Annotated in this window: 408 protein-coding genes, 3 rRNA genes, 5 pseudogenes, 2 CRISPR repeat arrays and 1 riboswitch (2 of these 419 cut by a window edge); of the genes and pseudogenes, 157 read left to right on the forward strand and 259 right to left on the reverse strand. The window is 33.0% G+C overall.

Annotated features, from left to right (window positions below; genetic code table 11):
- The 6 genes from EW093_RS06600 to EW093_RS06620 all read left to right on the forward strand — a co-directional run.
- Positions 1 to 1,221, forward strand: the 3' portion of a protein-coding gene (locus tag EW093_RS06600; RefSeq protein WP_149567628.1) for a hypothetical protein. Its footprint begins 240 nt before the window's first position; the window shows 1,221 of its 1,461 coding nt (coding positions 241-1,461); the start codon falls outside the window, past its left edge; its stop codon occupies positions 1,219 to 1,221.
- Between the two features lie 62 nt (positions 1,222 to 1,283).
- Positions 1,284 to 1,499 carry a hypothetical protein gene (locus EW093_RS17475; protein ID WP_223111660.1) on the forward strand — a complete coding sequence of 72 codons (216 nt, stop codon included), beginning with the start codon at positions 1,284 to 1,286 and terminating at the stop codon, positions 1,497 to 1,499.
- Positions 1,496 to 2,461 (forward strand): glycoside hydrolase family 5 protein, encoded by a 966-nt coding sequence (locus EW093_RS06605; protein WP_223111661.1) that lies wholly within the window; start codon positions 1,496 to 1,498, stop codon positions 2,459 to 2,461. The genes EW093_RS17475 and EW093_RS06605 overlap by 4 nt, the downstream gene beginning before the upstream one ends.
- Before the next feature lie 96 nt (positions 2,462 to 2,557).
- Positions 2,558 to 4,834, forward strand: a complete 2,277-nt coding sequence (yicI, locus tag EW093_RS06610) for an alpha-xylosidase (protein ID WP_149567629.1) — start codon at positions 2,558 to 2,560, stop codon at positions 4,832 to 4,834.
- Between the two features lie 114 nt (positions 4,835 to 4,948).
- The gene (locus EW093_RS06615) at positions 4,949 to 6,310 is read left to right on the forward strand and encodes a GH1 family beta-glucosidase (protein ID WP_149567630.1); all 1,362 of its coding nucleotides are present in this window, start codon (positions 4,949 to 4,951) and stop codon (positions 6,308 to 6,310) included.
- Between the two features lie 50 nt (positions 6,311 to 6,360).
- Positions 6,361 to 9,471: a transporter substrate-binding domain-containing protein gene (locus tag EW093_RS06620; RefSeq protein ID WP_149567631.1), complete on the forward strand. Its 3,111-nt coding sequence runs from the start codon at positions 6,361 to 6,363 to the stop codon at positions 9,469 to 9,471.
- On the opposite strand, the gene EW093_RS06625 is transcribed toward EW093_RS06620, so the two are convergent.
- Positions 9,468 to 10,280, reverse strand: a complete 813-nt coding sequence (locus EW093_RS06625; protein ID WP_187759861.1) for a helix-turn-helix domain-containing protein — start codon at positions 10,278 to 10,280, stop codon at positions 9,468 to 9,470. The genes EW093_RS06620 and EW093_RS06625 overlap by 4 nt on opposite strands.
- Positions 10,281 to 10,358: 78 nt before the next feature.
- Between EW093_RS06625 and EW093_RS06630 the strand changes: the two genes are divergently transcribed.
- Complete coding sequence (locus EW093_RS06630) at positions 10,359 to 12,455, forward strand: glycoside hydrolase family 52 protein (RefSeq protein WP_149567633.1); 2,097 nt, start codon at positions 10,359 to 10,361, stop codon at positions 12,453 to 12,455.
- Here EW093_RS06630 and EW093_RS06635 read toward each other — a convergent pair whose 3' ends face one another.
- Complete coding sequence (locus EW093_RS06635) at positions 12,456 to 13,262, reverse strand: AraC family transcriptional regulator (RefSeq protein ID WP_149567634.1); 807 nt, start codon at positions 13,260 to 13,262, stop codon at positions 12,456 to 12,458. It lies immediately after the preceding gene.
- A gap of 73 nt (positions 13,263 to 13,335) precedes the next feature.
- On the opposite strand from EW093_RS06635, the gene xylB reads away from it, so the two are divergent.
- Both xylB and EW093_RS06645 read left to right on the forward strand, forming a co-directional pair.
- Complete coding sequence (gene xylB, locus EW093_RS06640; protein WP_149567635.1) at positions 13,336 to 14,826, forward strand: xylulokinase; 1,491 nt, start codon at positions 13,336 to 13,338, stop codon at positions 14,824 to 14,826.
- Between the two features lie 14 nt (positions 14,827 to 14,840).
- Positions 14,841 to 16,907: a transketolase family protein gene (locus EW093_RS06645; protein WP_187759862.1), complete on the forward strand. Its 2,067-nt coding sequence runs from the start codon at positions 14,841 to 14,843 to the stop codon at positions 16,905 to 16,907.
- 57 nt (positions 16,908 to 16,964) lie between these two features.
- Here the strand turns inward: EW093_RS06645 and EW093_RS06650 are convergent, their stop codons facing one another.
- The gene (locus EW093_RS06650; protein ID WP_149567637.1) at positions 16,965 to 18,056 is read right to left on the reverse strand and encodes a GntR family transcriptional regulator; all 1,092 of its coding nucleotides are present in this window, start codon (positions 18,054 to 18,056) and stop codon (positions 16,965 to 16,967) included.
- 270 nt (positions 18,057 to 18,326) lie between these two features.
- Here EW093_RS06650 and EW093_RS06655 point away from each other — a divergent pair, with 270 nt between their 5' ends.
- The 7 genes from EW093_RS06655 (at position 18,327) to EW093_RS06685 (ending at position 25,930) form a co-directional block, all read left to right on the forward strand.
- Entirely contained in the window at positions 18,327 to 19,661 is a 1,335-nt protein-coding gene (locus tag EW093_RS06655; RefSeq protein WP_149567638.1) for an ABC transporter substrate-binding protein, read from the forward strand.
- A 90-nt stretch (positions 19,662 to 19,751) separates the two neighbouring features.
- Positions 19,752 to 20,639, forward strand: coding sequence for a carbohydrate ABC transporter permease (locus tag EW093_RS06660; protein WP_246745080.1), 888 nt, complete (start codon positions 19,752 to 19,754; stop codon positions 20,637 to 20,639).
- A gap of 3 nt (positions 20,640 to 20,642) precedes the next feature.
- On the forward strand, positions 20,643 to 21,476 hold the full coding sequence (locus EW093_RS06665) for a carbohydrate ABC transporter permease (protein ID WP_149567639.1): 834 nt from the start codon (positions 20,643 to 20,645) through the stop codon (positions 21,474 to 21,476).
- A gap of 2 nt (positions 21,477 to 21,478) precedes the next feature.
- Positions 21,479 to 22,450 (forward strand): glycoside hydrolase family 43 protein, encoded by a 972-nt coding sequence (locus tag EW093_RS06670; RefSeq protein ID WP_149567640.1) that lies wholly within the window; start codon positions 21,479 to 21,481, stop codon positions 22,448 to 22,450.
- A 291-nt stretch (positions 22,451 to 22,741) separates the two neighbouring features.
- Positions 22,742 to 24,079 (forward strand): type 2 periplasmic-binding domain-containing protein, encoded by a 1,338-nt coding sequence (locus EW093_RS06675; RefSeq protein ID WP_149567641.1) that lies wholly within the window; start codon positions 22,742 to 22,744, stop codon positions 24,077 to 24,079.
- 79 nt (positions 24,080 to 24,158) lie between these two features.
- On the forward strand, positions 24,159 to 25,070 hold the full coding sequence (locus tag EW093_RS06680) for a carbohydrate ABC transporter permease (RefSeq protein WP_246745081.1): 912 nt from the start codon (positions 24,159 to 24,161) through the stop codon (positions 25,068 to 25,070).
- A gap of 29 nt (positions 25,071 to 25,099) precedes the next feature.
- Positions 25,100 to 25,930: a carbohydrate ABC transporter permease gene (locus EW093_RS06685; RefSeq protein ID WP_246745082.1), complete on the forward strand. Its 831-nt coding sequence runs from the start codon at positions 25,100 to 25,102 to the stop codon at positions 25,928 to 25,930.
- 20 nt (positions 25,931 to 25,950) lie between these two features.
- Here EW093_RS06685 and EW093_RS06690 read toward each other — a convergent pair whose 3' ends face one another.
- The gene (locus EW093_RS06690; protein WP_149567643.1) at positions 25,951 to 27,048 is read right to left on the reverse strand and encodes a GntR family transcriptional regulator; all 1,098 of its coding nucleotides are present in this window, start codon (positions 27,046 to 27,048) and stop codon (positions 25,951 to 25,953) included.
- A gap of 93 nt (positions 27,049 to 27,141) precedes the next feature.
- Here EW093_RS06690 and EW093_RS06695 point away from each other — a divergent pair, with 93 nt between their 5' ends.
- A complete protein-coding gene (locus EW093_RS06695; RefSeq protein ID WP_149567644.1) occupies positions 27,142 to 27,900 on the forward strand; it encodes a GGDEF domain-containing protein in 759 nt (252 codons plus the stop codon).
- Complete coding sequence (locus EW093_RS06700; protein WP_149567645.1) at positions 27,887 to 28,453, forward strand: SiaB family protein kinase; 567 nt, start codon at positions 27,887 to 27,889, stop codon at positions 28,451 to 28,453. Before EW093_RS06695 ends, EW093_RS06700 begins: the two co-directional genes overlap by 14 nt.
- Here the strand turns inward: EW093_RS06700 and EW093_RS06705 are convergent.
- The 3 genes from EW093_RS06705 to EW093_RS06715 are packed head-to-tail and all read right to left on the reverse strand — an operon-like array spanning position 28,429 to position 31,091.
- Positions 28,429 to 28,800, reverse strand: a complete 372-nt coding sequence (locus EW093_RS06705; protein ID WP_149567646.1) for a DUF1987 domain-containing protein — start codon at positions 28,798 to 28,800, stop codon at positions 28,429 to 28,431. The genes EW093_RS06700 and EW093_RS06705 overlap by 25 nt on opposite strands.
- On the reverse strand, positions 28,793 to 30,862 hold the full coding sequence (locus EW093_RS06710) for a SpoIIE family protein phosphatase (protein WP_149567647.1): 2,070 nt from the start codon (positions 30,860 to 30,862) through the stop codon (positions 28,793 to 28,795). Before EW093_RS06710 ends, EW093_RS06705 begins: the two co-directional genes overlap by 8 nt.
- A 22-nt stretch (positions 30,863 to 30,884) precedes the next feature.
- A complete protein-coding gene (locus EW093_RS06715) occupies positions 30,885 to 31,091 on the reverse strand; it encodes a hypothetical protein (protein WP_149567648.1) in 207 nt (68 codons plus the stop codon).
- A 228-nt stretch (positions 31,092 to 31,319) separates the two neighbouring features.
- Here EW093_RS06715 and EW093_RS06720 point away from each other — a divergent pair, with 228 nt between their 5' ends.
- From EW093_RS06720 to EW093_RS06730, 3 genes are read left to right on the forward strand one after another with little or no spacing between them, the layout of a single operon-like run.
- Positions 31,320 to 32,312, forward strand: a complete 993-nt coding sequence (locus EW093_RS06720; protein ID WP_149567649.1) for a radical SAM protein — start codon at positions 31,320 to 31,322, stop codon at positions 32,310 to 32,312.
- Entirely contained in the window at positions 32,309 to 34,099 is a 1,791-nt protein-coding gene (locus EW093_RS06725; protein ID WP_187759863.1) for a RiPP maturation radical SAM C-methyltransferase, read from the forward strand. The genes EW093_RS06720 and EW093_RS06725 overlap by 4 nt, the downstream gene beginning before the upstream one ends.
- A complete protein-coding gene (locus EW093_RS06730; protein WP_149567651.1) occupies positions 34,089 to 34,745 on the forward strand; it encodes a class I SAM-dependent methyltransferase in 657 nt (218 codons plus the stop codon). The genes EW093_RS06725 and EW093_RS06730 overlap by 11 nt, the downstream gene beginning before the upstream one ends.
- Here EW093_RS06730 and EW093_RS06735 read toward each other — a convergent pair.
- The 5 genes from EW093_RS06735 to EW093_RS06755 form a co-directional block, all read right to left on the reverse strand.
- Positions 34,725 to 35,486, reverse strand: a complete 762-nt coding sequence (locus EW093_RS06735) for a substrate-binding periplasmic protein (RefSeq protein WP_187759864.1) — start codon at positions 35,484 to 35,486, stop codon at positions 34,725 to 34,727. The genes EW093_RS06730 and EW093_RS06735 overlap by 21 nt on opposite strands.
- Positions 35,487 to 35,754: 268 nt before the next feature.
- Positions 35,755 to 36,096, reverse strand: a complete 342-nt coding sequence (locus tag EW093_RS06740; RefSeq protein ID WP_149567653.1) for a P-II family nitrogen regulator — start codon at positions 36,094 to 36,096, stop codon at positions 35,755 to 35,757.
- Positions 36,097 to 36,104: 8 nt separating this feature from the next.
- Positions 36,105 to 37,433: an ammonium transporter gene (locus EW093_RS06745; protein ID WP_149567654.1), complete on the reverse strand. Its 1,329-nt coding sequence runs from the start codon at positions 37,431 to 37,433 to the stop codon at positions 36,105 to 36,107.
- Positions 37,434 to 37,624: 191 nt separating this feature from the next.
- On the reverse strand, positions 37,625 to 38,812 hold the full coding sequence (locus EW093_RS06750) for a clostripain-related cysteine peptidase (protein ID WP_149567655.1): 1,188 nt from the start codon (positions 38,810 to 38,812) through the stop codon (positions 37,625 to 37,627).
- A 69-nt stretch (positions 38,813 to 38,881) separates the two neighbouring features.
- Entirely contained in the window at positions 38,882 to 40,951 is a 2,070-nt protein-coding gene (locus tag EW093_RS06755; RefSeq protein ID WP_149567656.1) for a sensor domain-containing diguanylate cyclase, read from the reverse strand.
- Positions 40,952 to 41,082: 131 nt separating this feature from the next.
- Between EW093_RS06755 and EW093_RS06760 the strand changes: the two genes are divergently transcribed.
- The 5 genes from EW093_RS06760 to EW093_RS06780 all read left to right on the forward strand — a co-directional run bounded on the left by EW093_RS06760 (position 41,083) and on the right by EW093_RS06780 (position 46,695).
- Positions 41,083 to 42,000, forward strand: a complete 918-nt coding sequence (locus tag EW093_RS06760; RefSeq protein ID WP_246745083.1) for an ABC transporter permease — start codon at positions 41,083 to 41,085, stop codon at positions 41,998 to 42,000.
- Between the two features lie 10 nt (positions 42,001 to 42,010).
- Positions 42,011 to 42,892 (forward strand): carbohydrate ABC transporter permease, encoded by an 882-nt coding sequence (locus EW093_RS06765; protein ID WP_149567658.1) that lies wholly within the window; start codon positions 42,011 to 42,013, stop codon positions 42,890 to 42,892.
- A 40-nt stretch (positions 42,893 to 42,932) separates the two neighbouring features.
- The gene (locus EW093_RS06770; RefSeq protein WP_149567659.1) at positions 42,933 to 44,564 is read left to right on the forward strand and encodes a type 2 periplasmic-binding domain-containing protein; all 1,632 of its coding nucleotides are present in this window, start codon (positions 42,933 to 42,935) and stop codon (positions 44,562 to 44,564) included.
- 64 nt (positions 44,565 to 44,628) lie between these two features.
- Entirely contained in the window at positions 44,629 to 45,651 is a 1,023-nt protein-coding gene (locus EW093_RS06775) for a LacI family DNA-binding transcriptional regulator (protein ID WP_149567660.1), read from the forward strand.
- A 27-nt stretch (positions 45,652 to 45,678) separates the two neighbouring features.
- Entirely contained in the window at positions 45,679 to 46,695 is a 1,017-nt protein-coding gene (locus EW093_RS06780; RefSeq protein WP_149567661.1) for a LacI family DNA-binding transcriptional regulator, read from the forward strand.
- Here the strand turns inward: EW093_RS06780 and EW093_RS06785 are convergent.
- The 8 genes from EW093_RS06785 to EW093_RS06820 form a co-directional block, all read right to left on the reverse strand.
- Complete coding sequence (locus EW093_RS06785) at positions 46,688 to 48,931, reverse strand: carbohydrate binding domain-containing protein (protein ID WP_149567662.1); 2,244 nt, start codon at positions 48,929 to 48,931, stop codon at positions 46,688 to 46,690. The two genes, EW093_RS06780 and EW093_RS06785, sit on opposite strands and share 8 nt — an antisense overlap.
- A 12-nt stretch (positions 48,932 to 48,943) precedes the next feature.
- Positions 48,944 to 52,372, reverse strand: coding sequence for a hypothetical protein (locus tag EW093_RS06790; RefSeq protein ID WP_149567663.1), 3,429 nt, complete (start codon positions 52,370 to 52,372; stop codon positions 48,944 to 48,946).
- A 75-nt stretch (positions 52,373 to 52,447) separates the two neighbouring features.
- Positions 52,448 to 53,371, reverse strand: coding sequence for a glycosyl hydrolase family 17 protein (locus EW093_RS06795; RefSeq protein WP_223111662.1), 924 nt, complete (start codon positions 53,369 to 53,371; stop codon positions 52,448 to 52,450).
- Positions 53,355 to 54,284, reverse strand: a complete 930-nt coding sequence (locus tag EW093_RS06800; RefSeq protein WP_149567664.1) for a glycoside hydrolase family 17 protein — start codon at positions 54,282 to 54,284, stop codon at positions 53,355 to 53,357. Before EW093_RS06800 ends, EW093_RS06795 begins: the two co-directional genes overlap by 17 nt.
- Before the next feature lie 77 nt (positions 54,285 to 54,361).
- Positions 54,362 to 56,173: a glycosyl hydrolase family 17 protein gene (locus tag EW093_RS06805; RefSeq protein WP_149567665.1), complete on the reverse strand. Its 1,812-nt coding sequence runs from the start codon at positions 56,171 to 56,173 to the stop codon at positions 54,362 to 54,364.
- Positions 56,174 to 56,249: 76 nt separating this feature from the next.
- A complete protein-coding gene (locus EW093_RS06810; protein ID WP_149567666.1) occupies positions 56,250 to 58,226 on the reverse strand; it encodes an FIVAR domain-containing protein in 1,977 nt (658 codons plus the stop codon).
- 28 nt (positions 58,227 to 58,254) lie between these two features.
- On the reverse strand, positions 58,255 to 61,257 hold the full coding sequence (locus EW093_RS06815) for a glycoside hydrolase family 2 TIM barrel-domain containing protein (protein ID WP_149567667.1): 3,003 nt from the start codon (positions 61,255 to 61,257) through the stop codon (positions 58,255 to 58,257).
- Positions 61,258 to 61,259: 2 nt separating this feature from the next.
- Positions 61,260 to 62,039 carry a sugar-binding protein gene (locus EW093_RS06820; protein WP_187759865.1) on the reverse strand — a complete coding sequence of 260 codons (780 nt, stop codon included), beginning with the start codon at positions 62,037 to 62,039 and terminating at the stop codon, positions 61,260 to 61,262.
- A 233-nt stretch (positions 62,040 to 62,272) separates the two neighbouring features.
- Between EW093_RS06820 and EW093_RS06825 the strand changes: the two genes are divergently transcribed.
- The gene (locus EW093_RS06825) at positions 62,273 to 63,427 is read left to right on the forward strand and encodes an ROK family protein (RefSeq protein ID WP_149567669.1); all 1,155 of its coding nucleotides are present in this window, start codon (positions 62,273 to 62,275) and stop codon (positions 63,425 to 63,427) included.
- On the opposite strand, the gene EW093_RS06830 is transcribed toward EW093_RS06825, so the two are convergent.
- Entirely contained in the window at positions 63,417 to 64,259 is an 843-nt protein-coding gene (locus EW093_RS06830) for a hypothetical protein (RefSeq protein ID WP_149567670.1), read from the reverse strand. The two genes, EW093_RS06825 and EW093_RS06830, sit on opposite strands and share 11 nt — an antisense overlap.
- 9 nt (positions 64,260 to 64,268) lie before the next feature.
- Positions 64,269 to 65,879, reverse strand: coding sequence for a methyl-accepting chemotaxis protein (locus tag EW093_RS06835; RefSeq protein WP_149567671.1), 1,611 nt, complete (start codon positions 65,877 to 65,879; stop codon positions 64,269 to 64,271).
- A gap of 162 nt (positions 65,880 to 66,041) precedes the next feature.
- Between EW093_RS06835 and EW093_RS06840 the strand changes: the two genes are divergently transcribed.
- The 5 genes from EW093_RS06840 to EW093_RS06860 all read left to right on the forward strand — a co-directional run bounded on the left by EW093_RS06840 (position 66,042) and on the right by EW093_RS06860 (position 72,201).
- The gene (locus EW093_RS06840) at positions 66,042 to 67,607 is read left to right on the forward strand and encodes a sensor histidine kinase (RefSeq protein WP_149567672.1); all 1,566 of its coding nucleotides are present in this window, start codon (positions 66,042 to 66,044) and stop codon (positions 67,605 to 67,607) included.
- Positions 67,608 to 67,796: 189 nt separating this feature from the next.
- Positions 67,797 to 68,756: a glycoside hydrolase family 16 protein gene (locus tag EW093_RS06845; protein WP_149567673.1), complete on the forward strand. Its 960-nt coding sequence runs from the start codon at positions 67,797 to 67,799 to the stop codon at positions 68,754 to 68,756.
- Positions 68,757 to 68,779: 23 nt separating this feature from the next.
- A complete protein-coding gene (locus EW093_RS06850) occupies positions 68,780 to 70,078 on the forward strand; it encodes a hypothetical protein (protein ID WP_149567674.1) in 1,299 nt (432 codons plus the stop codon).
- Between the two features lie 133 nt (positions 70,079 to 70,211).
- A complete protein-coding gene (locus EW093_RS06855; protein WP_149567675.1) occupies positions 70,212 to 71,273 on the forward strand; it encodes a GGDEF domain-containing protein in 1,062 nt (353 codons plus the stop codon).
- 70 nt (positions 71,274 to 71,343) lie between these two features.
- Positions 71,344 to 72,201: a hypothetical protein gene (locus EW093_RS06860; protein ID WP_149567676.1), complete on the forward strand. Its 858-nt coding sequence runs from the start codon at positions 71,344 to 71,346 to the stop codon at positions 72,199 to 72,201.
- Between the two features lie 289 nt (positions 72,202 to 72,490).
- Here the strand turns inward: EW093_RS06860 and EW093_RS06865 are convergent, their stop codons facing one another.
- The 12 genes from EW093_RS06865 to EW093_RS06920 form a co-directional block, all read right to left on the reverse strand.
- Positions 72,491 to 73,531 (reverse strand): hypothetical protein, encoded by a 1,041-nt coding sequence (locus EW093_RS06865; protein WP_149567677.1) that lies wholly within the window; start codon positions 73,529 to 73,531, stop codon positions 72,491 to 72,493.
- 74 nt (positions 73,532 to 73,605) lie between these two features.
- Positions 73,606 to 74,226 carry a hypothetical protein gene (locus tag EW093_RS06870; protein WP_149567678.1) on the reverse strand — a complete coding sequence of 207 codons (621 nt, stop codon included), beginning with the start codon at positions 74,224 to 74,226 and terminating at the stop codon, positions 73,606 to 73,608.
- Positions 74,213 to 74,890: a hypothetical protein gene (locus EW093_RS06875; RefSeq protein WP_149567679.1), complete on the reverse strand. Its 678-nt coding sequence runs from the start codon at positions 74,888 to 74,890 to the stop codon at positions 74,213 to 74,215. The genes EW093_RS06870 and EW093_RS06875 overlap by 14 nt, the downstream gene beginning before the upstream one ends.
- Entirely contained in the window at positions 74,887 to 76,176 is a 1,290-nt protein-coding gene (locus tag EW093_RS06880) for an outer membrane protein assembly factor BamB family protein (protein WP_149567680.1), read from the reverse strand. The genes EW093_RS06875 and EW093_RS06880 overlap by 4 nt, the downstream gene beginning before the upstream one ends.
- Positions 76,173 to 77,447, reverse strand: coding sequence for an alpha/beta hydrolase family protein (locus EW093_RS06885; RefSeq protein ID WP_149567681.1), 1,275 nt, complete (start codon positions 77,445 to 77,447; stop codon positions 76,173 to 76,175). The genes EW093_RS06880 and EW093_RS06885 overlap by 4 nt, the downstream gene beginning before the upstream one ends.
- Before the next feature lie 8 nt (positions 77,448 to 77,455).
- A complete protein-coding gene (locus EW093_RS06890; protein WP_149567682.1) occupies positions 77,456 to 78,421 on the reverse strand; it encodes a hypothetical protein in 966 nt (321 codons plus the stop codon).
- Between the two features lie 130 nt (positions 78,422 to 78,551).
- Complete coding sequence (locus EW093_RS06895; protein ID WP_149567683.1) at positions 78,552 to 79,985, reverse strand: hypothetical protein; 1,434 nt, start codon at positions 79,983 to 79,985, stop codon at positions 78,552 to 78,554.
- 1 nt (position 79,986) lies between these two features.
- Positions 79,987 to 80,757: an outer membrane lipoprotein-sorting protein gene (locus tag EW093_RS06900; RefSeq protein ID WP_149567684.1), complete on the reverse strand. Its 771-nt coding sequence runs from the start codon at positions 80,755 to 80,757 to the stop codon at positions 79,987 to 79,989.
- Between the two features lie 8 nt (positions 80,758 to 80,765).
- Positions 80,766 to 83,432 (reverse strand): efflux RND transporter permease subunit, encoded by a 2,667-nt coding sequence (locus EW093_RS06905; RefSeq protein ID WP_149567685.1) that lies wholly within the window; start codon positions 83,430 to 83,432, stop codon positions 80,766 to 80,768.
- Positions 83,433 to 83,539: 107 nt separating this feature from the next.
- A complete protein-coding gene (locus tag EW093_RS06910) occupies positions 83,540 to 84,136 on the reverse strand; it encodes a TetR/AcrR family transcriptional regulator (RefSeq protein WP_149567686.1) in 597 nt (198 codons plus the stop codon).
- Positions 84,137 to 84,160: 24 nt separating this feature from the next.
- On the reverse strand, positions 84,161 to 84,613 hold the full coding sequence (locus EW093_RS06915) for a GNAT family N-acetyltransferase (protein ID WP_149567687.1): 453 nt from the start codon (positions 84,611 to 84,613) through the stop codon (positions 84,161 to 84,163).
- Entirely contained in the window at positions 84,588 to 85,664 is a 1,077-nt protein-coding gene (locus EW093_RS06920) for a DNA alkylation repair protein (protein ID WP_149567688.1), read from the reverse strand. Before EW093_RS06920 ends, EW093_RS06915 begins: the two co-directional genes overlap by 26 nt.
- A 48-nt stretch (positions 85,665 to 85,712) precedes the next feature.
- Between EW093_RS06920 and mnmH the strand changes: the two genes are divergently transcribed.
- Both mnmH and selD read left to right on the forward strand, forming a co-directional pair.
- Positions 85,713 to 86,735 (forward strand): tRNA 2-selenouridine(34) synthase MnmH, encoded by a 1,023-nt coding sequence (gene mnmH / locus EW093_RS06925; RefSeq protein ID WP_149567689.1) that lies wholly within the window; start codon positions 85,713 to 85,715, stop codon positions 86,733 to 86,735.
- Complete coding sequence (gene selD, locus EW093_RS06930) at positions 86,728 to 87,762, forward strand: selenide, water dikinase SelD (protein WP_149567690.1); 1,035 nt, start codon at positions 86,728 to 86,730, stop codon at positions 87,760 to 87,762. Before mnmH ends, selD begins: the two co-directional genes overlap by 8 nt.
- Positions 87,763 to 87,779: 17 nt before the next feature.
- Here the strand turns inward: selD and EW093_RS06935 are convergent, their stop codons facing one another.
- A complete protein-coding gene (locus EW093_RS06935) occupies positions 87,780 to 88,472 on the reverse strand; it encodes an SDR family NAD(P)-dependent oxidoreductase (protein ID WP_149567691.1) in 693 nt (230 codons plus the stop codon).
- A 9-nt stretch (positions 88,473 to 88,481) separates the two neighbouring features.
- On the reverse strand, positions 88,482 to 89,651 hold the full coding sequence (locus EW093_RS06940; protein ID WP_149567692.1) for an iron-containing alcohol dehydrogenase: 1,170 nt from the start codon (positions 89,649 to 89,651) through the stop codon (positions 88,482 to 88,484).
- A gap of 97 nt (positions 89,652 to 89,748) precedes the next feature.
- Between EW093_RS06940 and EW093_RS06945 the strand changes: the two genes are divergently transcribed.
- Positions 89,749 to 90,117, forward strand: coding sequence for a MerR family transcriptional regulator (locus EW093_RS06945; RefSeq protein WP_187759866.1), 369 nt, complete (start codon positions 89,749 to 89,751; stop codon positions 90,115 to 90,117).
- Between the two features lie 112 nt (positions 90,118 to 90,229).
- Here the strand turns inward: EW093_RS06945 and EW093_RS06950 are convergent, their stop codons facing one another.
- Positions 90,230 to 91,591: a PFL family protein gene (locus tag EW093_RS06950; RefSeq protein ID WP_149567694.1), complete on the reverse strand. Its 1,362-nt coding sequence runs from the start codon at positions 91,589 to 91,591 to the stop codon at positions 90,230 to 90,232.
- Between the two features lie 8 nt (positions 91,592 to 91,599).
- On the reverse strand, positions 91,600 to 91,869 hold the full coding sequence (locus EW093_RS06955; protein ID WP_149567695.1) for an ACT domain-containing protein: 270 nt from the start codon (positions 91,867 to 91,869) through the stop codon (positions 91,600 to 91,602).
- A gap of 145 nt (positions 91,870 to 92,014) precedes the next feature.
- On the opposite strand from EW093_RS06955, the gene EW093_RS06960 reads away from it, so the two are divergent.
- A complete protein-coding gene (locus tag EW093_RS06960; protein WP_149567696.1) occupies positions 92,015 to 92,374 on the forward strand; it encodes a hypothetical protein in 360 nt (119 codons plus the stop codon).
- On the opposite strand, the gene EW093_RS06965 is transcribed toward EW093_RS06960, so the two are convergent.
- From EW093_RS06965 to EW093_RS06980, 4 genes are read right to left on the reverse strand one after another with little or no spacing between them, the layout of a single operon-like run.
- Complete coding sequence (locus tag EW093_RS06965) at positions 92,343 to 92,975, reverse strand: hypothetical protein (RefSeq protein ID WP_149567697.1); 633 nt, start codon at positions 92,973 to 92,975, stop codon at positions 92,343 to 92,345. The two genes, EW093_RS06960 and EW093_RS06965, sit on opposite strands and share 32 nt — an antisense overlap.
- A complete protein-coding gene (locus EW093_RS06970) occupies positions 92,975 to 93,826 on the reverse strand; it encodes a DUF368 domain-containing protein (RefSeq protein ID WP_149567698.1) in 852 nt (283 codons plus the stop codon). Before EW093_RS06970 ends, EW093_RS06965 begins: the two co-directional genes overlap by 1 nt.
- A 43-nt stretch (positions 93,827 to 93,869) precedes the next feature.
- The gene (locus EW093_RS06975; protein ID WP_149567699.1) at positions 93,870 to 94,289 is read right to left on the reverse strand and encodes a hypothetical protein; all 420 of its coding nucleotides are present in this window, start codon (positions 94,287 to 94,289) and stop codon (positions 93,870 to 93,872) included.
- Position 94,290: 1 nt separating this feature from the next.
- On the reverse strand, positions 94,291 to 94,488 hold the full coding sequence (locus tag EW093_RS06980; protein WP_149567700.1) for a helix-turn-helix transcriptional regulator: 198 nt from the start codon (positions 94,486 to 94,488) through the stop codon (positions 94,291 to 94,293).
- Between the two features lie 304 nt (positions 94,489 to 94,792).
- Here EW093_RS06980 and rpsU point away from each other — a divergent pair, with 304 nt between their 5' ends.
- Complete coding sequence (gene rpsU / locus EW093_RS06985; RefSeq protein WP_149567701.1) at positions 94,793 to 95,005, forward strand: 30S ribosomal protein S21; 213 nt, start codon at positions 94,793 to 94,795, stop codon at positions 95,003 to 95,005.
- A 35-nt stretch (positions 95,006 to 95,040) separates the two neighbouring features.
- Here rpsU and EW093_RS06990 read toward each other — a convergent pair whose 3' ends face one another.
- Complete coding sequence (locus EW093_RS06990; RefSeq protein ID WP_149567702.1) at positions 95,041 to 95,790, reverse strand: substrate-binding periplasmic protein; 750 nt, start codon at positions 95,788 to 95,790, stop codon at positions 95,041 to 95,043.
- 101 nt (positions 95,791 to 95,891) lie between these two features.
- Between EW093_RS06990 and EW093_RS06995 the strand changes: the two genes are divergently transcribed.
- A complete protein-coding gene (locus EW093_RS06995) occupies positions 95,892 to 96,809 on the forward strand; it encodes an aldo/keto reductase (RefSeq protein WP_149567703.1) in 918 nt (305 codons plus the stop codon).
- Positions 96,810 to 96,861: 52 nt separating this feature from the next.
- Here EW093_RS06995 and EW093_RS07000 read toward each other — a convergent pair whose 3' ends face one another.
- From EW093_RS07000 to EW093_RS07025, 6 genes are all read right to left on the reverse strand, one after another.
- The gene (locus tag EW093_RS07000) at positions 96,862 to 99,003 is read right to left on the reverse strand and encodes a TIM-barrel domain-containing protein (protein ID WP_187759867.1); all 2,142 of its coding nucleotides are present in this window, start codon (positions 99,001 to 99,003) and stop codon (positions 96,862 to 96,864) included.
- 17 nt (positions 99,004 to 99,020) lie between these two features.
- A complete protein-coding gene (locus EW093_RS07005; protein ID WP_149567704.1) occupies positions 99,021 to 99,845 on the reverse strand; it encodes a carbohydrate ABC transporter permease in 825 nt (274 codons plus the stop codon).
- Positions 99,845 to 100,750, reverse strand: coding sequence for a carbohydrate ABC transporter permease (locus EW093_RS07010; RefSeq protein ID WP_149567705.1), 906 nt, complete (start codon positions 100,748 to 100,750; stop codon positions 99,845 to 99,847). The genes EW093_RS07005 and EW093_RS07010 overlap by 1 nt, the downstream gene beginning before the upstream one ends.
- A 68-nt stretch (positions 100,751 to 100,818) precedes the next feature.
- Positions 100,819 to 102,123 carry an ABC transporter substrate-binding protein gene (locus EW093_RS07015; protein WP_223111663.1) on the reverse strand — a complete coding sequence of 435 codons (1,305 nt, stop codon included), beginning with the start codon at positions 102,121 to 102,123 and terminating at the stop codon, positions 100,819 to 100,821.
- Between the two features lie 51 nt (positions 102,124 to 102,174).
- The gene (locus tag EW093_RS07020; protein WP_187759868.1) at positions 102,175 to 102,567 is read right to left on the reverse strand and encodes a LacI family DNA-binding transcriptional regulator; all 393 of its coding nucleotides are present in this window, start codon (positions 102,565 to 102,567) and stop codon (positions 102,175 to 102,177) included.
- The gene (locus EW093_RS07025; RefSeq protein ID WP_187759869.1) at positions 102,567 to 103,229 is read right to left on the reverse strand and encodes a LacI family DNA-binding transcriptional regulator; all 663 of its coding nucleotides are present in this window, start codon (positions 103,227 to 103,229) and stop codon (positions 102,567 to 102,569) included. The genes EW093_RS07020 and EW093_RS07025 overlap by 1 nt, the downstream gene beginning before the upstream one ends.
- A gap of 263 nt (positions 103,230 to 103,492) precedes the next feature.
- Here EW093_RS07025 and EW093_RS07030 point away from each other — a divergent pair, with 263 nt between their 5' ends.
- From EW093_RS07030 to EW093_RS07065, 8 genes are all read left to right on the forward strand, one after another.
- Entirely contained in the window at positions 103,493 to 105,547 is a 2,055-nt protein-coding gene (locus EW093_RS07030; protein WP_149567709.1) for an AraC family transcriptional regulator, read from the forward strand.
- 155 nt (positions 105,548 to 105,702) lie between these two features.
- Complete coding sequence (locus EW093_RS07035; protein WP_149567710.1) at positions 105,703 to 106,986, forward strand: ABC transporter substrate-binding protein; 1,284 nt, start codon at positions 105,703 to 105,705, stop codon at positions 106,984 to 106,986.
- Between the two features lie 139 nt (positions 106,987 to 107,125).
- Entirely contained in the window at positions 107,126 to 107,923 is a 798-nt protein-coding gene (locus EW093_RS07040; protein WP_187759870.1) for a carbohydrate ABC transporter permease, read from the forward strand.
- Positions 107,913 to 108,755, forward strand: coding sequence for a carbohydrate ABC transporter permease (locus EW093_RS07045; protein WP_149567712.1), 843 nt, complete (start codon positions 107,913 to 107,915; stop codon positions 108,753 to 108,755). Before EW093_RS07040 ends, EW093_RS07045 begins: the two co-directional genes overlap by 11 nt.
- A 2-nt stretch (positions 108,756 to 108,757) precedes the next feature.
- The gene (gnpA, locus tag EW093_RS07050) at positions 108,758 to 110,941 is read left to right on the forward strand and encodes a 1,3-beta-galactosyl-N-acetylhexosamine phosphorylase (RefSeq protein ID WP_149567713.1); all 2,184 of its coding nucleotides are present in this window, start codon (positions 108,758 to 108,760) and stop codon (positions 110,939 to 110,941) included.
- A gap of 2 nt (positions 110,942 to 110,943) precedes the next feature.
- A complete protein-coding gene (locus tag EW093_RS07055; protein WP_149567714.1) occupies positions 110,944 to 112,047 on the forward strand; it encodes a glycoside hydrolase family 88 protein in 1,104 nt (367 codons plus the stop codon).
- Positions 112,041 to 113,852, forward strand: coding sequence for a DUF2264 domain-containing protein (locus EW093_RS07060; protein ID WP_187759871.1), 1,812 nt, complete (start codon positions 112,041 to 112,043; stop codon positions 113,850 to 113,852). The genes EW093_RS07055 and EW093_RS07060 overlap by 7 nt, the downstream gene beginning before the upstream one ends.
- Entirely contained in the window at positions 113,846 to 114,631 is a 786-nt protein-coding gene (locus EW093_RS07065) for a carbohydrate-binding protein (RefSeq protein WP_149567716.1), read from the forward strand. The genes EW093_RS07060 and EW093_RS07065 overlap by 7 nt, the downstream gene beginning before the upstream one ends.
- Before the next feature lie 61 nt (positions 114,632 to 114,692).
- Here EW093_RS07065 and EW093_RS07070 read toward each other — a convergent pair whose 3' ends face one another.
- The 6 genes from EW093_RS07070 to EW093_RS07095 form a co-directional block, all read right to left on the reverse strand.
- The gene (locus EW093_RS07070; RefSeq protein WP_149567717.1) at positions 114,693 to 116,948 is read right to left on the reverse strand and encodes an aconitate hydratase; all 2,256 of its coding nucleotides are present in this window, start codon (positions 116,946 to 116,948) and stop codon (positions 114,693 to 114,695) included.
- 57 nt (positions 116,949 to 117,005) lie between these two features.
- A complete protein-coding gene (locus tag EW093_RS07075) occupies positions 117,006 to 117,917 on the reverse strand; it encodes a cation diffusion facilitator family transporter (RefSeq protein WP_149567718.1) in 912 nt (303 codons plus the stop codon).
- A gap of 9 nt (positions 117,918 to 117,926) precedes the next feature.
- Positions 117,927 to 120,776 (reverse strand): M16 family metallopeptidase, encoded by a 2,850-nt coding sequence (locus tag EW093_RS07080; RefSeq protein ID WP_149567719.1) that lies wholly within the window; start codon positions 120,774 to 120,776, stop codon positions 117,927 to 117,929.
- An 84-nt stretch (positions 120,777 to 120,860) separates the two neighbouring features.
- Complete coding sequence (locus EW093_RS07085) at positions 120,861 to 121,631, reverse strand: hypothetical protein (RefSeq protein WP_149567720.1); 771 nt, start codon at positions 121,629 to 121,631, stop codon at positions 120,861 to 120,863.
- A gap of 15 nt (positions 121,632 to 121,646) precedes the next feature.
- Positions 121,647 to 122,408, reverse strand: coding sequence for a FecR domain-containing protein (locus EW093_RS07090; protein WP_149567721.1), 762 nt, complete (start codon positions 122,406 to 122,408; stop codon positions 121,647 to 121,649).
- Between the two features lie 10 nt (positions 122,409 to 122,418).
- Positions 122,419 to 123,657 (reverse strand): hypothetical protein, encoded by a 1,239-nt coding sequence (locus EW093_RS07095; RefSeq protein ID WP_149567722.1) that lies wholly within the window; start codon positions 123,655 to 123,657, stop codon positions 122,419 to 122,421.
- A gap of 88 nt (positions 123,658 to 123,745) precedes the next feature.
- Here EW093_RS07095 and EW093_RS07100 point away from each other — a divergent pair, with 88 nt between their 5' ends.
- The 6 genes from EW093_RS07100 to EW093_RS07125 all read left to right on the forward strand — a co-directional run bounded on the left by EW093_RS07100 (position 123,746) and on the right by EW093_RS07125 (position 132,186).
- On the forward strand, positions 123,746 to 126,469 hold the full coding sequence (locus EW093_RS07100) for a CHASE2 domain-containing protein (protein WP_149567723.1): 2,724 nt from the start codon (positions 123,746 to 123,748) through the stop codon (positions 126,467 to 126,469).
- 113 nt (positions 126,470 to 126,582) lie between these two features.
- On the forward strand, positions 126,583 to 126,804 hold the full coding sequence (locus EW093_RS07105; RefSeq protein ID WP_149567724.1) for an OadG family protein: 222 nt from the start codon (positions 126,583 to 126,585) through the stop codon (positions 126,802 to 126,804).
- Positions 126,804 to 128,591, forward strand: coding sequence for a biotin/lipoyl-containing protein (locus EW093_RS07110; protein ID WP_149567725.1), 1,788 nt, complete (start codon positions 126,804 to 126,806; stop codon positions 128,589 to 128,591). The genes EW093_RS07105 and EW093_RS07110 overlap by 1 nt, the downstream gene beginning before the upstream one ends.
- A gap of 3 nt (positions 128,592 to 128,594) precedes the next feature.
- A complete protein-coding gene (locus EW093_RS07115) occupies positions 128,595 to 129,905 on the forward strand; it encodes a sodium ion-translocating decarboxylase subunit beta (RefSeq protein WP_149567726.1) in 1,311 nt (436 codons plus the stop codon).
- A gap of 63 nt (positions 129,906 to 129,968) precedes the next feature.
- Positions 129,969 to 130,904: a calcium/sodium antiporter gene (locus EW093_RS07120; RefSeq protein WP_149567727.1), complete on the forward strand. Its 936-nt coding sequence runs from the start codon at positions 129,969 to 129,971 to the stop codon at positions 130,902 to 130,904.
- 13 nt (positions 130,905 to 130,917) lie between these two features.
- Positions 130,918 to 132,186, forward strand: coding sequence for a lipase family protein (locus EW093_RS07125; protein ID WP_149567728.1), 1,269 nt, complete (start codon positions 130,918 to 130,920; stop codon positions 132,184 to 132,186).
- Here EW093_RS07125 and EW093_RS07130 read toward each other — a convergent pair.
- Positions 132,183 to 132,998, reverse strand: coding sequence for an acyl-CoA thioester hydrolase/BAAT C-terminal domain-containing protein (locus EW093_RS07130; protein ID WP_187759872.1), 816 nt, complete (start codon positions 132,996 to 132,998; stop codon positions 132,183 to 132,185). The two genes, EW093_RS07125 and EW093_RS07130, sit on opposite strands and share 4 nt — an antisense overlap.
- Before the next feature lie 272 nt (positions 132,999 to 133,270).
- On the opposite strand from EW093_RS07130, the gene EW093_RS07135 reads away from it, so the two are divergent.
- Entirely contained in the window at positions 133,271 to 134,095 is an 825-nt protein-coding gene (locus EW093_RS07135; RefSeq protein WP_149567730.1) for a VanW family protein, read from the forward strand.
- Here the strand turns inward: EW093_RS07135 and EW093_RS07140 are convergent.
- Positions 134,061 to 134,303, reverse strand: coding sequence for an acyl carrier protein (locus EW093_RS07140; RefSeq protein ID WP_149567731.1), 243 nt, complete (start codon positions 134,301 to 134,303; stop codon positions 134,061 to 134,063). The two genes, EW093_RS07135 and EW093_RS07140, sit on opposite strands and share 35 nt — an antisense overlap.
- On the reverse strand, positions 134,300 to 135,709 hold the full coding sequence (locus EW093_RS07145; protein ID WP_149567732.1) for an AMP-binding protein: 1,410 nt from the start codon (positions 135,707 to 135,709) through the stop codon (positions 134,300 to 134,302). The genes EW093_RS07140 and EW093_RS07145 overlap by 4 nt, the downstream gene beginning before the upstream one ends.
- Before the next feature lie 385 nt (positions 135,710 to 136,094).
- Between EW093_RS07145 and EW093_RS07150 the strand changes: the two genes are divergently transcribed.
- A complete protein-coding gene (locus EW093_RS07150) occupies positions 136,095 to 137,156 on the forward strand; it encodes an adenylate/guanylate cyclase domain-containing protein (protein ID WP_223111664.1) in 1,062 nt (353 codons plus the stop codon).
- 113 nt (positions 137,157 to 137,269) lie between these two features.
- Here the strand turns inward: EW093_RS07150 and EW093_RS07155 are convergent, their stop codons facing one another.
- From EW093_RS07155 to EW093_RS07165, 3 genes are read right to left on the reverse strand one after another with little or no spacing between them, the layout of a single operon-like run.
- Positions 137,270 to 138,286, reverse strand: coding sequence for a PQQ-dependent sugar dehydrogenase (locus tag EW093_RS07155; RefSeq protein ID WP_149567733.1), 1,017 nt, complete (start codon positions 138,284 to 138,286; stop codon positions 137,270 to 137,272).
- 51 nt (positions 138,287 to 138,337) lie between these two features.
- On the reverse strand, positions 138,338 to 138,679 hold the full coding sequence (locus EW093_RS07160) for a zinc ribbon domain-containing protein YjdM (RefSeq protein ID WP_149567734.1): 342 nt from the start codon (positions 138,677 to 138,679) through the stop codon (positions 138,338 to 138,340).
- Between the two features lie 55 nt (positions 138,680 to 138,734).
- Positions 138,735 to 139,439, reverse strand: a complete 705-nt coding sequence (locus EW093_RS07165; RefSeq protein ID WP_149567735.1) for an arginyltransferase — start codon at positions 139,437 to 139,439, stop codon at positions 138,735 to 138,737.
- 40 nt (positions 139,440 to 139,479) lie between these two features.
- Here EW093_RS07165 and EW093_RS07170 point away from each other — a divergent pair, with 40 nt between their 5' ends.
- Positions 139,480 to 141,486, forward strand: a complete 2,007-nt coding sequence (locus EW093_RS07170; RefSeq protein ID WP_149567736.1) for a peptidase U32 family protein — start codon at positions 139,480 to 139,482, stop codon at positions 141,484 to 141,486.
- Here the strand turns inward: EW093_RS07170 and EW093_RS17645 are convergent.
- A complete protein-coding gene (locus EW093_RS17645) occupies positions 141,456 to 143,390 on the reverse strand; it encodes an HD domain-containing phosphohydrolase (protein ID WP_149567737.1) in 1,935 nt (644 codons plus the stop codon). The two genes, EW093_RS07170 and EW093_RS17645, sit on opposite strands and share 31 nt — an antisense overlap.
- A 99-nt stretch (positions 143,391 to 143,489) precedes the next feature.
- Here EW093_RS17645 and rsmI point away from each other — a divergent pair, with 99 nt between their 5' ends.
- From rsmI to EW093_RS07195, 4 genes are read left to right on the forward strand one after another with little or no spacing between them, the layout of a single operon-like run.
- Positions 143,490 to 144,164 carry a 16S rRNA (cytidine(1402)-2'-O)-methyltransferase gene (gene rsmI, locus EW093_RS07180; RefSeq protein ID WP_149567738.1) on the forward strand — a complete coding sequence of 225 codons (675 nt, stop codon included), beginning with the start codon at positions 143,490 to 143,492 and terminating at the stop codon, positions 144,162 to 144,164.
- Positions 144,165 to 144,211: 47 nt separating this feature from the next.
- Positions 144,212 to 144,496, forward strand: a complete 285-nt coding sequence (locus EW093_RS07185; RefSeq protein ID WP_149567739.1) for a flagellar biosynthesis anti-sigma factor FlgM — start codon at positions 144,212 to 144,214, stop codon at positions 144,494 to 144,496.
- A 5-nt stretch (positions 144,497 to 144,501) separates the two neighbouring features.
- Positions 144,502 to 145,458 carry a dehydroquinate synthase/iron-containing alcohol dehydrogenase family protein gene (locus tag EW093_RS07190; protein ID WP_149567740.1) on the forward strand — a complete coding sequence of 319 codons (957 nt, stop codon included), beginning with the start codon at positions 144,502 to 144,504 and terminating at the stop codon, positions 145,456 to 145,458.
- A complete protein-coding gene (locus EW093_RS07195) occupies positions 145,455 to 146,207 on the forward strand; it encodes a TrmH family RNA methyltransferase (RefSeq protein WP_149567741.1) in 753 nt (250 codons plus the stop codon). Before EW093_RS07190 ends, EW093_RS07195 begins: the two co-directional genes overlap by 4 nt.
- Here the strand turns inward: EW093_RS07195 and EW093_RS07200 are convergent.
- Positions 146,196 to 147,677, reverse strand: a complete 1,482-nt coding sequence (locus EW093_RS07200; protein WP_149567742.1) for an HDOD domain-containing protein — start codon at positions 147,675 to 147,677, stop codon at positions 146,196 to 146,198. The two genes, EW093_RS07195 and EW093_RS07200, sit on opposite strands and share 12 nt — an antisense overlap.
- An 88-nt stretch (positions 147,678 to 147,765) precedes the next feature.
- On the opposite strand from EW093_RS07200, the gene EW093_RS07205 reads away from it, so the two are divergent.
- The 3 genes from EW093_RS07205 to EW093_RS07215 are packed head-to-tail and all read left to right on the forward strand — an operon-like array spanning position 147,766 to position 149,223.
- Positions 147,766 to 148,524: a Nif3-like dinuclear metal center hexameric protein gene (locus EW093_RS07205; protein WP_149567743.1), complete on the forward strand. Its 759-nt coding sequence runs from the start codon at positions 147,766 to 147,768 to the stop codon at positions 148,522 to 148,524.
- A gap of 1 nt (position 148,525) precedes the next feature.
- Positions 148,526 to 148,942 carry a signal peptidase II gene (locus tag EW093_RS07210; protein ID WP_187759873.1) on the forward strand — a complete coding sequence of 139 codons (417 nt, stop codon included), beginning with the start codon at positions 148,526 to 148,528 and terminating at the stop codon, positions 148,940 to 148,942.
- On the forward strand, positions 148,939 to 149,223 hold the full coding sequence (locus EW093_RS07215; protein WP_149567745.1) for a leader peptide processing enzyme: 285 nt from the start codon (positions 148,939 to 148,941) through the stop codon (positions 149,221 to 149,223). Before EW093_RS07210 ends, EW093_RS07215 begins: the two co-directional genes overlap by 4 nt.
- A gap of 18 nt (positions 149,224 to 149,241) precedes the next feature.
- Here the strand turns inward: EW093_RS07215 and EW093_RS07220 are convergent, their stop codons facing one another.
- Positions 149,242 to 150,858 carry a hypothetical protein gene (locus tag EW093_RS07220; RefSeq protein WP_149567746.1) on the reverse strand — a complete coding sequence of 539 codons (1,617 nt, stop codon included), beginning with the start codon at positions 150,856 to 150,858 and terminating at the stop codon, positions 149,242 to 149,244.
- A gap of 76 nt (positions 150,859 to 150,934) precedes the next feature.
- On the opposite strand from EW093_RS07220, the gene EW093_RS07225 reads away from it, so the two are divergent.
- Together EW093_RS07225 and leuS are read left to right on the forward strand one after the other, a co-directional pair.
- Complete coding sequence (locus tag EW093_RS07225) at positions 150,935 to 151,330, forward strand: hypothetical protein (RefSeq protein WP_149567747.1); 396 nt, start codon at positions 150,935 to 150,937, stop codon at positions 151,328 to 151,330.
- 42 nt (positions 151,331 to 151,372) lie between these two features.
- The gene (gene leuS / locus EW093_RS07230; RefSeq protein ID WP_149567748.1) at positions 151,373 to 153,793 is read left to right on the forward strand and encodes a leucine--tRNA ligase; all 2,421 of its coding nucleotides are present in this window, start codon (positions 151,373 to 151,375) and stop codon (positions 153,791 to 153,793) included.
- A 200-nt stretch (positions 153,794 to 153,993) separates the two neighbouring features.
- On the opposite strand, the gene EW093_RS07235 is transcribed toward leuS, so the two are convergent.
- Complete coding sequence (locus EW093_RS07235; protein ID WP_149567749.1) at positions 153,994 to 155,577, reverse strand: IS1182 family transposase; 1,584 nt, start codon at positions 155,575 to 155,577, stop codon at positions 153,994 to 153,996.
- 222 nt (positions 155,578 to 155,799) lie between these two features.
- On the opposite strand from EW093_RS07235, the gene EW093_RS07240 reads away from it, so the two are divergent.
- Positions 155,800 to 156,621 (forward strand): undecaprenyl-diphosphate phosphatase, encoded by an 822-nt coding sequence (locus EW093_RS07240; protein WP_149567750.1) that lies wholly within the window; start codon positions 155,800 to 155,802, stop codon positions 156,619 to 156,621.
- Here the strand turns inward: EW093_RS07240 and EW093_RS07245 are convergent, their stop codons facing one another.
- The 4 genes from EW093_RS07245 to EW093_RS17295 form a co-directional block, all read right to left on the reverse strand.
- Positions 156,622 to 156,804, reverse strand: coding sequence for a helix-turn-helix domain-containing protein (locus tag EW093_RS07245; protein WP_187759874.1), 183 nt, complete (start codon positions 156,802 to 156,804; stop codon positions 156,622 to 156,624). It abuts the gene before it with no gap.
- 377 nt (positions 156,805 to 157,181) lie between these two features.
- On the reverse strand, positions 157,182 to 157,532 hold the full coding sequence (locus EW093_RS07250) for a cysteine peptidase family C39 domain-containing protein (RefSeq protein ID WP_149567752.1): 351 nt from the start codon (positions 157,530 to 157,532) through the stop codon (positions 157,182 to 157,184).
- Positions 157,533 to 157,626: 94 nt separating this feature from the next.
- Positions 157,627 to 158,289 (reverse strand): CPBP family intramembrane metalloprotease, encoded by a 663-nt coding sequence (locus tag EW093_RS07255; RefSeq protein WP_187759875.1) that lies wholly within the window; start codon positions 158,287 to 158,289, stop codon positions 157,627 to 157,629.
- Positions 158,290 to 158,513: 224 nt separating this feature from the next.
- On the reverse strand, positions 158,514 to 158,672 hold the full coding sequence (locus tag EW093_RS17295; RefSeq protein ID WP_187759876.1) for a hypothetical protein: 159 nt from the start codon (positions 158,670 to 158,672) through the stop codon (positions 158,514 to 158,516).
- A gap of 693 nt (positions 158,673 to 159,365) precedes the next feature.
- Here EW093_RS17295 and EW093_RS07260 point away from each other — a divergent pair.
- The 3 genes from EW093_RS07260 to EW093_RS07270 all read left to right on the forward strand — a co-directional run bounded on the left by EW093_RS07260 (position 159,366) and on the right by EW093_RS07270 (position 161,522).
- Positions 159,366 to 159,719, forward strand: coding sequence for a hypothetical protein (locus EW093_RS07260; protein ID WP_149567754.1), 354 nt, complete (start codon positions 159,366 to 159,368; stop codon positions 159,717 to 159,719).
- A gap of 396 nt (positions 159,720 to 160,115) precedes the next feature.
- On the forward strand, positions 160,116 to 160,739 hold the full coding sequence (locus tag EW093_RS07265) for a GGDEF domain-containing protein (RefSeq protein WP_149567755.1): 624 nt from the start codon (positions 160,116 to 160,118) through the stop codon (positions 160,737 to 160,739).
- Between the two features lie 84 nt (positions 160,740 to 160,823).
- On the forward strand, positions 160,824 to 161,522 hold the full coding sequence (locus EW093_RS07270) for a M48 family metallopeptidase (protein WP_149567756.1): 699 nt from the start codon (positions 160,824 to 160,826) through the stop codon (positions 161,520 to 161,522).
- On the opposite strand, the gene EW093_RS07275 is transcribed toward EW093_RS07270, so the two are convergent.
- From EW093_RS07275 to EW093_RS07285, 3 genes are all read right to left on the reverse strand, one after another.
- Complete coding sequence (locus EW093_RS07275; RefSeq protein WP_149567757.1) at positions 161,514 to 162,338, reverse strand: glycerophosphodiester phosphodiesterase family protein; 825 nt, start codon at positions 162,336 to 162,338, stop codon at positions 161,514 to 161,516. The genes EW093_RS07270 and EW093_RS07275 overlap by 9 nt on opposite strands.
- The gene (locus EW093_RS07280) at positions 162,325 to 164,868 is read right to left on the reverse strand and encodes a DNA translocase FtsK (protein WP_246745084.1); all 2,544 of its coding nucleotides are present in this window, start codon (positions 164,866 to 164,868) and stop codon (positions 162,325 to 162,327) included. The genes EW093_RS07275 and EW093_RS07280 overlap by 14 nt, the downstream gene beginning before the upstream one ends.
- A 74-nt stretch (positions 164,869 to 164,942) precedes the next feature.
- Complete coding sequence (locus EW093_RS07285) at positions 164,943 to 167,087, reverse strand: flagellar assembly lytic transglycosylase (protein ID WP_149567758.1); 2,145 nt, start codon at positions 167,085 to 167,087, stop codon at positions 164,943 to 164,945.
- Between the two features lie 71 nt (positions 167,088 to 167,158).
- On the opposite strand from EW093_RS07285, the gene EW093_RS07290 reads away from it, so the two are divergent.
- On the forward strand, positions 167,159 to 168,502 hold the full coding sequence (locus tag EW093_RS07290; RefSeq protein WP_149567759.1) for a tetratricopeptide repeat protein: 1,344 nt from the start codon (positions 167,159 to 167,161) through the stop codon (positions 168,500 to 168,502).
- A 37-nt stretch (positions 168,503 to 168,539) separates the two neighbouring features.
- Here the strand turns inward: EW093_RS07290 and rsmG are convergent, their stop codons facing one another.
- Genes rsmG through EW093_RS07315 form a run of 5 tightly spaced genes read right to left on the reverse strand, consistent with a single transcriptional unit; the run spans position 168,540 to position 175,534 of the window.
- Entirely contained in the window at positions 168,540 to 169,157 is a 618-nt protein-coding gene (gene rsmG / locus EW093_RS07295; protein WP_149567760.1) for a 16S rRNA (guanine(527)-N(7))-methyltransferase RsmG, read from the reverse strand.
- Positions 169,157 to 171,007, reverse strand: coding sequence for a tRNA uridine-5-carboxymethylaminomethyl(34) synthesis enzyme MnmG (gene mnmG / locus EW093_RS07300; RefSeq protein ID WP_149567761.1), 1,851 nt, complete (start codon positions 171,005 to 171,007; stop codon positions 169,157 to 169,159). Before mnmG ends, rsmG begins: the two co-directional genes overlap by 1 nt.
- A gap of 3 nt (positions 171,008 to 171,010) precedes the next feature.
- Positions 171,011 to 172,375 (reverse strand): tRNA uridine-5-carboxymethylaminomethyl(34) synthesis GTPase MnmE, encoded by a 1,365-nt coding sequence (mnmE, locus tag EW093_RS07305; RefSeq protein ID WP_149567762.1) that lies wholly within the window; start codon positions 172,373 to 172,375, stop codon positions 171,011 to 171,013.
- A gap of 56 nt (positions 172,376 to 172,431) precedes the next feature.
- Positions 172,432 to 173,772, reverse strand: coding sequence for a hypothetical protein (locus EW093_RS07310; protein WP_149567763.1), 1,341 nt, complete (start codon positions 173,770 to 173,772; stop codon positions 172,432 to 172,434).
- The gene (locus EW093_RS07315) at positions 173,765 to 175,534 is read right to left on the reverse strand and encodes a hypothetical protein (protein ID WP_149567764.1); all 1,770 of its coding nucleotides are present in this window, start codon (positions 175,532 to 175,534) and stop codon (positions 173,765 to 173,767) included. Before EW093_RS07315 ends, EW093_RS07310 begins: the two co-directional genes overlap by 8 nt.
- A gap of 150 nt (positions 175,535 to 175,684) precedes the next feature.
- Between EW093_RS07315 and EW093_RS07320 the strand changes: the two genes are divergently transcribed.
- Genes EW093_RS07320 through rlmH form a run of 7 tightly spaced genes read left to right on the forward strand, consistent with a single transcriptional unit; the run spans position 175,685 to position 180,357 of the window.
- Positions 175,685 to 176,389 carry a DUF2520 domain-containing protein gene (locus EW093_RS07320; RefSeq protein ID WP_149567765.1) on the forward strand — a complete coding sequence of 235 codons (705 nt, stop codon included), beginning with the start codon at positions 175,685 to 175,687 and terminating at the stop codon, positions 176,387 to 176,389.
- Positions 176,386 to 177,177, forward strand: coding sequence for a 3-methyl-2-oxobutanoate hydroxymethyltransferase (gene panB / locus EW093_RS07325; RefSeq protein WP_149567766.1), 792 nt, complete (start codon positions 176,386 to 176,388; stop codon positions 177,175 to 177,177). The genes EW093_RS07320 and panB overlap by 4 nt, the downstream gene beginning before the upstream one ends.
- Positions 177,170 to 177,934, forward strand: a complete 765-nt coding sequence (gene panC, locus EW093_RS07330; RefSeq protein ID WP_223111665.1) for a pantoate--beta-alanine ligase — start codon at positions 177,170 to 177,172, stop codon at positions 177,932 to 177,934. Before panB ends, panC begins: the two co-directional genes overlap by 8 nt.
- Positions 177,921 to 178,466 carry a flavoprotein gene (locus tag EW093_RS07335; RefSeq protein WP_149567767.1) on the forward strand — a complete coding sequence of 182 codons (546 nt, stop codon included), beginning with the start codon at positions 177,921 to 177,923 and terminating at the stop codon, positions 178,464 to 178,466. Before panC ends, EW093_RS07335 begins: the two co-directional genes overlap by 14 nt.
- Positions 178,454 to 179,110 carry a phosphopantothenoylcysteine decarboxylase domain-containing protein gene (locus EW093_RS07340; protein ID WP_149567768.1) on the forward strand — a complete coding sequence of 219 codons (657 nt, stop codon included), beginning with the start codon at positions 178,454 to 178,456 and terminating at the stop codon, positions 179,108 to 179,110. Before EW093_RS07335 ends, EW093_RS07340 begins: the two co-directional genes overlap by 13 nt.
- Positions 179,111 to 179,881 (forward strand): type III pantothenate kinase, encoded by a 771-nt coding sequence (locus EW093_RS07345; protein ID WP_149567769.1) that lies wholly within the window; start codon positions 179,111 to 179,113, stop codon positions 179,879 to 179,881. It begins immediately after the preceding gene.
- Positions 179,878 to 180,357, forward strand: coding sequence for a 23S rRNA (pseudouridine(1915)-N(3))-methyltransferase RlmH (rlmH, locus tag EW093_RS07350; RefSeq protein WP_149567770.1), 480 nt, complete (start codon positions 179,878 to 179,880; stop codon positions 180,355 to 180,357). The genes EW093_RS07345 and rlmH overlap by 4 nt, the downstream gene beginning before the upstream one ends.
- Before the next feature lies 1 nt (position 180,358).
- Here rlmH and EW093_RS07355 read toward each other — a convergent pair whose 3' ends face one another.
- Positions 180,359 to 182,581: a peptidase U32 family protein gene (locus EW093_RS07355; protein WP_149567771.1), complete on the reverse strand. Its 2,223-nt coding sequence runs from the start codon at positions 182,579 to 182,581 to the stop codon at positions 180,359 to 180,361.
- A gap of 136 nt (positions 182,582 to 182,717) precedes the next feature.
- On the opposite strand from EW093_RS07355, the gene EW093_RS07360 reads away from it, so the two are divergent.
- Positions 182,718 to 184,838: a glycoside hydrolase family 9 protein gene (locus EW093_RS07360; protein ID WP_149567772.1), complete on the forward strand. Its 2,121-nt coding sequence runs from the start codon at positions 182,718 to 182,720 to the stop codon at positions 184,836 to 184,838.
- On the opposite strand, the gene EW093_RS07365 is transcribed toward EW093_RS07360, so the two are convergent.
- Positions 184,813 to 185,781, reverse strand: coding sequence for a serine/threonine protein kinase (locus EW093_RS07365; RefSeq protein WP_149567773.1), 969 nt, complete (start codon positions 185,779 to 185,781; stop codon positions 184,813 to 184,815). The genes EW093_RS07360 and EW093_RS07365 overlap by 26 nt on opposite strands.
- 49 nt (positions 185,782 to 185,830) lie before the next feature.
- On the opposite strand from EW093_RS07365, the gene murJ reads away from it, so the two are divergent.
- From murJ to EW093_RS07385, 4 genes are all read left to right on the forward strand, one after another.
- Positions 185,831 to 187,408, forward strand: a complete 1,578-nt coding sequence (murJ, locus tag EW093_RS07370; RefSeq protein WP_149567774.1) for a murein biosynthesis integral membrane protein MurJ — start codon at positions 185,831 to 185,833, stop codon at positions 187,406 to 187,408.
- 18 nt (positions 187,409 to 187,426) lie between these two features.
- Entirely contained in the window at positions 187,427 to 188,014 is a 588-nt protein-coding gene (locus EW093_RS07375; protein ID WP_149567775.1) for a MarC family protein, read from the forward strand.
- 74 nt (positions 188,015 to 188,088) lie between these two features.
- Positions 188,089 to 189,888, forward strand: coding sequence for a methyl-accepting chemotaxis protein (locus tag EW093_RS07380; RefSeq protein ID WP_149567776.1), 1,800 nt, complete (start codon positions 188,089 to 188,091; stop codon positions 189,886 to 189,888).
- Positions 189,889 to 189,912: 24 nt separating this feature from the next.
- Positions 189,913 to 190,281, forward strand: coding sequence for a response regulator (locus EW093_RS07385; RefSeq protein WP_149567777.1), 369 nt, complete (start codon positions 189,913 to 189,915; stop codon positions 190,279 to 190,281).
- On the opposite strand, the gene pgsA is transcribed toward EW093_RS07385, so the two are convergent.
- A complete protein-coding gene (gene pgsA, locus EW093_RS07390) occupies positions 190,274 to 190,816 on the reverse strand; it encodes a CDP-diacylglycerol--glycerol-3-phosphate 3-phosphatidyltransferase (protein ID WP_149567778.1) in 543 nt (180 codons plus the stop codon). The genes EW093_RS07385 and pgsA overlap by 8 nt on opposite strands.
- Positions 190,817 to 191,142: 326 nt before the next feature.
- Between pgsA and EW093_RS07395 the strand changes: the two genes are divergently transcribed.
- A complete protein-coding gene (locus EW093_RS07395) occupies positions 191,143 to 191,829 on the forward strand; it encodes a response regulator transcription factor (protein WP_149567779.1) in 687 nt (228 codons plus the stop codon).
- 48 nt (positions 191,830 to 191,877) lie between these two features.
- Here the strand turns inward: EW093_RS07395 and htpG are convergent, their stop codons facing one another.
- On the reverse strand, positions 191,878 to 193,740 hold the full coding sequence (gene htpG / locus EW093_RS07400; RefSeq protein WP_149567780.1) for a molecular chaperone HtpG: 1,863 nt from the start codon (positions 193,738 to 193,740) through the stop codon (positions 191,878 to 191,880).
- Positions 193,741 to 193,897: 157 nt separating this feature from the next.
- Here htpG and EW093_RS07405 point away from each other — a divergent pair, with 157 nt between their 5' ends.
- Entirely contained in the window at positions 193,898 to 195,958 is a 2,061-nt protein-coding gene (locus EW093_RS07405) for a sodium-translocating pyrophosphatase (protein ID WP_149567781.1), read from the forward strand.
- A 3-nt stretch (positions 195,959 to 195,961) separates the two neighbouring features.
- Positions 195,962 to 196,741 carry a hypothetical protein gene (locus EW093_RS07410; protein WP_149567782.1) on the forward strand — a complete coding sequence of 260 codons (780 nt, stop codon included), beginning with the start codon at positions 195,962 to 195,964 and terminating at the stop codon, positions 196,739 to 196,741.
- Between the two features lie 11 nt (positions 196,742 to 196,752).
- On the opposite strand, the gene EW093_RS07415 is transcribed toward EW093_RS07410, so the two are convergent.
- Entirely contained in the window at positions 196,753 to 198,558 is a 1,806-nt protein-coding gene (locus EW093_RS07415; protein ID WP_149567783.1) for a histidine kinase N-terminal 7TM domain-containing protein, read from the reverse strand.
- 80 nt (positions 198,559 to 198,638) lie between these two features.
- On the opposite strand from EW093_RS07415, the gene EW093_RS07420 reads away from it, so the two are divergent.
- The 3 genes from EW093_RS07420 to EW093_RS07430 all read left to right on the forward strand — a co-directional run bounded on the left by EW093_RS07420 (position 198,639) and on the right by EW093_RS07430 (position 203,016).
- Complete coding sequence (locus EW093_RS07420) at positions 198,639 to 199,799, forward strand: fused response regulator/phosphatase (RefSeq protein WP_149567784.1); 1,161 nt, start codon at positions 198,639 to 198,641, stop codon at positions 199,797 to 199,799.
- 118 nt (positions 199,800 to 199,917) lie between these two features.
- Positions 199,918 to 201,147, forward strand: coding sequence for a hemolysin family protein (locus EW093_RS07425; protein ID WP_149567785.1), 1,230 nt, complete (start codon positions 199,918 to 199,920; stop codon positions 201,145 to 201,147).
- 93 nt (positions 201,148 to 201,240) lie between these two features.
- Positions 201,241 to 203,016 (forward strand): proline--tRNA ligase, encoded by a 1,776-nt coding sequence (locus EW093_RS07430; protein ID WP_149567786.1) that lies wholly within the window; start codon positions 201,241 to 201,243, stop codon positions 203,014 to 203,016.
- 32 nt (positions 203,017 to 203,048) lie between these two features.
- Here the strand turns inward: EW093_RS07430 and EW093_RS07435 are convergent, their stop codons facing one another.
- Positions 203,049 to 203,999, reverse strand: a complete 951-nt coding sequence (locus tag EW093_RS07435) for an iron-sulfur cluster assembly scaffold protein (RefSeq protein WP_149567787.1) — start codon at positions 203,997 to 203,999, stop codon at positions 203,049 to 203,051.
- 1 nt (position 204,000) lies between these two features.
- A complete protein-coding gene (locus EW093_RS07440) occupies positions 204,001 to 205,182 on the reverse strand; it encodes a NifS family cysteine desulfurase (protein ID WP_149567788.1) in 1,182 nt (393 codons plus the stop codon).
- 153 nt (positions 205,183 to 205,335) lie between these two features.
- On the opposite strand from EW093_RS07440, the gene aspS reads away from it, so the two are divergent.
- Positions 205,336 to 207,102, forward strand: a complete 1,767-nt coding sequence (gene aspS / locus EW093_RS07445) for an aspartate--tRNA ligase (protein ID WP_187759895.1) — start codon at positions 205,336 to 205,338, stop codon at positions 207,100 to 207,102.
- 153 nt (positions 207,103 to 207,255) lie between these two features.
- Positions 207,256 to 208,839: an IS1182 family transposase gene (locus EW093_RS07450; protein ID WP_149567619.1), complete on the forward strand. Its 1,584-nt coding sequence runs from the start codon at positions 207,256 to 207,258 to the stop codon at positions 208,837 to 208,839.
- 197 nt (positions 208,840 to 209,036) lie between these two features.
- Here EW093_RS07450 and ribH read toward each other — a convergent pair whose 3' ends face one another.
- From ribH to ribD, 4 genes are read right to left on the reverse strand one after another with little or no spacing between them, the layout of a single operon-like run.
- Positions 209,037 to 209,498 (reverse strand): 6,7-dimethyl-8-ribityllumazine synthase, encoded by a 462-nt coding sequence (ribH, locus tag EW093_RS07455; RefSeq protein ID WP_149567790.1) that lies wholly within the window; start codon positions 209,496 to 209,498, stop codon positions 209,037 to 209,039.
- Between the two features lie 2 nt (positions 209,499 to 209,500).
- Entirely contained in the window at positions 209,501 to 210,688 is a 1,188-nt protein-coding gene (gene ribB, locus EW093_RS07460) for a 3,4-dihydroxy-2-butanone-4-phosphate synthase (RefSeq protein ID WP_149567791.1), read from the reverse strand.
- Position 210,689: 1 nt separating this feature from the next.
- Positions 210,690 to 211,313 carry a riboflavin synthase gene (locus EW093_RS07465; protein ID WP_149567792.1) on the reverse strand — a complete coding sequence of 208 codons (624 nt, stop codon included), beginning with the start codon at positions 211,311 to 211,313 and terminating at the stop codon, positions 210,690 to 210,692.
- Positions 211,298 to 212,383, reverse strand: coding sequence for a bifunctional diaminohydroxyphosphoribosylaminopyrimidine deaminase/5-amino-6-(5-phosphoribosylamino)uracil reductase RibD (gene ribD / locus EW093_RS07470; RefSeq protein ID WP_149567793.1), 1,086 nt, complete (start codon positions 212,381 to 212,383; stop codon positions 211,298 to 211,300). The genes EW093_RS07465 and ribD overlap by 16 nt, the downstream gene beginning before the upstream one ends.
- Before the next feature lie 54 nt (positions 212,384 to 212,437).
- Positions 212,438 to 212,572, reverse strand: a riboswitch (FMN riboswitch).
- A gap of 313 nt (positions 212,573 to 212,885) precedes the next feature.
- Between ribD and EW093_RS07475 the strand changes: the two genes are divergently transcribed.
- From EW093_RS07475 to EW093_RS07485, 3 genes are read left to right on the forward strand one after another with little or no spacing between them, the layout of a single operon-like run.
- On the forward strand, positions 212,886 to 213,836 hold the full coding sequence (locus EW093_RS07475) for a transcriptional regulator (protein WP_149567794.1): 951 nt from the start codon (positions 212,886 to 212,888) through the stop codon (positions 213,834 to 213,836).
- A complete protein-coding gene (locus EW093_RS07480; RefSeq protein ID WP_149567795.1) occupies positions 213,836 to 214,474 on the forward strand; it encodes a response regulator transcription factor in 639 nt (212 codons plus the stop codon). The genes EW093_RS07475 and EW093_RS07480 overlap by 1 nt, the downstream gene beginning before the upstream one ends.
- Positions 214,468 to 216,006, forward strand: a complete 1,539-nt coding sequence (locus tag EW093_RS07485) for a sensor histidine kinase (RefSeq protein WP_149567796.1) — start codon at positions 214,468 to 214,470, stop codon at positions 216,004 to 216,006. The genes EW093_RS07480 and EW093_RS07485 overlap by 7 nt, the downstream gene beginning before the upstream one ends.
- On the opposite strand, the gene EW093_RS07490 is transcribed toward EW093_RS07485, so the two are convergent.
- The gene (locus EW093_RS07490; RefSeq protein ID WP_149567797.1) at positions 215,982 to 217,082 is read right to left on the reverse strand and encodes a hypothetical protein; all 1,101 of its coding nucleotides are present in this window, start codon (positions 217,080 to 217,082) and stop codon (positions 215,982 to 215,984) included. The genes EW093_RS07485 and EW093_RS07490 overlap by 25 nt on opposite strands.
- A gap of 110 nt (positions 217,083 to 217,192) precedes the next feature.
- Here EW093_RS07490 and EW093_RS07495 point away from each other — a divergent pair, with 110 nt between their 5' ends.
- Complete coding sequence (locus EW093_RS07495) at positions 217,193 to 217,474, forward strand: hypothetical protein (protein ID WP_149567798.1); 282 nt, start codon at positions 217,193 to 217,195, stop codon at positions 217,472 to 217,474.
- 146 nt (positions 217,475 to 217,620) lie between these two features.
- Here EW093_RS07495 and EW093_RS07500 read toward each other — a convergent pair whose 3' ends face one another.
- Positions 217,621 to 217,899: a type II toxin-antitoxin system RelE/ParE family toxin gene (locus EW093_RS07500; protein WP_149567799.1), complete on the reverse strand. Its 279-nt coding sequence runs from the start codon at positions 217,897 to 217,899 to the stop codon at positions 217,621 to 217,623.
- Positions 217,892 to 218,149, reverse strand: a complete 258-nt coding sequence (locus EW093_RS07505) for a type II toxin-antitoxin system Phd/YefM family antitoxin (protein WP_149567800.1) — start codon at positions 218,147 to 218,149, stop codon at positions 217,892 to 217,894. The genes EW093_RS07500 and EW093_RS07505 overlap by 8 nt, the downstream gene beginning before the upstream one ends.
- Positions 218,150 to 218,287: 138 nt before the next feature.
- Between EW093_RS07505 and EW093_RS07510 the strand changes: the two are divergent.
- Positions 218,288 to 218,905 (forward strand): annotated as a pseudogene (locus tag EW093_RS07510) (IS91 family transposase); the annotation flags it as partial.
- Positions 218,906 to 219,295: 390 nt separating this feature from the next.
- On the opposite strand, the gene EW093_RS07515 reads toward EW093_RS07510, so the two are convergent.
- The 3 genes from EW093_RS07515 to EW093_RS07525 form a co-directional block, all read right to left on the reverse strand.
- Positions 219,296 to 219,901, reverse strand: coding sequence for a hypothetical protein (locus EW093_RS07515; protein WP_149567802.1), 606 nt, complete (start codon positions 219,899 to 219,901; stop codon positions 219,296 to 219,298).
- Positions 219,894 to 220,076, reverse strand: a complete 183-nt coding sequence (locus EW093_RS07520) for a hypothetical protein (protein ID WP_149567803.1) — start codon at positions 220,074 to 220,076, stop codon at positions 219,894 to 219,896. The genes EW093_RS07515 and EW093_RS07520 overlap by 8 nt, the downstream gene beginning before the upstream one ends.
- Positions 220,077 to 220,139: 63 nt before the next feature.
- The gene (locus tag EW093_RS07525) at positions 220,140 to 222,551 is read right to left on the reverse strand and encodes a TOTE conflict system archaeo-eukaryotic primase domain-containing protein (RefSeq protein WP_149567804.1); all 2,412 of its coding nucleotides are present in this window, start codon (positions 222,549 to 222,551) and stop codon (positions 220,140 to 220,142) included.
- A gap of 342 nt (positions 222,552 to 222,893) precedes the next feature.
- Here EW093_RS07525 and EW093_RS07530 point away from each other — a divergent pair, with 342 nt between their 5' ends.
- Together EW093_RS07530 and EW093_RS07535 are read left to right on the forward strand one after the other, a co-directional pair.
- On the forward strand, positions 222,894 to 223,781 hold the full coding sequence (locus tag EW093_RS07530; protein ID WP_149567805.1) for a site-specific integrase: 888 nt from the start codon (positions 222,894 to 222,896) through the stop codon (positions 223,779 to 223,781).
- 1 nt (position 223,782) lies between these two features.
- Positions 223,783 to 224,880 carry an IS91 family transposase gene (locus EW093_RS07535; RefSeq protein ID WP_149567806.1) on the forward strand — a complete coding sequence of 366 codons (1,098 nt, stop codon included), beginning with the start codon at positions 223,783 to 223,785 and terminating at the stop codon, positions 224,878 to 224,880.
- 364 nt (positions 224,881 to 225,244) lie between these two features.
- Here the strand turns inward: EW093_RS07535 and EW093_RS07540 are convergent, their stop codons facing one another.
- Positions 225,245 to 226,072: a hypothetical protein gene (locus tag EW093_RS07540; RefSeq protein ID WP_149567807.1), complete on the reverse strand. Its 828-nt coding sequence runs from the start codon at positions 226,070 to 226,072 to the stop codon at positions 225,245 to 225,247.
- A gap of 58 nt (positions 226,073 to 226,130) precedes the next feature.
- On the opposite strand from EW093_RS07540, the gene tnpA (EW093_RS07545) reads away from it, so the two are divergent.
- From tnpA (EW093_RS07545) to tnpC (EW093_RS07555), 3 genes are read left to right on the forward strand one after another with little or no spacing between them, the layout of a single operon-like run.
- Positions 226,131 to 226,436, forward strand: a complete 306-nt coding sequence (gene tnpA, locus EW093_RS07545) for an IS66 family insertion sequence element accessory protein TnpA (RefSeq protein ID WP_149566821.1) — start codon at positions 226,131 to 226,133, stop codon at positions 226,434 to 226,436.
- Entirely contained in the window at positions 226,436 to 226,783 is a 348-nt protein-coding gene (gene tnpB, locus EW093_RS07550) for an IS66 family insertion sequence element accessory protein TnpB (RefSeq protein WP_149566822.1), read from the forward strand. Before tnpA (EW093_RS07545) ends, tnpB (EW093_RS07550) begins: the two co-directional genes overlap by 1 nt.
- A 41-nt stretch (positions 226,784 to 226,824) precedes the next feature.
- Entirely contained in the window at positions 226,825 to 228,393 is a 1,569-nt protein-coding gene (gene tnpC / locus EW093_RS07555) for an IS66 family transposase (protein ID WP_149566823.1), read from the forward strand.
- A 138-nt stretch (positions 228,394 to 228,531) separates the two neighbouring features.
- Here the strand turns inward: tnpC (EW093_RS07555) and EW093_RS07560 are convergent, their stop codons facing one another.
- From EW093_RS07560 to EW093_RS07585, 7 genes are all read right to left on the reverse strand, one after another.
- Positions 228,532 to 228,834 (reverse strand): hypothetical protein, encoded by a 303-nt coding sequence (locus tag EW093_RS07560; protein ID WP_149567808.1) that lies wholly within the window; start codon positions 228,832 to 228,834, stop codon positions 228,532 to 228,534.
- Between the two features lie 1,538 nt (positions 228,835 to 230,372).
- Positions 230,373 to 230,543, reverse strand: a complete 171-nt coding sequence (locus EW093_RS17300) for a hypothetical protein (RefSeq protein WP_187759877.1) — start codon at positions 230,541 to 230,543, stop codon at positions 230,373 to 230,375.
- Between the two features lie 225 nt (positions 230,544 to 230,768).
- Complete coding sequence (locus tag EW093_RS07565; protein ID WP_149567809.1) at positions 230,769 to 231,281, reverse strand: hypothetical protein; 513 nt, start codon at positions 231,279 to 231,281, stop codon at positions 230,769 to 230,771.
- A 385-nt stretch (positions 231,282 to 231,666) separates the two neighbouring features.
- A complete protein-coding gene (locus EW093_RS07570; RefSeq protein WP_149567810.1) occupies positions 231,667 to 232,911 on the reverse strand; it encodes a hypothetical protein in 1,245 nt (414 codons plus the stop codon).
- Positions 232,912 to 234,295: 1,384 nt separating this feature from the next.
- The gene (locus tag EW093_RS07575) at positions 234,296 to 234,544 is read right to left on the reverse strand and encodes a BrnA antitoxin family protein (protein WP_149567811.1); all 249 of its coding nucleotides are present in this window, start codon (positions 234,542 to 234,544) and stop codon (positions 234,296 to 234,298) included.
- The gene (locus EW093_RS07580; RefSeq protein WP_149567812.1) at positions 234,531 to 234,803 is read right to left on the reverse strand and encodes a BrnT family toxin; all 273 of its coding nucleotides are present in this window, start codon (positions 234,801 to 234,803) and stop codon (positions 234,531 to 234,533) included. The genes EW093_RS07575 and EW093_RS07580 overlap by 14 nt, the downstream gene beginning before the upstream one ends.
- 841 nt (positions 234,804 to 235,644) lie before the next feature.
- A complete protein-coding gene (locus tag EW093_RS07585) occupies positions 235,645 to 236,964 on the reverse strand; it encodes an ATP-binding protein (protein ID WP_149567813.1) in 1,320 nt (439 codons plus the stop codon).
- A 688-nt stretch (positions 236,965 to 237,652) separates the two neighbouring features.
- On the opposite strand from EW093_RS07585, the gene EW093_RS07590 reads away from it, so the two are divergent.
- The 4 genes from EW093_RS07590 to EW093_RS07605 all read left to right on the forward strand — a co-directional run bounded on the left by EW093_RS07590 (position 237,653) and on the right by EW093_RS07605 (position 241,518).
- Positions 237,653 to 238,303 carry a redox-sensing transcriptional repressor Rex gene (locus EW093_RS07590; RefSeq protein ID WP_149567814.1) on the forward strand — a complete coding sequence of 217 codons (651 nt, stop codon included), beginning with the start codon at positions 237,653 to 237,655 and terminating at the stop codon, positions 238,301 to 238,303.
- 51 nt (positions 238,304 to 238,354) lie between these two features.
- Entirely contained in the window at positions 238,355 to 239,431 is a 1,077-nt protein-coding gene (serC, locus tag EW093_RS07595) for a 3-phosphoserine/phosphohydroxythreonine transaminase (RefSeq protein ID WP_149567815.1), read from the forward strand.
- Positions 239,432 to 239,443: 12 nt separating this feature from the next.
- Complete coding sequence (locus EW093_RS07600; protein ID WP_149567816.1) at positions 239,444 to 240,601, forward strand: 3-phosphoglycerate dehydrogenase family protein; 1,158 nt, start codon at positions 239,444 to 239,446, stop codon at positions 240,599 to 240,601.
- Between the two features lie 137 nt (positions 240,602 to 240,738).
- Positions 240,739 to 241,518, forward strand: coding sequence for an SDR family NAD(P)-dependent oxidoreductase (locus EW093_RS07605; protein WP_149567817.1), 780 nt, complete (start codon positions 240,739 to 240,741; stop codon positions 241,516 to 241,518).
- On the opposite strand, the gene EW093_RS07610 is transcribed toward EW093_RS07605, so the two are convergent.
- Positions 241,510 to 242,073, reverse strand: coding sequence for a hypothetical protein (locus tag EW093_RS07610; protein WP_149567818.1), 564 nt, complete (start codon positions 242,071 to 242,073; stop codon positions 241,510 to 241,512). The genes EW093_RS07605 and EW093_RS07610 overlap by 9 nt on opposite strands.
- Positions 242,070 to 242,324 carry a glutaredoxin 3 gene (gene grxC / locus EW093_RS07615; protein ID WP_149567819.1) on the reverse strand — a complete coding sequence of 85 codons (255 nt, stop codon included), beginning with the start codon at positions 242,322 to 242,324 and terminating at the stop codon, positions 242,070 to 242,072. The genes EW093_RS07610 and grxC overlap by 4 nt, the downstream gene beginning before the upstream one ends.
- A 95-nt stretch (positions 242,325 to 242,419) precedes the next feature.
- Here grxC and EW093_RS07620 point away from each other — a divergent pair, with 95 nt between their 5' ends.
- The 3 genes from EW093_RS07620 to EW093_RS07630 are packed head-to-tail and all read left to right on the forward strand — an operon-like array spanning position 242,420 to position 243,661.
- Complete coding sequence (locus EW093_RS07620; protein ID WP_149567820.1) at positions 242,420 to 242,929, forward strand: RNA polymerase sigma factor; 510 nt, start codon at positions 242,420 to 242,422, stop codon at positions 242,927 to 242,929.
- Positions 242,919 to 243,203 carry a hypothetical protein gene (locus tag EW093_RS07625; RefSeq protein ID WP_149567821.1) on the forward strand — a complete coding sequence of 95 codons (285 nt, stop codon included), beginning with the start codon at positions 242,919 to 242,921 and terminating at the stop codon, positions 243,201 to 243,203. The genes EW093_RS07620 and EW093_RS07625 overlap by 11 nt, the downstream gene beginning before the upstream one ends.
- On the forward strand, positions 243,200 to 243,661 hold the full coding sequence (locus EW093_RS07630; RefSeq protein ID WP_149567822.1) for a hypothetical protein: 462 nt from the start codon (positions 243,200 to 243,202) through the stop codon (positions 243,659 to 243,661). Before EW093_RS07625 ends, EW093_RS07630 begins: the two co-directional genes overlap by 4 nt.
- A 50-nt stretch (positions 243,662 to 243,711) precedes the next feature.
- On the opposite strand, the gene EW093_RS07635 is transcribed toward EW093_RS07630, so the two are convergent.
- Both EW093_RS07635 and EW093_RS07640 read right to left on the reverse strand, forming a co-directional pair.
- Entirely contained in the window at positions 243,712 to 244,065 is a 354-nt protein-coding gene (locus EW093_RS07635; protein WP_149567823.1) for a hypothetical protein, read from the reverse strand.
- A gap of 9 nt (positions 244,066 to 244,074) precedes the next feature.
- The gene (locus tag EW093_RS07640) at positions 244,075 to 244,710 is read right to left on the reverse strand and encodes an L-threonylcarbamoyladenylate synthase (RefSeq protein ID WP_149567824.1); all 636 of its coding nucleotides are present in this window, start codon (positions 244,708 to 244,710) and stop codon (positions 244,075 to 244,077) included.
- 56 nt (positions 244,711 to 244,766) lie between these two features.
- Here EW093_RS07640 and EW093_RS07645 point away from each other — a divergent pair, with 56 nt between their 5' ends.
- The 5 genes from EW093_RS07645 (at position 244,767) to EW093_RS07665 (ending at position 251,518) form a co-directional block, all read left to right on the forward strand.
- Complete coding sequence (locus EW093_RS07645) at positions 244,767 to 246,575, forward strand: methyl-accepting chemotaxis protein (RefSeq protein WP_149567825.1); 1,809 nt, start codon at positions 244,767 to 244,769, stop codon at positions 246,573 to 246,575.
- Positions 246,576 to 248,063 (forward strand): N-6 DNA methylase, encoded by a 1,488-nt coding sequence (locus EW093_RS07650; protein ID WP_149567826.1) that lies wholly within the window; start codon positions 246,576 to 246,578, stop codon positions 248,061 to 248,063.
- Between the two features lie 82 nt (positions 248,064 to 248,145).
- Positions 248,146 to 249,294 carry an MFS transporter gene (locus tag EW093_RS07655; RefSeq protein ID WP_149567827.1) on the forward strand — a complete coding sequence of 383 codons (1,149 nt, stop codon included), beginning with the start codon at positions 248,146 to 248,148 and terminating at the stop codon, positions 249,292 to 249,294.
- On the forward strand, positions 249,234 to 250,484 hold the full coding sequence (locus EW093_RS07660; RefSeq protein WP_149567828.1) for a HEAT repeat domain-containing protein: 1,251 nt from the start codon (positions 249,234 to 249,236) through the stop codon (positions 250,482 to 250,484). The genes EW093_RS07655 and EW093_RS07660 overlap by 61 nt, the downstream gene beginning before the upstream one ends.
- Before the next feature lie 107 nt (positions 250,485 to 250,591).
- On the forward strand, positions 250,592 to 251,518 hold the full coding sequence (locus EW093_RS07665) for a hypothetical protein (RefSeq protein WP_149567829.1): 927 nt from the start codon (positions 250,592 to 250,594) through the stop codon (positions 251,516 to 251,518).
- On the opposite strand, the gene EW093_RS07670 is transcribed toward EW093_RS07665, so the two are convergent.
- The 23 genes and pseudogenes from EW093_RS07670 to EW093_RS07790 all read right to left on the reverse strand — a co-directional run bounded on the left by EW093_RS07670 (position 251,463) and on the right by EW093_RS07790 (position 277,195).
- Positions 251,463 to 251,981: a GNAT family N-acetyltransferase gene (locus EW093_RS07670; protein WP_149567830.1), complete on the reverse strand. Its 519-nt coding sequence runs from the start codon at positions 251,979 to 251,981 to the stop codon at positions 251,463 to 251,465. The two genes, EW093_RS07665 and EW093_RS07670, sit on opposite strands and share 56 nt — an antisense overlap.
- Positions 251,953 to 253,497, reverse strand: coding sequence for a sigma-54 interaction domain-containing protein (locus EW093_RS07675; RefSeq protein WP_149567831.1), 1,545 nt, complete (start codon positions 253,495 to 253,497; stop codon positions 251,953 to 251,955). The genes EW093_RS07670 and EW093_RS07675 overlap by 29 nt, the downstream gene beginning before the upstream one ends.
- Positions 253,494 to 254,648 carry a LeuA family protein gene (locus tag EW093_RS07680; RefSeq protein WP_149567832.1) on the reverse strand — a complete coding sequence of 385 codons (1,155 nt, stop codon included), beginning with the start codon at positions 254,646 to 254,648 and terminating at the stop codon, positions 253,494 to 253,496. The genes EW093_RS07675 and EW093_RS07680 overlap by 4 nt, the downstream gene beginning before the upstream one ends.
- A gap of 419 nt (positions 254,649 to 255,067) precedes the next feature.
- The gene (locus EW093_RS07690) at positions 255,068 to 256,345 is read right to left on the reverse strand and encodes a radical SAM protein (RefSeq protein ID WP_149567833.1); all 1,278 of its coding nucleotides are present in this window, start codon (positions 256,343 to 256,345) and stop codon (positions 255,068 to 255,070) included.
- Positions 256,346 to 256,363: 18 nt separating this feature from the next.
- Positions 256,364 to 257,698, reverse strand: coding sequence for a nitrogenase component 1 (locus tag EW093_RS07695; RefSeq protein ID WP_149567834.1), 1,335 nt, complete (start codon positions 257,696 to 257,698; stop codon positions 256,364 to 256,366).
- A complete protein-coding gene (nifE, locus tag EW093_RS07700) occupies positions 257,695 to 259,059 on the reverse strand; it encodes a nitrogenase iron-molybdenum cofactor biosynthesis protein NifE (protein WP_149567835.1) in 1,365 nt (454 codons plus the stop codon). The genes EW093_RS07695 and nifE overlap by 4 nt, the downstream gene beginning before the upstream one ends.
- Before the next feature lie 626 nt (positions 259,060 to 259,685).
- Positions 259,686 to 260,204 (reverse strand): hypothetical protein, encoded by a 519-nt coding sequence (locus EW093_RS07705; RefSeq protein WP_149567836.1) that lies wholly within the window; start codon positions 260,202 to 260,204, stop codon positions 259,686 to 259,688.
- Between the two features lie 4 nt (positions 260,205 to 260,208).
- Entirely contained in the window at positions 260,209 to 260,820 is a 612-nt protein-coding gene (locus tag EW093_RS07710) for a hypothetical protein (RefSeq protein WP_149567837.1), read from the reverse strand.
- A 174-nt stretch (positions 260,821 to 260,994) separates the two neighbouring features.
- Positions 260,995 to 261,396 (reverse strand): HEPN domain-containing protein, encoded by a 402-nt coding sequence (locus EW093_RS07715; protein WP_149567838.1) that lies wholly within the window; start codon positions 261,394 to 261,396, stop codon positions 260,995 to 260,997.
- Positions 261,380 to 261,724 (reverse strand): nucleotidyltransferase domain-containing protein, encoded by a 345-nt coding sequence (locus EW093_RS07720; RefSeq protein WP_187759878.1) that lies wholly within the window; start codon positions 261,722 to 261,724, stop codon positions 261,380 to 261,382. The genes EW093_RS07715 and EW093_RS07720 overlap by 17 nt, the downstream gene beginning before the upstream one ends.
- A 191-nt stretch (positions 261,725 to 261,915) precedes the next feature.
- A pseudogene (locus EW093_RS07730) lies at positions 261,916 to 262,323 on the reverse strand (tyrosine-type recombinase/integrase).
- 91 nt (positions 262,324 to 262,414) lie between these two features.
- Complete coding sequence (locus tag EW093_RS07735) at positions 262,415 to 262,831, reverse strand: DUF4826 family protein (RefSeq protein ID WP_149567841.1); 417 nt, start codon at positions 262,829 to 262,831, stop codon at positions 262,415 to 262,417.
- Positions 262,832 to 262,901: 70 nt separating this feature from the next.
- Positions 262,902 to 264,272 (reverse strand): nitrogenase molybdenum-iron protein subunit beta, encoded by a 1,371-nt coding sequence (gene nifK, locus EW093_RS07740; RefSeq protein ID WP_149567842.1) that lies wholly within the window; start codon positions 264,270 to 264,272, stop codon positions 262,902 to 262,904.
- 11 nt (positions 264,273 to 264,283) lie between these two features.
- Positions 264,284 to 265,888, reverse strand: a complete 1,605-nt coding sequence (nifD, locus tag EW093_RS07745) for a nitrogenase molybdenum-iron protein alpha chain (RefSeq protein ID WP_149567843.1) — start codon at positions 265,886 to 265,888, stop codon at positions 264,284 to 264,286.
- An 11-nt stretch (positions 265,889 to 265,899) separates the two neighbouring features.
- Complete coding sequence (locus EW093_RS07750; RefSeq protein WP_149567844.1) at positions 265,900 to 266,277, reverse strand: P-II family nitrogen regulator; 378 nt, start codon at positions 266,275 to 266,277, stop codon at positions 265,900 to 265,902.
- A 12-nt stretch (positions 266,278 to 266,289) separates the two neighbouring features.
- Positions 266,290 to 266,607: a P-II family nitrogen regulator gene (locus EW093_RS07755; protein WP_246745085.1), complete on the reverse strand. Its 318-nt coding sequence runs from the start codon at positions 266,605 to 266,607 to the stop codon at positions 266,290 to 266,292.
- 34 nt (positions 266,608 to 266,641) lie between these two features.
- A complete protein-coding gene (nifH, locus tag EW093_RS07760; protein WP_149567846.1) occupies positions 266,642 to 267,460 on the reverse strand; it encodes a nitrogenase iron protein in 819 nt (272 codons plus the stop codon).
- 244 nt (positions 267,461 to 267,704) lie between these two features.
- A complete protein-coding gene (locus tag EW093_RS07765) occupies positions 267,705 to 268,268 on the reverse strand; it encodes a hypothetical protein (protein ID WP_149567847.1) in 564 nt (187 codons plus the stop codon).
- The gene (locus tag EW093_RS07770; protein ID WP_223111666.1) at positions 268,258 to 269,463 is read right to left on the reverse strand and encodes an MFS transporter; all 1,206 of its coding nucleotides are present in this window, start codon (positions 269,461 to 269,463) and stop codon (positions 268,258 to 268,260) included. Before EW093_RS07770 ends, EW093_RS07765 begins: the two co-directional genes overlap by 11 nt.
- A 35-nt stretch (positions 269,464 to 269,498) precedes the next feature.
- Positions 269,499 to 271,526, reverse strand: coding sequence for a DUF1266 domain-containing protein (locus EW093_RS07775; RefSeq protein WP_187759879.1), 2,028 nt, complete (start codon positions 271,524 to 271,526; stop codon positions 269,499 to 269,501).
- A gap of 261 nt (positions 271,527 to 271,787) precedes the next feature.
- A complete protein-coding gene (locus EW093_RS07780) occupies positions 271,788 to 274,028 on the reverse strand; it encodes a family 16 glycosylhydrolase (RefSeq protein WP_149567849.1) in 2,241 nt (746 codons plus the stop codon).
- Between the two features lie 13 nt (positions 274,029 to 274,041).
- Positions 274,042 to 274,815: a family 16 glycosylhydrolase gene (locus tag EW093_RS07785; RefSeq protein WP_149567850.1), complete on the reverse strand. Its 774-nt coding sequence runs from the start codon at positions 274,813 to 274,815 to the stop codon at positions 274,042 to 274,044.
- Between the two features lie 91 nt (positions 274,816 to 274,906).
- The gene (locus EW093_RS07790) at positions 274,907 to 277,195 is read right to left on the reverse strand and encodes a LuxR C-terminal-related transcriptional regulator (protein WP_149567851.1); all 2,289 of its coding nucleotides are present in this window, start codon (positions 277,193 to 277,195) and stop codon (positions 274,907 to 274,909) included.
- Between the two features lie 139 nt (positions 277,196 to 277,334).
- On the opposite strand from EW093_RS07790, the gene EW093_RS07795 reads away from it, so the two are divergent.
- Positions 277,335 to 277,940, forward strand: a complete 606-nt coding sequence (locus EW093_RS07795; protein WP_149567852.1) for a hypothetical protein — start codon at positions 277,335 to 277,337, stop codon at positions 277,938 to 277,940.
- Between the two features lie 60 nt (positions 277,941 to 278,000).
- Here EW093_RS07795 and EW093_RS07800 read toward each other — a convergent pair whose 3' ends face one another.
- The 6 genes from EW093_RS07800 to EW093_RS07825 all read right to left on the reverse strand — a co-directional run bounded on the left by EW093_RS07800 (position 278,001) and on the right by EW093_RS07825 (position 283,513).
- Positions 278,001 to 279,044: a hypothetical protein gene (locus EW093_RS07800; RefSeq protein ID WP_149567853.1), complete on the reverse strand. Its 1,044-nt coding sequence runs from the start codon at positions 279,042 to 279,044 to the stop codon at positions 278,001 to 278,003.
- A gap of 142 nt (positions 279,045 to 279,186) precedes the next feature.
- A complete protein-coding gene (locus tag EW093_RS07805) occupies positions 279,187 to 279,399 on the reverse strand; it encodes a putative Se/S carrier protein (protein ID WP_149567854.1) in 213 nt (70 codons plus the stop codon).
- A complete protein-coding gene (locus EW093_RS07810) occupies positions 279,389 to 280,507 on the reverse strand; it encodes an aminotransferase class V-fold PLP-dependent enzyme (protein WP_149567855.1) in 1,119 nt (372 codons plus the stop codon). The genes EW093_RS07805 and EW093_RS07810 overlap by 11 nt, the downstream gene beginning before the upstream one ends.
- A 3-nt stretch (positions 280,508 to 280,510) precedes the next feature.
- Complete coding sequence (gene yedF, locus EW093_RS07815) at positions 280,511 to 280,858, reverse strand: sulfurtransferase-like selenium metabolism protein YedF (RefSeq protein ID WP_149567856.1); 348 nt, start codon at positions 280,856 to 280,858, stop codon at positions 280,511 to 280,513.
- Positions 280,859 to 280,919: 61 nt separating this feature from the next.
- Entirely contained in the window at positions 280,920 to 282,098 is a 1,179-nt protein-coding gene (locus EW093_RS07820; RefSeq protein WP_149567857.1) for a serine hydrolase domain-containing protein, read from the reverse strand.
- 2 nt (positions 282,099 to 282,100) lie between these two features.
- Positions 282,101 to 283,513: a CapA family protein gene (locus EW093_RS07825; protein WP_149567858.1), complete on the reverse strand. Its 1,413-nt coding sequence runs from the start codon at positions 283,511 to 283,513 to the stop codon at positions 282,101 to 282,103.
- A gap of 559 nt (positions 283,514 to 284,072) precedes the next feature.
- On the opposite strand from EW093_RS07825, the gene EW093_RS07830 reads away from it, so the two are divergent.
- Positions 284,073 to 286,238, forward strand: a complete 2,166-nt coding sequence (locus EW093_RS07830) for a methyl-accepting chemotaxis protein (protein WP_149567859.1) — start codon at positions 284,073 to 284,075, stop codon at positions 286,236 to 286,238.
- A gap of 418 nt (positions 286,239 to 286,656) precedes the next feature.
- On the opposite strand, the gene EW093_RS07835 is transcribed toward EW093_RS07830, so the two are convergent.
- Positions 286,657 to 287,052, reverse strand: a complete 396-nt coding sequence (locus EW093_RS07835; RefSeq protein ID WP_149567860.1) for a GFA family protein — start codon at positions 287,050 to 287,052, stop codon at positions 286,657 to 286,659.
- 249 nt (positions 287,053 to 287,301) lie between these two features.
- Here EW093_RS07835 and EW093_RS07840 point away from each other — a divergent pair, with 249 nt between their 5' ends.
- Genes EW093_RS07840 through EW093_RS07850 form a run of 3 tightly spaced genes read left to right on the forward strand, consistent with a single transcriptional unit; the run spans position 287,302 to position 289,061 of the window.
- Positions 287,302 to 287,682, forward strand: a complete 381-nt coding sequence (locus tag EW093_RS07840; RefSeq protein WP_149567861.1) for a GntR family transcriptional regulator — start codon at positions 287,302 to 287,304, stop codon at positions 287,680 to 287,682.
- Positions 287,666 to 288,364: an ATP-binding cassette domain-containing protein gene (locus EW093_RS07845; protein WP_149567862.1), complete on the forward strand. Its 699-nt coding sequence runs from the start codon at positions 287,666 to 287,668 to the stop codon at positions 288,362 to 288,364. Before EW093_RS07840 ends, EW093_RS07845 begins: the two co-directional genes overlap by 17 nt.
- The gene (locus EW093_RS07850; protein WP_149567863.1) at positions 288,357 to 289,061 is read left to right on the forward strand and encodes a hypothetical protein; all 705 of its coding nucleotides are present in this window, start codon (positions 288,357 to 288,359) and stop codon (positions 289,059 to 289,061) included. The genes EW093_RS07845 and EW093_RS07850 overlap by 8 nt, the downstream gene beginning before the upstream one ends.
- 312 nt (positions 289,062 to 289,373) lie before the next feature.
- On the opposite strand, the gene EW093_RS07855 is transcribed toward EW093_RS07850, so the two are convergent.
- The 8 genes from EW093_RS07855 to EW093_RS07885 all read right to left on the reverse strand — a co-directional run bounded on the left by EW093_RS07855 (position 289,374) and on the right by EW093_RS07885 (position 295,000).
- Positions 289,374 to 289,586, reverse strand: coding sequence for a DUF4177 domain-containing protein (locus tag EW093_RS07855; protein ID WP_187759880.1), 213 nt, complete (start codon positions 289,584 to 289,586; stop codon positions 289,374 to 289,376).
- Between the two features lie 157 nt (positions 289,587 to 289,743).
- Positions 289,744 to 290,025 carry a type II toxin-antitoxin system PemK/MazF family toxin gene (locus EW093_RS17830; protein ID WP_281283492.1) on the reverse strand — a complete coding sequence of 94 codons (282 nt, stop codon included), beginning with the start codon at positions 290,023 to 290,025 and terminating at the stop codon, positions 289,744 to 289,746.
- Positions 290,026 to 290,229: 204 nt separating this feature from the next.
- Positions 290,230 to 290,547 carry a DUF6506 family protein gene (locus EW093_RS07865; RefSeq protein ID WP_149567865.1) on the reverse strand — a complete coding sequence of 106 codons (318 nt, stop codon included), beginning with the start codon at positions 290,545 to 290,547 and terminating at the stop codon, positions 290,230 to 290,232.
- A gap of 212 nt (positions 290,548 to 290,759) precedes the next feature.
- Positions 290,760 to 291,020: a hypothetical protein gene (locus tag EW093_RS07870; RefSeq protein WP_149567866.1), complete on the reverse strand. Its 261-nt coding sequence runs from the start codon at positions 291,018 to 291,020 to the stop codon at positions 290,760 to 290,762.
- A 369-nt stretch (positions 291,021 to 291,389) separates the two neighbouring features.
- The gene (locus tag EW093_RS07875; protein ID WP_149567867.1) at positions 291,390 to 292,427 is read right to left on the reverse strand and encodes an IS91 family transposase; all 1,038 of its coding nucleotides are present in this window, start codon (positions 292,425 to 292,427) and stop codon (positions 291,390 to 291,392) included.
- Positions 292,424 to 292,558, reverse strand: coding sequence for a hypothetical protein (locus tag EW093_RS17835; protein WP_281283493.1), 135 nt, complete (start codon positions 292,556 to 292,558; stop codon positions 292,424 to 292,426). The genes EW093_RS07875 and EW093_RS17835 overlap by 4 nt, the downstream gene beginning before the upstream one ends.
- Positions 292,542 to 293,381, reverse strand: coding sequence for a tyrosine-type recombinase/integrase (locus EW093_RS07880; RefSeq protein WP_149567868.1), 840 nt, complete (start codon positions 293,379 to 293,381; stop codon positions 292,542 to 292,544). Before EW093_RS07880 ends, EW093_RS17835 begins: the two co-directional genes overlap by 17 nt.
- A 188-nt stretch (positions 293,382 to 293,569) precedes the next feature.
- Entirely contained in the window at positions 293,570 to 295,000 is a 1,431-nt protein-coding gene (locus EW093_RS07885; protein ID WP_149567869.1) for an aminotransferase-like domain-containing protein, read from the reverse strand.
- 92 nt (positions 295,001 to 295,092) lie between these two features.
- On the opposite strand from EW093_RS07885, the gene EW093_RS07890 reads away from it, so the two are divergent.
- Positions 295,093 to 295,692: a LysE family translocator gene (locus EW093_RS07890; protein ID WP_149567870.1), complete on the forward strand. Its 600-nt coding sequence runs from the start codon at positions 295,093 to 295,095 to the stop codon at positions 295,690 to 295,692.
- Here EW093_RS07890 and EW093_RS07895 read toward each other — a convergent pair.
- From EW093_RS07895 to EW093_RS07975, 17 genes are all read right to left on the reverse strand, one after another.
- Positions 295,678 to 296,901: an ABC transporter permease gene (locus EW093_RS07895; protein ID WP_149567871.1), complete on the reverse strand. Its 1,224-nt coding sequence runs from the start codon at positions 296,899 to 296,901 to the stop codon at positions 295,678 to 295,680. The two genes, EW093_RS07890 and EW093_RS07895, sit on opposite strands and share 15 nt — an antisense overlap.
- Before the next feature lie 9 nt (positions 296,902 to 296,910).
- The gene (locus EW093_RS07900) at positions 296,911 to 298,173 is read right to left on the reverse strand and encodes an ABC transporter permease (RefSeq protein WP_149567872.1); all 1,263 of its coding nucleotides are present in this window, start codon (positions 298,171 to 298,173) and stop codon (positions 296,911 to 296,913) included.
- 75 nt (positions 298,174 to 298,248) lie between these two features.
- On the reverse strand, positions 298,249 to 299,199 hold the full coding sequence (locus EW093_RS07905; RefSeq protein WP_149567873.1) for a hypothetical protein: 951 nt from the start codon (positions 299,197 to 299,199) through the stop codon (positions 298,249 to 298,251).
- 55 nt (positions 299,200 to 299,254) lie between these two features.
- Positions 299,255 to 300,340: a hypothetical protein gene (locus EW093_RS07910; RefSeq protein ID WP_149567874.1), complete on the reverse strand. Its 1,086-nt coding sequence runs from the start codon at positions 300,338 to 300,340 to the stop codon at positions 299,255 to 299,257.
- Positions 300,334 to 301,047 (reverse strand): outer membrane lipoprotein-sorting protein, encoded by a 714-nt coding sequence (locus EW093_RS07915; protein WP_149567875.1) that lies wholly within the window; start codon positions 301,045 to 301,047, stop codon positions 300,334 to 300,336. The genes EW093_RS07910 and EW093_RS07915 overlap by 7 nt, the downstream gene beginning before the upstream one ends.
- Positions 301,048 to 301,056: 9 nt before the next feature.
- Positions 301,057 to 302,289 carry an ABC transporter permease gene (locus tag EW093_RS07920; protein WP_149567876.1) on the reverse strand — a complete coding sequence of 411 codons (1,233 nt, stop codon included), beginning with the start codon at positions 302,287 to 302,289 and terminating at the stop codon, positions 301,057 to 301,059.
- 8 nt (positions 302,290 to 302,297) lie between these two features.
- Positions 302,298 to 303,560 carry an ABC transporter permease gene (locus EW093_RS07925; protein ID WP_149567877.1) on the reverse strand — a complete coding sequence of 421 codons (1,263 nt, stop codon included), beginning with the start codon at positions 303,558 to 303,560 and terminating at the stop codon, positions 302,298 to 302,300.
- A complete protein-coding gene (locus EW093_RS07930) occupies positions 303,560 to 304,240 on the reverse strand; it encodes an ABC transporter ATP-binding protein (RefSeq protein ID WP_149567878.1) in 681 nt (226 codons plus the stop codon). The genes EW093_RS07925 and EW093_RS07930 overlap by 1 nt, the downstream gene beginning before the upstream one ends.
- A gap of 2 nt (positions 304,241 to 304,242) precedes the next feature.
- Positions 304,243 to 304,917, reverse strand: coding sequence for a TetR/AcrR family transcriptional regulator (locus EW093_RS07935; RefSeq protein WP_149567879.1), 675 nt, complete (start codon positions 304,915 to 304,917; stop codon positions 304,243 to 304,245).
- Between the two features lie 92 nt (positions 304,918 to 305,009).
- Positions 305,010 to 305,564 carry an FHA domain-containing protein gene (locus tag EW093_RS07940; protein ID WP_187759881.1) on the reverse strand — a complete coding sequence of 185 codons (555 nt, stop codon included), beginning with the start codon at positions 305,562 to 305,564 and terminating at the stop codon, positions 305,010 to 305,012.
- Positions 305,564 to 306,583, reverse strand: a complete 1,020-nt coding sequence (locus EW093_RS07945; protein WP_149567881.1) for a serine hydrolase domain-containing protein — start codon at positions 306,581 to 306,583, stop codon at positions 305,564 to 305,566. Before EW093_RS07945 ends, EW093_RS07940 begins: the two co-directional genes overlap by 1 nt.
- A gap of 57 nt (positions 306,584 to 306,640) precedes the next feature.
- Entirely contained in the window at positions 306,641 to 307,330 is a 690-nt protein-coding gene (locus EW093_RS07950; RefSeq protein ID WP_149567882.1) for a substrate-binding periplasmic protein, read from the reverse strand.
- A 31-nt stretch (positions 307,331 to 307,361) separates the two neighbouring features.
- Positions 307,362 to 309,188 (reverse strand): bifunctional homocysteine S-methyltransferase/methylenetetrahydrofolate reductase, encoded by a 1,827-nt coding sequence (locus tag EW093_RS07955; protein WP_149567883.1) that lies wholly within the window; start codon positions 309,186 to 309,188, stop codon positions 307,362 to 307,364.
- Complete coding sequence (gene hisE, locus EW093_RS07960; RefSeq protein WP_149567884.1) at positions 309,188 to 309,730, reverse strand: phosphoribosyl-ATP diphosphatase; 543 nt, start codon at positions 309,728 to 309,730, stop codon at positions 309,188 to 309,190. The genes EW093_RS07955 and hisE overlap by 1 nt, the downstream gene beginning before the upstream one ends.
- A gap of 119 nt (positions 309,731 to 309,849) precedes the next feature.
- The gene (locus tag EW093_RS07965) at positions 309,850 to 311,868 is read right to left on the reverse strand and encodes an adenylate/guanylate cyclase domain-containing protein (protein ID WP_149567885.1); all 2,019 of its coding nucleotides are present in this window, start codon (positions 311,866 to 311,868) and stop codon (positions 309,850 to 309,852) included.
- Between the two features lies 1 nt (position 311,869).
- Positions 311,870 to 312,463: a hypothetical protein gene (locus tag EW093_RS07970; protein ID WP_149567886.1), complete on the reverse strand. Its 594-nt coding sequence runs from the start codon at positions 312,461 to 312,463 to the stop codon at positions 311,870 to 311,872.
- A gap of 71 nt (positions 312,464 to 312,534) precedes the next feature.
- Positions 312,535 to 314,313, reverse strand: coding sequence for a cache domain-containing protein (locus tag EW093_RS07975; protein WP_149567887.1), 1,779 nt, complete (start codon positions 314,311 to 314,313; stop codon positions 312,535 to 312,537).
- Positions 314,314 to 314,588: 275 nt separating this feature from the next.
- Here EW093_RS07975 and EW093_RS07980 point away from each other — a divergent pair, with 275 nt between their 5' ends.
- A complete protein-coding gene (locus tag EW093_RS07980; RefSeq protein WP_149567888.1) occupies positions 314,589 to 314,900 on the forward strand; it encodes a putative quinol monooxygenase in 312 nt (103 codons plus the stop codon).
- Positions 314,890 to 316,038 carry an iron-containing alcohol dehydrogenase gene (locus tag EW093_RS07985; protein ID WP_149567889.1) on the forward strand — a complete coding sequence of 383 codons (1,149 nt, stop codon included), beginning with the start codon at positions 314,890 to 314,892 and terminating at the stop codon, positions 316,036 to 316,038. Before EW093_RS07980 ends, EW093_RS07985 begins: the two co-directional genes overlap by 11 nt.
- Here the strand turns inward: EW093_RS07985 and EW093_RS17950 are convergent.
- The 6 genes and pseudogenes from EW093_RS17950 to EW093_RS08010 form a co-directional block, all read right to left on the reverse strand.
- The gene (locus EW093_RS17950) at positions 316,035 to 316,166 is read right to left on the reverse strand and encodes a hypothetical protein (RefSeq protein ID WP_187759882.1); all 132 of its coding nucleotides are present in this window, start codon (positions 316,164 to 316,166) and stop codon (positions 316,035 to 316,037) included. The genes EW093_RS07985 and EW093_RS17950 overlap by 4 nt on opposite strands.
- Positions 316,167 to 316,192: 26 nt before the next feature.
- A complete protein-coding gene (locus EW093_RS17955) occupies positions 316,193 to 316,825 on the reverse strand; it encodes a phosphate acyltransferase (protein WP_149567891.1) in 633 nt (210 codons plus the stop codon).
- 68 nt (positions 316,826 to 316,893) lie between these two features.
- The gene (locus tag EW093_RS08000) at positions 316,894 to 320,112 is read right to left on the reverse strand and encodes an AAA family ATPase (RefSeq protein ID WP_149567892.1); all 3,219 of its coding nucleotides are present in this window, start codon (positions 320,110 to 320,112) and stop codon (positions 316,894 to 316,896) included.
- Entirely contained in the window at positions 320,109 to 321,323 is a 1,215-nt protein-coding gene (locus EW093_RS08005) for an exonuclease SbcCD subunit D C-terminal domain-containing protein (RefSeq protein ID WP_149567893.1), read from the reverse strand. Before EW093_RS08005 ends, EW093_RS08000 begins: the two co-directional genes overlap by 4 nt.
- Positions 321,320 to 322,060, reverse strand: a complete 741-nt coding sequence (locus EW093_RS18080) for a response regulator (protein ID WP_425473401.1) — start codon at positions 322,058 to 322,060, stop codon at positions 321,320 to 321,322. Before EW093_RS18080 ends, EW093_RS08005 begins: the two co-directional genes overlap by 4 nt.
- 183 nt (positions 322,061 to 322,243) lie before the next feature.
- Positions 322,244 to 323,977, reverse strand: a pseudogene (locus EW093_RS08010) (PAS domain-containing sensor histidine kinase); the annotation flags it as partial.
- Positions 323,978 to 324,033: 56 nt separating this feature from the next.
- Between EW093_RS08010 and EW093_RS08015 the strand changes: the two are divergent.
- Positions 324,034 to 324,618 carry a pentapeptide repeat-containing protein gene (locus EW093_RS08015; protein WP_187759883.1) on the forward strand — a complete coding sequence of 195 codons (585 nt, stop codon included), beginning with the start codon at positions 324,034 to 324,036 and terminating at the stop codon, positions 324,616 to 324,618.
- Positions 324,619 to 324,663: 45 nt separating this feature from the next.
- Here the strand turns inward: EW093_RS08015 and rbr are convergent, their stop codons facing one another.
- Positions 324,664 to 325,242 carry a rubrerythrin gene (rbr, locus tag EW093_RS08020; RefSeq protein ID WP_149567896.1) on the reverse strand — a complete coding sequence of 193 codons (579 nt, stop codon included), beginning with the start codon at positions 325,240 to 325,242 and terminating at the stop codon, positions 324,664 to 324,666.
- 183 nt (positions 325,243 to 325,425) lie between these two features.
- Here rbr and EW093_RS08025 point away from each other — a divergent pair, with 183 nt between their 5' ends.
- Entirely contained in the window at positions 325,426 to 325,722 is a 297-nt protein-coding gene (locus tag EW093_RS08025; protein WP_149567897.1) for a metal-sensitive transcriptional regulator, read from the forward strand.
- 8 nt (positions 325,723 to 325,730) lie between these two features.
- On the forward strand, positions 325,731 to 328,151 hold the full coding sequence (locus tag EW093_RS08030) for a heavy metal translocating P-type ATPase (protein WP_187759884.1): 2,421 nt from the start codon (positions 325,731 to 325,733) through the stop codon (positions 328,149 to 328,151).
- An 11-nt stretch (positions 328,152 to 328,162) separates the two neighbouring features.
- Here the strand turns inward: EW093_RS08030 and EW093_RS08035 are convergent, their stop codons facing one another.
- The 8 genes from EW093_RS08035 to EW093_RS08070 all read right to left on the reverse strand — a co-directional run bounded on the left by EW093_RS08035 (position 328,163) and on the right by EW093_RS08070 (position 334,646).
- The gene (locus EW093_RS08035) at positions 328,163 to 329,182 is read right to left on the reverse strand and encodes a LacI family DNA-binding transcriptional regulator (protein ID WP_149567898.1); all 1,020 of its coding nucleotides are present in this window, start codon (positions 329,180 to 329,182) and stop codon (positions 328,163 to 328,165) included.
- A gap of 70 nt (positions 329,183 to 329,252) precedes the next feature.
- Positions 329,253 to 330,050, reverse strand: a complete 798-nt coding sequence (locus EW093_RS08040; RefSeq protein WP_149567899.1) for a carbohydrate ABC transporter permease — start codon at positions 330,048 to 330,050, stop codon at positions 329,253 to 329,255.
- A gap of 1 nt (position 330,051) precedes the next feature.
- Positions 330,052 to 330,963, reverse strand: a complete 912-nt coding sequence (locus tag EW093_RS08045; RefSeq protein WP_149567900.1) for a carbohydrate ABC transporter permease — start codon at positions 330,961 to 330,963, stop codon at positions 330,052 to 330,054.
- Between the two features lie 52 nt (positions 330,964 to 331,015).
- Positions 331,016 to 332,365 (reverse strand): ABC transporter substrate-binding protein, encoded by a 1,350-nt coding sequence (locus tag EW093_RS08050; protein WP_149567901.1) that lies wholly within the window; start codon positions 332,363 to 332,365, stop codon positions 331,016 to 331,018.
- Positions 332,366 to 332,493: 128 nt separating this feature from the next.
- Complete coding sequence (locus EW093_RS08055; protein ID WP_149567902.1) at positions 332,494 to 333,153, reverse strand: HAD family hydrolase; 660 nt, start codon at positions 333,151 to 333,153, stop codon at positions 332,494 to 332,496.
- Positions 333,143 to 333,655: a tetratricopeptide repeat protein gene (locus tag EW093_RS08060; RefSeq protein WP_149567903.1), complete on the reverse strand. Its 513-nt coding sequence runs from the start codon at positions 333,653 to 333,655 to the stop codon at positions 333,143 to 333,145. Before EW093_RS08060 ends, EW093_RS08055 begins: the two co-directional genes overlap by 11 nt.
- Positions 333,648 to 334,097, reverse strand: coding sequence for a phosphohistidine phosphatase SixA (gene sixA, locus EW093_RS08065; protein ID WP_149567904.1), 450 nt, complete (start codon positions 334,095 to 334,097; stop codon positions 333,648 to 333,650). Before sixA ends, EW093_RS08060 begins: the two co-directional genes overlap by 8 nt.
- 66 nt (positions 334,098 to 334,163) lie before the next feature.
- Positions 334,164 to 334,646, reverse strand: coding sequence for a YchJ family protein (locus tag EW093_RS08070; RefSeq protein ID WP_149567905.1), 483 nt, complete (start codon positions 334,644 to 334,646; stop codon positions 334,164 to 334,166).
- Positions 334,647 to 334,732: 86 nt separating this feature from the next.
- On the opposite strand from EW093_RS08070, the gene EW093_RS08075 reads away from it, so the two are divergent.
- Positions 334,733 to 335,926 carry an MFS transporter gene (locus EW093_RS08075; protein ID WP_149567906.1) on the forward strand — a complete coding sequence of 398 codons (1,194 nt, stop codon included), beginning with the start codon at positions 334,733 to 334,735 and terminating at the stop codon, positions 335,924 to 335,926.
- Here EW093_RS08075 and mfnA read toward each other — a convergent pair.
- Positions 335,879 to 337,012, reverse strand: coding sequence for a tyrosine decarboxylase MfnA (mfnA, locus tag EW093_RS08080; RefSeq protein ID WP_149567907.1), 1,134 nt, complete (start codon positions 337,010 to 337,012; stop codon positions 335,879 to 335,881). The two genes, EW093_RS08075 and mfnA, sit on opposite strands and share 48 nt — an antisense overlap.
- Before the next feature lie 24 nt (positions 337,013 to 337,036).
- Between mfnA and EW093_RS08085 the strand changes: the two genes are divergently transcribed.
- The gene (locus EW093_RS08085; RefSeq protein ID WP_149567908.1) at positions 337,037 to 338,092 is read left to right on the forward strand and encodes a tRNA-queuosine alpha-mannosyltransferase domain-containing protein; all 1,056 of its coding nucleotides are present in this window, start codon (positions 337,037 to 337,039) and stop codon (positions 338,090 to 338,092) included.
- Here the strand turns inward: EW093_RS08085 and hisA are convergent.
- The 3 genes from hisA to EW093_RS08100 form a co-directional block, all read right to left on the reverse strand.
- Positions 338,053 to 338,814: a phosphoribosylformimino-5-aminoimidazole carboxamide ribotide isomerase gene (gene hisA / locus EW093_RS08090; RefSeq protein ID WP_149567909.1), complete on the reverse strand. Its 762-nt coding sequence runs from the start codon at positions 338,812 to 338,814 to the stop codon at positions 338,053 to 338,055. The genes EW093_RS08085 and hisA overlap by 40 nt on opposite strands.
- Before the next feature lie 50 nt (positions 338,815 to 338,864).
- Positions 338,865 to 340,451 carry a bifunctional metallophosphatase/5'-nucleotidase gene (locus tag EW093_RS08095; RefSeq protein WP_149567910.1) on the reverse strand — a complete coding sequence of 529 codons (1,587 nt, stop codon included), beginning with the start codon at positions 340,449 to 340,451 and terminating at the stop codon, positions 338,865 to 338,867.
- Between the two features lie 155 nt (positions 340,452 to 340,606).
- The gene (locus EW093_RS08100; RefSeq protein WP_149567911.1) at positions 340,607 to 342,097 is read right to left on the reverse strand and encodes a hypothetical protein; all 1,491 of its coding nucleotides are present in this window, start codon (positions 342,095 to 342,097) and stop codon (positions 340,607 to 340,609) included.
- Positions 342,098 to 342,190: 93 nt separating this feature from the next.
- Here EW093_RS08100 and EW093_RS08105 point away from each other — a divergent pair, with 93 nt between their 5' ends.
- The 6 genes from EW093_RS08105 to radA are packed head-to-tail and all read left to right on the forward strand — an operon-like array spanning position 342,191 to position 348,693.
- Positions 342,191 to 343,921, forward strand: a complete 1,731-nt coding sequence (locus EW093_RS08105) for a response regulator (protein WP_149567912.1) — start codon at positions 342,191 to 342,193, stop codon at positions 343,919 to 343,921.
- A gap of 50 nt (positions 343,922 to 343,971) precedes the next feature.
- Positions 343,972 to 345,099, forward strand: coding sequence for a PEGA domain-containing protein (locus EW093_RS08110; protein WP_149567913.1), 1,128 nt, complete (start codon positions 343,972 to 343,974; stop codon positions 345,097 to 345,099).
- 2 nt (positions 345,100 to 345,101) lie between these two features.
- Positions 345,102 to 345,701: a hypothetical protein gene (locus tag EW093_RS08115; RefSeq protein WP_149567914.1), complete on the forward strand. Its 600-nt coding sequence runs from the start codon at positions 345,102 to 345,104 to the stop codon at positions 345,699 to 345,701.
- A gap of 44 nt (positions 345,702 to 345,745) precedes the next feature.
- Positions 345,746 to 346,789 carry a peptidylprolyl isomerase gene (locus EW093_RS08120; protein ID WP_149567915.1) on the forward strand — a complete coding sequence of 348 codons (1,044 nt, stop codon included), beginning with the start codon at positions 345,746 to 345,748 and terminating at the stop codon, positions 346,787 to 346,789.
- Between the two features lie 44 nt (positions 346,790 to 346,833).
- Complete coding sequence (locus EW093_RS08125) at positions 346,834 to 347,349, forward strand: methylated-DNA--[protein]-cysteine S-methyltransferase (protein ID WP_149567916.1); 516 nt, start codon at positions 346,834 to 346,836, stop codon at positions 347,347 to 347,349.
- 12 nt (positions 347,350 to 347,361) lie between these two features.
- A complete protein-coding gene (gene radA, locus EW093_RS08130) occupies positions 347,362 to 348,693 on the forward strand; it encodes a DNA repair protein RadA (RefSeq protein WP_149567917.1) in 1,332 nt (443 codons plus the stop codon).
- Between the two features lie 11 nt (positions 348,694 to 348,704).
- On the opposite strand, the gene EW093_RS08135 is transcribed toward radA, so the two are convergent.
- Both EW093_RS08135 and EW093_RS08140 read right to left on the reverse strand, forming a co-directional pair.
- Positions 348,705 to 349,907, reverse strand: coding sequence for a TraB/GumN family protein (locus EW093_RS08135; RefSeq protein WP_149567918.1), 1,203 nt, complete (start codon positions 349,905 to 349,907; stop codon positions 348,705 to 348,707).
- Positions 349,900 to 351,276, reverse strand: a complete 1,377-nt coding sequence (locus tag EW093_RS08140) for a tetratricopeptide repeat protein (protein WP_187759885.1) — start codon at positions 351,274 to 351,276, stop codon at positions 349,900 to 349,902. The genes EW093_RS08135 and EW093_RS08140 overlap by 8 nt, the downstream gene beginning before the upstream one ends.
- A gap of 69 nt (positions 351,277 to 351,345) precedes the next feature.
- Between EW093_RS08140 and EW093_RS08145 the strand changes: the two genes are divergently transcribed.
- Positions 351,346 to 353,163, forward strand: a complete 1,818-nt coding sequence (locus EW093_RS08145) for a hypothetical protein (RefSeq protein WP_149567920.1) — start codon at positions 351,346 to 351,348, stop codon at positions 353,161 to 353,163.
- Here EW093_RS08145 and EW093_RS08150 read toward each other — a convergent pair.
- Entirely contained in the window at positions 353,160 to 354,326 is a 1,167-nt protein-coding gene (locus EW093_RS08150) for an iron-containing alcohol dehydrogenase (RefSeq protein ID WP_149567921.1), read from the reverse strand. The two genes, EW093_RS08145 and EW093_RS08150, sit on opposite strands and share 4 nt — an antisense overlap.
- Positions 354,327 to 354,399: 73 nt before the next feature.
- Between EW093_RS08150 and EW093_RS08155 the strand changes: the two genes are divergently transcribed.
- From EW093_RS08155 to EW093_RS08180, 6 genes are all read left to right on the forward strand, one after another.
- Positions 354,400 to 355,158 carry a hypothetical protein gene (locus tag EW093_RS08155; protein WP_149567922.1) on the forward strand — a complete coding sequence of 253 codons (759 nt, stop codon included), beginning with the start codon at positions 354,400 to 354,402 and terminating at the stop codon, positions 355,156 to 355,158.
- A 1-nt stretch (position 355,159) separates the two neighbouring features.
- On the forward strand, positions 355,160 to 356,320 hold the full coding sequence (locus EW093_RS08160) for an AAA family ATPase (RefSeq protein ID WP_149567923.1): 1,161 nt from the start codon (positions 355,160 to 355,162) through the stop codon (positions 356,318 to 356,320).
- A gap of 84 nt (positions 356,321 to 356,404) precedes the next feature.
- Positions 356,405 to 357,340, forward strand: a complete 936-nt coding sequence (locus EW093_RS08165; protein WP_149567924.1) for an ABC transporter ATP-binding protein — start codon at positions 356,405 to 356,407, stop codon at positions 357,338 to 357,340.
- Positions 357,333 to 358,037, forward strand: coding sequence for an ABC transporter permease subunit (locus EW093_RS08170; RefSeq protein ID WP_149567925.1), 705 nt, complete (start codon positions 357,333 to 357,335; stop codon positions 358,035 to 358,037). Before EW093_RS08165 ends, EW093_RS08170 begins: the two co-directional genes overlap by 8 nt.
- Complete coding sequence (locus tag EW093_RS08175; RefSeq protein WP_149567926.1) at positions 358,037 to 360,106, forward strand: Gldg family protein; 2,070 nt, start codon at positions 358,037 to 358,039, stop codon at positions 360,104 to 360,106. The genes EW093_RS08170 and EW093_RS08175 overlap by 1 nt, the downstream gene beginning before the upstream one ends.
- A complete protein-coding gene (locus tag EW093_RS08180) occupies positions 360,096 to 360,491 on the forward strand; it encodes a hypothetical protein (RefSeq protein WP_149567927.1) in 396 nt (131 codons plus the stop codon). Before EW093_RS08175 ends, EW093_RS08180 begins: the two co-directional genes overlap by 11 nt.
- Before the next feature lie 413 nt (positions 360,492 to 360,904).
- Here the strand turns inward: EW093_RS08180 and EW093_RS08185 are convergent, their stop codons facing one another.
- Genes EW093_RS08185 through nadA form a run of 4 tightly spaced genes read right to left on the reverse strand, consistent with a single transcriptional unit; the run spans position 360,905 to position 365,945 of the window.
- A complete protein-coding gene (locus EW093_RS08185) occupies positions 360,905 to 362,539 on the reverse strand; it encodes a sensor domain-containing diguanylate cyclase (protein WP_149567928.1) in 1,635 nt (544 codons plus the stop codon).
- 9 nt (positions 362,540 to 362,548) lie between these two features.
- Entirely contained in the window at positions 362,549 to 363,388 is an 840-nt protein-coding gene (nadC, locus tag EW093_RS08190) for a carboxylating nicotinate-nucleotide diphosphorylase (RefSeq protein WP_149567929.1), read from the reverse strand.
- A complete protein-coding gene (nadB, locus tag EW093_RS08195) occupies positions 363,385 to 364,944 on the reverse strand; it encodes an L-aspartate oxidase (RefSeq protein ID WP_187759886.1) in 1,560 nt (519 codons plus the stop codon). The genes nadC and nadB overlap by 4 nt, the downstream gene beginning before the upstream one ends.
- Positions 364,944 to 365,945, reverse strand: coding sequence for a quinolinate synthase NadA (gene nadA, locus EW093_RS08200; protein ID WP_149567931.1), 1,002 nt, complete (start codon positions 365,943 to 365,945; stop codon positions 364,944 to 364,946). The genes nadB and nadA overlap by 1 nt, the downstream gene beginning before the upstream one ends.
- 119 nt (positions 365,946 to 366,064) lie before the next feature.
- Here nadA and EW093_RS08205 point away from each other — a divergent pair, with 119 nt between their 5' ends.
- Positions 366,065 to 366,730: a hypothetical protein gene (locus EW093_RS08205; RefSeq protein WP_149567932.1), complete on the forward strand. Its 666-nt coding sequence runs from the start codon at positions 366,065 to 366,067 to the stop codon at positions 366,728 to 366,730.
- Here the strand turns inward: EW093_RS08205 and EW093_RS08210 are convergent.
- From EW093_RS08210 to EW093_RS08220, 3 genes are read right to left on the reverse strand one after another with little or no spacing between them, the layout of a single operon-like run.
- A complete protein-coding gene (locus tag EW093_RS08210; RefSeq protein WP_149567933.1) occupies positions 366,710 to 367,705 on the reverse strand; it encodes an NUDIX hydrolase in 996 nt (331 codons plus the stop codon). The two genes, EW093_RS08205 and EW093_RS08210, sit on opposite strands and share 21 nt — an antisense overlap.
- On the reverse strand, positions 367,698 to 368,189 hold the full coding sequence (locus tag EW093_RS08215) for a hypothetical protein (RefSeq protein WP_149567934.1): 492 nt from the start codon (positions 368,187 to 368,189) through the stop codon (positions 367,698 to 367,700). The genes EW093_RS08210 and EW093_RS08215 overlap by 8 nt, the downstream gene beginning before the upstream one ends.
- Positions 368,190 to 368,199: 10 nt before the next feature.
- On the reverse strand, positions 368,200 to 368,766 hold the full coding sequence (locus tag EW093_RS08220; protein WP_149567935.1) for a hypothetical protein: 567 nt from the start codon (positions 368,764 to 368,766) through the stop codon (positions 368,200 to 368,202).
- A gap of 125 nt (positions 368,767 to 368,891) precedes the next feature.
- Between EW093_RS08220 and EW093_RS08225 the strand changes: the two genes are divergently transcribed.
- On the forward strand, positions 368,892 to 369,251 hold the full coding sequence (locus tag EW093_RS08225) for a rhodanese-like domain-containing protein (protein WP_149567936.1): 360 nt from the start codon (positions 368,892 to 368,894) through the stop codon (positions 369,249 to 369,251).
- Here EW093_RS08225 and EW093_RS08230 read toward each other — a convergent pair.
- Positions 369,243 to 369,668: a DUF2161 family putative PD-(D/E)XK-type phosphodiesterase gene (locus tag EW093_RS08230; protein ID WP_149567937.1), complete on the reverse strand. Its 426-nt coding sequence runs from the start codon at positions 369,666 to 369,668 to the stop codon at positions 369,243 to 369,245. The two genes, EW093_RS08225 and EW093_RS08230, sit on opposite strands and share 9 nt — an antisense overlap.
- Positions 369,581 to 369,913 (reverse strand): hypothetical protein, encoded by a 333-nt coding sequence (locus tag EW093_RS08235; RefSeq protein WP_149567938.1) that lies wholly within the window; start codon positions 369,911 to 369,913, stop codon positions 369,581 to 369,583. The genes EW093_RS08230 and EW093_RS08235 overlap by 88 nt, the downstream gene beginning before the upstream one ends.
- A 71-nt stretch (positions 369,914 to 369,984) precedes the next feature.
- On the opposite strand from EW093_RS08235, the gene EW093_RS08240 reads away from it, so the two are divergent.
- Positions 369,985 to 370,776 carry a hypothetical protein gene (locus EW093_RS08240; protein WP_149567939.1) on the forward strand — a complete coding sequence of 264 codons (792 nt, stop codon included), beginning with the start codon at positions 369,985 to 369,987 and terminating at the stop codon, positions 370,774 to 370,776.
- Between the two features lie 37 nt (positions 370,777 to 370,813).
- Here the strand turns inward: EW093_RS08240 and EW093_RS08245 are convergent, their stop codons facing one another.
- The gene (locus EW093_RS08245) at positions 370,814 to 371,224 is read right to left on the reverse strand and encodes an Hsp20/alpha crystallin family protein (protein ID WP_149567940.1); all 411 of its coding nucleotides are present in this window, start codon (positions 371,222 to 371,224) and stop codon (positions 370,814 to 370,816) included.
- Between the two features lie 327 nt (positions 371,225 to 371,551).
- Here EW093_RS08245 and EW093_RS08250 point away from each other — a divergent pair, with 327 nt between their 5' ends.
- Positions 371,552 to 372,256 carry an NYN domain-containing protein gene (locus EW093_RS08250; protein WP_149567941.1) on the forward strand — a complete coding sequence of 235 codons (705 nt, stop codon included), beginning with the start codon at positions 371,552 to 371,554 and terminating at the stop codon, positions 372,254 to 372,256.
- Here the strand turns inward: EW093_RS08250 and EW093_RS08255 are convergent.
- The 12 genes from EW093_RS08255 to EW093_RS08310 all read right to left on the reverse strand — a co-directional run bounded on the left by EW093_RS08255 (position 372,253) and on the right by EW093_RS08310 (position 394,493).
- Positions 372,253 to 372,996: a gamma-glutamyl-gamma-aminobutyrate hydrolase family protein gene (locus tag EW093_RS08255; RefSeq protein ID WP_149567942.1), complete on the reverse strand. Its 744-nt coding sequence runs from the start codon at positions 372,994 to 372,996 to the stop codon at positions 372,253 to 372,255. The two genes, EW093_RS08250 and EW093_RS08255, sit on opposite strands and share 4 nt — an antisense overlap.
- 63 nt (positions 372,997 to 373,059) lie before the next feature.
- Positions 373,060 to 374,412: an alpha-amylase family glycosyl hydrolase gene (locus EW093_RS08260; RefSeq protein ID WP_149567943.1), complete on the reverse strand. Its 1,353-nt coding sequence runs from the start codon at positions 374,410 to 374,412 to the stop codon at positions 373,060 to 373,062.
- Positions 374,413 to 374,456: 44 nt separating this feature from the next.
- Complete coding sequence (locus tag EW093_RS08265) at positions 374,457 to 375,023, reverse strand: TetR/AcrR family transcriptional regulator (RefSeq protein WP_149567944.1); 567 nt, start codon at positions 375,021 to 375,023, stop codon at positions 374,457 to 374,459.
- Between the two features lie 40 nt (positions 375,024 to 375,063).
- Entirely contained in the window at positions 375,064 to 377,853 is a 2,790-nt protein-coding gene (locus tag EW093_RS08270; RefSeq protein ID WP_149567945.1) for a M16 family metallopeptidase, read from the reverse strand.
- A gap of 69 nt (positions 377,854 to 377,922) precedes the next feature.
- On the reverse strand, positions 377,923 to 378,432 hold the full coding sequence (locus EW093_RS08275) for a nitroreductase family protein (RefSeq protein WP_149567946.1): 510 nt from the start codon (positions 378,430 to 378,432) through the stop codon (positions 377,923 to 377,925).
- 21 nt (positions 378,433 to 378,453) lie between these two features.
- On the reverse strand, positions 378,454 to 380,253 hold the full coding sequence (gene recD, locus EW093_RS08280; protein WP_149567947.1) for an exodeoxyribonuclease V subunit alpha: 1,800 nt from the start codon (positions 380,251 to 380,253) through the stop codon (positions 378,454 to 378,456).
- Complete coding sequence (locus EW093_RS08285; RefSeq protein WP_149567948.1) at positions 380,250 to 383,891, reverse strand: UvrD-helicase domain-containing protein; 3,642 nt, start codon at positions 383,889 to 383,891, stop codon at positions 380,250 to 380,252. Before EW093_RS08285 ends, recD begins: the two co-directional genes overlap by 4 nt.
- Positions 383,888 to 387,214, reverse strand: coding sequence for an exodeoxyribonuclease V subunit gamma (locus EW093_RS08290; RefSeq protein WP_149567949.1), 3,327 nt, complete (start codon positions 387,212 to 387,214; stop codon positions 383,888 to 383,890). The genes EW093_RS08285 and EW093_RS08290 overlap by 4 nt, the downstream gene beginning before the upstream one ends.
- A 29-nt stretch (positions 387,215 to 387,243) precedes the next feature.
- Positions 387,244 to 388,092 carry a hypothetical protein gene (locus tag EW093_RS08295; protein ID WP_149567950.1) on the reverse strand — a complete coding sequence of 283 codons (849 nt, stop codon included), beginning with the start codon at positions 388,090 to 388,092 and terminating at the stop codon, positions 387,244 to 387,246.
- Positions 388,093 to 388,095: 3 nt separating this feature from the next.
- Positions 388,096 to 389,538 carry a SpoIIE family protein phosphatase gene (locus EW093_RS08300; RefSeq protein WP_149567951.1) on the reverse strand — a complete coding sequence of 481 codons (1,443 nt, stop codon included), beginning with the start codon at positions 389,536 to 389,538 and terminating at the stop codon, positions 388,096 to 388,098.
- Between the two features lie 134 nt (positions 389,539 to 389,672).
- The gene (locus EW093_RS08305) at positions 389,673 to 390,170 is read right to left on the reverse strand and encodes a hypothetical protein (protein ID WP_149567952.1); all 498 of its coding nucleotides are present in this window, start codon (positions 390,168 to 390,170) and stop codon (positions 389,673 to 389,675) included.
- 84 nt (positions 390,171 to 390,254) lie between these two features.
- Positions 390,255 to 394,493, reverse strand: coding sequence for a non-ribosomal peptide synthetase (locus EW093_RS08310; RefSeq protein WP_149567953.1), 4,239 nt, complete (start codon positions 394,491 to 394,493; stop codon positions 390,255 to 390,257).
- A gap of 71 nt (positions 394,494 to 394,564) precedes the next feature.
- Here EW093_RS08310 and EW093_RS08315 point away from each other — a divergent pair, with 71 nt between their 5' ends.
- The 3 genes from EW093_RS08315 (at position 394,565) to EW093_RS08325 (ending at position 397,930) form a co-directional block, all read left to right on the forward strand.
- Positions 394,565 to 395,422, forward strand: coding sequence for a substrate-binding periplasmic protein (locus EW093_RS08315; RefSeq protein ID WP_187759644.1), 858 nt, complete (start codon positions 394,565 to 394,567; stop codon positions 395,420 to 395,422).
- Positions 395,423 to 395,474: 52 nt separating this feature from the next.
- The gene (locus tag EW093_RS08320; protein ID WP_149567955.1) at positions 395,475 to 396,371 is read left to right on the forward strand and encodes a sensor histidine kinase; all 897 of its coding nucleotides are present in this window, start codon (positions 395,475 to 395,477) and stop codon (positions 396,369 to 396,371) included.
- Between the two features lie 653 nt (positions 396,372 to 397,024).
- Positions 397,025 to 397,930: a DNA phosphorothioation-associated putative methyltransferase gene (locus EW093_RS08325; RefSeq protein ID WP_187759645.1), complete on the forward strand. Its 906-nt coding sequence runs from the start codon at positions 397,025 to 397,027 to the stop codon at positions 397,928 to 397,930.
- A gap of 36 nt (positions 397,931 to 397,966) precedes the next feature.
- On the opposite strand, the gene EW093_RS08330 is transcribed toward EW093_RS08325, so the two are convergent.
- Complete coding sequence (locus tag EW093_RS08330) at positions 397,967 to 398,176, reverse strand: hypothetical protein (RefSeq protein ID WP_149567957.1); 210 nt, start codon at positions 398,174 to 398,176, stop codon at positions 397,967 to 397,969.
- A 12-nt stretch (positions 398,177 to 398,188) separates the two neighbouring features.
- Entirely contained in the window at positions 398,189 to 398,650 is a 462-nt protein-coding gene (locus tag EW093_RS08335) for a hypothetical protein (protein WP_149567958.1), read from the reverse strand.
- Between the two features lie 63 nt (positions 398,651 to 398,713).
- Here EW093_RS08335 and EW093_RS08340 point away from each other — a divergent pair, with 63 nt between their 5' ends.
- The gene (locus tag EW093_RS08340; protein WP_149567959.1) at positions 398,714 to 398,926 is read left to right on the forward strand and encodes a DUF1456 family protein; all 213 of its coding nucleotides are present in this window, start codon (positions 398,714 to 398,716) and stop codon (positions 398,924 to 398,926) included.
- Positions 398,898 to 399,944, forward strand: a complete 1,047-nt coding sequence (locus EW093_RS08345; RefSeq protein ID WP_149567960.1) for a hypothetical protein — start codon at positions 398,898 to 398,900, stop codon at positions 399,942 to 399,944. Before EW093_RS08340 ends, EW093_RS08345 begins: the two co-directional genes overlap by 29 nt.
- Before the next feature lie 43 nt (positions 399,945 to 399,987).
- On the opposite strand, the gene EW093_RS08350 is transcribed toward EW093_RS08345, so the two are convergent.
- The 16 genes from EW093_RS08350 to EW093_RS08425 form a co-directional block, all read right to left on the reverse strand.
- Positions 399,988 to 400,404, reverse strand: coding sequence for a hypothetical protein (locus EW093_RS08350; protein WP_149567961.1), 417 nt, complete (start codon positions 400,402 to 400,404; stop codon positions 399,988 to 399,990).
- Complete coding sequence (locus tag EW093_RS08355) at positions 400,398 to 400,670, reverse strand: hypothetical protein (RefSeq protein WP_149567962.1); 273 nt, start codon at positions 400,668 to 400,670, stop codon at positions 400,398 to 400,400. The genes EW093_RS08350 and EW093_RS08355 overlap by 7 nt, the downstream gene beginning before the upstream one ends.
- 101 nt (positions 400,671 to 400,771) lie before the next feature.
- Entirely contained in the window at positions 400,772 to 402,535 is a 1,764-nt protein-coding gene (locus tag EW093_RS08360; RefSeq protein WP_223111588.1) for an ABC transporter ATP-binding protein, read from the reverse strand.
- 10 nt (positions 402,536 to 402,545) lie between these two features.
- A complete protein-coding gene (locus tag EW093_RS08365) occupies positions 402,546 to 404,342 on the reverse strand; it encodes an ABC transporter ATP-binding protein (protein WP_149567963.1) in 1,797 nt (598 codons plus the stop codon).
- A 270-nt stretch (positions 404,343 to 404,612) separates the two neighbouring features.
- A complete protein-coding gene (locus EW093_RS08370) occupies positions 404,613 to 405,167 on the reverse strand; it encodes a hypothetical protein (RefSeq protein WP_149567964.1) in 555 nt (184 codons plus the stop codon).
- A gap of 64 nt (positions 405,168 to 405,231) precedes the next feature.
- A complete protein-coding gene (locus tag EW093_RS08375; protein WP_149567965.1) occupies positions 405,232 to 405,714 on the reverse strand; it encodes an arsinothricin resistance N-acetyltransferase ArsN1 family B in 483 nt (160 codons plus the stop codon).
- A gap of 66 nt (positions 405,715 to 405,780) precedes the next feature.
- A complete protein-coding gene (locus EW093_RS08380; protein WP_149567966.1) occupies positions 405,781 to 407,505 on the reverse strand; it encodes a glycoside hydrolase family 13 protein in 1,725 nt (574 codons plus the stop codon).
- Between the two features lie 332 nt (positions 407,506 to 407,837).
- Positions 407,838 to 408,468: direct repeats of the CRISPR family, unit length 36 nt; unit sequence GTTTTAGTTCCATCTAAAATGACACACATCTAAAAC.
- 85 nt (positions 408,469 to 408,553) lie between these two features.
- Complete coding sequence (locus tag EW093_RS08385) at positions 408,554 to 409,459, reverse strand: IS3 family transposase (protein ID WP_342781933.1); 906 nt, start codon at positions 409,457 to 409,459, stop codon at positions 408,554 to 408,556.
- Positions 409,456 to 409,734: a transposase gene (locus EW093_RS08390; protein ID WP_149567968.1), complete on the reverse strand. Its 279-nt coding sequence runs from the start codon at positions 409,732 to 409,734 to the stop codon at positions 409,456 to 409,458. Before EW093_RS08390 ends, EW093_RS08385 begins: the two co-directional genes overlap by 4 nt.
- 70 nt (positions 409,735 to 409,804) lie before the next feature.
- Positions 409,805 to 411,952: a CRISPR direct-repeat array (repeat unit 36 nt; unit sequence GTTTTAGTTCCATCTAAAATGACACACATCTAAAAC).
- Positions 411,953 to 411,990: 38 nt separating this feature from the next.
- Positions 411,991 to 412,683: a type II-A CRISPR-associated protein Csn2 gene (gene csn2, locus EW093_RS08395; protein ID WP_149567969.1), complete on the reverse strand. Its 693-nt coding sequence runs from the start codon at positions 412,681 to 412,683 to the stop codon at positions 411,991 to 411,993.
- The gene (gene cas2, locus EW093_RS08400; RefSeq protein WP_149567970.1) at positions 412,680 to 412,985 is read right to left on the reverse strand and encodes a CRISPR-associated endonuclease Cas2; all 306 of its coding nucleotides are present in this window, start codon (positions 412,983 to 412,985) and stop codon (positions 412,680 to 412,682) included. The genes csn2 and cas2 overlap by 4 nt, the downstream gene beginning before the upstream one ends.
- An 11-nt stretch (positions 412,986 to 412,996) precedes the next feature.
- Complete coding sequence (gene cas1 / locus EW093_RS08405) at positions 412,997 to 413,869, reverse strand: type II CRISPR-associated endonuclease Cas1 (RefSeq protein WP_149567971.1); 873 nt, start codon at positions 413,867 to 413,869, stop codon at positions 412,997 to 412,999.
- Positions 413,869 to 417,768, reverse strand: coding sequence for a type II CRISPR RNA-guided endonuclease Cas9 (gene cas9 / locus EW093_RS08410; RefSeq protein WP_149567972.1), 3,900 nt, complete (start codon positions 417,766 to 417,768; stop codon positions 413,869 to 413,871). Before cas9 ends, cas1 begins: the two co-directional genes overlap by 1 nt.
- Before the next feature lie 573 nt (positions 417,769 to 418,341).
- The gene (gene amt, locus EW093_RS08415) at positions 418,342 to 421,095 is read right to left on the reverse strand and encodes an ammonium transporter (protein WP_149567973.1); all 2,754 of its coding nucleotides are present in this window, start codon (positions 421,093 to 421,095) and stop codon (positions 418,342 to 418,344) included.
- A 3-nt stretch (positions 421,096 to 421,098) separates the two neighbouring features.
- A complete protein-coding gene (locus EW093_RS08420; RefSeq protein ID WP_149567974.1) occupies positions 421,099 to 421,545 on the reverse strand; it encodes a chemotaxis protein CheX in 447 nt (148 codons plus the stop codon).
- Positions 421,542 to 421,907 carry a response regulator gene (locus EW093_RS08425; protein WP_149567975.1) on the reverse strand — a complete coding sequence of 122 codons (366 nt, stop codon included), beginning with the start codon at positions 421,905 to 421,907 and terminating at the stop codon, positions 421,542 to 421,544. Before EW093_RS08425 ends, EW093_RS08420 begins: the two co-directional genes overlap by 4 nt.
- Before the next feature lie 177 nt (positions 421,908 to 422,084).
- Here EW093_RS08425 and EW093_RS08430 point away from each other — a divergent pair, with 177 nt between their 5' ends.
- Together EW093_RS08430 and EW093_RS08435 are read left to right on the forward strand one after the other, a co-directional pair.
- On the forward strand, positions 422,085 to 423,188 hold the full coding sequence (locus EW093_RS08430) for an aldo/keto reductase (protein ID WP_149567976.1): 1,104 nt from the start codon (positions 422,085 to 422,087) through the stop codon (positions 423,186 to 423,188).
- 107 nt (positions 423,189 to 423,295) lie between these two features.
- Positions 423,296 to 425,131: a methyl-accepting chemotaxis protein gene (locus EW093_RS08435; protein ID WP_149567977.1), complete on the forward strand. Its 1,836-nt coding sequence runs from the start codon at positions 423,296 to 423,298 to the stop codon at positions 425,129 to 425,131.
- On the opposite strand, the gene EW093_RS08440 is transcribed toward EW093_RS08435, so the two are convergent.
- From EW093_RS08440 to EW093_RS08465, 6 genes are all read right to left on the reverse strand, one after another.
- The gene (locus tag EW093_RS08440; RefSeq protein ID WP_149567978.1) at positions 425,118 to 425,657 is read right to left on the reverse strand and encodes a flavodoxin family protein; all 540 of its coding nucleotides are present in this window, start codon (positions 425,655 to 425,657) and stop codon (positions 425,118 to 425,120) included. The genes EW093_RS08435 and EW093_RS08440 overlap by 14 nt on opposite strands.
- Before the next feature lie 43 nt (positions 425,658 to 425,700).
- Entirely contained in the window at positions 425,701 to 426,063 is a 363-nt protein-coding gene (locus EW093_RS08445; RefSeq protein WP_149567979.1) for an MliC family protein, read from the reverse strand.
- Positions 426,063 to 426,398 carry a hypothetical protein gene (locus EW093_RS08450; protein WP_149567980.1) on the reverse strand — a complete coding sequence of 112 codons (336 nt, stop codon included), beginning with the start codon at positions 426,396 to 426,398 and terminating at the stop codon, positions 426,063 to 426,065. The genes EW093_RS08445 and EW093_RS08450 overlap by 1 nt, the downstream gene beginning before the upstream one ends.
- Before the next feature lie 123 nt (positions 426,399 to 426,521).
- Positions 426,522 to 427,466, reverse strand: coding sequence for a tocopherol cyclase family protein (locus EW093_RS08455; protein WP_246745097.1), 945 nt, complete (start codon positions 427,464 to 427,466; stop codon positions 426,522 to 426,524).
- Positions 427,467 to 427,516: 50 nt separating this feature from the next.
- On the reverse strand, positions 427,517 to 427,960 hold the full coding sequence (locus tag EW093_RS08460) for a hypothetical protein (protein WP_149567982.1): 444 nt from the start codon (positions 427,958 to 427,960) through the stop codon (positions 427,517 to 427,519).
- A gap of 53 nt (positions 427,961 to 428,013) precedes the next feature.
- Positions 428,014 to 430,545 carry an AMP-binding protein gene (locus EW093_RS08465; protein ID WP_149567983.1) on the reverse strand — a complete coding sequence of 844 codons (2,532 nt, stop codon included), beginning with the start codon at positions 430,543 to 430,545 and terminating at the stop codon, positions 428,014 to 428,016.
- A gap of 95 nt (positions 430,546 to 430,640) precedes the next feature.
- Between EW093_RS08465 and zupT the strand changes: the two genes are divergently transcribed.
- The 3 genes from zupT (at position 430,641) to EW093_RS18085 (ending at position 431,845) form a co-directional block, all read left to right on the forward strand.
- Positions 430,641 to 431,447, forward strand: coding sequence for a zinc transporter ZupT (zupT, locus tag EW093_RS08470; protein ID WP_149567984.1), 807 nt, complete (start codon positions 430,641 to 430,643; stop codon positions 431,445 to 431,447).
- 11 nt (positions 431,448 to 431,458) lie between these two features.
- Positions 431,459 to 431,638 carry a DUF1801 domain-containing protein gene (locus EW093_RS08475; RefSeq protein ID WP_281283510.1) on the forward strand — a complete coding sequence of 60 codons (180 nt, stop codon included), beginning with the start codon at positions 431,459 to 431,461 and terminating at the stop codon, positions 431,636 to 431,638.
- A gap of 93 nt (positions 431,639 to 431,731) precedes the next feature.
- Complete coding sequence (locus EW093_RS18085; protein ID WP_425473358.1) at positions 431,732 to 431,845, forward strand: hypothetical protein; 114 nt, start codon at positions 431,732 to 431,734, stop codon at positions 431,843 to 431,845.
- Here the strand turns inward: EW093_RS18085 and EW093_RS08480 are convergent.
- The 10 genes and pseudogenes from EW093_RS08480 to EW093_RS08520 form a co-directional block, all read right to left on the reverse strand.
- Entirely contained in the window at positions 431,826 to 432,206 is a 381-nt protein-coding gene (locus EW093_RS08480) for a hypothetical protein (RefSeq protein WP_149567986.1), read from the reverse strand. The two genes, EW093_RS18085 and EW093_RS08480, sit on opposite strands and share 20 nt — an antisense overlap.
- Before the next feature lie 519 nt (positions 432,207 to 432,725).
- Positions 432,726 to 432,834, reverse strand: a 5S ribosomal RNA gene (gene rrf, locus EW093_RS08485).
- A gap of 180 nt (positions 432,835 to 433,014) precedes the next feature.
- Positions 433,015 to 435,984 (reverse strand): 23S ribosomal RNA (locus EW093_RS08490).
- Positions 435,985 to 436,410: 426 nt separating this feature from the next.
- Positions 436,411 to 437,949, reverse strand: a 16S ribosomal RNA gene (locus tag EW093_RS08495).
- Together the 16S, 23S and 5S rRNA genes form the textbook arrangement of a ribosomal RNA operon.
- Positions 437,950 to 438,252: 303 nt before the next feature.
- Positions 438,253 to 438,621 (reverse strand): annotated as a pseudogene (locus EW093_RS08500) (ClbS/DfsB family four-helix bundle protein); the annotation flags it as partial.
- A gap of 22 nt (positions 438,622 to 438,643) precedes the next feature.
- A complete protein-coding gene (locus EW093_RS08505; RefSeq protein WP_149567988.1) occupies positions 438,644 to 439,102 on the reverse strand; it encodes a hypothetical protein in 459 nt (152 codons plus the stop codon).
- Between the two features lie 42 nt (positions 439,103 to 439,144).
- The gene (locus tag EW093_RS17655; protein ID WP_149567989.1) at positions 439,145 to 439,816 is read right to left on the reverse strand and encodes a DUF5680 domain-containing protein; all 672 of its coding nucleotides are present in this window, start codon (positions 439,814 to 439,816) and stop codon (positions 439,145 to 439,147) included.
- Between the two features lie 116 nt (positions 439,817 to 439,932).
- Positions 439,933 to 440,025, reverse strand: a pseudogene (locus EW093_RS18090) (hypothetical protein); the annotation flags it as partial.
- Between the two features lie 28 nt (positions 440,026 to 440,053).
- Positions 440,054 to 440,686 carry a hypothetical protein gene (locus tag EW093_RS08515; RefSeq protein WP_149567990.1) on the reverse strand — a complete coding sequence of 211 codons (633 nt, stop codon included), beginning with the start codon at positions 440,684 to 440,686 and terminating at the stop codon, positions 440,054 to 440,056.
- A 211-nt stretch (positions 440,687 to 440,897) separates the two neighbouring features.
- On the reverse strand, positions 440,898 to 441,242 hold the full coding sequence (locus EW093_RS08520; RefSeq protein ID WP_149567991.1) for a DUF898 family protein: 345 nt from the start codon (positions 441,240 to 441,242) through the stop codon (positions 440,898 to 440,900).
- Between the two features lie 253 nt (positions 441,243 to 441,495).
- On the opposite strand from EW093_RS08520, the gene EW093_RS08525 reads away from it, so the two are divergent.
- The gene (locus tag EW093_RS08525; protein ID WP_149567992.1) at positions 441,496 to 442,353 is read left to right on the forward strand and encodes an ABC transporter substrate-binding protein; all 858 of its coding nucleotides are present in this window, start codon (positions 441,496 to 441,498) and stop codon (positions 442,351 to 442,353) included.
- A gap of 186 nt (positions 442,354 to 442,539) precedes the next feature.
- Here the strand turns inward: EW093_RS08525 and EW093_RS17305 are convergent, their stop codons facing one another.
- From EW093_RS17305 to EW093_RS08575, 11 genes are all read right to left on the reverse strand, one after another.
- Positions 442,540 to 442,710, reverse strand: coding sequence for a GNAT family N-acetyltransferase (locus EW093_RS17305; RefSeq protein ID WP_187759646.1), 171 nt, complete (start codon positions 442,708 to 442,710; stop codon positions 442,540 to 442,542).
- Positions 442,711 to 442,820: 110 nt separating this feature from the next.
- Positions 442,821 to 443,243 (reverse strand): DUF3795 domain-containing protein, encoded by a 423-nt coding sequence (locus tag EW093_RS08530; RefSeq protein ID WP_149567993.1) that lies wholly within the window; start codon positions 443,241 to 443,243, stop codon positions 442,821 to 442,823.
- A 194-nt stretch (positions 443,244 to 443,437) separates the two neighbouring features.
- Positions 443,438 to 443,701: a hypothetical protein gene (locus EW093_RS08535; protein WP_149567994.1), complete on the reverse strand. Its 264-nt coding sequence runs from the start codon at positions 443,699 to 443,701 to the stop codon at positions 443,438 to 443,440.
- Positions 443,702 to 444,066: 365 nt separating this feature from the next.
- Positions 444,067 to 444,318: a GNAT family N-acetyltransferase gene (locus tag EW093_RS08540; protein WP_187759647.1), complete on the reverse strand. Its 252-nt coding sequence runs from the start codon at positions 444,316 to 444,318 to the stop codon at positions 444,067 to 444,069.
- A gap of 75 nt (positions 444,319 to 444,393) precedes the next feature.
- Positions 444,394 to 444,633 (reverse strand): toxin-antitoxin system YwqK family antitoxin, encoded by a 240-nt coding sequence (locus tag EW093_RS08545; protein ID WP_149567996.1) that lies wholly within the window; start codon positions 444,631 to 444,633, stop codon positions 444,394 to 444,396.
- A 251-nt stretch (positions 444,634 to 444,884) separates the two neighbouring features.
- Positions 444,885 to 445,058 carry a hypothetical protein gene (locus tag EW093_RS17500; protein ID WP_223111589.1) on the reverse strand — a complete coding sequence of 58 codons (174 nt, stop codon included), beginning with the start codon at positions 445,056 to 445,058 and terminating at the stop codon, positions 444,885 to 444,887.
- A complete protein-coding gene (locus EW093_RS08555) occupies positions 445,059 to 445,280 on the reverse strand; it encodes an addiction module protein (protein ID WP_149567997.1) in 222 nt (73 codons plus the stop codon).
- A gap of 170 nt (positions 445,281 to 445,450) precedes the next feature.
- Complete coding sequence (locus EW093_RS08560) at positions 445,451 to 445,819, reverse strand: iron chaperone (RefSeq protein ID WP_149567998.1); 369 nt, start codon at positions 445,817 to 445,819, stop codon at positions 445,451 to 445,453.
- A gap of 167 nt (positions 445,820 to 445,986) precedes the next feature.
- A complete protein-coding gene (locus EW093_RS08565; RefSeq protein WP_187759648.1) occupies positions 445,987 to 446,304 on the reverse strand; it encodes a HigA family addiction module antitoxin in 318 nt (105 codons plus the stop codon).
- 11 nt (positions 446,305 to 446,315) lie between these two features.
- Positions 446,316 to 446,594 (reverse strand): type II toxin-antitoxin system RelE/ParE family toxin, encoded by a 279-nt coding sequence (locus tag EW093_RS08570; protein ID WP_149567999.1) that lies wholly within the window; start codon positions 446,592 to 446,594, stop codon positions 446,316 to 446,318.
- Between the two features lie 349 nt (positions 446,595 to 446,943).
- Positions 446,944 to 447,549, reverse strand: coding sequence for an HAD hydrolase-like protein (locus tag EW093_RS08575; RefSeq protein WP_149568000.1), 606 nt, complete (start codon positions 447,547 to 447,549; stop codon positions 446,944 to 446,946).
- Positions 447,550 to 447,607: 58 nt separating this feature from the next.
- Here EW093_RS08575 and tnpA (EW093_RS08580) point away from each other — a divergent pair, with 58 nt between their 5' ends.
- From tnpA (EW093_RS08580) to tnpC (EW093_RS08590), 3 genes are read left to right on the forward strand one after another with little or no spacing between them, the layout of a single operon-like run.
- A complete protein-coding gene (gene tnpA / locus EW093_RS08580) occupies positions 447,608 to 447,913 on the forward strand; it encodes an IS66 family insertion sequence element accessory protein TnpA (RefSeq protein WP_149566821.1) in 306 nt (101 codons plus the stop codon).
- Complete coding sequence (gene tnpB / locus EW093_RS08585) at positions 447,913 to 448,260, forward strand: IS66 family insertion sequence element accessory protein TnpB (RefSeq protein WP_149566822.1); 348 nt, start codon at positions 447,913 to 447,915, stop codon at positions 448,258 to 448,260. Before tnpA (EW093_RS08580) ends, tnpB (EW093_RS08585) begins: the two co-directional genes overlap by 1 nt.
- A 41-nt stretch (positions 448,261 to 448,301) precedes the next feature.
- The gene (gene tnpC, locus EW093_RS08590; RefSeq protein ID WP_149566823.1) at positions 448,302 to 449,870 is read left to right on the forward strand and encodes an IS66 family transposase; all 1,569 of its coding nucleotides are present in this window, start codon (positions 448,302 to 448,304) and stop codon (positions 449,868 to 449,870) included.
- A 54-nt stretch (positions 449,871 to 449,924) separates the two neighbouring features.
- Here tnpC (EW093_RS08590) and EW093_RS17310 read toward each other — a convergent pair whose 3' ends face one another.
- From EW093_RS17310 to EW093_RS08625, 7 genes are all read right to left on the reverse strand, one after another.
- On the reverse strand, positions 449,925 to 450,095 hold the full coding sequence (locus EW093_RS17310) for an HAD hydrolase family protein (RefSeq protein WP_187759649.1): 171 nt from the start codon (positions 450,093 to 450,095) through the stop codon (positions 449,925 to 449,927).
- A gap of 132 nt (positions 450,096 to 450,227) precedes the next feature.
- Positions 450,228 to 450,698: a GNAT family N-acetyltransferase gene (locus EW093_RS08600; protein WP_149568002.1), complete on the reverse strand. Its 471-nt coding sequence runs from the start codon at positions 450,696 to 450,698 to the stop codon at positions 450,228 to 450,230.
- Positions 450,699 to 450,858: 160 nt separating this feature from the next.
- Positions 450,859 to 451,119 carry a hypothetical protein gene (locus tag EW093_RS08605; RefSeq protein WP_149568003.1) on the reverse strand — a complete coding sequence of 87 codons (261 nt, stop codon included), beginning with the start codon at positions 451,117 to 451,119 and terminating at the stop codon, positions 450,859 to 450,861.
- A 192-nt stretch (positions 451,120 to 451,311) separates the two neighbouring features.
- Positions 451,312 to 453,849 (reverse strand): GIY-YIG nuclease family protein, encoded by a 2,538-nt coding sequence (locus EW093_RS08610; RefSeq protein WP_149568004.1) that lies wholly within the window; start codon positions 453,847 to 453,849, stop codon positions 451,312 to 451,314.
- On the reverse strand, positions 453,842 to 455,353 hold the full coding sequence (locus tag EW093_RS08615; protein ID WP_149568005.1) for an Eco57I restriction-modification methylase domain-containing protein: 1,512 nt from the start codon (positions 455,351 to 455,353) through the stop codon (positions 453,842 to 453,844). The genes EW093_RS08610 and EW093_RS08615 overlap by 8 nt, the downstream gene beginning before the upstream one ends.
- The gene (locus EW093_RS08620; protein WP_223111590.1) at positions 455,343 to 456,020 is read right to left on the reverse strand and encodes a DNA methyltransferase; all 678 of its coding nucleotides are present in this window, start codon (positions 456,018 to 456,020) and stop codon (positions 455,343 to 455,345) included. The genes EW093_RS08615 and EW093_RS08620 overlap by 11 nt, the downstream gene beginning before the upstream one ends.
- A gap of 193 nt (positions 456,021 to 456,213) precedes the next feature.
- Positions 456,214 to 457,023, reverse strand: coding sequence for a tyrosine-type recombinase/integrase (locus tag EW093_RS08625; RefSeq protein ID WP_187759650.1), 810 nt, complete (start codon positions 457,021 to 457,023; stop codon positions 456,214 to 456,216).
- A gap of 319 nt (positions 457,024 to 457,342) precedes the next feature.
- Between EW093_RS08625 and EW093_RS08630 the strand changes: the two genes are divergently transcribed.
- Entirely contained in the window at positions 457,343 to 457,993 is a 651-nt protein-coding gene (locus EW093_RS08630; protein ID WP_223111591.1) for an HAD family hydrolase, read from the forward strand.
- A gap of 43 nt (positions 457,994 to 458,036) precedes the next feature.
- Here the strand turns inward: EW093_RS08630 and thrC are convergent, their stop codons facing one another.
- Both thrC and EW093_RS08640 read right to left on the reverse strand, forming a co-directional pair.
- Positions 458,037 to 459,341 carry a threonine synthase gene (gene thrC, locus EW093_RS08635; protein ID WP_149568007.1) on the reverse strand — a complete coding sequence of 435 codons (1,305 nt, stop codon included), beginning with the start codon at positions 459,339 to 459,341 and terminating at the stop codon, positions 458,037 to 458,039.
- 9 nt (positions 459,342 to 459,350) lie between these two features.
- Entirely contained in the window at positions 459,351 to 460,721 is a 1,371-nt protein-coding gene (locus EW093_RS08640; RefSeq protein ID WP_149568008.1) for an aspartate kinase, read from the reverse strand.
- A gap of 117 nt (positions 460,722 to 460,838) precedes the next feature.
- On the opposite strand from EW093_RS08640, the gene murA reads away from it, so the two are divergent.
- A protein-coding gene (gene murA / locus EW093_RS08645; RefSeq protein WP_149568009.1) for a UDP-N-acetylglucosamine 1-carboxyvinyltransferase crosses the window boundary here: on the forward strand, positions 460,839 to 461,373 show its beginning. It continues 746 nt past the right edge of the window; only the first 535 of its 1,281 coding nucleotides appear in the window; its start codon is at positions 460,839 to 460,841; the stop codon falls past the right edge of the window.

Raw genomic sequence — 461,373 nt, forward strand, 5'->3', positions numbered from 1 at the left:
TTAACTTTAACAAACTCTGCGTTATATGCATGGAGAGGATATACTTTAGAGTCTGGAGAATATGTTTCATTTACCCCGGATGATGTAACTTCTGATCAAGCAGATAGTATTTGGTTCGATAACATATCTGCAGAGTTAATGTATGGAGATTTTTGGTTAAAAACAACAGGTTTATCTCCAGAAATATCTGTTTCACAAGCATCAATTTTCTCTGTTTTTGACTCAATTATGGCAAATACTACAGCCAGTGATAAAAACCCAATGCCTCTCCCATTATTTAGCCAAGGGAATTGGTATGTTGATGGAATTATGTCAGTAATTGGCCGGGACTTACTAGGAGCTGTTAATGTACCTAAAAACAGACAGGTTCCAGTTGGAGGTCTTCTAAGTAGTGGTTATGATGGTGAAGATTTTCAAATAGATGTTTCAGCAGGATCATGGACAAATGGAGTTGATAATAATGAAAACGCATGGGTTTTTGGATTAAATTTCAACTGGAAGCCTACACTAGACTCAACTTTAGAATTTAGCAGTCTAGCTGCATTTAATTATGAGAATATAATTGATGAAGATAATAATTTGACTGTTATAAGTAAAAATCCTATTGCTGTTGGACTAAATTATGAAAGGAGAGTGAAAATTGGTGAAAAAAGTATATTAAAACCAGTAATTGGAACTGATATATTTTATAACCAAGAGCAGAATAACTTAGAATGGGAAGTTGGTGGAGGATTAAAAATATATCAACATGGTTCTAACAATTCCTACTACTATGAAGTCTTAGGAGGCTCTGGGGATGTGGGACTTTTTATTGCGGCCAATATAAATCAAGATAACCAAGTTAATAGTATTATTACATTTAATGAAGACCCCAATTTATCTTTTATTCCTAAAACTGGTGGTTTTTTCCAGATTGAGTTAATGAATATAACAGAGATAAATAACCAAGACTTTTTGTGGGCAGGAGTAGGTCAAGTTGAGCATCTAATTAATGATAAGGCGACTGTATATATCTTCGAAAAATATATTCCAGGAGATGTTGAAAATAAAACATATTCTAAAGAGATAAAAACATTTAACTCCAAAATAGGACTAAGACTACTAATTACGGATAATTTTGACATTGATATATCCTATGAAAGAACAGATATATTAAATAAATTTACAGATGATGTAGTTGATTTAGGACTAATCTCTACAATGTTTAGAATAACTATGTAATGGAATTATATAGATAGGGAATGCCTAATGGTATTTCCCTCTTTTTATGAAAGTTGGAATTAATGAATACAAAGAAAAAACCTATAATAGTCGTCCTAATTTTAATAATGCTTAGCGGGTGTAACACAGGGAATACGAACTTTGATGAGAAAACACCTAACATTACAGGAATGGAAAGTTCTGCCACACAACTTGGGTCAAAAATGAGTTTAGGATGGAACGTTGGTAACAGTTTAGAGGCAATCGGGGGGAGACTGCTTGGGGAAACCCTAAAGTGACAAGGGAGTTAATTCAATTAGCTAAACAAAATGGTTTTAACTCTATTAGACTTCCTTGTGCATGGGATCAATACATTATTAATGAAGAAACTTATGAGATTGATGAAGATTGGCTAGAAAGGGTAAAAGATGTTGTTAAATACTGTATAGATGAGGATCTATACGTATTATTAAATGTTCACTGGGATGGAGGCTGGTTAGAAAACAACTGTACAATAGACAAACAAGAAATAAATAATGAAAAACAACAAGCAATATGGTCTCAGATCGCAACATATCTTAGAGATTTTAATGAAAAGTTATTATTTGCTAGTGCTAATGAACCAAATGTAGATAATGAAGAAGAGATGGCTGTTTTGAACTCGTATCACCAGACATTTATTGACACGGTACGTCAAACAGGTGGTAGAAATGCCTATAGAGTTTTAATTATCCAAGGACCATCTACAGATATAGAGAAAACTCTGAATCTAATGAATGTAATTCCTACAGATAAAACACCAGATAGGTTAATGGTTGAAATTCATTATTACACACCATGGAATTTTTGTGGAATGGAAAAGGATGAAGATTGGGGTGATATGTTCTACTATTGGGGTAGTGGTAACCACTCATCAACGGATACTATTCATAACCCTACTTGGGGAGAAGAATCAACCATAGACCAACTTTTCAAATCTATGAAGACAAAGTTTGTGGATGAAGGTATACCTGTTATCATTGGAGAATTTGGGGCAATACGACGAACAAGATTAAGTGGTGAGAGTTTAGAACTACATCTTAAATCTAGGGATGATTATCATAGAAATATTGTTAATAAAGCTACAGAATTGGGGCTTATACCATTTTACTGGGATAATGGAGGAACTGGAGATAATAGTACAGGTATATTTTATAGAAATAAAACTCAGATTTCTGATCAAAGAACTATAAACGCCCTACTTTCTGGATTAGCACATTAAAGCAATATAGTATTATTTTTTGGCAAGATAAGAGGACATATAAATCATTCTAAGCATTATAGTATTATTATATAAAGTTAATAAAGGAGACAACCTGTGAAATTCACAAACGGTTTTTGGTTACTTCAAGATGATGTAACAGTATTTAGTCCAATGGAAGTTCGGGATGGTGTAGAAGATAATAATAAATTAACCCTTTTTGCTCCCTCAGCTAAAATTACAGGTAGGGGTGATACCCTAAACAGACCACAACTTACTGTTGAGCTAACATCCCCTATGGAAGATATTATTAAGGTTAAAATGTATCATCATAAAGGTGGAATAGATAATAGCCCTAAATTTGAACTAAACGAAAAAAGTGTAAAGCCTATAATACAAAACAAACAAGACTCTGTCTCTTTTAAATCAGGAAACTTAGAATTCTCTATCAAAGATAACAAAAAATGGGAAACACAGATTAAATATAGTGATAAAGTTATTACAGGAAGCCAGTTAAAAGGTGCAGGTTTTGTAAAAAAAGATGATGGTTCTAACTATTTTAAAGAGCAATTAAACTTAGATGTAAACGAAACGATATATGGTCTTGGAGAGAGGTTTACTCCCTTTGTTAAAAATGGACAAGTAGTTGACACATGGAATGAAGATGGAGGAACATGCAGCGAGCAATCATATAAAAGCATTCCATTTTATCTATCTAATAAGGGTTATGGAATATTAGTAAACCATAGTGAAAAAGTATCTTTTGAAGTAGGGTCAGAAATTGTATCTAGAGTGCAGTTCTCTGTTCCCGGGGAATCTATAGAGTACTTTATTATCGGAGGGGAGACTCTAAAAGATGTTGTTAAAAATTATACTAGCTTAACTGGTAAACCAGGACTACCTCCAGCATGGTCTTTTGGCCTATGGTTAACAACATCTTTTACGACTAGTTACGATGAAGATACTGTAAACTCATTTATTGATGGTATGTCAGATAGGGACATACCACTGCAAGTTTTTCACTTTGATTGTTTCTGGATGAAAGAGTTTCAATGGTGCGACTTTAAATGGGATTCAGAAGTTTTCCCAGATCCAGAAGGGATGTTAAAAAGATTAAAGGATAAAGGTCTTAAAAACTGCTTATGGATTAACTCATATATTGCTCAGAAATCATATATGTTTGATGAGGGAGCACAAAACGGTTATCTTGTTAAAAACCCAGATGGATCAGTATGGCAAACTGACCTGTGGCAGGCAGGAATGGGGCTTGTAGACTTTACAAATCCAGATGCAACAAAGTGGTATCAAGAAAAATTAAAAGAGCTAATAAATCAGGGTGTAGACTCTTTTAAAACTGATTTTGGCGAGAGGATTCCAACTGATGTAGTCTATTTTGATGGTTCTGATCCTGTTAAAATGCATAACTACTATACTTACCTATACAATAAGGCTGTATATGAAGTTTTATTGGGAGCTAAGGGTGAAAAAGAGGCGATGCTATTTGCTAGATCTGCTACAGTTGGTGGACAAAAATTCCCTGTTCACTGGGGTGGAGATTGTTCTGCGACATACACCTCAATGGCTGAATCCCTAAGGGGAGGATTATCCCTATGTCTATCCGGGTTTGGTTTCTGGAGCCACGATATTGGGGGGTTTGAACAGACAGCAGAGGCGGATCTATATAAAAGATGGGCAGCTTTTGGACTACTATCAACCCATAGTAGACTTCACGGTTCAGAGTCATACAGAGTTCCGTGGAATTTTGATGAAGAGGCTGTAGATGTTGTAAGATTCTTTACTAAACTAAAAAACAGCTTAATGCCATACCTATATAACAGTGCAATTTACACATCTAATACTGGGGTTCCAATGATGAGAGCAATGGTTTTAGAATATCCAGAAGATCCAGCATGTAAGTATTTAGATACGCAATATATGTTAGGAGACAATCTTTTAGTAGCCCCTATATTTAATGATAAGGGAGATGTTTCCTACTATCTTCCTAAAGGAGAGTGGACATCTCTAATAGATGGGTCAATAAGAGAAGGAAGTAAGTGGTACAGTGAAAACTACGACTATATGTCTATCCCTCTAATGGTAAGAAATGGCTCTGTTATCCCCATGAATAGTGGAGATAAAACTACAGAGTATACCTACTCTAAGGGTGTAATCTTAAAAGCTTTTAACTTTAAAGATGGTGAGAGTGTAAAAACTGTAATAAATGAGAGTGACTACTCAGTTTCATTAGAAGTAACAATCAGTAGAAGTGGGGATAGTTTTATTATTAAAGCAGAAGGAGATACATCAGAGTGGAGTATTCAGTATAATAGTGGGAAAATTATAGATCTATCTGGTTTAAAAAATAAAACATTAAGCCTAGATCAGTTAAGATAGTTTATACTAAGGGGGTGTATATACTCCCTCTATTCATCTTTTAACTCTTTAATATCTAGTTTATAATGTTTACCTAAACATTCATTGGCTATTTTAAAATAAAAGGAAAAAATTATGGGTTTTAAAAAAGATTTTTTATGGGGTGCTGCGTCAGCTTCATATCAGATAGAGGGAGCATGGGATAAGGATGGGAAAGGGATGTCTACCTGGGACCACTTAACAGAAAAGCCTGGTGCGATATATCAGGGACACACCGGCAAAGTAGCATGCGACCACTACCACAGGTATAAAGAAGATATAGCATTAATGAAAGAGATGGGACTAAAATCCTATCGGTTCTCAATATCCTGGCCAAGGATTCTCCCAGATGGAATAGGAAAAATAAACCAAGCTGGATTGGATTTTTATAGTGATCTAGTTGATGAGTTATTAGCTAACGATATAATACCATTCCCAACACTATTCCATTGGGACTTCCCCTACGAACTCTATTTAAAAGGAGGCTGGTTAAATAGAGAGAGCTCTAATTGGTTTGCAGAGTATACTAAGGCTGTAGTAGAGAGATTATCAGATAGAGTTAATCACTGGTTCACTCTTAATGAGCCCCAAGTATTTGTAGGACTTGGTCATATAACAGGAGAGCATGCCCCAGGCTTAAAACTTCAAAAGAGAGATATAATAACAATAATCCACAATGTTTTACTAGCTCATGGGAAAAGTGTAAAGATGATTCGAGAGTTCTCTAAATTAGAAGCAAAAGTTGGGATGGCCCCAGTGTGTAATGTATTTATACCAGCAGATAATAACCCCAGGAGTATAGTTGCTGCAAGGGAAGCTATGTTTAGTAATAACAATGGAGAGCACTTCTCAGGTTGGTCAAACACCTGGTGGTTAGACCCTGTCTATTTTGGAGAATACCCTAAAGATGGGCTATTGGAAGCAGAGAAATACCTACCCCCTACATGGAAGGAAGACCTAAAAACTATTAGTCAGAAAGTTGATTTTCTAGGTAACAACCACTATCAGGGGTCCTATATTAAGGCAGATGAGAAGGGTAATCCAGAACATCAAAGACCTGAAATAGGAGAAGCATTAACAGGATTTAACTGGAGAGTAACCCCTGAAGGACTCTATTGGGGACCGAAATTCCTTTATGAGAGATACTCTAGTCCTTTAATTATTACAGAGAATGGATTATCGAATAAAGATTGGGTAAGTATTGATGGAAAAGTTCACGATCCACAGAGGATAGACTTTACCCACAGATACCTTAGGGAGTATAAAAAAGCGGCTGAAGATGGAGTAGAAATAGAAGGATATTTTCACTGGTCAATAATGGATAACTTTGAGTGGGCCTTTGGATATAAAGAGAGATTTGGTTTAATCCATGTAGATTTTAATACCCAAAAGAGAACAATAAAAGATTCTGGTTATTGGTATAAAAAAGTTATAGAGAGTAACGGAGAGAATCTTTAAAAAAAGAAATAATAGTTGTAAAAAGGAAAAGGCTTCATATACTTTTGAATATGAGGCAAAAGTTTTTTTACACAACATTTATTTTATATTTAATTTTTATAACTCCACAGTTGTACTCACAATCAGTTGTCGCAGGGTGTGAAATTTCATACCCTCCCTACTCCTTTGTTGACAACAATAATAATCCTCAAGGTTTTTCAGTAGAACTACTAAATGCAGCATTAGAAGTTATGGGTTATGGCTACAAATACCAAATAGCACCATGGAGTGAAGTATTCCAAAAATTAAAAAATGGGGGCATCGATGTACTACCTGTAGTAGGGATAACACCTGAAAGGGAAAGTATATTTGAATTTACAATTCCATATCTAACAATGCATGGTTCATTTGTTGTAAAAGAAGGTAGCATGGTACCAAAGAGGCTAGAGCAGCTAGAGGATAAAAGCATTGCAGTAATGGAAAGTGATAATGCCCAAGAGTATCTTGATAGTCATAAGGATTTGGGCTTTTCTACAATATTAACAGAGACCTTTGAAGAAGCACTAATAATGTTATCTAAGGGGGAAGTTGATGCTGTTCTTATACAAAGATATTTAGCACATCAATTAGTAAGTCAGCTGAAATTAGAGAACTTAATAATCTCTGATAATCTAGTTGAAGATTTTAAACAAACTTTTACTTTTGCTGTAACAAAGGGAAATACAAAGCTGTTAAGTATACTAAATGAAGGGTTATCAATAGTAATAGCAAATGGTACATTTGAAAAACTTCAAAGCAAGTGGTTTTTAGCAAATTATAAGCTAAGAGACTCGGGAAGATTGTTAATTTTTGGAGGTGATAATAACTATCCTCCATATGAGTATATTGATAAAAATGGTCAACCTGCCGGTTATAATGTAGATTTAACTAGGGCTATCGCCAGAGAGATGAATTTAGAAGTATATATACAACTAGGCCAGTGGAGTGATATCTATAACAAACTAAACAATGGCGAAATTGATGTTGTTCAGGGACTATTCTACTCTAAAAAAAGGGCTAAAACCCTAGCATTTTCATCCCCCCATACTGTAATAAAACATGTTATTGTCCATAGGGAGGATGAGTATAAAAATTTAACAAAGGATAACCTTGAAAACCTAAATATAGTTGTAATGAAGGGTGATATTATGGAGGGGTATCTTAATGACCAAAATATAAATAACAATATAATATTGGCAAAAAACTATTCCCACGCTTTAGAACTACTATCAAATGGTGTTGGAGATTGTGCCTTGTTAGCACAAATCCCAGCTAACTACTGGGTTAAAAAAAATGGGATAAAAAACATTATAGTTGGACATAATGCGGTATTATCCCCTGAGCTTAATTATGGAACAATGGATTATAATAATAAACTTCTACTATCAATAAATGAAGGGTTATCCATTTTAAAATCAACAGGTGAGTATAGAGAGATTTATACAAAGTGGTTTGGAGAGCTAGAAACTACAAGTTCCTTAAATCTACAACCAATAAAAAGGGTTTTAATATATCTATTAGGTCCACTAACTCTAGTAGTTATACTTGTAATAATTTGGCTTAGATCCCTTAAGGTACAAATTAGAAAAAGGACTCATGAACTACTATTAAGTGAAAAAAAACTAGAAAATATTATAAATAGTGTTTCCTCTTTTATTTTTGTAATTGATATAAACAATAAAATTATTCATAGAAATAATGTCGATATGAAGATTGTAGATGTAAAAAAAACTCCTATAATTGGTAGCTCATATAAAATCCTAAGTTTTATGAGGGATATCGATTTAGATGAAATTTTCTTTAGCAAGCTGAACTCTAAGGACTATTTTCAAATAAAACATACAACAAAGGTAAATTTTTCAGATTATGATAATAATGAACAGTGGTTACAGGTAATTCTAACACCATTAGATGAAGAGATATTTAATTCTCCAGTTGTTATTGGAACAGCAACAAATATAACAACATCAATAAAACAGGAAGAGGAAAACATCAGTCTACAAAAGCAACTACTACATAAGAGTAAAATGGATGCTGTAGGTCAGTTAGCAGGAGGTATATCCCATGACTTCAATAACGTTTTAAGTGGTATAATTAACTCTGCCCAACTAATTAAAATGACTCAGAAGTACTTAGATAATAAGGGGTTAAAATATGTAGAAATGATTTTAAAAGCTTCAACCCATGCAGAATCCCTAGTATCAAAACTTCTATCATTTAGTAAAAATACCAAGGAAGCAGAAAAAAGTGTAGATATCCACAAAATGATTAAAGAGACAGAGGCTATATTGCAAGAGACAATGGACAAATCCATAACTCTAATAACAAAATTAGAAGCTGAGGATTACAATGTTTTTGGGAATGAGTCTAGTCTCCATAGCAGCTTACTTAATCTCTGTATTAATGCTAATCATGCAATGAAGGGAGGAGGAAGATTATTAATCAAAACTGAAAATATACGCTTAGATGTGGAAGATTGTAATAGAATTGATTTTGATCTAAAGCCTGGTAAATTTATTCTTATTAAAATTGAAGATAATGGGATAGGTATGAAGAGGGAAGTTCAAGAAAGAATATTTGAACCTTTTTATACAACTAAGGGTCTGGGGGAAGGAACAGGTCTTGGTCTAGCTGCTGTTTATAATACAATACAAACCCATAAAGGTTTAATTGAAGTCGAAAGCGATTATGGTTATGGTACATCCTTTAAAATATATATTCCAACATCCCAAATAGTTGAAGAGAGGGAAGAGACAAGTAGCAGTACCGTAGAGAGAGGAAAGGGGAGAATTCTTTTTGTTGATGATGAGGAGATAAATAGGATTCTAGCTAAAGATATATTAGAGTCCCTTGGTTATAGTGTCATTTTGGCTAATGATGGGTTCGACGCAATAAATATCTATAAAGATAAAATGGAGAATATTGACTTAGTAATTTTAGACTATATGATGCCTCGAATGAATGGGAAGGAAACATTTATCAATCTAATGGACATTAATACAAATGTTAGGGTCATACTCTCTACTGGGTATTCAGACTCTGAGGCTGTTAACTTTATGAAGAGTCATGGACTGAATTTTATTATAAAAAAACCGTATAAAATAGCGGAATTAAGTGGGGTGATCAAAAAGTTATTATCTTAAATAAACTTGTAGGTCTCCCTGTACTCCCTGGGTGTAAATCCACTTTTCTTTTTAAAAAAACGGGAAAAATATAGAGGATCTTGAAATTTCAACTCTCTAGCTATTTCTGAAACCAGAAGATCACTATTTATTAGTAAATCACATGCTAGAGATAGTTTTAAGTCCCCAATAAATCTATTTGGAGCAACACCAATATACTTTAACCAGTACCTTCTAAATGTAGGTAGAGCCATTCCGTTACTACTGGCTATCAAGTTAAAATCAAAATGACCTAATGGATCAGCCTTAATATTTTCAGCTATTTTATTAATAAATTTCTCCTTAGATGAAGTTTTATCAGTTGGTATGTATAGGAAAGACTCATTTATACACCTCCAACATAGTAGATCTAACCTATCAGCAGGGAAAATAGTATTTTTTGCCTTAAGTAGATGTTCAATTTCATATAACAACTTTGAACACTTCTGAAAACTATTTAACTTAAGAACTGGTTTATTAATATTAAAAATCCCACTATTAGTTAGAAGGTCATAATAACCTGCCTTATACATAATAAAGTACTCATCCCAGGTATCATCTGGTCCATAATTATTTGCTTCCCCAGGCCACTGTATTAATATAGCTGGAGCGGTAACCCTTATTTTTTGCCCTTTAGAAACATACCATCCATCTCCCCTTAAAATAAAAGAGAAATTACATGAGTTAAATGTCTGATACACTGTCTCAGTTTTGTTTATGATAAATCCAAAATCTGAAACCTCAGGGAGAAGTTTAATCTGTCGGTTATAGTGTCCTGTAAAATAGATCATTTTGTCCATATTATATATTATTTCATCTATTTTAAAGGAGGTGATTCAGTGTTATTTTGAAAAAAAGGAGATTTAATTATGAGTATTTTTTTCAATGCCTTTCATGCCCCATTAGGAGCCCATTCGAGTTTTACCCTAGGGTGCAAAGGTAGGTCTGGAGGATTAGGTCTAGAAATGGGAACCCCCGCCTGTGAAAATGTATATATAGGTTTAGAAAATAGGGATAATGAAAAATTTAAGCTACTTCCATTTTTTGAATATGAAGAGAGTGAGAGCTATAGATATGATCATGATTCTACTCTTAATGATGAAGATAAAAAAAATGAATCATTCATCTCTGTTTTTAAGGACAGCTCCATATCTCGGGATTTTAAAACAGGAAGCGATACATGGTCAGCAGAAGATCTAACATTTAAAATCTTATCCGCACCTGTAACTGCTGTAGATCCTACGACCAGTAGTGTCGAGGAACAGATGTTTACATACTGTCCAGGAGTTTTGGTTGAATTAATTATTGATAATAGGGAATGCTCCAAGGAGAGAAAGGCCGTTTTTGGTTACACCCCAAGAAATAGTACCGACTCTCTAAATATTATTCATGACCTTCCATTAGGATATAAGGGACTTGCAAAGGGAAGGAGTACAGGGATTTTTACAAACGATAAAGATGCAATCCCCGCTTCTGGATTCTCTGCAGAAGATATTATAAAAGAAGAGATTAGAGAAAACTACAACTTTGGACTAGGAACAACAGGATTGTTACAGTTTAAGGTTCCTCCAAAAAGCAAGAAATCATTTAAAATAGCTATAACTTTTTTTAGGGATGGGATTGTTACTTCTGGAGAAGAGACATCCTACTGGTATAGCAGATTTTTCAAAACAATCAGTAGTGTTGGTATTTACGCACTTAATAATTTTAATAAGTACAAACAGCTAACAGCAGATATTGATAAAGATTTTGACTCCCCAAAACTAAATAGTGCCCAAAGATTCCAGTTAGCCCACTCTATAAGAAGTTACTTTGGTTCAACCCAACTGCTAGATTGGGATAATAGTCCATTCTGGGTTGTAAATGAGGGTGAATATAGAATGATGAATACCTTCGATTTAACAGTGGATCAAATATTTTTTGAATTAAAACAAAATCCATGGACGGTTAAAAACGAACTGGATATGTTTGTAAAAAGATATAGTTATGTAGATAAGCTACACTTCCCAGGGGAAGAGAATATTTATGATGGAGGCATTAGCTTTACCCACGATATGGGTAGAGAAAATCATATATCAAGGCCTGAGTACTCGACTTATGAGCAGTTTGGACTTAAGGGTTGCTTCTCCCATATGACCCATGAACAACTAATAAACTGGGTATTATGTGGGGCCCTCTATATAAAAAAAACGGGGGATATTAATTGGCTTAAAGATAATAAGGTAATTTTCGAAGCCTGCCTTGATTCAATGTTACAAAGAGATAATCCTGACCCCAAAAAGAGAAATGGAATAATGTCTCTAGATAGTTCAAGAACACTTAATGGGGCTGAAATTACAACATATGATAGTTTAGACGAGTCCCTTGGACAGTCTAGAAACAATCTATATATGGCTGTAAAGTCATGGGCTGCATATATATCAATGGAAACGTTACTTGATGGATTAAGATCAGTAACATGTAAGGAACAGGCTGTTAAAGCTGCAATTACTATAGAGTCTCATTTTAATAATGAAGGTTATATTCCAGCTATTATGGGAGAGAGCTGTGACTCTAAAATTATTCCAGCTATTGAGGGATTAGTTTTCCCATACTATCTAGGAATGTTTGAGAGTGTCTCAGAAACAGGGCAATATGGTTCTCTAATAAAGGTTTTAAAAGAGCATTTTAATAACGTTTTAAAAAAGGGAATATGTTTATACAATGATAATGGATGGAAACTATCTAGCTCAGCAGATAACTCCTGGTTATCAAAAATTTATCTTTGTCAGTATGTTGCTAGGGAAATTTTAGACATTAAGACTCCTGCCACAGGAGTTGACGCTGATAATGCCCATATGATGTGGTTGTTAAAAAAGGAGAATCTACCATATGCATGGAGTGACCAGATGAAGTCAGGAGTTGCCCATGGAAGTCTATACTACCCTAGAGGAGTTACATCGATATTATGGTTAGACGAGGCGTAGTTAAACTAACTCTCGATACTCTTTTCTATACTGTCTTGGGGAGAAACCAGTGTGGGCTTTAAAAACCTTACTAAAATGGAATTCTGAATAAAAACGTAGCTTTGTAGAAATTTCATATATCAATTCTGTAGATGAAACCAACATCGAAGAAGCAGCTTCAATTTTAAGCTTAGTATAATACTTCATTGGTGTTGTTTTCATCTTCTTTTTAAATAACCTAATAAAATAGGAGTCAGTTAGGTTTAGTTTTTCAGCTAGCTCCCCTAGTGTCAATTCCTGAAAAACACTATTCTGCATAATCATAAGCGCTTTTTCAATATGAATACTCTCATTCTCTCCTAGATTGACCTCATAGGGACTCTCATTTAACTTATATAAAAATGATAAAAGTTGATAATTGGCTGCCCTTTGCAGGTTTCGACTATTAGAGAGTCCATGATCCTTTAACTCTTCAAAAAAGAAACGGTAATTTGTTCCTATCTTATAATAGTTACTATTTTTTAAATCACTATCCAGTAGCTTTTTAATCTCTTCATCACTATCTTCAGTCTTAATAAGTATTGCATAGTAAGTTAATGGTCTAGAAATATTTGTACTTTTTATTGAGTGTATCTCATGGGGCTGAGTTAAAAATAGAGACCCTCTAGAAATATTGTAAACTGTCTGCCCAGTTTTAAAAGTCCCTTCCCCCTGGAGAAAATAGTGTAATTCATACTCATTTTCAGGGTGTGAGTGGAGCCTGTTATGCCACTCCACATCAGTTGTGTAACTTAACTGGTAAACAAAAAAAGCATCTTTTATGATCATAATGTCAATAATATATATGTTTTGTCATTTATGTCCATTGTTTAAGTCTATTTTTGACCCAATAATTTATTACATGAAAACATTAATTGGAATTGATAATGGGACACAGAGTACAAAAGTTCTGTTCTTTGACGTAGAAAAAAAAGAGATAGTAGCTACTGCATCAGCTCCACATAAACTGATAAGTAGAGAGGATGGATCAAGGGAACAGGAAGCTTCTTGGTGGATAGATGCTGCAGTAAAGGCCTTTAATCAAATTGATGATAAAATAAAAAAAAGTGCCATAGCTGTAGGAGTTTCAGGTCAGCAACACGGTTTTGTTCCCCTTGATAAAGATGGAAAGGTATTAAGTCCAGTAAAACTATGGTGTGATACTTCCACCGGAGAACAATGTAATACTATAAATAGTAGGGTTGGTGGAATTGATGAGATTATATCTAAGGCAGGAAACCCAGTATATGCCGGTTATACAGCATCAAAGATTTTATGGCTTAAAGAGAACCATCCAGACATATATAAAAAAATGGCAACAATACTTCTACCCCACGACTACCTTAATTATGTTTTAACTGGCAATCTGGTAATGGAGTATGGTGATGCTTCAGGTACTGCGTTATTAGATGTTAGAAAAAGAGTTTGGAGTAAAGAGGTAGTAGAAGCCCTTGATAGTGATAGAGATTTAATGGAAGCTCTACCAAAACTAGTTGAGGCCCATGAGCCAGCTGGTTATGTAACAAAAGAAGCATCTAAACTCTTTGGAATTCCCCAGGGCATTTTAGTATCCTCAGGGGGTGGGGATAATATGATTGCAGCAATAGGAACTGGAGTTGTATCCGATGGTGTAATGACCATGAGTCTTGGAACTTCTGGAACTCTATACGGTTACTCTGATAAACCAGTTATTGATAAAGATGGGAATATTGCAGCATTTTGCTCATCTACAGGGGGATACCTGCCACTACTGTGTACAATGAACTGTACAGTCTCCACTGAAATAATGAGAAAATTATTAAGCATTGAGGTTTCTGAAATTGATGATATTGCAAGCCAAAGTGAGGCTGGTAGTGGAGGCCTAATAACACTCCCCTTCTTTAATGGAGAGAGGACACCAAATCTACCCAACGGTAAAGGAACATTAGTAGGTATGGATATGGAGAATGTAACTCCATCAAATATTTTAAGGTCATCAATGGAAGCTGCAATTTTAGGAATGAGATATGGCCTAGATAGCTTTAAAAAACTAGGCTTTAAACCTAAAGAGATTATCTTAACAGGTGGAGGATCTAAAAGCTTAGTATGGAGACAAATAGCTGCGGATATTATGAATACAACAATTGTTGTAACAGATAACTCTGAAGCTGGAGCTCTAGGAGCTGCAATACAAGCACTTTGGGCTCTGAATCATAAAGAGGGTGGAGAAAAGGATATCCAAAAGCTAGTAAAGGATTACTTAACTAGTAAAAATGAATTACGGTACAAACCCGGAATCGATGTGGCAAAGTATAATGAAGTGTATAAAAATTATATTAAGTACTTAGAAACTCTAAGTGTCGTTTTTAAATAATTTAGGAGATGATTGTGAATATAGAAGTAAATAAGGTAAAACAATTAGGAGATTATGTAAGATATCTTTCAACTATGGGAATCCAGAGGGCAAATTCAGGGCACCCTGGTCTTCCACTTGGTTGTGCTGATATTGGGATCTCTCTTTATGGGAATTTAATGAAGGCTACATCGGCGAAACCAGACTGGATGAATAGAGATAGGTTTATTTTGTCCGCAGGCCATGGTTCGATGCTAGTATACTCATTAAATTACATTTTTGGTTATGACTTTTCAGTAAGTGATCTTGCAAACTTTAGACAGTTACACTCAAAAACAGCTGGTCACCCTGAGTATGAATTAGAGCTAGGAATAGAGACTACAACAGGACCTCTAGGACAGGGTTTTGCCAACGCTGTAGGAACTGCAATAGAGTCAAAAATGATGGCGGCTAGATTTAATAAACCAGACTATAATCTATTCGACTATAAAACCTATGTATTAATGGGTGACGGATGTACAATGGAAGGAATGACCAATGAGGCAGCATCTATCGCAGGCTCACTTGGTCTAGATAACTTAATAGCAATATATGATGATAATAGTGTAACGATTGACGAGTCATCAATGGATCTTTTTAGAGAGGATGTTAAAGGTAGATACCAAGCTTTAGGTTGGGAAGTTTTAGAGGCACCCCTAGGAACCGATATTGAGGATGTTAATAATAAATTAGCTACTCTTAGGGATTCAAAATCAGGTAAACCTAAACTTTTAATTGTTAAAACAAAAATTGGTCAGGGGCTTAATAGTCTACTTGGTAGTCACAAAGCTCATGGTGCGCCAGTTGGAGCAAAAGAGATTGCCTACTTAGTTGAAAACTCCGATTTAAAATCTGTTGCTGGAACTAGTGATCAAGTTGAAGCCCAAGAGTTATTAGAAAAACAACTTCTAACTGGAGACTTCTTTAATATTTCTAATTTTAAAGATGCTCTTGGTGATGTTTTAGAGAAAAGAGAGTCGTACTATACAAGTTGGGAAACTATGTTTAATGATTATAAAACAAAGTTCCCTAAAGAGTATGCAGAATTACTAGAGTACAGATCTACAGGTTTAACACAAGAGTTAAGATCCGAACTATTAAACTATAGTGCTAAAGCTGATGCAACTAGAAACACATCGGCAGATGTACTACAAATTGTTGCGAAACATACACAAAAAATAATTGGAGGCTGCGCAGATTTAGTAGCTTCAACTAAAGCCACTGTAAAAGGGGCAGACTATATAACAAGGGATGATTTTTCTGGTAGAAACATAGCGTTTGGTATTAGGGAAGCTGCAATGGGTGGTATTGGTAACGGTTTAGCTCTAAGTAGAGATTTTATCCCCTTTACATCAACATTTTTTACATTTATAGACTATATGAAGCCAGCAGTAAGACTAGCTTCAATTATGAAATTAAACCACCTATTTGTTTTTACCCATGACTCAATATATGTAGGGGAAGATGGTCCAACCCATGAGCCTATTGAACATCTAGGGGCAACAAGACTAATTCCAGGACTATATACATATAGACCTGCAAATGATATGGAAATGGCTTTTTCTTATCTTGAATTTATGGAGAATGAGGGGCCAGCTGTAATACTAGGAACAAGACAGGTCTTAAATCAGAAGCTATTTGGTTTAGAACTAGATAGAGCTAAAGCCTATGAAGGATTTAAAAAGGGTGGTTATGTTCTACTTGATACTCAGACTACTCCAGATATTACCCTTGTAGGCTCAGGGTCAGAGGTAAGTACCCTATTAGAGAGTAAAGAGATGCTAGAGTCTAAGGGTAAAAGTGTTAGACTAGTCTCAATACCTTGCTTAGAAAAATTTGAAGAGCAAGGTTCTGAATATGTTAACAATATTCTTGGAAATGGACCAATATATCTAATGGAAGCTGCATCCCATAGGGGTAATAAAGCATTTTATAGAGATAATATTCTAGTAAGGGATATTACAACTTTTGGAATGTCTGGAAGTTATAAAGATGTTTCAAAACACTTTGGTTTTGTTGCGGAAGCTGCTACTAAAGAAATTCTAGAATTTATTAGTAAATAAGCATAATAAATAGAATTGGGGGGGGAGGAAAAACTCCCCTCTTTTAATAATAATAATCTAAATCTTCTTTACACTTTCTCTAATAATCAAGCTAGGTTCAAAAATAAGCTTTTTGGGGTGGGTACTATTTTGGCCTCTTATCTCATTTACTAAAAACTTTGCAGCCCAATATCCCAAATCTTCTTTTGGATGATCTAAAGTGGTTAAAGGAGGAGAAATGGATGCCCCTGTAATATAATTATCAAAGCCTATTACTGATATATCATCAGGAATATTTAAACCGTATTGGTTTATAGCCTTGTATCCCTCAATGGCGATTAGGTCATTAAAATAAAATATTGCTGTTAATTTATTACCTGTTCTTTCTAAAAGTTCATTTGTACAAAAGACTCCATACTCTTCAATATCTAAACCGTCTATATCTTCATTAAATGTTGATATAAATTCCTCATTTAATGGGATTCCTGCCTCCTTTAATGCCCTAACATAACCTTCATATCTAAGTATTCCTGCCTGGACACCGGATTTGTAAATTATACCGATATTTCTGTGTCCATTATCAATTAGGAATTTAACAGCTTTGTACCCGCCATGTTCATCATCTAAAGCCACTGTGGAAAAATTTTCAGAGTAACCTGACCAATGAGTAGTAGTAACAGGAATACCAACTGATCGTACTAATTCCATTGCGGGAGTTTCAATTTCCCCATCAATATTTCTAGAGAGATCCATAATAAGGCCCTTGACCCCCTGGTCTAAGACCATCTTTAATGAAGATATATTTCTTAATGAATCCATATTATTAGTAGCCACAACCAAAGAGAACCCCTCTTCATAAAGAGCATCCTCTATCCCTCTTATTATTTGAGGATAAATATAACCCAAACCAGAAAAATTAGCTAATCCAACTAATCCTCCCTTCGATACACCCTCTTCTTTATGTCCAATATAAAAAGTTCCACTACCCTGTTTTCTTATAACAATTCCATCGACTTCCATTTCAGTGATTGCTTTTCTAATAGTATTACGCCCAACACATAATTCCTTCATAAGGGAGGACTCTGTTGGTAATTTATCTCCTTCCTTATATCTTTCTACAGAAAAATACCTTAAAAGGTAATCAATAACTTGTTTATATTTAAGATCCATTTATACCCCTTTTAAGTAATTATCTATTTTTTGAAATATGTTGTCGAGGGGGAAGTTGACAAACATTAAAAACAAAAAGGTTCCTAATACATACCTATCATATTCATATAAAGTCTTATTTTTAGCATAAAAGATACCATAAATATTAGATAATATTGATAAATTCGTTTGACATATGAAAAATTCACTCATATCATAAATTTAAACAATCCTAAAAGATACCTTTAAAAGAATCAATTAGGAATCAATTTTGAAAAAGGAGAAAGACAAATGAAAAAAATTTTGATGTTGGCTAGTTTAGTCCTGTTATCCGCAGGGTTTTTATTGGCAAATTCGAACACCGAAAAATCTACAACTTCCCAGGATAATTGGGACACAATGGCGCCTGCTGACTTTAAGGGTAAAATTGTCCTATGGTCATTTACAGACGAAGTACAGGGTATGATTCCATATTTTAATGAAGTATACCCAAATATTGAAGTTGAATCTGTAGTTATACCAAACGCAGATGAAGTATACCTTAACAAGATTAATACTACTTTAAGATCAGGTGCTGGTGGTCCAGATGTATTTACAGGTGAATCGGCATATTACAAACAATTTATAGACGCGGGATTTTGGGAACCAATTTCAGATGCACCTTACAATGCAGATGAACTTTTAGGAGACCTAGTTCCATATGTTCCAGGATCAACTAAGGACGCTAATGGCAAAGTAACTGCCTTATCATGGCAGGCTACTCCAGGGGCTCTATTTTACAGACGTAGTATAGCAAAAGAGGTATTAGGAACAGATGATCCAGCTACTGTTTCAAAATACACAAGTGACCTTAGTAAATTCTATGAGTTAGGATCAATGATTAATGATAAATATAATGGTGAGAAGTTTTTATTAGCTGGTTATAGCGATATGTCACAATTTATCTACAACCTAAGAGATGAACCATATGTTGTTAATAATAAGTTAAATATTCCTCAAGGGTTTTATGACTACATGAAGTTATCTAAAGAGATGAGGGATAACAATATAGAGAGTGGAACTACTACATGGCAACCACCTTGGTTTTCATCTATGGCAGACGCATCTGTTATGTGTTACATACTTCCAACATGGGGTCTACACTATGTTCTTAAGCCAAATGCTGAGCCAGAAGCAGATAAAGGGGAAAAAGAGTTTTCAGGAGATTGGGGTCTAGCTGTTCCACCAGCATCTTACAGTTGGGGTGGAACATGGATAGGTGTAAATAGTATGAGTAATCAAAAAATGCTTGCATATCAATTTGTTAAGTTCATCGGCTCCAATGCTGATTTCCTTGAAAAGTGGGCTAAGAAGACTGGAGACTTTGTTTCTAATACTAAAGTAATTGAAAAAGTAAAACCAACTTTTTCCGAGCCTTTCCTTGGTGGACAAAATCACTATGAGTACTTTGCTAAAGAAGCTAAAAAAATCGATGTTAGCATGAGGGGTCCATGGGATTTTCAAATCGAAAACGCATGGGGTGACCAGGTTGAACTTTATGTAACTGGTAGTAAAACCTTTGATGAAGCTGTCGCAGACTTTAAAAAAGCAGTATCAGAAATTCTTCCTGATTTAGATGTAGAGTAATACATTATTAAATATTATTTTAACGGGTATCAGAATGATACCCGTTTTATAACACATAGATAGAATAATCCAAAAAAGAAGGAGTTTATTGTGTTTAAGAATTTTTTCAAAAATCGTGATAACAAGGGTTATCTATTTATATTGCCATATTTTATAGCAATGCTAACATTTCAAGTATACCCTATAATTTATACATTTATTTTAAGTATGTATAAGCCCATAAATATAGTTAAGAGTGAGTTTGTAGGGTTTGCAAACTTTAACAGAGTATTTACAAACGAGCTTTTCTACAAAGCAATTGGAAATACCTTTTATATATGGATTATGAATTATATTCCACAAATTGTTTTTGCACTCCTGTTAGGTGTAATCTTAACAAGTACAAAAATTAAAGGAAGGGAAATTCTAAGAACGGTCTATTTTTTACCAAATCTGGTTACTGCTTCATCCATTGGTGTATTATTCGCCGTTTTACTAGACTGGAGGTTTGGAACATTAAACCATGCATTAATGAAGTTACATATTATTTCAGAACCAATTAACTATCTATCTAAAGGTATAATTGTCCAAGGTTCTGTTTCATTTATTCAGTGGTGGCAGTGGTTTGGCTACACTATGATAATTATGATGGCTGGATTAAACGCTATATCAAGCGAGCTCTACGAAGCTGCCCACATAGATGGCGCTTCTAGAATACAGGCATTTTTTAAAATAACACTACCCCTACTAAAACCTACACTGCTATACGTAATGATAACCTCACTAATTGGAGGACTGCAAATTTTTGATATTCCTAAGGTATTAACAAATGGTCGGGGAGCACCGGACAACTCAATATTAACAATGGTGTTATATCTATATAATCAAGCATTTAAAAACTTCAACCTAGGTTATGCCGCAGCATTAGCATACGCACTTTTTATTATTATTTTAATTTTATCTGCGTTTATTTTCAAGTTTTTAGGAGAAAAGGAGTAAATTATGGTTTTAGAAAAGAAGAACCCTTTAAAAAGAGTTTTATTATATACGTTTCTTATATTTATTGCTTTTATCTGCATAGTACCTTTTTATATGATGGTTATAAACTCAACCCATAGTAATGTAGAAATATCTCAAGGGATATGGTTAACCCCTGGGGACCAGCTTCTAAAAAACTATGAAATAATTCAAGGTAAGGTAAATATATGGCTTGGATTTGCAAATAGTGTAATCATTGCAGTTCCTGCAGTATTGCTATCAGCCTTTTTTAGTACATTAACAGCCTACGGTTTTGCTAAATTTAGGTTCAAAGGTAGGAATGTACTATTTTGGTTAATATTAGGAACTATGATGATTCCACAACAACTTGGACTTATTGGTTTTTATGATTTAATGGTAAATTTTAGACTTATAGACAGCTATCTACCACTAATTCTACCCAATATAGCAAATGCAGCCATGGTATTTTTTATTAAATCTTATATCGAATCAAGTATTCCAGATTCCCTAATAGAAGCAGGGTTAATAGATGGTGCTGGAGAATTTTTTATTTTTAATAAAATAATAATACCTTTGGCAATGCCTTCTATAGCCACAATGTCAATTTTTACTTTTATAAACAAGTGGAATGACCTAATCAACCCTCTAGTATTATTAAACTCTGCAAATAAATTTCCAATGCCTATAGTTGTTTCTAATATTAGAGGATTATACGAAGCAAATTTTGGAGCGATCTATCTAGGAATAGCAATATCAGTAACTCCAATTATAATTGTAGTAATAACTTTTTCAAAACAGTTGATTAGTGGTTTAACAGTAGGAGCTGTAAAGGGTTAACTATGGAAAAGACAGTAATAATAACAGACAATTATACAGCGGACCCTTCAGCCCATCTATTTGAAGATAAAATATACCTCTATCCATCCCATGACTTAGATATAGAGATGGAAAGTAACGATAATGGAGATCAGTACTGTATGACTGATTACCATGTCTACTCCATGGAGAAACCAGGCGCTCAAGTTACAGATCATGGAGAAGTTCTACATATAAACAGTGTAGATTGGGCATCTAAACAGATGTGGGCTCCTGATGCAGCTGAAAAAGATGGAGAGTATTATTTGTACTTTCCTGCAAGGGATCACAAAGGAATATTTAGAATTGGTGTTGCAAAATCCAACAGACCCTATGGTCCTTTTAAAGCTAATAAAAGCTATATAAAAGGCAGTTTTAGTATAGATCCTGCAGTTTTCAGAGATGATGATGGCTCCTATTATATCTATTTCGGAGGACTGTGGGGAGGTCAATTACAGAATTGGAAAACAGATAAATTTGATAAAGACGGAACAGAACCTAAACCGGATGATCTAGCACTACTACCTAGAATTGCCAAACTTGATTCATCTATGGAAGAGTTTGAAGAGAACCCAAGGGAGATAGAAATTTTAGATAAAAAGGGAAACTTGCTCCTTGCAGGAAACGAGGATGCAAGATACTTCGAAGGTCCTTGGATGTTTAAGTACAGAGGGAAATACTACTTCTCTTACTCTACAGGAACTACTCATAAAATTGTTTATGCTATATCAGATTCACCTTATGGTCCATTTATTTATCAGGGAACAATACTAGAACCTGTAATAGGCTGGACAACTCACCACAGCATAGTTGAACAGAATGGTGACTGGTATCTGTTTTACCACGATTGCTCCTTATCTGGAGGAGTAAACCACAAACGATCAGTAAAATATGCAAAATTGGATTTCACTGATGATGGAAAAATAATACCCATTTCAGATTTTGTACAAGATTAAACAACATTAAAAAACTATTAAACTCGAACAACTAATAAAAAAATAAAATAAGCTATATTCATATATATAGCTTATTTTATTTTGTATAAAACCGTTAAAAGACATATAAGCACATTTCAATTAGGCCAAAAACATAATATATTCACCTAAATAGTTTCCAAAAAAAACTTTTTATATATTTTTTTAAAAAAATACTTTGACAAATTAGTTTCCAACCCCTACTATTTAAAAGTTAGATAAAAGTTTCTAATAGAAACTTTTATAGAAAAACAAAAAATAGGAGAAAAGCACATGACAAAATTAACAAGATTCTTTTTTGCTCTAGCTATTGCTAGTTTGTTTGTACCATCAGTATTTGCTAATGGAAACAAAGAGGATTCAAAATCAATGGACCAAGGCAAGGTATTAAATATCTATGCATGGAATGATGAGTTTCAAACAAGATTCAACGATTATTATGCAGCAAAATTACCTGCTGATGTAACTGTAAATTGGATAATTACTCCAAATGCAGATAACGCTTACCAAAACAAACTTGATGAAGCTTTACTAGCACAAGATAGTGTTTCAAATGATGAAAAAATTGATATATTTTTAGTAGAAGCAGACTACGCATTAAAATATGTTGATACTCCATATACATTAGACGTTAATAAAACTATTGGTTTAACAGATTCAGATTTAGCTAATCAGTACCAGTATACTAAAGATATAATGACTGATTCTAAGGGTGTTTTAAAAGGTGTTTCTTGGCAAGCATGTCCAGGAGGATTTATCTACAGAAGATCTATTGCAGAGGATGTTATTGGATCATCAGACCCTAAAGATGTTCAAGCAGCTTTAGATTCATGGGATAAGTTTGACAGTGTCGCAGCTGAAGCAAAGGCTAAAGACTACTTTATGTTAAGTGGTTACGATGACGCATTTAGAGTTTTCTCTGACAACATGAGTAGTAAATGGGTTAAAGGAAATAAAATTAACATTGATCCTTCAATTGAAAGATGGATTGATATGACAAAAGAGTATACGGATTTAGGTTACAATAATAAAGCAAACCTTTGGTCAGCTGAAAGCTGGGGTGGAGCTGCAGTTGACGGTAGAGTATTTGGTTACTTTGGACCAGGTTGGTTTGTAGATTTCTGTTTAGGACCTGCAACATTAGATGATCCAGATGCAGAAAAAACTATTGGAAACGGATCTTATGGAGACTGGGGATTAGTAAAAGGACCACAGGGATTTAGCTGGGGTGGAACATGGATCTGTGGAGCTGCAGGAAGTGACAACTTAGACCTTATTAAAGATATTATGTATACTTTAACAGTAGATGAAGATGTTTTAGTTGCAATAGCTCAAGACAAAGGTGACTTTACTAATAACGAAGCTTCAATGGCTAGATTAGCTGCTTCTGATTATCAAAATAGTTTCTTAGGTGGACAAAACCATATGGCAGAATTCCTAGAATCTGCAAAAAGTATTGATAGAAGCAGTATGAGTGCATATGACCAAGGTATGACTGAAAAACTAATGAACTCTTTTAGTGACTATTTCAATGGAACTGTAACAAAAGAGCAAGCATGGGATAACTTCTATACAGCAGTATTAGAACTTTACCCTAACTTATCAAAATAGATTAACTATTAATAAATCCAGGGGGGTGGAATAATCCCCCCTTTATAATTTGCGAGGGAAATTTATGCTCAATAAAACTTTGAGGAAAAAAAAATTTATTAGCTATTCTAAGTGGGGTTATCTTTTTCTTGCACCCTTCTTTATAATCTATACAATTTTTGCTCTAATACCACTTCTTTCTACCTTCTACAACAGTTTTTTCGAAAACTATAGGGTTGGACTTACCCAGGTAGGACCAACATTTATTGGTTTAGACAACTATAAAGAGATATTAACAAATGCAGGTGTTCCAAAATATGCCATGAATACTTTAATAATGTGGTTACTTGGCTTTGTTCCTCAAATAGTGGTATCTCTACTACTTTCAGTTTGGTTTGCAAGTAGTGCTTTAAAAATTAAAGGTCAATCATTTTTCAAAACGGTTATATACCTACCAAACCTTATAATGGCTGCTGCATTCTCTATGTTATTCTTTACTCTCTTTTCAGATGCAGGTCCAATTAATAGTATATTAACTAGCGCTGGATTGATAAACGAACCTATTAGATATCTATCTATGACAAATACATCTAGAGGATTAATAGCCTTAATGAACTTTTTAATGTGGTATGGAAATACAACTATTTTATTAATGGCTGGAATTCTAGGAATAGATGAGAGTCTTTTCGAAGCTGCAAGAATGGACGGAGCTACATCGGGACAGATATTCTCTAAGATAATTATACCTCTTTTAATACCTATTTTAGTATTTGTTATGATTACTAGTTTAATAGGTGGAATACAGATGTTCGATGTACCACAAATTTTAACAAAGGGTGATGGTCTTCCAAATAGAACAACAATGACCTTAATAATGTATTTAAACAAACACCTATTTAGTCGAAATTTTGGTTTAGCAGGTGCGGTTTCTGTAATGATTTTTCTTATTACTGCAGTTCTAAGTTTTATAGTCTATAACTTTTCAATGAAGAGTTATTATGCTGATAAGTGAGGTTTCAAGAGATGTATAATGAACAAAAAATGCTAAAATTAGAGCGAACAATAGCCTATATAGTCTTAATTTTTATGACTTGTTTATCACTATTTCCATTTATTATTCTAATTGTAAACTCCACAAGATTACACAGTGATATTAGTAAAGGATTCTCAATTTTACCTAGTAAATATTTTTTACAAAACTGGATTAACTTATTTTCAGATAAGAATATTCCAATTTTAAGAGCTCTATGGAATAGTGTATTAATTTCAACCTTAACTGCCTCTCTTTCTGTCTACTTTTCAGCTGTAACAGCCTACGGGATTCATATGTATAGCTTTAAAGGTAAGGAAGTAGCTTTTAGATTTATAATGCTTGTTATGATGGTTCCTCCCCAGGTTTCAGCTCTTGGTTTTTTAAGACTGATTATGAAGATGAACCTGTTAGATAACTTTATACCTCTAATTATTCCTACAATAGCAGCTCCAATTGTATTCTTTTTCATATTACAATATATGAAATCCTCCCTACCTTTTGAAATTGTAGAGGCAGCGAGAATTGATGGGTCTGGAGAGATAAGAACTTTTAATACTATAGTTCTACCAATTTTAAAACCAGCTATAGCTGTACAGGCAATTTTTGGTTTTGTAGGATCCTGGAACAACTACTTTATGCCTGCACTTATTATTAATTCTAAGGGTAATAAGACAATTCCAATCTTAATAGCCCAATTAAGAAGTGCAGACTACATGAAGTTTGACCTAGGAAAGGTCTATATGCTTATATTTATTGCAATTGTCCCATTAATGATAGTATATCTTCTATTATCTAAATACATAATTAGAGGAATTACTATGGGAAGTGTTAAGGGTTAAATAGAAAGGATAGATATAAATTATCTATCCTTTTTTAAATTTATAACACTTTTTCGTTCAACTAACAGGGGCTCAAAAACTAGACTCTTTGGCTGATGTAAACCAATTTTAGATATTTCATCAATTAGAACATTGGCAGCCCACTTACCTAGTTCTGCCTTAGGATGTTCAAAAGTGGTTAATGGAGGGGTTACTAATGCTGACGAGTGGTAGTTATCAAAACCAATAACGGAGATATCATCAGGAACAGTTAGGTTTTCGCTCTCGATAGCCTTATACCCTTCCATTGCGCACTTATCAGTATAATAAAAAATTCCTGTTAACTTTCCCCCAGTTTTTGAAATTAGATCCTTTGTACAGTTATAGGCGTGTAATGTATCCATAGAGTCATCAAAGTCGTCATAACTTACAACATAATCCTCATTAAACTCTATTCCCGCTTCTTTTAAAGCCTTTTTATAGCCGCTAAACCTATATAATCCAGCTTGAGTATTACTTTTATAAACCATTCCAATATTTTTATGACCTTTACTAATAAGGTAATTCGTTGCGTCAAAACCACCCTTTTCATCATTAATGGATATAGATGAGAAGTTATTTAAAGAGCCCTTCCAATGGGTTGTAACAACAGGAATGTTAAAAGACTTAACCAAGTCCATAACTCTTGCCTGCTCTCCTAGGGTATAATATTTAGAAAGATCAATAATAAGACCTTCAACTTTTTGATCTATTAGAAGTTTTAAGGATGAGATCTCTCTTTCTATATCATAACAACTTCCAGCTAAAACCAGGGAGTAACCAAAATCGTATAAAGTATCTTCGACTCCCTTTATAATTTGAGGAAAGATATAACCCATATCAGAGAAATTTACTAAACCAATAAGTCCTCCGCTCTTTTTATTAATATCCAAGCCAGTATAAAAAGTACCACTTCCGTGTCTTCTCTCTACTAGATCATTCTTCTCCATTTCCAAAATTGCTTTTCGTACGGTATTTCGACTAACACCTAGTGCATCCATTATTTCGAACTCAGTGGGTAACTGTTTTCCAGAGACGTAGGAGTTTGTATTAAACAAATTTAGTAGATATTCAATAACCCTTTTATATTTTAGTTCCATAATTTTAGTATATCACTACTAAATATATAAATAAATATTGTTTATATATATAAATTTATTTACGAAGTTGGCAATAGAGCTTAAAATATTTGTATGACCATTGATACAGGGATATTTTCAACAGAGACAGAGATTGTAAACCACACCCAAGAGATAATTAATTTATCTGAAATAGAACATGAAACCCTCCTTGAAGAGTATAAACACCTGGCAAAAAGTTATGCAAAGATATTAAAACAGACTAAAAAATTAATTAATTTGGCTGACAATACTCAAAAAAGACTAAAAGAATCTAATAACTTGGTAGAGGATAAGATTCATCAACTATTAGTTGCAGAAAAGAATCTAAAAAAATTAGCTACAACCGACTCCCTAACTGGTCTTAAAAATAGGAGGGGTATTAGTAGGTGTTTAGAAAATTGTGTAAAAAGAAGTCAGAATGAAAATTTACCATTTACAATTTTCTTAATGGATATAGACCACTTTAAAATTGTTAACGACAAATATGGCCATGCAACAGGAGATCGAGTTCTAAAAAGGTTATCGGCAATATTAAAATCAACTCTTAGATCCCACGACTGTATTGCAAGATGGGGTGGGGAAGAGTTTTTAATTATCCTACCAGAGACAACCTTAGATAGTGGATACCTAGTTGCCGAGAAGATTAGAAAAAACATTGAAAAGATTGAGATTAACTATAATAATTATAAAATAAAAGTTACTGTCTCCCTTGGCGGTTGCTTATACAACAACAACTTATATATAGAACAGAGCATTCATAGTGCAGATGAAGCTCTATATGTAAGTAAATCTAATGGAAGAAATAGAGTGAGTTTATATGAAGATATCTGATATTTCCAAGTACTACAGAATTTTTGATGATGATGGAATAGTTCTAAGCTATCAAGGACCTTTTATACAAGAGATGATAGAGGAGATTAGTTCAGTTATGAATGAGAAGATTTCTAACTATTCAGATCTTAAACTAAATGCTAAATTTCTTAGTCTTTTTATAGAACAAGCACAAAACATACTCCACTACTCTGCAGATAGAATAACAGGTGAGAGTGGAACCCAGTTAAGTCATGGCTTTATATTAACAGGGGTTAAAGATGGTACAATATTTATTATTAGTGGAAACCCAATAGACCCTAGCCATGAGAAAATATTAAAAAGTAAACTTGAATCTATAAATAAATACCCAAAAAGCGAACTAAAAAAACTATTTAAGGAACAGTTAAAAAGTGAAAATGATAACTTTTTAAGTAAGGGAGCAAGTCTAGGCTTAATAGAATTATGTAGAAAATCCGATAATATGGAGTATCACTTTGATAAGACCCCATCTGGAGAACTATTTTTCTCTATAAAAACAGAGTATTATTACTCTGAAACAACAATAGAGTAAGGTAGTACTAAATCTTCTAATAGCTCCTCCCCTGTATCCCTAGCCATTTCATTTTCCTTATCATATAACCACTGTATTTTAATATCATGACCCTTTTTATAAGCTTCATCTAATAAATCAAAGATATAAAACATTGCTTTTGTACTACTTGTATTAAGGTATAATAGTTTTACAATTAACTCCAGGGCACGGTTATCTTCTTGTAAATAAGCGTTAAACCATCTAATAATTGGTTCATAAAAAGCACTGGAATTCTCAGGATATGACTGCCCTTCTATTATAAACTTTTTATTTTTATCATCCAATAAAACTCTTGGAGTAGATTTTCCCAATGGAATATCAATCATTCTTATCGACCTCTGCCTTCTCTTTTATCTTAAATCCAATCAAGGTAATATCATCTCTTTGCTCAGCTAAACCACGATAATCATCAAAAAATGTATCTAAGTTAATTTTCTGCTTGTCCATATCCAGTTTATATCCTGATTTAATTAAGTTTAAGTATCTTGTCCAACCTAAACCAAAATCTTGATCGCCACCATTTTGATCTAAATATCCATCTGTAGTCATATAAAATGAAGTTGATGGATCAACATTAATCTCATGATTTGTATAATTATAATCAATTTTTGATCTTTTGTAACCTATCCCCTGTCGATCACCCTTATACTCAGTCAACTCTCCATTAGCATCTACTGTATGTAAACGTATCTTAGAGCCTGCAAATGTTAACTTACTACTATTAATATCATAATAACATAACCCAATATCTAAACCATCATCTGCAATATCAAAAGGGTTATCCTGACTTAAGATTCTTTTTAAAATTCTATTTAGTTCATACAATATTGTTGCGGGATCAGAGTTATTAATATGGCTAACAATTCTTTCTAATACATTATTAGCAGTTGTTGACAATATTGCACCTGGAACTCCATGACCAGTACAATCAATAACTGCAATTAAAAAACCTTTATCATGCTTATAAAACCAGTAGGAGTCCCCTCCTACAACATTTTTTGGTTTCCATATTGTATAAAAATCTGATAGATACTCAGCCATAGTGTATTTATTAGGTAACATAGAGTTTTGGATTTTTGACGCATACTCTATACTATCCATAACCATTCTGTTTTTCTCTTTAAGCTCTAGTGTTCTAACAAAAACCCGATCTTCCAATGTTCGATTAAGATCTAGATTTTTTTCGTACTCAACCTCTAAATTCTCATGGGTATTCGCAAACCTTTTAGCTAGTACAATAGAGAATACAGCAGCCATTAAGAAAAAGCCTTCTCCAATTAAAGGATCTTTATATATAATTGTAGAAAAACACAACATACTATATATAAACGTTAGTCCTAATAGAAAAATACTTAGAAATAGTAATTTAGAATACATAAGTCTTTTTCTTAAGGTTCCTATTGATATGGCAAATAGATAGATTACCACTAAAATATAACTTAACTGGAACAACATATATAGAGATCTATTAAATATAAATAGTTGACCAGTAATAAAGAACTCAATTAAAACAAAAGCTGCTAAAAAAAGATAAAAAACAGTAAATATTTTTCCTACTAATCTAATTTTCATATTATAAAAAGCGTGGAAGAAAAGTATAGGAAGCAGATACATAAGTATACCACCAATAAAAGTTAATACCCAATATGCCCATGGATAGTTAAATATATAGAACCATAAGCCGTTAAACCCCATTATAAATAATGCAACAGAGAAACATAACCCTGCAAAAACCAGATTAAAGGTGTCTTGCCTTCTAAAAAGATAATGAAATATAAAAAATAGGGATAAAAATAGAGATATAAAGGAGATTCCTACATTCCTTATAATAAATGAGATAAAGAACTTATAAACAAAGTTATAGGTTCCTAAATGGGGCATTCCACTAAAACCACCCCAACCACTAAAGGATTTCACCCTAACTGATATATCATTAACACCAGCTTTAATCAACTCTTTAGGAATATCTACCGAAACGGCTTTAGTACCAAACTTATTCTCCGATTCATATAAAAACTGCCCATTTAAATATACAGAATATCCTCCATAACTAAAGGGTAAAAAGAGACCAAGATGCTCCGATGCTACAGATGGATCAATATCCATATATAACTTAAACCAACCTGTCCCTGTGTAGTTTTTAGCTTCTGGTACTTGCAAGTACCACGCTCCAACTATATTACAATTATACCAATCATTAATATTATTAATTTTATCTTTATACATTAAATTGTCATCTGGAATAAAAAGCCAGTTTCGGCTCAGATTTACTCCCTCTTCTTTGTTATTAAAAGATACTACATCAATATTATTTTTTTTAAATTCTTGTGATTGTAAATTAAATGAAATGAATAACAAGATATAGATAAATGACAATTTAATTTTCATATAAGTCTTTCCTTAATGTTTATTAGTATAAGAGTCCTAAATTAGAGTTTTTAATTTCTTCTTTATTATCAACCATCTTCTTAACATCGTCCTCATGAACATCATACCCCTTACTACTTAACCAAGATGATATTGTTTTATGATCAGAACCTTCAATATGAGTTTTTAACTCTTCTGCTAACGTACTCTCTTTTGCTGAGTCTACAACAAAATCAATAAAATTTTTCATAACTGTTACCTCTTTTTAAATGTATATATTTAATATCTTATTATTAGTGGCTCTTGGTGTCAAATATTATTGAATAATTAAATTCCCATTACTGTGCATTTATCCAGCTAAAATCAAGGAAAAGTAGTTCTAACAGGTATTGTTAATCAATTACCACACTAATGACTTAACTTTAAAATTAAGATTCTTTAATCGACATCTTACAATTTGTATACTAATATTTTATCTATGTTATCTTTAGAAGTTACAACAAGGTGTAATTTACGCTGTTTAAACTGCTTTGCCCATGAGGGAGGGGAGTTCTCTGATATAAGTTACAAATTAGCAGAAGATGCACTTAATGAGGGTAAAGAGCTGGGATATTCTAAACTGAGTATAACAGGAGGAGAACCTCTATTATGGCTTAGACTATTTGACCTGTTAGATTATGCCTTTAAAATAGGTTATAAATATATTTTAGTAAATTCTAATGGCCATCTATTTACTCAGGATATATGTAAAAGACTAAAAAAATATGGGGACAAACTACATATAAGCTGTACAATAAATGGGGATAAAAAGGAGCATGATAATACCCGTGGTTCTGGATCTTATAACAAAGTAATAAATGGAGTAAAAACAGGCCTTAAGTTTGGATTAAATATATATATCTATACCGTAATAACATCTAAAAACCTAGAAAGCCTCCCCTACTTCACCCAGAATATTTTTAGAGAGCTAAAGGGTATTAAAACCCTACTATTTATTCAACTTAGGGGAGTAGATAATGACTACTACAAGGTCGATGGATTAAAAATAACAGAGACTAGGTTTATAGAATTTGTTAATATGGTGGCATTTTTATCCCTTGCAGTATACAAGGTAGAGATTCTTGAGAACTCCCTTGCTACTGTTGTGGCTAAGAAGTTAAAACTTAAATGGTTTCCTAAATCTCCTGATATTTCCAGAGAAGGAAAAGTTGTTATTCTTCAAAATGGAAATATTACATTTAACCACTCATCCAACGTATACTTGGGGAAGTATAATAAAGGAAAACTAAAAGAGACCTTAAGTTCAAAAACTTATTTAGAAGGAACTAGGGAAGAAAGCATAAGCTGTAAGACATGTAAATATATAAAGATATGCAGGAATAGTGGGAAACTTAGACCATCTGATGATTACCACAATACTGGAGATACAAGAGAACTATACTGTAAAAAAGTATTGGATTTAATACCGTGAAGATACTATTAATAGTCCCACCCTTTGGACCTATTGAGTTTCAATCCCTTGGGCTACACAATCTACAAGCCTTAGGTAGGTTAAATGGTTTTGAAGTTGATATACTTTATGCTAATATTCATTTTGCCTCCCAGATTGGTGAAAAGTATAACTCCCTGTGTAATATGAACTACTTTCTTCTAGGAGAGAGAATTTTTGCAAGATCTGCCTGGGGTTGTAGTGTAGATAGTCTATTAAACCAAGAGATATATAATTATACGACAGTTTACAATAGAGATGAAAACCCAGTTAGGTTTTTCCCTAAAACAGATGAGGTTAAAATATCAAGATTAATAGAGTATGAAAAGATAGCTTATAATTGGATAGATAGTTTTGTAGAAAATTTCCTTGAGTCCCACTATGATATAGTTGGTGTTACATCTAGCTTTGAACAGACAAATGCAGCTGTATCAATACTAAAAAAAGTAAAACAAAAACAGCCTAATGTTATAACTATTTTTGGAGGGTTTAATTGTGAAGGGGATGGGGCAGATGGAATAAAAAGCCTTGATCCCGGGAACAAATTTATAAACTATATTTTTAGTGGAGAGAGTGAACTAACATTTATTAGTTTCCTAAATAAAATTAGAGTTGATGGGTATTACAGTAATAGAATTATTTATGGAAAACCCCTAGAAGACCTGGATCTTATACCCAATTTAGATTATTCAGACTATTTTGATGCATTAGACAAATTCCTTCCAAATAAAAGTAGATCAAACATTAATTTAGTAATGGAAACAAGTAGAGGGTGTTGGTGGGGGGAGAAAAATCAGTGTAAATTCTGTGGAACATCTGAGAGAATTTGTTACAGAGTAAAGAGTGAAGAGCGAGTATTAAAAGAGTTAACATCTATGAAAAAGTGGGGTGTTAATTATATACACATGGCTGATTTAATTATGCCACAAAGATATAAAAATGGGCTTCTAGATAAAATAATTAATAGGAATGATGCCTGGAAAATATATTACGAACAAAAAGTAAGCCTAAGTTATAATGATTTAAAACTTTTAAAAAAGGCAGGGATCACAGAGATTCAGCCTGGTATTGAGAGTTTATCCTCTGAAATATTAAAAAAGATGTCTAAGGGTACAGATCTTAAACAGAACATAAAATTTTTAAGAGATGTTACTGATATCGATATAAACCTCTACTGGAACATTGTATGGGGTATCCCAGGGGAGAAAATTACACATTATAAAGAGATTAATAGATTAATCCCTTTGATTTCCCATCTAATTCCACCAATTGGGATGTTCCATATGACTCTATTAAAATTTAGTCCATATTTTAAAGATCCTAACCAATACGGTATTTATAATATTAGACCCTTAGATTCATACAATAAAGTCTTTCCTGAATGGGTAGACAGAAAAAAAATAGGGATAATTTTTAGCTGTGACTATGATTATGAAACAAAAGAGGATGATAATGAGATTAAAATATTATTAGAGAATATTAATAACTGGAATAATTGTTGGTTTCGCAGTTTTAATAGGCCAAGACTACATATATGTAGAAAGGGTGATGGTGAAACGATTTTATTAGATACAAGAGGAGTTGCAAATTTAAATATTCAAACTCTCATAAGCCCAGAAAAGATTAAGCTTTTGATAAATAATGATAAATTTAATAACACAGAGTTACAGTTGTGGGCGTTAAAATATAGCTATGCTATTTTAGATGGGGATAATTTTATACCCCTACCAACAATTGAGGATGAGTTAAGGATTAGATATGAAGATTGATGTTAATGATAAAATTATTTGGGATGAAATATATCAAAAAGAGAAATTCTCCCCAGGATGGGCTATACCAGGTTTGGATCACAATATTGTTAGAATAATTAAAAATTCTTATCCTATAAACAGCAGAATAAAGGTTTTAGATATTGGTTGTGGGAATGGAAGAAATTCAGAAATTGTAGAGAGGTTAAATGAGTTACACATTACTTATACGGGTATTGATTTCTCATTTGAAGCTATTAAATACTGTATTAAAACATATAATAGGGATAAAAAGTTCTTGCATTTAGATATAACCCAGGATGTTAATCATATTAGTGATAAGTTTGATATAATTATAGACTCAGGATGTTTTCATAGTATCCCCCCTAATTTAAGAGAGAGTTATATTAATACAGTTTTAAAGTTAAGCAAAGAGGGAACAAAATTAATAATTGCAGCATGGTGGAGACCTAAAGAGATAGAATTTTCCATTAAACCATCATACTTTCCATACCTTTATCTAGATGAGTGGGTATTTAATAGGTCTGATATTAAAAAAATATTTAATCAAAACTTTGAATTAGAGAAGGAATATGTAGATAACAATATCTATAAGGACCTTAAAAGGGGATTTGCCTACTTTACCCTATCGAGACTCCCCATATAATTTAAATATTTGATCAATTTTACCACTACTCTCTAGAGTATTATATGCATCTTGGAATCTATTAATTATTTCATCTGGAGTATCTTTATTAAAAGCGAAGAATAGTTGGGAAGTACTTGCCAAATATACTGGTTCAAAATCTTTATGATTAAGATTAAGAGTTTCAACATCACTTAAGAAGGAGGATGTTTCACTTAATAACATATCAATACGCCCCTTATGTAAAACTTTAACAACATCGGAGCCAACATTAGCCCTAATCATACTATCCAAGGAGATACCTAGTTTTAATAAAAAGAGTTCACTTGCGTCATCCTTAACAGAACCAAACTTATACTTATATAAATCATTTTTATTGTTTATAACTATATTTCTATCCTTCCTTGCATAGAGGTAGTTATTATAAGTTTTTAAGGGACCAACCCACTTAAATAGATCCTTTCTCTCCCTTGTCTGTGTCATTAAAAAAAGTATAGAATCACTATTATTTATAGTTAGATTATACGCTCTAGTCCATGGTAAAAACTCAAAGTCATATCTATCTTGACTACTTCCTAGATACTTAAGCATAAGTTCCATAACATCTACAGAGATTCCACGAATCCCATCATAATCAATATACTGATAGGGTTTCCAATCCTCTGTATATATAGAAAATTTAGGAAAGTCATAATTAACAATATCTACGCTATTTAAATTGATAGCTAAAGAAATAAAGAGTAATATTATTATCCTATTCAACACCATTATACCCCACATCTATCTACTATTTCCACATTAGTTATATGATCCAAAAATGTAATCCAGTATTTTTTTACAACTAAATATAGTAATTAATGTTTATTTAATAAGCTTAGTATAACCTGTTATATTAAAGTACTTTTTTTTACTATTTGGTTTGTTATACAACTTAAACATAGGTTAAGTATCGGAGATTTTAGATATATTATAACTCCATTTATAACTTAACAGATAAAAATGGAGTTATTTAAAGTTAAAAAGTTTAGAATCAGCCTATAGCTTCAGCACCCTCTTCTCCTGTTCTTATTCTTATACACTCTTTTAGTTCTGTAACAAAAATTTTACCATCCCCAATTGTCTCGGTCCTAGCACCTTTGATTATTGCTTCAATAGTTGCATCTTTATACTTCTCATTTACGGCGATGTCTAGCCTCATTTTATTTAGTAGATTAACTTCAGAAACTACACCTCTAAAGGACTCTTCATAACCTTTTTGTTGCCCACAACCTTTAACAGAAGAGACTGTCATTTTGTGTATATTTGCATCAAATAGTGCCTTCTTTACTTCTTCAAACCTCTGTGGCTTAATCATTGCTGTTATTAAATACATACTACCCCCTACTCTATTATCTGGAATCCAGAATATGATTCCAAGCCGTGCTCACCAATATCTAGACCTATGTTCTCTTCATCAACCGATGCTCTTAAACCAATAGTTTTATCAATAATTAAAAAGATTATTCCCATTGCTACAATTACAAATGTTGCTATTGTAAATACACCTAAAGCCTGAACTCCTAATTGGGAGAAGCCTCCACCAAAAAATAATCCCTCGGATGTTAGTCCTAATGATTGTCGACCAAATAATCCTAGTGCTAAAGTTCCCCAAATACCATTTACTCCGTGAACAGGGAAGGCTCCTACAGGATCATCAATTTTTAATCGGTCTAATAATAGGGATACCAATACTACTAAGATTCCGCCTACAGAACCTATTATTATTGCTGACAGGGGACTAATAAATGCGCATGGGGCTGTTACAGCAACTAAACCAGCTAAAGCACCATTTAGAGCCATTGATAAGTCAGGTTTACCTGTGGTACCCCATACAACTATCATTGCTAAAATCCCACCAGCTGCTGCGGCAAGGTTTGTATTTATTGCTACTAAAGAGATTAAAGAACCATCTCCAACACTTAAAGTTGATCCTGCATTAAAACCAAACCAACCAAACCACAATATAAATACACCTAGAGATGCCAATGGAATATTGTGTCCAGCAATCATTTTAACAGAACCATCTGGCCTATATTTCCCTGTTCTAGGTTTTAATATAATTGTACCAATTAGTGCTGCAACTCCACCAGTAGTATGAACAACCGCCGACCCTGCAAAATCTGTAAAATTTAGGGCTGATAGCCAACCGCCACCCCATACCCAGTGACCAACTATTGGATATATAAAAGCTGAAATTAAGAAGGAGTAGACTAAATATGCTTTAAATTTCATTCGCTCAGCCATTCCACCTGCAACAATTGTTGCAGCAGCTCCACAAAATGCAGCCTGAAATAACCAGAATGCAAATAGGGGAACATCAGCTCCACTTTCTGCACCAACCATAGCAAAACCAGACCAACCTAAAAAGCCGTTACCCTTACCAAACATAATGGCATAACCAAAAACAAAAAAACCAATAGAAGCCATACAAAAGTCTAAAAAGTTTTTAGTCAAAATGTTAGTAGAGTTTTTTGCCCGAATAAACCCAGCCTCTACCATACCAAAACCAGCCTGCATAAAGAATACTAAAAATGCTCCTAATAAAACCCATACAGTATCTAAACCCATTGCAATTTCAACAACCTGATTTGTATCAGCTGCTGCAGGAGATATAATAAGCCCCCCTAAGATAAGTGAAAACACAACTCTCTTATTTTTAAAAAATTCCATAAATTACTCCATTGTAAGTATAACTATTTAATGCAATAGATATGCCAACATTTATGAATGCTTTGTTAAAAACGTATAAAATATTACTAGATAAAGAGATAAAAATATTTACAACAGAAATAAAAATTCTAAAATAGTAGAATAACATAATTGTAGCTACAAAAAAGTATCTATTTTTAAGTAATAATACATTATTGTAAGATATTTTTTATAAATTCATCCCATTTTGTATCCTTTGTAAAGTCTATATTTTCATCGTTATAATAATACAGCTCCCCCCAGTTATTAGGTGCTGGGAAATATATCGCAAGACCTCCGCACTTTTTGTAAAACTGGTTACTCCAATTGTTAAAAACAATACTATCAATCTTATTTATTAAAGTAATGGCCTCACTGCTTGAAGTAAACTGGCATGCAAAATCTCTTAGATCGATATTTGTATCATTGTTAAAATCAACAGTAAAACCTCTAGCATCTAGAATTTGAAAGGTATCTATATGTTGCAAATATGCAATAAAACTATCTAGCTTTGAGACAAGAGCCTCAAAATCCTTTGTATAAAATGCTGATAATGTATAGTTATATGGAGAAGAGTTTTCTCTATAGGAATCTACAATTACATTGGCAAAGTTTAGGGGATCACTATTTAAGAGTATAGCCGAGGTAAAAATATCTCTATAATCCCACCCATCTTCTGGTTCCTCATCCTCTGACCCTATAATAATTCCTGTTATATCTTTAAGTTGATATCCCACCTCTATCATCCCCATATAACAGGCATCAAAGCCGATTAGATCAAAAGACTCTCCTTTAAGTCCCTGGGATAACTCAGCCATCAGAAGGTTATCGAAGTTATCACTATAGTCCCAACATATACTTTTAAAAATCTTCTCTTGATCCACACTTAAAGATCGCCAGCCACCTCCATGATTCCAAATTATAAGGGAGCTGTATTTAAAATCATAACTACTCTTTACAAATGTGATAAAGGTTTTAATAGTATTAGGATCTCCCATATTAAGCTCTACATTTTGACCTTCCTTAAGCCCCATTCCATAGAGTCTCTTTGATACTATCCTATTATCTAATCCATTTTTGTCATAAGTAATTTCAAAAAGACGGGTATCTGTCCAATCTCCATTTGATTTATCGTAACCACCTATTCTATCTAGTAGAACAACTATCTTAAATCCACTATCTGTAAGGTCAATGGATTCTAGTTCGTTTATATCTTCTATTGCAGCTTTTTCTAAATCATTATCTGCATCCATATAGATAAGTACTAAATGCTTAGAGGTATCACTCTTTTTAGTCTCTATTGAATGATCTATTTGACACCCAAATCCTAGCAAGATCAAAAAATATATAACATATTTCAAAATGTATTCCTTTATAAGTTCTTTATAGAAACTCCATAAAGGTTTTTTGACTTTAAATTCAGTAAATTATTATTTGTACTCTTCGACTCTATTACGACCACTATTTTTAGCTACATATAGAGCCTTATCCACATTAGAAACTATCTGCTTAACAGATAATAGCTTATCATCTTCTGGATATACGGTAATAACCCCTAGACTAGAAGTAATAGAAAAATTTATTCCTTTAAACTTCAAATCTAATGCAGCTATACTCTCTCGGATCCTATTAGCAACTATTAAAGCTCCATTTGAATCTGTATTATTTAACAATACACCAAACTCTTCTCCACCTATTCTACCCACATCATCGTTAGCTCTATAGATAGACTCTTTTAATACTTTTGAAACCTCAATTAAACAGAAATCTCCAGCTGGGTGACCATATGAGTCATTTATTTTCTTAAAATAATCAAGATCTAGCAATATTAGAGAGAATGGAATTTTATTTCTTAAGGACCAGGCTCTACTTTTCTCTATAGATTCAAAAAATGCTCGCCTATTCTTAATTCCTGTTAAGCTATCGGAAGTGGCTAATATAGATAACCTTCTATTTTGCTCGGTAATTTTATTTGATTGAAGTGCGTTATTTAATCCAATAGCCGCATAGGAGGACAAAATATTAAATGCTTCTACAGCTTCTACAGGATAGGCTGCTACCTTATAGCTCTGTACAGTTATAAGCCCTATAATTTTATCTTCAATTTTAAGGGGATTATATAGAACGGATTGAGGTGTTTTATTATTAATTTTCCAATGAGCACTACTTAAAATATTTTCAGTCTCTACATACTTATGATACTCTTCTTTATAATTAGAAATTATAACAGGCTTCTCATTTCTTACGACCCAGGCTGCAACACTATTTGTATCACTCCTATTTGTGTATACATTAGGAAGAATATTCCCATCTTCTAAAAAAAGCTCATAGGAAATATCCCCTGTTTTAGAGTCGTATTTAGCTATTCCAATAATTGAAAAATCAAATAACTTAGCTGCATTTGTTTTAATCCTAGATAACATAGTACTAAGATCGAGACTCTCTGTTATTTCCCTTCCTATTTTTCCTAAAATAACTAGCCGATCCCTACCCTTTGTTAAAGTATCAACCTTAACTCTATTTAACTCCCTAATAGACTCCTGAGTTCTAATCTCCCTATCTAGCTCTGTGTACTTTTTATAATTATTTAATGCCTCAAAGAAATTCCCCTGGGATTCAGATATTTTTGATTCCAACCTATAGATCTCTATAAGATCAATCCTTGATCTAGTTCTATTACACATAACATGGGCTGCATCCAGGTAGCTACGAGCCTCAGACCAATTTTCAACAGAGATATAATAGTCTGCAAGGTTTATATTTGGAGCAGTACTATTATAAGACACCCCCCTTTCCTGATCTATTTTAATAGCTTCTTTCCAGCACTCAATAGCCTTATTATATAACTTCTTTTTCCTATAGATAATTCCTAACTCATCTAAAGCTGGCATTAGAATATTTCTTAAACCCTCATTTTTGGCTTTTTTTATACAGAGATTTAAATAACCCTCAGCCTCCTCTAACATATCTAGAGAGTTATAGACCCAACCAATATTATTTAAAGATTTTAGAACTACCTCAACATTACCGTTCTCTTCTGCGGCCTCTTTTGCATCTTGATAATACTCTAAAGCATCACTATTAGAGCCTTTATAAGCCAATACTGTTCCAATCCCCATTAAAGTGTTTGGTTTTTTAATTTTCTCATTTAATTCTATGGATAAATTTAGCGAGGACATATATGATTCAAGGGATAATTCCAACTCTCCAGTACCTAGATAAAAACTTCCTAGTGTACTATATACCTGTATTAAAGGGGATTTATCTCTACTCTCTTCTAAAAGTTCATGGGCCTCAAAAAGAGTATTAGTAACCTGATCAATGCACCCTTTATCTGCTAAAACTCGGGCTAAAACAGTAAGACTCTCTGCAAGTTCTAGTTTTAAGTTTAAAGATCTAGATAGCTTAACAGCTTTTAATGCACTTTTTTCAGCCGCGTCAATATCAGAGATGAATAACTTCTTACTAGATTCAATTAGACCTAAAACTTGACTATTCACTTTTAAATAATAGTAGCGTCACTAATATTAGTCAATAAAGTAATCTTTTTTGCAATTTTTCAAAAATAAATGTTTACGGAAACATAAAGCCGTGTTAACTTATGTTTACGCAAACAAAAAAAGGAGATGAAATGGAAACTAAATTAGCTCTTAACAAGAGAATATATCATCAGCGTTTTCTACTACTAATGGCTCTTCCTGCAGTAGTTTGGATGATAATATTTAACTACATACCTATGTATGGTGTAATAATTGCATTCCAAAACTATAGAATAATAAAACCTATTATAGGACAGCCCTTTGTTGGCTTTGAACACTTTGTAGAGTTATTTACTAGTGGTGACTTTGGCAACGTTATGAAAAATACACTTGGTATTAGTTTTCTACGTCTATTTATTGGGTTCCCACTACCTATTATTTTCGCAATATTCCTAAATGAGATAAAGAGTATAAGCTTTAAGAGGTTTATACAAACTGTTTCATACCTTCCCCACTTTCTATCATGGGCAGTATTAGGTGGAATAATGGTTAACTGGTTATCAGATGTAGGTTTTATTAACGAGCTGTTAATGAATATGGGTTTTATAAGCGAACCAGTATTTTATTTAGCTGAACCAGATATGTTCTGGGGAATTGCTGTATTCTCAGATATATGGAAAGAGCTTGGTTGGGGTGCGATAATTTATCTAGCAGCTATTGCTGGTATTAATCCATCACTATATGAAGCTGCGACTGTTGATGGATGTAATAGATTTCATAAAATGATCCATATAACACTTCCTTCAATTGCACCAACAATATCAATTTTCCTAATCTTAGCTATTAGTGGAATGCTTAATACTAACTTTGAACAGATTCTTGTATTAAGAAATTCTTTAAACCAATCTGCAAGTGATGTTATAGATGTGTTTGTATATAGAACAGGTATGATAGCTGGAAGATACTCCTACGCCCAAGCTATTGGTCTATTTAAATCTGTGGTTGCTCTAATTCTACTAGGTGGAGCAAATAAAATTACACAAAAAACCAGTGGTCATTCACTATATTAAGGGAAGAAAAATGAATAAATATAAAAAGAAAATAGAAGCTTTTCCTATAGTTAATACAGTTTTAATGGTATTTCTTGCATTTATTACTCTGTACCCTATTTGGTATACCATTGTATTAGCATTTAACGATGCATCAGATGCGGCCCTAGGTGGAATTTACTGGTGGCCCAGGGAGTTTAGCTTAGAGAGTTTCCAAAAGGTTTTTGAGGAAGATGTTATAATCCAAGCCTTTACAATATCTGTTTTAAGAACAGTTATAGGTACTGTTACAGCAATACTGTTTACAGCGATGACAGCATATGCATGGTCTAAAAAACATCTAATTGGAAGAAACATATACCTAGCTCTAGGTACATTTACAATGTTCTTTAACGGTGGTTTAATCCCAGGTTTTATTAACCTTAAAAACCTAGGTCTTCTGGATACGTTTTGGGTATATATCATTCCTACAATGTTTAACTTCTTCAACTTGATTATCTTTACCTCATTTTTTAGATCTATACCAGAGAGTCTAGAGGAGTCAGCATATATAGACGGAGCCCATGAGGGAATAATATTTACTCGAATAATTTTACCTCTATCAGGTCCAGTTTTAGCAACAATATCACTATTCCATGGTGTATGGCACTGGAACGACTTTTTCATGGGTGTAATTTATGTAAACAATAGGGACTTAGAGCCTATTCAGACATATCTTTATAGAATAATTACTAGTGGAAGTGTAAATACTCAGATGAGTGCAACTCCAGCAGCTGTAAGGTCAAATGCTGTAAATAGTACATCTTTAAGGTTGGCTACTATGATTGTTGTTACCTTTCCAATTGTTTGTGTTTACCCATTTTTACAAAAGTACTTTGTTCAAGGAATGACTGTAGGGTCAGTAAAAGGTTAATAATTCCGTAAGGATTTATATATATAAAAAGGAGATTTTTATGAAACAACTATTTTTAAGATTAACTTCTGTTTTGATGTTCCTAATGTTAGCTACATCAATGTTTGCAAATGGTAATGGTGAAAAATCATCAACTGCTGCAACGAATCTAACTGCAGACCAAGCTGGTTGGCAGGTGGATACTAGTCCAATTACTTTTGACTGGTATTTACACTTCTCATGGTTCCCAAATCAATGGGGAGATGACCCAACATCTAGATATATTACAGAAAAAACAGGTGTTGATATTAACTTTGTAGTACCTGCAGGTTCTGAAGCAGAGAAATTAAATACTTTAATTGCCGGAGACCAACTACCAGATATTATAACTTTAGGTTGGTGGGAAGCGCAGATTACTGATATGATCGATGGTGAGATGGTTTATCCTCTTGACGAATTAGCAGAAAAATATGATCCATACTTTTTTAAAGTTGCAAACCCAGCACGTTTAGGTTGGTACACTAAAGAGGATGGTCACATTTATGGTTATCCAAATGCATCTTATACTCCAAGTGACTACGATAAGTTTGAAATTCCATCAAACTCTGTATTTATAGTAAGAAAAGATATGTATGAAGCGTTAGGTAGCCCTTCTATGAGAACTCCAGAAGGATTCTTAGATACTTTAAAAAGAGCTAAAGAGATGTTCCCTGAAGTTAATGGTAACCCTCTAATTCCTTTTGCTGGTGAACCGTTTAATGAGCAAGGTAATAACTCTTTTGAGAAATACCTACAAAACTTCCTAAATATTCCTCAACAAATTGATGGGAAATTATATGATAGAACTTCTCACCCTGAGTATAAAAGATGGTTAAAAACATTTAGAGAAGCAAATGAAATGGGTCTTTTATCACCAGATATTTTTATTGATCAGAGACCACAAATCGAAGAGAAACAAGAGCAGGGTAGATACTTCTCAATGTTATACCAACACACAGATATGGCTAACCAGCAGATGTCATTATACCAAAGAGATCCAAACAGTATCTATATTGCTGTAGATGGACCAGCTAACGCTAAAATGGACGATCCTGTATTAGAAGGTGGTGGTATTTCAGGTTGGACAGTTACATTAATTTCTAAAAACTGTGAAGATCCAGCAAGAGCTATTAGATTCTTAAGTTACTGGATGTCAGAAGAGGGTCAACACGACTTTACATTAGGTGCTCCTGGTCAGTGGGAAACAGTAGACGGTCAAGATCAACTAACTAAAGAGGCTATGGACTTAATGATTAACGATAGATCTGCCTACGATAAAGAGTATGGTGGACAACAGACTTACTGGATGTTAATGGATAACCCTATGTTTGAAGGTAAAAAATGGGCTCCACAACCTGTAACTCCAATGAAAGAGTTAATTAACTGGACTAAACCATATACAGCAAGTTTTGCACAATTTTCAAACTTAACTATTCCTGGTTATGAACCAGAATCTGTAATTGGAACAAAGCAACAAACAATGGAAGGAAAATACATACCATTATTAATAATTGCCGAGTCAGATAAAGAGTTCGAAGATATCTGGGCTGAGTGGCAACAAAAGAAGGAAGATATTAACCTTCAAGCTATGTATGACTACCAACAACCAATGTATGAAGCAAACTGTGAGAAATTAGGTGTTCCAGTAAAATAGGATTTATTTAATATAAAATAGTTTAAAGGGGCAATATCTGCCCCTTTATTTAGGAGAAGTAATATTGGCCACTCAAAAAGATGTTGCAAAGTTGGCAAACGTATCTTTTATTACAGTTTCTAGAGTAATAAATAACATGGGAAATGTAAAAAAAGAGACGAGGCTACGAGTAGAAAAAGCAATTAAAGAGTTAAATTACTACCCTAATACCATTGCCCAGGGGCTTAATAGTAACAAAATAAAAACTTTAGCCATCCAGACACCACTACCAGTTGAATCTTCAATTGAAGGGACATCTTATTATAGGCGAATATTAATTGGTATAGAAAAATACTGTATTCTCCACGGCTACGACCTTCTTTTATCATCCCAGAGAGCTGGTAAAGGAGAGTTAGACTTTTTAAAGCCTTTTTACGAAAGAAAAGCTGATGGTATAGCAATTATTGCATCTCGACCCAATACAAAACAGTTAGAGAGTATCTCAAAGGATAATATTCCCTGTGTAATTGTTGGGGATAGACATCCAAGTATTAAGCTAAACTACATTGATACCGAAAATTTCCAAGGTATGTGTAACGCAGCTGAATATCTTATATCTAGAGGTCATAGAAGAATTGGATATATAAAAGGAAATCAGGAGAATCAAAATGCAGTTGATAGATTTTCCGGGTTTTTAGAGGCTATGAGAGTTGAGAAGATAAAAATTGATCCCACCCTAATTTTTGATGGTGATTATACTAAAGAATCAGGGGGTGAGGCATTAAAGTACTTTATAAAATTAAAAGAGCCTCCAACAGCTGTTATCTCAAGTACGGATTTAATGGCTATAGGTTTTTATGAAGAGTGCGTAACTATGGGAATAAATATTCCTGATGATATATCAATAATTGGTTTTGATGGTCATGAAATCTGCTCATATACAAATCCCCAACTTGCAACAATGTATCAACCCCTTGAGGATATGGGGATGGAAGCAGCAAAACTTTTAATTAATCAAATTGAAAAGAACTATAATGAACCACAACACCTAATTTTCCCGGTTACACTACATCCAGGTTTATCGGTAAAAGATCTAACTAGACATTAAACCAACCACCAGATATTATATATTAGTATGGCAACTCAAAAAGATGTAGCTAAATTGGCTAATGTATCATTTATAACGGTATCTCGAGTAATTAATAATATGGGAAATGTAAAACCCGAGACTAAGAAAAAAGTTGAAGCAGCTATTAAGGAGTTAAATTACTACCCTAACAGTATAGCCCAGGGTTTAAACCGTAATAGGGTAATGACTATAGCTATTGAGGCCCCACTTCCATCAAGCGAAACAGTTGAAGCCAACTCATACTATACAAGGCTATTATCTGGTATTGAAAAACACTGTATAAAATTAGGTTATGATATTCTATTATCTTCCCAACGGGGTAAAATATCTGATTTTGACACCCTTAGTCCATACTATAGCAGAAAGGCTGATGGAATTATAATATTAGGATCAAAACCAACAGAGGAACAGTTAAAAAAAATAACTAAGGATAGTATCCCCTGTGTGATAATTGGGGATAGAGATCCAAGTTACAAGATAAACTATGTAGATACAGATAACTTTACAGGGATGTACAGTGCAACTAAACATTTAATTGAGAATGGTCATAAAAAAATTGCCTTTATAAAGGGTAATATTTTGACTCAAAATGTCACTGAAAGACTTAAGGGGTATAAGGCTGCAATGAGGAAGTTTAACTACCCAATAAAGGATGAGTGGATATTTGAGGGAGACTATACAATAGCTTCAGGGAGAAGATGTTATAAATATTTGTCTACACTGGAAGATAAACCTACAGCATTAGTTAGCTCTACAGACATAATGGCTTTTGGAGTCTATGAAGAGTTACATGCAACAGGAGAGAGTGTTCCTGATAAGATGTCAATTATTGGTTTCGATGGACACGAGCTATGTAAATATACAAAACCACCATTAACAACAATTAGACAGCCCCTTGAAGATATGGGGGAAGAGGCTGCTAAAATGCTTATAAACCAAATTGAAGATAGTAACACAACTAATAAACACCTTATATTCCCAGTTGATTTACAATATGGCGGAAGTGTAAAAAATATTAGTTAACTATTTCTAACTCTATCCAATTAATATTAATATCTACACCAGAGAGTTTTAAATCAGATATCCCCTTAGGAAGAGTTATCTCTCCCTCTATGGTCTTCCAACTCTGCCAATCCCCTGACCCTTTAAAATCCTGTTTATCAAAACCTAAAACTGTTTCTGCTTTTAAAGGTATATTAGACTTCTCTGAAGCTACTCTATATCTAATTTTATATAGTCCAGCTTTCTCAACATCTAAGCGATATTTTAACCAATCCCCATCTGTCATCCATCCAATATTAAGAGTTCCTTCAGAACAATCTTGGGTTTGAGGGGTATCACTTTTACTAAAAAAGTCTTCAGCTTCTATTTTACTATATTTAGAAACAACAACTGGTTTTTTAAGTTTAATAAAAGAGACATCATCTAACATAACATTTGCAGATGAATCTCCAAGGGATGGAATAAAGGCGACTCTAACCCTATTATGATCTTCTATTATATTAAACAGTACAGAAAACTCTTTTTTATCCTTTGATAGGTCAACAAAATTAGGGCCATAAATTATATCTCCACTATTAGATAGTAGTGCTACAGCTAATTGTCTATTACTTAAACTATAGGATTGGAATTTCATCTCATAGGTCTCGTTTCCTATAAGGTCTATATTATCTTGATAAAAAATGATTCCATTTGATGTCCCACTAGTGTCAAGAGTTACTATCTTTGCCTCTCTTTGATAAATATCAGGGCTTATGTTTATCATAACATCACTACTGCTATCTAGATCTAGCTTCCAGAAAGCCTGCCTGTTATCTCCTCTATCAAAAGTTCCATTATATATTAAGTTCCCATTAAATAATGGTGTTCTTGATGGTTTTTCTCTCTTTGTAGTTGAAGCCAACTCACCACCAATTTGGGTAAGTTTAACATCGTCAATCCATATATCAATATCACTTAACCCCATATTAAACTCATATCTAGCCTTAGGGTCGCTCTTCTCCTTCATTATAAAGTTATAATTGTACTCTCTCATCTCTTCAAAGAGATCAACATCTATCTCTTTTGAATAGGCAGCCCAACCTCTAGCTTCTAAACCACCAATTTTTAACATTATTTTTCTGGATTTTGCAGCTCTAGCTTTAAATGAGATGTTATACTCAATACCCTGTTTTAAATTCATTCCACCCTGGGTTAACTGATTTGCCCATTTCTGCCCACCAGCTGATTTAATCTTTACATGGACTTCACCATTTTCTACTGCTACAGAGCCAGAACCACTCTCAAAATTACCAAATTCCCAATGATCTAAACCATCATCAAAACCACTATTTAATGTAAAATTTCCCTCTTTATCAGGGTCTCTTCCTGGTACTTCAGCTTGGGTAGGTCTATCCTTTTTAGGTTTCATTCTAGGGTAAGGTTTAGAGGGTTGATAGACTCTAATCCAATCAATCAGCATTTTTTGTGGAAACTTGGTTGTTTCATCAGGACTTCCAGGCCAGTTACCCCCTACTGCAAGATTTAACTGTAGATAAAAATCCCGATCAAAGGGTGCAGGGAATGTTAACTCCCCATTTAAAGAGTCTTGGGTACTATACCAATCATTTTGGACCTGAAATAGCTTACCATCAACGTACCATCTTATCTCTCCAGGTAACCACTCTAGAGCAAAAATATGATATGAATCACTAAACGAACCCTTTTCTAATGTATAAGAGTCTCCTGTATATTTGTGGGGATTTCCATAATGAAGGGTTCCATGGGTCTTATTTGGCTCATGGCCTAAAACCTCCATAATATCGATCTCTCCACAGGCTGGCCAAGGACCATATATGGAGTAGTCTGTTGGCATCATCCAAAATGCGGGCCAAATCCCCTGTCCTTCTGGAAGTTTAGCCCTAATCTCATATCGGCCATATGTCCAATCCCCCTTATTTTGAGTTGTTAATTTAGCCGAAGTATAGCTATTACCTTCATAGTCCTCTTTGTGAGCCTCGATAACTAATTTCCCTTTCTCTATTCGGGCATTATCTTCACTATCAGAGTAGTATTGCAGCTCATTATTTCCATAACCACCACCACCTAGTATAAAGTTCCATTTTGATCCATCAATTGTTTTAGAATTAAACTCATCACTCCAAACTAGTTGCCAATCAAACTCTGATCTATCAATAACAACACTTTTACTATCTGAAACACAGCCTAAAAAGAGCCCTGTAACACAGATAAATCCAATAAATAAACTATACTTCTTCATTAAAAATCCTTTCTATTTTTCTAATTCAACTTCTAAATAACTAATAGCCTTATCCTTATTAAAAATCATTAAACTATACTCTTTAGGCAGTACATTTCCAGGTATATTTTTAGTAGATCCGTCTTTAAAATTAACTGTTATATTAGAACTACTCCCTTTTTTAATAATGTATGGAGTTTGACAATGGGTTCCTGCAAATGATTTAGCAGGTAATTCGATTACAACTTCACTTCCCGAATTGTTTAATACAGACCAAGTTGTAGCCTTAGTTAAGAATTCTCTATCATCTACTAATAGAGAGTTAAAAACCATTTTTCCAGACTCTATAGTAATTCCCATCTCAGCTAATCTAGTAATAACCTCTTCTTTTACCTGACCGGTCATACCTGGCTGCTTAGCACCCTTAGCATAGGGAGTATGGGAGTATGGGTCAAATGGAAAAGCCCCATAAACATCAGCTGTTTTATTATACCCTATACCGTTTCTAATATCGTAATAGTGCTTCTTTAGTGACTCTATAAGCTCTTTAGAAGCCCCTTTCTCCACAGCTGCAAAAAGATTCTCCTGGGCTGCAAGTAGTAACTTACTTACCATATGCCAGTATATTGACCCTAATCCTTCATATGCAAAGAAGGTTCCAGACCTTCCAGTAAAGGATTGGTGATCAAAAACAGTATCAAAAATTGAAACTATCTCATTTTTATCATCTTTAATATTAAGTCTATCCAAACACTCTTTTACTTGTTTAGAGTTATTAAATGAACCGTTAAAATGGTACTGATTGTAAATATCCTTTGTAATTAAATCCTTGTTACCCTTGGCAATTAACTCTTTTAAGATAGTATTACCCTCAACAACACTATTTGGAACAATATTCTTTTCGGTAAAACCTTTAAGCTCCCTATTTGGGTACAACATATAACTATTTTGATCTTCCCTATACATGGAACTATTTCTAAGTGCTTCAAATGTTTTATCAGCTTCCTGGGGAGTTAACAGACCAGAAGTTAAAATAGCAACCTGCCCTTCTAACATCTCATATAGGTTGTGAATTATCATCTGTTCATCTTTAATTTCTAGAGTATTATAGGAGTGGTAAAGATTGTCTTCCCTTCTGTTTTTATATAATGAGTCATCAACACATTTAATAGCGCTTTTTAGGAATTCTAAAATCCCACCTACAGAGATTTCACCCTCTTTTACATTTTCCTGATTGTAATATACGGATCTATACTCTTCTGATGCTTCACCTAGCTCTTTAACAATTTTAAACCTCTCACTATTTAATAGACTTTTACCTAAGTTGCCCTCGTAACTTTTAAAGATTGATGATAGAGAGTTTAACCACTTTATTGTATCTTCACCCATTTTTATAGAACTATCCGATGAATCACTATATAGATCGATCATAAAAGAGATATATCTTCTAATATAGGCTAGGGTTACAACAGAGATCCCCTTTCCAACTAGTGCATTATTAGCGTCATTCCACTCAGGTCTTTGGGTATTCATCCAAATACCACCCTCTGGGATAAAGTTTCCTAACTTGGTTAATAGGTGAATCATAAGTTTTTCTGATAGAGATCCTAATACTATGTTTCCATTTTTATCATGGAGCATTTTACCTTCAGAACCGATCTCTTTAGCAAACGCTTTTACATTTTTATTCTTCTCTTCATTAAAAATAATTGTCTCATAAGGATCATTTAAGATCTCTTTATATGTCCTTATTTGGTATGGTACATTTGCGTATGTATAGTTCTTATTATTTAACTCAACTCGAATACTTTCAGGGTTGTGTTGTTTATACATTTCAAGAAGTTTTAGAAGGTAGATAATTTGATGATCACTCCAATATCCAATATTTGCCCATGGATTACCAGGTTCAGGGCACTCCCAATCGATACCATCTTTAGAAACTCGATATGGGTTGTAACCATCCTTAGTTGATGCGTTTAAAAACTTCCCAATAACATGTTTAATATATTGAGGATAAGAGAAACATAGAGCCTCCCAGTTCTGGAATATGTCTCTCCAGTTCCCCTGATAATCTAACTTAGCAGAACCATCAGCTTTAGTTGTCTGAATAGAAAATCTATTCCAAGGTCTACTTGGGTCTCCATGTCTTCTACTAAATGTTAGTGGAAGGTACTCATACCATAACCTTTCAAGACCACTATCTTTTTGATCTAAAATAAATTTTAAAAGATCATTATAGTTCATTTCAGGTTCTAACTGCTCTAGGACAGATCTGTTTTTATTAAATACATTAATATTTGTTTTCTTAATAAAATCTTTTAGGTCTTCTGTTCCTATGATATAAGATTTATAGAAAAACCCTCCCCTCATAATGTTAAAAAGAACATTTGCTTGATGGTGAACACTATTCATCTCTACTTCAGTTATCTGAAGTCCATCATTCTGGTTAAGAATCTCTTTAAGCTCATTTGTTCCATTCTTTACATCAGCTAAAACTACTTCTTCTCTATTTTTTGTATTTAGTATGAAATGTTTAATCTCATTAACCTCTGTAAGGTCCTTATCTACATCGGCTACAAAAATCCACTCTCTCTCTTTTTTTGATCCTAAAGAGAACTTAGATTGAACAAAATAACAACCCCTTTCACCCTTCTCATCGGTTTCAGTTTTTATAGATTTTCCATGACAGAATTTATCTAGTTGTTTAACATCTAAAAGATAGTTCTCTACATCCAGCCCACTCTGCCAAACTGTATTAGCTCTTAAAGCCTCACTAGGTTCTGCAAGATCTGTTAGGGTAGCACTTAGGGTTATTAGCCCTAAACCACTTTCATCTAGCTGTGTTCTTTTATACCCATTTAATAGACAGCTAAACTCGCTTTGAACCTTTGTTTCTACACCTGAAGGCATTAGGTTTTGAAATCCATCTACAATATTTATATTAACATTATTCTCACTTATATTTTTAATTATTGATCTTCTTACTAAACCGTGTTTTTTACTATTCATCCAGTAGTATGAAAAGCTTAGACCTAATGTATTATTTATCTCCTCAAACTTTAGGATATTTCCCATAACATTTTTAGATAAAACACTTTTAATATCATAAATATCTATACTCTCATTTGTAAATGGTTTCCATAGAAATGTCTTATCCCCTTTAGTAACAAGGATAATGGTTTTTGGACCTGTATTTACTGAATTCTCAGTAATCCGGTCATCAGTATAATATGGGAATAATGCAGAATCAGAATCGACTCTACCTGCTGTTAACCCTCCAGTACTGGAGATAAACATCCAATGATTAGAACTACTTGTTATAGTCATAAAAAAGGGAGGCATCTGTGTATAGTTTTCTATCTGATAAAACTTATCGCCATCCATATCTACAAATTTTTCTTTAACTTCTCCAGAGTTATCAATTAGATATTGATCCCCTAAATACACGTTGTTATCTCTCATTACAATCTCCATTTAACTTATTTTATCTTATGTTTACGCAAACATATTAACTTACAATTTACAATAACGCAAGTTTTAAAACAGCTCATTAATAACTAATTTCGGTTTTCTTTCTATGGAATATAATCCCCAGTGCTTCTCTGGCTCTAGGGGCTCAGAAGAACCCTTCCACTCTTCATCAAAAGCCTCAAATAAAAAAGTTAAGATTTTATTTTGTTTTGACCATGTAACTAGTTCTCTACAATATCTAGCCTGTAACTCTTGATTAACATTTTCAGGTTCAATACCTCGCCCATTTGAGTTAGTGGCCCAACCCGCCTCTGTAATTATTACAGGAGTATCTGGATATCTATTTGCAACTCCATAATAGTTCTCCTTTGTATAATCCATCGCTTGGTCTATACTCTTATACTCCCAAACTGGATATGTATGTATAGAGATAAAGTCTAAAACTCTAACTAATGGTTCTAGTTTATCCATCCATGGAACATAGTTCTCACAAAATGTTACAGGTTGTTTTGTCCCTTTTTTTACCATCTTTGCATATTCAATTACACTCTCTACAGGTACTAAATGGTCAGACCAATCAACAGTTGCTTCATTCCCCACAGATATGGAAAAAATTATTTCCGGATAGAGATTCCCAAGTTCGATAGCCCTCTCGATCTCTTTTCTATTTTTTATTTTATTAGACTCAAGTTTTTCCTTGCTATAAATGGCTCCCCATGGACAGTTTGGATTGCTAACTTCAGCTGTAATATATGTCCCAAGCATAACTTTAAAATCAAAGCTCTCTTTCTCGATTACTTCTAATACTGTTGAGGCATGGGGTGTGCAGTCGTAAAGCCTTAAATAACCCCAATTATCTTTTAAAATGAGTAGATCCTCTTTTATCTCATCATAAGATGGGGATAGAGCTCCAGGAGCTTGCCCTTTTCTATAACCTGAATAACATATTGAATTTTTATATGCTATATTAAATTTACTCTCTAGTGTCACTATTTACCTCACTTATCATACTTTCTAGGGCATATTTATGATTACCGTTTTTATCCCACAATCCCCAATATGCTCCTACATCTCCCTCATCTTCTACTTTCCAAGCCTCATCAAATGTAGAGAAATAAAAGATTTCGATATTATCTTCTTTAGCCCAATTATATGTATTTATAAAGTATTTTACAGCATTTTCTCTAGAAGGTACTGCACCCCAGAACTTTGTTCCAATATTTGGCCAACCAGTTTCGCTTATTATTACTTTTTTACCATTTGCAGCTTTAGTAGCCCTTCTAAACATATCTTTCATATAGAGCAGAGAGTGTTCCAAGGAACAACCTTCCCAAAAAGGGTAGCAGTTTGCCAATATAACATCGCAAACTTCAGATATTTTAGGTCTATCTCCAAACTCATAATAGGCATCCACATATCCTACAGGTACTCCAGATATTTGGCTTTTAACCATATCTATATAGTTTATTAATAACTCTTCGGAAACATCCTCTCTTAACATAACCTCGTTACCTACTGCAACTATATCTGCATATCCAGCTTTAGCAATATCTACTACAGATCTAATCTCATCTAAATTTTTATCATGATCCTTACCGATCCAAGCTCCGACCAATGTTTTAAGACCAAAATCATGGGCTATTTTTGCAATTCTCTCATTCCCATCTGTTGTTGAGAATATTCTTATCCACTTTGTATATGGTTTAATTATCTTAATTTTATCTATAATCTGTTTATCTGAAATTTTATCACCAGGTTTTTGATGTTCTAAATATGGACTAAAACACATGCCATGAACACCATCTTTTAATATAGACGTGAATTCATCAGTTATCTGATTTTCTGTTTTTTCTCTAAAGTCCCGACCTGCGAGGGACATATATTTGTAACCTTTACTCGACATTTTTTACCTCTTTCAAACTTATAAAAAAGTAAAGGGATATTCCATCCCCTTACCTATTAAAAATATCTATAAAATTACTAGTTCTGTGTCCATCTAATTTTATCTACATTAACGACTGCCGTATCAGGGTTACCATCCCTGTCTCCTATAACAAAAGGAATATATACTTTCCCTAAGTTAATTGTTCCGCCAGTATTTCCAAAACTGTGTGAACCAATTGCTACAAGATCAGATATAGGAATTGAGACCTCATGCCATTGCCCATCGTTTAAATAACCATAACTGTTGTTAGTTGGGTCTACTGTTTTTATTAGATCCCAACTATCACCATCAGCACCATAGCCTGTTTGGCAACCTATCTCTATATTTCCACTATAAGTTGTTTTTATACTAAAAGTTAGATGCCCATTTGAAAATGCTGATAGATCCATACCCTGCTTTTTCATTAAAGCCATCATACCCCATCCCCATGATTCTGGTGTTGGCTGAATTGGGGCAATAAAGTCATTATCACCCCCGGTTTCCTGGCCATCTCCTGCTAAATAATCATCAAATCCTGCAGTACTATTGTTCTCCCAGGATTCCCATTGTAGGTTGTTTTCTTCTCCAGCTAGCTGGCCATTGTACCCAACAGATAGATCCTCTCCCATTACTATAAAAATAGAGTCTGTAACCGTATATATAGGGTCTAGATCAACAGGAATTACATAAACAGCATCGGAATCTGTATATGAGTTGGCATCTGTTGTAAACTCTAGTGTTGACCATGTAGCATTACTTGAAACAATGTATTTAGCCTCCCTATTTACATTAAAGAAACCCCAATGGTCATCGGAGGATTTCCATGGCTCATCAAAGGCTTCAAAGAAGAAACAAGTCACCGGACTATCAATATCTGTTTCTAACCATTGATTCATTTTCTCATAATACATAGCTTGGTTAACCTGGTGGCCAATATTTTCAGCATCTCCACTATCCTGCCAACCTGATTCCCCAATAACTATTGGTTTATCAAATCCAAGGGAGACAATATTATTTTTAACCGCATCATAGTTTTTTTCTGCATAATCAATTGCTGCATTCATCATAGCATCTGCTCTTTCAGCTTCTGGAGTATCTTCTAAAACATGATCCCATAAGCCGTGTTCAGCATCGAATATTGGATATGTATGTATAGCTAAAAAGTCTACTGCCTTAATTACAAGTTCAACATCGGCATATGGTCCTACAGTATTTGATTCATCCTTCATAGACCATGGTTCCCAGTTATCATCTACTGTAATGGGTTGAGTAACCTTACTTCGAATATATGTTGCATAACCTGCTACATGGGCAGCTGGTACTGCGTGACCAAAAGTATTCCAGTCGACCATACACTCATTTCCTACACTAATAGCTAAAACAGTATCTGAGTATTCCCCATTAGCCAATGTTACAGCCTTATCTAAGTTCTCTATATTTATTAAATCTTCGGCTTCAGTTGCTCCTGCAATCCAAACACCAAGCATTACTTTCATATCTAAATTGTTTGTTTTAATTACTTCAAGAACCCTCTCTGCGTGGGTAGAAGTGTCATATAACCTTATTAAAGTTAACCCCATTGATTCTAACATTTGTAAATCTTCTAAAATCTGGTCAGTTGTAGGATATATCTTAGTATCAGGGGATTGTCCTTCCCTATAACCAGAATAACTAATTGCTTTTCTAGTTGTAAAATCATCTGGTAGAGCTCTTAATGTTGTAACTGTTTCACTTGGTAGTGCATCTACTATAGAAGTAGTTGGTATTGTTCCATTACCAGGAACATTTTCTCCTAAAAAATCACACCCAGTAAATAATAGTGTAAATAAAAATGTGAAACTAATTATTAGTTTTTTATGTAATTTCATCTATGCCTCCTGCAATAGAAAAATCTGGGTCCGAAGACCCAGAAAGGAAAATAAAATATGCTTTGCTTAAAAAGTTTTAGTTAACTGAAAATGCAACATCAGTTAAATAGAAAGTACCTGCACCCCAGCAAAAAATACCAAACTGGTTTGTCGCTGACATATCGCCAAAAACGCTTAGTGGAATTTCTACTTGAGTCCAACCATTACCAAGATCTGTTCCGTAATCAGCAATTACAAAAGTTAACTCTGCATTAGTAGCAAGATCCATTTTAACAACAACTTCAGAATAATCAGTTGTTTTCATTTTAAAAGATATAGCAGTTTTATCTGTAAAATCACCTGCTGTATATCCTACAAATGCAGCAACTGCAACATCACCCCAACCAGTACCAGAAACAACCATTAATGCTGGATTATATACTTGATCTGTGGCATCTGAATGAGTAGAACCCGAGTTCCATAAATCAGTTGTACCTGCAAAATTTTCTGTTTCTGTTGACGCCCATACATATTGATCAAAGATAAAAGCATTAGGTATTCGACTTGCAGCATTAAAAGCAGTTGTTGCATCAGCAAGAGTTGTTACAGCAGCTTCTATTTCAGCGTCAGTTGAAGCAGGATTATCCATTACAGCCTGTGCTGCAGTTATTGCTTCTGCATATGCAGTGTAATCAGATTCTACTTCTGTATTACCTGGCTCTGTACCAAATGGATGAGAAGTAAGTGATACTTCAGCATCAGCAATTGGCTGGAATAATTTATGTACTTGTGTTTCTGAATAAGTAATATCATCAATATAATAAGTTTCTTCTTCTGTCATAACACCGTCATGGTTAGGAATTAAAACAAGTTTATTTTGGCCTTCATTTAAAGTACCAAAATCAAAACTTAAAGTTTCCCATTCGCTTGAAGTAGTGGTATAAGCAACAACTTCCTGATAACCTGCAGCTGCACCCTCAATTTTAAATGTAAACTTCTGTCCTACAGCTGGTGAGTATAGTTTTAACTCAAATACTGCAGTAGAACCTACATTAAACGCTCTAGTATCTATTATTGCTAAAGCCCATGCTGCCGCATCTACTGGTTTAATTACTTTAAGTACGTTATTTGTATTATCTAATGGATCAACATCAATTGAAGTTATTGAACCAGAATCTGCAACAACCTCTGGAGCTGGATCTTCATCAAAGTTATATATAGTAGTAAAAACATAAGAAATAGTAGCTTTAAAGTCAGCTATTGCAGTGTTTAAAGCTACTTTTGCAGCATCTATATCTGCAATAGTTATAGCTGCATCTTTTGAAACAATTACAGCATCTAGAGCTGTTTGGAAAGTTTCTTTTGAACCAACACCATACTCACCACTAGCTGTACCCTCTACAGCAGCATCATGTAATGCTTGAGCTAAAGTTAGATCAGCTTCAAAGTTGAATAAATCGATGTCAAACTGCGTATATCTAGCAGCTTCAAAAACCTCAGTTGCTGTAGCTAGAGCCACTATTGCATCATTTAATTCCTGTAAAGTAGGAGCTGTTGGCCGATCATCAGCAAGTAGAGCAACCACAACGCCCCTCGCTATAGAGAAGTTAGCAGAATCGGCTATAGATATGCCACCTACAACAAAAGCTGTCCCAACACTTCCACCTAAAACATCCGCAGTTGCTAAAGCTGCTGTTAGATCAGCTTTAGCACTTGCCAACTCTGAATCTTCTAAACTCTGCTGAGTAATAATTGCATCATTAAATGCTACGGTTGCAGTAGCTAGAGTGGTTACAGCAGCGTTTACATCAGTTTGTGTTACTCCTGAATCTTCATTAACGCCCTCAGCTACAGTTATAGCATCATCGTAAGCCGAAGCAGCATCAGCAGGCACATTTCCAACATCAGAACCAACAGTAGTTCCTTCTAATAATGTGTTAGCATTTCCTATAGCTGCTACTAATATGCTTTTATCAACAGTTACTCCATCATCAGCTGGGAACAACAGATCACATGAAGTAATTAGTAGTGAAAACAATACTAAAAACACAATAAAAAAGTTCTTTTTTTTCATCAAAATCTCCTAATTTTTTTATATTATTTTAGTAGCTCATGCTACTGTAAATACCTATTTCCATATCATACTCTCGAGTAGCGTCGGCTATATCTGAGTATTCACTATATGTTTTTTGCCTAGCAAAAATTCCAATTTTTGATGTTGAAACTGAGAATTTAGGTTTATCAAAAAAGTATGCTAAATCGACTTTCCACTGTAATGGGTATGTAATATTCCAATCTCTTTGCCACTCATTAGAGTTCTCAAAACCCCAACCATTTAGCAATATATTCCCCTCTAGAGCTAGTTTGTTATATTTAACTTTTAGATCAGCTCCCATTGAACGAGTTAATCTGTTAGAACCATCATCTAAAGGAACTAAATCAGTACCAAAACTCTGTTGTACACCAATGAAGTAGTCAAAACCGATTTTAAACTGGGGTAGAGGATTACTTATTGTTTTTAACTTTACAGACCAAAGGTTTTCACATGCTTCCATTGGAGAGGAAAATGCATACTCTGTTGTAGAGTTAGCCTTAAACTTCCCTATATCAGAGACTCCTGTGGACAAGATATATAGAAGGGATATAGATCCAGCGAATTTTGCTTCTTCTATATCAAATGCATTCCAGTCATGAAACCAAGTTGCTCCTGTTGGGTCAAAGGTAATAACCATTTCACCTTCTAGAGTTTCACGGTTGTGATACACATAAAATGGAGCTGTTAATGGGTTTCTATTACCTGAAGTATCTGGGCCAACTAAAGGAGAGATACTTCTTCCCACAATATCAAATGTTAAATCGGAATAAACAATCTTCGCTCCGATATTAATTTCCTGCCTATTACCAAGACCACTATCTGCTTTAAATAAACCACCCCTTGCCATCATTGCATTTGTATCAGCAACAAGACCTGAATAGACATATCTACCATAAAGCTCTGTATATCTAAAAATCTTTGTAGATAAGTCTACTTTCCCTGATAATGAATCTAACAAAGTTATCTCTTTACTGCTTAAACCACCATCAGTAGAATATGTCTCTCCTACTTTGTCAGACCCAGCAAAATAACCACCTGCAATAACATCAACATATGGATACATTTCAAAATGACCGGACAAGCTTGCAGATTGAGTGGTGTTCTCCCCAACTTCAATCTCTTTGACATCAAAATCCTGCTGTATTAAAGCTGCAAAACCATACTGAGCTGTTCCGCTATTCATATCCTTTGTATACTTAGCAATTGCTTGGGGTCTTGCTCCATAATATATTTCAGGACCAGCATATATTTTAAGACCATCTAATGAACCATTACCTGTAAACATTAGACCGTAGGGAGCTAACGAACCATTTAAATCCATACCATCCATATCAAATGATTCAGGCATCATATTAAAATAGTCACCTTCAAGATACCAATCAGCAAGCCCTGTATGAAAATAACCGTTAATGTCAAAAAGTGGATTTGTATACTCAAATGAACCACTATATAGCTGAACAGGTTCTTGATTTACATTAGGATCAGTAAATAGGGGGTCATATGTAGAACCACGAAACTTAACACTTACATCTCCTGTTAAATTTTCCACAGGCTTAAACCCAAATGTTAATGTTAACTCCTCAGACCTTCTCTCTGTTAACTCTGGAAGTTGATATAGAGCTGGATTGCTATCTTTAGCTGCTTGAACTTCAAGGTTGGAAAATGATTCAGAGAAATTAAGGTCTAACTTAATACCATCAATAGAAACAAAGTCTAATTTCTGTTCATTTTTGGTAACATTTGCTTCACCTAAAGATACAAATTTTATAGGATCAATTTTAGCAAAATGCTCTTCTACCTCTTCGGGAGTACTGTCGTACATTGAAAGTGACCATATATCACCTAAGGTATAAAATGCAGCTCTAGGGATTCTTCTATTAATACCGGCTTTTTTTAATTGGCTCTGGGCAACAATACCAAACCACTCTTCGTTCATATTTGGAGTTCCTGTCTCGGCATCAAATCTATAACCACCATTTGTCCAGGAACCAACTGTAGCATGCACATCTAAGTGGCTATCTAAACCATTTTTCCACCACTCATCAATCCATTCAAAGACAAATCCACCTACAGCATTTTGATACTTACCCTTACCATAACTTTGAGAATAGATCTCTTTCCACTGATCTCTAATATATTGAGCTTGGTGATATTGGTCTTCTGTATCTGTTTTTGTATTGTATGCATCAGCCCCAAACTCGGTAAAAACAACAGGAACATTCAATCCTTGAATACTCTTGTAAAATAGGTCAGAGGCTTCACTACCCCTATAGGTATTAACACCCATAATTTTCATACTTGGAACTAATGCTTCGATTATATTTAAGTACTGAATATCCCCATTTACTATTCCAGATGGGTGATTATGGTCAAGTCTTCTAGCAACTTCCAAAACCTCTTCATAAAGGCTATAAAGATATCCCGCTCGAGCCTCCATACGTTGTCCCGTAGGAAGGTTTTCAATATTATCACTCTCCCACTCTAGCCCGTAGTTATTTTCGTTACCAAACATAAACATTAAGACCCCGGGAGTATTTCTATAATCTTTAATTACTCTAAATGCCTCTTCTTTAATGGCTTCTCGAGTATAAAAATCTGAATAATCTGTTCTAGCATGCCACTTTCCATTAACTGTTACCCCATATCTACCAAATGTGTAGTTTACTATTGTGTAGATACCATGTTGAAAATATAGATACTCTATCCATCTAGCAGGAACTTCACTAAAAACACGAATCGAATTGACACCAATCTGCTTCATTAGCTCCGCATCTGTATCTATCATTCTTTTAATAAACTCATCAGACTGGGACCATAAATCATAGGTATATTTCTCTCCTATTGGAGTAAATGCCCATACTACACCCTTGACTTCAAATGGCTTTTTATCTACAAACAGCCTAAAACCGTTGTCATCCTGTTTTATCTCTACTTTATTCACCTGTGCAACAGTCTGAAAACCAATTAAGGCAAGTAGAAGTAGTAATATTACTCTATTTATTGTTCTCATCTTTACTCCTCACCTTTTTTAACAACTTGACCCTTACCCCATACAGAGGCATCATTCCATGGGTCATCCTTTTCACTCATCCAGTGAACTAATCTATCCCTCTCTGTGTCATCAGCATCATTTAACTGAAACTCACACTTAATCTTCTGACCAGGCTTTAACTCTTTTATCATTAGTATTGAAAGGGGAATTGCAGCTTCTACCTCATATCCATCTTCGTTATAAGAAAAAGCAGCAGAAACTTGGGATGTTTTTGTAACATCATTTATTGAAACTTCAAAAGCAAAGGGATCGTCTTTACTTACAGGAACTAATCTTATCTGGTTATCTGTCATCTTATATTTCTTATGGGATGAGGTATCTATACCAATAAACATCTCGACAGAGTCTCCCCTCCAGGCCATACTTCCAGAAAGTTTATTCTCATTTACTATGTCATCAGTTACTCTAGAATAGATAAAAAGTGTAGAACCATCAGTTTTTAAAACAAACCGAGCCTCACCATCTTTTGGATCATGACTAGAACCTAATACAACAACCCTTGTTGTTGGTCCATCAAAACCTTCCCACTCCCCAAAAATCCCATCGATAACAGGTATTTCATCAACCCAATAAACAGGAGTCACTTCACCAACTGGCGGTTTTATTCTATTAGCAGAAGCTTCAGCCATACTCTCATTCCATGGAGATGGTACAGGCTTTTTTTCTGTAGTGGTCAAACTAAACCCGCTAACAACTACAAACAAAAGTATTGTTTGCGCCAACATAATCTTTTTTAACATATCTCTTCCTTTAAAATTATATATAGGGCCTAAAAAAAATAGACTTAATCCATAGTTAGTTTCTTTCTTACTCAAACATACTAAATCTGAAAATAGATTATCGTCAAGCTTTAAATAGCAAATTAGGGAATAAATAGTTTGCTTAGTATAAAAACACATATTTTACTTATATGGTTTGTTGCTAAAAGAAACCAACCATTGACTCGTAAAGGTTTATGGAATAGGATTTAAAAATGCAAACTCAATACTCATATAATGCTTCTAGGGTGTTACAAACAGTCTGGCAGCATGATTCAACAAGTAGAACGTTAATCTCTAAAGAGCTAGGTCTAAACAAATCGACTATTACTAAACTATTAACACCAATGATTGAGAACAATATAATTGTAGCAGTTGAAAAACAAGCTAGTGGGCAACAGGGCGGCCGAAAAGCCGAAGTTCTATCTATAAACGAAAAGTTTGGAGTTGTTATTGGGATTGAGATCCATACATCGTTTTCAGCAATCTGCATAACAGACTTAAAGGGGAACATTTTAGTTACTAACAAGTTTCAGAATAATGACTCTCTTGAAAGTTTCCAAGAACTAATAGAGTTTGTAATAGATTCTTCAGTTTCTATTTGTAAAAGACGTCAATACAATATTATTGGAGCAACTCTAGGTGTTTCAGGTGTGATAAATCCCTACGAAGGTATTATTTACAGGTCAAACCCATTGGGCATTGATACGCCTGTAAAAATATACCAAAAACTAGATAAGTACCCATTCCCTATACTTGTAGAGAATGATGCAAACTGTTGTTGTTATACTCAACAAATACCCTCAGAGAATAACCGAACACGAAATTTTATTTGTATTTTAGGGGAGTTCCGAAAGGCTACAAGGCTCTCTAAAAATGAAAGTGGTATTGCTATTGGTATTGGTATAATGATTAAGGAGAGCATTTTACACGGTGAGGACTTTTCTGCAGGAGAGTTTCAAAGTCTCTATAAAAGCGAGGAGAACCCATCCCAATTTGATTTAAAACCTGAAGAGATTCAAAATATTCAAGATGATGAAGTTTTATTAAAAAAGGTTCTAAGGGAACTATCTAGAAATATATCACTCCTAGTTAACACACTAAATATCTCCTTAGTATATTTTGAAGGAAATATTACTGATTATCAATTTATGCTTAAACCAATTTTAAGGGACGAAATCCAGAGGAACTGGAACTATGATAATCAGGTAGATTGTCAAATACAGTTTTCAGAAAAAAGAGACTTCGCTGTTGCCCATGGAGCTGCATGCTGCTTCTTGGAAAAGCTCTTCTCACCATCCAAATTTTGGGAAGATAGGAAGGAGTACTACCCTTCAGGAATTGATCTTTTTAATTTTATTAATAATTAACAATGTCTGAAACACCATAATGGTTTCCATTTATACCTATACTTACCCAAAACTGGGGTGAGTAAATGTGTTCCCGGCTAAAATAGTATGGATCATTAGATAAATTACGTGCAGGAAAAAAGAAAAGGCCCATATTTATGGTAAAATCCTTTATTAATTTAATAACGCCCTGCCCACCAAAAATGAATCCAGACCTAATAAAATCAGAGTACTGGTCAACCATGTTAAAATACTGCTTATACCCCCCGGTAATATCAATTTGAAAATATTTAAAATCCAATAGATACTCTAGGGAGAGACTGCCTGATATAGGCTTTATTCCTGTAGGAACTTCCATATCCCATAGGCCTCTTAAAGTATCGTTTTCAAAGGCCACTGATTCAATATTATAATATAAGTTAAAACCAATAGAGCTAGCAGCTTCTTCTTTTACATAACTTTCGTAAAGTGCAGGCAGGCCTCTATAGTCATGAATTTCGTTCTGAATCAACTCCCCTCCTAAATTAGCCTTATATATAATAGATATTGAAGGAGAGAATATATAATCATTAACCATAAAATCGTAGGAAACAATTGTATCTACTAAGTCATACCTATAATTAAATTTTCTTGAGGTTACTACTTGATAATACTCTGATATTTGTAATTTATCTTTTTTACTTTTTGCAAATAGAGAGAATGTAAGAAAATCATCAGCACCAATATACCTACCATTAACTCCATTCTCCATAGAACCTGTGTAGTTATCATTTAAAAAACCTGAAACAAAAGATGTTTCACCAAAAACGACAACCACAAGGCTTAATAATAGAGTCAATAAAATTTTATTCATAAAGCTATACTACAGCTTCTGAAATCCCTTTTCAAGCTTATGAAAGTTATTCATGTTAACTTCGCCAATATCTTTTAACTCAATAGAGTCATTTACTATTGAAGAACTTAGCTCCTTAAGGTGGGAGACACTAATATCTGCCTCTTTTGACGACTCATATATACCTTGAATAATTGAAACAATAGAGTCAATTGCTCTATCCATAATTGTTAAGGCATCAGTAACATCTTTATTTCCTTCCTGTACATTATTAACTGTAGAAAAAATCCTATTTGTCTCGGTAGACATTGTTCCCATACCAGAAATAATCTCTCTAAAAGACTCATAAACAGTATCAATCTGCTGGGTTATAATATTAAATACCTTATGCAACTCTACCGCTGTATCATTAGAAACTTTAAACTGGGCAGTATTCTCTGTCATACTCTCTTTAATTATTTTAGAGTTTCGACTTGTCTCTTCTGCTAACTTTCTTATTTCATCGGCTACAACAGCAAAGCCCTTACCTGCTTCACCAGCATGGGCTGCTTCAATGGCAGCATTCATAGCAAGAAGATTTGTTCGACTAGATATGCCTTGAATAACATTTACAACGGATAAAATTTCTTCGGTGGATTGGGATAGAGCTTTTAATGAATTAAGGGTCTCCTCTAGTTTCTTAGTACCCATACTAGAAGACTCTGAAAGTTTATTTAATATTTCACCCTTCCTTTGAGCATCTGATGTCATATATTCAATTTGGGTAGTTATCTCTTTTGTTGCACTATACGAAGCCTTAATTGCAGCAGTTTGAGCATTGATCTTCTCCTCTACAACTCTTTTTGTCCTATCTAGCTCTTCATTTGAGTTTCGTCCAATCTCCGTATGCTTCATTAGAGTAGAAACTGTCTCCTCAAGGGAAGAGATATCTGTAGCAATATCATTACTATTAGTAGATGCTTTTTTAGCAGCCTCTAATAAAACCTCTCCCATATTAAAAGCAGACTTTGTAGAGTCAAAAAGGTCGGTAATTGATAATAAACTCTTATCACTCTTCTCCTTTTGACTATTTATTAAATCCATGTTTTTTTGTTGCATTCTAAATATCAAGTAGGCAAAGTTAGCTCCTAAAGCTAAAAATACAAATGAAATTAGAAACGCCCCTATCTGTAGACCTTCACCACTAGCCTTTAACATAGGAATAGATAAAATATAAAAGAGTAATTGGCCTAATAAAGCACTTATTATCATACCTTTAAACTGAACCTTACTATAACATAAAAATGGGGCCATTACTAAGACAACAGTTATATAAGTTGAGTACATATATATGTCATTGAACTCTTTTTTATCTTGCAAGGCATATAAACCCCAAGCACAGGCTGTAAAAAAAACTACACTTATCTTACTTGTTAAATAATACCTTTTTCTTACAACTAAAATTGAATTTACCGCTAATACAGCTGCAACAAAAAGCTCTACTCCACCAACAATAAAGTCAACTTGAATAAACCTAATTAGTGCAAATAACACAAAACCTACAGACAAGGAAAAATTGATAATAAAAAGAGTTTGTGCCTTCTGTTGCGTAACAATACCCTTATCCTTATATACTTCTTTAATTCTATTTAGTGATTTCATTAAAACTCCTATACTAAATTAAATAATAGATTGTACTTAGATAAAGGTCAAATATTCTCTTAGAATTCTTTTTTGATTGATTTAAACAGAGTGTAGATTTAATATATTCCTTATGAGGCTAATTTGGACGACTATATAAACACCCTTTCAGATATATTTTTTTTGAATAAAAAACCTTCAATTATCATGGATATAGAGGGAAATAACTGCATATTCAATAAAGAGGCCAACAAGGTTTTCAACCTGGATCTACTTGATGATATAAGGGAGTTATTCCCAGATATTTACTTAGATAAGGATATGGAGAGTCAAAATTGTATAAAAAAAAACACAAAAATCTCCTACCCCATTAATTTAACTCTATTCAAGAATACAAACCACTGGTTAATAGAGATAAAGGATAGTTTAGAGTGTCAATGGGATGAATTTGTAAAGTGTCAACGCCTACTACATGTGCTATTTTTAGATTTAATATCAATAAATAGTGAAAAAGATCTATATAAAACATTAATAATTAAGGCCCGTAAGATTTTAAATATTGATAGAATTGGAATATTATTATTCGATTCACAAAACGGTAAAATTAAGGGAACTTGGGGAACGAATAGATGGGGAGAGGTTGTTGACCAAAGTAGCTACGAGGGGTATTTGGCAGAGAAGGACTCATATAAAGAGAGTTTAGATTTTAAAAATTATGCAGTATATAATCATGATACCTATCTTTACGATGATGGAGAAATTATTGGAAGGGGCTGGAATACTAAATCGATTTTTTACGCTGGACAAAAGCCCGTTGGATGGATAAGTTGCGACAACTCAATCTCCAAGAAACCACTTCCTATATGGAAAAAGGAAATTCTTGGAGAGTTAGCAAGAATGACAGGAGAGTTTCTCTTTAACCTTAGATTAGAAAATCATCTTAAAAGTGAAGTAGAAAAAAAGACGGTAAAGCTAAATAAAACTATTCAGGAGTTAAAAGAGACGCAGGATAATTTAATTGAAGCTGAAAAATTAGCATCTATAGGAAGTTTAATTTCCGGTGTAGCCCATGAAATTAACACTCCAATAGGTGTTGCACTTACAGGAGTGTCCCACATTGAGGAAACCACCAAAGATTTAATGGAAAAAATAGATGGAGGTAGACTAAAAAAGAAGGATTTAGACATCTTTGTTAATGATAGTTTATATAGTAGTACTCTTTGTGTAAGCTCATTAAAAAGAGCAGGAGAATTAGTTAACATATTTAAGCAACTCTCAGTTGACCAAGAATCAACTAATAATGAGGAGCTAAATTTATCAGAGTTAGTAGAAAATGTTTTACTATCAATAAAATACTCAACAAAACTAAATGGTATTAAAGTTGAAACAGATATAGATAAAAACATTAATTTCATAGGGAATCCTAAAAGTTTCTATCAAATCCTAACAAATTTAATAAACAACTCCATAGTTCATGGATTTATTAATATACCTAAACCACTAATTAAAATATCAGGAAGGATTATAAGCGGAAAAATCGATGTAAACTATTCGGACAACGGAGTTGGAATACCTAAAAAGCTTCACAAAAAAGTTTTTGAACCCTTCTATACAACAAAAAGAAATCAAGGAAATACAGGTTTAGGGCTAAACATTATATACAACAGTGTTTTAAAACAAGGTGGAAAGATATCAATAAAAGATCACAAAGATAAAGGTACACAATTTAACATACAATTCAATATATAATACAACCATACAATTAGTTTCCCATAGAAAATAACCATAAAAACATATATTCATTTTAGAAGAATTATTAACAATTACACTTTACAATGGCTGTTTTTTAGTTTGTTTACGTATTCACCAAACTATTTCTTGACGGATTAGAAATTCTATATAAGAATAGGTCTTACAACTTCCAAGGAGGAATGACCTTTGTTAATTTTTACAAAAGAAGGGATGTTTGCGTCAACATTAATACTTTTATCTTCTATTTTTTTTATAAGTTGCGATTACGGAAACCTAATAAGTAATACAAATGAAGAAATTGTTTTAGAAGAACCAAACCTAACCATTAATAATTTCTATATTGATCCTAATAAATGGGAGCTACAGTGGTCAGATGAGTTTGATGATAATAATTTTGATACTAACATTTGGCATAGACAAATATGGCTAAATCCACCTAACAATGAGTGGGAACAGTACACTGGTGACCCAAATACAGCTTATGAGCAGGATGGATGTATGATTCTTAAGGCAGAAAAAAAAACAGGTCTCCCAAATTCACCTGGAAACTATACATCTGCAAGGGTTATATCAAATCCTGGTGGTCAAAATGGTAACTCAGGGTCTGATGGTAAAGTTTTTAAATATGGAAAGATCGCTGCAAAAATTCAACTCCCCTATGGTAAGGGTATCTGGCCTGCATTTTGGATGCTCGGAGATAACATAAACGAAACAGGAGGCACTACTCCATGGCCTAGTTGTGGTGAGATAGACATTCTAGAAACAGGATTTGCAGGGAATAAGGATGGTTATTGGGGAAATGCTACTTTAGGAGGTGCGCTCCACTATGATACCTCTGTGGATAATAAAGCAACTTCATGGGCTTATGATACAGATCATATATCATTAAATAGTGGTAAATTTGCAGATGATTTCCACATTTTTGAAATAGAGTGGAACGCAACCGAGATAATTTGGAAGGTTGATGGAACTCAGTACTTTAGAAAAGATATATCAGACCCTATTTTTAATGAATTTAGGAATAATTTTTATGTAATATTTAATATTGCAATAGGGGGTAATTTAACGGATTCACCTGACGATTCAACTGTGTTCCCCCAATATATGAAAATAGACTGGATAAGACACTACACAAAAATAGAGTAAAATTGACAATTTAGGAGTTTAAAATGCAAAAAGAGAACAGCAACAATAGGTTTACATTTTTAAGACTATTAGGAGTAAGTTTATTAACAACAATGATATTAATATCAAACTCATGTGATCAATTGGATAAGTATTTCAATGAGAATACAGACAATCCAATAATTGATGAACCAAACGGAGAAGATTCAAACACTGATTATTCAGAGTTATTTAGTAAAATATTTAACCCTAATATGAGTATTGATTTCACAATTCCAGCCAAAAATATAGAACCAAAGGATGTTCTAGCCATTGGATGGGAGGAGACATTTTATATAGGGGTAATTGACTTTGGTTCTGAAGGCTTTGCCTTTGAAGCAAAAGCTGGAAATATTAATGATTGGGGAGATTACATGGGTGGATTTGCCCTCGGGATGAGACCTCAAGACTATTACAACTGGAATCCTACTAACTTTTTTGATTTATCTGGTGTTGATCATATATCTTTTAAAATTAAATCGGATAGCGTTAAGGCATCTGAACTGTTGTTTATGTTGCAAGCAGGTGGAGATATTGAAGGAAGTACTATAGATAATTATATGACAAATGGTACAAATATGGCAGCAGGATGGGTTGATGTAACAATAGACCTAACTTTAGCACCATTTTCCAACGCTCCATTAGATAAAACAGCCACAATATTTGCTATGAAAGGTATTAATACTATTTTAAAGAATGAAACAATACACTTTAAGGATATAAAATATTTAGACTCTTCAAATAACATAGTTAATATTCTCCCAACTGGAGGATGGAATAGAAACGCCCTAGCAGAAAATCCAACAATAGAAGCTACAAACCCAATACCACCGTCTACGACCTACTACAAGATATTTAGTGATGCCTCTACTTTATCCAGTGGAAATAGTGTTAACAATGTATCTATGTATGGAACCTGGTGGTGGGGTGCAGCTCGATATAGTCAAGAGTATGTATTAGGAAACATGGTATCTAAAACAGGATTTTCAGGAACACCACAAGAGTCTTATGCTATTACTTTTGCAACAACTAATGTTTCAAGCACAACCAATAAAATTATTTCAATAGATGTTTATCCTACAAGTAGTATTGAATCATTTACATTTAGAGTTATGGATGCAAACGAAACAATGAAAGATTTTACATTTGACACTACATCAAGCTTAACTCCAAACATGTGGAACACAGTTGTGTTAGATATTTCATCAGGGATTGATACTACATCATTAAATAGTATTGGGTTGGTAATCCATAGTGGGATTCAAGGTGGTGCAATATTTATTGACAACATCTTTATTTATTAAAATTTTAAACTTATGTTATAAATAAATGGTTCACCCCTTTATTATATGACACTAATTTACGATAAGTATAAGAGGTCTAACTAATAATTAAAAAATAATTAGACCTTAATACTTTTAATAACTAGGAGCATAAGTGGATAGAAAAGAGGAGTCATACTCTATAAGAGAGCAAATATTTTTAATGTTTATGCCCTTTTGTACACTTATTTCCATAATAAGTTTACTAACAAATAAAAATGATATAAGAAGTAATGTCCTATTTATTATAGCAATAGCGTATTTTACCACACTAACCTATTTAAGTTACAAAAAAGTTTCTATACCAATTATTCATAGGTTAGGAATATATGTCTTAATCTTCTTAATACTACCTGTTTTATGGCTTAGAGAGGTAGAGTATTTTCCACTAAACATAACATATACAATACTAATATTTATGTTATTAAACTATTTAACAGTTGGAAAGGAGAGGATTACACTAAACATATTAGGAATAACTCTATTAGAGTCCCTATTGCTAATTTTCCATGATAAAATTCAAACAACAACTCCATGGATAATCTTATTTCCCCTAGTTTTCCTCTTTCTAGCTCTGCTACTTATAACTATAGAGAGGGCCTATGAGATAGAGAAATTAAATACCCAAGAGAGGGAAGATAAGCTAACAAAGTTAACGAGAATAGACCATTTAACCGGACTATATAATAGAAACTATATGGAACAAAAGTTAAAATCTGTACACAATATATGGAAACGTGGTGTTCAGACCTACTCCCTTATAATGTTAGATATAGACTACTTTAAGGATTATAATGACTATTATGGCCATATAAAAGGAGATAACTGCTTAAAAATAATTAGTAGTATTTTGCAGGAACAAATAACAAGAGATACAGACTACGCATTTAGATATGGTGGTGAAGAATTTCTTATTATTTTAGGTTTCACAGATGTATATGGGGCAGAGTTTGTAGCAAATAAAATAAAAGCTGCAATTGACGTAGCTAAAATTGAGCATAACTCATCTAAAATAAGTAATTATATTACTATAAGTATGGGTATTTCAACGATAAATGAGACGTATAACTCTTTTTCAGACCTTCTTCTTATGACAGATAAAGCCCTTTACCAAGCAAAAAATAGTGGGCGAAATAGAGTAATACATTATAAAGAGGATTCCCTTGTCACAACCTAAGAAGAATATATCATTCTAGTTTATGAAATTTCATTTTCAATAACTAATTAAATACTGTAGAATAAGAATTATGGAAAATATTATATTAAAAAATAGTGTTATGGAGTTAAGTTTACTAAAACCAGGCACAACATATAAAAAAGCAAGGTTTGATTGGACCGGAATTATAGAGCAGGTAACAATTGGAGATACAACTTTTTTAGGAAAAGAGTCTAATGGGATCGAACATGGGACAGAAGGCCTGGGTTTAATTAGTGAGTTTGGGATATCAACTCCCCTATCATACTGGAGGACTCTACCAGGGAAAGAGTTTATGAAAATAGGTGTTGGAGCATTAACAAGAAACTCCTTAAAGCCGTATAATTTTTTTAAAGATTATGATATTAGGCCATTTGAGACAAAAATAAAGAGCTACCAAGATAGAGTTACATTTTCACAAACAGACTGTAGTGTAGGCTCTTATAGTTACAATTATATAAAAACCATAGTTATAGAAGATAATGTATTAACAATTTTTTATAGTTTAGAAAACAATGGACATTCCACAATTAAAACAGAAGAGTATAACCATAACTTCTTAAAATTACAGGATAGAAAGATATCATTAGATACAGAGATAAATATAAACAATAAAATATACCCTAAAAAACTTATAGGCCCCCTATCCCTTCAGGGGAATAAAAAGATAAATATTAACGAGAATAATGACCTAATATATCTAAAGAGTAAACTTAAAAACAGACCGGATAATTTTGTTTGGAACGTAACAAATGGAGATAAATCCATTCTCTGTAATGAGAACTTTCCAGCATCTAAGTTTGCTTTATGGGGTAAAAGCCACGTAGTATCCCCGGAGGTATTCCACTCCTTCTCTATAGAGCCAGGTAAGACCCTAGAGTGGAGTAGAAAATATACATTTAATAACTAAAGGGACTGTTGCAAAAGTAGATTGTAGTGCTAGATAAAATGAGAATATTTAAAATAGTTTTCTACTTTAAATCCTAAGCGGTATTTCTTAGAGTATGATAAAATGGGATTCCAACTTCATTTCTTGCCAGTCTATAACCTAGATATATAATATTCATAGACATTAACTTCCTCTCTGTAAGTATACCTGTTTATATTATGCGGTATATCCTCCCACTCCTTTTTCACTTTTTTCTAGAATAGATTGAGGTAGTTCAAAATCTTCAAAAATAAATCGAATTTACCTTTTATTAATAAATTGATAATCTGACAAATGAATCACCAGAAATATCCTGTAGTAGAAGAAAGCCACTATTTTCTACCCTCCATGGTTTAAAAGAGAACGGTAGTATTTCTATATTATCAGATGATAGATTATTTTTATTAACCCCAGCAACATTGATACTAATGGTTTCGCTAATATTATAACTACCCATCCATGGATCTAAATTAAGTGGCTCGCTAGTAGATGGATCATAGATCCCGTTAAATGGATCGTTCTTTACTAAGTCACTTACCCACTGCTCAAATAGTACATTTGAATCTATACCATATGTAGCTCCTATAGACTCCCATGAATTCCGTTGATTTACTACTAGATCTACTAAAAAAGCAATACCTCCATTATCAACAATCTCATTAGAATCATTAAAAAATAAACCTCCCTTCTCCCAAAACAACCAACTCAAAAAACCAGAAACTGCTCCTCTTTTACCTGCTGAATCTGACTGACCTAAATGATTACTATGAACCAAAGAGATTGCTGCAGGGTCAGATAAATATTTTGCATAGAAACCAATATTTCCACCACTAACACCCAATCCACATAGTGATTCTGTTAAATGTGCTAAACCTTCATCTAAGAATAGCTCCATAACTGGAGGATTCAAATTACCTCGTAGGTACTGAGAATATGTCTTTTTCTCAAAATTAATTAAATGACAAAATTCATGAACAAAGGTAGCTAAGAGGGAATTTATCGAAAATGAAAAGTTATCATTTTCCGGGACACCTAAATACAGAACTTCCCCTTCATTAGAATATGGGTTATATGAGTTAGATGATATATTTTTATCTCTTAAATATAGATCATTTGGGTTAAAAAAACCAATTGCAATGTTACTCTCGTTAAGATTCTTAGAGAATAAGATATTAATTTTATCATCTGAATCGACATCTAATACATTTCCCCAAATAGTAAGAACCTTTTTATAATATATAGAACTAACTTGTTCAATTAATCCGGTAATAACATCAGAGGACATATCGTTCTCATTATCCCACCAACACAATATATTAGAATCGTTATATAGCAATGAAAATTCTTTATTGTATGCGACTCCATTGTTAGAACCACTAATATCTGCTACAAAGAAATCTTTTTGTCACCTATTAAATATGTTTTGTTATTTATACTTCTACTTAAATTAGAATTTCTTTTATTAATAATCTTTGCACTTCTGTTAAATGTAAGATTTACATCTTTTATAAATGTATTTCCAATACTTCTAATATCTCTAAAACTTCTATTATTTGTAGATTTATTATTCAACGAAAGAGACAGATCAAAATTCATAATTTCTGGACCTAAAGATATAAAATATCCTAACTCCATACTACCCAAAGGAATATCCATCTTTTTATTGGTAATAATGTATGTATTAGCTAATGATCCATCTTCTATATTCAACTTTATACGGTCTAAAACAAGAGTCCCCATTCTAATTTCAACATCAGATAAAACTTCTGAAGCTTCAACAATAAAAGCTTTTTCTGTAGATAAAATTTCACCATTTTTATCATACCAAGAGATATTACTTGAATTGGATGAAGCTTTAAAGCTAATAAATTGGCCATTATTATAACTAGCTTCATTAGATGGAAATATGATCTCTCCTATAGGTTCTACTGTTGCACCCTTATCTAAATTACATGATAGAATAGAAAGTAACAATATAACAATATACTCAAGTTTAATTAACCTCAAAGTAAAACCTACTACTATATAATTCATTTACAGCATAGTAATCAAAACTCTGAAAAAGAGGATCTCCATATATATATTGAGCTAATAACTGTATAGAATAGTTCCCTTTTACATCAAGAACAGAATTGTCTAAGAGTACAGAGTTCTCTATGGTAGATACTTCATACACAGTACCATCTGGTTTTGTTACTTTTACTTGATAAAGAGAGATATTATTCAGAATATCCCAGGTAATAGACAATTTTCCATTCAAAGAAATATCCTGGCCATAGAGAGCATCATGTCCTGAATCATCCTGGATTAAAATAAAATCTAAGTCTTCTCCAAGATTTACAAAATCTATTTCTCTTGTTAAATCCTTATAAGCTCTACTTTCTACAGCTATACTATAGGTACCTGTAATAGGGCTACCTAAAAATGCAGTATAACACCCAATATCATAATCAAAATCCAATAGGTTCATCTGATTATATGGGGTTAATATGTACACTAAAGCACCATTTATAGCCTGCCCATTAACCCCTTCTAAATATACTTTTGCTTTAATTTCAGATGTAGTAGATACTTCTAAAACTGATCGAATCTTTAATGTTGGTTCATCGATTTTATCATCTAAATCGCAGCTAAGTAATATGACAAGAAATAGAGTTAAAAGCTTTTTCATTTAATCCTCTTAACGGTCTCTTCTAGATCAATACAAAATATTTTGCTTTCTCCATCTAATATCATATACTTATCTTGATATATGAAGTTGTGATTAAACTGGTTAGATCCTCCATATACATCAGAACTTTTGGCAACTAAAGTACCATCTTTAGCATCAAAAATATAAAAGTTCTTTTGGCTACCAACAAATAGATAGCCACCATATACTACTGGTCTAGCACCAAGAGTGAAATCTATAGACAAATCCCCCCATACTTGCTCTCCTGTATCCATGTTGACACATTGAACATTATCTCTCTGTATCGCAGAATACGAAAATGAACCATTAGTTGAGTAAAATAGGTTGTCTACAACAAAACCACCTGAATCATCCCCAGAACCAGGGCTAACCTCATATAATAATTCTCCTGTTGATTTATCTATTAATCCAAACCCCCTTATATCACTTAAAAATAGATTATCACCACGGTTATAGAAGTTATACTGTGCACCACCACCAAATAACTTGTCGACCTCAGTTTCCCATAAAATATCACCTTTTATTAGATCCAAAGCGTAGTATTTGGGTCTCCATTCATTATTAAAATCAGAAGCATTACTTCCAAAATAGGCTGTATCATCTTCTATATATATAGAACCTTCTATCGACTCTTTATAACTCAAGTCGTTTTCATGTAGTACTGTTATTGTCCCTATATTTTCATTACTACTATTGAGTTTTACATCATCTACAATATCAATAGAGACTAATCCTAATGGAATACCATCTGAGGTTTCACAATATCGCGTACCCCAATAAAGTGTAGTTCCTACTGAAAATATATAATAACCAGAATGCATAAACTGATTCTTCTCGTTATCTGGGTATCTGTTTACACCATCTAATGTTAAAAATATCCTCTTTTCTACTTCTCCTGTTGTTGGATTTAAGAGTAAAAGCTCTGGTAATGAACCATCAATAGCAATAATATGTCCCCCAACATAGAGTGGGCTATTATACATATCTATATTATCAGTTTTATCCCAAAGAAGTTCCCCGCTCTCCATAGAAAAAGCTATAAGGCCTTCCCTTGGGTTTCTCCTATACCCTATATTGTCAACCACCAAGATTTTATTTGAACTGGTAGTTCGTACATCCAATGTCCATTTTAATGGTATAGAGATATTCTTAATTTCTTCATCTTTTTTAAATATTTTATCTAATATGAGAGAACAAGAGCTTAATAATATTAGTAGTAATACAGGTAGAATAACTCTACCTGACATTTTAATAGTTTTAATCATTTCACAACAGTTCCACTAGTTTTATATATATTTTGATAAGACAGCCACTTTTCAATCTGTGAACCTTTATCAAAGGCTCCTTTCGAAAGACTGTAGTTATCTCCAATACCCCAAATCTCATCATCAGACATCTCTTGTAAATGGTTTACATTCTTTCTAACATAAAACTCTCCATTTTTCCCAATAGGGGTTCCCCCTAATCCAGTTAATGAACGTTTCTGATCAGACTCTAAAATAAAAGAGTCATTTGCTGTTGAACCGAATATATCACCTAAAATCTTCTCAGGATTTGCTACTAATCTTTTAGCTGTTCTACAAGCTTTTGCATTTCTAAAATAATTCCTACTGGTATTTGTCCAAAATATAGGTTTTGTTAGAACACCATAAGCTGTATGAAAAACATTACCTACATCAAAAGCTATACTTAACCCCGAAGAGACTTTTCTAGCTGTTTGTTGTCCCTTACTATCTAAGAACTCAATAGGATCGTTTTGAGTCCCAACAATAAACCCAATAGGAATACTACTATCGATTCTATTTTGAGGTACTACATAATTTTTTGTTACATATTTATACCCATAGGTCCAACTAAATGACACTTTTGGTACTCGAAACCATCCAACTTTTACATACTTTACTTTTCTAACAAGCTTTTTTTTATATTTAACTAGCTTTTTAAAACTTTTTTGAGCGAGTTTAGGGTTAACATAATTTTTAAAATAGTCAGAATTAGGGTTTAAATCTTTTATCCCTTCTTTATTAAAAATTTCACCCGTTTTTATATTATTTAACAAAGGGTCTTCAAAACCAAAAGCATCCATTATACCAAAGGCATTATTAGAGTTTAATCTTACAGGAGGTATAGAATATGGTCCTAATAATAATGCACTTAAACCACCAGATAAGTCCCCTACTACTTTATCAATTCTGCTCATTAGAACATTCTCTCCTACAACTAATGGAGAATACCCTTTAACCGGAGAACCTATAGTTATTAGAGCTTTTACATTTTTTTGGGCTTTATAAGCATACCCTAGTGCTCTCACTCCCCCTTGGCTGTGGGCTATAACAACTGTGTCTTTATTTAAATATTTATTATGAACATATTCAACTTGGCTTTCTATGGATGTCTCATCAGTTCTAGGTATTTCTCCTGTTACAGTATCAGGTTCACCTAGCTTACTCATAATCCCTTGGAAAAATATTATCTCTTCTGAAAATAACTGCGAAGATAAAACAATTATACTAATTATAAAAATTATTTTTTTCATATTATCACCTACCACTCTATTCTTAATAAGGATTCATCAACTGAGTTGATATCGATTTCGCTATATAATTGAATTTCTGTTTCTATATAATCTAGATCTGATGGATCTCCAATAACTGGAATGACTTCATATGCTAATCCACCTTCATTTTCTAAATCATCAATCTCTTCAAGGGACATTTCCTCAATATTTTCTTCAGATTCTATAATTGGTAAACCATAGTCTGATGCGTCGATACTTTTATTTAGGTCATATTTTGATTCAGTTATTTCTCCAATTTTTAACATTTCACCATCTACTTCCTGGTATACATATTCTGTCGTGGTAGTTAAATTTGTTCCATCTTCTAAAATTTCCTCTGATTCTGATCCAATCAATAGTTCATCAATTAAATCAAAAGTAAGCTTTAGATTATTTGATGGTATATTTACTAGCAGAGTATTGCTCTCTTCATCTACAGTTATATCTTTTGTTAAGTCATATAATTGAGTCTTAAAGTTTATAAAATTGGGTATTCTAGCCTGAATGAACATTTTATTCATACTGTCAAAAACCTCAAAACCCATTTCAGGTTCTAATAAATTTAATTCATACCTTTGTTCTAATTTATTGCTAGTTGACTGGAAAATAAATAGATCTCTTTCATTTGTAATACAACTTCGAGCAATACCATCTGAGAACATATCTGTGGGGTAATCTATTCGAGAATGAATAATTCCATCGATCTCTTTAACTGATAAACGGTACCTTTGTTCCTCTGTGATTCCACCAATTTCCCTGTTATTTCCTGAATAGACAGTGACATCAGCTGAAAAGCTTTTAATATCCTCTATAGATCCAGATTTAACTGCAATAGAGACAGGGTCTAATTGTTGGCCAATTGATGATTCTAAATTAGACAGACTAGTTTCTTGTTGACAAGACATTATTATAACAACACTTAACAACACATAACAACACATAACTTTTTTCATAATATTTCCTTTTTGTAATTTAGATAATATTAGATAATGTTTTATTTGTTTGCAAGCATTTTTTTATGACAGTGTTAAAAGTTTAAAAATGGCTGTTGAAAGTCTAATCGACTTTTGCAACAGCCCCTTTTTAGAATATAAAATCCAAGCCAATAGTAAGGGTATCATTATTGTCATACTGGCCAAATGTAGTTGTAGCCCCACCCTCTAATAGTAGGTACTGAGCATAGATTTTACTATTGTCATTTATACTATAAGTAGCCTTTGGTTTTGCCATAAAATCCCTATCAACAATACTGTATGAACCTGTAATTTCTAGAGAGAGCTTTTCATTTAGATATGAATCTGAAACTCTACCCATAATTGATAAAGTCCAATACTCATCCGAAGTACTATATTGTGGATCTAGTACTCCAATATTAGAACTACTTAAAATAACATCTCCCACACCTTGAAGAAGTATGTTCATATTGTTTATTGGAAGGTTTATATCAAATCCTAGAATATACTTTACAGAGTTGTTATTTACTGCAGGGTCACTTCCATCTAAGTCATTTGTTAGATTATATGCTAATTCTCCCTTTGTATTAAAAGAGCCTATTTGAGCTGCTATATCAAACCCTATTGTTTGAACCCTATTATAAATAAGATTAAGCCTTAAATTTTCAAGAACATCTGCTGGGTCTAAGGTAGGTTGCTTTAAGAACCCGTAGTAGTAGGTAAAACCTAAATCCATGTAGTTTAGACTTGTTGTAAATCTTGCTGCAACTTGGCTATCAATAAAATACTCTGCTTCATCAAAGTTAATAGTAGAAACTATCGTAGATGCAGCATTTTTAGACTGTTGATCTGCACTAGATTCAATAATACTTTGTGGAGTGTTATTTGGTAAAGATGCTGTAACTTGTTCTAAAATACTTGGATAAGCCATAAGATAAATAGTCTCTTCCATATTTTTTATATATGCTGGGGTCCAAGTTCCACTTAAAGGAATATTATCCCCTTGAAAGCTAGGAAGATAGGACACTTCTAAAAGAGAATTAACTCCTATTGGAACATTTACCTTTACCATCTGTTGGGAGATTTTACTATCTAAATAACTTGTCCCAAAGGGATCGGAGTAGTCTAAGGGATTTAAAAGGTCTACAGCGTGTATCCCATCAGCGTTACCCCAAATTGGTTTTAATAATCCTACCTCTAGATCAAACATAGAGTTATAATATCGAATATAGAGGGTATCTATAAATGTAAAAGCTCTATAGGGACTATTTTGTAGGGGGAAATCACAAAAGTCATTAAAATTTTCTAGCTTAACATCAAAGTTACCAATTATATCAAAGGATGAACTCTCCCCTGTTATATCTATATCCAGGTATGCAGCACCCCTCCACTCACCATCTATATATTGAGTATTAAAACCAGCTAAACCACCAGAGTTCACCATAATAAGTGAAGTCTCTTCCTCATCCATATTAAAATCATCTTCAAAAAAGAATGAGTCCTCCTGGGCAATAAGTATAAAAGAGATACTAAATAACAGAATTAAAAAATTAACTTTTTTCATACTATTTAACCCTTCCAGTTGTTAAAAACCTCTTTTCAAATAGAGCGGGATTTATTCTTTTATTAACTTCTACCTTCTTATTAATAATTACAGAGGATCTATCATTTAATAAGTTCGCCATTTTTGTACTACCAGGAATCCAAAACCCATCAATCTTCTCTAAATCTCTAATGGTAAGAACCTTATTTAACTCACCATCTTTATTATAGAGTTCAACCTTAATAGGTATTAAAATATCACTATCCTTTATAATCCACTGAACCCGTCTACCATACTGACTATCTGATAAATCCTTTGGAATAGACTCTACAACATAACATTCATAACCATCTAAACTCTCTTCTTTTAATAGTTTATGGTTATCGTCATCTATATCTCCTCCTGACATATCATCATAAGTAAATTCCGTACCCATAAATGCTGAATCCCCATCGGAAGCTGCAATTCTACGAACCTTTCCTAAAGCTGGCATAAAGATCCACTTATCATCCCCACTCTCATTCTCTTTTATTAAGAACCGAGTATCTTTAACAGAAGCTGGAGCCCGGAAAACCATTATCTGATTCGAAAGTTCATTTGAGTCTGAGTTTCCCCACATCTCAACTACTCTACTCTTTTCACTTCCATTTGCTTCTGTAATAATAAGCTCTACTAACATGTGGGTTGAGTCTGGACTCTTCTTCGTCTCCATCATCTCCATTACATCTAATCCTGTAACGGAATAAATTAAGCTAGTTGATAATAATAATCCTATTACTAATAATTTTTTCATAATCTCTCCTATTTTCTAATAAATTTTGGTTTAAAAATATTTAATAATCCAGGCATTATGGTCATAGAAGCTATAGATGCAATTAACATTGTTATTGCAATAAGCAGACCTAAATACATTAGTGGATAAAAGTTTGACTTTAATAATACAGAGAATCCTGCAGCAACAGAGACGGCATTAAAAATAATAGCCTTACCAGAAGACATTAAGGACTCTCTTGTTACCTCATTAACATCATCTAACTTCTGGGAATATTTATGATATGAGGCTAGAAAATGAATGGTATAATCGATTCCTATACCTATAGCTATACTTCCAACCATTGCTGTACTCATATCCAGTTTAATTCCTAAAAAGCCCATTAAACCGTAGTTAAATAGAACTGTAAAACCTAGAGGGACCATCCCAAACAGTCCAGCAAAGAGGGATTTATATGCTATGGAGAGAATAATAAAAACCATCAATAAAGATATTAAAACACTATTCATAGCTGATGTCGTAATTAATCTTGTAATACTATCCTCTGCTAAGGCTGTTCCGGCTAGTGATACATTGTATCCTTTAGGGAAGTACTCTTCTATATAGTTATTAATTACTGGAATTAACTCCCTTGTGAACATATTCCCATCATTATTCATCATAACTGTCATCTTAATATTCTCTGGAGAGAGAGGGTCATCATTTTTACCTACAAAACCTTCAAGTTTTCCAGTCATGGCATAATATTGGCTTAGTAGATTGGATAAGTCTAACATTTCATCATGACCATATTTAGCAGGATCAGTTGGTATTTCAAAGAAGTCATAACCTTTATAATTTGTCTCTCTCTTTAGTAGATCAAGAAGTTCTACTGCTGAAATATTAGGGTTATCAGCCCTTGCATATGCACTAGTTAAAAGATTCATTAAACCTGTAGTATCTATATCTTTATTTCTATTATTGTTAACTGGAACTACTAGTTCTGCAGAACTATCGTCTTCATAAAAACTATCGTCTTCATAAAAACTATCGTCTTCATAAAAACTATCATCTTCATAGAAACTATCATCTTCATAGAAACTATCATCTTCATAGAAACTATCATCTTCATAGAAACTATCATCACTATTTACTACTGAATCAATATCTCCTAGACCATCATCTCCATCAACATGCATTACCTGGTTCATTCGTTTAACAGTATCTGTAAATGATAAAACCTTAGGGATCTCTTTGTAATTTGTTATTAAATAGTCACTTAAATCATCCATAGCCTTTAATAGAAGTGGATCTACCCCAGCACCTTCCCCATTTATTACTATGTCAAATGAGTTAGTTCCAGTAAACTTATCCCTTAAAAACCTATCTGAAACCCTAATATGAGTTGTCTCCTTAAAATACTCAATAACAGCATTATCAATAATTAAACTTTTGGTTCCTATACCTGAAAGAACTAAAACTATTAAAGAGAAAAAGAGTATAAGGTACTTTCTTCTACCTAAGGAGTCATAATATAGACTTAGGCCCCTTTCCAATAACCCCCTCTTAGAGTAATTTTTTATACTCTTTTTTTTAGAGGCACTTTTATAATTAAAAACTAGTAGGGCAGGAATTAGAGTTAAAGCTACAATAACTGCAAAAACAATACCTATAGATGTAAATATACCAAAGTTACGCATTGGACTAATAAGACTAAAACCAAGGGATGCAAAACCAGCAACAGTTGTTAAACCAGCTAAAAATATCGGTTTTTTAACATACATAAGGGAGTTTAATATAATTTCATTATGTTTTTCCCTGGATAGTTCTCCATTATATGCCTTTACATCATCGTAGTAGTGACTAATAACATGTATTCCATAGGCACTTCCCACAGCCATCATTAACACTGGGATAATTATACCTAAAATAGATAGGGGAACATGCAATAGTCCCATTAAACCTATTGTCCATATAGTACTAATTAATACTGTTATCATTGGAAGTAAAATCCCACTTAATCTTCTAAAGGATAGAAATAAGGCAAAAAGAAGAACTAAAATAACAATAGGAATAAGTAGGGTTAAATCTCCCATCATATTCTCAGTTAACAAAACAGTCATAGATGGAAGTCCTGCTATATAGAAGTTTATACCATTATTATCAATACTTTCTGTTAACTTTTTTAAACCAAAATAGATATCCCTCTCACCATCCGGACCTAAATCCGGTTTTAGTGTAACCATAATTTGGGAAGCACTATAATCACCTGAAATAAATACATCTTGGTAAATATCCCAGGATAATATCCTATCCTTAAGTGTTTGAACATCCTCACGAGTTCCAGTAAAATCATCCACAAGGGAGGTAACAATTAGAGAACCATCAACACCATCTATATAGTCGCTATTAGTTAATGATTGAACCCGATCCACTCCTTCAAGCTTCTCAAACTCTTTAGTTAACTTATCTATAACTCTTAACGATTCAACACTAAATATTGAACCATTCTCCATCTCCATACCCACAGACATCATTAATACTGGGCCAAATATGTCCTTAGCTCTATCTATTGCTACCCTCTGAGGATTTTCTACAGGTAAAAAATTGAAAGTATTATTATCAATTTCAACTTTCTTTAGGTTGTAGCCAAAAAACAATGTAATAAGTGTTATTATACCTACTATAGTTTTAGGATACTTAAACAATCTTTTCATAATTATTATCCTTTAATTTACACTAATACAGTGTAAATAGTGTAACTATTAATAAATATTATCCCCTCAACCAACCTATAGTCAATATTTAAAATGTTAAGAAATTATTAATTTGATTTTAAGTACTCTTCCATCGCTTCTGGAGTTAATATTCCATCGAGGATTATATCAATTGAGTATTTTAAAAGTTCTATCTTAGAAAACCCAACAATCTCTGGTCTCTCCCATGTGGCTAAACCTCTAATACTGTTTAAAAAAACGTAAGGAATCATCCCCACATGTATACTCTGTTTTATAATTCCACTTTTCTGGGCAGCTGTTGCCAAATCTTCAATAACTTGCTGAATTTGCCCATTTAAAAAGAGACATTTAGGAGAAAATATTATCCTAGCTGCGTTAGGGTCAACCTTTGTAGGATTCTCAAAGTTAGTATAGTGTTTATATAGATGCCTTATAGCAAGGTGTATCTTCTCTATAATTGTTTTATTCCTACTGGTAAAAATATTGGATATATCTGTTAAAATCCCCTCCATACTAGAGTATATTATCTCTTCCATAAGGTTCTCTTTTGAACCAAAATTATTATAAATTGTCTTTTTTGAGATCCCAATTTGGTCTGCTAACTCATCCATTGATATTTTACTAAGTCCAAACTTAAAAAAAATCTGGGAAGATCTCTCTAATATTGCATCTTTTTTAGCCATATAAGTATACTATACTATTTATCTCTAATTTTGAAGATAAAGTAGAATGTCCCCATCTCTTTTAGAAAATTTAAATCCACACTTCTCATAGGCTTTAATTGCAGCAATGTTTTTTCTATGTACTTCAATTTTTAGTTTGTCATTCCGTTTAAAGTGCTGTTTAAAAAATTCTATTCCATCAAGGATATACTCTTGAGCTAAACCTCTACCTATAAACTTCGGATTTATTCCTAAACCCAGGAAAATTCCATCATCTTCAAAGTAATACTCCATTAGACCAAAAAGTTCACTATCCCTATTATATGCAACAAATCCAAAACAACCTCTTGGACCTTTAAGAGGGTTATCTCCCCTATCCTTACTCTCATGGTATCGATCCATATATAGGGCTGTTTCAAAGCCAGAGTATCTCCAAGACTCTATCTCTAGGACATTGGCATAGTTAATTCTCTCAAACCTGTAGATCAAAGTTTCCAATCAATATCTCCTCTCCGTTTATTTTAATATACAGGGTATGCTCTCCACTATAATATTTTCGGGTACTAATAGGTCTATTTGGGTGATTTCTACTTATTTTAGCAGTTTTTAGGCCTAGTAGTTCCATATTTTTTAATTTAAAAACTTTAGGACTCTTTTTACCATTTGCTTTTTTATGATAGATAACATAATCCACAACTAGTTTCTGATTTTTATCCGTTTCAGATTTTAGATCAAAACTAAAAGAGAGGGACTCTCCAAGTTTTAATCTCTTAGTAAAGCTAACACTATCTAAAGTGTATTTAGGATTTATTGTGTAACCTAAAAGCTCTAGGGTTCCTTGATCCCCCTGTTTTATAAGGGTTCTTAATGAGTGCCTAATTATCCAATCTAACTCTTTAGAAGAGTTCTCCTCCTTCCAACTTTTAAGTGTTGCTACAACTAAGCCTGGATGATCCTTTGCTATATCATTTAGATTGTTAGCCACAGACCTCCTTACGTATAACTCCTTATCATCCTTTAAAATTGTTAAATACTTAATTATTGGTGTTGGATCTTTTACAAAATCCTGAAGCCTAATACCCCAGGGCAGTCTAGGTCTTAGTCCCTCGGAAACTAATCTTCTAACATCTACATTATCACTTAAAACCCACTTATCAAGGAATTTAAAACACCTTTCGGGATCCTCTATTAAAAACCCTCTAATTGCAAACTCCGATGTAAAAATTTTTGTTAACTCCTTTAAAGAGACCATAAATAGATCAAAATATTCTAAACCATAACAACTTATATAGTTGGATATTGATAAAATGATAAAACCTCTACCATCTGAAATTGATTGCTTAAGTATCTCCAAGCTTTTAGGAAAATCCTCTGGCAACCTGGGTTTTAACTCCCTTGTTACAAGTTCCAACCTCTCAAAAAGTCCGGTATCCCCATTTAAATCCCTCAATATGGATCTTTCAAAAGCTATATTATCAAAATCTTTATATACTTTCTTAATATTTAAACTAAATTCACTAATAGATGTTTTGTTAATGCTATTTCTCATATACCTTATAATACAACAATTATGTTATGATTACAAAATGGTGATAAAATGAGTAAGTTAATATCAATAGAAGAGTTCTTATACACAAATAAAGATATACCAATAATAGATGTAAGATCTCCTTTGGAGTATGAAAAAGGACACATTCCAGGTGCAATAAATATACCACTTTTTAACAATGAAGAGAGGGCAAAGGTTGGAACATGTTATAAGCAAGAGGGACATGACCTAGCGGTTGAACTTGGATTAGAGATAGTAGGTCCAAAATTAGCAAGCTTTACTAGAGAAGCAAAAAAAATTAGTCCAAGCCTAGAGATTAAGGTCTATTGTGCTAGGGGAGGAATGAGAAGTTCCAGCTTTGTTTGGCTTCTTGAAACATCAGGTTTTAAAAAGGTTTTAAGACTCGAGAAGGGTTATAAAGCTTTTAGAAACCATGTATTAGATTTTTTTGATAAGGATTATAATCTCTTAGTACTATCTGGTATGACTGGTAGTGGTAAAACAGACATTTTATTAGAGATGGAAAAGCTTGGACTTCAAGTTGTAGATCTTGAGGGCTTTGCAGACCATAGAGGTTCAGCTTTTGGTGGTATTGGGAAAAACCCAGAGACTTCCACAGAGAAGTATGAAAACAGTATATTTAATAAGATGAAGGATTTTGATCTTTCGAAACCGATATGGGTAGAGGATGAGAGTCGTAATGTAGGAAAGGTTCTAGTTCCTCCTGCCATTTTTAAAAAGATGGAAACATCCCATAGAGTTGTAATAGAAGTACCTAGGGATATAAGAGCAGAGCGACTAGCTAAGGATTATACAGCCTATGGGAATGAGACAATTTTAGACTCGTTAAAAATTATACAAAAGAGATTGTCTGAAAGATACCCTAAAATTGTAGAGTATGTAAAAGATGGATTATATAAAGAGGCTGCAATACTTATTTTACCCTATTATGATAAGTCCTATACCAAGGGTATAGATAGAAGGGATAAGGAGCTATGTACTATTTTAAAGCTAAATAAAGATGACCCAAAAGAGAGTGCAATTAAAATTAAGGAGATAACCAATGGATGATATAAAATTAACAACACTGACTAAATTTTCAGGATGTGGAGCAAAGCTTGGACCAGGACTACTAGATAAGGCTCTTTGTGGATTAACACAACCAATATTTCCAAACCTAATGGTAGATTTTACAACAAGTGATGATGCCGGAGTTTACAAGATTAATGATGAACAAGCCCTTGTAAATACCCTAGACTTCTTCCCACCAATAGTTGATGACCCCTACGCTTTTGGTCAAATTGCCACTGCAAATGCCCTGTCTGATGTTTATGCAATGGGAGCAACTCCAATTACAGCTATGAGTATTGTAGGTTTTCCTCTAGATAAGGCTGACATCTCGGTTCTAAGAAAGATTACTGAAGGGTGTCTAGATAAGCTAAAAGAGGCTAATGTTCCCTTAGTTGGAGGTCACAGTATACAGGATTCTGAACTAAAATTTGGTGTATCAGTTTCAGGACTAGTACACCCTGATAAGGTCTTGGTAAACAATAAACCAGAGTTAGGAGAAGTTGTAATATTAACTAAACCTATAGGAACAGGGACAATAAATACGGCTTTAAAAAAAGGATGGGCAAGTCAAGAGTCTATAAACGCCTCAATGGAGTCTATGGTAAAACTAAATAAGTACGCTTCTGAGATTATACAAAGCTACCCTGTAAAATGTTGTACCGATGTAACGGGATTTGGTCTAGTAGGCCACTCATGTGAGATGATCCTAGACTCAGAGGTTGGACTTACAATAGATTTTAAATCATTAAAACTACTTCCTGGAGTTAATGACTCTATAGAAAAGGGTGCGATCCCTGGTGGTACTAGAAAAAACCTAGAATTTAGAGGATCTTTTGTAGAGAATTTAGAGACTCTTTCAGATAATATAAAATACACATTATTCGACCCACAAACTTCAGGTGGACTACTCTTTACAATTAAACCGGAGTTTGTAGATCAAATCCTAGAAGAGATGGAATCAAATAATATTGACGCTTTTATTGTAGGTGAAGTTACAGATAATAAAGAGACTATTATAATTAAATAATAGCCTCTTATTATTAATTAACTATAATTTTGGGCCTGGTAAAGTTTACCTGAGCCCTCTACTTTATTTAAAAGAACAGGAACTAGAGCCCCTGGAAGAACTGAGTCAGGGCTATTAGGAGCACTCTCTCCTCCAAGGTCAGTTCTTAACCAACCTGGATCCATTAAGTTTAGTAAAACATTTGTCCCCTTAAGTGTTGGGACCATATCCCTTACATACCTATCAATTGCAGCTTTTGAACAACTGTATGCCATTAATTGAGGTTCGTTCTCTATTCCAGAGGTTACATTAACAATCCTTCCCCAATCTCTCTGTAACATTCCTGGTATAAATGCATCACACAACTTAGCAGGAACAATACTATTAACTAAAAAGCTACTTAAATAATCCTCAAAGGTAGGTTCAAATGTTTCCCTATATGGAGTCATTATTGCTGCGTTATTATATAAAATATCTAAATTGTCATTTGTTAAATTTCCTACCTCTTTAATTAATAGTTCAACCTGCTCTATTGAGTCTAATTCCGCAGCAATAGAGTAAGCTTTTACACCCTTTAAAGTTAGTTCATCAAGAATATGCTTAGTTCCTTCGAGTTTTCTTGAGTGTAGAATCACACGACAACCTTTATCTCCTAGTGCCCTTGCAACCCTTAAACCAATACCTCTACTTGCACCTGTAACTAATGCCCATTTATCTTTTATATCTTCCACATCTTTCCCCTATAATGCTAACTTGTAAATTTCCTTAATATCATCTTTATTTAAAACTTTAAACGCCCCTAAAGTTCTACTACTATCAAAAGATGCCTTTTTAGCAAGCTCATCTACCCTACTACTATCAAAATCAATTTCTGACAGTCTTATTGGTAGTTTTAAATCCTTATAAAAAGACTCTAGTGTTGAAATTCCCCTTAATACAGTATTTTCAGGATTTTCAAAATCCTGTTCTATATTAAAAACCCGGGTAAAAAACTGAATAAATTTATCCATATTCTCTTTATATACATACTTAATCCATGCTGGGAAAATAATACTTAAACCCGCACCATGGGCTACATCTGTAACAGCACTAACCTCATGTTCCATCTCATGGGATGCCCAATCACCACCTCGTCCTGGGTCAAGGGAGTCATTGTGTGCCACTGTGCCACAATACATAATCTCTGCCCTAGCATTATAATCCATAGGATTTTTTAGTATGTTATAAGCTTGGTTTATTATTGTCTTCATTGTCGCTTCGCATAACCTATCAGTTAAATCAACATTTTTAGTTGGAACAAAGTATCTCTCCATAACATGGGCAAACATATCCGATATACCGCAGGCTGTTTGATAGTCTGGTAGAGTAAAGGTTAATTCTGGGTTTAAAATAGAAAAAACAGGTCTCATACATAATGCACCAAAACCTCTTTTTAGCTCTTTATCTACATTTGTTATAACACTTCCAGGACTAGTCTCACTACCAGCTGCAGGTATTGTTAAAACAACACCTAGAGGCAGCATTTTATCTACGCTAACCTTATAGTCATAAATATCCCATACATCTCCATCATAAAAGTATCCAATTCCAATCGCCTTAGCCGAATCAATAACACTTCCTCCACCCACAGCTAAAATAAAACCTATATCCTCTTTACGGCATAACTCTATACCCTCTCTAACTAGATCAACTCTTGGGTTTGGTAGTACTCCTCCTAGTTCAAATATCTCAATATTTTCCTCTTTTAATGATTTTACAACTCTATCGTATAGACCGGTTTTTTTTATACTACCACCACCATAATGGAGTAGAACTTTGTTAGAGTATTTTAAAGTCTCTGAACCAACACTCTTTTCACTATCCTTGCCAAAGATAACTCTAGTTTTATTTTCAAATACAAAATTATTCATCTTTTCTCCTTTTATTTAATACATGCTAACACCTGGAGTTTGCTCTAGGTCAAGCTTATTACTTGAAAATATGTTATATAATATTTATTATTCATTTATGACCCATTATTCAATGAAAGAAATAATTAAAGAGACTGGTCTTACTAGTGATACCCTACGGTACTATGAAAAAGATGGCTTATTATCAGACATTCTTAGGCTACCAAATGGCCACAGAAGATATTCTAACCACGATCTAGAGTGGCTTAAGTTTATTTTATGTCTAAGATCTACAGGGATGCCTCTAAAAAACATTAAAAAGTATAAAGAGCTTATGAATCTTGGGGATAAAACAACTTCCCAAAGAAAGGAAATTCTTACAAATCAAAAATTGAGTATTTTAAATGAGATGGAAGTATTAAAAGAAGCACTAGAAAGAATAGATTGGAAAATCGAGTACTATGAGAGTGTTGAAGCCAACTTATAAATTTATATCTTAGAATCTAAGAGTATAATTCGTGAACACCTTGGATAAAGTTGCCATTAAAGTAGTATTTTTTAACATCCCCTAGATAGACCAGGGGATAATTGTTAAACCTCTAATTTTTAAAACTATGTACTGGAGCAGGAATTCTTCCGCCTCTATTTACAAAGTTAACAGATGAATACTTATTAACACCCATTATTGGAGATCCTCCAAGAAGTCCACCAAACTCTGCCCACTCTCCAACTTTTTTCCCTGGAACAGGAATAACCCTAACAGCAGTTGTTTTATTATTTGCCATACCAATGGCAGCCTCATCTGCGATCATCCCAGATAAAGTTTCAGCTGGTGTATCTCCAGGAACCGGAACCATATCTAAACCTACAGAGCACACAGAAGTCATCGCTTCCATTTTCTCTATGGATATCGCACCTTTATTTAAAGCTTCAACCATCCCTTCATCTTCAGTTAGAGGAATAAAAGCACCTGATAGACCTCCAACGTGGGTAGAAGCCATAATTCCACCTTTTTTAACAGCGTCATTTAACATACAAAGGGCTGCCGTTGTACCGTGGGTCCCAGCTTGCTCTAATCCCATCTCTTGGAAAATTCTGGCAATACTATCCCCTACAGCTGGAGTTGGAGCTAAGGATAGATCTAATATTCCAAAGGGAACGTTTAATCTCTCGGAAGCTACAGTAGCAACCATGTGTCCTAATCGTGTTATTTTAAAAGCTGTCTTTTTTATTTTATCAGCCATTACATCAAAAGTATCATCTAAGGATCCCTCTAAAGCACACTTAACAACACCAGGACCACTAACACCAACACTAATTACAGCATCACCCTCATTAACACCATGGAATGCTCCAGCCATAAACGGATTGTCCCCTGGGGCATTACAAAATACAACTAATTTTGCACAACCAATACCATCTGCATCCTTAGTTAACTCCGCAGTCTTCTTAATAACATGTCCCATATCCTTAACAGCATCCATATTAATACCGTATTTTGTAGATCCAAGGTTTATTGAACCACAAACCCTATCAGTAGATGCAAGAGCCTCAGGAATAGAGTCTATTAAGATTCTATCCCCCTTAGTAAAACCTTTATCCACAAGGGCGGAAAATCCACCAATAAAATCGACACCGGTATCTTTGGCAGCCTTATCCAAGGTTTTTGCAAACTCAACATAATCTTTATCATCTGTAGCTCCAGCTATTAGTGCTATTGGAGTTACAGAAATTCTTTTGTTAATTATAGGAACACCGTATTCAGCTTCTATCTGTTCTGCAACTTCAACAAGCCTTCCCGCCTTATCCATAATTTTATTATATATTCTCTCTCTGGCTATTTTTCCATCATGACTTACACAGTCTAATAGAGAAATTCCCATTGTTATTGTTCTAATATCTAAATGCTGATCTTTAAACATATTTACTGTTTCAGCAACTTCATGGGGTGTAAATAACATATCGTCTCCTAAATTCTGTGCATAGCTTGAAAAACTTGCTCATGTTGCATAGTTATACTTACACCAAGTTCTTCCCCAAATTGGTTTAAAATCTCTCTTAACTCTTTAATCTCTTTTGTAGATTTTGTAATATCCACAACCATTATCATAGTAAAAAAGCCTTTCATGATAGTTTGGCTGATATCTAAGATATTTATCTCATTCTCTGCCATTACATTACTGACCGTTGAAATAATTCCAACCCTATCTTCTCCGACTACAGTCACAACTGAATTCATATTCTTCCTCCAAGACTAATTAACTAATTATTCTATTTAATAGGATAATATATTATAGTTTCAAAAGATTCAATTTCTTCTATTCCACTAATTAAGTAAGAATGATATTCTTAGATCCTAAACTCAATCAAACAAGGATAATTTCATGGCCAAAAAAGAGAAACCATTGTCAGCTAAAAAGCAGTTAATGATGAATGAACTGCAAAAAGTTCAGGAACAGATGATAAAACAGTTAATAAAAAGACTTTCTGGGAAGGATAAAAAAATATTAGCTGATTTCCTACAATCTGGGAAAACTCCTGGTTCTAAAGAGTATAATGCTCTTCCTAAAATTGTTCAGGGTGTAGTTTTAAAGATGAACCTTAAAAACCTTGAAATCATGAGAAAACATACAAAGAATCCTTTTACAATTATAAGACTTAAGTTTTCGGCATGGACATTTAAAAAATTAGGAACTATTGATCCTAAGGATGCTAAAAAGAAGAAGAAAAAAAAGAAGAAATAGAGTTAAGGTCAACTAATTTTGATCCATTATCTATTGTTTCAAAAACCCGGTCTGATATCTGTATATTATCAAAATCCGGGTTTTTTAGTTTATAAAGAACTAAATATGGAAGAGATCTATAAACTAGGGATCTTTTTTTAGGTCTTGTGACCACTAAGACATAAACTTCTTCAGTTTTAAAGTAGTCTACTAGAAGATCTCTTTTAATCTTTAACCTATCTTCAAGATTTCTAAAATACTTTCTTAACTCGCTTACGGATGATTCTACAAAAACAATTTTATTTTTATATATAAAAAGCCCATCATACTCAGCTTTTTTTACTCCCTGTTCAATATATACAATCTGTCCATTTTTATCATAACAGAGTTGATTAGAACCCTTTAGCTCCTCACTTTTATCTTTTACTACAAAGGAAGTAACATCATCACACTGAAGTGCCCAGGATTTTAAATACTCATATACCCAAACTTCGTACTTCTCTCCAAAAAGATTATCCCCCCTATGGGAAAAAACATGGGAACTGAATTTAGATAGGATTAAATCTAACTCCTGTTTATCTGGGTTGAACTTCTTAATTGAATTATTTAAATCCTTATACATTAGCTCTTTTTTATTCTACTAGTCAGATATGCTAAAAAGAAACCAGAGATAAGAGCTATAGTCACACCCAGTAGGGCAATAAAACTTGTATCAAAACCATCCTTTGTTTTACTAACAATTTGTATTAAAGATGCGGCAATTAGACCTAAAATAAAGTATAGAGTTCCACTTTTAAACTTTTTAAAACAGACTTCTACAATTTTTGCAAATAGAACAATACCACTTGCTGCTCCTAGACTAAAAACAAGTATAGGGAGAATATAAGTTTTAATACTACCTAAATATGTGGTAACGACAGTTTCATACTCCCCAAGGGAGACTAAAAGTGCTGACCCTGAAAATCCAGGAACGATCATAGAACCACCAGAGAAAAGTCCACAAATATAAAGCCATATAAGTCTCAATGGAGAGTTATGGTCCTCTACGGAGCTGCTACTTTCTTGATTAAATATAATTGTAAGTAGAATAAGAGCAATACCTACAAAAAGTAGTAATATACGAATAATATTTGGTTTCATATCTGAATGGGATTTTATTATAAATGGTATAGACCCACCTATTAAGCCAATAAAAAAAGCATACGTTATCTCCCTAGAGACCTGGCTATACTCTAATAAATAGCTTAAAAGCCTAGAAAAAAGGAGTATTCCAAGAACAGCACCAACAAAGACTTTTAAGATAAAAAAGAAGTACTCTTTTCTCTTCTTTGGCTCAGTAAAAAAATTACCAACTGCCTCTGTTAGCTTATCGTAAATACCAAATATAAATGCAAAGGTTCCACCGGAAACACCAGGTATGACATTGGCAATCCCAATTGTCATACCCTTTAATATTAAAAATATATTTTTCATAAGCAAATGATAGGTAAAGAAGAAGTAGTAGTCAATAGAAATACTAATTAGTAAAACTATTTAATTTTTTACCATAAATTTTCCCAAAAATTACTGTGACAAAAACTACTCCTAAAACCAAAAAGTAGAGGTCTACATCTAAAACAAAGGAAATTATAGCTACAGCAATTATTAACATTGACTGGATTCTAAATGAAAGGGCTCCAGCTCTTTCATAATTTCTAATGATTCTTTCATCACTTCTGCTAATATCGTAATCTTCTTTGTACTCTCTATTTTTATATACTACTATCAAAAAAATTAAAAAAGGAAGTATCACCACTAAACATCCAACTCCCATCCCCCTAATATATTCCGATTTAAAACCAGTAATTTGATTAAAAAACAGTACTAGTACTAGTACTACTAAAACATTTACAATACCTATTAATGTTACTCTTTTCTTCAAACTCATTTTATTCATCTTAATTCTCCTCCCAAAATAGTTCATCTAGGCTTTTTCCCAAAGCCTTACAAATACTTATACATAGTGATATTGTAGGGTTGTAATTACCCGCCTCAATAAGCCCTATGGTTTGTCTAGTAACAGAACAAATCCGTCCCAATTCCTGCTGAGTTAAACCTTTTTCCATACGTGTAAGTTTAATTTTATTTAAATTCAATAGTCCCTCCTTACGTAATTTCAATATACATAATGTAATATTTATATTACATTATGTCAAATATATATTACATTGTAAAGAGAAAAAAATAAAGCTTACATAATTATGTATTATAATTACTTTGCATATTGACAATTAATCCGTTTAGATACTTAATTTATCTATCTAATTTGCAGACAAAGGACCCTACTTGCTAACAATGTCTGCTTATATCTTAATATAGTATAAGGTGTAGGTAGAGTAAGTTACTTAAGGGTAACCCTTAGTTATCTCTCAACCTTCAAACCTTATAATTAGGGAAAATATGGTACAATTACAGTTAAACTCAGATGAGAGCATTGAAAAGGCTATAAGCCAATTCAAAAAAATGGTTGCGAAAGAAGGTATTATCCTTGAAACAAAAAAAAGACAATACTTTGTTAAACCTTCAGCGTTAAAGCATGAAAGAAACAAATCTTTGCAAAGAAAAAAGCTTATTAAACTAAAAAAAGCTGTAAACAACAGAGATTCTAAGTAATCTGTCAATAGTCCTCTAATTTAGAGGGCTATTATTTACTTTATAGGCTCAATTCCATACCTTCTAAAAATCTCCAGGTATAGTCCACTTTTTTTAATATTAGATAGACCAACGTTAAAATCATCTCTAATTTTTTTAGTCCTAAATCCAAAACGATAGACTGTTGGTTTAAAAATTCTATGTATAACTACTTCCTTATCTTTTAAACTCCCTAATCGATCTTCAGCAATTACTTTAAAATACTTAAATATGTTTTCATCTATAATTATTAAATCCGCACCACGGTTAGTATACAATCTGTAAATTTGATTTATTTGATTAGCTGTTTCACTATATTTAGAACTGTTTTTTGTTACAATTTCCAATCCTTCTCCAATAATTTCAGGAGCTCTCTGAAAGGCTATTATATACTTATCTTTTATAAAACTTATGGGAAAAGTCTCTGGATAGTTACTCTCTTTTAAACTAACTAAGACATTATTAAATGTAATAACAACATCACTTAGGTATATATCTTCTACAAGGTTCTCTCTAACATTTATCATTCCATCTATGGAACCCTCGGCTAAGGCTTTAAACTCCCTTAATAGGGGCAAATATTGGAGTTCTACAGTTATCCCAACAGACTTGAAAGATTCTACTAACAGGTCAACTTCGACTCCCCTATCCTCGTCTTTAATAACATAGGGTGGAATTGAGTAGTCAACACCCATTACAACATTGTAGGAGTAGGAAATAATAGGGGATATTGTTAGAAGTAGAATAGTCATAATACTCTTTACCATAACAATATAATTATAAGTCTTCCTTCTAATATTTACAATTAATATATAATAACTGTTTAAAGAGAGGGAAAGATGATCTATATTTTACCTAGGAGATGTTTATGAATATTATTAATGTTAAAAACAGTACACTTAAGGTTCCTGAAATAGCACTTGGTTGCATGAGAATATCGGATATGACCCAGAATGATTTAAATAAGCTTATTACAACATCATTAGATAACGGTATTAACTTCTTTGATCATGCAGATATCTATGGTGGTGGAAAATCTGAGGAAATATTTGGAAAAACTATAAAGGAATTAAAGGTAAAAAGAGAAGATATTATGATACAGTCTAAGGCGGGGATAAGGGATGGTTTTTTTGACTTTTCAAAAGAGCATATTATTAACTCTGTGGACAAAATACTAAAACGTTTAAATACGGATTATCTAGACTGCTTTCTTTTACATAGACCAGATACATTAATGGAACCAGCCGAGGTTGCAGATGCATTTGACTCCTTAGAAAAGAGCGGCAAAGTAAAGTACTTTGGTGTAAGTAACCAAAACCCTATGCAGATTGAACTTTTAAAACGCTATGTTAATCAAGACCTACTATTTAATCAGCTACAACTGAGTTTAAAAAGAACAGGAATGATTGATGCAGGTTTAAATGTAAATATGAAGGTTGATTCATCTGTAAACCATGATGGTTATGTTTTAGACTACTGTAGACTAAATAATATCACAATACAGGCGTGGTCTCCATTCCAGTATGGCTTTTTTGAAGGTGTTTTCCTAAATAACCAGAAGTTCCCAGAACTTAACAGTGTTATTGATAGATTAGCAGAAAAATACTCAGTTACAAACTCAGCTATAGCTGTATCATGGATACTTCGACATCCAGCAAGAATACAAACTATAATAGGAACTACTAACCCTAAAAGAGTTGAAGATATGAGTAAGGCTGCTGATTTTACCCTAACAAGGGAGGAGTGGTACGAATTATACAGATCGGCAGGAAATGTACTTCCTTAAGAAAAACCTATACGTTCTACAATTTGTGTAGAACGTATAGGAAGGAGGTTTTTTATATTGTTTTAATGCCAGACAGAACTCTGCCTTTATTAGTTACAATATTATAATTTATCTTCTTTATCTTTGATAAACCATTTGTTTTAGTCTCAATATTAAAAAGTTCATCATCCCTTTTTGAGATAGTAATAATTAGTTCACTAAAAATCCCTGCTTTATACTGGTTTGTTTCACCATCATCATCATATAATTTATAGGTTGCACAGTTATCCACAAAGGCAATTAGTGTTATTTCATCACTGTTAATAGCCGCTACATTCTCTCCATGCTCTCCAAGAATTAAGATCCGATCTCTTTTAATAAAAAGTGGAATCTCATCAATATCTACATCGATATAGTTAAATCCACTAGGAGCAATTTTTAATCCTTCTATGTTATTATATTTATTTACCTTCCATAAAAGCATATCTTCAGGTAACCACACGTTTCTGCCAAATGTATTAGCCTTATATATTGGGGCTACCATAAGAGAGTCCCCTACTAGGAGCTGATCTTCAACCCTTCTAGAAATCTCATCTCGATACTCAAAGGAGAGGGGTTTAATATACATATCTCCAGTTTTGGAAGACTTCATAAATTCTGAATATATATAAGGTATTAACGCATACCTAAAGTTTAGTGTATTCCTTAGAATATCTGTAGTTTCAGAATCAAAAGAGAATGGCTCTTGAAGCCTTGTTCCTAGTGCAGCATGATTCCTTAATAGTGGAGTAAATATTCCAAACTGGGTCCATCTTGTAACTAATTCAGAGTTTGAATTACATCCAAATCCTCCAACATCTGCACCAGAGTATAAAAAACCAACCATATTAAGGGATGGCATCATCTTAATGCTTAGCTCTAAATGCTCCCACCAGGACTTATTATCTCCAGTCCAAATTCCACCATATCGATGCATACCTACATAGGATGCTCTAGAGAAGAGTAAAAATCTTTTATCTGGGTAGTTAGAACTAAAACTATCACTTGCAGCCCTGGTCATATTATATCCATACAGATTGTGTACATCGTAGTGATTCACCATCTCTCCATCAACGTTATGATAGAAACTCTTATAATCATCCATACTATTAGATATAGATAACATGGTACTCTTTAGATCAAAAAATGAGTAAATATCCAGGTTCTGTCCCTTAATATCCTCAATTTTATCAAAGGCTTTTTGTAGACCATCTTCTGAATAAAAGATAGCGGGTTCATTCATATCATTCCAGAAACCTTCGATCCCCTGTTCAATTAAACCACTATACTTATCACCAAACCACTCTCTTGTATCTGGGTTTAAGAAGTCAGGGAAGTGAACCTTTCCCGGCCACACTGCACCAACAAAGGGTTTTCCATTCTTATCTACACAGTAGTAGTTATTCTCTAAACCCTCTTCACAAATATCATAACCATCTTCTTTTTTACAACCTGCGTCTATAATTGGAACTAATCTAAATCCTTTATTCTTCATCTCTTTTACAAAATTAGGAAAGTTAGGGAATTTTGTTTTATCAATGGTAAAATTCTTATAATCCTCCATATAGTCAATATCCATATATATTGCATCACATGGGATTTTATTCCTCCTAAAGTTATCTGCTACCTCAGTTATCGATTTGTCATTAGGGTAACTCCACCTACTCTGCTGAAAACCAAAAGCCCATTTAGGAGGGACGTAAGATTGACCTATAGCGTTTCGAAATTTCTGTACTATATGTAAAAGATTATCACCTTCTATTATATAGATGTCTATATTACTTTTCTCACTGGTTATAGAAAGGATATCCTTATGTGTATAACCTATATCAAAGGCGATCTTTCCTGGATAATCGAAAAACAGACCGATCTGTTTATCCCCATCAATAAGAATAAAGTTATGGGCAGCATATAAGGAACTTTTATCAGGTGTATGGTCAAAATCATCGGAACAGAAAGATTCGTATAAAGAACCTCTTTTATTTATTCCACCAACATTCTCACCTAAGCCATAAACTATATCCCTCTTTCCCATTTGAAAGGTTAATTTAAACTCTTCATCCTTAATCTCTAACTTTAAAAGTGGATAGAGAGAAAGATCCTTAATATCAATTATATCACTGGTATCAATAATAGCCCCTGTATTAAAGGGACTACCTATACTTAATTTCTTCAATTATAACTCCTAAAAATCTACTTTATAGAACCTGCCATAACACCTTTTACAATCTGCTTTTGAGCAAAGAAGTAGAAGATAATTACAGGTAACATTGTAATTAATAATCCAGCTAAAGCGAAATGCCACTGCTTGGAGTATTGACCAAAGAAGAAGAACATCTTTAATGGAATTGTTGCCCACTCCGGCTTATTAATTGTTAGTTGTGGTAGTAAGAAGTCGTTCCAGATCCACATTACATTTAAAATTGTAACTGTAACTGTTATTGGTTTAAGTAGTGGAAATACAACTATTGAGTATATCTGAAACTGATTACACCCATCTATAACTGCAGCCTCTTCTAACTCTAAAGGTACACTTTTAATAAAACCGTGGTATAGGATAATAGATAGACTGGAACCAAAACCAACATACATAAATATTAAACCTGGAGGATTTAAGAAGTTTAATTTACCCATTAAGCTTACAAGAGGTAACATTACAGATTGGAATGGTATTAACATTGCTGCAGCAAATAACATAAAAATAAAGTTACTATACCAGGTCTTAGTTCTAACTAGAACCCAAGCCGCCATTGATGAAAATAGAACAATAAACACTGTACTCACTATTGTTATTGTAAGGGAGTTCTTAATTGCCATTAAAAAATCAAGTCTCTCAAAGGCTATAGGATAGTTACTAAGAACAAAGTACTCTCCAAAGGGTAGTGCATTTGTATTTATGAATATACCCTTCATAGTTTTAAAAGAGTTTACAACAACTAAATAAAAGGGAGATAAAAACAGTAGGGCTAAAAGTACTCCTACAATACTTAATATTATCTTATTTTTTTTAGACTCCATTAAAATTCCACCTCTTTTTTCTTACTTATAGACATTTGAGTTAAAGTTATAGCAGAAACAGCAATTAAGAATATAACAGCCTTCGCCTGTCCCTGTCCAAAGTCCTGCATTACAAAAGCAGTTCTATATATATTTAATGCCAACATCTGAGTAGATAGATATGGCCCACCATTTGTTAAGGCTAAGTTTTGGTCAAAAAGTTTAAATGCGTTAGAAAGTGTTAAAAAAAGACCAACTGTTGATGCTTGTGCAACTAAAGGCACAATAATGTTTTTCAATTTAAGAATAAAATTTGCCCCATCTAAATCCGCTGCTTCAAATAAAGAAGATGGAATATTCTGTATTGCGGCAATATAAATAATCATCATATAACCTGACATCTGCCAAGATAGAACAATTACAAGACCCCAGAAACCTGTTCCAGTTGTGGATAACCACCCTTTTAAAAATTCAATACCATAGGTGTCACCAATATGGTTAAATACCTTTGTAAAAATAAACTGCCATAAGAAACCTAAGATTAACCCACCAATAAGGTTAGGTATAAAAAATACGCTTCTTAAAATATTACTACCCTTTAAACCTCTAGTTACTAAAAGAGCTAGGCCAAAACCAATAGCGTTAATTAAAATAACAGATACAATAGCAAACTCAGCTGTAAATAAAAATACGTTTATAAAACGAGGCATTTGAAATTCTACTGTTAAGAATTTTGTAGTAACCATATCATCTGTAAAGGCTTTAACATAGTTTGTAAGGCCTACAAAGTTTGGATTAGCATCTATTCCATTCCAATCCGTAAATGACATTAGAATTCCACTAAAAGTTGGAATTATAACCACTAATAAAAATGCAATTAAGCAAGGTGCAACAAATAGCCCAAAGGACAATTTTGAAGTTTTCATTTATACCTCTATATAGTTAATCCGTAAAAAATCAGATGGGCAAACGCTTGCCCATCTAATGAAAAATATTATCTCGCGTTAGCCCACTCAGCTTTTGCTTGAGAAACGGCTTCGTCCCATGTTAACTCTCCAGCATAATAAGCTTGAATCTTAACACCTAGAACATCCATACCCCAACCAGAAGGATAACCCATAAATACCCAAGGAATAGTTTTTCCAGCAGAGATAAACTCTGTAATACTTCTACCTAATGGATCTGCTACAGGATAGTTCTCATAACCAGACTTCATAGGAGGTATAAAGAAGAACTTATTAACAACAATATCTTTTCCTTCCTCTGATGTATATAACCAGTTTAAGAACTCTTTTGATGCAGATTTTTCAGCATCTGTAGTCTCACTGTTTACAGACCAGTACATTGGAACACCTACAGCAATTGAATCTTCTTTAGCACCAACCATTGGCATTGGTAAGAATCCTAAACTATCAGCTACAGCTGGATCAACAGCTTTAACACCACCATAAATCCAGTTACCTTGCTGAATGATAGCTACTCTTTCAATTCCTAAACCTGTATCTACCTGAGTTGAATAATCAACAGCGTTTAATAGACCAGTATTCTCAGAACTAGAACTAAATTTTCCTTGAAGATCGATTATTTTTTTAAGACCATCAGCGTATTTAAAATCGATAGTTTTAGCTTCAGAAGCTGTTAATCCACTACCTAACTCTTGAGCTAAGGCAATATTTGAAGTATGTAAACCTGTAACCCAAGTCTCTTTTGCAGCGTATTCAAAAACAGCTTCTAGAAGAGGGAACTCATCGGCTAAATCACCATTTTTAATTTTTAAGTCTAAAGCTACTGCAGCAGCTTCTAAAGATTTAAAATCAACAATTTTACTTGCATCAATACCAGCAGCTTTGAAAATTCTTTTATTGTAAGCTAAACCATAACCCTCAACAGCAAATGGTAGACCTAAAAGTTGTCCATCCATAGTTACGTTTTCAGTTCCTACAACATTGTTAGCCCATGGTTGGTCAGAAAGATCTTCTAACATTGAGTTCCAGTCTTTTGCATCCTGTGGTCCACCAATATTATATATATCAGGCATATTTCCAGATGCATTTTTAGCTCTTAATGCAGCACCATAATCGTCACCACCACCAACTGTTTCAATAACAATTTTAACACCAGGGTTTTTTGACTCATAAAGTCTAGCAGCTTTTTGTAACTCATCTGCAATCTCTACTTTAAATTGAAAAATGTTAACTTCTACAGCTTTGTTAGATTCTGTAGCTTCTGTGTTTGAGTTAGCAAATACACCGTGTGCAAGCGCTAACATGAAAATCAATAATGTTGATAATCTTTTCATTTGTCTCTCCATTTTTTGTATATATAAATACACTATACAGTGTAATTTATTCTAATTTACTCTTTTGCAAGACTCTCTTTCTATAAACCTAGTCTCTAGAACTATGTGTCTAGTTTTAGAATTCCTCTCAATAATACCTAATAAAATATCACAGCTACTTCTTACAAAATCAGCATTTGGCTGCTTTACTGTTGTTAAGGAAGGGTTAAAATATTTACCATAATCTAAACCATCATAACCAACAATTGAAATATCACCAGGGACATCTAACCCTTTAGTTAGAACAGCCTTAGCTGCTCCTATTGCCATCATATCATTTACAGCAAAAACAGCTGTAATCCCTAGATTCCTATCTAATAACTCATTCATAGAGTCAAAGCCTGACTTTATTGAATAATCACCACTTACTAAGAACTCTTCACTGAAATCTAAGCCGTTTCCCATTAAAACATCTTTAAAAGCAGCAAATCTTTGGGGGAAACACATAACCCCATTCTTTCAGCAATAATTATACCTATCTTTGTATGCCCTAAACCAATTAGATAGTTAGTAACTTCTTTAACCCCATCTTCTTCATTTATACTCACGCTGGAAAAGAGGTCTCTATTAACCCCCTCTTCTATAATAGTAGAAGTAAATACAACAGGGGCCTCTAAACCCTCAAAATATCCCTCTTTATCCTTTGAAACAGCACCACCTAAATATATTAAGCCAAGTAGTTTCTTTTCAATAATAAATTGAGCTGCACTCTCTAGAGCATCCCTTTCCGCATGGTGGAAGTGAATCATAACAGAGTATCCCTTACTTGAAATCTCACTCTCTAAGGACTCTACAATATCCCCAAAAAATGGATTATACTCCCCTAATACAAAAATACCTATTGCATTAGAGTTATTTCTTTTAAGGTTTCGAGCACTATTATTAGGAACATAATTAAGTCTTTTAATAACCTCTAATACATGTTCTTTAGTCTCTTTTTTTACATCGGAGTGATTATTTAAAACCCTTGAGACTGTGCTAACGGCAACACCTGCTTCCTTAGCTACATCCTTAATATTTACAGTTTTAATAACAGACTCCTTAGTATAAATTACAAAAAAAACCAATTTTGGTACCGTTCTCGGTATCGTTTCCGGTAACGGTACCATTCCAAGATACCATAGAATTTCATATTGTCAATTTATAATTATCAAATTTTATGAAATTTCTTATTTTTCTAAAATTCATAAATATATTTAATCTATGTTTTCAAAAAAAATGATATATAATATGTTATGATACAACTTTTATCGGTAACTTAATTCTTCTGAAATATAGCATAAAGTTCCACTTTCACATTTTACATATAATTTTTATTGGGGAGTAAATTTTGAGACTAGCAAACTACACAAAAATATTTAAAAAAAACGGTTTAATGATTGTAGCCGGAATATTTACAATACTAAGTATAAGTTTCTTCCTATTTATACCTTTTACAAATACAACAAGCCGAATTATAAATGGAAGGACCTTTGACAGTCTAGAAACTTCATCAAAAATGTTCTCCCATATCCATCTTTGGAGCATGCCTAAATTTATCAGCTTAGAGAAAAATAAGCCTATTTTAGAATTTATATATAGCAAAGAACCTTCAAATATAGTTGCTCTTAGAGCCTTAGAAGAGATCGACAAAATTATTTTAGAAAATGATTTTTTACACTCTGTTTACATTTATAGCGAAACAAATGGAATTATATCAACTCTTTCAGGTTGGGAGAGAGGCGAGTTATCAGACAATACTATTGATAAACTTGTAAATAATAATATAGATGAAGCAACACACGTATTTAGACCTAGGCAAGTTAATTTTTTTAATAATAAAGAAAATACAAATATTTACTCCATGATACTAGGGAAAAGAGTAGATAATAATAAAACTACTTCTTGTATAATTATAAATCTATCAGTTAGTAAAATATCTGAAATAATTGCACCAATGGATATGAATATAACCTCTGATTTAGTTATTATAGACAGAAACAACAAAATCCTATTACATCCTGATAAAACTATGTTTGGTAACTCTTTAGATTCAACTAGCGATTTTTATAATATTAGTCAAATGAAGGCGGAAGAGGGCTCAATAGAAACTATTATCAATGGTGGGAAAAGTGTAGTTTGGTGGCTAGATCACAATGAATTACCCTGGAGGTTCATATTATACTCCCCTAAAAATGATTTATATCATGAAATAATTCAATTAAGAAAAATTCTAATTCTTTTATCATTAGGAGGAAGTATAGTCTTTATAATTCTTTTTATACTTGCATATAATAAAATTACTTTTACTAGAAATATCGAAGAGTCTATAAAAAGAGTTATAGATTACTACCCTGACCACGATTTAGAAGATGATTTTTTAGTAATGTCAGCTTTAGATAAAAAAAACAGTAAGTGGACAATTGCCCTAATAGGTTTAGAAAAGAATACTTCAAAAGACATATCCTTTGATTCTGGACTAAATACAATCTATTTTATTAGATGTAATACTAATAAATTTTGTTTAATATCCCTTCTATCTACTAAAAAAATGGTAGAATATCTACAAGAGAAACAATCAAGTGAATCTATTAAAAACAATGGGTTATCCTTTTCATTCTGTATATCATCATTTACTACAAATACAGACTCATTCATGTCTCAGTATACACTTTTAAACTCAAGTTTCTCTAGAAAGTTTAAATTTGAAAGGAATTCCCAGATACCACTATTAGATCAAAATGAGAAGTTAAGTAGTAGTTTTGAAATAAATGAAAATGAAATTAATCATCTGGACTCTGCAATACGTTTAGAAAACGCAAAAGAAGCCTGGAAAATTATAACAGAATTATTAGATCTTTGTGATAAAGATGGCTCAGAAGAAGCATTTCATTATGTAATAAATATTATTAGATACAGATTATTTCAAAACTCCATACTCAATCCAGAGACAATTGTAATTGAAGGAATAAATAATTTAAATGATGCTATCACAGATATTGAAACAATACCTGAGGCTAGGGAGTTATTTGAGAAATATTGCAATAGATTACAATCCATTAAAACCGGACGTACAGATTTAAAAAAAGTGGAAATACATAAAAAGGTTAAGGAGTTTGTAGAAGATAACTTATGTAACTTGAATTTAGGTCCAGACCTAATATCAGAAGAGGTAGGAAGATCATCAGGTTATGTTAGAGATACATTTAGAAGTATAGAAGGAGATTCACTTTCTAATTATATAGGAAGTAAAAGAATTGAATTTGCGAAGGATTTATTATTAAAAACTAATAAACCTATTAAAGATATAGCAGAAGCATCTGGTTTTATGAACTACTCATATTTTTTTACATATTTCAAAAAAATTACAGGAAAGACTCCTGGAGATTTTAGAATATCACAGTAATCTTCAATTTTTAAATAAATAATTAAATTTCAAAGTATAAATTCTCTATAATCAAAGTTTTATTTATTTTTCAAAGTACCTCGATTACCAAACCCATGTTGTAATTTAACCATGATTTGGTAAAAAAGATTTACCTTAAAAAACGGAGGAACAAAATGGAAAAGACAAAAAGAGTTTCAACTTTACTCCTAATGGCATTATTTGCCTTTAGTTCTGTATTCGCTAACGGTCAAAAAGAGTCTTTAGATAATAAGCCACTAATTATCTATTTATGGGATGACCCAGTATTAGTATCAATTGTAGAAGCCTACGAGAAAGCACATCCTGAAATTGTACTAGATAAACAGTTAATACCTGCTTCTGAGTATAGATCAAAACTAGCTATTTTATTAGCTGCTAATGCAGATATGGATGTCTGGTTTGGAATGGTTGCAAACGACACATTAACTCAAAATGAAAATGGATTTATTGAGCCATTAAATGAGTGGTTTGAAAAAACTGGTGCAGATATGAAAGCTGTAGATGCATATGATCAAGTAGCAATTCAAGATGGTAAAATAATAGGTGTTCCGTGGAGAGGAGGTGCATATTATACATATTACAACAAGAAATTATTTAAGGAAAAGGGTGTAAAAGATCCTACATATTATATTGAAAGAGATGAATGGACTTGGGATAAATTTGCAGAAGTATCAAAAGAAGTTGCATCTGGTGATGGTAATGTTTTTGGTGGACTGGTTCATACATGGACACCACAACAATACCATACTAGCGTTCAGGCAGGAAAAAATATTGTAACAAGGGACGGTAAGATTGATATAGGGCCAGAAACTTTTACTTTTTTAAAGCTTAGAAAACAGATGGAAGCTGAAAAATCAATGGACTCACTTATTGATATGAAAGTTAGTAGATTGCATTACAGTCAAGCGTTTTTCAAAGGAAATCTTGGAATGGTTATTATGGGAGAGTGGTTCCCGGGAATGCTAAAAGATGGTTATGACAAAGGTAGCTTTATAGACTTTGGTTGGGATGATTGGGGTATCGCAAGGGTTCCAAATAACTACTCTGACTACCGAACATGGGGTGTTCCAACAATGGTTAATGTTGCCTCTAGAAGTAATAACAAAGAGAACGCATTTAAATTTGTTAGTTGGTTAGGAAGTGAGGAAGGACAAGATGTTGTTGCTAAAGCTGGAGCAATGCCTGCAGTAGCTACTGAAGTTGCAAAAGAAGAGTTTTCAACCAATATCCCAGATGAAGAGTCTTTAATATATTTCTTTGAAGATAAAACAGCTATGCCAGGACCAATTACAAAATATTCATTTGAAGAGTCACTAGGTGTCGTTGCAGAGGAGTATCTATTAGGAGAATTAACTGATGATCAGCTTATTCCTAGATTAACAGAGTTACTGGAACAATCTATAAAAGAATCAAACTAATATTTTTTAGCCTGGCTTAGCCAGGCTATAAGGAGAATCTGTACATGAATAAGATAGAAAAAACGCCTTTGACTACAGTTCTATTTTTTTACTACCTAGCTTTTTGGGTTTTATGTTATTTATAATAATCCCAATAATAATGACGTTTGGCCTTTCCTTAACCAATTACACAGGTGGTCCGAATTTTAGCTTTACAGGGTTAAAAAACTACATAATAGCTTTTACAAGTCCAATATTTACACGTAGCTTATGGATAACATTAAAATATGTCATCTTTGCCGTTGGGTTTCAAATATTATTTGCATTGTTGTTTGCGATTATTTTAAATGAGAAACTTTTACTTAACAGTTTTTTTAGAGGTGTAATATTTCTTCCTAATATTATTGCTTCTGTAGCTATTGGTTTATCATTCATGGTTATATTAGAGCCAAATAATGGAATGTTAAATCAACTTCTAAACTTTTTTGGACTACCTTCTTCTAGATGGTTAGCAGATCCAAAATCTGCACTTGGAACAATAATAGCGGTCTCTGTTTGGCAGAATTTCGGTTATTATATGATCATTTTATTAGGGGGATTACAACAGATAAACCCATGCTTGTATGAGGCGGCTGAAATAGATGGCGCTGGAGCTTTAAGAAAACTAATATCTATAACAATTCCTGGACTTAGTCCTGTTCTATTTTTTTCATTCACTATGTCAATAATTGGTGGATTTAAGGTCTTTGACTTAATCTATGTAATGACTGGAGGATCAGAAGGTGGAGGGCCTGCTGGGTCAACTAAAGTTGTAGTATTAGAAATTTACCAGAACGCATTCCAGAGATTTAGATTTGGATATGCCTCAGCTCAATCTGTTATTTTACTAATAATTATCTTAGGTATTACTTTGTGGCAATATAGACAACAAAAAAAGTGGGTAACATATGATGCTTAGAAAAATGAAGTTAAAAGATAAGAATACATTAAGAAAATCACTGTCTTATTTATTATTACTAGTAGTTACAGTTATTATTTTAGCCCCAATTATAATCGCTTTTTCTAATGCGTTTAAATTTGAAGCTGACATATATGCTGTACCATTCAATTTAATTCCAACAAATCCTACACTTGAAAACTTTCATGCGTTGTTAGATAAGTTCCCAATATATATCTTCAATTCATTTAAAGTTACTGGAATTATTGTTTTTCTCCAGATTATTACAGCAACAACAGCTGGTTATTGTTTTTCTAAATTAAAATGGAGAGGAAGAGATTTTGTCTTTATCCTATATATTGCCTCAATAATGATTCCAGGACAGGCTGTAATTATACCACAATTTTTAATAGTACAGAATTTAGGGCTTTATAATAGTCATACAGGGCTTATTTTAGTATCAGCATTTACAGCATTTGGAACATTTCTTGTTAAACAATTTTTTGTAACAATACCTGAAAGTTTAGTTGAATCAGCTAGAATTGATGGAGCTAGTGAGTTCCTAATTTTTAGAAAAATTATGTTGCCTTTATCAAAAACAGTAATTGCAACATTAATTATTTTTTCATTTAGGTTCTTTTGGAACGATTTCTTCGGTCCACTAATCTACCTATCATCACCTTCATTGAAAACTCTTCCTTTAGGAATGGCTGACTTTGCCAATGAGTATTATACCTACGTTGGTCCACAGATGGCTGCTGCAGTTATTTCAATAATACCAGTTTTAATAGTTTTTCTAGCTGCACAGAAGCATTTTGTTCAAGGAACAATGTCAGCAGGAATTAAGGGGTAAAAATGTTTAATAATGATAAAAAAGGCTATATGACACTCCCTGTAGAGTCAGGACACGAAGAGCTTGTTTTAGATCTGTATAAGAAGTGGAATGCAGATGCACTAAGGGATTCCGATGGGACAACAATGTCCAGAGAGCTAGAAAATCTAGGTAGTGAAGTCTATTCTACTATCTGTGTTGTGAGAGCACAGCAAGATTTTGCTGATGCGCACCCTGAGTACCTTCACCGAAAGTATCTAATGTCTCACCCTAAAACAGCAACGGAGAAGAAGTTAACAATTAATCTTTTAGATGGCTACAGTAAAGATAAATACGAAGTTGATACAAATAGTGATCCAAAATTATGGTTCGAAGTAAGAAATAGAACAAATTCTTCGATTGTTAATATCGCAAATTGGGAAATTGATACTGAAAAAGGAGTCGCAATAATTAATAATGCAATTCCCTACAATGAGTATACCGTTTCATTTTTAGCTAGACAAGTTTGGGACTCAGTTTCAATGTATAATCACTTAACTAATGGATGGACTGGGCGTAAAATCAAAAGCCTTGACCCATACCACAAAGAGTGTAGGGAGTACTTAGTCTCTTGGTTTAAAAAATGGATTATAGAACATCCCAAAACAACTGTTGTACGTTTTACAACATTTGCATTTAATTTTGTAATCGATTCAGGAGAAAACAACCAAGATATATATCGAGATTGGCTAGGGTATGGGGAAACAGTTAGTCCAGAAGCACTAATAGATTTTGAGAAAAAGTATGGATACAAAATGACCCCAGAGGATTTTGTAGATAATGGATATTACAATGCTACATATAAAAATCCAAGTAAAAAATACTTAGACTGGATGGATTTTATAAGGGATTTTGTAGTTGGATTTAGTAGTGAATTGGTAGAGATAGCCCATAAAGCAGGTAAAAGAGCAGCGATGTTCCAAGGTGATCACTGGATTGGAACAGAACCTTTTAGTAAAAAGTATGAACAAATTGGTATTGATATAAACATTGGGGCTGTGGAGGATGGTGTAGCACTAAGAAGATTGTCTGACTCCCCAGGAGAAATGATAAGAGAAGCACGTTTTTATCCATATTTTTTCCCCGATGTTTTTAAAGAAGGAAATAATCCAGAGGGAGGATCAATGGATAACTGGGTCAAAATAAGAAGAGCACTTCTTAGATCAAATATCCATAGAATTGGTTATGGAGGATACCTCTCCCTTGCTAATAAATTCCCCAACTTTATTGAACATGTTTCAGATTTAAGTAGTCAGTTCAATTTATATTTAGAAAATACAAAAGGAACAAAGTCTAAAACAGTTGGACGAAAAGTTGCAATTCTTAATTCCTGGGGAAGTTTAAGGTCATGGCTTCAAAATGCAGTAAAGGATCAACGTTTTCATATACCTTCTAGACCAGACATTATGGAGTTTGTAGGAAGTAATCCAATGGAGTGTCTATCTGGCCTTCCCTTTGATATTGAGTTTATAAGTTTTGACGATATATTATCAAATGGAATTAATAGTGATATTGGGGTTATAATCAATATGGGAGACTCAATGACTTCATGGACAGGTCATGAACAGTGGGGAAATCCAGAGGTAATTAGCACTTTACGAGAGTTTGTTTCAAATGGAGGAGGTTTCTTAGGAATAGGAGAGCCATCATCATATCTTAAGGATGGGAGATTTTTTCAACTTGGAGATATCCTAGGTTTAGAAAAGGAAACAGGCTTAACTATGGGTAGGGTTGCTATGCCATTAAAGATAGATGAATCCCATATTCTATATCAATCACTAACTGGGCTAGAAGATTTTGGGAAAGATCAAGATGTATACCCTATAGATGAGAAAATATCCATATTAAAATCAAATGGTCAACAGATAAACTTATGTGTGAATAGTTATGGAACAGGTCGTTCATCATATATTTCTAATCTTCCATTCACATTAGAAAATTCACGCTTTTTAGAAAATCTTATATTATGGTTAAATAAAAGTGATTCTAAATTAACTCCATATCTGTCAGATAACCCCTATGTAGATGTTGCTTTTTATCCAGAGACATCCATGCTCGCCCTAGTTAACTCAACAAATAAGGAGCAAAGTGTTAAGATATATACAGAGAGAGATGGGTATTTAAAAAGAACTATTAAGGCATATTCTTGGGATTGGGAAAAGGTGTAGAGATGGATACAAAAGAAGCTATTTCTTATTGCATAGAGAGAATAAACAAAAATCTAAATACATTTCATGGGGATAAATTCCCCATGGCCTCTACCGAGGATGGTAAATATAAAGTAACTTCAAATAATTGTTGGACAGGGGGATTCTGGACAGGGATGTTATGGCTCGCCTATGAATGGACTGGGGATAATAAATACCGACAAGAAGCGGAGTCTCATATTGAGATATACAGGGAGCGCCTAGAAAAAAGAGTTGTTATTGATCATCATGACATGGGTTTTTTGTATATTCCTTCCTGTGTTGCCGCATGGAAATTAACTAAAAACTCCTATGCCAAAGAGACAGCACTACTCGCCGCTGATGTATTATTAAAAAGATATCATAAAAAAGCTGGAATTATACAAGCGTGGGGAGATTTAGATGATCCCACACAAAGGGGACGTATGATTATCGATTGTACAATGAACGTTCCTTTACTTTTTTGGGCTTATGAAGAAACTCAAGATGAGAAATACCTAATACCGGCACAAAACCATCTAGATCAATCAGTGAAATATTTAATTAGAGATGATAACACGACTTATCATTGTTACCATTTTGATGTTAAGACAGGGGAACCCTTACACGGCTCAACAGCCCAGGGAGCAGGAGATAATTCTTGTTGGGCAAGGGGACAAGCCTGGGGAGTATACGGCTTTGCTTTAGCTTATGAGCACTACCCAAAAGAAATATTCTTGGAAAAATCCAAGGATATATTTAATTATTACATAAATAATTTGCCAGAGGACCTTATCCCATACTGGGACTTATCTTTTAAAAAAGGAGAAGAAGAGAGGGACTCATCATCAGCAGCAATTTCTGTTGGAGGATTATTACTTTTAAGTAAAGTATTAGGGGAAGAATATAACGATTATGCTAAAAAAATTACAAACTCTTTAATAAAAAACTACACAACGAAAGAGTACCCAGAGCAACATGGACTTCTTATGCATTCAGTTTATAGCAAGCCCCACGGCCAAGGGGTTGATGAGTCGACACTTTGGGGAGACTACTTCTACTTAGAAAATTTACTTAATATGTCAATGGATAGGGTATCATATTGGTAGATAATAAATTCTATTCATCATTAGATCTAAACCCATTAAAAACAAAAAAGGATTTATTAGAAGCATTAAAATATTTCTTAAAACCTGTTGAGGAATGGGAATTCTCTGGGTCTACCGGAACATGTTACTCTAATGAAGTTGTAGCCCTTGAAGGGTTTAGTAGAATACTATGGGCTTTAGGTTCTGGAATAAAAACTGGCGAGTTTAAGAATTGGATTGATAAAATAACCGGTATGATAATAGATGGATGTAATGAAGGTGATAAATCCTTCTGGGGCTTTCCTATTGCATTCGATCAAAGAATTGTGGAAATGCCAGCCATAGCTTTCTTTTTAGTTGAGACGAAGGATATAATTTGGGATACCTTATCACCTAGAAATAAAACTTCAATAGGAAATTGGCTTTATAGTCTAAACGGGAAAGAAATTCCAAATAACAATTGGGAGTTCTTTAAAGTAATTGTTAATACTTGCCTTAGACTTCTAGGTTGTAAATATAATCAAGGAGAGATAGACCATAGTTTGGAAAAAATTGACTCTATGTATATAAAAAGTGGGTGGTACCTAGATAGTGAAAAGATTGATTATTATAATGGGTTCGCTTTTCACTATTACGGATTATTATATTCAAAACTAGCCAAGAATTTTGATACTAAGTGGTCGATTATATTCCAAGAAAGAGCTAATGAGTTTGCAAAATCATATAAACATTTTTTTTGCCAAGACGGAAGGGAGATTCCTTTTGGAAGAAGTTTAACCTATAGATTTGCTACAGTCTCCTTTTTTTCAGCTTGTATCTATGCCGATATGGAATTACTTCCCTGGGGAGAGATAAAAGCTATTCTTTTGGGTAACCTAAGATATTGGTTTAAAAACCCAATATTTAATGGTGATGGACTCCTCTCAATCGGTTATAGATATCCCAATTTATTTATGTCTGAACAATATAACTCTCCAACATCCCCCTACTGGGCTTTTAAAACTTTTTTGTTACTCAACTCTAAGGATGATCATCCTTTTTGGAAGGCAGAAGAAGTTATTCTTCCTAAACTTAAAGAAAACATCGTAATGTCAAATAAAAATATGATTATATATCCTTCAGATGGTAATAATCGGGTTTTATTAACTTCAGGACAGTATAATTTAGGTTATGAAGTAAACCAGCAAGCAGCCAAATATAGTAAATTCGCCTACTCAACTATTTCTGGTTTTTGTGTATGTAACGAAGGTTATATGTTGGAAAAAATCGGATGTGATAATAACCTTTGCCTGTCTGAAGATGGATACTACTGGAGAGTTAAAAGGGAAATTTTAGAAGCAAAAACAACTAAACAGTATATTTACACAAAATGGTCTCCATGGAAAGATGTAATAGTTAAAACCTTCTTAATACCCCACTTAAATGGTCATATACGAATACATTTAATTGAAAGTAATCGACCTCTTGTTTTTGTTGAAGGTGGATTTTCCATAAATAACGAGACATCAAAAGTTAAGGAAACAATAACAAGTTCAGAAATAACTCTTGAATCGGAAACTGGAGAGAGATCTAACATAATACAGATGATAGGAAAATACAATCAAAGGGTTTTAGAACCTATTCCAAATTTAAATGTATTATGGAATAGAGTAAAAATACCTATTATCCAGGGGAATCTAACAAAGGGAGTAAATATTATTGGGACATTTTATTCCGATACCAATTCTAAAATAAGCTCTAGGGATCTACCAAAATTAGATAGAAATAATAACTTATTAATATATAAAAATGGAAACATTATAAATTTTATGGAGGAACAATGTTAACGCTAAGAGTACTAGATAAAAATAATAAGACTTTAACTGAAACCAGCGGAGATGATATATATATTTTTTATAACAAAGAGTATCAAAAAGGTGATTATATTGAGCTTGAAAGTACACAAAATAATATTTTTGTACACTTACAGCTGGATGATGCTATTGGAGAGTCATTAGTATACTTAAAAGAGGGTAAGATTGAATTTAAAATACCATTTGATGAAAAAAAACTGTGTTATTCAGAAAAATCCTTTAGTGGAACAAAACACTTAATGTCAGCAAGAGTAGCTGAAAAAGAAGAGATATATAATTATAGGAATCTAACGTCGAACAAATATGATTACCATGGAAATAATAGTTTTTTCCCCCATGCATCTGCAAATGTAGAAACAAGGGATGAATCTGTATTTGCAGCAAAAAATGCAATAAATTGTAATCGTGCAAATAAGTCTCACGGGAATTGGCCATTTGAATCATGGGGAATTAATAGAAATCCAGATGCAAAGATAAAAATAGAGTTTGGTAGAACCCTAATTTTGAATAAAATAAAATTATATATTAGGGCTGATTTCCCCCATGATAATTGGTGGGAAAATATTACATTAAAATTTTCTAATGGGGAAGAAATTACATTTAAACTAGAGAAAACTCATTTGGGACAAACTATAACTTTTGATCAAATAGAAACAAATTTTGTTGAATTAAAAGAGTTAAAAAAGGCAAATGATCCCTCAGAATTCCCTGCATTAGCCCAAATAGAAGCCTATGGTTCAGAACTTCTTTAGATTGATATAATATGATAACCCCATGGTAAACCATGGAGGTTATCTATATCGAATATTTAAATTAACTGTTTCTTAATACATTAAGGGCAGATCCAGCTTTAAACCACTCAATCTGTAGATTGTTAAAAGTATGAACTAGAGGGATATTTACAATCTCTCCATCATCCTTTTTAATCTCTAGTGTAAGTTCAACACCTGGAGCAAACTCTTTTACCCCCTTAATTGCCAAGATATCTGTTCTGTCAACTCTATCGTAGTCTTCAGGATTTTTAAAAGTTAAAGCTAAAACACCCTGCTTTTTAAGATTTGTCTCGTGAATCCTTGCAAAACTTCTAGTAATTACAGCCTTGCAACCTAAAAGTCTAGGACTCATAGCCGCATGTTCACGACTAGATCCCTCACCATAATTCTCATCACCAATAATAAACCAACTCTTTCCAGCAGCCTTATACTCTCTAGCAACCTTACTAAAACTATGTTTTTCTCCTGACAAAATACTAGTAGCTTCCCCAGTTTCGCCAGAAAATGCATTTACAGCACCAGTTAACATGTTATCAGATATATTATCCAAATGTCCCCTATACTGTAACCAAGGTCCAGCTGGAGAGATATGATCTGTAGTACACTTACCCTTAGCCTTACACAGTAGGAGAGAATCGGTAATATCTTCTCCATCCCATGGAGCAAATGGAGTTAACAGCTGTAGTCGTTTAGAATCATCTGCAACTATAACTTGAACCCCTCTACCTTCCGGTTTTTGGTATCCATCTAAGTCTGTAACAAAACCATTTTTAGGTAGCTCATCACCAACAGGTGCCTCTAATTTTATATCTCCATTAGGAGTAGAGATTGTATCTGTAATTGGATTAAAGTCTAATCTTCCTGCAAGAGCCATAGCTGTTACAATCTCTGGAGACCCTATAAAACCTAAAGTCTCTGGGTTTGCATCATTTCTTGCTCTAAAGTTTCTATTAAAACTGTTTATTATTGTATTTCTTTCACCCTTTTTAAAATCATCCCTAGACCACTGACCTATACATGGACCACAGGCATTGGCTAGCATAACACCACCAACATCTTCAAAATCCTGGGTAAATCCATCCCTATCAATAGTCTTTCTAACCTGGGTAGAACCAGGGGAAACAAAGTATGTAGACTTCATTTTAATACCAAGTTTTTTTGCCTGCTTACAAATCGATGCAGATCGCCCCATATCTTCGTAGGATGAATTTGTACATGACCCAATTAGTCCTGAGGATAGGTTTAATTCCCATCCCTCTTTTGCTCCATCTTCCTTTACTTTAGAAAGTGGATGGAAAGCATCAGGGGTATGTGGTCCTGTTATATGTGGCTCTAAAGTTGATAGGTCTATCTCTATAACTTTTTCATAGTATAAATCTGGGTTTGCTACTACTTCAGAGTCTGGGGTTAATATATCAATATTTTCCATAGCTAATTTTGCTATATCAGCTCTATTTGTAGCCTCTAAATAGTCCTTCATTCTACTATCGTACTGGAATACAGAGCATGTAGCCCCTAATTCAGCTCCCATATTAGTAATAGTAGCTTTCCCAGTGCAACTTATGGATTCACACCCATCACCAAAATACTCTATAATTCTATTGGTTCCACCCTTTACAGTTAACATTCCAATTAATTTAATAATTACATCTTTAGCAGAAGTCCAGCCATTAAGCTTTCCAATTAATTTTACACCTACAACTGTAGGGTTTTTAACTTCCCAGTTTAATCCAGCCATTACATCTGACGCATCAGCACCACCAACACCGGAGGCACACATTCCTAAACCACCAGCATTAGGTGTATGGGAATCTGTTCCTATCATCAGCCCACCAGGGAATGCATAATTCTCAAGTATTACTTGGTGGATAATTCCTGCTCCAGGTTTCCAAAAACCTAAATTATATCGGCTAGAGGCGGAAGCTAGGAAGTCATAAACCTCTCTGTTTTCATCCATCGCAACAGCTAAGTCACTATCTTCCCCTTTATATGCTCTAATTAAGTGATCACAATGAACAGTTGCAGGAACGGCAGACTCATCCCTTCCAGATAGCATAAATTGTAATATTGCCATCTGTGCTGTGGCATCCTGCATAGCTACCCTATCAGGATTAAGAAGTAGGAAACTTTCACCTTGCTTAAGATCCTGATTTTTTGGATCATCAAGATGTCCATACATTATTTTTTCAGCCAAAGTTAAAGGTTTATTTAACCTATCTCTAACAACAGATAAATTCTCTCTTGTCTTATTATAAGTCTTTTCAACAAGACCTAAAGTTGTTTCAATTCCCGCCATATTAACTCCTTTGTTTAGTGCTGTGAAAATATTCACAGCTAATAGTACTATTTATATCTATTTTTGTAAAGCATCTGAACATAGACTCTTAGGTTCCACATGAACAGTAACAATTGCATCCTCTCCAAAATGCTCTTTTAACCTATCTTCCACATCATGGGCGATACTATGTCCTTTCTTTATTGTAAAATTATCATTAACTCTTATATGAAGAGAGAGAACAACTCTCTTACCAACACTTCTAGTTCTTATATTGTGGGGTTCACTGCAGTTTGCAGTAGACTCTACTATCTTTTTAATAAGGGAAGTGCTTTCACTACCAAGGGATACATCTAATAAACCAGCGACATTAGTTCTAATTATAGAAAGAGCCTCTTTCAACAGTATCAAACCTACTATAATACCAGCTAATGGATCCAGAATAACCCATTTCCCTCCCAAGAATATAGCTCCAGCTATACCCAAGGATGCTCCAATTGATGAAAAGGAGTCAGATCTATGGTGCCATGCGTTGGCAATTACACTAGGACTATTAATTTTTTTTCCGGCATTCTTTGTATATCTATACAAGATCTCTTTTACGACTACAGATAAGATAGTTATATAAAGCGCCCATATTTTAGGTGGGTGTAAAATCTCCCCATTAAATACAGCTCTAAACATTACAAATGAGTCTTTACCTATAACAATACCAGCAAGGGCCAACAAAACACCAACCAGGAAGGCTGAAAATGTCTCAAATTTCCCATGACCAAAATGATGGCTACTATCATCTGGTTTTTCTGCAAAACTTAAACCCACATATACAACTAAATCACTTGCTAAGTCTGATAGTGAGTGGAATCCATCGGCAACTAGGGCTAAACTTCCTGAAAAAAATCCCACTAGTAATTTAACAAAACTAAGCAGAATATTTACAACAGTTCCAACCAGGGTAACTCTCTTTCCATACTTATAATCACTTTCCATAACTATCCTCTAATATCCAAATATTTTTTTTAATGATAACTTTTCAAGGTCAATTCCAATTATTGTCTCTATCTCGCCAAGATCCATAATCTTTTCATCCCCAATTATTAATATGTTTTTTACCAAATTTTTTATATAATCATTAAAAAAGAGCTCTAAATCATCAACAGTAAGATTTTTAACCCCATTATATATTAATTTTCTCATATCTATATTCAATCCATATCGTTCAGACTCTTTTTTTACAAAATAATAGTCTCTTTTAAGTATAGATTCACTCTCAATATTTTTTAATAGAGATGATTTTACTGCATCGAAATAGCTATTAACCTTAGGGAAAAAATCTAATAAACCTAAAATACACCTTAATGTTTCAGGAACCTTATCCGCTTGGGTCCCAACGTAGAAATTAAATATAAAATTTTCATCCGTATTTCTTGGCAAGGAGTAACTAGCATAGGCAGAATAGGCCAAACCTCTTCTCTCCCTTACTTCCTGGAAAACTACAGAGTCCATACCACCACCAAAGTACTCATTAAATAGAAATACTATAGGTAGAAGATCCTTATTAAATTTAACTCCTTGGGATGTTAGAAGGATCTCACTTTGAACCATATTGTAATTTGTAAAATATCCTAAAGCCTTACCATGTTTTTTTGGTGTGAAGATTTTTGTTTCCTTGGTATTTTCACTGTTTTCCAGTTTATTTGAAAAATCATTCAACTTCTCGATTAAGGAGTCTTTTTTACTTGGGCCATAATAGAATATTTCAAAATTTGAAGAAAATGTTGTGTGGATAATATCTATTAATTTCTCACTACCGACTCTTTTAAGCTCTCTTAAAGTTAAGTAGTACCTAAAAGGGTTATCTTTGCCAAAATGTAGATAATTATACAGCCCCCCCCAAAGGATAACCCTTTTACTACTCTTGGCATTCTCCCTCATAAGACCGACTCTTTTTAAAAACTTTTTATATCTTTTTTTATCAGACTTACCACTTTTGATAAATTTCTCTACCAGGTGTAGTCCAAAATCAAAATCCTTTTCTCGGCCACTTAAGGATATAACAGTTTTATTATCTTTGCTGGAAATAACAAGGTCTAATCCTAATTTAAAAAGCTCTTGCTGAAACTCTTTAGCAGTAAACTCCCCGGCCCCAATATAGTCACTATACTCAACACCATAATGAATCCTAAGATCATCTAACCTCCCCATATCCGCAGTTAAGAGTAGTTCAAAAAGTTCATTACTACTATTTTTTTCATAGTATAAGGATCTATTTAATCCTAAGGGTATTGGAGTTAACTCTTCTAAATCGGCAAATACAGGAGGATTTCTTTGTACGGTTATTTTCTTGAAATCACTACAAAACTTAGACTCAATCTCTCTATTTAAAACCACAGGAGTTAGATTTGGTTTCTTAATATACATTAAGTTTTTAGCCTTACCCTTTTTTTTATATACAACAATATAGTTATCATTAAACTTTCTATTAATAAAATCGACTAAATCGTTAAATGTAATTTTTTTCAGCCTATCAATCCGTTTTAGATAGTTATCCCAGCTTAAACCGGTAACAAAGGCATCAACAAAACTCTCAACCTTGTTAGATCCTTCTAACTCATTAAGTTTATCTATCTCAAAACATGTAATAACTGCATCATTATACCATGATTCAAAGTTACCATCCCTTAACCTATCAATCTCTTTTAAAAGCAGACTAGTAACTTTTTTTAAGGATTGATGTACACCTGGCACTCCATAAAGGGAGAACCAACTATAGTCCCTATATACTTCATAGGATGACTCTGCTTCTAAAACAAGCTGTTTCTGCACAAGATTAAGATCTAGAATACCCGCCTGATTATTACTCATGATCATATCAATTAGGGTTAAATATAGTTCATCTTCACTTCCAAAACCATCAAATCTATAACCTAATAATACAAATGTAGAGTCTACACCATAGATAGTTTTGTTTGTAATACCGGTAATAGGCTCCTCAATTACTGCGTTTTTTACAGGAGGATTCCCCTTATCGATACTCCCCCAGTACTTATCAATAATAGATATAGTCTCATCAAATTCTAAATCTCCAGTTAAAATAATAGCCATGTTACATGGGACATACCACTTGTTTAGAAACGCTTCTATTTTTTCCATAGAAGGTTTTTTAAGGTGCTCTCCCTTCCCTAGGATTCCTGCCCTACCATAGGGATGTTTAGGGAATAGACAATTCAAAAATGTATCATAGGCCCTAGAAACATCATCATCTTGAGCCTGGTTAAACTCTTCGTATACAACTTCTAACTCTGGGGGAAATAGTCTTAATACAGGGCTTGTAAACCTCTCCTTCTCTAGACTAATCCATCTCTCTAACTCAACTTTTGGAATATCATTTTCGTATACAGTCTCTTCAAATCCTGTTCTTGCGTTTGTATTTCGACACCCCATAATTGAGTATAGTTTATCCAGCTCTCCTGGGATTGCTTCTAAACTAGCTGCTGATGAGAGTTTATCAATTTCACTATTTATTCTTATAATCTCTTCTGGGGACTCTGTTTGTGCTAAATCTTCGTAATGCCCTTTAATTTTAGATATTATTGATGCTTCCTTTTCCCTATCAAGGGCTCCTATTAGGTCTGTTCCCTTAAACATCATGTGTTCAACATAGTGGGCTAGTCCAGTAGCATCAGAGGGGTCAGAAGTTGCCCCTGCCTTAACTGCAATCCTAGTTTTAATCCTAGGTTCATCAAGGTCTCTAGAGAGATAAACTTTTAAGCCATTTCTCAAAGTGTATATTCTAACCCCATAGGGGTCATTATCAAATTTCTGATAATCATATTCATTAGGATTCATAGGTTTATTATAAATAAAAAAAGACCTAAATGATAGTTCATTAGGCCTTTATATTACTATTGAGATAATTATTATATATGACTACTAAGGTTCAGAAATTTTATCACCTGGGGAAGCCACTACAGAATCAGAAATAACATCTCCATCTATCGGGGTTTTATCTACTTCAACATCAACTGTAACATCTTCTTTTATTGGTTCTGTTGCATCATCTACAACATCAACTGTAACATCTTCTTTTATTGGCAAAGCTGTATCATCTACAACATCAACTGTAACATCTTCTTTTATTGGCAAAGCTGTATCATCTAAAACATCATCAATAACATCATCATTGGTTACCGTTGTTGGAGCCTCTTTAACATCTTTTAAAACATCACTTACTTGATCCGATGTATCAATATAATCCTTATTTATACTCTCATTTACTGGTAGTGATGATAGGGCATAAACAACATTAAAACTTGAAATAATATCGTTAGGATATGGACTACCAAGGATAAACTCTCTGTATACCATCTCCTTTAGAGCGTACCTTCTGTTAGGAAAAATGTTATATATCAGACCGTGGGGCAGATTAAATGCTTCCATAACAAGAAGAGAAAAGCTCCCTGTTGTAATAAACTCCCCATCATTTAAAACGGTCTCACCCCACTTATAACTCTCTAAATATGTAGTTGCGTCATCCACTGTAGCCTGATCATCTAAAATCCCGGCAGCTTGCAAAACAATAAGGGATACATAGTTAGTCTTTGCATCATCATTTTTATATAACTCATCTAAAATTTCATTGGACTGGGCAAATACCCCTCCACAAAATTGAATTAAAATTAATATTATCAATACTCTCTTCACAAATAGACCTCTTCACTACTCTTCTATTGGATTTATAGTTATTGTTACACGAGTAGTTCCTAAAATAGCTGATTCAACAACACTTGGAACTGGAACACCAGAATTAGACTGACCATCTAAACTATTTTGTCTAGACTTTTTAATAACCGGAGGCTTGGTAGAAGCTGTTGTAGACCTCTCTTTTTCAACCATCACCCTAGGTTTAACTGGTGCCGAGTCTGGGGAAATCATCTGTGTAGAGCCACCAGCTCTTACAGCTACACCAACTGTCTCATTATTATCAGGAACATCTGCCTTCTCTCCTGCTTTTGGTTCACTACTTGGTTTAAAGGCAACAACCCCTCTAATAACCTTTAGTTTATTTCCAGAGAACTCAAAAGCTGTACCACGAACAGACGCCGTAGCTACAGGGCTTTTAATTTTAAAGTCATTAACCTTTCCCGCAATCTTTTTTACATCAGCCTTTATCTTTCCACCTTGTAAAAAAAGAGAGGTGTTTATACTATCTTGAGTCTCTGTAATCTCACTTAGAGTCATTCGTGTTAATGGTAAAACATCCAGTGTTGCATTTCCTAGATCTAAAGTTATTTGGGAATTAAACCCAGTGGATAGGGTAGAATCAGCATGAATAACCATCCCCTTCTCTATTTTACTCCATGAACTCTCTCCGGATTTTCTTACTTTAACCTTTCCAAAAAAATCAACTACAGTCACTTCTGCAAAGATTGATGAGAAACTAATAAAAATAAGTATACTTAAAAATAATACTCTCTTCATATAAACACTCCTAAATACTTAAGGACAGATATGCTGCCAACATTCCACTTACACTACTGTCTAAGACAGCCTTATTAGGGAAAAAGACCCCTCCTGAAACTGAAACCCCTAAATCTGAAAATGGACGATAATTTCCAACTAAACTAACTTCTAGACCAAGATAATTCCCACTGACATTGGATTTTAAATCCTCATCAGATATAACTCCATCAACAGTTCTAAAAAAGATTGTAGAACCTAATTGGGCCTGAAGATTCTCCATTGGAGATACTGAATTCTGTATTTTAAAATATGTAAGATTTTGATTATTAATGGAGTAAATAGTTCCTGGTCCACCTGTAGTTAATGGAGAGTAGAGATGTACCCCATCGGATATGGATATATCCCCCTGATTTGCTCCTAAGGTTTGGGTATTTAGTTTTGAATCCCCTGAACTTATTCCAAAGTCAACTCTGATAAAAGGTGATAATCTTCTAATTATCTCATTATCAAAGTTCATAAACCATGTGGTTGATATAACTCCCATTCCGGCTAATAAAGGCGCACCCTTATCCTCAGTGGTAATATTATCTAGATAGAAAAACTGTCCTGTTAATAGATTACTTCTAAAAGAGTAGAAAATATCATCCTTTATTGTTCCACTTACTCCTCCACCTAAATACAGCGCTAAGTTAACAAAACTATTTACATCCTGGGAAGAGTATAGGGAAGCCCATATAGTCATGGAGTCAAACTCCTTAATATAGTCAACACCTTCTATAACTCTGCTAACACCACCATCGTCATTAGAGGTTGTAAAAAGGCTTACTTCATTATCATTAATTAAGCTGCTAAGGAGTATGTGGGTATTTAAAACTCCTGGACCTAGGGCTAGACTTAAAGATATTCCATCAAGAACATGGTTTAAAATATCCCCGCTATAATCAGAGATGTAATCCCTTCCTATATTTAGACTCATGTTTTTTACAGGAAATGATATTAATAGAGTTGATAAATCAAAGACATTTTTAACTGTAGAACTAGACTCACTACTATATGAAAGCTTATAAAAACCATCTACAGCAAAACTTACACTGTTAGTAATATCTAAAGAGCTATATATAGAAACCTTTTGATAGCCAAACATATAAGAACTATCTGAAATATGAAACCCTAAAAAGGAATCAATAGAAGCCCCATAGTCTATGTTCATTCCAAATCCAAGATTAATAATCAAAAGAATATATAGAGATAAGAACAGCTTTTTCATACAATATTAACTCCTATTGCTATTTAACTTAATTATAACCTAAAATTAATGTAGAATCTAACTATTTACAAGAATTAAAGGTTTATTTATGAAAAAAAAGAATTTAATAAGTTTTTTGATCCCATTTTTTATTGTTTCACTTATAAGTCTATTAGGTGTATATACTTCAACAGTTAAGGATATAGATAATAAACTCTATGATACCGCCCTTAATATAAAGCCTTTATCAAAGATTTCTGGTAAATTCTTAGACATACAAGTAGATGATAAAGCTTTAGAGTTATTAAAAATGTATCCATTAAAGAGATCTACCCTAGCCGATGGAATGTTAATTTTAAAAGAGTTTGGTGCAGAATCAGTACTTCTTGATACCCAGCTAGTAGATCCTAGTACCCCAGGTTTAAACAGTACAAAATTTAATGAACTCCCAGATCTATTTGATCAGGTCAAAAATAACTCACTAAGTATTTCGACCCAACTAATTAAAGCTTTTGCCAGTGGGTCTCTTGGAGGAGAGGATGACTCCTTAGAAGTTGCCGATGAGTATATAGAAGAGCTCGAGTGGGAATATGATGATCTTTTTGATGATTTAAAAGAGAGTACTAAACAGGTTGCTCTAGATTATGATGAATATATTTCAAACATTTTCAAGCTAATGGATAATGTTTATGTTACCAACGATTTTGAACTGGGGAAATCCATTCCTAAAGAGTTCGAGACTTATATAGAAGAGACCCAAGCCTTAAAAAATATTGTTATACACTCTGATCCATTTGAGAAGAGATTTGGAACAAACCCAGCAATACAGATGGTAATGGAGAGTGCTAAAGGCTCTGGTTTTGTAGAGACACTGCTAGATGGAGATGGGAAAACTAGACGATCCCATATTATCCTAAAAAAAGGGGACAAATACTATCCACACCTCTCATTTATCAGTTACTTAGATAGGGTTGGTAACCCAGAAATCAATGTGTATAAAAACAAAATGGTTTTAAAAGGTGTAAAAGATGGAGATAAAGAACCCTTTGACCTAACTATTCCCCTAGCCTTTGATGGGTCTATGGTAATAGATTGGGCTGGGAAAGAGTATAAAAATACATTTAATCACATTAATTTTTATGAACTTTACCATCATGATACTTTAATGTTAGCCCTAAATAATTTTATAACTAAAATACTTACCGACCCTACCCTCTCAAAACTTGCAGGAAGGGACTATAACAACGTATATACACTGTTTGAACTATCGGAAGATATAAAAACATCTGGAGATAAGTCTAGTATTGATGACTATAGGGATTATAGGGAACAGATAGTAGAAATATCATCGGATTTAATAAAGGGAACAGCAGAAAAACCAAGTCTGAATAAAGAGTACAGAAGACAGCTTACCCTCTTTCTAGATCAATACGACGTCACAGATGATGAAAAAGGTTCTCTTTTAAAAAATGCTGATGACATTGATAATATCTATAACACTGCTAAAGAGAACCTGGATAATTTAATTGATTTTAGAGAGAAGTTTAAAAATAAGATGAAGGATAGTGTTGTAACATTTGGTTATACCGCAACATCCACATTTGATATTGGATCAAACCCCTTTGAAAAAGAGTACTCTAATATGGGAATATACCCAACAATTTTTAACAACCTTCTATCAAGAAAATTTATAACCCTTACGCCTATATGGTTATCAATAATCATGGCTTTTATCTTTGCTCTTTTAGCTACTGTAATAATTAAGAGAAATGAAGCAAAAACCGCAATAATTCTAGGTCTTTTACTATTTTTAATTATTATATCCCTCTATTTAGGACTTTTTATAGCTACAGGAATCTATATACAGGTTTTAATACCAGCTCTTAGTTTTATTCTAGTCTTTATACAGAAGATTTCAGGGAAATTATTGTCTACATCTAAGGATAAAGCTTTTATAAAAAATGCATTTGGACAATATCTCTCTGAGGATGTTATTAAAGATATAATAAATGATCCTTCTAAACTAAAACTTGGAGGAGAAGAGAAGGAGATTACAGCTTTTTTTACAGATGTAAAAGGGTTTTCAACTATCTCTGAAAAGTTAACCCCAGATGAGTTAGTTTCCCTATTAAATGAGTACCTAACAGCTATGAGTGATATAGCCCTAGAACATAAGGGAACAATAGATAAGTATGAGGGGGATGCAATTATTGGGTTCTTTGGAGCTCCAGCTCCCCTCCCCGACCACGCTACTAAGGCTGTTTTAGCAGCAATACGAATGAAGCAAGTAGAAAAAAAGCTAAATGTATCATTTAAAGAGAGGGGAATGACTCCATCCCCGGTAAATACCAGAATAGGAATTAACTCAGGCCCATGTGTTGTAGGAAATATGGGGACTCCTAAAAAAATGGATTATACCATGATGGGAAGCGATGTAAATATAGCAGCAAGACTCGAGGGAGTGAATAAACAGTATGGGACATGGATATTAGCAAGTGAAAGAACAATGGATAAGGCTGAAGATATATTTTTATCTAGAAGACTAGATAGAGTTAGGGTTGTTGGTATTAATAAACCTATAAGACTTTATAACCCAATTGCTGTAAAAACAGAAGCTACAGAGAGTGAGATTACTCTTGTAGAGAAATTTGAAATAGCACTAACAAGTTTTGAAGAGCGAAATTGGAAGGAAGCCAAAAATCTTTTTAAAGATGTACTTAAAATTGCCCCAGAGGATAAACCATCGATTAGATACATTCAATTATGTGATAAATTTATTATTAAAGAACCAGAGCAAGATTGGGATGGTGTATTCAACCTAACTTCAAAATAAATTCAGTAATTGTTTGTTGATTTTAACAACAAACAATTATTTCCCTATTGAATACTAGCTATTTATGGCATACTATTTATATATTTATCAATCTTAATTCAGGAGTTGGACGCATGTTCGATGTAGGTTTAATTATAACACTAGTAGGAATGCTTGGAGTTTTTGTTTTTCTTATTTTACTCGTTTTCTCAATGAGTATTATGTCAACAATCATTCAGAAGGTATTACCAGAAAAAGAGGTTGTGGTTCCGGTAAAAGCAAAACCGACCCAAGAACTTGAAATTGCAATAGCTATTGCGGCCATCAAAAGCTTATCTTCCAAGGAGAGTCACTAATGAAAAAACGTATTAATTTTATGGTTACCGCTTTCAGAGACGGTTTTCAATCTGTTTATGGAGCCAGGGTACTCTCAAAAGACTTTCTACCTGCTGTAGAAGCAGCATCAAATGCGGGAATTAGACATTTTGAAGCTGGAGGAGGAGCAAGATTTCAGGCTCCATTTTTCTACTGTAATGAAAATGGTTTTGACGTTATGGACGATTTTAGAAAGGCAACAGGACCTGATGCTAATCTTCAAACCCTTTCTAGGGGTGTAAATGTTGTTGGTCTTGCATCACAACCTAGAGATATTATTAAACTACATGCAGACTTATTTAAAAAACATGGAATGACTACTATAAGAAACTTTGATGCCTTAAATGATGTTAACAATCTTATATACTCTGGAGAGTGTATTGTAAATGCAGGATTAAAGCATGAGGTTTGTATAACCATGATGGAGTTACCCCCAGGGTGTGAAGGTGCTCATACACCTGAATTCTATGCAGGAGTTTTAAGAAAAATTCTTGATGCAAATATAAAATTTGATTCAATATGCTTTAAAGACGCTTCTGGAACAAGTACTCCAGCTAAAGTTTACGACACAATAAAAGAGGCTAGAAATCTTTTAGGTGATGATATGAATATAGCATTTCACTCCCATGAAACAGCGGGAATCTGTGTTATGCAATACAAGGCAGCCCTGGAGGCAGGAGCTTCCCAAATTGACCTTTCTTTAGACCCTGTATCTGGAGGAACTTGCCAACCAGATGTTATGACTATGTGGCACGCACTTAAAGGCTCAAGGTTCGATTTAGGAATTGACCCATATAAAATAATTGAAGTAGAAGAGACATTAAAAGATTGTCTTAAAGATTACTATATGCCTCCAGAGGCAAAGGCTGTAAACCCATTAATTCCATTCTCTCCTCTACCTGGAGGTGCGTTAACCGCAAATACTCAGATGCTTAGAGATAACAACCTTATGGATAAGTATGGAGAGATAACAAAGGCTATGGGAGAGGTAGTTGAAAGAGGTGGTTTTGGAACCTCTGTTACCCCTGTATCCCAATTCTATTTCCAACAGGCATTTAACAATGTTATGTTTGGACCTTGGAAAAAAATTGCCGATGGTTACGGGAAAATGGTTTTAGGTTACTTTGGAGAGACTCCATGTGCACCAGATCCAAAACTGGTAGAAATAGCCCAGGAGCAACTAGGTTTAGACCCAACAACAGAGAAGGTTGTTGATATAAACGGTAGAGACTCTTCTTTAGGTATTAAAGCTGCAAAAACAATGTTAGAAGATGCAAACCTACCTATAACAGATGAGAATATCTTTATTGCAGCAGCATGTAGAGAGAAGGGAATTCTATTCCTTGAGGGAAAAGCTACTACAAATATTAGAAAAATTGATAAAAGCTCATCAACAGCTGACGCTAACGGAGAGTATACTGTTTCGGTTAATGGTAAAAAATATGCCATAGAGATGAAGAGTGGAAAAGCTGTTGTTAACGGAAAAGAGTACAGTGTTGATGTAGAGAATGGAATCGATAAGAATCAGACTGCTCCTACAATCTCTGGAGATGGAGATACAACAACAGCTCCACTACCAGGATTAGTTTTAAGAGTCAGTGTTGAAGCTGGTGCAACAGTTGAGGAGGGTGATGAGATTATGGTATTAGAAGCCATGAAGATGGAGTCCCCAATAACAGCTAAAAAGACAGGAATTGTCGCTAGAATTAGCGTTAGCCAAGGCGATCAGGTAACAGCAGGACAAGAGCTGTTTACAATACAAGGATAGAATATGAATTTACTACTTCAAATAAATATACCAGACGCCCTAAGGGAAGTTTGGAAGTCCACAGGGATTGTAAACTTTACCCTTGGGCAGATTATAATGATTTGCGTAGGCCTTATCCTTCTTTTCTTAGCAATAAAAAAAGATTTTGAACCTCTATTATTAGTTCCTATTGGTATGGGAGCAATATTTGCAAATATCCCAACTGCAGGGATCGCTGATCCAACGGTACATTTTATTAAGTCTATAAACCCTGAAACATTGTCACATTATGGTTCAACCGTTGCAGGGAAGGCAGTAGAGTTAGGAATTACAGGAAGTAAGGTAAGTGAATTTATAGGAATTGCTGAGGGACATTTTACAGCCTTTGGAGGACTAGTAGGACAGTTATACGGTTTTGGAGTTGAAAGTGGCCTATTCCCATTAATTATTTTTATGGGTGTTGGTGCTATGACTGATTTTGGACCACTTCTTGCAAACCCTAAAACAGCACTATTAGGTGGAGCGGCTCAGTTTGGAATTTTTGCCACGCTTTTAGGTGCATTAGGTTTAAGCCAACTGGGGATCTTAGATTTTACACTACCTGAAGCTGGAGCAATTGGTATTATAGGTGGAGCCGATGGTCCTACCGCTATATTTTTAGCATCTAAACTAGCTCCCAACCTTCTAGGAGCCATAGCTGTTGCTGCTTACTCCTATATGGCGCTAGTTCCAATAATACAGCCACCAATTATGAGGCTACTAACAACTAAGGAAGAGCGAAAAATTAAGATGGTACAACTTAGACATGTTTCTAAAAGAGAGAAAATAATATTTCCTATAGTTGTATTAATCCTCTGTACAATACTTCTTCCAAGTGCAACTCCTCTTATTGGAGCCCTAATGTTTGGAAACTTAGCAAGAGAGTGTGGTAAGGTTGATAGACTTGCAAGCACTATGCAAAATGAACTAATAAATATAGTTACTATATTTTTAGGTCTCTCTGTTGGATCAAAAATGGAAGCAGAAAAGTTCCTAGATCCTAAAACCCTAGGTATTTTAGCACTAGGTCTAGTTGCATTTAGTATTGGAACATCATTTGGAGTTATTATGGCAAAAATAATGAATAAATTTCTAAAAACTCCAATTAATCCGCTTATTGGAGCTGCGGGAGTTTCTGCAGTACCAATGGCAGCAAGGGTTGCAAATAAGGTAGGTCTAGAAGAAGACTCGTCGAACTACCTTTTAATGCATGCAATGGGTCCAAACGTTGCTGGAGTTGTAGGTTCAGCTGTAGCGGCAGGTATACTATTAGCCCTAATCCCAGCATTAATGTAATAATAAATAATTATTATAGAGCTGTAACTTTATGTTGCAGCTTTTTTTTTGTATACTCTATATATGACAGATTTATTATTACAGATTGGAATATTTATAATTGCAGTAGCAGTTCTTGTTTGGGCATCAGATAAGTTTATAGATGCCGCAGACAGTATTGGGAAGTTCATGAAACTACCCTCATTTATTATTGGTGTTCTACTTGTTGGTATTGGGACATCCCTACCAGAACTTGTTACATCCCTTGTGGCTGTAGCTGAATCAAGCTCAGAGATAGTTGTAGGAAATGTATTTGGTTCCAATATTGCCAATATGTTTTTAGTTTTTGGAGCAGCAACTCTTTTTTCCAAAAGTTTTGAGATTAAGCACGATATAATGAAAACGGATCTACCCTTTTTAATGTTGGCTACAGGTTATATCTCAATTGCAGTAATGGATCTTAGGTTCTCTTTTGGGGAAGGTATTATCTGCCTCATTATGTTACTTCTCTATCTATACCGTTCTTTAAAAGATGGGGCAATAGAAACTTTAATTGAAGAGAAAGCTCATAAACCAACAATAAAAGATTGGATTTTTATACTTTTAACTCCTCTATTGATTTTTATTAGTTCAAAATTTTTAATCACATCCATTAAAGAGATTGCAGCTATAATTGGAGTAGGAAATGAAATTGTAGCATCTACCGCTGTGGCCCTTGGGACATCCCTACCTGAACTTATGGTAACAATTCAAGCTGGAAGAAAGGGACAAAATGAGATGGCTGTAGGAAATGTATTAGGATCTAACCTATTTAATATATTAGCTGTTATGGGTATACCTGCAATGATAACCACCCTTATTATTCCTCAAAGTATAATAATTTTTACTCTTCCTATGCTTATTATGTCAGCTCTACTTTTTATGATAATAGCCCAAGCTAAAAAAGTTTATAGGATATATGGATTTCTTTTCATTCTAATGTACATCTATTACAACCTAAAACAGTACGACCTTATATAAATAGGATTAAAATATGATCTTTAAACTTAAATATATTTTATCACTCTTAATAGTGGTCCTATTTTCAGGGTGTGTTAGTAATATCTCTTTAATTAGAATAACTGGAGACCTAGAAGATAGGTATATAGAATTTAACAGGGATGAAAATCTATTAGGCTGGGAATTAATTCATTTTTCTGCAGCTGTAGGAACCAGAGAAGAGATTTTAGAAATAATAGATAATACAACAGACCTAAACATTAAAGACATTAATAACAATACTCCTATAACAGTAGCTCAGAGATATAACAACCTAGAAACCTTTGAAGAGTTATTAAAGGCAGGTGCACTTTTAAAATGGAAAAACTATTTTAATAAAGAGAGCATTCCTAAGGCTATTGAAATTGCAGGTAGATATGGATATGACGTTAATACTATTGATTCTAGACATAAATATTTAACTTCTGATGTTTTACATGTTTTAATGCCACCAGATATGAATTATAAATATTTTGAGAATGCTAACACATACCCCTTCCAACCTACCAATACTAATTTTTCCTATATTAATTGTTGGTGGTTAGCAGAATGTGCTTTTCTAGCTTACACTCCCCCTGAATTTGCAAAAATTCAATATGAAAAAGCTGGCTTTAATAATTATAAATTTTTTAAACAATCGATGACAGAGTGTATGGTAGTTTGGAATAAAAAGTCCATTATAATTTCATTTAGAGGTACTTCGGAATTCAATGATGTACTTGCAGATATACGAACAATTCAAACTAACTTCCCCCTTGGCGGGAAGGTGCATAAAGGATTTTTTGAAGCTTATAAATCTATAAAAAGCGGGGATGATGGGTTAAAGACATTTATAGAAGAGTTAACTAAAGATCAAGAAAAGAGAGCTATTTGGATTACTGGCCACAGTTTTGGTGGGGCATTAGCAGGTCTATTTTTTACAGACTTTGAAAATGCCACAGGACTATATACCTTTGGTGCCCCAAGGATTGGAGATAAGGAGTTTTTACAATTAACCAATTGTAGACCAATGTGGAGAGTAGAAAATAATCAAGATATTGTAATAACTCTACCTAAAAGTTTTGGTAGTTTAAACTATGGTAATTTAGGATATCTAATATTTTTTGGAGAATTTGGCGAGCTCTATGATTTAACAGATAGTATTTATACAAAAACATATACAAATTATAGACAATCCTACCTACCCTTTCAGATAAGAGGTGTAAGAAATCATATGCCTATTAACTACGTAGTTAAAAGTTGGAATAATTTAATTAACCATTAATTATTTGATAAATCTTCTAGAAAATCCATAACTATAATATTTGCATCCTCGTTGGCTTTAAAATTACCATAAATTGTTCCCCCATAATATTTAGGGTTACCATAGTAGAATAAATGCCCAGCATTTTTATATAAGTAGTGATCATACTTATATTTAAAGTTATTATTTTTAAGTCTATTCATTATATCTTCACACATTTTTGATGATGGCCACATAATATCATCATCTCCAGATAACAATAAAATAGGCCCATTAATCTCTTCAACCTTTATAGTAGCCTTAATCACAGCTTCTTTATTTTCTAAAGATAAATTAAATAGATCTAAATAGTGGTTATTTATTATCTTTGAAACATCAACTTTTGCATAAGGGACAAAGGGTATTGGTTTGCCTTTATAAGACCAACTTGATTTTGGGAAAAAGCTGTCATAGTTAATTCCCTGAAATACCACAGAAGATGGAACATTTGCAACAACCCCACTAATATCATTAAATGTTGAACCTAATAATAGTGCTAACTCTCCACCCTTGGATGTTCCAATAAGTACAATTTTTTTCCCTTTGACATATGGATTCTCTTTAAATTCATCTATAGCTTTTCTAAAATACTCTAAAGGAATCATCTCTAACTTATCTGGGGTATTTTTTGTGCCAAAATAACCTAAAGAAAGGGAAGAATATCCATTAGAAGTAAAATTATCATAGTTATATATAGGCATATTTCCACCAGAACCACCAAGAAATATGATAGCAACGTTTTTTACTTCTCCTACTGGTTCATAAAATTGAGAATCCACAATAATTTTATCCATATTTGAAGATTTGGAGCATGAAAAAAGTATTAAAGTAATAATGACGGAGAATATCTTTTTTAAGTATAACATAATCAAAAACCTACTTTATATTGGATTGGAGAATATACCTTAACGTAAAAATAATATTTAAATTTAAAAGATAGTTCAAGTTTTTTTTTATTTGTAATTATTAAATTAGTTTTAGTGTTCTGTTGCAATCATTATATTATCTATAATTTTGTGGTATTAATACTTCAATTAGTTGATATATAGTATAATAATATATAGATTTGTTTAATGAAAAAGAGACTGAGTCAGTACCACCCTATACTATATTTTATTGCAGTAAAAAAAATCAATTTAGTCGTTATATACAATGGTATTTTTCAACAAAAAAATATGCATATGAAAAAGCAGATATATTCCTGTTCTCATATAAAGTAAAAGATCATAAACTACTACACCTTCGTAGGTTAGGTTCTGTAGATATGAGTTTACAACAAAATAAGGTTGTTAATCTAAAATTAATGGCACCACTTATAGATAGTGTAGTAATAAAACCTGGTCAATATTTTAGTATATGGAAGTTAACTGGAAAAAATAATAGAAAAAATGGCTACAAAGAGGCTCTAACATTAAAAGGTACTGAAGTTTCCTCATCTATTGGTGGAGGAGTTTGTCAAATGGCTAATTTGATTCATTGGATGGCATTACATAGCAAATTACAAGTAGTTGAAAGATTCCATCATAGTTTAGATTTTTTCCCTGATAATAACAGAAAGATTCCATTTGGGACAGGAGCAGCAATTATGTATAACTATATGGATTTAGAACTCTATAATCCTAGCAGTGAGAATATAATTATCAAGATATCAGTTGGGCCTAAATATTTAGAAGGTAGCATATCAAGTGATACACCTGTTACAACAGAATACAAGGTAGTTGAAAAGAACCAATACTTTAAGAAAATTGACAATGTATATTTTAGATTTAATGAAATATGGCGAGAAGATCAAAATAACCCTTCATATAAAGAGTTACTATTTAAGAATAAATCTAGGGTGATATATAATGATAAGTTTATTCCGCAAGATCTAATAAAAATGAACGTTTAACCATTTTAGACAGGGATTCTATAGAGAAAAAATTGTCTAATATAAACTCATTATCAGGAATAACAATTTCAAAATGCTTTTCAATAGAGGCAAGTAACTCTTCAAAGTCTAGGGAGTCCATCTCTCCCCAGGTTATTAATTCACCATTTTTAGGTAGACAACCCTTCTGACTAATAATAATATCTTCTATACTTTTTATAGTATTCAATTATACTCCTTCATTTTTAATAATTTATTGTAATCAATTTTCCCAGATGATGTTATTGGGAATGTTTCAATTAATACAAAACTTGATACTCGCATATATTGGGGTAACAACTTTTTCTGCTTTTCTTTAGCATAATTAATTAGATTATCTCTACCTGAATTTTTAATAAATCCCACTAATTTTTTTTCAAAAATAATTATGACTTCAGTATTTAACACATGACTTAATACAGTCTCAATCTCCTCTAATTCTATTCTATATCCATTTAGTTTAATCTGACGATCCCTTCTTCCAATAAAGAAATAATTTCCATCTTTAAAACTTACTATATCACCAGTTTTATACCATCGTATACTGTCTTCTGTATAAAAGCAGTCATTAGAGCTATTTAAATATCCAAGAGAGACACAATTCCCTCCAATAATTAATTCATCATCTACAATTTTAAATAAATTCATATTTCTAGGATTACCTATTGGAGTATTTATATATGGACAATCTAAAGTAAATTTAAAGGAAGAGACACAAAAACAAGCTTCTGTAGGTCCATACATATTATATATTGATAAGTTTTTATGCTTTTTAAGCAAACTTAATGCCGAATTCCTTGGAAAAACTTCTCCAATCAGAACTAAATCTTTTAAAGATGATTTAGTCCCACAAATATGAGGTTCTATCCGGGAGAAGAAACTGGGAACCATGGCTAAATGATTTATCAAGCCATGTTCAATATATGTTACAAATGATTTTGGGAATAATATTATTTCATCTGGGATTATATGTAATACACCACAATATATAAGTAGTGCAAATATATCAGGTATAGATAAATCAAAATGTGTTGGTGCAATTAAACCAGAAACTGTTTCTTCTGTTAGCTTTAGATATGATGTATACCAAAGAAGTAACTCTGATAGTGCCTGATAAGTTATAATAGCTCCTTTAGGGGAGCCTGTAGAACCTGAAGTGAAAATTGTATATGCTACATCTTTTTCCTCAGAAGAGATAAAGCGGTCTATTTTAATTGGTACCTCGTTGAATAATTCATCAGTAAAAATAATTGTATTACTGATTTTCCTTGAAATATCATCATCTCGATCAATAATAACTATTGGATTTTTAATCGAATCAATTATGGATAGTACTCTTATTTCACTATCCTTACGGTTTAATGGGATATAGATATTGCCTGACAATAAAATACCATAACTAATTGATATAAGATCAATACTCTTTCCACCTAAATATATTATGTGTTTGTTTTTATATCTATTAAGAAATGTTCCAACCTGACGTATTCTATACAATAATTCATGATAATATAGTTCTTCTTTCTTATATATAACTGCAACCTTACTTGAAAAGGTATCAAATAGAGTAAGGTTTTTCTTTAAAAAACTAGTCACATTACACTCTCATTTTTAATTATTTTTAACTATCTTATCATTTTTACAGCTCTATAAAAAAGTCAATTCTAAATAAAGATAACTTAAAAACGACTATACTATTACCAATATATAAAACTGGTTCTATAATAGAATATTGATTAAGGTTTTATCTAAATTAAACTAAGTATTAGGGGAGATTTATGGGGAGTTCAACTTTTGATAATATATTAAGAGAGAGGGAGATAATTAATGAAAAAAGGGTAGCCTATATTCGTTTTTTCCTTGCATCTCTAAGTATTTAAAGTTTGTAGTAATATTTTTTGACTATATTTATGTAATTTCCAATTTCTTATTTGATCCTTCAATTACCAGCGAACCTAAAACTATAGCATGGTATGCTCTTATGGGAACAATCGTTTTCTATTTAATCAATTTACTTCGATATTCTAAAGCTAGTACCATATATTCAGGCTTTTTATCAATAATTATTTTTGTAGGAGTAAGTCTCTATTTTAAAGTTCCAATTGTTGAAATAATACCTCTGCTTTTTGCTCAGGTAGTTATACTGCTAATAGGTTACTCTATAACATCTAAAAAAATGATGATGGAAAGGTATCTACCACCACAACTGATAGGAGAGTTATATAAAGAAAATGTTAGCTTGGAACCAGGGGGAAAAAATCAAAAGGTAACAATTCTATTTTCTGATATAAGGTCATTCACCACTATCTCCGAATCTATGTCAGCTGCAGAAACGGTAAGTTTTCTAAATGAGTACCTATCCTTAATGACAGATATAATTTTCTCACAAAAGGGAACTCTTGATAAATTCATAGGTGATGGAATAATGACAATATTTGGAGCTCCAATTGAGGGAAAAGATGATTCATTAAGAGCTGTAAATACTGGGATACTGATGAATAAAGCTTTGAAAGAATTTAATATAAAATACCAAAATATAAAACAACCAATTCAAATAGGTATTGGGATTCATACAGGGAATGTAATTGCTGGAAATATAGGTTCGGATAAAAGACTAGACTATACAATTATTGGAGATAATGTAAATTTATCATCTCGTATAGAAGGATTAACACGACACTATTACTGTCCCCTACTTATTTCCGATTCGACATATAGTGAGCTATTAGAAATAGATATTGAAAAAAATTTTATTTGCAGAGAAGTAGATAATGTTAGAGTAAAGGGAAAATCCAGTGTAGTAAAAATTTACGAAGTTATGCCCTTTGAAAATAGTGATGAAAAAAGAGTGGTTACAGAAAAAAAAGAACTATTTGAGAGAGGTCTAAAACTTTACAGAAAGAAGGAGTTTACTAGAGCTATTTTTGAGTTTGAGAGATTAAAAGATGATAAACTCTCCTTATTATATATAGAGCGATGTATAAAATATTTAGATAACCCTGAAGAACACTGGGATGCAATCTACACGATGAAAACAAAATAACAGTTATTTTTCTGCAATAATAATATTAAAAAACTCTGCAACTCATTAACTTATAAAATGACTGCTCCAAGATCTATTATAGTTTTACACCAATCTATTTATTCTTTTAAGAATTAAGGTAAAAGTCTATACAGTTTTGAATCCTTCTCATCAGCAATTAGGAAAATTTCCCCATCCTGATTAACTTCAATATCTCTAATTCGACCTATTTTGTCCTTAAAAACGATCTCTTCTTTAATGAAGTCTCCCCCATCTCTAAACAAAACTGATAGATATTTAAACTTTAAAGAAGCTACAAGTAGATGATTATTCCATTTTGGAAAACTCTTTCCACTGTAAAATTTTATCCCTCCAATACCTATTGATGGCACCCAAATATAGTCTGGCTTTAAAAATCCAGGTTCCCAGATATTTCCATCTCCAACAACTGTTCCACTATAGTTTACACCACCCCATGCAACCTGCTTCCAACCATAGTTAGACCCTTTTACTACGGGACCAATAAAATCTCCCCCCTTTGGCCCATGGTTCGAAATAAAGATATCCCCAGTTACCGGATCTAGACTTATTCCCTGGGGATTCCTAACACCAATTTGATATAGCTGGGGAATCCACTCTTTATTATTGATATAAGGGTTATCTTTGGGAATTGAACCATCTTTATTTATACGGATTATTGATCCAATAACATTGGAAGTATCCTGGGCAATCATACCTCCACCACGTTCACCAATAGTAACAAATATATAATCTCCCTTAATCTCTATTCGAGATCCAAAGTGTATAGTGCTATTTAAATAGGGTAATGCCTCAAATATAAGTTCTAAATTAGTTAACCTATTCTTTTCTAACTTAGCCCTATAAACTGCAGTAGTATATTTGTTGTTTTTAGTTATAGAACAGGTAATCCAAACAGTATCATTTTCACTAGTTATATCTAATAACCCACCCTGTCCAGCTTGAATAGATGGTATTTCATGCTCAACTTCTATTTGTGTCTCATCTTCTGTATTAACAAGAAATAATTGGCCATTTTTTTGGGTTATTAACATTGAAGAGTCATCAATCCATGTCATACCCCAGGGGTAAACAAGATTAATATCTAACTCCTTAATTAAATAGTAGGACACTATGTAACCAAGTGCAAAAGATATGAGAGATATCAAAATAAGAAACTGTTACTACTTGTTAGCTTTTTTTACAAACTCCGACTTTAATTGCATAGCTCCAATACCTGGAATCTTACAATCAATATCGTGATCCCCCTCTATTAGACGAATGTTTTTAACTTTAGTACCCCTTTTAACAACTAAGGAAGAACCCTTAACTTTCAGATCCTTATTTACTGTTATAGTATCGCCATCTGCTAACTCATTACCATTAGAGTCCTTCCATACAAGTTTACTCTCTAACTCTTCAGCTTCCTCTTTCCACTCGTGGCCACACTCAGGGCATACAAGATTAAAACCATCAAAATATGTTAAGTCCGAATTACACTTTGGGCAGTTTTGTAGATTTTCCATATATTATTCCTTACAAATTAGTTTAAAAAATTAGGGTATATTAACAGAAATAGAGTTAATCTACAAATGGCACCCACTCTCCATGCTCCCATGATAGGATTTGATTAGGAGTATATCTATTTTTATACTCCATAGATTTATTTCCTTTTATATAAAACCCAAGGTAATAATAGTCCTTATTAAGCTCTTTCCCATACTCTATCTCTTTTAAAACACTATAGACTCCTAATCCATAGGAGGAGTAGTCTGGATCATAACAAAAATATATAGAGCTTATACCACTTTGAGAAACATCCAAGAAACCAACACCAACTAATTTCTTTTCAATATAGAACAGGGATAGTTTACTACTGCCCTTTAGGGCATCAACAAAAAAACTCTCCTTGAACTCTTTTACAGAGGTCTTTTGATTAAACTTTATTTTAGAGTGATTTTTATATACTTCATAAATATCATCACTATACTCTAAAGAGGTAAATTTAACATTGACAATAGCACTGTTTTTCTTATAATTCCTTTTTTGACTCTTGCTAAACTTAAAATCCATAATTTTTGTTCTAATAGGAGTGCAACTTGTACATGATTTACAATTAGGTGTAAAAAAAAAGTTACCAAAATGTCTCCAGCCATTAAACAGCATCATATCGAATTCATCTGGTTCTAGGTCACTTAAAAAGGCGTACCTCTGGGTAAATCTCTCCCCTTCTATATATGGGCAGTCCACATCTTTTGCGTCTTCTGGTTGGCTATAAATCAACATAGATCTATAATATTACGCCTTAATATATTATTATAGTGGTATGAATAATAAAAACCCTGAAATTCTGGCTCCTGGAGGGGACTTTAACAGTGCATTACACGCTTTTGAAAGTGGGGCAGATGCAGTATACCTAGGCTTGCAATCCTACTCTGCAAGAAAAAGGGCAAAAAATTTTACATTAGATGACTTAAGAAGATTAAAAACATTTTGTTTTGAAAATAATAAAAAAATATATGTAGCCTTAAACACCCTTCTAAAAGATGATGAGATAGAGAATATCTACCCATTATTAAAGCAGTTAGAAGAGATTGAAGTAGATGCTGTTATAGTACAAGACCTAGGATTAGCTTATATAATAAAAGAGAATACAAATCTTGTTTTACACGGATCAACACAACTTGCAGCCCATAATATTGACGGAGTTATAGCTCTAAAAAATATGGGTTTCTCTAGAGTTGTTCTTAGTAGAGAACTCTCCTTAAATGAGATTGATAAAATTAAAAAAACGATACCAGAGATGGAGTTAGAAGTTTTTATCCATGGGGCACTATGTTATGGATTTTCAGGTCTTTGTCTTGCCTCTTCAAAATTAATAGGAAGGTCCGCAAACAGAGGGGAGTGTGGGCAAATCTGTAGAACCTGGTTTAATAACAGTGGAAAAAAAGAGTATTGCTTCTCTATGAATGATCTATCCTTGAAAGAGAATATAATTAAATTAAAGGAAATTGGTGTAGAGTCCCTAAAAATAGAGGGACGAATGAAAGGGCCTAACTATGCAGCCTCCACATCCGAGCTCTATTACAAAATACTTAATAATAAAAAATACAATGAAGTCTTAAAAAGAACAGAAATTGATTTTAATAGAAGTGGCCAGGATATCTACCTAACAAATAGAGAGAGGTCAGGCCGAATAAACGTACAATATCCTGGACATTTAGGTCGAGTTATTGGGGAGATTAGAGAGAGTAAAAATAACACAATAAGTGTAGAAACAGACGAAAATATTGAAAACCGAGATGGTTTAATGATACTTAGTAACATTAGGGGAGAGGAACCATACAAATTTTCTGCTAATATTCTAGAAAAAACGAAGGGAAAATATATACTAAAAACACCTCTTCCTAAGAACTCACAGAAAACTTTATACAAAATATCAAATCATGATAAACACCTAAAAGAGGAGAAGTCCACAAAATTTAAACCTTGGAAAAAAGATATAGAGTTACAGATAACAGTTAAAAAGGAGTCTATAATCATCATAGCAGCTGGTAGTAAGTTCACCTACCCTATAGAGTTAGAGAGAGCTAAAAACCCTACAGATCTAAACCAACTCTTTAAAAAGGTCTTTTATCCAGGAGGTGAGACAAACTACTACTTTTCATCTATTGTAAAAAGCAACTTTGAACAACCTTTTATTCCAATCTCTAAACTAAAGGAGATTAGAAATAAATTTCAGGAAGATTTTTTAAAGAGTATACAAAATATAACAAACCTTGAAATAGAAGAAAATGTTGTTATACGTAGTTATCTAAAAAACAGTAATAAACTTCCATTTATTACAAGGTTCAAGGATGTAGAATTAAATACCCAATTAAAAGAGGATGGAAACTACCTTCTTCCACTAGCTCCAGTAATATTTGATTCAGAGAGATATCTTTTAGAACTAAAAGAGTTTTTAGAGGAGCATAGGAATAAAAAATTTATAATTGGTCTTAATAATATTGGACATATAAACTTTATTAATCAGCTAAACCCAAAACTCTCCTATTATTGTGATTATGGACTATTTGCAATAAACAGATATAGTAGGAAGTACCTCTCTACCCTTATTCCCAACCTTAAATGGGTTACAAAATGGGTAGAAGAGGATAATATTTTAGAGTATCCCCCAATCTTTATTAGTAGGACCTGTTTTAAGGCTCAGATGGATGGATGTCCAACAAACTGTAAAAAAGAGTTTGATTTTAAAGTAAACCAAAACGGAAATAAAACCGTTATAGTTAGGGATTGTATCACCTACACTTTTAACGAGTCTACATCTAAATAGTATAGGTCATCATATATTTTATACTTAAAAAATAGCTCTACTAAATTACTATCAAGCCTTCCCTTTTCTGCCTCTTCAATTATTATTGATTTAACCTTATCAAAGGGGACTGCTTTTTTGTATGGTCTATCAGAAGCAGATAGGGCATCAAAGATATCTAGTATAGCAAGGATTCTAGACTCTATAGATAACTCATTATCCTTTAACCCCATAGGATAGCCTGACCCATCAAGCATTTCATGGTGTCCTCCAGCAATTTCAGGGATTCGACTCAGCTCCTTAGGCCAAGGGATTGACTGTAGAAAGTTGTAGGAATAGGTTACATGGGATTCAATCTCCCTTCTCTCCTCACTATTAAGAGTCCCTCTAACAATTTCAAGATTAACAACCTCTTCATCTGTTAAAATAGGAATTATGTTATTATCACCATCATAAACCTTAATTTCATTCTGATATTTTAATATACCCTCAATTATCTCCATAGGATTTTCATTAAACACTCTAGGTTCATTTAAGTTTTTAACTAATGTCCTAATATCCTTAACTTTCTTTATATTCTCAAAGTCTAAACTATCTAATGATTGAATAATTAAATCTAATCGTAACATTAAAATCTTAAAATCCTTGGGAAATAGTTTTTTAGCCTTTAAGAAGATATCATTATTAATATAGACCTTTCCATAATCGTGGAGTAGTGCAGCGTATTCTATCTGTTTTATCTCATATTTATTAAAATAGTGATCCTTATATACCCCATAATCCACATCATTTATAATATTTAAAAACTCAACACTCATTTTTGCCACCCTATCAGAGTGACCCCTTGTAACAGGATCCTTAGAATCAATAGCATCAACAGAGGCACGGACTAACCCTTCAAACTGATCCTCTAGCTGCTTTATCATTTTTATATTGTCTAGGGCTACAGATGCCTGCCCTGCAACCGAGAGCATTACATCTTCATATCTCTCTGCAAATGGGAAAATCTTAGTATAAAAATCCTCCTTGGTTTCTAAGAGAATCTTGTGGCTCTCTGTTTCATCAAATAAATTAACATTCTCAAAGTTTTCCTTACTATTTATTAATTGTATTACACCTAACATTTCACCTAAATGATTTTTCATAGGTATTACTAACATACTCCGGGAAATGTAGTCATATTTTTCATCAATACTTCTATTAAAGGAAAATGTAGCGTTTTTATCGATATTATAAACATCAGGAATATTAACAACTTCATCATTTATAGCACAGAAACCAGATATTGATCTCTCGTTTAATGGCATAACAAACTCTTTAAAATCAATATGCCGGCTATAAGTATAGGAGTATTTAAATAATAACCCCCTATTTCCATCATCCATATCGACTACTAAAAAGACACTTCCTGCATCGGCCCCTGTAATTTTTAAAGAAGTTAGTAAAATTTTTTTTATAAGTTTATCTCTATTCCTCTCAACTGCTAACATTTGACCAATAGATATTAACTCCTGTTGATCCGAGAGGAAATCCTTCTCTTCTAGAGTAGAAAATCTAGATAGGTTTTTAGCCACTTTTAAACAATTATCAAACTTAAGTAAAAACCATTTTAAATCATCCTTAGTAATACTCTTTTTTTTAACCCCTAAAATATTACTTAATGGGATATCGTCACCTTCTAATTCAGAAAGAGAGCCTAAAAGAACAAACTGATATTTTGATTCACCATGTTTAGACATAAAAATATGTAAACGTTCCACCATATATGGTGTTACAAAGAATAAAAAGTTTTGTGATATCTTGCTAGCTATATGGTTTTCTATTAAGGGGATATAGTGCCTAGTAGACATAGAAGTATAATTATAATCGGCTATAGATGTTATACTCTCCTCTAATCCTTGTTCTACATATATTTTGAAATTCATTTGTACCTCTAGATAAAAATATAAAAGTATTTACAGGTGAATACAAGTTATTATGATAAATAGCTATACAATTAGAGGCAAATAGTTTTAACTATATATATGTCAACATTATATATGGTAGCAACACCAATTGGAAATTTAGAAGATATAACTTATAGAGCAGTAGAAGTATTAAAAAACGTGGATATTATTGCGTGTGAAGATACTAGACAATCAATGAAACTCCTTAACCATTATGGTATAAAAAAGCACTTAATAAGTGTTAGAGCAAGAAACGAGAAAAATTCAGCTCCAGGAGTAGTAAAACTTTTAGATGAGGGAAAGGATATTGCATATATTTCTGATGCAGGAACACCGGTGTTAAGTGATCCAGGCTCTATACTTATACAGGCTGTTAGAAAATCTGAACACAACATTACACCAATTCCTGGTCCTAATGCATTTGGAGCCCTAGTAAGTGTATCCGGTTTTGTTGGAAAGACTGTAACATTTGAAGGATTTCTTCCTCAAAAATCAGGTAAACGTAAAAAAAGATTAGATGAACTACTATCTAGGGAAGAGTCATTTATAATTTACGAATCTCCATATAGGATAGTTAAGCTTTTAGGGGAACTTGCCGAAATTAATTCTGAAAGACATCTACTACTTGGAAGAGAGATAACCAAAAATTTTGAGGAATTTATTCAAGGAACTAGTGCCGAAGTATTGGAAAATATGTCAACAAGGACTACAATTAAAGGTGAGTTTGCAATTCTTGTTGCAGGAAAAGAATAAAGTTTATATAAGGTATTGTCGATTATAAAAAGACCTAAGGAGAAGTTATGACAATAAACAAAATTGGACCTTCAGATCCAGTAAATAACATAAACAAAAAAAACAAGGTTCAAGAAACACAACAAAAGAGTAGTCCAGACTCCATTAAGGTATCAAAATCTGCTATGAGCAAGTCAGAACTTATAAAGGCTTCTACAATTGCTAAAAATGCACCGGATATTAGAGCTAATAGGGTAGCTGAAGTTAAAGCTAAATTAGAAGATCCAAACTATATAAATGATAAAGTAATTAATAGTGTTGCTGATAAAATCATGGAAGATTTTGGCTTATAACAGAGATGTTTACACTTTCTAAGAGTAGCCCGGAATTATATATAAATTCAAATACTCCTTTAGAATTAGGCAATAAATTAAAAGATATTGGTGGAAGGATTCTCCTTATCTGTTCTACCAATGTTAAAGATAAACATTCAATTGAAACTTTAAAAAAAAGCTTAAAGAGTATTAATCTAACATTTATCCAGTATGATCAAAAGAGTAATTTTATTAGTCATGATGAATTGAAAGAGCTTCAAATTCGGGCTGAAAATTTTAATGTATCATCAATTATCTCTATTGGAGATATAAATGAGAGAATGAGCGGTAGATATTTAGCTCAGACACTATCTCTATACTATTTTGAACTCCCAACAACATATAATAATCCTTACCTATTAATACCCCAAGCAATATTTGCAAACAGGATTGGAACTAAATCCCAATCAATTAACTTATCCTACGATAGAATTAATAGTATAGAAATTGCAAATGACTTTTTACGTCAAGAGGATGATATTGACTCGACTCTAAACTCAATATCTATGTTATTAGTCCTAGCAGAGCTTTTTACAAATAAAGAGAATAATCCTATTGCAAAATATGAGAGTAGGAACCTATTTCTAAGATTATTAGATGATGTAGATAATAAAAATATTAATTCAAATAACCTTTTAAGATACGGTTTAACTGTTGCACTTTATCACGGAGCATCAACTTTATCAGAATTAAACATTACAGAATATACATGGTTAGTTGGATCTAGATTTAAATGTTCCCCCCATATAATTGGAACAAAACTACTTCCTAGACTTCTGGAAATAAATAATGAAGAAGAACTATCTATTAAAATAATGGAACTATTACACTCAAATGGGTTATCCAATAGGTTAGCGGACCTAGGCTACACTTTAAAACAGTTTTCAGAAATAAATAGTGATAATAGCAAGACTATGGAAGTTGTAGAAAGAGCATTTTGATTACATTAAGAAAATTACGAAGCCTAAAAGAGAGCACAAGACTAAGAAAATATTTAATAATCCTCGAAGAAATTGAAAATATTCTAAAGAGAGGATCAAAATTAAGTGATAGTTATTATAATAGTATTCTATTAGAGATAGGCAATGAAGTTAATCTATCACAAAGGGCAAAAGAGCTAGCATTTGGACAAATTAATCAACGAAGTATAAATAGTTTAAAACATTTAATAATGGCTAACTTAAATATTGAGCCTAGTGAGTGGGATTTTACAGCACCTGTAGATAACTTTATTTCAAAAAAAATAAAATTAGGAATTAACTTATATCTAGATGATATAAGATCTCCATTTAACTTAGGATCTATTTTTAGAACTAGTGAGTGTTTTGGAGTATCAAAGATACTTATTTCCCAGGACTCTACAAAACCTAATCATAACAGAGCAAAACGAACAGCAATGGGCTGTATAGATAGGATAGATTGGGAAATTACTGACTTAGACTCTATAAAAGGGCCGTTTTTTGCACTGGAACTTGGAGGAACACCTATTGATGAGTTTGACTTCCCAGATAATGCAACTGTTTTTATAGGTAGTGAAGAGCTAGGTGTATCGCCAGAAGCTCTAAAGCTTGCAGATAGTAGTTTAGGACGAGTAACAATCCCTCTACATGGAGGAAAAAGCTCATTAAATGTAGCAAATGCAACAGCAATACTTCTACATAGATGGAGTGAAAAACTATTAAAAGGTTGATTTCTCTCTTTCAAATTTACCTTCAAGTTCAGAAATAATAACCTTAAGTTCATCCTCATCATTAATATGAAAAAACGTTAAAACTGTAGGGTCTATCTGCTCAAAAATAATATCACCTGAAAGATAACCTGCAAAAATATTTGCTAAATATACAGCAAAAACATACCCTTTATCCCCTTTCTTACACTTTAGTGGGTCATGGTGATAACGAATACAGCTAACTAGAGAGTCAGGGAAATTCCATTTCTCTGCAATTCTAGCTCCAATCTCAGCATGATTATAGCCTGCGAACAGGTCCTCAATTATTTTAGTAGGTAGGGATTTACTTTTAGCAATTTTTTCAAAACGTGTCATTAAACCTGCACTTATATTTGCAAAAACAGCTTTACCTATATCGTGTAAAATACCACCCATAAATGCATCTTCTGCAATATCTTTAGATAACCTTCTAGCTCTAGCTAATGAGTAGGCAGAGAAAGCTACAAAGTGGGAGTGTTCCCAAAGTTTACGACTACCCTCAAATTTAAGTGTTTTTTGTGCTCCATATCTTAATATTAAGTCTCTTAACCCCTTCATACCAATTAAAGAGACAGCACTTAATAAATTCTCAACCTTATTTGGAAGCATAAATTGGGAGGAATTTACAATTTTTAATACGTCTGCTGTCATAGCAGGGTCGATACTAATCTGTTTAGCAATATCAGTCATAGAAGAGTCTTTATCATTAATTAAATCCTGAATCCTTCTAATATTCTCAGGGAATTGAGGTATACTATCAATTCCATTAACTATTTCATCTATTAATAATTCAATACCTTCAGCTCTAACATCTGCCATTTTTAGGGTCAACGCTGCGGATGTAACACCATCATTTACTGATATCTCAAAAGCCTCTTCTGTTAAACCAATCTTTTTTAACATTAAAACCATAATTACTATACCAAGACCAGCACCCTCAGAGTCATCTAGAATTTCAGAAAAAGCTTCTTCCATAGAGTGATAAGTTCTAGCTCTAGCCATTCTATCATAGACCCTAGAAAGCTCTTTTTGTGATATCTCAGAATTATTTCTAACAGTTAACATTAAAACACTACCCTGGGCATGAAAGGATATCTTTACATATAACCCCGCCTCTTCTTGCAGTTTAAGATAATAATCAATATTAGACAGGGTATCCTCTTTAAAAGATGTCATACCTCTTTTATAATCCTCTGGAGAGTCCATTCTTAGACCATTTTTTTCAAAATAGATTCGTTTAGTGTTAGCTTTTTTTGCATTAGTGATAATCTCTTTAAGACAGTAGGATATCTTGTCATGAACTTCAATTAAGCCAAACTCACTTAATATTAACTCTAATATAGCCTCTATTCTTAACTCAGTATCTCTAGATACTTTATGAGTAGTTATTGTTATAGGTATTGATTTTGTTAATGCGGAAAATATTTTTTCCTTCTGAGCCTCTGATATCATATTACAATTATAACATAATAGAGAATAAAAGAACAACAAACTTTTATATTTACTTGCCCCAGGATAAATTTATAGCTAAAATTATTTTATGAAATTACACGAATTGAATAAATTGATATTTGACAAGCTTAATTTGCAACAGTTTGCCCCATCAGACTCATCTTTAAATGGAGTTCAAGTAGGAGACTTAAATCAGGATGTTTCAAAAGTAGCACTTTTAGTAGACGCTTCTTTAGAGGGCTTTAAGCAGGCAAAAAAACAGGGTGCAGATGTTATATTTGTACATCATGGACTTTTTTGGGGTCGGCCATTAGCCATTACAGGTTCCCACTATAAAAGAGTAGAGTTCCTAATAAAAAATAACATATCTCTAATTGCATGCCACCTCCCCTTAGATGCGCATCCAATACTAGGAAATAACGCTGGTATTGCAGATAAGTTAGGGTTAGTAGATTTAGAACCCTTTGGTAAATACAAGTCAAACAACATTGGAATTAAAGGCAGACTCCCTGAAAAAAACAGTATAGACGAAATTAAAAAGTTACTATTAGGAGATAATGAGCCAGCTTTTATAGTCCCAGGAGGTAAAAACTCAGTTTCTTCAGTAGCTATTGTTTCAGGAGGCTCCCCCTTCTCTGTTTTAGAAGCAATAGATCAAGGTATTGATCTTTTTATTACAGGGGATAGAAGTCACGAGGTATATCACACTTGCCTTGAAGAAGGGATAAATATGATATCAGCAGGGCACTATGCCACTGAGGTTTTTGGTGTACAGCTAGTAGGAAACTGGTTAAAAACTGAGTTTAATCTAGAGACTATATTTATTGATATTCCCACAGGGGCTTAAATTGAATAGGGGCCCTATAATTACTACATTTTTCCTATTAACCCTTGACCAGTTAAGTAAATATCTTCTTAAAAGCAGAGAGTTTGTTATTATTAAGAGTAAATACTTATCTATAAATATCAGTAGTTTAGAGGGTTCGGATTTATCAATAACAGAGTATGCTCTTCCAATTATTATTATTTCACTTCTAATTGTGGGTATATATAATTTAAAAAATACAACTCCCCTTGAGAACTATTTATTATGGATTATTTGTGGTGGGGTTATTGGAAACATGATAAATAATGGGAGGTTTTTTCAAGTAAAAACTATCTTTACATTACCATTAGTTAATATTGCAGACTTAATGGTAGTCATCTGTGGAATAATTATGATAATATTCATTATTCTTAAAGATAGGAGGAGGAATATAATATGAATAAAAAATTAAGTACGCTACTTTTCATTATAGCTGGGACAATTTTAAATATATTATTAATGTTTATATTTATCTTTGGACTACTTGCTGGAACTTCAGCTCTTTTACGTGGCTTAGGTTATGAACCTGGAAGTTCAATATATATTCCATTTCTAATTGGTGCTATTTTTGGTGGTATGGTTTTAGCATTTATTACATACTCAAAAATTACAAAGTATATCCAAAAGAAATATGACTTAGAAAAATATTTAGAACCAATTTTTAAACAGAGAAGAAGGTAGTTTAACTACCTTCTTTTTTTAGTATCCGTCACTTAACTCTCTATTTGTATCTTTTTTATAAAGTTCGCTATAAACAAAACCACGATTCCGTAGATGCTCTCTAAGCTCTTTTGGAAATGGTATATTCCTCCAAAATATCCCTCTAACATCTTTTTCAAGTTTTTGAGTACCAACACTCTCCTTTGTTATCCAAAGAATATAGTCCTCAATAAACCTAAGCTTAACATCACCCTTTAGTTTTCTCTCTTCAAACCATTGAAAATACTTTCCAGTTATCCCCTCTTCCATCCAGTAGTATTGGGCCTTTGCCTTAGCAACTTCCCACCTAAGATCTGCTAATGCGGTAATAACCGCAAGTTTTATATCCTTAGGATATAGAGGTACTGCTACTCGTCCCCTACTTGAAGCTCTATTATACTTCTCAAAGGGCTCCCAACATATACCTTTATCTCCATAACAGGGAATAATTATAATATGGGGAACAATTCTATGGGTCTCCCTTCTATGAGTTCTTCTAAAAACACCAGGATCAATATCCTCCACATATTTCATAACCTTCAAGATCTGTTCTCTTGTTGCAATATCATTAAAATTAGAAGTTATATAAGACCCGTGAAGTATAGGAAAATGATTTCCCTGTCTTCCTACACACATTTTATGAATCTGCCTTAAATTATTAACCTCTTTTTTAATTATCGCGGGGTTAACAACCTCTGTAGGTTCATCATTCATTCTCTCTACAACTTTATCCAGTTTTGATTGGGCTAACTTTGCCTCTTGTATACCTAATGTATACTCACGGTCTAACCTTTGAAGCTCTTTAGTAGAGTTTATTAGATCTGTTAATGCTGTTTTTTGTAAAACTGTGTAACCCATCTCTATAGAAGGAAATACAGGATGTTGAGTATGATTTGCAAGCTCTCTAACATTATCAATTATAGACTTTTCAGCAGATGAACGTTTTTTTTGTAGAATCTTTAAAGACCCTAGTCTACTATCTAGAGCTCCTGAGAATTTATCCTTCTGCATTCTTAGGCCAGAAGTACCTCTGCTTTTTTTATTTTTAATAGGTTCCTCATCTGAACCTAAGGGGTTTACATCACCTAATGTAACCATCTCTAACCACTCGTCAAAATAGTGTACAGGTTCTCCATGGATATTATCCTGTATAATAACAGAGAGGTTTTCCAACTGATCCCTATTTACCAAGGTAGGAAGTAGTAAAGCATATCTTAGTAAAAATTTCTTTTCCAAGGACAGAGCGTTCCCTACTTTTTGGGATAGAGCCTCTATAAAGTCCCAATATACAGGTTGAAGCCTATTTCTAAACATAGTTTTATCCTGGGGATCCTTGGCTTTTAAAAATTTAGCCAGGGAAGAGTGGAGTTTCTGAGCTATCTCTCCCTCACCTTGTAACGCTCTTTTATAGTACTTTTCATCATATAAATTTTTAACTGGTTTAGTTTTAAAAACAGTTATTTCTTCAAACTCTTCCCTATCTACTACCTCATTTCCATCAACTATTTCATCTTCAAAAAGATCATTAAAAGATGGATTTATATTAAGATCAACAGGAGAATCATTATTATTAGACCCCTTTGAAGGTAGTCCAAGAATATCATCTAAATCACTCATAATCTAATAATAGCACATTCTTATTAAATTTAAAAAGACAACTTGCTTTTTAAAGTTATAAAAAATATTATGAGCTATGTTTCCTTATATTTTAGTTTTTTCAATACTATTTCTAATAATTATTTTACTTTTTTATACTAAAGGAAGTTATAAGGAGATAAAACAGGTAGCAACGGAACAACTTCCAACAGGAAAACCATGCCCGATATGCCAGTGGCCCCTTCAGAAAAACGAAAGAGTACACTCAATAATATATAGATCCAAGGGTGATACAATTATGCATATATATGGCTGTCCCTACTGTTACAAAGAGCATCCAAAAACTAAATATAAAGAGAAATCCCAACGTATATGCCCATCATGTAAAAAAGAACTTCAATCAAAAGAGTTTGTAATTGCCAGATTGTTTGAAAAACCCGGTAAAAACCATGTTCACGTTTTAGGATGCTACAGATGTAGGGGAAAAAGATAATCTTTCTAGACCAACTTATCTACTTCTGATATTATCGTTTCCATGAGTAGTTATAATTTTACAGAGATAGAAAAAAAATGGCAGAATTACTGGGAAGAGAATAAGACATTTAAGGTAACTGAAGATCCTAGTTTTCCTAAAGAGAAAAGAATGTACGTTTTGGATATGTTTCCATATCCCTCAGGAGCAGGTCTCCATGTAGGTCACCCTGAAGGTTATACAGCAACAGATATGTACTGTAGATACCTAAGAATGAACGGATACAATGTCCTCCATCCTATGGGTTTTGACTCATTTGGTCTCCCAGCCGAAAACTACGCAATAAAAACAGGAACACATCCTGAAGCAACAACAGTGGCTAACATTGATAATTTTAGAAGACAGATAAAGTCCCTAGGATTTTGTTATGACTGGGACAGGGAAGTTTCAACACATACATCCGAGTATTACAAGTGGACCCAGTGGATATTTTTACAACTATACAAGAAAGGTCTCGCATACGAAGCAGAGACTCCAATAAATTGGTGTCCTGAGTGTAAAACTGGACTAGCAAATGAAGAAGTAAAAGACGGAGGCTGTGATAGATGTGGAACTAAGGTTTCAAGAAAAAATCTAAGACAGTGGATGTTTGAAATAACAAAGTATGGTGACAGTCTACTAGAAGGGCTAAATAATATTAGCTGGACCGAATCTGTAAAAGCTATGCAGAATAACTGGATAGGTAGGTCGGAAGGGGCTAATGTTGTATTTAAGCTAGAGAAAGGTGAAGGTGAAATCGAGGTTTATACAACTAGACCAGACACTCTTTTTGGGGCAACATATATGGTTTTATCCCCAGAACACAAACTAGTAGAAGAGATAACAACTAATGAGTATAAGGATGCTGTTGAAGATTATAAAAACCAGGCAGCCTTAAAATCAGATTTAGAGAGAACTGACCTAGCTAAGGGTAAAACTGGGGTTTTTACTGGAGCATACGCTATAAACCCTGTAAATGGAGACAAAATCCCTGTTTGGATATCTGATTATATTTTAATTTCCTATGGAACCGGTGCTATTATGGCTGTTCCTGCCCACGATGAGAGAGACTGGGAATTTGCTAAAACTTTTAATCTACCTATAAAACAAGTTGTTTCTAGAGATGGAAATATTACAGAACTTACCGAAGTTTACCCTGCTAAGGATGGAATTGCAGTTAACTCTGGAAAATTTGATGGTATGAAAACCCAGGATGCAATAAAGGCTATAATTTCATGGTTAGAAGAGGAGAAAATTGGGTTTAAATCTGTTAACTATAAACTAAGAGACTGGGTATTTAGTAGACAGAGATACTGGGGAGAACCAATACCTCTAATTCACTGTCCAACATGTGGTACTGTACCTGTTCCTGAGAATGAACTACCTTTAGAGTTACCAAATGTTACTAGCTATGAACCATCAGGAACTGGGGAATCTCCCCTTGCAAACATTGATGAGTGGGTTAATTGTAGCTGCCCTAAATGTGGTGAAGCTGCAAAGAGAGAGACAAACACTATGCCACAGTGGGCTGGTTCATGCTGGTACTACCTAAGATATATTGACCCAAAAAATACAGAAGCTTTCTGCTCTAAAGAGAAGGAAGAGTATTGGATGCCTGTAGGCTTATATGTGGGAGGAGCTGAACACGCAGTACTCCACCTATTATATGCACGTTTCTGGCACCATGTTTTACACGATTTAGGCCTTGTATCAACAAGAGAACCATTCCAAAGATTAATAAATCAAGGAATGATCCTTGGAGAGGGTGGAATTAAAATGTCTAAATCCCTTGGTAATGTTATTAATCCAGATGATGTTATTAAAGAGTATGGCGCAGACTCTATGAGACTTTACGAGATGTTTATGGGACCTTTAGAGGTAACAAAGCCATGGGATACAAGTGGGATTTCCGGTGTTTACCGTTTCTTAAACAGAGTTTGGAACATGGCAAACCGAGAGGTTTCAGAAGAGGCTCCAACTAAGGAACAGTTAAAGAGTCTTCATAAAACTATAAAAAAGTTAACCCATGATACTAGTAGATTAGAGTTTAATACAGGTATTGCCCAGATGATGATATTTGTTAACGAGAACTACAAGGATGAAAAGGTAAATAGGGCAATATTTGAACCATTTATTAAATTACTTGCTCCATATACACCACATATTGCAGAAGAGATATGGCAAATTCTAGGGCATGATACAATTATAGCAAATGAGACATGGCCAGAGTTTGATGAAGAGCTAACAAAGGATGATGAAGTAACAATTGTTATTCAAGTCAATGGAAAGTTAAGAGCAAAACTTCAAATGCCAGCTGATATATCTAAAGAGGATATGGAAAAGGCAGCTTTTGAAGATGACAATATAAAAACCCATACTGATGGAAAAACTATTGTAAAAGTTATTGCTGTGCCAGGGAAACTAGTTAATATTGTTGCGAAATAATTTTTAATATATTAAAAGGGGCTGTTGCAAAAGTAATATTTTGTAACAGTCTTTTTTGTTTATAAACATAAAGAATATAAATTATGATAAAAATTGTATAAAAACGGAAGAAAATCCTCTTCTAACAGCTTTTTAATTTAAAGTTAGATTGTAATACCAAATAAAATGAGACGACTTATAATAGTTATCAACTCTAAAGTCTAAGCGGAATTTTCAAGGGTATGGTAAAATGGGATACCAAGTTCATTTCTTGCTAGTCTATAACCCAAGTGAATAATATTCATAGACATACACATCAGATTCCAATCTGTATGTATACCTTTAATCCCTTTTCTTAAGAACCTTTTAAATGACCAGTTATTTTTTATCTGTGCAAAAGCTCCTTCAGCTTGAATACTTCTGTTAACCCTTATCTCTTTACCTAAGGGACTAGAAATCCTTTCAGTAGATTTTCTCTGAAACTCTGCAAGAGTATGATTTATCTGTACCTGTTTATATTTTGCTTTACTTTTTTTCATACAGGCAGATTTTACAAGGCAACTTTTACACCCTCGTTTACATCTGTATACATGCGTAACTTGCTCATTACCATACTTATCCTTCTTAACTTTCAGATGTTTTAGAACTAACTTTTTACCTCTAGAACAGATGAAACAATCATTGTCCTTATCATAGGTCATATTATCCTTTAGCCCAATGTCTGATTTTACTTTCCTCTTTTTTGAGTGTTCATATTTCATTGGCTTTATATATGACTCAATGTCCCTTTTTTCCAATGCCTCATGGTTGTGCTGACAATCATACCCACTATCAGCACAATATTTTTTATACTTCCAATCTATTCTTTCATGCATGTGGTCGATAGCTGGAATCATTGTTGCGTAATCAGTTCTGTCTGAACTAGCGTAGTTTCCAACAATATAACCTCCATCAACTAGAACCTGAAGATTATATGCAGGTTTCAATTGTCCATTCCGCATATGGTCCTCTTTCATCCTCATAAAAGTAGCATCGGGATCAGTTTTACTCATACTATTTCGCTCGGGCATAGCATCTAGTTGATTCTTGTAATCCTCTAATTTCTTTAAATATATGTTAGTATCTCTAAATATTCTCTGTTCCGCTGTAATCCGATGACCACGTCCTGTTTTATTTGGCTTCAGGTTATCAGTAGTTCCCATTAAATACTCTATTATACTTTTTAGAGCATCTTCGGGAGAACTATTCTCTAATTCTATTGGATATAAGTTTACAGATTCATGTATTATTTCTTCTATATGATTTATTAGTTTAGGAAGGTTCTTTTTAATAGATTTTTTCCAAATAAATGTATATCTGTTAGCTTTGGACTCAATTTTGGTTCCATCTTGGAAAACTATATTTTTTGTTAATTCTCCCAAAGATCCGAGACGATTAATTTGCTGATAAAAAAGGTTGTCTATTGCATCTGAGTGCTGTTGTATGAATCTATCTATGGTTGAATGGTCAGGAGCTTTTTTACCATCAAGAACTTTTAATAGAAAGAGATCTCTCTTGCATAACTTCTCGGTATCACGAGAGCTATACTTTCCCTGTGTTCGAGCATATAGAAGTATCAGCATCATTGTATAACTATCCACAGCAGGAGGTCGTCCAGACTTCTTCTTAGGTTTTTCAAATTTACTATAATCTAGACCCTGTAACATAAGCATTAGTGCCGCTTCATGGTCTGTTACTTTTAATGGAATAGAAATATTTAAGTCTAAATATGATTGTTTATGATTGCAAAAGTCTGTAATATACATTTACGTGCTCCTTTTTGATGTCAACAACCAAATTTTAGCACGTTGGGACTACTTTGTGGTCCCTTTTATTTTGAAAACTACTGAAAATCACGTTTATAAATAAAAAAAGGCTGTTGAAAGTCATAATGACTTTTGCAACAGCCCCTTTTATATTTATAAAAAGTTTAAATAACTGATATAAATTTAATTTGGAATATTAATAGGAAAAATAGGAACATTATAATGGAATTTTTTGAAGTAATAAAAGTAATTATTCTAGGAATAGTCGAAGGTATAACAGAGTGGTTACCCGTAAGTTCTACAGGCCACATGATCCTTGTGGATCAATTTATGAGTATAGATGCAACCGATGCATTTAAAGAGATGTTTTTTGTTGTTATACAGTTAGGTGCAATAATGGCAGTTGTTGTAATATTCTTCAAAAAATTAATACCACTAACAAATAATAATGGAATTAGAATTCATAAACCTACTATGGTTCTATGGTATAAGATACTAATAGCCTGTATACCAGCAGGAGTTATAGGAGTACTTTTAGATGATAAGATAGATGAACTATTTTATAATTACATAACAGTTTCAATTACCCTAATCCTTTATGGTATTATTTTTATATTAGTTGAAAATCGAAGTAAAAACAGAACTTTTACAGTTAACAAACTTAGTGAACTACCTTATAGATCAGCTCTTTATATAGGGATATTTCAGGTTTTAGCTCTTATACCAGGAACATCTAGGTCGGGAGCTACAATTATTGGTGCAATGTTAATAGGAACATCGAGAACTATAGCTGCTGAGTTTACATTCTTCCTTGCAATACCGGTAATGTTTGGTGCCAGTCTTTTAAAAATATTAAAGTTTGGATTTGTATTTACACAGAATGAAGTTTTTATACTTATTATTGGGATGATAACAGCATTTATAGTCTCTGTACTAACAATAAAATTCCTTATGTCTTATATTAAGAAACATGACTTTAAAGCTTTTGGATTTTATAGAATAGTGTTGGGGGTTGTTGTAATTATTACTCTAGGTTTAATTTAGTTATCCTAAATAGGACTCTAGGCCCTCTTTGTCTAGAATCTCTATGTAGTTATCCTTTTTACGTATAACTCCATCTATTTGCATCTTAGAGATCTCCCTAGAGACAGCCTCCCTGGAGACTGAAATCTTATTTACTAATAGAGAGATTTTATTCTCATTTAAACTAGAACTGTTATATAACAACAGATAGGCTAGCTTCTCCCTTACTGTTTTTAGGGATAATATTTCAATCTTCTTTGTTACCTTGGCAATCTTTTTATAGACTTGTACAGTATACGATAGTGAACTTAAATGCGATAGTTTTCAAGGATAAATGAGATTTCTAAACTACCTATGCGGTAGTGAACTGGAAAGAATAGTTATTGCTTTTACAAACAGATTTCTAAGCTACCCAGCAGGGATCCCCAGTTTAATACAATTATTCATTAGCAGCGTTGGCTCTAAAGGTTTCTCTGATTTCAATTTAACTTTCACAAGCTTTTCGGACTCTGTTTCCTTTAATCTCCTAAGCCAATTCTGAAAGGTTGTTTGTTTAATATTTTTCTGTTTAGTAAACTCAGTTATTGTTCATATGGTTTATCATAATGAACAATAATGGGGGATATTTTTTTTATTGCTTCATTCAACTGAATTATATTCATCTTAAAGACCTTTGTTTTAATCCCTTTTTTTTCAATATATTCACACATAAAAAACATATTTGATTTGATTTCATTCTTATCTTTATCAATATTCAAGTAATTATTGAAAACATCCTCTTCTGTTGTAGGAATATTCCAGTAAATATCTAATAAAGATGATACAACTGAATAACCACAAGAATTATCAAAATTTTGTTCATTTATATAACTAAATCTCATCGTTTCTTTAGGAGTTACTAAGCTAAGTAGTGTTGCAATTATCAGTATCATATAAAAAACTCAAAAATTTGAATGATTAATAATATAAAACTTAAAAATAGAACCAAAAAATTAAAATTGCTTACAATTTTCATGACTAAAACTCCTAAATATTATCTAAATATGCTGGTAAACTCACAGAAACATTCCATAACATATGAATTAAAGTTGTTAAAAGTATATTATTAGTTTTTTTTCTAATATAAACTGATATAAATACCTGATACAACCTAGTAAATAATGAGTAAACAAAGAGTATCCCTGAACCGTTACTAATGATAAATGAATATTCATGGGACAACAAAAAGGGTATTGATATAGCTAATACAGTTATAAAACTTTTTTTATTCTCTGAGTATTCACTCTCTCTTAAAATATATTCTATGAAAAATGCAAATGAAAAAATAAAAAAAAACTCTTCTAAAAGACCAAAAAATGTATACTTGAGAATCTCATAAATTACTCCTCTTAGGAGACCAGTTGTATTAATACTATAATGAAAAAGTTTTGCACTTATTATAGAGTCTTTAATTCCTATTAAATAAGAAATAATAATGTTCAAAGTGATTACAATAACTATTATAACAAACAATCTATCCGATTCAAACTTAAAATTAAAAATAGATTTTCTAAATTTTTTATTTAATATTATTGGGAGTATAACAGCTAGACAGCCTAATAATACATATAATGAAACTTCTACTATATGACTTCTCAAGTTTGATAAAATATCAAGGTCATTCCAAAAAAAACAATATAGAATATCCACAGATATTCCTCTAGAAAAGGCTAATTCCCTATTTGTCAAATAAACTATTGAAATTGAAAGTAAGATCTTAAATCTAAACTTTTTTTGTTTAGTTATACTATTTCCGTTTAAACAATATATGCTTCCAGAAAATAAAGTAATTATACATATATAAGAAATGAATCCAGTATTAAATAGTAATTCCATATTTTTATAGGTTCCAAGTCTCAACTTGGAACCTAATATTATCTCCTTCTTGTTCTTTTTAGATCATCAAGTGAGTTTTGTCTTGCTTTTGCAGCATTTAAATCCGAATATAATTTTTTAGCTTCTGCTGCAGCTGCAGAGTTACCTATTGTTACTGTATAACTAGAATTATAAGTTTTTGAACGATTGGCTTTCATACGAGCATGTACTCCAGCATCTACTCCACCTGATGTTCCATGAGAATTAGTCGTACTTGTAGATGAACTAACTGTATTAGTGTTAGATCTATCTACTGCTTTATGATATTCACTTGATTATTCTCTCTAGCCTTCTTTAAACCTGCTTTAGAATAACCGTAATCTCCAGGATACATCCCTCCAGTTATAATTACAATTTCTGAATCACTTAATTGTATACCATTAATTTCCGAGAATAAATTTTCTTCAAGAGGCTGACTAGATTGCGCTGAAGAAATACTGCTAAAAGCAACTAATAAAAACAAGATTGTTATAATTTTTTTTATTATTTATATTTTCCTTTTTATATAATTTTTTTTACATTGGTACCAAATGTAGAATCAGCATATTTAAAATAAAAAAATAAAGCAAGCATTTTTTTATTGTAAACTATTTCAGTAAACTCAGAAGGAAAAAAATTACTAAAAAGCACATTCAACCTAAAATAACAATTAATATATAATCAAATAACAATGTTAATAAAGATTGGAAAAACCCACTGAAAGTTGCCACTCAAACCCCTCCAAAGTTTACCATAATTTAGGTATTAATGGGTTTTCAATTTAGCATATCAATTAACCTCAATAAATGAGGCATACTTACTACTTTAGAATAATTTAAAAGGAGTAAGTATTGCCTAGAAAGAGGACAGGTATGAAACAGACCAGAGAAATTATTAGACTTAATTATGTATGTAATTTAAGCGATAGGGCTATCAGTAATGTTGTGAATCTATCCAGACCAACTATAGCTAAAATTTGTAAATCCTTTAGTGAGTCAGGATTAGAGTATGACCAGATAAAGGAGATGAGTGATTCGGACTTATCATTAGAATTTTATGAAAAGAAAGTTGTATCACATAAAGCTGAAATGCTCATTGCTAAGTTCCCACAATATGCTATAGAACTTAAAAAAAAAGGGAGTAACTTTACAGCTATTATGAGAGGAGTATATTGCAGAGTATCCAGATGGATTGAGGACATCACAATTTGGAAGACTCTTCAATAGATGGAAGAATGATCAAAAGGTTTCTATGCATATAAACCACAATGCCCCTTTTTACATGACTCTACACTTTTCTATATAATAGATATTTGCTCGTTTTGAGTGTAATATTGCTTTCAAGTCAGATAGCTGCTCCATAACTTAACTCCTTTTCCAGGCGATACCATTCATTTATTTTCTTATTATTACAAATCATTGCGAAAGGTTATTTCGTTTAATTATTTTTTATTCTATTATCATCAATTTCTATTATAATGTCTTTTCTTTTTTTATATTCTGAATCCGTATAACAAATAAAAAATCAACTTAATGTGGTAATGATACAGTTATAAAAAAATATTGACTCCTTACAGCTTACTTCATAGTATTAATATTAGTTAATTTTTAAAGGGGTTATATTTGATTGAATTCACAATTATTATTGTAATAGCTATAATATTATACCATGACCTTTTTTTACAAAACAGAAAGATAAACAGGCTTTCTCTTGATAAAAGCAGACTAGAACAGGAATTAAAGGATAAAAATGAAGAGTTGATTAAGGTGGAAAATATTGACCCCTTAACTGATATACTAAATAGAAATAGGTTAGATATAGAGTTGCAGATGGAGTTTGCTCGGAGTAGAAGATCCAAAAAAACTATAGGTATTAGTTTAATAGGTATAGATAATTTAAAAGAAGTTAACGAGAAACTCTCCCATAGTATTGGTGATTATTTATTAAAAGAGATAGCAACACTTATTAAATCTAAGATTAGGAGCGTAGATCTTTTTGGTAGATGGTGGGGAGACAAGTTTTTAATTATATACTCCGATATAGAATTAGATGATTTAAAGAACCATACTGAAAAATTAAAAAATGAAATTGAGGAGTATAACTTTGTTAGAGTTGGATCTATTACAACATCCTTTGGCCTAACATTATCTAAAGAGAGTGATGATGAGGTTGTTATTATAGAGAGAGCCGAAAAAGCTTTAAAAATAGCAAAGAAAAAGGGTAAGAACTATATAGAGATATTATAATATCCCTTATCATATATTCTTATTATAAATATCAACTGATCCTCCACCTTGTTATATATAGGATTTACATATAGAGTTTTTTTTATGACAAGTAAGTTGTTCTACAATTATGATAAAAAACAGATTCCAATAGGGATAAAAAAAAGTAAAAGAAAGAGCATTGTGCTAAATATAACATCCAATGGAGAAGTTTTAGTTAAAGCTCCTAACTTTATAACAAATATCGATATTATGAGTTTTATTGATAAACACAAACTATGGATTGAAAGAAAGCTCAACGAACATAATATAAACTCTAATAGACATAAGTTTATAATTGGAGAGTCTATACCCCTAGAGGGTGTAAATAGAGAACTATGCAAAAAAAACAATATAACAAAAACTGCTCTAATTAGAGATAAGATATATATAGGTTATAAAAAATTAGATATAGAGAGGGAACTAATAAAGTGGTATAGAAGTTATGCAAGGAAGAAATTAACCTCTCTCTCAAAATACTATTGCAGTGAATTAGGTGTTACATTTAATAATATTTATATAAAATCCACAAAAACAAGATGGGGAAGCTGTAGTGGTAAGAAAAATCTAAATTACAACTGGAAAATAATTTTAACACCAGAACATCTAATAAAATATCTAGTAATCCATGAAGTTTCTCACCTAGTCGAGATGAATCACTCAGTCAATTTTTGGAAAATAGTTAATAGATTTGACAAAAACTATAAAAAAAATAGGGCTGAACTACACCAGCATAGCTACCTTTTAAACTATTTTTTAGAGTGAATCAGATTTAAGTTCATTAACAACTTTAATCAAAAGCCTTGGATCATCTGTCATAACCCCATCTACACCTAGTTTGAACAATCTCCTCATTTCATACTCACTGTTTATTGTCCAAACCTGTATCTTTATACCTCTTTTATGAAGAACCTTTATAAAATACCTAGTTACAACTAGAGTTCCATTGGAGGTTACAGGTACTTGCATTACAGGGGGTTTTATTAAAAATCTAGAGATAGACCTAAACAGTTTTAGCTTTGTTAAAACAACTCTTAACCTAACTTCACTACGCCCATAGGATGTTGCAACTCTATTTGATATTTTTCTAATACTCTTAAGATTTTCACTATGGAAAGAAGCGACTACAACCCTATCAAAAGCATCATATTTTTCTAATAGATTATACATCCCTTTTACAAGTTTACTGTCCTTATCCTTTAAATCAACATTAAATCTAGTATCTGGAAAGTTAATAAGAACATCTTCAAAGGTCATAAGTTTAATATTTTTACTAGAGAAAGGTCTTTTACCACTCTTATCAATATATAAAAACCCAAGGTCAAGTTCACATAAGTCTGACCATCTCCTTGTTGAGACCTTGGATTTATTACCATCAAGTTGCCAGGTATCCTCATCGTGCCAGACAAAGATAACTCCATCAACACTAATATGAACATCCGTTTCAATAATATCTACACCTAAATCAACAGCACTTTGGAAGGCTAAACTTGAGTTTTCAGGATAGTACTTAGAATCACCACGATGGGCGATTACTTTAATTTTTTTATCAAAAAACTTATAATCCTTATACAAACTCATTTACCTCCTTATGGCTATCTGGGACTCTTAATATCTCCCTAGGCTTACTACCATTTTGTGGACCGATTATACCCCTCTCCTCCATCTCTTCTACTAGCCTAGCAGCCCTATTATATCCAATTTTCAATCTTCTTTGTAGAAATGAAGCGGATGCTTTACCAGCTGTAATAACAATTTCCAAAGCTCTATTAAAAAGAGGATCATCACCAAAAAAGGAGTTATCTGAATCGTCATCCCCTTCATCATCTTCATCCATAAAAATTTCATCATCTATATATTCTGGCTCACCTAAACCTTTAACATAATCAACAACACTTTCTACCTCTTCATCTGATAAGAAGGATCCTTGAATTCGCACAGGGAATGGATCCCAAGAGGATGTAAATAACATATCCCCACGACCTAGAAGCTTCTCTGCACCCATTCCATCTAAAATTATCCGTGAGTCTGTCTTACTGGAAACCATAAAAGCAATTCTAGATGGGAAGTTAGCCTTTATTAAACCTGTAATAACATCGATAGATGGTCTTTGAGTTGCTAATACAAGATGTATACCTACCGCACGACTCATTGCAGCAAGACGGGCCAATATCGCTTCTAACTCCTTACCAGATGTAGCCATAAGGTCTGCAAACTCATCTACTATTAATACAAGATATGGTAATTTTGTAGTTGCAATTTTCTGCTCTTTAATTCTTTTATTATAAGATTTAATATCCCTTACACCCATAGAATCTAATAGAGCATATCTTCTTTCCATTTCATATAGGCACCACTGTATAGCCTGGAATGCTCTTTTAGGGTCTGTTATTACTGGAGTTAATAAGTGGGGAATCCCATTGTAAAGTTTTAACTCTACAATTTTAGGGTCAACCATAATTAATTTTACATCGTTATGGGATCTTTTACATAGTATTGAACATATTAATGAGTTTACACACACCGACTTACCTGCTCCTGTTGCTCCAGCAATTAGAAGATGGGGTGTTTTTGCCAAGTCTATAATTTTATTATCACCATTGATACTTTTCCCAAGTACAATTGGAACAGCATCTTCATCGAAGCTTTTTTCATCTGCATCAATAAGTTCACTAAATGTTACTATAGATCTTTTTTTATTAGGAACCTCTATACCAACAGCGTGTTTTCCTGGAATAGGGGCTACTATTCTAACGCTAGAAGCTGCTAATCCTAGGGCTATATTATCCGATAAATTTACAATTTTTGACAACTTAACCCCAGGTGCAGGAAGAAGTTCAAACATTGTAATAACTGGCCCCTTCTTTATTCCAGTAACTTTTCCTTTTATATTAAACTCTTCCAATGTTTGTTCTAATATTGCAGCCGATCTTTTAGTTGCATCATCAATTTCTTGATATGAGTTGTCCTCTGAAACGTTTAATATTCCACCTACAGGAACTATATAATCTTCACTTCTATTTATATCATCATAGGAGTCTTCTTCGGGCATTAATATTCGAGTCTTTCTCTCTGTCTTAACATCACTATCCTCAGAAGAATCATCTTCAGAATAATCATCTTCATAATCCCTAGACAGAAACTCTATAGCTGGATCCTCTTCAAAAACAATGTTTGAGTCAGCACTAAATGTCTCTATATCATCAAAACTATTTATAAATGCGTATTCATCCTTTGTTAGCTCTGTATTAATAATATCACTAAAGTTTTTATTAGTTTCATCATAAGCATCAATATCAACTTCCTCGGTAGTCTCAGGAAAAGTTGGTTCCTCAAATGGAATAGAACGACCCTTCTCATCATCCTCTTCCTCAATATAATACTCTTTAATTTCATTTTTTATTTGAGAAATCTGAAAACTTAAATCTTCTGCCTGATCTTCATCTTCATCTTCAACATCAAGTTCATCTTCAACATCAAGTTCATCTTCAACATCAAGTTCATCTGCAACATCAAGTTCATCTGCAACATCAAGTTCATCTGCAACATCAAGTTCATCTGCAACATCAAGTTCAATTTCTTCCTCTTCAGCAACAATATGGACAGGAAGTTGCTCTTCAAGTTCATCGATAACTCCAAAGGGATTTTTAACATTACTAGTAGCATCAGAAACTTCATTTTCACTACTATCTGTTAATCTCTTTACAACAATTCTACTAGATAAAATTAAAATTAATATAAAACCTAACAGAATTAAAATAGATCCCCACTCCCTACCTGGAGTATCAAAGTACTTATGTAAAAAACTTATAACTGGATCTAGATTATCTGTGAACATTATTTTTATCATTGTAGAAACAGGGAAGAATATAACTATTGATGCAATTGAATAATAAAATAGTCGCTTATTTAGGGGTTTCTTAATTATTAAATAGGCTCCTAAAAATAATAATGCTGGTAAAAACAGTGATGAAACAAAAAATGCATTATATAAAAACCTAGAAAAGGGATCTCCAGTAAAGCCTAAAAACAGGATTAATAATAATATTAGCTGTAAAGTACCTGCAACTAATAAACTATAAGCTGCAGCCTTGTCTTGTTTTTTTAACAATTCAATTCTCCTTATTAAAATGTATCGGAATAATTAAACTATTTTTAACCTTAAATTGAGTCTAAAAATGGATATTACTCTATATCGCTATATATTTGCTTAATAATTTCATAGGGCTGGACATCATACTCTTCATGACCATAATAGATTGCGGCTTTAATTATTTTAGGAACATAATTCCTAGTCTCCTTAAAAGGAGCAGCCTCAATAAACAGCTCATCAGGTAGGTCACCCCACAATCTTTGCCAACTCCAAACATTTCCAGGCCCTGCGTTATAAGCCATAAGAGATATAGGATATGTATAAAACCTATCAACTAACCAATCTATATATGTACCACCTAGTAGAATATTTATATCTGGATCATTTAGATCGGGAATACCCATCCCAATATCGTTAGCTTGCTCAACTGCTGTTTCAGGCATCAATTGGGATAACCCAACAGCTCCAGCTGATGATACTACATCCATATCAAAACCACTCTCAGTTCTAATTAAACCAGAAAATAGAGTTGGTGGGAAATTATATAATTGTGCTATTTCAACAATTTTATTTTTGTAAGGTAGGGGATAATATAGAGGAAAGCTCTCCTTGTTAAGGGGAACACCTGCACTTGCCATAAACCTAAGAGTTTCTAAATGTTTTCCCTCATTTGTAAGAAGAGTTGCAACTTTAATCGAAACAGAGTAATTAAGATCTTTAACTTGCTTAGAAAAGTTTAAAGCCTCATCTTCTAATCCAAAGTCTAAAAATCCACCAATCCACTTATCATTACTATTTAGCTCTACCGGCTCTAAAGGATCTTCTAGTATTAAATTAGACTCCCTTTTAAGTAGTGCATTTGCTATATATGAATAATAAGTATAACTATCACTGGTAACAATTTTGTCTAATTCATCTATTATAGATTTATTCTTATTTTCACTATCGATATAATTATAAAAGTACATTCTGGAGATAATCCAAGAGACTCTTGATTTATCACTTAAGTCTCCATATTTTTCAACAATAGGTTGTATCTCCAACATAGACTCCCACTCCTTATTTTGTACAAGGGCGGTAATAATATGATCAATTATATCTGAGGCGTAGTTCTCACCACTTAGTTTATCCACATAAAAGTTTAAATTTGACACAACACGATCCCTACCAATATGGGATAGACTTAAAAGATAGAGCCAAATTGCATCATCCTTTGTTTTACCCATTTTAATATATTGAATCTCAGTTTCTAATAAATTTATAACATTTGAATAGCTCTCGATATTGAAAAACAGAGAGGCGTAAGAGACTAAACCGTTATGATAACTCTCCTCAGGAGAAACTCCTACAGCATATTTAAAAGCAGATAGATTTGATGATATATATCTTGAATCCTTTATAATCTTTGATACATTTCTAATAGATTGCTCTGTTGAGAATATCCAATCCTCTGTATAGAGTAGATTTCGTATAATCTCCTGTGCCTCAGTGTTTTCCCCCCCACTAGCAAGGGCCAATGCTTTAAAATAATCCTTTTCATTCCGGGAGAAACCTTCTCCATATTTTGGATAGACATCAATAAAGGAGTAAGCTCTTTTTAAAAGTGGGGATAGTGGTTGATTTAGAAATAGAGAACGATACTCATTCTCCCATGTAGGAATACCTAATCTAGCACTTGAAACTGTTTTAAGCATATCTAGTTCATAATTAGCATAATCAGTATAATTTGACCTATCTAAGTTTTCAATATAAGGAATAACCTGAGAGTCCTTCTTTTGCCAATAGAGGGCTTCGATTAACTGTTTAGTTATCCATGGGAAGTCACCCTTATACGTATCTAAAAAATCTATAGCGTGGGCTTCAGCTTTTACATAATCCCTCTCTGCTAATAGCTGCTTTAATAGCTGGTTTGCAGCCTTTGGACCATAGTAGGAGTCTCTATTTTGAATCTCTTGATATAATAATTTGTTACTAAAAAGAAGCATATTATTATTCTTATAAACAAAGGACATATAATATGAAGCCCCTTTCCCTAGGCGATTAATCTCTTTAATACTATTTTTTAAGTAATCCACCTCTAATATAAAATTATAATCCTTGTTTGCAACCTTATTTAAAAATTCTTCTTTTTTTAGACCATATACTCGATTAAATGAGCAGGAGTGAGTAAGTAATATCATTAACATAACAGAAAAACCTAATATAGTTTTTCTTACATCTAATTTATTTAACAACAAATATATACCTTTATATCCCTATTTAATTTACTTTCTTGACATTTAAAGTTTACTAATACCATAATAACTCTATGACAACAAACTTTATAGCGCTTATAATAATAATCTTAGTTCTAACTGCATCTGTAGGTATAGTGTTTTATTTTAAAAACAGTGCCGGACATAAAGTAGAAACTAAAAAAGATAGAAAAACACTTTTAAAAGAGGCTACTAGGAAGCTAGCACATAACCCTAGAGATCCATCAGCTTTATTGATTTTAGCAGATATATATTATAATGAAAACAACTTTGATAAAGCATTACAAACATATAGGATACTTCTAGATCTTTGTGCAACAAATTCCCAATTGGATCAAGGTTTAATTAACTTTAGATATGGGATGTGTGCATATAATTTAAACTCTATGGAAACCGCATATAAGTCACTCCTATTCTCCTGGAGTTTAGATAAAGAGAACTACACATTAAACTCTACATTAGGTAAGATTGAGTATAAATTAAAAAAATACGATAAGGCAGCAGGTTTGTTAAAACAGTGTGTTGACTCTAGACCTAGTGATATTGAAAACAGAAAATATCTTGGACTTAGTTTTTTTAAATTAAAGGATTACAAGCTAGCTTATCCCCACCTTGCAAAAGCTGTTGAGGCGGACTATAGCGATAAAGAGACTATTTTCAACTTTGCTAAATGTTGTCATAAGGTAAATCAAACAGATAGAGCTTTAAAACTCTTTACTGGTCTTAGACAGGACGCGATATGGGGTCCTAATGCAGCACTATTTGCTGGAACTATTAATACTACACTACGTAATTACGATGACGCAATTGTAGACTTTGAAGTTGGTTTAAGACACAAGAATATCTCATCTGATGTTAAAATTGAGATGTATTATCGATTAGCCCTAGTATTTGCTAAGACAGGTCAACATGAAGATTCAATAAATAATCTACGTAAGGTAAATACTCTAGCTCCGAACTATAAAGATGTACCTATTTTACTTAATAGATTTAAAGAGTTATCCCTAAATAAAAATTTAGGTACTTATTTAAATGCACAAACTCCTGAGTTTATTAACCTTTGTAAAAACATAGTCTCTGCCACATTTTCCAAATCTTCAATTAAGATAACCGATATAGTCCAGGGAAGTTCAGACTTTATCGAGATTGTAGCCGAAGTAAAGAATAGAAAGTGGGAGGATATTATCCTTTTTAAATTTATGAGATCTGAACGAGATGTAGGGGAATTAATTATAAGAGAGTTATATGCAAGACTAAAGGACACTAGAGCTGGTAGAGGTTTCTGTTTCACCATAGGAAACTATACAGAGGGTGCACAGAGTTTTGTAGAAGCTAGACTTATCGACTTAATAGATAAGCCTAAACTCCTAAAATATCTAAATAAAATAGATAGCTAAATAAACATTATATTTAAGGAAGAGAGGCAAATCGTATCTACTTTAAGATAAGAAAATGTCTCTCGTCCACTAAAAATGGAACCTTAACCGGAATAATATCACTAAATGATATAAGACTTGCAATAACATTAAGCTCCTCTACTATTGTCTCTTTACGCCCCTTATAGGCAAATATCTGACCGTTATTATTTAACAAAGATAATAGACACTCTGTTATAGGTACTTCCATGGGAGTAAACGCTCTAAATGTAACTAAATCAAAGCGCTCTGTTATATCTTCTACAGCGGACTCTCTAATTATTACATTCTTAAGACCTAGGGTTAAAACTGCATTTCTAAGAAAGTTACACCGTTTCCCCGATCTCTCTATTAGGTGAAATTCCACTTCAGGGAAAAAAATAGCTAAAGGGATTCCTGGGAAACCTCCACCGGAACCAACATCTGCTATTTTTTTAGGACCAAACTCTTTTATAGAAAGAACCCCAGAAAGGGAGTCTAAAATGTGTTTAATTACAAAGGTATCCCCACTAGCATTAACTAGACCATATTTTGGATTAAAGAGCATAACTTCATCAATATAATCATTTATCAACTCTAGCTGCTCATTAGAGTAATCAATATTTAAGCTTTTTAAACCATCAATTAAAACTGACACTACTTTTTACCACCCTTTCCTAACACCAATAACAATACAGCAATATCCGAGGTTCTAACACCTGAGATTCTAGACGCTTGCCCTACACTTAAAGGTTTAATTTTAATAAGCTTCTCCCTTGATTCATTGGATAGTCCTTCAATAGAGCTAAAATCAAAATCTACAGGTATTTTAACACTCTCCATCTTCATAAACTTATTAACCTGCTGGTTTTGTTTAACTATATATCCCTCATACTTAATATCTAACTCGACATGATTAAGTAGTGGTGTAGAGTAGTTATTTAAAGATGGTACAACCTTCTTTAATTCTGTTATAGTTATCGCTGGGTCTTTTACAACATCATATAGAGTTTTCCCTAGGGCGTTCTCCTTAATAACATCAGTTAACAGCTCTTTTTTAATCCGACTCTCCCTAAGAAGGTCTTTTATAGCATCAATATTCTTAACCTTCTCTCTAAATTTCTCAACATCCTCTTTAGACCTTAGCCCAGCCTTCTCACCCTTTTCAAAAAGTCTTATATCCGCAGCATCGTGTCTTAAATTTAGACGATATTCCGCCCTAGAAGTGAACATTCGGTAGGGTTCATCTGTACCTAGTGTTACTATGTCATCAATAAGAACACCTGCATAGGCTTCTGAACGGTTTAAGATCAATGGTTCCTCCCCATTCATCTTTAACCCAGCATTTATACCAGCCATTAAACCTTGAACACCAGCTTCTTCGTAACCTGAAGTCCCATTTGTCTGACCTGCAAAATATAAACCTGATACGTGTTTAGACTCCATAGTAGGATATAGAGTTGTTGGGTCAATATAGTCATACTCAACAGCATAACCAGGACGCATAATTTCTACATTTTCCAGTCCTGGTAAAGTTCTAATAAACTCTTCTTGAACTTTTTCTGGCAAAGATGATGATATTCCATTCATATACATCTCTTCTGTATTTAACCCCTCAGGCTCTATAAATATTTGATGCCTCTCTCTATCTGGAAATCTGGTAACTTTATCCTCTATAGATGGGCAGTATCTTGGACCTTTACCAACAATGTCTCCTCCATACAGAGGGGATAAGTGCATATTTTTATCAATTATCTTATGGGTTTTTTCATTAGTATATGTAATAAAGCATGGTGCATAGGGTCTATCTTTAATCTCATCATAATCAAATGAAAATGGGTACATTGTATTATCCCCACCCTGCTCTTCCATTTTACTAAAGTCGATTGTTGATCTTCTAATTCTAGCAGGGGTTCCAGTCTTCATACGTCCCATTGCAAACCCGTGCTTTCTTAAGAAGTCCCCTAATCCTATTGCAGCTAACTCTCCTAAACGACCTTCCTGGGCTGTATATTTTCCAATAAAAATCTTTCCATCCATAAATGTCCCAGCTGATATAATTACAGTTCTAGCTGTAATTATATTCCCCCTCTCTGTTTTTACACCTTGGCAGCTTTTTTTATCTTCAGAGAGTATTAATTCTGTAACAGTATCCTGGAAAATGGCTAACCCTTTTTGGCTCTCTAAACTCTTTTTTGCCAGGGTTTGATATAAAAATCTATCAGCTTGAGCCCTAGGAGCTTGAACTGCTGGGCCTCTACTCTGATTTAGGATTCTAAATTGGATCATAGATGCATCTATAAGTTTAGCCATCTGCCCACCTAATGCATCAATTTCCCGAACCATATTTCCCTTGGCTAAACCACCAACAGCAGGATTACAGGATAATTTACCTATTTGATCCAAATTTTGGGTTATTACCATAGTTTTAAAACCCATTCTTGAAAGGGCTAAAGAAGCCTCAATCCCTGCGTGCCCTGCACCTATTACTATTGCATCATAATCCATATTTTACTTTCCTACACAAAACTGGGAGAACATATTTTCCAGTATATCAGTTGTTGTAATTTCTCCGGTTATTTCACCAAGACAATCCAAAGCTTCCTTTATATCCTGGGCAACCAGATCAAGGGCGATCCCAGACTCCATCCCATTTCGAAATAATTGAAGCTCTTCTAAACACTTTTCAAGTAGTATTTTTTGACGTTCTGAGTCTAAAACAGCATCATTTCCCTGTATATAATTTCCCTTAAAAACCTTATCTTTTATTATATCCTCTAATTGGGAGAATCCTTCGTGGTTAACGGTGCTAATACCAAAAAAATCTTTTGGAGGAACAATCCCCTCCAGATCTATTTTACTCCATAGAGGTATAAAGTTACTTCTGCTTTTTAGCATATTAAAGCTTTCAACTTCATCTTCACTTAGTCCCTTTGAACCATCAACAAGATATATAATAATATCTGCATTTTCTATAATATTTTGAGTTCGTTTTATACCTTCAATTTCAACACTATCTACAGCCTCTCTAATTCCGGCTGTATCAAATATCTTTATAGGGATCCCCCCTAAGGAGATCCATGACTCTAAATAGTCCCTAGTTGTTCCATGAACTTCTGAAACAATGGATCTGTCCTCCCTTAAAAAAAGGTTAAAAAGAGATGATTTTCCAGCATTGGTCTTACCTGCAAGTACAACTTTCACCCCCTCTTTATAGACTCTACCAGCGCTATAGGTAGCTAATAATTTTTTTATCATATCTTCTGCTAACAAAACATCATTTATAGGGACATGGGCTAAACCACCCTCATCCTCTGGATAATCAAGTTGTATCTCAATTGCAGAAACGGTTCTTAAAATCAAACCTTTAATTTCATTTATTTTAGTTTCTATCCCACCAGAAAGTCTATTAAGTGCCATGGACTGAGCCTCTGTAGATTTTGCTGAAACAATGTCCTGAACAGCTTCGGCTCTTGTTAAATCCATTTTACCACTGGCAAAAGCTCTAAAAGTAAACTCCCCTGGGGAAGCATCTCTAAACCCAACCTGCTTAAAAGCATCTAAAATCTTTTTAATCCCAGGAAGACTTCCGTGGCAGTAAACCTCTGTACTGTCTTGACCTGTAAAACCGTTGGGAGCTCTAAAAACAGCAACCATAACTTCATCAATTTTACTACTCGAAGTAGGGTCTATAATAAATCCATAGTTCATCTTATTGTGTTCTGATTTTACTAATATATCTCTATCTGAAAAGATTTTTGCTGTTGCCTCTATTGAGCCTGGGCCACTAGTCCTAATAATTGCTAGGGCACTCTCCGCCCAGGGTGTGGCTAACGCAACAACAAGATCCTCTGTATCATAATTAAAGTTCTTCATAACCGACAGAATATAACAAATATTTAACTGTTTAAAGATTCAAAGATAACAAGTTGTTAAAACTTTATTTTATTTATAACTTCCCCAATTTTAAGACCAAGGTCTAAATAGGCTAAATCCTCTTCTCCTATACGCCCTATAAACTCGCTACTAACACTCTGGGTTTCAATTATAAAACTACTTTGCAAGTCAACTAAAGAGAAGGTTGTACTCATTTTAATAACTATACCATCATCATCAAATGGTATAGTTTCTCTCATAAGATCCTCTGAGAAAATTAAATATTGATACTCATTGTTTGTAATTGAGTTAACATCTCTAACATAAGTTATAAATTCCATATCTTTTTTTAGTAGAGGAGACTCTATAGGTTGATCTCCTACATTTAGTAAAAAACGCAAAACACCCTCTTGAACAAACTCATTTTCAAAGGCAATTAACTTAGGGAAAAAGTTTAAATCAGATCTAACTTGAAAATCAAAGGTTATAGTTGATGTCGATACGATACCATTAATATACTCTTTAAATTCTAAAAGAGAATTAACTAAAGAGTTATTTGATGGGTTAATACTTAATATTTCTATAAGTTCATCTAAAAGGATTTTAGAAGTAAGTGTGGAAATACCACTTTTTTTAGGAATAGGAGGAATAAATAACAAGCTATTTCCCCTAATAGGTATTCGGGCTCTACTAACCCTATTATTCCACCCCTCCATAAACTCTACAGTATAGATAAACCCATCTAAATTTATTGATTCTTCACCCCCCACATCAAAGGAGAACTGCTGTGTATCTATGGGCTTATCTATAATTAGCTCTTTAAAGAGTTGGATATTGGAATATGTTAGAACATTTAAAATATTTTTAATCTTATCAATATTTTTTAAGATTGACGGTGTAAAAAACTCATCATCTTCTAGAAGCATTTTTTCTAGAGACTTTTTATATAGATTAAATGCTGAAAAATAATCCCCAGCTTCAAAGTACTCATCAGCTAAAACTTCATACTCACTACGGTAATTAACCATTTCATCATATCGAACCGTGTATAACTCTAAGATAGGTGAGAAAAAGCTCCTTTTAATCCTAACTAAAACATACTCCATAACATCACTTTTCCATCGATCTAGTATCGAGACATTATCTTCATCTGGTTCATTTAAATATGATAAAAGTAGATTTGTAAAATATGGATTATCCTTAATCTCAAAACGCTCATATAGTTGGTTAATAACTGATAAATTTATCTCTTCGTCATTACCAGAACCTACAATATATATATTTAGTTCATCATCTAAAGGAGGGTTCGTTACCCATAATGGCATCTTATTACTTTTACATGAGACAATGAATAACAGTGTTATAAACAGAACACTTAGTTTACACTTATTACTCAACTGTGTTACCTATGGACTCTAAAAAGAGAGAATCTATACTACAACTATCTATAGCTTTAACATCAAAACGGTTGTAGTTACTAGTAACTTCAGTAACTAGAGTAGAGTCTATATACAAACTTCTTCCTATAAGAGAGAGTGTACTCTCTCCAACTAACTCACCTTCATAAACCACAACATCATCATTATAGAGTGCAAGAGTATACCTACTATCTCCTAATACTTTTATGTTTATTTTACTATCAATATCATCAAATAGGATCTCCGAGAAACTAAGAATGGAGCCTGCAGCCATAGAAAGGATCTCCCCATCTATAGAACCATTTCCACTAAAGTTCTGCGGAAGAGTTACAGAGTTAAACCCTTCTAAAACTATATAGGACTCTTTTTCTGGAATTGAATCACTATAATTATCAGGATATATATTATTATTAGCCTGTTCATCTAAATAATAGACATTAAAAGTATCAACTAACGTGGATGCTCCAGAAAAATCCATATCCCCACCAAAAATAAAAGAGTCAAACACTCCATCATTAAGCTCAGTTAAAGAGAATTCCCAAAAACTCTCCCTAATTAACTCCCCATCTAAGTAGTAGAGAACCTTATATCCATTAGGACTCCTTATAAAGCTTATAACAAGGTGTTGAGGATCATTTATATCAACAATCCCAAGGATTTCACTACTAATATCATCTGTATAACCAAAGGAGTGTAAAATAGAACCATTCTCTATATATAATCTGTTAATTAAGTTTTTATATTGAGTTGTAAAAATGTTACCATCATCTGGTAAAAGAGGCATAAAATCTAAAATAACTGAGAAATTAAGAAGGTCCCCACTAACTTTGTCTACTGGAAATATAGAATCATTACTCTTAAACCCCCTAGATGGTCCTGTTGTCATACCATAAAAACGATCAACATAGTTAGGAAGTTTTTCTCCATAATTCTCGATATAAAGATCTTTATTAAGTTCATCATAATAATTTCCATTAAAGAATAGAGACTTATAATAGGGGCTTAAATCTGCTTCACTATAGAGGGATTTATATAGTGGATTAACAATAAAAGAAAAATTAACACTGTTTCTTGAGGGGTGAGTAACATCATCTAATTTATATGGTAATAGATCTAATGAGATATCTATAAAACCATAAAGCTCCTCTGTATCCCATAAAAGTTTATTAACCCCTTGGGATAGGTACCCCTCTTTTATTATAGTTCCGTCTAATTTCCATACTAAATATGGATCTATACTTATATCATGATGGATTTTACTTTCTAATATGGCAACTGATTTAGAGTAGAGATTTTTATTGGGGAATATACCAACAACATCCCCTCTTAACTCACCAGAATAGACTATAAATTGGGAGTTAAAACTACTTATAATTTCATCGTCTTCATAAATATTAACAAATAGAGAGTATAATCCATTTTTGAAGTCTGAAGAAATTTTAAATGTCGGAGAAACCTCTTCGTTTTGAATAAAATCTAGATCAAAATTTATTGGATCGACATCTTGAAACTCATTATCACCTAGGCTTCTTGAGTTATTGTATGAAATCTCTATTTTTGCAGATGTGGGATTAACCAGTACAGAGTCACTACTCTTTAAAAAGGTAATATCAAAAGTATCCCCTTCAGAAAGAACCTCTCCATTTCTAATTGTTTTTACAATAATTGGATCTGTCTCTAAGGATATATTACTACAAGAGGTAATTAAAACAGAGAATAAAACAATTAGAAAAACTTTCATACTTATATTATATGGTCAACTAACCAATCATTCAATCTTGATTGACATTTATTCTATCTATTAATAGAATAAAATTGCATCTATTCTATTTGAAAGGTGACATAAGCTTTAATTTATAATAGAAGGACTTGATTCTAAAGGACAGGTACCATGAAAACAACCCGCTATGGTTTAGTAGGAAACGGCCTACTTGCAAACCACTTAAAAAAATTTCTAGACCTTGAAGGCATAGAATATCTACACTGGAGCAGGAAGGAGAACCAAGAAAATCCTTGGGAGATTCTTAAAGAGTGTAGGATAGTTCTAATAGTTATTAAGGACTCTAATATTGAAAATTTCATCAGTCAAAACCCAAAATTAAAAGAGAAAACTCTAGTTCATTTTTCAGGATCTATAACTGTTGATGGAACCTATGGATTTCATCCACTAATGACCTTTGGGGAAGACTTATACTCCTTAGAGAGTTATAGAGAAATCCCATTTATTGGTTGTGAAACTATTGAGAAATTTAGAGAGATTTTCCCAGAGTTAAAAAATTGTTATTACACAATAGATAAGTCACAAAAAGAGTTATACCACGCCCTGTGTGTTATAGGAGGTAATTTCACCACAATATTATGGCAAAAAGTAATAGATGGATTTACCGATGATTTAAAACTACCTAAAAAGGTGTTAAACCCCTACCTAAACCAGGTTTGCACAAATATTATGACAGATCATGTTAACGCATTAACAGGCCCTATAAAAAGAGGGGATAAATTAACAATTAAAAAGAATATCTCCGCATTAAAAGATAGATCATGGAAGAGGGTATATAAGATGTTTAACTCTATATACAAAGGGAGAAAAAGATGAATATAAAAGATTTTGATAAATATAAAAAAGCAGAAAAGAGCATATCAGTAGTTACTTGTTATGACTATTGGACTGCAACTATAATTGAACAGTCAGATATTGACGCTATACTTGTTGGAGATAGCCTTGCTATGGTTGTACACGGTTTTAACTCTACACTACCAGCAGATATCGAATTAATGGCACTTCATACAGCTGCAGTAAGAAAGGGAGCTCCTACAAAATTCATAATTGCAGATATGCCATTTTTATCCCACAGAAAAAGTATAAACTCTGTATTAGAATCAGCTGGTCGTTTAATGAAAGCTGGAGCTAATGCAATTAAAATTGAGGGTGTTACTGGACATGAGATGACTATAAAGTATCTTGTTGAGTCAGGGATTCCAGTTATGGGACACCTAGGTTTAACCCCCCAATCATTTAATAGTTTTGGAGGTTTTAAGCTGCAGAGCAAAACAGAAGAAGCTGTACTAAAGTTAATAGAAGATGGAAAGAAGCTAGAAGAGTTAGGTTGTTTCTCCATAGTGTTAGAGTGTATCCCTGACTCTGCAGGCAGGAGGGTTTCCCAGGCCTTAAACATTCCCACAATAGGAATTGGGGCTGGGGGGAATACTGATGGACAGGTTTTAGTACTCCAAGATATGCTTGGATTTAATACTGGTTATACTCCAAAGTTTGTTAGAAAATTTATTGATGGAGCTAATTTAGTAAAGTCTGCATTAAATGAGTATGACTCATGTGTAAAGTCTGGGGAGTTCCCAGGAGAAGGAGAGAGTTACGGTGGCTAAAGTAGTTGAAAGTATAGAGGATTGGAATAATCTTTATAAGGAGAACTTAAAGGGTAAAAAAAGTATAGGATTTGTTCCAACTATGGGTGCCCTACATAAGGGTCATATAAGTTTAATTAAGAGGTCAGTATCTGAAAATGATGTTACTGTATGCTCAATTTTTATAAATCATACCCAGTTTAATGACGCCAATGACCTTAAAAACTACCCAATTACCCTGGATTCAGATTTACAAATGTTACAGAGTGCAGGTTGTGACTATGTTTTCCTTCCTTCTAGGGAGATGATATACCCAGACGACTACAAATATAAGCTAACAGAGAGCGAGTTAAGTAGAAAATTTTGCGGAGCCCACAGAGAGGGACACTTTGATGGAGTATTAACTGTAGTATTAAAACTACTAAATATTATAAAGTGTGATAACGCCTATTTTGGGGAGAAGGATTGGCAACAGTACTATCTAATTAAAGGTATGGTGAGGGCTCTATTTTTAGATTGTAATATTGTTCCATGTACTTTAGTTAGGGAGTTAGATGGTCTTGCATTTTCAAGTAGAAATAAGCTATTGACTCCAGAAAATAGATTAAAAGCTCCTAATTTATATAGAATTATATCATCTAATAAAAGCCTAGAGAGTATGAAGAGAGAGTTGGAATCCCTTGGTTTTGTTGTAGACTATTTGGAAGAGATGGAAGGAAGACTCCTAGTTGCAGCCTCACTAGGAAATGTGAGGTTAATAGACAATGTCAAAAGGTAATATAGTTTTACAAATAACAGGCTCAATCGCAGCATTTAAAGCTGGAACCCTACTCTCTACCCTGGTAAAAAGTGGATACAGTGTACAGTGTGTTGCAAGTGAAGCAGGACTAAGATTTATAGGGGAGGCCACTTTAGAAGGAATATCAGGTAGACCTGTAAAAGTTTCAACCTTTACCAAAGGGGAGATGATGGACCATATAAATCTAGCAAAATGGGCAGACCTGTTTATAACTTACCCTGTAAGTGCAAATACCTTAAATAGGTTAAATTGTGGCCTATCTGACGACCTAATAGGCGCAACATATCTAGCAAATAACTTTAAGAAACCCTACCTTTTGGCACCAGGAATGAATGTGGAAATGTTAAACCACCCTAGGGTACAAAAATCAATAAAAGAATTAGAAGAGTATGGCTGTTACATATTTGATACAGAAGAGGGCCTATTAGCCTGTGGTGATGTTGGGAAGGGAAGAGTTATTGATCCTGGAACAGTATTTTTAAAGATTAAGGAGCTTGTTTGGAAATCCTAATTACTGCAGGAGGGACTGAAGAGCCTATAGATGGAGTTAGAACAATAACTAACTTTTCAACAGGAAGAACAGGGGCAACATTAGCTGATATATTTTATGAAAATGGTTTTAAAGTTACTCTATTAACATCTTATAGAGGGGTTAAACCTAAAAGTCCGGTAGAAATAGTAGAGTATAAAACATTTGAAGATTTAGATAGAAACTTAGAAAAAATCCTTGGTAAAGGTAACATTAATGGGGTAATTCACTTAGCAGCAGTAAGTGACTACAGTGTAGACTACCTATTAATTGATGGAGTAAAAATTCTCCCCCAGCCCAACCTTAAGTTAGACTCTAATAAAGGGTTAAGCATAGTATTAAAACCTAACTATAAAATAATTGAGAGAGTGAAAAAGTACTCTACAAGACCAATAACTCTAGTTGGCTTCAAACTAACAAAAAATGCAACAGATAAAGTTATAAAGAGTAAGGTTGAGTCACTATTCAAAAGTGGAGAGGTTGATTTTGTGGTACAAAATGACTTAACCTCTATAGATAAAAACAGTCACTACTCAGCAATTTATACTAGGGATGGAGTATATAAGAGTTGTACAAACAAACAAGAGCTTGCCATAAGCCTAGTTAATATTTTTAGGGAGATTTAAATGATACTTTGTATTGATGCAGGAAATACACAACTATTTGGAGGAATATACTCTGGAGAAAAGATAATATTAAGATTTAGGAAAAGAACAAGGGAGGGTTCATCTTCTGACGAGATAGGTATCTTTCTTAAAAATGTATTAATTGCAAATGAACTAGACCCAAAAGATGTAGAACAAATAGCAATATGTTCTGTCGTACCAGATGAAAATCACTCATTAGCAAGTGCATGTGAAAAATATTTTAAGTTAAGGCCTTTTTTTCTTAGAGCTGGTATAAAGTCCGGGCTTAAAATTAAGTATAAAAACCCATTAGAGCTAGGGGCAGACAGAATTGCAACTAGTATAGGTTCTATTAAAAGGCATCCAGGTAAGAATATCATTATAATTGATATGGGTACTGCAACCACATTTGATATAATTAATAAAAACAGAGAACACCTAGGTGGCGCAATTTTCCCAGGACTTAGAATATCAATGGACTCCCTAGAACAAAGAACAGCAAAACTACCTAAGGTTGAGATAATAAGACCATTAACAGTTTGTGGAAGATCAACTGTAGAAAACATACAGTCGGGTCTTTATTATGGAGCAATAGGCCAACTAAAAGAGCTTATTTCTAGGTTTACTACTGAGAGTTTTCAAGGGGAAAAACCGATAATTATTGGAACAGGTGGTTTTAGTAGTCTGTTTAAAGATGAAAAAATATTTGATTATGTTTATCCAGACCTTGTTTTAGAGGGAATCAATAAAGCTTTGGAACTAAATAGGTGAAAATAACTATAATAGGTCCTGGAAAATTAAAAGAGAGATACCTTAAAGATGGCATTGCAGAGTTTGTAAAACGGTTAACAACTTATACTAAACTTGAAATCATTGAAGTTAGTGATGAGAAGTGTCCTGAAAATTTAAGTCCAGCTGATATGGAAATTGTAAAAAAGAGAGAGGGTGCGAGGATTTTATCAAAGATACACCCCTCATCCTATATTATAACTCTAGAACTTGAAGGGAAACAGTTAACATCTGAGGGTTTAGCAAATAAGATAGAGGAGATCACTGTTGGTGGATATAGTCATATCACATTTATTATTGGTGGTTCTTTAGGGCTTCATTCTGATGTAAGGAAGAGAAGTCACTTTAAATTATGTTTCTCTAAAATGACGTTCCCCCACCAAATGATGAAACTGATACTTATAGAACAGATATATCGAAGTTTTAGAATTTTAAAGAATGAGCCATATCATAAATAGTTTAATATAGTCGTCTCTCTAAGTTAAATTTTCTTCTAACATTTTCAGGTTTATTTAAACACTCCTGCTCACTAATAACCTGATTAAACTCGAGACCTTCTAAATCTCTACACCCCTCTGCTGAGTAAAAGTCCCTTGCCACAAAAATGTTTATATCCCTATACTTATGAACATAAAACTCAGTCCCTATGTTATCAACAAAACTAGCTCCCTCGGAAAAGTTTTCTGATTGGACCCTAGAGTACATAACCGGTACAGTTGATAAGGTTGTAAATCTTAAATTAACACTTCTATTATTATCTTCAACCAGCTGTGTAATTCCCCTAGAATCTAACTCCATAGGAATTGAGAGACTGTTTATACCAAACTCTTTAGATAGAAATTTTAAGGATAGATGATTATAACAAGCCAACCCTTGGCCTGCAACTAACCTGGAACTAGGAATACTTAGGTAGTTATGAAGTAAGTTATAATGCCCTATATCATTTATTTCATAATTAATATTAGGACTCCTCTCTAGGTAAGAGACAATATCTTTAAGCTCAACCATATCTTTTTCAAAGCTAATAGGGAATATGGATATAGTTATACTCTTTTTATTAGATAAATCAATAACCTTATCTAATAGTTTTTTATTATACACAACTTCATCGATTATGATATTTTTACTTTTACAACTGCTTAAGTTATTAAAATTAACCCTTACCTCTTCAATTTTATGGTTATCCGTTGAAGGTTCTAATGGTCTAATAAACTCCTTAACATCTTCACTTAACTCAATTTTGTTTAATGGGTTACTCTCTTGAATTGTTACAGCTAAAATATAAGAGACAATTTTAACAATAGAGTTAACCTGGGTCTTAGATAAGAGTATATCTTCACAGTAGAGTTTGTTAAGACGCCAACCATTAACAACTTTTTTTTCTAACTTATCATATACTGAGTCGGGATAGACTCCCCTCTTCTCTTTTACCACTCTTTTGTATGGATCTAAATCCTTAAAAGTCCCAATATCTGTTACAACAGATACTTCAATATCACTATCTAAAACCTCTAACTCAAGATCATACCTCATATTCCCTATGCCAGAGAGGCTTTTTCTTGCAGGAATAACCTCATAAACAAGGGAGTCTTTAACTATTTTCCCATTGGACTTTATAATATTTTTTCCTGAGTCATCAATATTTAATTCAAGATGATCAGGATGTATTATTGTTAAAAACTCATCTGATTCAGTTACAAACCTTAGGGATGTCTCATCACTTTTTTTCTCTATATCTAGAACAGCATAGTGGTCGTCCCCATCTTCATAGACATCTAAAACCCGCCCTAAGTAACTACCAAATTTTGCTCTATGGATTGCTGTTAAATTATTAAGCCCTGTGGTAAACCCTTCACCCATCTCCCTTCCGGAGTACCTTAAAAGTGAATTTGTAGCTCCACTTTCATCTAACTCACCATTTAGGGCGGAATTATATATTGATGTTATACTCCCTACCCAGCCAGGACTCTTTAAACGCCCTTCAATTTTTAGTGACGTAATATTTGCTTGTTTTAAATCACCTAATTTTGATGCTAAATTTAAGTCCTTCATAGAGAAAAATGGGAACTCTGAACCACAACAATCATATTTTAGTCGACAGGGTGCTTGGCAGACCCCTCTATTAGCGGATTTTCCACCAACCCAACTTGATAATAGACACTTACCGGAAAAGGAGAAACACATAGAACCTTGAACAAAGGCCTCTATTTCAGGAATATCCAATCCACTGGACTGTAGCCTATTAAGCTCATCAAAACTTAACTCCCTAGCGGGTATTACCCTAGAGGCCCCTATCTTCTTTGCTTGTTCTGCTGCATATGAGTTTGAAATACCAAACTGAGTACTAAGGTGTAACTCAAGGGATGGATAACATGTTTTAGCTAAATAATAGAGTCCTAAATCCTTAATTATTACTGCATCAACCTTTAAGGATTCTAATAGGGCTAAAACCTTTGCTGCATCCTCAATTTCCGAAGGTTTAATATCGGTATTTAGTGTTACATATACTTTAACACCCCTGTCATGAGCCTCTATTAGGCTATCTTTTAATGTTTCTGGTGTAAAATTCATTGCTGGTTTTCTCGCATTAAACCAAGGAAGTCCTAGATAAACTGCATTTGCTCCAGAATCCAAAGCTGCTTTAAAACTTTCAGGGTTACCTGCTGGTGATAATAATTCCATACATTCAAGATAATAGTTATAGGAATATTTCTCAACATTAAATCAAGCTATATAAATTTATTTCTTGACATATCTAGGGGTCTAAAGGATACTAATTCAAATAAGTTTCTATCAAAAACTATTAAAAGGACTATATATGAATAAAATTGGAATTCTTGTACTTATACTAATAAATCTTTTATTTAGTTGTACTACAAATAGAAAGAGTAATATCGATCCTAAATTTCAAGAGTTAATTATAAATGGTCAGGTAGATAATGGTTTAGATAGATGGGGTTTATATGTTAACCCTCCAGGCAAGGGAGTTTTTAGCGAGAATAATAAACAGGTTGAGTATAAAATTTATAAGGCTGGAAGTGATAAGTGGCATATTCAGGGGCACTATGCAGGTCTAACCTTTATTAAGGGTGGAAGATATAAATTAAGAGTTAATATGTATTCTACAATTGATAGAAAGGCACAAATAAGAATACAGCTAGATAGCGATCCGTACACTGCATATTTAGAAGAAGATATACAATTAACTACAAAACCCCAGAATTTTGAGTATGAATTTACCATGGAAGAGGAGAGTGATGAGTTTGCAAAGTTATGTTTTAACATTGGATCTTTCCAAGAAAACCCAAAAGAACAACACTCTGTATTTATAGATAATCTATCTATTTTAGTAGATAAAACAACACTTACAACAGATAAAAATGGAGAGGAAATGAGTATTATTGCATTAAATCAAGTTGGGTATGTCCCTAACGGAGTAAAAGAGGTAAGGGTTGTAAAAGAGGCATCAACCTTTAAGATTATGGATTCAAAGAAGAAAGAAACCCTATATAGAGGGAGTTTTAAAAAAACAATAGATGATAACGCATCTGGGGAAAAAGTATATATTGGAGACTTCTCGGATTTTATAATTACAGGAAAATATATTATAGAAGTTGATGGTTTAGGGGATTCCTATCCATTTGAAATAAAACCTAATATATATTCGGAACTAAGCAACAGCCTATTAAAAATGTTTTATTACCAAAGGTGTGGAACAGATTTAACTACAGAATTAGCTGGAGATTGGGCCCATGGTCCATGCCACACAGATCTAGCAACAATTTATGGTACGGATAAAAAGTTAGATATCTCTGGAGGCTGGCATGATGCAGGGGACTACGGTCGATATGTAGGTCCAGGGGCTAAAGCTATAGCAGACTTAATCCTCTCAGGGAATTTTACTCCTACCCTATTGGAAGAGATTAGATATGAACTTGACTGGATGCTTAAAATGCAGGATAAAGAGAGTGGTGGAGTATACCACAAGGTTACTACACCAGCATTTATTGGAAATGTTATGCCGGATAAAAACACTACAGGATTAATAATCTCTCCTATTTCTTCAACAGCAACCGGGGACTTTATTGGAGTAATGGCTATGGCAAACAGGGTTTTTAAAGATATAGATCCTAATTATGCAAATAAACTACTCCTTGCTGCAGAGAAGTCCTGGTTATGGTTAGAAAAAAATCCAAAGGTTAAGGGGTTTACCAATCCTAAGGGGATTACAACAGGGGAGTATGGGGATGAACAGGATGGAGATGAGAGATATTGGGCGGCAATAGAGTTATTTCTATCAACATCTAACCAAGATTACCATAAATATGCAATTGAAAGTTTTACAAAGAATAAGTGGGATGGTTTAGATTGGGCAAATATGGGAACCTACGGGACTCTCTCCTATATACTCTCTGATTCAATTGATAAAGATGAGAGTTTTAACAAACTTTTAAAAAGTGAGTTTTTACAAACAGTGGAAACTATTAGTGAAAACAGTAATAAAGATGGGTTTGGTATCTCCCTTGAGAATAACTACGTATGGGGGAGCAATGAGTTAGTAGCAGATAACGCATTAAGACTAGTTATTGCATCAAAACTAACAGGAAATAAAATGTACATGGATCAGGCCCAAAGACATCTGCACTATCTTTTAGGTTCAAACTCACTAAGCCAGTGTTACGTTTCAGGTTTTGGAACAAAAACCATGGAGAACCCCCACCATAGACCTTCTACTACTGTGGGTAAGGCTATACCAGGGATGTTATCAGGAGGTCCAAATAAAAATCTTCAAGATCCCCTTGCAAAAAGTAAACTTAGCGGAAGTGCTCCCCAAAAGTGTTATATAGATGCAGAACCAAGTTACTCTACAAATGAGATAACCATATACTGGAACTCTCCTCTATATACCCTAGTTAACTCTTTTGTTCTTCAAGAATAATTGATAGCTGAACCTCTAAATCGTTAATCTCTTTTTCCCAGAAACCGGGGTTTCCCCAATCTGGGAAATTGTGCCTGAACTTATAATCATCTATTTGGGATGCACACCAGGATGTAAAATATATCATTCTCATAGCCCGTAATGGCTCAATTAATTTTAGAAATTTAGGATTAAAATGGGAAAATTGATTATACCCCTCAATCAATAATTCCATCTCCTTAGGACAGTCTAGATAGTATCCAGGGAGTAGTAACCACAAATCGTTAACAATAGGACCTGTAGCCATATCATCAAAATCTATTAACATTAATCCCTCTCCTGGTCTCTCTAAAATATTTCCAGCATGGCAATCTCCATGGATTCTTTGAAGAGGTACATTATCAAAAAGAGGAGTAATTATATCTAATAAAACATCTGTTAAACGAATAAAATCTGTTTTATATGGGTCAGGTATAAAATCATTATCAATTAAAAAATCGATATCATTCTTAGTAGTTTGACTAGGGTGAATAACAACTCTATTATCAGCATCATATAAAGCTCCGACCCTATGCATTCTGCCAACAATTGCCCCAAGCCTAACCCAATCATCATCACTATTTAACTCAATTAAACGCCCTGATTTTTTATTAAATATAGCATAATATATTTCTCCCTCTTTGCTTATGGTTCCTCCCCCATTTAACTCTAAGGGGGGAACGACTGGGATTTCATCCTCTAAACAGTCTAAAATAAAGTCATGCTCATCTATTAGAGCATCTAAGCTCCATCGGCCAGGTCTATAAAATTTAATAATATATCTATCACCATCGGAGCTCTCTATCTCATACACCCTATTTATATAACTAGGTAGAGGGTGAAGATAGCCAGAGAAGTTCTTATTTAAACTCTCTTCGGCGCATCGTAATATTTTATCTGGTGTTAGATCATCAAAATCGTTCATGATTGTAGTTTAATCTACAAAACTGATATACTAAACCCTTGGAGATTATATGAGCATAGAAAAAAAGGTGAAGAAGTCATCAATTTTCACACTAATGATTTTTACTCTTGGATCTAGGGTCCTAGGTTTAGTAAGAGAGATGGTAAAAGCAAAATACCTAGGTTCTGCAATATTAAATGATGCTTTTAACGCAGCTTTTACTATACCAAACCTACTGCGAAGACTCTTTGCTGAGTCATCTATGACTGTTGCATTTATTCCTACATTTAAAGGTTATCTTAAAAATGATAATAAAAAAGAGACTAAAGACTTTATTAATGCCACATTTACAGCCCTGACATTTATTGTCACAATTACAGTTGTATTAGGTATCATATTCACTCCAATAATTGTAAAGGTATTTAAGGCTCAAAACACAGATATACCAGAACTAATTCTATTAACAAGGGTTATGTTCCCATACTTAGCATTTATCTCTTTAGCGGCACTTTGCCAAGGTGTTCTAAACAGTCTAAATATTTTTGGACCAGGTGGTTTTGTCCCAATACTTTTTAATATAATAACCATAATTATTACTATATTATTTACAAAATTAAAGGTTACAGCAAACCCAGCTAGAGCTATGGCTATTGGAATTACCCTTGGAGGTGTTTCACAGATGGCTTTTCAACTACCCTATATTTTAAAAAATGGTTTTGGCTTTAAACTAACGAGCTTAAAAAAAGCTTTTAATAATAAAGGGACAAAAAAAGTAGGTAGACTTATAACCCCTACCCTTGCAAGTATGGGAGCCTATCAGCTAAGTACAGCTGTAGCGCAGATGTTAGCACTAAATACAGGAGTTGGAATTAGCTCAGCCCTAGGGTACTCTCTAAGATTACAAGAGTTAGTCCTAGGTATTTTTGCTGTCTCCATTGGAACTATACTTATATCAACTCTATCCAGGGATGCTAAAGATAAAAATTGGGGAAATTTTACTTCAAGTTTACAACTTAGTGTAAATGTTATAGCATTTTTAACTATCCCAATTACTGTATTTGCATATATTCACTCAACAGAGATTGTAACCCTAGTATATAAAAGTGGAGCCTTTGGAGAAAAGGGAGTATTAATGACATCCCAAGTGTTTAGAATACATATATCAGGATTGTATTTTATTGCACTATCTAGAGTTATAGCTCCAGCATTTTTCTCCCTTGAAGACTCTAAAACCCCGGCTATTTTAGGCGTGATATCTGTAGTGTTTGGAATAATACTCATGTTCACCCTTGCTCCAATATTTAAGGGACAGGGTATAGCTGTTGCAACAATTTTATCATCTACTCTATTAACTATACTCTACTTTATATTTCTTGGGAAAAAAGAGGATATAAATTTTAAATCAATTATGAAGAGTTCAATTCCTGCATTTATCAGGATAACAATATTCTCCCTATTGGCGGCGATTCCACTTTTAAGATACAAAGATAGAATCTTTAATATATTAAATACTGGAAACAGAATTATTGATTTTGGTATACCGCTAATAATAACAACCCTACTTTATTTTAGTGTTTACGTAATAATACTAATAATAACTAAAGAAAACGTTTTAAAAGAGTTAAAAAGACTAGCTAGAAGACCCTAAGAATGTTATACATCTGTTATGAATTTTATTACTATATTGATTAAGATGTTTTTTCTCTACACACCGTTTTTTGCTCTGTCTATGTTTTTAGCAATGACAGACCATGCGGAAGAGAAGGAGAGGATCGCCCTAGCAGCTAAGACGACTCTCTCTGTTTTATTAATAAGTTTGGTTTTACTATTTTTTGGGAACCAAATCTTTAGAGTTTTTGGTATTACTGTAGACGCATTTAGGATCGGAGCTGGTTCGTTACTATTTTTATCTGCAGTCTCCCTTATTCAGGGTAAAAAAACCAAGGATGTAAATCCTGATGATGATTTTACTGTTGTACCCCTAGCAATACCAACTATAGTAGGGCCTGCAACAATAGGTGCAATTATGGTTATGGGTTCAGAGTTTACAACTTTTGATGCAAAATTAATGGGTTCTCTAGCAGTAGGGGCTGCAACAATCTCTGTAGGTTTAATTCTAGTTGTTTCATCTTATATTGAGAGAGCTATTAAAAAGCGGGGAATTATTATTATTAGTAAGTTAACAGGACTAATTTTAGCAGCACTGGCAGCCCAAATGATATTTACAGGAATAAAAAGCTTCTTATTTAGTTAAAAAAAATAAAAAAGTTGGTTTATAACTCTAATAAACACTATTATTTAATTAACTTTAAAACATAGATAAAAATTATGAATAAAAAGATAGTTAAAATTGATAGTGAAAACGTTATAGACCAACTTCAAAAGTTATCCCAGAATATAATTGGGTATAAAACAAGTTATGAGTCTGTAAATTTACAAATTGCAGATAGACTGCCAAAGATTGAAGATAAAATTAATAAGAACATCAACTCTGTAACAAAGTTGCAAGAGATGATTAGTGACTCATGTACTATAGGTCATGAATCTGATGCTTTTCTACACTTTAATCAAAACTTAAATAAGACAATAAAAACCTTAGATGACAATAAGAGTATAGAGCTTGAAGCTTTTAAAGAACTTAAAGAGACAATTGAACAACTAAACACTACTATTAAGAGAATTATCAATGTTGATGAGATATCAGAAAAACTAAAAGTTTTTGCTATAAATTCAATTGTTTATGCCCAACAAAATGGAGAGAGAGGAAGAGGTTATCAATTTATCTCTGAAGAATTTGTTAAGTTATCTGAAGATCTAGCTAAAAGTACAAAAACAATTAAAGGTGTAGGAAAAGATCTAGAAGAACAATCATCATCATTATTAAAAATTTTAGAAGATTATAATCAACATAGCATAGAGAACAACAAGTATATAACTGATAAGTATAAAACTATTCAAAATAATCTAGAAAAAGATATCAAGGAACTTTACACATCATTAGATAGTTGTACCTCCCATCTAAATAATCTAAAAAAGCCTATTAATAATATTATGTCTATGCTTCAAGGGCAGGATATAATACACCAACAAATTGATCACATTATTAAAAATATAGAAGAGTCTATAGAGGTTTTAACTCAAAACAGTTTATTACTAAATTCGCCAGATAAAGATTCGAAAGAGTATGTAGACATAATCGCACTACTAAACTTTCTATTTATTACTATCGAGAAACAACTAAAACGTACAAAAACAGACCTTCTAAAAATGATTGGTAGGTTAGAAGACCCTATAAAAAATATTGAAGAAACAGTAAATATTGTTATTAAGGATCGGGGTCTTTTAGATAAGAACTACAAATCTTTAGTTTCTAAGATCTTCTCTAAACCCTTGGATACTATTCAGAAAGTCTCTAAAAGAGTAGAAACAAACCAGATTAAACAAAATAATATTGTTTTTAAGCTTAAAGAGATTGAGGATCTGATGCTTAAACAGACCCAGCTTTCAAAGAAGTTTGCCCCTCAAATGGAGATGATTAAAAACCTACTCTTTTTAGCTAATGTAGAACAGAAACGAAACCAATTAAGGATAGACCTAGATAGTAGCAATAGTGTATTTAATGAGTCTACATTTACTGAGTTAGAGGAAGTTATAGAGAAAACTGGTAGTTCTCAACAAGATCTTACAAAAAAAATTGTTACAGTAGTCAATATTTTTAACTCCCAAGAGGTTAATATTCAAAAGAATAGAGTGGGTCTAAACTCCTCTGGAGACGATCTTAAAAAAACAGAAAAAGTATTTTATCAAGACTATGAAGAGTATCATAGGCTTACTAATGAGTTAAGCAGTGAAATTATAAATTATAGAGAACTTTTTGCAAAATTACGGGAATTAGATAATAATTTGTATGAAAAGATAAATATCTTCTCAAGCTTAAAAAACATAATTATTAATATTACAGAGGATAAGGATATATTAGGAGATCTTAATAATAATGTATTTAGAGGTACAGTTATACAGAGGGTTTTAGATAGTTTAACAGTGGATGAAGAGAGAGTTACAATTTTGGAAGAATTTCCAGAATTGGACATAGAAGAGACAACAGGTTCTTCTATAACTCTTTTTTAAAGATATACAATAATAGGAGAGATTATGAAAACAATATTTGCAGTAGATGATTCGGCAACAGCAAGGGCTTCTATACAGTACACTCTAAAAAGAGAGGGGTTCAACGTAGAGTTAGCAGTAGATGGTGTTGATGCATTAAATAAAATTAGTAAATATAGTGGCGATATAGATGTTTTTCTTTTTGATGTGAATATGCCTAACATGGATGGAATAACTCTTATAAAGGAAGTGAGAAAGCTTAACAATCATAAGTTTACCCCCATACTATTTTTAACAACTGAATCCCAGGAGTCAAAAAAGATGGAGGGGAAAGCAGCAGGTGCAAGTGGTTGGATTGTTAAACCCTTTGAACCTGATGTGTTTGTGAATATTATTAAGAGATTTACTACTTAGGTTCGCTTAGAACTGCTCTATTTCTATAGATGTAATCAAATCCTGATAATAGAGTTAAAATAGTACATATATAAAATAAGATCATTGCTATAGGAAAGCTAGTTACCCTTGTTATTAGAGGGTTAAAACAAAAAATTATGACAGCAACCATCTGAGTTGCTGTTTTATATTTCCCTAGAGATCCTGCTGCGATAACAATCCCATCGGAGGCTGCTATAGCTCTAAAGATACTAACAATTAACTCTCTAGATATAATAATAATAACTGCCCATCCTGGAATGATTTGTAGCTCTACTAAACATATAAATGCAGATAGTACTAATAACTTATCAGCTAGAGGGTCCATGAATTTCCCAAACTTTGTAACTAAATTTCTTGATCTTGCGATATAACCATCAAAAAAGTCAGTTATAGACGCTAGGATAAATATTCCTCCAGCAATTAAAGTTGTAACATCAGAACCACTTAATAAAAAAAATACAAATAATGGAATCATAAATATCCGACTCAATGTCAGTTTGTTTGCTAAGTTCATAGAACCTCCATATATAATTTATAAACTTAAGAAATATAGCATAGTTTCATATAAATTGTAATAGCTCTATATTTTTAATTAATTATATCCCCTATCCAGGTTAGCACATCACGGTATATGAATTATCTAATACTCCTCATTTTATTAAAAACCTGGAGGGAGGAAACTCCAGGTAACTATATATATTTTTTAAATGCTCTTTAATACTATTATTCATATAAATAATTTTTGTTGGTTATCTCTTTGTAAAAGAATTGTAAACAGTGTAAAACAGATGTTTATATTTAGATTAAAGTAGGTATACTTTAATAAAACGAGGTAACAAAATGAAAAAAATACTTATTATTGAAGATGAAGTAGGTGTTCAAATAACCCTTGAAGATAGATTAGTTGCCGAAGGTTACAATGTAACTATTAAAGGGGATGGAATAGAGGGAGAAAATGAAGCAAAAACTGGTAAGTACGATATTATTCTACTAGATATTATGCTCCCTAACCGAGATGGATTTGCAATTTGTGAAAATATTAGAAAGGCAAAAATCCAGGTTCCAATTTTAATGCTTACAGCAAGAAATACAGACTTAGATACTGTACTAGGCCTAAGACAGGGGGCCGATGACTACTTAGCAAAACCCTTTGTTATGTCCATACTAATAGCCCGTATAGAAGCTCTACTTAGACGTTCTACAATAAATAAGGGGGCAAAGAATGTTGAATCAAAGATATTTTTTGGAGATTTTGTTCTAGACCAGGAGTTAGGGGAACTTTTTTGTTCCAATGAGTTAATACCATTAAATACATTGGAGTATAGGCTTCTTTTATACCTAACAAAAAATTGTAACGCTATTATTTCTAGGGATCAGTTATTAGATGATGTTTGGGGGTATGAGACTGAGACAAACTCAAGAACTGTGGATGTACATATTGCAAAACTTAGAGCAAAATTAGGAGAGTCGGAACTACCTAAGCATATTCAAACTGTAAGGGGTAGAGGGTATAAATTTAAAATTTAAAAAGCCTCTGATTTTTCAGAGGCTTTATTACTTACAAATGTTATAGAATTATAGAGCTAGTTTTAGAACTCTATTTAACCTTTTACTAAATGCAGAAGGATCTTTTAATGGAGTTCCTTCAACAAGTAATGCTTGCTCTAATAGCAGAAAACTAACATCAGTTAAAGTATCAATATTTGTATCAACTGTTAATTTAGAAACTATCTCATGTTTAGGGTTAATCTCTAGAACAGGAACTACATCCGGCACAGGTTGCCCCATAGCCTTCATCATCTGTGCCATTTGGGAAGTTGGGTCATTTTCATCTGCAACAACACAGGATGGAGAGTCTGTTAGTCTAGTTGACGCAACAACATCTTTAACACTTTCCCCTAAAATCTCTTTAATCTTCTCAATTAATGGTTTAATACTATCTTCAGATTTTTTATCATCATCAGATTTAATCTCGTCAGCAGATCCTGCCTTGTTTATAGCTTTAAGCTCAACATCATCGTACTTTCCTAACATTGGAATAACAACTTCATCAATCTCATCTGCCATTATTAAAACTTCAATGTTTTTAGATTTGTAAACCTCTAATAGAGGAGAGTTTCTTAAAAATCCTTCGTTATCACCTGTGATAAAATAGATAGATTTTTGATCTTCACCCATTCTCTCTTTATACTCTTTAAAACTTGTCCAACCTTCAACAGCTGTTGATTTAAACCGTACAAGCTCCATTAAAGACTCTTTATTTTCAAAATCTGAATATAAACCCTCTTTTAAAGGACGGTTATACTCTTCGATAAACGATGTGTATTTTTCACTATTGTTTTGAAGTTTTTTAATCTCACTTAAGATTTTTTTTGTTGAAGCTTTTTTAATATTAGCTAAAACTTTGTTTTTTTGTAATAACTCACGGCTTACATTTAAAGGTAGATCCTCTGAATCAATAATACCCTTAACAAATCTTAAATATGTAGGTAGTAACTCTTTGTCATCATCTGTAATAAAAACCCTTTTAACATATAGTTTAACACCTGGTTGGTAGTCAGCCTGGAACATATCCATTGGTGCCTTAGTTGGAAAATAGAAAAGAGTATTATACTCAAGTTGCCCCTCTGCCCTTGTATGAATATAGTGCATTGGTTCTTGGAAATCGTTACTTATTGTTTTGTAAAACTCATTGTAGTCCTCTGGTTTTAAATCGTTTTTAGATCTTCTCCAAAGGGCTGAAGCTGAGTTTATCTGCTCTACAGTTGGTGTTTTAGTAGGTTCTTCACCCTCTTTACCATACTCAGTTTTTTCATAGTGTAGGTATATTGGGAAAGCTATATGGTTTGAATATTTTTTAGTAATTTGCTCAACCTGCCATCTATTATCATACTCTTTACCATTCTCATTTAAGTGTAAGATTATAGTTGTACCATGGGTATCTCTCTCTGCCTCTGTAATATCAAAACCTGTTTTACCATCACTAGTCCACTTCCAAGCCTTATCTTCTCCAGCTTTTTTAGAAATAACCTCAGCTTTATCAGCTATCATAAATACTGAATAGAAACCAACACCAAACTGACCAATTAGATTAGAATCTTTTTTAGCCTCTTCTGAAAGGTTTTTAATAAAGTTTTTAGTACCTGATCTGGCAATTGTACCTAAAGAGCTAACTAGATCCTCTTTATTCATACCAATACCGTTATCTCTAACTGTAAAGATTTTATGATTCTCTTCATCAAGTTCTATATCAATTTGTGGTGTAAATTCTAACTCTTTTAGTTTTTCATCGGTTAATGTAAGGTACTTAAGCTTATCAAGAGCGTCAGAAGAGTTAGAAACCAACTCTCTTAAGAAAATTTCACTATGGGAATATAGTGAGTGAGTAATAAGTTGTAACAGATCATTTACTTCTGTTTTAAACTGCTGATGTGACATCCTTTGCATTCCTCTCTATTTTGATTTTTCTAAAAGATACTAATATTTCTTTCAATAGGCAAATATTGGATCAAAAATAATTTTTTGTAGCCGATTCAATTTTTATAATATAACCTTATTCCATGTATTAGCATATTTAATGTAAAAGGAGAAAAACATGAATTGGGTTATTTACATTGCCCTTGCTACATCGATTATAACTTTAGGGTTTGCACTACTTAGAACAAAGTGGATTTACAAGCAACCTATAAAGGAAGGCAAATTAGTTGAAATTGCCGGACACATATCTGATGGAGCAATGGCATTCTTGAAAAGGGAGTACACTATATTAATTCCATTTATTATTATAGTTTCCCTCTTCCTGGGAATTGGAAACAAGGGGTACATAAAGCTTCAGTTTATTAGCTTTATTTTAGGAGCAATATGCTCTGCATTAGCAGGTTATATAGGGATGAAAGTTGCCACAGCAAGTAACTCGAGAACTACAACTGCAGCAGAGAATAGCTTAAACAGCGCTTTAAAGGTAGCATTTAGAGGTGGTTCTGTAATGGGGCTTACTGTTACAGGTTTAGCTCTATTAGGTCTTTTTCTTGTACTGTTTATTGGGTCATTAATGTTTGGACTTGAGAATACAGCACTTAAAGAGGTTATTTTCCCAATCCTTACAGGGTACTCCCTAGGGGCTTCCTCTGTTGCACTTTTTGCCCGAGTTGGTGGTGGAATATATACAAAAGCTGCTGATGTTGGAGCTGATTTAGTAGGTAAGGTAGAAGCTGGAATCCCAGAGGATGATCCTAGAAACCCTGCAACTATAGCTGATAATGTAGGGGATAATGTAGGGGACGTAGCCGGTATGGGAGCAGACCTTTTTGAATCATTTGTTGGTTCTATTGTTGGTGCTATGATTCTAGGAATAAGTGCCATAGCTACAGATGAAATGCAGATAAAACTAGCCTTCTTCCCTATTATAATTGTTGGAGTAGGAGCTATATGCTCAATTATAGGGATGTATTTTGTTAGAATTAAAGATGGAATTTCCGCCCAGTTTGCACTAAATATGGGTACATTTGGCGCTTCAATTTTAACAACAGCTCTTGTCCTTCCTGTATCATACTTTATGTTTAAGGGTGAGGTTTTTAATAATGGCTCAGACTATTTAGATATATTTATTGCTACTGTAGCAGGTTTAGCCGCTGGAGTTGGTATTGGAATTAGTACCCAGTTATATACTGGAACTGGCACAGGTCCTGTAAAAAAGATTGTTAAAGCTTGTAAAACTGGTTCGGCTACAAATATTATAAGTGGTTTAGGGGTTGGAATGTTATCTACTGTGGCCCCAATTATAATTTTAGTAGCAGCAATTCTAATTGCAAATGAGTTAGCAGGTTTCTACGGTGTAGGTATTAGTGCACTAGGAATGTTATTAACGCTAAGTATTCAACTGGCTGTAGATGCCTATGGGCCAATTGCCGACAATGCGGGGGGACTAGCAGTAATGGCAGAGTTTCCTAAACAAGTTAGAGAGAGAACCGATGAGCTTGATGCTGTAGGTAATACTACAGCTGCTATAGGTAAGGGCTTTGCCATAGGTTCAGCAGCTTTAACCTCTATAATCCTTTTTGCTTCATTTCAAGAGGTTAGTGGTGTTGGTGTTATAAATCTTGTAGATACTAAGGTTTTATCCGGTGTATTCCTAGGAGCGATGATTCCATTCTTGTTCTCTGCCTTGGCAATTGATGCTGTTGGAAAAGCTGCATTTGACATGATTGAAGAGGTTAGACGACAATTTAAAGAGAAGAAGGGTATTATTGAGGGTACTGAGACTCCAGATTACAAAAGGTGTATAGATATAAGTACTAAATCTGCACTTAGTAAAATGATGCCCCCAGGTATTATAGCAATTGTAACTCCAATAATTATTGGTTTTACAGGTGGTCCTGCAATGTTAGCTGGATTACTAGTGGGTGTTACATCATCTGGAGTGTTAATGGCAACTTTTATGTCCAACTCTGGTGGAGCATGGGACAATGCTAAAAAAATGATTGAGGCTGATGAGAAAATTAATAAGGGAGAGGAGACTTATAAAGCATCGGTTGTAGGGGATACTGTAGGGGATCCATTTAAAGATACAGCGGGTCCATCGTTAAATATTTTAATAAAACTTATGGCTGTTATTTCATTGGTAATAGCACCTATGTTAAATAACTTTTGGGGGTAAAAGATGAGTGAAAAACACATATACATGATCCTGCATCCAAGTAACTTTTTAATAGCATCAAGCCTTACACCGGATGAATTAGGAAAGCACTACCTAACAGGAAGTAATCAATATTTTAATGGTAAATTAATATTTGCAGAGATAGACTTAGAGTACAGAAATCCATACTTTGAAATTGAGTGGGCTTTAGGAGAGTTGGTTCCCCACCAAGATGGACGGCCTAAAGCGACAAAATTTATTTCCGCATATAGAGTATTAGAAAACATGGACTTTAAAGTTATAAAGAATCTATACCTGGCAAGCTCCACTGGAGCGGTAATGGAGTTAGAAGAGAGACCATTTGAATCATATAAAAATCCATCTGCATTTAAAATTTTTGCAGGGATTACTCCCCTTAAGATTTTGGCAATGTCCACAGAGTCTTTTATCCAATATGGAAGTAATATAACCCAAAGTAAAACAAAGGGTGCTCCAAAATGTTTTTATACTCAAATTGAGTTTGACGCAAATGAATTTCAAAAGGATTTTAAAGATCACCCATTAATGCCTTCTCCAATACCTGGAGTACACCCAGCTATTTTAGATAAGGCGATAGAGGAGATAAAAACAAACCCGGATAAAATATCTAAAGGCATCAAGTTATACTCATCCTTCCATGAGTTCCCATCTAGACTAATTAGACATGGTTTTCTATTTACTTCTAAGGATGAACATAAGTTCTATCCAATGCCTCCACTTTCTGAGATTGAGGATAAGTTCTACAGTTATTTTAAGAGTATGTAGTAATTTTTACCCTATAAAGAGTTATCTTTATAGGGTATCTCTATTCTAAATGTTTTAATTTTAGACTCTTTTACAAAGAGTTTACCTCCAAACTCCTTTTCTATAATACCCCTAGATATACTTAAACCAATTCCCGTACCAACATCCTTATCCTTTGTTGTATAAAAAGGACTAAAAATATCCTCAATATCATCAGCAGAAATAGGTTCACCATTATCGCTAATTTCGCATACAACATTACCAGCTTCATTAAAAGTTTTTATAGTAATTAGGCCATTGTTAACTCCATCAGGAATTGCCTGGGCTGCATTTGTTAATAAATTTAGTAATACCTGGTTAATCTCGTTTCCCGAGGTCATAAAAGTTTTAATATCCCCAAGCTCTAATTTTATTATCGCCTTATATTTGTATTGATTTCTAGCAAGAACTAATGTGCTCTCTATTCCATTATTAATGTTATATTGAAAAGTTTTCTCATACTGATTATCCCTTGAAAAATTCAGTAGATTATAGACAACCTCACCTATCCGAAGTACTCCCTCGTTAGACTCATCTACTAATTCTAGAACCTCTTTAAAATTGTATTTTCTAGAGTCAATATCTGCTATGCCATCTTGTATATTATTAAGATATTTATTAAGTAGTTTTAGGTTACTTTTTATAAAGCTTAAGGGATTATTTATCTCATGGGCTATTCCAGCAGAAATCTCACCAAGGGCAGCCATCTTCTCTTTATGAACAAGCTGCTCCTGCATCTCTTTTAACCTAGCGTTACTATCCCCCAACCTCTCAATAAGTTCAATCTTATCAGTTACATCAAAGATATTAATAATGATCGCTTTACAGGTTTTATCATCTTTAGAAAGTAGTTTAACACTTATTTCATATTTTAGACCTTCTAACTCTTTAATAATTTTAGACCCATTATTATCGTTAACATAGTTTTTAATATTCCCGATAAACATTCCAACCTCTGTTTTACCTATATTATCCCCTAGGTTTTTGTCTGAAAGATGAAATAGACTAGAAGCCCTCTCGTTAAAATCAATTATCTTAAAATTTGGGCTTAGGGTTATTATAGAATTTTGTAGATCATGTAACACTATATTTCTTGCTAGTGGTGTAAAATGCAACAACCTAAACCTGTAAATACTAATAAATATGAATAACCCTGTAATACCAAAAGCAACAGGAGATAGGTCCTTATTAAAAGTTGGAATCAATCTAAATACATATATGATATTAGTTACTAATGGTAGAAGAAAACCTATTAAGATAAGTAGGGCTTGCACTTGTAGAAAGGACCTACCTCTAATGTAGGAAGTTACTATAAAAACTACACCAGCTATAAGTAAAACATAACTATAGGAGACAACTACCCAAAAAAGAGGACCGTAATCCGCATTTAGAACCGTATATCCACTTTTGGAACTAAAGTTATATTCAAGGTAAAATAGATGATGAATATCCGTAGTCTGTATAATTATCATATTTAGAGCTATTAGGAGAAAAAGAGTCACCCTTATTTTAATTTTAATTAAGTGGTCATAACCTGTATAATTTAAAGCAAAAACAAACCAGAAATAGGCTAATAACTCCAAAAAAAGATGACCTAATTTTGCAAAGAAAATTATATATAAAACATCGTTTGAAATAAATTCTAAATAGTTAATGATAAGGTAAAATAAAACAGATAGTTGATATAAAAATATAAGTTTAGAAATTTTTTCATTTAAATATTGGATTGAAATTGAGAGTGATAAAAATAAAAACCCGACAGTTATAGGTGTTAACAGTTTATAAATATTGTAATCCATGATATAATTTATACTATATTTTTTTAGTGTTTGAAATAAAATAGTTTCTATATTAAACTTTTAAGGTTAATGGAGGATTTATGCCGAACTACCTTTATAAGTTAATTTTAGTTGATGATGAAGAGTTATTATTAAAATCGCTAGTTAGGGAGCTTACTCCTTGGTCTAAAGAGAACAGAGTAGAAATTATAACCTTTAATTCAGGTTATGACGCTTTAAAATATTTAAAAGAAAATAGTAAAACTGTTTTTTTGGTTATTTCAGACCTAAGAATGCCAACCCTAAGTGGGACAGACTTCCTTCAAAACATAAATAGTCTATATCCTGAAATAAAACTTTTTTTATTAACAGCATACTCTGAAATACCTGCAATACAGTCAGCAATAAAATCCTCTATAAATAGATTATTATTAAAACCTTGGGATTCTGTCTCCCTTGAAAATGATGTAGATGAGGCTTTTAAATCTTACAAAACAGAGGAACAAAACAGAAAACTAAGGGAAGAATTAGCCCTAAATATAAAACTTGCTGGCGAGTTCCAAAGAAAATTATTACCAAAAATTGAGTCTATAAAAGGAATCATGGACTTAGATATGGTCTACGAACCTGTAAACAAACTTCAGTGTGGTGGGGATTATTACGACTTCTGTAATGTGGAAGATAATAGACAATTAATACTAATGGGTGATGTTACAGGACATGGGGTAAGACCTGCTTTTGTAACGGCAATGCTAAAAGTTCTTTGCTCAATGTATAGACCAAAACTAAATAGTAAAGATATCAGTCCAGGGGAGATTGTTTCATATTTTAACCAAGGATTATATAAATCACTAGGAGATATAAATGATATTCTTGCAACACTAACAATTATTTTAATTGATCATAAAAATAAAAAATTAACCTTTTCAGGGGCAGGTCAGCTACCAATCTATATTTTAAGAAGTGACAAGTTAATTTTATTAGATAGTGATGAAGTTGCTATGGGTTTTGTTCATGATATTGAGTATAAGGATACAACTGTTGATTTAGAAACGGGAGATTTAATTATAATGTTTACTGATGGTTTAATTGAATCAGAATCTACTAAAACTGTAATAGATAAGGATCGAATTAGAAGTATGCTTCTGACCCTAGACCTAACCTCTTCTCCTGCACTAAAAATAAAAGAGGCATTTAAAACCCTTCTTGGGGATAAAGAGTTCGCAGATGACGTAACTTTAATAACTTCTAGGATATTATAGTTTTATTCTAATTGAACCTAGTTAAAAGATAATCTATAATTCCTGTTATGAATAAAATTAAAATAAATGATGACCCTGACCCCTTATCGAGTACCCTACATAAAATAGGAGAGCTACAATGGACATAATAGCCCTAGTTGTTCTACTAATTCTATCCGGATTTTTTTCAGGAACAGAGACAGCTTTTACGTCCCTATCCCTATCATCAATACATAGCATAATTAAAAGAAATAAAAAACGTGGACATAAAATAGAGAGGCTAGTTAACCATCCACAAATTTTATTAACTACTATCCTAATTGGAAACAACATTGTAAACATTGGTGCTACAACACTAACAACAACAATAGTTATAAATAGATTTGGAAATTTCTATATTGGATTCGCCAGTGGAATATTAGTCCTATTTATTCTGATTTTTGGAGAAGTAACTCCTAAACAGATAGCAATGGGTAAAAATGAGTTTATCTGCTACCACACTGTTAACTATATATTAGTCATATCAATAATATTTAGACCTCTAATATTTTTTATTACAATTATAAGTAACTTTATATCTGGTTTTTTTGTTAAATCCTCCCATAAAGAGATTACAGAAGAGGGATTATTAAACCTAGTCGAAGCAGGAAGTAAAATGGGAGTTGTGGAAGACTACGAGTCCCAAATGGTTAAAGATGTTTTTAGAATTAATGATACTCCCATTCATGGAATAATGACCCATCGAAAGGATGTTGTTAGATTTGATGGAAACTTAACAACAGATGAGATCTTCCCTGTTTTATTAGAAGAAGGTCTCTCTAGAATCCCAGTCTACGAAGATAGTGATGAAAACATAATTGGAATAATTCTATTTAAAGATATTGTAAAACTAACTGGAGAGGAGAGATGTAGACCTATTAAGGATTTCTCTCACAAGCCTATATTTGTTCCTGGAAGCAATAAAGTTAATGAGCTTTTTATTAAATTTAAGATAGAGAAACTAAATATTGCAATTGTTCTAGATGAGTATGGAGGTCTAGACGGAATTGTTACAAGGGAAGACATTTTAGAAGAGATCTTTGGGGAGATGTATGATGAAAATGAAACATTTGAAGAGGCTCCAATTATAAAACTAAACAATAAGACATGGAAGGTTGCTGGTGACTCATCATTTTATGACATTGAAGACATTATTGGTTTATCAATACCCCATGATCTTGGAACACAGACCATAAATGGATATTTAACAGAACTTTTAGGCAACTTTCCTAGCCCAGGCACCTCTATTGAGACAGAGGAGGGGCATTGGTCTATAGAAAAAGTAGAAAGTAACTGTATTTCATCCCTTATTTTTGTGAAAAAGGATTAATAAAAAGAGATAAATAAAGTAATAAAAATTGACGAAAGCCTCTCTATAATGGTACTTTAATGAAGTATGTCACTATAAACTTACGGAAGTATTGTGGCACAAAAGAAGAGAGGTAATTATATAATGAGAATGAGTCAGCTATTTTCTAGGACTTTAAGACCTACAGGAAAAGATGAGACAGCAAGTGCCGAATATTTAATTCGAGCAGGTTTTATACGACAACTTGCAGCGGGGATTTATAGTTATCTACCTATTGCTCAACGAACAATTAATAAGATTGAGAATATTATACGGGAAGAGATGGATAGAATTGGTGGTCAAGAGATTACGATGCCTGTTGTACATCCTGCAGACCACTGGAAAGAGACAAACAGATTCTATGAAATAGATAAAGAGTTAACTAAATTCAGCGATCGATGGGGTAGAGATATGGTATTAGCCATGACCCATGAAGAGATTGCAACATCATTAATTAAAAGTGAAATTATATCATATAAACAACTCCCACAAACCATTTATCAGATCCAGACAAAGTGGAGGGATGACGCTAGACCAAGGGCTGGACTTATTAGAGTAAGAGAGTTCACCATGAAGGATAGTTATAGTGCTGCTGCTAACTGGGAGCAACTAGATGACCAGTACCAAGAACACTTTCATGCTTATTTTAAAATGTTTAATAGATGTGGACTTCCTGTAATTACGGTTCAATCAGATATGGGAATGATGGGTGGTAAAATGGCCCATGAGTATATGTACCTAACTCCTATGGGAGAGGATAGTTTAGTAACCTGTGATTGTGGATATACAGCAAATAGAGAGGTTGCAATTTTTAAGAAGGAGTTCTTCCCTAAACAGGAAGAGGTTGAACTAAAAGAGATTGAAACCCCAGGAACTAAAAGTATTGAGGATTTGTGTTCATTCTTAAGTGTTGAGACAAAGGATACAGCAAAGGCTGTATTTTATGTTGGAACATTCCAAGACGGAGAGTCTGAAGTTGACAAATTTGTAATAGCCCTAATTAGGGGGGACCTACTAGTTAATGAGACAAAAATACAAAACACAATAAAAGCTAAGGCATTAAGACCAGCAGCTGATGATGAAATATTAGAGGCTGGATCAGTTCCTGGTTATGGATCATCTATTGGAATTAAAAATGCGGTTGTTGTAGTTGATGAAACAATTCAAAAAAATAGAAACTATATTGCTGGGGCAAATAGAGAGAATTTCCATGTAAGTGGTGTTAGACTAGGTAGAGATTTTACACCTAATTTTATTGGGGATATATCTAATGCAGAAGAGGGTGTTTTATGTTCATCATGTGGAAAACAGCTAAACTTCTCTAGAGGTGTAGAGGTTGGTAATATATTTAAGTTAGGAACTAAATACTCTGAGTCAATTGGTGCAACATTTAACGATATTGATGGAAAAGAAAAACCAGTAATTATGGGTTCCTACGGGATTGGAGTTGGTAGACTTTTAGCAAGTATAGTAGAAGAGCACCACGATGATGATGGAATAATTTGGCCAATGGCTGTTGCGCCTTACCATATACACCTGATCAACTTAAGTAAAAGTTCTCCAAAAGCCGAGGAGCTTTATAAAGAGTTTATGGATAACGGTTTTGAAGTTCTATTTGATGACAGGAAAAAAGAGAGAGCTGGTGTTAAATTTAAAGATGCAGACCTTATTGGGATCCCTTTACGAGTAATTGTAGGGGATAAAACACTGGAAAACAGTGAGGTAGAGTTTAAAACTAGGTGTGGTAATGAAAATAGAAATATTAAATTAGATGACCTTTTAGATACTCTTAAAAATAAGAGATCTGAACTTCTTAAAAAAGAAACCCTTGATACAAAGGGAACATTATAAAATAGAAAGCACCCTTAATTGGGTGCTTTTTTTTAAACCATTCTTACTGTTATGTCTTCATCTAACTCTCTTAAAGCTGACTGAATAAACTGGAGGGTTCCAGTACCTGAAGATGCACATCCGGCACATGCTCCCTGATATTTTATAGAAACCAATGTATAATCAGGATCAAAATAGATATCATCAATCTCTACATTTCCACCATCTCTAACTAAAAGAGGTCTAATTTCACCATCAAAAACCTTCTCTAAGGCTAGTGTTTTTTTATAATTACTCATAGAAGCGTAGCTCTCTTCTCCACCCTTCTCCTTAGCCATCTCTGCTAAAGTATCCCTTAAAATATCAACAAGATAGTGTTCTTTTTTCTCATGTCCACCAGGTTTGATACAAGATTTACAAAATGCTCCTGCCTTTGTATATTGGGTAATCTCCTCTACTGTAGTTAAATTATTAATTCTAATTGCATCTTTTATTGTACTCATACTTACCCTAGCACACTCACATACAATCTCTTGGTCTTCAAGAGTAGCAAACTCCACACCCTTATAGTTAGCAGCAGCCTGTTTAATTACATCGTATGCCATAACACTACAGTGCATTTTTTGTGGAGGAACTGCAGGAATATCAGGGTTATCCCTCATGGCAAACTCAACATCTATATTAGTTATTTTTAGAGCCTCATCAACGGTTTTTCCTAGGCATAATTCCGCCATTGTATCGCTGGAAGCTATTGCAGTTCCGCAACCAAAACTCTTAAATTTAGACGAGATAATAACATCTGTATCTTCATTTACAATCCAAAACAACCTAACAGCATCACCACAAGACTCTGCACCAAAATCCGCAACAATAAGTTTTCCACCCATCTGCTTAGCATCTTCTTCTGTTAACGATCCCATATGCTTTGGATTATTCATCCTATCAGAAACAATATCTGAGTAGTTGTCCCAAAGTGAACCACCTACTAAACTATTTTTTGCCATATTATTCTCCTTTTACGTAGGTAGATGAAATCTCCCTTAATCTCTTAACACTTTTTTTAACAACCTCGATAACTCGGTCGATCTCGTCCTCTGTATTAAATCTAGATAGACTAAATCTTACTCCGGTATGGGCTAAATCTGCATCTATACTCATTGCAACAAATGTAGGGTCAGCTTCTAAATCCTCACTGGAGCAGGCACTGCCAGTAGAAGCGGCAATTCCATTTTGGTTTAGATCCCACAAAAAGGACTCTCCTTCAATACCTTTAAAACTAGCAAGGATTGTATTTGGAGTTCTATAATTTCTATCACCTATAACAATTGTATCGTCTAGGGAATTTATAACATCTTCTAATCTATCTCTTAAACTTCTAACAAATTTGTTTTCATACTCTAGTGCTTCTGTTGAAGTAGCTAACTCCATAGCATATCCCATTGCAACCATTCCTGGAACATTAACAGTTCCAGCACGTTTACCTGCCATTTGCTCCCCACCATGGAATAGAGGTGTAAGCTCTAGGTTTTCTCTTATATATAAGCCTCCAACACCCTTAGGTCCATGGAATTTATGGGCACTAAAAGTTAAAAAGTCGACTTCTGTATCTTGAACATCTACCTTTACCTTCCCAATAGCTTGCACAGCGTCGGTATGGAAAAGAGCACCATTCTCATGGGCGATTTTAGCCAACTCTTTAACAGGGTTAATAAGGCCTGTTTCATTATTTGCCCACATTATAGAGACTAAAGCTGTCTCATCCTTAATTATAGCTTCTTTTAAAGAGTCTGGTGTAATTAAACCTTCAGGGGATACTGGAAGTCTAGTTACCTTTGTCCCTAAAGATTCTAAAAAGTTTATTGTATGGGACACTGCAGGGTGTTCTATTTGGGATGTAATTATATGTTTTTTATCGCTATTTTGGATAAAGTCAAAATAAATACCCTTTAAAACAGTATTATTACCCTCTGTAGCGCAGGAATTTATTATTATATCGGACTCATCAGATGCATTAATACCGGCATATAACTGATCTAGAGCCTTTATCATATCTTTGTGAACCTCTGTTCCAAAAGAGTGGAGGGAGTTAGGGTTTCCAAATTTATCCTTTAAAAATGGCTCCATAACCTTGAAAACTTCTGGATCTATCATTGTTGTAGCATTATTATCGAGATAAATTCTCTCCATATCTACTCCTTACATATCTAATTCGGACTAATTTAGTCCTATTTAATTTTCTATATTTTAATAATAATAATAAAAAGAGCATTGGGCAACTACCTTATATTTTAAATAGTTAACAAAGTGAAATAAAAATGATATTCTCTACTTATGAAAGATATGCAGAGAACCGTAACATGCGGTGAACTTAGAAAAGAGTATGATGGAAAAGAGATTATATTAAACGGATGGGTTCATAAAAATAGAAACCATGGTGGAGTACACTTTATAAATCTTAGGGATAAATATGGTATTACTCAGGTTGTTATTGATGAGGATGCAACTCAAGACCTTATAGATATTGCGTCGGATCTTAAGTTTGAATACTGTGTTGCCATAAGAGGAACTGTTAGAAAAAGACCAGAATCTATGGTTAATCCAGATATGAAAACTGGAGAAATTGAAGTTTCTGCAAAAGAGATTAGCATTTTAAACAAGTGTGAAACCCTACCTTTTATGATAGAAGATGAATCTAAAGCAAATGAAACACTACGTTTAAAATATAGATACCTGGATTTAAGATCTACAGGAATGCAAAACAGAATAAAATTAAGAAGTGATGTAGCCTATGCAACTAGAGAGTTTTTAAATGGCCAAGGGTTTATGGAAATTGAGACCCCAACACTTATTAAAGCAACTCCCGAGGGAGCTAGAGACTTTTTAGTACCTTCCAGGGTTCACCCAGGAAAGTTTTTTGCCCTACCACAATCACCACAACTATATAAGCAGATATTAATGGTATCGAACTTTGATAAATACTTCCAAGTAGCAAGATGTTATAGGGATGAGGATGCAAGGGGGGATAGACAACTTGAATTTACTCAGATTGATATTGAGCAAAGTTTTGTATCTGCTGATGATATATTTAAGATGACTGAGGGATTAATGTCCCATATATTCAAAAAAACTATGGATATTACACTCCCTGAAACATTCCAAAGATTAAGTTATATGGATGCAATGAATACCTACGGTAGTGATAAACCTGAACTACGTTTTGATATGAAGCTCCAAGACTTCTCACAATTTGTTCCTGGATCTGATTTTGGAGTATTTAAATCTGTATTAGAGAGTGACGGAGCAGTAAGAGCTATTGTTGTTGAGGGTGTTGCACCTGATTATTCTAGAAAAAAAATTACAGAGTTAGAAGAGATTGCAAAGCAGTACGGAGCTAAAGGTCTTGCCTGGATGAAGGTTAAGACAGACTCTTTTGATGGAGGTGTTTCTAAATTTTACAACAATCAATATAAGGAGATCACTGAAGGTTTAGGAGCCAAGGAAAATGACCTTATCCTGCTTATGGGAGCTGACTGGAAAACTTCAGTAACTTCATTAGGTGCGGTTAGAAAGAAGTTAGGAGATGACTTAAACCTTTTTGATCCTAAATCATTCCACTTCTGTTGGATTGTAGACTTTCCACTTTTTGAAAAGAATGAGGCTGGGGAATGGGAAGCTTGTCACCACCTATTTAGTATGCCTCAGGACCAATATTTAGATTCAATGGAAGAGAATCCAGGGGAAGTAAAAGGAGACCTTTACGACCTTGTATTAAATGGTTACGAGTTAGCTTCGGGTTCTATTAGGGTTCATGATCCTGAAATACAAAAGAGAATTTTCTCTATTGTTGGTATAAAAGAGGAAGAGGCTATGGAAAAATTTGGCTTCCTATTAGAGTCATTTAAATTTGGTGCTCCTCCCCATGGTGGTATTGCCCCTGGTTTAGACCGTCTAGTAATGATTATGGCTGGAGAGGACTCTATTAGAGAGGTGATTCCATTTCCTAAAAATGCCATGGCAATGTCTCCTATGGACAACTCCCCTGCGGAAGTTGAACCAGAACAGATAGAAGAGTTATCACTTAAAATAATTCTTCCAAAGGAAGATTAAATAAAAAAGGGGCTGTTGCAAAAGTCATTATGACTTTCAACAGCCTTTTTTTATTTATAAACGTGATTTTCAGTAGTTTTCAAAATAAAAGGGACCACAAAGTAGTCCCAACGTGCTAAAATTTGGTTGTTGACATCAAAAAGGAGCACGTAAATGTATATTACAGACTTTTCCAATCATAAACAATCATATTTAGACTTAAATATTTCTATTCCATTAAAAGTAACAGATCATGAAGCGGCACTAATGCTTATGTTACAGGGTCTAGATTATAGTAAATTTGAAAAACCTAAGAAAAAGTCTGGACGACCTCCTGCTGTGGATAGTTATACAATGATGCTGATACTTCTATATGCTCGAACACAGGGAAAGTATAGCTCTCGTGATACCGAGAAGTTATGCAAGAGAGATCTCTTTCTATTAAAAGTTCTTGATGGTAAAAAAGCTCCTGACCATTCAACCATAGATAGATTCATACAACAGCACTCAGATGCAATAGACAACCTTTTTTATCAGCAAATTAATCGTCTCGGATCTTTGGGAGAATTAACAAAAAATATAGTTTTCCAAGATGGAACCAAAATTGAGTCCAAAGCTAACAGATATACATTTATTTGGAAAAAATCTATTAAAAAGAACCTTCCTAAACTAATAAATCATATAGAAGAAATAATACATGAATCTGTAAACTTATATCCAATAGAATTAGAGAATAGTTCTCCCGAAGATGCTCTAAAAAGTATAATAGAGTATTTAATGGGAACTACTGATAACCTGAAGCCAAATAAAACAGGACGTGGTCATCGGATTACAGCGGAACAGAGAATATTTAGAGATACTAACATATATTTAAAGAAATTAGAGGATTATAAGAGTCAACTAGATGCTATGCCCGAGCGAAATAGTATGAGTAAAACTGATCCCGATGCTACTTTTATGAGGATGAAAGAGGACCATATGCGGAATGGACAATTGAAACCTGCATATAATCTTCAGGTTCTAGTTGATGGAGGTTATATTGTTGGAAACTACGCTAGTTCAGACAGAACTGATTATGCAACAATGATTCCAGCTATCGACCACATGCATGAAAGAATAGATTGGAAGTATAAAAAATATTGTGCTGATAGTGGGTATGATTGTCAGCACAACCATGAGGCATTGGAAAAAAGGGACATTGAGTCATATATAAAGCCAATGAAATATGAACACTCAAAAAAGAGGAAAGTAAAATCAGACATTGGGCTAAAGGATAATATGACCTATGATAAGGACAATGATTGTTTCATCTGTTCTAGAGGTAAAAAGTTAGTTCTAAAACATCTGAAAGTTAAGAAGGATAAGTATGGTAATGAGCAAGTTACGCATGTATACAGATGTAAACGAGGGTGTAAAAGTTGCCTTGTAAAATCTGCCTGTATGAAAAAAAGTAAAGCAAAATATAAACAGGTACAGATAAATCATACTCTTGCAGAGTTTCAGAGAAAATCTACTGAAAGGATTTCTAGTCCCTTAGGTAAAGAGATAAGGGTTAACAGAAGTATTCAAGCTGAAGGAGCTTTTGCACAGATAAAAAATAACTGGTCATTTAAAAGGTTCTTAAGAAAAGGGATTAAAGGTATACATACAGATTGGAATCTGATGTGTATGTCTATGAATATTATTCACTTGGGTTATAGACTAGCAAGAAATGAACTTGGTATCCCATTTTACCATACCCTTGAAAATTCCGCTTAGACTTTAGAGTTGATAACTATTATAAGTCGTCTCATTTTATTTGGTATTACAATCTAACTTTAAATTAAAAAGCTGTTAGAAGAGGATTTTCTTCCGTTTTTATACAATTTTTATCATAATTTATATTCTTTATGTTTATAAACAAAAAAGACTGTTACAAAATATTACTTTTGCAACAGCCCCTTTTTTTATTTAGTTTAAAGATTTTTTATTAAGTTTATCATCTCAATAACACCTAGGGCAGAATCAAATCCCTTATTCCCACCCTTTGTCCCTGCCCTCTCTATAGCTTGTTCAATACTATCTGTAGTTAATATTCCAAACATAACAGGGATATCACTATTTAGGCTAACATGGGATATCCCTTTTACAGCCTCATTACAAACATAGTCATAATGGGAGGTATCCCCTCTAATAACCGCTCCTAAACATATAATCCCATCATACTTTTTAGTTTTGGCCATTTTTTGTGTAATTAATGGAATTTCAAAGGCTCCGGGGACTCTAACAACATCAATATTATCTTTACTTCCTCCATGGCGAGTAATACAGTCTACTGCCCCCTCTAATAACCTCTCGGTAATAAAACTGTTAAACCTTGCTACAACAACTCCTATTTTTAACTCTTTTGCACTTAAATCGCCTCTTATCTCTCTCACTGTTATCCCCTATTTGATAGAAGGTGTCCCATTCTATCTTTTTTTGTTTCTAAATATCTTTTATTACTAATACAGGTCTCTCCCTCTATAGGGATTCTACTAACAACATTGATTCCTGTATCTTCTAAACCTGTTACCTTTAGAGGGTTATTTGTCAGTAGATTAACCTCTAAAATACCTCTCTCTTTTAAAAGTGATGAGACCATAGAGTACTCCCTCTCATCCTCCTTAAAACCAAGTACTAAGTTGGCATCTAAGGTATCTAACCCTTTATCCTGTAGGTTATAGGCCCTTAATTTATTTATAAGACCAATCCCTCGCCCCTCTTGTCGTAGGTAAATAATAGCTCCCCCTCTCTCTCCAATATACTTTAAAGAGAGATCTAACTGATCTCCACAATCACACCTTTTAGAACCTAAAAGATCCCCTGTTAAACACTCGGAGTGGATTCTAAGGTTTAGTGGGTTTTCCATCTTATCTTGATAGATTAATAGGTGGGGCATAGATTCATTTTTTTTATTATCTAAACTCTCTAAATAGAAGGAGCCATACTTAGTAGGGATAAGAATAGGCTTTTTTTCATAGAGAAACCTCTTATACTCTTTTAATTCTTTAATTGTTAATCTCTTTAAATTATATTTTAGCTCAAACTCATCAAGATCATTTCCCCTTGCCATAGTTCCGTCATCATTTATAATTTCACATATTACGCCACAGGGTTTTAATCCAGAGAGAAGACAAAGATCAATTGCTGCCTCTGTATGCCCTTCCCGCTCTAAAACTCCCTGCTTTTTGGCTATTAATGGGAATATATGCCCAGGATGATGAAAATCTTCTTTTTTTGATTCAGGGTTACTTAAAGCTTTAATGGTTTTTGCCCTATCACTTGAGGAGATTCCAGTTGTTGTTCCCTCTTTAACATCGCAAGAGACAGTAAATGCAGTACCCTGTTTATCCTCTTGATTACTCATTCTTTTAAGACCAAGGCGTTTAGAGTATTCCAAACTTATAGGAGCACATATTAACCCTCTAGCCTTAGTAGCCATAAAGGTTATATCATCCGGAGTGATTAACTCCCCAGCCATAACCAGGTCACCCTCATTCTCCCTGTCTTCGTTGTCTGTAACAATAATCATATTACCTTTTTTAAAATCTTCTAAGATTTCTATAACTTCTTTAAACCTATCCACTTTAAAACCCCCAACTTATTAACTTCTCTTTTGTTAAACCTTGAACCTCATTTTTAATTACAGACTTAACAAGCATATCCGGCTCAATATTAACAACTCGTCCAACCCTAAAACTTCCCACAGTAGACTCTGTTTTTGTGTGGGGTATAATATTAATTACTATCTCATCTTTAATAATATCTGCCACAGTAAGGCTTAACCCATCGACAGTTATAGAACCCTCTTTTATTATGTTATCTCTAATATCTTTAGGGAGTTTTATCCTTAAGTACATATTATCTTTTTGTTTTTTTATTGATGAAATAGTACCGACTCCCTGAATATGTCCTTGAACAAAATGACCACCAAATGGCCTATTAAGGGTTATAGCCCTCTCTAGGTTAACACTATCCCCTTTTTTTAATAGATTAAGATTTGTTTTAAGAAGAGTTTGCTCAAGAACATCAACTATAAAACTAGATTTATTTAATGATGTTACTGTTTGGCAAACACCATTTATTGCAATTGAATCACCTAAAACAGTGTTCTCTAATACTGTTTGACACTCAATAACAACTACCCTACTTCTATAACCATGTTTAATACTTTTAACTAAACCAATCTCCTCAATTATTCCGGTAAACATAGGACTAACTCCTCCCTATACCCATTAAAAACAGTGTGATTCTCAATAATATCCATATCTATATGTTTAAAATTAATAGCCTTTGAAGGGGTTTCAATATTTAGATCACCAATAGGTGACATCCCATCCCCTAATATTTTAGGAGCAATATAAATAGTAATCCTGTCCCAGATCTCATCTCTAATAAATTGGGTTAAAAGCTCCCTCCCTCCCTCAACAAAAAGAGAGTTTATACCTAACTCTTTTAAAGAAGTAAGAATCTGATTTAGTTGGAACTTCCTTCCAGGAAGAAGAATATACTCTCCTTTTCTATCTTTCCTATCCACTTCTAAAGTATCCTGGGAACAAAATATTACTGGATTCCTTTTAAATACATTTAACTTAGGAGATAATTTAAGAAGAGGGTCTATAACTATAGGCCTAGGAGATGGAGTATAACCATACCGGGTATTTAAAACTGGATTATCCAACTCGTATGTAGTTCTTCCAACCAGGATTCCATCGTATTTAGATCTTAGATAATGGGTATTAGCCCTACAAGTCTGGCTACTTATCCACTTAGACTTACCACTATTTGCTGCAATTTTCCCATCTAATGTTTGGGCCCATTTAAGGTGGACATAGGGCCTTCCCTTCTCCATTAAAGAGTTATACCCCATATTAATCTCTAAGGCCTCTTTTTCCAGAACTCCAACAATAACATCTATCCCTGCTTCTTTAAGCCGAGCTACCCCCTTTCCTGAAACCATGGGGTTTGGATCGATCTGACCTATAACAACCCTAGATATCCCACTGGAAATTATTCTGTCGCAACATGGGGGATTTTTTTTTCCTAAATAAAGAGAAGAGCATGGTTCTAGATTACAATAAAGAGTTGCACCATTAAGGGGTACAGAACAGGAGTCAATTGCATTAATCTCGGCGTGTTTTCCACCATGTTTTTCATGGTACCCCTGACTAATAATTTTTTTATTTTTTACAATAAGTGCACCAACAAGAGGGTTTGGCGCTACCCTACCTTTTCCACCTAGGGCGATATCTAACGCCCTTTTCATAAAATATTTATCCAAATAGGATCTCCTAAATTATAAGGGCGTGACAAAAAAAAGATAAATTTAGTTTTTAGCTATTTTCTTCCATCCGGACTATACCGTTGGTCTTGGAATTTCACCAAGTCAGTCCGAATGTAAACAAACGGAGTCGTGGACTATAACCACCAGTTGGGAATTGCTTTCGCTCACCCTACCCTGAAAATTAAGCTCATATTATCTAAAAAACTATTTAATTGTCAAGAAAAATATTTTTACAAGTTAATACTTATCCAAACAGGAAGGAGAATATGTTTAAATTTAATATCCTCATAATTCCAGTTATTTGAGTTATCGAATTAATTTCTTTAGAGTGGGTATAGGATTCAATAAGTGAACAGGTTCTAATATATTCTATAAAGATAGAGCATTCTACGCTTCCCGCCATAATTAAAATAGTGGTAAAATATATTATAAAATATTATAAAGAGATGTGATCCCAGACTTAATGCCTCATCTTACGTTTTATCAGTATTTCTCCGTAATGTTTTTAACAACACTACTAGTTTTATTAAGTTTTTTTTGTAGTTTTAACTTTTACTTTTCAGATAATAAAAGAGATTTTTTATTAATATGTGTTCCTTCTGTTATGCAACTTTTTACCCTTGTTATTATTGAAGTATCCAACTCGAACATTATTAATAGCTATACTATTATAATTTTTAAGTTATTATTAATAATATCCTTACTGTTAAATATATGGAAAAAAAAGAGATTGATTTTTATCTCATATATACTACCTTTTTCCCTCTCGTTTTTTCATCATTATGGAACAATATACTCTTTAATATTGCCATTAGTTTTGATCTACCTGAATCTAAAAAGTGATAGAGCTGTTATTGTATCAGAGTTAGGTGCACAGAGAATTTTAAATAGTTTAGATGAGGGAGTCCTTATATCTACTAAAGATAGTGTTATTCTAATAAACAACAAAATGAAGGATATATTTGGTCTGAAAACTCTAAATCTTTCAGATATTAGTGAGAAAATATTTAATAATTCCAAAGAAATTTTGGACCTATTAAAATATAAAAAAACTATTGATCTTGTAATCTTTAATGGTCGTGATCACTATCAGATAAACAGTAGTTTTAATAAAAACTCTATTATACTAACTGGGATTAATGTATCTAAGGAAATTAAACTAAGGGATGAGTTAAATAATAATATTAAAGAGCTTGAAGATTTGAGTATAAGGTTGGAGGAGTTATCAAAAGAGAGGGAAAGATCGGGACTTACTAAAGAGAAAGAGCAAGTATATGGATATATTGAAGATCTTATTAATAGAGGTCTTAACAATCTACACTCTGATCTATTACAAATATCAAATGTACCACCAGTTAGTTATGAAGGGATTTTAAGAAGTAGTAGATCTCTTTTATCAGAAATACGTGAAATTGTTAAAAATTGGAGATTATTTAGGGGAGAGGAATAATGAATATTGTTATAGCAGAAGACCAAACACTATTGAGGGATAGTTTAAAAGTATATCTAGAGGGAAATAAAGATTTTAGTGTTATTGGGACAGTTTCAAATGGTGAGCAAGCAATTGAAATATGCGATAGATTAGATATCGATATAATAATTATGGATGTTAAAATGCCAAAACTAAATGGAATCGAGGCTACTAAACAGATAAAAAAACTCTATCCACATATTAAAATTCTAATATTAACACTGTATGAATCTGAAACTGATATTTTAGAGGCTATTGAGGTTGGTGCTAACGGATACCTACTAAAGGATATAGAACCAGAAGCTCTGATCTCTGCTCTAAAAACGATTAGTTTTGGTATAACTATATTTAAATATGGAGCATTAACCCCACTATTAAACCTAGTTTCTCCTTTAAAAGGTGATAATGATATTGTTGTAGAAGATTTTTCTAATAGCGAAATAGAAGTTATTAAACTAATATGTCAAGGTCTAAAAAACTTAGAGATAGCAGATGAATTAGGTCTTTCATTAGCTACAATTAAAAATAGGGTGGGATCAATTTTATCCAAGACAAACCTAAACGATAGGACACAGATTGTTATTTATGCTGTTAAAAATGGTCTTTTAAATTGTTAGATCTACCTCCCTATGAACGTCTATTTATATTTGCATTAATTCCTGTACATCTACTCTCTCTACTATTAGCTATAGCTTTTTTAGTTTTAGTTCTTATTAGAGCTAAAGATGGGGATATTAAGAGGAGTTTTATACTCTTTCATTCTTTAATTATTATCTGGTTAATTGGTAAAATATCTAAAACAGTGGCCCCCACACTACCTTTGAGATGGTGGAGTAATGTATTTTACTATATTGGAATATTACCTTTAGGAGCATCTCTTTTTATTTTTTCCCGATCAATATTAGGTCGTGGAATAAAAAAATGGTATCTGTTTTATATCCCTGCAATCTTATTTTTTATAGTATTAGTTACAAACCCTATACACTATCAATTCTATAAAAAATATACATTTGCAACAGATAGGTTTGGTTCGTTGTTTTATATTCATTTTATCATCACCTATATATTTTCATTAATTGGAATTATTAACTTATTTGTAGTTGGAATAAGGGAAAGAAAAGAGTTTAAGAAGTCTATTTCGTTAATTATTGGAGCATCTATACCTCTTATAGTTAATATGAATTATATATTAGACGTGTATAATCCCATGTATGATATAACCCCTATAGCATATAATATATCACTAATTATTCTGGGATTTGCTGCCTTCAAACATGATTTTTTTGATTTTATACCCCAAGCTTTAGCAAAGTCATTAAACTCTCTACCAGGAAGTATCGAGTTAAATAATTGTAAGTATGGTCGGGATGATATTGCCGAAAACAAATTGTCCATTGTAAAAAAATATAGATTAGAAAAAGAAGATATCATTATAAAAAGAGTTGTCTCAATTGAGGACATTATTAACAAACAGAATGAGTTACACTCTATTATTTCTAAAAAAAAGTTAGCCTTAGAAGTGATAGAGAAAGAGAGAGAAGAGAAACTAAAGGGATTAATTTTTAAAGAACGATTAAGGCTCTCTGGAGAAATACATGATATTTTAGGATACTCTGTTAGTTCTATTATTTCACTTTTAGAGATTGCTCGTATTAAGAATCTAAGTGGTGAAAAATATAAAAAACATATGCAACAGATATTATCTCTATCAGATGAGGGAGTTCGAAAACTAAAAAAATCTTTAATTGTAAATATCAAAAATAGCTGGAAAAAAGAGTTTCAGAAATTACTTTGGGAGATTGAAGATCACGGTTTAAAGGTTACTAAACATATGGAACAATATAATAGTAACCAATTATATCAACTTTTATATAAAATATTGAGGGAGGCTTTTACCAATATTTTAAAGTATTCAAAAGCTGATGAAATAACTATTATATTAACAAAGTTGGATGATTTTTATCTTTTCAACATAATTGATAATGGTATCGGTTGTAAATCTATAACTCCTGGAACCGGAATGAATAATATGAAGCAGAGAGCAAAAAACAGTAACAGTACTATTGTATTTAATAGTACTGTTGATGCTGGTTTTTTTATATCCCTGAAGATACCGATAAAAAACTATATAGATGAGTTTTCTGAGTAGTATGCACCCGTTACATTTTCTCGGTAAGGAGATGATGAGCTTGTACCATTTTTAATCCCTTTCCAATAGTAAGAAGAGTCTATTACAGAGGTCCCATCATAATTTGTATCCATACTTATCGTAATAGCTCCACCATCTGTTATTATTAGATCAGATCCCGTCTCTATATATATAGTAGTGCCTGACCCAACAACAAATTTAGCTCCATTAGCTATTGTTAATATTGCATTATTGTTAATTTCTGTAGGAGCTATTGTGTAATATGGCACTTCGGTTTCGGAGAAGCTTACACTTCTGTCTATTGTAATAGTACCAAATGAGTAGAGTGATATTCGCTGGTATTGATTTGTGGTAATACCATCTTCTTTTGTAAATGTATTTGTATTCCCTATATCAAATGTTCCATCTAACATCATAGGGTATGTATTACTATATAGCCTATTATTGTCTACTACTGATTCCGTTGAAGTATTATATTTTATCGAGATCCCTGTGTTATTTTCTCTAAAAATAGAGTTAGTAATTGTTATCTTATAAGGATCACTATTGGATGATTGCTTTATAGCTTCATCTGCATATTCAAATGTACAGTAATTAAATAGGTTATCCGTTGTATCGATACTTATGTCTTCCCAAACTCCCTTGTATTGATCATATGAGTGACCATCTGTATCCCCACCTAAATCACTATATGTAGAAGTAAATGTTATCCGTTTATCTGAAGTTCCATCTGCTATAATTTTACCCGTTTCTGAAGTTCTAAATGTAACATCCCTACCAATTTTAATGATTACACCTGGTTCGATGGTTAGAATTGCTTCTACATCTAGGTCACGTGAAATAATATAGATATTACCTTCTTCCCATGTTTCATCTGAGGTTATAGTTCCTACTTTTGTTATTGTAGGCAATGTTGTTGTACTCTCTTGGTTCTCTTCATCTGATTCCCCGTTTTCAGTTTGGGTATCGTTTTCAGTGGTTGTGGATAAACTATTATCCTCCACAGGATTATCACCTATTTCGCACGAAAAAATAAAAATAAAACTTACAAATAATAATAATACATTTTTTAACATAACTTTCTCCTATTTATTTTTTTATATTAAATCATCCTATTTTTTTCTAGATTCTTTTGGTTACTCTATTCTAGCCAAAAGATTAATTTACTTTAGGTAGATGGGTTTATTTGAAAGTTTTCTCTTATAAAGGAAGGGTAAATTTTGTAGATGGCTACAATACGTCTCATAGACATTCAGGAATAAATTTTATAACACCACATGAAATGAGAAGTGGAAAATATATAAGCATAGCAAAAAATAGAAACAACGTAATGTTACAAGCCAAGGATAAAAACCCAAGCAGATGGAGTAATAATGTAAAGCAATTACCAATTAGACATGTGGTATATTTAAATCCTACAGCTGATACTAGGATTACTATGAATAAAAAAATTAAGGTTGCAGTTTAAGAAAATTAAAGATAACCCTTCAACTATGTTGACATATACCGATACGTATTTGTTCTAGACTGATATTCCCTTTATTAATTTTCCTTTGTTTATATTATTACAGTAGCAGACAATAGTCTTATCATTTTTTATTTCCAAGTTCTTCATTATTTACCATATACCTCGTTATGTGTTCCTACGTTGACTAGCGTTATTGCATCATCTGTTATTAACAGTTCAAGAGTAATTCTATAACTTATATTTATTGAAACACTATGTAAATCAGATAGATTCCCTTGTAGCTGATGAAGTTTTAGAGATGGATGACTAGGATTTATTTCTAATATCTGTAAAGTTTTCTTATATTGAGATTTCATTTCTGGATGTTTTTTTAAGAATTTCTTTGCCCTCTTTTCGTAACTATTGGTAAATATTAGTTTAGGCATTTTCAATTCTTCTTAAATGTTCATCTATTGTACCAGTTTTAAAATTATTATTTTTGATATCATTCTGTGATTCAATTAATGCTGCTTCCAATTCACATTCTCTTAAATGATTATATTCATCCATGGGTAAAACAACATATTTACTTTTACCTCTAACGGTTATAACTGCTTCATTTTGTTCTGAAGTTATTTGATCTAAGATAGATACACCTTTAACCTTAAGATCATTAGCTGTGATACTATTCAACATTTTTACACCTCTACTTAATAGTACTATTAAGAATACTATTTATCAATTAGAATTACCTTCATAAATTGAATAATATAAAATTTATTATCCGAACCTGAGATTAAATCCTGAATTGAGATAATTAATAACCTTTAGCACCATTTCTTTGTCCCAGGTGGTGCTTTGAATATAAAAAAACAGAGTTGGATAAGTTCATCAAAGGACTTTTTTCTACCTATATTTCAGTTATCAAAGTTATGTAAGGATAGATTTAAAACTCTTATGAAGAATAAAGGATTACTTCATCAAATACCTCATGTAGTGTGGGAACGTGGTTGGAATGTTAATATCCAATCTGTTGGATCTGGAAGGAACACCATAAAATACCTATCAAGATATGTTTTTAAAGTAGCTATTTCTGATTACAGGATTCTTAAAGTCCAAAATAGAAGAGTCTATTTTAAGTTTAGAAGTAAAAAAACTGGGCAAGTTGTTACTACTTCTTTGGAAGTCTTAGATTTTATTAAAAGGTATCTACTTCATGTATTACCTTCAGGTTTCATGAAAATTCGATATTTTGGTTTTATGCATACATCATTTAATATGGAGTATAAGGACATTAGATTAATTATCGATGGCTTAGTTGCAGTACTTAATAAACCCGTAAAACCCATTATTCAGAAGGTTTTTATATCCTGTTCAGCATGTGGTAAAGAGATGAAATTTATGTTTTCTATACTTCCAAATAATATAAGAATTAGGGGGTCATCTGGATGAAAATATATAAAAATTACATCTCCAAAAATAGGAACTATCCATGTTTCACAAGTGAGGTATATTTTAATGTTTTTACGGAGTTAAATAATTGGGGAAATAACAAAAAAGATGGATTTTCTGATGTGAAATCGTTCTCTCTTGGGTTCTTAAAGTTGAGTATAAAAATAATCTCGAGTATTTTATGTTATAAAATCCTCTTTAGAATGTAGCGATTATTTATCAATACCCTATATGGAATACTCTTTCGTTGGCTTACAGGAACATTGGATTGAAATCGACGATAAAGACCATAGAAGAGTCTCTTTTAACTGAAGATCACCTGATGTTTGGCCTTTATAGTCGAATCAATCCTTAGGGTTAAATATCGTTCTTAATGAAATTAGTTAAGATTTATGAGGTTGGGAATTCAACTTTATCTCGTGGTAAAAATATTCCTTTTATACAGTTTGGGTTTAGAACCGCGATCTGAATATGATTTTGACTTTTAAAACCAGCATTTGGGTAAAGTTCTTCTCCCTCCCAAAATGCAGCTCTAACAGTATCAAAAAATACGCCTTCATTTTTTGCAAGTTCATGAGCCCATCTTATAACAGCACAGTCTAACTCTCTTTTCTTAAAATCGAAGTCATTTTTACCGAAACCAGAATTTTTAGGTAACTCTTTACCTTCTATAACAAGTGTATCCTTCAAATCATTGAAAGCCATCTTTATAAAATCTAGGTACTGCTGATCTAATAAATCTAAACAGTTTCCTAAATCAATAAGAGCACCTAATACAAATGGTTCTTTTATTTTAGAATCTTTTCTTTTACTATCTTCAATGGCATACTGTTTAGCTCTAGGATAATTATTTTCCCAAAAGTATGTACCATTACCTAACCAATCATATTTATTTGAGCTCAGTTTAAATTCTGTTTTTTGATTAAGTATTTCAAAAGCGACATCTTTATCTATACCATGAAATCCATATATAAAAGATGGTTTAGTATTATACATTAATTGAATGCTTTAATTTTCTATCTTTCTCAACAGTTTCTGAAGAAAAAAAGCTTGAGGAGTAATAGCCTTCAGAATCAATTATATGAGCATTTTTTAAAAGTGTAACACACTCTGTATGAGTTCTTTTTTTAGAAGATTCTTTAATTTTTTCTGTAAGTTCTTGAATACCCATAGTTAACCTCTAATACAAATATACCCATATATGAATAATAACGCAACAATCTATAATATAAATTTACTTCAATAAATCATTTTCATAATTAACATCTTTAAAATTATATCCAATCAGCTTATATCCAGCTTTTCTTTTATTGTACATTCTATTCAGCATTGGTATATTTTGATCAACATAGTCATAAATTTGAACTTCTTTCTTATTGTGATGAGACCTATGAAGTCTCCCCGCATACTGCGTTAGAGTTCCTTTCCAGGAGATTGGCATTGCTAATAATAATGTATCTAATTTAGGATCATCAAAACCTTCTCCAATATATTTACCTGTAGCAATTATCAATCGTGAATTATTGTCCTCACTATTTATTTGATCTAAAGCCTTTTTTTGCTTCTTTTTACCCATTCCTCCAAAGAGTGTTATAACATTACCGATATTTTTTATTGCCAAATCATGTAAAATTAGTACATGTTCTCTTCTTTCTGTTAAAATTATGGGTGTAGCTCCATTTTTAATTAAATGTACGGCATCATTTATTATAATTTCATTTCTTTTGTTATTTGAAACTAACTCTTTACATATTTGGTTAAATTTAAGCATTTCATTATTTTCAATAGAATCAGGAAGATTAAAATTAGTATATCTAGTAATAACATTATGAATGTAAGAACTTTTTGATATTTCAGACTTAGAATCTACCTTGAAGCGAACAGGTCCTAAATTCATCGTAATTATAGGTTGTTGCCCATCTTTTCTATTAAGAGTTGCTGTTAACCCTAAAGTATATTTTCCTGTAAAGCTTTTTGCAATCCTTTCAAAACTTGGGGCTGATATATGATGACACTCATCAACAATTAATTGTCCATAATTTTTGATTAATGGATCGACTTTCCCTTTTTTATTTAGGCTTTGTAGTAATGCAATATCTATAATACCAGTAGGTTTGTTATTTCCACCTCCTATTGTACCTACATTAACATCTGTCCCTAGGAAATCATGAATTCTTTGTTTCCATTGATCTTGTAACTGCTTTCTATGTACAAGTATCAAAGTCTTTTGTTTTCTTGAAGCTAAAATATAAAGGGCTACTATTGTTTTTCCAAATGCAGTAGTGGCGGATAGTATGCCTGAATCATATTTTAAGATTTCTTTTACTGCTTTTTTCTGTTTTGGGTATAATTTTCCTAAAAAAATTATATCAATAGGTTTATATGAAAGAAGTTTATCTTCTAAATCATAATTAATATTATTATCATTAAGTAGTTTTAGTAAATCTTCACTACAACCTCTTGGTATACTTATGAAATCTTTATGATTTTCTGCACATGTTATTATTCTCGGAATATTCCATGTAGATAGTCTCATAGCTTGTTTCTTGTAAAATTCTGGATTTTGAAAAGATGCAAGTCTAATAATTTGATTTTGCAATTGAGGTATTAACTCTTTTTTAGATATGAACAACTGATTTCTTAATGTAATCTTAACTATTATACCTGGTGTTTTTATATTAATTTTAGGCTGTTTAAGATCGAAATTCTTTTCCCAAGGAGAGTCATCTAATTCACCTAATATGGGCAATGGGAGACTTATAACATTATTAGGATAGTTTGAAAGTACATTCTCAATATATGTTTTTGTATATTTTTTACATGCTAGAAGAAAATCCCAAGGATCGTTATATGGATTGAGATCGTCATCAATAAATAAAGAATTATTTTGATTTCTTGCTTTCTTTTGTAAAGGTAATGCTATTAAATTCCCAAAACCTCCCTTTGGAAGTTTATCTTGATTGGGAAACATCCTATCATATGAATTAAAACCTAATTCTGGATATTTCTCCATTGTTTTAGTTAAAATTAGTGTTCCCAGTTTTCTACTTACATCGCAAGGAATTGGCTCATCAAAAAAAATCCATAGGTGTGCACCGTTTCCTGATCTTGACCTCTCAAGTGCATAATCTATTCCAATTTCTCTACATGTTTGGACTGTTGCTTTTATATCATTTTCCCATTCTTTTTTATCAAAATCTATTGCTAGGAAATAGCATGTATCATCTTGTAATATGGGATAGATACCAGCTACAAATTCCTTATCCTGGGATTCTCCTGCCTTATGGCCTTTTAAATGATAGTATATTGTTTCTTCACTGAAAATTTCAAAATTTCTATTATTACACTCGGTACACTTTATTTTAGGTTTATTGCATAACCCACTTTTCCATTGATTCGTACATACGGGAGAATAACCAGATTTACCATGCTGGGTTTCAAATCTTCTAGGGTAAACATCTGTTCTTCCTCTGAATAGTGATTGAAAAAGCTTTACTTTTTCCATTGTAGATAAAGATGTTCTAGTTATATTTAATTGCTTTTGAATATTTTTTATTTCTTGTAGTAATATATCTCTTTTTATATTTATTTTATCTAATTCTGCCTGTAATTTATTAAGTTTATTCTGTAAATCAGGTCTTTCCAAAAGTTTTCCTATAAAATGAGTTTATTTTAATTATATCATAAGGTATTAATTTTATCATAGCCAACTTTTAACGTATATTTAACGCCCATTTAACCTGTTTTACGGCCGGAACGAAGTGCAGGTGTTGGCGCATTATTTGCTTTTACTGCAAATAGTGTGAAAACAGTAAAATCTGTTCCAATAGTTTGTTCAAGTAAGCCTTGCAGGCAGCTCTCAACATAAAACTACATATGTATAAAATAAATTAACTCCATTCAAATCTCCAAGTATTAAAATTTCCTTATCACAAAAAAAAGGTTAGTTGGTATATCAACCTTCTTACCTAAATCCAAGAAGATAAGAATGGAAAAAAATAACAAATGGTATAAGCAGTTTACTGACAAACTAGAGTTAACAGGTTTACGTCCAAGAACGGTAGATGTCTACTCTAGAGCTGTGAAACAGCTTCAGGATCATTATGATAGAAACCCTAAAAAAATAACAGAACTTGAAGTTCAAGAATACCTATTATACAGAAAAAACACTTCAAAATGGGCTCCTGCAACTCTAAATACAGCTCTTTGTGGTATTAGGTATTACTATCAAATGATGTTAAATGTTAATTGGGAGCTATTTAGGATTGCGAAGTTTGCTGCTGAAAATAAGCTACCCACAGTTCTAACAAAAGAAGAAGTTGACAGGATTCTAAGGTGTGCTAGACCCTTTAATAATTATGTCTACTTAGTTTTAGTTTATAGTTGCGGTCTTCGTTTGAGTGAAGCTCTAAATCTTGAAGTTTCCGATATTGATCGTGGAAGAATGATAATTCATATCCATAGAGGAAAGGGTGCAAAAGATAGACTTGTTCCTCTTCCACATTCAACACTAAAACTTTTAGAAAGGTATTGGAAAACACATAGGCATCCTAGGTTTATATTTCCTAGAACCCAAACTAATAAAAGGGGTGCACCTGTAAATGATTTAGCTGATGATACAGTTAATAAAGGATGTGCTCAAAATGCCATGAGAAATGCTGTTAAAAAAGCCAATATCAATAAAAAAGGAGTTTCAGTCCATACTCTGCGACATTGTTACGCTACACACCTTTTAGATTCTGGAGTAAATCTAAGGTACATTCAAATTTATCTAGGTCACTCAACTATTCTTTCAACACTGGTGTATCTTCATCTAACAGCTGCAGGAAACAGTGATGCCTATGGAATTATTGATAACTTAATGGATAGGTTCTGATATGGGAGCTACGATAAAAGAGATTTTTACACTTTATGCTTGGGAATACCTTATGATAAATGAGGGTAAGGTTCCAACTAACCATAAGAAAGTTATAGATGCCATAATCAATTGTAGAACTGATGTTTATGGTATTACTTTTTACAAATGTGAAGGCTGTGGAGAAATTCATACCAGTTTTAGATCCTGTGGAAATAGACACTGTCCTACCTGTCAGGATCATAAAACAAAACTATGGAATGCAAAACAACTTTCAAAAGAACTAGCTACGAACTATTTCATGATAACCTTCACTGTTCCTGAAGAAATAAGAGATTTTTTCCTTCAGAATCAGAAAGAGGCTTACTCTGCACTTTTTAAAGCATCATCTGATTCAATAAAGGAATCAACACAGAAAAGTAGAACAATGAGTGGAGCTACTACAGGATTTTTTGGTGTACTTCATACTTGGGGGAGACAGATCCAATATCACCCTCATATCCATTACGTTGTCCCAGGTGGTGCTTTGAATATAAAAAAACAGAGTTGGATAAGTTCATCAAAGGACTTTTTTCTACCTATATTTCAGTTATCAAAGTTATGTAAGGATAGATTTAAAACTCTTATGAAGAATAAAGGATTACTTCATCAAATACCTCATGTAGTGTGGGAACGTGGTTGGAATGTTAATATCCAATCTGTTGGATCTGGAAGGAACACCATAAAATACCTATCAAGATATGTTTTTAAAGTAGCTATTTCTGATTACAGGATTCTTAAAGTCCAAAATAGAAGAGTCTATTTTAAGTTTAGAAGTAAAAAAACTGGGCAAGTTGTTACTACTTCTTTGGAAGTCTTAGATTTTATTAAAAGGTATCTACTTCATGTATTACCTTCAGGTTTCATGAAAATTCGATATTTTGGTTTTATGCATACATCATTTAATATGGAGTATAAGGACATTAGATTAATTATCGATGGCTTAGTTGCAGTACTTAATAAACCCGTAAAACCCATTATTCAGAAGGTTTTTATATCCTGTTCAGCATGTGGTAAAGAGATGAAATTTATGTTTTCTATACTTCCAAATAATATAAGAATTAGGGGGTCATCTGGATGAAAATATATAAAAATTACATCTCCAAAAATAGGAACTATCCATGTTTCACAAGTGAGGTATATTTTAATGTTTTTACGGAGTTAAATAATTGGGGAAATAACAAAAAAGATGGATTTTCTGATGTGAAATCGTTCTCTCTTGGGTTCTTAAAGTTGAGTATAAAAATAATCTCGAGTATTTTATGTTATAAAATCCTCTTTAGAATGTAGCGATTATTTATCAATACCCTATATGGAATACTCTTTCGTTGGCTTACAGGAACATTGGATTGAAATCGACGATAAAGACCATAGAAGAGTCTCTTTTAACTGAAGATCACCTGATGTTTGGCCTTTATAGTCGAATCAATCCTTAGGGTTATATTTTAATCTGTAAAGTAGCTCAGCTTTCTATTTTCAATTTTAAATAATTTAGAATCTATATTTTTTTCTGATTTTAAAAGTTTTACCCTTAATTCATCAAATAAACTATATTCTAAGCAATCAGTTGGGTATTTATTTAAGTCATATAGATCACTCAAAATTTTATTCTTTTTTATTTTTGAGAATGAGTTTAAATATGATTCGTTAATAAACCATGTATCAGATCCATAAATTAACCATGATTCTATAAATGATAAATATTTTAATGGATGATTAACTGATAACATCAACTCGTCCATTTTATTTTTATATCTATTTTTTAGAGAGTAAATGAAAACTGTTTTATTTGAACTCGGAAATATTGAAAGATAAACTGGGAATGATGATTTCCTTCCTTTTTTATTCTTGTGTTGTAAATTACTTTGTCCAGCTAACGCAACAGGAATACTCTCATCGATTTCAATAATAAATGTATTAATCATATTTTTTTTATCATTTTGAATATGATAACCAGATAAAAAATCATTATCTAAAACAAGGATTTTAGCTTCTATATAATGTATTTTTTGTTTTATATCATTCATGTTTGGGTCTTCTACTGAAGTTAATTTAATATCTTTTTTTATAGTAATTCCTGCATGTGTTTTAATTAATGATTCATGATAATTAAATAGTTCTTTATGATATCTATCAAATTCTTTCTTTAATAATTTATGGCGGCTTTTCAAGTAAAATAGATCGCGTAAAATTGCTCTATAATTTTGGAGATGAATAGATATATCGTAAAAGTTATTATTCTTCTCAAATGTAAAAATATTCGTAACCGTCAATTTAGTATGCCCTTAAAAAAATAAATAAAATATTACACCCTTAAGTCCGAGGGATAATATGAAAAGTCGAAAGAGCCACGAAGAGTGGAAATTATTAGTATCAGAGTTCAATAAATCAGGCCAGTCAGTTGCAGCTTTTAGTAGAGAAAATAACCTAAAAGCATCAACTTTTATTTATTGGGTTAAAATGTTCTCTATAAATACTGAAAAATCAAATTTGGTTAAGATAAAACCTAAAACGAGTAATTCTAAGAAAACTCATGATATTAAAATTATTGTTAATGATACAAAGATTGAGATCTGTGGAGTTATAAATTCAGATAAAATTAGTAAAATAATCGCTGTACTAATGGAAGTTAACTGATGTTTTTAGACCTAACTAAAATATCAATCTTCGTTCGCCCTGGATCAACAGATATGAGATCTCAGATTAATGGGTTATCAGTTTTAGCTGAAAGTGAAATGAAATTAGATTCTGGTTCTGGAAGTTTATTTTTGTTTTGTAGCAAAAACAGAAAAAACTTGAAATGTATATACTGGGATAAAAATGGTTTTGCAATGTGGCAAAAGAAACTCGAGAAAGATAAGTTCCCATGGCCACAAACGGCAGATGATGCAGAAGAGATAACTTTAGAACAATTAAAACTTCTATTGTCTGGTATAGATTTTTGGAAAGCCCATAAAGAAATATATTTTAAAGAGATGAATTAAAAGGGTTTTATAATCTTTTATAAAATTGTAGTATTTACTCGATGGGCGGAATAAAAAAACAGGTAATCCCTGAAGAAATATCTACATATATTGAGTCTCTTGAAAACTCAAATAAATCTCTTGAAAATAGGGTTAAAATACTAGAAGAAGAGTTGCGTCTCGAAAGAGTAAAGAGATTTGGAAAATCTAGTGAAAAGGTTACACCTTTACAATCTGAATTATTTGATGAGTTTGAGCAAACCGCCTTGGATATAGAAGAAGAGGATGAACCTGAAGTTATATCTATTCCAGCATATAATAGAAAAAAGAAAGGTCGAAAACCTATAGATCCATCCCTACCTAGAAAACAAATCATTCACGATATATCAGAAGATGATAAACAGTGTGCTTGTGGATGTCAGATGGTTAAAATTGATGAAGTAGTAACAGAAAGGGTACAGATTATTCCTGAAAAGTCTTATGTAGAACAACATATAAGACCAAAATATGCCTGCAGGAATTGTGAAGGTTCAGGAGATGAAGATAAACCAACTTTTAGAGTTGCTCCTGCACCACCATCATTGATTTCAGGAAGTATAGTGACTGGTGGTCTTCTTGCTTACATCCATACAAATAAATTTTGTGATTACCTGCCATTTTATCGGCAAGAGAAAAGATTTGAGAGGTATGGGATTCCGATAAGCAGACAGAATATGTCAAACTGGACTATAAAAGCTTATAGAAAATTAAAAGGTCTTAATGATATTATGAAAGATCACATAAAGACTGGTACATATCTTCAAATGGATGAAACAGTCCTCAAAGTTCATGGGGAAGTTGGTAAATTAGATTCTAGTAACTCTTACATATGGGTCACCTGTGGTGGGCCTAAAGACTCAAGTATAGCTCTCTATGAATATAATAGATCTCGAAGTTCAAAATATATTAAAGATTTTACTGAAGGCTTTTCTGGGTTTTGTCAGTCAGATGGTTTCCCAGGTTACAATGCCGTTTTTAAAAATAGTGACAAAATAACACATGTAACATGTTTAGCACATTGTCGGAGAGAGCTTTACGATGCCTATAAAGCTTCTAAGCAACTAAATAAGTCTAATGTTGTAATTAATAAAATTCAAAAGATATATGTTGTAGAAAAACAACTTAGAGATAAGAACCTCAAACCGGAAGAATTTGTAGCAGAAAGAAAGAAGTTAGCGACACCATTACTTGATAACCTAAAAGACTGGCTTGATAAAAAGGCTATAAATATTAGACCAGAAAGTAAATTGGGGAAAGCTGTAAAATATACATTAGGCCAATGGGATAAAATGATAAATTACCTTGATTGTGCAGAGCTTACTCCAGATAATAACGCTGCGGAGAGAGTGGTAAAACCACTTGTTATGGGTCGTAAAAATTTTTTATTTTCGGGTAGTCCTGAAGGTGCGGATGCATTATGTTTTTTCTACTCTTTAATTGAAACGGCAAAATTAAATGATTTAAATCCATACGCATATTTAAAATGGTTATATGATAAGGCTCCATTATTACCAGAAGGCTCCTCATTAGAAGAATTAGCTCCATGGAAATGTGATCCAATAGAAGTTAATAAAATTATGTTACCTTCTTAGAGAGCTATTCCCTTTTTAAAATATTAAATATTTAAATATCAGTTGTTACTGCCTTTAGATTTGACGGTTACAATATAAGTAATAAAATGGTTAATGTTATATATAAGTTTATGTTTTCCAAAATTGACATTGTATCTCCTAATGTTTCTTGTTTAAATACTTAAGTCTAAGATCTCTCCGTTCATTGATACGATCCTCAAATACCTTTTTTTCATTTTCTATAGCCTGTTTAATTCTTTCCTTTTCTGCTTTTATTTCTTCTCTATTTAATTGTTTTTGTAATCTTATATTATCTTTTTCTGCTTTAATTCTTTCTCTTTCTAGTTCATTTGCTCTACGAATACGTTCTTTTTCTCTTCTGATTCGATCTCTTTCAGCAGCTTTATTAGCTCTATCTACTTCTTTGATTACAGTAGTTAATATCTTCATTCCTGTACCCATAAGCACTCCTAGTTTAGTTAAATATATTAATTCTTAAATATTATAATTTAAATATATCACAATTTGTAATCTAATTGTATAAATTTTTATTCTATATAACGTCCATTTAACCTGCCGATTCGTCACGGAGTGTTGGCGTGATTTTTGAATGGAGGGACGATTAGTCCTGGAATGGCTGAAAGCAAAAATCATGACAAAGAATCGGACTGGTTCAAATGTTTGTTATGTAGCGCCCCCAGTTTTGAAATAAGGGGTCTATAGACCCTATTTCAGAAGATTTCTGACGGAGTAAAACTTTGTTGAAGCCTTTAGGCTGAACCCTGGCTGACCGGATCATATCATGTAATTATAAAAATAACCAAAGGTAAAAGTTTAGACTTACAGTCCCCTATTTTTCCTTTTTTTATTTTTTAATATGTTTTAAAATCTCAATTTTTTACTAGTTAGAATCTGATTATACCCCAACTTAACATTGAGTCGCAAAAGTGCCTACATAACGTCCATTTAACCTGCAGATTCGTCACGGAGTGTTGGCGTGATTTTTGAATGGAGGGACGATTAGTCCTGGAATGGCTGAAAGCAAAAATCATGACAAAGAATCGGACTGGTTCAAATGTTTGTTATGTAGCGCCCCCAGTTTTGAAATAAGGGGTCTATAAACCCTATTTCAGAAGATTTCTGACGAAGTAAAACTTTGTTGAAGCCGTTAGGCTGAACCCTGCCTGACCGGATCATATCATGTAATTATTAAAATAACCAAAGGTAAAAGTTTTGACTTACAGTCCCCTATTTTTCCTTTTTTTTAATATGTTTTAAAATCTCAATTTTTTACCAGTTAGAATCTGATTATAGCCCAATTTAACATTGAGTCGCAAAAGTGCCTACATAACGTCCATTTAACCTGCCGATTCGTCACGGAGTGTTGGCGTGATTTTTGAATGGAGGGACGATTAGTCCTGGAATGGCTGAAAGCAAAAATCATGACAAAGAATCGGACTGGTTCAAATGTTTGTTATGTAGCGCCCCCAGTTCTGAAATAAGGGGTCTATAAACCCTATTTCAGAAGAATTCTGACGAAGTAAAACTTTGTTGAAGCCGTTAGGCTGAACCCTGGCTGACCGGATCATATCATGTAATTATTAAAATAACCAAAGGTAAAAGTTTTGACTTACAGTCCCCTATTTTTCCTTTTTTTATTTTTTTAATATGTTTTAAAATCTCAATTTTTTACCAGTTAGAATCTGATTATACCCAATTTAACATCGAGTCGCAAAAGTGCCTACATAACGTCGACTTGAGATGAAAGTTTGTCCCGCAGGGTTGGCGCTGTTCTTGCATTTTATTTGCGAGAACAGTGACAAAAAACTTTTCTTCTCCTAGTCTTTGTTAAATGCCCAATATTGAATTTATTATTATTTTTGGATATCTAAATAAATTATAAATCTCATAATCAGATAAATATTTAATTCTTTATCTTCAATTCTGTTTGACACTATTAATAACTGATAAAAATTATTGGTTCCATAACCGTAGGTTAATTATTTATCTTTTAATCTTGTTGCCACTATTAATAACGGATAAAAATTATAAGTTCCGCAACCGTAGGTTAATTCTTTATCTTCAATTCTGTTTGACACTATTAATAACTGATAAAAATTATTAGTTCTGTAACCGTAGGTTAATTCATTATCTTCAATTCTGTTTGCCACTTTTGATAACTTATAAAAATTATTAGTTTCGTAACCGTAGGTTAATTTAATAATTCTATTGGTTAATACAATTTCTAATAAACATAGTAACTTTATGTATTTATACCGTAAGTTACTTTGTCAATTATCCTGTTTGAAACAATTTCTGATTAACATAAAAACTCCTTGGTTTGTCGAAGGTTAGTATATCTTATAAATCTGGAGTCATTCTCTTTAGTAATTCTTTTATGGATTGTAATATGTTATTGAAGCTTTCCCTTCAAAAGCTACTGAATAATTCTTTATCTGAACAAAAACATTATTTTCATTTTGTTCTAATTTGTATCCAGTTGCATTTATTTCAATATCATATGAATTTGTTGTTGTATTCGCATTGCTTATAGTTAAGGTTCCGGTACTAGCACTATAGCTATTATCGCCTACATTCCATCCACTAAAAGAAGCTTCAGATTCTGTAGACATACTATAGGAAGAAACAATATTATATGTTCCATTCTTTGGAATCATATCCGATGATGAATAATAGAATCCAATATTTGTGTAATTCGTAACTTGATCTATTTTTTGACAATCAATTACAAATGTCGATTGGGTATTCCCATTATTATACGAGACTTCATGTCCCTTAGTGCTTGTAGATATATTTACAGTTTCATCAACAGTAAGGGAAGTCGGATTTGTAGAATTGTCACAACCAAAAAATAGTAAGGGAAATAAGATAAATAGAATTTTTTTCAAAATATACTCCATAAATAAATTTTTTTAATAAGTTAATATATTCTTAAAAAATATAAATGTAAATTAAAATAATATTATAATTCAATTGTTATAGTTGATACAATTTCTAATAACAATCAAAGTCTTACCCTAAAACTATCGTTCAATTCTCCTGATTTTCACTATTTTGTTTGTTTTCCGAAGGTTAATATGTTATTTATTTCGTTTAACACAAACTCATAATCATTAAAATTAATACTCACCTAAAAGTGCATTTAACGTCCGATTGAGTGGAAAGTTTGTTCCGTAGGATTGGCGTGAAATCTGCATTTTTCTTGCAGATTTCATGACAAAAAGCTTTTCCATTCCAATCGTTTGTTATACATTTCCTTAATATATCAATTCTCTAAATATTTAAATAATATTCATTAAATAAAGATTCACCAGTAATTTCACTAGTAGGAATGTTTGTTTCAATATAAATAGTCTCATCAGATTTTAATCTGAATTTATTTTTTTCACTGATTGTAATACTCTTAATAATACAGTTTTTATTATCTGATATTTCGAATTCAATATCAATGTATGCCTCTGATGTTTTATAATCTGGAATATAAAATGAGTCGTATAACAATTCAGTAAATTGATCCATAAAGTCCGGTACATTTTTTTCATGAAGCAACTCAAATAAATACAATAAATCCGAATTAGATTTCTTTACTTTTTCATAAACAGAATCAAGTATTAAATACTCGCTATTAGTCATAACATAATCAGGATTTGTATAATATTTTGTGTAATAATCATTAATTAGCGTTAAAAAATTGTCCATATCATATTCTAAGCCATTTCTATTAAAATTTTGAATATATTCAGGATTTTCAATTCTATTAAATAACCATTTAAGTGAGTTAGTATTACCATTAATAATTCTAGATTCATTTTCTGAAAAGATTCTTTTTAGTGATTGATATTCAATATATGCAATATTATTTTTAAGAATTTTAGATTTATCAAAATATTTATTATTGTTATATTTTCCTGAAAATCTAACAATATTATTAGACCAATCATTTTCAACAATATTCCATTCAAAATATTCAAATATGTCTGTATTTTCTAATAATTCTGAAAAGTTCTTCTTAAATGAATAAGACACACCTATACCAAAACTACTATAAGTATAATCTGGATAATAATCTATTGAATTTTCAGGATAAGAACCTCTAACATTATTTATATTTTTATCATATTTACTATCTCTATTAATTATATATTGTTTTATCTTTATTTTACCTACATTTGCTGTAAAACTATAAATAGGATGTGATAGTACTGCGAAAATACTTAGTGAGATTATAACTACAATAGAAAAAATTAACCATTTGAAAACTGTGACAATATAATTATTTTTAGTATTTAATTTAACTTTGAATAATAATTTTTTAATCTTTACTAATAAAAGAAATAGTACATAACAAAAAATAAAAATAATAATTATATATAATATTTCTCTCCATACTGTTTTTATAATATTTCCTTGCATTTTATTAGAGAAAAAATTTAGAATCGTTACTATTATTGAAAAAGCTATTAACTTAGCATCAATTTTAAAAAAATCTATTATTTTTTTTTCACTTTGTTCGTTCAATTTTTACCTTCCACACTATTAATATTATTTAAAATATCTTATCTAATGTAAAATATCAACATTTTTTATTCAAACCTCATAAATATTTTATTACGATATTCCCTGTAAATAACCTAATTAAACTTTCACCTGAAATATGTATAACGTCCTGTTGAGTAGAAAGTTTGTTCCGCAGGATTGGCGCAGTCTTTGCATTTTTCTTGCACAGACTGTGACAAAAAACTTTTCTACTCCTACAGTTTGTTATCTGAAAAATGCAGTGATTTAAGAAAAAAGAGTCTATATATTATCATTTTTCATTTTAGTTCATATTTACTGAGCAATCATCCCGATTCACCCATAATATAATTAGGCAGTTTCTCAGTCATTTTAGTTTTTGTACTAACAATGATAAAGGATATAAAAGTATTTATCCTCCCGCATTAAATAAATTAAGTGATCCATCGTTTTAATCCAGAAAAAGTGTGTTCAGTAATTAAGAATTAAATTCATTTAGATAAACTTTGCTTTAATTAATAGTAATCTTATTAAGAGTAAAATTATATTACTAAGCCCATTTAGTGAAACTTAGTTCTTAATAAATAGTGATCTTGTTAAGAATAAAATTATAATACTAAACCCATTACGAAAGAAATTTATTTTCATCTATAATTGTACTATTAGAAATTAATTAAAAAGATATTTGATAAAAGTAGGGGGCTTATTTTGATAATTATCGTATAAAATAAATTATCTATATCGGCATTATTTGTAAATATTATTTAACTAATTTGAGTATTTTATATCATTATTTTATATTTTAAGATTAATATCAATATTTTATTAACCGCCTTTTGGCGGCAGATAACGTCCATTTAACCTGCCGATTCGTCACGGAGTGTTGGCGTGATTTTTGAATGGAGGGACGATTAGTCCTGGAATGGCTGAAAGCAAAAATCATGACAAAGAATCGGACTGGTTCAAATGTTTGTTATGTAGCGCCCCCAGTTTTGAAATAAGGGGTCTATAGACCCTATTTCAGAAGATTTCTGACGGAGTAAAACTTTGTTGAAGCCTTTAGGCTGAACCCTGGCTGACCGGATCATATCATGTAATTATAAAAATAACCAAAGGTAAAAGTTTAGACTTACAGTCCCCTATTTTTCCTTTTTTTATTTTTTAATATGTTTTAAAATCTCAATTTTTTACTAGTTAGAATCTGATTATACCCCAACTTAACATTGAGTCGCAAAAGTGCCTACATAACGTCGTTTTAACCTGCCGGATTGTGCCCGAAGGGATTGGCGCTTATTTTGCATTAGAGCGAAGCGGGCAAAATATGTGACAAAAATCCGGACTGGTTCAAAACTTTGTTATCTGGGAACATCAGTTATTTATTGATACTTCATGCATGATGTGCTTCAACATAACTTCTTAAAATATTATTTATTTTAGATTGATACCCTCTACCATCCGATTTGAAATAATCTATTATATCTTGATCTAATCTTATGCTTATTGCTTTCTTTTGCTTTGGGTACACAGGTTTTACATTAGCCCAGAATGTTTTATCTAATTCAGGTATATCTGAATAATCAATATCTTTATCTTTTATTGATTTTATTTCATGTAATCTTTTTTTATCGATAGTCATAATATTTACTCCTCTCTCTTTCATTAGCTTTCCTAGCTGAAATAATTCTTATATTTCCAAACCTGTCAGTGTGAACAAGTACTAAAACAATATTTTTACTTACTTCTCCAATTGTTATTTCTCTGGTTTCTCCATAATTTTTTCTATCATCAATCCAAGTTAAACAATCACTCTTAAAAACCTCTACGGCTTCATCAAAATAAATACCATGTTTCTCATAATTAGATTGATTTTTATTTTCATCCCATTCAAACTTCATAATTAATTATATACGTTTTGTATATACAATACAATCTTGATGAAATTTTTTTGAAATTTATATTTATTAAGAACAGTAGATTCAATTCGTTTCTGTAACTATTTTATTTTTAAAGACACTATCAATTTGGGAAACCGTAGGTTTAAATTCCTTATTAGAACTATTTAATAGACACTATCAATTTGGGAAACCGTAGGTTTAAATTCCTTATTAGAACTATTTAATAGACCCTATCAATTTGGGAAACCGTAGGTTTAAATTCCTTATTAGAACTATTTAATAGACCCTATCAATTTGGGAAACCGTAGGTTTAAATTCTTTATTAGAACTATTTAATAGACACTAATACTTGGGTAACCGTAGGTTTAATTTCTTTATTAGAACTATTTACTTTAATAGACACCATTACTTGGGGTAACCGTAGGTTTAAATTCTTTATTGTAACTCCCTAATTTTAAAGGCACAATTAATTGGAAAACCATAGGTTATATTTATCAGTGAAACTATTCTAATTTTAATAAACAATTAATAAGGAAAAGAAGTATTATATAAAAACAATTTCCTTTCCTTTTTTTTTATGCAAGTGAAGAATTTATTGTTATACTCCACATATAAAAGTATTTATTTGTAAAACACAAACATAAACACAACTTTATTTATATTACTTTTTATTTTTTAATATTTTCCCTACCGCCTTTGGCGGCAGATAACGTCCACTTGAGATGACGGCTTCGAGCCTGGAGCGAAGCGGAAGGATTGGCAACCTACTTGCCCACGAAGTGGAACAGCAAGTAGGATGACAAAGAAACGTTCTTCTCCAAGTGTTTGTTATACAGCCCCTCTATATATATTTATCTAAATTCTGCATTCCAAGTAATAAATATTCTACACTATAGTCTTTATATTTTTTTAATAATTTTACAGATTTATTTTTTAGATCATTCATTTTAGCTTTATCAAGGTTCATTTTTATTTCGCCAATTATAATTTTTTTATCAAGATCATTAACAGCAACTAAATCTATTTCATTAAGATTACCACGTTCCCAATAATTTCCAATAATATTAAATTCAGATTTCTCTTTGAAGATCTCTTGATACATCTTTTCTAATAATGGGCCTTTATAAACCTGTATATATTTTTCATAATATTTTTTTATATATTCAAAATTATAATTTTCTATTGCAGTTCTATTTATTTGTATAAACCTAAACCAAAATTTTAAAAAATTATCTTTTATGTGATACTTTTGAACTTTTCCAGTTGGTTTCGCTCCTACAGGTTTATTTTTATTTATTAAGTCATAATCTATTTCTAGTTTTTCTAAATATCCACCAATATTTTTTTCTAGTATAGATTCTATTTCAGAACGAGATGTTCTACCCTCCGACATTAATTCTAGTATAGAGAAATAAGTTCCATATTCTTTTCCAAATTCTTCTATTAATATTGTTTTACCCTCATTAATAAATGGAGAATCTTCACTAATATAATAATCAATTATTAATTTCTCAGACCATTTTTTATCATTAACTAGTATTTCTATATATCTTGGTATTCCACCAGTAATTAAAAATATTATGAACAGATTTTCAGTAGTAAAGCTATTATTATCTAACAATATTTGTTTTATTGTTTTTGGAGAAAAAGGTTTTAAGTATACTACCATATCAGCTCTACCAAATAATGGTTCTTTACTATTTTGAAATATCTTATGCATTAATGAATATATTGATCCTATAAATATCACTTGCATTTTTGATTCAAACTTATAACTGTCCCATAAATTTTGTAAATCAGAATATACAGATGGATTAATGTTATAGAACTCTTGAAACTCATCAATTATTATTACAATTTCTTCTTTCTTAGCTATTTCTAATAAAAGTTTGAATATATCTTTAAAGTTAGATATTTCTCCAATCACTGGATAATCTAGTTTATCTTGTATTGTTGCAACGAATTCTTTACAAAGAAGCTTCTCTGATTTCTTTGATATAAATAAATAAAGTGATTTCTTATTATTAGCAAATTTTGTAGCTAATGAAGTCTTCCCTATTCTACGACGTCCAGTAAGAACAGTCATTTTTGATGATGAACCTAATGTTGTGTATTGTTTTTCAAGAAACTGTAATTCCTTTTCTCTAGCGTAAAATTTCATTTAGTTTACCCCTTATAGTAATTGTAACACACATTATGATAACTGTCATTACTATAAGAGAGCGTTTAGAGTCTGTATAACATATTATATAACTAGTTTTATACTTAATAATTAGTTTTTAGATATATTCATACACTGTTTTACTATTAACTCAGTGTAAGTACCTGACGTAACCATATAAAGACTCAATAGTTACAATTATATAGTTTACGTATTACTAAAGATTTTAGTAAGAATCAAGTTTTTATTCCAATTCTAATAACTGGCCGAGTAATACAATACTGCAGACAGTGTTGGCAGAATTATACCTGTAATATAAATACTATCTACAAAATAGTAAGTGGGCATACTAGCTAGAAAAGCGAAGCTTTAACATTGTGTTATGGATATGTAGGGCAATATGCATACATCTGTTAGCCAAACTAACTTTAGCCTGTTCGCATGCTCAAGCAGTTAACTTCAGTTTACGACTAGGGAAGATCCCCTCGGAGTGAAGCGTAGCCCGAAAAAAGCCTCTCTCTGGACACAGAGCCCCCCCTAAAGGATCATAACCAGTTGTTTTTAAGTGTAAATATTTATGGCGTTACTGAAATCCCTTAATTAAAATCAATATTTTATAATCATCATTGACAGAATTCGATATATTTTTATATTATTACCTATCGTGAAATTATTCACTGGAGTTGATATGGAAAAGGAAGTTGACAAGATAATCATTCCTAAACCTGCAATAGTAAGGTTATCAACTCTCTTTGTCCTTTTAGAAAACCTAGAAAAAGAGGGACAAACAAAGATTTTCTCCGCCGAAATAGGTAAACTTTTAGGTGTTCCCTCCCATACAATAAGAAAAGATATTAGTTTTTTGCGTCAGGCTGGAACAGGTAACGGCTATGAAATTTCAAATCTTAAAAATATAATTGCCGAATATCTTGGATTTAATAAATACAAAAAAGCGTGTATTGTTGGAATGGGGAGACTAGGAACTGTAATAACCACAAAAAACGGCTTTTATTCCAATCAATACGCTGTAGTAGCAGGCTTTGATAATAACCCTAAAAAGCTAAAAACAAGGCCAGATATGGAAATCTACCCTATGGATAAACTTAAAGAGATAATTGATAGGGAAAAAATAAAAATTGGAATTATTACAGTCCCTCAAAAAAGTGCTAGAAAAGTTGCAAATGACTTAATAGAGTGTGGAATTAAGGGTATTATTAATTTCTCCCCTGTTTTAATTGAAATAAACCGGGAAGATGTATTTATTAGAAATATTTTTATTGCAGGTGAATTTAATATTTTATCAGCATTAATATCACAATATGAAACAAACAAACTTTAGCTTGGTAGAATTGTTAAAACATTTCTACCAAACGACCAAGGAGAGTACAATATGAAAAGAGTTTTTAATTTTTCCGCAGGACCTGCAATGCTTCCAGAAGAAGTATTAAAAGAAGCAGCATCAGAAATGCTAGACTACCAGGGCTCTGGTATGTCGGTAATGGAAATGAGTCACAGATCCAAAGAGTTTGTTGCTATATATGAAAATGCAGAAAAACTTGTAAGAGAAGTAATGAATGTTCCAGATAACTACAAAGTTCTGTTTTTACAGGGTGGTGCTTCAACACAATTTGCTATGATTCCTGCAAACCTTATGAAAAAAGGTGGAAAGGTTGATGTAATAAATACTGGAGCATGGACTAAAAAAGCAGTTAAAGAGATTGGATTTTTTGGGAACGCTAATGTTGTAGCTTCATCGGAAGATGATACTTTTACATACATTCCTAAAGATGTTAAATTATCTGGTGATGCAGACTATGTATATCTTGCTTCTAATAACACTATTTATGGTACAAGATATGTAAATTTCCCAAAAACTGGAAATGTTCCATTAGTTGCTGATATGTCATCAAATATTATGTCAGAACCTGTTAATGTTTCAGATTTTGGTCTTATTTTTGCTGGTGCTCAAAAAAACTTAGGTCCTGCTGGAGTAACATTAGTAATTGTTAGAGAGGACTTAGTTGGTAATCATATAGATGGTACACCTACAATGTTACAATACAAAACTCATGTAGATGCATCCTCAATGTTTAATACTCCCCCAACTTATGCAATTTATGTTTTAGGAAAAGTTCTAAACTGGATTAAATCTAAGGGTGGTATCCAGGGTGTATATGAAAACAACCTAAAAAAAGCAAACCTTTTATATAACTTCTTAGATGAATCTAAAATGTTCAAAGGAACTGCAAAAAAAGAGGATAGATCTTTAATGAATGTTCCTTTTGTTACTGGAGATGCGGACCTAGATGCTAAATTTATTAAAGAAGCTACAGCTCAGGATCTTACAACCCTTAAAGGTCATAGATCTGTAGGTGGAATGAGAGCATCAATTTACAACGCTATGCCATATGAAGGTGTAGAGAAGTTAGTTAATTTTATGAAAGAATTTGAAAAGGCAAATAGCTAAAAAGGATTAATAATGTTCAAAATACAGACATATAATAAAATTTCAGACAAGGGTTTATCACTTTTTGATAAAGCTAAATATGATATAAGTGAAGACCACACAGATGCAGAGGGTATTATTTTAAGAAGCTATAAACTTCACGATACTAAGTTTCCAGCAACAATGAAAGCAATTGGTAGAGCAGGTGCTGGTACAAACAATGTTCCAACAGATAGATGTACTGATGAAGGAATAGTAGTTTTTAATGCACCTGGAGCTAATGCTAATGCTGTAAAAGAGCTTGTAATAACGGCTCTATTTATGTCATCGAGAAAAGTTGTTGAGTCTATATCTTGGGCTCAAACTTTAAAAGACGGAGAGAGTGACGTTGCTGCACAAGTTGAAAAAGGTAAATCAAACTTTGGTGGACCTGAGATTCTTGGTAAAAAAATTGGTGTTATTGGTCTTGGAGCAATTGGTGGGTTAGTTGCCAATGCATGTGATGCATTAGGAATGGAAGTTATAGGTTATGACCCATTTATTTCTGATGCTGCTAAAGAAAACTTAACAGATGGTGTAACAATTAAACACTCTTTAGATGATATTTTTGCAGAAGTTGATTATTTATCCCTACACTTACCTGTTAACAATGATACAAAAGGAATGTTTAACGCTGAACTTTTTGCTAAATGTAAGGATGGTATTAGGATTGTAAACTTTGCAAGGGGTGGTCTAATTAACGATGCAGATATGGTAACTGCTGTTAAAAGTGGTAAAGTGGCTAAATATATAACAGATTTTCCTAATGCTTCACTTTTAAACATTGAGAACATTATACCCATTCCTCATTTAGGTGCATCTACCCCAGAGTCAGAGGAAAACTGTGCAAAAATGGTTGTTACCCAGGTATCTCTATATCTAGAAACAGGTAACGTATTAAACGCTGTAAACTTTCCTAACATAAGCTTACCGGTTAAGGGAAATAGAATAACAGCTTGTGCCAAGAATAATACAGAACTTCTTTTTGGTGTAACAGAAGCTTTAAAGGCAGCTGGGATTGGACATGGAGATATGGTTAGTGAATCCCGAGGGAACTTAACCTATGTTATTGTAAATACAGAATCCGATGCTACTCCAGTATTAGATAAAGTAAATAACTTAGATGGAGTTGTAGTATCTAGAGCTCTTTAAAATCATTTAACCAATATATAAACCGTCATATTTATGGCGGTTTTTTTATGCCCAAATATAAAGTTAAGATAATTATACAAAGTTAAATTGTTTTACATATAACAAAAATACTCCTATTATTAATATGGGAGTTTAATATGAATGTTGTTATTACAGGAAGTACTAGGGGTATAGGTTATGCACTAGCAGAAGAGTTTTTGCAATTTGGACACAATGTAATGATAAACGGTAGGGATAGGATGAAGTGTGCCGAAATATATAGGCATCTTCATGGAAAGTATCCAGATAACCTTATTCATATATACGCCTGCGATGTAACTTGTTACAACTCTGTAGATAGAATGTACTGGGAGGCAAATAGGTATTTTGGTTCTGTAGATATATGGATTAATAATGCAGGTATGACCCAAGAGATGGAGTACTTCTACAACTTAGAAAAGTCCAATATAGACCAGGTCGTGGATTTAAATATTAAAGGTGTGATCTATGGAACAATGGTTGCTACAAAAAATATGTTAAAGAGTGGTGGGTATATATATAATATGGAGGGTTACGGTAGTAACAATATGATGACAAACTATATGACCATCTACGGAACAACAAAAAGAGCCCTTACATATTACACAAAGTCTGCTTCAAAGGAAGTAAAAAATAGCGGGGTAAAAATAGGGACTTTAAGCCCTGGAATGGTTATAACAGACCTTCTATTATCAGGAATAACAACAGAGAAGGAAGAGAGGGATAAAACAGTAAAGCTATACAATATTCTTGCTGATAAACCAGAAACTGTAGCAAAATTCCTAGTAAAAAAAATGCTCCAAAACAATAAGAATGGAGCATCTATAAGCTGGTTAACCAGTAGAAAACTCTTTTCTAGGTTTTTACTAAACCTATTTAAGAAAAGAGAATTAATATGAAATGATATCCTTAGTTAAAATATTAGGAAACTCTTTTTCTATCCTAGACTTCCCAACTTCTACGTCATAATTGAACTCGACATCTATATACAAACTACCAAAAGGAATAATATAGCTAAACCAAGGTCTAGTTATTTTATTAAAGCCGATATAAGTAGTCATAGCAGGTTTTACCTCAAAATCAAACAATAACTCTTCTGGTACAGAGAGGTTAACAGTCCTAGTAGTAGAATTATTATTATTATCAATTTCTGTAGTAGTTTTAGAAATAGAAATCATATGATAATACCCAACAGGTATAGGATAAACCGAAACCAGATCTTTCTTTTTAAAGTTAAAAACATACTTCTTTCCAGTTTCTGAATTTTCTATAATGATAGAATACGGTGAGTTTTTATATAAAAAACCCATAAAATAGACAGAACTATCCCAAAAAGTTCCTGCTATATACCCTTCATCTGTTGAGACTACATCATCTACAGAAAACTCTTTTAATGTTGTAGCACAACTTGATAAAAATAGAAAAACAAATGTAAGTTTTAAGACTTTAATCATTTTAGTAAGGTATCTAACTCGCCTCTTGCATCTAGGGCAAAGAGGTCATCGCAACCGCCTACATGTAAATCTCCAATAAAAATTTGAGGAACAGTCATAGATCCATTAGATTTATTTAGCATCTCTTCCCTAAGGTCATTACTTCCTTCTATGGATATTTCTGTAATATCGGCCCCTTTAGATTTTAGTAGACCCTTTGCTCTAACACAGAATGGGCATATTTTTTTTGTATACATTACAACACTAGCCATAATAATTCTCCATGGTATATTCAGATTTATATATAATAAAAAATAATTGAAAAAAAAGCCAACCATTTACTAATAAATACGCATAATATAAGTGTATGAAAAAAAGAGAGAAGTTGATGGAGGATATTTGGAAAACATATCACCCAAAACTACAGGTCTATCTAAAACAGTTATTCCCAAATACCAGGGAGATTGAAGATAGAGTAAGTGAAATTTTACTGAAGGTTTTTGACCAAATAGACAGGTATGATTCTAAATTTGCTCTATCTACCTGGATATACAGAATTGCTAGAAATAGTCAGATAGATGAGATACGAAAAATAACATTTAAAAGTGTTGAACTTCTAGAGGATACCATATCTACCGATGAAACACCTGAGGATATTTTTTTTAAGGATTTAGACCAGGAAGAAGTTAAAAATATAATATCAAAGTTAACCCCAGAAGAGAGGGAGTTAATATACCTCTATTTTTACGAAGAGTTAAATTATAGAGAGATAAATGAAATAACAGAGGTGCCTATAGGAACACTAAAATATAGGATGTCCTGTTCCAAACAAAAAATAAAAAGTATGATGTTAAGGAGTGGAAGTTATGAAAAATAATATTAAAAACTATTTTGAATCTGAAGTTTCTAAAGTTACTCCTCCTCCTTTCCCATCTTTTAAGAAAAAAAAGACAATTAAACCCTGGGAGAATATTCTATTAACAGCTTTAGCTGTAGCTTCCCTGGTTATTGTATATCTACCAAGTTCCTATGAGTCACAAATTAGAAGCTTGGTTATCTCAGAAGATGCAGGGACAGACTTAGTAGACAATTTATCCCGGGTAGTCTACCAGGCGGACCTGTATTTTAACAATAAAAGGAGTCGAAAATGACAAAAAAAAGATTTATTTTTCAATTACTATTTTTATTACTAATAATTTCATGGGGTATAGCCTTTGGAGGAAACCCATTCCTACTCTACCTTGATACACCATCTTTAATTATAACACCGATAGCTCCTTACATCGTATTATCTTTTATCTACCCATTCTCTAAACAAGGGGAGATTAATAGGGAAGTATTTAGCAATTCTGAGGCAAATAACAAGGTTGTTTTAGAACAAGCTATAGCGTTCTTTGAACTATTTAAAAGACTTGTAATCCTAGGTGCTGTACTTGGGACATTTATAGGGTTTATTGGAATTATGGGTTATCTATCAGAAATGACGGAACCCTCAATAATTGGTAGGAATATTGGTGTTTTAGCTATCTGTCCTTTTTATGCAACTGTTTTTATTTACGCTGTTATAGAACCATTAAAAGGTGTGGCAAAGAAAAAACTTATTGGTTAACAAATACAACACCTGACACGAAAGTCAGGTGTTGTTTAAACTATTATAGCCTAGCCAAAAACTGGAAAACCTTCTATAAAAACCCTGGAATATACTGCTGTAAATATAATAATCCCCAATATTAATGCAGAAATAATACCAACAATCTCTCCATTAATAACTTTATCTGTAAGTATATCTTCTCCATCAATACAAGTTTTTTTAAGCAATTCAAATAGATACTTTCTCTTGTAGTTAAAAAAAATAGCTATAGAGATAAAAATACTTCCAACTACCAAATTTATAACATAACCAATACTAGAGAGGAAAATGCTTCCTATAGTTATTAACCCAATTATTAGCCATAAGGAGATATTTATTAGATCCAAGAATTTTAATATCTTTAATTTTAAATTGCCTTTCATATTAGAGAATTAACCATCTATAAGTCCAGCTCCTTGACGAATCAATTCGGGTTCATTTTCAGTTAATCTAATAACCGTAGAGAGGTTTATAGGAAGTTCCTCCCCTGTATCTAAAACTAGGTCTAATCCAGGAATGTCCTCTACTTCCCACCCGTAGGTATATAAATTCTCCCTAGTAAATGTATAGTCCCAAGTCTCTCCCTCTGTCATCTCCCTTGCTGCAGTTATTACAAATAGAGGATTGCCGTACTGTTTTATTAATTCAAATGGGATATTATTTCCAGGTATTCTTACTCCGACTTCAGCCCTCTTCATATTAATAACTTTTTCTATTTTAGACTTAGCAGGGAGAATAAAAACATAGGGTCCCGGTGTATACTTTTTAATCAATTTAAAATGACTGTTAGAAAGGGTTGCCATCTCTTGAATTTGTTTAATATCACAACATAAGACACTAATAGAGTTTATTTTTTTCCCTCCTTTTAGTGTTTTTAACTTTTGAAGTCCCTCTTTTGAGTCAATACTACATCCAATTGACCAACTAGATTCAGTTGGGAATGCAACTAAACCACCACTATCTAGAACGTGACATGCTTTTTTTATGGCCCTAATATCAATATTATTCTCGTATACGTATTCAATCATAATTTATTATGCTCCTAAAAATTGATTTTTAATAGAGAATTCAATAAAATAACTTTATGAAAAACCTGAAAATAACCACAAAGGTAACTATGATTACCATTTTAGCCATGTTATGTATGTTAGCAATTACTATTTACTCTCTAAATACTGTTAATAAAGTAAAAATAACAGGGAGCTTATATAATAAGATTGAGCAGAACAAGGATCTTATTGCAGATATTCTACCTCCTCCATTTTACCTAATAGAAGCTTATTTAACAGTTAGTCAAATTATAACTTTTTATGATAGCCTCGATGTAAAACAGGAGATTAGAAAACTTAAAGAGTTAGAGGAAGTATATTATACTCAGTATAAATATTGGAGTGATAACTTAGAGGAAGGGGATCTTAAAACTATGGTTACAGTTCTTGCCTATAATCCTGCCCACAGGTTTTTCAGGACTGTTAATAATGATCTATTACCAGCACTAGAGGAAGGAGATATTGTAACTGCAAATATTATTTTAAACTCTATTCTAACCCCCCTATACCATGAACATAGAATCTTTATAAATAAGGCTGTTAAGTTAGCAACGGAACAAAGCGATGAGATTAAAAGGGATACTATGGGAGTTTTGGCCCAAAACAGACTATTTATGCTTGCTGTTCCAATTGTTTTTATAATAATTATATTTTTAATAGGTTTAATGGTTAGAAGAAATATATCAGCATCAATGAAAAAGGTTTTAAGAAGCCTAGAGCTTTATGCTGACGGTGACTTAAGGAATCAAATTACAGGTTTAAATAAGGATGAGCTTGGATCTATAGCGAGTCATTTAAATACAATGAATGGTAATATAAGTGTAATGATTGGAGGGGTTCAGGACACATCTGGAACCATTTCTAATATTGGAACAAATCTATATGAGAATATGGATGAAACTGTTAGTTCAATAGAGGAGATTTCTGAAAATATTACCCATATAAATGATAAAATGAGTAGGCAGATGTCTGGAGTTCAAGAGGCACAATTAGCAGTAAATGAGATTGTAAATAGTATACATGCCCTAAATAACCAGATAGAGAATCAATCCGCAAGTGTAACAGAGTCTAGTTCTGCAGTTGAGGAGATGGTAGCAAATATTGGATCTGTTAATACAATATTAAATAAAAACTCAGTATCTGTTGGAGACTTAAAAAAAGCCTCGGAACTTGGAAAAGTTGGAATGGCTGAGGTTGCAGATAATATAAATGAGATTAGTAGTGAATCCGACAGTCTATTGGAAGCCACAACAATTATTCAAAATATAGCAAGCCAAACAAACCTACTTGCAATGAATGCAGCCATCGAAGCCGCCCACGCAGGTGATGCTGGTAAGGGATTTGCAGTAGTAGCCGATGAGATTAGAAAGTTAGCAGAAGATTCAAACCAACAAGTTGAATCTATATCAAAAATATTAAAGAAGTTTAAAGACTCAATCGCGACAGTAGCTAATTTCTCAGCTTCTACTCAAACACAGTTTGAGGAGATCTATAACCTTTCGACAGTAGTAAGTGACCAGGAAGATGTTATTAGACGTGCAATGGACGAACAAAATACCGGGGGATCTGAAGTATTAAAGGCCATGATAGAGATATCTGAGATTACAGAAAATGTTAGAAACTACTCCCTAGAGATTATGGATAACAGTAATGGTGTAATTAATGAGATGGAAAACTTAAATAAAATAACTAGTGAAGTTAATGTTAATGTTAACCAGGTTGCCCAGAACGCAACCAATATTACTAACAGCAGTATTACAACAAAGGGTCTAAGTCAGGAGAACCAGGACCATGTTAAAAATCTACTAACTGAAATATCCTCATTTAAAATTGATAATAACTAGATGGATATTGAGAATCTAATAGGTCGTAGTGATAGGTTAAAACAGGGTATTTTTTTTACTAAGCACTGTATTGTTAATAATATTGTAAATAACTTTGACTTCTCTAATATTAAGAATGTTGTGGATTCTGCTGCAGGATCTTGTAATTTTTTAATAGGATTAGCAAAACAATATAGGGATATTAACTTTTATGGGGTTGAAAAGAATGTTGAAATTTACAATGAAGTAGATAAGTTAGTATCTACCATACCTAATCTACACTACTTTTTAGGAGATATAATTCTAGATAGTTTTCCTATTCCTAAATGTGATCTATATATTGGAAACCCTCCATTTATTAACTTTTCTGATCTTGATAAAGAGTATAGAGAGAAGATAAAACCTATATGGCTTAACTATTTCCCCCACTCTAAGGGTTTTAAAATGTTACTAGGAGATAGTAGAGGGGATATAGCCCAGCTTATTTTTGCCTTAACAGTTGATAAATACTTAGTAGATAAAGGAGAAGTTGGTGTAATTCTTCCAAACTCTCTAATAAAGGGGAACTCAGCCTCAGCAGGTTTTAGGGAGTTTTCCAATTTAAAAGTTAATAAGCTTGTGGATATTAGTGATGATAACCCGTTTGATAATACTAATAGAAACTGCTTCTACATATTAGGGGAAAAAGGGTCAGTTACAACTTTCCCTATTATATATAAAACTAAAGCCAGGAATATAAGGCTAATTAAAATTTCTGACGACCTAGTTGAAGAGGGAACTTCTATATTAAAAAAATCAAACTATATTGCACGACAGGGGGTTAATACCCTTGGTGCTAACGGTATATTTATTTTTAAGAAAGAGCCTCCCTTTGAATCACAGCTAATAAAACCCCTATTAAAAAGTTCAGATATAGACCCATTTCACTATAAACCTAGTTATAAAATACTATTTCCCTACATTAATGGGAAACCAATAGATGAGGAGACTTTACAACAAAAATACCCCAGGGAGTATAACTACCTACTAGGCTATAGGGAGAAACTAACAAATAGGAAGTCCCGATTTGTAAATAAGTGCTGGTACGCCCTCTTTGGAATCGGGGAGTATACATGTAAACCCTATAAGGTAGTATGGCGGGGATTAGGTGCTAAAGAGCTTGTAGTATCTGTTACAGCAGATGTTATACCAAACCAAGCCATGAACTGTTATATCTCTACGGATGTAGAGGATGAGGCCCACTATATTTGTGGTATTATGAACTCAACTCTTTTTAAGAACCAATTAAAACTACTAAACGAAGAGGGGGCTAAATCCTTTGCCCAACCTAATACTATTAATAAGATATATATTCCTAAATACAATGATAAAAACAGTATACACGTAAAAATAAGTTCTGTTTCTAAACAGCTTTCTCAAGTCCTAAAAGAGGAAAAACTTCTAAAATTAGAGATCTTGGTTAAGGAACTTTATATTGAAGAGGGTTTTATCTCCAGTTCAACTCTCTAAATCGATATTAAATGATAAACAAGATAGAATAAAAACTCTATTTGTTGTTGACCTAGAGTAATATTCTGTTGAACAATGGGGTATGAACAACAAGAAGATATCTCAGAAAGAGTTCAATCGAGCTCTTAAGCTAACACTACTTGGAGGAAGCTCATTTACAATTTGGTTTTCAGTAGCTTCTCCTCAACCAATCTTTAATGTTTTTTTTACTAACTACCTTGGTGCAACATCCAGCCAGTTAGGTATATTAATTGGAATTGTTCAACTTGCCACACTATTTAATTTACTAAGTATTCTTATTTACGGGAAAATTAAAACAAGAAAAGCATATCTTGTTACTTGCCATTTAATACATAGATTATTAGGAGTTTTGTTAGCAGTCTCCAGTTTTTACATGGCCAGAACAGGGGATAATAGAGGTGTAATAAAACTCATTTTTGTTGGATCTGCAATAAGTTGGATATTAGCTAGCTCTAGTGGTGCTGGTTGGTGGAGCTGGATGGCGGATCTAATTCCAGACAATATTAGGGCAACTTTTTTTGGACAAAGATCCTCAGTTATGAATATTGTTAATATTATATGGTTTATGGGAGTATCTGTTTTATTAGATACATGGACTAGTGTTAACGTATTTATAGTATATGGTGTTATATTCTCCATAGCCTCTATTGGTGGTTTAGCAGATATAATAATGATTGCATTTATAGTTGAACCGGAACAAAAAGAGAGGGAGAAGTTAACATTAGAGCACTTTTTAGAACCACTTAAAGATAGAAACTTTATTATATTCTCAATTGGTGTAGGTGTCTCTGTTTTTGCAGTAAATGTATTTGCACCATTTACATCCCCATATATAACAGCTAAAGATACCATTGGAGCACCAAATACCTGGCTTGGTATTATGTTTGTAATTTCCCAGTTAACATGGATTTTAGTATCTCCATCCTGGGGATTAATTATGGATAAGTTTGGAAGAAAACCAGTTTTGATGATAGGCTGCCTTTCTACCTTTGCAAACCTATTCTATTTTATTTTGTCACCAACTAACTACACATTTATTCTTCCTGTAATTGCACTATCAAGTGGTCTATTAGCTCCTGCTCTTTGGGATGGAATTAACCAGATGATGTTATCCCTTACACCAGATAAAAATAGGACTGCCTTTGTAGCTTGGAATATGACCATAGTAGGTTTAGTCTCTGCTGGGGGGCCTATATTGGAGGGGTATTAAAGGATAAAACAGAAGGAATTGATCTTGTTGTATGGAGTAACTTTCATATAATTAACATTCATATTATTTTACTACTATCTATTGTTTTAGTTATCATAGGATTAATTATAATCTCAACAGTTAGTGAGAATAAGAGTAAACCCCTAAAATTTGTTGTTAGTAGAGTTGTTCGCCCAGGAGTATTTAGAACTTTTTCAAATATGGGAACACTAAGTGGTACAACTAACTCAAATAGAATAGAGAAGACATTAAGGGCTATTGATGGAGACTCTAATGATATTGCCCTAGACGATATAATTGCCAGACTGTACGACCCAGACTCTGATGTTAGGGAAGAGGCCGCAAGGGCTTTAGGAAGGATTAAAAGTATAGAGGCTGTAGAGCCTTTAATAAAAGAACTAGATGATGAAAACTCAACAATTAGAAGTCAGGCCGCTTTATCCCTTGGAAAAATTGGAGATACAAACGCCCTTCCATCCCTATTTAACGCCCTTGATTCAGACTCGGAAGATGTACAAAATGCATCGGTTAAAGCACTTGGAATGTTAGGAAGTGATGAATCTATTAAAAACCTATTAAAGCTATTTAGAACAGACTCAGAAAAACTTACAGCAAATGGTGCTGTTGCCATATCTCAACTTGGAGTTTTAGAGGCGGCATGGGATATAATACCAAAAATGCATACATCACAAAACCCGGTTTTAGCTAGTCAGCTGGCTATTGCTGTTGGAAACCTATTAGGAAAACCAGGGGAGTTTTACAAGTTTATTACAGGGAAAAACAGTAATAGATCCTCCCATATTAAAAGTCTTTTTACAGATGTAATTAAAAACTCAGACAGGTTAATTGCCTCTTGCAGCCCATATAGACTCTCATCGGACTCTAAAAAGAAACTACTAATAAGACTTAAAAAGGTAGAGGGATTGTTCTCTGAACATAGGCTTTCAGAATCCTTTGCTCTATTGGATATATGTGTAAAAACTATTGTTAAAACAATCCTACACTCTAATCATGAACTCAAAAAAGAGCGTTACCTAGAGGAGTTATTTCCCTTAGATGAGAAAATTGGTCTTTGGTGGTGGTTTGTAACCCAGGCAGAAGAGTTTTTAGAAACTTCTACCGATGAAATAATTAAGATAGATATATTATTAACTCTCTACTTTATAAATACATTTAAGGGGAGAAAATAGCTCAAGTTTCACTTAAATGTAATTTTAAATCTCCTTTAATGCCATATTAGGAGTACTAGAACGATGGCATCAAATTTGCATTAAAAGTATGTAGATAGGAGATTAATATGTTTAACCAAGTTCCCAATATATCTTATTCCAATATTCATGGAGTATTAGAAAGCATACAACCCTTAGACAAAGTAGCTATATCCACAAAGGTTGGAACTCTTATACCAATATATAGAGTTGAAGACCATGGACGAAAAAAGTTGACCCCTGTAAAGGTAGATCCACTAGGTAGAGTAAAATCCTTACAGTTACAAGATGTCACACAGGTTAATACAACAGTAGGAGAGATACCTACTGAGTTTATTACTTTTTATCCTAGCGGAAATATAAGAAGGGTTTTTCCTTTAAATGGAAAACTATCTGGTTACTGGTCAGAGGATAATGAGTACAATCTGGCAAAGATAATAAGTATAAAGACCATGGTTGGAACTATATCCGTAAAACCTATATACGTACATTTCTACGAAACAGGAGAGTTAAAGAGTATTACTTTCTGGCCAAAGGAGAGAGTATTAATTAATACCAGATATGGGGAAATTAAAATAAAAACAGGTATATCCTTTTATAAATCCGGTAGAGTTAAGTCCTTTGAACCAGATTCACAGATTAGTATTGAGACACCAATTGGGAACTTGTTAGCATATGACCCAGATCCCATAGGGATAAATGGGGAGAAAAACTCCCTCTCATTTAACGAGGAAGGAGATGTAATAACAATTTCAACTATAAGTTCTGAGGTAATAGTAGTAGATAATAAAGGTATGGAAAACATTTTTACTCCAGATGTTCAACCAAGTAGATGTGATGATGAGATATTTATAATAAAACCTCTTAAGATTGAGTTCCATGGTGATGAAGTTATTTTTAAATACGGTTTTAAAACTATTGGAAAATCAAAAAATAATTCAGAGTTTATTATAAAAGAGTTTACTTCCAATAAGGTCCAGAATTGTAACTTATCTTCTTGCTCCAAAAGTTCATAACTGGAGTAGACTCTTTAAAACCAAGGGAGGAGTATAAGTTTCTTGCTACACTGTTATCCTCCCTTACTTCAAGGGTTACCTTAGCACAGGTTAACTCCCTAGCCTTATTTATTATAAACTCCATTAATAGTCTGCCAAAGCCTAGGCCTCTAAACTTTTTTAGAATACATATATCGTGGATATTTATAACATCACCTACCAAAAAGGTGCTAAAAGTAGTAAAACATACAGCACCCCCCACTAACTCTTTTTTTGAGAATATGAGGAAAACTAAAAGATTGGGATGATCCCTGAATTTATTAGCTAAAATCTCCCTCTCTTTTATAGTATAAGGAGGAGAGCTTCCCATGGAATCTTTTTTATAATTATCCAGGACTTTTATAATGGAAAATATATCCTCTGGATTCTTTAGATCTGCTAAACGGACTATAAATTCATTTGAACTTATCAATATCGATTCCATACTTCTCAACCCTTAAACCAAACTGTCTATATGTTATTCCAAGGTTAGTTGCTGCAGCCCTAATTTTACCACGGGTTCTTTTAAGCTCTTCAATTACAAACTCATACTCTACAAGGTCTAAATGACGTTGTAACTTCCCACTATCTTCAGGTATAACATTTCCAATTGTCTGTAGTGATGGAGGAAGGTTGTAACCATGTATAACTTCATCCTCAGCTAAAATTACAGCTCGCTCTATACAGTTTTCCAGTTCTCTAACATTTCCAGGCCAATGGTATGACATTAACATATCTATAGCTGGGGTAGATATTCGAGTAACCAAATTATTTGTAATTTCCGAATATTTTTTAATAAACATATCCACTAATAAGGGAATATCCGTTTTTCTGTCCCTAAGAGGAGGCACCATTATTGGAAAAACATTTAGCCTATAATAGAGGTCGAGTCTAAACTCTCCATCTTCAACTAACTGAAGCAGATCTCTATGGGTTGCGGCTATAACTCTAACATCAATTTTAACCTGCTCATTTGTTCCTACTTTCTCAATCTCCCTCTCCTGTAATACACGGAGTAGTTTTGACTGGGCTGTAAGGGATAACTCCCCTACCTCATCTAAGAATATCGACCCTCCATCTGCTGCTTGGAACTTCCCCTCTTTCTCTGTTATGGCACCGGTAAAAGCACCTTTACCATGACCAAAAAGTTCACTCTCGATTAAGGACTCTGGTAATGCAGCACAGTTAAAAGTAACAAAAGGTTTTGTTGCTCTATCACTGGAGTAGTGTATAGCCTGGGCAACTAACTCTTTACCAGATCCACTCTCTCCAAATATAATTGCAGTAGAACTTGTTTTTGATATTTTCTCTATAAGTTCATACATATTCTGCATAATGCTAGAGTTTCCAATTATATTTTTAGGATTGTATTTCTGTTTTAAACTATCTTGTAACCTATTATTCTCCATGGATAGTGTCTGTTCCTCGTGTATGGCCCGATGTAACTGTACAGATTTAGAGATCATGGTAGTAATTATTTTTAAGATTTTTAAATCATCATCTATAAACCTTCTCTCATCATAGGGTTTATCGATACTAAGTGAGCCTATTACTTCCGAGGTTGTTTTTACAGGAACACATATAAATGCAATTTTTTTATCCATTCCAGAGCTACCGGTTCTATTTAAAAACCTCTCATCACTTGTAATATCTGGAATGACAATAGCCTCTCCACTCTCTACAACTTTCCCAGTTATTCCCTCACCTAGCTGATATATACCCTTAGACTTCTCCTCATCTGTCATCCCAAAGGAAGAAGAGACTATAATACTTGAATTCTTCCTATTAAATATTGAGACCATTCCCCGTATAATTCCAAGATCTTCCCCCATAAAATTCATTAATTTGGGTAAAAGATCCTTCAAATCTTCTCCTGGAGTCATTTTTGAGGCTATTTTGAGTAACAATGATAGGTTTTTACTATGACGCTCTTTACATTCATCTTTTTTACACTCACTCATATAAGATCTCCTAAATATTCCGAATTATAAATCTTTAAAACCTCATCCCTTGTTAAAAAATTGTGCTTTTTCCGAGCTTCATACTTAAATTTATACATAAACTTCTCCAAGTTTTTTATATTAGTGTTAACTCCAAAACTATTTAGAATATTTAGTACATTGGACTTCCCTGAGTGTGAACCAACAACTAACCTATACTTAGATAACCCCTTTTCCTCAGGAATAAATGGTTGGTATGCCAAAGGGTTTTTTAAAAGTGTATGCCCGTGTATACCAGATTCATGGGTAAAAGCGTTTTTTCCAACAATAGGTTGATCTAGGGGAATAACCCTTCCTGTATATTTAGAAACTAAGGAACACAGGGGCTTTATCCTATTAATTTTGATTTTTGATTTTAGATTTTTATGCATATCTAAGGTAAAAGCCAACTGCTCTAAGGGTGTATTCCCTGCCCTCTCCCCAATTCCATTAATGGTAACATTTACAGAGTTTGCACCAGCTTCTAAAGCCATAATAGAATTTCCCAGAGCCAGCCCTAGGTCATTATGTCCATGGAAATCAATTTTGCCCATAAAAAGAGTTCTATACTTTAATATAAGATTATATACATCTAGAGGCATAGATGATCCAACTGTATCGGAAAACCGTATTCTATAAAGCTTTTTATCCTGTGCTATTGAACAAAGTTCTAACACTCTCTCTTCTGGAGATCTAAAACTATCCTGGATTCCAATAGAGACATTCTCAAAATGTTCTAAAGAGTAATCCAAGATAGAATCAACCCTACCAATAACTTTCTGCCATGAACCTAATTGATAGGGAGTGTGATAATATGAAACAGGAATGGATATATGAATTGTATTAACACCAGTTTTATACACCTGTTTTACATCATCAAGATTGAATCTTGACCACGCTGAGACCCTTGTATGTAAACTCTCTCTACCTAGGGATTTAACAAAATCAAACTCTTTAGAGCCCATTCTAGGAATACCAGCTTCGATCTCATCTATACCAATATCCGTTAATGACTCTACAATGTCCCACTTCTCTTTAGTAGAAAAGCTTATACCCGGAGCTTGTTCTCCATCCCTTAGGGTTGTATCAACAATTTCAACATCCATACTTACTAAAAGCAATATTAGTGCCAAGAATATTACTTAATAGAATTGGATATTCAACTCAAATAGTTACATTTTTGTTAGAAATTTATCTATTCTTAATACCTAAATGTTCCTTTTTTAAGCAATTACGTAATCAACATTAATTTCATCCTCTTCTAAACTGTCTAATATTGCATCAATATCATCTTCGCTATTGATTCCTCCATACCAGGTATTATCAGGGTAGATAACCATAGCAGGCCCCCTATCACAGACCTTTAGACAACTAGTTAGGGACAACATAATATCTGTTAAACCTCGCTCGTCTAACTCTTCCTGTAGGTATTGAATTAGAGCTACTCCACCACTCTTATCACAGATTCCCTGGGGGTTCCATTTGCTCTAAAACTAGCACATAAAAAAATGTGTTTTCTTGGTTTCTCCATATAATTCTCCTATATTAATTTTTAACTACAACCACCACCGGAGCCACTACATGCAACACCGCACTCTTTACTTCTACAAGCCATTGGACTTAAAGATTGGCCATTAAATGCCTTATTTACCGCATCGTCTAAGAGTCCTTCAATTTGGTAGACCTTTATCCCTTTGGACTCTAAAACCCTCTTAGGTCTTTCTCCAATACCGTTTAAAATAATGGCTTTGCAGTCTGTAAAACCATCTGCTAAGCTCTCCCACCTTGATTGACCACCTCCTGGTTTTGTGGTAATTCGCCTCTCTTTTAATAAAACTTTTCCATCTACCTGTTCATATACTGCTAAACTACTTGCCTCACCTAGGTGCTGATTAATTAAATACCCCTCCCTAGATGCAACTGCTATATATGGCCTATTTTCATTAGGAAAAATAGACATTTTAGATGCGTGTTGCATTAATCCAGCCCATTTAGAGCTATCTTTATCTGTTAGTTTTCCAACTGCATCGGCCCTACACCTTTGGCAATGTTTCATCTGGGGAAGGTACTTTCCTGCTCTATTTTTTATATCAAACATCATGTCATGGTCTGGTTCTTCAAGGGAGCCAAAAGTTGCTCCTTCGACAGGAATCATTGGAATACAGTTAAAAATATCCACTCCTCTTTTAGTCATCTCCTTTGCAATATCAACAATGTGGTGGTCATTAATCCCAGGGATTACTATAGAGTTCACCTTTACTGTAATCCCATGATCCTTTAAAGATGCTATGGCAGCTAATTGATTTTCAAGAAGAAGAGTTGCTCCCTCAATTCCCCTAAATATTCGTTTTCCTACCTTGATCCAGTCATATATTAAAGCTCCTATTTCGGCTTTTATAGCATTAACAGTTATAGTTACATGGCTTACCCCAATCTCAGCTAAGTCATTTATAGATGGTAGAACATTTAGACCGTTTGTAGAGACACACAAAATAGCATCTGGATGTTCTCTTCGTATAAGTCTCATAGTATTTATGGTCTGCTCCGAGTTAGCAAAGGGATCTCCTGGACCTGCTATACCTGCAACGGATATTGGTATCTCCTTTGATATTTCATCAAAGAACCATGAGGCTTGTCCTGGTGATAGAATTGAACTAGTAACCCCTGGTCTTGATTCATTTACACAGTCATAATCTCTATTGCAAAAATTACACTGAACATTACATGCTGGAGCTACAGGAAGATGAACTCTTCCATAAGTTTTTGCAGCTTCTTTGTTAAAACACGGATGTTTTGCTGTATCTAAACCTTTACTATTTATTTTACTCATAATATTTCCCCTAAACTTTTATTGATAAGCATATCCAACTGGAGATGCATCCTGTTTTGCAGTTAAAAGAGTATTAGTTACATGATCTAAAAGATTCATGGCTCCTTTATACCCTATATGTAGAAATCTTGGCCCTCCAATTCTGTCATGAATTGGGAAACCACACCGAACAAAGGGGATATCTCTATCCCTTGCAATCTTATACCCCTTGCTATTACCAATTATCAGGTCAATTTCAACTCCCTCTAATAAGTCATCCAATGTTTTAAAATCAACATCTGCCTTAATTACTTCAGGGGCTGTAAACTCTAAACAGCTTTTAATATATTTCTCAAACTCTTTAAATGGAGTTCCACAGGCACAAATAACTGGAGTAATTCCTACCTCATCCAAGAAAGATGCTATGCCTGCAACAAAGTCCGCATCACCATAAACAACAGCTCTTTTTCCAAATGTATATTTATGACTATCTGCATAGGCATCTATTAATCGTGCCCTCTCTTTTAAGTAGTATTGATTAGTTCTATTTCCACTTTTTTTACATAACAGTTGAGTAAGATCATCGCACCCTCTAACACCTATAGGAGGTCTTAAAGGAAAATATTCTACTCCATTTTCACTTTCTAGAGTTTTACCAGGATTGATCCCATCCTCTAAAAATGGGCTAAACCCAATTGAGAAGTCGGCAAGATAACTAGCGCCTATTTTTTTAAGTGGGGTTCCTCCAGGGGCTATAGGCAGATACTCCCCCCATATCCCACCATCTAAGGTCTCTGAGTAGTCGGGCATAACCATAAAGTTATCAAAATAGGAGGCAACTAACTGCTTTAAATACCTTAGATCCGCTGTAGAATAAATTGATGGGAATATATTTAAACTTTGAATCTTCTCTTTTTCCCGCTTTTTTTCTTTTACTAAACTAGTTACAGCAGCATAATATCCACTTAAGTGGGCACCACCAAAGGGAGGAGGTGTAATTGCAAGGATTTCCCCATCAACTTCTTTATTACACTCCCTACAATATGCAGCAACATCATCCCCTATTGTTTCTGATAGACATGTTGCAGATACAGCTATAAGTTTAGGGTCATACTTTTGTTTTACATTTAAAATTGCGGATTTAAGATTGCTTTTTCCACCAAAAATAGCAGAAGTCTCACTAAAACTAGAGGAGGCAATATCCAAGGGTTCCTTAAAATGGCTAATCATATACCTTCTTATATAAGTAGCACAGCCCTGGGAGCCGTGCATTATAGACATAGCTCCTTCAATCCCCTTTACCGCCAGACTTACTCCTAATGGTGAGCAAACTTTACAAGGATTTGTTGTTGATACATAATCATCTTCTATCATAGTATTTCTCCCAACTGTCCAAATTTTCTTGGTGAAAAATTCCACACCGGACTCATAACAGAGTCGTGAACCTCTTTAAAAAAGTTAATCATCCCCTTATATCCTGCTAAGGCTATTTTTCTCTCATGGTTGTGATCACAAAAACCAATTCCAAGTTTAAAGGCTATAGGTCTCTCTTTTACTCCCCCAATAAATAGATCAGCTCTCTTCGCTATTACAAAATCAGATAGCTCTAAAGGGTTAGAATCATCAACAATTATGCAGCCAGGATCTGATAATATTTTTAGTTGTTCATAATCCTCTCTATTACCTGTTTGAGAACCAGCAATAACAACTGACATTCCAATTAGTTTTAAAGCTTTTATTAAAGAGAAGGCTTTAAAAGCTCCCCCAACGTAAACTGCTGCTCTTTTCCCTGCTAATATCCTTTTATATTTTTCTATTTCAGGTATTATTCTACTTAGTTCATCTCTAACGACACTTTCTGCTTTTTCCCTAACTCCAGGATAGTCAGAGAAGAAATCTGCAACATCGTATAAGGCTTTTGACATATCCTCTATCCCAAAGTATGAAACTCTTTTGTAGGGGATTCCGTAATCCTCTTCCATCTGTTTCGCAAGGTAGGATAGTGAACCTGAGCACTGAACAACATTTAGACTTGCTCCATGGGATTTACTAATTTTTTCAACTCTACCGTCCCCGGTTAATATAGATACTACTTCGATTCCCATTTGTTCATAATATTTTTGTATCATCCAAGCTTCTCCGGCTAGATTAAACTCCCCAAGAATATTGATGCTTAGTTTTGGAACTTGTGAAATATCCCCTGTACCTACTATTTTTGCTAAGGCATCGCAGGCAGCTTTGTATCCATCTTTTTTTGTCCCCTTAAAGCCCTCTGAATGAACAGGGATTACCGGGATTCCAACTTTAAGGCCAACTTTTTTACAAACAGCACCAATATCATCCCCAATTATTCCTGTAATGCATGTTGCAAATACAAATGTAGCTTTTGGTTTGTGTTCTTCTATAAGTTTTAATAAGGCTCTCTCTAGTTTTTTTTCTCCACCAAATACTACGTCTTTCTCCTTTAAATCCGTGGAGAAGCTAAGACGGTGTAGCTCTGGTCCTGAACTTAAACTTCCTCTTATATCCCAGGTAAATGATGCACATCCAATTGGTCCGTGGACAATATGGAGAGCATCAGCTACTGGATACAAAACAACTCGGGATCCACAAAAAACACACGCTCTTTGGCTAACTGCTCCTGCCAAAGATTCTTTATCGCATGTTAAGGTTCCCTCTTTTTCTGATTTGATCCATACCTGATCTTTTCTCTCATTTAATAATGATGAACTCATTTTTAACCCCTTTATGACTCTTTTATTGCAATGGTTGTGCCAAAACTTAGAAGTGGGGTATTTTTAGGGAAAAACAGTGATTTTTAACATTTATGGAATCAATTTAACTAGTGTTTATACATTGATGTATATATTTATATTTTTTAGAATGACAATAATGTGCTTAAGGAGCTACTATCTATCATTAATGTAATGGATTTATAAGTAATAAAACTTATGAGAAGGTAAATGAGTTGTTTAGTAATCGATATCCCCTAACAGACTGCTTTACAGTAGCTATAAAATTATGTTGAAAGAGTCATTATTTTAGATACAAATAAGAGAATAACGATGCTAGAAACATTAGGGTTGCTATTATTAAAAAATATTAATCTACACTTTATTATGCTTAATAAAAATGGGATAAACGATGCCTAGTTTCCAAACTGTCGTAAAACAACCTCGTTCCTCAATCTCTTTTTTGCTTGGTTTCAAATATAATTTTTCTTAAGATTCAAAAAGACTACCAAACAAACAGATTGCCAATTAAGTTAACTGTTACCTGAAATAACCATAATAAAATAATTGAGTTGCCCTACAAAGTAGGGTCAGTTCCAATTTTAATCTTATGGTATTATAGCAATAAGTTAATATAAGAAATATACATTAACAACATCCCAAGGTTTGTCAAAATTCTTATCTAGGTTAATCATTATTTCAGTTGTTCTTGTAGAACCTACAGTTATTATTTTTAGTTCTGATGTACTGTAATCTTTGGAAGATGTAACACTTCCATTGATTATATATCCAAACCTTTGGATAGTCCCTAATTCTTTAACAATTTTTTCATTACTAACTATAAAATCTTTAGCATGCTTATAAGCTTGGCTATTAAAAATTATGACATTTCCAAGAAAGTAAATCACCCAGAAAAAAATAATAAGTATCTGCCCAATTAAAAACCTCTTTTGTTTAGTTTTATTGCGATTATTTGTAAAAAGAAAAAATAGAGCAATTAAAAGTAGTAAAATACCTATATATAAACTTTCCCAAAAAGAATTTATTAATAATCTTCTAGCCAAGAAACCATATAAAATAAGTATTAACCCAAGAATAGTAAGGTATATCGTATTTTTTTTATTTATTATCTTTGCATTAGATTTCATATAATTAATCCTTTAACTTTTGAAGTATACCACTTCCTACTTCTTTTGCTTTGGAATATAGGGATTTATAAACATAGCCATAATAATCTATAGCCTCGGTTACATCTATTTCAATGTCAAAACCTACAATTGCTTGTAAAGAAGTTCCTATTGTAATACTTGTACCTTTTTTTTCTTTTAACTGATCAGTTGAGAAAGCTACATTCAATGGTCCTAAACTAGCTCCAGCATGTGCTTCACTAGTATTTTCAGTACTACTTCTTTCATAAATGGCTTGTACATAACCTTTGTTGTCTTCAGGTGTTTTATTTTTTCCAGAAAGATCCCCTCCAACATTAACAGAGACAATATTATTGATTCCAAGTTCAACATCACCACCGAACTTAGCTTCAACGTAATCATACTTTTGACCTTTACTCCATCCTTCTAATCTACTAGCACCATTTACATCAATTTCGACATCAACGATACCAACATTTAATTTAGCTTTGAACCCTCCACCAGTTCTAGAACCAATAGTAAAGATATCAGCTAATTCAGCTTTAATTCTATCTACACCTGTTAAGTCGGAGTGTTGGGTTGTATCAAAGAAGGTACTTTCAGAACATAACCCCAACGGATCTATGTAGTTAATCGGATCATTCCCAACATATGTATACCAGTTGTTACCATCTCAGCGGCTCACCCTAAAATAAAGAAAACAAAACACCATAGCTCTCTCTAAAAAACCCCTTCGCTTAAACTATCTATTAATAATATACAGGAGATAAAAGCTCCTGACCACTACTATTTAATTAGATTCAGTAGTTACAAACTTCTCAATTTGTTTGTAGATATATTTAGCTTCTCGCTGAAAGTCTTCTGCTCTTTCTATAGATAATGAGCCATAAGGCATTAATCCCATATCAGACGGATACCTAGTATCTATATATACCTCTGAAATCTCTTCTAAAGTATTCATATTGATATCTAATTTACAGTAATTTCTTACTGTTCCGTATAATTTAATAAGGTTGTGTTTTCTAGGAACTTCTTCTACTTTAAGACAGATAACCGCTTTAAAACATTTCTCTATGCATTGGTGTATATGAAACGCTACAACATTTGTTAGGTCTGGATCATCAATAAGTTTAACTACTGTTTTTAAATCTTTGGATGCAAAAGAGAGCCACTCGTTAACTAACTTGTTCATAGATAAGTGTTCCTTTCTCGGTTATCTCAGTCATAAATGGCTTATTCAATTCATCTAATATCTTGAACTCTTCTTTTGTATAAACAAGTAGATCAATTGGAACTTCCATACTTATATCAAGGATAGAATTTCTAACTGACACCTTATTTTTAAGCTTCTCATCATAGGTTTTTGGGACATCATCAATATTTAAGATTACGGCTAAATCTATATCGCTATCCTGGTTATCTGTACCTTTCGCAACAGAACCAAACATATAGATTTTAAAAGGATCTAACTCCTTTAGAGATTCAACTATTTCTGGAATATAACCTTTTAAATCAGTCATACTCAAATTGTATCCCATTTGTGATTTATTATCTATATTATTATTCACTGCTCTTAGTTCCATTTTTATACTTCTTCCTCTGGATATAACTCATTCTCTCTAGGATGATAAGTTTTATGCAATTTCTTTAATCCCTTAACAATATCTTTGGTATAACCAACTGTAGTCTGGATAGAGTCATGTCCTAGAAGTTATTGAACATATCTAATGTCTGCACCTTTTTGTAGAAGATGTGTTGCATAGCTATGACGGAGAGAGTGAGGAGTAAAACCCTAACCATCAAGGTTTGATAACTCTAAGTATTTTTTGAATCTTCTCCTTACCATATCTGCTGTTAGCTTCTGATAGGAGAAGTTTAAAAATAGAGATTTCTGGTTTATATCTACACCCTTCCTTCCCTTTCTTAACCACAGATGTATATACTCTTCAGCTATAGAACCAAGGGGAACGACTCTATCTTTGCTGTACTTCCCATCTCTAATAAAGACCTCTTTCAGACTAAAATCTATATCATCTATATTTATGTTTATGATCTCTCCAATTCTTAAACCTGCTATATACATTGTATAAACCTTATTTCTATTCAGGGTATAGTTCATTTTCTCTCTGATGATAGGTTTTATGTAGAATCTTCATTAAATGCTGGATTTGTAGAAGAAAGAGTTATTATAGGACCAATTGATACTCCTCCTAAATGCAATATTCATGATCTTTCCATAATTCATCGTCGCAGCCAACATTTAACAACATAGAACCAAAACTTTTAAGTTTTGATCTGTTATTATTTCTCACCCTAAGGTTAGACTCATCCTGGGAAATCCACTTTGTTGAAAACAGTATTATTGCGTCTCTGGAAGTTTTTATATCACTACTAACAATATGATCAGAGAACTCTAGATTATGGATAATCCATACTTTTACATTATTATTATTTGATACCCTAGCAAACCATATTGAGATGTAGGGAACAGCTAGCCATTGTAAAAATATTGAACCATCAAAATTTACATCCTGCTCACACATATAGTCTAAAACATTTGCAAACTCTGCGTTTGCCCACTCTTCACTCTTAGTAGGAGGTTTAAAAGTTTCATTTTTACTTAACATATCAATTCCCTAAATATCTTTTAAAGAACTGCCAATGAACGTAGACCCACAAGTATCATTGGCAGCAACATTACATAACTAATTCAAACTTCTCTTCTGTAGATTCTGCATCAATTTTATCCATAATTACAGATAGAATCTTCTCTACTAGTCGTAAAGCACCCCTATATCCAACAAGAGGGAAATAACTATGTCCAACCCTGTCATATATAGGGAAACCCATTCTTACAAAGGGGATATTCTCATCTTTAGCAATGTACTTCCCATAACTATTTCCTATTAATAGATCAACCGGTTCATTTTTGATCCACTGATGCATTAAATACATATCAGCTTGTGGACCATTTTTAAAGTTAGCATCTGGAACTAGACTTGCCATCTTCTCGGTAAAATATTTACCAGGAGTTCCAGTCACAATATGAACAGGTTTCATACCTATATCAACCAAAAACTCAGTTAAAGGGATAAGGTTGTCAGGGTCGCCATACATAGCAATCTTTTTACCATATAGATACTGCTCCATGTCTGTTATCATATCCACTAATTGTCCACGTTCATCTTCCAGCTCTTCAGGTACTGGACAACCTGTTACCTCACTTAGCTTCATTAAAAACCGATCTGTAGCTTTAAGACCTAAAGGAATATCAAATGTTTCAAACTCTACATCACACTTCTTTTTTAATGCTAATCCCGCATCCTCTGAGCAAAACTTACCTAGGGCAAACGTATATGCTGCAGAACCAGCTCTTTTTAAATCTGGAATTTTAGTCCCACCCTTAGGAAAGAAGTTATGTTTACCTGTTTGAGGAGCATCCATAACACCAGAAGTATCTGGAAACATTACAAAAGGTACATGCATAATACCCATGATTCTTTTTAATTCCTTCATATCCGACGGCTCAACCCAGCCAGGTAGAATATTTACAAAGTTAAGTTTATCTTCACTAACTTCTGGGAAAGTTTTAGCAATTGAAGTACACATATTTGCAAAACCTGTAACATGGGATCCAACATAACTAGGAGTACTAGCCTGTACTATATACTTTCCCTCTGGGACTTTACCATCATCTATTGCTTTTTGGGCAATCTGACTTACATCATCTCCAATAGTTTCAGAGAGGCAAGTTGTATGTACAGCAATAATATCTGGATCATATACAGTAAACATATTATTAAAAGCCTGTATAAGGTTACTCTGTCCACCAAATACAGAAGACCCCTCTGTAAATGATGATGTTCCAGACATTACAGGCTCTTTATAATGCCTTGTTAATGCCGATCTATGATACGAACAACAACCCTGGGAACCGTGGCTATGGGGCAAACAACCGTGTAACCCTAAGGATGCATACATAGCTCCAACTGGCTGACAAGTCTTTGCAGGATTTATTGTTAACGCTTTTCTCTCTTTTACTTCATCTATAGTATGTCTTAATAGCATAATATCCCCTCCTAACTTACCTTTACAAAAGATGCATTCATAGCAGCCCCTGTAGCCCATGGGGCCTTAATAAGACTCCAAACCTTAGTATTAACCATCCGATCAATATCTTTATAGAAATTAACAGCACCCTTATAACCTGCATAAGGACCACCATAGTCATAACTATGAAGTTGTTTTAAAGGAATACCCATTTTTTGAACAGCAAATTTTTCTTTAATCCCTGCACAGAAGATGGATGGTTTATACATATCAATAAGCTTCTCCATCTCGTAATGACTTATATCATCGATAACCAAAGAACCCTTTTCCATCTCTACCATTATTCCATCGTAGTCACTAAATTCGACACCTTTTGCTTCAAGAGCTGCTTTCTTATCCTGTAACTTCTGGGAATATTTAGCTTCATCCTTCTCTATGTGTAGTTCTTCTATATTTCTACTATCAGCATCTACCTTAATATTTGGAATAACCCTTCTACCCTCATAGTCATCCCTATGGGCAAACTCATATCCTGCAGCTAAAGTCTCCATTCCTAACTCGTTAAATAGTTCCTGATAGTGATGAGCCCTAGAGGCTCCAACAAATAACATTGTTGTTTTACCCTTAGTATTAGGTTTAATAAGATCTAGTTCAGCCTTAACTTTGACTTCCTCCTCCACAATAACCGCTTCTATCTTAGCTATAAGCTCCTCATCCTCAAAATACTCACCTAAACGTCTAAGGGACTTAGAAGTAGCCTCAGTACCGATAAAATTAACTTTTAACCAGGGTATTCCATATTTTTTCTCCATCATATCTGCAACATAATTTATTGAACGATGGCACATAATAAGGTTCAGATCCGCAGTGTGGGAGTTCTCAAATGCACCAATAGTAGAGTTCCCACTAAAAGTTGAAACTATCTCAATACCACATCTTTCAAAGAGCTCATCTATTACAAATCCATCACCACCAATATTATACTCACCTAACAAGTTAACTCTAAACTTACTATCACTTCTTGTATCATCTAAACCAACGACATGTTTAAATATCTGGTTATTTGCAATATGGTGACCTGCAGATTGGGAAACACCCTTGTATCCCTCACATGAGAACCCAAAAACATTACAATCTCCAAACTTTGCTTTCATCTCCTTAGATGCAGCATGAACATCATCCCCAATTAAACCTACAGGACAGGTTGAGAAAACAGCAATTGCCTTTGGGTGAAACATATCGTAAGCTTCTTGAATTGCCTCTTTAAGTTTAGCCTCACCACCAAATACAATATTTGAATCCTGCATATCCGTAGAAAAACAGTAAGGTATAAAATTCTCAGCCTTATCTGACTCTGGTCTTGTCTGGTTTCTTCTTGTTAGCCATGAGTAAAAACCACAACCAATAGGACCATGTGTAATATTTACAATATCTCTTGTAGGTCCTAAAATAACCCCTTTACAACCAGCATAAGTACACCCTCTTTGGGTAATAATACCCGGGATTGTTCTTACATTGGCCTGGATCTCTCCTGGTTCTGCTGGATCATTCGGTAGGACACTTTTAGCCCTTTTCCGGTATACTTTCTTGGGATACTTATCCAACATATATTCATCTATTTTTTCATAACTCATATGTCTCTCCCTTAATCTAATGTTGTATCGCCACGCTCAGCAGTACGAACTCTATATGAATCCATTATTGGTAGTACAAAAATTTTACCATCCCCTGAATTCCCTGTTTGGTTACTCTTAATTAGGGTTTTAACAGCTAAATCAACCTTCTCATCCTGAACAACTAGGGTTAATAACCTCTTAGGAACCATTTTAGGATCGGATCCTAACTGGGCTATAGCCTCTGGAAAACCCTCTTCTGCTCCTTTAATAAGTCTAAAATCCACAAGCCCCTTTCCTCTACCAAATACTCTACCTGTTGCAGTTAAAGAAGGAAAACCCGCTTTGGCTAATGCTCGTTTAGTCTCGTTTATTTTATTAATTCTAATAATTGCCATTACCTCTTTCATTAGGTTCTCCTATTACGCTTTTTCCCCAGAACTTATTGTATAAATTTCATCAATAGCCGAAACAAAAACTTTACCATCTCCAAAGTTTCCCTTCTCCCCGGTTTTTGCTGCTTCTAATATCATGTTTATTACAAGTTCTTTATCAGCTTTTTTTACAACTGTCATTAAAAGATCTTTAGCAAGTTCATCGTATACGATCTCCCCTACTTTTAATCCGTGTTGTTGTCCACGCCCAGCAACATTTATCTTTGTCACCGCTGGAAAACCTGCTTCAAAAAGTGAATCTATAACATCCTGAGACTTCTCAGGTCTAACAATTGATCTAATCATTACCATTCTTTTATCTCCTAAATCCTTATATTTCTTAGTTTGCAATACCAAAGTCTATTAATAACTTTTCAAGATCCTCAATCTCTAAAGGAGTAGGTATAACTTTCATTTTATTTTCATCTATTTTTGCAGCTAATGTTCTATACTCATCTGCTTGAGCATGTTCAGGTTTAAAATCAATAACAGTTTTTCTATGAATCTCAGCCTGCTGAACCATATTCTCCCTTGGTACAAAGTGAATCATCTGTGTTCCAAGTTTATTGGCTAACTCTTGAATCATTTCAAACTCATTATCTACCTTTCTTGAGTTACAAATAAGGCCGCCTAGTCTAACACCACCTGCATCAGCATACTTAACAATACCTTTACAAATATTATTAGCAGCATACATTGCCATCATCTCTCCAGAAACAACTATATATATCTCTTCGGCTTTTCCCTCTCTAATAGGCATGGCAAAACCACCACAAACAACATCCCCTAATACATCGTAAAATGTGTAGTCTAAATCCTGCTCATAGGCTCCTAACTGCTCTAACATATTAATTGAAGTAATAATTCCTCTACCTGCACAACCAACACCAGGCTCAGGCCCTCCAGACTCAACGCACCTTGTAGCTCCGTAACCATCTTTCATTACGTCATCTAGCTCTATGTCTTCACCCTCTTCTCTTAAAGTATCAAGTACTGTTTTTTGTACTAAACCACCAAGTAAAAGTCTTGTAGAGTCAGCTTTTGGGTCACAACCGATAACCATTACTTTTTTTCCCATTTCAGCTAAACCTGCTACTGTGTTTTGTGTAGTAGTAGACTTCCCTATTCCACCTTTACCATAAATTGCTATCTTTCTCATAATCTGATCCCTCTCTGACCTTAATTTGTTTATATAACTACTAATGCAAGCACCGTGCCAAATTTGGAAAAAGGGAACATCTCAATAAAATTGAGCTATTTTTTACATATTAGTTCATGTTTTTTTTACTTAGAGTGTAGAAGAGACATAAATGTAAATAAGACTTTTTTTTAATATACCAAGATGTCTAAGAGATGGAATGAGAATTTACATAAAAGTATAGGGGGGAAGAGAATTACTCTATTTAACCTTCAATATTAGAAGTGGCAAAAAGTAATAAGAGGCCTAGGGATCCAATATCTACTTGAGTTCCTATATTAAACTCTAAGTTACTATCAAAACCTATGTATATAGAGTTTTTCCAAGAGTATCTAAATCTACTAGGATTATTTTTATAATAGGTTCCAACTTTTATTCCTAATTCAAAGAAAGGCACAATACCAACTTCATTTAGACCTAACTCTCCCTTTGAGTAGGCACCGAAGCGAAATATTTTATTTTGTAAAAAGTCGTAATAAACCTCAATAGGAAATAGTGTTACAACATCCTTATCATAATTATGTTTAATATTTACTAAGGAAATCTGATAACCCAAGTTATTAATTAAAGTTTGAAATTGAAAGTCTAATAATGATACAGAAAATTTATCGATACTTGATGAATCGTTATCTATTTTAGTTGAATGATTCCATACAGTATCAATTGTTCCTAAATTCCAAGTAGATTTCACATTCTCAGCACCTAGAGAAAATATTGTCAAAACCCATAAAACTAGAACAATTAAACTTTTTAGTAATTTATACATCATTTATAGTGCCTCTTTTTAGAAATATAAATAGTAAAAAAAGTAGAGTTATAGTAATAAGAAGAAATAGTGGGATAGCTTCAATTCCATAAACCCTTGCTAAAATACCAGCTATTGAAGGAACTACAGCTGCACCTAATCCAGCAGCAGAGATCTGCATCCCTATTGTATTAGCCTCATGCTCCCTCCCAACCCTAAACTTAGTATCCGAGACCAAACCTGGAAATATAGGAGCTATAGAGAGACCTGCAAGGGTAATTCCTAAAACAGAAACTATAGGATTTATATCTATTAGTAGCAAAAATACCCCGATTATTGCAGAAATAAGGGATATGGTTATAATCCTTCTTAAAGGAACTTTTTTTGTATACCAACCTGCACTTATTCTACCAATTGTAAACATTCCCCAATAACTACCAGCAATAATTCCTGCTAATTGGGGATCAATTCCCCGGGATTTGGTTAAAATAGTATAAGTCCATAACCCAAGACCCAATTCAAACCCTGTATAGAGTAGGAACATTAACATACTAAGAAGGGATGGTATGTGGGTTATAGTCGAAATAATTGTGGTTACACTATGGTCGCTTTCTACTAAATCCTCAATATTTTTATTATTGGAGTACCACAGTTTTTGTGTTAAAAGAAACAGAATAGCCAAAACTAGTTGTAGAATAAATACAACTTGATACCCTACCTGCCATCTTCCTGTTAAGGCTATACTATAGGTCATAATTATTGGTCCAGCTGTAATCCCTATACCAAAACTTGCATGTAACCACTGCATAGCTCGCTCGTTGTGGTTCTGTGCTATATATGTATTTAATCCTGCATCAATTGCACCAGCTCCAAATCCACCCATAACAGGTATTATAAAAAAAAGTGGCCAGAAGGGAGTTATAGAGTAGATCAACATAGTAATAGAAGTAAGAAAACAACTAAAAGCCAGTAATTTCCCAATCCCAAGTTTTTTTACAATATAACCACTAAAAAAACTTGATAACATATACCCTGCTGTTCCAAATATTAAAATAAGTCCTACAGAGTCTATACTAACTTTAAACGTATCCTTTATCCCTGGCCAAGCAACACCAAGAAGACCGTCTGGCAACCCAAGGGAGATAAAAGCGATATAAGCTATAATAATAATGTTAATATTTTTTAGTGATTTTGATCTATTCATAAATATTTCTATCATATTTAACTCTATGTTTCAATTTCATAATTAAAAAGTTAACCAATACTCGAGGAATCTATCTCTACAGCTTTAAAAGACTCCTGTTCGTCATAAAACTCTAAAAAATCTAGTACATCTTTTGGAAGTTTACCTCCAACCTTAATTGCCTCATTAAAAAAGTAATATGCCCTCTCGTAGTCAGGCTCTATCTTATTTAAGTGACTATACCCTGTTAAGTAGTTAACTCTTATATTTGTACTATAAAAGTAGTAACACTGGTCAAGATATTTTAAAGAGGCATTATAATCGGCCCTACTAAAATAGAGTTCTGCAGTTAATAAAAGCATATACTCAGGCTTATTATCATCCTTAATATTTATATTATATTTTTGAATAACAACCTCTGCCTCATCTAACTTATTTAGGTTAAGAAGAATCCTTGTATAGACTCTATAATAATCAACAAGAGTGTTATACTTTTCCCCAAGGGATTTTAATTGAGTATAAGCTTCATTAATTTTATTCTCTTTTTCTAGGGATTCAATATAGTATATAGGGCCATAGATATCATCGGGAAACCGATCTGTATGTAGCTTAAAACGCTCACTAGATATATCTAACTCCCCTGCGTTTCTTAGACTAAAGGCATTTAATAGTAGAGCCATTTTAAATGGATAATCTAATCTTAGAGAGGAGTTATAGGACTTAGCAAATTTTGAAGCCGCATCTTTATACTTAGTATCATTATACAGGTCTAAACCATCGTAGTAGAGTGTTATAGCTTGTTGCAAATTATCATTTGTATGTAGAATATCTAGAATCTTTGTATTAAAATTATTATCACTTCTCTTAACCCCATCTAATAGCCAAGGTTTAGACCATATATTAAACTCTCTTAAACGTAGCTGACTATACATATTTAAAGATTTATTTCCCGTTTCGTTAATATCCTTAAACCCTGCAGCCCAAAACATTCTTCCCCATATATAGTTTGATGAAAAATCCTCCCACGAGTTGTATAGAAGAAGAATTTCATCCCTATACTCCCTTATCATTTTAATACTTTCATCTAAGGTGATATATCCAGCATCATAAGCCCATCTACAAACAGAGATACCACGGCCGTAGTCCCAGGCCTTTAATAATCGAGCCCTTAAATTTTCCATCATATCAGGATATTGAGTTATAAAAACTAATCTTTTAGCATCACTACTATCAATATTATTATCTACAATAAAATCCAAAATTGACCTGTTTTTGCTAGAAACATACAGGTCCAAAATACTTTTCAACCTACTAGAGTATCCATTTTTATTTAGGTTCTCTATCTTCTCAAAAAACTGGTCTCGACCTGTAATACCCCATGAGTTATCTAAAATTTGAGCAGACTTATATAGTTCATCCTTTTCAAAAGATTGAATCCTCTCCTCTATATTATAGTTCAAACTGTGTAACAGAGAAGACATCCCTAGGGCCTGACGTAGCTCATCATCAAGTGTTATTTCTTCATAAGTATTATTAAATAGAGATGTTTCATAACTATTTTCATCCCCGTAATTTAGAGTTATCTTTTTTAACAAGGGCTCTAACTCACTATTTTTAGTGGTTGAATACTCATTAAAACTAAATAAATAGGAGATATTAGGAAAATCTATATGATAGGCATTTAAAATTGTAATTAACACATAACCCAAATCGCTTTGGACATAACACTCTTTTAACCTAATAGCGTAGTTAAAACCGGCACTGTCCAAAATATCAATAACATCATCTAAACTATTCGTATTTTTAAAAGGCTCTAAAGTGTAGCTATAGTCCTTTAAATTTGAGTAGTTAATGGATATATTATCAATTAAACCTGACTCATTACTAACAATAGTTATGTTATTATAGCTGTAAGTCTTCGTATTTTTGGAGCTTTTTTTCAGATCCCACTTATCTTCAAGGTTATCTACTAAAGTTTGATTAATTACAACTCCTTCTATGTCACCTACACCATAGTCAGATATTTGTTTATCTACTGTAGAGCATGAAAAAATAGAAATAAGAAGTAGGAATAAAAATATATTTTTAAATTTTTGCATACGCAATTTTAGCATTGATTTAAAACAGTGTCATAAATTTTAATAAGATATGTAATTTAATGTATAGGGGAAATATTTTTGTGGCTATTTATTATTCTTCTAGATGTTATTATATCCATAGGGCTATATCAATATTTCAAAATGAATAATAAAATATTGGCAATTATTTGTAGTATTATAAGTTTAGCAGGATTTAGTTATTTTTTAATTAACATGAAACGTAGACCATACTCCTAGCTTAAGACTAGGAGTATTATTATACTAATTTTGCTCTATTTCAAACCAATTAAGATTTACATCAACAGCAGAAATAACAATTTCAGATTCTCCTTCTGGTAATACTATTTCACCAGAAATTGTTTCCCAGTTCTGCCAATCCTCAGACCCCTTATACGTTAGTTCTGTAGTACCGGAGTTTGTTCTAGTTATTAAAGGATTATCTGTTGTTGCAGAGGCTACTCTATAATTAACTTTGTAACTTCCAGCCGATGGAGCAATAACCCTATATTTTAGCCAATTGCCATCAGTCATCCATCCAATATTAAGTCCACCCTCAGAGCACTCCTGTGTTTGTGGAACTTCTGATTTACTGTAAAAGTCTTCGGCTTCGATTCTTGTTAATCCTATTATTTTTTTAGGTTTAATTAGCTTACTAAAAGAGACATTATCAATATAAACAGTATCAGTACTATTCTCATCGTCTAAAATAAATGCAACTTTTACATTATTATAGTCTTTATTTATTCCATTGAACTCAAAGGAGTACTTTTTTGAAACTTCCAGTAAGTCAACTTTTATTTTCTCACCAATTAATTTCCATTTTTCATCAAAAAGCCCTAAATAAATTTTCCTTAAATCATTAGAGTATCCATTAAAAGCAATTTTATAACGATCATCCTTAGTTAGACCAATATTCTCTTGATATAACATAATTGAGTTCTCTTGGTTACTGCTATCTATTGTGACTATTTTAGCCTCTCTACTATATAAATCAGGATTCACACTAAACATCGCATCACTTTTACTATCAACTAACAAGTTCCAAAATGTTTTTCTGTCGTTACCACGATCAAATGTACCATTATATATAACATTTCCATATTTTTGTGGTAAGTGATTTGGTATTTCAACAATGTCTCCTGGCATAGCGATGACTTCTAACTTAATGTCATCTAGCCAGATATCAGCATCATCAAGGCCCATATTAAACTCATACCTTGCTTTAACATCTGTCTTCTCTTCCATTTTAAAGTCGAAGCTATACTCTTTCATCTCTTTTGAAATATTAATTTGTTTCTCACCAGAGTAAGCTGTCCAGCCTCTATCTTCCAAACCACCAATCTTTAACATAAAACTTCTATTTTTTTCAGACCTAGCTTTAAAACTAACTCTATATGTATAGCCTTTTCTAACATTCATATCTGTTTGAAATAACTGGTTAGCCCAAGTTTGATTTCCAGATGCATTTATGTTAATAAACATTTCACCATTTTCAATTGAGGCAGAACCTACTCCCCCTTCATTGTTAATAAAAGTCCAAAACTCATCGCCATCATTAAACTTATCATTTAATACATAGTTTCCATCATCCTGGGGAGCTCTACCAACTAATTCTGAACCATTAGTATCTTCAACTGGTTTGTTTACTAGCTTATATGGACTATTTAACTCATAAACTCTAACCCAATCTATCTCGAACTTTTGTGGAAATTTTGTGGAATCATTAGGATTTCCTGGCCAAGTACCCCCAACAGCTAAGTTAAACTGCAGGTAGAAATCTCTATCAAATGGAGCAGGGAAGGTCAAGCTTTCAACTGATTCCTCATTATTAGAATACCAGTCATTCTGAGTTTGATAGAGTATACCATCAACATACCACTTAATCTCACCTGGTAGCCAATCTAATGTATAAGTATGAAATGAGTCACTAAAATTACCAGAATCTAAGGTATAAAAAGTTCCAGTAGAGCTTTTGGGATTTCCATAGTGCAGTGTTCCGTAGACTTTATTAGTCTCATGACCTAATGATTCCATTATATCAATCTCTCCACACGCGGGCCATGGTCCATAAATATCATAGTCTGTAGGCATCATCCACAGTGCAGGCCACATTCCCTGGCCTTTTGGTAATTTCGCCCTTATCTCGTATCTACCATAGGTCCAATCTCCCTTCCCCTCTGTAGTTAACTTTGCAGAAGTAAAGTTACTACCGTTATAATCTTCCTTATGTGCCTCTAGAATAAGTTTTCCATTTTCAATTCTGGCATTTTTTTCTCTAGAGGTATAATTTTGAAGCTCTGAATTTCCGTAACCTCCAGCACCTTCTACAAAATTCCAATTCGTTTTATCTATTGTACTAGACTCAAATTCATCACTCCAAACAAGTGTCCAGTTCTCTCTTGTTTCCTTTAAATCATCCTGTACATCTGTAGTTTTTGATGTTGTACAAGATGAGATTACAGCTATTATAGTAGTTATAATTATATATTTATAAAATTTCATTTAACTCTCCAATCTATTTTTTATATGAAATATAGTCATATTCAGCATATAATGGCCCACTATAATAAAAGTGATTTAGCCAATCATCCACGCCAACTCCAGGCCATAGGTTTACCATTATTTGCATAGGATGGCTTGGCATTAAAGCTCCGTAAGGTGCATTAAACCCTGTATTATTGACTCCATATTTCCAAACTCCATCTACATACCAATTAATATAACCATTACCATACTCAATTGCATATTTATGAAACCCATAAGCAGCATCAAAACCAAGATCAATAACAGCTTCATGGCCTCCGATACCATTTACATAATAATTAAACTGGACCTTTGTTGTATCTTTTCCTAAAATTTCAACATCTATCTCATCCCAGGGGGATCCAGTATACAAAAAGAAAGATGTAACAATACCATTACCTTTTGCAGCCTTCATATTTGTTTCAAAAGTCCCAAAACTAAATGTATTTTTACTTCTATACTCCCCACTAGAATAACTTTTACCAAAACTATAGGTATTGTCTAGTTTTAATACTAACTTACCGTTGCTAAATGTTGCTTTTTCAGGTAACCAACCACAGTTAAACATTCCGTCATTTGTCCAATTTGCTTTTTCAAACTGGCTGGTATTGTAATAATTCATAGGTTCCCACATGTCCCATGTTTGAATATAGCGACTACCTGACTCAATGGTACTAATATCTTTTTCATTAGATATCTGGCTAATATTACAGCCCATAAATAAAATTGAAATAAACAAATAAAACAGACTTAATTTTATTTTCATTTATGCTCTCCTTTTAATAGCATTATCAAAGGATAATAAGGATAGAGACAGAGACTTTAATATTTAATTTTTTAGGTACCAAAAGTACTAGTTACTTTTCCACTGATAACAAAGAGTTCATAACACTAAATAGATAATGGCTATACCCATGTTTATCAACCTGGTAGTTTTGAATCTCCTGTACAAGTTCTATTTTATTAGTTACTTTAAATTTAGAATATATTCTAGACATATGACCTTTTACTGTACTTTCAGAGATAAACAACTCTTTTGCAATACTTCTAATTGATAATCCCTGTAATATTAGTCCAATAACATCCTTCTCTCTTTTAGAGATATTTTTTTCAATATAAAACGAGTTATCAGGAAGTACAGTATCTTTAATTAATGGTATTGCATCAAAAACAAACCATCTAAAACCTATAATTTCATTATTTTTATTAAATAGACCACTAATCTGGGCTACTGGAATATATCTGTTATTAATTTCATCGATAAGACGAACTCCAGGATACTTAAGAAAGGTGTCTTTATTTTTTATCTTCCATTTTAGGGAATCAATAATTTTTAAATCTTCATTAGGTATTACTGACCTTAAAGACCTTACACTCTGCCCATTTCTAGTTAACTCGTTATGTAAAAAGTTGTTTTTAAATAAAATTCCAGTATTTAAATCTGTATCCATAATCATCATTGGAATCATTTCAAAGATACTATCTAGACGAGTCTTATTATCCTGCAAATTATATAGTTTATCCTCAATCAGCTTATTTTTATTTGTATTATGTAGTGTATTTGAAACTTCCCTACTTAAACTTTCATATATTATAGGTTCAAAATTACTTTTCTCAAAAACTACATAACCATAATATTGATCATTATACAAAAGTGGTAGAACAAAATAGTCCTCGGAACTCTTATCCTCGTAAGGTAATTTATCTATTAAGTCAGATGCATTATTCCCTTGAGAAGACTTTTGATTATGTAAAACTATATAGGTATTTTTTATACCAAACTTACCAAATTCCTCATTTATAATTCTATATATATCTTCAAGACTGTTACAATAGTTAAATTTATCAGATGTTTCTCTTAATAAATAAAGTAGTACCTCTGTATTTTTCAACTTTTCTGCTAAGTTATGTGTATTTTTTAATACAAGTTCAGAATAACCACGTTTAAAAAGTTCATTTATGTAATTTTTTTCATTAATGTTAGGATAATAATCTAAAACCGTGCTTTGGCACTGGTTTAATATCTTATTCCAAATATCAAAATAATAGTTCCAATTAGTAGTTAATTTTAGCCAATCACTTAAGGCATATAGGAAAATTGGTTCCTTACGGAAACTATTTATATCTAAAATAATATTATCAATTAGGGTTGGAACTAACTTGCTCAAGTCATCTTGTATGCTTTTTTCATTGTTAAAATCAGTAATTATTAAATTAATTATCCTACTACGGTCAACTCTATCGATAGATTTATTTATTCTGCTTTTAATCGGGATAAAGGCGTTGCAACCACAAGACTCCCTTATTATTAATTTAGTATCAACCTTTGTTATCATAGGTACATCTTTGTTATTAAATAACAACTCTAATATAGTACATGCACTAAATGCCTGTTCGATTAATGGCTGATGAACTGTTGTTAATGGAGCTGTCATAAAGTTTGAATCTAATATATTATCAAAACCTGTGATTAGATAATCTTTTGGTGATTTAAAGCCTAATTTATTTAACTCGTTGGAAATACCTAAAGCCATTTCATCATTAGCACAGATAAGAGCATCACATGTAAGACTACCGTTTATAACTAACTTATTTAAAAATTTGTTGAAACTATTATAACTAAAATCCCCTTTGAATATTAACTCGTTATCAAGTTTAAAACTGTTTTTTTTAATAGCTTCTTTATATCCTTTAAATCTTTCTAGGTTTTCAGCATTTGTTTCAGGCCCTGAAACAAACCCTATTTTCTCTACATCATGATTAGTTATTATATGATCGACAACAGAAAACATTCCACCAAAGTTATCTGTAACAATACTAGGGATACCATCAATAATAGCACCAATGGACACCATAGGTTTAGTGTAAAAATTTTTTAAATAGTTATTAAGATCTTTAGAACTTAAATAGTTACCAATTGCACCAGAAATTGATATTATTCCATCAATTTTATCACTTTTGGATAGATTATAAATAAAATTATAAAGCTGTTCACCATCATTTGGAGAGTTTATTGATCTTCCTATAAAAAAGTAAAATTTAAATGGGTGTAATTTGGAATACTCTTCAAAGCCTTTTAAAATTAAACTTTGATATCTTCCATCAACATTATTTATTAATACACCAATTTTTTTGTTATCACCCATAAATAGCCACTTCTCCTAAAATATGTTTACAACTAAGAATAATACACTAATATAGGACTTTTTGTACTATTTATTTAGAAACAATTCGGCTCTGTCTGTATATAAGTTTTGACTGAATAATAATATTCAAGGAGATAACATGAAAAAAATAATTTTAGTTTTAACAACAGTACTTACTGTATTAGTGTTAAGTAGTTGTGATGTAGATGGATCAGAGACAACAAAGAAAGATGATTCTACGTTAAATGAAAGCCAAGGTGAAGTTACTAATGTAACAAAAATAAGTAGCTATATTTCTAACTTCACAAATTGGGAAGAGAACAAAGATGCTGATGGTTCAACAATATCAATTGTTGTAGAGAGTGATAATTTGTTAGTAAGTTACGACATTTCTAATTCAACTAATCAATATCCATATTCCCAAACAATGGTAACTGCTGTAGATACGGATGATACAAATATTCCATTTACAGATGTAAAAACAATTACTATTGCTTACAAATCTGGGACAGATCTAAATATTAGGTTAAACGATGAAGGAAACGATGGAAAAGAGTATTTCCATACACTAGCAGCTTCAACAGAATTTACCACAGTAAAATTAAATCTTAACACCACAGATTTTGCCCAACCAGATTGGGCTACAGGGGATAGGGATTTAATACTAAGTAATGTCGTAGGAGTTGTTGTATATGGTACAGATAACTCAGGTTCATTCGAACTAGATAGTATCTCAGTAGAATAAAAAAATAATACAAGAGGAGCAGTTACACCAAAGGTGTAACTGCTCAAAGGAAAATAAAAATTAGAACCACATATTGATTTTATATGATGTAGCTATAGTTGCTTCAGCATCATCAGCTGTTGATGTTGATAGTGTTAGTGCTAATGATGTGCTTAAATTACCAAAAGACTTTTTAATTACACCTGCAGCACCAATCCCTAGAATATCATTTGTATCGTTACCACTTACACTTGCTTCGATATCTAGTCCTATTACAGGAACTACGGGTGTAGCTTTTAGTCCAAAAAAGTAATCATTTTGTGTCTCTGTTATTTTGTATGTTGTTTCAGAAACTAGATTAACAAAGTTTTTAATATCATAACCAAGGTTTGCGCTAATCCATTTAACGTTAGCATCTTTAGTGAGAGTTGATTCAAACTTAATATCTGCTAAAAGTTGTGGAATTATTTTTATAGATGTTGCAATCCATAAAGATCCATCGTCCTCTCGAGGAGTATAACCAGCATAAATTTGACCAAATGAATCCATGTTATATTTAAAATTAATATTTATCGCATTTTTAAGATTATCTTCTAAAACTATTTCAGATCCTCCTCCAAGAGAATAAACAAAAGCAGCTGATAAATTATTTAGATTTATTTCTGCTATTAAGCCATCTTTTGCCCCTGTATAACCATTTCCCATAGCTTGAAAATCATATCGACCAAGACCTAAACCAAATGCATCATTAAAAAGTTCACCCTCTATTGCATTAGGGGAGTAGGATATAACTTCCATATCGTTACCAGCAAAAAGTTTAAACATCCCACTACTATTAAAATCAGTCCACAGATAGGCTTGTTTAACTTTAAAGTCGCTTGATGATGGAACGAACTCACCAGGGTACCACCCACCAACACCCATTTCTCCTCCAAAACCTTCTCCATTAACTTTTACATTTACCGAAAAGTCGTTACTGCCAAACTTAGTAGTTGGGTCATTATCTCCAACGGTTTTGTAAAGTTCACCTTTTGTTTCAAACCAACCATCAAGAACAACATCAACTGCAGAAGCAAATGATACAAAGACTAAAGACAACAGTAATAAAGTTGTAATTTTTTTCATAATTTCTAACCTCCATTTAATTAGATTTTAATTATTCAATCTAAATAGAAATTAGTGCAGGTCCCTAAATATTGGAAAAAACCAGTACAAAAGGTACTAGCTTTAAGGGAGTTGTTTTTACTGAAAATTCTAATTATTTTTTCTACTTTTTGTGATAATAGATTCCTAATTCATCTAGTGTTTTATCAATTAATTCTTCATTACTTTTTTTTGTTTCAATGCACATCCCACACTCTGAACTTATAGTTCTAGGTACTGGGATTATTAAACACTTTAAGTTAAGTTTAATAATAGACTTCTGAGCTAAAATAACAGCCCTTGTGTTTTTAAAGAGATATAAAACATTACTTTCCATTATTTGAACAACTCTTTATGGAACTATATAAGTAGTCTAAATCATTACCTGAATGGTATGGGGAAAGAGCAAAACGAATAGTACCCTCTGGTGAAGTTTTTAAATATTTGTGAGCTACAGGAGCGCAGTGAAGCCCTACCCTTGTTTGAATTCCATATATATTATAGAGCTCAAAAGCAAAGGTTGATGGACTCTTCTCTTTATGCTTAATAGAGAATAACTCACCCTGTCTAGCTATATCATCTGCTGAATAGATTTCAATACTATCTATTGATGATAGTTTTTTCAATAGATTACAGAATGAACTTCTATCATGTAGAGGTTCAGGCCTATTTTTAAGAGCAGCATTTAGTCCATATATTCCAGCTATATTTGGTGTACCTGCTTCAAAAAAATCTGGGTACTCTTGTGGCATACTAATAGATTCCGAATTACTACCTGTACCTCCATGTAACAGAGGTTCTAGATTATACTTATCGGAACTATATAAAGCACCGGTACCTGTTGGACCTAAAAGTGATTTATGACCTGTTAAAACTAAAAAATCGATACCCCAACTATTAACATCAATAGTGACATGGCCACAGGACTGGGCGGCATCCACAAGAATTGGAGTCTCTCCAATTATCTTTTTTAACTCCTTAATTGGTTGTATAACTCCATTTACATTACTCATATGGGAAATAATAACTAGATCACACTTATCTACTTTTATCCTATCAATATCAATTAAACCATCTTTCTTTGCTGGAAGATATTCAAACTGGACCCCATCTCTTTTTCTTAAATACTCTAAGGGGCGCATAACTGAGTTATGTTCTAAAGGGGAGATAAGGACCTTTTTATGTTTAAAATTAAAGTTCTTTAACACACTATTAATTCCAAATGTGGCATTTGGGGTAAAAGTTAATCTTTCAGGGTTAGGGATAGAACAAAAACTAGCTAATTGATCCCTACACTCTTCTACAATAGAAGAGACGGTAAAAGCCTTTTCATAAAATGAACGTCCATAGGGTGCTCCATCAACATCTAAATACCTAGCTACCGCTTTAGAAACTTCAGGAGGTTTTGGAAAAGATGTTGCACCGTTATCAAAATATAGATTCATAATTTACGGTGTAATTACCCTATCTGCACTATTTAATGTCTCTAAAATAGTATACATATTAGAAATAGTCCCAGCACCAATTTTATCTTTTATATCAAAGAAGTCTGCACATGTTCCACAAATAAGAAGTTCAACACCCTTATTTTCCAACTCTTTAAGAGAGTCTACAACAGGGGATGATTCTATACACAAAGTTACTGCAGAATTATAAAATATTATTTTTGATGGTATTGGATCTAACTTAATTAGAGTATTTACAAATGATTGCATAAGAATTCCCCCTAAATCATCATCCCCACGACCCATTTTATCTGATGTAATATTAACAACACTCTGTTTTTCTTTTTCCACTCTTTTCTCCTATATCAAATTACATGTAATTATATAGTTTGATTTATTCATTAATCAATTTTTACTTAATATTACTAAAAATTATATTTCTAAGTTTACGGGTGAATGGTATTGTTCCTGCATCTTTTTTCTGCATCATCACTAAAATGGTTAAATTATCCTTAGGACTATTTGCCATATAACAACCAAGCCAACCGTCCCAACCATACTCCCCTAGGGATGAAAGAGATCCTGATAGCTCAGGTTTTACCATAACTCTCATTAGATTTCCATATGTAAATCCTGACAAAGCATACCACTCTTTAAAATTTTCCATCTGATTATCATCTAGGACTTGTGTAGTTAAAAAATCAACACTTTTAGGGCTAAGTATAGTTTTGCCATTAAATAAGCCTCTATTTATTAACATAGATGTAAAGTTTGAGTAGTCATCAATTGTACTAACAAGCCCTGCCCCTCCACTTTCAAAGGCAGGATAGATCTCCATTTTATTAGAAATTCCCAGGTTATTCCCACTATATATCTCTAATCTATTATCTAAAGTAGTCTCATACACAGTAGCAAGCCTATCTTGTTTATCTAAAGGAACGTAAAAATCAGTATCTACCATACCTAGAGGTGTAAAGAGTTCTTCCCTTAAAAACTCCCCAAACTTTTTATTAGAAACAACCTCAACTATTCCACCTAAAACATCGGCGGATGTTCCATAAGCCCATTTTTCTCCAGGATGGAAATCCAGAATACTTTGCCCTAATCTATCAACTAGTTCCCCTGTTGCCATAGGAGAATCGGAAAAAAGCCTTTTATCTAACTCTTTAAAAACAGTTTCAACTGACAAACCTGAAGTAGAAGCCCCTGGATATAATAAACCAGAAGTCATATTTAGTAGATCCTTTATAGAAATCTCTCTCTTTGGTGTAACCAACTGTCCATTCTCTATAACTTTCTGGTCCTTAAAACTTGGATAAAATTTACTAACAGGATCAAACAAATCTATAAGTCCACGTTCAAGAAGAATCATAACAGCAACAGCTGTTACAGGTTTAGTCATAGAGTAGAGTCTAAATATTGTATCCCGTTTAATAGTTTCTCTATTTTCTATATTACTATAACCATCTTGATGATAAAAAACCTCTTTCCCATCTTGCAAAATTAAAATATTTGCTCCAGATAACTCCCTATTTTTTATGGCTAATTTTAAGCAATTTTTTATTAAAGCTTCTGCTTTTAAATCTAACATACCTAATCCTTTCTATTTTGAACTAAACTATAAAACCGATCTCTAATCCTTCCTGTTTTATCTACAGATATTACCTTATTATCTATATTTACTGGAATAACACGGTTATATATTATCTTATTATCTACAATACCAAGTTTTAATATAATACTCTCTTCCCCTGTATACCAACCCTTCATTAAAGGAAATATAAAATTACCTAGGGAGTAGACAATAAAACCATTTTTATAAACCTCAAATTTTTGTAGTACATGGGGGTGGCTACCTAAAACTAGATCGACACCTAAATCTATGTAGGATTGATAAAGTGTTACCTGTTCCTTAGATGGTTCAGAAGACCACTCATCCCCTCCATGGACATATAAAATATCAAATGTTTTGTCAGAACACATCCTTTTGATAGCCTCATTTGTTATTAAACTATTAAAAAGAATGCCGGGCCTTTTATCATTAACCATAGACTCTTTAAATCCATCGTAGCCATTTTTTTCATTGGGAAACGATGCTACAGATAAAACCCTAAAATTATCCTTCTCAAAATATTTAGAAGCGGCCTCCACTGTTTTTCCTGCACCAGAAAATCCAATTAAGGAGCTATTTAGACTATTTATAGTATCTATAAAGCCAACTTCTCCGTAGTCATAGGTATGGTTATTAGATATTGATAGATAGTTAAAGCCAGCCTCTTTTAAATATTTTAAAACCCGGTTATCAAACCTAAAAGTAAAGGATTTGTTATGTTTAGTACCCCTATTAGTAACACTACCTTCTAGGTTTCCAATCATCAGACTATTGTTATTTATAAACTCAAGGGTATCAGTAAAAACACTTTCTATACCCTTTTCAAATAAGAGTTTATCTACACCCCTATTTAACATTATGTCCCCAGTTGCCGCTATCCACTCTGTCTTAAAGGTCTTAAGGTGGAAACTTGATAGTACACACTTCTTGGTTCTGTCTGATAAATTCCCATTAATACTAAGATAGGCTGATTCTACAAGAGGATAACTACCATTATCAAATGTCATGTTGTCCACTGTTAATCCTTTGAATGGGAGTTCTATCTCTTGTAGTTTTAATAACTTATATTTTCCAATATCCTTTAATTCAACATTATCAATATTTTCCTTATAATCTATAACAGGTAATAAAAAATCTCTATTAACTAAATACTCCCCACTTTGCCCTATTCTAATTACAGGGTAATTAATTCTCTTAGAATATTTATTCCTGTCTTTTATCTCTATAAACTCAACGTTCTTAGCCATAGAGTCCCATTTAATGGAGTCCCAGATATAGTTATACGGAGTATCAATATTTAGAAAAACTTTCTCTTTTCTCGGAGCACAGGCGAGGATTAATAGTATAGATAGAAGTAGAAATATAGTTTTATAAGTCATACACGGTCTGTTCATTTTTTAATTACAATATTCATATGTTCCTACTTATTTAATCATACGACTTTAATATCTATAATTCAGTATTATTAATTTTAATTTTTCTAATTAGTGGAATAATAAAATAGTAACCAACCTATTAAGTGCTGCCTACTCTCTTTTTCCTCATGTTCTTTTTGAATATCTTTCATTTTATTGCCTTTATATTTAAAACTATTAGATCTATACCTATTGTAAGGGTACCTAAAACTTTAATGACAGTATACATAAAATTAGAGATATTCACTAGGTGTTTTATTTGGTATATATATTGTTTTTTTGACCTATAACATCTGTACGTTTTAAACCTTGGCCCTGAAACTCTTTACTCGTAATTGATTCAACCAACAGAAACAAATTTACTTTTATCACTTCTCCTTAGTTCTCTGACCCTATTTTTATTTAAATTTCTACTACTTCATAGGATAATCATTACTAGGCTGATTTTTTATGGATACTTTCCCACCAATATATTTAATATTAACCAAAAAAAATATTATAATTAGAAAATATAATTAGTATATTCTATAATTAAACTATGAAAAGACTTGGAATAAAATTTAAAATTATTATTTACGCAGGCTTATTAATGATAACGGCTCTTACATTAAGTAGTTTTATTAATGACTTAACTTTTAAAAATAATTCTGAAAACCTAACAGAAGAAGCTGTTTCTTTTAGGACTAATTACTTCTCTGAAGCTATGGAGAAAACAATCAGTAATATAGAAGTAGCTGGAAATGCATTGGCTCAAGGAGGAACCTTAGTCTATGAAGCATATAAAAATAATCCAAACCTAAATTATAGAGAGTACCTATCTAAATACTTGATTCAATATATTTTAACTGATAAAAGTGCCGCAGGTTATGGGCTTTGGTTTGACAAAGAGGTATTTAAAGAAGATCCTTATGTAGGACCATATGCATACAGAGATGGTAATGAGATAATATTAACCTATGATTATGAGGATCCTGAGTACGATTTTCAGAGCAGTGAATGGTACACAAAAACTCTACCATCACAATGGGATAGAGAAAAACCTAGAGATGGTTTTTTTATAACAGATCCTTTTTATGATGAGATTTTAGATGTTACCTTTATAACCATGGGAAGGACTATCTCTGATAATAATGGGAAAATTGTAGGGATGGTTAGTTGTGATTGGACACTTGATTTTATTACTGATCTGCTAAGTAATGTTGTAATAACCGACTCTTCATTCCCATTTCTACTTGATAATGGTAGTAACACTATACTTTATCATCCTGATAACAATCTACTTGGAAAGAGTATAGATAATCTAAAATGGACTAAAGAACTTGAAGCAAAAAAAGGAGAAGTTTTCCTGCAAAAAGTTGTTTATAATAATGAAAAGCATGTTATCTATACAACAGAACTATCTACAGGTTACATCTTAGGATTTATGGTACCAGATTCAGAAATTTATAGTTTCTTATCTGCTATTCGAAGAAACAACTTGATTATTGCCTTTGCACTAATTCTCTTTTCTTCATTTGTTATCTATTTAATATCTAAAAAAATTGTTAATCCAATTGAGACAGCCTCTAAAATGATAAAAGAGATTTCAGAAGGTGAAGGTAACTTAAATGTGAGCCTAAAAATAACTTCTAAAGATGAGATTGGGGAACTATCTAGAAACTTTAATATTTTTGTTGAAAAGCTTAAAAAAATGGTTGTTTCAATAAAAAACAATGTAAATTTACTGGGAAACCAGAGAGACGAACTAATTTCTAATTCAGAGGAAACAGCTTCAGCTACAACACAAATTAGTAGTAATATATCCTCTATAAATACTCAAGTTAATAGCCTCGACCATGAAATAATGGAAATTAGGAGTGGAATGGTTAGAATTAATGAAGCGGTAGAAACTCTTAATAATTCGACTCATATACAGGCCTCATCAGTAGAAGAAACTAGTGCTGCAATTGAAGAGATGATTGCCCAATTAAACAACGTAGCGAGAATAGTACAGGATAAGAAAAATGTAACTAAAACACTTAGTGAAACCATGACTATTAGGGGAGAGATTGTTAGTAGAGCAACAGAAGCGAACAAGGATATTGTAGGTCTTGCAGACCAGATATCTAAGATGTCTAAAGTAATATCTGACATAGCAGAACAAACAAATTTATTATCAATGAATGCCGCTATAGAAGCCTCCCATGCTGGTGAATCTGGAAAGGGTTTTGCTGTAGTAGCAGAAGAAATTAGAAAGCTAGCTGAGTTATCTCAAAATAATTCAAACAATATTGCAGCTATAACTAAGGAAATTCTAAAAAAGGTTGATATAGCCTTTGCTGTATCACAGGAAAGTGAAAAGGAGTTTATAGCACTTTCAAACGAAATAAAAGAAACTATAAGAGCCCTCGAAGAGATAAATAATAATACTCAGGAATTGAATCAAGGTGGAGAGCAAATTGTAATTGCAAATTCTGAATTAACTAAAGTTAGTCAAGATGTTAAGGATGAAGCACTAAATATTAAAGAAGTTACTAATAAAATATCACAAGCTATAACAAAGGCCTCACAAATTTCAAGCTTAGTAAACTCTGGAATTTCAGAAATAAATACAGGGACCGAAGAGATAACAATTGCGATGCATTTAGTCGAAGAGATTGCGTCTAGACTTTCTGATGCTACAGTCGATGTTAAAAATGAGATAGATAAATTTCAAACCGAATAAGATGTAGGGCTGTTGAAAGCATTATCAACTTTTGCAACAGCCCCTTTTATTTAATAATACTTTACAATATATCACCAACATAAGAAGTTATAGTCATTTGTATATCAATATCAGCCGAGGAGCATTTAATTTTCTAATTTTACAAACTTTGGCTGCTTTATTATCTTTAATACCCTGATTTTAATGACAAGGAATCATCATTTTTTACTATTACACTCCCATAACTTCTTCTTAGACATGTGCATCATTCTAAAACAGTCCCTGATATATCTAACTAATAATCTATTTTGTCTCTTCTCATGCTTTGCCCTTAATATTTATTACTTTTCATGTTCCTATACTTCCCGGATTTAAATTTATTTTTCCAATAATTTAATACTTTATAATCATACTAATTAAAAATTTAAAAGTTCTCTATCTAAACAGGTAACTTGTCAAACTTTTTTATAGTCTCAAGTTTATTATCCCAATTCCCCTTACTCTCCATAAAGATATGTCCGTCAGGTAATTTATCTATATCACAATCCAAACTTCCTGCAGGGACTACAATGTAGTCTTTATTTTCAATTGGAAGAGCAGAACCACATATAGAACAAAAGCTCTTATTATGTTTGGTTCCATTAAAGTTATAATTAATTATTTTATTCTTACCTTTTTTCCATTCAATAATTCCATGATTAAAAAACAAGTTTGAAGCATGAGCGCTTCCGCTATCCTTTCTGCAATATTCACAATGACATAGGTAAAAGCTAGATATACCTCCAATAACTATAAATTTTACTTCACCACATAGACATGAACCATTATACCCCATATTAATTCCTTTATTTTTTTTGCTTAAGACAATTTTATATAATTGAACATATAAATCAAGGTTTTTGTATTATTAACTATTTTCTTCTCGAATATGATTCTTTCAAGGCAACACTTTTGCAATTTTTATTGATGTGTAGACCCTTTAGTATTTTATCTAAATCTATAAACAAGAGATCTACACAAAAAATTATTCACTTGACTCCAAAAAAGTATGGCTGTATGATTACAATCACACAGTAAAGGAGTTATGATGGTATTTACAAACGACACCCCTATATACCTGCAAATAGTAAATAAAATAAAAGAGCAGTTAATTATAGGTGAATTTAAAGTAGGAGAAAAGATGCCTTCAGTACGAGAGTATTCTAAATTGATTAAGGTTAATCCAACGACTATTCAGAGGGTATATAAAGAGTTAGAAATGGAAGGTTTAATACATACAAAAAGAGGTATGGGATCATTTATTACTGATGATAATAAATTAATCTTAAAGATGAAAACAGAAATAGCTAATAAGCTTACTGATGACTACATTATGAAAATGTCACTTATAGGATTCGATAACGTAAAATTACAAAAAATTATAAATAAACATATAAGAGAGGTAAATAATGATAAAAGCTATTGATTTATTTAAAAGTTTTGGACCCCAAAAAGCCCTAAATGGATTTGAGTTAAATCTAAAGAAGGGTGAAATTCTTGGATTACATGGCCCAAATGGAAGTGGGAAGAGTACATTTATGAAGATAATTGCAGGAGGAATACTTAAATATGATGGAGAGGTACTAATTGATAAAATGAGTCCATCGCTAATAACAAAAAATAAAATATCCTATTTATCCGATAATAATCTCTTCCCCGATGGAAATACAGTTCAAGAAACTATTGAGTTTTATAGACATTTCTATATGGACTTTGATATGGATCATTTTTTTCAAATTTTACAAAAGCTAAATGTTAACTTATCAATGAAGACTAAACTAATAGAGCTTTCAAAAGGTATAAGGCAATTAATTCGCATTGCTCTTTGTATGGCTAGAGATGTTGAGTTATATCTTCTTGATGAACCATTAGCAGGCATCGATCCTATTGCTGTTGAGGTAGTTATTGATACTTTAGTCGATTCAATGCATGAAAAATCAACAATGATTATTGCCACCCATGAAGTAGCAATTATTGAACGGATTTTAACTAGAGTTATTTTCATTAAAGATGGACACTCTTGTGGAGATTATGACTGTGAGGAAGTTAGATTAAATGAAGGACTCTCTATAGAGAGTAAATATAAGGAGATTTTTAGTCATGCATAAGGTATTTCAATACATATTTAAAAGAGAGTATAAATTTTTTGTTTTTTCCCTTATTGGTTATATTTTACTTCTAATATCTCTTAGATATCTAAATTTAGAAAAAGAAGTAATTGGAGGGTTTCGTGCTTTAATGATGTCTAGATTTGTTATTTTAATATTAGCATTAATATTTATTGAAAGACTATCTATCTATATTCCCAAGGGTATACACTATAAAGAAAGTGAATATATGTTATATATTCCACACAAGAACTCAACAGTTATTAATGCAATAATTATATTAATGATCCTAGGGATTTTGATATTTCATAGTGTAAACTATCTTTTCTTACGTACCACTTATGAGGAATTAATACTTGCCCTTGTAACCATACTCTCTTTGACAATCCTGTCTAACTTCTTGATGCAAATATTCAGTTTACTAATTAAGAAGAAAATTATGGTAAGTATTGCCGTTTTAGTTCTTGGTTCGTCTTTATTTATATCAATATCAAAAATTGGAAACTCTATGAGTGATTACTTTAATAATTTTGATCTAACAATTATTAGTTCAATGATTATGCTCTTTGCCCTAGGATATTTTGGATTATGTAGATGCCTAAGGAGTAAAAATGAAGCTTCTTACGATTATAAAGTTATTGCTACATCAATTGTTCTTGTAAGCATTGGTATATACATGTCAGGTCAATATCTTTAATTTAAATGATCCCATAATGAAACTATTATGGGACTTTATTAATTATTTAAATTTTTTATCAGTATTTATGATTATACTAGATTTTTACAAACCAAAGACACTTATGTATTAGAAAGGCTGACAAAATATAATATCGAATCAGTTAAATTATCTATACTAAATAGTAATGGTTTGATTAAGGTAGAAGATAACATAGTAAATATAAAAAAGTGGGACCTGTTGAATGTTAACTTTGTTCAGATCTACATTGCTAGTTAGAATAATTGGCCAAAGGCTAAGCGAAGCGCAACGTAAAAGCCTTGTTAAGTGATGTTAGTTATTTTGAATTTCCTTTTCAAATATAACTTCATAATGATCTGGAGCAATAAGCCCTTCCCCAACTTGAGTAAAAACTTGAATAAATCTCCAGCCATCTTTAGCATTATCAGTTATTGTAGACTTAATGTTATCCATAGTTTTAGAGGTAGTTTTTTTACTTGTAAAAACCTTTTTGATTGGTACTTCAACAAACTTATATTCGTACATAATATTCCTTCTTTTTCTATAATTTTTAAAATAACTAATTTCACTTAACGTTTCGAGCCTAAAAGCAGTTTTTGAAAGGTTAATATGAACCATTAATGTGCATATAAACTCTTAGATTATATTAACCTAAATATTGTCCTGTGTCTCTCACAAAAAATTAGACGAAGACTGAGGTGAAGTCGAAACATTTAGGGTATTTATGAGTTTTAGTTGTTATAGGAGTCAAAATAACAGTCTTTATTGAATGATTCATTTCATTAGGAGATATAATAACAAAAGGTCTAGTTTTATGTACAGTTTTAATTAGCAACTCATCTTTATGAACCTCTAATTCAACAAAATCTTCAATGTGTAATCGCTGTAATATATTTTTAGATATTCTGATTCCTTTTGAGTTGCCAATTGGTATTATTAATACGAATATGACTTTCCCATTCACTGTAATTACTTATGTGGGACAATGTTAATTTTGGTTGTAATAAAAAATATTCTTTAGTGAAGATTTTGTCTACCGCTTCTCGCTATTCTAACACTACTTGCAAGAACTGTGACACAACAATTGGCCGAAGGTCGAGCGTAGCGATGCTTCTATGCCATGTTAGGTAAAGTAGTAATTGCATTATTTTTTCGAGTGAATTATATACTACTTATTGAAATATTCTCTTTGTCTTACAGTTTGAGAAATTTTACTGCTAGGACCATCTCCTCTAGCAATGTTAACAGATACTTTTCCTTCAAGAGCATGAAATATCTCTGCTATATCACTATGTGTAAACCCTGGACAGAGTATAACGGCATCTATCTTCTCCTTTTCATAGATACTATTTACAACTTTAATTGCTTCGTTTTGTGTTTTTACAACGACAGATGTAAGTCTATAATTACCTGTATCAATAATGGATTTATGTTTTTTATAATCTGCATCAGGTGCATGTGCTAAAAAAAGTGTTTTAAATGCCATAAAGAGCTCCTTCTTAATACTAATATCCAACTAAATTAGTTACTATTTCACCTAACGTTCCGACGATATATGAAGTCTACCACGCAGTGGTTGATTTGTCGAAGACCGCAGCAAAGCGGAGCATATATTGTCTGTTATATCAAGTTTATTTAAAATCTATTGATATTTGATCTTTTTTTCAAACATTTTGTAAGCAAATCGTTGATAAGAAATTAATATTTCTCCCTCGTAGTAAAGAACATTGTCAGTGTTTTTGTGTCATTAGAGTAATAAATAACTTTATCAGGTTTAAAATCTCTACGCTCTAACTCTTTTATATCAAAAAATTCATCGTTTGATTCTGCATTAAAAATACCATAACCAATAATGTTGTCATTCATATCTTCTGATAAAATATATTTAAGTTTAGAGGTATCTTCGTACTGACCCTCAAATATAACCTCTTCAATTTCTTTTTCTTGGCTGCAAGACAAAAGAGTTAAAAAAATAATGTTACAATAAAATTCTTTTTCAAAATAATTCCTTTTAAATAAATTTGATATAACGGTTAGGAGTCAATCTCTCCCGAAGCATGAGGGAATATTGACTTCAAGTTGGACGAAACCGAACTGCTACTTAGCGAATATCCTTCATGGAGTTTCAATAAAACTCTAAACTTCTTAAAAAAATAAATTCCCTAACTGTTTTATAATATTATCCTTTAAATATATAAAAAGAAAGCAAAAATACTTATTTTTTTCCATGCTGATAATTTAATACAGTTTATAAGGTAATTTTAAAATTATTTAAACAAACCTCAATTGTTATAGATATAAAGTGAGATATATGTCCAGAAAATGTCCTTATGCTGTCTTTGTTGGTGGGGGTCTATACCTTATCGATGGGATAAAGTTTGTCAAAACAAGCTGACCTTCATTACAATTAGGGCATTTATGTATATCAATTCCTGTTACATCTAAAAGTATTTTATCCCATGTATCATTTGGGATCATTGGTTTAATTTTTACATCATAATATTCACGGCACAGCTGAAGATTAGACTTTTTATTTCTGTTTGACATTAGTCCATAATATCTAATCCTAACAAATCTTGAAGGAACGATATGAAGCATAAAGGAGGATATAAAATCCATAACATTCATTATATAAAGCTTTTTCTTATTACCTTCTTTGTAATCTTTATATAAAAAAGAGACATTATCATTATCCACATTAATAATACGGTAATTACTAATTGCAATTCTGTGGGTATACCTTGCCAGATACTCTATTACTGTAGATGAATTATTAAATGATTCTTTTAGATAAACAACCCAGTTTTTAGAAAATAGTTGATCTATCAGTTTCTGAAATTTTATTCTATCAGCATACAAACATCCTCCTAAGAACAGTTCATCATTTTTATATAATATTTTTAATTCTTTAAGGAATATTGATCTAAACCTTTGCTTTAAAGGTTCTACCGGAATAAGATAATTTTTACTACACTTTATCCACTTTCTTTTCTCTTTAGAATATCCGCCTCCAGGAACAACGCAATGTAAATGTGGATGAAGATTTAATTTTTGTCCCCATGTATGAAGAATACTAAAAAACCCAATATCTGCTCCTAGATATTTTGATTCTCCTGCCATGCTAAGTAAAGCCTGTTTAGCACTACTAAAAAGAAGATTATACATAGTTTTTTTATTCCGCAGAACGATTGCATCAAGTTCTGAAGGGAGAGTAAAAACAACATGAAAATATTGATAAGGAAATATTTCTTCCTTCTTTTTTGTTATCCATGCCTCTTTTTTCATAAACTGACACTGGGGGCAATGTCTATTTCTACAGGAATGAAAGACTTTCTTAGTATGCCCACATTTATCACAAGTTTCTATTCGCCCCCAAGTTCCTCTGTTCTACATATTTCAATTGCTCTCATTACTTTCTTTTCGTGGATAGTTAAAAATGGATTTTCTTTACGATAATCATTACCATATTTACGCAAGATATCATTTACTGTTTTCATAGTAATAATCCAAAGGGCTAATAATCTCATTTTTTTCTTCTAAAACATGGGCATATACTAAAGTTGTTGTAAGGTTTTTATGGCCAAGAAATTTTTGAAGTTGAAATATTCCACCTCCATTTTCTAAATAATGGGTTGCAAAAGAATGTCTTAGTCCATGAATCCCTCCATCTCTTGTAACTCCTGCTCTTTCCTTTGCTAAATAAAACGCTTGCTGACATGAACGCGGGGAATATGGGTTACCATCTCGGCCTTGAAAGAAATATGTTGTCGGTTTGTAGGCAAGCCAGTATTGTTCTAAGAGTTTTAAAGCTCTATCTGATAGAATAGTATAACGATCTTTTCCTCCTTTTCCCTGCCTAACAAGTAGACGTTTTTGATTCCTATACACATCACTTATTTTTATGTTTACAGATTCACTAAGCCGTAACCCAGATGAATAGATTAATGTTAAAATAGTTTTATGTTTAAGGTTTTTGGCATTATCTAAAATAGAATGGACTTCATTTGCCGTATACCACACAGGAAGTTTTCTTTTTACTTTGATATTAGGAATATTTAGAGATTCCCAAGATAGCCCTAGTGTTTGAGTATAAAGATATTTTATAGCACTACTTGTCTGTTTTAAACTTGAGTTAGATAAATGATGTTCGGATACCAGGTGGTAGAGGTAATCTTTTAGTTCTTCTGCTTTGGGAATTTTTTCCGAAAGATTCGTATGTTGTAGAAATTGTACTATTTGTGAAGTATACACCTGGCAGGTTTTAGGACTATAACCCCGAAGATTTAAATCCCTCTGAAAACGTGTTATTATATTTTGCATATTAAAGCTCCTTAAGAATAATTATCTTAAAGTTCTCTTTAATATTTATAAGTTAAGTAAAAAAGTCATCGCCGTCAGGCGGTTTTGTTCAACTCTATCAATTACGCAATATTGATAGAGTTATTTTACTATTTTATTAATAAACAGTGAAATACTTTTTACCTAATATGTTGGTTGTGGAAGTAAGACTATTTATAACATTGGGGTAAACATGTAAGGGCTAATTCACCTAATAATTGTAACCCTTCGATTGTAGCCTCTGTTATTTGTGATGCACAACTTATTCTAATACAGTTATTGTAATTGTCAGAAGCACTAAAAACAGGCCCAGGAACAATACCGATTCTGTTTTCATAGGCTAGCCTATATAGTTTACAAGAATCAAAACCAATTGGAAATTCAACCCATAAAAAATATCCACCCTTTGGACTAGTAACCTTAACATCAATTGAAAAAGAGTTCTCTAAAAGCTTTTTAATCCCATAAGTTTGAGCATAAATCTTTTTTCTAAATAATTTAATATGACTATCATAGGAGCCATCTTTAAAAAAATCAGCCAATGCTTCTTGAATTAGTGCTGAGCCTCCAAGGCAGGATATTTGTTTTCTCTCTCTAAAACTACTGGTGTGAATCCCTGGAATTGCCCATCCAACTCTTAAACCAGAACTGAGAGTTTTAGAAAATGAGGAACAGTATATAACTCTATTAAACTTATCCATAGACTTTAGAGGTCTGTAGATACTTTTATCAAATCCACAGTCCCCATAAATATCATCCTCTATAAGTGTAAAATCGTTATCAAGAGAGATTCTATATAGAGATTCTAAGTCTCTAGGACTCATAACAGAACACAGTGGATTTTGAAATGTGGAAGAAAAGACTAAGGCCTTTATACTGTTTTGTTTAATAATTTTAGATAAATTATTAATATCAAGGCCTCTATCTGCTCTAGTTGGAATCTCTACTACTCTTAAATTAAGCTCCTCTAAAATACTTATTAAGCTAAAATATGTAGGTGTCTCAATAGCTATAGTATCCCCAGGAGTTGTTATTAAACTTAAAGATATAAAAAGAGCTTCTGAACAACCATTTGTAATAACAATATCCTCACTATTTATTAAAACCCCTTTTTTATACATATATTTAACAATCTCTTTTCTTAAATTTAAAGATCCTGAGGCAGGAGTATATGTAGTAAAAAGATCTGGATTGTTTTTTGCCTTACGACTAATATAAGAACCTAACTTTTTAGAGGCAATAATAGAATTATCTGGAATAGCTGCTCCAAAAGGTAGGATAGATTTATCCATAGCCATATCCACCATTTCAGCAGTCATTAAATTCGTCTTAGTAATATTAGGAACTAGTGTATGGTTTACTTTCTCAGGTGCAGGAATAGGAGTTTCCGATCTATCTCGAACAATATAACCAGACTTTTCTACAGATTCTATTAAACCTATAGACTCTAATTTATTATAGGCTTGAATAACAACAGAAATACCACAATCATAAGTTGTAGCACTCTTTCTAAGTGATGGTAACTTCTCTGAAGGGAGAAATACGCCATTTAATATTGCTTTTTCTATCTCTTTAAAAATTTTCTCATATTTAAAACTCATACTGAACCCTAATCTGTTATGTAAATAAAATCAATAATCTGTATCTGTAGTCTAAATGTAAAATATCTTAGTATTAACTCAGGAGAATAATAATGAATAGTGATTTTACAATACCAGTAATCCTGTTTGCCATAACAATGAGTATTACACCAGGACCAAATAATATAATGTTAACAACTTCAGGAGCTAATTATGGTTTTCTTAGAACCATCCCCCACATTTTAGGTGTAGTTACTGGAGTGGCAATATTGAATATAATTAGCGCTTTAGGTCTAAATAGAGTATTTGAAGCCTACCCCAATATTCATATTATTCTAAAGTATATAGGGATGATATATATGCTGTTTTTAGCCGTAAAGATTGCAAGATCTTCAGAACCCAAGAGTCACAAAGGGATGCAAAAACCTCTTAATTTTATTCAAGCAATTCTCTTTCAAGCTTTAAACCCTAAAGCTGTAATAATGAGTTTAACAGCAATTACTGTGTACTCTTTAAAAGGTGAAATGTTTACAAAATCAATATACTATATAGTTATTACATTTTTAATTTTTGGGACATTATCTATATCTACTTGGGCACTATTTGGAACTCTGATAAAAAACGTTTTAAAAAATCCAAAACATTTAAAATTCTTTAATTATACAATGGGTGCTTTTTGTGGTATTTCCGCACTATTGCTACTCAGCTCTTAATGCCTCTACTGGGTCAACCTTTGATGCTGATCTTGAAGGGAAAAATGATATAAACGAGGCAACAAAAACAGAGTAAAAGAATACCAAAAAGAGAGTTTTAAGCCTAAGTTGTGGGTAGATCATCCATGAAATCCCAAAATCGACGGTTGAGCCAAAGGACGATAGATCTATACCATAGATAGAGAGTGGAATAATCAAAATAACCCCTAAAAGTGATCCAAGCGTGGCTCCTAAAACCCCAAGATATAGAGCTTCAATGAAAAAAAGTCTTATTACTTCCCCTCCTGTCATACCCATTGCAGTTATTGTCCCTATCTCTTTTCTTCTCTCAAAGACAACCATTAACATAGTATTAGCGATTACAGTACTTGATAGAGCAAAAAAGAATATTGCCATTATTGAATAAGAGATATCTGCCATCTCTAACATTGCATACCCTAACCCAACTACTGTCCAGGGTAGAGCTTCTAAAGTGTTTAGACCATTTTGTTCTAACAGGTTATTAATATCCTTAGCCTTACTCTCCCAATCATCCTCTGTTACATTTTTTAGAAGAATTTCAGAAACAGCTCCTTCCATTCTTAGAATCATTGGAACATCATCTAAAGGGGCTAAAAATGATTTATTAGTATATGCTCCACTAGAGAATTTAGCCTTACCAACAAGTTCAAATGTAATACCCGAGCTTGCCCCCTTTCTAGTCATTGTAATAGGGGTAAATTTATCACCTAGACTTAGCTCGAGTTCTTCTGCTAAACCAACCCCCATTAATACCTCCCTTGACTTAATAGGAATTCTGCCCTCTACTAGCTTCTCCTTAAGGTCTAGATACTCTACCTCCCTTGCAAAATCAACAGCGATACCAAAACTCATAAAAGTTCTCTCTCCCTTTATAATTTGGGATGGAAAACGCAGTCTTGGAGAGATTAGAAAATCAGGATAGTTCCTCTCAATTAGGGTTATAACACTCTTATATCCATCAACAGCTCTATCAAGGGATGATATCTTATCGTCAAAATCTCTATTTCTAATAAGAACTTCCCCTGAATCATAATTAAATGATATATCCCTCATATCCACCTTCATTCCCTCGATATACCCAAACATAAATACCATGGAAAATGTTGCAATTGCCGTAGCAATTATTGATAGTATAGATCTTTTTTTATTTCTTTTAATATTTCTAAATGCAATCTTAGCTAATTTCATAATCTCCCCCTATTTGCCAGAAACGCAATCAGGAATACTTTTTAGTATTGCTTTTTTCGTAGGGAAATATGCCACAAAAATAGGAATAATAATCCCTGTAATAAGGGCTATTACATAGGAAGAGATATTCCAAGAGCCCTTCATATATGCACTAATTTTATATCCCATATCAGTATTTCTCATAAAAGTTGAAAAATCTATTCCATAGTTTACCATTGGTATATTTATTAAAATACCTAGGGTTAAACCGATTATAGAACCGATGATACCTATACCACCAGCCTCATATAAAAATGCAACTCTAATATCCTTTTCAGACATACCTAAAGCTCTCATCATACCAAGCTCCCTCTGTCTTTCGTTTATTGTCATTAACATTGTATTTGTAATACCTACTAAGGCAATTAATACAATTAGAATTAATATAATAGCACTACCTCCTGTCTCTGCTTCAAGAAGCTTTACATAATCAGCAGCTATCTCTTTCCATGTGTAAAACTCTAGACCACTTGGAAGCTTTGGATTTATACGTCTTTTAAAAGCTTCTAGGGATTCACCAAAGGGTACGCGTAGTGCAACTTCTGTAACACTTCCATTTAGTTCTAAATAGTAGTCTGCCATATCTAAAGGATAATAGACAACTCTTCTATTTATCATTGGGTTTTCAACCTTTACAAAACCTACAATTTCCACATCAATTGTTTGGAAAAATCCGGGATCATCTCCATTAGGAGCTGTACGAACATAGACAGTAAACCAATCACCAATTTCTGCGCCTGTGTCTTCTGCTAACCATGAACCAATTACAACTTCATCGGCTCCTGGATTCATAAATCGTCCCTCTGTAAGGAACCTATCCTTAAAGATATTATAAGCACTGTTATCACTATTTATATCTACTGCAGTAAAGAGTATTGGGGAAGAACCTGATAGAGGAAAGTATTCATCTGTAAAGATCATATCCCCATTAATTAAGACACGTTTAGTAGCCCTTCCACCGCTATCTTCAACTATAGAAATAATTTGATCAGGATTTTTAATTCTATCGTTTAATGGTAAAAACTGTATATCTTTAAATGCTTCACTAGTTAAAATCTTACCATCGGCAGTTTCTGCATCCTTTAAGTTATTATTTGAAGCTTCAAACATTCCTACTAATAGTGAATCTAATAACAGATACATTATTAGACCAACAGCTAATGCAGAAGAGGTTATTATGGTACGTCTTTTGTGCCTTGTAAGATTTTTAAATGCTAACTTTATTAAGAACATATATCACTCCCCAATAACTAATTATTGTCCTTTTTTTGTTTAAAGTACAATCAAATATTAGGGAGTATATATTATCTACTCTTGGTCTTTGATAAACCTAGATGTAACTTTATAATATGGTGCCATAAACTGATAAGCTCTTGGCATTAGCTCTAAAACTTCTTTTGATGCAAAAGGAGTTAAATCTTTATTATTAAAGTAACTTTCAAATGCATTTGAATCACCATTAGGAATAGGTAGTAGTATTTTTATTGAGTTTCTTGTATTTATTCTATCATCACTCTTCTCTTTGTAGTTAACTACAACCTCATTTGTAACAACATCAACAATCTCCCACTCTATATATGCATTACAAAGAAGATAGTATCCACCTACAGTAGATGTATCTTCAAATACTCTGTTTGAGTACTCATCCTCTTCTGGTGTTAAAAGCTCTACAACTTCATTACTAATATCAATATAACCTCTTAATATATAGTCAACTCCATCAGCACTTATATTTGTTAGATCACGAACCTCTTTAAAATATGTTGTAGGTTTATCTGTAGGTAAAAAAACAAATTCATAATTTTCATCCCTCTCTAAGGGTCTATTACTTAAAAAACCACTATTACCTTCACCAAACTTATTAAAAAAACCTACTGTATAGTTAGAGTCTCCTAACAATCCTAGAATCCACTCTTTTGTTACCTGGGATTGAATTAGGTTTGCATCAGCATCTGTTTTTTTTAGAGCATTAATCTCTAAAATACCAACTTCTCCAAGACCATCTACATCAACTTTTGTTATATACTTTTTCTGAAAAACAACCTTCTGCCCATTAACAGACAAAGAGACATCTCGAAGATCTATAGCAAAACGACTTGATGAGAATTCTACATCAAAGGGTTCAACACCAATAATTTTATTAGAAAAAATTTCCGAATAACGACTCTCGACAGGTTCGCTTTCAAAAACCAAGCTACCAGAAACACATGAATTAAGAGCTATAACAACTCCAACTACCATAAATACTTTTTTTAACATTTATTTTCTCCTAGGGTCAGAATATAAACTATTTATGTAATTAGAGTCTATTCTTTTAAAACTTATGGGTAACTGAAACTGTTAGTTTTGTATCCATATAATTATTACTAGTAATATTGGAGGATATAAAAGAACCTATAGAGAATCCCTGGTATGTTTTCCAATTAAGCCCAAATGTGCTCTTTAAAGTAAAATCTAAAGGGTTGATTATTCCTCTTAAAAATAGAGATATCTCATCATTTGGAACTAATGATAACTCAGGATATAACTCTAGGGCATCAAGCTCCCAGTCACCAAAGGGTTTTATTTGGGATTCTAATCTAAGGGTTAGGGTTTTATCATCTTCAAAATCAAATATATAAAATGCCCCTGAAGATATTTTTAAACTCTCCTTCCATAGGTCAAAATCACTATTCCCATTCTGGATATTAATTGAAGAAGAGAGGTGATAATCCACTCCAGAGGTTCCATTAATACTAATATAAGGTTTATGTACCCCCCTATCCCCATTATAAATATACCCTGTCTCAAGCTTAATCCCACCAAGTCTTGTTACAAATCGTCCTCCATAGGAGTGTGATTCAAAACCTTTCTCTACTGGAGTAGCGCCAGTTGCTATAACGGATAGATCATCCGTAGATAAAAAATCATAGGGAAGATATATCAGTTCAGTGTATGTAAATCTACCTAAGGGAAAGATTACCTGGGCTAAGGTTCTATTAACACTTCTTAACTCATCTGCAGTTAAGTCTACCTCTTCTAGGTTTTGTTTTATTGGATCAATATAGTCATCAAAAATGACATCCCCTGCATTAAATGCAGCACCTTCACCCCATGTAATTCTATTTTTCCCTAGTGTTACCCTAAAAAGTGGAAATCGAAACTTAATCCACGCCTTACTAATACTAAGAGTTCCTACACTTCTATAAGATAAAAAATCTAGGGTTAATTGGGACTTTACATCACTACTATTAGTAGATTTTATTGTAAGAGACCCACTAGCTAAACTAGAAGATGTAAAATCTCCACTATTATCTCTAGTTACTCCTAGAACTCCATTTAGGGAAGCATCTATATCAACTTCACTAAATAGAGTAAAAACTGTTGTAAAAATTAAAACAAATAAGACCTTTTTTACCATGCTAACTCATCCAAACTAAAATAATCGTCACTAATATCTATATCTATCTCCACCTCATTAATAAAACTTTCAGTTGAGTTATTCTTTTTAAGTCTGTCTGTAATTAACAAGTGGGTTCCAATAAAGTTACCACCAACCTCTTTTACAGTTAATGTAACCATCTCCTTTGTTAATTTACCAGATTTAGAGTAGTACAAAACCTTCCAAACTAAAAATGTATCTTTATCTACAAAGAGCTCCTGTTTATAGTGGGAAACCTTAGAAGTTTTTGCAATTAACTCAATTTTATATACATCATTACCCTCAAAGACCTCATCACCTAAAAGCTTAGCTTTGTAGTTTTTTAAGGTATTTCTCTCCCCAGACATCTCATCATAGGAGACAGCACCAAGGGTTTTCCTTCTAGATAGTCTCTGAATCTCCTCTGCATAGGGGTACTTAATATAGAGGTCGTCAGCTGTTTTAAAAATCTTCTGGCCCTCTTCCTCTCCAGATACAAACTCAATTAAACTATCATCTGCACCCTTTGCGTAGGCAATAAACTCACTAGTTCTCTTTCCATATTTTCCCTCAATAACAACCTTACCCTTGGCCTTATATGTATCGAAGGTACTATTTTCATCAACTTTTCTAACTATATCATCAGCATTTTGGGCAAATACCCCAAGGCTTAACAATAGCATTTTAATTAAAACTAACTTTCTCATAACTTCTCCTTATTCTGATCTTAATGCTACAACTGGGTCGACTTTAGAAGCCCCCCTGGATGGAAAAAATGAAACAAAGGCGGCTACAAATGTAGAGTAAAAGAATACTAAAAGTGTGGATTTTATGGTTACTTCTGGGAATATGTTAAATGATGCTCCCATCTCTATTCCTGCAGTCAATCCAGATAGATCTAATCCAATCCTGTGTAGGGGAATAACAACAATTATACTTAAAATAACACCTGCTCCTGCTCCTATAACACCTAGGTATAGTGCCTCTATAAAAAAGAGTCTAATAACTTCTCTACTTGTCATACCCATTGCAGTAATTGTACCGATCTCCTTTCTTCTCTCAAATACAACCATTAACATTGTATTGGCAATAACTGTACTAGCTAAAAAGAAGAAAAATATTCCAATTATCGTGTATGCATAGTCCGCCATTTGAAGAAATGAGTACCCAACTCCCACATCCTTCCATGAGTAGCCCTTTATACTATTAAAACCACTATCTTTTAATAAGGAAGAAATCTCGTTCACCTTAGACTCTAAGTTTTTATCCCCAATCCCCTTTATTAATATATCTGAAACAGAGCCTTCCATTTTTAACATCTTTGGTAGATCCTCCAGGGAGACTATAAATGTCTTATTAGAAAAGCCGGAATCGGCGAATCTTCCAAGGGCAGTAATTATAAAGGTAATACCAGTTGAAGCCCCCCTTCTAGTTGTTGTTATAGGTGTAAATTTATCTCCAACCTTTAAGTTTAATTCAGAGGCTAGGCCATGGCCCATAATAACCTCCCTAGGACCAGAGGGCATCTTCCCCTCTATTATTTTATCCTTTAATCCTAGGTATTTCTCCTCTGTTTCAAAGTTAACAGCAACACCTGAGCTTATGTAACTCTTATCATAATCTTCCTTATCAAAAACAGTTGATGGGAACTTTATTCTTGGTGAAAATTCAAAGGATGGATAGTTTCTCCTAAGAACCTCTAATACACTTTTGTAGTTATCAACTGCCCGGTCTAAAGAGAAGGACTTCTCATCAAACTCTATATTTCTAACTAAGATCTCTCCTGTACTATAGTTAAAAGAGACATTACGCATATCATTGGCTAAACCAGCAATAAACGAAAACATAAAAGAGATGGCAAAGGTAGCTATTGCTGTTGCGGTTATAGAGAGTATTGACCTCTTTGAATTTCTTTTTAAGTTTCTAATTGCAATATTTCGTAACTTCATACATCCTCCTATCTTCCATTTATACAGTCTGGAATACTCTTTCTAATGGATCTCTTTGTTGGATAAATTGCAACAACAACAGGTATAATAATGCCTAAAATAAAAGCAATAAAAATAACACTAGGATTCCATACTCCATAGATGTAAGTACTTATTCTATAACCCATATCTGTGTCCCTTAAAAATGATGAGTAGTCTAAACCTACATTAACCATTGGAATATTTGCTAAACAGCCCATAAGAACACCTAAAAAAGATCCGATTAAACCAATTCCTGCAGCTTCAAATATAAAAGACCTTCTAATATTTCGGTCTGTCATACCTAGAGCCCTCATCATCCCTAGCTCTTTTTGCCTCTCATTTATTGTCATTAACATTGTATTAGTAATACCAACCATGGCGATTATTATTACTAAAAAGATGATTATAGAGCTACCTCCACTCTTAGCTTCTGTTAAAGCTAGATAATCTGCACCTATCTCCCTCCAGGTATAAAAACTTAAATCTGTAGGTAGCTTAGGTTCAACTTTTTTATCAAAGGATTTTAAATTATCTCCAAAGGGCATTAATAGAGCTACTTCTGTAACAGATCCCTTTAAATCCAGATAAAAATCAGCCATATCTAGGGGGAAATATACAACCCGCCTATTTACCATAGGACTCTCCACTTTAATAATTCCAACAACTTCCACATCAATAGTCTGATAATAACCACTATTATCCCCATCGGAGGCTGTCATAACTGCTAGTGTAAAAAATGAGCCAACCTTTGCCCCAACATCTTCTGCTAGCCATGATCCTATTACAACTTCATCTGAACCTTTTTCCATAAAACGGCCATCAACAAGGTACTTATCCTTAAAAATATTAAATACATTGTTATCAGTCTCTAAATCCACCGCTGTTAACATAATTGGGGCTGAACCAGATTTTGGAAAGTAGTCATCTGTATAGATCATCTCTCCGTTTATAACTACTCGTTTTGTAGCTTTAGCCCCTAGGGATTCCAGTGTTAATATTACCCCATCTGGATCTTCAACTCTGTTACTTAGGGGCATAAACTTCATATCTTTAAAGGCCTCATCGGTTAAAACTTTTCCATGCCCTGTTTCCGCATCCATTAAAGCGATATTTGACTGTTCTAAGGCTCCTATTAAAAGAGAATCCATTAATATAAACATCATTAAACCAAAGGCTAAAGCAAGGGATGTAATTATTGTTCTTCTCTTATGCCTTGTTAAATTTTTAAAGGATAATTTTAGTAAAAACATTACTCCCTCCTTTCATCTTTAATCACTTCTCCGTCATGTAAATAGAGTAATCTCTTGGCACAATCCATAACCATCTGATCATGGGTTGAAAATATAAAGGTTGTTTTGTGTATTTTATTCATCTTTAACATTAGATCTAAAATATCTCGCCCTGTATTAGAGTCTAAATTAGCTGTTGGTTCATCTGCTAAAACTAGTTGTGGGTTTTTAATTAAAGCCCTTGCAATAGAGACCCTCTGTTGCTGTCCTCCAGATAATTGGGATGGGACTCTATGTTCCATTCCCTCAAGTCCTACCTCTTTTAACATTTTCATCACCCTAGGTTTTATCTCTTTTTCGAGTAATCCTAATAAATTTAAGGGAAAGGCTACATTCTCATAGGCTGTTAGAACAGGAATAAGATTATAGGATTGGAAAATAAACCCTAGATTTTCCCTTCTAAAAAATGATTTCTCAATCTTTGCCATAGTAGAAACCTCTTGTTCCCCAATGGTTACTGTTCCAGAATCTAGGCTATCAATACAACCGATAATATTAAGCATAGTTGTTTTACCAGAACCAGATGGACCAGCAATCGCTGTAAACTCTCCAGAATTTATATCAACAGAGATATCCCTAAGTGCCTTAACAACGGTCTCTCCAGATTGATAATCCTTCACTAAATTTCTAATCTTTATCATTTTTAGGCCTCCAATAAACCTTTTAATAACTTTTCTAGAACCACACTATCTATAAGGTGTATAGTTCCTTCCTCTGCTCCTAAAAGTCGTTCCATTGTAACTTCGTAGTTATGTATATATTTTTTAAATTCCAATATTATATCCTCTGTAAATTTGGGGGCTGTTAAAAACTTATACATCTCCTCCCCATTATTTATAAAACTGGCTAAAATAAAGTTAGCTGTGTAATCTGTATCAGTAACATTAAATAAGCCCTCATTATTTCCCTGTAATATAATTCTTTGGTATATAGGAGTTAGCTGTTTTATAGACTGGCGTAACATTGTGTATCTTAGGGCTAAATTAGAGTCTGATAAAATCTTTTTTACTAAAACCTTCATCATCTGTATATTTTCACTCTTCCATGTTGATGCTGTTTGAAAAACCATATTTAATTTTTTTATTGCATCTATATCTAAATCAAGGATTTTATATATTAAATTGTATAAGGCCTCTACATCCCTCTCAGTCATCTGATTAAGTAGGTCATCCTTAGACTTAAAATAGTGATAAAATGTTCCCTTTGCGATATCTGCTTCATTAATAATATTTTGAATTGAGGTTTTACTAAAACCCTTTGAATAAAAGAGCTTTCTAGCAATATTTATTATTCCACTCTTTGTTCCCACACTATCCATACAATCTCCTTACTTACTAGACCGACGGTCGGTCTAGTAAGTAAATCATAGAATGTTACAAATTGTTTGTCAAATTTTTTTTAGAAAAAAAGCTAATTATTATTATATTTAGTGATCAACTCTAATCTAGAGTGGGTATCTGTCTTTTTTAATAGTTTTAAAATATGATTTTTTGCTGTTCCAGGGCTAATAAACATTATTGAGGCTATCTCCTTTGTAGATATACCTTTAACAAGGTAGGATAAAAGCTCCTCTTCCCTAGGGGTTAGTTTATATTTAGAACTAAAGGAGTTTATGGGGGAGTTGTGTCCAGTAATAATAGTTTGATCATTTAGATCAATATCTTCCCTGCTTTTTACCCTAAATTCAAAGTTACAAATATTAATTACATCTTTATCATGTAACCGGGTTTTATCTTTTATTAACCGTCCATTTAAAAGGGTTCCATTAGTGCTTTGACTATCACAAATAAAAATTTCATCTTTTATTAAAATAATTTCTGCATGTTTTCTACTAACAGAGGAGTTTGAGAGAACAAGATTGGAACTCTTGCCCCTACCTAGAATAAATGGGTATTTGTCTATCTTAGTTATCCATACCCTTCCATCTTCCTGTAACCCTTCAAGAAAAAACTCTTTATTATTCATTAGATTCCCCACTTTTTGTAACTCTCTATTGAGTGTAAAATTTCCATAATTAACTTCCATGCATTATCAGAGTTTGTAAGAATAACTAAACCATCTCCCCTGTAGGGTCTGGCAATAAAATAACTTATATAACCACTGCTAAAACCTGTATGCCTAAAGATTAAATCCTCACCAATAAATTTAAGGGAAATCCCTAATCCCCAACCACCTTTTTGGTAGCTTAACATATTCTCAATACTAGCTTTACTAAGTATGCCCTCATAATCACTGGTTAGTATTTTTTCAATTTCAATTATAAACTTAGAAATATCTTCCGCTGTAGACCACAGACCTAGGGCTGCAAGTTCAGGGTAATATTTATAACCGCTATCGATCTCTTTTCCAAAGAGATCATGGCCTAAAACTTTAATATTTGGGACTTTATAGGAGCTATTACTCATGCCAAGGGGGGATAGGATTTCACGTTCCATATAGTTTACAAAGGATTCCCCTGTGATATCTTCAATAACTTTTTGTATTATTGTAAAACCACTCCAAGAGTATCGCCTTTTTAAGCCAGGGTAGTATCTAATATGTATTTTATTTAATAACTCATCAAGGGTTGGGAACTCTTTATTAAAACCCATGGGTTGTGATTCATGGATTCCCGAAGTATGGGAGAGAAGAGTCCTAAGGGTGACTTTTCTATATCTTGTTACAGCATCTACACTAATTTTCCAGTCATCTAAATACTCATTTACATCTGTATCAAGATCCAGTAACCCCTCTTCTATTAATTTAAAAACTGCAACTGAGACAATAGGTTTACTAAAGCCTGAAACCTGATAAACATCTACTTCTCCCGGGCCATAACTTTGTAACTTTAAAATCTTCTTATCCTTAATTATACCTATACTAACATTTGGTACATTAAAAAAATCCATACGTTTTTCATATTCAAACTTATCTAAAGATAAAAGAGTATTGGAAAAGAGGGAGATACTAGACACAGAGAGGATTAAAAGAATAAGAGTTCTCATCACTTTATTTTAGATAGTAAAATATAAATAATCTATACTATATTTTTAGTTACAACCCTAATTTAAAGCCAAAACAGCTTTTATTATCCCTTCTATATCTATACTATTTAAAGCTTCCTCTAATTTTGGTATTAAATCCTTATGTTTAATATTTAGATAGTGGTATAGGGTTACCTTGTTTAGGGGAGTAGAAGTTTTAATTTTATCCATAAGATCTGAGCCTTTTAAATTGTCTAAACCGTTATAATAACCGGATATTACCACATCTACTCGCCCATACTTTAATAGTTTAAAAGCTAGATCAAGGTCATCTGTGGCAACAACATTCATGCCAACAACACTCTCTTGGGTAACCTTAATACCCCTCTCATATGCAATTCTATAAGGCTTTAAAGAGTCCCAACTATTAATATTTATACTATCTAAAAGATAAAATGCAACTGTATTTACTTCAAGAAGTGGTACATCGACACGAATTAATGTGGGATAAAGAGCCTCTATAACAGTTGCCCTACACAACTCTCCATCTGTATTACCGGAACTAGATAGTTGAATAGATCTAGGTAAAGATGTATTAGTTATAGATAGATCTAACCCTAAAATAGAGTAGGCTTCCTTTAAAATTGCAGTAGATATTTTAAAGTTTAATACATCCTTTGATCCTGTGGATATTACTAGGCTATCTACTGCTAAAATTGAATTAAGAAAAATAATACAAAATAATAAAAGTACAAATAACCTCTTCATATTTTAATTATACTACTTTTTTATTTATAATCTAATATTTTATATCCTTTGATAAAACTTCTAATGCTGTATTTATATTACCAAATGGAGGACTAACCTGAACACCCTGGATTTTTTCCTTTAGTGAAGCGACAATCTCCCTAGCAATTAGAACTCCATCCCGTCTTGCAGACTCTTTATCACTATGTTTCTCCATTCTAGTCATAATCTCTTTAGGGATCTCAACACCAGGAACTTCATTTTGTAAAAAGAGAGCATTTCGATAGGAAGCTAGAGGCCAAACTCCAATAATTACAGGAACCCCTGTTCCCTTAATTCTATCTATAAATTTTGATAAAAGATCTATATCATAGACCGGCTGAGAGATAAAAAACTCTGCTCCAGCTTCAGCCTTTTGGAAGGCTCGTTCGATCTCTCTGTCAATAAAAGGAGCTACAGGGTTTATACCTGCACCACTTACAAATGCTGTTCCAGAAGTTAAGGATGCTCCCCCTATATCAACATTTGAGTTTAATCTCTTTGTCATATCCAACATACCAATTGAGTCTACATCAAATACACCTGTTACATCAGGATACTTACCAACCTTTGGTGGATCTCCTGTAACTAATAACATATCCCTTAACCCAAATGACTCAGCCCCAAGGAAATCAGCCTGCATTGCAATAAGATTTTTATCCCTACCACAAACATGGAGTATAGGTTCAATGTTAGAACTCTGTTTAATATGAAGCGCTGTCCCAAATGCGGACATTCTAGATGAAGCTCTAGGACCATCAGGAATATTAATATACTTTACCCCTGCCTGATCTAAGAGTTTTACCCTACTCATAAAGCCACTAATATCAGATCCCATTGGGGAAACTAACTCTACAGTTTCAATCCATTTTCCCTCTTTTAAAGCTCGCCCTAAAGAGCTCCTTTTTTCTAGGGGTAGTGGAGTTTTAAACTCTACTCCATCTTCAACCTGAGCTAACTCAATATGCTGATAGCCTCGGTCTAAACTTAATACTGCATCGGCCATCTTTTTAATATGTTGGGGAGTAGTGCCACAACAGCCACCTGTAACAGATGCTCCTCCATCTAAAAATCTTTTTGCATATTCTGCAAAATACTCTGGTGTAGAGAGATATAACTGTCTACCATCTACAACTTTAGGGTGACCTGCATTGGGAATAATCGAAAATGGTTTATGTATAAAATTAATTGTATCCTGTAAAATCTCCAACATCTCTGCTGGACCCATGGTACAGTTTATACCAATAACATCAGTAAACTTTGATCTATCTAATCTCTGGGCGTATAAACGTCCTAGTTTTATATACTCACTTGGAGCCACAGGAGGAAGGGTAAACTGTGCCTGTACAGGAATATTTTTATACTTTTTAGTTATTTCACAAAGTTCAAGTAGTAAGTCTATATCTGAAAAGGATTCAAAAAGAATTATATCAACACCACAATCTATTAGTAGTTTTACCTGTTCAGTTAAAGCTTCTATCTCCTCTTTATATGAAGTTCCATTAGGGGCTCGTCCAATAGAGCCCGCAACATATAGCTCATCCCCTGCAGCCTCTTTTGCTAAAAGAACACCACTTTTAATTATATCTTCAACTCTATCTGCTAAGTTATAACCACCTAGATTTATTCGGTTTGCGGTATATGTATTAGTAGTTAGAACCTGGGCTCCAGCCTCTACATACTCTTTGTATATTTTAGAGACCATTTTAGGGTTAGTAATGTTAACTTCTTCAAAGGATCTATTTATAAATACACCCTTATCGTACAACATTGTACCCATAGCTCCATCAAAGAGAGTAATCCCTTTTTTAACCTTTTCTAGGTAGTTAATTTTTAACATTAGCCCTCTCTTCTTTTAAGTTCAGCTAGAACCTCTTCTATATTGATTCCATGCTCCTCTAAAAGAACCATCATATGATATATAAGATCAGCGGACTCATAAATTATCTCTTCACGCTCTTCGGCTAATATCAGTTCAATAGCCTCTTCCCCTGTCTTTTTTTTAATTTTTTCCAAACCCTTCTCAAAAAGGTGGGTTGTATATGAGCCCTCAGGCATATCTATCTTTCTCTGATGTATTACATTGTATAGATGGGTTAAAATTTCAGGTGATTCTACTTCTATTTTATCAGCCTGACTCTCTTTGTTATCACTGTTCTTATCTAGATCAAGTACAGCGCTATACCAAGTACCATGACCTTCAATTGAGATATATACACCCTCTCCATCGTAGGGGAGAAGTCTGCCTGTATCTGGGTTTATAATCCACAGCTCGTTGTTCTCTATACTTTTCCTGTATCCTTTTTCGTTAATTAATAGGGCAAAAAGGATATCCCCATCTCTATTTTCTACAACTAAAGGTAGTGTTAAGCCATCTCTCATTTTAATCCTCTCTATTAAGTTATTTTAAAGTAAATAACTATAAATATAAAGAGTTATCCAAGAGCCACATCTAGAACCACAAAAATCATTGCCCCAGATAGAGTGCCAATAATACAGGATTAATCCTTAATAGTTTCTCTAGGAATATATATATTCTCCTCAATCTTATGTAGATAACTTATACATGGGAAGTCATCTGGGCATCTCTCTAATATTTTAGAGAACATACCCTTAGCTTCATTATATTTTTCTTTTTGAAATAGTTCTACACCCTCTTCAAACTCCTCCCTAAACTCTATTTTTGACCTTATACTTTTATCGTTATCCATGTTAAAGAGTTCATAAACGGCTACAGGTTTCTTTTTTCCCTTTAGGTTAATCTTTCCTATATAACGAATAAAAAGACCTTTTTTCATAAATATATTGGAATAAGTATCCTCACTAATTGCAATATTTAAACCGTACTCCTTTGTAATAGACTCAATCCTTGAACAGATATTAACAGCGTCAGATATTACAGTTCCATCCATTCTCTCATTCTCCCCAATGGTTCCAAGCATTAATGAGCCTGTATTTATCCCAATTCCTAATTTTATCCCCTCATAACCAGATTTACTTCTATGAGAGTTATAAATATCTAAGGTTTTAAATATATCCATTGCTGCTTTTACTGCTGTATCAGCACCGGATGGGAATAGGGACATTATTCCATCCCCCATATACTTATCTATAAAGCCACCGTTGGTTCTAATAACCGGGCCTATCCTCTCTAAAAAAGAGTTTATAAATAGAAAGTTTTCCCTTGGAGTCATTCTTTCCGACAGGGATGTAAAATCCCGTATATCTAAAAACATAATTGTCATATTTAACTGAACATGATCCCCTAACCTTATATCTATAACTTCAGGTTTATCCAATATATTTAGAAACTCTTCTGGCACAAAACGTTTAAAGGATTTATTTAATGCGGTAAGTTTCTCTGAAAGCCTTTCAGACCTATGAAGGGTTTTTGCTAAATTCTGGGACAAGAGGACTCCCTGAGTAATTATAAAAAACATCATTCCCGATGGTGTTAAATGTATCGTATTAATAACTTCCTGGGCTAATAAAATATCGTTAATTGTTGTAACCAGTAAGACAGAGAAACCTAAAAGGGTGGCTATAGCCTTGAAATTCCCCTGTAAAGCTCGTCTAACCAGTATAAAGGTAGCTATAGCGGCGAAAATTAATGTAAATATTTGATAATAGAGAAGTAACTCAATTAAAATTTTATGGGGAAATATTATTGCAAAAATCGAGTATACTCCACTAACAAAATATACAGAAAAAAGGACCACCTTTGACCTTCTAAATGGAAAGTTTACAGCTATAAAAGTCATAAATAGAGGTACGGCGAAGTAGTATGTTAAGTGGCCAAGGGTTGCTTCTAACTCCAACGAAAGATTTGGAATAATCATTAAGAGGGTATGTTCCCCATATAGAGTTGTTCTAATCCCTAAAACAATAGCAAAAAGGCCAAAAAAGAGAGACGACTTCTCATCCCTTTTACTAAAATAGAAACTACAGTATAAAAGGCCTGTTAAAATTAGAGCCCCAAATAGAAATGCATCAAAAATTATACCTCTATTAAGATCCCTTAATAGAACCGACTCTAATCCAATAACAGGGGGAGAGGCTAAACCACCATGATTATCATGGGTATTAGCTACCTGTAAAATTATATCTAAAATAGGTGTGTTAGGAATTTTTACAACCTTAGTACTGTATCTTCTCTCATCCCCTCCATAGTAGTTACTTATTAATAACTCCCCATTAATATAGAGTTTATATGAGTCTAAATTGTATGGCATCTTAATTGCTAAACCATTTATACCACTATCTAGATAAATTTTTGTTCTAAATGTTCCTTTCCCCCAGACAGAGTATAGAGAGTTCTTACTCCAATCAAAGGGTATATCAACAATAGCACTAACTTTTGGTGGCTCTTCCCCAACAGAGAGATATCTATCCCAGAAAAACTCTAAATCCTTATTAATTTTTACAGTATTATTCTCCCAGTCAATATCTTTAACGACTTGATCGCTAAAGCTACATAGTAAAACAAGGAAAGAGTATAGAATGATCCCAAATAACCTCATACTACCATCCAATACTTCTGCTACTATATAAAAGGGAGAGTCTTATATATGTTTTAATCCCAATACCCTCAATTTTACATATATAAAATATTCTTTTTATAGTTAACAGTAGCTCTTCAAAAATAGTATCTCGGTCTATCTTATCCCTAATTATATCTTCTAGTCTTATGGCAAAATATGTTAACTCCTCCTCTATTCCGAGGGCTGAACTTTCATCCTCCATAAAATTAATTATATGGGGATCTGTATCAACAATGTATCCAATAAGATCAAAGGATAAAAATAACAACTCTACTAATTCAGATTCAAATGTATTATTTAAATTCTGGCTAAAGGTCTCTTGAAAATTAATATAATTTAGATCTGTATCGTAGTTTAAATTTTCAAGCCTGGCAAAACGACTCTCTTTATAGAATTTTAGTACAGAAAAAAGCTTAGAATAGATGTTCTCTAAGTTGCTATTTATATCACAATACTCTCCAGTACCATGACACAGTTCACAATCCATTTTTGGCTCATCAGTTTTACAGTTAGGGCAGTCAAACTTCCCCCATACTATAGAGTTATGATGAACATCCTTTATTAACTGATTCAAATCCATTATATTCTCACTTTTTAATATAATATAATGGTAAGTTAAAAATGATCTATTCGCAAATAAATATCCTATGTTTTAAACCTATTTACACTTTTTCTTAAACTCTCCCCACTCTCCTCTAGGTCTATAGTATTTCGTTCTAGTCTCTCCATTGAGTTAGATATCTTTTTAGCCATCCCAGTTATAATATCCATTGATTCAACAACATAATTAGCAATATTTTTTGAGTCATCCATTATATTTTCAACGCTATCCGCTTCCTTCTTTATTCCATAAGACTTTTCAGCTATATTATCAGAGGATATCTTAAGCTGTTCAACTTTTAAAATAATATCCTGACCTTCTGAGTTCAGAGTATGTGTCTGCTTTTTTATTCGGTCAAAAAGTTTAATACTCTCCTCTAAATATTTTATAGATTTATCATCACTAACATGGGATATTATTCTTAAAATGTTGTCCTTTGATTCTCCAATAAACAACTCAATATCCTTAAATGACTCAATCATAGAAGTAACACCTGAAGTTGCTGTATTAATTATAGACTTTTGATCAAATATTGACTTATTTAAGTCATGAATACTTCTATTTATCTCTTTAGCTGCCTCTGCTGATCTTAAAACCTTACTATCTAACTGTTTAGCCTGGTTCTTTATACTCACAATATTTACTAAGATCTTTTTAACTGCGGCAAAGGTCTCATTTATTCTATAAACAATATGGCTTCTAATATTAATTGATGCCTGAACACTACTTTTAATTTCAATTATAATATCTTGTATCGTATTTAAAAATGAATTAAATAGTTTTACCATAAGACCAATCTCATCCCTACTTGTAAGTTTGATCCTTTTTGTTAGATCCCCCTGACCATGGACAACATCATCTAGATTATTTGTAAATGTTTTTATAGGTATTGTTATTGTAGATAAAACAACAAATATTAAGACTCCTAATATAATTAAAACAATTAACCCTAGCCAATAAACACTTCTTTTAATTATATCCACAGTATCATAAAACTCTGATACAGAACCGTATAGACAGATATATAGGTTTGAATTTTTTTCTAGCCTAAAAGATACAAATTTGGTCGAACCATCACTTCCTACAAACTTATAAAAACCACTATCTTTACTTAAAACTCTAGTAAAATTATCATCAGCAACTGTGTTAATAAGCTCTTTATTTGGGTTTGTTATTATCACCCCTTCTTTAGACATGATAATAGGGTAACCAGTTAAACCAATTTTAACTCCATTTATAGTTTTATTAAGCTCTTCTAGGTCTACGGCCTCTAGAAATTCCAAAGTATTAGCATCTACACAGATGTTATATTTAAAGTTTGGGTTATACACCCGAAATACCAACTTATTTTTACTTTGGAACTCATAAAACTTATATGTGGACTCATCTGGTTTTAGTCTTTGAATCCAAGCCTGCATTGGAGCGATGGTCCCCTCCCTTTTAGGATTTGGGTGGGAGATAATTATACCCTTTTCATCTGTAATAAAAACAATTCCTGATCCAAGAAATTTAAACTGGGATACAGATTTCAAAGACCTACTATAAGCTTGATCAAAACTTATTTCTCCTCGTTCAAATTGAGAATAATACTCATTAGATATGGAGTTAGACTTCTCTCCAATAGCTCTTAAGTAGGAACGGGCAGATGTAGTTATTAAATCGGAAACCTGGTTAGTAACATTTCCAACCTGGTTTTTCAACTGATCATTTAGTTTCAATGTAATTGTATTTGAGGTCAACAGCATTAAAATCTCAAAGGATAATGCCAACAAGATTATTAACGAGCCACCAATAGATACAAAAAGCTTAGTTTTTATTTTCAAAATAGATCTCCATATATGTTATATAGTCAGATATATAAAGATTTATTTCTTTTGTATATATAAAATGAAACTCTAGGCTGGTTTTAACCAACTTCTAATAAAAGTCAAACCTAATCTAAATATTTAACTATAAATTATGAGCCTGACTTTGCAACAAGAATAACCCAACCATAATAAAGGGACATGCCCCTTAATTAAATGTTTTTTATCTTCCACGAATCATTCCTTTTCTAATTTGATCTATTAAACTATGATTTATCTATAAGGAGAAAATTATGTTAACCGTAAATGTAAAAGTTGTTGTAAAAGAGAATTACATAGAGGATTTTATAGAAGCAACCATATTAAATGCATCAAAAAGTAATTTAGAAGAGGGTATAATAAGGTTTGATATTATTCAAGAGTTAGATAACCCACAAAACTTTATGTTAGTTGAAGTTTACAACTCCCAGGATGCCCCAGCTGCCCATAAAGAGACTGACCATTACAAAACATGGAGAGATAAGGTTGAACCTATGATGGCTCAGCCTAGAAGTAGTATAAAATATAGCTCCATATTTACCAAGGATACAAACTATGACCTTTAATTTTCAAGCACCATCGGAGATAATATTTGGTTCAGGGAAGATAGATGAACTAGTAAATATTATTAAACCTAAAAGTGAAAATATAATAATAATAAAAGGGGCCTCCAATAGGTTTGATTATATTTTTGAGACTTTAAAAAGTAATGGAATAGACTACTCGATCTACTGTGTTAAAAACGAGCCATTAATAGAAGACGTAGACAGAGCTGTAACATTGGCTAAAACAAACCTCTCAAACCTAGTTTTAGGTATTGGAGGAGGAAGCGTAATTGATGTAGCTAAGGCTGTAGGTATTATGTTATTAAACCCTGGAGAGATTTTAGACTACCTAGAGGTTATTGGAAAGGGGGAAAAATTAACAGAACCCTCTATACCAACAATTATAGTTCCTACAACTTCAGGAACAGGGGCAGAAGTTACAAAAAACTCTGTCCTTAAATCCATACAACATAAAAGAAAGGTCAGTATGCGAAGTCCAGAGATGATTCCCAAGACTGTTTTAATTGATCCAAAACTAATGTTAACTCTTCCATCTACTACTACAACTTATACTGGAATGGACGCTTTAACCCAGGTAATAGAACCCTTTATATCTAGTTTATCTAACCCTTTTACAGATAGTCTATGCAGAGATGCCATACCTAGGGCGGTAGATGCCTTAGTTGGTTTAAAAGAGAAACCTAGTGATATAAAACTTAGGGAGGAGATGGCATATGTAAGTCTTATGGGAGGTTTAGCCCTTGCAAACGCTAAGCTTGGAGCTGTTCACGGTTTTGCAGGCCCTATAGGTGGAATGTTCGAAATACCCCATGGCCTTATATGTGCAATTCTTCTACCCAATACAATAAAAGTTAATATAGAGGCCATAGAGAGTCTTGGATTAGAAGAGGATATAAACAAGTATAACCAATTGGCAAAACTAATTAGTAGTGATAAAAACCTAACAATAAGAGATTTACCGAAATTTCTATATGATTTAAACAAAAAGCTAGAGATTCCAACTCTTAGCCATTTTGGAATAAAAAAGAGTGATTTAAAAGAGATTGTAGATCTATCTAAAAACTCAAGCTCGATGAAGGGAAATACTGTTTCCCTTACCGAGACCCAGATGATGAATATTTTAGAATCATCCCTTTAAAACATATCTAGGGCCAGCTGTATAGAGTCTATTTTAACCTGTGTTTCATCGGCCCTAGAAGTTAAAATCACAGGAATTTTTAGCCCAGAGACAATACCACAGATAGAAGCATCACCAAATAGACTCAAGGATTTATATACAACATTTCCCGAATCTATATTATTAAAAGAAGAATATCTGCGTCCCCTGCAACACTAGAATTGAATCCTTTTACTTCTGCAGCATGTTTTGATAGGGAGACATCGAAGGATATTGGCCCCTCAATAATTGCTCCATCAATATCCATCTTGCTTAGAGCTTCCCCATCCACTGTGCTTTTTATTCTCGGGTTAACAAACTCAATAGGACATACACAGGCGACCTTTGGCTTTTCAACACCTAGGGATTTAACAACTCTAATAGCATTTCTTAATATACTCTCTTTCTGTTTAAGATCTGGCTCGATATTTATACCACAATCGGTTAGATATATGGGTTTATGGTATTTAGGTAAGATAAATCTGGAGATAAGACTAATAACTCCTCCATTTTCATATAGAAGGTCTCTATCCTTTCTTAAAATAGACTTCATAAAGGTTCCAGTTTGAACAAGACCCTTCATTAATATGTCAACCTCTCCCTTTGAGGCTAACTCTGAGGCGTACTCACTAGCCTTTCTCTCTTCTAATATATTAACAAGAGTAAGACCCTCTAGATCGACATCTAAAGATTTAGCTAACTCCCTGGTTTTATTTATATCTCCAATTAATATAAAGTCTACTTTTCCAATAAAGTGTTTTACACACATTAAAACACTTTCTACTTCACATTTTACAATTGCAATTTTTTTATCTTCATAAATGTATTATAAATTATTTAAATATGTTTGCAACCCGGTCCGCTTAAAGTTCCCCGGCCACCACTGTTTTTCCTTATATTTATCTGGGTTAAGATCCTCTGTTTTAATGCTGGCACATGGGATATAACTCCTATAACCTTACCATCTTGGTGTAGACTTGAGAGGGTTTCTAAGGCAGAATCCAAGGCATTTTCATCTAAAGTTCCAAAGCCTTCATCTAAAAATAAAGAGTCTACTCTAACCTTATTACTAGCCATTCCAGAAAGACCTAAGGCTAAGGCTAAACTAATAATAAAGCTCTCCCCTCCTGATAGATTTTTTGTTGAACGGATCTCCCCTGCCTGATAGTTGTCTATAACATTCAGCTCTAAAGGGTTTTCCATATCTCTAATTAATAAATACCTATCACTTAGTTTAAAAAGTTCTCTATTTGCAAACTTTATCACCCTTTCAAAGGTTAAACCCTGGGCAAAATTTCGAAACTTTTTTCCATCTGCAGAACCGATTAAATCGTGTATTTTTTTCCAATTTTCACACTCTAGTTTCTGAGCACTAATCTCTTTTTCCTTGGTCTTAAACCTCTCTTTTGAGCTACTATTATAATCAAGCTTCTGCTTAATGCCTCCTATATCTTCCCCTAAACTATTTATCTCTAGGTCTAAAAGAGAAATGCTCTCTTTAATTTCAGCAGGGCTCTCATTTGTTAGTTTTTTTTCTAACTCTCCCTCTAACTGGGCAATTCTATCTTCTTTTTTGGACTGAATATTGGTAAGGGCAGTATCTAACTCTCTCTCCATTTCAATAAGCTTGGATCTTTGGTTACTATCAATTCTGTATTTTAGAAAGTCATCCACATCTATAAAACCAAGTTCTTTATATCTCTTTTCAAAATTAGAAAATATCTCACTAATTTTCAGTTCTCTACGTTCAATATCTAAACTTAACGTTTTTAGCTTTGTCTTCTCTTGAACATACTCTTTTTTAAGATCCTCATTTTGAACTCTTAAAGATTCTATTTTTTTGTCTAAATCTTCTAGGTTAGATCGAAGATTTTCTTCCATTTCATCAGGATTTTCATCTTTAAGTAGACCATACCTTTCAACCTTCAAACCCTCTAAAATAGTTTGAGACTCCTTAAATAAGTTTAATTTTTTTTCTAAATCCAACTTATTCTCAGAGAGACTCTCCCTTGTCCTTAAAATAGAACCTTCTATTTCTTTTATAGATAATCTGAAATTTTGCGATTTTAAATTATTTACATCCCACAACCGAGATCGTTCTTTTAGGCTATTAATAGAGTTAGAACCAAACTCTTTTAATACACCTTCAATACTTTCTTTATTGCTTTCTAGTTCACTATTTAACTCTAGGATCTCTTTTGTTACTCTTTTATAGTTATTATTAGACTCATCTATATCAGAAACAACCTTAATTATCTCTTTCTCAATATTACTAACAAACTCTTTACTATTAGAAAGCTTACTTTCTAGCTCTTTTATAGTGTTCTCTTTATCTTCTACAGAAAAAATAAAATTCTCTAATCCTTCAATCTCTTTTGCAGTCTCATCAACACTACCGTAGGAGTCTTTTTTATAAGGGTGATCTAAAGAACCACAAAGAGGACAGGGGCTATTATCTAAGAGTTTTTCCCGTTCATCTTCCAGTGATGTTATCTTTTCTAATAAGCTCTTCTCCCTTATTAGACTGTTTAAATCCCTTCTATACTCCCTTAAAAGTTTACCCCCTAGGAGTCCATCTAAATCCTCCCGAGCCTGTTCTAAATCTGTAAATATTCTACTTGAAATATCATTTTGTTTACCTAACTCTCTATCTTTATTTAATTTACTATTTTTAAATTCTTCACTTTTGGATAAAAACTTATCCCTCTCAATACTTTTAAAATAGATCTTATCTTCTAACTTTTTACACTGATCTAAGATTGAATCAATCCTGTTTAACTGGTTAGTTAACTCCTTATCATTTTCACAACGCTTTATATAGGATTCAACCTCTAGATACTCTTTCTTAATAGAACTCTCTTCTTCTATTTTTTCATTGAGTTTTTTATCAAGCTGAATTAAAACCTTCTCTAGTGTTTCAATCTCCCTCTTTTTATCAGCATACAACTCGCTACGCTGTTTTATATCGTAGTCTAATCTTCGTACGTTATTTAATATTGGCAGCTTTTTAGACAAAACCTCTTTTGCATCTTTTATTTTTAGTTCTAACTCTTCTAAAAAGCTGTTATATCTATTTGACTCTTCTTCAATTTTAGGTAGCTGATTTTTTATACCCTCTAATGTTTCTTTACTATTTTTTTGCTCGTTTAATAGACTTGAGTATAAAGCGTAGGATGATTCAATTTCTGCGGCCTTTTTTACCCTTTGTAAAAACTCTCTTTTAGGTTCAAAAAGTTCACTTCTACTTAGAATAGATTTATAATCTATTTCAATAACCTCTAGATCCTTTTGTAACTCCAAAATTCTGTTTAACCACGTTATTAAGGATTTTTTCTCCTCTAGTTCTTTTTTTAATTGGAACTGCCTAGCCTCATATTGTTCTAGGTTTAATATAAGAGAATCTTCCTCTTCCTTTGAAAGTAGGCTAATGCCCCCACTCTCAGCTACTAAAATAGAGTGTTTTTCAACTTCAAGCCTATTTATCTCATGAACTTTTTCTGAGATATCACTATAGATCTCAGTTCCTGTTATCTGCTCTAAAATAGGTGCTCTCTCATCTGCTGTAGCCTTTAGAAAGGCTGAAAAACTACCCTGAGCTAACAGTATAGACCTAGTAAACCTCTCTAAATCCATTCCACTTTTTAATATAACAAGGTCTAATACATCTCTTTTTTTATTAGCTAATACATCCTTTGTATTAAAGTCTGAAATCTCATGTTTTGCATCTGCTAGTCGCCCATTGGGACTTTTTCTAGCCCGATGTTGCCCCCAAAAACAGGTATATATACCATCATTTACCTTAAATGTAACTTCAGAAAAACACTCCCCCGTCTTCCTAGACATTATCTCGTTACTACTTTTACTAATTAGTCCTAACCTTGGAGTGGCCCCGTAAAGAGCAAGACAAATTGCATCTAGAACAGTGGATTTACCAGCTCCAGTCTCTCCGGTAATGGCAAAAATCCCATTTGTAATATACTCTTCATGATTAAAATCAATCTCCCACTCTCCGTATAGGGAGTTAAGGTTTTTAAAGCGTAGGTTTAGGATTTTCATATATTTGTATCCTCTTCATAAACCTCTGCTAAAACCCTTTTATACAGTTTCCTAAGAAGTGGTTTTTCATCTTTACTTACTTCATAAACATCTAAACACTTCTCAAAAACATCCTCAGTAGTTAACTCCTCTAACTCTTCTAAGGTTTGGGAACTATCTAGAACCCTTCTAATTAGTGAACTGTTTTTTATTATTCTGACTTCTAAAAAGCTGTCACTAATTAGCTCAAGAATCTCATCCTGAAGATTCCCAACAAAGGCGCTCCCCTTATACTCAATTTCTAACCAAGCGTGGCTCTCCCTATCTTTTAGCTTTTTTATACTATCTAAGATGAAATCTTTATTACCACTTAGCCTAATTAACTCCTGAAATTTAGGAATTTTAATTTCATCAATTTTAATCCCCTCTCCGTTAAGGTCCACCTGTATTAAAATCTTATCCTGCGTTGCTTCCCCAAAACCCATTGGAAGTGGGGAGCCGCAATATCTAATATGGTTTAAACCGTTTACTTTTTGTGGCACATGTAGATGCCCTAGGGCTACATAGTCTAAAAAACTAGGAAAAATATCACTTCCTGTGTGGGATAAAGAGCCGACATATAACTCCCTTACACCATCCCCATCTAAGGTTTTACCCCCAGCAGTAAACAGGTGACCCATAGCGATAATAGGAGTATTTCCCTCTTTTAAACTAAGGGCGTAGTTTGAGACTTCTAAGTAGTGATCTTTTATTGCCATTACAAGTTTCTTATTTTTATCATCTAAATTCTCACCTGTATCAACACTTCGGATATCCCTATCCCTTAGATATGGAACAGCACATATAATTAACTCCTGGCTACCATCTTTATCGTATAAAACAATTACCTCATCCTCTATATTTTCAACACATGGTACTATATGGATATTCATAAATTTTAATATATCCTTAGGTGCACTTAAAAAAGATGGAGAGTCATGATTACCTGCTGTTATTATAATATTTCGACAATCACTATCTTTAACTCTATGTAAAAATTGATAATATAACTCTTGAGCCCTATTACCTGGTGTTGTAGTATCAAAAATATCTCCAGAGACTAACAGTAACTCAATTTTTCGGTCGATTATTACTCCTAAAAGCCAATCTAAAAAGGAGGAAAACTCCTCTAACCTCTGCTTTCCATATAGTGACCGACCAAGATGCCAGTCTGATGTATGTAAAATTCTCAACTTAAATTCCTATTAATAATCTCAATTAGGCCTTCAGGTTCAATTGGTTTAGATATAAAACCACTCATTCCAAACCTTAAACATTTTTCCCTATCACTCTTTGAACTGTTTGCTGTCATAGCAACTATTGGAACACTATGATCTAAAACCCCAGACTCTTTTGATCTAATAATTTTTGTTGTTTCAAAACCATCTAGAACCGGCATATTACAATCCATTAAAACTATATGATATTTCCTCTCAGAAAGATATTCAATGGCTTCTTTTCCACTATTTACAACATCAACAATAAATCCATTCTTCTCTAAAATTCCTGTTGCAACCTTCTGATTTATTCTATTATCATCTACAACTAATATTACAATATTATCCCATAACATCTCTCGAATACTATGTTTAGTTATTACCTGATTTTCTTTTTCTTTTTGATTAATTAATGCAAGGAGACTATCGTGTAGGTCCGCTTTTTTTACAGGTTTAGTAAGATATGCGGAGATCCCTATTTCTGATAAGTGCTTTACATCTCCCCTTATACCAAACTTTGTCAAAATTGCAATTTTTGTATCTTTAATTCGTGGATCAGTTTTAATAGACCCACACAATCTGTCCCATTTAGAGTTATCAATATCAATAAAAAGGATTTTTATAGGATGTTTACTTTTTTTACACTCATAGAGTTTTTTTAAAAGTTTTTCCTCGTTATTGGCAATATTTATATTAACATTCCAGTACTTCATTTTTTCTGATAACTTTTTACAATTCTCAGCATCATCACAAAAAATCAATATATCAATTGTAGCAATACTATTTAATAGTAGATTAGCTTTTTTATCTATATATCTTACATCTTCCTGTTTTAAGAGAGATAAAAACACAGAGAACTTTGAACCTATTCCCAAAGTTGATTCTACAAGGATCTCACCCCCCATAGCCTCCACAATTTTTTTAGATATGGCTAAACCTAGTCCTGTTCCCCCATATTTTCTTGTGGTAGAGGCATCTTCTTGGGTAAACTTCTCAAATATTTTACCAATTGATCCTCTATCTATTCCTATGCCAGTATCAGTAACAGAAAATTCAAGGCTAACCTCTGTTTCAGACTCTTCTATTTTTTTTACAGAGACAATAATTTCTCCTGACTTAGTAAACTTAAAAGCATTACCCACTAAATTTAGTAGTACCTGTCTTATTCGTCCAGGGTCTCCGTGTAAAAACTGAGGAATATTTGGATGTAGGTCTAATTTAAGCTCTAAATCTTTTCCCTCAGTTTTATAACTCTGAATCTCAATAAAATTTTCCAATAGTGTTTTTAAATTAAAATCAAAGGACTCAAAAACAAGCATATTTGCTTCGATTTTAGAGATATCTAGTAAGTCATTAATTAGTTCCAATAGAATGTTTCCACTAACTTTTATTGAGTGAATATACTTCTCCTGCTCCTCATTAATATCAGAACCAGATAGAAGGTCAGCCATTCCTAAAACTCCATTGATAGGGGTTCTAATTTCATGGCTTATTGTGGATAGAAAATCACTCTTTGTTTCACTTAAGAACTCGGCATGTTCTTTAGCTTTAACAAGATCTCTTTTTAATTTATTCTCTTTAGTTACATCATTAAATACAATAAAGGTTGTGTTATTTGTAATAACAACAAAAACTTCACACTCCCGGATATTTCCAAATTTACCTGTAATGTTCCAGGTTTCTACAGAGTTTGAGTCACTACCAATCTTTAACCAAGCCCTAAGTGCTTTTAACCTATAAGCTTTATCAGGAAATATTGCATTCCATAACTTGATACCATTAGAGAAGTCCTCCTTTGAGTAACCAAAGGTCTCTATAAATTTATAATTATAAAACTCAATCTCCTTATCAGAGTTGGATATTAACATTGGAATAGGAGATAACTTTATAAGTTTTCTTAATTTAGCCCTACTCTCCTTTAGTTCATCCTCTGTCTCATGATGCTCTAAAATTTCATACTTAAGTTTTTTATTAGCCTTTAATAAATTCTTCTTTTCAATACCTAAAGAGTTTAAAAACCGATATCTTATTCTGATATAAAAAAGAACTGAAAGAGTTACTAAAAATATAGTTAAGAGAGAGATAATAATAGAGACCCTATAAAAAGGTCTATTAATCTCATGGATTTGAATACTAACAACAACACCTATATCTAAGAGATTCATATATCCATAGGCAGCTAAAATCTTTTTTCCACTGGAGTCGATGCTGTTAAAGACCCCATACTTACTCTTTTTATCAATTATATTCTTTTTAAAGAGACGTCTAACTCCTGTTATTTTTGGGAAAAGGAACTCTATATCATCATTTGTTTTTTTTATATAGAAGTACTCAAACCTATTATCTAACTCATTTAAATTATTTAAGAAACCATCAAGGTGAAGATACAAGCTCTTTTCAAGTTCATTATAACTATAGTTTTTAGTATTAAGCAGATACTCCGCATTTGAATCCAGCAGACCTACCTGTATAGAGACAATCTCATTTAACCTCTCTTTATACTCATTAATCGACTGGGTATATAATACAACAATTGTTGTAGAAACAACAAAGAGAGTGCTGAAAATCATAATAAAAGCTAAAATATAGAGATTGGGTTTGGTATAGTCCTTTGATGAGTTATACTTCATTTAATAATTATAAACTCTTATTGCTTATTTTTAAAGCTTTAAGTTATAGTCCATATATGGAAAAACTTTTTGGCAGAGACTCTATTGAGAATGAAGAAATAGAGTCCATAGACTTATCAGAGAAAAAACTACTAAGCAAGTTAATAACAAACACTACTTTTAAAAGCTGTAACTTTACCCAAACAGACCTATTTGAAACAACCTTTGAAGATTGTGAATTTTACGAATGTAACTTTAGTATAACCAATATTCAACATACAGGTTTTAGAGGCGTAGTTTTTAAAGATTGTAAGTTGCTATCCCTAGATTTTACTAAAAGTGATCAATTTGTTGTTGATTTCGAATTTCAGGGCTGTTTAATTCAAGGGTGTAGTTTTTCTGATATGAACCTAAAAAGAATTAAATTTATTAAATCTACTGTTGCAGACTGCGATTTTTTCAACTCCGACTTACAGGGATCATCATTTAAGGAGTGCGACCTAATTAAAACCAACTTTCTTAATACAGACCTTCGAAAAGCAAACTTTCAAGGTGCTAAAAATTATATAATTAATCCATCTTCTAATAAGATAGAGAAGGGAATATTCTCACTACCTGAAGCGATGTCCCTTTTGAATGAATTTAAAATCATTATAAAATAAAAAACCCTAGGAAATCCTAGAGTTTTTGTACTAAAACATACTATCTTACCAGTTTTCGTTTAATATCTCAAAGTAAGATTGTGGGTGTAAACATGCTGGACACGCTTTAGGGGCATCTTCACCTTCGTGTAAATAACCACAGTTAATACATCTCCAAACTACAGAACCATTTCTTTTAAAAACTTTTCCAGCTTCTAAATTATCTGCAAGATCTTTATATCTTTTTCCATGTTGTTTTTCAGCAATAGAGATTGCATCATACATTGAGGCAATTGCAGGGAATCCCTCTTCTCTAGCTACTTTTGCAAATTCAGGGTATAACTCTGTCCACTCTTCCTCTTCACCAGCTGCTGCTGCTTTTAGGTTATCTAATGTAGTAGAGATTTTACCTGCAGGGTATGTTGCTGTAATTTCTAAATCTCCACCCTCAAGAAATTTAAACATTCTTTTAGCATGCTCTTTCTCTTGATTTGCAGTCTCTTCAAAAATTTGTTGGATTTGAACTAAACCCTCTTTCTTTGCAACACTAGCAAAATATGTATATCTATTTCTTGCTTGTGATTCCCCAGCAAAAGATTTTAATAAATTCTGTTCTGTTTTAGTACCTTTAATACTTTTAGCCATCTATTCCTCCTTAATTTATTACTACATTTTAAGCTCGTAAAAGAAAGATTGCAATAGAATTAATATTAATCCTTTTTTTGAGACATTGTTAATTAGTTAAATTCCCAGTATCTAAGGTTTCTCTGTGTTGACTATTTATTCATTATAGATTTAGACTACTTATAGGGTAGGGGGGTATACTAAATGAGAAACAATTCTAAACCAAGGAAGGCACATCATTCCTATGAAACAAAAGAGCAGATGATACAAAGATTAAAAAGAATTGAGGGTCAAGTTAGAGGTGTATCCAAGATGATAGATGAGGATATCTATTGTGATGATATTTTGCACCAGATAATGAGCATCGAGTCGGCAATTAAAGGTGTGAAATCCCTACTATTAGAGGCTCATATGAAAAGCTGCGTTGTAAACCAGATTAAGGCTGGGGAGACAGAAGTAATAGATGAGTTGTTAAAAACTATTAACAAAATGGCAAAATAGGAGAGAATATGGAAATTATTCAACTAAACATAGAAGGGATGACCTGTGCATCCTGCGTAGCCCATGTAGAAAAGGGTATAAAAAATAGAGTTGGGATCGACATGGCATCTGTTAACCTAGCAACAGAGAGGGCAACGGTAAGTTATGACCCCCAAATGATAGATGTTGATGAGATTATAAAAAGCGTTATTGATGCTGGTTATATAGCATCTATTCCCGAAAAAGGTAGTGAAGATATTGAAGATAGAAAAAAAAGGGAACAACATAAAAAGCTTAAAGTTAAAAGTATAATTTCGGCAGCTCTAAGTGCACCATTAGTTTTAGCTATGTTCGCAGGTATATTTAAGATTGAGGCTTTAATGTTTCTTCACAATCCTACAATACAGCTAATATTAGCAACCCCTGTTCAGTTTTGGATAGGAGGGAGATTTTATATAGCAGGATGGAAATCTATAAAGGCAGGAAGTCCAGGAATGGATGTTTTAGTCGCTTTAGGTACATCTGCAGCCTATTTTTTTAGTATTTTTAACGGTTATTTTGCAGAAAGGATTGGTGTAGAAACAAATGGTTTATACTTTGAGGCTTCAGCTATAATTATTACCCTTGTTCTACTTGGGAAATACCTTGAAAGTAACGCCAAGGGTAAAACTTCAGAAGCAATTAAAAAACTTATGGGTTTACAACCAAAGGTTGCAAGGGTTGTTAGGGATGGAGAAGTTATAGAAGTTCCTATAAGTGATGTAGTCCCTGGGGATATTGTTAATATAAGGCCTGGGGAGAGAATTCCTGTTGATGGCATTATTACCAAGGGAAATACTGCAATTGATGAGAGCATGATAACAGGAGAGAGTATGCCTGTTGAAAAGAGTATCTTAGATAAGGTTGTTAGTGGAACTATTAATAGTTACGGCTCCATAGAGTTTAAAGCGGAGCATGTGGGAAAAGAGTCTGTATTATCAAGAATAATAGCTATAGTTGAGGAAGCCCAGGGTTCAAAAGCTCCAATACAAAAGCTTGCAGATAAAGTTGCATCAATATTTGTCCCAGTAGTTCTAGTTATTTCTCTAATAACTTTCCTGATCTGGTGGCTAATTATTGGGTCACTAACCTCAGCAATGATCTCTGCAGTAGCTGTTCTTGTAATAGCATGTCCTTGTGCTTTAGGTTTAGCAACACCTACAGCAATTATGGTGGGGACAGGGAAAGGAGCCCAAAGAGGGATTCTTATTAAAAATGGAGAGATACTACAATCAGCAGGAAAAATAACAGCAATAGTTCTAGATAAAACAGGGACTCTTACCCAGGGAAAACCAGAGATACAATCTATTTACCCAATAGGAACATCCTATAATAGAGACCAAATTTTAGAGTTAGCAGCAAGTTTAGAGTATAACTCTGAACACCCCCTTGCCCAAGCTGTGGTAAGGGCCGCAGAGAATGAGAGTATAAAACTAAAAAACATTGAAAGTTTTAAATCTATACCTGGAATGGGGGTCGAAGGTATTTTAGATGGCCAGACTCTTCTAATTGGAACCCAAAAACTAATGGATGATAATAAAATTCCATCTCAAAGTTATAAAAAGAAAAAAGAGGAACTTGAGTTAAAGGGTAATACTGTGGTTATTCTATCAACAAAGAGTGAAGCTATAGGTTTAATTACCATTGCGGATAGCATAAAAAAAGAGTCTGTGGAGGCTGTAAATCTACTAAAAAACTTGGGCCTTAAAGTCTATATGATAACTGGAGACAACAGAAGAACAGCTGATGCTATAGCATTAAAGGCTGGGATTGAGAATGTTCTTTCCGAGATTCTCCCAGAAGGGAAAGCAAGTGAAGTAAAAAAACTACAAGCAAATGGAGAGATAGTAGCTATGGTAGGGGATGGAGTTAATGATGCTCCAGCTCTAGCTGTTGCTGATACTGGAATTGCCATGGGAGAGGGTTCTGATATTGCGATGGAGTCTTCCGATATAACCTTAATGCGTGGAGATTTAAGGGAGATAGCAGCTGCAATTTTACTATCACAAAGAACCATGGGTAAGATTAAACAAAATCTATTTTGGGCATTTTTCTACAACAGTATTGGAATTCCTTTTGCGGCTTTAGGTTTTTTAAACCCAATAATTGCAGGTGCTGCAATGGCATTTAGTTCTGTTTCCGTAGTTACAAACTCTTTAAGCTTAAAAAACTTTAATATGAAGTCTGCTAAAAAAGATGATGTTGCAAGTATTACACTAAAAGTTAATGGTATGAGCTGCAATAAGTGTAAGATGAATGTAGAGAACTGTGTAAAGAGTTTTGAATATGTGGATAATGCAAATGTTAACCTAGAGAAAAAAGAGGTAGTAATAACTTTTAAAAATAGTGAAATAAAAGGCATTGATACAATAAAGTCAGCTATAAAAGATGCAGGTTATAAACCTCTTTAATAGGGTATAAATTAAATAGGCCCAGTAGACTCTCTAATTACGAGCTCTGGGTATAAAATCAATCTTCGAGGTGTCCTTGTTTTACTATTTAATAGCTGTATCATCATTTCAGAGGCCTCAACTCCAAGACGGGATGGCGTCATATCCACTGTGGTCATTTTTGGATGGGAGATCTCTGAAAAGACTGTGTTATCATGGGCAACAACTGAGATATCCCTAGGAATGTCTAGACCTAGCTCCTTAGCAGCTTTTACTGCTCCAAGGGCCATTAATTCATTTGATGCAAAAACAGCCGTTGGTCTATCTTCTCTATCTAAAATTTTTTTAACTTTTTCAGCAGTAAAATCTATACAATCAAAGTGGTCCGAGTCATCAATATTAACAATTAGAGCCTCATCGATCTCTATGCCGTAATCCTTTAACTTTTTTCTATACACCTGTTCTTTACAAACAAAGGCAAAGCCATTTTTTCCACCACGGATAAAACCAATCTTTTTATGATTAAGGGAGAAGAGATAATTCATTACCTGTTCCATCCCTTTCTCCTGGTCTACCATAATAAGATTACTATCTAATCTATCCGGGTTCCCATTTATTAAAACGACAGGAATCTGTTTATTAATATCTGCATAGAGACCTGAGTGTTCACCCTTTGTCCCCACATCTACAATAATTAAACCATCAACACCAGAGTCTAAAAATCTTCTAATTATATCTGTCTCCTCATGCCCCCTTGAGGATGAGCTGGCAAAATTACATAGATACCCATCATCCCGTAGGCGAAACTCCATTGAGCTCATTATTGATGAGTAGTATGGGTTTTCCATATTGGAGACAATAACACCAATTCTATAGGATTGCCCTTTAATTAAACCCCTTGCTGTTAGATTTGGCCTATAATCAAGGTCAGCAATTGTCTCTTCTACAATTTTCCTTGCTTTTGCACTTACAGGATGATTGTTTAAAACCCTAGATACTGTCGCAATTGATACTCCAGCTTTTTTTGCGACGTCTTCAAGTTTAACTTTCAAATTACTGCTCCCTGATTAAAATTATTTTATTATACATATTTTAGAATATAGATAAAACAAAAAAAGATCATTACCCCTTAACTGCACCAGAAGTCATACCCTCTCCTAAATGGTTTTGGAAAAGAAGATATATAAAGATAGAAGGGACTGCCATAATAACAAGACAGGCAAAAACTATCTCTGGTCTTGCCCCGTATATAGATGATGTTAATGATATTACAGCCATTGGAAGTGTTCTCATCTCATCTGTCCTAGAGAATAGAAGTGGATTAAGATAATCGTTCCAAGAGTTAATAAAAGCAAAAACTAGGACATTTACTGTAGCAGGCTTACTTAAAGGAGCATAAACTTTAGACCAGATAGTAAAATAACCACCACCTTCCATTTTAGTCGCTTCCATAAGTTCGTTCCCTAGAGAGTCATAGTAGTTTTTAAGAATTAGTATTGCTACAGGTAACCAAAATGTTGCTGCTGGAAGAACAAGGGCTGCGTAGGTATTAATCCAACCTAAAAACTTCATAGTCTGAAAAAGAGGTGTAATAAAACATAGAAGAGAGATAGACATTGTTAACATAAGAACTAAATAGATTGTATCCCTACCTGGAAACCTAATTTTAGAAAATGAGAAAGCTGCTGGAGATGAGACAGCTATTATTAAAGTAACCTGTAGTACAGATACAAGAACACTATTAAATATCATTCTTATTATTGGAAACCCAGATGTAAATAGATAGGTATAGTTTGAAACTCCACCACCTCTAAAGGATGATATTAATACATAAACCATTGGGATAATGTACATTATTGAAATTAAAACCAATATTGTTTGGGTAATGACCTTTTGCTTATTACTTGCAGATTTAAACATATTATACCTCCTGTCTCTTTTTATTAAATTTAATTTGAACAGCGGATAATATTACGCTCATAATAATCATCAATACACTAATTGCAGCTCCATAACCCGCCTGGGAGTTTTGTGCTACAGCCTGGTAAAGAAGTGTTGCAGGGAATTGGGTTGAGTTACCTGGCCCTCCCTGGGTTAATAACCAGACAATATCAAATGTCTTTATTGCTCCAACTACACCAAGAATAATTACAGTGGTATGGGTAGACCATAAACCTGGAAGTACAATTGATTTAAAAGTCTTCCAAAATCCAGCACCATCTATTTGAGCAGCTTCAAAGATCTCATCACCAATAGTAGTTAAACCGGCAATATAAAAAACCATCTGGGCACCTGTCCACTGGAAAATATTCGCAATAATTATACACCAAAGAGCTGTAGATGGGTCACCTAACCAAACCCTAGTAAAGGATTCTAAACCAATAGACCTTAAAACCGTATTAATAACTCCAAAATAAGGCTCGTATAGTCCCATAAAAATTCTTGCAATAACAACTGTTGAAAGTGTTACAGGAATGTAAAATATAGCTTTAAAAATTGAGTGCCCCTTATACCTCTCCCTTAATAAAAGAGCTATAGTTAAACCAAGGAACATCTGAATAGTTACTGTAGATACCATAAAAATAAATACATTCCCTAGGGCCTTGTAAAAAAGTGGATCTGTAAACAATAACTGATAGTTCTTTAAACCCCTAAAAACCATGGAATCAGGAATAAACCCATCCCACTTATAAAAACTAAGTTTAATTACATAAAATAAACCGTAAAAAACAAATAATCCTAACAAAGATAAAACAGGAACAAGAAAAAGATATCCTGACAATATCTCATCCCGCTTCATCTTTAACAGTGATCCCTGTCTGATTTCTGCCATACAAACTCCACTAAATTTAAAATAACCGGCATAAATTATGCCGGTAAAAATACTATTTTTCTGATGCTAATTGAAGTGCATCTAACTCTTGTTGAATATCGTTTCCTGAAACAACATTTTGTACAACTATACCCATCTGAGTAAATACAGCAGGGTTTTGAACACCCCTAGGAGCAGCCATGTTGTAGTTTGTAGCTTCAACAATAGCGTCTACACCTTTAGATGATGCTTCATCCTGGTAAATACTCTTATTTAAAGATGCACCCATTAAAGTAGGAATAAGTCCAGCACCTGGTCTACCAGTTTGATACTCACGTCCCTCTCCAACTAACATATAGTCTAAAAGTTTCATAGCTGCATCTAATTTAGCAGGATCTTTTTCAACATTTTTATTTACAGCAATACCAACATCAATACCACCTAAAACTACAGGGTTGCCTCCTGCAAAGTTAGGAACTGGGAATGCTCCAAATACATCGTTATCTGTAGCTCTTCCACCCCGTCTATCCGCATAAGGAGTACCCTCTGCATTTACATTTGATGGGTTAGATAACATACCAATAGCCCAACCACCATTTATATGCATAACAGCTTTACCGTCTGCCCACATACCAATTGAGTCTTCATAAACTGCTACACCAAGAGCATCTTTTTCTATAACACCCTCATCTACTAACATTTTTAAAAGCTCCATTGCTTCTACAAATTTACTAGAGTTCCATTTTACCAGACCATTATCAGCTAACTCTGTAATACCTGGCTCAACCATATTTGCAAATAGAGAGAAGACATCACCATTAAACCAGCTATCTTTTAACCCTATTGTTAGAGGTAATTTATCTGGAAATGTAGTTCTTAATTTACTGATAGCACTTTTTAAACTAGCTAAATCTGTTGGTACTTCAGTAATACCTGCTTCTTCAAAATAAGTTGCATTATAATATACAAACATAGTAGAAGCTGAACCTAATGGAGCCATTGAAATTTTATCACCACCAGATCTTTTTTTAGCATCTTGGACAACTGCAGGAACTAACTTAACTAATGTATCCTTTGCCGGTTCCTCTAAATCCATTAAAAAAGAGTTATATTTATTTAATAATGAACCAGGTTGAACACATAAAATATCTGGTCCTGCTCCTGAAGCAAACTCAGTTTGTAACTTTGTTTTATAGTCATCCATCTGATTTACACTGGAAATTAACTCAATATTTGGATATTTAGCCTCAAAGCCTTTCTTAATAACAGCAAAATCTTCCACTGTAGGAATAGTCCATGTCCACCAATTTAGAACAACTTTTTCACTTTTAGCTTCTGCCTCTTTGTTTCCATTTGCAAACACTGAAACTGTTAATAGACACATAACAGATAAAATCAATGCTCTTTTTAAAATAGATCTCATTTATTTCTCCTTAATTTTTTTACAGACAAATACTTTTTTCTATGCTGTAATATTTCTGTAAACGTTTTAAGTAATATTACAGTCGGAATTTAAAATCTGTCAACTTATAAAAATTATGAAGTTAGAGATTAGTCTAAAATCAATTTTCTAAATTCGGATAACTCTTTAAAGTAGTAGTGGCAATTCTCTTTCATGTAATCAACAATTTCTGGAATCTGATGCCCCCACCCAGCTCCTGCCACATGAACACCTGTACTTTGCCCCATAATTACCGCAGGTTTAAGGTCATCGATGATAAGACACTCTTCACTTTTAAGATCAAACTCTTTTAAAATTTCCTCAACAGGAAAGGGGGCAGGTTTTCTTTTACTCTCATCAATATCCCATCCAAAGATCATCTCTGGAATATCACCAGCTCCAGCCCTTTCATAATCCCGTTTAATAATATCCTTATTAGAGTGGGAAACAACAGCAATACGACCACCCTTCTTTTTAAAATCTCTAATAATATCTAAAAAACCAGGATAGAATTCCGGGTGTCGAGTCTCTACATAGTCCTGCCAGATTTTATACTCTTCCATTATCTCTTCCTGGGAGAAACCTAATTCACCCTTCATATACTCCATTATACCTGGGTGAAAATTCTTCAAAAACCACTCATCTAAGGATATAACCTTTTGTCCCGGTCTTAAAACCTCCATTGTCTCCAAATGGGCAGGATAGTGAATATCCGCAGTACTATGAACCGCTGTATCATCATGATCTAAAATTAAACATTTATACTTCATCTCTTTTTCCAATATCAATAAATTTTTTGTAAGCTTTTTTAGCTTCTCTATTTAATCCTAACTCTTTTAGGGTATCGCTTAAATTATACCAAGCATCATCATTATTTTCATCTAACTCAACAGAGAGCTTAAAATGGGCCCTGGCACTGTTAAAATCTCCACTTAGAAAATAACACACTCCTAGGCTGTTTTCGCTATCTGAAGAACCAAACTCTTTAGTTGCTCTTAAAAGAGTCTCTTTCGCTAAGTCTAGCTCGCCCCTATTAATATAACAGTTTCCAAGTTGGTTTAAATTCTCATCATTAGGGTCTATCTCTACAGATTTAATAAGTAGAGGTATAGCATTTTTATAATAACCCTTTTTTATATAGACCAGGGCTAAATTATAATTAACTATAGGGTCATTAGGGTTTTGATTTAAAAGATTTAAAAATAACTCTATAGAACTATCTAACCTACCCTCTTGAGATAGCCTTATAGCCCTATTATTTGCTTCAGACACTCATATCTTCCACCGGAATAAACTGTAATAATTTATTACTCTCTAAATCAATTTCAGCAAAGCTACAGTTACCCATAACCTTATTCTGCCCAGTAAGGTCGTATATTAAATTAGATAGCTGGGGATTGTGTCCAACAACAAGAACTGAATCCTCTTTATACTCATTAATTTCAACCATCAGATCATCAACAGAAGCATTAGGGGCAACATCCATGCTAATAAATTCCCGAAGGGCACAACTTCCCCCTTCCCTATTAACAATTGTAAGAGTCTCTTTTGCCCTTACATATGTGGATAACAAGACCACAGAAGGATGAATATTCTTTAAATAACGACCAGCAACTTTAGACTGGGCCATTCCCTCTTCTGTTAACACACGACTTCGATCACCATTGCTTGAAAATATTTCAGCATCTCCATGTCGTAATAAATAGAGTTTCATAATTAGATTATATTGGTATTAATAAAAAAAAGCCACTTTAGAAAGTGACTTTTTACATTAGATTTTTCATCCACAGCATTTTTTGTATTTTTTTCCACTTCCACAAGGACAAGGATCATTACGTCCAACTTTTTCACCCTCTCGTACTATCGGTTTATTTACAATTTTACTATCTTCAAAATACCAAGAACCTCTTTTTTTAACAAATGAAGCTTCTTCATGGTGGGTATGTTTTACCCCATTTTGCTTATAATATGCTTTAAATTCTACAAGTCCTTCTTTATCATCTTCAGAACCTTTTTCGACTCTTATAACGTCTAATCCAAGCCACTGAGAACTCTCTGCCCAACTCTTTGTCTCATCCTTAGAAATTTGATCCCTAGTTTTTGAGTCATGACTCTTCATGATAAAATCAACTTCTACCTGGGTATAGGCTGTGTAACGCGCCCTCATTAAAGATTCTGCAGTTGGTGCTTTAACAGCACCTGAGATATAAGGTTTACAACAAACATCTAACTCTTTTCCACTTCCACATGGACAACTACTCATGATATACTCCTTAAAATCTATAAGTTAGTGTCTTACTATAAACAAATACTATTGCAATTACCATAAGTTCGGAGTAGATTCCTTTAATGAAATCAAAAAAATTACACCTGTCTTTATTAATCTTTTTTCAGCTAAGTGCTGTTGGATCCTACGTTCCTATTTTAAGTATGTATTTAAAAGAGTATTTAAACTTCTCAGGCATGCAAGTTGGAGTAATCCTTTCAATGGCTTCCATACCAAGTATCGTTGTTCCTTTTTTTAGTGCCTGGATTGTAGATAGAGTAATAACTTCAAGACGTTTTTTAGCCCTTTGTCACATTGGAGCGGCCGCTTTAATAACAGTAATGTCTTTTGGTACTAACTATATAACAATACTAATCGCATATTTTACCTATACTATTCTACTTGTACCAACATACGCCCTAGTTAACGCTTTAATATTTCACAATATGGAGGATAGAAACTCATTTGGAACCATTAGAGTTTGGGGAACAATTGGATGGGTGACATCAAGCTGGTTAGTTAGTTTTATAATCAAAATATTTAATATTGATGGGTACAAACCATTTATACTCCAACTCTCTGCTGTCTTTTCTCTAATAGTAGTAGTATTAACGTTAAAACTTCCTAAGCTTAAACTAGATAGGGATAAAAAAGTATCACTTCTCCCTAAAGAAGCCATAGATGTAATAAAAAAACCTGAGGTTATACTTATCTATATATTAGTTTTTATTAGTTCAACAGCAGATAAGTTTTTAGGCTATGGGATGCCTATGTTTTTAAGCTATAACGGTACCGAGGAGAGTAACATTATTTTACTACTATCCCTTGGTCAGGCACCTGAAATATTAATGTTATTTACCCTTGTTTTTATTATTAAAAAGTTAGGATTTAAAAACATATTTATCTTAGCTCTAATCCTACAGGCAACTAGATATATTATCTTTTATATAAACGGCCCTACACCACTAACTGTTTTTGGAATAATAATTCATGGATTCATCTTTGCATTCTTTTATACAGGGTCAACTATCTACCTAGACAGCTTATCCGACATATCCTCTAGGGGTGGTATTCATCAAATTTTCACTATGGTTCAAGTAGGACTTGCAGGACTTTGTGGGAATTTTTTTGCAGGATATGTGGCGGAAAATTTCACCAAAAATGGAGATATAGATTTTAAAGTTTTTTGGATGGTTCCATCCCTTATGTCCCTAGTTACCCTATTAACCCTAGCTATTGCCATGAAGAGACTGAACAATAGATCTAAGGTCAACTAAAAACTTTTTAAGGGATCTTTTAGTTACGTGGGGCATAAATGTTATTCTAATATAATCTGGCCATTCAGAAACAGCCCAGCCCCTCTCCCTTATTTTAAACAAAATCTCTTTTATATCTAGACCTTTAGAGGCACAGAGTCCAACTATATTACTCTCCGGCTGAACTTTTACTCCTAAACCATCAATCTTCTTAATCTCATCTATAAACCAGTAGGTTAACTTCATACTCCTATCAATATTTTTTTTATACCCCTTGTAACCAAGGTAGTTGTAAACCATCCAAGATGCGGCAATAGAAGCACCGCTTCTTGTGCCTAATACTGATCTATTTTTTGCTCTTCCCCCACTTAAATAAGTTACGTCTATGTTTATTGACTCTGCGATCTCTCTATTTCTATAAATTATACATCCAGACTGTATTACAGCCCGTCCCATCTTATGGGGATCAACAGTAATTGACATAACACCATCTAAGGAGAAATCAAACTTAGGGGAGTTATCAATAAATGGAAAAACAAAGCCTCCAAATGCAGCATCCACATGGAGATATAAATTATTTTTAACTGCAATTTTTGATAGTTCTTCTATAGGATCACATACACCAAGACCTGTAGTACCTGCTATCCCAACTATTGCCAAACTTTTATCTGTTATGGCTTTTTCAACAAGATCTACCCGTATTTTATAATCATTACCTACTGGAATTTTTATTAGCTGTAAACCTAATAGATCTGCAGCCTTATCAAAGGAAAAGTGACAGGTTTCAGATATAATAACCTCTCTTTTCCCCTTTTCTGATCTATTTCTTGCACTCCATAGGGCTAATATGTTTGCCTCAGATCCACCAGAAACTACACTTCCAACAGCGCTGTCATTGGATAACAACCTACCAAGACTTGCTATATACTCTGTTTCTAACTGGATTAATTTAGGGAATAATCCAGGGTCACCTACATTTGTAGATAAAAACCTCTTATATGTTTTTACTGCCATTTTATGAGGTTCTGTACACATAGATCCAAGGATTGTATGACCCTTAAAGTCATGATCTCCAGACAATCTTTTTTTAAGTCTTGATATGTTCATACTATCTGAAATAATATCAATAATATGAATATACTTCTACTATCTGCATACAATACTCACAGTCATAATTACTGGTGTAATACCCTAATTAATAAACTTCCCCAATACTCCTGGACTTTTTTGACCCTTCCTCCAAGAAAATTTTCATGGAGAATTAGGGGGAATGCCCTTAGTTGGATGGGAATTGAGTCTGAAAAACTATTAAAAAAATATGATACTATCCTTGCAACTTCTATGGTTGACTTAGCATCACTTATTGGTCTTTTCCCAAATCTAGGAGATGCAAACAAGGTATTATACTTTCATGAGAACCAGTTCGAATATCCCCTATCCCAAAATAAGAATAACTCAAACGTAGAGTCTATGATGGTTAACCTATATGGTGCCTTAGCAGCGGATAAAGTAGTTTTCAATAGCCAGTATAACAGTGATACATTTCTAAGAGGAGCTAAAAAGCTTCTTAAAAGCATAAATGACTATAGTCCAACAAGCTTAGTAGATAAAATAGAAAGAAAAAGCTCTATAATCCCTGTTCCCATAAGCAATAAGGCTAAGTTCGGAAAAAAAATTAAAAACTCAATTATATGGAACCATAGATGGGAGTATGATAAAAACCCAGAAGATTTTTATAAAGCACTAAAAATATTAAAACAAAAGGAAGTAGATTTTAGACTAATAATGATGGGTATAGAGTTTAAAAACTCTCCAGATGTATTTAAAAAGATAAAAACAGAGTTTTCAAACAGTATCCTCTGCTGGGGACAGCAATCAAAGGAGGAGTATTTAAACTGGTTAAAAAAGGGTGAAGTTATAATATCTACAGCTATCCATGAATTCCAAGGCCTTGCAGTTATGGAGGGAGTACAACATGGAGCCATCCCTGTAGTTCCCAATAGACTAAGTTACCCTAGCTGGTTTGATAAAGAGTACCTCTATGAAAACAGTGCTGGGGAGTTAGCTAAAGGAATAATAAAACAATTTACAGAAAAATCTGATCTACCTAATTTAGACTCTCTTACATGGAGAATATTAGAGGAAAATTATATTGAACTTTTACAAAAATCCACAACATCTTTATAAGGAAGTTTTCCACCAAAGATATCTAGGGCTGAGCCGACAGTAACATTCACTCTATTTTGTCCTAACTCCTTAATATTTTTTAAATCTCCAAGATTAGAAATCCCACCAGCATATGTTACTTTTACAGGAGAGAAGTCTCCAAGAATTTTTACAAGATTCAAATCTGGTCCCATCATTTTCCCTTCTACAGAAGCTGCATGAATCAACAACTCATCACAATATCCACCAAGAAGCTTTAAACTCTCCTTATCTATCTTAACATCTGTAATATTCTGCCATCTATCTGTAACAATAAAATACTCACCATTAATCTCTTTACAACTTAAATCCAAAACTAAATGCTCTTTTCCAACAATATTTACAAGTTTATTTAAATTTTCAAAGTTTATAACTCCATCCTTAAAAACAAAGGATGTGACAATTACATGACTAGCCCCAGCTTCTAGGTATTTTTTAGCGTTATCAGAGTTAATACCACCACCGACTTGCAATCCCCCAGGCCAAGCTTTTAAAGCATCTAGAGCAGCCTTATCATTATTAGAACCAAGCTTTATTATATGCCCACCCTTTAGGTTATCTTTTTTATATAGTTTAGAATAGAAATCTGATGTCTGTTTACTTTCAAAATTTACAGATAGGTCAGAGCTAAAATCTGATAGAGTGCTACCAACTATCTGCTTAACCTTGCCTTCATGAATATCAATACACGGCCGAAATTCCATTAATCCCCCTTGGAGTGTTAATTATACCAAGGGGGATTAATATCTACAATCTATTTAATAGTGATTCTACCATCTGTAGCTGGAGTTATATCTCCACCTAATTCGATAATGTAATCAATAAAAGCGTCTCTTTGCATTAAAGATGAGTCATAATAATCTGTACCATTTTTAAATACAGAGTATCCATCACCACCAGATGCCAAGTATGAGTTTAATGCAATATTATAAACTCTATTAGGATCTACAGCTTCACCACCAATTGTTAAACTTTCAACAGTTTTAGCCTCAGCGTTAAATACAACTCTTACTTCTTTAGAAACTTGAGCCATTGAACCTGCACCAATATTTTGAGCAGCCTTATCAAATAGAGCAATTACATCACTACCCTTAAGAGAGATTTTTGCAATTGAGTTATCAAATGGAAGAACTTCATAAATTGTCTGCTTTTGAATCTCTCCTGCACCTAATGTAGCTCTAATTCCACCACCGTTTTGGAATGCAAAGTCAATATCTTGTCCCATCTCTTGTAGAAACCAGATCTGAGAATCTGTAACAATATCACCTAGAGCTGTCTCCATTCTTCTAGTATCATCGTTTAAGAAAACATCTGTAGCATTTCCAATAACTTCACTTAATACAGCATCTACTTTATCTGCATAAGGCTGAATAATATCTAATAAACCTTGGTCTTGTGCTAACTCTTCTCCAACATATTTATAGATACTATTTCCATCAGCATCCTTCTCTCTATATTGAACATTAATTGGATCCAAGTTCCAGTCAAAAGAAGTTACAACACCATCTTTAAATTTAATAGATGCATTACCTACATATAGACCCCAATGTCTAGCTTGAACAATAGGAACACCATTTTCCATTGCAGGCTCTTCTAACATTGTATGGCTATGTCCATCAATAATCATTGATAATCCAGGAACATTTGCAGCTAATCTTCTTGAACCCTTCTCATTAGAATCATATAACCCCATATGAACTAGAGCTATAACAATATCAGCTTTTTTCTTTAACATAGGAACTAACTCGTTAGCTACTTCAACTTCATCTAAAAATTCTAACCCACTAATATTCTCAGGGTTTCCTGTATCTACAGTTCTAGAATCTGTTAAACCAAGAATAGCAACTTTAAAACCATCATACTCTTTAATAATATAAGGTTGTACATTATCAAGATACTTTCCATCTTTTTTAATATTTGCACTTAACCATGGGAAGTCTGACATTTCAATCTGCTTCTGCATAATATCCCAACTATAATCAAACTCATGATTACCCATTGTCATTGCATCAACACCAATATAGTTATAACCTAAAATATCTGGCTCACCCTTAAAAAAGTTAGACTCAGGTCTTCCTGTATTAATATCCCCTGCATCTAAAATAAGAACATTCTCATTTTTTGCTAAAACACCATTTACGTAGGTAGCTCTTGCAGGTAACCCACCCTGACCACCAGCTGGGTAGTCATAAAATGCAAGAGGATGACCATGATAGTCGTTAGTATGAAGAATAGTAAGTTCATGCTCCACACCTTTTTGTTCTACAGGTCCTGTAGATAGGCAACCAAACATCAATACAGATACAACTGTGATTGATAACAATTTAGTTAGAATTTTCATTTTGTCTCCTTTTTTGAATTAATTCATAATAATCTTAATAACTATAAATTAAAATTTCAATGAAATCTTTTTTTATGTTAATACTGTTACACTACAGCTGTCAAATTATTTCTGTAAGAATTGTAAAATTACATTTTATTACACGGGTAATATACTTATCTTCTAAAATAGAATAGTTTTTTAGGCAGTGGAATGTTATTTCCATATTTATCCTCTCCATACCCATTTTCCGATAAAAGCTGAATATCATTTAAAGATCTTTTATCCCCAATAAACTTTACTTTTATATCCATTTTTATATCAATTTTCCCAGAAGCTAACAAAAATGAGATTGAGTTTTTTAAATAATCCTGGGCTGAGTCATTATTGCCAATCCCATTTAGTTCAAAATCGTCACTATATATTACAACTAAGTCTTGTTTAGCAAGTGTCTCAATAAGACTTTTTAGCTCTAGTCCCTCTAGTCCATTACTATATACATACTCAAAAAGCTTCTTTCTTTTAAGGGCATTTATCTCCTCATTCACTCGAAAAAGCTCTAAGGGAGTAGAAGGGTCATACTCGACGTTGTTAACAAACATACGAACCTCTCCCCCATAATAATTAATAATTTTTGAAACAAGGGAGGATGGTCTAACGTGAAACCCTCTATATGGAGGGATCGATACTGTAACTTCACCAATTTCTGCATAGCTATTTATTACGTCCCGACAAAGCTTCTCTGCCCCATCAAAATACTCAATCAAGTAGACCATAAAAAAGCTAATTGTTATCTCTAAAAATCGATCTACAGGAATTGGAAGCAGAGAACTAAAAAAAATGGAGGTCTTTCTTGGAACAATGTGTCTCTCATAGTAGTGAGAAAAATCAGTTGCAGACTTTAGCATATGAAAAATAAAACTTATATGCCCCCTTAAAACCTTTAATCTTGAATCTGCTGACTCTATGTCAGACTCTGATAGATATGTATCGTATAGAGACTGTAGGTTATGAAACCGTACTAAAACAAGTCTTAACTTCTCCTCACTCACACTCTCCGGTATAAAATTCCTGTAATCAGCTTTCTTTAGATTAGATAGATCATGGAAAAGTGAGAGCTCCGGTTTAAGGTTTAGGAACTCGGTTGCTAAATATATAAGACTTTTCCCTGGATTATCTATATGCCTTAAGCGTCGATCACGCTCTAATTTTACCATAAAATCTATATCAGAAAACTCTTGAGGATCTATACTCTCAACCCCCTTGCTATGAATTCCACACTTCTTAGCCCTTTTTACAAGGTAGGATGAGGCTTTAACAATAGCATCATATAGGTCCTCTTTAACCCTTAAGATATCCGATTCAAAGTTATTATCACTTTTAATCAATTGATAATTAACAAAGCTATTACTTACATGTAAAACATCGTAGGTAACAGTGGAGAATAGCTTAATAGCAGAGACCCCCTCCCTAAAAGGAAACCATTCCTCACTATTTCTGGCCCCTACAGAGTCTAGAGTCTCCTCCATCCATGTGGCCTCCATATTTAGCCGACCTAGGAACCGTCTATTTAAAACATACTTCTTATAATCTGGGTTAATAGTAAACAGACACAAGCCATATAATCTAACACAATGAGTTGATATAACATCTTTAAAATCAGACAAAAAAACCTCCTGTCATCTATTTTAAGTATATTAGAGAAGGGATACTATTGTAAAATACTTTCTGTTATACCATTCTTTATTGTAAGAGGTTATATGAGCAATTTAATTTTAATAGTTCTACTACTAATATCAAGTCTACCAACCTACACACTTTTTTTCCAACATAAGCTTAGCTTGGTTCCAACAATATTAATAACTTTGGTTTATATAGCTATTTTTATTATAATCTTAAAAAGAGACAAAAAAAGAAACCCAACCCTAATTTTAACTACAGAATCCGAAATAAATGAGACTAAGAGTAATTTTTTATCAAATATATCCCATGAGATAAAAACCCCTCTCAACGGTATTCTTGGCATGAATAACCTGCTATTAATGTCAGATTTAAATAGGGAACAGAGGGAGTTTTCAAAAACAATTAGCAACTGTGGAGAGTCCCTACTAACAACAATAAATGACATCCTGGATTTTTCAAAAATGATAAAGGGCGATTTAACGCTAGAGAATATTCATTTTGACCTTAGAAAGCTGTTAAAAGAGTTTTACTCTATGAATCACCTAACTGCAGAGATGAAAGACTTAACTTTTTTATACAGTATTGATAATGAGGTACCAAACTACTATAGCGGGGATCCTGGAAGAATAAGACAAATCCTCTCTAACCTTTATAACAATGCTGTTAAGTTTACCAATAAGGGAACAATTGAGTTTAGCTGTAACATAATTAAAGAAGATGATAAAAATGCAACTCTGCAGTTTAAAGTCTCAGATACAGGGATAGGTATCTCTAAGGAGAAAATGGAGACACTTTTTAACAGTTTCTACCAAGGGGACTCCTCCTTAAGCAGAGGTTTTAGTGGAACGGGACTTGGGTTATCAACATCTCAAAAGTTAGTAAAACTAATGGGTGGGGAGATAACTGTTACAAGCAGTTTAGGTGTAGGGTCAGAATTCACCTTCAACATAGACCTAGAAAAGGGACTTCCCCTTCTTAAACCTAGAAATGGTGTTGATTTATCAACAATTCGTGGTCTTATAGTAGACAATGGTGTTGTTAAAAGCTCTAATATTAAAAACTTCTTAAAGGAGCAGACTCAGATCTCCCGAGTTGTAGAGACATATGATCTTGCCCTTAATATTCTAAAATTTGAGAGATTTGACTTTATAATTTTCGATTTAAACACCTTCCATTTAGAGAAAGTGAACCTTGAACCTTTTATTAAACAGTTAAAAACCTTTAACGAATTAAAAATAATAACATTAACCCATGAAGGAACAAGGGGAGATGGAGAACTTTGTCGTAAATTAAATATTGATGGATATTTTTCTCAACCATTTAACCCAAAGATGATTCTTGAAGCAGTCTCTATGATAGTAGGAAAGGAATACAAAGATGGTGAGTTAACAACAATCCACACCCTTAAAGAGAATCAAAGATCCAAGGTAAATATTCTAGTTGTGGATGATAATACAGTAAACTTAATAATTGCAGAAAAACTACTTACAAAGATGGGGTTTCATATTGGTAAAGCACTAAATGGGGAGGAGGCTATTAAGGAGATTCAAAATAAAAAGTATCATTTAATCTTAATGGATCTACAAATGCCTGTAATGAACGGTTTACAATGTTCAAACTTAATAAGAAATGAAGAGGCAGGGAATCATAACAAAGATATCCCAATTATTGCATTAACAGCGAATATCTCACTTACAGACAGAGAGAACTGTAGCAAGGTAGGAATGAATGATTTTTTATCTAAACCCTACAACCCTCAACAGATCGAAGAGAGTATTAACCGTTTTGTCGACTGGGAGAAGTTATAAATTGTAATTATTTATATTTGTTCATATAATATAAAAAAAGGAGTCAGTATATGTTAAAAAAAAGTTTTTTAATATGTTTAATATTTATTACAGCAGTTTTTGGTTTTTCTCAAACAAGAAACAGCAAGAGACAATATACTCTTACTGTTAACAGTAATGTTAGAAACTATGAAGTATTTATAGATGGAGTAAAACAAAGGAGTAACAAAACAACACTTCCTGAAGGCTCTCACCTACTAGTTGTTAAATCTGATGGATATGAAGATTATAGCAACAGAATAAACCTTAATAGAAATATGGAGATAAATGCAGGATTAAAACCAGCAGTATCAAACTATACTGTAACTATTAATAGTAATGTAAAACCATTTGATGTATATATTGATGGTAATAGGATTTCTGGGAACAGAATCGCTTTACGGCCAGGGAACTATAGAATAAGAGTCGCGTCGAGGGGATACTTAGATTACAATACTAATATATCACTTAATAAAAACATTGTAATAAACGCAGCGCTACAACCAGAGATCCCAAAGTATTCATTAATTATAAATAGTAATATTCAACCATTTAATACATATATTGATGGCAATCAAATAAGTGGAAATCGAATCGTATTAAATGCAGGGAACCACTCTGTAATAATAAAAGCAGAGGGATATAAAGACTACATAACAAATATAAATTTAAATAGAAACACTGAGTTAAATGCATCTCTAGAACCTATAATCCCAAGTTATACCATAACGATAAATAGCAATATAACTCCAAGTAATATCTTTATTGATGGAAATCAAATAAACGGAAACAGCGTTGTAATTCAAGCAGGAACTCACTCTATATTAATAAGAGCCAATGGATTTATTGACTATATAACCAATATCAACTTAACACGAAATACTGTGATAAATGCCAACCTGGAACCTATTAAACCACCAAATGCAAAAATATCCGTAGTTGTACCAAGTGATTTATTAAGTAAAACAAATAATAGCTCTTTAAATCAGATAAAAATATACGATAATGGGAAACTGTTAAAAGGCTTTAACTTTGAACTAGAACCAGGTCTTCATACTATTAGATTTGAGTCTGGAGGTTTAGCAGTGGAGAGTAATTACAACTTTTTACCTGGTAAAGATTATACAATAGAACCTGTTTTCTACATAAATATAAATTAGAATTGATAAAAAAATTACCATTTCTACTTTTAATACTCTCATTACTATTTTTAGTTGTTTCTATTACGACCCTACTTATAGGGTCTAGTAGAAGTAAAATTTATCATCAGATGAAAGAGGCTGAGGTTGTAAGGAGCTACAAAGAGTTACAAGAGTTACAAGAGTTTAAGATAAAACCCTTTTTGCTTTACAGTCAAATAAGTAAAAACAATGCTGTTAAGTTTAAAAACATGGTTGCATATAAAGAAGTTATAGAGGAAAAAATTAAAATTAATACTCCTTCTATTAATTTATCTTTAGAAGAAGTGGACATTAAGTTAAAAGAAAACTACTCTATTGCTGATTTTAATACCCAATTTATAGATGGAGATAAACACTACTACGGTATAAAACCTGGAAGTGATGTGACTATCTATGTTATACCATATCACAATGATGATTTTTCAGGTTTAAAAGGCTACGAACTCTACCCAGGGACACCAGCTCAATATCTTAATTTTTTATCATCACCATATATCTATTATATGATTTATGTCAGGTTCTTCATTGGTATTGCACTATTATTATTTCTATTAAGTATGGTTATTAACATAAGAAAATAGATATGTTATGTTAATTAGATATTAATATTAAACTAGGAGGTAGTATGAGAAAGGCCAAAATATTGGGTGTACTAATATTCACATTAATTTTTATTGGTACAATATCTTGTACTCAAAACAAGGAGAAAGAGATGAGCAATTTAGAATTATCAGATGGATTATATGCCCAAATCCAGACTGAGAAAGGAAATATTACAATATTTTTAGAGTATGAAAAAACTCCAATGACAGTTACAAACTTTGTGGCCTTAGCAGAAGGAACAATGACAGATGCAACAAGAGAGGGCAGATACTACGACGGTCTTAAATTTCATAGAGTAATAGACAACTTTATGATTCAAGGAGGTTGTCCATTAGGAACTGGAACTGGAAACCCAGGGTACAAATTTGAGGATGAGTTTGATCCTTCATTAAAACATGATAAAGCTGGTATTTTATCAATGGCTAATGCTGGTCCTGGAACAAATGGTAGCCAGTTCTTTATTACCCATGGCCCAACTCCACATTTAGATGGGAAACATACAGTTTTTGGTCATGTTGTAGATGGTCAGGATGTTGTTGATAGTATAAAACAGGATGATGTTATTAATAGAGTTGAAATAATTAGAGTTGGAGAGGAAGCTAAGAAATTTGTAGCAACTCAAGATAGCTTTAATAAACTAAAAGAGAGTGCTGGAGAGCGAGCACTTGAGGCATTTAAAAAAGCTAATGAAGCTATTATTGAAAAAATAAAAGGTGAGTTTCCAGATGCTAAGGTTTCTGACTCCGGTATTTACTATACTATTTTAGAAGAAGGAAGTGGTGATAGACCTACAAAGGGTTCTACTGTTTCTGTTCACTACACTGGTAAATTTATGGATGGCCAAGTATTTGACTCTTCTGTATCCAGAGGAGAACCAATTGAGTTCCCTGTGGGAATGGGTCATGTTATTGCAGGTTGGGATGAAACAATTCTAGAGATGCAAGTTGGTGAAGAGCGAACAGTTGTAATACCACCAAACTTAGCTTATGGAGAGAGGGGTTATCCTGGTGCGATTCCTCCTAACTCTTGGTTAATATTTGAAGTAGAGTTAGTTGCAGTAAAATAGTTTTAAAGCCCTCTTTTATGAGGGCTTTTTTTAAAGGAAGTCCTATGTATCAGATTATAACCAAGTATTATAAAACAAAGTTTGGGGAATTGATATTAGGATCATACAGGGAAGAGTTATGCCTTTGCGACTGGAGATATAGGTCAAAAAGGTTATTAATAGATAGTAGATTACAAAAAGTTTTAAAAGCCCACTACGTTTTGGGTGAATCAGAAGTTATAAACAGATGTATAGAACAGTTAGAAGAGTACTTCAATTATAAAAGAAGAACATTCTCCATTCCATTACTTTTAGTGGGTAGTGATTTTCAAAAAAGAGTTTGGAATGTTTTATTAGATATACCATTTGGAAAGACAACAACATATCTTAAACAAGCAGAACTATTAGGCAATAAAAAGAGTGTTAGAGCTGTTGCTAACGCAAATGGTGCCAACTCCATTGCAATTATTATCCCCTGCCACAGGGTTATAGGTAGTAAGGGCGAGTTAACAGGTTATGCAGGTGGCTTAAGAACAAAACAAAAACTGCTCGATTTAGAGCAGGATCTATTTATTATATAATTGGGGATATAGATGGCTAAAGAGAAGACACTTTTTTACTGTACAAATTGTGGAAATGAGGAGAGTAAGTGGCAGGGGAAATGCCCAAGCTGTGGAGAGTGGAACTCATTTACAGAACACAAGGTAACTAAAACATCTAAAGGAACAGAGGTTAAACATAAAAAATCAATCAGCTTAGATGATATAGTTATAGAAGACTCCTTTAGGTATAAAACAGATATTAAAGAGGTTGATCAGGTTCTAGGTGGGGGACTTATGAAGGGGTCCTCTGTATTAATTGGGGGAGAACCTGGAATAGGGAAATCCACACTACTTTTACAAATAGCCGATTCAATTAAAAAGAACCATAAAGTTTTATACATATCCGGAGAAGAGTCTGCAAACCAGATAAAACTACGGGCTAAAAGACTTAATATTAGTGGTTCTGGTATAAATATTCTCTGTGATACTCACTTTGAAACTATAATAAAATCAATTAAAACTGAAAAACCAAACCTTATAATTGTAGACTCTATACAGACATTACAAAGTGATGAGGCAGGAAATATTCCAGGGAGTGTAAACCAGTTAAAATACTGTTGTAGCCAACTAATAAAAGAGACAAAGGATATAGAAGCTACCCTATTTTTTATAGCACATGTAACAAAAGAGGGTATTATAGCTGGACCAAAGGTGGTAGAACATATGGTTGATACTGTTTTATACTTTGACCACTCAGCCTCTAGAATAAGAATTTTACGTTCAGTAAAAAATCGTTTTGGGTCAATTGATGAAGTTGGATTATTCTCCATGGAGGAGAAGGGACTAATAGAGCTAGAGGATCCCTCTGGTGTATTTTTAACTAAAAGAGAGTCTGGACTACCCCCTGGAATTTCAATTGGTGCAACACTTGAGGGAACAAGGGTTATTCTTATTGAGATTCAGGTTCTAACAGTACCGGCAAAGGGTACAACATCTAGAATTTTTAGTGACAAGGTAGATGTTAATAGAGTCTCTAGAGTTGCTGCAATACTTGAAAAACATGGTGGTATAAAATTCTCAGATAGGGATATATATGTAAATATTGCAGGGGGGATTAAGGTCAAAGAGACAGGTATAGATCTACCCCTAGCCCTTGCACTCTACTCATCTAGGACAGACATACCAATAAAAGATGGAATTATATCATCTGGAGAACTATCCCTAGCTGGGGAGATAAGAATTATCCCTCATATAGAGAGAAGAGTTAAAACAGCTGAGGATATGGGCTTTAATATATTCCTATCCCCAGAGAAGGTAGAAAAAACCTCCCTTGATGTAAAAGAGGTTAGAAATATAAAAAGTGCTATTGGGCTGATATTATAGATACTAGTCTATTAACCTAGGAAAGTTGCTAAAAATGCTCCACCGATCCATGTACCAGCAACACTACCAATAGTGGATAGTGCAACAACTAATAAAATCCTTAATACCCTGTTTTTATACCAGGATTTAAAGTGGGAAACACTCTCGGTTAAAGTTTCAAAATCTTCAACCCTCGGCTTTCTTAAGGCTGTTTCAACTACACCGGTAACAATTCCAACTCCAATTAGAGGATTAAGGGATGTAATAGGAGCAGAAATAAAAGCTGCTAAGATAGTTAACGGATGTCCTAAAGCTATTATAGCCCCTAGACCAGATAAGACTCCATTAGTTAAAAACCATCTCTTTATCATATCAAAACCGACATCAGCTCCGTTAAAGATAAAACCTAAAGCTATTAATGTTATAACTACCCCTGGGATTACAAAGGGAAGGGATTTAGAGAGTAAAGATTTTGGAGGTATAGATGAGATCTCTTTTAAATCTCCATCCTTTTCTCCACTCTCTAGGCTTTCAAACCACTTTATCATCCCGGGAACATGGCCAGCACCTACAACGGAAACTATTTTCTTCTCCGGTCTTTTAAAAGTTGATACTGCTAAATATTGATCTCTTTCATCAATAAGAACTTCTTTAACCTTTGGAAGCTCTTTTGCAAGTTCATCCATCATTCCTTCAAGCTCATTTCTATCTTTAAGCTCTTCAATATCCTGGGCACTAGCCTCTTCTGAGGAGAAGGCAGAGGATAAAAGCACAGCTAAAACCTTATTTTTATCCCAAAAATTACTCTTTGCCCATGCACGTTTAAGGGTTACTTGTATCTCTCTATCAATAAAAGAGAAGTTTATTCCTTCCCCTTCGGCACTATCAATAGCGGCCTTCATATCCTCCCCTGGTTTCATCCCAACAGACGATCCCATACGTTTTTGAAAAGAAGATAACATTAAGTTGGCAATTAGAAGGAAACTTTTTTGCTCTTTAATTATTTTTACAATATTCATATCCTTCCAGGATTGGGGTTGATTCATAGATTTATAACGACCAGCATCAATTTCAACACATACATGGTCTGGCTTTTCATTGGAAATAATATCTTGAACTTCCTTAACACTATCAGGAGAGACATGGGCTGTACCTATAAGGCAGATCTCTTTATCACCAATTGTAACCCGGGTAACCGTATCTCCCTCTTTTTTCACTAAAACCGTATTATTCATTATTTTCTCCTAATCTATACTCTGCTAACTTTGATTCAAAGCTTAAATTTGCTTCTGCTACTTCTTTTAAAAGGGTCTTATAAAGGGAGATAACCCCCTCCCTTTCTAGAGCTAATGCGACATAATATGTTAACCTTATTCTTTGATAATGATCCTTGATATTCAGGGCATCGGTTAAAACACTATCTCCTACATGGGTAGGATCCAAAAAGTAGCTGTAAAGTTCTTTCATTGTACCTTTTTTTTCATATTTGACAAGATTTACTAATATTTTTTTGGCATCATCATCCCGTCCTACCTCAAATAAAGATGTAACTAAATATAGCGGAAGTAAAGGGTCTTTATCGGTTTTACTATTATAAAGGGATATAATGTAGTTTAACCCACTTTGTTTATCCCCATGGATATAACTTAAAACACTTAAGTCTCTATATGCAGGTGTATATTCTGGATTTATCTTTATCACATTATTATAATATTTTAATGAGACTTCCAAATTCCCCTCAATAAAGTGAATTCTTCCTAAAAAAACATTTGTAAAAAAATGATTTGGGTCAATTTTATATGCCATATTAAAATCTTCTAAAGCTTTTTTATTAGATGATGCGTAAAAATATAACTTTCCCCTATCATAATAATTCCAAACATCTAAAGGGTCTAAATCAATAGCCCTAGATAGAGACTTTATAGAGTTAAGTTTATCCCCTAGTTTTTTATATATATTACTTAGCCTTACATAGTAGGTTGGATCCTGACTATCTTTAACCCTTAGGTAGTACTCCAGGCTCTTTTTATATAGGTTATTAACCTTTCTCTCCTCGACACCACTTAAAACTCTCTTAGTTGATAAACCAAGGTTTTCAACTTCCAAAAGTGTTACATCTCCAAGGAGTATTAGTGTTTGACTATTTTGTGGATCAATTTTATAAGCTCTTTCTAAAAATGTTTTTGCTTCATCTACCCTATTATTACGTATAAGATCGTAGGATTTTGTATTAATAGCAAATATATTTGATGGATCTAACCTTATAAGAGTTTCTAAGGAGTGTCTATAATCCTCTTTTAAAAACTGCTGTATTATAATATATAGTTTTAAATCTTCAATATTTGAATTTAAGTTAGGTATAGATACAACCATATCTTTAGCTTCATTATATCTGCCTAATGAGATGTATAACCTTGCAAGTAGATTGTTGTAGGTAAAATTATCTTCATCCAATAGATCTATAATTTTACTTACTAAGATTTCGGGAGTATCTATGAACTCGGAAACTAAACTGTCTATTTTTTCATCTAAACTTAAATCAGTATTAGAAAATTCATCTTTTTCTTTTATCTCTACAGTGCTACAACTTAAAAAAAAAATCATACAAAGTAGACCCAGTGGTACATATCTTGATATCATAAGATAATTTTCGGCTAATAAGGAAAACTCTAAATGAAAACATTTAAAATAACATCATTATATAAGGTTATATATATTGGAGTAATAATAACTCTTTTTTATACTTACTTTAATTCAAAGGAAGTTAATAGCTATGACCTAGAAGGGTTAAAAATAGTTGAAACGTCCTCCCTTGAATACCCACTTATTCCAAAGAGGATCAAATCCCTAGAGTTGAGTTATAAGGGTTTAAACTTTAATCTTTCAACAAAACGCCCTTTAACTGTTATTAGCGATGATAATATAAAGAGGAATTCATACATTAGTAGTTTTAATATTATAGAAAATAGTTTAGAGGTAAACCTAATAAATGATGTAACTCTAAACATAAAAGTTGACAATAGGGGTCAAAGACTATCAATAGGAAGTAGTATCCCAAAAGTTTTTCCAACAATTAAAGAGGTTATTATTCCTTTTTCATTAGATCCTAAATATAAATTAGAAGAGAGTGACCTATCATATAAAATTTTTGATAACCAAAATGAATTTCACCTAAAACTTAATGATAAATACTATATTGATAAGCAGAAGCAGAACATCCATTTAATTGCTACAAACGATAAGATAACAACCCTTACTTTTAGCCCATTAAGTAACAGTGACCTTCCACTAGCGGAACAGTGGTATAACCAAAACAAGACAAAATTTGTGGATGATATAAATAGTAATATCGAGTTATTTTTAATTAAGGCTGAGACTTATATAAGTTCTATTTTTAATCCAATAACATATTCAACTGATACAAATAGTTGGAGGAATTTACCTAGAGAGAGCCTATTTACAGAAGAGAGTATTATAGTCTACTTAGCCCAGGGGATGTTAGAAGGTAAATACCTTAGTCATTTTAATAGGATTACCCCGTTAAAATCTCGTTATCCTAACCTATTTACATATAAATCTACTCCATTTCTAGGTAATATAGTAGAAAATGGAAATCTTGGCTTAGTCGGGGAAGAGAGGGAACTAGGTAGAATTACAAAACAGATTCTTACATCAGACCCCAATATTTTAGAAACATGGATTCCTAAACACTATTTTGTAGGGAATCAAATAAATACAGATAGATTATCAAAACTTATTATTGACTCAAATATAGAGAGCTTAACAATAGAACAGCTAGCAGTAGCTCTATACAATTTAAATAATATTCTAGAGAGTGATTCGGCTAATAGTAAAAATGTTGATAGTGTAAAAAAGATTACAGACTTAATCCTGCAAAACATAGTCTGGGATGGCAGCGGAACCTATATTATATCTAACAATAGCATATCCGACCAATCCCTTAACCTAAAAATTGGCCAGCTACTATTAGAGTCATCCCAATACGAAACAAGTGAGTATACTAAACCTCTAGGAGAAGCACTTATAGATACATATCTAAATAACAGTAATAATAAAGGTGAGATTTCTAAAGAGTATAATTTTAAAGAGAAGCTATATTCAACAGCAATTATTTCACCACAAGAGTCATACTTAGCCTTAAGTAACAACCCATATATTCCCCACTATATACAAGACAATGGGATAAAAATATGGACAATTTCAGACTCAATAGATATTAATAAAACAGATAAAAGTATTAGAATCACTGTTTCATTTCCTATTGATAACAGTTCAAATATCAACTCTCACTTTCTAGCAATATCAGGAGTAAAGCCTTACAAACAGCTCTATTTTAGGGGTAGATTATGGCGAGCAGATAAACTATTTGAAAAATATGGAGTAGGTTACTACTATGAATATAGTACCAACCTACTATACTTTATGCCAAACCATACAAAGGAGAGGGAAGAGATTGTAATTAGTTATTAATATAAACACTGCCTATTAAGTAGTATTTTTTTAACTAACTCCCCAGAGATATCCCTATTTTCACCAAATAGCTGACCTCTCTCTATAAAGATATTACCAATTTTTTCCGCCGCTTCTTCAGGGTTAATATCGTAATCCACAAATCGACTAGATATTCCAACAGATTGAAAAAAAAGAGTTGTTCTTGTAATAACCTCGTCAATTATTACGTTTTTATCCCCCTGGGTAACTCCCCAGACCCTTTTTGCATATTGGAGTAGTTTTTTCTCTTTTTGTTTACGTTGAATACTTAGTAGTCCAGGTAATACTATTGCAAGGCTTCTAGCATGATCCACACCATAAGCTGCAGTAATCTCATGCCCAATCATATGTGTACTCCAATCCTGATCAACTCCAACTCCAATATATCCATTTAAAGCGGAGGTTGCAGCCCACATCAAGTTGGCTCTACCCTCATAGTCATTAGGATTATCTATAACATATCGACCTTGATCTATTAATGTTAATAATAGCCCCTCCGCCCATCTATCCTGAACAGGGGTATTTATATCAGTGGTTAGATACTGTTCTAAAACATGAACATAGGCATCGACTACACCGTTTGCAACCTGGGATGAAGGAAGTGAGAATGTAGTTGATGGATCTAAAATAGAGAATTTAGGATATACAGAACTGTTGGAAAATGCCATTTTTTCACCTAACTCACTATTAGATATAACAGCACTACAGTTCATTTCAGAACCAGTAGCAGGTAGGGTTAATACTGAACCATACTCCATTGCGTTATTAAAATTATTCTCTATAACAATACTTTGCCATGGGTCATCATAATTATTTACAGCTGCTGCTGCAATAAATTTAACAGCGTCTATAACAGATCCACCACCTACAGCAAGAATAAAGCTAACATTATTAGACTTAATAACATCCACAGCCTTCATACATGTTTGGAGTGTAGGATTACTCTCTATACCTGCAAACTCAACAACATCATGATTTTTAAGGTTATTAATTACTTGCTCATAAACTCCATTAGATTTTATAGACCCTCCGCCATAAATTATTATAACTTTTTTATTAGAAGGAACTAAACTACTTAAATTCGAAATTGTCTCTTTTCCAAACAAGATCTTTGTTGGATTGTAAAAAGTAAAATTATTCATAAAAAAAGAATATCAGTTTATTTGTAAAATTAGAATAAAAATTGTAGTATTTACGTAAAAGAGGACTTAAATAATGGAACAAAAGACTTTAGAAGAGCACAAAGAGTACTTAAGAGAGTGTACTAAGCTAGGTTTATGGGCTGTAGCTGACTGGGTAAATAAACATCCACAAGAGGATATTGTGGAGGTATTAGATGAGAGAACCGCGATTGTTAATCACACAGTTTTTAATAATAAAACTCTTTATGACTTTCCAAACTTCACTGGAGATGAATGGCCAAAACTAAAAGAAGAGCTAAAAGATATATACAAAAACAGTAGTAATCCATCCCAATTTGAGGAACTCGCTTTTAAGATAGTAGAACCGTATATCTACGGTAGAGCCGAGAAGGACTTACAGAGTATTAATGGGGGTAACAGTAAAAGTTGGGTTAGATATGATCTAAATAAAGATGAAGAGTATTTAGAAATACATATGGAAAACTCACTATACCCTAAATCATTTTTGGCTGATGAAAAATATTTTTACGATAAACTTAAAATTGCTGTTCTAGATGCAGAGAAAAGTGGATTTAAAGGTTTATGGACCTGTAGCTGGTTAAACGACCTGCCCTCTTGGCAGAAACTCATGCCAAAGGAGTGGAATGAGTCTATAAATAACAGAAGATGGGACTTTGAGTGGCATCTTGGTTTTTGGGGACAATTTTTAACTGCAAACCAGTGTTTCAATTATAAATTAGGGAAAAAATTTAGAGAAACAGGTAAAATCCCCTACCCAATGAGCAGAGCAAAAGCTAGTATAGAGGTATTCAAAAAACACTTAGGAATTTAAAATGCAAAAAATAATCTATATAGCTGGTTTTAGACAACATGCAGGAAAGACATTTACAAGTCTAGGTATAATCTCAAGACTAAGAGAGGTCTACTCTCCTAATGAGATTGGATATATTAAACCTGTAGGCCAAGAACTTTTCACCCTTCCAGATGGAAGAAAAATTGACAAGGATGCCATTATAATAAAAGAGTATGCTTTGCCATCCCTTAATCTAGACACAGTCTCCCCTGTCCGGTTAGGACGGGGTGTTACAAAATCTTACCTTGAGTCCCAAGATCAGGAGCTTTTAACAAAGGAGTACTGTAGATCAATTGATGAAGCGATTTCCAAGCTAAAGGATAAAAAAATTATAATTGCTGAAGGTACAGGACATCCAGGAGTGGGAGGTATTGTAAACCTTTCTAATAGCGACGTAAGTATAAGATTAAACTCGGATATTATCTATTTAGCCGGAGGTGGTATAGGTAAAACCCTAGATATGTTAGAAGTTGATCTAAACTATTTTCACTCTAAGGGAGCTAGGGTTAAGGGTATAATATTTAACAAACTTATACCAAATAAAATTGATGATATGAAAAAACATATTACGGAAGAGTATATTACAAAAAGATTTAGTAAGGATGGGTCTCCAATACATATTTTAGGTTGGATGCCCGAGGTTAAAGGCTTAAATAAACCCTCTATGCGACTAATAAAAAAGAGTTTTCAGAATGCAATAATCGCAGGGGATTCAGATGAAACCCAATGGAATAGGCCTGTAACAGGGGTAACAATAATTTCCCAATCCTATAAAAAAGTAAACCCACAGGAGAATGTAAAAGCTGGAAGTGTTATTATCTTATCATCTAACTCCCTAAGGCGACTAAAAAAGATACTTGTTTATACAAAAAGCCAAGCTCCTCAGGATAGAATTGCAGGCTTTATATTTACATGTACCAAAAAGCAGGAGAGCTTTCCTAAGAGTTTAAAACTAGTAACCAACTACAAGGTTCCTGCAATCTATGTTAGGGAAGACACTTCAACAGCAGATGAGATTCTATATAAATGTATAAAAAATACAAAACTCCAGTCCCACGAGACAAAAAAGAGTGACCAAATTATAAAAGCGTTCAAAGAGAATTTTGATCTAGAGAAATTTAAGAACTCATTCTTAGGATAATATTACAATTTCATTACAAAATAAAAAAATTATTGAAGCTTTAATTTCTACTTGATATCTTTTTTACATAAGTATGGAGGTATCATGATTGAAATTAAAGATCTTGAGAAAAATTATGGTTCAACAAAGGCTGTAAAAGGTATTAACCTATCAATTAATTCAGGTGAAATCCTCGGACTTCTTGGACCAAATGGTGCTGGTAAAAGTTCTACACTAAGGATTTTAACAGGATATTTAAAACCTAGTTCAGGAACTATTTTTGTAAAAGGTTTAGATGTAAGGGAGAGCGAACTAGAGATTAAAAAATTAATAGGCTACTTACCAGAGTCTGCCCCCTTATACTCTGAAATGCTTGTTTATGACTATCTAATTTACATTGCAAACCTAAGGGGTTTAGATAGTGAAAACATAGAGCCTAGACTAAAGGAGTTAGCAGATCTATGTGGAATTAGAAGTGTTATGCATAAGAGTATAAACTCATTATCAAAGGGTTATAAGCAGAGGGTAGGCCTAGCTCAAGCGATGATGGATGACCCTGAAATTCTTGTTCTAGACGAGCCAACAACTGGTTTAGACCCTAACCAGATAGTTGAGATTAGAAATATAATCAGAGAAATTGGAAAAACCAAAACAGTAATCTTTTCAACCCATATACTTAGTGAGGCAGAGGCAACATGCGACCGTATAGTAATTATAAATAGTGGAGTTGTTGCCGCAGATGGAACCCCTGCCCAGTTAAAACAGATGATGGAGGGGGACTCTAAGGTTGAACTAACCCTAAAGAATTCTAACATTGAGGATTTAGAGAGACTCCTAAGTCAAATTCCTCAAATTGAATCCTATAAAATCATGGAGAATAACAACAATTTAGATGTATCTATATTTGCAAAAGAGGACTTAAGAGAGACTCTATACCTGAAGATAAAGGATACGAACTGGATTCTTTTATCCCTTTCTCTTGAAGTAAAATCTTTAGAAAACATATTTAGAAAACTAACTAGGGAGCAGATCGATGAGTAGAAAATCAGTTTTAAGCATAGCCAAAAAAGAGTTTAAATCTTTTTTTGTAACCCCTGTAGGATATATAGTTATAGGTTTGTACCTTGTAGTCTCTGGATGGTTTTTATTCTCTACTATATTTTTATCAAAATCAGTCACTTTAAGGGACTTCTTCTCCTTAATGCCTATGATTCTATCATTTATAATTCCAGCATTAACTATGAAGAGTTTCTCCGAGGAGTATAAAACAGGCTCCTATGAGATGTTAGGGACTCAACCTATTACAACTATGGATATAACAATTGGGAAAGTTTTAGCAACCTGGGCTTTTGTTATTGTTATGTTATTACCAACCCTATCCTACCCACTATTTTTATCAACACTTGGAGATTTAGATAACGGTGTGGTTCTAAGTGGATATATTGGAGCTTTTTTATTATCAGGGAGTTTTACAGCTATTGGAACCCTCGCTTCCACTCTAACAAAAAATCAGATAATAGCCTTCTTAATAGGAGCTGTTATCTGTTTTGTTTTAACAATAATAGAGGGGATGGTAATCCTACTACCAAAAACAGTAGCAGGGTTTATACAGTACCTATCTGTTGGTTACCACTTTAAAAATATATCCAAGGGAATAATAGATTCAAGGGATTTAATATACTTTTCTTCCCTAATCTTTCTATCTATTTTAGCCACAGGACGGAGGGTTAATAAGTAATGAATAAATTAAGATATATACTATATGTAGTAGCAATTATACTATTAAACATTGTTGCAACTACGCTCTTTTTTAGAATAGATTTAACAGAAAACAGGTCCTACTCACTATCAGATGCGAGTAAGGAGTTAGTAAAAAATCTAGAAGAGCCACTAACTATTAAGGTCTTTTTATCCCAAAACTTACCTGTACCATATAACACTTTAGAGCGGGATATTAGAGACATATTAATGGAGTACAAGTTAAAAGCAAATAAGCATTTTAATTATACTATAGACCTGATAGATAAGGAAAACAGAGGAAATATATCCCCAGAAACCTACAATATCTACCCTGTAAATATTCAAAATATAGAACAGGATGAGGTAAAAGTTGTTTCAGCTTATATTGGTATAGCATTTATTCATGGGGATCTTGTAGATACTATCCCAGCTATTCAATACAACCAAAATCTAGAACTGTTATTAACAAATAAGATTAGAACATTAACAGAAAAGTCCACATCTCTTCTCGGGTTAGAGGATAATATTAAAATTAAATTATATATTTCTCCTATTTTATATAGACTTACAGATGAATTAGCTAAATATAAGGATCTAGTTAAAGAGTTAGTATCAGAAATGAACAGCGAGTATTTTAATAGACTAGATTATGAATTTATAGAGGCAGATGAAAATGATATTACCTCTACCAAAGATAATTACAGTGTCACAACCCTTAACTTAGAGGATGAAAATGGAGAAGTAACTAGAGCCATTTCCTCAATTATTATAAAAAATGGTAAAGAGTCTGAAGTTTTAGACCTAATAAATCAGGATATTTTTGGTAGAACTGTAATTTCCAATGGTGATGAAATTAGAGATAACATAAAAAGCAGTGTAAATAAGATGATTGGTAGTAGTACAAAGATTGGTTACCTTGTAAGTAACGGAACAATCCCTATGAACCAAAATCAGATGATGAGCTTTACAGGGCAGCAGGAGCCAACAATCAACAACCTAAGTTCTATAATAACCCAGGACTACTCTATGGCTGCAGTGGATTTAAGTAAGGGAGTTATAAATAGTGATATAAAAACCCTAATTATAGCTAGACCTACAACAAAATTCTCTAATAGAGAACTGTTTCTTTTAGATCAGTTCCTACTTAAGGGTAACTCTATATTATTGGCTATGGATCAACTTACAATGGATATGGAAAAGAGTAACCCTAACTATGGTATTGAAGCTTATAAAGAAGTTGATCATGGGTTGTTAGACCTCCTTAAAAACTACGGTATAGAGGTTCATAACAATATGGTAATGGATCAAAAATCCTTTAAACAGGTTCAAAGGGATGCTAGTGGCAGCATAATTGAATCACAAATATATTTTGCGCCTTTAATCCAGAAAGAGAATATGAATAGGGACCTACCAATCATAGATGGAGTTAATGAGTTAATAACCTTTAGAATGGCACAATTATCAGCTGTGGCACCAGAAAAACAGGGAATTGAAACTATTTTTACAACAACAAATAATGGATGGTTAGTTGATAAAGAGAGTTTATCCCTAAATCCTTCAAGGATAGTTCCAGGGTCAGAAAAGGATAAATACAGTATAGCACTATTAAAAGATGGACATTTTACAAGTTTTTTCAAGGACAAACCAGTTCCTCCAAAGCAGACCCAAGAAGAAAGTGAAGACCAAGATGTAAATGAGATAGTTGGGATTGAAGGAAAAGAGAGTGTTATCCCCCAATCTAATAGTGGAAAGTTAGTTGTTTTAAGCTCCTCTGACATGGTTACAGACTCTATTTTAAGTAAAAACTACAACTCTAACATTGTATTTACCCAAAACATTTTAGACTATCTCTCAGGAAGAGAGGATTATATTGAAATGAGGAGTAAAGGTGTTTTAAATAGACCTATGGTAGAGACAACAATACTTAAAAGAAACTTTATAAAGTACTTTAATATTGTGGGACTTCCTATATTAGTAGCAGTTGCCGGATTAATTTCCTACCTGTTATGGTTACAAAAGAAGAAGAGAATTTACCACTTATTTATGGAGGATAACAATGAAAAATAGAGTTGAGATATATATACTATTAGGATTAATCGCTATTTTTTCACTATATATAATTTTACGAAAGGATCAAAATATTAATTACCAAACTCCTAAGTTAGAAGATGTAAAACAAGGGGAGGTAACCAAGGTAACATTTAATAATCTCTCCATACAGAAGGATGGGGATAACTGGTACCTACCCTCAGGGTATAAGGTTGATGAAAATAGTCTTAAAAGAGTTACAAATGAGGTAGCAAACATTAAAATTATTGATAAGATCTCAGAGAGTGATGATTTAAAAAGATTTGGTTTAGAAACTCCACTTAAGTTAGAAGTTTTTAAGAATCAAAAAAGTGTAATTAAGCTAGATATTGGATCAACATCATCAACTGGCAACTATACATAAGTCAAAATCCCCGATGTAAAAGGGATATTCTCTATTAGAGGTGATTTTAGACAACTACTAGATAGGAATGAGGAGAGCTTAAGAAACAAGGTTGTACTCTCTACCTCTAATATAACAGAGGTCATAGTAACTAAGGGTGAAAAGATTATAACAAAGAGTGGGGATGAAGCTAAAGAGCTACAATTTCTAGGGGAAATTAGTGCTAGTAATTTTAAGGAGCTGAAAAGAGACGAACAACTATTAACCCTAGCAATTAAGGATATTGGAGTTGATAAAACTCTAATAATCTATAAAGAGGTCGACGGTGAGTATCCTGCTACATCATCAGAGGTAGACTTTCCGTTTACACTTCCAGAGTATATAGTTAATAAGATTAAGGATATAAAGTAATAAAAGGGGGCTATAGTTCCCCTTTACTCTGCACAGAGCCTATTTTTCCCCGCTTTCTTAGCCTTATATAGAGAAATATCGGCTCTTTTTACAATTGACTCTATATTTTCATATTGATGATGATAACAACAAGAACCAATAGATATAGTTATTTTGATATCTGGGTATTTAACAATTCTAATCCTACTAACCTTATTAATAATTCTATTTAACTTATTTGAAGCCCCATCTTTATCACTTCTTAATAGAACCCCAACAAACTCCTCTCCTCCATATCTAGCAAAAAGATCATTTGACCGTAATTGGTGTTTTATTAGTTGGGCAACCTTAATTAAAACCATATCTCCAACATCATGACCATAGTTATCATTTACACTTTTAAAATCATCAATATCCACCATAAATAGTGTAAAACTATCCTTGTGTCTTAGTGTTGAGTTAAACTCTCCTCTAAACTGCTTAAAAAACTCTCTCCTGTTATATATCCCTGTTAGATGGTCTATCGAAGCCATTGTTTTTAACTTATTATGAAGTAAAACACCAGATATAACTCCAGAAATCTGTCTACAGATAGAAGAAAATATCTCCTTATCACTATTTATAATTGTACTTCTGGGTGTTATACCAACAAATAAAACTCCAACCCTACTACTTGCGGTATAGAGGGGAAAACAAGCTCCTCCAATTAGGTTATTATTAAAAAGTAGACTCTTAAAGTCCCCATCCTCAATAGCCCCTGTTAAAACCTCAGAAATTACCATATTTGAAAAACTGTTATATATTAATTCCTTACCACAACTAAAACTTAAAAGAGTATCTATATCTTCTTTAGAAAATCCAACAGAGTAAGATATATTCAATTTATCATTATCATCTAAAACAAATAAAACAGACTTCTGTGTATAAAACCTTTCACCTATTAAGTCAAAAATATTCTTATAGAGCTCATCTTGGCTACAATCAATAGAACTCTCGGAAAAGACATTATTTAGTATATTCAAATCCTCTTGAATTTGACGGATATCTTCACTATTTTTCTCAATTGTGAACCGATATATTGAGTTTCTTTTTAATAATACAGAGAAATTCCATAAAAGAAAAAAGAGGGAGTACAAAATAATATAGAGGGAGGTAAAAATTGTGTGCCCATTAAGGGTGAATCTAAATAGCGATAAGATTGCAACAAATAATAATTCCCAGATAAATAGGGATAATAATTTTCGTTGCTTATTTATTGTCTTTACAATTAGAAGAGCAATACCATAAAGAAAGAGGATAGAGAGGCCTATTGAGACTAGAATGTAGCGGATTTCAACAGAGTCAAATAAGGATAAAAGAGTAAACAATACAGTATTAAATATGATGCTAAATAAGAGTATTTTTTTATAATTAAGAGTAACATCATAGAGTTGTAATGTTGTAAAAAGAACAAATAAGGACCCCTGGATTACAAATATAAGAGATAGGTTATGGGTAAATATACTACTTATATATCCAGTTAACAGAAATAATAACGTTCCTAAAAAATGAAAGACATTTGCAAAAATATTGCTCTTAACTACCTGCCTATTACTCCAGCTTAGTTCAATGAACAATATTAATATAAATACTAGAGGAATTAATAATCCCTCTATTAATAAACTTTTTTCATTTAACATATTTTAATGCTAATATCGATCTAACCCTATGTCAAAGTTTTTAATCGAGTGGGTAACAGCACCGCTTGAAATTATATCGACTCCAGACTCAGCTACAGCTCTTATTGTCTCTATGGAGATGTTTCCAGAAGCTTCTGTTGTCATTCTACCATTTACAATTTTAACAGCCTCTTTTAATGTTTCAGGACTCATATTATCAAGAAGAACAATATCTACAGGATTCTCCATTAGCTGCCTTAGTTGATCTAAAGTATCCACCTCTACTTCAATTTTAACAGTGTGGCCAACATACTCTTTAACCTTATTTACAGCATCATTAATAGATTCGCTAAAAGCTAAGTGGTTATCCTTTATCATAACTGCATCATCTAGACCAAACCTATGGTTAATTCCACCACCTACTTTTACAGCATACTTCTCTAGGGCTCTAAGCCCAGGTGTTGTTTTTCTAGTATCTGCAACTCTAGCTCCAGTTCCCTCAATCTCCTTAACAAGTCTATTTGTAAATGTAGCTATACCACATAACCTTCCAAGAAGGTTAAGGCAGGTACGCTCAGCTGATAACATTGCTCTAACATTTCCTGTAATTTTTACAATTTTATCCCCTATAACAACACTTTCTCCATCTTTTTTATATATTTCAAAGGTAACTTTTTTATCTAAGGCTTTAAAAGCGTATAAAGATGCTTCGAGACCGGCAATAACTCCATCTTCCCTAGCTCTTAAAACAGTCTCCCCAGTAGCATCTTCAGGGATTAGAGCATCAGTTGTTAAGTCTCCTCCCTTACTAAAATCCTCTAGTAAAGCTTTTTGTATAATCTCTTTATACTGGATTTTCCTAATATTCATACGCTGTCTCCTTCGATTTTTATTCTGTCCCACCTAATGGAAGTATTTGGATAATCCTCCCTGTAGTGGGCACCCCTACTCTCTTTCCTATAAATTGCAGAGCCAATTAAACTTAACCCTAAGCTAACCATATTATTTAGCTCTAACCACTTAACAACATGTCTATATGTTAAGTTATTCCCACTGTAAATAGGGGAGTTAATAATCATTTTTTTAAGCTCAATCAATTGAGTCTCACCTTCTAGCAGAGAGCTCTCATTTCTAATTATTCCACAGTTATTATACATAATACCCTGTAGTTTACTTCGATAGAGATCTATATCAACTAAATCTAATATTCTGCTTAAATCAGGATATTTTGGGTCAATATCTACTAACTCATGATCCTCACTCAAAACTCTTTCTACTTCAGATTTACCGTATACCAGACACTCTAATAGAGAGTTACTAGCCAACCTATTTGCTCCATGAACTCCTGTATAGGAAGCCTCTCCAGCTACACCTAACCCACTTGGGAGCTCTCTATTTATATCTACGCCACCCATAACATAGTGGACTGCAGGTGTTATTGGGATCAACTCTCTATTTGGATTTAAACCAACCCTTAAACAAAATGAAGATACTGTTGGAAATTTATTACCTAGATCATCAATTGGTTTAAGGTCTATAAATATTTCATGACCAAGTTTCATCTCATTCCATATTGCCCTAGAAACAACATCCCTAGGAGCTAGCTCTTTTAGAGGGGAGTACTTTCCCATAAATGGTGTTCCATCACCTCTAACAAGAAGTGCTCCATCCCCTCTTAGTGCCTCGGTTAATAGCATTAAGGAGTCTCCACTCTTAACATTTAGAGCAGTAGGATGAAACTGAACCATTTCAATTTCTTTTAATTTAAGGTTTGCCCGAAGGGCTATGGCCATAGAGTCCCCTGTGGCCTCAACTGGGTTTGTAGTATGTCCAAATAGTTGGCCTAGTCCACCTGTTGCCAATAGAACTCTTTTTGATCTTATGGTTATAAAACCATCATTATCACTATAAACGGTAATACCTTGAACTGAATTATTTTCTATTATTAGATCACATACAAAAACACTATGTTTCCAAGAGATATTTTTTCGCTTTAAAGCCTCTTCATATAGGGTTTTAACAAGAATCCTGCCAGTAGAATCTCCTCCAGCCTTTAAAACACGTCTCCTAGAGTGGGCACCCTCTCTATTTCTATCCAGTTGTCCAGAGCCTGTTTTATCAAACGCCATATTTATTTTTAATAGGTTCTCAATAGCTGGTACACCCATCTTAGTTAAAAATGAGATCTGATCTGATCTCCCTGAGTAGACCCCAGCTTTTATTGTATCGTTATAATGAAGGGATGCAGAGTCATCACTACCTACAGAGGCAGCAATACCTCCCTGGGCAAGAGGGCTACTTCCACTGGAAAAAGAACTAGTCTTTGTTATTATTAAAACACTCTTATTACCAGACTCTAGGGCTGCTGTTAGTCCTGCAGCACCAGAACCTACTATAATAAGATCGTAAATGGTGTTTTCTACCACTATTTTACCTCAAGCATCCTCTCTACAGATCTCTTAGCACCATCTATAACCTCAGGTGCAACAAATACTTCTGGGGACATAGTTTCCATAGTCTCTAAAACGTTTTCCAAGGTAATTTTCTTCATATGAGGACATAGATTACAAGGCCTAACAAACTCAACATCAGGATACATTCCTGTTAAATTATCACTCATAGAGCACTCAGTTACCATTAAAACCTTTTTAGGCCTTCTATCTTCTACAAAATTTATCATATCTGCTGTGGAACCAGAAAAATCCGAGGCCTCAACTATCTCCCTTGGACACTCTGGATGAGCAATTACAACTAAACCATCATGGGCTGCCCTAAATTCATTTATACTCTCCACAGTAAAGAGTTCATGTACTTCACAACTACCCTTAGACCACTCAATTAATTTTTTATCAGTCTGAGTCTGCATATTTCTACATAAAAATCGGTCTGGAACAAATAGAATCTCATCACTATCTATGCTCTCAATTATTTTTAAAGCATTTCCTGATGTACAACAAATATCAACTTCAGCCTTTGTCTCTGCTGTAGTATTTACGTAGGTAACAATAGGAACACCAGGGTGCTCCTGTCTAAGTTTTTTTACATCTGCACCTGTTATAGAGTCGGCTAATGAGCAGCCTGCAGTTGGATCCGATATTAAAACTCTTTTATCTGGGCTTAATACTTTTGTTGTTTCAGCCATAAAGTAAACACCACAAACAAGTATCGTATCGGCATCAGTTTTTGCAGCCTCTCTAGCTAATCCCAACGAATCTCCCTTTATGTCAGATATACAGTGAAAAATATCCGGTGTCATATAGTTATGTGCCAAAATTAGGATGTTTTTCTCTTTTTTAAGCTGATTAATTCTATAAATATATGGAGCTTTTACTTCCCATTCCATTCTTGGGATAACATCTTTTACTAGCTCATATAGATGATCTGTAGCTTCTTTAACTTCTTTTGAATACTCTGGTAAAACACCCATAAGGACTCCTTATTAATACTCATAATGAGCATAATTAATTTATACTCTTTATGAGCATATTCCTCTTACAAGGTAAAAAAGTCAAGACTAGCCTTAAAAAATATTATATAATTTAAGTTATGATTATATTATTACTACTCCAGTTAACATTTATGAATAACCTAAATAGCCAGATAGATCTCTGGTTAAACAATCAAATAACTAACTTAGAAGTCATTGATTACTTAATAGAAGAAGAAAAAAAAGGGCTAACAAATTATGAGTTAAGCCTAAACTATCTATTAATGGGTCGAGCCTATCTTGCAGATGAGAACTCCAAAACTTCGATAGAGTTTTTTGAAAAGTCCATAGATTTTGCTACTAGGGCTAATAAAAAAAAGGAGAGCTCTGATAACTATAGGGTAATATCAGAAGCTGGAAGCTATATTATGCTTCAGAAGGGAATACCATATATAATAAAAAACTCAAAGGATATAAATGACCAGGCTTTAAGATCCCTTGAACTTGATAAAGACAATATACGCTCCTCTATTATAGTTGCTAATGGATTAATAAATGCTCCTAAGTTCTTTGGTGGGGATATAAACCAAGGCATATCAATTCTTGAATCACTAGATACAAACCAGTGGCCTAAAGAGGTAGAATTTGATAGATTAATAGCCCTTTCTAATGCATATGAGAAGAAAAAGAGTAAAAACAATGCTATCAATAGTGCTAAATTAGCCCTAAGAATTTACCCGAATAACAAAAAGGCAAAGGAACTACTACTTACCCTTGAAGGGTAGATTTAAACCAATATTTATTCTCTCAGCTTCTACACCGCTTCGAAAGCTATAGGTGGCTGCAGGCCTACCAGGCCCACTGGAGTCCTCGTTCCCAGTCTCGATAACAAATTTCCCCTGTTTTATATATCTTCTAAAATTTTGTTTATGCATAAGAACACCGGTTAAACTCTCATATACTCTCTGTATTTTTAGTAGAGTAAACTCCTTAGGAAGAAGTTTAAAAACAATGGGTCTATAGGGGATTTTACCCCGAACTCTTGCTGTTGTAGAAGCAAGTATTCTTCTATGGTCTCCTTCCATAGATACTCCAAAGGCTTGGGATAACTTTCTATACTCCTTATCCTCAATTTTTTTACATGTAATTGGTAAAATATAACCAGCACTTTTTGCCCAGTCATCCCAATCCCTATGGGACTCTTGAACTAAGCCAGCCTCATATAAAACCTCGTATCGAAATAGAACCTTACTCATATCCCAGGTCTCAAAATCGCCAAAATTAACCCTTACACGTTCAAGGCGAAGTTCCCTCTCAGCCTCATCTAAACCCTCTGATACCCAGTTTAAAATATTCGGCTTTATTACATCTGTAACAATCCTAGGAACTCCACATCTAAAATCCTCCCATGGGAAAAAAGAGTATAGATTTACCCAACGACCAGGAAGATTTTTATCTGTTTTAACATAGGGTATTAATGCGTAATAACCAACTGTTACATTTCTGCTTCCGTGCCTACTAACACTATTTCTATTCCAGTTACCATATGTATACAGTTGTTCTACATAGTCTAATTTTTGCCCTGTTTGCTCTTGTACCCATGACCGTAAACCTAACTCTAGCGTTCTATGTTTACCAGGAGAGAAGGCACCACTTGGCAGGGAAAGTGGGGACTGTACAGTCATAACCTGGGGTTCACTCTCCTTAACCCTTAAAATCACAGCTGTTAAATCGACAGTAATGGCATCTTCTCTATTCAAAACGCCTTCTTCTTTTTAAAATAAGTATTATGATTATTGAAATAGTAAGTAAAAGTCCAATTATTACTGGAACATTGTAACTACTACCTTCCTTTTTTACTAAAATTTCCTCAGAAACTTCCACCGGGATATTACAAATACCCGCTTTATCACAGGTTTGGAACCCAAGAATTACGTTTATATTGTAATCCCCCTCTTCAACACCATCCTTTAAAAGCAGTCTTCCCTCTAGACTTAGTTCTTTAGAGTAATAAACATCTCCACTCTCTTGTAGCTCTCCATCGGGGTAACCTGTAAAAACAAAATTATATTCATCTGACTCAATGGTTAAAAATAAGAAATTTTCATTTAGAATTATATATTCATCTCTATTTAAAAATATTTTTGCTATAACTCTATCACTATTAGTTGTTATAGAGACTTTATTCCCGCTAAAGACATTAAAAGTTGTAATAAAAATAAGTATAATAAGTAATCTCTTCATAAAAACTCCCTTAATTCATCATTACAGAATTAGCATAAATTAGCCATAAAAAACTGATAAAATAGAGAGCTCGTTGATAAACTCCCCTATTGATACTCTTTCTTCCTACCTGGATTGATAGATATAGGTTTAATATTAATACCATAATATTTATAACTCTATTTAGACTTCCTAATTCGACAAATAACTTCATAACAATTAGTAGAGATATAGAGAGCCCAGAGAGTTGGTTGAATAAAGAGTTTAATTTGAACTCCTTAATGGAGTAGAAAACCAAGTGTTCAAAGGGTTTTGTAGAAAAGACACCTGAGAGATATGTAAAGATGGAGAAAAAACCAAGGGGAACATAGTAGTAGGGTTCATTAACTGCATCGTTTATATTAACAATAATACCGGCAAAAATAATAATACCTAAACCTTTAAAGCCCCACTGCATTGTGCTTCTATTTTCGTATGACTGGCAAGCTAACTCATTTAAAGTATTAGACCTACTGTTATACTCCTGGGGAGCCATCCCCTGGGCAATGAATGTAACTATACCAAAATAAACTACTGCAGAAATTACAAATATTAACATATGATAACTTTATCCTAAAAAAGATTATCTCTAAAGGTTTTTTTTACTTTTTTACAAACTATTTAATTGATTTATATTACAAATAAATATAGCATACTTAATATATAGTAAAAAAGAGAGGTAGTATGGATCCAATAATCATTGTAGTTATAGTAGGAACATTTTTTATATTTAAATTATTAACTGGAAGAACATCATTAAAGAGTGCTGATGCAAAAAAAATAGTATCAGAAGGCGGAAAAATAGTAGATGTAAGATCCCCTGGAGAGTATAAAAGTGGACATTTTAAAGGCGCCATAAATATTCAACACGATAAGATTATTAATGGTGCAAAAAAAGCTAAGCTTAGCAAAGACAGTCCAATTATTTTATATTGTGCAAGTGGGGCAAGATCATCTGTTGCAAAAAGAGTGTTAAAGTCCGAGGGATATACAAACATTCATAATGCAGGGACCCAGGGCAAACTAAAAAATCTTTTAAGTTAAGTATGACTCATACTCTTCAAGGGTTAATCGCCCTTTTGAAGAGATATCGTATACACCCCTAGCCTCAGATTTAACAAACCAACCATAATAATTTTTATATAAAATAGAGTAGGTTTTAGGAGAGGTTCCCAGTTTAATTAGTTGAGAACTTGTTTTAGGTCCCTCTTTAATCAAAAGTTTAGCGATTTTTATAGAAGACTCCTTATAGGCAGTCATAAGCTTAACCCCTACAGAACCACCACGATTATAGTTTCCACTCCTTCCATTGATCTCCCCTATTATACTACTTCTATATTTTAGCTTTCTTTTTCTAGAAAACTCTTTAGGTTCTAAAATAACATCAACTCGACACCTTTTTTTAAAAAAGTTACTGTTATTAGACCTAACTCCAATCGCTTTAAGAGTTTTAAAAGATATTTTCTATTGGGAATTCTTTTACCATCTAAAATTGGAATTGCAAGGTAGACACTGTCACAAAACTCCTGCCTATCTACACACTGATAAATCAACTTTAAAGAAACAGAGGTTTTACACTCAACGACAATAAGATTATCATCTTTAATTGCGGTAATATCACAACCTTTAACTTCACTTCTAACCTTATAACCTAATTTCTCCAGGTACTTTTCAATTGGTACAGATATATCTACTTCCTTAATCATAGTCTAGTTTATAATATATAAATCTTGTAGGACAATAAGCTTTTAAGTATAATTAAAATAAGGTTGGGATTGTGTTAGAGTATCAAAAGGTAAAATTATTAGAACAGTATGCTAGACACATACTTAAATTAGATACTTTTTTACTAAAGGTGGTTGGGTATAATCCAGAAGAGAGTCGTTTAAAAATTGATGATTATCTTCTCCACTGCTCCCCTGCTTCTATATCTCTGCAGAGTTGTTCTTTGGTTTTATTCCTAGGAAAAAACGAAATTGATTTTTTTAAGAAGTTTGAAAAAAAATTAGTCTCTCTAAATTTAGCATTTGATTCTACATATTTTGGCTCACCGGTCTCATTCTATATTAAGGGCAGAATGGAGAGTATCAATGCAATGAGAGAGAATGTATATATGTTAGACTTTACCCTAACCAACATACCCGAAACCTATAAAGAGATATTTTTATATCTTTCCAATATCTCTTCTTTATATAAGAAACTGTACAATACAAAACTTACTGAAAATCAGAAAATAAGTATCAATAAAATTCCAATAGACAAAGTTCAAATATTTAAAGATGGAGTTTTAATCTGCCATGGTAGAATTGCAAGCTTATCAAATAGACATATAGAGTTAGATCTAAGGCATAATCAAGTTAATTTGGAAATGGATAAAACTTACAAATATACGATTCTCTACTATGGCCGGGGAATAAATTTAACTGGGAAAATAGTTAAAAGCCTACCATATCAATTTATATCGTCCCTAGATTTTAACCTTGAATATATACATATTATCTCTAAGTATATGAATATCTCTAATCAAACACCTGAGTCCGAATTTAGCGAAGAGCTTGAAGAATTATAATTAAAATAAAGGGAGTTTTACCTCCCCTAAAAACACCCTAATTTATATTAACTTCTATTTTTTTAGGTTGAACCTCTTCTTTTTTATTAACAACAAGTGTTAGTAGACCATTTTTCATGTTAGCTGAAACTTCATCAGGATTAACATCATCTGGTAACCTAAAAACTTTTTTAAAGGATTTAGAAAGTCTATTTCTTACGTGGTACTTATCCTTACTCTCTTCTTCATTAGTAATCTTCTCTTCCTTTACTTCTAAGACTAACTCCCTATCTTTAATTTCGATGTTAACACTATTCTGTTCTACACCTGGTATTTCAAAGGTTAGGGTATAACTCTTATCACTCTCTACAACATCATAAAGTGGAGAGAACTTTTCAATTACCCTATCCCCACCAAAAAAGTTGTTCCATACATTATCCATTACTTCATCTCTATATCTTAGTGTCATCTTTTTGACCCTCCTAATAATTTCTATTTCACTAACTATAAAGCAAAGAGTGTGCCAACTTCTAAACCCATATAAAGAGGTCTAGAATTGATTCATTAAGGCCAAAGAGTCAAAATTCCCCATAAGAGTTTAGTTCAGGTATAGGGTGTGTTGTTTTGTCACAGCCATAATAATTAGAGATACAAAATGGGTTAAAAGAATACATTTATTGTTTATTGGAGTTATAGAGACTCTAAACATGATCACAAAGTAAGATTAAAGGCTAAGCCGTATTAATAGAAGTTAAAATGTGTTGATAATATAGATATATACACTTACTATTATAATATGTCAGAAAATGAAAATATTAAATTGGCTGTATTAATAGATGCAGACAATGCTCAAGCATCAATTTGTGCAGAGCTATTAGGGGAGATTGCAAAGTTTGGAATCTCCAGTATTAAAAGAGCCTATGGGGATTGGACAACAACAAACCTTAAAAGCTGGAAACCCCACCTGCACAAACATGCAATTCAACCTGTGCAGCAATTTAGTTATACCCAGGGGAAAAACTCTACAGACTCATCCCTAATTATTGATGCAATGGACCTCCTCCACGAGGGAAACCTTGATGGATTTTGTTTAGTATCCTCAGATAGTGATTTTACGAGGCTAGCTACAAGAATTAGAGAGTCTGGACTTACTGTTTATGGATTTGGAGAAGAAAAAACTCCGGAACCCTTTGTATCAGCCTGTGATAAATTTGTCTTTACAGAGATCCTAAGAAAAAAGGATATAAAAGAGAAAAAGAATATGGTTAATAGGGATATAATTGAACACGCTGTAGAAGCTGTCTCTAAGGAGGATGGTTGGGCAACCCTTGCGGGAGTTGGTGGTTATATAAATAAAAACAACCCATCCTTCGATCCTAGAAATTATGGGTTTACCAAATTAAGTACACTTATAAAATCCCTTAGTTATATAGAGATTAAACTAGAACAGTTTAATGATGGCTCATCAAACTCTCATATATATGTAAGAACTAAGGATTAAATATAATACATGTGGGGAAGGCCCTTTCTTTCAAGGGCTAGATCCATTAGATGCTGAAATAGAGCTCTAAACTCAGGATAGTCTCTTGTTAAATCTTCAGGATGCCACTGAACTCCATAAACAAACTTATTACCCCTCATCTCTATAGCTTCAATAATACCATCCTGGGAGTAAGCAGATGCATAAAGCCCCTCACCGAACTCCTTAATTGCTTGGTGGTGAAAAGAGTTTACTAAAAAGAGTTTCTCCTTAAATAGAGTTCTAAGAGTTGTATTATCCTCTATAACAACCTTGTGATAGAGCCTATCAACTGGCATAGCTTTAGGATTATGACCAAATTCAGATCCAGTTTGAACCCTTATATCTTGAAATAGAGTACCTCCTAAGGCCACATTAATTATCTGTATCCCTCGACAGATACCAAAAACAGGGATACCCCTCTTAATAGCACCCTTAACAAGGGCAATTTCAAACTGATCCCTCTCAACAGAGAAGTATTCCACCTCATTAATAGGGTTTTCACCATATAGATAGGGAGAGACATCATCTCCCCCGGATATAATTAATCCATCTATTCGATCTAAATATGTTTTAGCAATATCAGGGTGGCGACACTCTGGAATAACTATAGGAATTCCTCCAGCCATCTCTATAGATTCAATATAGTGGTAACTAACATTAACCCTCTTTTTTTGGGGTGTTGGTTGGGTAAACGCTGTTAAACCTATAACTGGGATCATATCTATCTTCTCCTAATAGAGTATAATATACTCTTAAGAGAAAATATTGAAAAGGAATTAACCCTAACTTAGCCTAAGAATTCTACCCCACATACCAGAGACAGGAACAACAAAATCACTATGGGTAATATCGAACTCCTGGTTATTTAGTATGTCATATATTTTACCACTGTAATTAATTGGTAGGTCAAGGGTAATATTATCAAAACTTGAGTTAATAATAACCACAACTCTCTCCCCATTAAAAGACCTCTCAAAGGCTATTTGTTCCGGCTTTACCATTATCTCCCTATACTCTCCTAGCTTTAGGGCATCACAACCTAACCAGATACTGCTAAGTCTAGAAATAACATCTTTTAAATCTGACTTATAACTTTTATTAAGATCTAACAGGTTTAAGTTAGGCCTAATAACGCTATCCGAATGACCCTCTTTTACTCCTTCTACACCCCATTCACTTCCATAGTAGATTGACGGAACACCAGGTATTGAAAAAAGTAGAATATGCAGAGGGAATAAAAATGCCCTGTCTGACAGTGTAGAAGCAATTCTATTAACATCGTGGTTATCAACAAAGTTATATAGGGTTAGATCCTTATAAAGCCCTGATTCAGTATTAAAAAGCCTCTTTAAAGAGTGGGCTATTTCAAACATATTTCCATCATTTAAGCTTGAGTACATCCCTTTATAACACTCGTAGTTAGTAGTAGAGTTTAATATCTCAGGTTTAACCCAATTTGTATAATCTCCATGTATTACCTCACCCATTAACCAAAAATCCTCTTTAATTGTCTTGCTAAAGGTCGACAGATCCTTCATAAAGTCAAAATCTAAAACATCTGCAACATCTAATCGAAGTCCATCTATATCAAACTCTTCGACCCACATGGTAATCGCATTAAGAATATGGTTCTCGATATACTCATTTTTAAGATTAAGACCAGGAAGATTAAAATGTCCACTCCAACACCCATAGGAGAAATTATCACCTAATGGACTTGTACTATCAAAATTAACATCTTTAAACCACTGGCTATATATAGACTCCCTTCCCCTATCCTGTAGGTCCTTAAAGGCAAAAAAATCACGACTAACATGGTTAAAAACCCCATCTAATACAACTCTAATACCATTTTCATGAAGCTTTTTAATAACATTTTTAAGAGTGTCGTTAGTTCCTAATCTTCTATCCACTTTAAAATAGTCAACAGTGTCATAACCGTGGGCCTCTGACTCAAATAGTGGCCCTAAATATAGAGCGTTTACCCCTAAACTCTTTAGATGGGGGATCCAATCTAATATTTTGTACAATCTCTCTACAGGTTCTAAGTTATAATCATTTTTTTCTGGAGCACCACAAAACCCCAGTGGATAGATGTGGTAAAAAACTGACTCTTTATACCAAACTCTTTTCATTTACTATCTCCTATACATACCGTTCGGTATGGTTAAATTAAAAATTATGAAAATATTCCATACATAAACTGTCTACATGATTGATACACTTCTTTATCATCTAAGCTACAGTTTCCGTTAAAATAACTTGTTATATATGAGGTTATTACACCTAAAAAACTAATGGAATAGTTCAAACTTCTTCCCTTCATATTTCCATGGTCAGACTCAGCCTTAAAAAACATCTCTTCTAAAATCTTTTGCTGTCTATATATAAATGGATTAGCTATTAGTTTTGCATCACTATTTTTAGGGGAGTATATTAGGGTCAATATAAAATTATGTACTAAGCTATTTAATTTAGCAAACTCATAACAGTACTTTGTTACACTCTCTAGGGTAAAAACAATATCCCCATTGTAAAGGCTCTTTTCCTTAAGCCCGTTTAAGAAGGGTGTATAGTAGTAGTCAAGAACAGCCTCTAATAACCCCTGCTTACTACCAAAATAGTGGTAGAGTGTTGGTTTAGTTACGGCAACCGATTCTACAATTTTTTGTATTCCAACACTCTCATAACCTTGATCTGAAAATAGAGATAGTGCATTTTTTAGGATTTCTTCTCGTTTATTCATATAACCACTATACCGAACGGTATAGTGGTTGTCAATATCACTACTCTGGTTTTAGTGTAACTTTTACAAATTGATCATCTTTCAAGTATTGATTTGCTAAAGATATAAATAGATCCTCTGTTACAAAAGAAACATCTGTATCTAATATATTATCAAAATCTCTATTTAATAAAACATCACTTGTTATACTATTCAACCAGTATGAATTATTTTCAATATTAAGCTCCATACTCATTAGGTAGTTAGCAATAACAGAGTCAAATACCTCACTATTAATAAAGCCTGATTTTAAAAGCTCTATTGTGTCATAGACAGCAGTTGATAACTCCTCCTCCCGTCCTGGTTCACAACCAAAAAAGACTCCAAACATATACTCTTTTACAGGATAAAGTTGAATATTAGAGAAGACAGAAACTCCATAGGTTCCACTTAACTCTTCCCTTATTTTTACTCGTAACTCCTCTTCTAAGTATGAAGAGAGAAGAGATAAAACAAATTCATCAGACTCATCACCTATAAAATTACCGTTATATATAATCTCAACTTGGCTCTTATCTTCAATTCCCTTAGCGATGTCCTCTTCAACTACACCTTCTGGAAGATTAATTTTTAAATCTTTAGCCTCTTCTTCTATACCAATAGTTTCTAGGGAACCTAAATATAACTCGAGAAGGGGTGTGATCTCATCTATATTAAAATTTCCTGTAAAGACATAACTAAAATCAGAAGGGTCCTTAAATCTATCCCTATATACATCTACTATCTCTTTAAAATCAATATCATCTAGGGATAAAAGATCCATAGGTTTAGACCTAAAGTGACCACCACCTAATATCTCGGTGATTCTATCATTAAAAATTGTCTGGGGAGAGTTACTTCTATTTTTAATATACTCAGAAACATTATTTAGCATCACTTTATATGAGTCTTGGCTAAACTCTGGGTTTGTAAAATATAGATGTAGTAGTTGCAACATAAGTTCAAAGTCAACAACATTAGATCCTCCAGAAAAGCCCTCAGTATAATCAGATATCCATGGCGAGAGAGAGACGTTCTTACCAGTTAAATATCTACCTAGTTCAATAGAATCAAAGCCATTTAATCCCGACATCTGAACTAAACTAGATGCCATAGATCCGGAGTAAAACTCGCCGTCCTCTACTAGGGATAGTCCACCATAACTAATAGCCGAGAACTGAATTTCATCAGCCATATAGTCTGTTGGCTTTAAATAAATTTTAATACCATTACTTAGGATAACAGTAGAAATTCCAGTCTCATTATCACTGATTAAACTCTCTAATTTACCTGGAGTTAAATCCTTATCAAAAAGAACTTTATCCACTACTTCCACACTATTTTTTTCAAAGCTAGTAGAAGAGACCTTTTTAAATAGGTTTAAAACTTCCGACTTTGTAGGAATATTATTATTACTCTCTGGCATATGAAGTGTAACTGTTTTATCAATACCATTAAAATAGTTTATTCCAGCCTCATTTACTTCATCTACAGTAATATCAGAGAGGAAGCTATTAAGTAGGGCTACCTCATCTTCTATATCCATAATAACTCCACCCTCTAAGTAGTAAGTAACTAAATCGCTGGCAATAGTTGGAGACTCAATATTCTCTCTTTCGTTATACATCTGGTTTAATATCATTGTAATTAAAGATTTTCCCCTCTCTAATTCATCAATATTAAATCCATGTTGATTAACTTTCTCTATTTCTGATAGTAGGGCTTCAAATCCACCTAAAATATTCTCATCAGGGGCTTGAACGGAAAATACCGCCATATCAAGCTCTCTATTAAGGGAAGAACTACCTGTTCCAGCATATAAAAATGGTGCTTCTGGCTGAGTATATATCTCTTCCATTCTAGTATTAAACATTAAAACACCAAGTAGTTCATTTATATAAGCTCTATAACTAGAAGCACTATCTGTAACTCTTTTTGGCTTTTTAATAAACATGGAGATATCATTATATGTCATCTCAGGGTCTGTTATTATCTCGACAGCTGTTCTCTTTATAATTGGGGAGTTATAGGTAACTTTTTCCCTACCCTTATACTGGTTAGTAAAGCTAAAGTGGGTTTCTATCTCTTTTTTAACATCAATATTTGTTAAATCCCCTACAACGATTACAGCCATTGATTCTGGCCTATACCACTCATTGTAGTAATCCCTTAATAACTGGGGGTCACAGTTTTTAACAACATCCATCTCTCCAATAGTTAACCGGCTAGCGTATCTTGAATCTTTAAATAGTATAGGAAATAACTTATCAAGGTAACGTCCTTGAACTCCTCGACCTCCACGCCACTCTTCAACAATTACACCCCTCTCCTTTTCAATCTCTTCATCTTCAAAGGATATCTGATGGGCCCAATCTTCTAAAATTTGAAAGGCGTTCTTAATTATTTCTGGTTTATCGGAAGGTATAGATAACTTATATACGGTTTCATCAAATGATGTATAGGCATTAATCTCTGGTCCAAATGCCATTCCTATAGACTCTAGATACTTTACTAGTCGATCTTTTTCAAAATTCTGAGTCCCATTAAATGCCATATGTTCAACAAAGTGGGCTAAACCTCTTTGGTTTTCATTCTCCTGGATAGAACCAGTATTTACAACAAGTCGCAACTCTATTCTATTCTCAGGCTTTATATTCTCCTGAAAAAGGTAGGTTAACCCATTATCTAAAACCCCTGTTTGGATTTTTGGGTTAAGAGTTAACTCTTGGTTATTTGGGGCTACACTAGTTTGACAACTAAGAAACCCCAAAATAACAAAAACTGTTAAAATTACTTTTAATTTTACTTTCACTATTATTCCTTTATATGTTTTTGATTGGACAAGTATACAAAGTTAAATAGCTGTAATCAAACCTTTTTTTTAACTAGCGTAACCTACAGAGATCACATAATATGGGGTATAATCCTCTGGGATATCTAATAACTCCTTTTCGTCAGTCGTTATTCCATCTGTAAAGTGGTATTTAATAAAACCATTCCAGTTAGTAACTAAACCAAAATCCTTTGCTGCCATAACAATTTTTTGTATAACATCTGCTATTAAATCCCCAATTATTTTTGTTCTATTTTTAACAGAGATCATAATAACAGTTGGAGCTCCATAAAACATATCAAAATCTGGGGTTTTTCCAAGCCTAGAAACAATGTCGATAGTGCTTTTTTTTACCATATCAACTTTTGTAATACAGTTTAACTTTTCCAACTTATCTTTATCTTGAATAACTGTAAATGATAGAAACTTTTCACTCATTCCATCAAACTTGGCCCTTCCAGCTTTAATTAAATCCTTAATTAGGTCATCACACACCTGTTTATCCATATATTTACGAATAGACCTCCAGGTTTTAAAAGAGTTAAGTGACATCTTCATGTTATTTTCTCCTTTTTAAAATTATTTATTAAGAAAGTCTCTAATTCCAGACTCTCTTTTTATTTTTTTCTTTACAGCAGTGATAATCTCACTATCCATAGCAAAAAGAGTAACCTTCTCCTTTGCCCTAGTCAACGCGGTATATAAAATTTCCCGGGTTAACATCTTTTCTGAGCCTTCAGGGACAATAATACAGACATTAGTAAATTCGGATCCCTGACTCTTATGTACTGTACCAGCATAGGATGTTTCATAATCTACAATCTTAGAGATTGAAACAACCTTATATCCGCTATTTTCCTTAAAGAAGGCGTATAAACCATTATTAAAAGCAAAAACGACCCCTCGATCACCATTAAAAAGTCCATTGATATAATCATTTTTTGTTATCATAATTGGTTCCCCATGATAAAACTGAGCAAAATATGGGTTAAAAAGTCTTTTCAACCTACTATTTATTGAATACGTACCAAACAACCCTTTTTTAGAGGGGGTTAATACTGTGAAATTGCTATATAATAAAAAGTAATCTTCAATTACAGCTTCAACATCTTTGTAATCTGTTACAGAGCAGTTAAATGTTGAGTTATCGCCTAAAGATTTATACCTATAATAAATCTCTAAAATAACAGAGTCTATATCTGGAAGAGGCTTTAATGTTACATCATCAGATCTATTTTTTATAAGTTCTAAAACACTTTCAAAGTCTCCATCAATAACTACTTTTGCAACACTCATTATACCTTTAGAAGATCTATATGTTTTTTCTAAAACAGATATGGAGTCCTTCATCCTGTGGGAACTACTTTTGTAATTAAAAAGAAAATCCCCTAAAAGTGCCCCTGCCTCCACAGATGGTAGCTGATCCTTATCCCCTACTAAAATTAGTTTACAACTAGGACTCAGGGCATCAAAAAGCCTATACATCATATGTATATCAACCATAGACGCCTCATCAACTATTACAACATCTGCTGGTAGCAACCTAGTAGAGTTATACCGAGGCCTACTTTTATTTGGAATGATTCCAAGAAGTTTATGAAGGGTATAAGCCTCAATGTCCACATCATCTTTTATACTCTCTATCATTCTTTTTGCAGCTCTACCAGTTGGTGCAGCTAAAGAGATGTTCTCAAGACCTATATATTTTAAGGCCTTAATAATGGTAACAATTGTTGTTGTTTTTCCGGTTCCTGGCCCACCTGAAATAATTTGAAAACTATTTTTTAAAACCTTTTTTACAATATCTAGTCGACTCTCATCTATATAATCTAAGTTATTTTCTAGATATTGTCTTACTCCACTAAAGTCGTAACCTACTTTGCTATCTGTTTTAAGCCTAATATCTAAAAGTTCTAAAAACCTCTCTTCATACTTTTTTATTCTATTTATATATATATAGTCTCCAACTATTAAAAATGGTTGATTCTCACTACCAAAGAGTTTTTTTTCGCTTAAAATAATATTGGGAATCTCTGTTAAGAACTCATTAAGTTTAAATGGACTTTTATCTAAAACTAACCACTCTTTTACATCCTCTTCCAAGGTTTTTAAAGAGCTCCTTAGATTCCCGACCTCGTACTGATACTGTAAATGGAGCAAAAACCATTTTAAATTATTATTATTGATACAATCATAAAGCTCTAATATCTCTTTAACAAAATATATTTGGCTCCATTTAAAGCCATAATTACTAGCCTCTAATAGAAATGTATCCCAAGTTTTTGACTCTCTAAGTAGTTTAAACATATCTGATGAAGCACCACTTGAATCCCTGTTTCGTAAAAACTCTTTTAGGGCTAACCCATGCTCTTTTTTCATAACTCACCCCTTATATCATTAATAAAACTAAGAACTTCAGATTCTAGAGGTTTATAAAAACATATTCCTGTGTCAGATTCTGGACTCATACCCCTTACAAAGAGGTAATAATAACCACCAATATCTTTAGAATAATCAAAATTTTCCTTTGTTTTTTTTAGATGTATATAAAGGGCTACTGTATATATTAATCCCTGCAAATGGTAGTTATGTTCATTCATACTCTTTTCAACATTTAAACTGCTATATGTAGAGAAACTCTCCTCTCCCTTAATTGTAGTACTTTTCCAGTCAGCAATATATAAAACACCGTTATTATTTAAAATAAGGTCAATAAACCCTTTTACATACCCCTTATCTACACTTAGCTCTAATCCATGGGTTGAAAAACGACTCTTCTTATCCACTCTAAAATAGAACTCCCTCTCATGTATTCTTCTCTCCGGTCCAAACTCTCCAAGGGGGACACCTACCCCATTCATAGGCAGTCTACTATTTAAAGTGTTCCAAATAATCTTTTTAACTACTAATCCATTTCCCCTTAACCAGTCTAAATCAAAATGCTTTTTTGCACCTAAAACTGTTAAGTTCTCAACATCCTCATCTAGCAGAAATTCATCTAGTGGTAGTTTATACTTACTAAAATCAATTTCCTCAAAGAGCTCATGTATAAAGTCTCCAAATGTAGCACCCCCTGGTAGATTAAAACTATTTAGCTCATCAGATTTTTTATACTCTGGAGTAATAACCTCTTCATCATCATTTCTATCCGCATCTTCTTTGGATGTTGACCCGTGGCTATTCCTGGTTAAGGCAGAGTAACTTGATAACCATGTAACCCGATCTCTAAAACCAGTGGAAACTCCATTAAAGGATAGATTTAACTCTGATTGTTTTATCTTGTAACTACCAGGGTCCTCACTTTGATAAAACTCTTTATCAACATAAAACTCCCTAGATATATCATCAAATATCTTCTGAGTAAGAGCCAATTTAAGCTCTTTAGAGATCTTACTATTAGAAAATTTTAACTGCCTGTGTATTGGCTGCTCACACATTTCAAGTTTATCCCCTGCCCTATCCTCTAAGAGAAGTTTAGTTTCATCCCAATCTTGGGCGGAGTATAGGCTACTTATACCTAATAAGTCACTTCTCTTAAAAATAGGAAGATAGAGTTTAGAACCGGCTCTTGTTAAAGCAACATAGTATAACCTTTTTTTCTCTTCCCACTCATCCCTTTCTGCAAGTAGAGAACTCTTATACCTTGATAAAAAATCTAGAGTCCAAACTCCACCTTTTTCTGCATATTTTACACCGTAACCTGAACTTCTTTTTACTCCACTATCAAAACCTCCAGCAAAAAAGACCACTGGAAACTCTAACCCTTTACTTGCATGAATTGTCATTATTTGAACTGCTTGGGAGTCTCTATCTAATCTTACAGAGTTCTCTTCGTCATCTGTTGAACTCTCAATCAAACTATGAAGCCTTTGATATAAACCAAGACTATTTAACCTCTCACTCTTTTGAATTATATTTAAATCCTCTATTAAGTGTTTATAGTTTGTATAGGACCTCTCTCCATTTATAGTAGACAATAGCCTTGTTTGGAGATGCCCTTTTTTTGAACTAGCCTCCACATCCTTCCATACAGAGATTAAACCGGAATGAACAACTCTTTGGCTCCACTCTAACAACACAGTAGAAAGAATCTCCAAACCTCCATTCTCCTCCATCTCATGAATCTCTTTAAGGCTGTAGGCAAAAATATTTGATAAAAGTAGGGTCTTTATCTCCCCATTCCCTCCTGGTCTATTTAACGCTTTAAGTAGATTTAGTAGATCCAGGGCTTCATTGGATTTATATACATTTTTCTGCTTAGAAATTACTACAGGTACTGACTTTTTTAGTAGCTTATCCCTTAAAAAGATAGAGTCCTTATGGTTCTCTACTAATATTGATATCTCCCCAGGTAGCAGCTCCTTATTATTATTTAATAAGTATACAATCTTATTAACTATAAGATTAAAGTAGCCTCTTTTACACATACTCGCAGTTAGTGTCTTACCATCCTCTAACTCCTCATCATAAAGTAGAAATTCAATATTTTTATTGCTTTCATCAATAAACCGACTATCTTTACCCGAGCTATTTGCATCTATAAATGTAGTTTGGGCAGTATTACCCATTCCTTTAATTGCAAAAACACTACTAAATATTTTATTTACACCAGTTACTATACCATCTTCGGACCTATAATTTGTTCCTAGGAAATATCTATTCTTCTCTAAAACACTCTCTTTGGCCTTATAATAAATCTCTAAATCTGCACCACGAAACCCGTATATAGACTGTTTTGGGTCACCAATAAGTAGGAAATTATGCTCTTTACTACCACCAAAAACCCTATTAAAAATATCCCACTGCTTCTTATCAGTATCTTGAAACTCATCAATTAAAGCTACCTTATACTTTTTTCTTAAAGCTATTAAAAGGGATTCATCACCCTTATCCATAACCCTTTTATGTAGATTATCTATTAAATCATTATATGAAAGGACACCCATGCTCTCCTGTCTCTTTTTATAGAAGATATCAACTTCTTTTAAGGCCTTTTTTATAAACTCCCCAGACAAAAACCTATCTATAGGATTCTTATCAAAGTTTTTACCATCAAATAGAGGTTCTAAATGGGCAAATAATTCATCTGTATTTAAAATAATCTCCCTTGATGTCTCATCAATATCATTTATTGTTAAACCTTTTTTACTTTTTCCCTCTAGGAAACTAGAAGATAATTTAAATAAATTATCACAAAAACCCTTTGTATATAGTTTTTCTATAAATGGGTAAAACCCTTCACTTATATCTACACCTTCAAACCCCTTTACCACCTTCTCGAAGGAAGTAATCCTTGTTGATACAGACATTGCCTTTGATGCCTCTAACATTAGAGTTGGGTTATACATTTTGAAAGTTTGTATAAGCTGTATCAATCTTCCATTGCCACTTTCAAAATCAGCTTTCATGTTATAAATCTCTAAGCTATCTTCAGTCCCGGGGAATAGATTTAATTCACCATTAAACTCGCCCCTATCGTATAAGCTCATTAACTCTTTAACTACTAAAGAGAACTCCTTATTCCCCCTAAAAGAGTAAAACTCCTCTAAAAGCTTACTATTATCTGTAGTTTCAAGGGACCTTAAGTAGTCCCAAACTGAGTTCTCTAAAATTACAGAATCCCGATTAATCTCTTGATTAAATAGGGAGAGAGATTCAAAGGGAAAGGTTTGCAACGTATTTTGGCAAAACCCGTGTATAGTATAGATTGAGGCTTCATCAAACTCACTTATAGCCTGTTCTATTCTATATTTCACCTGTGGGTCCTCTTGGACTTTATACTCAGAAATTAAAATTTTTCTGATTCGCTCCTTCATCTCCCTAGTAGCTTTATTTGTAAAAGTTACCACAAGGATATCTTTTATAGTCAGATTATAATCTATATTTTTAATTAGATTTAGAACCACTCTCTCTAGGGTGTATGTTTTCCCTGTTCCAGCTGATGCTTCTAAGAGCAGGTTCTCCCTTAGATTAATATTTATACTATTATCTTTTTCAACTCTAAACTCTTGAATCATTTTTTAGCCTTCCTATTTACAATTTTCTTATAAAAAGAGTTGAATAAAAGGTCAACATCATCTTTATTAAAGTCTGGAATTGTTCCTTCATAGGTTTTTTGGATATACGGGCACTCCTTAATAAGAGAGAAGCCCATAGTTATGCTACTAGCTTTATCCCACTCTCTTTTAAGGTCATCAACATTGTCTGATTCCATAATTTCTGGATATAGAGGGATTGGTTTTACTAAGTTTTTAACATATAAGCTTATTATACCTCTTAAAACCTCTAATGAGTCTCCCTTATCTTGAAAAATGACTGGCTCTAAACTATTTCTTCCTATACTATAGGCTGTTAAATGTGTTTCCCTCATCTCATTATGGCTATTTATTATTAAACTATATATATATGGGAGAATCTTATCTTTAACACTCATCTCAGGCTTTTTTCCTAAGGTAATCCCTGTTGTAAAACATGCTCCCTCATTATCAACCCATAAATTTTCTAACTCACCCTTTAATTTAATAGAAATGCCATTAACATTAAAATCTAGAGTTTTATATTCACCACCTAAGTCCCTATTAACCCTTTTAAAGTGTGTTCCTTTTAAGTTGTTTTCGTTTAAAAATTGATTAACACTCTCTACAAGTTCCTCTACTTCAGCTCTTACATTATTTGTTAGTGGGCTACTTTTAAAAAACCCCTCCTGTTCTGCTAAACTAAAAAAGCTGTCACATACTCTATCTATTGGAATATCATCCATTAGCCCCTGTTCCATCACAATATTTGTAAACTTCCACTTAGAGATAAAGTCTAAATCCCTATTTTCATGTATATCCTCTTCAATAGATGTATCATTATCTAGGTAGATTCCCTCACTTTTATTAAAAAAGGTTTTAACTGGATTCTTTATAAACTGAATTAGGTCATTAACTGTAAGTTCCACCTGATCAGTTCTTAAACTATCCTCATCTAAATCTATAAGTTTAGGTTCTTCCTTCTCTCCTATATATGCTAAGGCAGTATTAAAAGCTCTTTTATCAAAGGAGATAAACCTATTATTAGAGTCAAAGTACTTTGGATCAAAATTGTGTAAGGGGTGCTCTTCTATTATAAGGGTAGAGAGTTCTACACAAGAGGAAAAGTTGAGCTCTATAGTCTCCATTAAGTCATTAATTACAACAGAAGGCTGTAGCTCTTCCCCGCTTATTAGGTTTTTACCATTATAAAATAGAGTTAAGGACTTTTGGGCAGATAGAATTAACTCTAAAAATGCAAATTTATCATTTTGACGCCTAGATAGATCAATTTTTTGATCATAGATACCACGGAGGTCGTAGCTTGGAATTTTTTCTTTTCCAGGAAAAACGTCCTCATTTAGACCCAAAACAAAAATATGTTTAAATGGTACTGCCCTTAAAGGCTTTAAAGAGGAAAAAGTTACTCCCTGGGTTAAATACCTTCCCTTATTATTACCAGACTTAACAATAAACTCTTTTAATAAAGACCTAAAAACTGCAAATGGTATCTCTTTATTTTTGAAATTAGAGAGGTCTTTTAAGTCATCTAAAAGGTTTAATATATTTCTATACTGATGTTTAACAGATAACCTCTCCCTTTCATCAAATAGATCATCTTTTACAGGCTTTAAGTATGTATCCATAACTGTCTCTATAAATAACACCCACTCATCTATATTCAGACTTAGACTATTTATACTCCACAAATCACTATACAGAGACCTAACAATATTTACTAAATTACCAATACTCTCAATGCCTTGGCTATCTGTTATATTAAATGGAACTAGATTACTATCCTCTCTATCAAGTGCTATCCCTAACAAAAACCTTTTAAAGCCACTCTCCCAAGTATTAAAATCCTCTCCAGTATAACCAAGTTCAATCCTATGCTCCCCATCTATAGCCCACTTTATGTTTAAAGAATCAATTATCTCTAAAAAGAGCTCTCTACTACTATTTGTTAAAGAAAACCTCTCCATAAAACATGGATTGCTTAAAATGTTTATTAAATCTTTTCTATTAAAATCGCTGCCAGGAAGATCCAAAAGGGAGAGTAGACCTCTTATAAATGGAGAGTCCTCTCCACCCTTAACTCCCATAATATTATATGGCAGATCTCTTTTTCCAAAAATAGTGGACCCATCTGGGGCAATATTTCTATCAGGGAAAACCCCCTCTATAAAAGAGCTATAGTCACTAATCTCTGGGGCAACAACACCAATATCTGTAAGCTTTAACTCTTTATCACTATCTAGAAGGTATAGGATTTTCTCCTTTAAAACCTCAATTTCTCGCCATCCACCAGTAATTTTACATATTCTAATAGAGGAATCATCTTTATCTACCTCTATAGGGCTCTCTCTTTTATACTCTTCTAAACTATTATTTTTAATTCCGTCTTTTAAGTTATCTAAAAGTGTCCCTGAAGTATAATCAACAAAAAAACTCTCCCTTTCCTTATTAAAACTTGATTCTCTACTAATCGATGTAAATCCATTAATTAGCCCACTAAACCTGCTTAGGAGAGATTTAGGTTTAACAAACTCTTCACCACGATATATTAAGGATGGGGTTAAAATAAAATGTAGAACTTCTATATCCCGACTTAAATAGTTAAAAAATTTAATTGCCGACTCACCTAAAAAAGATGAACCAAATAGAATTATCTTACATCGACCAAAAGGGGATAGGGCTGGGTCGTAACTCTCTCCACTTTTTAACACTTCATTTAAAACTCTACTTATATGTAGGTATGGATTTGAATCATTAAAGATGGTATTCCATAGAGACATCTGCCATAGTTGGTCCTCTTCTCTTAGGATAAACCCTAAATCATTTTTGTATAATTCTCCCCTATCCCAACTCTCGACCATTAAAGGACAGTTCATTCCATAGTGATAAAAAAGTCCTGCAATACTATCGGATAGCTGAAAAAGTCTCTGGGACGAACCCTTTACATAGTTAAATAAATTTGGATAAGTTTTATCATTTATCAGAAGTTCTTCTAAACTCTTATATAGGACAATTTTTAAACTATCCATAAATAGAATACTTTTTAAATTATCCTTATTTCCAAATAGGGAGTGCCCCTTTTTGTAACCTAAAACTAGGTTTTTAACAGCATTTTCAGGATACTCAAACTGTAAATCCATTGATATCCCATCTGTTTTAGTTAGCTCTAACTGCAACCAAGATGCAATATTTCTATTTTGAACAACAGTAATAACCTTTTCACCAAAAAGATCGTTGGAATGAAATAAACTAGAGTACCTACGTATAAACTCATGTAGGTTATTTGAATGATAAATTTTATAGCCCATAGGGTACTATACTACTAAAGTCTATTTTTTTACATTACTTCTTGGTGGCTTAAACCTGTTATCTTTACAAACTCATATTTACCTGCAATAACAGATAGGGGCTTAAATGAAGCTCTCTGCCAGTCTTCTTTATCATCATATAAAAACTGACTCTCAATTCTATTCTCTTCAAGGGTTTTAATAAAAGTTAACAGAGGAGGAACTGTGGAGGAATTCATAGATTCTAGCTTATCAAATGTTACAATAACACTTTTTCCCTTAACAAACTGAATTAACTGGGCAAGGTAGGTATCTAAAACATGTTCTGGGTTTAAAGTTCTACACTTACCTATCCAAGAAACATTTACAATATTATTGGCCTCAGTAACTTCAATTTTTAAGTCCTCATAATCTAGAGCTTTCATTCTAATATCTTCTCCCAGTCTATTCTTAATAGCATTAATTGATAATTTCCCTTTTTCGTACTCATAACTTAGTTGGTAACCACCATCACTAGCTATACGAAGGAGGCCTAACTTACTTTCTCCCTTAATCCGATTGTCTAAAATCTCTTGTAATCTCTCAATAAATAGATTGTAAGGGTTTAAGCTACTACCAATTTTATCAATTATATCTGCTAAAGGACCTACGTCTTCAGAATAAATAATTTGATTTTTAATTGAAATCATTATACCGTCATTATTGGAAAAGTAAAACTCAATACGACTTTTTATTCCCCTATTCATGTAATATTTAACAGAATTCTCTAATAGCTCTCCTGTAACCATTTTTACACTATCAATGTATCCTTTTTCATACCCCTTTAACTTCTGACCAACTTTTTCTTGTATAAAGTGAATATTATCCCACTTTGGTTTCATCTTTTTTCTATATTTCATTTTTTATACCTTTTTTAATACCATTATTGAAACATCATCATCAAATTTTAAATTTCCAGAAGACTCTTTTATGCTTTCACAAATACCCTTTGCATCTAACTTAACATTCTCCTTAAATAACTTAGCAAGTTTTTCCTGAGAAAAGGAGATACCCTTCTCATTAGTAGCTTCTGTTATTCCATCAGTATAAAGTAGTAGAGAATCTCCCTTCTCCATAGAAAACTCTCTCTCTTCATTAAAACCTTGAATATCATCTATAAGGCCTATCCAAGCTCCAGGGGTCTCAATCATCTCTATCTCATCTGTTTTCTCTCTATGCAAGATCAATGGAAGATGTGCTCCGGCAAAAGTAAACCTACCTTCGTCTAGACATGCAAAAACTGTTAGAGTCATATACCGACTTCCACCAAGTTTAAATATATTTGAGTGGATGGTTTTATTAATAACATCTAAAAGCTCTACAGGGGATATATTAGGGTTTTGAAACAGAGCGACATGGAGGGATGTTTGAACCATCATCATTATAAGTCCGGAAGTTACACCGTGTCCTGAAACATCACCTATTAAAAACCAATCCCTTCCTTCAATATTAATTACATCGTAGTAGTCTCCACCTACACTACTTGTAGTTGTCATAAAGGCTGATATATCAAAACCATCTATCTTTGGATCTTCTGGAAGTAATACGGTTTGAAGTTTCTGAGCTAGCTCCATTTCACTCCAAAGAGCATCCCTTGTTGCAGAGAGTTGTTTATTAGAAACATCAAGCTCATCAACAGTCTGCATTAGCTCTTCATTGACTGTTTCAATACTTTCGTTTGAAACTTTTAACTCCTCGTTCATGGCTTCCATCTCTTTAGCATTTTGATCTAAAGTCTCATTAGTAGCCTGTAACTCCTCGTTTAACATCTCCATTTCCCGGGCATTAGAGTCTAGGGTTTCATTGGTAGCTTCTAACTCTTCATTCATAACAAGAAGCTCCCTAGTTCTCTCTAAAACCTCAGCTTCAAGGTTTTTATTATAGTTATCTAGTTTATCTACCATAACATTAAAAGAGTTAGAGAGGTGACCAACCTCATTATCAATTTTTAAATTGGACCTTGTGGAAAAATCACCATTAGTTATCTTATCTGAAACTTCAGTTAAATATGTTAATGGCTTAGTTACCCCATGAACAATAAGATATATAAGCCAAATTGCGAGACCTAAACCAATAATAAGGATAATGGAGCTAAAGGATATTACAGAATTTACTCTTTTTGTAAACTCTTTATAGGATGCAGTTATTGCCAAAGACCATCCCGCATTCTCTATTGGAGAAAAACTAATTAAATTTTTCTCATTTTTAATAAAGTAGGATCCAATACCTGAATTAAGATCAACCATTGCATTTTGTATTAATGTAAGGTCCGTAGAAGATTTAATTTCAGTAAGTTTCTTTTCCATAATAAAGGAGCTATCCTTATGATATATAAATGTACCCTCACTATTTAGTATAAAAAGAGATCCAGTTTCACCATAAACAACACTGTGTAATTTTTCTAAAACATAAAAAACAGGAATAATAACAACAGCAATACCTACAGTACTTGGGGGCTATTAACCGTGTAGTCTATAGTTACAGGGGAGAAAACCATAAATACATCTTCATCAAGATATTTTATAGGATTTGATATAACTACTTCTTGGCTCTCTAAGGCCCTATCCCACTCTTTATAGATAGTAAAATCACTTAGTAGTAAAACCTTATTATAAGGGGACATATCTTGAACTTCCCCATCAACAGAAGAGTATATAATCCTATTTATTTCAGGGTACCTTTTTCTAGTATTTATTAGTACTGTCTCAACATTTATAGCTGTTTCAATTGCAGCTGACAGATCTTCTGCCATCCTTTTAATCTGAAAAATAGTGTTATCCACTTGTGATGAGTAACTAGTACTTAAAAGAACAGCATTCTCCTTTACTTGGTTCTCCAAAGCGTTTTTAGAAATTATAATAGCTACTGTTGTTACTGCTAAGACCGTAGTAATAACCACTGGTAAAATTGACAAAAGTAACCTTTTTTGTATTTTCAATGAGTTCTCCATCATATTTAAATTGAATAAGTAACTATAACTGTAATAAAAGTATTTTTACAAGACAAAGAGGTCTAATATTACTCAATTTTCACTCTTAACCAAGTAACTTTTCAATGCCTCTTCCCACAGAAAACTAATTTTATTTCTGTCAGGAGGACTCCATTGAAAACCTAGAATGCTTAACAAGAACTCCGTTCTATCATTATACGTAACAATATTTAACATATGAATATTCTCTAGATAGTAACCGTGGGTTAAAATAGAGTCTCCGTAGGATAGGCTTGATACAAACTCTTCTAGGTCAACAATAGTAATGTTTTGATCGACAAAAATATCTTGTAGGGAGACTCTATTTGGGTTAAAAATATGATATGTTCCATTTAGGCTGCAGGTAGTTAGAAGCCTTATAGCTTGTGCTGTTTCATTAACAAAAGAGAGGTCCATAAATGGCACTTCAATATCTGGAATAACTCTACGTTTTTTGAATTCAAACATTAAATTATAAAATGCATTTTCTTCCCTGTTTTCCTGGAAAACTCCATTATTACTGTCGTTAACAACATTACCTAATCTTAATATTTGACCTCCAATTAATGGAAGAATCTCCCGGACTTCAGCCTCAGCTTTAATTTTACTATCAAGATAGACGTTACCCATGTCATCAGTGTCCGATATCTCATCCTCTGTAAAGTGTATGCCCCAAGTCTCATTTACACTATTAAGTCCAATACTAATTGTTGATATAAAAAATATTTTTTTTAAAGATCCTGATGTGCAAAACTTTAGGATATTCCTAGTACCATTAACATTAACCCGATATATCTCTTCTCTATCCCCATAGTGGTGTACATTGGCAGCACCATGTATTACAGACTCAATTGATTGGGATAACTTTTGGTATACTTTGTCATCCATTCCTAGGTTCTTATCTCTTATATCTCCCAAAACAACAATTATTCTACTTTTATATTTTATAATAAATTCAGGACCAAAATAGAAGTTCATTTTTTTTAGAAATCGCCCTTGAGCTTCCCCTAAATTTTTTCCACGAATCAATAGATATAATATAGAGGAACAGTTTTCTAAATACTCTTTTACAATATATGCACCAATAAAGCCTGTTGCACCAGTTATTAACACACTATCTATATTTACTTCCTTAACATTAACAACATCCCTTAAACTTAATGTATAATCCCTAATCTTTTTTGAGCTCTCCCACCTTTTTACTATTGAACTATAGGCTTTTTCATTAAACTCAATCTTTTTAATATCCCTTGAATGAATATGTAAAGAGAGGGTTTCAATTGTAGGAAACTCAAATAGATCCTGCAAAGAGATATCATACTTCTCTTTGAGTGGGAAAAGAACTTGGATCATAGAGAGGGAGTCTCCACCTATTTCAAAGAAATTGTCATCTCTACTTATGTTTTCAAGCTTTAAAACATCTTCCCATATCTCACAAATCTCCTCTTCTCTATCATTTACAGGAGCGTGGTATCTACTATTTGCCGAAACAATCCTATTAGGCTTAGGTAGGGACTTTCTATCTAACTTCCCACTTGAAGTTAATGGGAATTTATCCATCTGAACAAAATATGATGGAACCATGTAAGTTGGTAACTCTTTTTGTATATAGTGTCTGATTTTTTCATGACTTAGCCTGTTTAAAGCTACAAAGTATGCACCTAAATAGGCGTTTCCTCTTTCATCTTTAGGAGCAATGACTGCAACCTCGGAGACTCCATCATACTTAAGAATTAGAGACTCTATCTCCCCTAGTTCAACCCTATTACCTCTTATTTTAACCTGATGATCAACTCTCCCATGATACTTTATATTTCCATCTTCTAGAAATTCTGCAAGATCCCCTGTGTTATAAAGCCGTTTACCAACATATTGGTTATACTTAAACTTCTCTTCAGTTAGTTCTGATCTATTAAAATAACCTCTAGCTAAGCAGACTCCACCAATAAAAAGCTCTCCTACAACACCTTTTGGTAAAACCTTTCCACTTTTATCTAAAATATAGAGATCTACATTATCTATCCCTTTTCCAATTGGAATAAATTCCTTCTCATCTCCACTACAATTGTAACTTGTAACATCAACAGTAGCTTCTGTAGGTCCATATAGATTATGGAGTGTTGTTCCATTATTTGCTGTAATGTATTTGTAGAACTCCTTAACATTATGTAAAGAGAGAGCTTCTCCACTACATATAACTCTTTTAAGAGTTTTAATATCATTATATAGATTTCCACGAATTACATGCTCCAAGAATAGACTTAACATAGAAGGAACAAAGTGTATTGTTGTAATACTGTTATCTCTTATATCATTAACTATAGCTTCTGGCTCTTTTTCCCCAGATGGAACCAAAAAATGCACAGATGAGTTATTAAAATACCACCAAAATAACTCCCAAACTGAAACATCAAAAGTATACGGTGTTTTTTGAAGTAACCTATCATCTTTCCCTATAGGATAGCTATTTTGCATCCATAATAATCTATTTATTACGGACCGATGTTCAATCATAACCCCTTTAGGTTCCCCTGTTGAACCTGACGTATATAATATATAAGCAAGATTATTAGGTTTTACATCAATATTTAAATTTGGAACATCCGCCTGTGGATAGACAATATCTCTAACATCAATATTATAAATAGTAGAAGGATAATCCTCAAATCTATTCATATTATGCAATATAATTGATGCACCACTTAGTTCTATTATTTTTTTTGTTCTACTTATTGGGTGTTCTGTTGAGAGGGGAAGATAACAACTTCCTGTTTTTAAAACCGCTAGAATTGAAATCATCATCTCAAGGGATCTATTTAATATTAAAATAATAGGAGTCTCATTCCCCGCTCCCCTTTTCATTAATTCTATCCCAAGATGGTTTGCTTTTTTATTTAACTCATAATAGGTTAAGGATCTATCTCTAAACGATACTGCTCTATCTTCTGCATATTTAGCAGCTTTCTTTTCAAAGACTCTATGTAATGTCTGCTCAATACTCTTATTATACCCATTTATTATAGTATCCATCTCATCCTCAGAACTATCAATGTCTAGGTTATTAATAACACTCTCATAAACCTGTGAGATTTTTTTAATTTCATTTTCTGAAAATGACTCTACCTGATAATCAATATCTACATGAAAGGCTCCATCTAGTCCCTCCCTAGTAGGTCTAAATAGAATTGGATAACTACTGCTATTATTATATTGATATGTATAATCATAGGGGAGTACAACATTTTGATAGGAGTAGATTATTTGTAAATGGTTAGGGATATCCAACTTTTTAAGTTCCACATCATTAACAATATAGCTTAATGGATATCTTTGATTTCTCATTATTCCCATTAGTTCTTTATCTACTTCCGTTTTTAGATCAAGAAAGGATTGATTCACTCTGTTTCTAAATATCATCGGAACTGTATTAACAAACATACCAATGGTTTCTTTTTCCTGTTTGCCCAACCGATTATATGTTAATGTTCCTAATAAATATCTTTCATCATTAGGCTTAATAACTTTCAGAGTAATGACTAGACATGTTAAAAAGAATGTGGGAAATGAAATATTATATTTATTACACCCTTTTCTAATTTTTTCTTGAAGTTCTTCTGAGAGGGATAACTTAAATCTAAGGGATTTATCTCTACTGTTTTTTCTATTTATATCTTTTAATAGTGGTAACTCTTCAATATCATGAAACTTTTTTCTCCAAAACTCCCTGCAACTCTCCATTCTTTTTGATGATAAAAACTGCTCTTCTGTTTTCAAGTATTCTAAATATGAATACCTACTATTTGAAGGAACATCACATTTATTAAATCCTTTAGTATACTTTTCATAGATCTGAGTTGCCAATGACTGAAAAGACCAGGCATCACTAATAATATGATGGGACATAATAAGTAAATTGACACTTTTATCGTAACTAATATAGATATAGAACTCGTACAATCTACTATTAAATAGTTCAAAGTGATGGGTAGCCTTAGATCTAATCCATAAAAGCTCATCCTCTTTATCTAAAAACTCTAAAACTTCAATTTCATAATTCATATCCCTATTTATATATTGAGTCGCAGATGCTTTTTTATTACAAATCTGGAGGTGTAAACCTGGATTTTCATTTAATACATCAAGAATAACTGATTTTAATATCGTGATATTATTTTGCTCTGCTAATTTATATGTTGCACATAGGGTATTTAAACTACTATTAGGGTATAAGAGTTCCCCCCACAAGATCATCTTTTGGGGTTCTGATAGATGATACTCTATAGTTTCTGACATTTTTCTTGACTCCTCACTACCTCGATATTAATATTCATTATATGGTAAGATTTTTATTTAAAGGAAATTATATGAAAAAAATTTTAATATACTCACTTTTGACTATCTTCATTTTTAGCTGCTCAAAACAAGCAACAGAGTTAGAAGTTTCAGAGTCAACAGTAAAAGAGAAGCAAAAGGTTATCGATAAGAGCACAACTTCAGAAGAAGAGACTAAACCTTTAACACTAATAACTAAGGATGATACCTTAGAAATTTGGGTTAGATCCGATGGTGCACCTGGAATGTTTTTAAATGATAATGGTGAACTTGAGGGTTTTTATGTCGATCTTGAAAAAGAGATCATGAAGGAGATGGGTCAAAAATATAAATTTATACCTTACTCTGATTTAGGACCTCTTGTTCAAAAAATAAAAGATGGAACAGCTCATTCGGCATTAGCTGGACCAATTGTTCCAGACTACAAAGCAATGTTAAATTTTAGTATACCCTATGAAGTTCTTAGCTATATTATTTTTCTACCAGAAGAGAGTGACGAAATTATTCCAGATAATAAAGAGGATGCAATAAAAACCCTATTTGGGAAAAAAATTGGAGTACAAACGCGGGGTCATATCTATCAGTTATTAAGGGATTATAAGGATATACAAATTGTTGAGTACCCAACTACAACAGTAGCAATGGAAGCACTTAATAATGGAGAGGTAGACGCTGTACCAGAGGTAAAAAGAGTTGGACTTGCCAATGCAAATTTAAACAACTGGAAGGTAAAACCAGTAGGAGCACCAATTTTTAGTTTAAATATAGGTACAGGATTTTCTAAGGTTTTAGACCCAAGTGTTGTTGATAGATACAATAGGGCGCTACAATCTCTTATTGACTCTGGATATGTAGATGAGCTATATAATTCATATTTTGGCAATAAATAAAATTTGCTTATTTTAAGTTTACGTATATATAAATTAGGGATAGAATTATTTTATGATAATATCTATCCCTTTTTTAATTATAATTACACTTGTTCTACTATTGGGTCTCTCTTCAACTATTATTTTTAAGCAGAGATACAGATTAAAGACTTCTAAAGAAGAGAATAAAGCTCTCTTAAAAAGTAAAATTTCAGCCCTTGAATATATAGATGCCCTCTGGGCTAACCAGCAAAATATGATTTTAGATGAAAAGATCTCTTCTCTAAGCTCCCTTGTTGCTGGTATTGCCCATGAGTTAAACACACCCCTTGGTGTAGCACTAACAGCACTTACCTATATAGAAGATATAATTGAAAACCCAGACGCAAAGCCAATGGTTGAACTGACAAAAAATAATCTACAAAAATCGATTTCTCTTGTTGAAAAATTTACAGAAATTTCAGGTGGGGCTAAGGTCGAAAAACTGGACCTATTTGAATTTAAAGATTTTATCGATTATGCCTCATGCCTTGTTAAGTCTCCTCTAGCGACAAAAAATATCAGGAAACTAGAACTAGATATTCACGATAATCTGTGGGTTAAATCCTCAGAAGCTACACTATCTATTATTGTTAAAAATATACTAGAGAACGCTTTTCACTACGCATTTAAAGATAAAAAAGATGGTAGAGTAAAACTCTCAACTAAAGTTAAAAATACAGATCTTACTATAACTATAGAGGACAACGGGTGTGGTATGTCTGAAAATCAAATAAAACATATATTTGAACCCTTCTATACAACTAGAAGACCAGAGAGACACTACGGCCTCGGTTTGGCAATTGCATATAATCTACTCACTAGACAACACAATGGAACACTATCCTGTGACTCAAACCCTGGAGAAGGAACAGTAATAATTATTACTATCCCAAATGTAATTAGTCCAGCTCCAGTAACAGTAAAGTAAATAATATTCGTTGTGGAAATAATATATGTGGATAACTACTCCGACATACCTCAATCCATAAGTTTTCAATAGTTTATCCATAAGTTATCCACAAGCAACATAAATGTTGTGCAAAGATTAAATTCTATAAATTCTTCAGCTATAACCCTCCAAATTCCCTGTTAGATCATATTTTATAGGGAAATCTCCCGACTTTTATATGCTTTTTGAAGAAAAAAATGAATTTTGAATTTATTATATGAATTTACATAAATTCCCTGAAACTACCAAATTTAGCACTTTTAGGGTTTTTCCCCAAGTTATCCACAACCGTGTGAATTCTTTCTTAAAAGCCTGTGGATAACTTTTTTGTCAATAGAATTTCTGTTTTTTTTATTTTTTTAAATTTAAATTTACATTGATAAAAATTGCATTTACTCTTGCAATATAAAGCATCTCTCCGATAGAATGGCAATTCAGCAAAAAATTATAAGGAGTATGATCTGAGCAGCACAAATTCTGTTATTACGAGTCTAATTAAAAATAATATATTAGTAAAAAGTACAAGTTTTAGAGATTTTAACAAAGAAGAAGAAAGCGACTTAGTTCAAACACTAAAAGAAGATGGTTACAACATAATAGATAGTGGTAAGGCATCTATAGTTCACTACAATGTGGATATTGATAATAACGACCCTCAAAACCTCTTTGTTGAAGTAAAAGAGGCATGGAAGGATTCTAAGGAGATATTAACAATTAGTTCTCCAGGAATAAAACAGCGGGAGATTCAACAATTTTTAGAAAACATATTTAGTACTCCTGCAACTCCAGTAGCCCCAGGTTTATTTTATATTTTCAAAAATGATGGAAGTAGAGAGAAGTATCTATACAGTATTCAAAGAGATCTCCCTGGAGGTGATACAGAAAAAGAGAAATCTGATCTTTTAGTATACCTAGCCCTTGCTCGATTTAGAAGTGAGAATGTTGTAAGTAATTTACCAGAGCAGATTCAGGATAATATTAAACTCTATCTTGGAAACTTTCTAAAAGCCGTTTCTCTTAGTAAAAAACTTCTTTTCTCAACAGGTGAGAAGTCAAATATTATTCAACTCTGTAAAGATGCACCTACAGGAATTAACGATGATGAGTCCTTTTATATTCACTCTAGCGCTGTTCCAAACTTAGACCCAACACTTAGAGTTTTTATAGGTATGGCAGGTATTTTCTATGGTGATATCAATAATGCAGATATAATTAAAATTCATAAGAACTCAATTAAAATATCCTTTTATAATTATGACGATTTTAATAATAAACTGTTACCAGAGTTACATACAAGAATTAAAATAGACTTAGCAAAACAACAAATGAATTTCTATAATCATAGGTCACAAAAAAACCAACAACTACTCTACTTTAAAGAGCAGTATGTTTTAGAAAGCCATCCTGCATATCAAAAATGGAAAACTTTTAGTGAAACATTAAAAGAGAAGGGCTTAAAAGATCTTGGGGAGTATGGCCCATCAAAACAAGAACTATCTAAAATTCTAGAAAAAGAATTCCTTAAAGAAATAATTTAAAAAAAAGGCCTAAGAGAGTTTCTTAGGCCTTTTTGACTAATTTAGATCCCACGGGTCTATATCGTCATCTCCAATTTCATCTTCGGAACCACCATATTGGTTATCCCACTCTCCAGAGTCCATATCATCCAAGTTATCACTCCAATCAACATTACTGTCATCATCGTAATAATCTTCATCCTCTCTAACATCATCTAAGGAAACATTCCCATCTTCATCATACTCATAATCATCATAATCACTCATACAATTTTATCCTCACATCTCATAAAAAACTAAGTCATTAAATAATAATATAGACAATTTTTCCATATCTTCAAGGGATCTTTTTAATTTTTTTTCAGGTATTTTAACATATAGTAAGTAGTTATATAGTTTTAACTTTTCAACTAGACTATTTAGGGAAGAGATGCATTCATCAACACTATTATAAGATAAGAGAATCTGGAACCCTTTTGATATCCAATCGTCTATTTGATGTTTATTAATATTAGAGCCTAAGGCATTCTGAATAGGATACTTAATATCAATATCTAATTGGTAAGAGATCTTGCTACTCTCTATCTCTATTAACTTATGCTCTATTAAAATTTCCACATCTATAACACTTCCCAACATTTTTGCGAGTTGATATATTTTTTCAAAGAGAGTTTTAGTCCCAATTAGAAAAGAGTTCATATTCCCTTCATTTATTTTAAAATCAAGCTGATAGCTAAACATGACTACATATTAAAACGTATTTAATCCTTTTACAATTTATTTTAACTTATATATAATATTTCTATGGATAATAATGAAATACTTAAAAAACTTAGAATAGCGTTTTCTATGAAAGATACCGATGTTCAAGAGACCCTATCAAAAGCTGATATGAATTTATCTAAGACAGAGATTAACGCTCTGTTTAGAAAAAGAGGGCAAAGAAACTTTGTTCCCTGTGGAGATCAAATACTTAGGAGGTTCCTAGATGGAATTATTAAAAATGAGAGGGATTAAGTTATTATCAACCCTATCTATACTGTTTTTTGGTTTAACACCTCTATTCTCTCAAAACGACTATATAAAAGAAGAGTCTGTTAATGTTTCGTCAGCCTACTACTTTCCTAACTTATCTGGTTTTGAATTAGATGGAAACTTTGCACCTATTACATATACTCCTATTATATCTGAATTAGATACTCAACGAGATCTAGGATCAACATGGGGGGCTGTAGAGTTAAAGGGTAACTACAAGTTAACTCTTAAAAGGAACTTTCTTACTGGAGCTTCTGCCCTAACAAAGGATAATAGCTTAAAGCATACATTCTCGTTTGATATATCCCCGGTGACAGTTTCTTTAGAAACTTCTACAACGATATCCCCTATAGCTTTTCTTGAATTTACTTTAGGAACACAGCTAGGTTCAGGATGGAAAGCAGTAGGAGCAGATGGATTAGCCCTTTATACTAATCCTTTAGGCCCAGAGGAAGAAGCATTTCAAGGAGTTTTTTCTAAGACATGGTTATCTGGAACCTTTCAGTTTGATACGGCAGCACTTATGGGTGGGGATACAACATGGAAACATATTGTTTTACTGTCTAACCACAACTTAATGCTTAAATACTTCAGCGCTGCAGGAACTGATGAACCTTGGATTTTTCAAGCAGGAGACCCATCCTATAACGGGTTTAGATATGAACAGTCTACATTTGTTGGTTATCAGATGCCCCTAGTTTTAGATATGGCAGGTATATTATTTGAAACAGGAGCGAATTTGTTTGATAATGCAACAAGGTCAACTATGGACAGTTCTGGTTGGGGTTCAGACTTTATAGATACAAAAATTGGAGTTCTATTGAATTTTAAAGTTGGGGAAAATGGAGCTTTTGTACTATTACCCCAGATAAAAAAACGGTTACGATATACAGATGGGAGTGTTAAAGAGCTCTATTTTATAAATAGAAAAACAGACATAAATGACCCATACTTTTGGAGCTTTGATAGAATTGCTATATCCTACACCTATAAACTTTAGTTAGATAGAAGGGAAATTATTCTTAATTTCCCTTTATTTCAAGTTAACAAATAAGTAGAGTTTTTGCATCAAGACAGAGGTGGGATTCCTGGGAAATAGCTCCGTGTTTAACAAAGGATAATTTTAAGGAATTACCATCTGGTTTTATAGTTAAAACAGTTTTAATATCATGAATAAATGGATTTAAGTTCTTTGGTATACCATCCTCATCTAAACTATTAGGATAAATAGTATCACTGAACCATACTTCTACACTTTTTTCTTTGGCGAATTTTTTAATTTGATCTATATCTTTTATAGCCCCTCGGTTAAAATCGTAGCCATCAATTATTACTACATCAGTACCATTTTGACCATTATCAATCATTGCACCAACTGCATCTAAAACCTTAATAACCGGGTACTCATGGTGAAAATTCATAATTATTCTATTATGTATCATCTGATCATGTATCAACATTGCAGACTCAAGATCTCTTTTTTAGAAATTTCTTCAAAGATATCTTCATACCAAGCAGAGATATAATCTGTTTTTTTGTCAAATGATACATGAATTACGTGTTTATCCCTTAATAGGGAATCCACGGCTATATGAACAAGGCATGCTGTTTTCCCTATACCTTGTTTAGAAGCAATGACTCCGATGTTTCCAGTTCCCACACCACCTTCAGTAATTGCTTCTAATTTTCGGAGGGGACTCTTTTGGTTCAACTCTTCTTTTACCATACTTGAACTCCTGTTTTATATTCTTGAAATACAAGGGAGTTTATACAACTCCCAGAACCTGATAAATTTAAGTATAATACCTAGAGTCCAAAAATCTACAATTATTTTTCTTTTAGTAGTTCTGCTTCCCTCTCTTCGAAGAATTGGTTTGTATATAGCTTATGATAGTGTCCCTCAAGGGATATTAGCTCATTGTGACTTCCCTCTTCAATAACAACACCTTTATCTACAACTAAAATTCTATCGGCATGTACTACAGTAGATAGCCTATGGGCAATAATAAAGCTTGTCCGACCCTCTAATAATCGATCCGTTGCTTTTTGTATTTTAACCTCACTCTCCCCATCAACAGATGATGTAGCTTCGTCTAATACAAAAATAGATGGGTCTGCTAATACAGCTCTAGCCATGGATATTAACTGTTTCTGACCAGTAGATAGAAGTTTTCCACTCTCTCCAGCCTTTGTCTGATACCCAAACTCTAGGTTCATAATAAATTCATGGGCATTTATCTCTTTACATGCCTGAATAATCTCTTCCTCTGTGGCATCTAACCGTCCAAACCTAATATTCTCCATTATTGTATCGTTAAAAAGGTAAGGGCTCTGTAATACATAACCAAGACTACTGTGCAGGTCTCTTTGACTTATCTCTTTATAATCCTTACCATCAATAAGAATAGTCCCCTCTGTTGGTTCGTAAAATCGACAAGCTAAGTTTACTATTGTACTTTTCCCAGATCCAGTGTGACCAACTAATGCAATACTCTCACCTTTTTTAATATTAATTGAGAAATTTTTTAAAACCCTCTCCCCTTTTACATATTCAAAGCTTACATTTTTGAACTCAATATTACCCTCAATTTTTCTTGGAATATCCGACTCAGTACAATCAACAATCTCTTCTTCTGTATCCATTAGATCAATAATTCTCTCTCCAGCAGCCCTAGCATATTGTAGATTAGCAAAGGTTTGAGACATCTGGTAAACAGGATAAAAAAACTGCATAGAACTAAAAATAAACGTTGCAAACATACCATAGGTTATAACTTCATTAGCTACAGAAACACCTCCAGCCCAAAGAGCTAAAGCTGTTCCTACACTGGCCATAAAACCGACAAAAGGAAAGAAAATTCCACCTATAACACCAGCCTTAATAGCCTTTTGTTTCATATCATGAGTTTTATCTTTAAACTCCGAGTGGGACCTCTCCTCTTGGCTTAGGGTTTTAACTGTTCTAGCCCCCATAATCCCTTCGTTATATGCTCCAGTGATAATCCCGTTAATTTTCCTAACGGCCCTATATTTATTTATTATTATCTTTTGAAATAGAAATCCACCACCAAATAAAATAGGCATTACAGCAAGGGTAACAAGGGCTAATTGCCAACTTCTAATAAACATTAAGATAGACATTGTTAACATCATAACAGTACCCCAAGTATAATCAATTATACCCCAGGTTATTGTTCCACAAACTCGGCCAACATCACTAGTTAATTTAGACAGTGTTGTTCCAGCGGAATTTTTATCATAAAATGAGAGTGATAACCTTTGAAGCTTTGCAAATCCCCTCTTTCTAATATTATAAGCCATACCGGACTCGACCTTTCCCGCATGAAATATAAACCAATATACTGTAGTTATCTGTGCAATAATAACAGCGGTATAGATACCTCCAGCAATTTTTAACATATCTAAATTGCCTGTTTCTACAACATTGTCAATTATCCATCCACTAATAAATGGCATTGAACCCTCAACAGCACCTGTAATAATTATCATAGTAATCATTAATATAAAGTTTTTTTTATACTCACCAGTATAGGAGATTAATCTTCCCCAAATATTTTTATGTTTTTCCAAAATTTTATCCTTAGGCAAATTTAGTGTGAAACTCTTCTTCTATCTCACTCTGAATATTCAAGATTCTTCTATATAAATTATCTTGGTCCTTTATCTCATTATGGGTACCGTCAGCTGTAACAACACCTCTTTCTAATACAATAATCTTATCTGCATCCCTTACTGTTGAGACCCTATGGGATATTATTATCGATGTTGGTCTAACATCTCCATCCTTTAAGTTTGTTCTAATTACCTTATCAGTCTCTGTATCAACAGCGCTTAAAGAGTCATCAAATATTACAACCGGGTTATTACAAATAAGAGTCCTGGCTATTGCGATTCTCTGTTTTTGACCACCCGAGAGAGTCACTCCTCCCTCTCCCACTAATGTTTCATAACCTTTATCAAACTCATTTATAGAGTTATGAATACATGCAGTCTCTGTTGCATTAAAAATTTCATCATCATTTGACTCTTCTTTTGCATAGGAGATATTATCCTTAACACTCTTATTAAATAGAAATGGTTCTTGCAAAATTAAGCTTAGGTTTTCCCTTAAATGTCTCTTACTTATGGTTCTAATATCCATATCATCTACTAATATTGTTCCTGTATAGTTATCGTAGAGCCTATGTAGAAGATGAACTAAAGTTGTTTTTCCTGAACCGGTGGGACCAATAATCGCAGCGGATTGCCCCTTCTCTACAACAAAACTAACATTATTTAAAACTTCAGTTCCATTTGGATATGTAAAACTAACATTCCTAAACTCAATTTTTCCTTGAAGCTGTGGTTTATAATTACTATCATCTAAAACTTCAGGATTAGTATCTAAAATCTCCTGTAATCTTTTTAATGATACAGATGTTTTACCACTCTCTGCTAGAAGTCGCCCAAGTTGTTTTACTGGCCACATTATTCTCTCTACATAGGTAAAAAATGCAATTATCATTCCTATTCCAAACATACCTGAAACAACAAAATAGCTACCTACACCTAATACTACTCCTATTTGCAACATTGATAGTCCATCCGAGGCTGACCAAAACTGGGACATGGCCTTAATAATATCCATGGTCCTCTCTCTTAAATTTCTATTAGCTATTTCAAACTTGTCTATTTCATACTCTTGTCTTGCAAATGCTTTAACAACTCGAACCCCTGTAAGGTTCTCCTGTAAAACACTACTTAATATTGCATCAGTCTTCTCTTGTTCCTCAAATACCTTTTGAGCTTTTTTAAAAAAGTTAACAGAGTATAAAAATATAAATGGAACTAAAGCCATTGAAATAAATGACATTGTTACATTTAAACTAAGCATAAGACTAATTGTAATTCCCATTATAAATATTACTCTTAATATGTTAATAAAATGCTCAGATAAAAACAGCATAGAGTTTTCTATATCAGTGGTACACCTTTGTATTAAGTCCCCAATTTCCGCCTTTGCATGGTATTCATAGTCTAGTCTCTGTATATGTTTATACATTCTATCCTTCATTTTTTTCCCAGCACGTTGGGAAGCAATAGCGATTAAGGCTATATATATAAACTCCATAATCGATGATATAGCGACAAAGGCAACACCTAGAAAACTAAAGGTTAATATATCCTTAAGTAATACTCCTGTTCTATTTCTAAACAGATATGCTATAAAGCCACTCTCGCTAAATGGTTCGCTTCCAATAACAGAGTCAATAACAACCCTTACTATTAGGGGAACTAAAAGTGATATTCCTACAGACATTAGACATAAAATAATAGCCAATGTATAAATTCCAATTGATCCTTTTAGAAAGGAAAATAATAGTTTAAACCTTTTCAAAACGGTTTCCTTAAATTAAATAATTTTATTTATAAATATGACAAACTTGAAAATGGTAGAATTTCTAATGGCTTGTCCCAATAGATTAATGAGATAGTTAAATTTTTAAATTAATTCTTAAAAAAGATTAACTATCTAGGTTGATGAACCCGATTTAGGAGCTCTGTTCTGATTAGAATAATTGACATAAAATGTTCCTCCGTTCTTTTTTATATAACTTTTATACTTATTGAATCATAAGTCAATACTACTAAAGTAGTATATTATCTTTTATTTTTTACTTTCCGGTAAATAATCTTCAGGGTATTCACTTTCATAGGATTCGGTACTCTCTTGTAAAAAGGCATATGCCGCAATTCCAATTAAGACAACCGGGTCTATTTTTGCACCAAAATAGAAGCCTCTATCCATCCAATAACCTGCTTCAACTCCCAAAAGGGGATAAATAAAATCTCCAAAAGGCTGCCTTAGTTCGAACCTGACACCAGTTCTATAATCAATCTCTCTTCCATATGGCAAATAGTTATCTAGTCTTAGAAACAGTCCTGTTCCCCAGAATGAAGAGTGATCAAATAGTGGTTCCCAATTCAGTTCCATTGAAAATAGATCAGTAGAGTTTACATTTTCATTCATAAAAACAGGATATATATAGGTTGTTAACCCCAACCCTGTATTGCTCTCTATAATTCTAAAACTAAAAAGGTCTAAACTACTTATACCACCATTTTGACTATAACTAAAAGAGACATTACCCATAGAGAGACCATTTTTAAAGGTATGAAAATCTTGGCTAAAACAGAGGGAGGAAATAAATAAATTAATCATTAATAAAAAATATTTCATAAAAATATATTTATATTAATATGTAAAAATTACAAACACTTTTCCTCTAAAGATTCAGCTGCCAATATCCTACATCAATCCAGTGGCCAAATTTAAATCCAACCTCAGGGAAATGGGCAACTTTTGTAAAACCTAATTTTTCATGTAAGCCCTGGCTCTTATCATTTGGCATAGCAAGGCAACCTAGAACAGAGTGAATTCCTAGATCCTTTAACTCCAGAATTAACTGTTTATACAGTTTTGTTCCGACACCTCTATGGCTCAAATTTATATCTACATATAGAGAAGTTTCAGCGCAAAACCTATAGGCAGCTCTTACTCTCCAGGGAGACGCATAAGCGTAACCTAGAATTTTGCCATCTTCTTCATATACAATCCATGGCATATCTTTAGTTACTTTCTTAATTCTTTCAGACATCTCAACAACAGTTACAGGATCTTCCTCAAAAGTGATATCTGTATGTTCTATATAGTGGTTATATATATCACAAATCTGCTGTGAGTCGATGATGTTTACATTTCTTATCAAAAAAATAGTCTCCTTAAAGTATGATGTTATATTTTACAATAAATTACACTTTAAGGAACTATTATATCAGTTTTTTTTCTTAAGAATATTTACTGAGTACTCACTAAACTCAACTCTATTTTTATCTGCAGAAACAACAATCTCTTCATTTTTTAAAAGATCAATATATGTTCCATTTGTAAGGGTACAGTATTTACAATTATCATTGTTGTTAATATATACATATATATCTTCATTCCCTAGGGATCTCTTATAAGCAAGAAGATCACAATCTATCCATGAGAAAGAGCCCCTTGTTAATGGTTTATTATTATTCCGTATCTGTAATAAGCTTTGGATCATATTATATACGGTCATATTCCATGTTGATTTGTCCCAATTCATACCCTTTCTACAGTCCGGGTCACCATCTCCGGTTAGACCGATTTCTGTTCCATAATAAATTGAAGTAGAACCTACAAATGTTAATAAAAAACTCATTGCCAACAGAGACTTTCTAAAATCCATATCACTTAAATTCACAAATCTTGCTGTATCATGGGAGTCTAAAAGGTTCATCATGGCCTCATTAACCTGCCATGTATTTCTCATTAATGACTCATTTATCATTCTTTTAAAAGTCTCAGTAGTTATTGAACTCTTTGCAAAATACTTAAGACAAGAGTAGTTTACTGGGTAGTTCATAATTCCATCAAACTGATCCCCCTGTAACCATGGTTGACTATCGTGCCAATTCTCACCGACAATATAAGCATCAGGCTTTATACTCTTAATCTCTTTTCTAAAAGCCTTCCAGAACATATGGTCAACCTCGTTGGAAACGTCTAAACGCCAACCATCAATATCTGTCTCTTTAATCCAATATGAAGCAACGTCCAAAAGATACTTTTGTACTTCAGGGTTACTTGTTCTAAGCTTTGGCATTTTTTGTTCAAAGGCAAACTTTTCATACTTAATTTCACTGTTACCTTCACTCTCTTCTTCAATATAAAACCAATTATAATACTTAGAGCTCTTCCCCTTTTCTACGACATCTTGGAACTTATCAAATTTGTACCCACAATGATTATAAACTGCATCTAATACAACTTTAATCCCTCTTTTATGGCACTCTGATACAAGTTTTTTTAGTGTGTCTTTATCTCCAAAGTTTGGGTCTATTGTATAATAATCCGTAGTGTCATATTTATGATTAGTTGTAGACTTGAATATTGGAGTCATATATATTCCACTTATTCCCAGGTCTTTTATATGATCTAAGTGGTTAATAATTCCCTGTAAATCACCTCCAAAGAAACTATCTCTCTCTGGTTTAGAGTCCCAAGGGACTATATTTTTAGGACTTATATCCGGATTGCCATTATCATATCTCTCTGGGAAAATTTGATAAAAAACAGTATCTCTAACCCAATCTGGGATTTCATGGATATCAGCAACATTTATATATGGATAATGGAATTGAACTAAATGCAGTTCATCCTCAGGAATATCATCGTTAACACCCCACTCTGTAAAGTAGTGGGACTCATCTCTGTTTTCCAGTAAAAAATAGTAAGAAAGCCTATTATTAGTAGCAGTTATAGATATTGTATAGTAGTCGTACAGATCATCACTAAATGCTCTATACATCTCGGTAGTTATTTTTTTTTCCCACTCATACTTATCACCATATACAAGTAGAACCCTATCAACATCATCCTTAGCGGTTCTTATTCTTATATGTATATTATCCCTAGTATAAGCATAACAATAGTTACTTTTAGGTTTATGCATAATTGCCTGTATATTCATATTTTCTCCCTCTACTTACTATAGTGCAAACGCTTGCACTATCATTGGCAAAAGATTATATTAGTAAAAAAACATTGTCAATCCTTCATGTCTATTAATGCTACCATAGTAGTATTGAATAAAAGATATAATTAGATAAAGTTTATTAGATGGACAGTCAAGAATTAGAAAAAAACATAACAAAGGATTATTTTTTTACATTTTTAAGTAGATTTGATTTAACCCACGGTGTGTGGATGTTATATCTAGCTTTTAAAGGATTAACTCTTTTTCAAATAGGATTAATGGAGACTGTCTACCACGTCTCTTCATTTACAATGGAAATTCCCACAGCTTTAGTTCCATCTAAAATGACACACATCTAAAACAGATCGAATCTCTATACCCAAGAGCTATATGCTTTAGTTCCATCTAAAATGACACACATCTAAAACGCTTCATCATGAGAAATAATGCTATTTAAAGTTTTAGTTCCATCTAAAATGACACACATCTAAAACACCTTCTGATTCCCACCGCTCTTGGATTAAGCTTTAGTTCCATCTAAAATGACACACATCTAAAACAAGAGTGCTTAGATCTTTATCTTTATCAAAGCTTTAGTTCCATCTAAAATGACACACATCTAAAACAGATATAAATCAAACGAGACTTAATAATATGCTTTAGTTCCATCTAAAATGACACACATCTAAAACTGTGATCTTAACTCGTTGGCTGTCTCTCAAGCTTTAGTTCCATCTAAAATGACACACATCTAAAACAAGTGGCAGGGTATTGTTAGGAGTATTGACGCTTTAGTTCCATCTAAAATGACACACATCTAAAACAGATAGATTATCTAGTTTATCCCATGATATGCTTTAGTTCCATCTAAAATGACACACATCTAAAACAGATCCAGGGAGATAGAATTTTCTGATGATGCTTTAGTTCCATCTAAAATGACACACATCTAAAACTGGTCTTGTAACTCTTTAGTAGATGGGCCAGCTTTAGTTCTGAAATATTCAATATCAGTGCAGTCATAAATACCTAAAATTATAAACTAAGCTACAGCCTGTTTATCTGTAGTCATATTCCTATAAATAGAAGGAGGAAATCCCTCTTTATTCATAGTATTAATTCTTTGTCTATTATAATAAATCATCACATATCTCCAGACTATTTTCTTTACTTCTTCCCTCTTCAATTTCAGAGTATTAATTTTATATATCTTCTCTTTTTTTAGAGTCGCAAAAAAACTTTCCATCCTGCTATTATCATAACATTTTCCAACATCACTCATACTCTGAATGGCACGAAATCGCCCAAGAGTATCTTTATATTTTTCACTAGTGTACTGACTCCCGGCATCACTGTGGATAATAACTCCATTTCCAGGATTTCTTGACTTATATGCCTCCTTTATAGCATCTATGCATAAATCTTTTTTCATATGGCTATCCATAGACAAACTTATAATTTCACCTCCAAAACAATCTAATATTGGAGCTACATACAGTTTACCGTCAGAACAAGGTATTTCTGTAATATCTGTTAACCACTTTTCATCTGGTTTTGTTGCTGAAAAATCTCTCTTTATTATATTTTCAGGTCTATTTGCCTTTTTATCTGCTTTAGTAAGACCATTAGGGCTTCTTCTGCTCTTATGAAGTAAATTACCCTTTCTCATTGCTCTAATCACTGTAGATCTAGAGTTATTTTTAATACCTCTTTGTTTTAACCCTAGCATTACTCTTTCAATACCATAATTATCGTTATCTGGATACTCATCTATTATTTCATGTATTTTGACCAGAAGAAGCTGCCATGCTTTGGGACGGTTCCTAGTTCTTTTCCATTTATAGTAACCTGTCTCGCTGACATCTAGAGCATTACACATTCTAATAACAGGGAGATTTAACTCTTTCTGAAACTCATGAATATATGTAAAAATGCTCTTTTTTGTTATTTCTTCCGGTCTTTGGCAAAAAAACCTAAAGCATCCTTTAAAATTTCATTAGCTTGCTTTAATTCCTGGATTTCTCGCTGCATCTCTTCTTCTCTTACTGTTAGAGGTGAAGAGTAAGTTTGATCTTTAGTATTATTCTTTTTCTTATTTCTGATTCTTCTCCATCCTGCTAATGTGCTGTACTTTAAACCTAATTGTTCTGATGCTTTTTTTAGTCCTATATCATCAGATAAACCCAATGCTTGCTCTTTAAATTCTTTACTATACTTCGTCATAAATACCTCTACTATTATTTCGGTATTTTAGACTGCACTTTTATGATAACCTTTCAATACGAAAAGTCCAGTTTTAGTTCCATCTAAAATGACACACATCTAAAACGTGTTGAATTAGTAGCTGAGGAAGAGTTAAGTTTTAGTTCCATCTAAAATGACACACATCTAAAACCCAGTAATCTTGTAATATACCCAATCTTCTGTTTTAGTTCCATCTAAAATGACACACATCTAAAACCACTAACAGTAGTGACATGATGGATAATACGTTTTAGTTCCATCTAAAATGACACACATCTAAAACTCAAATGATCCTACTATGAGAAACATCTTCGTTTTAGTTCCATCTAAAATGACACACATCTAAAACATGTAAAATGTTGGCATTACTTTAAAAATTGTTTTAGTTCCATCTAAAATGACACACATCTAAAACCTAGGGGTTCTGCAATATATGGGGAAGATAGTTTTAGTTCCATCTAAAATGACACACATCTAAAACTCCGGAAGCAACCAGGATGGTTACTAAAGTGTTTTAGTTCCATCTAAAATGACACACATCTAAAACATTTATAATCTTTAGTAGTAGCCCTCTGGTGTTTTAGTTCCATCTAAAATGACACACATCTAAAACGGGAATACATAAGTGGTTCCTATTTCAATAGTTTTAGTTCCATCTAAAATGACACACATCTAAAACTCATCAACATTCTCATATTCAGGTAATTTTGTTTTAGTTCCATCTAAAATGACACACATCTAAAACCACCAATTACTGATAACCTCTCTTGAAAGGGTTTTAGTTCCATCTAAAATGACACACATCTAAAACAATGGGTACTTAATAATCATGGATTGGCAGGTTTTAGTTCCATCTAAAATGACACACATCTAAAACGTCTTTTGTTGTATCGGGCAATCTGAGCTTGTTTTAGTTCCATCTAAAATGACACACATCTAAAACGTAGTTTAGCATTACTAGTTTTATTATTAGGTTTTAGTTCCATCTAAAATGACACACATCTAAAACTTCTCACCCGATTCATCAAGAACATCTGTTGTTTTAGTTCCATCTAAAATGACACACATCTAAAACATTCCATTGCAATTTTAACTTTAGGCGTTAGTTTTAGTTCCATCTAAAATGACACACATCTAAAACCTGGCTCTGTTAACTCTTCAAATGTATAAAGTTTTAGTTCCATCTAAAATGACACACATCTAAAACCGTGTTGCTAATCTGTTCTTGTTCGCCTGAGTTTTAGTTCCATCTAAAATGACACACATCTAAAACAACAGTAACAGGCAATAGATGGTTCAATATGTTTTAGTTCCATCTAAAATGACACACATCTAAAACTTGAATCGGTATAAGTTCTATGTAACAACTGTTTTAGTTCCATCTAAAATGACACACATCTAAAACGAAACGAAGGTTTTGATTACTTCTGGAAAAGTTTTAGTTCCATCTAAAATGACACACATCTAAAACTAGGTATTTAGTCAAATTATAGTTTGTATGGTTTTAGTTCCATCTAAAATGACACACATCTAAAACGGTGGTATCATGTGGGGCATGTTCACTCTTGTTTTAGTTCCATCTAAAATGACACACATCTAAAACAGAAAAGACACAACATACAAAGGCAAGAGAGTTTTAGTTCCATCTAAAATGACACACATCTAAAACAAAGTCCAACCTCTGCCACAAAGTTATCCCGTTTTAGTTCCATCTAAAATGACACACATCTAAAACCTTAGATGATTTGTTAGAAAACGGTTTTATGTTTTAGTTCCATCTAAAATGACACACATCTAAAACAGCATCCGTGATAGAATAATTATTAATAGTGTTTTAGTTCCATCTAAAATGACACACATCTAAAACCTAGTAAACACATAATAGATAGCGAAAGAAGTTTTAGTTCCATCTAAAATGACACACATCTAAAACATCTCAACATGGATTCCTTTTATATCAAAAGTTTTAGTTCCATCTAAAATGACACACATCTAAAACCGTCCGTCTTCTTTAAATTCTGTCATTAAAGTTTTAGTTCCATCTAAAATGACACACATCTAAAACTCTATGAAGTTCGCCCTGGAGGGGCACAACGTTTTAGTTCCATCTAAAATGACACACATCTAAAACTAATCATCGTAAGAACCTGTAACTTTATATGTTTTAGTTCCATCTAAAATGACACACATCTAAAACCTCAAATAGGCTTTAGAAGCAGGTACACACACTCCCTACTATGTCGTAGATGGATTTTCAGTGTAATCATTAAAATCACTTTCAATAACTAACTTTGTTTCATAATCTATAATATCATTACTTATATTTTCTAACAATATACAATTCAATTTCTTGTAAATTATATATTTAAACAACTCTAATAACTCATTAGAATCTAAAAAAAGCTTAATGTTTGTAAACACTACAACTTCATATAAATTCAACTCAGTAACAACATCTACATACTGATAAAGTTGTGATAAGATTCCTGAATCTGGCAATTTAATATTTAAGTTCACAAATTTTAAAAACTTATCAGGTGTGAAATCTGAATTTATTACCAAATCAATATCATGCTCAATAATCTTACCTTCAATTTGCTCTATTAAGGTTGAATAGTTAACCTCTAACTTTGATAGGAACTCAATATCTGAGTATAACTCTTCTGAAATAATAGTAATAAGTTTTTTTTGTATATTTTTCATCTCATATTCTATACTTTCAGGATTACAAATCACTATTTTTTTAGCCCAATTAACACTTTTACTGTTTTCAAAAAATATTATGTTCTCTTTCAATTCAGTACTAGCCACATATGCTTTAAAGCTTTCTATAATATTTCTATATAGTTGTTTGTTATGAATTTCTAAGGTTATTAAATTATCATTAAACTGTAATTCATCAAAATTACTAATCTTAAAACTAATCATAATATTATTAGCCTATCTGTTGAGTCTAAATTAGAGTAGTGTACTTCTCCGATAAAGGTATCTACAGAGGAGAACTGACGTTCGGTTACCACAAGAACTTGCACCAACCCATTTGGAGGTAAATCTTTTTTTATCCTAGATTTTATTAAATTTACTGAAGATGAGTTTAGTGCTAATTTTGTATAGACTGATTTTTGTTGCATAATAAAACCCTCTTTAAGTAGAGACCTTCTAAATCTATTATAAAAATATCGTTCTTTAGGCGTTTCCATAGGTAGATCAAAAAAAAGTAGCACTCTCATAAACCTCCTCTTCAAAACTTAGTTTCATAAAACTTAATACTATTTACACTATTCTTATCTAAAGAATCAAATATACTCTTTACATAGATCTTTATTGCATTGGTTACATATTGTTCCTTTTTATTTATGTTTACCGTTCTATTAAGAATATTTATAAGGTCTTGTTTATAAGAAGTATTAAACTCTCTATCTTGATTTCTAAATACATATTCATCAATTAATATTCTAAAAGGCTCCATTAAGTCAGATGATAAATTAAACTGATTAAACTCACTTTTATGCCATATTCCTAACTGTGTAAAATACCCATTGCTAACCACTTCTTTATTAAAACAAGATAGTATTATTGAATAACCATAATCTAATGCTTTGTTTATAGAGGAACAGTTATCTCTAGTAAAACTTTTACCAAAAAGTGCATTAAAATAAACCTTAGCAGCATGCCCTTCTCTATTTGTAGGGTCATTTTGTTCTGTTCCCTTATAATAACCTTCTAATATGGAGGACTCTTCCTTTGAATTAGCTTTAAGAAGTTGGGACTGCTTTCTTATTTTTTCTGTAACAATAGATGTCCATACAAATTCTTTAGTAGTTACATCCCAATTGAGCTGTTTATTTAGTTTTTTACTGGTATTGTAACTGCCGTATAAACTTAATAATTGACTTTGTGGGTTATGTGTCTCATCACAAAAAACAATATATATTTTGTGCTTAACTAGTTCACATAGCAGGTATGTCGTAATTACAACTTGTGTTGAATCAATAATAAGCATCTCTATTTCAGATAGGTGTATTAGTTTTAAATCATCACTTCTAACATAGAGATGTTCATTTTTATAGCTAAGTTTACATTTACTTGTAACTAATACAGTTCTAAAACTCATTACAACTTGTACCTCTTTTCATAAAAACCTGTTATTGATTGGTCTATAAAAGTCATTTCATCTCTGTTAAGAGCAAAACTTGCAATAATACCTGTTCCAACAGAGCAACCTATTTTCTTTAAATCAATCTGACTTGACCCTGATTTTGTTACATCTAGAAGTTTTAATATAATTTGAGTTTTTTCCTCCTTTGATAGATTTATGAAAAGATCTCTATTTAAAGTCATTTTTTCTGATATCGTACTATATTTATAATAATGAGTTTCTAATTTCTTAATATAATAGTCATAAAATTCTTCAAATAATGAGTCATTAACTTTATCTATACTTTTGTTGCTAGTTATATCTTTTATAAATAATGTAAACTTATTATCCAGAAAAAGTTGAGTTGCAGTATGAAGATAAGCTTCACTAGCAATATAAAATTCAGATCCACCTTGTATGAATAGCTGATTAAGATAAATCTTATCTTTTAATATTTTATATTCATCTACATCTAGTGAATCTTTTATAAATTTATCTAGAGCAACCTCAAGATTTTTAGAAGATGCAATATTAACCGGAACTCCTACAATTCTATTGAACACTTTTTTACCCTTTTTTGCTTCAATAGCTATACAATAAGCTCTATTTTCAGAAGTATAAAAACCATACTTTTCAGGAGAAAGGTTCTCTTTTAAAGGAATTTTATTATTACCTTTACTAGTGTTAGAATGAATTGTTGATTTCCAAAAACCTCCTTTATCTTCACCACTGTTCTCTTTTAACTGCTTAGTAATTAACACATTTTTATATGCTAAAACCTTCCTTACCTTATCTGAAAGTTCTATATTTTTATTTAAACCACCAATAACAAACCCATATTTAGAACCAGTTGATTCTTTAAGGTAATTTTTCCATGTGAACTTAGTTTGCCTATCAAAAATATGTTTACCAACAACACAGGTTATATATGCGTCATGGGCATGGTGTAAGTCATTTAAGTTACGAATTTTATATAATTTATTTGCTTTTCTATAGCTAGAAGTTAATTGAGCTTTAACAGAGACAACATTTTTTGCATATTTATAATCTTTAAAGATATTTAATACATGTTTTGAAATCTGTCTAGTTTCAACTAGCTGCCTACTAATAAAACCTTTATAATCCTGTTCTGAAAAGCTAGTTTTCTTTAGATTATTGTGTTTAATTTTTGATATTAGCCCCTGCTGTTCTAAGTTCTCCCATAGAATATATACAGATTTAGGTATATCCATTCTTGAATTTACTGGCTGATCTAATTTGTCCATATTTGCTTTAGCTATAACAAGAACTTTGTTATTGAAGCTATCATCTTTAATAAAAGATTGAGGTATAATATGGTCTATATGATAATTAGAAAGTTGATTAATATGTAGAGGTTTCCCAGTATACATACACTTTCCATTCTGGGTTAAATAAAGAAAAAGTCTGCTGCTCTCAATTCTTTCGTCTTTTACTACTTCGGGGTCATTTATTATTTTGTAATCGAAGTAACTATCATTTTTTATCTTTTTATAAAGATCGTCTAACATTTTTCTTCTGGATGTTGTACGTTTCTTCTCTTGATTATCTCTAGCCATCTCAATATAGATTCTTTGAGGTTTGTTTTTATCTTTCCCTTTAGACATAATCTTTATAATTTCATCTACTATTTTAACTGATTGCCATATACCCTTTTTATTGGCTGGAGATGTAGGTAAAGATTCAATATCTTCTTTATATGTAACTTTAGTAGAGTTTAGATTACTTTCTAGTCTAATTTCATTAATTTTATCATTAAAACCAAACTCATCATCATTTACAATCTCCATAAAGTTATAGTTTGATTTTCTCATTATATTTATTATTGTTAGATCAACATGATTTACATTGTTACCTTTTATACCATCGAGTAACCTAGCAGATAGACGCGACCATCCAGAATAACTCTTTTTCAGTATTTTCTTAATTTGCTCTTTAGTGATCTCTGGATATTTTTTAGTAATTTGCTTTCTAATGATCTCTTTACTATTGTAAATTGTCAGCCATTCAATAATCTTTTCTACTTTATTTGGATTATCTTCGACATATCCTTCTCCAAAGATCTTTTCAAAGTCTATATAAGATGTTAATGATGATGCAAATTTGTTCTCTTGTTGAGTTCCTGTAATCTCATCGTCATAATTATAGACTCCTCCTTGTTTTGTAGAGTACGCAATATCACTGTTATTTAGATAATCTTTAATTTTTTTAATAGTAACATTTTTATACTTTTTAAATACATCTCTTATAATATCTCTTTTAAGATCCATTGATAATAATTTCCCACCGATTCTTACCTTATTAAGCTCGTTTAATAGAATAAATTCGGAGTAAAGTATTGAGTTTTTAGGTATAACATCTTCTTTAGGCAGGTATGTACATTTATTAGTCATTCTTCTAATAAATTTTTCAGCAGTTTTATCTATATCAATTACATCTTTATAATTCCATGGTAAAATTTCTCCTTCAGTTAACCTTTCCATCCATGCAAATTCAGATTTATCTTCAGAAACCAAAGGACCAACATAGTATGGAATTTTAAAAGTTAAAATAGAGAGAATCTTCTCTATATCCAGACTAGGGTAGAATTTGCTTTGTTTTACTAGGATTTGTTCTAACTCCTGTTTATGTAACTGATATGGTATACCTACATTCTCTTTCGATCTAATTTTTTTTAGAAAATCTTCTTTTTCGATCTGCTCAATACAATATATGTAATCTTTATTATCTGATAATTCGACTTTATACTTTTCTAGTATAGCTTTAATACTTTTATTTAGCTGTTCATTAGAACATGAGCTTTCATTATTAATGTAGGCGGTATAACTTACCTTTTCTGCTTTTTTACTATGAAATATAGATTTGTAATATTCTTTCAAGGTAGTTATTTTAAATAGACTTTTTAAGTGTTTCTTATCTTTTTTATGTTTATTGAATCTTTGTACCATAGCGCTAGAAATATTGTGTTCATCTCCTAATATTTCAGAAAGGATGAAACCACTATATACCTGCTCTATAGATTCAAACAGGTAATAATCATCACCTGTTATTTCCATGATAACAGAATCTTCTAACTCTTCAGAAAATGATTTATTGTATTTAATATCACTATCGTTTACCATAAATATTTTAGGGAAATTAGCTTTATACCCTACTATTGCCTTAGATATCTCAGTGATCTCTTTTTTATATTGTTTATCAAATAGATCAACAATTTCTTTTTGTTTGTCACCTTTTTTCTTATTTTTATCTAGCAGTATAACTTGAACTTCATTTACCGTAGGTAGGTTCATATTTTCATCGTAAAAATCTGAGATGCTTTCAAGCATTTTTTCAATAGATTTAGAAATACCACTCTCTGTATTAAAGTCTGCTTCTTCGTAAATAAAATGACCTCTGAACTTAATCATGTGATGTACTGCTAAATATAACAGTCGAATATCTATTTTTTCATCACTCTCTAGAAGCTCTTTACGAAGATGATAAATAGTAGGGTATTTTTGGTGATAGGCCTTATCATCAAATGTTTCATCTTCGAAAAGTATATTTTTAGTTTCCTGTTTTTTATCTTCCATCCATAAAAAGGAATTATCCATTCTTCTAAAAAAGTTTTCATCTATAGGCAATATTTCATTTTCAAATAGAGTTCTTAATAGCTGAATTCTCTGCTTTCTTCTGGCAATTCTTCTACGAGTAGCTCTATGTGTCCTTCTAACCACTGCTGTATTACCTGAATCAAACAATCTAACACCCATAAGGTTTTTACCTGATTTTCGAATAATATTTAAATTCTCATCAACAACAGACCAACCAACAGATGCTGTTCCAATATCTAACCCGATTGAATAATTTTTCATTTTAATTCCTTTTATACTTGATTTTGTTTTTTTATGTTGTATACTTTTAATTATTCTAGTTCCATCTAGAATGACACACAGAGTTAAAATAAAGTTTTAACTTAAATGCCAATTTGTTTTGGTTTCGCGTAGGCGAATAGACCACCTTTATGGTGGTTTTTTAATTTATAATTTCATTATCAATCATAAAAACGAAAGGATGTTTCGTAAAAATTTATTTTTATTATTTATTATACTTATTTCATCTCCAAATGCTTAACATTGGTTAAGCTTTATATTTATTGATAATGTATGTCGATCCCTATATGCAATTAAATTATTTAAGAAGAATTTCCGATTTTATTAATTAGACTGATATAATAAGAAAATAATACAAAAGTACAGGATTTATTTGCCACAATCCTCCCCGCACTCTATTAAAACTTTGTTGATATTATTATACTTGCAGATTTTTTTATTACAAGCTAAATAATGCATTTAAAGTTATAGCAATTACATCAACTACAGTTTTAGGAACTATGATCTATCTTGTTAGAAAAGGGAATCACATTAGGCAGTCATAGCTCCGTTTTTTTAAACTGTAACTACCTCCCTATTTAAAATTTTAGGAATCTTTATAACAAATTGACAACCAACATCAGCTCTACTTCTAATTGTTATACTCCCATCTAAGTCTCTAATTAGGTTATTAACAAGGGGCATACCTACTCCCTTCCCTGCAACAACATCAGCTTTTTTAGCTGTAGATAACCCCTGCTTAAATATAAGTCTAGGAATAATATTATCTGAAAGTTTATCAAACTGTTCTTTTGTTATAATTCTCTCATCATAGGCCTTTTTTCTTATATTTTGTAAATTTAAACCCTCTCCGTCATCAGAGAAAACAAGATGTAGAGTATCTTCACTCTCCTCTACTTTAATATAAATTAAACCTATTGCCTTTTTACCTAATGCCACTCTCTTTTCACTTGATTCGATGCCATGGTAAATTGCATTCCTCATAAGCTGAATTATAATATTTTGAATAGGCTTAAACTGTTCCTCACTAAATTTTTCAATACTAAAACCATCTAATTTCAACTGTACAGCCTTATCGTATTTTGTAGAAAGTCTAGAGCACATCTTAACTAAATGCTCTTTTAAATAGTTATCAGTATTATGAATACTACCTCCATTAGCCTGAAAGCCCGCCCACTTACTTAATAACTCCTGGATCTTATTAAATGTATTTTGTAACTCACTAAATTTAAGTGTTAATGGAATAAAATCCTCTGTATCTATCTCACTACTTTTTAAAATCTTCTGCATAGATAGCTCTAACTCTTCCGCTTTTTCAGAGATAAAATTCAGTTCTAATAACTCAGCATCACCCTTAATTCCATGACTAAGCCTAAATGCTTTCTCTAGTTTATCCCTTGAAGAATCACTCCCCTTTTGGAAGATAGAGTTAATTTCAATAAGATCTTTATTAGAGAACTTAAAAAACTCCCTTAACACTGTAGGTTCTACGTGGAGAATTTTGTAGAGTAACTCCATCTCTATATGACTCTTTTTTCTTGTATGCTCTATCTCTTTATTAAGTTCAAACTCTTCTGAAACATCACTAACCATAACTAGCAGATTTATAATTTCACCCTTTTTTTCTACTCTTTTAAAGTTAAAAACTAAGTGTTTAGTTCTAAAGCTTCCCTGGTTATTATCAAAGTAGGCATCGACTTCCCTTAAAGGGTTTAATCGTTCCACATGACGCCACTGAGTCGCGGGATTAAAAGCGACATCTAAAAAGTCTTTAAATAAGTTTTTATCAACTTCTAATAATATTTTCTCTATAAAAGTAATAAAACTAAAATCAGCTAAGGATTTCTCCTCTAAAATAAGCTCTAAACTCTTGGAATAGTATTTTCCAATCCCTCCATTTTGAGAAAGTAAGAAAATTCCATCACTTACGTTTTCTAAGATATTTAAATAATCCCCTTTCTCTACTGTGTTCTCCTCTAACTTATCCAAGACTTCATTATATATTCCAGCAATTTGCCCCACCTCAGTAAAAGGTTCAACAGGGGCTCTTAAAGAAATATCTCCAGTTGATGCTTGATGATGCAAAACAGTATAAAGATCAAAAATCTCTGTAGACGTTCCGTGCTCAGATTTATTTAATCCATCGATCTCTTCTTTTAATCCAATTCTTAAGGGATAAATTTTATTTAATAAAAACAAAAAGACAAATGAGATACCAAAGGCCCATACCCCACAGGTAATAATACCTACAAGCTGAATTATTATTTGACCTCCTCTATTTAGACCAGTATTTAATATATCTAAATTTCCAAAGATACCAACAGCCAATGTCCCCCAAATTCCAGAGGAAAGATGGACAGGAATTGCTCCAACAGCATCATCAATTTTTAACTTATCGAGCACCATAGTTGATAAAAACATTACAACACCACCTACTAACCCAATTACTATTGCTTGAATTTCTGTTACAGAATGTACAGGAGCAGTAATAGCCACAAGTCCAGCTAATGCCCCATTCATGACTAGGGTTACATCAGGTTTCTTTAATATTGGCCAACCAAAAGCCAGTGAAGCAACCATACCTGCAGAAGCAGAAAGTGTAGTTTTTAAAATAATGCCAGCAACTGTCGAATCCATTACTAGGGTAGACCCACCATTAAATCCAAACCAACCAAACCATAGGATTAAAACACCCAAAACAACCATAGGAATATTATTTCCATTTATTGGGACAGGGATACCATTATTATCATACCGACCAGTTCTCTCCCCAATTATTAATAAAAAAGCAAGGGCTACCCATCCTCCAAGGCTATGAACAACTGTTGATCCTGCAAAATCGATAAAGCCCAACCTACTTAACCAGCCACTACCGTTACCATTAATTAGTCCACCCCAAACCCAGTGTCCAAAAATCGGGTAGATTATTGCAGATAAAAATATAGTTGCTATAATATATGCTCCATACTTAACTCGCTCAGCAATTGCTCCAGATACAATAGTGGCGGATGTTGAGCAAAACATTGCCTGAAATAGAAAAAATGCTGCAACCCATGTATTTTTGGCACTGAATAGAAAGTTGTCTCTTCCAATAAACCCTAGTTTAGTTTTTCCAAACATTAAACCAAACCCTATTGCCCAAAAAAACAGTGTAGAGACTCCTAAATCTGTTAAATTCTTAATTGAAACATTTATACTGTTTTTTGACCTAGTCAAACCAGACTCTACCATTGCAAAACCAGCTTGCATTATAAAAACAAGACAAGAGGCGACAATTATCCACAAAATATCTAAAAGATTTGTCTCCATACTCTACTCCAAACCAATTGCAAGATGACAATCATTATATTGCCACTCTATAGGAATTATAAATACTGGAGGATTAAGTCTCATATCTATATTTTCAACCTGTCCCTTTAAAACTATAGGAACTGATATTAAAAAAGTTGTACCAAAAAACTCTCTCATATTTCCACTTATGGTATTTGTCATCTCTCCAATTAGATCATAAAGATCATCGTCTTCGACCTTATCTCCCTCTAAAAGATAACCACCAAACTCATAAAGTAGTTCCTTTGGTGCAGTAAAATAGACTCCACCTTTTCTAGCTCCAGAAACTCCAATTATTCCTGTAAAATCAAATACTCCTGTAGACTCATCCTTTATAAATGGAAGACCCATTTTTGCAGCAATACCTGTAATACTTTCAAAATACTCAGTAACAATTTTAATAAAAGCTTTTAATTCCGACTCTTTCATACCATAATCCCACAAATAAATTTAATCTCTTCTTGAAGCTCACTAGCAGTAAAAGGTTTTGGTAAGAAGCCCATAGCCCCTTTTTTTAAAGCCAGTAATCCTGTTCCATAGTCACTTAATGCACTAATAACTAGAATCTTTGTCTCTGGAGCAATCTTCAGGATCTCTGTTAAACAGGTTAATCCGTCCATTTTGGGCATTGTTATATCCAGAGTAACTAAATCAGGTTTTTTGGATTTACAAATCTCTACTGCCTCTTCACCATTACAAGCACTACCAACTATCTCTAGTTTAAATTCCTTTAAATATTTATTTATAGCTCTACGCATAATATTTGAGTCATCAACAATTAGTAATTTCATAAACTCCTCCACATCTCTAAACAATGCAAAATCCATGCCATATCAACATTTATGTGAAATTTATATAAAAAGAGAATAAATCCTACAAAATAGTATTTTGAATCTGTTTTTATTACATTAAGGTAACTTGGGTATAAGCTGAATCTAATGTATCCTTATATAAACAGGAGAATTTTTATGTTGTATAAAATGTATGGGAAAACAGGAAAAAGAGTTTCTGCCGTTGGTTTTGGTGGTATGAGATTTGATGAAACAAAAACAATAGAAGAAAACGCTGAAATAGTACGTTATGCAAGCTCAAAAGGAATAAACTACTTTGATACTGCTCCAGGTTATTGTAGTGATACAAGTGAAGATATTTTTGGAGAAGCTTTTAAAAATATGCCTAACCCATTTTATGTATCAACAAAAGGAATGCCTACTACATACGATACAGCAGAAAAAGCAATTGATGCAGTAAAAAAATCAATTAAAAGAATGGGGCTTAAAAAGATAGACTTTTATCATATCTGGTGCATTAGAAAATCGGAACACTATGAACTAGCAATGAAGCCTGGTGGCCAGTATGAAGGTTTACTACAGTGCCAAAAAGAAGGGTTAATTGATCATATTGTTTTATCTTCCCACCAAAATGGAAATGAAGTTAAAGAGATATTAATAGACAAAAAAATCGATGGAATCCTGTTAGGTGTAAATATATTAAACTTTCCATATAGGTGGGAGGCTGTAGAAACAGCTTACAATATGGGTTACGGTGTTGTGGCGATGAACCCATTAAGTGGTGGAGCCATCCCAACCCATGAGAAAGAGTTACAATTTTTAACTAACGGCAAGGAGACAGCAACAGAGGCAGCTCTACGTTTTGTAATATCATGTCCACAAATAACTATAGCCTTAAATGGTTTTACAACAAAGGAGCATATAGATACCGCATGTAAAATAGCCAATGAATCTAAGCCCTTTGAGCAGGATGAGATAAAAAGAATAGAGAACCTTGTTGGGGAATCTATGAATGAAGCTTGTACAGGGTGTGGTTACTGCGATAAGTGTCCCCAGGGAATAGCCATTCCAAGCTTTTTACAATACTACAACGAAAAACATGTTTTTCACAAAAGTGATAAAGAGATGAAGGAAAATATTGTAGGAGCATATGAGTGGGGGATCCTTGCAGGGAAAAAGGGAACTGCAGCGGACTGTACATCCTGTGGTCTTTGTGAAGATGAGTGTACTCAACACCTACCTATAATAGATAGACTTAAAGAGATAACGAGCTGGACTTAAATAATTGTGCCCAAAGCACAATTATTTGACTTGTGACATTTTAGCGTTTATTATAAAAGGATATTTCTATCATTTTTATAATAATTTTTAGGAAATTTGGAGAATAAATGAAAATTCGAAGCAAACTACTACTTTTAACATTTATAATGATTATATCTATATTTTTATCCGTTGGTGTAAATGTTGGAGTAGGGATATTTACAAACAAAATGCAATCAGAAGAGAAAGAGTTAGTACTTCTTAGAGATCTTATGTTACAACAATCAATTGAACTCTCAAAACTACTTCATAGTAATACTCCTACAATAATACAGTATAAAACTCTCAAAAATAGAATTGATGAGACTAACCAAGTAATAGATCGAGTAAAAGTATTAAAGGTTCTACCAAAACTAAATAAAACAACAGCAGATGCCTTTGAATCCATAAAGAAGTTAGATGTATTATTAAAAAAATCCTACGAGAAACTATATGCAGAAACAGATGATTTTATAGCCACATTTGATAAGAATGATACATCTTTTTCTATATCAAAAATTAATTCATATAAAAATATGGATAACTTTACAAGGATTATGTTTAGGGCCAACAGGGTAACAACCCAGGGTTTTACTGTAGATGTTGCACTAGAGGCATCTTCATCCCTTCTATTAGAACAGAGTGGTATAATTAATAGAGTTGTTACAAATTACAAAAAGATATCAAACTTTGTATCCCTTGGAGTAGCGTTAATATTTATTATTTTATCAGTATTTATATCCCTAATAATATCAGGTAAGATATCCAAATCAATAAATAAATTAAGTAGTGCCCTTACCATTATGTTAGCCGGTGACTTTACCCATGAGATAAAAATTGACTCGAAGGATGAGTTAGGACTACTAGGTGATGAAATAAATGTATTCCAGGAGAACCTAAACAAGTCGCTAATTAGAATTAAAGCGTCATCTAGAGCAAATGAGGATGCAAATATTGGTTTAATTGAAACTACTGCCGATTCATCTGCAGTTTCAACCCAGATATCAGCAAATATAGACTCTATTAACTCCCAAATGCATCAACTTGATAGTAATATTGCCAAGTCTAATGATGAAGTACAAGACGTTAGTCAATTTACAAATAAGCTAAATGACTTTACATCAGAGCAGATGGCAATGGTTGAAGAATCAACAGCTGCAATAACAGAGATGATAGCATCAATTTCTAGTATTTCAGACTTAACAAATAATAACTCTAAAATTATAACAACCCTAGAGTCTACAGCTAAAGAGGGTGATAATAAGCTAACAGAAACAACAGATCTTATAGATGAAATTAACTCTACAGTAAATGAGATTAACAGTATGTCAGAAATTATTCAAAACATCTCAGATCAGACTAACCTTCTAGCAATGAATGCTGCTATTGAGGCAGCCCATGCAGGGGATGCTGGTAAAGGTTTTGCTGTTGTAGCCGACGAAATAAGAAAACTTGCAGAAGCCTCTGCAATGAATAGTAAAGATATTAGTAAAAACCTTGATGATATTACTAAAAAGTTCGAGAAAGCATCCCTTTCTGGACAGAGTACAAGAGAAGCTTTTACTAATATCAATGACAACATTAAAAATGTATCTAGTGCTCTAATGGTAGTAGCATCAAGTACTACAGAACTTGATACAGGTGGTTCACAAATTTTAGAGGCTATGGAGAGTCTTAAAGAGATTTCAATAGCTGTACAGGACAAAGCCTATGAGATGAAGTCAAAGGCTGAGAATATAAATAACATCTCATCGGATGTATTAAATATATCCCAAGTTGTCTCAGGAGCCATAACAGAGGCAAACATAGGGTTTACCGGTGTTACAGACTCCATGAACTCTTTAAAGGATGTTTCAGATAGGGTTGGTGTTGTAAGTAAAGAGATAAACCACGAATTAGATAAGTTTAAGACTAAAGAGTCTTAATAAAATTATCTAACCTCTTTTCTACAGAAGAGTTAATAGTATCCTCAGATAGACGTGTATTCATCATAGCCTTATCATCATTAAGTTTATCCTGGGGAATTACTAAACCTATTGGGAATGCTTCAAAGTTTATTAACTTCTCTCCTAATAGCTCTTTTAATTGATTATGAGTTGATGAATAACCAAATTTTTCATCCTTTTTATCATCACTACTACCACAACAGCTAGCAAAATATACCCTAGAAATTACAGCTTTATGCTTACTAATTAAATCTGAGATAGGTGATAAAACTTTTCCAAACCATATAGGTGAGCATATAATTAAACGACTATAATCATTTAAATCAATATCTAACCCTTTGACACCAAAACCCCTATTAAAAGCTGTGGATAAAGCGATATATAAAAATGAATTAAACCTTGGTTTAACCTCTACAACACCACAGCCTAATTTCTCTCCTATTTTTTCTGCTAAAAAACGGTTACTCCCTGTTTTCGAATAATACAGTACTAAATTTTTCTCCATATAATATCTCCAATATTTAATTTTTTAAGGGGTAATCTGTCTGCTAATCACTTATAACAGTACAATTTAAGACTCTTTTCCACTTTCCATTGTCCCCTAGTAGTTCAATAAATGCGGACTCCCCCTTTGTCCACCAGACTATAAAATCATTACCATACTTTGATCCTGACGCAGAGACCTTATTCATAAGCGTATATTTTTCACCATCTGGCAGGTAAACCTCAGCAAACCAAGAGCTCTTATCAGGTAGGGAGTAGTATTTTACTGTGATAATATTCCCATCTTCACAACTATAGTTAGCGCTGCGTTCATAATTAAGAACTAAATCTTCCCTATTTATAGTTGTACATCCGTAAAGAGTAATAAGAATAGTTAAAAACACAGTTATATTTTTTAAAAACTTCATTAAATCCTCACAGAACCTTTTTTAGAGTTTACTCTACCAAGGGAATATCCAACAAATGGACCTAATATTATTGCCATTGACAACATTGGAATAAAATCCTTTGGATTTGTTGCAGAGACTGCTAAAGCCATTGGTAACATTAATAATACGGAAATGATTAAACCGTTTAAGATACTGTTTTTCACAACTTTAGTAATTGAAATTATATAAGTAGCAACTAACCAAAATGCAACAATAGAGAGCATATTAAAAAGTGGGGCATTAACAAAAAACAGTGGAATCAAGTCTAATACCCCAGCAAATAAACCGATAAAAATAGTAATTAAAATTTTCATAACATCACTCCTAAATATTTAATTTAATGTTTAAAATGACCAGTAACTTTAGCCATAAATAGTTGTAGTTGATAACCATCCTCTAGATATAATACTATTTTAACAATAAACTCTTAACATAGTCTATCTTCTTGTTATTTTACTAAATATACCCTCAATATCACCTACTACTTCAAGGCCTCCACCCATAGTTTTACCACTGTATAAGCGCTCATTCTTCCAATACAACTCGACCTCTATAACAGAGTTAATCGACTCTTTAATTGGTCTATTCATAGAACCTTTAGTAGGAGCTTTCAATACACCAACACTACTTTGTAGAGCCTTTATTCTTAAGAGATACCCCCTTTTTTTTAATTCAATTACAAGTCTTCCATCAACAATAATCTTATTAACTCTACTAAAATTATATGTTGAAAAGTAGTGAGTTTTGCCTCCTACATTGAAAAAACCTAAAAAACCAGGAAAATAACTACCTAGCCATGGAATGTGGGCAAGACTCATCATTATAGAGACATCAGTTTCTTTAAAAGAGTTCCCTTGTAACCAAACCCAGGAACTTGGAAAACCTGTTCCCCAATCCTTCTCTATATACCCCTTTCCATCTAAATAATCTGTAACTATACCATTTAGCTCTACATATCCTCTTATTGTGCTATTTAGAACAGAAACACCATGATAACACTGCATAAAGGGAATAAAAGAGAAAGGCCCCATAATATTTGGCCAGAAACCCTTATATTTAACTATATTCAAAAAATTTAAATCCGCTCTTAGGTTTGGAAGATCAAGAATTATCTTTTCTTCAGAAAAAAAGTTATTATTAATAGATATATTAAGCTGTTTTCCCTCTAAAAACTTTATGCTACCTATATCAAACCTATAATAGTTTGTATAACCAACATTATCATTTATCTGAATAAAACAGTGGGGGTCTTTTTTATCCTTAGAGAGTCCAGGTATTACTGCAAAAACTCTGTCTCCAGTGTTATTTACAACCTTAAAGTACCACCCTTCAAAGTAGTTATTCTTTTTTAATTTACCTTGGTACAGTATTGGATTTTTCATGTCAATCACAACTTTTTGTAATATATACAATCTTTTTCATTTTTTACCCTTTATTTTAAGCAGTTATATAGAAAGATAATTACTGCTATAAAAAATACAACAATAAAACTTATAATCATCATTCCAAGGGTTTTTGAGTAACCGGCTGGAGTTATCTGACCCTCGCCATCCATCTTTTTTATTGATGGATAGAGTCTAGTAAAGAATGTCAAAATTGAAAATATTAAGGCTATAACGCTAAAAACCTTTGTCTCATCACTTCCTGTTATTAATATACCAATTAATAAAACTATGAATATTAATTTTGTGCCAGCAACCCAATTTATTAAATAGGTTACAAGTTCAAAAACCTCTTTATCTTCCTTTGATTTCTCAAATGCCTTAAAAACACCTAGGCCATTTCCTCTCTTTGTTCCTGGTGTTTTATACAGCATTATAACATTTAATAACTCCAATACTAAAAAAACTATAATAACAATTGATAGAATATCCATAAAGACCTCTCTATTTATTATAACATGTTATTTTAATATTGAACGATTTTACACTAAACTGCTATCTCTTTTTTAATTGAGTTAAATAGTGCCTGATTCATCTTATCTGAATCTTTGTAATTTTCTGGTTTTAAATGTTTTAGAATAGTCAATGAGATTCTCTGTTTTGTAAATATTTTAGGGAAAAGAGTATTTGTAGGAAAAACTTTATATGCTCCATTTATAACCATTGGAATAATATTTTTCTTTAGCTCCTTAGCTAAAAATACAGCTCCCGTTTTAAATTCATTTAATCGGCCATCCTTAGTTCTAGTTCCCTCGGGAAATATTACTAAAGTTTTACCCTGTCTTAAAATATCTGCACCAGCTTTTAATGCGGGCATTGTATTACTCTTTCTATCAACAAAAATATAGGATATTCCAGGAAAGATAAACTTAAGAAATTTTAGCTCTTTCTTCGCAGTAAAAAACATATCTTTTCTAACTTTATAAGATAATGAGCTTAAAAGTATTAAGATATCTAGAAGAGATTGATGGTTTAAAGCCACAATACTGTTATTAAAGTCAAACTTCTCCTTTTTATGAACCTTAACCTTCCAAAATAGTAGAGATAAAAATCTAAAGATTATCAATAAAAGTTCAAAGAGAGGGTTAAAAAAGGATACCGATTTAGTTGTAATATTCCCATGTATTAACTCATCAAAACTAGTTCTACCCTGACTAATAGGGCAGCATTTAAGATAGTTTACCAGCTCCTCAAGGTTATTTAACCCTGTAAACTCCACCTCAGAAATTTTAATTTCTAATTTTAATTCCAACTGAACAATTAAATTCATAACCCCAAGGGAGTCAATATTAAAGTCTGATAACTGTTGTGTATTGTAAATTTTATCAGCTTTTAGCTCATCCTTTAAAATTTCTATTATTTCGTTTTTTCTACTCTCTACAGAAGTAAGCTCCTTAAGTACACCAGCCTCAGTCTCTCCACAGTTATATAAACCAGATTTTAGGTTTTGTATAATCTTACTATTTATATTTGTTCTCTTTGTAGTTTTAGGCAGTGCAGAGATAGATATTGCAAAATCTGATATTTTTTTATACGTAGGAAGGCCTTTATTTAAACGTCTAATTTCATTTTTCATATCACTATAAGTGGTTAATGGAGATTTTGGAACAATAACAGCATAAGCAATTTCTGCTCCATTTTTTATTTGCCCAAATACTGCAACTTCATCAACTAGGGGTGAATCAGAATAGAACTGTTCTAACTCCTCAGGATATACATTTTTACCAGAATCTAATACTATTAAATTTTTCTCACGTCCAGTTATATGAATTTCTCCATACCTATCTTTGTAACCAAGGTCTCCAGAGTTAAACCATCCTTCATTATCAAATACTTCAGCTGTTGCCTCAGGATTATTATAATAACCAGGAAAGATATTATGTCCTCTAAACCAAACCTCTCCTATACCCTTATCGTTAATATTTTTTATTAACATCTCATTCCCAGGTAGAGGTCTACCCGATTGACCAGGTTTATATTTATTTCTATCAGAAGCGCAAATTGCAGAAGTGGTCTCTGTTAATCCATAACCCTCCATAATTTTAAAGCCCATATTATAATAATAGTGGTAGTACTCTTTTTTTAGAGGTGCACCACCTGTTATTAAGAAATCTATATCCTCACCAAAAACTTTTTGAACCGGTTTAAAAATAGCTTTTGGAATAAAACCTAGTCCTAAAAACTTAAGAATATGCCCGTGTTTTAAGTTAAACATAAATATTGAGTACTTTAATCTAGATGCTGATTTTACCTTGTTAATTATTCCGTCTAACATCATCTCCCACAATTTAGGGACTGCCGGGAATACATTTATCTTATAATCCCTTAAGCTTTGTAGTATAGCAGGAGCTGTTAATGATGGTTGACATATATAACCACATCCAACACCAAATGTTGCTAAAAAAGTAGAATGCAATCCAAATATATGATAAAAAGGCAACATACATAAAACTAAACTACCCTTTTTAACTTGTACAAATTCGTTACCACCAATTGATGCTTTATACATATTACCATGGGTAAGCTGTACTATTTTAGGTTTTCCTGTAGTTCCAGATGTATAGAGAAAAGTTGAAACATCTGTTTCTAGTAAATCTACAGGATAAAAATAGTTTATAGTTCTTGATCCATCAAAACTTATATCTAGAGACTCTACTCCATCAAATGTAATGTTAAAATCTGATGATATAAAAATCCCTTTAGCATCTACTTGATCCAACATAGTTTGGTACGTTTCACTATCTAGGTTAGTATCCAATGGTAGTGCAATTACTCCTATTGAAGTTAAAGCCATATAACTTATTAACCACTCTATGGAGTTAAGTGCAAGTATTCCTACAACTTCTCCCTTTTTATATCCATTTAATTGTAGATATCCCGCCCGCTCTTTCATTATTTTAAAAGCATCGCTATAATTTAAGTCTTCACCATTGAATATATTGTTAGAATATTTTGAACATGTAAGTTCATAAAATTTATAAAGTGATTTTAGTTCTTCATATTTATTTTCTATTAACATAGAATATTAATATATGAACTAATATATATATAATCAATGAAATAAAATGACATTTTCCAATTAATGTCATTAATGTTTATAAACAAGGAGCCTAAATGGAAAACTCAGTACTTTTTGCATTTTTATTAACACTATTAGCTGGACTCTCTACAGGTGTAGGAAGTCTTATTGGACTAATGTCTAAAAAATTTAACCCAAAAATATTAACACTTTCTCTAGGCTTCTCTGCAGGTGTTATGATCTATGTATCAATGGTTGAAATATTTGATAAGGCAAAAATATCATTGATAGAAACCCTCGGAGAGAGAGAAGGGTACATAACTACAGTTATATCTTTCTTTGCTGGAATCTTTATTATTGCTTTAATAGACAAACTTATACCAAATTATGAAAATCCCCATGAATTAAATGTTGCTAAAAAGATTGAAAATTCATCAGAGAAAGAGAAGTCTAAGCTACTCCGAATGGGAGTTTTTTCTGCATTAGCAATTGGTATACATAATTTCCCTGAGGGTTTGGCTACATTTATGAGTGCGTTATCTAATCCCACCCTTGGAATAAGTATCGCAATAGCAATAGCAATACATAATATCCCTGAAGGTTTAGCTGTTTCTGCACCTATATTTTATGCTACAAAGAGTAGAAAAAAGGCGTTTATATTCTCCTTCTTATCAGGTTTGGCAGAACCTATTGGAGCACTTGTAGGTTATTTTATTCTACGACCTTTTTTTACCGAAACTACATTTGGAATTATATTTGCATCTGTGGCTGGTATAATGATCTATATCTCTTTAGATGAGTTATTACCTACAGCAGAAGAGTATGGAGAACATCACATTGCTATTGGGGGATTAATTTTAGGAATGATAGTAATAGCTATTAGCCTAATTTTATTTATGTAGTTTATACTTATATTATAAAGGATATAAAAAATATATTAATATTAAGTGCATTTAAAGAGTATGCCTCTATTAGCTTTTTTAAAGGTGCACTATTGAAAGATGACAAAGGGTTATTAATTAAGCCAACAGAAAATACTCAATCTAATAGACAGTTTCGTTTTAAAACAACAAAAGAGATCATAGACCTGTAGCTAACAATTGACCAATATGTACAAGAGGCAATTGATATTGAGAATTCAGGTCAAAAAATTTTATTAAAAAAACATGAAGACTATAGTATCCCTGTGGAGCTTGAAGAGATATTCCAAAAAGAACTTAACTTTAAGGAGGCATTTTATAGACTTACCCCAGGTAGACAAAGAGATTATTTGGTCCATTTTAACTTAATGCAACGATAACAGAAGCAATTAGTTGTAAAAAAACAACAGGAACCCATATCCGTTCAATTTTACTAGGTGTTATACTATTCATTACAGTTCCAGAAAGTGAGAATAGAACAACAAACCAGATTGCTATTTTTGAAAAAGAATACATCCATGGAAAAAAGTAACCAGCCCTTGAAATAACTATAAAGTTAAACGTAAGTAATATAAGGATAATTATAATTGCTATAAATCTCATTTTTGGTGGATATTTTCCTGGATATTTTCCACCCATTGAGGCTGCACCCCATGGTAGACCAAATGCAAGACAGAGTTGAAATAGAACGACTATACCTGTTAGAAGTGTAAAAACAATTGTTGAAATGGATAATAACATTATAGAACTCCTTTAAAATTTAATTACTACAAAAATTATATATAGATGTAAAGAAGTTTACAAGAAACTGTTAATAAAGTTGATAAAAGTCTAGTGTATGAACCTAATTGCAGTGTTATTAGCCTACTCTCCCACTCAAAACATTTCGATCAGAAATTGTTTTGCTAAACTAGGAGATTGATATGGAACTTAATATATTATTTGCATGACTGGATTGAATTGGCATTGTACCATCGAGATGGAACTGCGTTAGTTCATGTTAAACAAAACGTGTTGATTAAAAAAGAAAATTAATAAAAAAAAGTCTAGCGTATGAACCTAATTGCAGTGCAATTAGCCTACTCTCCCACTCAAAACATTTCGATCAGAAATTGTTTTGCTAAACTAGGAGATTGATATGGAACTTAATATATTATTTGCATGACTGGATTGAATTGGCATTGTACCATCGAGATGGAACTGCGTTAGTTCATGTTAAACAAAACGTGTTGATTAAAAAAAGAAAATTAATAAAAAAAAGTCTAGCGATCACCTACTCTCCCACTAACGCAGTACCATCGGCGCAACTTGGCTTAACTTCCGTGTTCGGTATGGGAACGGGTGTGGCCCAAGTGCTATCATCACTAGACAAAAATTTTAATTAAAAACTCTTAAAAAAAGTGTTTAATTAAAACAACTTAAGAAAACTTAAGTTTATTTTAAATAACGCTGGAGTTAAGTTATTCTACTTATTTATACTCCGTTATTTCCCGAAGGGAAATAACTAAATAGGGTATAAAAATCATATCCAGTTAAGGAAAATAAAAATATGGTCAAGCCTCACGGGAGATTAGTACCTCTCAGCTAAATACATTACTGCACTTACACTTGAGGCCTATCAACCAGATCATCTCTCTGGTCCCTTTAGGAGAGTTAAACTCTCAGGAATGTCTCATCTTGAGGCGGGCTTCCCACTTAGATGCTTTCAGCGGTTATCCCTCCCGAACTTAGCTACTCTGCAATTACCGTTGGCACGATAACAGATACACCAGAGGTTCGTCCATTTCGGTCCTCTCGTACTAAAAATAGATCCTCTCAAACATTCAACGCATGTGGCAGATAGGGACCGAACTGTCTCGCGACGTTCTGAACCCAGCTCACGTACCGCTTTAATTGGCGAACAGCCAAACCCTTGGGACCTGCTTCAGCCCCAGGATGCGATGAGCCGACATCGAGGTGCCAAACTTTGCCGTCGATATGAACTCTTGGGCAAAATAAGCCTGTTATCCCCGGAGTACCTTTTATCCGTTAAGTGACGGCCCTTCCACTCGGGACCGCCAGATCACTAAGACCTACTTTCGTACCTGCTCGACTTGTAAGTCTCGCAGTCAAGCTACCTTCTGCCTTTGCACTTACAATCTGATTTCCAACCAGATCAAGGTAACCTTTGCGCGCCTCCGTTACTCTTTAGGAGGCGACCGCCCCAGTCAAACTGCCCACCAGACATTGTCCAAAAACCGGATAACGGCTTCTGTTAGAAAACTAATTAAACAAGGGTGGTATTTCACCAACGACTCACCCCAACCTAACGATCAGGGGTCATAGTCTCCCACCTATCCTACACATGTTTAACCAGATTTCAATATCAGGCTGCAGTAAAGGTTCACGGGGTCTTTCCGTCTAACCACATGTAATCGGCATCTTCACCGATACTTTAATTTCACCGGGTCTCGGGTTGAGACAGCGTCCAATTCGTTACACCATTCGTGCGGGTCGGAACTTACCCGACAAGGAATTTCGCTACCTTAGGACCGTTATAGTTACGGCCGCCGTTTACCGGGGCTTCAATTCGCTGCTTCGATAAATCTAACAACTCCTCTTAACCTTCCGGCACCGGGCAGGTGTCAGTCCCTATACTTCATCTTACGATTTCGCAGAGACCTGTGTTTTTGGTAAACAGTCGATTGGACCTCTTTTTTGCAACCTCTCCTCGCGGAGTAGGCCATACTTCTCCCTAAGTTACGTATGTAATTTGCCGAGTTCCTTAACCCGAGTTATCCCGTACGCCTTAGCATACTCAGCTCGCCTACCTGTGTCGGTTTGCGGTACGGTTCCTGTTAATCGAACCTTAGAGATTATTTCCTGGCACGATGAATCCTCTATCTTCCTGCACCCGTAGGTTTAGTACCCTTAACAACTCACCTCAAAATGCGGATTTGCCTACATCTCTCAAAAGCTTGTTGCTTGGACCGGAACTACCATTCTCCGGCATAAAATCTCCTTATGCGTCATCCCATCGAAATTAACAGAAGTACTGGAATATTAACCAGTTTCCCATCGACTACGCTCTTCAGCCTCGTCTTAGGGGCCGACTCACCCTGGGAAGAAAACCTTTACCCAGGAACCCTTAGGCTTTCGGCGGGAAGGGATCTCACCTTCCTTTTCGTTACTCATGCCTGCATTCTAACTTGTGATACCTCCAGCAATCCTTCCAGATCACCTTCAACAGCCTACACAACTCTCGTCTACCATCCGTATTAATACGAATCCGTAGCTTCGGTACTATGCTTAGCCCCGTTACATTTTAGGCGCTCGACTACTCGACCAGTGAGCTATTACGCACTCTTTCAAGGAGTGGCTGCTTCTAAGCCAACCTCCTGGCTGTCTTTGCAATCGAACTTCCTTCTCCACTTAGCATAGTTTAGGGACCTTAGCTGACGGTCTGGGCTCTTTCCCTCTTGACCATGGATCTTATCACCCACAGTCTCACTGCAATATTTTGTTTATCGGTATTCAGAGTTTGAATAAGTTTGGTACCCGGTGAAGGGCCCTAGCCTAATCAGTGCTTTACCTCCGACAAAAATCATATCACGCTGATCCTAAAACCATTTCGACGAGAACCAGCTATCTCCGAGTTTGATTGGCCTTTCACCCCTATTCACAAGTCATCACTGCCTTTTTCAACAGACTAGTGTTCGGTCCTCCACTTGATTTTACTCAAGCTTCAACCTGCTCATAAATAGATCACTCGGCTTCGGGTCTACGGCAACATACTTGGCGCCCTATTAAGACTCGGTTTCCCTCCGGCTCCGGTACTTCTATACCTTAACCTTGCATATTAACGTAACTCGCAGGCTCATTCTACAAAAGGCACGCCATCACGTCTCAAGGACGCTTTGACCACTTGTAAATCCACGGTTTCAGGTCTATTTCACTCCCCTCCCGGGGTGCTTTTCACCACTTCCCTTACGGTACTCGTTCACTATCGGTAGCTATCTCGTATTTAGCCTTGGAGGGTGGTCCCCCCAGATTCCAGCAGGATTTCTCGTGTCCCGCTGTACTCAGGAATATACTCTACAGCTATATTAGTTTCGCTTACGGGACTATCACCCACTCTGGTACTAGCTTTCCAGCTAATTTCTGCTACTAATATAGTTTCTTACTGCAGTTCGCATCACACAATACAAAACAGTACATCCTACAACACCCCTACTGCAACTCCGTGCAGATATTACACAGTAAAGGTTTGGGCTATTCCCCGTCCGCTCGCCGCTACTAAGGGAATCACAATTGTTTTCTTTTCCTTCAGGTACTTAGATGGTTCAGTTCCCTGAGTCTCACTCCAATACACTATTTTATTCATGTAAAGGTAATAGACATCTTGTCTATTGGGTTACCCCATTCGGCAATCTGGGCGTCAAAGGATGTTTGCTCCTTAACCCAGCTTTTCGCAGCTTACCACGGCCTTCATCGTCGGATAGCTCCAAGGCATCCACCATGGATCCTTATTCGCTTGACCATATATTTTGCTAGCAAAATATAGTCGACAAAAGTTTCAAAAAAACTTCGATAGACATATCGTTACTATCAAAAATATTTGTGCTTTCACACTATAATTTTTACACCCTTCGCTATTTAGTTGTACTTAACTGAAGTTTCGTAGAAACTTAAATTAAGTTTTATGCCAATTAAGGCAAGTCAAACATTTCTAATAGAAAAGTTTGATATTTAAGCCACTGGAATCGAACCAGAATAATACTTACCAAAGACTTAACTGTCACTAAGACAAATATAAAAATAGAAGGAGGAAGAAATACTAACCTATTGTACTGCAGTTTTACTTTACAAGAGTTACCTCTCTTGAATGTCTTTTACCCAAGACATTTAGGGTTTAAAGATAAATCTTTAAGGTACTTAGTAAAAACTAAGCTTCCCTTTCTCGTAGAAAGGAGGTGATCCAGCCGCACTTTCCAGTACGGCTACCTTGTTACGACTTCACCCCCCTTACTAAGCATACCTTCGGCGCCGTCCTCCATAAAGGTTAGACTAACGACTTCGGGTACCCCCAACTCGGGTGGTGTGACGGGCGGTGTGTACAAGGCCCGGGAACGTATTCACCGCATCATGCTGATATGCGATTACTAGCGATTCCACCTTCATGGAGTCGAGTTTCAGACTCCAATCCGAACTGAGACCGGCTTTTTGCGGTTAGCTCCACCTCGCGGCTTCGCATCACTCTGTACCGGCCATTGTAGCACGTGTGTAGCCCAGGGTATAAGGGCCATGATGACTTGACGTCGTCCCCACCTTCCTCCGGTTTGTCACCGGCAGTCTCGCATGAGTCCCCAACTTAATGATGGTAACATACGATAGGGGTTGCGCTCGTTGCGGGACTTAACCCAACACCTCACGGCACGAGCTGACGACAGCCATGCAGCACCTGTAATAGTGTCCCCGAAAGGAAAGAACTATCTCTAGAACGGTCACTAATATGTCAAACCCTGGTAAGGTTCCTCGCGTATCATCGAATTAAACCACATGCTCCACCGCTTGTGCGGGCCCCCGTCAATTCCTTTGAGTTTCACCGTTGCCGGCATACTCCCCAGGCGGTACACTTAACGCGTTAGCTTCGGTACCGAGGTTTGACCCCCGACACCAAGTGTACAAAGTTTACGGCATAGACTACCAGGGTATCTAATCCTGTTTGCTCCCTATGCTTTCGCGCCTCAGCGTCAATCCAGGCCCAAAATGTTGCCTTCGCCATTGGTGTTCTTTCTAATATCAACAGATTTCACCCCTACACTAGAAATTCCACATTTCCCTACCGGATTCTAGTTAATCAGTTTCCTGTCCGTTTCCGGTGTTGAGCACCGGTCTTTCAAACAAGACTTAATTAACCGCCTACACGCCCTTTACGCCCAATAATTCCGAACAACGCTCGCTCCTTACGTGTTACCGCGGCTGCTGGCACGTAATTGGCCGGAGCTTATTCATGAGCTAACGTCATCTACTACTCATTTCCTAGTAGTTTTATTCCTCACTCATAAAAGGATTTTACAACATCTCTGCATTCTTCATCCACGCGGCATCGCTCCGTCAGACTTTCGTCCATTGCGGAAGATTCTTAGCTGCTGCCTCCCGTAGGAGTCTGGGCCGTGTCTCAGTCCCAATGTGGCCGATCACCCTCTCAGGTCGGCTAACTATCGTCGCCTTGGTAGGCTCTTACCCCACCAACTAGCTAATAGTGCGCAGACTCATCTTTCAGCGCAGCAAACGCTGCTTTCCTCTAAAAGCTAAAGCTTAAAGAGATTATTCGGTATTACTCCATGTTTCCATGGGCTATCCCCAACTAAAAGGTAGATCATCTACGTGTTACTCACCCGTTCGCCACTCTCGGAAGTGCAAGCACTTCCTACCGTTCGACTTGCATGCTTAAAACGTGCCGCCAGCGTTCGTTCTGAGCCAGGATCAAACTCTCCGTTATTATGTTTACTAACCGAAGTTAGTAATAACTAAGTTGATCTTTATACTCAAGGTTTTAATTAACATTAAATGTTAAAAGTATTTCTTCCCTTCTCTATTAAAAATGTAATACTTAAGTGGTTAATAATTGTGTTTCTTAAGAAACAGTTTAACATTAAGATTTCTGTTGCTTAACAAGTTCTTGTTAGAAGTTGTTGTTGCAACGCTCCGAGAATATACCAACACAAAGTTTTATTGTCAACACGAAATGAAAATTACTTTTATTATTTTTTAATACCATATATATTTCATGAAAATTAATACTCTAAATATTCTTTATATGTGCCTTTAATTTCTTAATAGCCCAATCATAATGACTAGATAAAGCAGATACACAATAACTCCCTAAGGAGGTAGTTCCAGTCCAATCAAAGAATTTTTTTGTAAAGAGTTCCTCATTGGAAAATGGCTCTATTAATTCTAATACAGATTTATGGCTTTTACTAACCATGTCTTTGGAACTTTCAAGATCAGTACTTTGATGTTTTTTCCAAAATTCTACATTCATTTCACCATAGGAAGTCCAAGTATATGGCTTTGGTAAAAAGGGGACCTTATCACCTTTCATATTAGACTTAATCCAATTTATAAGAAGCTGATGCCATTCATATAAATGGATAAGTATATCTCCCAACTATGAGTACAGTTGTTAAAAATTACTTCTTAAATTTTGAATTATTATAATTGTAAGGGATACTAGTTCCAATAACAACATCTTCAATCTTTTCTAAAATAAGCCAGTCATCCATATTAACTTGATGATCAAATGCTAAAGGGGTTATCTCTTCAAGATTTGTAAATTCAACTAAACACAGGCATTTTTTATTCCATCTTTTTCTTTGTGATGGTGATAAACTTAATTTATCTTGATTTTTAATTAATATATTATCAATCTCATCTTCTGATAATTTAACAAAGTTTTGAACACCTACGACAATAGCTTTTGCAGTAATTTTAGAGGTTCCTTTTTTCATAAGATATAAGGTTTCACCTTTAAAAACTCTGCTATGTGGAATTTTTCTACCAGCGGCACCTCTTACAATCATGGTTTTACTTCCTTCCACTATTTTTTCCAAGACTTTTTCCTTATCATCACAATAAACTAAATGTACCACTTTTTTAAAACTCCTATTTGATCAAAGAACTTTAATATATAACTATTTTATTATCCCACCATGAAAAATGCACTCATAAACTTTCTGAGTTTGAAAAAAAATCTCTTCCTCTCCAGTAAACCAATCAAAATTACCCTTTACATTACAATGATAAGTAAAATTCCCATTTTGGTAGATCTCAGGTCCTCTAAAGGGTTTATCAATAGATACAGCCAATAAACACGACTTCAAAAAGTCTGCTGAAAAGTTTTTATTAATAACTCGTCCACTATAATTCATTGCCCAATATGGATTTTTATCAATATATAACACTTCTTGACCTATAAAACTTTCACCACCAAAATATGAATCTAAGTATAAAAAATTCCCATTTTCATAAGTTAAATCATGGGATTTTAACCTAGAGGAAGTAGTTTCTAAACCATAAGCTGCATATGTATTCTTCTTTGCAGAACATAAAAAGGATTTAATATCTTCTAAATTATCTATATTAGGATTATTGTTTCTACTATATTCATTTTTACCTTTAATAAGATAATCAATTGTTACACCAAAAATAAGACTTAACTCTACTAATCTTTCAATATCAGGAAATGAATCACCTCTCTCCCATTTAGTTACAGATTGCCTAGAAATATTTAATTTTTCAGCTAATAATTCTTGAGTAAGGCCTACGTTATTTCTTAATCTATGTATTCTTTTTCCAATATTCATTTCTATACTCCTTAAGGAATATCTTAATCATATATTTTTATATAACAATTAACCTATAGTATCATTTTGGCAACCTATAGTTCCAAATATAAACATAAAGAATATTATTAAACGGTTTAATTATTCAAAATTTCTCTTTCAAAAATAACTTCATAATGGTCTGGTGTTATTATTCCTTCCCTAATTTGAGTAAAAACCTGAACAATACTCCAACCATCATTAACTTTATTGTGTTACTTATTTTGGATTGAATCTAAATATATAGGCATAAGCTTTTTGTGTAAAAATCTCACCTATCATTGTCTTAAGAACTTTATTCCTATCAATATGTGTACCATCTCTTTTTATAGAATATGAATCTAAATCTTTATCTACAATTCTAAACTTACTTCCATTTCGTTTTATAACAGCAATTAGTTTATAGTCCTCATCAGTAAAGGCTAGACTTGCATCTCCATGGCTGTTATTACAAACTAATACCCCACTACTCCTTAGATACTTTTTACAAGATTGAGAAATAAATCCGGCATAAAAAGAGAACATAATATCGAAGGAATTTTCATCTATAGCCAAAAGACTTGAGAAGTCCCCTTGAAACGCTTTTATATTAGGCTCATCACTATAGTTTTTATTTTCACAAATATAATTTAACACATTTTCATTATCAAAAAATTTAGCAATTCTTTTATCAGAATCAATATACGTCATCTCTTTTATATAAAATGATGGGGTAATATGAACAAAACTTCCAGGGTAAATCCCTTTTTGGGGTTTGTATATATCATAAATCATTTTAAATAGCTTTTTTCTTTCATCATCTTTATCAATAAAATATTTTTTATACAGTTTGGGTACTTCAACACTATTCATTAGATTTCCTATTATTATATATATTTTAAAGTTTTATAAATCCTTCAGCAGTAACAAGTACATAATCAGAAAAATACTCCATACCTTTACTGCTAATATAATTACTAAAAAGAAGCTCCAGGCATCTAAATAGCTACCAAGATAGATAAACTAAATTCCTAATTCATCAGCGTCTGTTGACCTTATAATAGATCCATTTTTATTAGGTAGTTTAGTTTGCAAATGAAGTATTTTTAACCTTCCATTTTTCTAAGGATATTTGCAACCAAAATCCATAAATACCAATTGTTATAATGCATAATACGAACCACTTAATCCATAAGCCAAATAGTCCTATAGCCGACCCATTAAATTGTAATCGTTTGCCATCTATAGTGGTATTATTTATTTTCCACCCATAAACCATACATAAAGCCCATGGATAACAAATACCCAATGTGAATAAAGTTATAAAGAATCCTAAAATACTCCAACCTATTAAACCTAATAAACCACCTGTAAACTCAGACTTACCTGATCTACTCATATTAACTGTAACATTGATCTGTTCAGACATTTTATCTCCTATAAACTTATAATTAAATATAATTTTTCTGAGCCAAGTTTAAAAAACAACTATTTTTACTCAATATTATTGATAATAAATCATAAATTATCCTAAGTCACTTACAAAAATCGGTTGTAGAAGATATCTGGCTCCATAAAGATCCATTGCACTAAAATTTATTTACTACTTTGTTTTAATATAATGTATAATTTTAGGTAAGATTTCTGAATATGTTAGATAATTATAAATAAAGGCTGTAAATATGAAAAAGATTTTCTTATTATTATTATTTTCTGTAATTACAAATTTATCAAGTCAGATGGTAGTCACCTATAGGGGTGGTGAAAATGAACACGATAAACGAATGGAGTATCCAGTAAAACTTATAACTACTGCATTAGAGATTACAAAATCCGAATATGGAAATTATACTTTAGTTCCTTCTGCAAGGATGAACTCTAAAAGAGCTATGAATACTCTTATAAAGGACACTATCCCCAACTTTATTGTTGAAGCAAGTGTAACCGAAGAGAACGAGAAAAATCTTTTATCAATCAAAATACCCACAACTAAAGGTTTGTTTGGATATAGAATATTTTTAATTAATAAAGAGAATCAAACCCTTTTTAATAATATAAATACTTTTGAAGATCTTAAAAAAATCCGTCTAGGTCAAGGAAATACATGGCTCGATACTAAAATCCTAGAAAGTTATAAACTTTCAGTGGTAAAGGGTTTGACTTATGATGGTTTATTAAGAATGTTATCTTCTAAAAGGTTTGATGCATTTCCCAGAGGGGTTCATGAAGCTTATAAAGAGCTTAAGAATAGGCAATTTGAGCATTCAGAGTTAGCTATAGAACAGAATATTTGTATATATTATCCACTACCTAAATTCTTATATACTTCTAAAAACAGTATTTTACTACATGAAAGAATTAGTAAAGGTCTAAATATGATGTTAGAAGACGGTAGTTTTGATAAAATATGGAAAGAGTATAATTATGATTATGTTTTAAATGCAAAATTAAATAGCAGAAAAATATTTAAGCTAGAGAACCCTTTCTTACCCGATACCGTACCTCTAAATAATAATGAGTTATGGTTTTCCATAGAATAATTAAATAGTGAAAAACCCTACCCCTCTTATCACTAGTGAGCTTTTATTTCTTTAATATTCAAAAAATGACTCTTCTTATTTAAATATGAAGACTTAGCTCAAGTTAGCCTTTCTAACAATATGGGACCATAGATTATGGTCATAGTACTTCCCTCTGAATAAGCGTATATGGTTTGAATCTAGGTCCTAACACCAATCAAGGATTTCTCCAGCTTCAGTTAAGTCTTGTGGAAGTTCATTATCATATAGATAGTTTGAAACAAAACCATCGTTGAAATGCCTAAATATAAAATCCAAATCTGAAGATTCAAATTTCCTAAGAAGGAGTCTTTTTGTTTCAAGTTCTTGGTATTTCATTTCAATTTCTTTTAATTAAGCAACTTTACATAACATACCCTCGACAAAAAAATATCCAAAGGCGTATTCTATTCATTACTTTTTATATGTATTTTATTTCTTTATAAGATTTATTTCAATTCAGACACTTTAAAGGTTTTTCCACATTCTGAACACGTCTTCTGGTGGATATTATGAACACCACTACATTCTGGGCATTTAAGTCTCTCTTTTTCGAAACTTAAGTAGTAATTCATTCCTTTTTCATTAATGACTTTCATATTATTGATTAAACTTTCATTGTATCTAATTCTATAGCTCTTATCTAATCTCCTTATTAAAATACAAGGATAATCAGAACACTCCGAGCAAAAGAGTAAACCCTTATCATATGCACACTCTTTTATCTTACATTTCTGGCAATGTTCCGGTTTACCTTTATCACTTTGACGACAACCCAGACATGGTTTTTTCTTTTTATGATGAACATAGCAATATATGCAATTCATGCCACATACTGCGATCATCATCTCTTCAGAATTAGTAATTTCCATCCAAACAACCTCAATATTGTAAAAGATTTGAGAAATAGATTCCGCCTAATATTTCCAAACTTAGGTGCAATTCTATGGCCCAGTTTTTCATACCCATTCTCACTATTCGACCCCTACTTAAAATTGTAGCATATAATGAGTCAAAGACTCAGCAGAGCGAAGCATTTAGGCTGTATTAAATGAAATTACTTAAGTTAGTCATTATTACTGATTTTATTTTTAGTTACTTTAAACATAATTAAACCAAAAAAGATTCCTGTTATAGGATATACAATAAGGTTTGGCAAAGATTCAATAATAAAGTTAGTAAAATCTTGGGGCTTCTCATCTATGTAGTTCCAAATTGTTATAATAATTCCTACAGGAACTCCCCACCCTAAAATACCATGCTTAACGACATAACTTAATTTTCCATTTTTGACGTTACTGTTATATTTTTTATAATTATTTTTTTTCATTATAGAATCCTTACTTCTCATAATAACCAACATGTTCTGTACAAAGGTATAAATACTCAAACCCCGGTACTGATACAATTCTCATTAATTATATATCCTTCCACTTTATTTCAATTTCAAATAACACTTCCGAGCCAATCCTCTGTTTTATAAAATTATTCACCTAAAGTTCTGGGACTATGCAAAGTTGTGTGGAATATATTTACCTTATCACTACTTGCTATTATGCCATAACTTGTAAAAAATGTAGAGCTTTAGAGCTTACACTTATTATTCTCATAATCCCACTCTCCACCACTATCTAAAAACCTGTCAATTTCTAAAAAATTTAGGATTGTAAAGCGTAATTCAAAATGGTTGTATTTTTAATTCCCAATTTCAGCAAAATATATCGGATGATGGGCTTCAATCTTATAGCCAAGCTTTTCGGCTAATCTTATTGAAACTTCATTCTCACTAAAGCAAGACCAAACAGGAATAAAATTATACTTTAGGCACTCCTCAATATAAGCGCAAGCTGTAACATATGCTAAACCTTTTTTCTGAAAGCCTTGAAATGTTTTTATACCAACTTCACGCTCTTTTTCTGAAGCAAAAACTGAAATACTACCACACAATGGTTGATTTGTCGAAGACCGCAGCGAAGTGGAGCATATATTGTCTGTTATACGAAGTTAAAGTGAAAAGTTTATTTAATCAAAATGTGTCTTTTTATAAGGATTTCCAACTTTATCGTAAGTAATCCATTCTCCAACCTGAGCACCGTTTTTAAAATTTCCGGATCTTTTTATAGTCCCGTCAATACGATACCATTCCCAATATCCTTCTGCTTGACCTTTGACAACTCTACCTTTCGACCATACTGTTTCGCCATTAGCGTGATATTTAATAGTTAGGCCATCAATAATTTCTTCTTTCTTTTTAGGTGCCATATTTTCCCTTAGATTTCACTTTAATTTCGTACAACGTTTTGCGGATATATGAAGTCTACCACGCAGTAGTTGATTTGTCGAAGACCGCAGCGAAGCGGAGCATATTTTGTCTGTTATGTTCAGTCTTATTTTTTAGTTATTCGTGATTTCCAATAGTCTGGTTTTCTATGCAGGTGCATTACAGCAACTATAATGATAATCTCTCCATCAGTAGTATAAATTAGACCAAAAGGAAATCGGTTTGTTCTAGCTCATCTTGTATTTTCAGAAAGTTTAGGCCAAGAATCTACAAACCCTAAAATTCTCTCAGAAGTTAGCTTAACTTCATTTGCAAATTCATAACCTAGACCTTCGCTCTGTTCATTATAATAATTTATTGCATCTTGAAGTTCTATTTTTGCAGCTTCTGAAAATCTTATTCTCACTTACATATCCAATGAAGAAAATACATCTTCAATAGAAATTGTTTTCATTTCTCCATTTTTCATAGCACGAATTCTATCTTCTGCTTCAGAACTCCAAGCAGAGTCAATTTCTTCTCTTCCTTGAAAATTAAAACTTGATAAAACGTATTCTACTAGTTTAGCCCTATCCATTGGAGATAAGTTTATTGCTTCGGTAAATAATTCTTCCTTAGAAATTAACATTTTTGCCTCTTATCTTATTATACAAGAATTGCTCGTTTAATGTCAAAAAATAATATTGAACATAACATTCCGATGATATATGAAGTCTACCACGCAGTGGTAGATTTGTCGAAGACCGCAGCGAAGCGGAGCATATATTGTCTGTTATATTTAGTGACTTTTTGAACTCTCTAATTATCACTATTAATTAGTTGTTTTCTATACTTAACCATTTCAATTATTAAATCACAAGGTATCGGTTTGTCTATTGGGAATTGGATAGAACCTTTACCTTGTTTAAAATCGGTTAATCTATCATAAAACTTTTCTATAGTAGTAGGATGTGGATAAAAACCGACATGCTTTTTATACCCTGCAATCATAATTTGTTGTTCTATTTTCCCATTTTTCACTAGAGCAAAAGCTGGAATATTATAGTTGAATAGCTCTTCGACATCAGGTAAAGCTTTTAAAATGCATTGTTTCATAGTAATTAAAGCTTCTTTTGTACCTTCTGGTTGAGCACTAATATAGTCATCAATAGTTTTAAAATCTGGCATACAATCTCCTGATTAAAATCTCATTAAGTCATTAAATATAACGTTCCGACGATATACGATGTTTCAATTGGCCTAGATTCTTGCTTTACAAGAAACAGGACAGTTGAAATATGCCGCAGGTTGGAGCAAAGCGGAACGTATATTGTCTGTTAAATGATTTTAATGCGTTAGCCTTCCATTAAACCTTTTGTTTCAGGTTCATCAAAAACTGGAAAAGGTATAACTTTAGGATCTTTTTGCTCAGCTTTCCACAAATCAACTTTATTTTGCATGTTTAACCAGCTTTCTGGAGTTGTATTTGTTGCTCTTGCAATTCTTATTGCCATCTCAGGGCTTAAAGAAGTATGCTCATTAAGTAATTCTGATAAAGCTTTCCTTGAAACACCTAAATCAGTAGCAGCTTCAGTTATAGTTAATCCCAATGGTAGTATAACATCTTCTTTTAATACTGTTCCTGGATGGGTAGGTTTTCTCATTATTGTCATCTTTATACTCCCTAATGATAATCGAGGTAATTAACAATATATGCATCACCTTCTTCAAAATAAAAAGTTACTCTCCAGTTACCATTAACTGTTACAGACCAAATATCTTTTTCTTTACCTGACAGTTGATGTAATCTATATCCTGGAAGAGACATATCCTTAACTGTTGTTGATGCATCAAGACGGTCCAAGATTCTAGCTAATTTTGCAGAATGTTCTGGAATTATTCCCTTTTTTGTTCCTTTAATAAAGAATTCTTCTAACCCTTTATGTTTGAATGTTTTTATCATTACATCCTTAATGTAACCTTAAGGGTTACAAGTGTCAAGTTTGGAAAAGTCATAAAGCATTAATTTCATTTAACGTTCCGCGGATATACGACGTTTTCATTTTCTTAAGGTTACACCGTATTAAATAATTGGTCACGTATAAAATTTGCGTGAATTTAACGTCCATTTAACTTGTTTTACGGCCGGAACGAAGTGGAGGTGTTGACAACTTTCTTGCTCTGCAAGAAAGATGAAAACAGTAAAATCCAGTTCAAATGTTTGTTAAATCTCCGCATGGTCTCAATATGAAAATGTGCCGAAGGCCAAGGTGAAACCGCAGCGTATATCCGCTGTTATACGAAGAATAAAATTATGGAATAAGTGTAAGGAAATTATCGATAACAGAATCTGGATTACACAATTTTTCATCCCCTAATTTATATTTTCCTGATCTCATTAGTATTGAGTTATACCCTACATTTTTTGCTCCCATAATATCAGTTTTCCAATCATCACCTATTACAGTTATAGATTTAAGATTTTCATTAAAAATCCTCTGTGCATTCTGAAAATATTGACTTGAGGGTTTTCCTAATATTTCAATTTTCTGATCTGTGATAGATTCTAATAATGAAACAAAAGCTCCAGTATCAATAATTTTACGTCCATTTTTGAGGTAATAAGGAGAACCTGAAGCTGAAATAATACGATTCTCATTATTAAGATTGTTTATTATTACCTGTAAATCATTGTATCCAAAATTATTTTTTTCAAAGTCTAGAAGTATAATTAGCTCAGGATTAACTAATGTGTGATTTGCCTGAATTTGACAGATTTCATCATCACTCCCGACTACCATTACATTTGAAATATTATTTTTAATTATATACTGATTTATGGAATCTATTGGTGAATATATTTTTTCTGGGGAAATGGATAATCCAATCTCATTGAACCTTTGAACTGTAACCGTCAATTTAGTATGCCCTTAAAAAAATAAATAAAATATTACACCCTTAAGTCCGAGGGATAATATGAAAAGTCGAAAGAGCCACGAAGAGTGGAAATTATTAGTATCAGAGTTCAATAAATCAGGCCAGTCAGTTGCAGCTTTTAGTAGAGAAAATAACCTAAAAGCATCAACTTTTATTTATTGGGTTAAAATGTTCTCTATAAATACTGAAAAATCAAATTTGGTTAAGATAAAACCTAAAACGAGTAATTCTAAGAAAACTCATGATATTAAAATTATTGTTAATGATACAAAGATTGAGATCTGTGGAGTTATAAATTCAGATAAAATTAGTAAAATAATCGCTGTACTAATGGAAGTTAACTGATGTTTTTAGACCTAACTAAAATATCAATCTTCGTTCGCCCTGGATCAACAGATATGAGATCTCAGATTAATGGGTTATCAGTTTTAGCTGAAAGTGAAATGAAATTAGATTCTGGTTCTGGAAGTTTATTTTTGTTTTGTAGCAAAAACAGAAAAAACTTGAAATGTATATACTGGGATAAAAATGGTTTTGCAATGTGGCAAAAGAAACTCGAGAAAGATAAGTTCCCATGGCCACAAACGGCAGATGATGCAGAAGAGATAACTTTAGAACAATTAAAACTTCTATTGTCTGGTATAGATTTTTGGAAAGCCCATAAAGAAATATATTTTAAAGAGATGAATTAAAAGGGTTTTATAATCTTTTATAAAATTGTAGTATTTACTCGATGGGCGGAATAAAAAAACAGGTAATCCCTGAAGAAATATCTACATATATTGAGTCTCTTGAAAACTCAAATAAATCTCTTGAAAATAGGGTTAAAATACTAGAAGAAGAGTTGCGTCTCGAAAGAGTAAAGAGATTTGGAAAATCTAGTGAAAAGGTTACACCTTTACAATCTGAATTATTTGATGAGTTTGAGCAAACCGCCTTGGATATAGAAGAAGAGGATGAACCTGAAGTTATATCTATTCCAGCATATAATAGAAAAAAGAAAGGTCGAAAACCTATAGATCCATCCCTACCTAGAAAACAAATCATTCACGATATATCAGAAGATGATAAACAGTGTGCTTGTGGATGTCAGATGGTTAAAATTGATGAAGTAGTAACAGAAAGGGTACAGATTATTCCTGAAAAGTCTTATGTAGAACAACATATAAGACCAAAATATGCCTGCAGGAATTGTGAAGGTTCAGGAGATGAAGATAAACCAACTTTTAGAGTTGCTCCTGCACCACCATCATTGATTTCAGGAAGTATAGTGACTGGTGGTCTTCTTGCTTACATCCATACAAATAAATTTTGTGATTACCTGCCATTTTATCGGCAAGAGAAAAGATTTGAGAGGTATGGGATTCCGATAAGCAGACAGAATATGTCAAACTGGACTATAAAAGCTTATAGAAAATTAAAAGGTCTTAATGATATTATGAAAGATCACATAAAGACTGGTACATATCTTCAAATGGATGAAACAGTCCTCAAAGTTCATGGGGAAGTTGGTAAATTAGATTCTAGTAACTCTTACATATGGGTCACCTGTGGTGGGCCTAAAGACTCAAGTATAGCTCTCTATGAATATAATAGATCTCGAAGTTCAAAATATATTAAAGATTTTACTGAAGGCTTTTCTGGGTTTTGTCAGTCAGATGGTTTCCCAGGTTACAATGCCGTTTTTAAAAATAGTGACAAAATAACACATGTAACATGTTTAGCACATTGTCGGAGAGAGCTTTACGATGCCTATAAAGCTTCTAAGCAACTAAATAAGTCTAATGTTGTAATTAATAAAATTCAAAAGATATATGTTGTAGAAAAACAACTTAGAGATAAGAACCTCAAACCGGAAGAATTTGTAGCAGAAAGAAAGAAGTTAGCGACACCATTACTTGATAACCTAAAAGACTGGCTTGATAAAAAGGCTATAAATATTAGACCAGAAAGTAAATTGGGGAAAGCTGTAAAATATACATTAGGCCAATGGGATAAAATGATAAATTACCTTGATTGTGCAGAGCTTACTCCAGATAATAACGCTGCGGAGAGAGTGGTAAAACCACTTGTTATGGGTCGTAAAAATTTTTTATTTTCGGGTAGTCCTGAAGGTGCGGATGCATTATGTTTTTTCTACTCTTTAATTGAAACGGCAAAATTAAATGATTTAAATCCATACGCATATTTAAAATGGTTATATGATAAGGCTCCATTATTACCAGAAGGCTCCTCATTAGAAGAATTAGCTCCATGGAAATGTGATCCAATAGAAGTTAATAAAATTATGTTACCTTCTTAGAGAGCTATTCCCTTTTTAAAATATTAAATATTTAAATATCAGTTGTTACTGCCTTTAGATTTGACGGTTACTTTGAACTTGTACTTTATGTGATTTGATAGAATTTGTAGCTAATAGATATTTTATCCCTTTTTCCTCAAGGTAGTTTATAAATCTAGTAGCATTGTTTATTTCTTCAGCCCCATTCAATAATGTTCCATCTATATCAAGAATTAGATTGTCCATAAGGCATCTCCATAATTTTATTTTTTGTATAACGTTCCGACGATATATGAAGTCTACCACGAAGTGGGAGATTTGGCGAAGCCCGAGTGAAACGAGCATATATTGTCTGTTATATAAAGTTTGTGGTCGAGTTTATAGTTGCAAAATCATATCTTTAGCAACTTCTTTAAACCCTATATTATCATATAATGAAATTGCGTTATTATTAAAACTATAAACATTTAACATAATATCTGAATACTTTTTCTCTTTGCATTCTGAAATTACTTTATCTAGCAGCATTCTTCCATAACCTTTAGCCTGGAATTTTTTATTCACAACAATATTATCAATATAGAAGTAATTTCTTTGTTTATGGATTGGTAAAGATCCTTTGGATTCCACATAACCATAAATGAATCCAATAACATCTCCTTCAACTTCAATTATATAGAACATACTGTTTTTATCTTCAATCTGTTCTTTAATAAATTCTTCTGATCTGAAAGGTTTTTCCGTTGCTGAATAAATATTGGGTTGGTTAATGTTGTGAAAATTATCACTTTCCCAATACAGTTCAGATATTGACTTACAATCATTAGAAGTTGCTTCTCTTATTTTCATTTTTTTTATCCTTTTATAATAAAATGCAACAAATTTTATATAACGTTCCGACGATATACGATGTTTCAACTGGACTAGGTTCTTGCTCTGCAAGAACAGGACTGTTGAAATATGCCGCAGGCTGAAGCGAAGAGGAACGTATATTGTCTGTTATGTGTAGTCATGACTTCTCTAAGTTTTCTTTAAACTTCTTGTAGTCATTTTCATTTAAAATCCATCCTACACATTTAAAAATAAATATGAAAAGTAAGATGAAGATCCCAGTAATAGTATTATCATATGATAAAAATTTTCCAATAAAAGCAGGTATTGTTAAAGCTGCAATTATAAGCATAGTTATTAAAAACTGTTTTAATCCCAAAAATTGTAAAAACCCTCCACTTCTCGTTTTTTCCCATTCCTTAAACTCTTTAAAATTCAAAATGTTCTCCTATCATGATTTCACATAACGTTTCAGGAATATGAGAAGTTGCCGTCGGGAGCTTGCGACCATAGGCAATTTTGGTGAAGCCGAAGGCGTAACCTTATATTCCTTGTTATGTGCTGGGCAGAGCACCGGTTTCAAATGAACTCCCGCCCCTCTGCCGTAGCCAAGGATGGCGGAGGCAGATTTCTATGGTCTCTCTGCTACCATATTTTCAAAAGTTTCTTCATAATCACTAGAGCTTAAAACCGTATCATAAAGACCAACTTCTTCACCTTCATGTCTATCAATACCTGTATATTCAAGACTCGCATCTTCATAACGCTTAAATTTGTAAACTGCATCATTCATCAAAGCACTATTGAAAACTCCAAGACTAACTAGCAATTCAAAATCCTTAACCGATAACCCAGTAACAGTTTTAAATAGCCCCGGCTCTAATTGAGTTATAACATCTTTTAAACTTCTTTCTCTATAATCTGTTAAGTACATAAAAACAGGAACTCTGGTAGCAAATTTGATTAACTTCTCTTGAATTTGTTTTCTTAAACTTTTGTATTCTTTTTCTTCTTCTGATAGGTCTTTTTTTTCTTTTTTACTTAGCTCTTTGTCGTTAGCTTCTTTCTTTGCTTTTTTAACAGATTCAGATTTATTAATTATAGTTTCGATATCCTGATTAAGTGAACGAAAACCTTCGATATTCATTAATGCATTCATTGCATCTTCATTGCTCATAAGTCGTTTTAGAGTGTCATTATCGACATTTACTAGAAGTGCACTTTCCCAACGTCGTGCAAGGAGAGTAGCAGTTGTGCCACTCATGGCCATATCTAGAACACCTGCAGCATCAATCTGTTTCATGGAACTACCATCATATGCTAATACTGGTAAGAAGCTGATAAATTCCTGTACGTTTTTTTCTGGATTTGACTCGTTTATATTAAGTCGACAACTATATTCTGCAATTTGGCGTAATGCCCTGTTCGGTGCAAAATCAAAAACATAGCACTCTTCTTTCATAATCAGTTCTTCATTAGGTGAACGCCCATCTGGATTTTTGATAACCCATGGAGTTTGTACCCTAAATGCAGCCTGAAAGTATGTTTCAGGACTTGATGAATTCCTAAGCATAAAAATCCCTGACCAAGGTTTTACAGAAACTCCTGTTGTAAGTTTACCGCATGAAAGAGTTATTGTTTTTGTCTTTAAAGGATCTTCCATTGTATTCTGAACTGGGGGGAGTGCGGCAACACCTATACCTGCTGAAATACCTGCTGCAACAATTACCTTATATTCATGGTAAAAAGTATTTTGAGGTTGATTAATCAAGTTTTTCATAGCATGACAGGATGCTACAGTTGGTAGAAACCAGAATGTGTGAGTTAATGTTTTTAAAAGAGGTGCATGAGAAAAGGGCATTGGAGGTTTTTTAGCTCCAAGTTTAAGTTCATCAACTGATGTTTCTAGATAGGAACCTCTAATAAGGTCAAGCCATTTTTGAACTTCACTTTCATAGGTAAATTTTGCAGACAGATGTTCTCCTGAAGCTGAAAAGAAAACATTCAAATCAAATTCATCAAACTCTCCCTGTTTAGCAATATCAACAATAGATTCCGGTAATTGATAAGTCATCATAACCATACGAGGTAGGGATAAATATGGATTATCTAAACCTTGCCAATTAATCTTTTCTCGTTGCTCATCAGAATATGTCCAGTTGTAAATTTGTTCTTCGATAAATTCACCTGAGCCTATTGCTCGAAATGGTGTACCGGAAAGATATAAAAAATGATAAGTAGTTATTGGAAGAATATCCTCTTCAAAATCTATCTCTTGATAACCTTCTTCCTGTAGAATTTCTTTTTGCTCGATAATAATTTTTTTATCTTCTTCATTATCTTTAAAAAGGGCCTTTGAGTTATCATTCCAGGCACCGTAGTGGTACTCATCGAAAACAACTGCATCCCAATTTGTGCCATGCACCCATTCATTCTTTGTCTTAATACCACCTGTACTTTTATTTTTACCTAAAAAGTCCTGAAATGAACCAAATAAAACAATCGGTCTAGATTCATCTATATCTTCTTTATGTAATCCATCTTTTGATAAAAACTGCCATCCTTTAAAATCAACATGAGTTTTTAAATCTTCTTCCCATGCATTTTGTACTGCTGGCTTAAAAGTCAAAACAAGTACTTTTTTCCACCCCATCTTTAATGCAAGTTGATATGTGGCAAAAGTCTTACCAAAACGCATTTTTGCATTCCAAAGAAAGTGAGGGGTTTCATTGGGATTTTCTTTTCTAAAACTTTTATAGTAAGTGATTGTCTTTTCTACTGCTTCAGATTGTTCTGGTCGCATATTAAAAGTTAGTGTTCTCTGGTTATCATCATCCAATCCATCTCGTACTGCTTTTATCGCCGATTTAACATCTTCGACACTACAAATGAACCATTCTCCTTCAGGATTAGCAAATCCTCTTTTTTTGAGAACTCTATGAACTGCATGATCAGTAAAAGAACTCCCATCCTTTTTCATAGCTGATTCTTCAAGAAGAATTGTATATTTTACACCACTGGTCTGTAGTTGCTCAGCTATTCTTTTTCGTGTATCACGTTCGGTATAACCGACTTTAATACGACCTTTATGTGACACCACATCTACCAACTCGTAGCCATAGATCGTTGGAGTTATTTCAGGGCGTAGTGGAAAAAAATCTTTACTCATTATCCAGCTCCATAGGCCTTATCATCGAATCTATAAATGATATTTCAGTTTCAGTTAGGTTATATTTCTTATATAATTTTTCATCAGTCCATAATTCATTAAAATCTACAACAGGTACAAAACGATAAACTTTAGATGTGGCATGTTGTGTTGGTTTATTCAAAAGAACTAACAATCTAAAAAATTTAGATTGAATATATTTTAATACATTCTGTGCTATGATATTTGATTCAAATGGTCCTATAACTAAATATGTTTCAGTACAGCATGAATTCTTTTCTCCTATGAAAGGCTTATTTAAAATTTGATGAGGATAATCTTCGCCAGCTCCATACGCCATAGATATATATATTTTATACTGATCTACCCACAAATAATTCTGAGTAATCTTATCTTTTGTAACATAACCAATTTTTTTATTTGCATATATTTTAATACCCCCTGTAAATAGGTTTTCATTGAAATCTTTAAATGTTGTAGAAAAGCCAAATGGTTTTCTCGCACTAACTAATTTACTAAAGCTTTCTTCTTTAAATTTTGAAACTTTATGAATTATTGATACAGCTTCATTATATCTAATTAACGTGTCATAACCTCTCTCAAGAAGTGGCCTAGACATAACAGAAATATTACCATTCCTATAAGTTGTTATTTCACAATCCCCTTGATAATCCTTACTCCATAAAAAGTAGCAAACACCCCCTTTTATCTCTACGGTTGGAAAACAATCAGACGACTTAGGAAAGTCTACTATTTTACTTAGTCTTTTATCTGTAAGCATTTCATCTCGAAACTCATCAAGCCCCTTTCCACCAGAAAACCAACGAGATGGAACAATCATTGTTAAAAATTGGGGATTCATTTTCTTTGCCTGCTGTATAAATCTATGATATATAGGGATTGCACTAGCAGCTGCACCCCCATCACTCAATTGATATGGTGGATTTCCAATTATTACATCAAATTTCATCTTAAATATCTCCTCGGGGGTTTTGGTGTGAACAAACTGATAGGCATGTGTTTCAAGCTCATCACTCCTTTCGTAATTTTCCTGACTTGCACCACAATATGAACATTTACCATTTAGCCAGGTATGCTCAATCCGCTTGTAAATAATATTTCCCTGTTCTGTGTCAAATATCTCACAGACTGAGTATTTCCCATTAGCCTTTTTAGAACAGTAGACAGAGCGCCGAGAAAGCAATGACGTTAATTCTGTTATGGCAATACCAAATAGTTGCTTGGTAAATATGTGATCTAGTCGATGTTGTAAGTCTGGTATTTCCTGCTCTAAACCTTCAATTAGACGTTTTCCTATTTCCCTTAAAAACACTCCACTTTTAGTAACAGGGTCAAGAAAGGTTGTACTTGAACTTTTAAAGAGTTCTTGTGGTAGCATATCTAATATTTCATTTACCAGCTTGGGTGGTGTAAAAACTTCATCATTGCTGAGGTTTGCCAAACATGTTAGAACGTCAGGGTTGTAATTATCACTATTCAACATCGCTTATCCTTAAAAAATGGGTTAGAGGGTATTCTTTTATCGGTTTAGGTAAAAAAGCAGGATCAGTTTCATAAACATCAGCAAAAAGATCTCCAGGAATTTTTGATTTTTCTGCTTCTAATAAATTTTCATAGGTGAAATCTCTTCTTTTAATCTTACTTCCATTAACAGGAGACCATTCAGAAAAAACTATTGGTTCTTTTTTTTCACTAACTTTTTTTAGAGTTAGAGCATCTCCCCATATAATGTTGTAGGAAAGTATATATTCTATAGATTTTAAACATTCTATTTTTATATTTTCTTTATATAATTTTTTATATCCTACTTCAAACAAATCCAAGAGACGTTTTCGACATGCCTCAACATTATCTTCAAGAATATCTACCCCATAGATAGATGAGACAGCTATTACTGCATATCGTTCAAATTCTACCTGACTTTTTCTATAACGGTTAACAACTATATTTAGCTTTCGTCTAAGTATTTGAACTAGAAAATTACCTGTACCACAAGCTGGTTCTAAAAACCGGGATTCTATACGCTCTGTTTCCTGCTTAACAAGGTCTAACATAGCATTTACTTCACGCTCTGAAGTATAGACTTCACCATGATCTGAAACTCTTTGCCGAGAAACTACTTGATTGTTTATTTTATCTCTTTCTTCCAATAGAAATTCCTATTTCCTTATTCCACCCGCCATGGACGGCGGGTGTCTTTGGGGCGGGCTTTATTATAATCAATAATCACAATTTAATAAATGCTGTGCTCAGCCTTGCACATAACTCAAGCAATGACGCTATATTGCGTTATTGCTACTCTTCTACATTACCTTAAATAGATTGCTTGGTAAAATACTTTTTTTAATCCAAAGGATTTTTAATCATTCTAATATTAGGAAGAGCTACATGTGTATAAAGTTCTGTGGTTTTTATGTTCTTATGACCTAGAAGTTCCTGAATATATCTAATGTCTGTGCCCTGTTCAAGAAGGTGAGTAGCAAAAGAGTGTCTTAGAGAATGTACTCTAACATGCTTTTTTATATTTAGATCCTTAACCTTCCTGTTCATTATGGCCTGAACAGATCTAATTGAAATATGAGAACTATATTTAGCACCCGGAAATAAATAATCTCTTGGTTTCTCCATATCTATATAATAATTAAAAAGTTCTTTGGCTTTATTGGACAACAAAGTATACCTATCTTTTTTACCTTTAGCTCTTTTAATATGAATAAGGTTTCTACCTGTATCAATATCCTCAGGTTTTAAAACTACTACTTCTCCAACCCTTAGCCCCGAAGAGTAAATCAAGGTAAAAATGACCCTATGTTTTAAATTTGATATAGAGTTTATTACTGTTTTGACTTCCTCTATACTTAAAACCTCAGGAAGAATCTTCTGCTTTTTCAAGAAACCTATGCCACATTTTATTCCACATTTATCTACATATTTAGAATAGAAATTAATAGAATTAATTATCTGGTTTATTGTATTCTCTTTATATCTATTAGACTCTATTAATTCTAAAATATAGCTATTTATGCTGTCTTTTGTAAATTCGTATCCCAAGGATATAAACTTTGAAATATTGCTGCTATATACCTTTATAGTTCTAAAAGAGTAACCCTTTAGTTTTAATATGTTAGTTAATTCTACAATCTTCTCATCCATACAAGTAGTATAATAAATACATATTTTATAATTCAGCAATGGAAAGAGTAAGGATATTTTTGGTCCATCTTCTAGTTTAGAGATGGAAATAGATCCATTATGTACAAACATTATCTGCCAACATAAAATTAAACCTGAACCTATCTGTATTGTAGTATAAAAAGGCAAAAAAGCCTTGGCTTCTGATCCTTCAGATAAACCATTATAATTATTTACTATATTAATTAAGAATATCTCTCTATTTTTAAATTATTCCCAAAAAGACCTCTTTAATATTATTGTGTTGCAATAAAAGTTGTAATAATTGTAGAGTTTGGCCATGGAGAAAAAATTGATAAAACTAAAAAAGCCTATAGATAGTATTATATTCGATTTAGATGGAACACTATGGGATCCATCAAACGTTATATTAAAAGCGTGGAAGGAAGTTATATCTAGTTATCCGCAAGTAACAAAAGATATAACTAAAACTGACCTTGAATCATTATTTGGTTTACAACACGATTTAATTAGTAAAAAATTATTTCCCTACTTAGAAGTAGAATTAGCAAATAATATAATGAATGAGTGTTTTGAGTATGAAAACAAGGCAATTAAACAGTATGGAGGAGACTTATATAGTGATTTAGAAGAAGTATTATCAAAACTATCTAAAAACTACAACCTCTATATTGTGAGCAATTGTCAATCAGGTTATATTGAGGCATTTTTTTCATACCATAAATTAGAAAAGTATTTTATTGATTTTGAGTGTTCAGGAAATACAGGTAGACCTAAAAATGAAAACATAGAAAGTATAATTAATAGAAATAGTATAAGAAGTACTCTATATGTTGGGGATACCACAGGGGATTTAAAAGCTGCCGAACTAAATAATATCCCGTTTATCTTTGCTACTTATGGTTTTGGTCAAGTTAAAGATAATAGATATAATATCGATAAATTATCTGATATTTTTACATTATTATAAAAAAAAGAGGCCTCTAGGACCTCTTTATATCTAAATTCTAAGTTTAATAATTAGTTACTAAAAATTTTTCAAGTTCTGAGTATTCATTTCCTATTACTGTAGAAACCTTCTCTTTATTAAGAAGTGATGATAAAGCTGCTGGAAGTTGTGGACTAACTTTTATAGCATCCTCAACAACTTCTACAAATTTACCAGGATGAGCTGTTGATAAAACTAAAGAGTTATATTTTTTAGCTTCAGAATTAGCTTGTTGGAATCTCTCTGTTGCTAAAATACCAACAGCAGTATGTGGATCTAATATTTGACCCCTTTCACTGTAATATCTCTGCATAGTTTTAATAGTATCTTCATCATTTACAAAGTCCCCTTTAATAACTTTTCTAAAGTTTTCAACATTTGAATCAAACATAGTCATCATTCTTTCAAAGTTACTAGGAGCACCTACATCCATAGCGTTAGATGGAGTTTGTACAGAAGGCCTTGGATTATAAATACCACTATCTAAAAACTCAGGAACAATCTTATTATTATTTGTAGCAGCTATAAACTGTTTTACAGGTAGACCCCATTTTTTTGCAAAAAGACCAGCTGTTAAATTACCAAAATTCCCTGATGGGACAGTAAACATTAGATCACTACCAGGTTTAAGCTGGGAATAAGCATATATATAATATAGTGATTGGGGAACTAAACGTCCAATATTAATAGAATTTGCCGAAGTAATATTAACCTTAGATTTTAAATCCTTATTCCCAAATGCCTCTTTAACCATTTTTTGACAATCATCAAAAGTTCCCTTAACCTCTAATGCGGTAATATTCCCACCAATAGTTGTTAGCTGTTTCTCCTGTAATGGACTAACTTTACCAGAGGGGTATAAGATTACAACCTCTATATTATCTTTACCTTCAAAAGCCTTAGCAACAGCAGAACCTGTATCTCCAGAAGTTGCTGCTAATATTACAGCCTTCTCCTTTCTATCCCCTAAAAACTCTTCCATTGAAGATGCTAAAAAGGAGGCACCATAATCTTTAAAAGCACATGTAGGACCTGTATATAACTCTAAAATAGAAATATCTTCTGAGACCCTCATAATTTCAGGTTTAAAAGTAAATGCATTATTTACAATTCTTTTTACAGAATCCTTAGATGTTTCATCTTTAATTAACTCATAAACTATATGTTCAGCAATAGAGTTAAATGACATACCGTGACAGTTTTTTATAAAATCACTCATATCTGGAAATGATTCTGGAAAGTATAGTCCACCATCAGGGGTTAACCCCTGAAAAATGGCATCTTTATATATACTTTTATGATTATTATCCCTTGTACTAAATAGTTTCATATATACTCCTTAACCTAAGAAAGTCTTATGTATTACATTTAAAGCTCTCTCTTTCTCTTCAGACTTAACAACTAATGATATATTTTTTTCAGTAGATCCCTGGGCAATAGCTAAAACATTAACCTCTTCATCCCCTAGGGAGCTAAAGAGCCTACCACTAAAACCAATTCTACCTCTCATATTGTCTCCTATAACAGCAATAATCTCAAGGTTGTTTATAACATCGATTTTTTGTATCTTTTTTTGGTTAATGGCCATTTCTAAATCATCATTTAGAGCTTTAACAGCAGCTTCAACTTCACCGCTTCTACATACAATTGAAATGGAGTGTTCACTAGAAGCTTGGGTAATCATAACTATATTTGTTTCAGACTTTGCAAGGGACTCAAATATTTTAGATGCCATCCCTGGCATACCCATTAAACCACCACCTTCAATATTTATAATTGAAACCCTATCAATAGAGGCTAAACCAGTAATCTCATTTGGATTTTTTCCAACAGTTTTTGAAATTAAAGTTCCTGGAGCATTAGGATTTAAAGTGTTTTTTATATATACCGGAATATTTTTTTCTACAACAGGTCTTAAAGTGTATGGATGAATAACCTCAGCCCCAAAATATGACATCTCCATAGCTTCAGCAATGGATAATTCAGGAACCACATAAGCGTTTTTGACAATTCGTGGATCAGCAGTTAAAACCCCATCTACATCTGTCCAAATCTGAACACTATCCGCATCTAAAGCTCCACCAATAATTGCAGCTGTATAATCACTACCATTTCTTCCAAGAGTTGTAGTAATACACTCAGTTGTTGATGCTATAAATCCAGTAACAACAGCCATACCCTTTTCTGGATCAATTTTTTTGTTAATAAGATCGTAAGTTAATTTAAAATTGACATTACCTGATCCAAAGTTACTATCAGTTTTTATAACCTTTCTAGCATCAATAAAGTATGCCTTTTGACCAATAGAGTTAAGATACTCTGTTATTAAAGTACAATTTAATCTTTCACCAAAGCTACAAATAAAATCAAGACTTCTAATAGAACACTCTTTAACAAGTTCTACACCTCTTAAAATATCTTCTAATTCATCAATAAGAGTAAAAATTAAAGAGTCTACATTCTCTCTATTCTCATCTGTAAATAGTTCATTTATGGCATTATACTGCTTCTCTCTAATTTCATCTAAACACTCTTTATATGTTTTATTTCCATTTTCAGCATATTCAGCACACTCAATTAAAAGATTAGTAACACCCTTCATTGCTGAGAATACAACTACCTCAACACCATTATTAATTGCAATTTCAAGTGCTCCTTTTATTCTAGTTGCATTAGCAACACTTGTTCCACCAAACTTGTATACTTCCATTTTACCGCCTCGAATTAAGGTATAATATAAAATAATATAAAATATTTTTTTATTCTATCTATAAATAGATAAAGTAATTCAATTGACACTGAGTAATATGGAATGTAAAGTTTCGTTATGCACAAGTATATAATTGAAGGTAGTTTTCCTATAGGTGGGAAAATAAAGGCCAATGGAAACAAAAATGCGGCACTCCCATGTATTACAGCCGCTCTATTAACAGATGAACCGGTTATACTACGTAATATTCCGGAGATAGAAGATGTATTAGTTTTATTTGATATATTAAGAGATTTAGGTTGTAGTGTTGAAAAAATTGGACACCATGCATTTAAAATTCAAACTTTAAATATCAAAACTAGTGAAATTTCAGTAGAGAAAGCAAAAAAGGTTAGAGCTTCAATACTTTTTGCTGGTCCACTATTAGCAAGAACTGGTAAGGCTGTTTTTCCTCCTCCAGGTGGTGACGTAATAGGAAGAAGAAGACTAGATACTCATTTTATTGCTTTAAATGCATTAGGAGCACAATTAACAGTTGATGGTTTATTTACTCTAGAGGCTAATAAACTTGTAGGTAAGGATATATTCTTTGATGAGCCATCTGTTACTGCTACTGAAAATGCAATAATGGCAGCTTGTTTAGCTAAAGGTA

The organism is Thiospirochaeta perfilievii (assembly GCF_008329945.1).
Taxonomy (GTDB): domain Bacteria; phylum Spirochaetota; class Spirochaetia; order DSM-2461; family DSM-2461; genus Thiospirochaeta; species Thiospirochaeta perfilievii.

Bases quoted from the DNA above. Each gene is read 5' to 3' on its own strand.
- EW093_RS07770 (WP_223111666.1), bottom strand. From the start codon at position 269,463: ATGATAGAAATATTTATGAATAGATCAAAATCACTAAAAAATATTAAC.
- EW093_RS07260 (WP_149567754.1), top strand. From the start codon at position 159,366: ATGAAACAGACCAGAGAAATTATTAGACTTAATTATGTATGTAATTTA.
- EW093_RS08515 (WP_149567990.1), bottom strand. From the start codon at position 440,686: ATGAATAGTGTTGAAGTACCCAAACTGTATAAAAAATATTTTATTGAT.
- EW093_RS06740 (WP_149567653.1), bottom strand. From the start codon at position 36,096: ATGTATTTAATAACAGCAATGATTAAGCCACAGAGGTTTGAAGAAGTA.
- EW093_RS06690 (WP_149567643.1), bottom strand. From the start codon at position 27,048: ATGGAACTAAAATATAAAAGGGTTATTGAATATCTACTAAATTTGTTT.
- EW093_RS07270 (WP_149567756.1), top strand. From the start codon at position 160,824: ATGACAAGTAAGTTGTTCTACAATTATGATAAAAAACAGATTCCAATA.
- EW093_RS08530 (WP_149567993.1), bottom strand. From the start codon at position 443,243: ATGGAAATTACTAATTCTGAAGAGATGATGATCGCAGTATGTGGCATG.
- EW093_RS07790 (WP_149567851.1), bottom strand. From the start codon at position 277,195: ATGGGTGATAACAAAAAAATTGGTGTATTAATAAATAATGTTGATGGA.
- EW093_RS06895 (WP_149567683.1), bottom strand. From the start codon at position 79,985: ATGAAAAAAGTTAATTTTTTAATTCTGTTATTTAGTATCTCTTTTATA.
- EW093_RS08525 (WP_149567992.1), top strand. From the start codon at position 441,496: ATGAAAAAGATTTTCTTATTATTATTATTTTCTGTAATTACAAATTTA.
- EW093_RS07655 (WP_149567827.1), top strand. From the start codon at position 248,146: ATGAACAACAAGAAGATATCTCAGAAAGAGTTCAATCGAGCTCTTAAG.
- EW093_RS07910 (WP_149567874.1), bottom strand. From the start codon at position 300,340: ATGGTAAAAAAGGTCTTATTTGTTTTAATTTTTACAACAGTTTTTACT.
- EW093_RS07420 (WP_149567784.1), top strand. From the start codon at position 198,639: ATGCCGAACTACCTTTATAAGTTAATTTTAGTTGATGATGAAGAGTTA.
- EW093_RS06715 (WP_149567648.1), bottom strand. From the start codon at position 31,091: ATGAAAAATTTTATTGATTTTGTTGTAGACTCAGCAAAAGAGAGTACG.
- rpsU (WP_149567701.1), top strand. From the start codon at position 94,793: ATGGTACAATTACAGTTAAACTCAGATGAGAGCATTGAAAAGGCTATA.
- nifH (WP_149567846.1), bottom strand. From the start codon at position 267,460: ATGAGAAAGATAGCAATTTATGGTAAAGGTGGAATAGGGAAGTCTACT.
- tnpC (WP_149566823.1), top strand. From the start codon at position 448,302: ATGGGCGGAATAAAAAAACAGGTAATCCCTGAAGAAATATCTACATAT.
- EW093_RS08340 (WP_149567959.1), top strand. From the start codon at position 398,714: ATGGATAATAATGAAATACTTAAAAAACTTAGAATAGCGTTTTCTATG.
- EW093_RS07915 (WP_149567875.1), bottom strand. From the start codon at position 301,047: ATGAGAAAGTTAGTTTTAATTAAAATGCTATTGTTAAGCCTTGGGGTA.
- EW093_RS06810 (WP_149567666.1), bottom strand. From the start codon at position 58,226: ATGAAAAAAAAGAACTTTTTTATTGTGTTTTTAGTATTGTTTTCACTA.
- EW093_RS08015 (WP_187759883.1), top strand. From the start codon at position 324,034: ATGGAAAAACTTTTTGGCAGAGACTCTATTGAGAATGAAGAAATAGAG.
- EW093_RS08555 (WP_149567997.1), bottom strand. From the start codon at position 445,280: ATGTTAATTTCTAAGGAAGAATTATTTACCGAAGCAATAAACTTATCT.
- EW093_RS08545 (WP_149567996.1), bottom strand. From the start codon at position 444,633: ATGGCACCTAAAAAGAAAGAAGAAATTATTGATGGCCTAACTATTAAA.
- EW093_RS07560 (WP_149567808.1), bottom strand. From the start codon at position 228,834: ATGGGTACAGGAATGAAGATATTAACTACTGTAATCAAAGAAGTAGAT.
- EW093_RS07200 (WP_149567742.1), bottom strand. From the start codon at position 147,677: ATGATATCAGAGGCTCAGAAGGAAAAAATATTTTCCGCATTAACAAAA.
- EW093_RS06995 (WP_149567703.1), top strand. From the start codon at position 95,892: ATGAATATTATTAATGTTAAAAACAGTACACTTAAGGTTCCTGAAATA.
- EW093_RS07880 (WP_149567868.1), bottom strand. From the start codon at position 293,381: ATGCAAAATATAATAACACGTTTTCAGAGGGATTTAAATCTTCGGGGT.
- EW093_RS17475 (WP_223111660.1), top strand. From the start codon at position 1,284: ATGAATACAAAGAAAAAACCTATAATAGTCGTCCTAATTTTAATAATG.
- EW093_RS08125 (WP_149567916.1), top strand. From the start codon at position 346,834: ATGTATCAGATTATAACCAAGTATTATAAAACAAAGTTTGGGGAATTG.
- EW093_RS06920 (WP_149567688.1), bottom strand. From the start codon at position 85,664: ATGAGAAATAGCATTAACAAAACATCTATTAGTGAATTTAGTTTAAAT.
- EW093_RS07705 (WP_149567836.1), bottom strand. From the start codon at position 260,204: ATGAAATCTAATGCAAAGATAATAAATAAAAAAAATACGATATACCTT.
- sixA (WP_149567904.1), bottom strand. From the start codon at position 334,097: ATGAAACTCTATTTATTACGACATGGAGATGCTGAAATATTTTCAAGC.
- EW093_RS08440 (WP_149567978.1), bottom strand. From the start codon at position 425,657: ATGGAGAAAAATTTAGTACTGTATTATTCGAAAACAGGGAGTAACCGT.
- EW093_RS07075 (WP_149567718.1), bottom strand. From the start codon at position 117,917: ATGGAAAGTGATTATAAGTATGGAAAGAGAGTTACCCTGGTTGGAACT.
- EW093_RS07820 (WP_149567857.1), bottom strand. From the start codon at position 282,098: ATGTTAGATTTAAAAGCAGAAGCTTTAATAAAAAATTGCTTAAAATTA.
- EW093_RS08535 (WP_149567994.1), bottom strand. From the start codon at position 443,701: ATGAAAAAAAATAATTATAAAAAATATAACAGTAACGTCAAAAATGGA.
- EW093_RS07365 (WP_149567773.1), bottom strand. From the start codon at position 185,781: ATGAACGATTTTGATGATCTAACACCAGATAAAATATTACGATGCGCC.
- EW093_RS08450 (WP_149567980.1), bottom strand. From the start codon at position 426,398: ATGAAAATTTTAATTACTATTTTTATCGGTTTATTTGCTGGGGTATTA.
- EW093_RS17655 (WP_149567989.1), bottom strand. From the start codon at position 439,816: ATGAATATTGGAAAAAGAATACATAGATTAAGAAATAACGTAGGCCTT.
- thrC (WP_149568007.1), bottom strand. From the start codon at position 459,341: ATGAAACTATTTAGTACAAGGGATAATAATCATAAAAGTATATATAAA.
- EW093_RS06780 (WP_149567661.1), top strand. From the start codon at position 45,679: ATGGCAACTCAAAAAGATGTAGCTAAATTGGCTAATGTATCATTTATA.
- EW093_RS06805 (WP_149567665.1), bottom strand. From the start codon at position 56,173: ATGAAATTACATAAAAAACTAATAATTAGTTTCACATTTTTATTTACA.
- EW093_RS08315 (WP_187759644.1), top strand. From the start codon at position 394,565: ATGAAAAAAATTTTAATATACTCACTTTTGACTATCTTCATTTTTAGC.
- EW093_RS08570 (WP_149567999.1), bottom strand. From the start codon at position 446,594: ATGATAAAAACATTCAAACATAAAGGGTTAGAAGAATTCTTTATTAAA.
- leuS (WP_149567748.1), top strand. From the start codon at position 151,373: ATGAGTAGTTATAATTTTACAGAGATAGAAAAAAAATGGCAGAATTAC.
- EW093_RS06970 (WP_149567698.1), bottom strand. From the start codon at position 93,826: ATGAAAAATATATTTTTAATATTAAAGGGTATGACAATTGGGATTGCC.
- EW093_RS07150 (WP_223111664.1), top strand. From the start codon at position 136,095: ATGGGAACAATCGTTTTCTATTTAATCAATTTACTTCGATATTCTAAA.
- EW093_RS07690 (WP_149567833.1), bottom strand. From the start codon at position 256,345: ATGAGTAAAATAAATAGTAAAGGTTTAGATACAGCAAAACATCCGTGT.
- EW093_RS06910 (WP_149567686.1), bottom strand. From the start codon at position 84,136: ATGGCTAAAAAAGATGCAATATTAGAGAGATCTTCCCAGATTTTTTTT.
- EW093_RS06900 (WP_149567684.1), bottom strand. From the start codon at position 80,757: ATGAAAAAATTATTAGTAATAGGATTATTATTATCAACTAGCTTAATT.
- EW093_RS06945 (WP_187759866.1), top strand. From the start codon at position 89,749: ATGACCCATTATTCAATGAAAGAAATAATTAAAGAGACTGGTCTTACT.
- EW093_RS07865 (WP_149567865.1), bottom strand. From the start codon at position 290,547: ATGGCATTTAAAACACTTTTTTTAGCACATGCACCTGATGCAGATTAT.
- EW093_RS08075 (WP_149567906.1), top strand. From the start codon at position 334,733: ATGAAATCAAAAAAATTACACCTGTCTTTATTAATCTTTTTTCAGCTA.
- EW093_RS07505 (WP_149567800.1), bottom strand. From the start codon at position 218,149: ATGTTGAATAGTATCACAGCTAATGATCTTAAGGTTAAAGGTGTATCT.
- EW093_RS08225 (WP_149567936.1), top strand. From the start codon at position 368,892: ATGGATCCAATAATCATTGTAGTTATAGTAGGAACATTTTTTATATTT.
- EW093_RS07980 (WP_149567888.1), top strand. From the start codon at position 314,589: ATGTTAACCGTAAATGTAAAAGTTGTTGTAAAAGAGAATTACATAGAG.
- EW093_RS07375 (WP_149567775.1), top strand. From the start codon at position 187,427: ATGAATTTTATTACTATATTGATTAAGATGTTTTTTCTCTACACACCG.
- EW093_RS06785 (WP_149567662.1), bottom strand. From the start codon at position 48,931: ATGAAGAAGTATAGTTTATTTATTGGATTTATCTGTGTTACAGGGCTC.
- EW093_RS06835 (WP_149567671.1), bottom strand. From the start codon at position 65,879: ATGAAATCACTAAATAGAATTAAAGAAGTATATAAGGATAAGGGTATT.
- EW093_RS07315 (WP_149567764.1), bottom strand. From the start codon at position 175,534: ATGAAAGTTTTTCTAATTGTTTTATTCTCTGTTTTAATTACCTCTTGT.
- EW093_RS06710 (WP_149567647.1), bottom strand. From the start codon at position 30,862: ATGAAAATTAAATTGTCATTTATCTATATCTTGTTATTCATTTCATTT.
- EW093_RS06700 (WP_149567645.1), top strand. From the start codon at position 27,887: ATGAAGATATCTGATATTTCCAAGTACTACAGAATTTTTGATGATGAT.
- EW093_RS07885 (WP_149567869.1), bottom strand. From the start codon at position 295,000: ATGAGTTTTAAATATGAGAAAATTTTTAAAGAGATAGAAAAAGCAATA.
- EW093_RS07645 (WP_149567825.1), top strand. From the start codon at position 244,767: ATGAAAAACCTGAAAATAACCACAAAGGTAACTATGATTACCATTTTA.
- EW093_RS07785 (WP_149567850.1), bottom strand. From the start codon at position 274,815: ATGAAAATAAAATTAAGTCTGTTTTATTTGTTTATTTCAATTTTATTT.
- EW093_RS08425 (WP_149567975.1), bottom strand. From the start codon at position 421,907: ATGAAATTACTAATTGTTGATGACTCAAATATTATGCGTAGAGCTATA.
- EW093_RS07290 (WP_149567759.1), top strand. From the start codon at position 167,159: ATGACAACAAACTTTATAGCGCTTATAATAATAATCTTAGTTCTAACT.
- EW093_RS07695 (WP_149567834.1), bottom strand. From the start codon at position 257,698: ATGATAGAAGATGATTATGTATCAACAACAAATCCTTGTAAAGTTTGC.
- EW093_RS07480 (WP_149567795.1), top strand. From the start codon at position 213,836: ATGAATATTGTTATAGCAGAAGACCAAACACTATTGAGGGATAGTTTA.
- EW093_RS06655 (WP_149567638.1), top strand. From the start codon at position 18,327: ATGAAAAAAATTTTGATGTTGGCTAGTTTAGTCCTGTTATCCGCAGGG.
- EW093_RS08350 (WP_149567961.1), bottom strand. From the start codon at position 400,404: ATGTTGATACATGATCAGATGATACATAATAGAATAATTATGAATTTT.
- EW093_RS07450 (WP_149567619.1), top strand. From the start codon at position 207,256: ATGTATATTACAGACTTTTCCAATCATAAACAATCATATTTAGACTTA.
- EW093_RS07240 (WP_149567750.1), top strand. From the start codon at position 155,800: ATGGAATTTTTTGAAGTAATAAAAGTAATTATTCTAGGAATAGTCGAA.
- EW093_RS08000 (WP_149567892.1), bottom strand. From the start codon at position 320,112: ATGAAAATCCTAAACCTACGCTTTAAAAACCTTAACTCCCTATACGGA.
- EW093_RS07810 (WP_149567855.1), bottom strand. From the start codon at position 280,507: ATGAATCTATATTTTGATAACGGTGCAACATCTTTTCCAAAACCTCCT.
- EW093_RS08165 (WP_149567924.1), top strand. From the start codon at position 356,405: ATGATTGAAATTAAAGATCTTGAGAAAAATTATGGTTCAACAAAGGCT.
- EW093_RS08045 (WP_149567900.1), bottom strand. From the start codon at position 330,963: ATGGCAGAAATCAGACAGGGATCACTGTTAAAGATGAAGCGGGATGAG.
- EW093_RS07930 (WP_149567878.1), bottom strand. From the start codon at position 304,240: ATGATAAAGATTAGAAATTTAGTGAAGGATTATCAATCTGGAGAGACC.
- EW093_RS07515 (WP_149567802.1), bottom strand. From the start codon at position 219,901: ATGTATAATACTAAACCATCTTTTATATATGGATTTCATGGTATAGAT.
- EW093_RS07920 (WP_149567876.1), bottom strand. From the start codon at position 302,289: ATGAAGTTACGAAATATTGCAATTAGAAACTTAAAAAGAAATTCAAAG.
- EW093_RS08320 (WP_149567955.1), top strand. From the start codon at position 395,475: ATGATAATATCTATCCCTTTTTTAATTATAATTACACTTGTTCTACTA.
- EW093_RS07020 (WP_187759868.1), bottom strand. From the start codon at position 102,567: ATGGGAAACGGCTTAGATTTCAGTGAAGAGTTCTTAGTAAGTGGTGAT.
- EW093_RS08150 (WP_149567921.1), bottom strand. From the start codon at position 354,326: ATGAATAATTTTACTTTTTACAATCCAACAAAGATCTTGTTTGGAAAA.
- EW093_RS06720 (WP_149567649.1), top strand. From the start codon at position 31,320: ATGTTATCTTTAGAAGTTACAACAAGGTGTAATTTACGCTGTTTAAAC.
- EW093_RS06730 (WP_149567651.1), top strand. From the start codon at position 34,089: ATGAAGATTGATGTTAATGATAAAATTATTTGGGATGAAATATATCAA.
- EW093_RS08445 (WP_149567979.1), bottom strand. From the start codon at position 426,063: ATGAAGTTTTTAAAAAATATAACTGTGTTTTTAACTATTCTTATTACT.
- EW093_RS08565 (WP_187759648.1), bottom strand. From the start codon at position 446,304: ATGACAATAATGAGAAAACCTACCCATCCAGGAACAGTATTAAAAGAA.
- EW093_RS06665 (WP_149567639.1), top strand. From the start codon at position 20,643: ATGGTTTTAGAAAAGAAGAACCCTTTAAAAAGAGTTTTATTATATACG.
- EW093_RS08070 (WP_149567905.1), bottom strand. From the start codon at position 334,646: ATGAGTAGTTGTCCATGTGGAAGTGGAAAAGAGTTAGATGTTTGTTGT.
- EW093_RS08290 (WP_149567949.1), bottom strand. From the start codon at position 387,214: ATGGGCTATAAAATTTATCATTCAAATAACCTACATGAGTTTATACGT.
- EW093_RS06705 (WP_149567646.1), bottom strand. From the start codon at position 28,800: ATGATTGATATTCCATTGGGAAAATCTACTCCAAGAGTTTTATTGGAT.
- nadC (WP_149567929.1), bottom strand. From the start codon at position 363,388: ATGAATATTAGGAAAATCCAGTATAAAGAGATTATACAAAAAGCTTTA.
- EW093_RS06960 (WP_149567696.1), top strand. From the start codon at position 92,015: ATGGCCAAAAAAGAGAAACCATTGTCAGCTAAAAAGCAGTTAATGATG.
- EW093_RS07205 (WP_149567743.1), top strand. From the start codon at position 147,766: ATGAAATTACACGAATTGAATAAATTGATATTTGACAAGCTTAATTTG.
- EW093_RS07055 (WP_149567714.1), top strand. From the start codon at position 110,944: ATGGATACAAAAGAAGCTATTTCTTATTGCATAGAGAGAATAAACAAA.
- cas2 (WP_149567970.1), bottom strand. From the start codon at position 412,985: ATGAGAGTGCTACTTTTTTTTGATCTACCTATGGAAACGCCTAAAGAA.
- EW093_RS06685 (WP_246745082.1), top strand. From the start codon at position 25,100: ATGCTAAAATTAGAGCGAACAATAGCCTATATAGTCTTAATTTTTATG.
- EW093_RS07130 (WP_187759872.1), bottom strand. From the start codon at position 132,998: ATGGATAAAATTATTGTGGATTCTCAATTTTATGAACCAGTAGGAGAA.
- EW093_RS08085 (WP_149567908.1), top strand. From the start codon at position 337,037: ATGAATATACTTCTACTATCTGCATACAATACTCACAGTCATAATTAC.
- EW093_RS07670 (WP_149567830.1), bottom strand. From the start codon at position 251,981: ATGGAATCGATATTGATAAGTTCAAATGAATTTATAGTCCGTTTAGCA.
- EW093_RS06670 (WP_149567640.1), top strand. From the start codon at position 21,479: ATGGAAAAGACAGTAATAATAACAGACAATTATACAGCGGACCCTTCA.
- EW093_RS08435 (WP_149567977.1), top strand. From the start codon at position 423,296: ATGAAAATTCGAAGCAAACTACTACTTTTAACATTTATAATGATTATA.
- EW093_RS07095 (WP_149567722.1), bottom strand. From the start codon at position 123,657: ATGAAAAAGCTGTTCTTATCTCTATATATTCTTTTGATTATTAATCTT.
- EW093_RS08430 (WP_149567976.1), top strand. From the start codon at position 422,085: ATGTTGTATAAAATGTATGGGAAAACAGGAAAAAGAGTTTCTGCCGTT.
- EW093_RS07440 (WP_149567788.1), bottom strand. From the start codon at position 205,182: ATGGAGAGAATTTATCTCGATAATAATGCTACAACAATGATAGATCCA.
- EW093_RS08600 (WP_149568002.1), bottom strand. From the start codon at position 450,698: ATGAAAATAAGAGAAGCAACTTCTAATGATTGTAAGTCAATATCTGAA.
- EW093_RS06770 (WP_149567659.1), top strand. From the start codon at position 42,933: ATGAAACAACTATTTTTAAGATTAACTTCTGTTTTGATGTTCCTAATG.
- EW093_RS07855 (WP_187759880.1), bottom strand. From the start codon at position 289,586: ATGTACGAATATAAGTTTGTTGAAGTACCAATCAAAAAGGTTTTTACA.
- EW093_RS07105 (WP_149567724.1), top strand. From the start codon at position 126,583: ATGTTCGATGTAGGTTTAATTATAACACTAGTAGGAATGCTTGGAGTT.
- mnmG (WP_149567761.1), bottom strand. From the start codon at position 171,007: ATGGATTATGATGCAATAGTAATAGGTGCAGGGCACGCAGGGATTGAG.
- EW093_RS07080 (WP_149567719.1), bottom strand. From the start codon at position 120,776: ATGAATCCTAATGAATATGATTATCAGAAATTTGATAATGACCCCTAT.
- EW093_RS18080 (WP_425473401.1), bottom strand. From the start codon at position 322,060: ATGAAGTACTGGAATGTTAATATAAATATTGCCAATAACGAGGAAAAA.
- EW093_RS06745 (WP_149567654.1), bottom strand. From the start codon at position 37,433: ATGGAATTTTTTAAAAATAAGAGAGTTGTGTTTTCACTTATCTTAGGG.
- EW093_RS08255 (WP_149567942.1), bottom strand. From the start codon at position 372,996: ATGATCCCAGTTATAGGTTTAACAGCGTTTACCCAACCAACACCCCAA.
- EW093_RS07890 (WP_149567870.1), top strand. From the start codon at position 295,093: ATGAATAGTGATTTTACAATACCAGTAATCCTGTTTGCCATAACAATG.
- EW093_RS07405 (WP_149567781.1), top strand. From the start codon at position 193,898: ATGAATTGGGTTATTTACATTGCCCTTGCTACATCGATTATAACTTTA.
- EW093_RS06860 (WP_149567676.1), top strand. From the start codon at position 71,344: ATGGAAAATATTATATTAAAAAATAGTGTTATGGAGTTAAGTTTACTA.
- EW093_RS08030 (WP_187759884.1), top strand. From the start codon at position 325,731: ATGGAAATTATTCAACTAAACATAGAAGGGATGACCTGTGCATCCTGC.
- tnpB (WP_149566822.1), top strand. From the start codon at position 226,436: ATGTTTTTAGACCTAACTAAAATATCAATCTTCGTTCGCCCTGGATCA.
- EW093_RS07640 (WP_149567824.1), bottom strand. From the start codon at position 244,710: ATGATTGAATACGTATACGAGAATAATATTGATATTAGGGCCATAAAA.
- EW093_RS06850 (WP_149567674.1), top strand. From the start codon at position 68,780: ATGCAAAAAGAGAACAGCAACAATAGGTTTACATTTTTAAGACTATTA.
- EW093_RS08250 (WP_149567941.1), top strand. From the start codon at position 371,552: ATGTCAGAAAATGAAAATATTAAATTGGCTGTATTAATAGATGCAGAC.
- EW093_RS07735 (WP_149567841.1), bottom strand. From the start codon at position 262,831: ATGTTAAGTAAAAATGAAACTTTTAAACCTCCTACTAAGAGTGAAGAG.
- EW093_RS08640 (WP_149568008.1), bottom strand. From the start codon at position 460,721: ATGGAAGTATACAAGTTTGGTGGAACAAGTGTTGCTAATGCAACTAGA.
- EW093_RS07955 (WP_149567883.1), bottom strand. From the start codon at position 309,188: ATGTTAAAAATTAACTACCTAGAAAAGGTTAAAAAAGGGATTACTCTC.
- mfnA (WP_149567907.1), bottom strand. From the start codon at position 337,012: ATGAACATATCAAGACTTAAAAAAAGATTGTCTGGAGATCATGACTTT.
- EW093_RS06940 (WP_149567692.1), bottom strand. From the start codon at position 89,651: ATGAATAATTTTGTATTTGAAAATAAAACTAGAGTTATCTTTGGCAAG.
- EW093_RS07220 (WP_149567746.1), bottom strand. From the start codon at position 150,858: ATGAGTGATTTAGATGATATTCTTGGACTACCTTCAAAGGGGTCTAAT.
- EW093_RS06815 (WP_149567667.1), bottom strand. From the start codon at position 61,257: ATGAGAACAATAAATAGAGTAATATTACTACTTCTACTTGCCTTAATT.
- EW093_RS07275 (WP_149567757.1), bottom strand. From the start codon at position 162,338: ATGAGTTTGTATAAGGATTATAAGTTTTTTGATAAAAAAATTAAAGTA.
- EW093_RS06990 (WP_149567702.1), bottom strand. From the start codon at position 95,790: ATGGTAAAGAGTATTATGACTATTCTACTTCTAACAATATCCCCTATT.
- EW093_RS07165 (WP_149567735.1), bottom strand. From the start codon at position 139,439: ATGTTGATTTATAGCCAACCAGAAGACGCAAAAGATGTGGACTGCCCA.
- EW093_RS08235 (WP_149567938.1), bottom strand. From the start codon at position 369,913: ATGATTAAGGAAGTAGATATATCTGTACCAATTGAAAAGTACCTGGAG.
- EW093_RS07985 (WP_149567889.1), top strand. From the start codon at position 314,890: ATGACCTTTAATTTTCAAGCACCATCGGAGATAATATTTGGTTCAGGG.
- EW093_RS06675 (WP_149567641.1), top strand. From the start codon at position 22,742: ATGACAAAATTAACAAGATTCTTTTTTGCTCTAGCTATTGCTAGTTTG.
- gnpA (WP_149567713.1), top strand. From the start codon at position 108,758: ATGTTTAATAATGATAAAAAAGGCTATATGACACTCCCTGTAGAGTCA.
- EW093_RS06950 (WP_149567694.1), bottom strand. From the start codon at position 91,591: ATGTTATTTACACCCCATGAAGTTGCTGAAACAGTAAATATGTTTAAA.
- EW093_RS07665 (WP_149567829.1), top strand. From the start codon at position 250,592: ATGTTTAACCAAGTTCCCAATATATCTTATTCCAATATTCATGGAGTA.
- tnpB (WP_149566822.1), top strand. From the start codon at position 447,913: ATGTTTTTAGACCTAACTAAAATATCAATCTTCGTTCGCCCTGGATCA.
- EW093_RS08520 (WP_149567991.1), bottom strand. From the start codon at position 441,242: ATGTCTGAACAGATCAATGTTACAGTTAATATGAGTAGATCAGGTAAG.
- EW093_RS08625 (WP_187759650.1), bottom strand. From the start codon at position 457,023: ATGGATGAGAAGATTGTAGAATTAACTAACATATTAAAACTAAAGGGT.
- EW093_RS07010 (WP_149567705.1), bottom strand. From the start codon at position 100,750: ATGAAAACTTCAAAATTGTCCTTTGGGCTATTTGTTGCACCTTGCTTA.
- EW093_RS07775 (WP_187759879.1), bottom strand. From the start codon at position 271,526: ATGCAAAAATTTAAAAATATATTTTTATTCCTACTTCTTATTTCTATT.
- EW093_RS06800 (WP_149567664.1), bottom strand. From the start codon at position 54,284: ATGTCGAGTAAAGGTTACAAATATATGTCCCTCGCAGGTCGGGACTTT.
- htpG (WP_149567780.1), bottom strand. From the start codon at position 193,740: ATGTCACATCAGCAGTTTAAAACAGAAGTAAATGATCTGTTACAACTT.
- rbr (WP_149567896.1), bottom strand. From the start codon at position 325,242: ATGGCTAAAAGTATTAAAGGTACTAAAACAGAACAGAATTTATTAAAA.
- EW093_RS08265 (WP_149567944.1), bottom strand. From the start codon at position 375,023: ATGAATAAACGAGAAGAAATCCTAAAAAATGCACTATCTCTATTTTCA.
- EW093_RS07935 (WP_149567879.1), bottom strand. From the start codon at position 304,917: ATGGATAGTGTGGGAACAAAGAGTGGAATAATAAATATTGCTAGAAAG.
- EW093_RS07835 (WP_149567860.1), bottom strand. From the start codon at position 287,052: ATGGGGTATAATGGTTCATGTCTATGTGGTGAAGTAAAATTTATAGTT.
- EW093_RS07120 (WP_149567727.1), top strand. From the start codon at position 129,969: ATGACAGATTTATTATTACAGATTGGAATATTTATAATTGCAGTAGCA.
- EW093_RS07015 (WP_223111663.1), bottom strand. From the start codon at position 102,123: ATGAAAAGATTATCAACATTATTGATTTTCATGTTAGCGCTTGCACAC.
- EW093_RS06615 (WP_149567630.1), top strand. From the start codon at position 4,949: ATGGGTTTTAAAAAAGATTTTTTATGGGGTGCTGCGTCAGCTTCATAT.
- EW093_RS06765 (WP_149567658.1), top strand. From the start codon at position 42,011: ATGAATAAATATAAAAAGAAAATAGAAGCTTTTCCTATAGTTAATACA.
- EW093_RS08370 (WP_149567964.1), bottom strand. From the start codon at position 405,167: ATGATTAATTTATTTATTTCCTCCCTCTGTTTTAGCCAAGATTTTCAT.
- EW093_RS07225 (WP_149567747.1), top strand. From the start codon at position 150,935: ATGTTTCCTTATATTTTAGTTTTTTCAATACTATTTCTAATAATTATT.
- csn2 (WP_149567969.1), bottom strand. From the start codon at position 412,683: ATGATTAGTTTTAAGATTAGTAATTTTGATGAATTACAGTTTAATGAT.
- EW093_RS07115 (WP_149567726.1), top strand. From the start codon at position 128,595: ATGAATTTACTACTTCAAATAAATATACCAGACGCCCTAAGGGAAGTT.
- EW093_RS08615 (WP_149568005.1), bottom strand. From the start codon at position 455,353: ATGTTGAATAGTGATAATTACAACCCTGACGTTCTAACATGTTTGGCA.
- EW093_RS08610 (WP_149568004.1), bottom strand. From the start codon at position 453,849: ATGAGTAAAGATTTTTTTCCACTACGCCCTGAAATAACTCCAACGATC.
- EW093_RS08140 (WP_187759885.1), bottom strand. From the start codon at position 351,276: ATGATTTTTTTTTTAAGTTGTAGCACTGTAGAGATAAAAGAAAAAGAT.
- EW093_RS07520 (WP_149567803.1), bottom strand. From the start codon at position 220,076: ATGGGTATTCAAGAACTTACAGAAAAAATTAAAGAATCTTCTAAAAAA.
- EW093_RS08560 (WP_149567998.1), bottom strand. From the start codon at position 445,819: ATGCCAGATTTTAAAACTATTGATGACTATATTAGTGCTCAACCAGAA.
- EW093_RS07715 (WP_149567838.1), bottom strand. From the start codon at position 261,396: ATGAACAAGTTAGTTAACGAGTGGCTCTCTTTTGCATCCAAAGATTTA.
- murJ (WP_149567774.1), top strand. From the start codon at position 185,831: ATGAGCATAGAAAAAAAGGTGAAGAAGTCATCAATTTTCACACTAATG.
- cas9 (WP_149567972.1), bottom strand. From the start codon at position 417,768: ATGAAAAATTATTCAATCGGGTTAGATATTGGAACAGCATCTGTTGGT.
- EW093_RS07110 (WP_149567725.1), top strand. From the start codon at position 126,804: ATGAAAAAACGTATTAATTTTATGGTTACCGCTTTCAGAGACGGTTTT.
- EW093_RS07600 (WP_149567816.1), top strand. From the start codon at position 239,444: ATGTTCAAAATACAGACATATAATAAAATTTCAGACAAGGGTTTATCA.
- EW093_RS08095 (WP_149567910.1), bottom strand. From the start codon at position 340,451: ATGAAAATTCTAACTAAATTGTTATCAATCACAGTTGTATCTGTATTG.
- EW093_RS07965 (WP_149567885.1), bottom strand. From the start codon at position 311,868: ATGAGGTTATTTGGGATCATTCTATACTCTTTCCTTGTTTTACTATGT.
- EW093_RS08295 (WP_149567950.1), bottom strand. From the start codon at position 388,092: ATGAAATATAGAAAAAAGATGAAACCAAAGTGGGATAATATTCACTTT.
- EW093_RS08275 (WP_149567946.1), bottom strand. From the start codon at position 378,432: ATGAAGATGTCACTTAACTCTTTTAAAACCTGGAGGTCTATTCGTAAA.
- EW093_RS07530 (WP_149567805.1), top strand. From the start codon at position 222,894: ATGGAAAAAAATAACAAATGGTATAAGCAGTTTACTGACAAACTAGAG.
- EW093_RS08205 (WP_149567932.1), top strand. From the start codon at position 366,065: ATGATTATATTATTACTACTCCAGTTAACATTTATGAATAACCTAAAT.
- EW093_RS06880 (WP_149567680.1), bottom strand. From the start codon at position 76,176: ATGATTAAAACTATTAAAATGTCAGGTAGAGTTATTCTACCTGTATTA.
- EW093_RS06635 (WP_149567634.1), bottom strand. From the start codon at position 13,262: ATGATCATAAAAGATGCTTTTTTTGTTTACCAGTTAAGTTACACAACT.
- EW093_RS08120 (WP_149567915.1), top strand. From the start codon at position 345,746: ATGAGAAAGGCCAAAATATTGGGTGTACTAATATTCACATTAATTTTT.
- EW093_RS06620 (WP_149567631.1), top strand. From the start codon at position 6,361: ATGAGGCAAAAGTTTTTTTACACAACATTTATTTTATATTTAATTTTT.
- rsmI (WP_149567738.1), top strand. From the start codon at position 143,490: ATGTCAACATTATATATGGTAGCAACACCAATTGGAAATTTAGAAGAT.
- EW093_RS06875 (WP_149567679.1), bottom strand. From the start codon at position 74,890: ATGAAAAAGCTTTTAACTCTATTTCTTGTCATATTACTTAGCTGCGAT.
- EW093_RS07415 (WP_149567783.1), bottom strand. From the start codon at position 198,558: ATGGATTACAATATTTATAAACTGTTAACACCTATAACTGTCGGGTTT.
- EW093_RS08175 (WP_149567926.1), top strand. From the start codon at position 358,037: ATGAATAAATTAAGATATATACTATATGTAGTAGCAATTATACTATTA.
- nadA (WP_149567931.1), bottom strand. From the start codon at position 365,945: ATGGGTGTTTTACCAGAGTATTCAAAAGAAGTTAAAGAAGCTACAGAT.
- tnpA (WP_149566821.1), top strand. From the start codon at position 447,608: ATGAAAAGTCGAAAGAGCCACGAAGAGTGGAAATTATTAGTATCAGAG.
- EW093_RS06625 (WP_187759861.1), bottom strand. From the start codon at position 10,280: ATGATCTATTTTACAGGACACTATAACCGACAGATTAAACTTCTCCCT.
- EW093_RS07830 (WP_149567859.1), top strand. From the start codon at position 284,073: ATGAAAAGACTTGGAATAAAATTTAAAATTATTATTTACGCAGGCTTA.
- EW093_RS17305 (WP_187759646.1), bottom strand. From the start codon at position 442,710: ATGAAATACCAAGAACTTGAAACAAAAAGACTCCTTCTTAGGAAATTT.
- EW093_RS07845 (WP_149567862.1), top strand. From the start codon at position 287,666: ATGATAAAAGCTATTGATTTATTTAAAAGTTTTGGACCCCAAAAAGCC.
- EW093_RS07620 (WP_149567820.1), top strand. From the start codon at position 242,420: ATGAAAAAAAGAGAGAAGTTGATGGAGGATATTTGGAAAACATATCAC.
- EW093_RS06975 (WP_149567699.1), bottom strand. From the start codon at position 94,289: ATGAATAAAATGAGTTTGAAGAAAAGAGTAACATTAATAGGTATTGTA.
- EW093_RS06825 (WP_149567669.1), top strand. From the start codon at position 62,273: ATGCAAACTCAATACTCATATAATGCTTCTAGGGTGTTACAAACAGTC.
- EW093_RS07320 (WP_149567765.1), top strand. From the start codon at position 175,685: ATGAAAACAACCCGCTATGGTTTAGTAGGAAACGGCCTACTTGCAAAC.
- EW093_RS08630 (WP_223111591.1), top strand. From the start codon at position 457,343: ATGGAGAAAAAATTGATAAAACTAAAAAAGCCTATAGATAGTATTATA.
- EW093_RS08110 (WP_149567913.1), top strand. From the start codon at position 343,972: ATGTTAAAAAAAAGTTTTTTAATATGTTTAATATTTATTACAGCAGTT.
- EW093_RS08160 (WP_149567923.1), top strand. From the start codon at position 355,160: ATGCAAAAAATAATCTATATAGCTGGTTTTAGACAACATGCAGGAAAG.
- EW093_RS07035 (WP_149567710.1), top strand. From the start codon at position 105,703: ATGGAAAAGACAAAAAGAGTTTCAACTTTACTCCTAATGGCATTATTT.
- EW093_RS07535 (WP_149567806.1), top strand. From the start codon at position 223,783: ATGGGAGCTACGATAAAAGAGATTTTTACACTTTATGCTTGGGAATAC.
- EW093_RS06955 (WP_149567695.1), bottom strand. From the start codon at position 91,869: ATGAATTCAGTTGTGACTGTAGTCGGAGAAGATAGGGTTGGAATTATT.
- EW093_RS06830 (WP_149567670.1), bottom strand. From the start codon at position 64,259: ATGAATAAAATTTTATTGACTCTATTATTAAGCCTTGTGGTTGTCGTT.
- EW093_RS07950 (WP_149567882.1), bottom strand. From the start codon at position 307,330: ATGAAGAGGTTATTTGTACTTTTATTATTTTGTATTATTTTTCTTAAT.
- pgsA (WP_149567778.1), bottom strand. From the start codon at position 190,816: ATGAACTTAGCAAACAAACTGACATTGAGTCGGATATTTATGATTCCA.
- selD (WP_149567690.1), top strand. From the start codon at position 86,728: ATGGATGATATAAAATTAACAACACTGACTAAATTTTCAGGATGTGGA.
- EW093_RS07635 (WP_149567823.1), bottom strand. From the start codon at position 244,065: ATGAAAGGCAATTTAAAATTAAAGATATTAAAATTCTTGGATCTAATA.
- EW093_RS06885 (WP_149567681.1), bottom strand. From the start codon at position 77,447: ATGAAAAAAATAATTTTTATAATTAGTATAATTGTTTTATCTTCGCAG.
- nifK (WP_149567842.1), bottom strand. From the start codon at position 264,272: ATGCTATTAAGACATACTATAGATGAAGTAAAAGAGAGAAAAGCGTTA.
- EW093_RS08310 (WP_149567953.1), bottom strand. From the start codon at position 394,493: ATGTCAGAAACTATAGAGTATCATCTATCAGAACCCCAAAAGATGATC.
- EW093_RS07410 (WP_149567782.1), top strand. From the start codon at position 195,962: ATGAGTGAAAAACACATATACATGATCCTGCATCCAAGTAACTTTTTA.
- EW093_RS07650 (WP_149567826.1), top strand. From the start codon at position 246,576: ATGGATATTGAGAATCTAATAGGTCGTAGTGATAGGTTAAAACAGGGT.
- EW093_RS08330 (WP_149567957.1), bottom strand. From the start codon at position 398,176: ATGAGTGATTATGATGATTATGAGTATGATGAAGATGGGAATGTTTCC.
- nifD (WP_149567843.1), bottom strand. From the start codon at position 265,888: ATGAGTTATGAAAAAATAGATGAATATATGTTGGATAAGTATCCCAAG.
- EW093_RS07895 (WP_149567871.1), bottom strand. From the start codon at position 296,901: ATGAAATTAGCTAAGATTGCATTTAGAAATATTAAAAGAAATAAAAAA.
- EW093_RS08185 (WP_149567928.1), bottom strand. From the start codon at position 362,539: ATGTTAAATGAAAAAAGTTTATTAATAGAGGGATTATTAATTCCTCTA.
- tnpC (WP_149566823.1), top strand. From the start codon at position 226,825: ATGGGCGGAATAAAAAAACAGGTAATCCCTGAAGAAATATCTACATAT.
- EW093_RS08260 (WP_149567943.1), bottom strand. From the start codon at position 374,412: ATGAAAAGAGTTTGGTATAAAGAGTCAGTTTTTTACCACATCTATCCA.
- EW093_RS07840 (WP_149567861.1), top strand. From the start codon at position 287,302: ATGATGGTATTTACAAACGACACCCCTATATACCTGCAAATAGTAAAT.
- EW093_RS06760 (WP_246745083.1), top strand. From the start codon at position 41,083: ATGGAAACTAAATTAGCTCTTAACAAGAGAATATATCATCAGCGTTTT.
- EW093_RS17835 (WP_281283493.1), bottom strand. From the start codon at position 292,558: ATGAAAACAGTAAATGATATCTTGCGTAAATATGGTAATGATTATCGT.
- EW093_RS07610 (WP_149567818.1), bottom strand. From the start codon at position 242,073: ATGATTAAAGTCTTAAAACTTACATTTGTTTTTCTATTTTTATCAAGT.
- EW093_RS08170 (WP_149567925.1), top strand. From the start codon at position 357,333: ATGAGTAGAAAATCAGTTTTAAGCATAGCCAAAAAAGAGTTTAAATCT.
- EW093_RS07585 (WP_149567813.1), bottom strand. From the start codon at position 236,964: ATGAAATTTTACGCTAGAGAAAAGGAATTACAGTTTCTTGAAAAACAA.
- EW093_RS07385 (WP_149567777.1), top strand. From the start codon at position 189,913: ATGAAAACAATATTTGCAGTAGATGATTCGGCAACAGCAAGGGCTTCT.
- EW093_RS07590 (WP_149567814.1), top strand. From the start codon at position 237,653: ATGGAAAAGGAAGTTGACAAGATAATCATTCCTAAACCTGCAATAGTA.
- tnpA (WP_149566821.1), top strand. From the start codon at position 226,131: ATGAAAAGTCGAAAGAGCCACGAAGAGTGGAAATTATTAGTATCAGAG.
- EW093_RS08145 (WP_149567920.1), top strand. From the start codon at position 351,346: ATGAAAACATTTAAAATAACATCATTATATAAGGTTATATATATTGGA.
- EW093_RS07380 (WP_149567776.1), top strand. From the start codon at position 188,089: ATGAATAAAAAGATAGTTAAAATTGATAGTGAAAACGTTATAGACCAA.
- EW093_RS07425 (WP_149567785.1), top strand. From the start codon at position 199,918: ATGGACATAATAGCCCTAGTTGTTCTACTAATTCTATCCGGATTTTTT.
- EW093_RS07040 (WP_187759870.1), top strand. From the start codon at position 107,126: ATGACGTTTGGCCTTTCCTTAACCAATTACACAGGTGGTCCGAATTTT.
- EW093_RS08460 (WP_149567982.1), bottom strand. From the start codon at position 427,960: ATGGATATTCTATCAATTGTTATTATAGTTTTTTTAGTATTGGAGTTA.
- EW093_RS08055 (WP_149567902.1), bottom strand. From the start codon at position 333,153: ATGAAGTATAAATGTTTAATTTTAGATCATGATGATACAGCGGTTCAT.
- EW093_RS08135 (WP_149567918.1), bottom strand. From the start codon at position 349,907: ATGAATAATACGGTTTTAGTGAAAAAAGAGGGAGATACGGTTACCCGG.
- EW093_RS07345 (WP_149567769.1), top strand. From the start codon at position 179,111: ATGATACTTTGTATTGATGCAGGAAATACACAACTATTTGGAGGAATA.
- aspS (WP_187759895.1), top strand. From the start codon at position 205,336: ATGCAGAGAACCGTAACATGCGGTGAACTTAGAAAAGAGTATGATGGA.
- EW093_RS07905 (WP_149567873.1), bottom strand. From the start codon at position 299,199: ATGTTAAAAAAAGTATTTATGGTAGTTGGAGTTGTTATAGCTCTTAAT.
- EW093_RS08390 (WP_149567968.1), bottom strand. From the start codon at position 409,734: ATGACGAAGTATAGTAAAGAATTTAAAGAGCAAGCATTGGGTTTATCT.
- grxC (WP_149567819.1), bottom strand. From the start codon at position 242,324: ATGGCTAGTGTTGTAATGTATACAAAAAAAATATGCCCATTCTGTGTT.
- EW093_RS08345 (WP_149567960.1), top strand. From the start codon at position 398,898: ATGGAATTATTAAAAATGAGAGGGATTAAGTTATTATCAACCCTATCT.
- EW093_RS08155 (WP_149567922.1), top strand. From the start codon at position 354,400: ATGGAACAAAAGACTTTAGAAGAGCACAAAGAGTACTTAAGAGAGTGT.
- EW093_RS17310 (WP_187759649.1), bottom strand. From the start codon at position 450,095: ATGGACAATCTAATTCTTGATATAGATGGAACATTATTGAATGGGGCT.
- EW093_RS08285 (WP_149567948.1), bottom strand. From the start codon at position 383,891: ATGATTCAAGAGTTTAGAGTTGAAAAAGATAATAGTATAAATATTAAT.
- EW093_RS07090 (WP_149567721.1), bottom strand. From the start codon at position 122,408: ATGAAGAGAGTATTATTTTTAAGTATACTTATTTTTATTAGTTTCTCA.
- EW093_RS08040 (WP_149567899.1), bottom strand. From the start codon at position 330,050: ATGTTTAAATCTGCAAGTAATAAGCAAAAGGTCATTACCCAAACAATA.
- EW093_RS07605 (WP_149567817.1), top strand. From the start codon at position 240,739: ATGAATGTTGTTATTACAGGAAGTACTAGGGGTATAGGTTATGCACTA.
- EW093_RS08245 (WP_149567940.1), bottom strand. From the start codon at position 371,224: ATGACACTAAGATATAGAGATGAAGTAATGGATAATGTATGGAACAAC.
- EW093_RS07720 (WP_187759878.1), bottom strand. From the start codon at position 261,724: ATGACTGATTTAAAAGGTTATATTCCAGAAATAGTTGAATCTCTAAAG.
- EW093_RS07850 (WP_149567863.1), top strand. From the start codon at position 288,357: ATGCATAAGGTATTTCAATACATATTTAAAAGAGAGTATAAATTTTTT.
- hisE (WP_149567884.1), bottom strand. From the start codon at position 309,730: ATGAGAGATGGCTTAACACTACCTTTAGTTGTAGAAAATAGAGATGGG.
- EW093_RS07170 (WP_149567736.1), top strand. From the start codon at position 139,480: ATGAATAATAAAAACCCTGAAATTCTGGCTCCTGGAGGGGACTTTAAC.
- EW093_RS17955 (WP_149567891.1), bottom strand. From the start codon at position 316,825: ATGTGTGTAAAACACTTTATTGGAAAAGTAGACTTTATATTAATTGGA.
- EW093_RS08480 (WP_149567986.1), bottom strand. From the start codon at position 432,206: ATGTTATTATCCATTTCAACAATTGTTTTTACACTTCTAACAGGTATA.
- mnmH (WP_149567689.1), top strand. From the start codon at position 85,713: ATGAGTAAGTTAATATCAATAGAAGAGTTCTTATACACAAATAAAGAT.
- EW093_RS07945 (WP_149567881.1), bottom strand. From the start codon at position 306,583: ATGAGAACTCTTATTCTTTTAATCCTCTCTGTGTCTAGTATCTCCCTC.
- recD (WP_149567947.1), bottom strand. From the start codon at position 380,253: ATGAAAAAAGAGCATGGGTTAGCCCTAAAAGAGTTTTTACGAAACAGG.
- EW093_RS06890 (WP_149567682.1), bottom strand. From the start codon at position 78,421: ATGAAAAAAGTTATGTGTTGTTATGTGTTGTTAAGTGTTGTTATAATA.
- EW093_RS06695 (WP_149567644.1), top strand. From the start codon at position 27,142: ATGACCATTGATACAGGGATATTTTCAACAGAGACAGAGATTGTAAAC.
- EW093_RS07765 (WP_149567847.1), bottom strand. From the start codon at position 268,268: ATGATGTATAAATTACTAAAAAGTTTAATTGTTCTAGTTTTATGGGTT.
- EW093_RS06965 (WP_149567697.1), bottom strand. From the start codon at position 92,975: ATGTATAAGGATTTAAATAATTCAATTAAGAAGTTCAACCCAGATAAA.
- EW093_RS08335 (WP_149567958.1), bottom strand. From the start codon at position 398,650: ATGTTTAGCTATCAGCTTGATTTTAAAATAAATGAAGGGAATATGAAC.
- EW093_RS08465 (WP_149567983.1), bottom strand. From the start codon at position 430,545: ATGTTAATAGAAAATAAATATGAAGAACTAAAATCACTTTATAAATTT.
- EW093_RS07575 (WP_149567811.1), bottom strand. From the start codon at position 234,544: ATGACTATCGATAAAAAAAGATTACATGAAATAAAATCAATAAAAGAT.
- radA (WP_149567917.1), top strand. From the start codon at position 347,362: ATGGCTAAAGAGAAGACACTTTTTTACTGTACAAATTGTGGAAATGAG.
- EW093_RS08420 (WP_149567974.1), bottom strand. From the start codon at position 421,545: ATGAAAGAGTCGGAATTAAAAGCTTTTATTAAAATTGTTACTGAGTAT.
- EW093_RS07940 (WP_187759881.1), bottom strand. From the start codon at position 305,564: ATGAATAATAAAGAGTTTTTTCTTGAAGGGTTACAGGAAGATGGAAGG.
- EW093_RS07395 (WP_149567779.1), top strand. From the start codon at position 191,143: ATGAAAAAAATACTTATTATTGAAGATGAAGTAGGTGTTCAAATAACC.
- EW093_RS06790 (WP_149567663.1), bottom strand. From the start codon at position 52,372: ATGAGAGATAACAACGTGTATTTAGGGGATCAATATCTAATTGATAAC.
- mnmE (WP_149567762.1), bottom strand. From the start codon at position 172,375: ATGAAGAACTTTAATTATGATACAGAGGATCTTGTTGTTGCGTTAGCC.
- EW093_RS08300 (WP_149567951.1), bottom strand. From the start codon at position 389,538: ATGGAAAAGAAACTTACTGAAATTAAATCTTCTACGGACCTTACATTA.
- nifE (WP_149567835.1), bottom strand. From the start codon at position 259,059: ATGAGTTCATCATTATTAAATGAGAGAAAAGATCAGGTATGGATCAAA.
- EW093_RS07800 (WP_149567853.1), bottom strand. From the start codon at position 279,044: ATGAAAAAAATTACAACTTTATTACTGTTGTCTTTAGTCTTTGTATCA.
- EW093_RS07755 (WP_246745085.1), bottom strand. From the start codon at position 266,607: ATGATTAGATCAATTGTTAGACCTGAGAAGTCTCAGGATGTTATAGAT.
- EW093_RS07065 (WP_149567716.1), top strand. From the start codon at position 113,846: ATGTTAACGCTAAGAGTACTAGATAAAAATAATAAGACTTTAACTGAA.
- EW093_RS07005 (WP_149567704.1), bottom strand. From the start codon at position 99,845: ATGGAGTCTAAAAAAAATAAGATAATATTAAGTATTGTAGGAGTACTT.
- EW093_RS07925 (WP_149567877.1), bottom strand. From the start codon at position 303,560: ATGTTTTTACTAAAATTATCCTTTAAAAATTTAACAAGGCATAAGAGA.
- EW093_RS07235 (WP_149567749.1), bottom strand. From the start codon at position 155,577: ATGTATATTACAGACTTTTGCAATCATAAACAATCATATTTAGACTTA.
- EW093_RS07630 (WP_149567822.1), top strand. From the start codon at position 243,200: ATGACAAAAAAAAGATTTATTTTTCAATTACTATTTTTATTACTAATA.
- xylB (WP_149567635.1), top strand. From the start codon at position 13,336: ATGAAAACATTAATTGGAATTGATAATGGGACACAGAGTACAAAAGTT.
- EW093_RS07435 (WP_149567787.1), bottom strand. From the start codon at position 203,999: ATGGCAAAAAATAGTTTAGTAGGTGGTTCACTTTGGGACAACTACTCA.
- EW093_RS08180 (WP_149567927.1), top strand. From the start codon at position 360,096: ATGAAAAATAGAGTTGAGATATATATACTATTAGGATTAATCGCTATT.
- EW093_RS07190 (WP_149567740.1), top strand. From the start codon at position 144,502: ATGTTTACACTTTCTAAGAGTAGCCCGGAATTATATATAAATTCAAAT.
- EW093_RS08050 (WP_149567901.1), bottom strand. From the start codon at position 332,365: ATGAGATCTATTTTAAAAAGAGCATTGATTTTATCTGTTATGTGTCTA.
- EW093_RS07750 (WP_149567844.1), bottom strand. From the start codon at position 266,277: ATGAAAGAGGTAATGGCAATTATTAGAATTAATAAAATAAACGAGACT.
- EW093_RS17645 (WP_149567737.1), bottom strand. From the start codon at position 143,390: ATGAATTTCAAAATATATGTAGAACAAGGATTAGAGGAGAGTATAACA.
- EW093_RS07070 (WP_149567717.1), bottom strand. From the start codon at position 116,948: ATGGCGGGAATTGAAACAACTTTAGGTCTTGTTGAAAAGACTTATAAT.
- hisA (WP_149567909.1), bottom strand. From the start codon at position 338,814: ATGGAATTTCGGCCGTGTATTGATATTCATGAAGGCAAGGTTAAGCAG.
- EW093_RS07780 (WP_149567849.1), bottom strand. From the start codon at position 274,028: ATGAAATTTTATAAATATATAATTATAACTACTATAATAGCTGTAATC.
- EW093_RS07675 (WP_149567831.1), bottom strand. From the start codon at position 253,497: ATGAGTGAGTGTAAAAAAGATGAATGTAAAGAGCGTCATAGTAAAAAC.
- EW093_RS08455 (WP_246745097.1), bottom strand. From the start codon at position 427,466: ATGAAAAATCCAATACTGTACCAAGGTAAATTAAAAAAGAATAACTAC.
- EW093_RS07805 (WP_149567854.1), bottom strand. From the start codon at position 279,399: ATGGAAAGTAATGTTTTATATCTCTTTAAAAACACAAGGGCTGTTATT.
- EW093_RS07580 (WP_149567812.1), bottom strand. From the start codon at position 234,803: ATGAAGTTTGAATGGGATGAAAATAAAAATCAATCTAATTATGAGAAA.
- EW093_RS07475 (WP_149567794.1), top strand. From the start codon at position 212,886: ATGTTTTTAACAACACTACTAGTTTTATTAAGTTTTTTTTGTAGTTTT.
- EW093_RS08220 (WP_149567935.1), bottom strand. From the start codon at position 368,766: ATGTTAATATTTGTAATTTCTGCAGTAGTTTATTTTGGTATAGTTACA.
- serC (WP_149567815.1), top strand. From the start codon at position 238,355: ATGAAAAGAGTTTTTAATTTTTCCGCAGGACCTGCAATGCTTCCAGAA.
- EW093_RS08380 (WP_149567966.1), bottom strand. From the start codon at position 407,505: ATGAATATACAGGCAATTATGCATAAACCTAAAAGTAACTATTGTTAT.
- EW093_RS07100 (WP_149567723.1), top strand. From the start codon at position 123,746: ATGAAAAAAAAGAATTTAATAAGTTTTTTGATCCCATTTTTTATTGTT.
- EW093_RS07500 (WP_149567799.1), bottom strand. From the start codon at position 217,899: ATGCCTAAACTAATATTTACCAATAGTTACGAAAAGAGGGCAAAGAAA.
- EW093_RS08105 (WP_149567912.1), top strand. From the start codon at position 342,191: ATGAGCAATTTAATTTTAATAGTTCTACTACTAATATCAAGTCTACCA.
- EW093_RS07795 (WP_149567852.1), top strand. From the start codon at position 277,335: ATGAAAAAAATAATTTTAGTTTTAACAACAGTACTTACTGTATTAGTG.
- EW093_RS07825 (WP_149567858.1), bottom strand. From the start codon at position 283,513: ATGAACAGACCGTGTATGACTTATAAAACTATATTTCTACTTCTATCT.
- EW093_RS07250 (WP_149567752.1), bottom strand. From the start codon at position 157,532: ATGATACTGATAATTGCAACACTACTTAGCTTAGTAACTCCTAAAGAA.
- panB (WP_149567766.1), top strand. From the start codon at position 176,386: ATGAATATAAAAGATTTTGATAAATATAAAAAAGCAGAAAAGAGCATA.
- EW093_RS07160 (WP_149567734.1), bottom strand. From the start codon at position 138,679: ATGGAAAATCTACAAAACTGCCCAAAGTGTAATTCGGACTTAACATAT.
- EW093_RS07185 (WP_149567739.1), top strand. From the start codon at position 144,212: ATGACAATAAACAAAATTGGACCTTCAGATCCAGTAAATAACATAAAC.
- EW093_RS06650 (WP_149567637.1), bottom strand. From the start codon at position 18,056: ATGGATCTTAAATATAAACAAGTTATTGATTACCTTTTAAGGTATTTT.
- EW093_RS08355 (WP_149567962.1), bottom strand. From the start codon at position 400,670: ATGGTAAAAGAAGAGTTGAACCAAAAGAGTCCCCTCCGAAAATTAGAA.
- EW093_RS08215 (WP_149567934.1), bottom strand. From the start codon at position 368,189: ATGAAGAGATTACTTATTATACTTATTTTTATTACAACTTTTAATGTC.
- amt (WP_149567973.1), bottom strand. From the start codon at position 421,095: ATGGAGACAAATCTTTTAGATATTTTGTGGATAATTGTCGCCTCTTGT.
- EW093_RS07045 (WP_149567712.1), top strand. From the start codon at position 107,913: ATGATGCTTAGAAAAATGAAGTTAAAAGATAAGAATACATTAAGAAAA.
- EW093_RS07900 (WP_149567872.1), bottom strand. From the start codon at position 298,173: ATGTTCTTAATAAAGTTAGCATTTAAAAATCTTACAAGGCACAAAAGA.
- EW093_RS06820 (WP_187759865.1), bottom strand. From the start codon at position 62,039: ATGTTAAAAAAGATTATGTTGGCGCAAACAATACTTTTGTTTGTAGTT.
- EW093_RS07360 (WP_149567772.1), top strand. From the start codon at position 182,718: ATGAATAAAATTGGAATTCTTGTACTTATACTAATAAATCTTTTATTT.
- EW093_RS07125 (WP_149567728.1), top strand. From the start codon at position 130,918: ATGATCTTTAAACTTAAATATATTTTATCACTCTTAATAGTGGTCCTA.
- EW093_RS17295 (WP_187759876.1), bottom strand. From the start codon at position 158,672: ATGAAAGCCAATCGTTCAAAAACTTATAATTCTAGTTATACAGTAACA.
- EW093_RS07625 (WP_149567821.1), top strand. From the start codon at position 242,919: ATGAAAAATAATATTAAAAACTATTTTGAATCTGAAGTTTCTAAAGTT.
- EW093_RS06630 (WP_149567633.1), top strand. From the start codon at position 10,359: ATGAGTATTTTTTTCAATGCCTTTCATGCCCCATTAGGAGCCCATTCG.
- cas1 (WP_149567971.1), bottom strand. From the start codon at position 413,869: ATGAGTTTTAGAACTGTATTAGTTACAAGTAAATGTAAACTTAGCTAT.
- EW093_RS07355 (WP_149567771.1), bottom strand. From the start codon at position 182,581: ATGGAATTATTATCACCAGCAGGTAACCCTGAAAGTTTTAAAGCAGCT.
- zupT (WP_149567984.1), top strand. From the start codon at position 430,641: ATGGAAAACTCAGTACTTTTTGCATTTTTATTAACACTATTAGCTGGA.
- EW093_RS08025 (WP_149567897.1), top strand. From the start codon at position 325,426: ATGAGAAACAATTCTAAACCAAGGAAGGCACATCATTCCTATGAAACA.
- EW093_RS07490 (WP_149567797.1), bottom strand. From the start codon at position 217,082: ATGTTAAAAAATGTATTATTATTATTTGTAAGTTTTATTTTTATTTTT.
- EW093_RS07335 (WP_149567767.1), top strand. From the start codon at position 177,921: ATGTCAAAAGGTAATATAGTTTTACAAATAACAGGCTCAATCGCAGCA.
- EW093_RS07465 (WP_149567792.1), bottom strand. From the start codon at position 211,313: ATGTTTACCGGAATAATTGAGGAGATTGGTTTAGTTAAAAGTATTAAA.
- EW093_RS06905 (WP_149567685.1), bottom strand. From the start codon at position 83,432: ATGAAAAGATTGTTTAAGTATCCTAAAACTATAGTAGGTATAATAACA.
- EW093_RS07215 (WP_149567745.1), top strand. From the start codon at position 148,939: ATGAATAAAAAATTAAGTACGCTACTTTTCATTATAGCTGGGACAATT.